At 72.2% G+C, this 461,373-nt stretch carries 379 protein-coding genes, 6 tRNA genes, 6 rRNA genes, 2 pseudogenes and 1 riboswitch (2 of these 394 running past the window's edge); of the genes and pseudogenes, 258 read left to right on the top strand and 135 right to left on the bottom strand.

Annotation, left to right across the window (positions count from 1 at the left end; genetic code table 11):
* Both KGD83_RS25700 and KGD83_RS25695 read right to left on the bottom strand, forming a co-directional pair.
* On the bottom strand, positions 1–177 hold the 5' portion of the coding sequence (locus KGD83_RS25700) for an anti-sigma factor RsbA family regulatory protein (protein ID WP_212641543.1). 795 nt of this gene lie to the left of the window's left edge; the window shows 177 of its 972 coding nt (coding positions 1–177); it begins with the start codon at positions 175–177; its stop codon lies off the left edge, out of view.
* Between the two features lie 131 nt (positions 178–308).
* Complete coding sequence (locus KGD83_RS25695; RefSeq protein WP_212641542.1) at positions 309–1,586, bottom strand: glycosyltransferase; 1,278 nt, start codon at positions 1,584–1,586, stop codon at positions 309–311.
* 826 nt (positions 1,587–2,412) lie between these two features.
* Here KGD83_RS25695 and KGD83_RS25690 point away from each other — a divergent pair.
* On the top strand, positions 2,413–3,174 hold the full coding sequence (locus tag KGD83_RS25690) for a PP2C family protein-serine/threonine phosphatase (RefSeq protein WP_017567879.1): 762 nt from the start codon (positions 2,413–2,415) through the stop codon (positions 3,172–3,174).
* A gap of 223 nt (positions 3,175–3,397) precedes the next feature.
* Here KGD83_RS25690 and KGD83_RS25685 read toward each other — a convergent pair whose 3' ends face one another.
* The 3 genes from KGD83_RS25685 to KGD83_RS25675 form a co-directional block, all read right to left on the bottom strand.
* Positions 3,398–4,066 (bottom strand): copper resistance CopC family protein, encoded by a 669-nt coding sequence (locus KGD83_RS25685; protein ID WP_212641541.1) that lies wholly within the window; start codon positions 4,064–4,066, stop codon positions 3,398–3,400.
* A gap of 8 nt (positions 4,067–4,074) precedes the next feature.
* On the bottom strand, positions 4,075–4,689 hold the full coding sequence (locus tag KGD83_RS25680; RefSeq protein ID WP_212641540.1) for a copper resistance protein: 615 nt from the start codon (positions 4,687–4,689) through the stop codon (positions 4,075–4,077).
* Between the two features lie 189 nt (positions 4,690–4,878).
* Positions 4,879–5,148, bottom strand: coding sequence for a WhiB family transcriptional regulator (locus tag KGD83_RS25675; RefSeq protein WP_013156198.1), 270 nt, complete (start codon positions 5,146–5,148; stop codon positions 4,879–4,881).
* Positions 5,149–5,922: 774 nt separating this feature from the next.
* Between KGD83_RS25675 and ectA the strand changes: the two genes are divergently transcribed.
* From ectA to KGD83_RS25620, 11 genes are all read left to right on the top strand, one after another.
* Positions 5,923–6,420 (top strand): diaminobutyrate acetyltransferase, encoded by a 498-nt coding sequence (gene ectA / locus KGD83_RS25670; protein WP_130396392.1) that lies wholly within the window; start codon positions 5,923–5,925, stop codon positions 6,418–6,420.
* Between the two features lie 89 nt (positions 6,421–6,509).
* The gene (gene ectB / locus KGD83_RS25665; protein WP_212641539.1) at positions 6,510–7,775 is read left to right on the top strand and encodes a diaminobutyrate--2-oxoglutarate transaminase; all 1,266 of its coding nucleotides are present in this window, start codon (positions 6,510–6,512) and stop codon (positions 7,773–7,775) included.
* A gap of 128 nt (positions 7,776–7,903) precedes the next feature.
* Complete coding sequence (locus tag KGD83_RS25660; RefSeq protein ID WP_212641538.1) at positions 7,904–8,299, top strand: ectoine synthase; 396 nt, start codon at positions 7,904–7,906, stop codon at positions 8,297–8,299.
* A gap of 484 nt (positions 8,300–8,783) precedes the next feature.
* On the top strand, positions 8,784–9,638 hold the full coding sequence (gene ehuB / locus KGD83_RS25655) for an ectoine/hydroxyectoine ABC transporter substrate-binding protein EhuB (protein WP_212644612.1): 855 nt from the start codon (positions 8,784–8,786) through the stop codon (positions 9,636–9,638).
* Between the two features lie 7 nt (positions 9,639–9,645).
* Positions 9,646–10,374, top strand: a complete 729-nt coding sequence (gene ehuC / locus KGD83_RS25650; RefSeq protein ID WP_212641537.1) for an ectoine/hydroxyectoine ABC transporter permease subunit EhuC — start codon at positions 9,646–9,648, stop codon at positions 10,372–10,374.
* Positions 10,374–11,012, top strand: a complete 639-nt coding sequence (gene ehuD, locus KGD83_RS25645; RefSeq protein ID WP_212641536.1) for an ectoine/hydroxyectoine ABC transporter permease subunit EhuD — start codon at positions 10,374–10,376, stop codon at positions 11,010–11,012. Before ehuC ends, ehuD begins: the two co-directional genes overlap by 1 nt.
* The gene (gene ehuA, locus KGD83_RS25640; protein WP_249352026.1) at positions 10,999–11,835 is read left to right on the top strand and encodes an ectoine/hydroxyectoine ABC transporter ATP-binding protein EhuA; all 837 of its coding nucleotides are present in this window, start codon (positions 10,999–11,001) and stop codon (positions 11,833–11,835) included. The genes ehuD and ehuA overlap by 14 nt, the downstream gene beginning before the upstream one ends.
* Before the next feature lie 166 nt (positions 11,836–12,001).
* The gene (locus KGD83_RS25635; RefSeq protein ID WP_212641535.1) at positions 12,002–12,934 is read left to right on the top strand and encodes a CPBP family intramembrane glutamic endopeptidase; all 933 of its coding nucleotides are present in this window, start codon (positions 12,002–12,004) and stop codon (positions 12,932–12,934) included.
* A 165-nt stretch (positions 12,935–13,099) separates the two neighbouring features.
* On the top strand, positions 13,100–15,211 hold the full coding sequence (locus KGD83_RS25630) for an RNA degradosome polyphosphate kinase (RefSeq protein ID WP_212641534.1): 2,112 nt from the start codon (positions 13,100–13,102) through the stop codon (positions 15,209–15,211).
* A complete protein-coding gene (locus tag KGD83_RS25625; RefSeq protein ID WP_212641533.1) occupies positions 15,208–16,209 on the top strand; it encodes an NUDIX hydrolase in 1,002 nt (333 codons plus the stop codon). Before KGD83_RS25630 ends, KGD83_RS25625 begins: the two co-directional genes overlap by 4 nt.
* 57 nt (positions 16,210–16,266) lie before the next feature.
* Positions 16,267–16,710 (top strand): SRPBCC family protein, encoded by a 444-nt coding sequence (locus KGD83_RS25620; RefSeq protein WP_212641532.1) that lies wholly within the window; start codon positions 16,267–16,269, stop codon positions 16,708–16,710.
* Positions 16,711–16,860: 150 nt separating this feature from the next.
* Here the strand turns inward: KGD83_RS25620 and KGD83_RS25615 are convergent, their stop codons facing one another.
* The gene (locus KGD83_RS25615) at positions 16,861–17,370 is read right to left on the bottom strand and encodes a hypothetical protein (RefSeq protein ID WP_249352025.1); all 510 of its coding nucleotides are present in this window, start codon (positions 17,368–17,370) and stop codon (positions 16,861–16,863) included.
* A 269-nt stretch (positions 17,371–17,639) separates the two neighbouring features.
* On the opposite strand from KGD83_RS25615, the gene KGD83_RS25610 reads away from it, so the two are divergent.
* On the top strand, positions 17,640–18,335 hold the full coding sequence (locus KGD83_RS25610) for a M50 family metallopeptidase (protein ID WP_212641531.1): 696 nt from the start codon (positions 17,640–17,642) through the stop codon (positions 18,333–18,335).
* Between the two features lie 163 nt (positions 18,336–18,498).
* Here the strand turns inward: KGD83_RS25610 and KGD83_RS25605 are convergent, their stop codons facing one another.
* The 3 genes from KGD83_RS25605 to KGD83_RS25595 all read right to left on the bottom strand — a co-directional run bounded on the left by KGD83_RS25605 (position 18,499) and on the right by KGD83_RS25595 (position 23,047).
* Positions 18,499–18,849, bottom strand: coding sequence for an STAS domain-containing protein (locus KGD83_RS25605; RefSeq protein WP_017567895.1), 351 nt, complete (start codon positions 18,847–18,849; stop codon positions 18,499–18,501).
* Positions 18,850–19,435: 586 nt separating this feature from the next.
* Positions 19,436–21,787 carry a hypothetical protein gene (locus tag KGD83_RS25600; RefSeq protein WP_212641530.1) on the bottom strand — a complete coding sequence of 784 codons (2,352 nt, stop codon included), beginning with the start codon at positions 21,785–21,787 and terminating at the stop codon, positions 19,436–19,438.
* A 165-nt stretch (positions 21,788–21,952) separates the two neighbouring features.
* Positions 21,953–23,047: a CaiB/BaiF CoA transferase family protein gene (locus KGD83_RS25595; RefSeq protein WP_212641529.1), complete on the bottom strand. Its 1,095-nt coding sequence runs from the start codon at positions 23,045–23,047 to the stop codon at positions 21,953–21,955.
* A 378-nt stretch (positions 23,048–23,425) separates the two neighbouring features.
* Here KGD83_RS25595 and KGD83_RS29270 point away from each other — a divergent pair, with 378 nt between their 5' ends.
* On the top strand, positions 23,426–23,629 hold the full coding sequence (locus tag KGD83_RS29270) for a hypothetical protein (protein ID WP_394358085.1): 204 nt from the start codon (positions 23,426–23,428) through the stop codon (positions 23,627–23,629).
* A 92-nt stretch (positions 23,630–23,721) separates the two neighbouring features.
* Positions 23,722–24,603: a 16S rRNA (adenine(1518)-N(6)/adenine(1519)-N(6))-dimethyltransferase RsmA gene (gene rsmA / locus KGD83_RS25585; RefSeq protein ID WP_212641528.1), complete on the top strand. Its 882-nt coding sequence runs from the start codon at positions 23,722–23,724 to the stop codon at positions 24,601–24,603.
* A gap of 230 nt (positions 24,604–24,833) precedes the next feature.
* Here rsmA and KGD83_RS25580 read toward each other — a convergent pair whose 3' ends face one another.
* Both KGD83_RS25580 and KGD83_RS25575 read right to left on the bottom strand, forming a co-directional pair.
* The gene (locus KGD83_RS25580; protein WP_212641527.1) at positions 24,834–25,058 is read right to left on the bottom strand and encodes a hypothetical protein; all 225 of its coding nucleotides are present in this window, start codon (positions 25,056–25,058) and stop codon (positions 24,834–24,836) included.
* Positions 25,045–26,475: a PspC domain-containing protein gene (locus tag KGD83_RS25575; protein ID WP_212641526.1), complete on the bottom strand. Its 1,431-nt coding sequence runs from the start codon at positions 26,473–26,475 to the stop codon at positions 25,045–25,047. The genes KGD83_RS25580 and KGD83_RS25575 overlap by 14 nt, the downstream gene beginning before the upstream one ends.
* A 219-nt stretch (positions 26,476–26,694) precedes the next feature.
* Here KGD83_RS25575 and KGD83_RS25570 point away from each other — a divergent pair, with 219 nt between their 5' ends.
* Both KGD83_RS25570 and KGD83_RS25565 read left to right on the top strand, forming a co-directional pair.
* Positions 26,695–27,897: an ATP-binding protein gene (locus KGD83_RS25570; RefSeq protein ID WP_212641525.1), complete on the top strand. Its 1,203-nt coding sequence runs from the start codon at positions 26,695–26,697 to the stop codon at positions 27,895–27,897.
* 157 nt (positions 27,898–28,054) lie between these two features.
* Positions 28,055–28,726, top strand: coding sequence for a response regulator (locus KGD83_RS25565; RefSeq protein ID WP_212641524.1), 672 nt, complete (start codon positions 28,055–28,057; stop codon positions 28,724–28,726).
* A gap of 206 nt (positions 28,727–28,932) precedes the next feature.
* Here KGD83_RS25565 and KGD83_RS25560 read toward each other — a convergent pair whose 3' ends face one another.
* Entirely contained in the window at positions 28,933–29,862 is a 930-nt protein-coding gene (locus KGD83_RS25560; protein ID WP_212644609.1) for a nucleoside hydrolase, read from the bottom strand.
* Positions 29,863–30,029: 167 nt separating this feature from the next.
* Between KGD83_RS25560 and pcrA the strand changes: the two genes are divergently transcribed.
* The 4 genes from pcrA to rrf (KGD83_RS25540) all read left to right on the top strand — a co-directional run bounded on the left by pcrA (position 30,030) and on the right by rrf (KGD83_RS25540) (position 38,086).
* Positions 30,030–32,381 (top strand): DNA helicase PcrA, encoded by a 2,352-nt coding sequence (gene pcrA, locus KGD83_RS25555; protein WP_212641523.1) that lies wholly within the window; start codon positions 30,030–30,032, stop codon positions 32,379–32,381.
* Between the two features lie 528 nt (positions 32,382–32,909).
* Positions 32,910–34,442 (top strand): 16S ribosomal RNA (locus tag KGD83_RS25550).
* 329 nt (positions 34,443–34,771) lie between these two features.
* A 23S ribosomal RNA gene (locus KGD83_RS25545) occupies positions 34,772–37,866 on the top strand.
* 104 nt (positions 37,867–37,970) lie between these two features.
* A 5S ribosomal RNA gene (gene rrf, locus KGD83_RS25540) occupies positions 37,971–38,086 on the top strand.
* The 16S, 23S and 5S rRNA genes sit together here, the layout of an rRNA operon.
* Before the next feature lie 139 nt (positions 38,087–38,225).
* Here the strand turns inward: rrf (KGD83_RS25540) and KGD83_RS25535 are convergent.
* From KGD83_RS25535 to KGD83_RS25520, 4 genes are all read right to left on the bottom strand, one after another.
* On the bottom strand, positions 38,226–39,293 hold the full coding sequence (locus KGD83_RS25535; RefSeq protein WP_212641522.1) for a M23 family metallopeptidase: 1,068 nt from the start codon (positions 39,291–39,293) through the stop codon (positions 38,226–38,228).
* A 200-nt stretch (positions 39,294–39,493) separates the two neighbouring features.
* Positions 39,494–40,057, bottom strand: coding sequence for a methylated-DNA--[protein]-cysteine S-methyltransferase (locus tag KGD83_RS25530; RefSeq protein ID WP_212644608.1), 564 nt, complete (start codon positions 40,055–40,057; stop codon positions 39,494–39,496).
* 50 nt (positions 40,058–40,107) lie between these two features.
* Positions 40,108–41,709 carry an AlkA N-terminal domain-containing protein gene (locus KGD83_RS25525; RefSeq protein WP_212641521.1) on the bottom strand — a complete coding sequence of 534 codons (1,602 nt, stop codon included), beginning with the start codon at positions 41,707–41,709 and terminating at the stop codon, positions 40,108–40,110.
* 157 nt (positions 41,710–41,866) lie between these two features.
* Positions 41,867–42,190 (bottom strand): hypothetical protein, encoded by a 324-nt coding sequence (locus KGD83_RS25520; protein ID WP_212641520.1) that lies wholly within the window; start codon positions 42,188–42,190, stop codon positions 41,867–41,869.
* A gap of 146 nt (positions 42,191–42,336) precedes the next feature.
* On the opposite strand from KGD83_RS25520, the gene KGD83_RS25515 reads away from it, so the two are divergent.
* From KGD83_RS25515 to sucD, 3 genes are all read left to right on the top strand, one after another.
* A complete protein-coding gene (locus tag KGD83_RS25515) occupies positions 42,337–42,747 on the top strand; it encodes a cobalamin B12-binding domain-containing protein (protein WP_017568668.1) in 411 nt (136 codons plus the stop codon).
* 413 nt (positions 42,748–43,160) lie between these two features.
* A complete protein-coding gene (gene sucC / locus KGD83_RS25510; protein ID WP_019608556.1) occupies positions 43,161–44,342 on the top strand; it encodes an ADP-forming succinate--CoA ligase subunit beta in 1,182 nt (393 codons plus the stop codon).
* Between the two features lie 14 nt (positions 44,343–44,356).
* Positions 44,357–45,235: a succinate--CoA ligase subunit alpha gene (gene sucD, locus KGD83_RS25505; protein ID WP_212641519.1), complete on the top strand. Its 879-nt coding sequence runs from the start codon at positions 44,357–44,359 to the stop codon at positions 45,233–45,235.
* Positions 45,236–45,326: 91 nt separating this feature from the next.
* Here the strand turns inward: sucD and KGD83_RS25500 are convergent, their stop codons facing one another.
* Positions 45,327–45,797, bottom strand: a complete 471-nt coding sequence (locus tag KGD83_RS25500) for a DUF1707 SHOCT-like domain-containing protein (RefSeq protein ID WP_212641518.1) — start codon at positions 45,795–45,797, stop codon at positions 45,327–45,329.
* A 141-nt stretch (positions 45,798–45,938) separates the two neighbouring features.
* Here KGD83_RS25500 and KGD83_RS25495 point away from each other — a divergent pair, with 141 nt between their 5' ends.
* Positions 45,939–47,717 (top strand): cell division protein PerM, encoded by a 1,779-nt coding sequence (locus KGD83_RS25495; protein WP_212641517.1) that lies wholly within the window; start codon positions 45,939–45,941, stop codon positions 47,715–47,717.
* Positions 47,718–47,939: 222 nt separating this feature from the next.
* Here the strand turns inward: KGD83_RS25495 and mfd are convergent, their stop codons facing one another.
* A complete protein-coding gene (gene mfd, locus KGD83_RS25490; protein ID WP_212641516.1) occupies positions 47,940–51,545 on the bottom strand; it encodes a transcription-repair coupling factor in 3,606 nt (1,201 codons plus the stop codon).
* Positions 51,546–51,867: 322 nt separating this feature from the next.
* On the opposite strand from mfd, the gene cysC reads away from it, so the two are divergent.
* The gene (cysC, locus tag KGD83_RS25485; protein WP_212641515.1) at positions 51,868–53,451 is read left to right on the top strand and encodes an adenylyl-sulfate kinase; all 1,584 of its coding nucleotides are present in this window, start codon (positions 51,868–51,870) and stop codon (positions 53,449–53,451) included.
* Positions 53,452–53,579: 128 nt separating this feature from the next.
* Entirely contained in the window at positions 53,580–54,278 is a 699-nt protein-coding gene (locus KGD83_RS25480; RefSeq protein ID WP_249352505.1) for a MazG family protein, read from the top strand.
* Positions 54,279–54,325: 47 nt separating this feature from the next.
* On the opposite strand, the gene KGD83_RS25475 is transcribed toward KGD83_RS25480, so the two are convergent.
* On the bottom strand, positions 54,326–55,528 hold the full coding sequence (locus tag KGD83_RS25475) for an FAD-dependent monooxygenase (protein WP_212641514.1): 1,203 nt from the start codon (positions 55,526–55,528) through the stop codon (positions 54,326–54,328).
* Positions 55,529–55,678: 150 nt separating this feature from the next.
* Here KGD83_RS25475 and KGD83_RS25470 point away from each other — a divergent pair, with 150 nt between their 5' ends.
* The 3 genes from KGD83_RS25470 to KGD83_RS25460 all read left to right on the top strand — a co-directional run bounded on the left by KGD83_RS25470 (position 55,679) and on the right by KGD83_RS25460 (position 58,137).
* The gene (locus tag KGD83_RS25470; protein WP_212641513.1) at positions 55,679–56,236 is read left to right on the top strand and encodes a TetR/AcrR family transcriptional regulator; all 558 of its coding nucleotides are present in this window, start codon (positions 55,679–55,681) and stop codon (positions 56,234–56,236) included.
* Positions 56,237–56,340: 104 nt separating this feature from the next.
* Entirely contained in the window at positions 56,341–57,624 is a 1,284-nt protein-coding gene (eno, locus tag KGD83_RS25465) for a phosphopyruvate hydratase (RefSeq protein ID WP_212641512.1), read from the top strand.
* Between the two features lie 141 nt (positions 57,625–57,765).
* A complete protein-coding gene (locus KGD83_RS25460; RefSeq protein WP_212641511.1) occupies positions 57,766–58,137 on the top strand; it encodes an FtsB family cell division protein in 372 nt (123 codons plus the stop codon).
* Positions 58,138–58,149: 12 nt separating this feature from the next.
* Here KGD83_RS25460 and crcB (KGD83_RS25455) read toward each other — a convergent pair whose 3' ends face one another.
* A complete protein-coding gene (gene crcB, locus KGD83_RS25455; protein WP_212641510.1) occupies positions 58,150–58,527 on the bottom strand; it encodes a fluoride efflux transporter CrcB in 378 nt (125 codons plus the stop codon).
* Positions 58,524–58,964, bottom strand: a complete 441-nt coding sequence (gene crcB / locus KGD83_RS25450; protein ID WP_212641509.1) for a fluoride efflux transporter CrcB — start codon at positions 58,962–58,964, stop codon at positions 58,524–58,526. Before crcB (KGD83_RS25450) ends, crcB (KGD83_RS25455) begins: the two co-directional genes overlap by 4 nt.
* Before the next feature lie 266 nt (positions 58,965–59,230).
* Between crcB (KGD83_RS25450) and KGD83_RS25445 the strand changes: the two genes are divergently transcribed.
* The 4 genes from KGD83_RS25445 to KGD83_RS25430 all read left to right on the top strand — a co-directional run bounded on the left by KGD83_RS25445 (position 59,231) and on the right by KGD83_RS25430 (position 62,724).
* The gene (locus KGD83_RS25445) at positions 59,231–59,812 is read left to right on the top strand and encodes a DUF501 domain-containing protein (protein ID WP_212641508.1); all 582 of its coding nucleotides are present in this window, start codon (positions 59,231–59,233) and stop codon (positions 59,810–59,812) included.
* A complete protein-coding gene (locus KGD83_RS25440) occupies positions 59,809–60,789 on the top strand; it encodes a Ppx/GppA phosphatase family protein (RefSeq protein WP_212641507.1) in 981 nt (326 codons plus the stop codon). The genes KGD83_RS25445 and KGD83_RS25440 overlap by 4 nt, the downstream gene beginning before the upstream one ends.
* 345 nt (positions 60,790–61,134) lie before the next feature.
* Positions 61,135–62,511: an NAD(P)/FAD-dependent oxidoreductase gene (locus KGD83_RS25435; RefSeq protein ID WP_212641506.1), complete on the top strand. Its 1,377-nt coding sequence runs from the start codon at positions 61,135–61,137 to the stop codon at positions 62,509–62,511.
* Positions 62,512–62,650: 139 nt separating this feature from the next.
* A tRNA-Leu gene (locus KGD83_RS25430) sits at positions 62,651–62,724 on the top strand.
* Between the two features lie 95 nt (positions 62,725–62,819).
* On the opposite strand, the gene KGD83_RS25425 is transcribed toward KGD83_RS25430, so the two are convergent.
* Entirely contained in the window at positions 62,820–64,655 is a 1,836-nt protein-coding gene (locus KGD83_RS25425) for a PucR family transcriptional regulator (RefSeq protein ID WP_249352023.1), read from the bottom strand.
* A 141-nt stretch (positions 64,656–64,796) separates the two neighbouring features.
* Here KGD83_RS25425 and pruA point away from each other — a divergent pair, with 141 nt between their 5' ends.
* The 3 genes from pruA to KGD83_RS25410 all read left to right on the top strand — a co-directional run bounded on the left by pruA (position 64,797) and on the right by KGD83_RS25410 (position 68,663).
* Entirely contained in the window at positions 64,797–66,422 is a 1,626-nt protein-coding gene (gene pruA, locus KGD83_RS25420) for an L-glutamate gamma-semialdehyde dehydrogenase (protein WP_130396419.1), read from the top strand.
* Positions 66,423–66,557: 135 nt separating this feature from the next.
* Positions 66,558–67,484, top strand: a complete 927-nt coding sequence (locus tag KGD83_RS25415; protein WP_212641505.1) for a proline dehydrogenase family protein — start codon at positions 66,558–66,560, stop codon at positions 67,482–67,484.
* Positions 67,485–67,730: 246 nt separating this feature from the next.
* Entirely contained in the window at positions 67,731–68,663 is a 933-nt protein-coding gene (locus KGD83_RS25410) for a Bax inhibitor-1/YccA family membrane protein (RefSeq protein WP_212641504.1), read from the top strand.
* A 128-nt stretch (positions 68,664–68,791) separates the two neighbouring features.
* On the opposite strand, the gene KGD83_RS25405 is transcribed toward KGD83_RS25410, so the two are convergent.
* The 3 genes from KGD83_RS25405 to KGD83_RS25395 all read right to left on the bottom strand — a co-directional run bounded on the left by KGD83_RS25405 (position 68,792) and on the right by KGD83_RS25395 (position 71,792).
* Positions 68,792–69,043 carry a DUF4287 domain-containing protein gene (locus tag KGD83_RS25405; protein ID WP_212641503.1) on the bottom strand — a complete coding sequence of 84 codons (252 nt, stop codon included), beginning with the start codon at positions 69,041–69,043 and terminating at the stop codon, positions 68,792–68,794.
* A gap of 342 nt (positions 69,044–69,385) precedes the next feature.
* Entirely contained in the window at positions 69,386–70,606 is a 1,221-nt protein-coding gene (locus KGD83_RS25400) for an acetyl-CoA C-acetyltransferase (RefSeq protein WP_212641502.1), read from the bottom strand.
* 133 nt (positions 70,607–70,739) lie between these two features.
* The gene (locus KGD83_RS25395) at positions 70,740–71,792 is read right to left on the bottom strand and encodes an SGNH/GDSL hydrolase family protein (protein ID WP_212641501.1); all 1,053 of its coding nucleotides are present in this window, start codon (positions 71,790–71,792) and stop codon (positions 70,740–70,742) included.
* Positions 71,793–72,168: 376 nt separating this feature from the next.
* Between KGD83_RS25395 and KGD83_RS25390 the strand changes: the two genes are divergently transcribed.
* The 3 genes from KGD83_RS25390 to KGD83_RS25380 all read left to right on the top strand — a co-directional run bounded on the left by KGD83_RS25390 (position 72,169) and on the right by KGD83_RS25380 (position 75,943).
* Positions 72,169–73,545 (top strand): cystathionine beta-synthase, encoded by a 1,377-nt coding sequence (locus tag KGD83_RS25390; RefSeq protein WP_212641500.1) that lies wholly within the window; start codon positions 72,169–72,171, stop codon positions 73,543–73,545.
* Positions 73,546–73,694: 149 nt separating this feature from the next.
* Entirely contained in the window at positions 73,695–74,435 is a 741-nt protein-coding gene (locus KGD83_RS25385; protein WP_212641499.1) for an acyltransferase, read from the top strand.
* A gap of 362 nt (positions 74,436–74,797) precedes the next feature.
* Positions 74,798–75,943, top strand: coding sequence for a cystathionine gamma-synthase (locus tag KGD83_RS25380; RefSeq protein WP_212641498.1), 1,146 nt, complete (start codon positions 74,798–74,800; stop codon positions 75,941–75,943).
* Positions 75,944–76,112: 169 nt separating this feature from the next.
* Here KGD83_RS25380 and KGD83_RS25375 read toward each other — a convergent pair whose 3' ends face one another.
* Entirely contained in the window at positions 76,113–76,352 is a 240-nt protein-coding gene (locus KGD83_RS25375) for a hypothetical protein (protein ID WP_212641497.1), read from the bottom strand.
* Positions 76,353–76,658: 306 nt separating this feature from the next.
* On the opposite strand from KGD83_RS25375, the gene KGD83_RS25370 reads away from it, so the two are divergent.
* Positions 76,659–77,384 (top strand): GntR family transcriptional regulator, encoded by a 726-nt coding sequence (locus KGD83_RS25370; protein WP_212641496.1) that lies wholly within the window; start codon positions 76,659–76,661, stop codon positions 77,382–77,384.
* 8 nt (positions 77,385–77,392) lie between these two features.
* Positions 77,393–78,205, top strand: coding sequence for a GntR family transcriptional regulator (locus KGD83_RS25365; protein ID WP_212641495.1), 813 nt, complete (start codon positions 77,393–77,395; stop codon positions 78,203–78,205).
* Between the two features lie 15 nt (positions 78,206–78,220).
* Here KGD83_RS25365 and KGD83_RS25360 read toward each other — a convergent pair whose 3' ends face one another.
* The gene (locus KGD83_RS25360; RefSeq protein ID WP_212641494.1) at positions 78,221–79,414 is read right to left on the bottom strand and encodes a VWA domain-containing protein; all 1,194 of its coding nucleotides are present in this window, start codon (positions 79,412–79,414) and stop codon (positions 78,221–78,223) included.
* Between the two features lie 226 nt (positions 79,415–79,640).
* Complete coding sequence (locus KGD83_RS25355) at positions 79,641–81,074, bottom strand: sigma 54-interacting transcriptional regulator (protein WP_212641493.1); 1,434 nt, start codon at positions 81,072–81,074, stop codon at positions 79,641–79,643.
* A 242-nt stretch (positions 81,075–81,316) separates the two neighbouring features.
* Between KGD83_RS25355 and KGD83_RS25350 the strand changes: the two genes are divergently transcribed.
* A complete protein-coding gene (locus KGD83_RS25350) occupies positions 81,317–82,468 on the top strand; it encodes an FIST signal transduction protein (protein ID WP_013151149.1) in 1,152 nt (383 codons plus the stop codon).
* A 233-nt stretch (positions 82,469–82,701) separates the two neighbouring features.
* A complete protein-coding gene (locus KGD83_RS25345) occupies positions 82,702–84,042 on the top strand; it encodes a hypothetical protein (RefSeq protein WP_212641492.1) in 1,341 nt (446 codons plus the stop codon).
* A 145-nt stretch (positions 84,043–84,187) separates the two neighbouring features.
* Here the strand turns inward: KGD83_RS25345 and KGD83_RS25340 are convergent, their stop codons facing one another.
* From KGD83_RS25340 to KGD83_RS25330, 3 genes are all read right to left on the bottom strand, one after another.
* Positions 84,188–84,634, bottom strand: a complete 447-nt coding sequence (locus tag KGD83_RS25340; protein WP_249352022.1) for an RDD family protein — start codon at positions 84,632–84,634, stop codon at positions 84,188–84,190.
* A 350-nt stretch (positions 84,635–84,984) separates the two neighbouring features.
* Complete coding sequence (gene greA, locus KGD83_RS25335) at positions 84,985–85,485, bottom strand: transcription elongation factor GreA (RefSeq protein ID WP_013151152.1); 501 nt, start codon at positions 85,483–85,485, stop codon at positions 84,985–84,987.
* A 137-nt stretch (positions 85,486–85,622) separates the two neighbouring features.
* Entirely contained in the window at positions 85,623–86,075 is a 453-nt protein-coding gene (locus tag KGD83_RS25330) for a DUF4307 domain-containing protein (RefSeq protein WP_212641490.1), read from the bottom strand.
* A gap of 155 nt (positions 86,076–86,230) precedes the next feature.
* On the opposite strand from KGD83_RS25330, the gene mca reads away from it, so the two are divergent.
* From mca to KGD83_RS25315, 3 genes are all read left to right on the top strand, one after another.
* Positions 86,231–87,109, top strand: a complete 879-nt coding sequence (gene mca, locus KGD83_RS25325; protein WP_212641489.1) for a mycothiol conjugate amidase Mca — start codon at positions 86,231–86,233, stop codon at positions 87,107–87,109.
* A gap of 5 nt (positions 87,110–87,114) precedes the next feature.
* On the top strand, positions 87,115–87,375 hold the full coding sequence (locus KGD83_RS25320) for a hypothetical protein (RefSeq protein ID WP_212641488.1): 261 nt from the start codon (positions 87,115–87,117) through the stop codon (positions 87,373–87,375).
* Between the two features lie 253 nt (positions 87,376–87,628).
* On the top strand, positions 87,629–89,662 hold the full coding sequence (locus tag KGD83_RS25315; protein ID WP_212641487.1) for a thioredoxin domain-containing protein: 2,034 nt from the start codon (positions 87,629–87,631) through the stop codon (positions 89,660–89,662).
* A 193-nt stretch (positions 89,663–89,855) separates the two neighbouring features.
* Here KGD83_RS25315 and KGD83_RS25310 read toward each other — a convergent pair whose 3' ends face one another.
* The gene (locus KGD83_RS25310) at positions 89,856–91,226 is read right to left on the bottom strand and encodes a serine/threonine-protein kinase (RefSeq protein ID WP_212641486.1); all 1,371 of its coding nucleotides are present in this window, start codon (positions 91,224–91,226) and stop codon (positions 89,856–89,858) included.
* A gap of 309 nt (positions 91,227–91,535) precedes the next feature.
* On the opposite strand from KGD83_RS25310, the gene KGD83_RS25305 reads away from it, so the two are divergent.
* The 3 genes from KGD83_RS25305 (at position 91,536) to KGD83_RS25295 (ending at position 94,607) form a co-directional block, all read left to right on the top strand.
* Positions 91,536–92,147, top strand: coding sequence for an RNA polymerase sigma factor (locus KGD83_RS25305; RefSeq protein WP_212641485.1), 612 nt, complete (start codon positions 91,536–91,538; stop codon positions 92,145–92,147).
* 93 nt (positions 92,148–92,240) lie between these two features.
* Positions 92,241–93,002 (top strand): isoprenyl transferase, encoded by a 762-nt coding sequence (locus KGD83_RS25300; RefSeq protein WP_013151159.1) that lies wholly within the window; start codon positions 92,241–92,243, stop codon positions 93,000–93,002.
* Between the two features lie 258 nt (positions 93,003–93,260).
* Positions 93,261–94,607, top strand: coding sequence for a PhoH family protein (locus KGD83_RS25295; RefSeq protein ID WP_394358084.1), 1,347 nt, complete (start codon positions 93,261–93,263; stop codon positions 94,605–94,607).
* Between the two features lie 100 nt (positions 94,608–94,707).
* On the opposite strand, the gene KGD83_RS25290 is transcribed toward KGD83_RS25295, so the two are convergent.
* Entirely contained in the window at positions 94,708–98,082 is a 3,375-nt protein-coding gene (locus KGD83_RS25290; protein ID WP_212641484.1) for an SCO7613 C-terminal domain-containing membrane protein, read from the bottom strand.
* Between the two features lie 415 nt (positions 98,083–98,497).
* Between KGD83_RS25290 and KGD83_RS25285 the strand changes: the two genes are divergently transcribed.
* The gene (locus KGD83_RS25285; protein WP_212641483.1) at positions 98,498–99,211 is read left to right on the top strand and encodes an aggregation-promoting factor C-terminal-like domain-containing protein; all 714 of its coding nucleotides are present in this window, start codon (positions 98,498–98,500) and stop codon (positions 99,209–99,211) included.
* Between the two features lie 58 nt (positions 99,212–99,269).
* A complete protein-coding gene (locus KGD83_RS25280; protein ID WP_212644604.1) occupies positions 99,270–99,908 on the top strand; it encodes an aggregation-promoting factor C-terminal-like domain-containing protein in 639 nt (212 codons plus the stop codon).
* A 122-nt stretch (positions 99,909–100,030) separates the two neighbouring features.
* Here the strand turns inward: KGD83_RS25280 and KGD83_RS25275 are convergent, their stop codons facing one another.
* From KGD83_RS25275 to KGD83_RS25255, 5 genes are all read right to left on the bottom strand, one after another.
* Positions 100,031–102,028: a serine/threonine-protein kinase gene (locus KGD83_RS25275; protein WP_212641482.1), complete on the bottom strand. Its 1,998-nt coding sequence runs from the start codon at positions 102,026–102,028 to the stop codon at positions 100,031–100,033.
* Positions 102,029–102,244: 216 nt separating this feature from the next.
* Positions 102,245–103,633 carry a class II fumarate hydratase gene (locus KGD83_RS25270; protein ID WP_212641481.1) on the bottom strand — a complete coding sequence of 463 codons (1,389 nt, stop codon included), beginning with the start codon at positions 103,631–103,633 and terminating at the stop codon, positions 102,245–102,247.
* Positions 103,634–103,791: 158 nt separating this feature from the next.
* Positions 103,792–104,382, bottom strand: coding sequence for a DUF1707 SHOCT-like domain-containing protein (locus KGD83_RS25265; protein ID WP_212644603.1), 591 nt, complete (start codon positions 104,380–104,382; stop codon positions 103,792–103,794).
* 215 nt (positions 104,383–104,597) lie between these two features.
* The gene (locus tag KGD83_RS25260) at positions 104,598–105,026 is read right to left on the bottom strand and encodes an RNHCP domain-containing protein (RefSeq protein WP_081461683.1); all 429 of its coding nucleotides are present in this window, start codon (positions 105,024–105,026) and stop codon (positions 104,598–104,600) included.
* Positions 105,023–105,406, bottom strand: coding sequence for an RNHCP domain-containing protein (locus KGD83_RS25255; protein ID WP_212641480.1), 384 nt, complete (start codon positions 105,404–105,406; stop codon positions 105,023–105,025). Before KGD83_RS25255 ends, KGD83_RS25260 begins: the two co-directional genes overlap by 4 nt.
* A gap of 422 nt (positions 105,407–105,828) precedes the next feature.
* Between KGD83_RS25255 and KGD83_RS25250 the strand changes: the two genes are divergently transcribed.
* The gene (locus KGD83_RS25250; protein WP_212644602.1) at positions 105,829–106,749 is read left to right on the top strand and encodes an ABC transporter ATP-binding protein; all 921 of its coding nucleotides are present in this window, start codon (positions 105,829–105,831) and stop codon (positions 106,747–106,749) included.
* On the top strand, positions 106,746–107,573 hold the full coding sequence (locus KGD83_RS25245; RefSeq protein WP_212641479.1) for an ABC transporter permease: 828 nt from the start codon (positions 106,746–106,748) through the stop codon (positions 107,571–107,573). Before KGD83_RS25250 ends, KGD83_RS25245 begins: the two co-directional genes overlap by 4 nt.
* 71 nt (positions 107,574–107,644) lie before the next feature.
* Here the strand turns inward: KGD83_RS25245 and KGD83_RS25240 are convergent, their stop codons facing one another.
* Entirely contained in the window at positions 107,645–109,306 is a 1,662-nt protein-coding gene (locus KGD83_RS25240) for a hypothetical protein (protein ID WP_212641478.1), read from the bottom strand.
* 198 nt (positions 109,307–109,504) lie between these two features.
* A complete protein-coding gene (gene glpX / locus KGD83_RS25235; RefSeq protein ID WP_212641477.1) occupies positions 109,505–110,545 on the bottom strand; it encodes a class II fructose-bisphosphatase in 1,041 nt (346 codons plus the stop codon).
* Positions 110,546–110,699: 154 nt separating this feature from the next.
* On the opposite strand from glpX, the gene KGD83_RS25230 reads away from it, so the two are divergent.
* Together KGD83_RS25230 and KGD83_RS25225 are read left to right on the top strand one after the other, a co-directional pair.
* Entirely contained in the window at positions 110,700–111,299 is a 600-nt protein-coding gene (locus KGD83_RS25230) for a TetR/AcrR family transcriptional regulator (RefSeq protein ID WP_212644601.1), read from the top strand.
* Between the two features lie 50 nt (positions 111,300–111,349).
* Positions 111,350–111,904, top strand: coding sequence for a DUF4245 domain-containing protein (locus KGD83_RS25225; RefSeq protein WP_212641476.1), 555 nt, complete (start codon positions 111,350–111,352; stop codon positions 111,902–111,904).
* A gap of 165 nt (positions 111,905–112,069) precedes the next feature.
* Here KGD83_RS25225 and KGD83_RS25220 read toward each other — a convergent pair whose 3' ends face one another.
* Entirely contained in the window at positions 112,070–113,041 is a 972-nt protein-coding gene (locus KGD83_RS25220) for a 4-hydroxy-3-methylbut-2-enyl diphosphate reductase (RefSeq protein WP_174546873.1), read from the bottom strand.
* 296 nt (positions 113,042–113,337) lie between these two features.
* Between KGD83_RS25220 and KGD83_RS25215 the strand changes: the two genes are divergently transcribed.
* The 4 genes from KGD83_RS25215 (at position 113,338) to KGD83_RS25200 (ending at position 116,387) form a co-directional block, all read left to right on the top strand.
* Entirely contained in the window at positions 113,338–114,117 is a 780-nt protein-coding gene (locus KGD83_RS25215; protein WP_212641475.1) for a hypothetical protein, read from the top strand.
* 136 nt (positions 114,118–114,253) lie between these two features.
* Positions 114,254–114,766 carry a DUF3060 domain-containing protein gene (locus KGD83_RS25210; protein ID WP_212641474.1) on the top strand — a complete coding sequence of 171 codons (513 nt, stop codon included), beginning with the start codon at positions 114,254–114,256 and terminating at the stop codon, positions 114,764–114,766.
* Between the two features lie 118 nt (positions 114,767–114,884).
* Positions 114,885–116,117 carry an exodeoxyribonuclease VII large subunit gene (gene xseA / locus KGD83_RS25205; RefSeq protein ID WP_212641473.1) on the top strand — a complete coding sequence of 411 codons (1,233 nt, stop codon included), beginning with the start codon at positions 114,885–114,887 and terminating at the stop codon, positions 116,115–116,117.
* A gap of 3 nt (positions 116,118–116,120) precedes the next feature.
* The gene (locus KGD83_RS25200) at positions 116,121–116,387 is read left to right on the top strand and encodes an exodeoxyribonuclease VII small subunit (RefSeq protein ID WP_013151185.1); all 267 of its coding nucleotides are present in this window, start codon (positions 116,121–116,123) and stop codon (positions 116,385–116,387) included.
* A gap of 37 nt (positions 116,388–116,424) precedes the next feature.
* On the opposite strand, the gene KGD83_RS25195 is transcribed toward KGD83_RS25200, so the two are convergent.
* Positions 116,425–116,964 carry a DUF6542 domain-containing protein gene (locus KGD83_RS25195; RefSeq protein ID WP_212641472.1) on the bottom strand — a complete coding sequence of 180 codons (540 nt, stop codon included), beginning with the start codon at positions 116,962–116,964 and terminating at the stop codon, positions 116,425–116,427.
* A gap of 35 nt (positions 116,965–116,999) precedes the next feature.
* The gene (gene rmuC, locus KGD83_RS25190; RefSeq protein WP_212641471.1) at positions 117,000–118,424 is read right to left on the bottom strand and encodes a DNA recombination protein RmuC; all 1,425 of its coding nucleotides are present in this window, start codon (positions 118,422–118,424) and stop codon (positions 117,000–117,002) included.
* Positions 118,425–118,727: 303 nt separating this feature from the next.
* On the opposite strand from rmuC, the gene KGD83_RS25185 reads away from it, so the two are divergent.
* Complete coding sequence (locus tag KGD83_RS25185; RefSeq protein ID WP_212641470.1) at positions 118,728–119,426, top strand: alpha/beta fold hydrolase; 699 nt, start codon at positions 118,728–118,730, stop codon at positions 119,424–119,426.
* Here KGD83_RS25185 and KGD83_RS25180 read toward each other — a convergent pair.
* Positions 119,423–120,403, bottom strand: coding sequence for an FkbM family methyltransferase (locus KGD83_RS25180; protein ID WP_212641469.1), 981 nt, complete (start codon positions 120,401–120,403; stop codon positions 119,423–119,425). The two genes, KGD83_RS25185 and KGD83_RS25180, sit on opposite strands and share 4 nt — an antisense overlap.
* A 472-nt stretch (positions 120,404–120,875) precedes the next feature.
* On the opposite strand from KGD83_RS25180, the gene ychF reads away from it, so the two are divergent.
* Positions 120,876–121,961: a redox-regulated ATPase YchF gene (ychF, locus tag KGD83_RS25175; protein ID WP_212641468.1), complete on the top strand. Its 1,086-nt coding sequence runs from the start codon at positions 120,876–120,878 to the stop codon at positions 121,959–121,961.
* A 264-nt stretch (positions 121,962–122,225) separates the two neighbouring features.
* Here ychF and KGD83_RS25170 read toward each other — a convergent pair whose 3' ends face one another.
* On the bottom strand, positions 122,226–122,801 hold the full coding sequence (locus KGD83_RS25170; protein ID WP_212641467.1) for a 1-acyl-sn-glycerol-3-phosphate acyltransferase: 576 nt from the start codon (positions 122,799–122,801) through the stop codon (positions 122,226–122,228).
* 439 nt (positions 122,802–123,240) lie between these two features.
* Here KGD83_RS25170 and KGD83_RS25165 point away from each other — a divergent pair, with 439 nt between their 5' ends.
* From KGD83_RS25165 to KGD83_RS25155, 3 genes are all read left to right on the top strand, one after another.
* Positions 123,241–124,188 (top strand): conjugal transfer protein, encoded by a 948-nt coding sequence (locus tag KGD83_RS25165; RefSeq protein ID WP_212641466.1) that lies wholly within the window; start codon positions 123,241–123,243, stop codon positions 124,186–124,188.
* Between the two features lie 72 nt (positions 124,189–124,260).
* Complete coding sequence (locus KGD83_RS25160; RefSeq protein WP_013151193.1) at positions 124,261–124,578, top strand: hypothetical protein; 318 nt, start codon at positions 124,261–124,263, stop codon at positions 124,576–124,578.
* A gap of 18 nt (positions 124,579–124,596) precedes the next feature.
* Complete coding sequence (locus tag KGD83_RS25155) at positions 124,597–128,970, top strand: TcpE family conjugal transfer membrane protein (protein ID WP_212641465.1); 4,374 nt, start codon at positions 124,597–124,599, stop codon at positions 128,968–128,970.
* 204 nt (positions 128,971–129,174) lie between these two features.
* Here the strand turns inward: KGD83_RS25155 and thpD are convergent, their stop codons facing one another.
* Positions 129,175–130,083 (bottom strand): ectoine hydroxylase, encoded by a 909-nt coding sequence (gene thpD / locus KGD83_RS25150; protein ID WP_212641464.1) that lies wholly within the window; start codon positions 130,081–130,083, stop codon positions 129,175–129,177.
* Positions 130,084–130,594: 511 nt separating this feature from the next.
* On the opposite strand from thpD, the gene KGD83_RS25145 reads away from it, so the two are divergent.
* The 4 genes from KGD83_RS25145 to KGD83_RS25130 all read left to right on the top strand — a co-directional run bounded on the left by KGD83_RS25145 (position 130,595) and on the right by KGD83_RS25130 (position 136,928).
* Positions 130,595–131,257: an HNH endonuclease family protein gene (locus KGD83_RS25145; protein WP_212641463.1), complete on the top strand. Its 663-nt coding sequence runs from the start codon at positions 130,595–130,597 to the stop codon at positions 131,255–131,257.
* Positions 131,258–131,704: 447 nt separating this feature from the next.
* Positions 131,705–134,179, top strand: coding sequence for an ATP-binding protein (locus KGD83_RS25140; RefSeq protein WP_212641462.1), 2,475 nt, complete (start codon positions 131,705–131,707; stop codon positions 134,177–134,179).
* A 270-nt stretch (positions 134,180–134,449) separates the two neighbouring features.
* Positions 134,450–135,481, top strand: a complete 1,032-nt coding sequence (locus KGD83_RS25135) for a hypothetical protein (protein WP_212641461.1) — start codon at positions 134,450–134,452, stop codon at positions 135,479–135,481.
* Between the two features lie 154 nt (positions 135,482–135,635).
* The gene (locus KGD83_RS25130) at positions 135,636–136,928 is read left to right on the top strand and encodes a DUF6891 domain-containing protein (protein ID WP_212641460.1); all 1,293 of its coding nucleotides are present in this window, start codon (positions 135,636–135,638) and stop codon (positions 136,926–136,928) included.
* Positions 136,929–137,023: 95 nt separating this feature from the next.
* Here the strand turns inward: KGD83_RS25130 and KGD83_RS25125 are convergent, their stop codons facing one another.
* Both KGD83_RS25125 and KGD83_RS25120 read right to left on the bottom strand, forming a co-directional pair.
* Complete coding sequence (locus KGD83_RS25125; protein ID WP_212641459.1) at positions 137,024–137,527, bottom strand: DUF3995 domain-containing protein; 504 nt, start codon at positions 137,525–137,527, stop codon at positions 137,024–137,026.
* Positions 137,528–137,628: 101 nt separating this feature from the next.
* On the bottom strand, positions 137,629–139,626 hold the full coding sequence (locus KGD83_RS25120) for a protein kinase domain-containing protein (protein WP_212641458.1): 1,998 nt from the start codon (positions 139,624–139,626) through the stop codon (positions 137,629–137,631).
* Positions 139,627–140,450: 824 nt separating this feature from the next.
* Between KGD83_RS25120 and KGD83_RS25115 the strand changes: the two genes are divergently transcribed.
* The 4 genes from KGD83_RS25115 to KGD83_RS25100 are packed head-to-tail and all read left to right on the top strand — an operon-like array spanning position 140,451 to position 145,424.
* Positions 140,451–142,796 (top strand): type IV secretion system protein, encoded by a 2,346-nt coding sequence (locus KGD83_RS25115; RefSeq protein ID WP_212641457.1) that lies wholly within the window; start codon positions 140,451–140,453, stop codon positions 142,794–142,796.
* A 19-nt stretch (positions 142,797–142,815) separates the two neighbouring features.
* Entirely contained in the window at positions 142,816–143,490 is a 675-nt protein-coding gene (locus KGD83_RS25110; protein ID WP_212641456.1) for a hypothetical protein, read from the top strand.
* Between the two features lie 4 nt (positions 143,491–143,494).
* A complete protein-coding gene (locus KGD83_RS25105) occupies positions 143,495–144,673 on the top strand; it encodes a C40 family peptidase (RefSeq protein WP_212641455.1) in 1,179 nt (392 codons plus the stop codon).
* Positions 144,666–145,424 carry a hypothetical protein gene (locus KGD83_RS25100; RefSeq protein WP_212641454.1) on the top strand — a complete coding sequence of 253 codons (759 nt, stop codon included), beginning with the start codon at positions 144,666–144,668 and terminating at the stop codon, positions 145,422–145,424. The genes KGD83_RS25105 and KGD83_RS25100 overlap by 8 nt, the downstream gene beginning before the upstream one ends.
* 106 nt (positions 145,425–145,530) lie before the next feature.
* Here KGD83_RS25100 and KGD83_RS25095 read toward each other — a convergent pair whose 3' ends face one another.
* Positions 145,531–146,082 (bottom strand): thymidine kinase, encoded by a 552-nt coding sequence (locus KGD83_RS25095; RefSeq protein WP_013151206.1) that lies wholly within the window; start codon positions 146,080–146,082, stop codon positions 145,531–145,533.
* 651 nt (positions 146,083–146,733) lie between these two features.
* Here KGD83_RS25095 and KGD83_RS25090 point away from each other — a divergent pair.
* The gene (locus KGD83_RS25090) at positions 146,734–147,582 is read left to right on the top strand and encodes an ion transporter (protein ID WP_338036940.1); all 849 of its coding nucleotides are present in this window, start codon (positions 146,734–146,736) and stop codon (positions 147,580–147,582) included.
* Between the two features lie 110 nt (positions 147,583–147,692).
* On the opposite strand, the gene KGD83_RS25085 is transcribed toward KGD83_RS25090, so the two are convergent.
* Together KGD83_RS25085 and KGD83_RS29000 are read right to left on the bottom strand one after the other, a co-directional pair.
* Positions 147,693–147,878 carry a DUF397 domain-containing protein gene (locus KGD83_RS25085; protein WP_212641452.1) on the bottom strand — a complete coding sequence of 62 codons (186 nt, stop codon included), beginning with the start codon at positions 147,876–147,878 and terminating at the stop codon, positions 147,693–147,695.
* 153 nt (positions 147,879–148,031) lie between these two features.
* Positions 148,032–148,241 (bottom strand): annotated as a pseudogene (locus KGD83_RS29000) (Scr1 family TA system antitoxin-like transcriptional regulator); the annotation flags it as partial.
* A gap of 183 nt (positions 148,242–148,424) precedes the next feature.
* On the opposite strand from KGD83_RS29000, the gene KGD83_RS29185 reads away from it, so the two are divergent.
* The 4 genes from KGD83_RS29185 to KGD83_RS25065 all read left to right on the top strand — a co-directional run bounded on the left by KGD83_RS29185 (position 148,425) and on the right by KGD83_RS25065 (position 151,029).
* Entirely contained in the window at positions 148,425–148,592 is a 168-nt protein-coding gene (locus KGD83_RS29185; protein WP_212641451.1) for a hypothetical protein, read from the top strand.
* 165 nt (positions 148,593–148,757) lie between these two features.
* Positions 148,758–149,768 (top strand): STM4015 family protein, encoded by a 1,011-nt coding sequence (locus tag KGD83_RS25075; RefSeq protein ID WP_212641450.1) that lies wholly within the window; start codon positions 148,758–148,760, stop codon positions 149,766–149,768.
* A gap of 139 nt (positions 149,769–149,907) precedes the next feature.
* On the top strand, positions 149,908–150,135 hold the full coding sequence (locus KGD83_RS25070) for a hypothetical protein (RefSeq protein WP_212641449.1): 228 nt from the start codon (positions 149,908–149,910) through the stop codon (positions 150,133–150,135).
* A 270-nt stretch (positions 150,136–150,405) separates the two neighbouring features.
* On the top strand, positions 150,406–151,029 hold the full coding sequence (locus tag KGD83_RS25065; protein WP_212641448.1) for a DUF5956 family protein: 624 nt from the start codon (positions 150,406–150,408) through the stop codon (positions 151,027–151,029).
* Between the two features lie 131 nt (positions 151,030–151,160).
* Here the strand turns inward: KGD83_RS25065 and KGD83_RS25060 are convergent, their stop codons facing one another.
* Together KGD83_RS25060 and KGD83_RS25055 are read right to left on the bottom strand one after the other, a co-directional pair.
* The gene (locus tag KGD83_RS25060; protein ID WP_212641447.1) at positions 151,161–152,012 is read right to left on the bottom strand and encodes a hypothetical protein; all 852 of its coding nucleotides are present in this window, start codon (positions 152,010–152,012) and stop codon (positions 151,161–151,163) included.
* A 262-nt stretch (positions 152,013–152,274) separates the two neighbouring features.
* On the bottom strand, positions 152,275–153,441 hold the full coding sequence (locus KGD83_RS25055; RefSeq protein ID WP_212641446.1) for a DUF695 domain-containing protein: 1,167 nt from the start codon (positions 153,439–153,441) through the stop codon (positions 152,275–152,277).
* A 210-nt stretch (positions 153,442–153,651) separates the two neighbouring features.
* On the opposite strand from KGD83_RS25055, the gene mnmA reads away from it, so the two are divergent.
* The 7 genes from mnmA (at position 153,652) to gatA (ending at position 163,127) form a co-directional block, all read left to right on the top strand.
* Entirely contained in the window at positions 153,652–154,740 is a 1,089-nt protein-coding gene (gene mnmA / locus KGD83_RS25050; RefSeq protein WP_249352021.1) for a tRNA 2-thiouridine(34) synthase MnmA, read from the top strand.
* A gap of 169 nt (positions 154,741–154,909) precedes the next feature.
* Positions 154,910–155,440 (top strand): DedA family protein, encoded by a 531-nt coding sequence (locus tag KGD83_RS25045; protein ID WP_212641445.1) that lies wholly within the window; start codon positions 154,910–154,912, stop codon positions 155,438–155,440.
* Between the two features lie 59 nt (positions 155,441–155,499).
* Positions 155,500–156,543, top strand: coding sequence for a methionine synthase (locus KGD83_RS25040; protein ID WP_212641444.1), 1,044 nt, complete (start codon positions 155,500–155,502; stop codon positions 156,541–156,543).
* Positions 156,544–156,583: 40 nt separating this feature from the next.
* Complete coding sequence (gene ligA, locus KGD83_RS25035; protein ID WP_212641443.1) at positions 156,584–158,824, top strand: NAD-dependent DNA ligase LigA; 2,241 nt, start codon at positions 156,584–156,586, stop codon at positions 158,822–158,824.
* A gap of 309 nt (positions 158,825–159,133) precedes the next feature.
* Positions 159,134–161,182 (top strand): putative bifunctional diguanylate cyclase/phosphodiesterase, encoded by a 2,049-nt coding sequence (locus tag KGD83_RS25030; protein WP_212641442.1) that lies wholly within the window; start codon positions 159,134–159,136, stop codon positions 161,180–161,182.
* A gap of 143 nt (positions 161,183–161,325) precedes the next feature.
* Complete coding sequence (gatC, locus tag KGD83_RS25025; protein ID WP_013151219.1) at positions 161,326–161,625, top strand: Asp-tRNA(Asn)/Glu-tRNA(Gln) amidotransferase subunit GatC; 300 nt, start codon at positions 161,326–161,328, stop codon at positions 161,623–161,625.
* Positions 161,626–161,627: 2 nt separating this feature from the next.
* Positions 161,628–163,127: an Asp-tRNA(Asn)/Glu-tRNA(Gln) amidotransferase subunit GatA gene (gene gatA / locus KGD83_RS25020; RefSeq protein WP_212641441.1), complete on the top strand. Its 1,500-nt coding sequence runs from the start codon at positions 161,628–161,630 to the stop codon at positions 163,125–163,127.
* A 422-nt stretch (positions 163,128–163,549) separates the two neighbouring features.
* Here the strand turns inward: gatA and KGD83_RS25015 are convergent, their stop codons facing one another.
* The 4 genes from KGD83_RS25015 to KGD83_RS25000 form a co-directional block, all read right to left on the bottom strand.
* The gene (locus KGD83_RS25015) at positions 163,550–164,806 is read right to left on the bottom strand and encodes a thioester domain-containing protein (protein ID WP_212641440.1); all 1,257 of its coding nucleotides are present in this window, start codon (positions 164,804–164,806) and stop codon (positions 163,550–163,552) included.
* An 869-nt stretch (positions 164,807–165,675) separates the two neighbouring features.
* Positions 165,676–166,932: a thioester domain-containing protein gene (locus KGD83_RS25010; protein ID WP_212641439.1), complete on the bottom strand. Its 1,257-nt coding sequence runs from the start codon at positions 166,930–166,932 to the stop codon at positions 165,676–165,678.
* 868 nt (positions 166,933–167,800) lie between these two features.
* Positions 167,801–169,024: a thioester domain-containing protein gene (locus tag KGD83_RS25005; RefSeq protein WP_212641438.1), complete on the bottom strand. Its 1,224-nt coding sequence runs from the start codon at positions 169,022–169,024 to the stop codon at positions 167,801–167,803.
* Between the two features lie 409 nt (positions 169,025–169,433).
* Positions 169,434–170,603 carry a thioester domain-containing protein gene (locus tag KGD83_RS25000; RefSeq protein WP_212641437.1) on the bottom strand — a complete coding sequence of 390 codons (1,170 nt, stop codon included), beginning with the start codon at positions 170,601–170,603 and terminating at the stop codon, positions 169,434–169,436.
* Between the two features lie 298 nt (positions 170,604–170,901).
* Here KGD83_RS25000 and gatB point away from each other — a divergent pair, with 298 nt between their 5' ends.
* The 9 genes from gatB to cimA all read left to right on the top strand — a co-directional run bounded on the left by gatB (position 170,902) and on the right by cimA (position 186,887).
* The gene (gene gatB / locus KGD83_RS24995) at positions 170,902–172,398 is read left to right on the top strand and encodes an Asp-tRNA(Asn)/Glu-tRNA(Gln) amidotransferase subunit GatB (protein WP_212641436.1); all 1,497 of its coding nucleotides are present in this window, start codon (positions 170,902–170,904) and stop codon (positions 172,396–172,398) included.
* Positions 172,399–172,982: 584 nt separating this feature from the next.
* A complete protein-coding gene (locus KGD83_RS24990; RefSeq protein ID WP_212644599.1) occupies positions 172,983–175,688 on the top strand; it encodes a putative bifunctional diguanylate cyclase/phosphodiesterase in 2,706 nt (901 codons plus the stop codon).
* 404 nt (positions 175,689–176,092) lie between these two features.
* Entirely contained in the window at positions 176,093–177,853 is a 1,761-nt protein-coding gene (locus KGD83_RS24985) for an acetolactate synthase large subunit (protein WP_212641435.1), read from the top strand.
* Between the two features lie 20 nt (positions 177,854–177,873).
* Positions 177,874–178,398, top strand: a complete 525-nt coding sequence (gene ilvN / locus KGD83_RS24980; protein WP_013151229.1) for an acetolactate synthase small subunit — start codon at positions 177,874–177,876, stop codon at positions 178,396–178,398.
* A 210-nt stretch (positions 178,399–178,608) separates the two neighbouring features.
* Complete coding sequence (gene ilvC, locus KGD83_RS24975) at positions 178,609–179,604, top strand: ketol-acid reductoisomerase (protein WP_212641434.1); 996 nt, start codon at positions 178,609–178,611, stop codon at positions 179,602–179,604.
* A gap of 302 nt (positions 179,605–179,906) precedes the next feature.
* Positions 179,907–181,496 (top strand): phosphoglycerate dehydrogenase, encoded by a 1,590-nt coding sequence (gene serA / locus KGD83_RS24970; RefSeq protein ID WP_212641433.1) that lies wholly within the window; start codon positions 179,907–179,909, stop codon positions 181,494–181,496.
* An 898-nt stretch (positions 181,497–182,394) separates the two neighbouring features.
* The gene (locus KGD83_RS24965) at positions 182,395–183,459 is read left to right on the top strand and encodes a 3-isopropylmalate dehydrogenase (RefSeq protein ID WP_212641432.1); all 1,065 of its coding nucleotides are present in this window, start codon (positions 182,395–182,397) and stop codon (positions 183,457–183,459) included.
* Between the two features lie 250 nt (positions 183,460–183,709).
* Positions 183,710–184,825, top strand: a complete 1,116-nt coding sequence (locus KGD83_RS24960; protein ID WP_212641431.1) for a branched-chain amino acid aminotransferase — start codon at positions 183,710–183,712, stop codon at positions 184,823–184,825.
* 451 nt (positions 184,826–185,276) lie between these two features.
* Complete coding sequence (gene cimA / locus KGD83_RS24955; protein WP_212641430.1) at positions 185,277–186,887, top strand: citramalate synthase; 1,611 nt, start codon at positions 185,277–185,279, stop codon at positions 186,885–186,887.
* Positions 186,888–187,093: 206 nt separating this feature from the next.
* On the opposite strand, the gene KGD83_RS24950 is transcribed toward cimA, so the two are convergent.
* Positions 187,094–187,912, bottom strand: a complete 819-nt coding sequence (locus KGD83_RS24950; RefSeq protein WP_212644598.1) for a DUF3152 domain-containing protein — start codon at positions 187,910–187,912, stop codon at positions 187,094–187,096.
* 334 nt (positions 187,913–188,246) lie between these two features.
* On the opposite strand from KGD83_RS24950, the gene KGD83_RS24945 reads away from it, so the two are divergent.
* The 8 genes from KGD83_RS24945 (at position 188,247) to KGD83_RS24910 (ending at position 193,854) form a co-directional block, all read left to right on the top strand.
* Entirely contained in the window at positions 188,247–189,047 is an 801-nt protein-coding gene (locus KGD83_RS24945) for a fumarylacetoacetate hydrolase family protein (RefSeq protein ID WP_212641429.1), read from the top strand.
* Positions 189,048–189,135: 88 nt separating this feature from the next.
* A complete protein-coding gene (locus KGD83_RS24940) occupies positions 189,136–190,161 on the top strand; it encodes a GDSL-type esterase/lipase family protein (protein ID WP_212641428.1) in 1,026 nt (341 codons plus the stop codon).
* A 129-nt stretch (positions 190,162–190,290) separates the two neighbouring features.
* Positions 190,291–191,736 carry a glutamate--tRNA ligase gene (gene gltX, locus KGD83_RS24935; protein ID WP_212641427.1) on the top strand — a complete coding sequence of 482 codons (1,446 nt, stop codon included), beginning with the start codon at positions 190,291–190,293 and terminating at the stop codon, positions 191,734–191,736.
* Positions 191,737–191,871: 135 nt separating this feature from the next.
* Positions 191,872–191,943, top strand: a tRNA-Gln gene (locus KGD83_RS24930).
* A gap of 51 nt (positions 191,944–191,994) precedes the next feature.
* A tRNA-Glu gene (locus KGD83_RS24925) sits at positions 191,995–192,067 on the top strand.
* A gap of 109 nt (positions 192,068–192,176) precedes the next feature.
* Positions 192,177–192,252 (top strand) — tRNA-Glu (locus KGD83_RS24920).
* A 231-nt stretch (positions 192,253–192,483) separates the two neighbouring features.
* On the top strand, positions 192,484–192,747 hold the full coding sequence (locus KGD83_RS24915) for a hypothetical protein (protein WP_212641426.1): 264 nt from the start codon (positions 192,484–192,486) through the stop codon (positions 192,745–192,747).
* A gap of 189 nt (positions 192,748–192,936) precedes the next feature.
* Complete coding sequence (locus tag KGD83_RS24910) at positions 192,937–193,854, top strand: helix-turn-helix transcriptional regulator (protein ID WP_212641425.1); 918 nt, start codon at positions 192,937–192,939, stop codon at positions 193,852–193,854.
* A gap of 355 nt (positions 193,855–194,209) precedes the next feature.
* Here the strand turns inward: KGD83_RS24910 and KGD83_RS24905 are convergent, their stop codons facing one another.
* Positions 194,210–194,896 carry an IclR family transcriptional regulator gene (locus KGD83_RS24905; RefSeq protein ID WP_019608647.1) on the bottom strand — a complete coding sequence of 229 codons (687 nt, stop codon included), beginning with the start codon at positions 194,894–194,896 and terminating at the stop codon, positions 194,210–194,212.
* 153 nt (positions 194,897–195,049) lie between these two features.
* Here KGD83_RS24905 and leuC point away from each other — a divergent pair, with 153 nt between their 5' ends.
* The 3 genes from leuC (at position 195,050) to KGD83_RS24890 (ending at position 197,709) form a co-directional block, all read left to right on the top strand.
* Positions 195,050–196,456, top strand: a complete 1,407-nt coding sequence (leuC, locus tag KGD83_RS24900; protein ID WP_212641424.1) for a 3-isopropylmalate dehydratase large subunit — start codon at positions 195,050–195,052, stop codon at positions 196,454–196,456.
* A gap of 25 nt (positions 196,457–196,481) precedes the next feature.
* Positions 196,482–197,078, top strand: coding sequence for a 3-isopropylmalate dehydratase small subunit (gene leuD / locus KGD83_RS24895; RefSeq protein ID WP_212641423.1), 597 nt, complete (start codon positions 196,482–196,484; stop codon positions 197,076–197,078).
* A gap of 349 nt (positions 197,079–197,427) precedes the next feature.
* A complete protein-coding gene (locus KGD83_RS24890) occupies positions 197,428–197,709 on the top strand; it encodes an HU family DNA-binding protein (RefSeq protein WP_013151244.1) in 282 nt (93 codons plus the stop codon).
* A gap of 245 nt (positions 197,710–197,954) precedes the next feature.
* Here the strand turns inward: KGD83_RS24890 and cofC are convergent, their stop codons facing one another.
* A complete protein-coding gene (gene cofC, locus KGD83_RS24885; protein ID WP_212641422.1) occupies positions 197,955–198,647 on the bottom strand; it encodes a 2-phospho-L-lactate guanylyltransferase in 693 nt (230 codons plus the stop codon).
* Positions 198,648–198,815: 168 nt separating this feature from the next.
* Between cofC and KGD83_RS24880 the strand changes: the two genes are divergently transcribed.
* From KGD83_RS24880 to KGD83_RS24860, 5 genes are all read left to right on the top strand, one after another.
* Positions 198,816–199,661 carry a lysophospholipid acyltransferase family protein gene (locus KGD83_RS24880; RefSeq protein WP_212641421.1) on the top strand — a complete coding sequence of 282 codons (846 nt, stop codon included), beginning with the start codon at positions 198,816–198,818 and terminating at the stop codon, positions 199,659–199,661.
* Positions 199,662–199,669: 8 nt separating this feature from the next.
* Entirely contained in the window at positions 199,670–200,725 is a 1,056-nt protein-coding gene (locus KGD83_RS24875; RefSeq protein ID WP_212641420.1) for an NAD(P)H-dependent glycerol-3-phosphate dehydrogenase, read from the top strand.
* A gap of 11 nt (positions 200,726–200,736) precedes the next feature.
* Positions 200,737–201,966 carry a trans-sulfuration enzyme family protein gene (locus KGD83_RS24870; RefSeq protein WP_212641419.1) on the top strand — a complete coding sequence of 410 codons (1,230 nt, stop codon included), beginning with the start codon at positions 200,737–200,739 and terminating at the stop codon, positions 201,964–201,966.
* A 59-nt stretch (positions 201,967–202,025) separates the two neighbouring features.
* Entirely contained in the window at positions 202,026–203,150 is a 1,125-nt protein-coding gene (locus KGD83_RS24865) for a D-alanine--D-alanine ligase family protein (RefSeq protein ID WP_212641418.1), read from the top strand.
* Between the two features lie 194 nt (positions 203,151–203,344).
* The gene (locus tag KGD83_RS24860) at positions 203,345–203,836 is read left to right on the top strand and encodes a Uma2 family endonuclease (protein WP_249352020.1); all 492 of its coding nucleotides are present in this window, start codon (positions 203,345–203,347) and stop codon (positions 203,834–203,836) included.
* Between the two features lie 309 nt (positions 203,837–204,145).
* On the opposite strand, the gene KGD83_RS24855 is transcribed toward KGD83_RS24860, so the two are convergent.
* From KGD83_RS24855 to KGD83_RS24825, 7 genes are all read right to left on the bottom strand, one after another.
* Positions 204,146–204,997, bottom strand: a complete 852-nt coding sequence (locus KGD83_RS24855; protein WP_212641417.1) for an EI24 domain-containing protein — start codon at positions 204,995–204,997, stop codon at positions 204,146–204,148.
* Positions 204,998–205,055: 58 nt separating this feature from the next.
* Complete coding sequence (locus KGD83_RS24850) at positions 205,056–205,835, bottom strand: RNA ligase family protein (protein WP_212641416.1); 780 nt, start codon at positions 205,833–205,835, stop codon at positions 205,056–205,058.
* Between the two features lie 337 nt (positions 205,836–206,172).
* Positions 206,173–207,939, bottom strand: a complete 1,767-nt coding sequence (gene cydC / locus KGD83_RS24845) for a thiol reductant ABC exporter subunit CydC (protein WP_212641415.1) — start codon at positions 207,937–207,939, stop codon at positions 206,173–206,175.
* A complete protein-coding gene (gene cydD / locus KGD83_RS24840) occupies positions 207,936–209,723 on the bottom strand; it encodes a thiol reductant ABC exporter subunit CydD (protein WP_212641414.1) in 1,788 nt (595 codons plus the stop codon). The genes cydC and cydD overlap by 4 nt, the downstream gene beginning before the upstream one ends.
* A 249-nt stretch (positions 209,724–209,972) precedes the next feature.
* A complete protein-coding gene (gene cydB / locus KGD83_RS24835) occupies positions 209,973–211,025 on the bottom strand; it encodes a cytochrome d ubiquinol oxidase subunit II (protein WP_212641413.1) in 1,053 nt (350 codons plus the stop codon).
* Between the two features lie 12 nt (positions 211,026–211,037).
* Complete coding sequence (locus KGD83_RS24830; protein ID WP_212641412.1) at positions 211,038–212,483, bottom strand: cytochrome ubiquinol oxidase subunit I; 1,446 nt, start codon at positions 212,481–212,483, stop codon at positions 211,038–211,040.
* Positions 212,484–212,894: 411 nt separating this feature from the next.
* Positions 212,895–213,626, bottom strand: coding sequence for a DUF305 domain-containing protein (locus KGD83_RS24825; RefSeq protein ID WP_212641411.1), 732 nt, complete (start codon positions 213,624–213,626; stop codon positions 212,895–212,897).
* Between the two features lie 89 nt (positions 213,627–213,715).
* Here KGD83_RS24825 and KGD83_RS24820 point away from each other — a divergent pair, with 89 nt between their 5' ends.
* The gene (locus tag KGD83_RS24820) at positions 213,716–214,510 is read left to right on the top strand and encodes a DUF3105 domain-containing protein (protein WP_212641410.1); all 795 of its coding nucleotides are present in this window, start codon (positions 213,716–213,718) and stop codon (positions 214,508–214,510) included.
* Positions 214,511–214,809: 299 nt separating this feature from the next.
* Here KGD83_RS24820 and KGD83_RS24815 read toward each other — a convergent pair whose 3' ends face one another.
* The gene (locus tag KGD83_RS24815; protein ID WP_212641409.1) at positions 214,810–215,277 is read right to left on the bottom strand and encodes a DUF3515 domain-containing protein; all 468 of its coding nucleotides are present in this window, start codon (positions 215,275–215,277) and stop codon (positions 214,810–214,812) included.
* A gap of 30 nt (positions 215,278–215,307) precedes the next feature.
* The gene (locus KGD83_RS24810; RefSeq protein ID WP_212641408.1) at positions 215,308–215,541 is read right to left on the bottom strand and encodes an Lrp/AsnC family transcriptional regulator; all 234 of its coding nucleotides are present in this window, start codon (positions 215,539–215,541) and stop codon (positions 215,308–215,310) included.
* Positions 215,542–215,671: 130 nt separating this feature from the next.
* Between KGD83_RS24810 and KGD83_RS24805 the strand changes: the two genes are divergently transcribed.
* Complete coding sequence (locus KGD83_RS24805) at positions 215,672–216,664, top strand: thiamine-phosphate kinase (RefSeq protein ID WP_212641407.1); 993 nt, start codon at positions 215,672–215,674, stop codon at positions 216,662–216,664.
* Between the two features lie 253 nt (positions 216,665–216,917).
* Positions 216,918–217,583: a cellulose binding domain-containing protein gene (locus tag KGD83_RS24800; RefSeq protein ID WP_212641406.1), complete on the top strand. Its 666-nt coding sequence runs from the start codon at positions 216,918–216,920 to the stop codon at positions 217,581–217,583.
* A gap of 150 nt (positions 217,584–217,733) precedes the next feature.
* Here KGD83_RS24800 and rpmB read toward each other — a convergent pair whose 3' ends face one another.
* Positions 217,734–217,919, bottom strand: a complete 186-nt coding sequence (gene rpmB, locus KGD83_RS24795) for a 50S ribosomal protein L28 (protein ID WP_013151263.1) — start codon at positions 217,917–217,919, stop codon at positions 217,734–217,736.
* 467 nt (positions 217,920–218,386) lie between these two features.
* On the opposite strand from rpmB, the gene recG reads away from it, so the two are divergent.
* The 10 genes from recG (at position 218,387) to smc (ending at position 230,119) form a co-directional block, all read left to right on the top strand.
* The gene (gene recG / locus KGD83_RS24790; protein ID WP_212641405.1) at positions 218,387–220,594 is read left to right on the top strand and encodes an ATP-dependent DNA helicase RecG; all 2,208 of its coding nucleotides are present in this window, start codon (positions 218,387–218,389) and stop codon (positions 220,592–220,594) included.
* 43 nt (positions 220,595–220,637) lie between these two features.
* Complete coding sequence (gene rsmD, locus KGD83_RS24785; protein ID WP_212641404.1) at positions 220,638–221,219, top strand: 16S rRNA (guanine(966)-N(2))-methyltransferase RsmD; 582 nt, start codon at positions 220,638–220,640, stop codon at positions 221,217–221,219.
* Between the two features lie 351 nt (positions 221,220–221,570).
* Complete coding sequence (gene coaD, locus KGD83_RS24780) at positions 221,571–222,065, top strand: pantetheine-phosphate adenylyltransferase (RefSeq protein ID WP_212641403.1); 495 nt, start codon at positions 221,571–221,573, stop codon at positions 222,063–222,065.
* A 203-nt stretch (positions 222,066–222,268) separates the two neighbouring features.
* Positions 222,269–222,850 carry a YceD family protein gene (locus KGD83_RS24775; RefSeq protein ID WP_212641402.1) on the top strand — a complete coding sequence of 194 codons (582 nt, stop codon included), beginning with the start codon at positions 222,269–222,271 and terminating at the stop codon, positions 222,848–222,850.
* Between the two features lie 137 nt (positions 222,851–222,987).
* Positions 222,988–223,164: a 50S ribosomal protein L32 gene (rpmF, locus tag KGD83_RS24770; protein ID WP_013151268.1), complete on the top strand. Its 177-nt coding sequence runs from the start codon at positions 222,988–222,990 to the stop codon at positions 223,162–223,164.
* Positions 223,165–223,713: 549 nt separating this feature from the next.
* On the top strand, positions 223,714–224,448 hold the full coding sequence (gene rnc, locus KGD83_RS24765; protein WP_212641401.1) for a ribonuclease III: 735 nt from the start codon (positions 223,714–223,716) through the stop codon (positions 224,446–224,448).
* A 7-nt stretch (positions 224,449–224,455) separates the two neighbouring features.
* On the top strand, positions 224,456–225,310 hold the full coding sequence (gene mutM, locus KGD83_RS24760; RefSeq protein ID WP_212641400.1) for a bifunctional DNA-formamidopyrimidine glycosylase/DNA-(apurinic or apyrimidinic site) lyase: 855 nt from the start codon (positions 224,456–224,458) through the stop codon (positions 225,308–225,310).
* A 59-nt stretch (positions 225,311–225,369) separates the two neighbouring features.
* On the top strand, positions 225,370–225,657 hold the full coding sequence (locus tag KGD83_RS24755; protein ID WP_212641399.1) for an acylphosphatase: 288 nt from the start codon (positions 225,370–225,372) through the stop codon (positions 225,655–225,657).
* A gap of 355 nt (positions 225,658–226,012) precedes the next feature.
* Entirely contained in the window at positions 226,013–226,204 is a 192-nt protein-coding gene (locus tag KGD83_RS24750) for a hypothetical protein (protein WP_019608670.1), read from the top strand.
* A gap of 369 nt (positions 226,205–226,573) precedes the next feature.
* Positions 226,574–230,119 (top strand): chromosome segregation protein SMC, encoded by a 3,546-nt coding sequence (gene smc / locus KGD83_RS24745; RefSeq protein WP_212641398.1) that lies wholly within the window; start codon positions 226,574–226,576, stop codon positions 230,117–230,119.
* Between the two features lie 203 nt (positions 230,120–230,322).
* Here smc and KGD83_RS24740 read toward each other — a convergent pair whose 3' ends face one another.
* Complete coding sequence (locus KGD83_RS24740; RefSeq protein WP_212641397.1) at positions 230,323–232,974, bottom strand: S8 family serine peptidase; 2,652 nt, start codon at positions 232,972–232,974, stop codon at positions 230,323–230,325.
* A gap of 640 nt (positions 232,975–233,614) precedes the next feature.
* Between KGD83_RS24740 and KGD83_RS24735 the strand changes: the two genes are divergently transcribed.
* The 18 genes from KGD83_RS24735 to KGD83_RS24650 all read left to right on the top strand — a co-directional run bounded on the left by KGD83_RS24735 (position 233,615) and on the right by KGD83_RS24650 (position 251,496).
* On the top strand, positions 233,615–234,616 hold the full coding sequence (locus tag KGD83_RS24735; RefSeq protein WP_212641396.1) for an ABC transporter substrate-binding protein: 1,002 nt from the start codon (positions 233,615–233,617) through the stop codon (positions 234,614–234,616).
* A gap of 1 nt (position 234,617) precedes the next feature.
* Positions 234,618–235,652 carry a FecCD family ABC transporter permease gene (locus KGD83_RS24730; RefSeq protein WP_212641395.1) on the top strand — a complete coding sequence of 345 codons (1,035 nt, stop codon included), beginning with the start codon at positions 234,618–234,620 and terminating at the stop codon, positions 235,650–235,652.
* 131 nt (positions 235,653–235,783) lie between these two features.
* Positions 235,784–236,968 (top strand): signal recognition particle-docking protein FtsY, encoded by a 1,185-nt coding sequence (ftsY, locus tag KGD83_RS24725; RefSeq protein WP_212641394.1) that lies wholly within the window; start codon positions 235,784–235,786, stop codon positions 236,966–236,968.
* A 469-nt stretch (positions 236,969–237,437) separates the two neighbouring features.
* A complete protein-coding gene (locus KGD83_RS24720; RefSeq protein ID WP_013151278.1) occupies positions 237,438–238,778 on the top strand; it encodes an ammonium transporter in 1,341 nt (446 codons plus the stop codon).
* 400 nt (positions 238,779–239,178) lie between these two features.
* The gene (locus KGD83_RS24715) at positions 239,179–240,393 is read left to right on the top strand and encodes a LolA-like protein (RefSeq protein WP_212641393.1); all 1,215 of its coding nucleotides are present in this window, start codon (positions 239,179–239,181) and stop codon (positions 240,391–240,393) included.
* Between the two features lie 162 nt (positions 240,394–240,555).
* Positions 240,556–242,151: a signal recognition particle protein gene (ffh, locus tag KGD83_RS24710; RefSeq protein ID WP_212641392.1), complete on the top strand. Its 1,596-nt coding sequence runs from the start codon at positions 240,556–240,558 to the stop codon at positions 242,149–242,151.
* Between the two features lie 402 nt (positions 242,152–242,553).
* Entirely contained in the window at positions 242,554–243,018 is a 465-nt protein-coding gene (rpsP, locus tag KGD83_RS24705; protein ID WP_130396529.1) for a 30S ribosomal protein S16, read from the top strand.
* Position 243,019: 1 nt separating this feature from the next.
* A complete protein-coding gene (locus KGD83_RS24700; RefSeq protein WP_212641391.1) occupies positions 243,020–243,262 on the top strand; it encodes an RNA-binding protein in 243 nt (80 codons plus the stop codon).
* A 136-nt stretch (positions 243,263–243,398) separates the two neighbouring features.
* A complete protein-coding gene (gene rimM / locus KGD83_RS24695) occupies positions 243,399–243,911 on the top strand; it encodes a ribosome maturation factor RimM (protein ID WP_212641390.1) in 513 nt (170 codons plus the stop codon).
* 11 nt (positions 243,912–243,922) lie between these two features.
* The gene (gene trmD / locus KGD83_RS24690; RefSeq protein WP_130396531.1) at positions 243,923–244,687 is read left to right on the top strand and encodes a tRNA (guanosine(37)-N1)-methyltransferase TrmD; all 765 of its coding nucleotides are present in this window, start codon (positions 243,923–243,925) and stop codon (positions 244,685–244,687) included.
* A 185-nt stretch (positions 244,688–244,872) separates the two neighbouring features.
* Positions 244,873–245,217 (top strand): 50S ribosomal protein L19, encoded by a 345-nt coding sequence (rplS, locus tag KGD83_RS24685; protein ID WP_019608682.1) that lies wholly within the window; start codon positions 244,873–244,875, stop codon positions 245,215–245,217.
* 91 nt (positions 245,218–245,308) lie between these two features.
* Positions 245,309–246,184: a signal peptidase I gene (gene lepB, locus KGD83_RS24680; RefSeq protein WP_212641389.1), complete on the top strand. Its 876-nt coding sequence runs from the start codon at positions 245,309–245,311 to the stop codon at positions 246,182–246,184.
* 205 nt (positions 246,185–246,389) lie between these two features.
* Positions 246,390–246,719 (top strand): DUF2469 domain-containing protein, encoded by a 330-nt coding sequence (locus tag KGD83_RS24675; protein WP_047867741.1) that lies wholly within the window; start codon positions 246,390–246,392, stop codon positions 246,717–246,719.
* A 161-nt stretch (positions 246,720–246,880) separates the two neighbouring features.
* Positions 246,881–247,246 carry a YraN family protein gene (locus tag KGD83_RS24670; protein WP_212641388.1) on the top strand — a complete coding sequence of 122 codons (366 nt, stop codon included), beginning with the start codon at positions 246,881–246,883 and terminating at the stop codon, positions 247,244–247,246.
* The gene (locus tag KGD83_RS24665; RefSeq protein ID WP_212641387.1) at positions 247,246–248,769 is read left to right on the top strand and encodes a YifB family Mg chelatase-like AAA ATPase; all 1,524 of its coding nucleotides are present in this window, start codon (positions 247,246–247,248) and stop codon (positions 248,767–248,769) included. The genes KGD83_RS24670 and KGD83_RS24665 overlap by 1 nt, the downstream gene beginning before the upstream one ends.
* On the top strand, positions 248,766–249,968 hold the full coding sequence (locus KGD83_RS24660; RefSeq protein WP_394358083.1) for a DNA-processing protein DprA: 1,203 nt from the start codon (positions 248,766–248,768) through the stop codon (positions 249,966–249,968). The genes KGD83_RS24665 and KGD83_RS24660 overlap by 4 nt, the downstream gene beginning before the upstream one ends.
* Before the next feature lie 299 nt (positions 249,969–250,267).
* Positions 250,268–250,624 (top strand): RidA family protein, encoded by a 357-nt coding sequence (locus tag KGD83_RS24655; protein ID WP_212641386.1) that lies wholly within the window; start codon positions 250,268–250,270, stop codon positions 250,622–250,624.
* 2 nt (positions 250,625–250,626) lie between these two features.
* Positions 250,627–251,496 (top strand): tyrosine recombinase XerC, encoded by an 870-nt coding sequence (locus KGD83_RS24650; RefSeq protein ID WP_212641385.1) that lies wholly within the window; start codon positions 250,627–250,629, stop codon positions 251,494–251,496.
* On the opposite strand, the gene KGD83_RS24645 is transcribed toward KGD83_RS24650, so the two are convergent.
* A complete protein-coding gene (locus tag KGD83_RS24645) occupies positions 251,469–252,062 on the bottom strand; it encodes a M23 family metallopeptidase (RefSeq protein WP_212641384.1) in 594 nt (197 codons plus the stop codon). The two genes, KGD83_RS24650 and KGD83_RS24645, sit on opposite strands and share 28 nt — an antisense overlap.
* A 288-nt stretch (positions 252,063–252,350) precedes the next feature.
* Between KGD83_RS24645 and rpsB the strand changes: the two genes are divergently transcribed.
* The 6 genes from rpsB to KGD83_RS24615 all read left to right on the top strand — a co-directional run bounded on the left by rpsB (position 252,351) and on the right by KGD83_RS24615 (position 257,984).
* A complete protein-coding gene (rpsB, locus tag KGD83_RS24640; protein WP_212641383.1) occupies positions 252,351–253,295 on the top strand; it encodes a 30S ribosomal protein S2 in 945 nt (314 codons plus the stop codon).
* 124 nt (positions 253,296–253,419) lie between these two features.
* Positions 253,420–254,256, top strand: a complete 837-nt coding sequence (tsf, locus tag KGD83_RS24635) for a translation elongation factor Ts (protein ID WP_017566252.1) — start codon at positions 253,420–253,422, stop codon at positions 254,254–254,256.
* 183 nt (positions 254,257–254,439) lie between these two features.
* Positions 254,440–255,165: a UMP kinase gene (pyrH, locus tag KGD83_RS24630; RefSeq protein WP_036552624.1), complete on the top strand. Its 726-nt coding sequence runs from the start codon at positions 254,440–254,442 to the stop codon at positions 255,163–255,165.
* Between the two features lie 46 nt (positions 255,166–255,211).
* Complete coding sequence (frr, locus tag KGD83_RS24625) at positions 255,212–255,769, top strand: ribosome recycling factor (RefSeq protein ID WP_047867736.1); 558 nt, start codon at positions 255,212–255,214, stop codon at positions 255,767–255,769.
* A gap of 3 nt (positions 255,770–255,772) precedes the next feature.
* Positions 255,773–256,708, top strand: coding sequence for a phosphatidate cytidylyltransferase (locus KGD83_RS24620; RefSeq protein ID WP_212641382.1), 936 nt, complete (start codon positions 255,773–255,775; stop codon positions 256,706–256,708).
* A 94-nt stretch (positions 256,709–256,802) separates the two neighbouring features.
* Positions 256,803–257,984 carry a pyridoxal phosphate-dependent aminotransferase gene (locus KGD83_RS24615; protein WP_212641381.1) on the top strand — a complete coding sequence of 394 codons (1,182 nt, stop codon included), beginning with the start codon at positions 256,803–256,805 and terminating at the stop codon, positions 257,982–257,984.
* Positions 257,985–258,028: 44 nt separating this feature from the next.
* Here the strand turns inward: KGD83_RS24615 and KGD83_RS24610 are convergent, their stop codons facing one another.
* The 6 genes from KGD83_RS24610 to KGD83_RS24585 all read right to left on the bottom strand — a co-directional run bounded on the left by KGD83_RS24610 (position 258,029) and on the right by KGD83_RS24585 (position 268,671).
* A complete protein-coding gene (locus KGD83_RS24610) occupies positions 258,029–259,456 on the bottom strand; it encodes an APC family permease (RefSeq protein WP_212641380.1) in 1,428 nt (475 codons plus the stop codon).
* A 255-nt stretch (positions 259,457–259,711) separates the two neighbouring features.
* Positions 259,712–260,359: a GNAT family N-acetyltransferase gene (locus KGD83_RS24605; protein ID WP_212641379.1), complete on the bottom strand. Its 648-nt coding sequence runs from the start codon at positions 260,357–260,359 to the stop codon at positions 259,712–259,714.
* A 94-nt stretch (positions 260,360–260,453) separates the two neighbouring features.
* Positions 260,454–262,619 carry a 1,4-alpha-glucan branching protein GlgB gene (gene glgB / locus KGD83_RS24600; RefSeq protein ID WP_394358125.1) on the bottom strand — a complete coding sequence of 722 codons (2,166 nt, stop codon included), beginning with the start codon at positions 262,617–262,619 and terminating at the stop codon, positions 260,454–260,456.
* 531 nt (positions 262,620–263,150) lie between these two features.
* Complete coding sequence (locus KGD83_RS24595; protein WP_212641378.1) at positions 263,151–264,539, bottom strand: maltokinase N-terminal cap-like domain-containing protein; 1,389 nt, start codon at positions 264,537–264,539, stop codon at positions 263,151–263,153.
* A 1-nt stretch (position 264,540) separates the two neighbouring features.
* Positions 264,541–266,589: a maltose alpha-D-glucosyltransferase gene (gene treS, locus KGD83_RS24590; protein WP_212641377.1), complete on the bottom strand. Its 2,049-nt coding sequence runs from the start codon at positions 266,587–266,589 to the stop codon at positions 264,541–264,543.
* Between the two features lie 111 nt (positions 266,590–266,700).
* The gene (locus KGD83_RS24585) at positions 266,701–268,671 is read right to left on the bottom strand and encodes an alpha-1,4-glucan--maltose-1-phosphate maltosyltransferase (protein WP_212641376.1); all 1,971 of its coding nucleotides are present in this window, start codon (positions 268,669–268,671) and stop codon (positions 266,701–266,703) included.
* A 733-nt stretch (positions 268,672–269,404) separates the two neighbouring features.
* On the opposite strand from KGD83_RS24585, the gene KGD83_RS24580 reads away from it, so the two are divergent.
* The 9 genes from KGD83_RS24580 to ligD all read left to right on the top strand — a co-directional run bounded on the left by KGD83_RS24580 (position 269,405) and on the right by ligD (position 282,186).
* Entirely contained in the window at positions 269,405–272,068 is a 2,664-nt protein-coding gene (locus KGD83_RS24580; RefSeq protein ID WP_212641375.1) for a transglycosylase domain-containing protein, read from the top strand.
* Positions 272,069–272,129: 61 nt separating this feature from the next.
* Positions 272,130–272,237: riboswitch (TPP riboswitch) on the top strand.
* Positions 272,238–272,343: 106 nt separating this feature from the next.
* A complete protein-coding gene (locus KGD83_RS24575; RefSeq protein WP_212641374.1) occupies positions 272,344–272,964 on the top strand; it encodes an ECF transporter S component in 621 nt (206 codons plus the stop codon).
* A 2-nt stretch (positions 272,965–272,966) separates the two neighbouring features.
* Positions 272,967–274,580 carry an ABC transporter ATP-binding protein gene (locus tag KGD83_RS24570; RefSeq protein WP_212641373.1) on the top strand — a complete coding sequence of 538 codons (1,614 nt, stop codon included), beginning with the start codon at positions 272,967–272,969 and terminating at the stop codon, positions 274,578–274,580.
* Positions 274,581–274,602: 22 nt separating this feature from the next.
* Positions 274,603–275,421, top strand: coding sequence for an energy-coupling factor transporter transmembrane component T family protein (locus KGD83_RS24565; protein WP_212644595.1), 819 nt, complete (start codon positions 274,603–274,605; stop codon positions 275,419–275,421).
* Positions 275,422–275,478: 57 nt separating this feature from the next.
* Complete coding sequence (locus tag KGD83_RS24560; protein WP_212641372.1) at positions 275,479–276,267, top strand: enoyl-CoA hydratase/isomerase family protein; 789 nt, start codon at positions 275,479–275,481, stop codon at positions 276,265–276,267.
* Between the two features lie 406 nt (positions 276,268–276,673).
* The gene (locus KGD83_RS24555) at positions 276,674–278,974 is read left to right on the top strand and encodes a protein kinase domain-containing protein (RefSeq protein ID WP_249352019.1); all 2,301 of its coding nucleotides are present in this window, start codon (positions 276,674–276,676) and stop codon (positions 278,972–278,974) included.
* Positions 278,975–279,423: 449 nt separating this feature from the next.
* The gene (locus KGD83_RS24550) at positions 279,424–280,203 is read left to right on the top strand and encodes an electron transfer flavoprotein subunit beta/FixA family protein (RefSeq protein ID WP_047870008.1); all 780 of its coding nucleotides are present in this window, start codon (positions 279,424–279,426) and stop codon (positions 280,201–280,203) included.
* A 34-nt stretch (positions 280,204–280,237) separates the two neighbouring features.
* Positions 280,238–281,182, top strand: a complete 945-nt coding sequence (locus KGD83_RS24545) for an electron transfer flavoprotein subunit alpha/FixB family protein (RefSeq protein WP_212641371.1) — start codon at positions 280,238–280,240, stop codon at positions 281,180–281,182.
* 125 nt (positions 281,183–281,307) lie between these two features.
* Positions 281,308–282,186 carry a non-homologous end-joining DNA ligase gene (gene ligD, locus KGD83_RS24540; protein WP_212641370.1) on the top strand — a complete coding sequence of 293 codons (879 nt, stop codon included), beginning with the start codon at positions 281,308–281,310 and terminating at the stop codon, positions 282,184–282,186.
* A 15-nt stretch (positions 282,187–282,201) separates the two neighbouring features.
* Here ligD and KGD83_RS24535 read toward each other — a convergent pair whose 3' ends face one another.
* Genes KGD83_RS24535 through KGD83_RS24525 form a run of 3 tightly spaced genes read right to left on the bottom strand, consistent with a single transcriptional unit; the run spans position 282,202 to position 284,755 of the window.
* Entirely contained in the window at positions 282,202–282,702 is a 501-nt protein-coding gene (locus KGD83_RS24535) for a hypothetical protein (protein WP_249352018.1), read from the bottom strand.
* Between the two features lie 17 nt (positions 282,703–282,719).
* Positions 282,720–284,387, bottom strand: a complete 1,668-nt coding sequence (locus tag KGD83_RS24530; protein WP_212641369.1) for an alpha/beta hydrolase — start codon at positions 284,385–284,387, stop codon at positions 282,720–282,722.
* Positions 284,388–284,428: 41 nt separating this feature from the next.
* Entirely contained in the window at positions 284,429–284,755 is a 327-nt protein-coding gene (locus tag KGD83_RS24525) for a hypothetical protein (RefSeq protein ID WP_212641368.1), read from the bottom strand.
* A gap of 297 nt (positions 284,756–285,052) precedes the next feature.
* On the opposite strand from KGD83_RS24525, the gene KGD83_RS24520 reads away from it, so the two are divergent.
* Positions 285,053–286,318, top strand: a complete 1,266-nt coding sequence (locus KGD83_RS24520; RefSeq protein ID WP_212641367.1) for a hemolysin family protein — start codon at positions 285,053–285,055, stop codon at positions 286,316–286,318.
* Between the two features lie 126 nt (positions 286,319–286,444).
* Positions 286,445–287,929, top strand: coding sequence for an aldehyde dehydrogenase family protein (locus tag KGD83_RS24515; RefSeq protein WP_212641366.1), 1,485 nt, complete (start codon positions 286,445–286,447; stop codon positions 287,927–287,929).
* A 138-nt stretch (positions 287,930–288,067) separates the two neighbouring features.
* Here KGD83_RS24515 and KGD83_RS24510 read toward each other — a convergent pair whose 3' ends face one another.
* Entirely contained in the window at positions 288,068–288,826 is a 759-nt protein-coding gene (locus KGD83_RS24510) for a class I SAM-dependent methyltransferase (RefSeq protein ID WP_212641365.1), read from the bottom strand.
* Positions 288,823–289,602, bottom strand: a complete 780-nt coding sequence (locus KGD83_RS24505) for a class I SAM-dependent methyltransferase (protein ID WP_338036937.1) — start codon at positions 289,600–289,602, stop codon at positions 288,823–288,825. The genes KGD83_RS24510 and KGD83_RS24505 overlap by 4 nt, the downstream gene beginning before the upstream one ends.
* 129 nt (positions 289,603–289,731) lie before the next feature.
* Here KGD83_RS24505 and KGD83_RS24500 point away from each other — a divergent pair, with 129 nt between their 5' ends.
* A complete protein-coding gene (locus KGD83_RS24500) occupies positions 289,732–291,792 on the top strand; it encodes a hypothetical protein (protein ID WP_212641364.1) in 2,061 nt (686 codons plus the stop codon).
* A 97-nt stretch (positions 291,793–291,889) separates the two neighbouring features.
* Here KGD83_RS24500 and KGD83_RS24495 read toward each other — a convergent pair whose 3' ends face one another.
* Positions 291,890–293,221, bottom strand: coding sequence for an acyltransferase family protein (locus KGD83_RS24495; RefSeq protein WP_212641363.1), 1,332 nt, complete (start codon positions 293,219–293,221; stop codon positions 291,890–291,892).
* Between the two features lie 171 nt (positions 293,222–293,392).
* Here KGD83_RS24495 and KGD83_RS24490 point away from each other — a divergent pair, with 171 nt between their 5' ends.
* From KGD83_RS24490 to KGD83_RS24475, 4 genes are all read left to right on the top strand, one after another.
* Positions 293,393–294,316 (top strand): DUF3068 domain-containing protein, encoded by a 924-nt coding sequence (locus KGD83_RS24490; RefSeq protein ID WP_212641362.1) that lies wholly within the window; start codon positions 293,393–293,395, stop codon positions 294,314–294,316.
* 72 nt (positions 294,317–294,388) lie between these two features.
* On the top strand, positions 294,389–295,366 hold the full coding sequence (locus tag KGD83_RS24485) for a decaprenyl-phosphate phosphoribosyltransferase (RefSeq protein WP_212641361.1): 978 nt from the start codon (positions 294,389–294,391) through the stop codon (positions 295,364–295,366).
* The gene (locus tag KGD83_RS24480; RefSeq protein WP_212641360.1) at positions 295,363–296,730 is read left to right on the top strand and encodes an FAD-binding oxidoreductase; all 1,368 of its coding nucleotides are present in this window, start codon (positions 295,363–295,365) and stop codon (positions 296,728–296,730) included. The genes KGD83_RS24485 and KGD83_RS24480 overlap by 4 nt, the downstream gene beginning before the upstream one ends.
* A 78-nt stretch (positions 296,731–296,808) precedes the next feature.
* Entirely contained in the window at positions 296,809–297,561 is a 753-nt protein-coding gene (locus KGD83_RS24475) for an SDR family NAD(P)-dependent oxidoreductase (protein WP_212641359.1), read from the top strand.
* Between the two features lie 37 nt (positions 297,562–297,598).
* Here KGD83_RS24475 and KGD83_RS24470 read toward each other — a convergent pair whose 3' ends face one another.
* The 7 genes from KGD83_RS24470 to KGD83_RS24440 all read right to left on the bottom strand — a co-directional run bounded on the left by KGD83_RS24470 (position 297,599) and on the right by KGD83_RS24440 (position 305,409).
* Complete coding sequence (locus KGD83_RS24470) at positions 297,599–299,038, bottom strand: MFS transporter (RefSeq protein WP_212641358.1); 1,440 nt, start codon at positions 299,036–299,038, stop codon at positions 297,599–297,601.
* On the bottom strand, positions 299,035–300,045 hold the full coding sequence (locus tag KGD83_RS24465) for an oxygenase MpaB family protein (protein ID WP_212641357.1): 1,011 nt from the start codon (positions 300,043–300,045) through the stop codon (positions 299,035–299,037). Before KGD83_RS24465 ends, KGD83_RS24470 begins: the two co-directional genes overlap by 4 nt.
* 62 nt (positions 300,046–300,107) lie before the next feature.
* Entirely contained in the window at positions 300,108–301,118 is a 1,011-nt protein-coding gene (locus tag KGD83_RS24460) for an oxygenase MpaB family protein (RefSeq protein ID WP_212641356.1), read from the bottom strand.
* 239 nt (positions 301,119–301,357) lie between these two features.
* Entirely contained in the window at positions 301,358–301,939 is a 582-nt protein-coding gene (locus tag KGD83_RS24455) for a GTP-binding protein (protein ID WP_212641355.1), read from the bottom strand.
* Complete coding sequence (locus tag KGD83_RS24450) at positions 301,920–302,363, bottom strand: DUF742 domain-containing protein (protein ID WP_212641354.1); 444 nt, start codon at positions 302,361–302,363, stop codon at positions 301,920–301,922. Before KGD83_RS24450 ends, KGD83_RS24455 begins: the two co-directional genes overlap by 20 nt.
* A gap of 8 nt (positions 302,364–302,371) precedes the next feature.
* A complete protein-coding gene (locus KGD83_RS24445; RefSeq protein ID WP_013151333.1) occupies positions 302,372–302,827 on the bottom strand; it encodes a roadblock/LC7 domain-containing protein in 456 nt (151 codons plus the stop codon).
* A 2-nt stretch (positions 302,828–302,829) separates the two neighbouring features.
* On the bottom strand, positions 302,830–305,409 hold the full coding sequence (locus KGD83_RS24440; protein WP_256448816.1) for a sensor histidine kinase: 2,580 nt from the start codon (positions 305,407–305,409) through the stop codon (positions 302,830–302,832).
* A 480-nt stretch (positions 305,410–305,889) separates the two neighbouring features.
* Between KGD83_RS24440 and KGD83_RS24435 the strand changes: the two genes are divergently transcribed.
* Entirely contained in the window at positions 305,890–306,987 is a 1,098-nt protein-coding gene (locus tag KGD83_RS24435) for an antibiotic resistance protein VanZ (RefSeq protein WP_212641353.1), read from the top strand.
* Here the strand turns inward: KGD83_RS24435 and KGD83_RS24430 are convergent.
* From KGD83_RS24430 to KGD83_RS24415, 4 genes are read right to left on the bottom strand one after another with little or no spacing between them, the layout of a single operon-like run.
* Positions 306,950–307,345 carry a DUF3592 domain-containing protein gene (locus KGD83_RS24430; protein WP_212641352.1) on the bottom strand — a complete coding sequence of 132 codons (396 nt, stop codon included), beginning with the start codon at positions 307,343–307,345 and terminating at the stop codon, positions 306,950–306,952. The genes KGD83_RS24435 and KGD83_RS24430 overlap by 38 nt on opposite strands.
* 16 nt (positions 307,346–307,361) lie before the next feature.
* Complete coding sequence (locus KGD83_RS24425; protein WP_212641351.1) at positions 307,362–308,027, bottom strand: TetR/AcrR family transcriptional regulator; 666 nt, start codon at positions 308,025–308,027, stop codon at positions 307,362–307,364.
* A gap of 49 nt (positions 308,028–308,076) precedes the next feature.
* A complete protein-coding gene (locus KGD83_RS24420) occupies positions 308,077–310,185 on the bottom strand; it encodes a YhgE/Pip domain-containing protein (protein WP_212641350.1) in 2,109 nt (702 codons plus the stop codon).
* Positions 310,172–311,020, bottom strand: a complete 849-nt coding sequence (locus tag KGD83_RS24415; protein ID WP_212641349.1) for an ATP-binding cassette domain-containing protein — start codon at positions 311,018–311,020, stop codon at positions 310,172–310,174. Before KGD83_RS24415 ends, KGD83_RS24420 begins: the two co-directional genes overlap by 14 nt.
* Positions 311,021–311,223: 203 nt before the next feature.
* Here KGD83_RS24415 and KGD83_RS24410 point away from each other — a divergent pair, with 203 nt between their 5' ends.
* Positions 311,224–312,000: an endonuclease V gene (locus KGD83_RS24410; RefSeq protein WP_212641348.1), complete on the top strand. Its 777-nt coding sequence runs from the start codon at positions 311,224–311,226 to the stop codon at positions 311,998–312,000.
* Positions 312,001–312,209: 209 nt separating this feature from the next.
* Here KGD83_RS24410 and KGD83_RS24405 read toward each other — a convergent pair whose 3' ends face one another.
* Entirely contained in the window at positions 312,210–313,649 is a 1,440-nt protein-coding gene (locus tag KGD83_RS24405) for a GuaB1 family IMP dehydrogenase-related protein (protein ID WP_212641347.1), read from the bottom strand.
* Between the two features lie 225 nt (positions 313,650–313,874).
* On the opposite strand from KGD83_RS24405, the gene KGD83_RS24400 reads away from it, so the two are divergent.
* Positions 313,875–314,825 (top strand): CDP-alcohol phosphatidyltransferase family protein, encoded by a 951-nt coding sequence (locus KGD83_RS24400; RefSeq protein WP_212641346.1) that lies wholly within the window; start codon positions 313,875–313,877, stop codon positions 314,823–314,825.
* 104 nt (positions 314,826–314,929) lie between these two features.
* Here the strand turns inward: KGD83_RS24400 and KGD83_RS24395 are convergent, their stop codons facing one another.
* The gene (locus tag KGD83_RS24395; protein ID WP_212641345.1) at positions 314,930–316,090 is read right to left on the bottom strand and encodes an acyltransferase family protein; all 1,161 of its coding nucleotides are present in this window, start codon (positions 316,088–316,090) and stop codon (positions 314,930–314,932) included.
* Between the two features lie 491 nt (positions 316,091–316,581).
* Here KGD83_RS24395 and KGD83_RS24390 point away from each other — a divergent pair, with 491 nt between their 5' ends.
* Together KGD83_RS24390 and KGD83_RS24385 are read left to right on the top strand one after the other, a co-directional pair.
* Positions 316,582–318,282 (top strand): amidohydrolase, encoded by a 1,701-nt coding sequence (locus KGD83_RS24390; RefSeq protein WP_212641344.1) that lies wholly within the window; start codon positions 316,582–316,584, stop codon positions 318,280–318,282.
* A 6-nt stretch (positions 318,283–318,288) separates the two neighbouring features.
* Positions 318,289–319,059: a M48 family metallopeptidase gene (locus KGD83_RS24385; protein WP_047872126.1), complete on the top strand. Its 771-nt coding sequence runs from the start codon at positions 318,289–318,291 to the stop codon at positions 319,057–319,059.
* Here the strand turns inward: KGD83_RS24385 and KGD83_RS24380 are convergent.
* The gene (locus KGD83_RS24380; RefSeq protein WP_212641343.1) at positions 319,056–321,353 is read right to left on the bottom strand and encodes an elongation factor G-like protein EF-G2; all 2,298 of its coding nucleotides are present in this window, start codon (positions 321,351–321,353) and stop codon (positions 319,056–319,058) included. The two genes, KGD83_RS24385 and KGD83_RS24380, sit on opposite strands and share 4 nt — an antisense overlap.
* Before the next feature lie 193 nt (positions 321,354–321,546).
* Between KGD83_RS24380 and KGD83_RS24375 the strand changes: the two genes are divergently transcribed.
* From KGD83_RS24375 to KGD83_RS24365, 3 genes are read left to right on the top strand one after another with little or no spacing between them, the layout of a single operon-like run.
* Positions 321,547–323,109 carry a CPBP family intramembrane glutamic endopeptidase gene (locus tag KGD83_RS24375; protein WP_212641342.1) on the top strand — a complete coding sequence of 521 codons (1,563 nt, stop codon included), beginning with the start codon at positions 321,547–321,549 and terminating at the stop codon, positions 323,107–323,109.
* Between the two features lie 17 nt (positions 323,110–323,126).
* A complete protein-coding gene (locus KGD83_RS24370; protein ID WP_212641341.1) occupies positions 323,127–323,930 on the top strand; it encodes an alpha/beta hydrolase in 804 nt (267 codons plus the stop codon).
* A gap of 56 nt (positions 323,931–323,986) precedes the next feature.
* On the top strand, positions 323,987–325,342 hold the full coding sequence (locus KGD83_RS24365; RefSeq protein ID WP_212641340.1) for an MFS transporter: 1,356 nt from the start codon (positions 323,987–323,989) through the stop codon (positions 325,340–325,342).
* A gap of 56 nt (positions 325,343–325,398) precedes the next feature.
* On the opposite strand, the gene KGD83_RS24360 is transcribed toward KGD83_RS24365, so the two are convergent.
* The 3 genes from KGD83_RS24360 to KGD83_RS24350 all read right to left on the bottom strand — a co-directional run bounded on the left by KGD83_RS24360 (position 325,399) and on the right by KGD83_RS24350 (position 328,050).
* Complete coding sequence (locus KGD83_RS24360) at positions 325,399–326,367, bottom strand: coiled-coil domain-containing protein (RefSeq protein ID WP_212641339.1); 969 nt, start codon at positions 326,365–326,367, stop codon at positions 325,399–325,401.
* 243 nt (positions 326,368–326,610) lie between these two features.
* Positions 326,611–327,165 (bottom strand): peptide deformylase, encoded by a 555-nt coding sequence (gene def / locus KGD83_RS24355; protein WP_212641338.1) that lies wholly within the window; start codon positions 327,163–327,165, stop codon positions 326,611–326,613.
* Between the two features lie 69 nt (positions 327,166–327,234).
* On the bottom strand, positions 327,235–328,050 hold the full coding sequence (locus KGD83_RS24350; RefSeq protein WP_212641337.1) for an aminoglycoside adenylyltransferase domain-containing protein: 816 nt from the start codon (positions 328,048–328,050) through the stop codon (positions 327,235–327,237).
* 887 nt (positions 328,051–328,937) lie between these two features.
* Here KGD83_RS24350 and KGD83_RS24345 point away from each other — a divergent pair.
* On the top strand, positions 328,938–329,615 hold the full coding sequence (locus tag KGD83_RS24345; RefSeq protein ID WP_212641336.1) for a sirohydrochlorin chelatase: 678 nt from the start codon (positions 328,938–328,940) through the stop codon (positions 329,613–329,615).
* A gap of 367 nt (positions 329,616–329,982) precedes the next feature.
* Positions 329,983–330,912 (top strand): aminoglycoside phosphotransferase family protein, encoded by a 930-nt coding sequence (locus KGD83_RS24340; RefSeq protein WP_212641335.1) that lies wholly within the window; start codon positions 329,983–329,985, stop codon positions 330,910–330,912.
* Between the two features lie 51 nt (positions 330,913–330,963).
* On the opposite strand, the gene KGD83_RS24335 is transcribed toward KGD83_RS24340, so the two are convergent.
* Both KGD83_RS24335 and KGD83_RS24330 read right to left on the bottom strand, forming a co-directional pair.
* Positions 330,964–331,659, bottom strand: a complete 696-nt coding sequence (locus KGD83_RS24335) for a response regulator (protein WP_212641334.1) — start codon at positions 331,657–331,659, stop codon at positions 330,964–330,966.
* A complete protein-coding gene (locus tag KGD83_RS24330; RefSeq protein ID WP_212641333.1) occupies positions 331,640–334,192 on the bottom strand; it encodes an ATP-binding protein in 2,553 nt (850 codons plus the stop codon). Before KGD83_RS24330 ends, KGD83_RS24335 begins: the two co-directional genes overlap by 20 nt.
* Before the next feature lie 230 nt (positions 334,193–334,422).
* Here KGD83_RS24330 and KGD83_RS24325 point away from each other — a divergent pair, with 230 nt between their 5' ends.
* A complete protein-coding gene (locus KGD83_RS24325) occupies positions 334,423–335,277 on the top strand; it encodes a hypothetical protein (RefSeq protein ID WP_212641332.1) in 855 nt (284 codons plus the stop codon).
* A 50-nt stretch (positions 335,278–335,327) separates the two neighbouring features.
* On the opposite strand, the gene KGD83_RS24320 is transcribed toward KGD83_RS24325, so the two are convergent.
* A complete protein-coding gene (locus KGD83_RS24320) occupies positions 335,328–336,935 on the bottom strand; it encodes an FAD-binding oxidoreductase (protein ID WP_212641331.1) in 1,608 nt (535 codons plus the stop codon).
* Positions 336,936–336,952: 17 nt separating this feature from the next.
* On the opposite strand from KGD83_RS24320, the gene KGD83_RS24315 reads away from it, so the two are divergent.
* From KGD83_RS24315 to KGD83_RS24300, 4 genes are all read left to right on the top strand, one after another.
* The gene (locus KGD83_RS24315) at positions 336,953–337,555 is read left to right on the top strand and encodes a TetR/AcrR family transcriptional regulator (RefSeq protein ID WP_212641330.1); all 603 of its coding nucleotides are present in this window, start codon (positions 336,953–336,955) and stop codon (positions 337,553–337,555) included.
* A complete protein-coding gene (locus KGD83_RS24310) occupies positions 337,552–339,087 on the top strand; it encodes a glycerol-3-phosphate dehydrogenase/oxidase (RefSeq protein WP_212641329.1) in 1,536 nt (511 codons plus the stop codon). The genes KGD83_RS24315 and KGD83_RS24310 overlap by 4 nt, the downstream gene beginning before the upstream one ends.
* Before the next feature lie 214 nt (positions 339,088–339,301).
* The gene (locus tag KGD83_RS24305; RefSeq protein ID WP_212641328.1) at positions 339,302–339,856 is read left to right on the top strand and encodes an ATP-binding protein; all 555 of its coding nucleotides are present in this window, start codon (positions 339,302–339,304) and stop codon (positions 339,854–339,856) included.
* 261 nt (positions 339,857–340,117) lie between these two features.
* Positions 340,118–341,005, top strand: coding sequence for a bile acid:sodium symporter family protein (locus tag KGD83_RS24300; RefSeq protein WP_212641327.1), 888 nt, complete (start codon positions 340,118–340,120; stop codon positions 341,003–341,005).
* 47 nt (positions 341,006–341,052) lie between these two features.
* On the opposite strand, the gene KGD83_RS24295 is transcribed toward KGD83_RS24300, so the two are convergent.
* Positions 341,053–341,697, bottom strand: a complete 645-nt coding sequence (locus KGD83_RS24295; RefSeq protein ID WP_013151363.1) for a LuxR C-terminal-related transcriptional regulator — start codon at positions 341,695–341,697, stop codon at positions 341,053–341,055.
* A complete protein-coding gene (locus KGD83_RS24290; RefSeq protein WP_212641326.1) occupies positions 341,685–342,902 on the bottom strand; it encodes a sensor histidine kinase in 1,218 nt (405 codons plus the stop codon). The genes KGD83_RS24295 and KGD83_RS24290 overlap by 13 nt, the downstream gene beginning before the upstream one ends.
* Before the next feature lie 189 nt (positions 342,903–343,091).
* Here KGD83_RS24290 and KGD83_RS24285 point away from each other — a divergent pair, with 189 nt between their 5' ends.
* The 4 genes from KGD83_RS24285 to KGD83_RS24270 all read left to right on the top strand — a co-directional run bounded on the left by KGD83_RS24285 (position 343,092) and on the right by KGD83_RS24270 (position 346,740).
* On the top strand, positions 343,092–344,288 hold the full coding sequence (locus tag KGD83_RS24285; protein WP_212641325.1) for a sensor histidine kinase: 1,197 nt from the start codon (positions 343,092–343,094) through the stop codon (positions 344,286–344,288).
* 177 nt (positions 344,289–344,465) lie between these two features.
* Complete coding sequence (locus KGD83_RS24280) at positions 344,466–345,140, top strand: response regulator (RefSeq protein WP_212641324.1); 675 nt, start codon at positions 344,466–344,468, stop codon at positions 345,138–345,140.
* Between the two features lie 122 nt (positions 345,141–345,262).
* Positions 345,263–345,988 (top strand): ABC transporter ATP-binding protein, encoded by a 726-nt coding sequence (locus KGD83_RS24275; RefSeq protein WP_212641323.1) that lies wholly within the window; start codon positions 345,263–345,265, stop codon positions 345,986–345,988.
* Entirely contained in the window at positions 345,985–346,740 is a 756-nt protein-coding gene (locus KGD83_RS24270) for an ABC transporter permease (RefSeq protein WP_249352017.1), read from the top strand. Before KGD83_RS24275 ends, KGD83_RS24270 begins: the two co-directional genes overlap by 4 nt.
* A 37-nt stretch (positions 346,741–346,777) precedes the next feature.
* On the opposite strand, the gene KGD83_RS24265 is transcribed toward KGD83_RS24270, so the two are convergent.
* Positions 346,778–347,290, bottom strand: a complete 513-nt coding sequence (locus KGD83_RS24265) for an LURP-one-related/scramblase family protein (RefSeq protein ID WP_212641321.1) — start codon at positions 347,288–347,290, stop codon at positions 346,778–346,780.
* A gap of 224 nt (positions 347,291–347,514) precedes the next feature.
* Here KGD83_RS24265 and KGD83_RS24260 point away from each other — a divergent pair, with 224 nt between their 5' ends.
* On the top strand, positions 347,515–348,216 hold the full coding sequence (locus KGD83_RS24260) for an exonuclease domain-containing protein (protein WP_212641320.1): 702 nt from the start codon (positions 347,515–347,517) through the stop codon (positions 348,214–348,216).
* Positions 348,217–348,461: 245 nt separating this feature from the next.
* Here the strand turns inward: KGD83_RS24260 and KGD83_RS24255 are convergent.
* Positions 348,462–348,533: transfer RNA gene (locus KGD83_RS24255), tRNA-Arg, on the bottom strand.
* A 130-nt stretch (positions 348,534–348,663) separates the two neighbouring features.
* Between KGD83_RS24255 and KGD83_RS24250 the strand changes: the two genes are divergently transcribed.
* The 27 genes from KGD83_RS24250 (at position 348,664) to KGD83_RS24120 (ending at position 375,637) form a co-directional block, all read left to right on the top strand.
* Entirely contained in the window at positions 348,664–349,050 is a 387-nt protein-coding gene (locus KGD83_RS24250; protein ID WP_212641319.1) for a response regulator, read from the top strand.
* Positions 349,047–350,132, top strand: a complete 1,086-nt coding sequence (locus tag KGD83_RS24245; protein ID WP_212641318.1) for a DALR anticodon-binding domain-containing protein — start codon at positions 349,047–349,049, stop codon at positions 350,130–350,132. Before KGD83_RS24250 ends, KGD83_RS24245 begins: the two co-directional genes overlap by 4 nt.
* Before the next feature lie 114 nt (positions 350,133–350,246).
* Positions 350,247–351,632, top strand: coding sequence for a diaminopimelate decarboxylase (lysA, locus tag KGD83_RS24240; protein WP_212641317.1), 1,386 nt, complete (start codon positions 350,247–350,249; stop codon positions 351,630–351,632).
* Between the two features lie 68 nt (positions 351,633–351,700).
* On the top strand, positions 351,701–352,987 hold the full coding sequence (locus KGD83_RS24235) for a homoserine dehydrogenase (protein ID WP_212641316.1): 1,287 nt from the start codon (positions 351,701–351,703) through the stop codon (positions 352,985–352,987).
* A 245-nt stretch (positions 352,988–353,232) separates the two neighbouring features.
* Complete coding sequence (gene thrC / locus KGD83_RS24230; RefSeq protein WP_212644590.1) at positions 353,233–354,291, top strand: threonine synthase; 1,059 nt, start codon at positions 353,233–353,235, stop codon at positions 354,289–354,291.
* A 97-nt stretch (positions 354,292–354,388) separates the two neighbouring features.
* On the top strand, positions 354,389–355,327 hold the full coding sequence (thrB, locus tag KGD83_RS24225; protein WP_212644589.1) for a homoserine kinase: 939 nt from the start codon (positions 354,389–354,391) through the stop codon (positions 355,325–355,327).
* Between the two features lie 440 nt (positions 355,328–355,767).
* Positions 355,768–357,759 (top strand): transcription termination factor Rho, encoded by a 1,992-nt coding sequence (rho, locus tag KGD83_RS24220; protein ID WP_212641315.1) that lies wholly within the window; start codon positions 355,768–355,770, stop codon positions 357,757–357,759.
* Positions 357,760–358,033: 274 nt separating this feature from the next.
* A complete protein-coding gene (locus tag KGD83_RS24215) occupies positions 358,034–359,866 on the top strand; it encodes an L-lactate permease (protein WP_212641314.1) in 1,833 nt (610 codons plus the stop codon).
* A 197-nt stretch (positions 359,867–360,063) separates the two neighbouring features.
* Positions 360,064–360,273: a 50S ribosomal protein L31 gene (gene rpmE, locus KGD83_RS24210; RefSeq protein ID WP_013151378.1), complete on the top strand. Its 210-nt coding sequence runs from the start codon at positions 360,064–360,066 to the stop codon at positions 360,271–360,273.
* Between the two features lie 109 nt (positions 360,274–360,382).
* Positions 360,383–361,453, top strand: coding sequence for a peptide chain release factor 1 (prfA, locus tag KGD83_RS24205; protein WP_212641313.1), 1,071 nt, complete (start codon positions 360,383–360,385; stop codon positions 361,451–361,453).
* Positions 361,450–362,313, top strand: coding sequence for a peptide chain release factor N(5)-glutamine methyltransferase (gene prmC / locus KGD83_RS24200; RefSeq protein WP_212641312.1), 864 nt, complete (start codon positions 361,450–361,452; stop codon positions 362,311–362,313). Before prfA ends, prmC begins: the two co-directional genes overlap by 4 nt.
* A 221-nt stretch (positions 362,314–362,534) precedes the next feature.
* A complete protein-coding gene (locus KGD83_RS24195; protein WP_212641311.1) occupies positions 362,535–363,323 on the top strand; it encodes an L-threonylcarbamoyladenylate synthase in 789 nt (262 codons plus the stop codon).
* 12 nt (positions 363,324–363,335) lie between these two features.
* The gene (locus tag KGD83_RS24190; RefSeq protein ID WP_212641310.1) at positions 363,336–364,499 is read left to right on the top strand and encodes an MraY family glycosyltransferase; all 1,164 of its coding nucleotides are present in this window, start codon (positions 363,336–363,338) and stop codon (positions 364,497–364,499) included.
* Between the two features lie 224 nt (positions 364,500–364,723).
* Positions 364,724–365,149: a hypothetical protein gene (locus tag KGD83_RS24185; RefSeq protein WP_047868485.1), complete on the top strand. Its 426-nt coding sequence runs from the start codon at positions 364,724–364,726 to the stop codon at positions 365,147–365,149.
* 105 nt (positions 365,150–365,254) lie between these two features.
* Positions 365,255–365,485, top strand: coding sequence for an AtpZ/AtpI family protein (locus KGD83_RS24180; protein ID WP_019608761.1), 231 nt, complete (start codon positions 365,255–365,257; stop codon positions 365,483–365,485).
* A 105-nt stretch (positions 365,486–365,590) separates the two neighbouring features.
* Positions 365,591–366,421, top strand: coding sequence for a F0F1 ATP synthase subunit A (gene atpB / locus KGD83_RS24175; protein ID WP_047868486.1), 831 nt, complete (start codon positions 365,591–365,593; stop codon positions 366,419–366,421).
* Positions 366,422–366,545: 124 nt separating this feature from the next.
* On the top strand, positions 366,546–366,776 hold the full coding sequence (gene atpE / locus KGD83_RS24170; protein ID WP_013151386.1) for an ATP synthase F0 subunit C: 231 nt from the start codon (positions 366,546–366,548) through the stop codon (positions 366,774–366,776).
* 55 nt (positions 366,777–366,831) lie between these two features.
* Positions 366,832–367,374, top strand: a complete 543-nt coding sequence (locus KGD83_RS24165) for a F0F1 ATP synthase subunit B (RefSeq protein ID WP_212644588.1) — start codon at positions 366,832–366,834, stop codon at positions 367,372–367,374.
* On the top strand, positions 367,374–368,198 hold the full coding sequence (locus tag KGD83_RS24160) for a F0F1 ATP synthase subunit delta (protein WP_212641309.1): 825 nt from the start codon (positions 367,374–367,376) through the stop codon (positions 368,196–368,198). Before KGD83_RS24165 ends, KGD83_RS24160 begins: the two co-directional genes overlap by 1 nt.
* A gap of 65 nt (positions 368,199–368,263) precedes the next feature.
* Positions 368,264–369,904 carry a F0F1 ATP synthase subunit alpha gene (atpA, locus tag KGD83_RS24155; protein WP_212641308.1) on the top strand — a complete coding sequence of 547 codons (1,641 nt, stop codon included), beginning with the start codon at positions 368,264–368,266 and terminating at the stop codon, positions 369,902–369,904.
* 3 nt (positions 369,905–369,907) lie between these two features.
* A complete protein-coding gene (locus KGD83_RS24150) occupies positions 369,908–370,828 on the top strand; it encodes a F0F1 ATP synthase subunit gamma (RefSeq protein WP_212641307.1) in 921 nt (306 codons plus the stop codon).
* Between the two features lie 5 nt (positions 370,829–370,833).
* Positions 370,834–372,276 (top strand): F0F1 ATP synthase subunit beta, encoded by a 1,443-nt coding sequence (gene atpD / locus KGD83_RS24145; protein WP_212641306.1) that lies wholly within the window; start codon positions 370,834–370,836, stop codon positions 372,274–372,276.
* 129 nt (positions 372,277–372,405) lie between these two features.
* Positions 372,406–372,795, top strand: coding sequence for a F0F1 ATP synthase subunit epsilon (locus tag KGD83_RS24140; RefSeq protein WP_212641305.1), 390 nt, complete (start codon positions 372,406–372,408; stop codon positions 372,793–372,795).
* Between the two features lie 27 nt (positions 372,796–372,822).
* Positions 372,823–373,305, top strand: coding sequence for a DUF2550 domain-containing protein (locus tag KGD83_RS24135; RefSeq protein WP_212641304.1), 483 nt, complete (start codon positions 372,823–372,825; stop codon positions 373,303–373,305).
* A gap of 53 nt (positions 373,306–373,358) precedes the next feature.
* Positions 373,359–373,661 (top strand): MTH1187 family thiamine-binding protein, encoded by a 303-nt coding sequence (locus tag KGD83_RS24130; RefSeq protein ID WP_212641303.1) that lies wholly within the window; start codon positions 373,359–373,361, stop codon positions 373,659–373,661.
* Positions 373,662–373,744: 83 nt separating this feature from the next.
* The gene (locus KGD83_RS24125; RefSeq protein WP_212641302.1) at positions 373,745–374,260 is read left to right on the top strand and encodes a hypothetical protein; all 516 of its coding nucleotides are present in this window, start codon (positions 373,745–373,747) and stop codon (positions 374,258–374,260) included.
* Between the two features lie 168 nt (positions 374,261–374,428).
* The gene (locus KGD83_RS24120; RefSeq protein ID WP_212641301.1) at positions 374,429–375,637 is read left to right on the top strand and encodes a cation:proton antiporter; all 1,209 of its coding nucleotides are present in this window, start codon (positions 374,429–374,431) and stop codon (positions 375,635–375,637) included.
* Positions 375,638–375,762: 125 nt separating this feature from the next.
* Here KGD83_RS24120 and KGD83_RS24115 read toward each other — a convergent pair whose 3' ends face one another.
* From KGD83_RS24115 to nucS, 9 genes are all read right to left on the bottom strand, one after another.
* On the bottom strand, positions 375,763–376,212 hold the full coding sequence (locus tag KGD83_RS24115; RefSeq protein WP_212641300.1) for a hypothetical protein: 450 nt from the start codon (positions 376,210–376,212) through the stop codon (positions 375,763–375,765).
* Positions 376,213–376,461: 249 nt separating this feature from the next.
* A complete protein-coding gene (locus tag KGD83_RS24110; RefSeq protein WP_212641299.1) occupies positions 376,462–377,058 on the bottom strand; it encodes a cob(I)yrinic acid a,c-diamide adenosyltransferase in 597 nt (198 codons plus the stop codon).
* A gap of 304 nt (positions 377,059–377,362) precedes the next feature.
* Entirely contained in the window at positions 377,363–378,931 is a 1,569-nt protein-coding gene (locus KGD83_RS24105) for a M28 family peptidase (RefSeq protein ID WP_212641298.1), read from the bottom strand.
* A 240-nt stretch (positions 378,932–379,171) separates the two neighbouring features.
* A complete protein-coding gene (locus KGD83_RS24100; protein ID WP_212641297.1) occupies positions 379,172–379,831 on the bottom strand; it encodes a DUF1707 SHOCT-like domain-containing protein in 660 nt (219 codons plus the stop codon).
* 85 nt (positions 379,832–379,916) lie between these two features.
* A complete protein-coding gene (locus KGD83_RS24095; protein WP_212641296.1) occupies positions 379,917–380,549 on the bottom strand; it encodes a response regulator in 633 nt (210 codons plus the stop codon).
* The gene (locus KGD83_RS24090) at positions 380,546–381,721 is read right to left on the bottom strand and encodes a sensor histidine kinase (RefSeq protein ID WP_249352016.1); all 1,176 of its coding nucleotides are present in this window, start codon (positions 381,719–381,721) and stop codon (positions 380,546–380,548) included. Before KGD83_RS24090 ends, KGD83_RS24095 begins: the two co-directional genes overlap by 4 nt.
* 149 nt (positions 381,722–381,870) lie before the next feature.
* Positions 381,871–382,725: an ABC transporter permease gene (locus KGD83_RS24085; protein WP_212641295.1), complete on the bottom strand. Its 855-nt coding sequence runs from the start codon at positions 382,723–382,725 to the stop codon at positions 381,871–381,873.
* Complete coding sequence (locus KGD83_RS24080) at positions 382,722–383,618, bottom strand: ABC transporter ATP-binding protein (protein WP_212641294.1); 897 nt, start codon at positions 383,616–383,618, stop codon at positions 382,722–382,724. The genes KGD83_RS24085 and KGD83_RS24080 overlap by 4 nt, the downstream gene beginning before the upstream one ends.
* A 185-nt stretch (positions 383,619–383,803) precedes the next feature.
* Positions 383,804–384,481, bottom strand: coding sequence for an endonuclease NucS (gene nucS, locus KGD83_RS24075; RefSeq protein ID WP_212641293.1), 678 nt, complete (start codon positions 384,479–384,481; stop codon positions 383,804–383,806).
* Positions 384,482–384,687: 206 nt separating this feature from the next.
* Here nucS and KGD83_RS24070 point away from each other — a divergent pair, with 206 nt between their 5' ends.
* From KGD83_RS24070 to KGD83_RS24055, 4 genes are all read left to right on the top strand, one after another.
* Complete coding sequence (locus KGD83_RS24070) at positions 384,688–385,074, top strand: SCO5389 family protein (protein ID WP_212641292.1); 387 nt, start codon at positions 384,688–384,690, stop codon at positions 385,072–385,074.
* Positions 385,075–385,249: 175 nt separating this feature from the next.
* Positions 385,250–386,461 (top strand): 3-hydroxyacyl-CoA dehydrogenase, encoded by a 1,212-nt coding sequence (locus KGD83_RS24065; protein ID WP_212641291.1) that lies wholly within the window; start codon positions 385,250–385,252, stop codon positions 386,459–386,461.
* A gap of 211 nt (positions 386,462–386,672) precedes the next feature.
* On the top strand, positions 386,673–387,005 hold the full coding sequence (locus tag KGD83_RS24060) for an ATP/GTP-binding protein (RefSeq protein WP_212641290.1): 333 nt from the start codon (positions 386,673–386,675) through the stop codon (positions 387,003–387,005).
* Positions 387,006–387,037: 32 nt separating this feature from the next.
* Positions 387,038–387,778 carry an alpha/beta hydrolase gene (locus tag KGD83_RS24055; RefSeq protein WP_212641289.1) on the top strand — a complete coding sequence of 247 codons (741 nt, stop codon included), beginning with the start codon at positions 387,038–387,040 and terminating at the stop codon, positions 387,776–387,778.
* Positions 387,779–387,989: 211 nt separating this feature from the next.
* Here the strand turns inward: KGD83_RS24055 and KGD83_RS24050 are convergent, their stop codons facing one another.
* Together KGD83_RS24050 and mce are read right to left on the bottom strand one after the other, a co-directional pair.
* Positions 387,990–389,285: a DivIVA domain-containing protein gene (locus tag KGD83_RS24050; protein WP_047868503.1), complete on the bottom strand. Its 1,296-nt coding sequence runs from the start codon at positions 389,283–389,285 to the stop codon at positions 387,990–387,992.
* A gap of 379 nt (positions 389,286–389,664) precedes the next feature.
* Positions 389,665–390,243 (bottom strand): methylmalonyl-CoA epimerase, encoded by a 579-nt coding sequence (gene mce / locus KGD83_RS24045; RefSeq protein ID WP_249352015.1) that lies wholly within the window; start codon positions 390,241–390,243, stop codon positions 389,665–389,667.
* A gap of 87 nt (positions 390,244–390,330) precedes the next feature.
* Between mce and KGD83_RS24040 the strand changes: the two genes are divergently transcribed.
* The 4 genes from KGD83_RS24040 to KGD83_RS24025 all read left to right on the top strand — a co-directional run bounded on the left by KGD83_RS24040 (position 390,331) and on the right by KGD83_RS24025 (position 394,844).
* Positions 390,331–391,518 carry an acetyl-CoA C-acetyltransferase gene (locus tag KGD83_RS24040; protein ID WP_212641288.1) on the top strand — a complete coding sequence of 396 codons (1,188 nt, stop codon included), beginning with the start codon at positions 390,331–390,333 and terminating at the stop codon, positions 391,516–391,518.
* Between the two features lie 316 nt (positions 391,519–391,834).
* The gene (meaB, locus tag KGD83_RS24035; RefSeq protein ID WP_212641287.1) at positions 391,835–392,791 is read left to right on the top strand and encodes a methylmalonyl Co-A mutase-associated GTPase MeaB; all 957 of its coding nucleotides are present in this window, start codon (positions 391,835–391,837) and stop codon (positions 392,789–392,791) included.
* Positions 392,792–392,796: 5 nt separating this feature from the next.
* Positions 392,797–392,967 carry a hypothetical protein gene (locus KGD83_RS24030; protein ID WP_212641286.1) on the top strand — a complete coding sequence of 57 codons (171 nt, stop codon included), beginning with the start codon at positions 392,797–392,799 and terminating at the stop codon, positions 392,965–392,967.
* A 578-nt stretch (positions 392,968–393,545) separates the two neighbouring features.
* Positions 393,546–394,844 carry an HNH endonuclease signature motif containing protein gene (locus KGD83_RS24025; protein ID WP_212644585.1) on the top strand — a complete coding sequence of 433 codons (1,299 nt, stop codon included), beginning with the start codon at positions 393,546–393,548 and terminating at the stop codon, positions 394,842–394,844.
* 551 nt (positions 394,845–395,395) lie between these two features.
* Here KGD83_RS24025 and KGD83_RS24020 read toward each other — a convergent pair.
* Together KGD83_RS24020 and KGD83_RS24015 are read right to left on the bottom strand one after the other, a co-directional pair.
* Positions 395,396–397,354: a glycoside hydrolase family 18 chitinase gene (locus tag KGD83_RS24020; RefSeq protein ID WP_212641285.1), complete on the bottom strand. Its 1,959-nt coding sequence runs from the start codon at positions 397,352–397,354 to the stop codon at positions 395,396–395,398.
* A gap of 420 nt (positions 397,355–397,774) precedes the next feature.
* Complete coding sequence (locus KGD83_RS24015; RefSeq protein WP_212641284.1) at positions 397,775–399,454, bottom strand: glycosyl hydrolase family 18 protein; 1,680 nt, start codon at positions 399,452–399,454, stop codon at positions 397,775–397,777.
* 695 nt (positions 399,455–400,149) lie between these two features.
* Here KGD83_RS24015 and KGD83_RS24010 point away from each other — a divergent pair.
* The 7 genes from KGD83_RS24010 (at position 400,150) to KGD83_RS23980 (ending at position 407,120) form a co-directional block, all read left to right on the top strand.
* Complete coding sequence (locus tag KGD83_RS24010; RefSeq protein WP_212644584.1) at positions 400,150–400,671, top strand: MarR family winged helix-turn-helix transcriptional regulator; 522 nt, start codon at positions 400,150–400,152, stop codon at positions 400,669–400,671.
* Between the two features lie 71 nt (positions 400,672–400,742).
* The gene (locus KGD83_RS24005) at positions 400,743–402,470 is read left to right on the top strand and encodes an acyl-CoA mutase large subunit family protein (RefSeq protein ID WP_212641283.1); all 1,728 of its coding nucleotides are present in this window, start codon (positions 400,743–400,745) and stop codon (positions 402,468–402,470) included.
* Between the two features lie 170 nt (positions 402,471–402,640).
* Positions 402,641–403,603 (top strand): tetratricopeptide repeat protein, encoded by a 963-nt coding sequence (locus KGD83_RS24000; RefSeq protein ID WP_212641282.1) that lies wholly within the window; start codon positions 402,641–402,643, stop codon positions 403,601–403,603.
* Positions 403,604–403,734: 131 nt separating this feature from the next.
* Positions 403,735–404,463, top strand: a complete 729-nt coding sequence (locus KGD83_RS23995) for a cytidylate kinase-like family protein (protein WP_212641281.1) — start codon at positions 403,735–403,737, stop codon at positions 404,461–404,463.
* 312 nt (positions 404,464–404,775) lie between these two features.
* On the top strand, positions 404,776–406,182 hold the full coding sequence (locus tag KGD83_RS23990; RefSeq protein WP_212641280.1) for an NAD-dependent malic enzyme: 1,407 nt from the start codon (positions 404,776–404,778) through the stop codon (positions 406,180–406,182).
* Positions 406,183–406,234: 52 nt separating this feature from the next.
* Positions 406,235–406,813 carry a YqgE/AlgH family protein gene (locus tag KGD83_RS23985; RefSeq protein WP_212641279.1) on the top strand — a complete coding sequence of 193 codons (579 nt, stop codon included), beginning with the start codon at positions 406,235–406,237 and terminating at the stop codon, positions 406,811–406,813.
* Between the two features lie 64 nt (positions 406,814–406,877).
* Complete coding sequence (locus tag KGD83_RS23980) at positions 406,878–407,120, top strand: DUF3039 domain-containing protein (RefSeq protein WP_019611444.1); 243 nt, start codon at positions 406,878–406,880, stop codon at positions 407,118–407,120.
* A 215-nt stretch (positions 407,121–407,335) separates the two neighbouring features.
* Here the strand turns inward: KGD83_RS23980 and KGD83_RS23975 are convergent, their stop codons facing one another.
* Together KGD83_RS23975 and KGD83_RS23970 are read right to left on the bottom strand one after the other, a co-directional pair.
* A complete protein-coding gene (locus tag KGD83_RS23975; protein ID WP_212641278.1) occupies positions 407,336–409,231 on the bottom strand; it encodes an HtaA domain-containing protein in 1,896 nt (631 codons plus the stop codon).
* Between the two features lie 253 nt (positions 409,232–409,484).
* Positions 409,485–410,885, bottom strand: a complete 1,401-nt coding sequence (locus KGD83_RS23970) for a cell wall protein (protein ID WP_212641277.1) — start codon at positions 410,883–410,885, stop codon at positions 409,485–409,487.
* 248 nt (positions 410,886–411,133) lie between these two features.
* On the opposite strand from KGD83_RS23970, the gene KGD83_RS23965 reads away from it, so the two are divergent.
* The 8 genes from KGD83_RS23965 (at position 411,134) to KGD83_RS23930 (ending at position 419,610) form a co-directional block, all read left to right on the top strand.
* A complete protein-coding gene (locus tag KGD83_RS23965; protein ID WP_212641276.1) occupies positions 411,134–412,276 on the top strand; it encodes a heme/hemin ABC transporter substrate-binding protein in 1,143 nt (380 codons plus the stop codon).
* Entirely contained in the window at positions 412,273–413,571 is a 1,299-nt protein-coding gene (locus tag KGD83_RS23960) for a FecCD family ABC transporter permease (RefSeq protein ID WP_212641275.1), read from the top strand. Before KGD83_RS23965 ends, KGD83_RS23960 begins: the two co-directional genes overlap by 4 nt.
* Positions 413,568–414,446, top strand: a complete 879-nt coding sequence (locus tag KGD83_RS23955; protein ID WP_212641274.1) for a heme ABC transporter ATP-binding protein — start codon at positions 413,568–413,570, stop codon at positions 414,444–414,446. Before KGD83_RS23960 ends, KGD83_RS23955 begins: the two co-directional genes overlap by 4 nt.
* A 41-nt stretch (positions 414,447–414,487) precedes the next feature.
* Complete coding sequence (locus KGD83_RS23950; RefSeq protein ID WP_249352014.1) at positions 414,488–415,291, top strand: class E sortase; 804 nt, start codon at positions 414,488–414,490, stop codon at positions 415,289–415,291.
* Positions 415,292–415,300: 9 nt separating this feature from the next.
* Positions 415,301–415,531, top strand: coding sequence for a hypothetical protein (locus KGD83_RS23945; RefSeq protein ID WP_212641273.1), 231 nt, complete (start codon positions 415,301–415,303; stop codon positions 415,529–415,531).
* 157 nt (positions 415,532–415,688) lie between these two features.
* Positions 415,689–417,413, top strand: coding sequence for a DEAD/DEAH box helicase (locus tag KGD83_RS23940; protein ID WP_212641272.1), 1,725 nt, complete (start codon positions 415,689–415,691; stop codon positions 417,411–417,413).
* A gap of 135 nt (positions 417,414–417,548) precedes the next feature.
* Positions 417,549–418,535: a zinc metalloprotease gene (locus tag KGD83_RS23935; RefSeq protein WP_212644582.1), complete on the top strand. Its 987-nt coding sequence runs from the start codon at positions 417,549–417,551 to the stop codon at positions 418,533–418,535.
* A gap of 67 nt (positions 418,536–418,602) precedes the next feature.
* A complete protein-coding gene (locus KGD83_RS23930; protein ID WP_212641271.1) occupies positions 418,603–419,610 on the top strand; it encodes a tryptophan--tRNA ligase in 1,008 nt (335 codons plus the stop codon).
* A gap of 50 nt (positions 419,611–419,660) precedes the next feature.
* Here KGD83_RS23930 and KGD83_RS23925 read toward each other — a convergent pair whose 3' ends face one another.
* Together KGD83_RS23925 and KGD83_RS23920 are read right to left on the bottom strand one after the other, a co-directional pair.
* Positions 419,661–420,230, bottom strand: a complete 570-nt coding sequence (locus tag KGD83_RS23925) for a nicotinamidase (protein WP_212641270.1) — start codon at positions 420,228–420,230, stop codon at positions 419,661–419,663.
* 132 nt (positions 420,231–420,362) lie between these two features.
* On the bottom strand, positions 420,363–421,664 hold the full coding sequence (locus KGD83_RS23920) for a nicotinate phosphoribosyltransferase (RefSeq protein ID WP_212641269.1): 1,302 nt from the start codon (positions 421,662–421,664) through the stop codon (positions 420,363–420,365).
* 132 nt (positions 421,665–421,796) lie between these two features.
* Here KGD83_RS23920 and KGD83_RS23915 point away from each other — a divergent pair, with 132 nt between their 5' ends.
* The 11 genes from KGD83_RS23915 (at position 421,797) to KGD83_RS23865 (ending at position 436,385) form a co-directional block, all read left to right on the top strand.
* Positions 421,797–422,231, top strand: a complete 435-nt coding sequence (locus KGD83_RS23915; RefSeq protein ID WP_017567443.1) for a Mov34/MPN/PAD-1 family protein — start codon at positions 421,797–421,799, stop codon at positions 422,229–422,231.
* A 95-nt stretch (positions 422,232–422,326) separates the two neighbouring features.
* On the top strand, positions 422,327–422,605 hold the full coding sequence (locus KGD83_RS23910) for a MoaD/ThiS family protein (protein WP_047868523.1): 279 nt from the start codon (positions 422,327–422,329) through the stop codon (positions 422,603–422,605).
* A gap of 7 nt (positions 422,606–422,612) precedes the next feature.
* On the top strand, positions 422,613–423,560 hold the full coding sequence (locus KGD83_RS23905; RefSeq protein ID WP_212641268.1) for a PLP-dependent cysteine synthase family protein: 948 nt from the start codon (positions 422,613–422,615) through the stop codon (positions 423,558–423,560).
* 349 nt (positions 423,561–423,909) lie between these two features.
* Complete coding sequence (locus KGD83_RS23900; protein ID WP_212641267.1) at positions 423,910–424,662, top strand: MBL fold metallo-hydrolase; 753 nt, start codon at positions 423,910–423,912, stop codon at positions 424,660–424,662.
* A 74-nt stretch (positions 424,663–424,736) separates the two neighbouring features.
* Positions 424,737–425,456 carry a ribonuclease PH gene (gene rph, locus KGD83_RS23895; protein ID WP_013151440.1) on the top strand — a complete coding sequence of 240 codons (720 nt, stop codon included), beginning with the start codon at positions 424,737–424,739 and terminating at the stop codon, positions 425,454–425,456.
* Between the two features lie 56 nt (positions 425,457–425,512).
* On the top strand, positions 425,513–426,118 hold the full coding sequence (gene rdgB, locus KGD83_RS23890; RefSeq protein WP_212641266.1) for an RdgB/HAM1 family non-canonical purine NTP pyrophosphatase: 606 nt from the start codon (positions 425,513–425,515) through the stop codon (positions 426,116–426,118).
* Between the two features lie 695 nt (positions 426,119–426,813).
* Positions 426,814–428,346, top strand: a 16S ribosomal RNA gene (locus KGD83_RS23885).
* Positions 428,347–428,685: 339 nt separating this feature from the next.
* Positions 428,686–431,780: ribosomal RNA gene (locus KGD83_RS23880) — 23S ribosomal RNA — on the top strand.
* Between the two features lie 104 nt (positions 431,781–431,884).
* Positions 431,885–432,000 (top strand): 5S ribosomal RNA (gene rrf, locus KGD83_RS23875).
* Between the two features lie 192 nt (positions 432,001–432,192).
* A complete protein-coding gene (locus tag KGD83_RS23870) occupies positions 432,193–432,831 on the top strand; it encodes a class I SAM-dependent methyltransferase (RefSeq protein WP_212641265.1) in 639 nt (212 codons plus the stop codon).
* A 215-nt stretch (positions 432,832–433,046) separates the two neighbouring features.
* A complete protein-coding gene (locus tag KGD83_RS23865) occupies positions 433,047–436,385 on the top strand; it encodes a transglycosylase domain-containing protein (protein WP_212641264.1) in 3,339 nt (1,112 codons plus the stop codon).
* 196 nt (positions 436,386–436,581) lie between these two features.
* Here the strand turns inward: KGD83_RS23865 and KGD83_RS23860 are convergent, their stop codons facing one another.
* From KGD83_RS23860 to KGD83_RS23850, 3 genes are all read right to left on the bottom strand, one after another.
* Positions 436,582–437,673: a prenyltransferase gene (locus tag KGD83_RS23860; protein WP_212641263.1), complete on the bottom strand. Its 1,092-nt coding sequence runs from the start codon at positions 437,671–437,673 to the stop codon at positions 436,582–436,584.
* Positions 437,673–438,392: a class I SAM-dependent methyltransferase gene (locus KGD83_RS23855; RefSeq protein WP_212644580.1), complete on the bottom strand. Its 720-nt coding sequence runs from the start codon at positions 438,390–438,392 to the stop codon at positions 437,673–437,675. The genes KGD83_RS23860 and KGD83_RS23855 overlap by 1 nt, the downstream gene beginning before the upstream one ends.
* 92 nt (positions 438,393–438,484) lie before the next feature.
* Positions 438,485–439,858 (bottom strand): glycosyltransferase family 4 protein, encoded by a 1,374-nt coding sequence (locus KGD83_RS23850; RefSeq protein WP_212641262.1) that lies wholly within the window; start codon positions 439,856–439,858, stop codon positions 438,485–438,487.
* 480 nt (positions 439,859–440,338) lie between these two features.
* Between KGD83_RS23850 and KGD83_RS23845 the strand changes: the two genes are divergently transcribed.
* Positions 440,339–440,950: a TetR family transcriptional regulator gene (locus KGD83_RS23845; RefSeq protein WP_212641261.1), complete on the top strand. Its 612-nt coding sequence runs from the start codon at positions 440,339–440,341 to the stop codon at positions 440,948–440,950.
* A gap of 37 nt (positions 440,951–440,987) precedes the next feature.
* Here KGD83_RS23845 and KGD83_RS23840 read toward each other — a convergent pair whose 3' ends face one another.
* Together KGD83_RS23840 and nadA are read right to left on the bottom strand one after the other, a co-directional pair.
* Positions 440,988–442,445 (bottom strand): RNA polymerase sigma factor, encoded by a 1,458-nt coding sequence (locus tag KGD83_RS23840; RefSeq protein WP_212641260.1) that lies wholly within the window; start codon positions 442,443–442,445, stop codon positions 440,988–440,990.
* 133 nt (positions 442,446–442,578) lie between these two features.
* Positions 442,579–443,577, bottom strand: a complete 999-nt coding sequence (nadA, locus tag KGD83_RS23835; protein ID WP_212641259.1) for a quinolinate synthase NadA — start codon at positions 443,575–443,577, stop codon at positions 442,579–442,581.
* 139 nt (positions 443,578–443,716) lie between these two features.
* Between nadA and KGD83_RS23830 the strand changes: the two genes are divergently transcribed.
* From KGD83_RS23830 to KGD83_RS23805, 6 genes and pseudogenes are all read left to right on the top strand, one after another.
* Positions 443,717–444,448, top strand: a complete 732-nt coding sequence (locus KGD83_RS23830) for an NUDIX hydrolase (protein ID WP_047869876.1) — start codon at positions 443,717–443,719, stop codon at positions 444,446–444,448.
* A gap of 180 nt (positions 444,449–444,628) precedes the next feature.
* Complete coding sequence (locus KGD83_RS23825) at positions 444,629–445,300, top strand: HAD family hydrolase (RefSeq protein ID WP_212641258.1); 672 nt, start codon at positions 444,629–444,631, stop codon at positions 445,298–445,300.
* 191 nt (positions 445,301–445,491) lie between these two features.
* Positions 445,492–446,601: an ABC transporter ATP-binding protein gene (locus KGD83_RS23820; RefSeq protein ID WP_212644579.1), complete on the top strand. Its 1,110-nt coding sequence runs from the start codon at positions 445,492–445,494 to the stop codon at positions 446,599–446,601.
* Between the two features lie 173 nt (positions 446,602–446,774).
* Positions 446,775–447,257: pseudogene (locus KGD83_RS23815) on the top strand (ABC transporter permease); the annotation flags it as partial.
* A gap of 235 nt (positions 447,258–447,492) precedes the next feature.
* A complete protein-coding gene (locus KGD83_RS23810; protein WP_212641257.1) occupies positions 447,493–448,170 on the top strand; it encodes an ABC transporter permease in 678 nt (225 codons plus the stop codon).
* A gap of 287 nt (positions 448,171–448,457) precedes the next feature.
* The gene (locus KGD83_RS23805) at positions 448,458–449,360 is read left to right on the top strand and encodes an ABC transporter substrate-binding protein (RefSeq protein ID WP_212641256.1); all 903 of its coding nucleotides are present in this window, start codon (positions 448,458–448,460) and stop codon (positions 449,358–449,360) included.
* A gap of 168 nt (positions 449,361–449,528) precedes the next feature.
* Here KGD83_RS23805 and KGD83_RS23800 read toward each other — a convergent pair whose 3' ends face one another.
* Together KGD83_RS23800 and sppA are read right to left on the bottom strand one after the other, a co-directional pair.
* Complete coding sequence (locus KGD83_RS23800) at positions 449,529–449,987, bottom strand: flavin reductase family protein (RefSeq protein ID WP_212644578.1); 459 nt, start codon at positions 449,985–449,987, stop codon at positions 449,529–449,531.
* Positions 449,988–450,001: 14 nt separating this feature from the next.
* Positions 450,002–451,690: a signal peptide peptidase SppA gene (gene sppA, locus KGD83_RS23795; RefSeq protein ID WP_212641255.1), complete on the bottom strand. Its 1,689-nt coding sequence runs from the start codon at positions 451,688–451,690 to the stop codon at positions 450,002–450,004.
* Positions 451,691–451,815: 125 nt separating this feature from the next.
* On the opposite strand from sppA, the gene KGD83_RS23790 reads away from it, so the two are divergent.
* The 4 genes from KGD83_RS23790 to KGD83_RS23775 all read left to right on the top strand — a co-directional run bounded on the left by KGD83_RS23790 (position 451,816) and on the right by KGD83_RS23775 (position 456,864).
* Positions 451,816–452,484 carry a hypothetical protein gene (locus tag KGD83_RS23790; RefSeq protein ID WP_212641254.1) on the top strand — a complete coding sequence of 223 codons (669 nt, stop codon included), beginning with the start codon at positions 451,816–451,818 and terminating at the stop codon, positions 452,482–452,484.
* Positions 452,485–452,637: 153 nt separating this feature from the next.
* Positions 452,638–453,966 (top strand): M16 family metallopeptidase, encoded by a 1,329-nt coding sequence (locus KGD83_RS23785; protein ID WP_212641253.1) that lies wholly within the window; start codon positions 452,638–452,640, stop codon positions 453,964–453,966.
* 42 nt (positions 453,967–454,008) lie between these two features.
* Positions 454,009–455,355, top strand: coding sequence for a M16 family metallopeptidase (locus KGD83_RS23780; protein ID WP_212641252.1), 1,347 nt, complete (start codon positions 454,009–454,011; stop codon positions 455,353–455,355).
* 252 nt (positions 455,356–455,607) lie between these two features.
* Positions 455,608–456,864, top strand: a complete 1,257-nt coding sequence (locus KGD83_RS23775; RefSeq protein ID WP_268742336.1) for a serine/threonine-protein kinase — start codon at positions 455,608–455,610, stop codon at positions 456,862–456,864.
* A gap of 325 nt (positions 456,865–457,189) precedes the next feature.
* Here the strand turns inward: KGD83_RS23775 and KGD83_RS23770 are convergent.
* Together KGD83_RS23770 and bcp are read right to left on the bottom strand one after the other, a co-directional pair.
* Positions 457,190–457,264: transfer RNA gene (locus tag KGD83_RS23770), tRNA-Leu, on the bottom strand.
* A gap of 91 nt (positions 457,265–457,355) precedes the next feature.
* Positions 457,356–457,838: a thioredoxin-dependent thiol peroxidase gene (bcp, locus tag KGD83_RS23765; protein ID WP_212641251.1), complete on the bottom strand. Its 483-nt coding sequence runs from the start codon at positions 457,836–457,838 to the stop codon at positions 457,356–457,358.
* Positions 457,839–458,150: 312 nt separating this feature from the next.
* Here bcp and KGD83_RS23760 point away from each other — a divergent pair, with 312 nt between their 5' ends.
* Together KGD83_RS23760 and KGD83_RS23755 are read left to right on the top strand one after the other, a co-directional pair.
* Positions 458,151–459,269: a CDP-alcohol phosphatidyltransferase family protein gene (locus KGD83_RS23760; RefSeq protein ID WP_212641250.1), complete on the top strand. Its 1,119-nt coding sequence runs from the start codon at positions 458,151–458,153 to the stop codon at positions 459,267–459,269.
* Positions 459,270–459,284: 15 nt separating this feature from the next.
* On the top strand, positions 459,285–459,683 hold the full coding sequence (locus tag KGD83_RS23755) for a DUF3618 domain-containing protein (RefSeq protein WP_013151464.1): 399 nt from the start codon (positions 459,285–459,287) through the stop codon (positions 459,681–459,683).
* A 123-nt stretch (positions 459,684–459,806) separates the two neighbouring features.
* On the opposite strand, the gene KGD83_RS23750 is transcribed toward KGD83_RS23755, so the two are convergent.
* A complete protein-coding gene (locus KGD83_RS23750; RefSeq protein WP_212641249.1) occupies positions 459,807–461,033 on the bottom strand; it encodes an amino acid deaminase/aldolase in 1,227 nt (408 codons plus the stop codon).
* Positions 461,034–461,210: 177 nt separating this feature from the next.
* On the opposite strand from KGD83_RS23750, the gene purU reads away from it, so the two are divergent.
* On the top strand, positions 461,211–461,373 hold the 5' portion of the coding sequence (purU, locus tag KGD83_RS23745; protein WP_212641248.1) for a formyltetrahydrofolate deformylase. Its footprint extends 725 nt past the window's final position; only the first 163 of its 888 coding nucleotides appear in the window; the start codon lies at positions 461,211–461,213; its stop codon lies off the right edge, out of view.

The following is a 461,373-nucleotide window of genomic DNA, read 5'->3' as shown; positions in this document are numbered from 1 at the left end:
GTGCACGCGCTCGCGCTCGGAGTCCGACAGCGCCCCGACGAGCGCCGCGGCGCGCTCGCCGGAGACCGCGAGCACCGTGTGGGCGTTTTCGCGTACGGCTGAGCGCAACCGCTGCCGGGCCACCTCGTGGAACCGCTGCCCGCGGCGGAAGAGCAGTCCCTGGTGTTCGAAGGTCATCGGTACGTGGCGTCCGCGCCCGGGGCCGGCCGTCCGGCCGCCGGGCGCCACTGTCTGTGTACCCGCTGCGGCCCCTCGGGGGGAACCCCCGGGGGCCGGTGGGCCGGGCACGCCGTCAGGGCGGGCACGGCTCAGCGCGCGGTCCCGGACAGTAGCAGACCGTCCGTCTCGTCCTCGTCGGCGCGGTCCCGTTCCGCCTGTTGCGGGCGGGAGCGCTCGTAGGCGAGCTCCGTCTCGACGGCGATCCGCTGCCAGGTGAACCGGGAGCGGGCCCGGTCCACGGCGGCGATGCCGTACGCGGTGCTCATGGTCGGGGTGTTGAGGACCGCGCGCACGGAGCGCACGATCTCGTCGGGGCGGCCGAAGCGCATCAGCACGCCGCTGGTGCGGTGCAGGACCGCCCCCGGGGTGGCGCCGGTGGCGGTGGCCACCACGGGCAGGCCGCACGCCATGGCCTCCAGCACGGCCCCGCCGTAGGGCTCGTAGGAGGCGGCGGACACGTACACGTCAGCGGAGCGCAGCAGGCGGGGCAGCTCCTTGCGCTCCACTGGCCCGGCCAGGTGGACGCGGTCGTCCACCCCGGCCTCCTTGGCCAGGAGCTCGATCCGGCGGGCGTTCTCGTCGAGGGCCACGTCCAGGTCCTCGGCGGTGGAGACGAGCAGCAGCTCGGCCTCCGGGAGGCGGGTCATGGCCTCCACGAGCCGGTCGGCGCCGCCGGCCTCGGTCAGGGAGGTGACCGAGACCAGGCGGGCGCGCTCCTCGCGCCGGGAGTGCCAGTGCTCGGCGGAGGCGCTGCCCTCAACGCTGAAGTGGTCGGGGTCCACACCGAAGGGCACGACGTTGACGTGGTGCCGGGGGACGCCCAGGCGGGCCAGCTCGACCTGCTGGTCGGTGGAGTTGACCAGCACGCGGTCGGCGCGCGAGGCGAGGATGGTCTCCATGCGGGCGCGCTCGGGGTGGTGGCCGAGGCCGGAGCGCTGCTCGCTGGCGTTGAGGGAGTGGAAGGTCTGCACCAGGGGCGTACCGCTCTGGTCGCTCTCGCTGTGCGCCTGCGCGTGCAGGGCGGCCAGGCCGCTGGTCCAGCCGATCGCGTGCAGGACGTCGGGGCGGTCCTCGTCCAGGACGGAGGCCAGGGCGCTGCCGAAGGCGCCGGTGTGCTCGGCGTGCTCCTCGGGCGACAGCGGCCGGGCCGGACCGGCGTCCAGGTAGGCGACGGACACGCCGCGCGCCATGCGGGTGCGGCCGTCGGGCTGGTCGGGGTCGCTGCGGCGGGCGTAGACCGTCACCCGGTGGCCCCGCTTGGCGAGCTGGCGGGACAGGGCGCACACGTGCAGGCTCGCGGGGCAGGCGGGCTCGCCCCTGTGCGCGGGGAGGGGGTTGGCGTGTTCGGCGACCATGGCGATCTTCACTGGGCTGAACTCCTTGGACACGGTCTCATCCGGATGTCCGTCGTAGGTGCGCCCGAGGCGACTCCGGAGCGGGGATCGGAGTCCTCACGGGCGGGGCTGGGGCCGTGGCGCCGGTTCCCTGGCCGTTGGGCCGGGTCCGGCGGGAAGGTGGCTGCGGGGGAGGCGGGGCGCGGTCAGGGGAGGGCGGCACACGGTGCCGGACGGCGCGCCGGTGGAGGCCTCCCGGCAGCACGAGGAGCCGTAGGCGCGTGGCGCGTACGGCTGCCGTTGAACGGAGGGGGGAGAGGAGGAAAGAAGGGAAGACGCACGGAGATCACACCAAACGACCGGTCGAGGAAGACTGGGGCCACCGTGCGTGCAGGATGATGCCGCACGGGGCTGGTCGTGTGTGTCTGCGTCTTAGACACCCAACGGGGTTCATTCTGCCAGACGGTTCGCGTCTCGACAACGTGACGCGAATCCGACACCAAGAGACGCGGGGGTTCGGTGCTGTCCGTAACCCCGGAGTTCTCCCGGTTGGTCTGCGGTTTCGCGGTACCCGTGGGTGGCCCCTGTCGGGTCGGCCGCACCGCCGCTACTGTCGGACCGGAACACCGGGACCGCCCGGCGCGCACCGCGGACCGTCCGGCACGACGCTTCCGACGGCGGGAATCGGGGCGGGAACTGCGTATCCGGGTGTTTTCCGCCATGATGTACGCGGATTTTGACCCACTCCGGCGGTGGCTCGGTACGGTGACAGAATCCAGACGTTGAACGGGACTCGACCAAGGCCCGGCGCGGGGCGCCGGGCAACCGGCCACGGCCGATGAAACGGGAGGAAGGGCGTATGGGTGTCGCTGGTGGGGAAGTCATTGTCACGGCCCTCACGCACCGGGGCGCTATCCGCCCCGCCAACGAGGACGCCGTCGTCATGGGTGCCCTGACCGTCGCCAGTGCGAACATGACCTCGCCGGTGCGCTGCGTCCTCCCGGTCGGGGAGCCCGTCATCCTGGCGGTCGCCGACGGGATCGGCGGTCAGGCCGCGGGGGAGATCGCCTCCGAGCACGCCGTGCACCGCATGGCCGAGATGGGGCCGCGGCTCAACGGTCCCGAGGAGATCGCCCAGCTGCTGAGCAACATCGACGAGGAGATCAAGGACCACGCCACCCAGCACACCGAGTTCTCCGGCATGGGGACCACGGTCGCGGGCGTCCTGCTCAACAACGACGGCAACTTCTGGTTCAACGTCGGCGACTCCCGCACCTACCGCCTGGAGGGGCGCCGCCTGCGCCAGCTCTCGGAGGACGACTCGCCCGCGCTGCCCCCGTCCGAGGACGGCCGTCCGGTCACCACGAACTTCATCACCCAGTCCCTGGGCGGCAGTTCGGGCGGCACGATGGTCCCCCACGTGGGCCGGGACGACGCGGCCGACCCCAGCGCCTGGCTCATGTGCAGCGACGGCCTGTCCGACCTGGTCCTGCCCGAGGAGATGGAGCGGATGATCGCTGAGGCGGGCAGCGACGAGGCCGCCGTGTACGCCCTGTGGCAGGCCGCCATGGAGGCGGGCGGCAAGGACAACATCAGCATCCTGCTGGCACGCCGCGTCTGACCCGTCCCGACCGGGCCGATCCCGCCGACCCCCGACCCCCTCCAATCGCCAGCCTCCCCCGACCCGCGGCCCCGGCCCCCGCGCGAGCGGACGCCGCCGACGCCTCCCGTGTCCGCCCCCCGTCGCCGGTCGGACGGACCGGGCGCCGGACACGACGAGGGGCCCGTACGCGCCTCCCCCGCCGGGGAGGGCGTGCGGGCCCCTCGCTCCCTTCGCTGCGGTCCTACTCCCGTCCGGCGTCCCCGCCCGGGCGCTTGCGCATGCGCACGGCCACGAGCACGACCGCGGCGATGCCCGCGACCGCGACGACGGCCACGACCGCCAGCGCCACCGGCGACACGCCGCCCGACTCCTCCTCGGCCGCGGCCCCGTCCGCGTTCACCTCGTCGGCGGGCTCCTGCTCCGGCTCAGCGGCGGGCTCCTGCGCGGTCTCGCTCTCCTCGGGCTCCGGCGCCGCCGCGGCGACGGCCTCCTCGGTCACCGAGAACGTCAGGGTGTCCTGGATCGGGTGGCCGTCGGAGGAGACCACGCGGAACCCGATGGTGTACTCACCGGCCTGGTCCAGCGGGGCCAGCCCCACCGACACGTCCGTGCCGTCGAAGGTCAGGTCCCCCTCCTCGTAGGTGGTCTCCTCGTCCGGCCCCGTGACGACGACGGCGCTGCCGCTCCCGCCCTCCATCGGCGAGTTGTTGAAGCTCAGCACGATCTCCTCGGGCACGGTGTCCAGGGTGGCCCCGTCCTCGGGGTCGGACCCGGTCAAGACGTCGTGCGCCAGCGCGGGCGAAGGGGCCAGGGCCAGCGCGGCCGCGGCGAGGGGGGCCAGTACGGCGGCGGCCGCGCGAGCGAGCGTGCGCGAGGTGGCCGCGGTGTCGGGGGTGCGGGTGGTGGTCATGTCTTCCCTCAGTTCTCGGTACGTTCCGGCGTGCGCGCGGGGGCGCCGTGCAAGGGCGCCCCGGGAGGGGGAGGGGCGCGCGGGCCGTGCGCCGAGAGCGCGACGGGAGGGGGAGCGCTACCGGAGGCGGCGCACGTGACCGGTACGCGGGCGCCGAACGCGATGCCGGGCACGCGCAGCGGCGGCAGCGCCCGGGCGAGCAGGGCGGTCAGGAACCACAGGGCCGCCTCGCCGTGGGCGAGCAGGGCCGACGCCAGCAGGGCCGCCCACAGGTGCGCGAACAGCATGCCGGGCGCGAGGCCGAGGGCGTGGGTGATCAGGCCGTGCCCGGCGTGGTCGGCACCGGTGTCGAGGATGCCGGGGACGGGTTCGCCCGAACCCTGGAACACCAGGTGCAGGAGGATCTGCACGCAGGCCATGACGGCGAAGATGTCGCCGAACCCGCGCATCGTGCGGGTGAAGTACCACAGCAGGGGGAACAGGATCGCGGTCGCCGCGGCCAGGCCCCCCGGGGAGGCGGGCGCCGCGGCCCACAGGTTGTGCCCGCCCCAGGCAAGCCCCGTGCACGCAGCGGCCAGGAGGGCCGTGCGCAGGAGGCGGAGTGTGCCGTGAGCGGGTCGCACGAGAAAGAACCTAGGCCGTGCCCCGGAGGGTCGCAAGATCCCCTGGGGACGGCGGACGCGCGGCCCGGGCGGACCGGCGCGGGGCGCGGTCGTCCGGGCCGCGGACGAGGCGGGTTCGGACCGGGGGCGGTTCGAGGGGGCTGGACCGCCGGGCGGGCCGAGGCCCTCCGGCGGTCCCCGTCGCCCTCGTCAGTGACGACCGGCCGGGACGAGTTCGCGGCGCATGTAGCGGCGCTCCTCGGGGGTGGTCCCACCCCAGACTCCGTGAGCCTCTCCCGCCCGCAGGGCCCACCGCAGGCACTCTTGGCGAACAGTACAGCTGCGGCAGACGGCGATGGCCTGCTCGGTGTCGGCGCGCCCGATCCCGGTGCTGCTCACCGGAAAGAAGATCTCCGGGTCCTGCGAGCGGCAGTTGCCCTGCAGGACCCAGTCCTCGCTCTCGTGGTACAGGCGGTTCACGGGCGCCTCCGATCCGTGGCTGGTGGTCCCTGTCCCCGTGCCGTGTCACCACGGCCGGGCCAGGGGGCTTCTCCGCCCCGCCGCCCACGGGTGATCGACCCGGGAACTGCGGCGCGGCGATGCGACCAATTGTAGTACGACTCAACGTAGTACTACACGGAGTCTGCTCGAAAAGACCGGAAATCTCAAGGGCGTCCCCGGGGGGAGGGCGGGGGCGGGGCCCCGCCCTCCCCTGCCCCCACGCGACCGAGCCAAAGGTCGCGTCATCCCGGGTGTCGGCGTTTCGGGTGCGCCGCCAGCCCCTTTCGGCGTAGCGTGTGGTGCGTCTGCGGAGCCCCCGAGTGACGTTATGTCGCGAGCTTTCCACCGGATTCATGTGACTTAACGCACGCTTAATATTGCTCCGCGAGGATCTATGTTTGACCCTGACGGCTGTCGGCCCCCCGGGCACCGACGGCCGCCCTCCCCGGCGGCGCCCCCGGCCCGCTCCCCGCGGCCGCGGTGCCGAACCCCCTGTTGGGCGGGGCGTGGGACCGTGTCCCGCCCGCTCCCGTACGACACCCGAAAGTCCAGGTCAGAGCTTTGGGGCGCTGCTAAATAAACGGGCCATACCCGTGAGCGCTCTGCCCAAACATTCGCGAGCGGCCTCCGCGAAATGTCATTGACATTCATTCGCTAAGTTCGATCGACGTGCCACATCTACGAACGAACCTCCAAGCACGCGTCCGGACTGACACCGGGGCCACGGCCCCAGGCGCCGCGGGCCGTGGAGGCGTGCGCCTGTCGCACCCGTCCCCGGAGGACGGACCGCACATGTGGCGGCTGGCGCGGGAGAACGGCATGGACGCCAACTCCCCGTACGCCTACGCGCTCTGGTGCCGGGACTTCGCCACGACCAGCGTCGTCGCCCGCGACGACGAGGGCCGTGTCGCGGCCTACGTCACCGGCTACGTGCGGCCCGACGACCCCGACACGTACTTCCTCTGGCAGGTCGCCGTCGACTCCGCGTACCGCGGACAGGGACTGGCCCGCCGGATGCTCGACTTCGTCGGTGACCGGATCACCGACCGCGGCCTGCGCTACCTCGAAGCGACCGTCACCGCCGACAACACCGCCTCCCGCGCCCTGTTCGCCTCGTTCGCCAGGGACCGAGACGCCGAGGCCGTGTGGAGTCCGCTCTTCACCGGGGAACACTTCCCCCAGGAGGACACCCCCCACGACCCCGAGGACCTCGTACGCATCGGACCTCTCGGAGCCGGGCCCGGAGCATGACCGACCGTCCGCACCGGACCCGTTCGACCCACCCCGTCGCCCAAGCCATGAGCCCACGAACCTGGGATAAAGGAACCGAGGAACACACGATGGAGACCTTCCAGCGCCTGGAGTCCGAAGTCCGCGGATACTGCCGGAACTGGCCGGTCGTGTTCGACCGGGCCGTCGGTAGCCACGTCTACTCCGAGGACGGCAAGCCCTACCTCGACTTCTTCGCGGGGGCGGGGTCGCTCAACTACGGGCACAACAACCCCGAGCTGAAGACCTCGCTCATCGAGTACCTGACCGACGACAAGATCGTGCACAGCCTCGACGCCTACAGCGTGGCCAAACGCGAGTTCCTGGAAACCTTCGAGGAGATCATCCTCAAACCCCGGGGTCTCGACTACAAGGTCCAGTTCCCCGGGCCCGCGGGCAACAACGCGGTCGAGGCCGCGCTCAAGCTGGCCCGCAAGTACACCGGCCGCGAGACCATCGTCAACTTCACCAACGGCTTCCACGGCATGACCCTGGGCGCCCTGGCCGTCACCGGAAACTCGATGAAGCGCGGCGGCGCGGGCGTGCCGCTGGGCCACGTCGCCACGATGCCGTTCGACAACTACCTGGACGGCAAGACCCCGGACTTCCTGTGGCTGCGCAGCCTGCTGGACGACAGCGGCAGCGGCCTGGACAAGCCCGCCGCCGTCATCGTCGAGACGGTCCAGGGCGAGGGCGGCATCAACGCCGCCAGCGCCCAGTGGCTGCGCGAGCTCTCGGATTTGTGCCGCGAGTACGAGATCCTCATGATCGTCGACGACATCCAGATGGGCTGCGGCCGCACCGGCGACTTCTTCAGCTTCGAGGAGGCCGGGATCACCCCGGACATCGTCACGCTGTCCAAGTCCATCAGCGGCTACGGCCTGCCCATGGCCCTCACCCTGTTCAAGCGCGAGCTGGACGTGTGGGAGCCGGGCGAGCACAACGGCACCTTCCGCGGGTTCAACCCGGCCATGGTGACCGCCGTCGGGGCCCTGCGCCGCTACTGGAGCGACTCGGCCTTCTCCGACTCCGTCAAGGCCAAGGGCGACATGGTCGCCGCCCGCCTGGCCGAGATGGCCGCCGAGCACGCCGAGTTCGGCGCGCACGTGCGCGGCCGCGGCCTGGCCCGGGGCCTTGCCTTCGAGCAGACCGACATCGCCAAGAAGGTCGCCGCCGAGGCCTTCGACCGGGGTCTGCTCCTGGAGACCTCCGGGCCCGAGGACGAGGTGGCCAAACTCCTGCCGCCGCTCACGGCGAGCGAGGAGGAACTCACGGCCGGCCTTGACATCATGGCTGACGCGGCCCGCGCCGCGGTCAAGGCGGCCCAGCCCGCCTAGGGACTCCCACAGGGGGTTTCCACACCACACGGTGCGGGGCCGGGCGGCGACCCTCGGGACGTCGTCCGGCCCCGCCCCGTGTTCCGTACCACCACAGGAGCGCTCAGAGCGCGTAGAGGGGGAGCACAGTGATCGTTCGCAGCATGGACGAGGTCAACGACACCGACGCCGACATCAAGACGGAGAACTGGCGCAGCCGTCGGATCGTCCTGGCCAAGGACAAGGTCGGTTTCTCCTTCCACGAGACCGTCCTGTACGCGGGCACCGAGTCGACCTTCTGGTACGCCAACCACGTCGAGCTCGTGCACTGCATCGAGGGCGAGGCCGAGCTGACCAACGAGGAGACCGGGGAGAAGCACGTCATCACCCCGGGCACCCTGTACCTGCTCGACGGCCACGAGAAGCACACCGTCCGCCCCAAGACGGACTTCCGCGTGCTGTGCGTGTTCAACCCGCCCGTCACCGGTCGCGAGGTGCACGACGAGAACGGCGTCTACCCCCTCGTCGTCGAGGAAGGCGCCTGATCCCAGGACTGTCAGACCACGCGGGCGGGGCCGGTCGGCCCCGCCCGTCCGCGTTCGCGGAAGGCGACACCGGAGTGTCCTCGGGGTGTCGCGCGGGCGGCGCCCCAGGGTGACGGACAATCGGACCCAAAGTCACGAGCACCAGGTGACCCGACCTGAGCAGGCCAAAGGGCGGATCACTCCGAGACTGCACGTGAATAACCAGTGCATAACGGACTAATCGGGTCCTGTTACTGGCGGTCCTGCCCGGGGAGGGAGACCCCCGTACTTGTGCCGCCCCGCCCTGCCCCGGGGGCGGCCGCAGCCGCGGCCCGGTGCCGCACACCGCCCACACCAGGCATCCCGATCCGAATGCGCGGCGCTGTCGTCCAGCCAGGCGAGAGCGCCGCTCCCGCGAGTCTTTCGAGGAGCAGTCGTGAAGAAGCAGGTACCCGCAGTACGCAGAGGAGCCTGGGGCCGCCGTGACGCACTCCGCCTGGGAGGCGTGGGGCTGGCCACCCTCGGCCTGGCCGCCTGCACCCGTGTCGACGGCGGAGGCGGCGGGGAGGGGGAGGAGGGCGCCTCGACCCTGGACCGGCTGCGCGAACAGGGCTTCGTGGCCGTCGGCCTCGCCAACGAGATCCCCTTCGGCTTCGTCGACGACTCCGGCAACCCGGCCGGTCAGTCCCCCGCCGTGGCCAAGGCGGTCTTCGAGGAGCTGGGCGTCCCCGAGATCCAGGCCTCCTCGGTGAACTGGGACGGGCTCATCCCCGGCCTGAACGCGAACCGCTTCGACGTCATCGCCGCCGGTGTGTTCATCACCCCCGAGCGCTGCGGACAGGTCGCCTTCAGCGAGCCCACCGCCACCTCCCCCGAGGCCTTCATGGTCGCGGAGGGCAACCCGCACGGCATCCAGCACTTCACGGACTTCGTCGACAACCCCGACCTCGTGCTTGCGGTCCTCAACGGCTCGGTCGAGCAGACCTACGCCGAGTACTTCGAGGTGCCCGAGAACCAGATGGAGCTCATCCCCAACCAGACCGCCGGCTACGAGCTGCTGGAGGCGGGGCGCGTCGACGCGATGTCCATGCTGAGCGTGTCCCACACCTACCTGCTCCAGGACCGGGGCGGCCCCTTCGAGGTCACCGAGGCGTTCTTCCCCGAGATCGACGGCCAGGAGGAGAAGGGCTGGGGCGGGCTGTGCTTCCGCCAGCAGGACACCCAGCTCCTGGAGGAGGTCAACCGGGTGATCGCCGAGTTCAAGGAGAGCGGACGCCTCCTGGAGCTGGGCGAGGAGTGGGGCTTCACCGAGGCCGACCTGCCCGACGACACGACCACCGCCGAACTCTGCGAGGGATGAACCCGCAGTGGACTTCCTGATCCAGCGGCTACCGCTCTACGCCGAGGGCGCATGGGTCACCATCCAGCTCACCCTCGGGGGCATCGCACTGGCCTTCGTCCTGGCCATGGTCTTCGGGATCATGGGGACGATCCGGCACTGGCTCCCCCGGGCCGTCGCCACGGTCTACGTGGAGGTGTTCCGGGGGATCGCCGCCCTGGTGCTGATGTTCTGGATGGCGTTCGCCCTGCCCCAGCTGACCGGTTTCCAGCTGGCCGACAACTTCGCCGCGATCCTCGCCGTGGGCCTCAACCTGGGAGCCTACGGGGCCGAGGTCGTGCGCTCGTCCATCAACGCCGTGCCCAAGCCGCAGGTCGAGGCCACCGTCGCGCTGAACCTCTCCTGGTTCCAGCGGACGCGCCTGGTCGTGCTGCCCCAGGCCTGGGCCCAGATGCTGCCCACGTTCGGCAACCTCAACATCGAGCTGATGAAGGCCACCGCGGTGTCCTACCTCATCGGTGTGGCCGACCTGACGGCCGTGGCGCAGAACATGCGCCAGGCCACCGGTGAGACCGTGGTCGCCTTCATCGGCGCCTTCGTCCTCTACTACCTGATCGCGCAGGTGCTCATCCTCGGCATGCGACTGCTCGAACGCCGCGCCAACCGCAAGCTGGGCCGCGCCGCGCCGGGCGGCGGAGGCCTGGCGTCCCTCCTGCGGCCCCCGGCCGCCGACACGAGGGCGGGGGTGGCCAAGTGATGTTCTGGGACTTCGAGTGGACCTTCGAGGTCATGCCCGACCTGCTGGGCGGGCTGTGGGTGACCGTCCAGATCACCGTGCTCGGTTACCTGATCGCGCTGGTCCTGGGCCTGGCGATCGCCATCGCCCGCCGGACGCCGTTCTTCGGCACCGTCCTGCACGCGGTCATGGAGTTCATCCGGACGACCCCGCTGATCATCCAGCTGGTGTTCGTCTTCCTCCTGACCCCGGCCGACATCTCCGCGATGACCGTGGGCGTCGTCGTGATCGGCGTGCACTACGCGGCCTACACCGCCGAGGTCTACCGCTCGGGCATCGAGGGCGTGGCCAAGGGGCAGTGGGAGGCGGCCCGGGCGCTGAGCCTGCCCGCCAGCCGCACGTGGGGCGCCATCGTGCTGCCGCAGGCGATCCGCAAGACCATCCCGGCGCTGGGCAACTACCTCATCGCGATGTTCAAGGACACGCCGCTGCTGCTGGCGATCAGTGTGCCCGAGCTGCTCACCGAGGCCCAGCAGGTCGGCAGCGCGGACTTCCGCATCGTCGAGGCCTACACCCTGGTCGGGATCCTGTTCCTGCTCGTGAGCGTCCCGTCCGCCATCCTCATCCGACGACTGGAGCGACGCTATGCCGCCGTCTGACACCCCCGTGAACGAAGAGCCCCAGGGTGTCGGCAGCGGCCCCGGGGACGAGTCCCTGATCGTCTTCGACGACGTGGTGAAGCGCTTCGGCGACCTCACGGTGCTCGACCACCTGAACTTCTCCGTCGCTCCCGGCGAGCGGGTCACGCTCATCGGCCCCAGCGGTTCGGGCAAGACCACCATCCTGCGCCTGCTGATGACCCTGGAGAAGGTCACCGAGGGCGTCATCTGGGTGGGCGGCGAGCCCTTCAGCCACATGCGCAAGGGCCAGGGCCTGACCCGGGCCAACGAGTCCTACCTGCGCGCGCGCCGCAAGCGCGTCGGCATGGTGTTCCAGCAGTTCAACCTGTTCCCGAACATGACCGTCCGGCAGAACATCACCGAGGCTCCCGTGCACGTGCTGGGCACCCCCAAGGCCGAGGCCAACGCCAAGGCCGAGGAACTGCTGGAGCTGGTCGGGCTCGGCGACAAGATCGACGCCCACCCGACCCAGCTCTCGGGCGGCCAGCAGCAGCGCGTGGCGATCGCCCGCGCGCTGGCCATGCAGCCGGAGATCCTGCTCCTGGACGAGGTCACCTCGGCCCTGGACCCGGAGCTGGTGGCCGGGGTCCTGGACGTGCTGCGCGAGGTCGCCGAGACCACGGACATCACCATGCTGTGCGTGACGCACGAGATGCACTTCGCGCGCGACGTGTCGCACCGGGTGCTCATGTTCGACCAGGGCCAGATCGCCGAGGAGGGCACGCCGGAGCAGATCTTCGGCGACCCCAAGGAGGAGCGCACCAAGTCCTTCCTCCGCTCGGTGCTCGACAACGGTTTCTGAGAGGGCCCTCCGCACCCGCCCACCGCCGGGGCCGCTCCTTCGGGAGCGGCCCTTCGGCGTGACGGGACATGTCGAGGCGAGTGGCGACATACCGTAGTCATTGAGTAGCTTTTAGTTTCCCCTTGGGCAGAATGAGAGTTCTGAGACAGGGGGGACTCTTGTGACCATGGTGCGAAGATGGGGGCTCGTCTGGGGGGTGCTGGTCGCCCTGCTGCTCGTCGCGGTGCCGATGCTCTCCCGCCCCGTACTGCGCTCCGACGTCCTCGGCGACTCCCTGGTCCTCTTCTTGGTCTCCTGGTCCCCGATGCTGGTCGGCGGCATCCTGGCCTGGGCCATGGTCAGGGGCTTCGGCGCCCGCGAGCAGCTGGACCGCCGCGTCGTCCAGGCGATGGACGGCCACCCCATCGGCCGCGAACTGGGCTGGCTGGGGCTCTTCCTCACCGGCTTCGTGGCGTCCATGGCGCTGTTGTCGGTGCTCTTCGCCACCTACGAGGCGGTGTTCGGCGCCGACCTGGCCATGTCCGAGGCGCTGGTCTCGCGCCTGCTGTTCCTGTTCACCCTGCCGCTGCTGGTCATGGACCGCTCCGGCATCACCCTGGACGGCAAGGGCACCGCCATGCCCGCGGTCGCCCTGAAGGTTTCCGAGCCCTGGCGCTGGCTCGGGATGGTCCCGATCGCCATCGCGCTGCTCCTGATCGGCTACCTGCTCGTCCCGCGTCTGGGGCTGCCGGGTCCCTCCCTCCAACTGCTGGGCTACGTGCTGGCTTTCACCGTCATGGCGGTGTGCGAGGAGATCTTCTTCCGGGGGATGGTGCAGACTCGTCTGGAGATCCTCATGGGCCGCTGGGGCGGCATCGTCGCCACCTCGGTGGTCTTCGCCCTCACCTACGCCCTCATCCAGCCCTACGACGCGGTGTCCCAGCTGCCTGGGACCGACCTGGTCTACAACACCGGCCTGGCCCTGCTCACCTACGCCACGGCCAGCCTCCTCTACGGCTACCTGTGGACGTGCTTCCGCAACACGTGGATCCAGGTGGTGATGCGCGTCGGCATGTTCCTGATGCTCATGCCCCCCGATCTCCAGACCGGTGTCATGTGACCGGACCCGTGCGCCGGGCGAACGGTAAAACCCGCGGTCGGAAGGGGAAGACCGCGGCAGGAACGGGCATAGGGCTACAGAGGGTCCACACCAGTCGTGTCGCGGTCATTCTCCCCTCACGGGGTTGTCACCTCGCGGTCATGGAAAAGGGGGAGTCTGCCCACTGTGAGCACGGAAACAGCGCCAACACCCGAGGGGCCCGCCGCCGGTACGCCCGAGCTTCCCGCCGACAGGTTCATGGACAGGGAGGAGGGGTGGCTGCGCTTCAACCAGCGCGTGCTCGAACTCGCCGAGGACGAGGACATCCCCCTCCTGGAACGCGCGCGGTTCCTGGCGATCTTCTCCAGCAACCTGGACGAGTTCTTCATGGTGCGCGTGGCCGGGCTCAAACGCCGCCTGGCCACCGGCCTGTCCGTCGCCTCCTCCAGCGGACACCACCCCCGCGCGCTGCTCGGGCGCATCTCCCGGTTCACCCGCGAACTCATGCTCCGCCAGGCCGCCTGCTTCCACGACAGCGTCGCGCCCGCCCTGCGCGAGGCCGGCATCCGCGTCGTGCGCTGGAACGAACTGGAGACCGTCGAGCGCGAGAACCTGCGCGGCTACTTCCAGCGCTCGGTCTACCCGCTGGTGACGCCCTTCGCGGTCGACTCCGCGCACCCCTTCCCCTACATCTCCGGCCGCTCGCTCAACCTCGCGGTCGCCGTCCGCGACCCCCACGACGGGCGCCGCATGTTCGCCCGGGTCAAGATCCCCAGCTCCCTGCCCCGATTCATCGAGCTGGGCGACCGCGAGGGCGGCCGGTTCGTCCCCGTCGAGGACATCGTCGCCGCCCACCTGCCCCAGCTCTTCGAGGGCATGCAGATCCTGGAGCACAACGCCTTCCGGGTCACCCGCAACGCCGACCTGGAGGTGGACGAGGACGAGACCGACGACCTCGTCACCTCCCTGGAGAAGGAGTTGCTGCGCCGCCGCTTCGGACCGCTCGTGCGCCTGGAGGTCGAACACGACATCAGCGACGAGGCCCTGTCCATACTCACCGAGGAGCTGGGCGCCGAGGAGGAGGAGATCTACCGGGTCCCCGGACCGCTCAACCTCGCCGGGCTGTCCCAGATCGCCGACACCGACCGGCCCGAGCTGCGCTACCCGCCCATGGTCCCCGTCGAGCCGCGCGCCCTGACCTCCGGCGACCTCTTCGCCACCGTCCGAGAGCGCGAGGTCCTCGTACACCACCCCTACGAGTCCTTCGCCACCACCACCGAGCGCTTCCTGGCCCTGGCCGCCACCGACCCCGAGGTCGTGGCGATCAAGCAGACCCTGTACCGCACCAGCGGTGACTCGCCCATCGTGGAGTCCCTCATCGAGGCCGCCCGCGAGGGCAAGGAGGTCGTGGTCCTGGTCGAGATCAAGGCCCGCTTCGACGAGCAGAACAACATCCAGTGGGCCCGCAAGCTCGAACAGGCGGGCTGCCACGTCGTCTACGGCGTCGTCGGCCTCAAGACCCACTGCAAGCTGTCCATGGTCGTGCGCCGCGACGACGACGGGCTGCTGCGCCGCTACTGCCACGTGGGCACCGGCAACTACAACCCGAGCACCGCCCGCATGTACGAGGACCTCGGCCTGTTCAGCGCCGACCCCGAGGTGGGCGAGGACGTCAGCGACCTGTTCAACAGCCTCACCGGCTTCTCCCGCAAGAAGCACTACCAGCGCCTGCTCGTGGCGCCCGGAGCCCTGCGCGAGAGCCTGCTCGAACAGATCGCCGTCGAGATCGACAACAGCCTCAGGGGCGAGCCCGCCCACATCCGGATCAAGGTCAACTCCCTGGTCGACCTGGAGATCATCGACGCCCTGTACCGGGCCTCCCAGGCCGGGGTGAGCGTCGACCTGTGGGTGCGCGGCAGCTGCGTCCTGCGCGCCGGGGTGCCCGGACTGTCCGACAACATCCGGGTGCGCAGCATCCTGGGCCGCTTCCTGGAGCACTCCCGCATCTTCGTCTTCGCCAACGGCTGGCGGCCCCAGGTGTGGATCGGCAGCGCCGACCTGATGCCCCGCAACCTCGACCGCCGGGTCGAGGCCCTGGTGCGCGTGGCCGACACCGAGCAGTGCCGCAGGCTGGTGCGCCTCATGGACCTGGCGATGGACGACGCGACCTCGTCCTGGCGGCTCGAACCCGAGGGGACCTGGACCCGGTTCACCAGAGACGGCGACGGGCGCCCGCTCACCGACCTCCAGGACAGCCTGCGCGGCGACCGCCACCTGCGCGTGGTGGAGGGCGGGTGAGCACCGTACCGAACGGGGGAGACGTGGAGGGATCGGTCGAGGGTGCTCACGGGGCCGGCCCCCTGCGCGAGACGGCGGTCGGCGGCTACCTCGAACCCATCCGTGCGGCGGGAGCCCTGCTGTGGCGCGAGGGCGCGGGCGGCACCGAGATCGTCCTGGTCCGCAGGCCCGACCGGGGCGACTGGTCCCTGCCCAAGGGCAAGCTCAAGAGCCGCGAGCACCCCGTGACCGGCGCGGTCCGCGAGGTGGTCGAGGAGACCGGCCTGACCCCCGTGCTGGGCCGCAGGCTCCCCCCGCAGCGCTACCTCAAGGACGGCTGGCCCAAGCAGGTGGAGTGGTGGGCGGCCACCACCGCCGACCCGGCCGCGGGGATCGACTACCCGCCCAACGACGAGGTGGACCTGGTCGAGTGGGTGCCGGTGGAGGAGGCCCGCGACCGCCTCACCTACGACCACGACGTGCGGGTGGTCGACAACTTCCTGGCCGGGCCCGCGAACACCTTCCCCGTCATCCTGCTGCGGCACCTGTCAGCGGGGGACAAGGGCGCCTGGACGGACGACGACCTGCTGCGGCCCCTGGACGGGACCGGGCGCGCCGACGCCCTGGCCCTGCCCCGTGTGCTGAGCGCCTACGGGCGGCCCCGCGTGGTGACTTCGGCGGCGGCGCGGTGCACCGAGTCGCTGCTGCCCTACACGGTGGAGTACGACGTGCCCACGCGCACCGAGCGGGCGTTCACGATCCGCACGTCCCCGGACGGCTCCGAGCACGGCGTGGCGGAGGCCCGCGAGGCGTTCGCGCGCGTCCTGGCCGAGGGGAGGCCGACCGTCGTGTGCACGCACGGCGAACTCGTCCCGCAGCTCATGGCCGAGGCCCTCACGCGGCTGGACGCGCCGTTCTCCCAGCAGCTGGGGCTGCGCAAGGGCTCCTTCTGGGTGGTGCACGTCACCGCTCGGGGCGGAGGACTGGCGGCGGTGGAGCGGCACGCCGTCCGGGCCTGAGCCCGGATCCGGCGGGGTGGCCGGGACCGGGCCGCGAGGCGCTGCCATGATGCGGTCATGGCCAAACACAGGGTTGCGCGGAGCGTCGTGGTCGACGCTCCCGCCAAGCGGATCTTCGACATCATCGCGGCGCCGGAGCGGCACGCCGAGTTCGACGGCTCCGACACCGTCCTCTCCACCCTCTTCGGCCCGGAGCGGCTGGAGCGGGGCAGCGAGTTCGGCATGGACATGAGGATGTTCGGCGTCGGCTACCGGATCACCAACCGGGTGGTGGAGTACGAGGAGGACCGCCTCATCGCCTGGCGGCACTTCGGCCCGCACCGCTGGCGCTACGAGTTGGAGGAACTGGCGGAGGGGGGCACCCGTGTCACGGAGACCTTCGACTACTCCAGGGGTCTGCCGGCCTTCTACGTCCTCATGGGGATGCCCGCCAGGAACGCGCGGAGCATCGAGCAGACCCTGGTGCGCCTCAAGGCCGCGGCGGAGGCGCGGGAGGACTGATCGGCCGGACGGCCGACACGACCGGGCGCCGCCCGCGGATCGGGGGCCGCGGGCGGCGCTGTGGTGAGGAGAGCGGGTCCGTCGCGTCGGCGCCGCGCGCCCCCTCCTGCGCGGGCGCGCCGTGCTCAGCCGGACGCGCGGACCCGGCGGCTAGCGCCGGTCGTCGTCCTCGTGGTAGCCGTCCTTGTGGTCCTTGCCCTTGCGGTCCTCGTCGCCGTGGTCGTCGCCCTTCTTGCGGTCGTGGCCCTCGCGGCCCTCGTGGTCGCCCTTGCGCCGGTCGTCGCCCTTGCGGTCCTCGTGGTCGCCGTTGCGCCGGTCGTGGCCCTCGCGGCCCTCGCGGTCGCCCTTCTCGCGCTTGTCCTTCTTGCCCTTGTCCTCGTGGCCCTCGCGGTTCTCGTGGTCGCCCTTGCGCCGGTCGTCGCCGTCGCGGCCCTCGCGGCCCTCGCGGTCGCCCTTCCCGCCCTTGTCGTCGTCCTCGCCCTTGTGGTCCCCGCCCTTGTCGCCGCGGTCGTGCCCGTTGTCACCGTGGTCGTGGTGCCAGCCGTTGTCGTGGTGACCGTGGTAGCCGTTGTGCTCCTCGTCCGCGACGGCGGGGGAGGAGGCGCCGATGACGGCACCGGCGGTCATGGCCATAAGGGCGAGTCCAGCGATACGCTTCACAATAATCCTTGCTTTGAGTAGCCAGAAAATCACTGACAGTGATGAATGTAGGCTGGCGACCCTCGTTTGGCCAGTTCATCGGCGCAAGGAAATCAACATCGCTCTCGGAGAGCGCTCGTATTCCACGACAGAACACGGAACGTCCGCACATGCCCTAAAGTTCGGCAAGGGCCCCTGTTCCACGCGTCTCCCGGCAACCGCGGCGCGCACCGGTGGGGCCCGTGCACGATCGGGTCGAACCAGAGTCGGGGGCACACGTGGGAACAACCTTGGGCGACGTCTGGCGGGAAGTGCTGTCGGTCCAGCCCGAACCGGAGCGGTGGATCATCGTCACCGCTGCGGTGCTGGCCCTGGCGGCCGTGCTGCTCGGACCGCCCTGGCGGATCGGGCGCAACGTCGTCACCATCGCCCACGAGGGCGGACACGCCCTGGTCGCCCTGCTCAGCGGCCGCCAGCTCACCGGCATCCGCCTGCACTCGGACACCTCAGGGGTCACCGTCTCCCGGGGCAAGCCGACCGGCATAGGCATGGTCCTGACCGTCTTCGCGGGCTACGTCGCCTCGTCGGTCATCGGCCTGCTCGGCATCCTCATGCTCATGTCGGACCGCGTCACCGCCCTGCTGTGGCTGAGCATCGTGGTGCTCGCCGCCATGCTCCTGATGATCCGCAACGTCTACGGCGTGGTGTCGATCGTGGTGACCGGCGCGGTGGTGTTCGGGATCAGCTGGTTCACGCCGCCGGAGGTGCAGGCGGCCTTCGCCTACCTGTTCATCTGGTTCCTGCTCTTCGCGGGCGTGCGGCCGGTGATCGAACTCCAGGCCCAGCGCAGGCGCAACCCCTCACCGCACTCCGACGCCGACCAGCTGGCCCGTCTCACCGGCGTGCCGGGAACCCTGTGGGTCGTGGTGTTCTTCCTGGTCAACTCGGCCGTGACCGGCCTCGGCGTCTGGCTGCTGCTCTTCTAGGCCGGTTCGCGCGGGTCGGCGGTCCGCCGATCGCGAGCGCGACGGCCCCGGACACGCGCGAGGGGAGCGACCGCTGCGGTCGCGCCCCTCGCGCATGTGCTGCGGCCGTCTCCGCTGTCGTCGTGTGTTCGGGAGGCTGCCCGGGGGCCGGGCGGCGCGGGCGCTAGGCGCGCGGCGCCGTGAGCGCCTCCGAGACCGTCGTGAAGACGGGGATGCGCGTGTCGAGCGAGGTCACCCGCAGGGTCTGGAGCACCCGGTGGATGGGTGAGGCGATGGCCAGGACCGCCTTCTGCTCCTTGGCCGCCTTGTGCGCGCGGATCAGGACGCGCAGACCGCTGGAGTCGATGAACCGCAGGTCGGCGCAGTCCAGGACCACACGGCCGAAGGGCTGCGTGGTCAGAGCCTCGGTCACCGCCTCCTGGAAGCGGTGCTCGGTGGCCATGTCGATCTCCCCGTCCAAGGCCAGAACGCGCCCGGCGTCGTGCAGGGTGGAGGAGATGTTCAGGTCGGGCATGGCGACTCCGGCGTATTCGGGCCTCGCCCGACGGATCGGCGCGGTGGGCCGCACGCGGCTCCACGAGCGCGTGCCGACCGGGACGTTGGTCGTGTTACCGCGGTGGCCAAGCTGATGGTTCATCAAGTTCCTTGCGTGATGCCCCCGGACCGGGGGTGAAACGCCCTTCTCGCCTGGGTCTGCCGGACGGGTCCGCGTGAAGCGGAGTCATCGGGCAAACGTACGGACCCGGGCCGGAAGTTCCTGCGTGTCCGTGCCCTTGCGATGGAGGCGGCAAGAACGGACGGTGCGCCGGTAGGCGCCGAGCCGCTGCCTCGGGCCACTCCCGCCCTCGGCAACTGTGCAAACCAGCCCGCGGGGGCGGGCATTCCCCGCCGGTGCGGCGGGGGTGGCCGTCGGAGGGCGGTGCCTGGCCTCTTCCGAGCGGTCGGTCGGACCGGCTCTGCGCCCGGCGGAGCGCCGGGTGTCTGCCATGAGAAGCCGCCCAGCCACGGACTTTACCACAGCGCCGTGGCCGATTCGTGACGTGAGCGACGCAAGGTCGTGCTCGCGTCCTTTGCTCCCCGTGTGCTTTATGAGGTGTGCATCACATGCACTGGGCGTTCTCGGCGGGTTCGGGAGCCGGTGTCCGGTCCTCGTCCCTCTGCTGGAGGGCCCACACGCAGGCAGACAGTGTGAGCGGTACCACCACCGTCAGCGCGATCGCCGGGATCGCCACCCCGGAGTCGTTGACCGCGAAGCCCACCAGCGCGGTCACCAGGGAGCCGGTCAGCCCGGCCCGCAGCGTCGGTGCGTACTCGTAGGCCACCTGGAGCGCGCCGATCCGCCAGTGGGTCGGCCGGTGCAGCATCACGAACAGGAACACCAGCGCGCACGCCGCCAGCAGGGTCAGCTGCCAGTTGCCCAGCGTCCCCAGCATCGCGCTCAGCTTGCGGGCCACCACCGCACCCGCCTCGCCGCTGACCACCTGGCCCGCGAACGCTCCGAGGTGGCTGCGGTCCCCCGGCGGGCGCAGGTAGTCCAGCCACGAGATCAGCGAGATCGCCGCCACCGTCACCAGGGCCACCACGGCCAGGCGCACCGCCGTCACGCGCACCCCGGCGATCATCATCGTCGTCACCGCCAAGCCGGGGATCAGCGCTATCACTCCGCCGAAGTCGGTGCCCAGGCCCGGCCAGCCCACGATCAGCACCGTCGCCGCACCGACGACCAGGGTCACCGCCACGGCGGAGCGGCGCCAGCCCCGCGAGACCAGTTCGTGGGAGATCCCCGCCACCGTCATCAGCATGCCGGTCGCGAACGTCGCGAACGCGATGTTGCCGACCCCGTAGAACCGGCCCGCCACGATCGGCGAGTACCCCGTGGGCGAGTTCATCTGGAGGTAGGCGCCGAAGCACAGGTCCAGGAAGAGCACCGCCGTGGTCGCGCCCGCGACCACCGTCATCGGGCCCAGTGCGGTGCGCCGCCAGGGCCCCGCCATGGCCAGCGCCACGACCAGGGCGTCCGCGGCCAAAACGCACACCAGCAGCGACGACAGGGGAGAGGACGAGGCCCACCACGGGATGAGATTGGCCAGGTAGCTGGCCACCGGGAAGGCCGCCCCGGCCAGCGCCACCGCCCGCGTCAGCGTCAGCACGCGCGCGCGCTTGCCCCGCTGCCGGTTGGAGTAGCGGTGCAGCGCGTAGGCCGCCGCCGCGTAGACGAGCAACTGGAAGGCGACCAGGCCGCTGAAGAAGCCCGGGATGGCGGCGCCCACCACCACCGCGGCGGTGTTGAACTCCACCAGCCGCCCGACGGCCTCGTCCGTCGTCGGAGGCCGGTCGGCCAGGTGCCAGGCCCGACCGCTGGTCGGCTCGGTGGCCCGCATCCCCAGGGCGGTCAGGACGGTCGGCGTGGTGTCGGTGAGCACCACCAGCCCGGCCCGGCGGGTCGAGTCCGAGGCCAGGAAGGCCCCCTCACCGGTGAACCCGGCCTCCGCGACCTCACCGGACACGGCCACCGTGAGCTGGGAGGGCCCGGTGTCCATGGAGACGCCGACCACCATCAGCGACGAGTCGGCCGGCAGCACGCGCTCCAGCGTCCGCAGCTGCTCGTCCATGTCGGCCAGCGCCTTGTCGCGCTCCCACTCGGGGACGTCCTCGGGATCGGGCTCGGGCGGTCCCCCGGCCTCCCCGTCCGCCTCCTCGTCCTCGTCGGAGTCCTCGCCGACCGGCTCCTGGGCGGCCTCCCGGGCCTCCTCGTCGGTGATCGGCGGATCCGGGTAGTCGGGGTAGAGGCGGGTGAGCCCGGCCAGTTCGACCGCAGCGAGGGAGACCCCCTCCAGACGGTCGGTGGTCAGTTCGCGCACGTCGTCGACGTAGTGGTCCACCCGCCCGGAGGCGTCGGCCACGCCCAGGGCGGCGCCGTGGCCCACGGCGAGCGTGCTCCCGCCCTCCTCGCGCACGGTCTGCCCGAGCAGCCCCACGGGGGCCTGGAAGGCGGTCCGCGCGTTCTGGCTGACGTAGGCGTCGAAACCCGGGACGACCGCGCCCGAACCGGTGCGCTCGGGCTCCGGGGCGGCCTCGCACACCGTGAAGCGCTCCCGGATGGACAGGGCGCGCTGCCCGGCCGACACCGACAGCCAGCCGTCGGTCGGACAGGTGCGAGAGGTGGCCGTGCGGATCGACACGTTGCCGATCGAACCCTCCTCGGCCATCCGCCACAGCGTCGGCGTGGTCTCGGGGTTCACGTCCTGCCACAGCAGCCCCGGCACGCCCACGAGCACCACGGGTCCCTCTCGCTGCCCGGCCGGTCCCTCGGGCCCGGACAGGGCGTCGGTCTCGGCGGGAACCGCGGCGGACGCCGCGGGCGCGGCGCACAGCAGCACCGCGGCGGACAGCAGCAGGGCACCCAGGCGCTTTCCCCAGTGCGCCCCCGGTGTGACGAGCCGTCGTGGCATGGCGGACCCCCCGTCGCGCGCTCAGCCGGACTGGTCGCTCACCCTAGCCACTCTCCGCGCCGCGTAGGGGGATTCGCGGGGCCCGGCGAGTGGGGAGGCGCGGGCGACGGCGGGCGTGAGAGGGGCCCGGGTCGGAAACCGGACGGCGCGCGGGCGGGGTTTCGGTCAGGGGGCGATACCCCACTCCCGGAGGGTCCGCGCGGTGTCGGGCTGCCGGGCGCCCCGGGTGACCCCGCCCGGGGTGCGGTCGAAGCGCGGCGCCGGGCCCGACACGATCCGGTCGCCGTCGCGCACGAGCGAGCCGCGGGCGCGCACGTGCGGGTGGTCGGGGGCCTCCTCCAGGGACAGGACGGGCATCACGCAGGCGTCGGCGCCCTCGAACACCTCTCCCCACGCGTCGCGGGTGCGGGTGCGCAGGACCTCGGCGAACCGCTCCCGCAGCCTGGGCCAGCCCGACCGGTCCCACTGGTCGGGCAGGTCCTCCCCGGCCAGGCCGGTGCCCTCCAGGAACGCGGCGTAGAACTGGGGCTCGATGCAGCCCACCGACACGTACCTGCCGTCGGCGCACTCGTAGACGTCGTACCAGGGGGCGCCGGTGTCCAGGTAGTTGGTGCCGCGCTCGTCGCTCCAGGAACCGCGCGCGCGGTCCTCGTGCAGCATCGACATCAGCAGCGCGCTGCCGTCCACCATCGCGGCGTCCACGACCTGTCCGCGGCCGGAGGAGTGGCGCTCGACCAGCGCGCCGAGGACGCCGGTGACCGCGAACATGGTGCCCCCGGCGAAGTCGCCCAGGAGGTTGACCGGGGGCACCGGAGGGCCGCCCGCGCGCCCGATGGAGTGCAGGGCGCCGTTCACGGAGATGTAGTTCATGTCGTGCCCGGCGGTGCGGGCCAGCGGCCCGTCCTGGCCCCAGCCGGTGACCCGCGCGTAGACCAGGCGCGGGTTGGCCTCCAGGCAGGCCTCGGGGCCCAGGCCCAGGCGCTCCATGACCCCGGGGCGGAAGCCCTCCAGGAGCACGTCGGCGCGGGAGGCCAGGTCGCGGGCGAGCGCGAGGCCCTCCTCGGACTTGAGGTCCGCGGGCAGGACGGTGCGCCCCTCGCTCATGTGGGGCCCGCCCGTGCCGGAGTTCATCGCGTCGGCGGCCGCGGGGCGATCGAGGCGGATGACGCTGGCGCCCAGGTCGGCGAGGAGCATCCCGGCCATCGGCGCCGGGCCGATCCCGGTGAACTCGACGACGCGGATTCCGTTCAGGGGTCCCATGGGGAGGTCTCCAAGGCGGTAGAGGGGAGCGCGCGCGACCAGAACGGCGCTCGGTTCATTGTGCAGGGTCCTGTTCCGCGGCGCCACGTCGGCGCCCTCCGCGGTGCGCCGGGGGAGAGTGGAGCGGAAAAGACGATAAAGAGGGGGAAAGGGAATTCGGTTTCGAAGGTCCGCGAGTCGCTTCACCTTTTTCGGTCAGATACAAAAGTGCTCCAGTAAGGGGTGTTAATGTGCCGGTGCTCGCTGGCGTGAGAGCCCTTATCAGGCCCCGGAAAAAATTTTCGCCACCCCGCCGCCAGTGGCGGAGCACCGGAGCGCACCCGTGCGGACAGGGCACGTGAAAACCGTACCGACCTTTCCGAAAAGGACGAATCCGTCATGTCCAGCACCCCGGAGACCCCCGCCCCGGGGAAGGGCGCCCGCAGCACCCGAGGACGGCGACGCGCCATGCGGCGCCTGCCGCTCCCGGTCGCGGCCGCCGCCCCCGCCGAGCAGACCCGGCGCGCCCAGCAGCTCTACGACAGCGTCGGCGGCGACCGGCGGAGCCAGTGGCCCCACTGCGGCACGCACCCGTTCGACTGATCCGGCCCCGGAGCTGAACGGAGGCCGGAGGACCGGGCGGGCCGCCGCCCGGATTCGCCGCAAACGGGACGACGCGCGGGAGCTGGCAAGATGTGGGGGTGACACAGACACCCGCACCCGACGACCGCTCCCGCCTGCTCACCCCCGCCGACGTGCGGACACTGGCGGAGCGGTTCGGTATCCGGCCCACCAAGACCCTGGGCCAGAACTTCGTCATCGACCACGGCACCGTCCGCCGCATCGTGCGGGTCGCGGGGGTCAGCGAGGAGGACGCCGTCGTCGAGGTCGGCCCGGGCCTGGGCTCGCTCACCCTGGCACTCCTCCCGCACGTGCGCCACGTGACCGCCGTGGAGATCGACCCGGCGCTGGCCGAGGCACTGCCGGGCACCGTCGCCGACCACGCGCCCGACCTCGCCGACCGGCTCACCGTCGTCCACGGCGACGCCATGCGCGTGACCGGGCTGCCCGGACCCCAACCCACGGCGCTGGTGGCCAACCTGCCCTACAACGTGTCCGTCCCGGTCCTGCTGCACCTGCTGGAGCTGCTGCCCAGCCTGCGGCGGGTCCTGGTCATGGTGCAGGCCGAGGTCGCCGACCGCGTCACCGCCTCCCCGGGCGGCCGCGTCTACGGGGTGCCCTCGGCCAAGGTCGCCTGGTACGCCGGGGCCCGCCGCGCGGGAGCCGTCGGCCGCAACGTGTTCTGGCCCGCTCCCAACGTCGACTCCGGGCTGGTCGAACTCATCCGCCGCCCGCCGCCCGCCACCACGGCGAGCCGCGAGGAGGTGTTCAGGGTGATCGACGCCGCCTTCGCGCAGCGCCGCAAGACCCTGCGCGCCGCCCTGGCCGGGTGGGCCGGTTCGCCGCCCGCCGCCGAGACCGCCCTGCGCGCGGCGGGCGTGGACCCCTCGGCCCGGGGCGAGTCGCTGGACGTGACCGAGTTCGCGGCCATCGCCGAGCAGCGCCCGAGGTCCTGAGCCACGGCGGAGCGGGCCCGGCCCCGGCCGCCGGGGCCAGGGCGTCCGCCCCGCCCGTCCCCGGCGCTTACCGGGCGCCCGGACAGGGCCCCGCCCGCAGCGGCACGCCTTCGCGGGACAAGCCGCGGGGCGCCTCCCCGTCCCGGTCGGCGCCCCGCGTTTCCCGCGTCCCCAGCGGGTCCTTGTGTTCTCCCTTGTGGTTCTCGCGGCCCCCTCCGGGGGCGTGTCCGTCACTCCAAGGAGTCGGAGCGGCTCCTCGCGGCGGGCCGCCCGCGCCGGTGCCGGGCGAGCGCTCGGGCCGCCCCGGCCGCGCCCAGACCCGCCAACAGCACCGGCAGCACCCACAGGACGTTGAACTCCCAGTCGCCCGTGCCGCGCATGACGAACCCGACCGCCAAGCCGAGGAACAGCAGGCCCGCGACCAGCGAGCCCCAGTCAGTCCTACGCTCCGCCACGCTTCACCTCCACGACCCCGACCAGTGAGTCGGTGCGCACGTTGATCCGCGGGGCCCCGGCCCCGTCGCCGCCCCGCGCTTCCTCGTCCCGGGCCCCGGCCTCCGCCGCGGCCCCGTGGACCTCCTCGTAGTCCAGAGTGACCCCGAACACGTCGTCCCGACCGCCCCCGCCGAAGTCCACGCCCCCCAGACCGATCGTCGAGCGCACCGCGACCTCCGCGTCCTCGGGCAGGACCAGCTCCACGCGGCCCGCCCCCATCCACAGCGACACGTCGACGGCCTCGCCGGGCTCCAGATCCTCCATCCCGGTCAGGTCCAGGGTTCCCGAACCCACGGTGAGCCGGTGGTCGCCGGACTCCGCCGCGGCCACCGTGGTCGGCCGCCACGTCTCGTCGCCGATCCGCACCCGGGTCAGGTCGGTCACCGACGCCAGCACCACCAGCAGCACGGCCGCCGCGCCCATCGGGAGCAGCCCCCGCGGATTACCCGCCCAGGCGCCGACCAGGGCGTACAGGCCGACCACCGCCAGCGACCCCGCCAGGAAGAACACCCCGGTCTCCGGACCGAACAGCAGGTCGGCCGTCCGCCCGCTCCACAGCGAGGACGACCAGCCGAACTCCAGCACCGGCACCAGGACCGCCCCGGCCACGACCGTCCACAGGGCCAGGGAGGCCAGCGGCAGACGCCTGCCCTCGGGACCGCATCCACCGTCCTTCGCCGCCCGCGTGCCGGACCCGCCCGACTCGCCGGAACGCCCCTCCTCCTCGTCCTCGTCCTCGTCCCCCTCGGCGTCCCGCGCGGCGCCGCGCTCCGCCACCACCGCCAGGTCCACCGGCCCCTGCGGCGCGGACGCCCACGGCTGTGCCGGGTTGTAGTAGGTCGCGGTCGGCTCCGGGGAGGGCGTCGCGGGCGGCGGGTCCGTGGCCCGCAGGTCCTCTCGCAGCTCGGTGAACGCCGTCCGAAGGTCCACGCCCCGGTTGCGCGCGGCCAGCAGCCCCAGCACAAGGGGCACCGCCAGCACCAGTGTCGACCACCCCAGTCCGCCGACCAGGCTGAACGTCGTCGCGACCGCCAACCCCACCGCGAGCAGCTTGGGCACCGTACGAGGCGGGATGCTGCGGTTGAGCATCTGCTCGAACGTCGCCGGGACACCCTGGGCGTCGCGCATGAGCATCCACGCGGCGATGTAGAGCAGCAGCCCCGTCGCCCCGGCGAACGAGGTCAGCACGAATGCCGCACGCCACACCACCGGATCTACCCCGGTGTACCGGCCCAGGCCCGCGCACACACCGGCCAGGACCCTGTCCTCGTCCCCCTTGCGCAGCTCGCGCACGGAAGCCCCGGCGTCCGCCTCCGCCGTACCGGAAGCCGACGCGGCCGGGGCGCCCTCCGGCACCGGGTCGTCAGTCATGGTCACTCACCGCGCTCTCCTCACCCACCCATGGTCACCCGCCGCCGCCCACCAGCACATCCGGGACGACCCTGAACCCACCCTGACGGCGGCCCGGCCAGGACCAGGGGCGCGCCCCCGATGCCCGGCCCGCTCCGGAGGGGGCATCCTGGACAGCACAGGACCCACGAACGCGGCGGGCGCGTACATCCTCCCCGCCGCACGGACGAAAGCGGTGATCGGGCGGTGGCAGCAACGGCCGCGGACACCCCGCGGCTCACCCGCGCGGTCAGGGGCAGGCTCCTCGGCGGCGTCGCCGCCGGGCTCGCCCGCCACCTGGGCCTGGACCCGGTGGTGGTCCGCCTGGCCTTCATGGCGCTGTCCGTGGGCGGCATCGGCATCGCCGTCTACGCCGCCCTGTACTTCTTCGTGCCCAGCGACTCCCCGGAGGAGGGGGCAGCCGAGTCCGAGAGCCGACGCAAGGGCCGCGACCTCTCCCAGCTCGTCGCCTACGTCGGCCTCGCCGCCGGACTCGGCCTCCTGTTCCTGCTCTTCGGCGGCGTCTTCGACCCGCTGCTGTGGTTCGTGGTCTTCGGCGCCCTCGGCGGCATCATCCTCTGGCAGCAGGCCAACCCGTCCCAGCGCGACCAGTGGATGACCAGCACCGTCAGCCGCTCCTCACCCAAGGGCATCATGCGCGCGGGCGCGGGCGTGCTGCTCGTCGTCGTCGGCGCCATCGGCTTCCTCGTCTTCCAGGAACAGCTCCAGAACGCCCGCGCCGGCCTGACCTTCGCCTTCACCGTGCTCGCGGGCATCGCGCTCATCGTGGCCCCCTGGATCATCGGGCTGGTCCGCGAACGCGATCAAGAGCGCCGCGAGCGCATCCGCAACGCCGAGCGCGCCGAACTCGCCGCCCACATCCACGACTCCGTCCTGCACACCCTGACCCTCATCCAGCGCCGGGCCGAGGACCCCCGAGAAGTGCAGCGCCTCGCCCGCGTCCAGGAGCGCGCCCTGCGCAGCTGGCTCTACCAGCGGCCCGCCGACGCCGACACCACCGTCTCGCCCGCGCTCGAACGCGTCGCCGCCGAGGTCGAGGAGGAGCACGGGGTCCCCCTCGAAGTGGTGTGCGTGGGCGACTGCCCCATGGACGACGCGCTGGCGGCCATGCTCCGCGCCGCCCGCGAGGCCATGGTCAACGCCTCCAAGTACGCCGGGACGGACAGCATCTCGGTGTTCGGCGAGGTCGACCAGGAGGAGGTGCTGGTGTTCGTCCGCGACCGCGGCGCCGGGTTCGACATGGACGCCGTCCCCGAGGACCGCATGGGCGTGCGCGGCTCGATCCTGGGCCGGATGGAGCGCCACGGCGGCTCCGCGCGCATCCGCACCGGCCCCGGCGAGGGCACCGAGGTGCAGCTGCGCATGCCGCGCGTCCCCGATCTGCCGTAGCTCCGGACCGCGCGAGGGGCGCGGGCGGTCCCTGTCGCCGGTCCCGCCGCCGGAGCGAACGCCGGAACGGCCGGCGACGGTGTCGGAGGGCGGCCGGAAGCGGACAGCCCCCGACGCCGGTGTCCCCGTCCGCCCCGCCGTGGGTAGAGTCCACGGTGTGGCAGACGAGAACACGACCTTCAGTAGCGGTGACGCGGTCCCCCGCGTCGTGATCGTGGACGACCACCGGTTGTTCCGCAGCGGTGTGCGCGGTGAGCTCGGCGACGCCGTGAACGTGGTCGGCGAGGCCGGCGACGTCGACGCCGCCGTGCACGTCATCGGGGAGAAGCAGCCCGACCTCGTCCTGCTGGACGTCCACCTGCCGGGGGGCGGCGGCGTGGAGGTGCTGCGCCGGGTCCTGGCCCAGCACCCCCAGATCCGCTTCCTGGCCCTGTCGGTCTCCGACGCCGCCGAGGACGTCATCGGCGTGGTGCGCGGCGGCGCCCGCGGCTACGTCACCAAGACCATCTCCGGCAGGGAGCTGGCCGACGCCATCGTGCGCGTGGCCGACGGCGACGCGGTCTTCTCCCCGCGTCTGGCCGGGTTCGTGCTGGACGCCTTCTCCGCGACCGACGCCCCGCCGGTGGACCCCGAGATGGACCGGCTCACCCAGCGCGAGCGCGAGGTCCTGCGCCACATCGCGCGCGGCTACGCCTACAAGGAGGTGGCCAAGGAGCTGTTCATCTCCGTCAAGACCGTGGAGACGCACGTGTCCTCGGTGCTGCGCAAGCTCCAGCTGTCCAACCGCCACGAGCTGAGCCGCTGGGCCACCGCACGCAGGCTGGTCTGAACCCGGCGCCGGACGCCGCGCCCCCGCGTGCGCTTCGCCCGGCGCGGGTCGCGGAGTCCGGGCCAGCGGGCGGGGACCGACGCGTGCGGACCGCGGGGCACGGCGAAGCAGGGCTCCCCCGGGGACCCCCTAATCCATGGGACCACCATTCGGGGGCGTGCCGCCACCCCCATCCCACGGCCTGTGGACAACCCCGGCGGGGCCGCTCAGCGCAGCGAGTCGAGCATCCGCCCCAGGAACTCGTCCTCGGCCACGCCCGTGACCACCCGCGCGGGGCGGCGCCCACCGTCCCGCGGGCGCGGGCGCAGGTCCGCCACGGTCATCCCCCGCGTCAGCGTCCCGGTCAGCTCCACCTGCACCGGGGCCTCGAAGGACTCCGTCACCAGGTGCGGGTCCACCAGCACGGCCGCGGCCAGCGGGTCGTGCATCGCGCACTGGCGGACCCCGAAGATCCCCGAGTAGAAGTCGGCGTAGAAGTCCAGGAACGCCGACGTGCGCACGGCGCGCTCGCCCGCGACCGCGGCCAGCTCCTCCAGCCACTCGGTGGTGGCCACCGTCTTCATCGTGACGTCCAGCGCCACCAGGTCCAGGTCGAACCCCGCCGCGAACACCGCCTCGGCGGCCTCCGGGTCGTTGCTGATGTTGGCCTCGGCGTGCGAGGACACGTTGCCCGCCACGCGCACCGCGCCGCCCATCACCACCAGGCGGCGCACCAGCCGCGGCAGCTCAGGCTCCAGGGCCAGCGCGATCGCCAGGTTCGTCAGCGGTCCCACGGCCAGCACGTCGAGCTCGCCCGGGTTCTCACGGGCCAGGCGCACCAGCAGCCCGGCCGCCGTCTCCGACACCGGCCGACCCGCGGGCTCGGGCAGCTCCACGTCCCCCAGGCCGTTGCCTCCGTGCACGTGCGCGGCCAGCTTCGGCGGCTGCACCAGCGGACGCGCGGCGCCCACCGCCACCGGGACGTCCGGGCGGCCGTACAGCTCCAGCAGCCGCAGCGCGTTGTCGGCGGTGACGTCCACGCTGTTGTTGCCGAAGACCGCCCCGACACCGACGATCTCCACCTCGGGCCGAGCGGCCAGGTAGGCGAGCGCGACGGCGTCGTCGATCCCCGGGTCGCAGTCGACGAACACACGCATGCTCAAGGAAACTCCCTCTCAGAACACGGGGGCCCCCGACCGGAGGCCCCTACCGAAACAGGGTAAGACGCCGGTCAGGGAGCTTTTGCCCGACAAAACGGGCTTACGGGGGTCCGTCCCCGTGGACGGGGGCGGCAGCGTCACCGCGCGGCCGTAACCTGGATGCCGTGTCCTCCCAAGAACAGCTTCTCGAAGGTCTGAACGGTCCCCAGCGCGACGCCGTCACCCACAGCGGCTCCCCGCTCCTGATCGTGGCGGGTGCCGGGTCCGGCAAGACCCGGGTCCTCACCCACCGCATCGCCCACCTCATGGCCGCGCGCGGTGTCCGTCCGGGTGAGATCCTCGCCATCACCTTCACCAACAAGGCCGCCGCCGAGATGCGCGAGCGCATCCAGGCGCTGCTGGGCGTGCGCGCCGCCAACAGCATGTGGACCATGACCTTCCACTCCGCGTGCGTGCGCATCCTGCGCAGGGAGGCCGCCCGGCTCGGCTATCCGAGCAGCTTCACCATCTACGACTCCGCCGACTCCGCGCGCCTGATGCAGCTGGTGTGCAAGGAGATGGACCTGGACCCCAAGCGGTTCCCGCCCAAGTCCTTCTCCGCCCAGGTGTCCAACCTCAAGAACGAGCTGGTCGACTACGACACGTTCGCCGGACAGGCCCAGACCGAGCAGGAGAAGAAGCTCGCCGAGGCCTACCAGCTCTACCAGCGCCGCCTGCACGAGGCCGGCGCGATGGACTTCGACGACCTGATCATGGTCACCGTCAACCTGTTCCAGATGTTCCCGGACGTCGCCGAGTACTACCGGCGCCGCTTCCGGCACGTCATGGTCGACGAGTACCAGGACACCAACCACGCCCAGTACGTGTTCATCCGCGAGCTGGTCGGCGTGGCCGAGGGCTCCGACACCAGTGTGGTGCCGCCCGCGGAGCTGTGCGTGGTCGGCGACGCCGACCAGTCCATCTACGCCTTCCGCGGCGCCACCATCCGCAACATCCTGGAGTTCGAGCGCGACTTCCCCGACGCGCGCACCATCCTCCTGGAGCAGAACTACCGCTCCACCCAGACCATCCTGTCCGCGGCCAACGCGGTCATCGACCGCAACGAGGGCCGCCCGGCCAAGAACCTGTGGTCGGAACAGGGCGACGGGCCGGCCATCGTCGGCTACGTAGCCGACAACGAGCACGACGAGGCCGCCTTCGTGGTCGGCGAGATCGACAAGCTCACCGACGACGGAACGCTCACCCCGAGCCAGGTCGCGGTGTTCTACCGGACCAACGCCCAGTCCCGCGTGTTCGAGGACGTGTTCATCCGCACCGGGCTGCCCTACAAGATCGTCGGCGGCGTGCGCTTCTACGAGCGCAAGGAGATCCGCGACGTCCTCGCCTACCTGCGGGTCCTGGCCAACCCCGAGGACACCGTCAGCCTGCGGCGCATCCTCAACGTGCCCAAGCGCGGGATCGGCGCCCGCGCGGAGGAGTCGATCGAGCTGTTCGCCGCCCGCGAGCGCATCTCCTTCTCCCGGGCCCTGCGCCGGGTGGACGAGATCCCCGGCATGGCCGCCCGCTCGGTCAAGGCGGTGCTCAACTTCACCGCCCTGCTGGAGGAGCTGGAGAAGACCGTGCCCGAGGGCACGCCCGCGGAGATCGTCGAGGCGGTGCTGAGCAAGACGGGGTACCTGTCCGAGCTGGCCGAGTCCAAGGACCTCCAGGACGAGAGCCGGGTGGAGAACCTGGAGGAGTTCGTCGACGTCGCCCGCGAGTTCGAGCACACCTTCGCCGCCCTCCTGGAGGAGGAGCCCACCGAGGACGGAGAGGAGGCCGCCGGGGCCGTCGACCCGGGAACGCCGACCCTGGTCGACTTCCTGGAGCGGATCTCCCTGGTCGCGGACACCGACCAGATCCCCGACGAGGACGACGAGGGCGGCGTGGTCACGCTGATGACCCTGCACGCGGCCAAGGGGCTGGAATTCCCCGCGGTCTTCCTCACCGGGATGGAGGACGGGGTGTTCCCGCACACCCGCACGCTCGGAGACAAGACGCAGCTGGAGGAGGAGCGCCGCCTGGCCTACGTGGGCCTGACCCGTGCGCAGCGCCTGCTGTACGTCAGCCGCGCCGCCGTGCGCAGCGCCTGGGGGACCCCCTCCTACAACCCCGCCTCCCGCTTCCTGGACGAGATCCCCTCGTCCCTGGTCGACTGGCGCCGCGCCGAGTCCACCCTGGGCGCTCCGCCCAGCCGCAGCATCGGCGGCCGGGGCTCCGGGGGCTTCGGCAGCGGAGGCGGGGGCGGTTTCGGCGGCACCTTCGGCGGCGGCTCCCGGTCGCGCGGGGGAGCGAAGGCGGCCAAGGAAGCGCCCACGCTCAGCGTGGGGGACCTGGTCAACCACGACTCCTTCGGCATGGGCCGGGTGCAGCTGGTGGAGGGGGCCGGGGACAGGACCAAGGCCCGCATCGACTTCGGCGCGGACATCGGTGAGAAGGACTTCCTGGTCAAGTACGCGCCGATCGAGAAGCTCTGAGGCCAAGTTCCGGTGAACGTGTCCCGAGCACTCCGAGCCGGGGGTAGAGTTGGGGAAGACCGAGCGAGACGGACGCGGTTCCCGCGGACGGGCCGGTCAACCCCTTCCTCCGGATCACCGTTCCGAGCACTGCTTCGGTGCGGGTAGGCTCGGGGGGCGCTTCCGAGGAAACACGGAAGCGGAACAGGAAACGGGCTTTACCCCGATCAGAAACACCGCAAACCGCCGATTTGGCGGGGCACGGAACACCTGATAAAGTAAAGACACAACAAAGCGGAAACGCACAACGCCTTCGGCGGAAAAGCTCACAGCAGCTTGTACACGAAGAGCGGTTGTTTCTTGAGAACTCAACAGCGCGTGTTTGATTTTCTTTAAGCCATGTTTGTTTTGGCCCCGTCACACAGAACCACACCGGTTCGTGTGCGGAGGTTCCTTTGATTAGCCGGGGTGACCCGGTTGGTCAGGATTACTTCTAGGTTTACCCGCCCGAACGGACCCTCCGGGGAACGCGGGCCGGGTTGAGTGACCTTTATGGAGAGTTTGATCCTGGCTCAGGACGAACGCTGGCGGCGTGCTTAACACATGCAAGTCGAGCGGTAAGGCCCTTCGGGGTACACGAGCGGCGAACGGGTGAGTAACACGTGAGCAACCTGCCCCTGACTCCGGGATAAGCGGTGGAAACGCCGTCTAATACCGGATACGACCCGCCACCTCATGGTGGAGGGTGGAAAGTTTTTCGGTCAGGGATGGGCTCGCGGCCTATCAGCTTGTTGGTGGGGTAACGGCCTACCAAGGCGATTACGGGTAGCCGGCCTGAGAGGGCGACCGGCCACACTGGGACTGAGACACGGCCCAGACTCCTGCGGGAGGCAGCAGTGGGGAATATTGCGCAATGGGCGAAAGCCTGACGCAGCGACGCCGCGTGGGGGATGACGGCCTTCGGGTTGTAAACCTCTTTTACCACCAACGCAGGCTCCCAGTTCTCTGGGGGTTGACGGTAGGTGGGGAATAAGGACCGGCTAACTACGTGCCAGCAGCCGCGGTAATACGTAGGGTCCGAGCGTTGTCCGGAATTATTGGGCGTAAAGAGCTCGTAGGCGGCGTGTCGCGTCTGCTGTGAAAGACCGGGGCTTAACTCCGGTTCTGCAGTGGATACGGGCATGCTAGAGGTAGGTAGGGGAGACTGGAATTCCTGGTGTAGCGGTGAAATGCGCAGATATCAGGAGGAACACCGGTGGCGAAGGCGGGTCTCTGGGCCTTACCTGACGCTGAGGAGCGAAAGCATGGGGAGCGAACAGGATTAGATACCCTGGTAGTCCATGCCGTAAACGTTGGGCGCTAGGTGTGGGGACTTTCCACGGTTTCCGCGCCGTAGCTAACGCATTAAGCGCCCCGCCTGGGGAGTACGGCCGCAAGGCTAAAACTCAAAGGAATTGACGGGGGCCCGCACAAGCGGCGGAGCATGTTGCTTAATTCGACGCAACGCGAAGAACCTTACCAAGGTTTGACATCACCCGTGGACTCGCAGAGATGTGAGGTCATTTAGTTGGCGGGTGACAGGTGGTGCATGGCTGTCGTCAGCTCGTGTCGTGAGATGTTGGGTTAAGTCCCGCAACGAGCGCAACCCTTGTTCCATGTTGCCAGCACGTAATGGTGGGGACTCATGGGAGACTGCCGGGGTCAACTCGGAGGAAGGTGGGGATGACGTCAAGTCATCATGCCCCTTATGTCTTGGGCTGCAAACATGCTACAATGGCCGGTACAATGGGCGTGCGATACCGTAAGGTGGAGCGAATCCCTAAAAGCCGGTCTCAGTTCGGATTGGGGTCTGCAACTCGACCCCATGAAGGTGGAGTCGCTAGTAATCGCGGATCAGCAACGCCGCGGTGAATACGTTCCCGGGCCTTGTACACACCGCCCGTCACGTCATGAAAGTCGGCAACACCCGAAACTTGCGGCCTAACCCCTTGTGGGAGGGAGTGAGTGAAGGTGGGGCTGGCGATTGGGACGAAGTCGTAACAAGGTAGCCGTACCGGAAGGTGCGGCTGGATCACCTCCTTTCTAAGGAGTCTTTACAGGCCAACGCCTTTCCTAATGTTGGCCGGACTCGAAAGTGGACCCGGCATCCTTCGGGGTGTTTGGGAGTGGCTGAAGTGAAATCGGACTTGACCTCGGGCGACTAGAAGCGTCCGGGGGCGCGCTGTTGGGTGTCTGAGGAAGCAACCTCTGCTCCGTTCTGGAGTGGGTGTTGGTTCCCGCGGACCGCCTCTGAGAACTCTCGGTGGGTGTGCGGACCTTGATGTTCGCTGCTTGTGGCCGATGTGGTGTTGGGGTATGCGGTTGGTGTTTTGATTTGTGAATAGTGTGCGCGAGCATCTTATTATCTGTAGTGGCCAAGTGATAGTGGCACACGGTGGATGCCTTGGCACCAGGCGCCGATGAAGGACGTGGGAGGCCGCGATAGGCCACGGGGAGCTGTCAACCGAGCTGTGATCCGTGGGTGTCCGAATGGGGAAACCTAGCCCGAGTTGTGTCGGGTTGCCGCCATCTGAATGTATAGGGTGGTTGGTGGTGACGCGGGGAAGTGAAACATCTCAGTACCCGTAGGAAGAGTAAACAACAGTGATTCTCCTAGTAGTGGTGAGCGAACGGGGAAGAGGCTAAACCGTAGGCGTGTGATAGACGGCAGTCGTTGCGTTTGCGGGGTTGTGGGACATGTCTGTTCAGGTCTGCCGGCCTGGAGCGTTGATGTCGGTGGTAGTTGAAACCGTTGGGAAGCGGTACCGGAGTGGGTGAGAGTCCCGTAGATGAAGGTACCGGCTAGACGTTGATGTGTTCCCGAGTAGCGCGGAGCCCGTGAAAGTCCGTGTGAATCTGGCAGGACCACCTGCTAAGCCAAAATACGTCCTGGTGACCGATAGTGCACTAGTACCGTGAGGGAAAGGTGAAAAGTGCCCCGGTGAGGGGTCGTGAAATAGTACCTGAAACCGTGTGCTGTCAAGCCGTCAGAGCTGGACCTTCGGGTGTGGTGATGGCGTGCCTTTTGAAGAATGAGCCTGCGAGTCATGGTGTGTGGCGAGGTTAACCCGGGTGGGGTAGCCGTAGGGAAACCGAGTCTGAATAGGGCGGTTGAGTCGCATGCTGTGGACCCGAAGCGGAGTGATCTACCCATGTCCAGGGTGAAGCGGGGGTAAGACCTCGTGGAGGCCCGAACCCACCAGGGTTGAAAACCTGGGGGATGAGGTGTGGGTAGGGGTGAAAGGCCAATCAAACTCCGTGATAGCTGGTTCTCCCCGAAATGCATTTAGGTGCAGCGTCGCGTGTTTCTTGCTGGAGGTAGAGCTACTGTTTGGCTGATGGGCCCGACAAGGTTACTGACGTCAGACAAACTCCGAATGCCGGTGAAGTGAAGCGTGGCAGTGAGACTGCGGGGGATAAGCTTCGTAGTCGAGAGGGAAACAGCCCAGATCATCAGCTAAGGCCCCTAAGCGTGTGCTAAGTGGGAAAGGTTGTGGAGTTGCTGAGACAACCAGGAGGTTGGCTTAGAAGCAGCCATCCTTTAAAGAGTGCGTAATAGCTCACTGGTCAAGTGGTTCTGCGCCGATAATGTAGCGGGGCTAAAGCACACCGCCGAAGCTGTGAAGCTCAAGACTTGTTCTTGGGTTGGTAGGGGAGCGTCGTGCGTCCGGTGAAGCTGCCGAGTGATCGTGTGGTGGAGGGCGTGCGAGTGAGAATGCAGGCATGAGTAGCGAAAGCAACGTGAGAAACGTTGCCGCCGATTGACTAAGGGTTCCTGGGGCAGGTTAATCCGCCCAGGGTGAGTCTGGACCTAAGGCGAGGCCGACAGGCGTAGTCGATGGATAACGGGTTGATATTCCCGTACCCGTGCACGAGCGTCCAGTACTGAATCAGGTGATGCTAACCACGCTGGTGGTCTTGGGTCCCTTCGGGGAGCTTTGGCTTACTGGTCTGGGAACCGAGCTTGTAGTAGGTAAGTGATGGGGTGACGCAGGAGGGTAGCTCTACCCGGCGGTGGTTGTCCGGGGGTAAGCGTGTAGGCTGAGGGGTTGGCAAATCCGCCTCTCGTGTGAGCTGAGACGTGATGCCGAGCCGTTTTTGGTGAAGTGAGTGATCCCATGCTGTCGAGAAAAGCCTCTAGCGAGTTCGTGTGTGGCCAGTACCCTAAACCGACGCAGGTGGTCAGGTAGAGAATACCGAGGCGTTCGGGTGAACCATGGTTAAGGAACTCGGCAAATTGTCCCCGTAACTTTGGGAGAAGGGGAGCCCTGTCTGGTGATGGATCTTGCATCCTGAGCTGGGTGGGGTCGCAGATAGCGGGGGGAAGCGACTGTTTATTAAAAACACAGGTCCGTGCGAAGTCGTAAGACGCTGTATACGGACTGACGCCTGCCCGGTGCTGGAACGTTAAGAGGACTGGTTAGTGGGGGTTCGCCCCTGCGAAGCTGGGAATCTAAGCGCCAGTAAACGGCGGTGGTAACTATAACCATCCTAAGGTAGCGAAATTCCTTGTCGGGTAAGTTCCGACCTGCACGAATGGCGTAACGACTTCCCCACTGTCTCAACCATGGGCCCGGTGAAATTGCACTACGAGTAAAGATGCTCGTTTCGCGCAGCAGGACGGAAAGACCCCGGGACCTTCACTATAGCTTGACATTGGTGTTTGGGATGGTTTGTGTAGGATAGGTGGGAGCCGGTGAAGCTGTCACGCTAGTGGCGGTGGAGGCGTTGGTGAAATACCACTCTGACTGTTTCGGGCATCTAACTTTGGACCGTGATCCGGTTCGGGGACAGTGTCTGGTGGGTAGTTTAACTGGGGCGGTTGCCTCCCAAAGAGTAACGGAGGCGCCCAAAGGTTCCCTCAGCCTGGTTGGTAATCAGGTGTTGAGTGTAAGTGCACAAGGGAGCTTGACTGTGAGACGGACGTGTCGAGCAGGAGCGAAAGCTGGGACTAGTGATCCGGCACCGGCGTGTGGAAGCGGTGTCGCTCAACGGCTAAAAGGTACCCCGGGGATAACAGGCTGATCTTCCCCAAGAGTCCATATCGACGGGATGGTTTGGCACCTCGATGTCGGCTCGTCGCATCCTGGGGCTGGAGTTGGTCCCAAGGGTTGGGCTGTTCGCCCATTAAAGCGGCACGCGAGCTGGGTTTAGAACGTCGTGAGACAGTTCGGTCCCTATCCGCTGTGCGCGTTGGAGACTTGAGAAGGGCTGTCCCTAGTACGAGAGGACCGGGACGGACGAACCTCTGGTGTGCCAGTTGTCCTGCCAAGGGCATGGCTGGTTGGCTACGTTCGGGAGGGATAACCGCTGAAAGCATCTAAGCGGGAAGCTTGCTTCGAGATGAGGTCTCCTGCCTCCTTGAGGGGGTAAGGCTCCCTATAGACGATGGGGTTGATAGGCCGGGTGTGGAAGCCCTGTGAGGGGTGGAGCTGACCGGTACTAATAGGCCGAGGGCTTGTCCGCTGCAGATAATTGGATGTTCGCGCACACTTTTCACGGAGCTTGCTGCTCGCTGTGATTCCCTGCCTTGTGGGGTGGGTTGAGTTGGGGTGGGTGGTGTGTGGTTTCCGTGGTGGTTATTGCTGGAGGGTCACACCCGGTCTCTTTCCGAACCCGGTCGTTAAGTCTCTTTGCGCTGATGGTACTGCCCTGTGGTGGGGTGGGAGAGTAGGTCGCTGCCACGGTTTTTCTTGAAGGAGGGGTGGGGTTGCCTGTTAGGGGTGGCCCTGCCTCTCTTTTTTGTGTCGGGGGAGGGGTGCCCACAAGGCGGCCCCTCCCCCTTTTTCATGGGCTTACATGTGCACTTGTGAAATCAGTGGGCGCCTAGAACCCGTAGTTGTACATCGAACCGCCCGGGTAGACGGTTCCGACACCGTTGCGGTAGGCGTAGCCGCCGTAGGCGGCGCTCTCCACGAAGGTCCAGCCGCCCAGGGTCCTGCCGTGCAGGGCGACGTACCAGCCGGCGGCGTTGGGGTCGCTGTACCCCCGCAGCGAGAAGTGGATGTGCGCACCGGTCGTCGAACCGCCGGCGCAGAGGCTGTTGCCCTGGGTGCCGAGGTAGTGGCCGACCCCGACGTTGTTGCCGGGCAGCCACTGGTAGTTCTCCAGGTGGTAGTAGTCCGTGGAGTACCCGTTGTCGTGGATCACCCGCGTCCAACCGGTGCACAGGCTGTAGGCGTAGCCGCCGCGGGCCGCCCGGGCCTGGCCGCTGCCGCCCGCGAAGTCCACCGAGCTGTAGGGACGGCCTCCGCTGTTGCCGTGCGGTCCTCCCGTCATGATCATCGACGAGCCGATGGCGAACGGCAGCCCGACACCGGTGTAGCTGCTGGTGGAGACTCCTGAGGGGTCCGTCGAGGCCGCGACGGTCTCCCGTTCCTCCTCCTCCAGCAGCTCGGAGTCGGCCAGGATGGACGAGAACTCCTCGGTCCCCTCCAATCCGACCGTCCACGCGGAGCCCTCGTAGTCGGCGGCGAACAGCCAGGCGTAGGGGCTCTCGTCCACGTTCACGGGCGCGGTCACGATGGCTACGCCGAACGCCGATCCGCCGGTGGCCTCGCGGACGTCGACCCGCACGTCGCGCTCCTGGCGGGAGAGCGCGCCGAGGGACGAATTCCGTTCACTCAGTACGTCGGCGACCACCGATTCGGCCAGGACGTCCTCGGCGGAAGCGGCGGCGGACCCGCCGGGGAGGGCTTCGGCGGTGCCGCTGTCGACGGAGACCTCGACGTTGTCAGCGGAGGCGAGGGGGGTTCCCGCCGGAATCGGTTGGGCGTGGGCGGTGGAGGCGGTGACGGCCAGGACGGCCGAGGCCGTGACGGCCACGGCTGCGACGCCCAGGGGGCGGGTTCTGGACACCGGGGAACGGAGACCGGGGGTGGTAGGGGGTGGCAACTCTTCTCCTTGTGGGGGCGGAGTCATCGGGGCCGTGCGCGCAGGGGTGTGAGCACACGGTTACCGAAGAGTAATGACGAGTCCGTGCCCCGGCAAGGGGTGTAAGGGCGGCGTTTCACGCAGTGCCAACCGCAGGTGCCGCACACGACTGAAGGCCCCGCCCCCGCGCTCGGGAACGGGGCCGGTGGCCCCCCACCAGGTCAGCGGATGCCCGCGACCCTGCCCTCCAGACCAAGGAGGAACTCCTTGCGCTCCAGGCCGCCCGCGTACCCGGTGAGCGAACCGTTCGCACCGATCACCCGGTGGCACGGCACGATGATGCTGATCGGGTTGCGACCGTTGGCCATGCCCACAGCCCGGGAGGCGGTCGGCCTGCCCAGCTCCTCCGCCAACTGGCCGTAGCTCGCGGTCTCGCCGAACGGGATGGTCGTCAACGCCGCCCACACCTTCAACTGCCAGTCGGTCCCCAGTGGGGCCAGCGGCAGGGAGAACTCGCGCAGTTCGCCAGCGAAGTACGCCTTCAACTGCTTCTCGACGTCGGCGAACGGCTCGTGATCGGCCACCCAGTCCTGCGGGACCACCCGCGTCCGCCCGTCCTTGGCCGGGGTGAGCACGCCGGCCAGGGCCGCGCCGTCACCGAACAGGGTCAGGTCGCCCACCGGTGACGGCATCGTCGTGTACCGCGTCGGTCCGGGCAAGGGAGCGCGGAACTCCACCGTCGCCACCCTCGGGGGCGTCTTCGGCTCAACATCGAACGCCAGCATTCCCTGTTCCTCCTGCCCCGGTCCCCCGACCGCCCGTGCCTGCCGCGTGCTCATGCCGATTCCTTCCGTTGCCGACGTTGCCTCGAAACACCCCGTACGCCCTCCCGTGCGACCGCCGCTGCCCGAACGGCCGTACTCTCCCGCTCCCGGTCGGCCAACGACGCCCACAGCGCGTGGTTGGCGTAGGACCGCCACGGGCTCCACGCCCGGGCCTCGCGCGCGGCGGCCGCGGGGGTCGCCCGCCTGCCCCCCGCCTCCAGCGCCATCCGCACGCCCAGGTCGCCGTGCAGGAAGACGTCCGGATCGCCCAGACCACGCATGCGCACGTAACCGGCGGTCCACGGACCGATGCCGCGCAGCTCCACCAGACGCCGTTCGACCTCGTCCCGGTCGCATCCGGGTCCCAGGTCGATCCACCCCGAGGCGATCACCCCGCACAGCCCAGCCAGGGCGCGTCCCCGCGCGACCGGGATGGAGAAACCGGCCGGGTCGGCGGCCGCGAGCGCGTCAGGGGAGGGGAACACATGGGTGAGCCCTCCGCCCGGCGCCTCCAGTCCCGGGGCGAGCGGTTCGCCGAACCGCTCCACCAGCCGTCCCGCCAGCGTGCGGGCCGCACGTACCGACACCTGTTGGCCGAGGACCGCCCGGACCGCCAGCTCGGCCGGGTCCACGTGCCCCGGCGACCGCAGTCCCGGGTGGGCGGCCACGATCGGTCCCAGGAGGGGGTCGCCGCCCAGGGCCTCGGCCACCGCACCCGGATCGGCGTCCAGGTCGAGCAGCCGGCGGCACCGGCGCACGGCACTGGTCAGGTCGCGCGCCTCCGACAGCCGCAGACGGCACAGCACGTGCCCTCCGACGGTCCCGGTCCCCTCGGACAGCTCCACCACCGCGGGACCGTGCGCCAGCATCAGCGTTCTGCGGTAGACCCCGTCCCGGTACTCCTCCACGCCCGGCACCGAGCGGTCTCCGAGGAACCCCAGCATCCGGGCAAGGTCGATCGGCTCCCGGTAGGGCAGCCGCAGCGTGACCGTCCCCGGCTCGGTGGCCGGAGGGCTGTCGTCCCCCGGACGCGCCCCCGCGGCGGCCGACGCACGCCGACCGCCCATGGTCCGCATCTCTGTGGGGGAGCGGTCGAACACCGCGCGCATCGTCTCGTTGAACTGGCGCACGCTCGCGAACCCCGCGGCGAAGGCGACGTCCGCCATCGGCATGTCCGTGGTCTCCACCAGCACCCGCGCCGTCTGCGCGCGCTCGGTCCGGGCCAGGGCCAGCGGCCCCGCGCCCACCTCGGCCGACAGCAGCCGGTTGAGCTGGCGTTCGCTGTAGCCGACCGCCGAGGCCAGGGCGCTGACGCCGCCCCGGTCCACGGCGCCGTCCTGGATGAGGCGCATCGCGCGGCCGACCACGTCGGCCCTCAGATTCCACTCCGGCGAACCGGGGGTCAGGTCGGGGCGGCACCGCTTGCAGGCGCGGAACCCCGACTCCTGGGCGGCCGCGGCGGTCGGGAAGAAGCGGACGTTGGCGCGTTTGGGGGTGACGGCCGGACAGCTCGGACGGCAGTAGATACCCGTGGTGCGCACGGCTGTGTAGAAGAGGCCGTCGAAGCGGGCGTCCCTGCTGTGTACGGCGCGGTAGCGCTGGTCGTCGTCCATCACGCCATCCATGTTCGCCGACACGCCACACCGAAGCTGGCGGTTTTCGGACATCGACGCGCGTGCTCCCCGTCTCCGGTTCGCAGGGGCCCGCCCCCTCCGAACCGGACGCCCCCGCGGGGCTCACCGGCCCGGAGGGCCGTCGTCTACGAGGGGCTCAGGTGGCTCCGGCGTCCCCGTCCTCGGCCACGTCCTCGGCGGTTTCACCGTGGTCGAGGAGGTACTGCACGTACACCGGGCGCAACGCCTCCTGGACGTCCGGGTCGGTCTCGGCGGACAGCGCCTCGTACACGAAACCGGACAGCTGGGCGACGCTCGCCTCACTGGCCTCCTCGTTGCCCGCCGCCGCCTCGGCGGCCGGGATCAGCCTGAGGAGCCGCCAGAAGAAGCGCAGGTCCCACCGCTGCCGTGCCAGTTCGACGGCGCGGTCCCGCAGGTCCTCCGTGCTGGTCCGGTCGAATTCGGTGACATCGTCTCCCATGTTCGGACGATACCCGTCCCCGCGCCCGTCACCCGACAGTGACCTGCGTTACCCTTCATGCGAGTTCATCGTCTCGTCCCCGCGCACCCGGGGGCCTCCCACAAGGAGGGCCGGGCGGTCGGGGGAACACTCGTGAGGGGTTTGCCATGGCCGAGGGCGCAGCACGGATCGTCGTAGCCAAGCCGGGGCTGGACGGGCACGACCGCGGTGTCAAGATCGTGGCCCGCGTGCTGCGTGACGCCGGGGTCGAGGTCATCTACACGGGCCTGCGCCAGACACCCGAGATGATCGTGGCGGCCGCGCTCCAGGAGGACGCCGACGCCATCGGCCTGTCCGTGCTCTCCGGCGCCCACATGACCATGTTCTCCCGTGTCCTGGAACTGCTCAAGGAGAACGGCGCGGAGGACATCCGGGTGTTCGGCGGCGGGATCATCCCCGACGCCGACATCGCCGAGCTCGAACGCCTGGGCGTCGCCAAGATCTTCACTCCGGGCGCTCCGACCTCGGAGATCGCCGACTGGGTGCGGGAGAACGTCCGCCCGGCGCACGCGGCCTGAGCCCCTCACACGCCAGCGGAGTTCCCTTCGGCCCCGCCTTCGCCGGGTGATGTTGGTCGCACCCGTTCGGGCGGCCGTATCCGGGCGAAAGGCGTCCCCGTGGTGTTATGTCGTGTCCCTGGTCACATATTTTCCCACGCGGGTGCTTCCGCGACGCCTCCTGAGCGGCTTTTGGGACGGGCCGGGGCCGGTCAACCCGGCCCCCGGTGTCTGGCGGCCGGATTTCAGGCGACTAAGCTTTGCGCATGTCGCGGGTGGCAACGCCGCGGCGATCTCGATCTTCTGTAAGCGGCGCAGCCCGCGGGGTTGTGCCTCGTGCGCCCCGTGTGACACGTGTCAGTGGGTCACAGCCGATCCGGACGAGGCCACCCCGGTAGACATCCTGAGCCAGCGAGTTACAAGGACGGACCCTCGTGGACCTGTTCGAATACCAGGCGAAGCAACTCTTCGCAGAGTACGGGGTTCCCGTACCCCAGGGGAAGGTGGCGAGCACGGCCGCTGAGGCGCGTGCCATCGCTGATGAGTTCGCCGCCGCCGGCAAGCCCCGCGTCGTCGTCAAGGCGCAGGTCAAGACCGGTGGTCGCGGCAAGGCCGGCGGCGTCAAGGTCGCCGAGGGCCCCGAGGACGCCCAGGCCAAGGCCGAGCAGATCCTCGGCATGGACATCAAGGGCCACACGGTCCACCGTGTCCTGGTGGAGGAGGCCTCCGACATCGCGGAGGAGTACTACTTCTCCTTCCTGCTGGACCGCGCGAACCGCACCTTCCTGTCCATCTGCTCGGCCGAGGGCGGCATGGACATCGAGGAGGTCGCCGAGACCAATCCCGACGCGGTCGCCAAGTTCCCGGTCGACGCCCTGACCGGCGCTCCCGCCAGCATCGCGGCGGAGATCGTCAAGGCGGGCAAGCTGCCCGAGGCCGCCGCCGAGGGCGCGACCGAGGTCATCACCAAGCTGTGGGACGCCTTCGTCGGCAAGGACGCCACCCTCGTCGAGGTGAACCCGCTCATCCTGACCAAGGACGGCCGGGTCGTCGCCCTGGACGGCAAGGTGACCCTGGACGAGAACGCCGAGTTCCGCCAGGACCTGGAGAGCCTCACCTTCGCCGAGGAGGGTGACCCCCTGGAGGTCGCCGCCAAGGCCAAGGGCCTCAACTACGTCAAGCTCGACGGCGAGGTCGGCATCATCGGCAACGGCGCGGGCCTGGTCATGTCCACCCTGGACGTGGTCGCCTACGCCGGCGAGGCCCACGGCGGCGTCAAGCCCGCCAACTTCCTGGACATCGGCGGCGGCGCCTCGGCCGAGGTCATGGCCAACGGCCTGGACATCATCCTGGGCGACCCCTCGGTCAAGAGCGTGTTCGTCAACGTCTTCGGCGGCATCACCGCCTGCGACGCGGTGGCCAACGGCATCGTCCAGGCCCTGGAGCTGCTGGAGAGCCGCGGCGACGACGTCAGCAAGCCGCTGGTCGTGCGTCTGGACGGCAACAACGCCGAACTGGGCCGCGAGATCCTCACCAAGCGGGCCCACCCGGCCGTGCGACAGGTCGACACGATGGACGGCGCCGCCGCTCAGGCCGCCGAGCTCGCGGCGAAGTAGGGGAAACAAACACCATGGCTATCTTCCTCAACAAGGACAGCAAGGTACTCGTCCAGGGCATGACGGGCTCTGAGGGCACCAAGCACACCCGGCGCATGCTCGCCTCGGGCACCACCGTCGTGGGCGGGGTCAACCCCCGCAAGGCCGGCCAGAAGGTCGACTTCGACGGCACCGAGGTGCCCGTCTTCGGCTCGGTGGCCGAGGGCATGGCCGCCACCGGCGCCGACGTCACCGTCATCTTCGTGCCGCCCAAGTTCTCGCGTGAGGCGGTCTTCGAGGCCATCGACGCCGGGATCGGGCTGGCCGTGGTCATCACCGAGGGCATCCCGGTGCACGACACGGCCGCGTTCTGGGCGCACGCCCGGGCCAAGGGCGACAAGACCCGCATCATCGGCCCGAACTGCCCCGGGCTGATCACGCCGGGCCAGTCCAACGCGGGCATCATTCCGGCCGACATCACCAAGCCGGGCCGGATCGGGCTGGTGTCCAAGTCCGGGACGCTGACGTACCAGATGATGTACGAGCTGCGTGACATCGGTTTCTCCTCGGCGGTGGGCATCGGCGGGGACCCGATCATCGGGACCACGCACATCGACGCTCTGGCGGCGTTCGAGGCGGACGCGGACACCGACGTGATCGTGATGATCGGTGAGATCGGCGGGGACGCCGAGGAGCGTGCGGCGGAGTTCATCCGGGAGAACGTGACCAAGCCGGTGGTGGGTTACGTGGCGGGCTTCACCGCTCCGGAGGGCAAGACGATGGGGCACGCGGGCGCGATCGTGTCGGGTTCCTCGGGCACGGCCGCGGCCAAGAAGGAAGCGCTGGAGGCCGTCGGCGTCAAGGTCGGCAAGACTCCGAGCGAGACCGCTCAGCTGGTGCGCGCGCTGTTCTGACGCGTTCCGGTACCTACAACGGCTCCGCCCCGCCGCTCAGCGGTGAGGCGGAGCCGTTGTCGTGTGCGCCCCCGCGTCCGCCGCCCGGACGTCAGGTGGGGCGGCGGAAGTGCTTGGCCACGCCCACGACGATGTGGGGGACGATCATCACGGCGAGGAAGATCCCCCAGCCGACGAGGGCCTCGCGGCTTCCGTCCAGGACGGCGGGCAGGCCCCAGAACAGGAAGACGAAGCCCACCCAGGGCAGCACGCCCCACCAGGGCGCGGAGCGGCCCCCGCTGTCAGCGCAGGCCGGTGCGGTCCCCTCGTCTCCGCGGCGCGGCTCCGGAACCGGCGCGCTCCCGCGCCCCGCGCCGGGGGCGCGCGTGCCCGTCGCGGGGAGGTCGTCGAAGAGGGGGACCAGGTCGGAGGAGGTGACGGCGCGCACCGCCAGGGAGGCGCGCTCCTGGTGCTCCTCGATGTCCAGGCGCCCCTCCTCGAAGGCGGTGCGCAGTCTGGTCAGGGCGTCGTCGCGTTCGGCGTCGGAGAGGCGGTAGGGGCGCGGGTGCTCGGAGCCTGCCATGCGGGACCGATCCGTTCGGGCTGGGGGAGCCTTGTTCCCAGGGTAGGACGGCCGGACCGCGAATCCGGTTCCGTCCTCGCGGGCACGACACGCGCGGCCGGGATACCACGGAGCATTCCGGTCCCTGGCAGCATAAGTCGGGTGAGTACGTCAGGATCTCCCCCCGACCGCGGCCGCCCCTCCCAGCGCACGCGGTCCAGCGGCGCGGCGGAGCCCGACGCGGCCGTCGCGCCCCGGCCCGTCTACGCGACCGGCGGGGTCGCCGCGGCCACCGCCGCGGCGCTGGGACTGGCCGTGATCGTCACCCTCACCATCATCGGTTGGGTGGCCGCGCCGCACGACACCTTCGGCGAGGACATCATCGACATCCTCCAGGGTGCGGTGCTGGCCTGGCTGGTGGGCCACCACGTGTCGTTCTCGGTGCCCGACGGCCAGATCGCCCTGCTGCCGTTGGGTCTGGTGTTGTTGCCGGGGCTGCTGCTGTACCGGTCGGGACGGTGGCTGGCGCGTTCCTGCGACATCCCACGTCTGCGGTACGTGTACCGGGCGGCGCTGGCGATCGCCGGTCCGTACGCGGCGATCGCGGGCACCCTGGCCCTGCTGGCGCGGACCGAGGCGGTCGAGCCGAGTATGCCGCGCGCGCTGGTGATGGGGTTCGTGACCGCGTTCCTGGCCGGGGGGCTGGGGGTGCTGCGCCAGCTGATGCGCGACAAGGAGGTGCCCGCCCGGGATCTGCTGCGGCTGATGCCGGCCCGGTCGCGCTCCCTGCTGGTGGGGATGCTCGCCTCCACGGGGACGCTGCTGCTGGGAGGGCTGCTGCTGTTCCTGGTGGCGTTGGCGATGAGCCTGCCCGAGGTCGTCGAGACGACCCGGGTGCTCGGTCCCGGCCTGGTGGGGGGCGCGCTGCTCATCGTGGTCCAGTTGGCGTACCTGCCCAACGCGGTGGTGTTCGCGGTCTGCTACGCGCTGGGCCCGGGGTTCGCGGTGGGCGCGGGGACCGTCGTAGCGCCCACGGGGGTGTCGGTGGGCGCCCTGCCGATGCTGCCGATGCTGGCCGCGCTGCCGTCGAACGGGGCCGCGCCGGTGGCCTCGCTGCTGGCGTTGGCGGTGCCGTTCGTGGCGGGGGCGGTGGGCGGTGCCCTGACCCAGCGCAGCGCCCCGGACGTGGTCAGCGAGGCCGCTCCGCTGTGGGGTTTCGTGTGCGGTGTGACCACGGGGCTGCTGTGCGCGGCGTTGGCCGCGACGGTCGGCGGGCCGCTCGGCGGCGAGAGGCTGAGCGAGGTCGGGCCGTCGGCGTGGCAGGTGGGCCTGGTGGCGGCCCTGGAGGTGGGCGTGGCCGCCGCCGTCGTGGCGTGGGTGGCGAACTGGTGGTACACGCGGGGGGAGCGGCCGGCGCGCAGGGCCTCGCGGTGGGCGGTCTGGCGCGGGCGGCGCCTCGCGAAGCAGGACACGGCGTCCTCCGCGGGGGAGGAGTCGCCCGCCGCGAAGGACACGGCTCGCCCCGACAAGGACGAGGCGCGGCCCGCCGAGGAGGCGGCACGCTCCGCCGAGGAGGGACAGCGGACGCGTCTGGAGGTGGAGCTGCCCCCGGACGTGCCGGTCGGTGAGGGCCTGGCCACGGTCACGCCGCTGCGCCGCCGCGAGGAGGAGGTGCGGCCGGACCCCGAGGAAGACGCCTCGCTGGAGGCCCCCGGGGACGGGGAACCGGACGAGGACCGCCCGGACCGGGCCGCCGAGCGCGCGGAGCGCAAACGCGCGCGCCGTGAGCTGCGCGGTCGGCGGCGCGAGGAGCGCAGGGCCAGGAGGGCCGAGGGCGGGCGCTGGTGGCGTCGCCGGTCCGCCGAGGACGAGGAGTCCGAGGAGATGTACGGGATCACCTATGAGGCAGAGCCGGACGAGGTCGACACCCCGCAGCGTTGAGGGGTGGCTGTCCGCGGACGGGGAGAGCCCGACCGCGGCGGCTGTCGGAGCCCCGGCCCGGCCGTCGGTCGCGTGACCGCCGGGCCTCCTTCTCCGAACACGGCCGTGGGCCGCCCCGAAAGACCGGAGCCGCCCACGGCCGTGTTGAGGGGCCTGCTCCGTGCCCGGGTGCCGGACGCGCGGGCACAGCCCCCGGCGCCGCGAACCCGTCAGCGGCGGGTCCTAGGCGTCCTCCTTGGGCGCGGGCTTGCGCTTGGCGGGTTCGAAGATGGAGTTGACCAGATCGGTGCACCACTTGAGCAGCTCCAGGTCCCGCAGGGGCCTGCCGCCCAGGCCGCCGGACTTGGGCACCGGCACCAGCAGGGTCCGGGTCGTCTCCTTGTGGATGGTCTTGGGGTACAGGCGCCGCAGCCGCAGCTCCTGCGACTCGCGCAGTTCCACCGGGGCGAAGCGGATCTGGTTGCCCTGCATCACCACGTCCGACAGGCCCGCGGACTTGGCCAGCACCCGGAACCGGGCCACGGCCATGAGGTTGTCCACCTGTTCGGGCGGGGCGCCGTAGCGGTCGGTGAGCTCCTCGTAGGCGGCGAGGATGTCCTCCTCGCTGGTGACGCTGGCGATGCGCTTGTAGGACTGCAACCGCAGCCGCTCGCCAGGCACGTAGTCGTGCGGGATGTAGGCGTTGATGGGCAGTTCGACCTTGGTCTCGACCTCCTCGGCCGCGTCCGGGTCGCCCTTGAGTTCGGCTACGGCCTCGCCGACCATGCGCACGTACAGGTCGAAGCCCACGCCCGCGATGGTCCCGGACTGCTCCGCGCCCAGGATGTTGCCCGCGCCCCGGATCTCCAGGTCCTTCATGGCCACGTACATGCCCGCGCCGGTCTCGGTGTGCTGTGCCACGGTGGCCAGCCGCTCGTAGGCGGTCTCGGTCAGCGGCCTCTCCGGCGGGTAGAGGAAGTAGGCGTAGGCGCGCTCGCGCCCGCGGCCCACCCGGCCGCGCAGCTGGTGCAGCTGGGACAGGCCGTAGGTGTCGGCGCGGTCGATGATCAGGGTGTTGGCGTTGGGCACGTCCAGGCCGGACTCGACGATGGTGGTGGAGACCAGCACGTCGAAGTTCTTCTCCCAGAAGTCGACCATCACCTTCTCGAGCTGCTGCTCGTTCATCTGGCCGTGCGCGTACGCCACCCGGGCCTCGGGCACCAGGCGCTGGATGCTCGCCGCCACCTTGTCGATGGACGCCACCCGGTTGTGCACGAAGAACACCTGTCCCTCGCGCATCAGCTCGCGACGGATCGCCGCGGTGATCTGCTTGTCCTCGTAGGGCCCCACGAAGGTGAGTACCGGGTGGCGCTCCTCGGGCGGGGTGAGGATCGTGGTCATCTCGCGGATGCCGGTCAGGCCCATCTCCAGGGTGCGCGGGATGGGTGTGGCCGACATCGCCAGCACGTCCACCTGGGTGCGCAGCCGCTTGAGCGCCTCCTTGTGCTCCACGCCGAAGCGCTGCTCCTCGTCGATGATGACCAGGCCCAGGTCCTTGAAGCGGGTCTCCGAGGACAGCAGCCGGTGCGTGCCGATGACCACGTCCACCTCGCCGGAGCGCAGCCCCTCGCGGGTGGCCTCCACCTCGCCGTCGGTCTGGAACCGCGACATCGGCTTGACGGTGACCGGGAAGGAGGCGTAGCGCTCGGTGAACGTGGACAGGTGCTGTTGCACGAGCAGCGTGGTGGGCACCAGCAGGGCGACCTGCTTGCCGTCCTGCACGGCCTTGAAGGCGGCGCGCACCGCCACCTCGGTCTTGCCGTAGCCGACGTCGCCGCAGATCAGCCGGTCCATCGGGACCGACCTGGACATGTCCTTCTTGACCTCGTCGATGGCGGCTAGCTGGTCGGGCGTCTCCACGTAGGGGAAGGCGTCCTCCAGTTCGCGCTGCCACGGGGTGTCGGGGCCGAAGGCGTGTCCGGGGGAGGCCTGCCGCGCCGAGTACAGCCGGATGAGGTCGCCCGCGATCTCGCGGACCACCTTGCGGGCGCGGCTCTTGGCCTTGCTCCACTCGGCGCCGCCCATCTTGGACAGGGTGGGCGCCTCGCCGCCCACGTAGCGGGTGACCTCGCCCAGCTGCTCTGTGGGCACGAACAGGCGGTCGCCCGGTTGCCCCCGCTTGGAGGGCGCGTACTCGATGAGCAGGTACTCGCGGGTGGCGCCCTGCACCTGGCGGCTGACCATCTCCAGGTAGCGGCCCACACCGTGCTGCTCGTGCACGACGTAGTCGCCGGGCTTGAGCTGGAGGGGGTCGACGGTGCCGCGCCGCCTGCTGGGCATGCGCCGCATGTCCCGGGTGGAGGACTTCTGTCCGGCCAGGTCGGTCTCGGTGAGCACCACCGTGTGCACCGACCGCAGCAGGAACCCGTGGTCGACCAGGCCGGTGGTGACGGTGGCGACCGCCGGTTTGGGCCGCTCGGTCAGGTCCGCGGCCAGGGAGGCGCCCAGCCCGGCGTCGCGCAGCATCGCCACCAGACGCTCGGCGGGGCCGTGCCCCTGGGTGACCAGCACGACGCTCCAGTTGTCGTGCAGCCATCCCTTGATGTCGGCCAGCGCGCGCTCGGTGTCTCCGCGGTAGGACTCGGAGGGCACCGCGCCGACGACGACGGCGTCGTCCTCCTCGGCCGCTCCGCCCCTCTCGTCCGCGGCGAACGGGGTCAGCCCCCACCAGGGCAGGCCCAGCTCGGCGGCGGTGGAGCGCAGCTCGGAGATGGACATGTAGGCGGATTCGCCCAGGTCGATGGGCGCCTCGCCGCCGGAGGCGGCGTTGATCCACGACGCGTCCAGGAACTCGGCGCTGGTGGCCTCCAGCTCCACCGCGCGGGTGCGGATGCGCTCGGGGTCGCAGCCCACCACCATCGCGCCCTCGGGCAGGTGGGCCAGGAACGGCTCCATGCGCTCGGCGAGCACGGGCGCGAAGGCCTCCATGCCCTCCACGGCGACGCCGTCGGCGATCTTGTGCAGGATCTCGGCCAGGGAGGGGTGCTCCTCGGCCAGCGCCCGCGCGCGCTCGCGCACGGCGTCGGTGAGCAGCAGTTCGCGGCACGGCGGCGCGAACAGCCCGGAGGAGGCGCTGGTGCGCGGGCCCTCGTCGCCGGAGGGCCCGATGGAGCGCTGGTCGGCGACCTGGAAGTAGCGGACGTCCTCGACGGTGTCGCCCCAGAACTCCAGCCGCAGCGGGTGCTCCTCGGTGGGCGGGAACACGTCCAGGATGCCGCCGCGCACCGCCATGTCGCCGCGCTTCTCGACCAGGTCCACCCGGGCGTAGCCGGTGTTGGCCAGGGCCTGGACGACCTCCTCCAGGGGGGCCTCGTCGCCTGGGCGGATGCGCACCGGCTCCAGGTCGCCCAGCCCGGACACCAGCGGTTGCAGGACGCTGCGCACCGGGGCCACGACCACGCGCAGCGGGGTGGTCAGCGGATCGGAGGGGTCGGGGTGGGCTAGGCGGCGCAGTACGGCCAGCCGCTGGCCGACGGTGTCCGAACGAGGGGAGAGCCGCTCGTGCGGCAGCGTCTCCCACGCGGGGAAGAGCGCCACCGAGTCCTCGGGCAGCAGGCAGCCCAGGGCGTCGGCCAGGTCGGACGCCTCGCGCTCGGTGGCGGTGACGGCGAGCACGGGCCGCTGGGCGCCCACGGGGGCGTCGGCGGCCAGCGCCCCCACCATGAAGGGGCGCAGCGCCGCCGGGGCGACGAGGTCGAGGTGGGGATCGCGGCCGCCTCGGGCGGCCTCGATCGCGCTGTGCAGTGCCGGGTCCCTGGAGACGTCGGCGAGAAGTCCAATGAGGCTCATAGCACCAGAAAGTGGAAGTGGTCCGGATCAGGCGGTGGTGGTCGCGGCCTGCACGGGAAGAAGGCGGCTGCGTGAGTGGACGCCCGGCACCTCTCAGACTATCGAGTCCGGCGGTCCGGCGCGGGCGGGGTGTGGACAACCGGCGACACGGGGCTGCCCCGTGCCGCCCGCGTCCCCGGCCTGGTGGCGCGGGCGGCGGCGCACCGGGTAGAACCTCCTCCGAGCTGCTTCTATTCCGTCCGACGCGGTGCGAGGGCGGGCCGCCCCGCGCCCGCGGCATACGCTGGACGCGTTTGCCGGACGGCCCGAGGAGAGGAAGCGCGTGGTGAGTGCCAACAGGCGTGGGAGTGCGCCGCGGGGGGGTGTCGGGAGTCCGGACGCCCCGGTCTTCGCGCCAGGTCCGGACGGGCTCGCCCACCTGGAGCTGATCCTCAACGGCGCCTACCCGCTGCCCGGTTTCATGACGCGGGACGAGGCGGCGTCGGTGGAGCGGGACGGCCGCCTGCCCGACGGGCGCCCCTGGCCGGTTCCGGTCACGCTGGAGGTGCCCGAGGAGCTGTCCGGAGCCGACCACCTGACCCTCTCCGATCCGGAGGGCGCCCCGCTGGCCGGGCTCGACGTCACCGAGCACTGGCGCGACGCCGGGGGCCGCCACCTCCTCGCCGGTTCGGTGACCCTGCTGCGCCCGCCCACCTACGGCGTGCTGCGCGAGCTGCGGCCCTCTCCCGCGGAGGTGCGGGCCCAGCGGGAGCTGGAGCCCTCCGGGCGGCCCCTGCTGGCCGTGGTCACCGACCGGCCGCTGCACCACCGCGCCCTGCACCAGATCCGGGCCGAGGCCGACGCGCTGGGCCTGGTCCACGGCGAGGGCGGGCGCGCCGACGTGCTGGTGATCGTCGACACCGGTCTGGAGGACGAGGGCATGGCCACGGCGGTGCTGGCCGCCGGGCCGCTGCTGCCCGCGCGCACCTCCTTCGTGGTTTGCACGCTGCCCAGGAGCGCCGACCGCGCCCGGGGCCCGTTCGGGGGGCCGTGGGGGCCGCGCCAGGTGGGTCTGGCCGCGCACGTGGCCGCGTCCTACGGCGCCACCCACATGCTGGCGGTGACCGGCGGGGACGGCCCCGACGTCGAGCGGGTGATGGCCCTGCGCCCGCCCCTGACCGTGCTGGACCCCGAACCGTGGCGCTACCACTCCTCCGACGGGCTGTGGCTGCCCATGACCCGGACCGACCCGGCGTCCGCCCGGGTCGAGCTGACCGACGAGCAGGTGGAGGCCGAACTGGCGCACGGGCGCGAGCTGCCCTCGTGGTTCACCCCGGCCCGGGTGGGCGCGGAGCTGGCGCGGCTGCGCCCGGCCCGCACCGCCAGGGGCCTGACCGTGCTGTTCACGGGCCTGTCCGGCTCGGGAAAGTCCACGATCGCCCGGGGGGTGTGCGACGGCATCCGCAGGTCGGGGCGCCCGGTGACCCTGCTGGACGGCGACGTGGTGCGGCGGATGCTCTCCAGCGGGCTGACCTTCTCCCGCGAGCACCGGGAGCTCAACATCCGCCGGATCGGCTACGTGGCCTCGGAGATCACCCGGCACGGCGGGGTCACGGTCTGCGCGCCGATCGCCCCCTACGCCGAGGGGCGGGCTGAGGTGCGCGCGATGGTGGAGGAGTTCGGGGACTTCTTCCTGGTGCACGTGGCGACCCCGCTGGAGGTGTGCGAGGCCCGCGACCGCAAGGGCCTGTACGCCAAGGCGCGGGCGGGGGAGATCCCCGAGTTCACCGGGATCTCCGACCCCTACGAGGAACCGGACGACGCCGACCTGGTGGTGGACACCGAGGGCGTGGACCCGGCCGAGTCCGTGGCCAGGGTGCTGTCGGCCCTGCGCGCGGGCGGCTGGCTGCCCGAGCACGACGGCTGAACCGCGGCGCGAACAGTGGAGGACGAGAGTTGAACGACACCCGAGACACCCGGGACGTGAGGGACGCGCAGGGCGGGAGGGACGGCGGCCCGCCGGTCGGGCACCGGGTGCTGCGCCTGGTCGAGGTGATGGACACCCTGCGCCGGGAGTGCCCGTGGGACCGCGACCAGACCCACGGGTCGCTGGCCAAGTACCTCATCCAGGAGGCCTACGAGACCCTGGAGACCATCGAGGAGGGCGACTTCGCGCTGCTGCGCGAGGAACTGGGCGACGTGCTGCTCCAGGTGGTCTTCCACGCGGCGGTCGCCGCCGAGCGGCCCGAGGGCGACCCGGCGCGGTTCACGGTGGACGACGTCGCCGACGCCATCATCGACAAGATGACCCGCCGCCACCCGCACGTGTTCGGCGGGGTGGAGGTGTCGGGCGCCGACGAGGTGGGGTCCAACTGGGAGGCCATCAAGGCCGCCGAACGGGCGGAGAAGGCCCGGGCGGCGGGCGGCGACGGGCGCAACTCGGTCCTTGACGGAGTGCCGTTCGCCCAGCCCGCGGTGCTGCTGGCCGACGAGTTGCAGAGGCGTGCGGTGCGCAACGGCTTCCCCGCCGACCTGGTCGGCGACGACGGCGCCGAAGGCGGGGAGCTGTTCGCGGCTGTGGCGGCCGAGCGCGCTCGGGGCCGCGACGCCGAGAGCGACCTGAGGGCGGCGGCCCGCCGGTTCGACGCCCGTGTGCGCGCGGCCGAGGACGCCGCCCGCGCCGATGGCAGGGAGCCCCGCGAGCTGTCCGCGGGGGAGTGGCGGACCTACTGGGACGAGGCGGGCGAGGCCTGACGGGTCTGCCGCGGGTGCGGCCGGTGTGACGCGGGCGCCGGGGCGGGTCAGGACTGGGCGGGTGCGGGGGCGTCCAGTTCCAGGGCTTCCGACGCCCGTGACAGCCGACTGTCGAAGCTGCCGAGGGAGGACAGCAGCGGGGCCAGCCGGAGTAGGAGGCCGCGTGCCAGCAGCGCCGGCCGGGTGCGCGGTAGCAGGAACGCCTGGCCCCGTTCGGCGATGTCCTGGTTGGCCGCCACGAACGGCCTCATCCGGGCCTCGTAGGCGTCCAGCGCCGCGCGGTGGCCGTCGTGGCGGGCGAGTTCCTGGGCCAGGACGTAGGCGCCGACCAAGGCCAGGCTGCTGCCCTGCCCCGACATGGGGGAGGGGCAGTACCCGGCGTCGCCGAGCAGGGTCACGCGCCCGGCCGACCAGCGGTCCATGCGGATCTGGGCGACGGAGTCGAAGTAGAAGTCCGCGGCCCCCTCCATCTCCTCCAGGATGCGGTCGGCCTCCCAGCCGTGCCCGGCGAAGGCGCGGCGCAGGAACTCCCGCTGCTCCCCGGGCGGCCTGCGGTCGACTCCGCTCTCCTCCCGCGCGGACAGAGCCAGCACGGCCTTGGCCCCCTGCGCGCGGGGCGTGTGGTACATGGCCACGAGCCGCCCCGGGGTGTTGAACAGCACGGCCTCGCGGTCCAACCCCGGGTGGTTGGGCACCGTGAAGATGCTGATGTAGCTGCCCAGGAACCGGCGGTGGGGGGCCTCCGGGCCGAACGCGAGCCGCCGGGTCGTGGAGTGCAGGCCGTCCGCCCCCACGACGAGGTCGAACACGCGCGGTCCGGACCGCTCGAAGGCCACGCGGACCCCGTCCCGCCCCTGTTCGATCGCGGTGACGGAGTCCCCGTACAGGTACTCGGTGTACGCGGTGGTCGGCGCGTGGACCAGGCGGACCAGGTCGCCGCGCAGCAGTTCGGCGGAGCGGCCGTCGGCGGTGACCGCGCTCGCCTCGAAGCCGCCCGTGCGCCTTGCGCGGGCGTCCACGGTCGTGGCCCTGGACATCTCGGTGGCCGAGGCCCGGACCCCGTCGAGCACCCCCATGCGCTCGGCGACGTCCAGGGCGGTGCCGCGCACGTCGATGGCGTAGCCGCCCGTGCGGGGCGCGGGGGCGCTTTCGACGACGGTGGCCCCGATGCCGTGGTGGTGGAGCCAGTGGGCGAGGGCCGGTCCGGCGATGCCCGCGCCGGAGATCAGGACGTTGCGTACGGCGGTCAAGGCGTTCCCGCTCCCCCCTGTGTCGTCGCTCCCACGCTAGAACTCTACTTACCGTGCGTAAAGTAACTTGCTGATCGGCAGGTAAGCTACCGGCCGGAAGGTCGACGCTAGACTCGACTGACCGGTGGCGAGGGAACGGAAGTGACACGGGTGCCCAGAGCGCAGAACGACACCAAGGCGCAGATCCGGGCGGTGTCCCTGGAGCTGTTCGCCCGCAAGGGCTTCGAGAAGACCAGCCTTCGCGAGATCGCCGAGCGCCTGGACATCACCAAGGCCGCGCTGTACTACCACTTCCCCTCCAAGAACGACCTGCTCACGTCACTGCTCAGCCCCCTGGGCGAGGACATGGAGGCGCTCTTCGCCAAGTACGGCGGCCACGGCGGGGCCGGCGACCCGCGCGCGCTGCTGGGCGACTACTTCGACGTCTGCGTGCGCCACAGCGCCCTGCTGCTCGCCGTCCTCAACGACCTGGGCGCGCTGGCCGACGTCGGGCTGGTCGACTCCGTCATCTCCTGGCGCCGACGCCTGGACACCCTGCTCGTGGGACCCGAGGGCGGCGTGCCCGCCCGGATGGGCGCCGTGATCGCCCTCGGCGGCATCCAGGACCTCTCGGTGATGTTCTCCCCCGAGGAGGCCGCCGACCACCGCGAACGCGCCATCGGCATCGCCGTGGCCGCCCTGCAGGCGGGCATGTCCGATATGGACTAGACCAATTCCGCCGGGTGGGCGCGTCCTGCCCGGTGCGGGGTCGCTAGTCTCGTGTCGGGTCCTGAACCAGTGGTCCGAGAAACCCCAAGAGACGGAGATAGACCGTGGCGTCCATCGAGGCAGTACAGGCGCGGGAGATCCTTGACTCCCGGGGCAACCCGACAGTCGAGGTCGAGGTCCTGCTCGACGACGGAACCATCGCGCGCGCGGGCGTCCCCAGCGGCGCCTCCACCGGCCAGTTCGAGGCGGTCGAGCTGCGCGACGGCGGTGACCGCTACGGCGGCAAGGGCGTGACCAAGGCAGTCACGGCCGTCAACGACGAGATCGCCGACGAGCTGCTCGGCCACGCCCCCGACGAGCAGCGCATCATCGACCGCGCGCTCATCGACCTGGACGGCACCCCGGACAAGTCCCGGATCGGCGCCAACGCCATCCTGGGCGCCTCCCTGGCCGTGGCCAGGGCCGCCGCGGCCGAGGCCGGGCTGCCCCTGTTCCGCTACATCGGCGGCCCCAACGCGCACGTGCTGCCGGTGCCGATGATGAACATCCTCAACGGCGGCGCGCACGCCGACAGCAACGTCGACATCCAGGAGTTCATGGTCGCGCCGATCGGCGCTCCCACCTTCTCCGAGGCCGTCCGCTGGGGCGCCGAGGTCTACCACGCGCTCAAGTCGGTCCTCAAGGCCCACGGCCTGGCCACCGGCGTGGGCGACGAGGGAGGCTTCGCCCCCAACCTGGACAGCAACCGCGCCGCCCTCGACCTGATCGTGGAGGCCATCGAGAAGGCGGGCTACACGCCGGGCACCGACATCGCGCTCGCCCTGGACGTGGCCGCCACCGAGTTCTTCAGCGACGGCGTGTACACCTTCGAGGGCAAGGCCCGCTCCTCGGAGGAGATGGCCGCCTACTACGCCGAGCTGGTGGAGGCCTACCCGCTCGTCTCGATCGAGGACCCCCTCGACGAGGAGGACTGGGAGGGCTGGAAGAAGCTCACCGCCCAGCTGGGCGACAAGGTGCAGCTCGTGGGCGACGACCTGTTCGTCACCAATCCCGAGCGGCTCCAGCGCGGCATCCTGGCCGACACCGCCAACTCGCTGCTGGTGAAGGTCAACCAGATCGGCACCCTCACCGAGACGCTGGACGCGGTCTCCCTGGCCCAGCGCAGCGGTTACACGGCCATGATCAGCCACCGCTCCGGCGAGACCGAGGACACCACCATCGCCGACATCGCGGTGGCCACCAACGCCGGGCAGATCAAGACCGGCGCCCCGGCGCGCAGCGAGCGGGTCGCCAAGTACAACCAGCTGCTGCGCATCGAGGAGGAACTCGACGACGCCGCCGTGTACGCGGGCGTGTCGGCCTTCCCGCGCTTCGCCGCGCGCGGCTAGTCTGCCCCAGTGCCCCGCGAATCCGAGCAGCAGCGTCCAAAGGCCAAGAAGGCGGCCAAAGCCGACAGGCCCGGGCGCGGTCCTGTCCGGAAGACGGGGCCCTCCGGCACGGGCACGGGCCGCACCCCCCGGGTGCGGCCCATGCTCACCAGCCGCGCGGCCATCCTCGCGCTCGTGGTGTGCGTGATCGCGCTCAGCCTGGCCTACCCGCTGCGCGAGTACATCGCCCAGCGCGCCCAGCTCGCCGACCTGCGCGAGGAGCGCGCGCGCATGGAGCAGAGCGTGCAGGACCTGCGCCAGCGCGAGGAGGAGATGACCCAGGACTCCTACGTGGAGCGCGAGGCCCGCGTCCGGCTGCACTACCAGTACCCCGGTGAGACCGCCTACATCGTCATCCCGCCCGACTCCGAGGGCGAGGACGAGGACGACACCGGCCCCAGCGAGCCCTGGTTCACCACCCTGTGGCGCTCGGTGCAGGAGGCCGACAGCCCGCCGCCCGACGACGGGCTCTGAGCCCCGCGCCCCTCAGAGCAGGGCGCCCGCGGCCCACGCCCCCGCCAACAGCGCGACCAGCGCGCAGCTCCCGGTCAGGGCCGCGTAGCCGGCGGCGGCCGGGACGCGCCCCTCCCGGGCCAGGGAGAGGACCTCGTGGGAGAAGGTCGAGTACGTGGTCAGCGCGCCGCACAACCCGACGGAGAGCAGGGCCCACAACCGCGGGGAGAGCGCCGCCGCACCCGCGGCGCCGACCAGCAGCCCCAGCAGCAGGGTGCCCGCGACGTTCACGGTGAACGTGCCCCAGGGCAGCCCCGCGCCGACCGCGCGCGAGACGGCCCGGTCCACCAGATAGCGCAGGCCCGCGCCCGCGCCGCCGCCCAGGCCGACCAGCCACACCTCCCAGTTCACGGCCGCCTCCGGCGGGTCGGCGCGTGGAGCGCGCGCCCCGTGGCCCACGCGCCCAGGGCTGTCCCGGCCACCGCCCCGACCAGGGTGAGCGCCATGTAGGCCGCGGCCTCGGCGACCCGTCCTGAGGCCGCCAGCGCGCCCGTGTCCAGGACGTGGGCCGAGTAGGTGGTGAACCCGCCCAGGAAGCCGGTGCCGAGCAGCTGCCTGACCCAGGGCGGCGCGGGCCGGGGGCCGGTGACGGCCGCGACCAGGACGCCGATGAGCACCGAGCCCGCGAGGTTGACGGCAAGGGTGGCCAGGGGCAGCCCGCCGTCGGGGGCCGGCCAGGCCTGTGCCACCAGGTGGCGGGCCACCGCCCCAGCGGCCCCGCCGCAGGCGGCGATCCCCGCCATGGCGGCAACACCCCGGGAGCGGGGCGTTCGGTCGTCGGCGGACATGGTCCTCCCCACACGTCGTGACCCCGGCCGCGGGAGCCGGAACGCCGGTGTGCGGGGACCGTCGGCGGACGCCGCGGTCGGCTGACGGCGGGCCCCACCGCCGCGCGCCGACCGGTGGGACGGCGCCACGGGCGACCGGGCCCGTGCGCCGCCATCCTACTCGCGGGACGCGGGGGCGTTCCGGGCCGGCGACGGCTCCGCGCGGAAGGGGCGGCAGGGGACGCCCGCGCCTTCGGGTGCGTGTGCGGCCCTATGCTGGGTGCGCCATGACTTCCGCAGATCAGCCCGGGCACGCCGCCGGGCGCCCCGCTCCGGTCGCCGAGCGCGACACCGCCGCCGTCGAACTCCAACTGGGCCGCCCGCCGCGCGGTGTACGCGCGATCGCGCACCGCTGCCCCTGCGGCCTGCCCGACGTGGTGCGCACCGCGCCCCGGTTGGAGAACGGCGAGCCCTTCCCGACCCTGTACTACCTGACGTGCCCGCGCGCGGCCTCGGCCATCGGCCGGATGGAGAACGAGGGCCGCATGCGCCGGATGCAGGAGCGCCTGGGGGAGGAACCCGAACTCCGGGCCGCCTACACCAGGGCGCACGAGTCCTACCTGGCCGAGCGCGCCGAGCAGGCGCGCCTGGACGGCGTCGAGCCGCTGCCCGAGGGCATGCAGAGCACCGGTGGCATGCCCACCCGGGTCAAGTGCCTGCACGCGCTGGTCGCCCACGAGCTGGCCGAGCCGGGTACCAACCCCTTCGGCGCCGAGGCGCTGGAGGAGCTGCCGCACTGGTGGGACAGGGGCCCGTGCGTGTGTGTCGACGAGGACGCCCCCGGGGGCGACGAAGGGAGCGCGTCATGAGCGGTGTCGCGGCCATCGACTGCGGAACCAACTCCGTCCGGCTGCTGATCGCCGACGTCGTCCACGTCGGCGAGGACGAGGTGCAGGTTGTCGACGTCGACCGGCGCATGGAGATCGTGCGCCTGGGCGAGGGCGTGGACGAGACCGGGGCGTTCGCGCCCCAGGCGCTGGAGCGCACCTTCGAGGCGCTGCGCGGGTACGCCGAGGCCATCGAGGCGCACGGCATCGCCCTGGGCCCGGACGCGGTGCGCATGGTCGCCACCAGCGCCACCCGGGACGCGAGCAACCGCCAGGTCTTCGTGGACGGCGTGCGCGACATCCTCGGCGTGGAGCCCGAGGTGGTCACCGGCCTGGACGAGGCCGAGCTGTCCTTCGTGGGCGCCACCGCCGAGCTGGAGGCCGAGGGCCCGGGCGAGGACCTGGCCCCGCCGTTCCTGGTCGTGGACATCGGCGGCGGCTCCACCGAGTTCGTGCTGGGCGGCGTCCCGTCCGGGGAGGACGGTGAACTGGTCCGCGCTTCGCTGTCGGTGGACATCGGCTGCGTGCGCATGACCGAGCGCCACCTGCGCGGCGACCCTCCCACGGAGCAGGAGGTCGCGGCGGCGACCGCCGACATCGAGGCCGCGCTGGACGAGGTCGAGCGGGTGGTCCCGCTGCACGAGGCAGCCTCGGTCGTGTGCGTCGCGGGCACCGCGACCACGGTCGCCGGTATCGCCCTGGACCTGCCCGAGTACGACCCCGAGCGCATCCACCACACCCGCGTGGGCGTCGCAGACCTGGACCGCATCGCCGGGGAGCTGCTCAAGGCCACCTCGCGGGAGCGGTCGGTGATCGGCGTCATGCACCCGGGCCGGGTGGACGTCATCGGCGCGGGCGCGCTCGTGCTGTCGCGGGTGCTCGCCCGCACGGGGGCCGACTCCTTCACGGCCAGCGAGCACGACATCCTCGACGGCGTGGCCTGGAGCCTGGTCGTGTGACGCCTCCCGGGGGGGACGCCCGACCAGGCGTCCCCCGCGGTGCGCGCAAGGGCGCCACGGGTGAGACGTGTCACCCCCCAGAGGCCTTGTGAATGCTTTCACAACCGTTCTGACCTGCGAAAACGTCGGTAGGGTGGAGCGGGAAGTGGTGGGAAGGTGAGCCGGTGTGAACCTTCTCTGTCGGCGGGTGCTTGTGAAAGAATGCACAAGCGAAGGGACGAAGCACCCCGCTCCGACCCGGGCGGCGCCCCGCCGCCACGGCGGCGCGGGCGACCGAAGACCGTGACGACCTCGCGGCCCCTGGGAAGGGGCACCACACAGAAGAACCGTTAGGGCGGAAATGCGATGACCGAGAGCAGGAACTACCGGCTGGTACACGGCGGAGGGGACGACGCGGAGATCCCGCACATCCTCATCGTCGGCGGCGGTTACCTCGGGATGTACACCGCGAGGCGGCTGGAGAAGAAGCTCGGAGCGGGCGAGGCGCGGATCACCGTCATCGACCCCAACTCCTACATGACCTACCAGCCCTTCCTGCCCGAGACCGCTTCCGGCAGCATCTCGCCCCGACACGTGGTCGTCCCGCTGCGCAAGGTCTTCAAGCGGGTCCGCGTCCTGGGCGGCAGGGTCGTGCGCATCGACCACGCCGACCGCACGGTCCGCTACGAGCCCAACGTCGGCGAGGCCCAGACCCTCGCCTACGACTACCTCGTCATGGCCGCCGGAGCGGTCTCGCGCACCCTGCCCATCCCCGGCCTGGCCGAGTGGGGCATCGGGATCAAGACGGTCGAGGAGGCCGCCTTCCTGCGCAACCACGTCCTGGACCAGCTCTCCATCGCCGACTCCACCGACGACGAGGCCATCCGGCGCAAGGCGCTGAACTTCGTCTTCGTCGGCGGAGGCTTCGCCGGGGCCGAGGCCATCGCCGAGCTGGAGGACATGGTCCGCGACGCCGTGCGCCACCACCCCTCGATCGGCCTTGAGGACGTGCAGTTCTACCTCATCGAGGCGGCTGACAAGATCCTCCCCGAGGTCGGCCCCGAGGTCGGCGGCAAGGCGCTCAACCAGCTGCGCCGCCGCGGCATCGACGTCCGGCTCAAGACCTTCCTGGAGTCGGCGGTCGACCAGCGCATCAAGCTCAGCGACGGCACCGAGTTCGACTCGGGCACGCTGGTGTGGACCGCGGGCGTCAAGCCCAGTCCGGTCGTGGCCGCCAGCGACCTGCCGCTCGGCCCCAAGGGCCACCTGGACACCAGCGAGTACCTGGCCGTCAACGGCGTGGAGAACGCCTTCGCGGGCGGCGACAACGCGCAGGTGCCCGACGGCAGCGGCGGCTACTACCCGCCCAACGCGCAGAACGCGGTCCGCCAGGCCCCGGTCCTGGCCGACAACGTGATCGCCGCCCTGCGCGGCACCGAGCCCAAGGCCTACCGCCACAAGAACCTGGGCGCGGTCGCCGGGCTCGGAGTCCACAAGGGCGCCGCCCAGCTGTTCGGCAAGATCAAGCTCAACGGCCGCCTGGCCTGGTACGCGCACCGGTCCTACCACCTGTTCGCGGTCCCGACCTTCAACCGCAAGATGCGCGTGCTCTCGGACTGGACGCTCGCCCTCTTCCTGCGCCGCGACTACGCCGCGCTCCCGGAGATGGCCGAGCCCCGCCAGGCCTTCGAGGAGGCCAGCCACCCGCAGATCGAGGACGGCCGCCTCCGCCGGGTCAGCTGACCGGGCGCGGGCACTGCGCGACCTCCGCGACGTGCGCGCGAAGCGGCCGGCTTCCCTGAGGGGAGCCGGCCGTTTCCTGTCCCAATGCGGCCAAGCCAAGTCAAAGTGGGCAATCAACCCGCCCGGTATGATGGGCCACGCCCTCGTAGCCCAATGGAAGAGGCAGGCCCCCTAAAAGGGTCACAAGTGTCGGTTCGAGTCCGACCGGGGGTACCTACGGCAACCAGCTCAGACGACGCCTGCTCACCGAGCAGGCGTCGCGTTTTTCCGCGGGTGGACGCCTGCCCCCGGACACGGTCGGCAGTTCCTCAGCGCGTCGGCCCCTGCTGCTCCATCAACAGCTGCAACTGCGTGAACAGGCGCTCCCCGGGGTCTCCCAGGTCGATCCCGCTCACCGAGGCCGCCCGGCGCACCCGGTAGCGCAGCGTGTTCGGGTGGATGTGCAGCCGCTCCGCCGCCGCCCGCGCGTCCCCGAACGCCTCCAGGTAGGCCAGCAGGGAGTGCACCAGGTCGGCGCCGCCCGCGCGGTCGTGCTCCACCAGCCGGCTCACCCGCGGATCCCGCAGCGACGGGTCCCCGCGCAGCAGCGCCAGCGTCTCGCTGACCAGCACCCGCGAGCGCACGTCGGAGATGGTCGCCACGTCCCAGCCCGGGCCCCGGCCGGGAGAGCGTTCCACCGCGTCCAGGACCCGGTCCGCCTCCGCGCGCGAGTCCGGCACGTCCCCCAGCCGCTCCACCAGCGACCCCACCGCCGCGCGCACCTCCAGCCCCAGCGCCGCGCGCGCCGCCGCCACCGTCCTGCGGGCCAGCGCCAGCACCGACCGCTCCACCCCGCGCCGTCCCTCCCCGGCGCGCGCCAGGTCCGGCAGCAGCACGTACACCCGACCGCCCAGCGCGGTCACCAGGGCGCCGCGCCGGTAGGCCGCGGTGTGCACCGACACCAGGTCGATCAGCTGGCGGCGGCGCAACTCGCGCTCGGGCCGGTCGGGGCGCTCCTCCGCCGCGCCCTCGGCACCCTCGACCGGGGCGAACGCCACCACAAGAGCGCTCCGGTCGGCGTGCACCTCCACGGTGTCGGCCAGCGCACCGGCGTCGATCCTGCCCTCCAGCAGGCTCGACAGCAGGTCCTCGCGCAGCCGCAGCCCCGCGCTGGCCTGCGTGCGCTGGCGGATCATCTGCAGCGCGGTGGTGCGCGCCGCGCCCAGCAGGGCCTCCTCCGCGTGCTCCGCCAGCGGCCGGTCGCCCTCCTGCACCCAGATCGCGCCCAGCGGCTGGCGTCCCGCGTGGATGCCCACGGCCAAGCGGCGCCTGATGCCCAGTTCGGGGTGCTCGTCCACCCGCACCACCTCCTCGCCCGCGCGCAGCTTGGCGAACACCCCCCACTCCCGCAGCAGGGCCAGGTACGACTCCGGGCCGCGCCTGCCCAGCACAGACAGCCGCCGCAGCTCGTCCACCTCGGCGCCGCTGGAGTAGGCCAGCACCCGGCTCGCCGCGTCCTCGATGCTCACCAGCCCGCCGGTGAGCCGGGCGATGGTCTGCGCCATGGAGAACAGGTCGCCGCCGGACTCGCCCAGATCCTCCGAGGCGGTCAGGCGGGCGTCGTCCAGGATGGACCGGCACACCGACTGCAACTGGTCCCAGCGCACCTCGGGGCGGACCGTGAGCAGGGCGATCCCCGCCTCCTGCGCCTCGGCGCGCAGCGCCCTCGCCTCGTCGCCGCCCACGCCCCGGGGGCGGCCGGGGCGCGTCCCCGCGCTCGGCGGCGCCTCCTCCGGCACCGCGTGCGCGCTGGTCTTGACCGCGACGGCCGTGGCGCCGCGCTCGGCCAACACCCCGACCATGCGCCGCGCGGCGGTGCCCCGGGCCCCGATCAGCAGCACCAGGTCGCCTTCGCGCACCTCCGTGCGGTCCTCCGGGTCGAGGATGACGACGTTGTCCACCTGGACATCGAGTCCGTCCGGGGCGGCGGCCACGTCCACGACGGGGTCGCCGAGGGCCAGCAGCAGTCCACGCAGGGGCAGACCCGTGGTCCTGTCATCGGATGAACCATTCTGAACAGGCGGAACCCCCGGCCGCCGGTGCGGTCGGGTCGCCCCGCCACCGGAGGCGCGGAACGGGTCGGATGCTGGGCGGTCGTCGCTCATGTGTGTCCCATTTTGTCCTGGAGAACAAATAAGGCGGGCAAAGAGTGGCCTGGTCCACAAGGTTCGCACGCCCCGGTTCTGGGAGCGTTGAATCAGCCAACCCTGCTTGTTTCAGGGACATTCTTCACCGGGAAGGTGCCCATGGACGCCGTGACCAACGTCCCTCTGCCCCAGAACGAGCCCGTTCTGTCCTACGCGCCCGGCAGCGCCGAGCGCGAGGAACTCGTGGCCAAGCTGGAGGAGCTCGGCAGCCGGAGCATCGACCTGCCGATGCGCATCGGCGGCGAGAGCCGCATGGGCGGCGGCGAGCCCATCGACGTCGTGCAGCCGCACCGCCACGCCGCGGTCCTGGGCACCATGCGCAACGCCACCCACGAGGACGCCCGCGACGCCGTCGCCGCCGCCAAGGCCGCCGCCCCCGCCTGGCGCGCGATGTCCTTCGACGACCGCGCCGCCATCCTCCTGCGCGCCGCCGAACTGCTCTCCGGCCCCTGGCGCGCCACCATCAACGCCGCCACCATGCTCGGCCAGTCCAAGACAGTGCAGCAGGCGGAGATCGACTCGGCCTGCGAGCTGATCGACTTCTGGCGGTTCAACGTCTCCTACGCCCGCGACCTGATCGCCCAGCAGCCGCTGAGCGTCAAGGGCGTGTGGAACCGCATGGAGCAGCGTCCCCTGGAGGGGTTCGTCTACGCGATCACCCCCTTCAACTTCACCGCTATCGCGGGCAACCTGCCCACCGCCCCGGCCCTGATGGGCAACGTGGTCGTGTGGAAGCCGTCCCCGACCCAGCAGTTCGCCGCCGAGCTGACCATGCGCCTGCTGGAGGAGGCGGGCATGCCCCCCGGCGTCATCAACATGGTCACCGGTGACGGCCTCGCCGTCTCCGACGTCGCCCTCAACGACCCGGAGCTGGCCGGTGTGCACTTCACCGGTTCGACCAGGACCTTCCAGCACCTGTGGAAGAGCGTGGGCGAGAACATCGCCAACTACCGCTCCTACCCGCGCATCGTCGGCGAGACCGGCGGCAAGGACTTCATCGTCGCCCACTCCTCGGCCGACCCCGAGGTCCTGCGCACCGCCATCGTGCGCGGCGCCTTCGAGTACCAGGGCCAGAAGTGCTCGGCCGCCTCGCGCGCCTTCGTCGCCCGCTCGGTGTGGGAGCGGGTCCGCGACGACCTCGTCGCCGAGACCGAGGCCCTGACCATGGGCGACGTCACCGACCTGTCCAACTTCGTCGGCGCCGTCATCGACCGCCGCGCCTTCGACAAGCTGGCCAAGGTCCTGGAGGACGCCAAGTCCGACCCGACCCTGACCGTCCTGGCGGGCGGCACCGCCGACGACTCCGTCGGCTACTTCGTGCGCCCCACCATCATCGAGGGCACCGACCCGTCCCACGACGTGTTCCGCACCGAGTACTTCGGGCCGGTCGTCGCCGTCCACGTCTACGAGGACGAGAAGTTCGACGAGGTCCTCAAGGTCGTCGACGAGGGCTCGGCCTACGCCCTGACCGGCGCCGTCCTGGCCAGGGACCGCGCCGCCGTGGCCAAGGCCAGCGAGGCCCTGCGCTTCGCCGCGGGCAACTTCTACGTCAACGACCGCCCGACCGGCTCCATCGTGGGCCAGCAGCCCTTCGGCGGCGGGCGCGCCTCCGGCACCAACGACAAGGCGGGTTCGGCGCAGAACCTGTCCCGCTGGTCCAGCCCGCGCGCCATCAAGGAGACCTTCGTCGCGCCGACGGTCTCCTCCTACCCCCACCAGGGCTGATGAGGAACCCGGGCCCCCTCCCGTCCTGAGGGGGCCCGGGAGCCCGCCCGCATCCACCGGCGCGGCCGGGACGAACCCCGCCGCGCCCCGCCCGCGCCAGCCCACCGGCTCGCGCACGTCTTTCCCGAGGTCACCATGCTTCGCAAACCCCTGCTGCTCGCCGCCAGGTCCCAGACCTGCCGCACCATCGTCGAGCGCACTCCCGTCACCCGGGCCATGGTCAAGCGGTTCGTCGCGGGCTCCACCCAGGACGAGGCGCTCCCCGTGGTCGGGGAGCTGACCCGGGACCGCCACGTCACCCTGGACTTCCTGGGCGAGGACACCACCGACACGGCCCAGGCCGAGGCGACGGTGACCGCCTACCGGGACCTGCTGGCCGCGCTGGGCGAGGCGGGTCTGGCCGAGCGCGCCGAGGTCTCGGTCAAGCTCTCGGCTGTGGGCCAGTTCCTCGACAGCGACGGTGAGAAGATCGCCCTGGACAACGCCCGCCGGATCGCCGAGGCGGCCAAGGCGGTCGGCACCACGATGACCCTGGACATGGAGGACCACACCACCACCGACTCCACGCTGGGCATCCTGCGCGAGCTGCGCCAGGACTTCCCCTTCGTGGGCGCGGTGCTCCAGGCCTACCTGCGCCGCACCGAGGCAGACTGCCGCGACCTGAGCGGGGCCGGTTCGCGCGTGCGCCTGTGCAAGGGCGCCTACGACGAGCCCGAGTCGGTGGCCTTCCGCGACAAGGCCGAGGTGGACAAGGCCTACGTGCGCGCGCTGCGCGTGCTGATGGAGGGCGAGGGCTACCCGATGGTGGCCACGCACGACCCGCGCATGATCGCCATCGCGGGCTCGCTGGCCGCGGCCAACGGCCGGGGCGAGGACGGCTTCGAGTACCAGATGCTCTACGGCATCCGCGACGCCGAGCAGGTAAGGCTGGCCGCCGAGGGCAACCGGATGCGGGTCTACGTGCCCTACGGCGACGAGTGGTACGGCTACTACATGCGCCGTCTGGCGGAGCGTCCGGCGAACGTGCTCTTCCTCGCCCGCTCCCTGGTCACGCGCGGCTAGCGCGGTCGCCGCGGCCCCGACGCGCGGCCCGTCCGGGCCGGGGGAGGAGGGGGTCGGCGTCCTCGGGCGCCGGCCCCTCGGCGTGTCCGCCAGGGCGGGTGCCCGCGCACCGCGTGAGGGATCCGGGCCGGCTGCGGCCGGGCCGGAGCGCCGTGTCTGAACAGTGACCTCGCCCGTGGAACTCCGGATGAGGCGCGTACGTTACCTTGTGGGCAGCAACCACGCGTGAAAGGGTCTTGACTAGACATGCGGATGCGGAGTTCCAACCCCGTCCTCAAGCGGGCGCTCCAGCAGGCCGGTCCTGCCGGGCACCCCCAGCAGGGGTTCAACGGCCAGCCGGGTTACGGCTACGGCCAGCAGCAGGGCCCCTACGGCCAGCCGGGGTACGGACAACCGTACCCGCAGCAGGGGTACGGCCAGACCTACCCCCAGCAGGGCTACCCCGGCGGTCCGGTGCAGAGCACCGACAACCAGCCGATGACCATCGACGACGTGGTCGTGCGCACCGGTATGACGCTCGGTGTGGTCGCGGCCTTCGCCGTCGTCAACTACTTCCTCTTCGGCTCGGCCCCGGCCATCGCCGTGGCGCTCACCCTCGTGGGCGCGCTCGGCGGTCTGGTGCTGGGCCTGGTGATCTCCTTCAAGCAGATCACCAACCCCGCCGCCATCCTGAGCTACGCCGCCCTGGAGGGCCTGCTCGTCGGCGGCATCTCCGCGATCCTGGCCAACAGCCTGTCGGTCACCACCGGTGACGCCGGTGCGGGCGGCACGCTCGTGACCCAGGCGGTGCTGGGCACCGTCGTGGTGTTCGCCGTCATGCTCGCCCTGTACAAGTTCCGCGTCATCAAGGTGACCGACGGTTTCGTCAAGGTCGTCACGTACGCGGTCATCGGCGCCGCGGCCCTGATGCTGGTCAACTTCGTGGCCAGCTTCTTCATCGCGGGCGGCATCGGCCTGCGCGAGCCCAGCCCGCTCGGCCTGCTCGTCGGCCTGGTGTTCGTGGTCCTGGCCGCGCTGACCCTGGCCATCGAGTTCCGCGGCATCGAGGAGGGCCTCAACGCCGGCATCCCCAACAAGTTCGCCTGGCAGTTCGCCTTCGGCCTGACCGTCTCCCTGGTCTGGCTCTACATCGAGATCCTGCGCCTGCTCTGGATCATCAAGTCGATCTTCGCGGAGTAGTCCGCGCCCGACGCGCGGAGCACCCCCGCGGCCGCCCACGGCGTCCGCACACCCACGCGAGGGGCCGCCGCCCGGACGAAGGTCCGGGCGGCGGCCCCTTCGCCGTGGTCGACGAGCCCGCGGCGCGCTCAGGCCCTCCCGCGCCGGGGCGCGGGGATGGAGCGGTTCCTGCGGCGGCGGTCGTACTCCGTCACGAGGGCGTGCGCGTACCACTGGGGCAACTCGTACTCGTCGGCGAGCCAGTTCGACCGGTCCTGGCAGCGCACCAGGCCCGGCCCCCCGTCGAGGGCGTCGAACCACTCGTGGAGTCCCCGGCCGGTGACGACCGGGATGCGTTCGATGAGCTTGGCGTGGATCTCCGGCGAGTGGGTTACCGACATGGGCACCTCCGGCAGCGCGTTGGCGTGTGGCACTTACCTGCGACCCTGCATCAGGATCACGTTTTGGACAAGCCCCGGTTACCAGCTTTTACCTTGCTGGTGTGAGAACGTTCGTCTCCGAGGGGTTCCCAGACGAACTCTGCTGTGGCAGGCGGGGTTTCGTGCGTGTTCCGGAGACGGAGGGCTGCCCGCCAGCCGTGCCCCCCGCGTCCGGAACGCTGACGCGGGGGAGGGGAGCGGTCGGTCTCGGCGCGGGCCGACGGGAGGGCCGTGCACGGAGAGGGGCCCGGAACGCGCCGCCGGGGTTCAGCGGTGCCTTCCGGGCCCGGGCCCCGCGGGGCGTCAGCTCAGGCGCTCGAAGACGGCGGCCATGCCCTGGCCGCCGCCGACGCACATGGTCTCCAGACCGAAGGTCCGGTCGTGGAAGCGCAGGCCGTTGATCAGCGTGCCGGTGATGCGGGCGCCGGTGCTGCCGAACGGGTGGCCGATCGCGATGGCGCCGCCGTTCACGTTGAGCTGGGAGTCGATGTCGATGCCCAGCTGGTCGGCGGAGGGCAGCACCTGCGCGGCGAAGGCCTCGTTGATCTCGACCAGGTCGATGTCGCCCATGGCCATGTTGGCGCGGGCCAGCGCCTGCCGGGAGGCCTCCACCGGGCCCAGGCCCATGATCTCCGGGCTCAGACCGGTCACGCCGGTGGACACGATGCGGGCCAGCGGGGTGATGCCCAGCTGGGCGGCCTTGGTGTCGCTCATGACGACCACGGCCGAGGCGCCGTCGTTGAGCGGGCAGGCGTTGCCCGCGGTGACGGTGCCGTCGGGGCGGAACACCGGCTTGAGCTCGGACACCTTCTCGTAGGTGGTGCCGCGGCGGATGCCGTCGTCGGTGCTGACCACGGTGCCGTCGGGCAGGGTCACCGGGGTGATCTCGCGCTCCCAGAAGCCGTTGTCCAAGGACTTCTCGGCGAGGTTCTGCGAGCGGACCGCGAACTCGTCCTGGCGCTGGCGCGAGACGCCGGTGGCCTGGGCGACGTTCTCGGCGGTCTGGCCCATCGCGATGTAGGCGTCGGGCAGGCTGCCGTCCTCGCGCGGGTCGGTCCAGGTTCCGGCGCCGCCCTCGGCGCGCTTGGCGGTACGGGCCTTGGCGTCGTCGAAGAGCGGGTTCTCGTTGGCGCCGTCGTCGCTGCTGCCGTTGACGAACCGGCTGACGGTCTCCACGCCCGCGGAGACGAAGACGTCGCCCTCGCCCGCCTTGATGGCGTGGTAGGCCATCCGGGTGGTCTGGAGCGAGGAGGAGCAGTAACGGGTGACCGTGGTGCCCGGGACGGTGTCCAGTCCCAGCTGGACGGCCACGACGCGGGCCATGTTGAAGCCCTGCTCGCCGCCGGGCAGGCCGCAGCCGAGCATCAGGTCGTCGATGCCGCCCGGGTCCAGCTCGGGGACCTTGGCCAGCGCCGCGCGGACGATCTGGGTGGTCAGGTCGTCCGGCCGGATGTCCTTGAGCGATCCCTTGAAGGCGCGGCCGATGGGGGAGCGGGCGGTTGCGACGATGACTGCTTCGGGCATGGCTGCGTCCCTAACGGTTGAGGTGCTGCGTGTGGAGCTGTGGATCCGGAGGGCCGGGCGGCCTGCTCCGGCCTCGGTTGTTACTGACCAGTAAACCCGTCCGGGGCCCCGCACGCCACCCGGGGGCACGCGTTCAGCCGCCCTCCCCGGAGCGGTCGGCGTTCTCGGTCGTGCGCACCCCGTCCGAACCGTTCGGGCGTCCGCGGCCGCCCCGGAGGTGGAACGGGCCGCGGACGAGCGCCGCCCAGCGTCCGTGCCTGCCTGGTGCGTCCCCGTCGACCTGGGCGTCCACCCTGGAGACCTCCGTCCCGGGGGTCTGGGCGGCCACCACGGCCGCGCGGTCCACCGGCAGGACGCCGCTGCTGCGCTCGGCGTCGTCCAGCTCGGGCAGCAGCCCCAGGGCGGCGCAGGCCGAGGGCAGGACGGCGAAGGCGGCCTGCGAGTACCCGAGAGCTGACGGATGAAAACGGTCAGGCCCGAACATGGACCCGGGATCTGTCCGGAAATCGTCGGCCAGCACGTCGCTCATGGAGACCGCCCGGCCCCCGGCCTCGGTGACCGCGATGACCTGGGCGGCGGCGAGCTGGCGGGAGGCCAGGCGGGCCAGCGAGCGCAGCGGCCAGCCGATGGGCCGGACGGTGCCCAGGTCGGGGCAGGTGCCCACCACCACCCGCGTGCCGTGGACGACCAGCTGGCGGACGGTCTCGCGGAGCTGGGCGACGGCGTCGTTGGGGCGCACGCGGCGGATGACGTCGTTGGCGCCGACGAAGATGACCGCGAGGTCGTAGCGGGTGGTCTCCTCCAGGGCCCGGGAGCGCTCGATCTGGACGCTCAGGTTGGCCGAGGTGGTCCCGGGGGAGGCGGTGCAGCGCAGGCGCACGGGACGCTCGGCGGCCGCCGCCAGCCCCGAGGCCAGGAGGACGCCGGGGGTCTGGTCCGCCCGCTCGACCGCGAACCCGGCGGCGGTGGAGTCGCCCATCATCAGCATGCGGATCGGCGGTCCGGAGCCCTCGCCGTAGACGCCGTTGACCACGGGCCTGTCCCAGCGGGGGGAGCCGACCGCGCGTCGGGCCAGTCTGGCCTGGAGGTAGAGGAGCGCGACGGTGCCGCCGCCCACGAGCGTGAGTCCGCCGCCGCCGTACGCGGTGGCAGCGGCGATCCGTCTTGCGCGTGCGGCTCGCAGCACCGGACACCCCCGAGGCTCGGACCCGCCTGCCCTGGGCGGGACGGATACGAGCGAGGTTACCGGTGGGCAACCCCGGAATCACGTACCTGGGCGGTACACGATCCGTGCCCCGGGGTGAGGCGACCGGCATGGGCGGGACAGGGGCGGACGGCTGTCCCCCCGGGCGGCGGCGCGGGGCCCGCGGGGTGTTCGGACACCGGCCGGTCCGGACGTCCTCCGCGGGGGGAACCGGTTTCCCGGGGCAGCGGAACCCGCTGGTGGAGACCATTAGAGTCTGAACTGAGACGGGTCGGACCGGCCCACGGCCCCGGTCTCGCCACCGGGGCGAGGACATGGCGGGCCGAAACCCGGCCGCCACGACGCAGAGGGAGCGCAAGTGCGGGTATACGACTCACTGATCGACCTGGTCGGGGACACCCCGCTCGTCCGTTTGAACAAGGTCACCCAGGTCCTCGGCCCGAACGCCCCGACGGTCCTCGCCAAGGTCGAGTACTTCAACCCGGGCGGCTCGGTCAAGGACCGCATCGCGCTGCGCATGGTCGAGGCGGCGGAGAAGAGCGGCGAGCTCAAGCCGGGCGGCACCATCGTCGAGCCGACCTCGGGCAACACCGGCATCGGTCTGGCCATCGTGGCCCAGGAGAAGGGCTACCGCTGCGTCTTCGTCTGCCCGGACAAGGTCGGTCCGGACAAGCTCTCGGTCCTGCGCGCCTACGGCGCCGAGGTCGTGGTCTGCCCGACCACCGTCGCCCCCGACCACCCGGAGTCCTACTACTCCGTCTCCGACCGGCTGGCCACCGAGATCCCCGGCGCTTGGAAGCCCAACCAGTACGAGAACACGAACAACCCGGAGTCGCACTACCACAGCACCGGCCCCGAGATCTGGGAGCAGACAGAGGGCCGCATCACCCACTTCGTGGCGGGCATCGGCACCGGCGGCACCATCAGCGGGACCGGCCGCTACCTCAAGGAGGTCTCCGGCGGCGCGGTGCGCATCGTCGGCGCCGACCCCGAGGGCTCGGTCTACTCCGGCGGCTCGGGCCGCCCCTACCTCGTCGAGGGCGTGGGCGAGGACATCTGGCCCGGCACCTACGACACCTCGGTGTGCGACGACATCGTGGCGGTCAGCGACAAGGACTCCTTCCTCATGACCCGCCGCCTGGCCCGCGAGGAGGCCCTGCTGGTGGGCGGCTCCTGCGGCCTGGCCGTGGAGGCGGCCCTGCGCGTGGCCCGGGACGCCGGTCCCGACGACGTCATCGTCGTGCTGCTGCCAGACGGCGGCCGCGGCTACCTCGGCAAGATCTTCAACGACGAGTGGATGGCCGACTACGGCTTCCTGTCCGCCGAGACCGAGGAGGCCACGGCGGGCCAGGTGCTGGCCGCCAAGGGCGGCGAGATGCCCGACTTCGTGCACGCCCACCCGGACGAGACCGTCGGCACGGCCGTGGCCATCATGCGCGAGTACGGCGTCTCCCAGGTGCCGGTGATGAAGGAGGAGCCCCCGGTCATGGCCGCCGAGGTGGTCGGCTCCATCGCCGAGCGCGACCTCCTCGACGCCCTCTTCGACGGCCGCGCGCAGCTGGACGACCTGGTGGAGACCCACATGGGCGGGCCGCTGGCCACCGTGGGCACAGGCACCCCCGTGAGCGACTGCGTCCGCCTGCTGCGCGGGTCCGGCGCCCTGGTGGTGCTGCGCGACGGCAAGCCGGTGGGAATCCTCACCCGCCAGGACCTGCTGGCCCACCTGTCGGGCTGATCCCGTCCGCGGGGACCCCCGCGAAGCCGCCACGGGGCCCGGAGCGCGCTCGAATCGAGCGCGCTCCGGGCCCCGCCGTGTACCGACCGGACATGTCACCGCATACTCGGACACTGCTAATGTTCGCGGCAGTTACTGATAGGTAATAAATGGGGGCACGCGTGTCGCGGCTGTTGTCCTGGATTCTCCGCTCCGTCTGGTCGTACGCCCGTACCAAGGCCGAAATCCGCGCCGACTCCAGGGCGGCCCGCAGATTCGCGCGCTTCGGCACGGGCTCGGCGATCGCCTTCCCCACGGCCACCCTCTACGGCGAGCCCTGGATCGAGATCGGCGTGCACACCGTCCTGGGCGGGGACATGACCCTCGCCGCCGGGATGGGCCCCGGCTACGACCTGGGCCCCGGGACGGTCGTGCGGATCGGCTCGGGCTGCGCCATCGGGCGCGGCTCGCACATCGTCGCCCACAGGTCCGTGGACATCGGCGACCACGTGTACACCGGCCCCTACGTCTACATCACCGACCAGAACCACTCCTACGGCAACACCGAGATCCCGGTGGGCCTCCAGTGGCCGGTGGACGACCCCGTCAGCATCGGCGACGGCACCTGGATCGGCGCGAACGCCGTGATCCTGCCCGGCGTGCACCTGGGCCGCAACTCGGTCGTGGCCGCGGGCACCGTGGTCCGGCCGGGCACCTACCCCGACCACGCCGTCATCGCCGGCGTACCCGGCAAGGTCGTGCGCACCCACGACCCCGAACTGGGCTGGGACCCGCCGCTGCGCGAGACCGGTACCCCCACCCGGGTGCCCACCCCCGTCACCGGGCTGCCGCCGGAGGTGCCCGCCGAGCCGCCCCGGCCCGGGTCCTCCACGCGCTTCCCGCCCGCCTAGGCGGTGTTTCTTGGACCCTCCGCTCCGCTTCGTCCCACCCGTCGCCCGCCACCACCCTCAACCGGCGCCTACGGCGCGGTTCCCCCACGGGAACCCGCCTGCGGCACCTCCGGAACCCCGTGGGCGCCCGAACCGACCCCCGCAGGCCGAGACCGGTCCGAAAGAACAGCCCTGGGGCCGTTGCACGGGCAGCACGGCGCCGGAGGCCCCTGGGGACCCCCGTTATCCAGGAAACCGCGGGGAGGGCCTCAGACACCAGTCCCGGTCCGCGCCTGTGGACGGCTCCCCGACGCGCCCGCGCCCACCGGAACCGGCCTGTGGAAAACGCGATCGGTGAGGTCAGCGGGCACTAAGGTGGCCCCATGAAGTTCGACGGGTTTGAAACGCTGGCCATCCACGCGGGGCAGGAGCCGGACGCCGGGACCGGGTCCGTGGTGGTGCCGATCTACCAGACGAGCACCTACGCCCAGGACGGCGTGGGCGGTCTGCGCCAGGGCTACGAGTACTCGCGCACCGGCAACCCCACCCGCGCCGCCCTGGAGGAGTGCCTGACCGCCCTGGAGTCCGGCGTGCGCGGCCTGGCCTTCGCCTCCGGCATGGCCGCCGAGGACACCCTGCTGCGCACGGTCCTCTCGCCCGGCGACCACCTGATCATCCCCGGCGACGCCTACGGCGGCACCTTCCGCCTGGTCTCCAAGGTCGTCGAGCGCTGGGGCGTGCAGTGGGACGCGGTCGACCAGTCCGACCCCGAGGCCGTGCGCGCGGCCGTGCGGCCCAACACCAGGGTGGTGTGGACCGAGACGCCCACCAACCCCCTGCTCAACATCACCGACATCGAGGCCGTCGCGCAGATCGCGCACGACGCCGGCGCCCTGCACGTGGTCGACAACACCTTCGCCTCGTCCTACCTCCAGCAGCCGCTGACACTGGGCGCGGACGTGGTCGTGCACTCCACCACCAAGTACCTGGGCGGGCACTCCGACGTGGTCGGGGGAGCGCTGGTGGTCGCCGACGCCGAGCTGGGCGAGCGGCTGGCCTTCCACCAGAACACCATGGGCGCCGTCCCGGGGCCGTTCGACTCCTGGCTGACCCTGCGCGGGATCAAGACCCTGGGCGTGCGGATGGACCGGCACAGCGCCAACGCCGAGAAGGTCGTGGCGGCGCTGGAGGGACACCCCGCGGTGCGCCGGGTGTTCTACCCCGGGCTGGACGCCCACCCGGGGCACAAGACCGCCGAACGGCAGATGAGGGCCTTCGGCGGCATGGTCTCCTTCGCCCTGCGCGACGGTGAGAAGGCGGCGCTCGCCCTGTGCGAGCGCACCGAGGTCTTCACCCTGGGCGAGTCCCTGGGCGGGGTGGAGTCCCTGATCGAGCACCCGGGGCGGATGACGCACGCGTCCACCGCGGGCTCCCCGCTGGAGGTCCCGGCCGACCTGGTGCGCATCTCCGTGGGCATCGAGTCCGCCGACGACTTGGTGGCGGACCTGCTCCAGGCCCTGGAGGGTTAGGAGGGGCTTCGCGCGGATCGGCTCGCGCCGGTCCGCGCCGGCCGCCCCGGACCGCCTCTGTCACCCGGTCGGGGGAGGGAGGGTTCGGGGTTCTCGGGGGCGGGGGCCGCCGCCGGGCCCGTTCGCGCCGCGGTTCCGTCGCCGCGGCGCTCGTCCCGGCGTTGCCGGTTCAGACCGCGGTGGGCGTGCGGTCAGCGGAGGGGCCGACAGGGCGCTCCCCGCCGCGGAAGCGCAGCCCCACCACGAGGCTCCCGGCGCGGGAGAGGGGGGTGCCTTCGCCGTCCTCGCGCAGGGAGCGGTAGGTGCCCCGGCGGTCCTGTCGGCGGATGCCGATGGAGACGGCGAGGAGGAACCCCGCGGCCAGGCCCAGGAGTACGACTCCGACGAGGGCGATAACGATGGGGATCATGGTGTTCTCCTCGGGGGAAGTGCCTATCTGCGTCCTGCGTGCCCTCCTCTGGAGAGGGGGGACGCCGAGCGGTGTCTCACCGTGGTGTTTCCTTTGCGGTGCCGCGGGGGCCAGGCGTTTGGAGCGAAGGGGCGGGGGACCGTCTGTTCTCGTTCTCGGGTGCGTCCTTCCGGCGCCGTCGTGTACTCAGGGTGGCCTTCACTTAAGATGGCCATGCTGACCGGGTGGACCTGATCTCCTGGTGACCCGATCATCTTGTTGGTACAAGCTAGGTTGTTGGTCTCATACCCAGGCGAGGATTGATATATGCGGGCCGAAAGCAGATATCGACAGATCGCCCGAACCCTGCGGCGCGAGATCCAGGAGGGTTCCCTGCCCCGGGGCGCACAGCTGCCGTCGGAGAAGCAGCTGGAGGAGCGCTTCGAGGCGTCCCGCAACACGATCCGGCTGGCCCTGGGCATGCTGCGCAACCAGGGTCTGATCGTCAGCCGTCCTGGACGCGGGCACTACGTCCAGGACGTGGTCCCCGAGACCTTCCACGCCAACCGCGGCGGTCCCGAGGGCCTCAACGAGTCCGGCATGACCGGACAGGTCCTGGAGGAGCTCCAGCTCCTCAGCGCCACCCCCGACATCGCCAGCCGCCTGCGCGTCCCCGAGGGCGACATGACGGTAGTCCGCCGGATGTACCGGTTCTCCGGAGAGGTCTCGGCCTCCGTCAGCACCGCCTACTACCCCATGGACCTCGTCGAGGGCACCCCGCTCATGCTGCCCGAGGACGTGGAGAGCGCCCTGTCGGTGCTGGCCGAGTACGGACAGCGCCAGGCCGGGTTCGTCGACGAGCTGGAGACCCGCATGCCCAGCCCGCAGGAGGCGGGCCAGCTCGAACTCCCGCCCGGGGTCCCGGTGCTGACCGTCCACCGGACCGACCTGTCCGAGGAGCGCCCCATTCGGCTCGTTCACACCGTCTACGCGGGCCACAGCATCCGTTACCAGTACGAACACGGCAACATGAACGCCTACCACCGGGACTGAGCACACGCATGAGCACGTCGAGGAAGACGGTCGTCGCCGACCACCTGCGCGAGGCGCTGGCCAGGGGCGACTACAAGCCGGGTGAGCGGCTGCCGGGGGAGGAGGAGCTCGCCGAGCAGCTCGACGTCTCCCGCGCCACCGCCCGCCTGGGCATGCGCATCCTCCAGGACGAGGGGCGCGTCGCCATCCGGCCCGGACGCGGGGCCTTCGTCGCCGACCACCGGCCCATCGTCCACCTGGCCGCCCCCGTCACGGGGGGCGGCGACTCCGAGCGCTTCGAGGCGGGTTACCAGCCCCACCTGCGCGAGGCCGGATACGACCAGGTCCAGGAGAAGATCAAGGTAAGCCTGGACACCATGCGCCCCAAGGTGGCCAAGCGGCTGCGCGGCGAGGGGCCGGAGGGCCGTACGCGCGGGGACCTGGTGGTCATCCGCGCCTCCGACCGGTTCGTCGACGGCGGCCTGTGGCAGTCCCAGGTCACCTACTTCCCGTACGGCATCGCCAGCAACACCCCGCTCATGTCCCCCGAACGCCTGGAGGAGGGCGTCACCGCCGTCCTGCGGACGCTGGGGTACCGCGAGGAGTGGAACTGGGACATCGTCGGCGCCCGGATGCCCTCCCAGGACGAGGCGGACTCCTTCGGACTGGGGCCGGGCATCCCGCTGCTGGTGCAGGAGCGGGTGGTCTACGAGGGCATGCGCCCGCTGCGGTTCACCGAGACGGTCATGCCCGCCAACCGGCACCAGCTGCTCTACTCCGGCGGAGGCGCCCCCGAGGAACTGCTCGTGCTGGCCTCCGACGTCAGCATCTTCGAGCGCTGAACCGCGGCACCCGGCTCAGCGCAGGTAGCGGTCCACCACCAGCGGCCCCAGCTCCTCGGCGCCGGCGTGCACCACACGCGTCCCGCGCCGCCGCTCCACCAGCTCCTGGAAGGCGCGCAGCCGCGGGTCGTCCGCCAGCAGGAAGAAGGTCACCTCGGCGCCCTCGCGCAGAACGGCGTCCAGCTCGGCGAAGGTCAGCTCCACCGTGCGGGGGGCCGGAGGCCAGGAGAACCGGGCGTCACCGTCCTCGCCCAAGTGCGCGGTGGGCTCGCCGTCGGTGACCACCAGCACCTGCGGGCGCAGGCCGCCGTGGCGCCGCAGGTGGGCGCGGGCCAGCCGCAGCGCGTGGTGCAGGTTCGTTCCGGGGACGCGGCGCCAGTCGTGCGCGACCAGTGAGGCGGGGGTCAGCTCCCGCGCCCGCTCACCGAAGCCGACCAGGTGCAGCCGGTCCTGCGGGCGGCGCGTGGACACCAGGGTGTGCAGTGCCAGCGCGGTCCGGGTGGCGGCCTCGTGCAGGGACCGGGTCACCATCGAGTGGGACAGGTCCACCAGCAGGGACACGGCCGCGGCCTCCGACGGCTCCGCCCCGGCCACCCGCACGTCCTCGGCCCGCAGCGCCACGCCGCGCTCTCCGGGACGGGCCCGGCGCAGCGCCGCCTCGCGCACCGTCGCGACCGCGTCCAGCGGCCGGTCACCGTCCACGTCGCGGGGCAGGGAAGAACCCGTGGGCTCCCCGCCGGGCGCGGTGCCGCCCCGGTGCGCTCCGCCGAGGCCGCCGCGCCCGCCCCGGTGGGTCTCGGCCTCGCGCAGCGCCACCTCGCCCAGGCGGCGCAGCTCGCGCGGGCTCAGGCCGTGGTCGGCCCCGTCCAGGCGGGCGAGGATTCGACCGGCCTCCCCGCCCAGCAGGCCCGGCAGACGGCCCAGGGTGACGGCGTCCGCCGCGCCGAGGGCCGCGCGGTCGCCGTCGGCGTACCGGGACAGGACGTCCTCCAGGGCGGACAGCCGCCGCCGGTCCTCCTCGGCCAGCGCCCCCGGGCCGCCCTCGGCACCCGCCCCCGGATCCTCGCCGGTCGCTGAACCCGCCGCCTCCAGGGCCGAGGAGACCAGTACCAGCAGCTCGCGCGCCGCCGCCACGGCCTCCTCGGGCGGCGGGTCGGGTTCGGCCAGCGGATCGGGGCCGCCCATGTACTCCCGGTACCGAAACCTCACAGGCGTCCGCCTCCCCCTCGTCACGTGTACGCGCACCGCCCGTCTCGCGCACGCGCACCGGCTACCTTCCCTATCCGGGGACCGGCAGTCCTGGCCGGGCGAGCCGACCACCGAACGGTCGCGCCCGAGCGGCCCCGGCGCGCGGCCGTGTCCGAAAACGCTCCCCTGCGCCTCCGGGGGCGCCGAGCACGGACCGAAGCGGAGCGGAGTTTCGGAAGAACACGGCCTAGAAGCGGTAGACCCCTCCGTCGGGAAGCACGTCCTTGGACAGGCGGCGTTCCAGGTACAGGCCCTCCAGCGCGAACTCCACCACCGCGGCGGCCAGCCCCGGGGTCGGCGGGCCGTCCTCGTCCTCCGGGGCCGCGTGCCCGATCATCGCCGCGAGCCCCGGCACCGCGCCCACCCGCCGCAGCAGCTCGGCGGCGCCCACCAGGTCGCCGGTCTCCACCGTGCCGCCGCCCGAGAAGCGGTCGGCGAGCTCGGACAGGTCCGCCGTCCCCAGGCGTTCGCGGAACACCTCCGCCACCGCCCGGCGCAGCAGCGCGTGCAGGATCTCCGCCTCGCGGCCCTCGCAGCCCATCTCGAACTCGACCTTGCCGAGCAGCGGCTCCACCGCGGCGGGCAGGTCGCACACCCTGGCCACCGGGACCTCCTCGCCGCTCAGGGCCGCCCGGCGCAGCGCCGACGCCGCCACCGTCTCGGCCGCGGACACCGAGAAGCGCACCGACACCCCGGAACGGGCGTCCACCTTCTTTGAGGCGCGCACCAGCCGGGTGAAGCGCGCCACGGCCTCCAGCAGGTGCGAGGGCACCGTCGTGCCCTCGGGCAGGGCCGCCTCCTGGCGGACGAGCGCCAGTTCGTCGGCCAGGGTCAGCGGGTAGTGGGTGCGCACCTGCGCGCCGAAGCGGTCCTTGAGCGGGGTGACGATGCGCCCCCGGCTCGTGTAGTCCTCCGGGTTCGCGCTCGCCACCAGCAGCAGGTCCAGCGGCAGCCGCAGGCTGTAGCCGCGCACCTGGAGGTCGCGCTCCTCCAGCACGTTGAACAGCGCCACCTGGGCCCGCGCGGGCAGGTCGGGCAACTCGTTGACGCAGAACACGCCCCGGTTGGCCCGCGGCACCAGGCCGTAGTGGATGGTCTCGGGATCGCCCAGGGAGCGCCCCTGCGCCAACCGCGCCGGGTCCACGTCGCCGACCAGCTCGCCCACGCCGGTGTCGGGCGTGCCCAGCTTCTCGCCGTAGCGCTCCGAGCGGTGCCGCCACACGACCGGCAGGGCGTCGCCCTCCTGCGTCGAACGGCGCACGCAGGCCGGGCAGACCGGCGCGTAGGGGTGGTCGTTGACCGGGCACCCGGCCACCGCCGGGGACCACTCGTCCAGCAGGGTCGCCAGGGTGCGGATCAGCCGGGTCTTGCCCTGGCCGCGCTCGCCCAGCAGGACGATGTCGTGTCCGGCCAGCAGGGCCCGCTCCACCTGCGGCAGCACGGTGGTGTCGAACCCGTGCACCCCGGGGAACCGGGGCCGTCCCGAGCCCATCCGCCGCAGCAGGTTCTCCCGCACCTCGGCGGCGACCGGCCGGTGGACGTGCCCGGACTCGCGCAGGTCCGCGCGGGTGCGCGGAAGCGGGGGCGGGGCGGGGGAGGGGGGTTCGGGAAGGGCGCTCACCCCACGAACTTATCCACAGCCGTCAAGGAGCGTGTGGTTTCCGGGGTTGGCGTGCTGTTTCCTGGATACAAGGGGGCCCAGGGGCTCCGACCGCACCGTGCTGCCCGCACGCCGCACCGCTGCCGGAGTCCGTGTCCGTTCACCGGAAAACCTCCTGTTCGACGCCGAGGTGGAAGAATGGGACGTGACGGTGGAGTCCTGCGTCCGGCCGCGACGGCCGGCGAAACCGGGGGTGGCAGCTGGTGGCACGGTTCGGCGATGCACTGACGACGGGGGCGGACCTCGTGAACGCGGCCGAGCGCGCCGTACTGAGCGCCCTGGAACAGGTGGACGGCCCTACCGACCTGGTGTGCTTCTTCGTCTGCGGCGCCGACCCCGAGGAGGTCACCCTCGCGGGCAAGCGCGTCATGGAGCTGGCCGGCGACGCGGCCACCCTCGGATGCAGTTCCACCGGGGTCATCGGCGGCGGCCGCAGCGTCGAGGGCCAGGGCTCGGTCAGCGTGTGGTGCGCCGGTCTGCCCGGAGTGGAGATCACCCCGTTCCGGCTGGACACCGTGGTCGAGGACGACCACCTGGCCGTCATCGGCATGCAGGAGCCCGGCCCCCGCGACAGCGTGGCCATCCTGCTCACCAACCCCTACGAGTTCCCCACCCAGGCCTTCGTCCGCGAGTCCACCGAGGCCCTCGGCGGCCTGCCCCTCGTCGGCGGCATGGCCGACGGCATGCGCGGCGAGGAGTCGGTGCGGCTCTTCTGCGACGGCGAGGTGGCCGAGCACGGCGCCATCGGCGTCCTCGTCGGCGGCGAGAACGTCCTCGGCACCGTCGTGAGCCAGGGCTGCCGCCCCATCGGCTCGCCCATGACCGTCACCAAGGCCGAGGGCAACCTCCTGCTCGAACTCGCGGGCACCAACGCCTACGAGAAGCTGGAGGAGCTGGTCGAGTCCCTCTCCGAGGAGGACCGCGAACTCGCCGAGCACGGCTTGCACATCGGCATCGCCATGGACGAGTACGTGGACCGCCACGAGCAGGGCGACTTCCTCATCCGCACCCTGGCCGGAGCCGACCCCGAACTCGGGGCCCTAACCATCGACGACATGGTCGAGGTCGGCCAGACCGTCCGCTTCCAGGTCCGCGACGCCGGTACGGCGGACGAGGACCTGGCCCGCCGCCTCAGCGACTTCGGCGCCGAGCACCCCGTGGGCGCCGGTCTGCTCTTCTCCTGCAACGGCCGCGGATCCTCCCTCTTCCCGCAGTCCGACCACGACGTCCTGGCCGTCCACCGCGTCCTCGGCGTCGACGCCGTCGCCGGGTTCTTCGCCGCGGGCGAGATCGGCCCGGTCGGCGGGGTCAACCACGTGCACGGGTTCACCGCCTGCTTGCTGGCCTTCGCCTGAAACGCCTGCTTCCCCGCACCGGCCGCGCGACCGGTGCGGGGAAGCAGGGGACGTGCCCGCCGCCACCGGGAGCCGGACCGCGCCCGTTCCCGGCACAGGGTCCACCGTGTTCCCGAGTCGGACTTTTACCGCTATGAGACCGACACCCGACACGATCTGCTTGAGTGCGTTCGCGACGGATTGCTTACTGGGAGTGTCCATCTCGGTAACTCCACGTGTTTGGCAGGGCGGGAATGTCCCACACGAGGCGCGAGCGCGCCAGAAGCACCGCGAAGACTTTGGCGTCCCTGGGCGCCCTCGTGCTCCTCGCGCCCCTGCCCCCGGCCCCGGCGCTCGCGGAGGAGGGCTGGCTGCGCCAGGACCCGGGCTCCGCCGACCGGATCGGCCTGGTCCTGGAGTCCGGAGCGCTGCGCCTGGACGGCGACGCGGGCCGCGCGCCCGGCATCGTGGCCCGGTGGGAGCCGGAGCCCCGGCGCGGCGGTTTGGCGGTTTTCCCGCCGCAGCCGCTGGACGCCCCGGCCGACACCGTGGACGTGCGGGTGCGTACGGAGGGCGACCCCGGGGAGGTGGACACCGAGCTGCGCGGCGGCCGGACCGACGGGGCGTGGACCGAGTGGCACCCCGCCGGGGACGGGCGGGTGACGCTGCCGTACGAGGTCGCGCGCGTGCAGCTGCGGGTGCGGGTCGGCGGGGAGGCGACCGGTCTCACGGGCCTGCGGGTCCGCCCGCTGGAGGAGGACGGGGAGCCGCCCCAGGACGGTGGCGCCGGGGGGCCGTCGCAGGACGGCGGGGTCGAGGGTCCCGACGACCACGAGGACCACGACGGCCGCGCCGAACCGTTCTCGGCCACCCTCTTCGCCACCCGTATCGGCCTGGTCGGCGACACCACCGCCAACGGCCACAGGATCCGCGAGAACGACCACTTCGCCGCCCTGCCCTCGCGCCGGGGCCTGGCGGTCCGGGGCGGCGGCGAGTACACCGTGCGGGTGTGCACCACCGGCGCCCTGGGCCCCGAGGGGCGGGGCGGCACCGAGAACCACCGGCCGCGCTGCGCCTACCTGCCGGTGTGGGACGTGGGGCCCTGGAACACCAGGGACGACCACTGGAACGCCGAACGCGAGACCTGGCCCGACCTGGCACGGGGGCGCCCGCAGGCGCAGGCGGCCTACACGCTGGGGCACAACGGCGGTCTCGACGGGTTCGGGCGGCGGGTGCGCAACCCGGCGGGCATCGACCTGGCCGACGGCGCGTTCCGGCAGGGGCTGGAGCTGCCCACCAACGGATGGGTGCGGGTCGACTACCTGTGGACCGGCGAGTACCGCAGGCGCGCGCGGATCACCGCGGCCGACCAGCGGCACCCCGTGGTCGTGCGCGGGGGTCCGGGGCTGGAGTACGGGCAGGTGGGCCTGGCCGCGCACAGCGCCAACGTCGACGTGGCCTGTCAGGCCGTCGGCGACGCGGTGGCGGGCACGTTCGGGACGAGTCGCGCCTGGTACCGGATCGGGGAGGGCGACTACGTCCCGGCCGTGTTCGCCGACGGCGGGGCGGACGCCCCGGCCTGCGCGGAGCCGTGAGGCGCGGGGCGTCGACGGTGTGCGGGCAGCACGGGGCGGACGGGGTGGGACCCCGCTTTCACCACGATAGGCCCCGGCGGGCCCGCGCCGACAGGGGGAGCCCCCGCCTGTGGACAACCCTCCGGCGCACTCGGCGGCGGGCGCCTCAGGTGCGGACGACCACGGTTCCGGCGACCCGGTCGTGCAGGGCGCGCCTGTCGTCGCCGAGCGCGGCCATGGACTCGGCCAGCGTGAAGATGTGGCCCACGACCGGCAGGGACTGCGGGAAGCCGAAGAACGCGGAGCGGCCCATCGCCTGCCCCTGGCCGAGCCCGCCGCCGTCTGCGGCGTCGACCACCTTGATCCCGACCATCATCTTGCCGAGCGTGCGCCCCCAGGTGACCAGGTACAGCCAGTCGTAGAAGAACAGCAGCAGACCCCACCCGAACACGAACAGCAGCGCCCACAGGGTGCCCTCGGCGTCGGTGGTCTGGTCGCTGCCGGTCAGGATCACCGTCACGAAGGCCATCAGGACGAAGAACGCGAACGCGGCGATCACCACGAGGACGTAGTCGATGGCGCGGGCGGCCAGGCGGCGGCCGAACGTGGCCATCTCCGGGGCCGGGAACGGGCCCCGCCCCGGCACGCCCCATCCGGTGCCCGGAGGATGCGCGCCCCCTCCGGGCACGGGGCCGCCGGGGCCCCACCCCCCGTTGGGGGGCGGGTACGCGCCGGGACGGGGTTCCTGGGGGTGCCAGTGGGGCGAGGACATGTCGGCAGGGAATCCCTCGGTTGGTCGGACCGGCGGCCGGGGAAGCCGCCGCGGGAGTGTGCTTCGAGACTACGACGCGGGGAACCCTCCGGAGGATCCCCGCCGCACACGCGAAGGGGCGCCCCGGCCCGGGGGCGCCCCCAAAGCGGCGGGGGCGGTCGGACACCGCCCCCGTGATCGCCGAACCTTCGCTACATGCCGGTGTAGGGCACGGCGTCGATGATCTCGACGCCCAGGCTCTTGCCGTTGGGCAGCGTGTAGCTGACGTTCTCCCCCACGCGCTTGCCGTTGATGGCGGAGCCCAGCGGTGACCTGGGCGAGTACACGTCGATGGGAGAGCCGCTCTCCTCGCGGGAGGCGAGCAGGAAGGTGACCTCGTCGTCGTCCCCGTCGAACTTGACGGTGACGGTCATGCCGGGGCCGACCACGCCCTCGGTGTGGGGCGCCTCGCCGACCCGCGCGGTGCGCAGGATCTCGGTGAGCTGGAGGATGCGGGCCTCCATCTTGCCCTGTTCCTCCTTGGCGGCGTGGTAGCCGCCGTTCTCCTTGAGGTCGCCCTCTTCCCGGGCCGCCTCGATCTTCTCCGCGATCTCGATGCGCCCACTCCCCGACAGGTGGTCCAGCTCGGACTTGAGCCGGTCGTACGCCTCCTGGGTGAGCCAGGTGACGTTGTCATCGCGGGTCTGGGTCACGGGAACTCCTTGTGTACTAGTAGCAAAGGCCACCAGGCGGCCAGAGCTGAACTTACGAGAATATCACCGTGCGTCGTGGCACACGGGTTCCCGCGGTTCGGCGGTGCCTCCGGAGCCGGGCTAAGGGGCTCGGTGGATCAGTCCTGCGAACCTTGTTCCCTGCACGAGGCCACTTCTACCGTGGCGGCCTGACGAACCGTCTCAACGGTCGTGGTGACCATCCGGTTCCCGGCCTCGGCCTCGGAACGGGTCTGGCCCACCTCGACGAGCTGTTCGTCCAGCGCCACGATCAGGCACTCGGCGCCGCTCCTGCTGTTCACCTCGTAACTGATGGTGGCCTCCTCGGGCGTGGGCGCCGAGAAGGTGACGACCTGGTGGTACACGCCGCCGCCCAGACCGCTGAAGTTCATCACGGAGTAGCCCCAGCCGACCGCGCACGTCACCGCGAAGAGGGTGGCGATGACGAAGAAGACCGGTCCGTTCCCGTGGCGCTTGCGCAGCGCGGGAGCGGTACTGGCCGAGGAGTCGGCCGCTGTGTCGGCCGTGGCTTCGGCGCTCTTCACGGCGTCTTCCTCCGGGGTCGGCTGCATCGGGAATCTCCGAACAAGGGGACGGTGTTGTCTAAGATATCCCCGACCTGACAGCCTCCCCACGCGCCCCGCGCGGAAGTCGTCCGAGCCTGTGTACGGGGGGAGCCGGACGGCCGCGCCCCCGCGTCCGTCCACCTAGTCAAGGAGACCCTTCGTTGTCCGAGCGCCTGCGGCTCATGGCCGTTCATGCCCACCCCGATGACGAGTCCAGCAAGGGCGCGGCCACCATGGCCCGCTACGTGGAGGAGGGCGTCGACGTGCTCGTTGTCACCATGACCGGTGGCGAGCGCGGCGACATCCTCAACCCCGCGATGGAGCGTCCCGACATCCGCGAGAACATCGCGCAGGTGCGCCGAGAGGAGATGGAGCGGGCCAGGGAGATCCTCGGTGTCCAGCAGGAGTTCGCCGGTTTCGTCGACTCCGGCCTGCCCGAGGGCGACCCGCTGCCGCCCCTGCCCGAGGGCTGTTTCGCCACCCTCCCGGTTGAGGAGGGCGCCGCGCCCCTCGTGGAGTCCATCCGCAGGTTCCGGCCGCACGTCATCCTCACCTACGACGAGAACGGCGGTTACCCGCACCCCGACCACATCATGACCCACAAGGTGTCGATGCACGCCTTCGACACCGCGGGCGACCCCGACGCCTACCCGGACGCGGGCGACCCCTGGCAGCCGCTCAAGCTGTACTACTTCGTCTCCTTCCCACCCGAGCGGTTCGAGGCCCTGGCCGACGTGCTGGCCGCGCGCGGCCTGGAGAACCCCTTCGAGGAGTGGATGAAGCGGATCGCGGACCGCGACCGCCCCCGCTGGGAGATCACCACGCGCGTGCACTGCAGCGAGTACTTCGACGTCGCCGACGAGGCGCTGAAGGCGCACGCCACCCAGGTGGACCCCAACGGGTTCTGGTTCGCCGTGCCCAACGAGGTCGTCGCGGAGGCCTGGCCGAGTGAGGACTACCACCTGGTGCGCTCGCTGGTGGACACCGAGGTCCCGGAGAAGGACCTCTTCGCGGGTGTCCGAGAAGCAGTGAGAGTATGAGCGGTATGAACACCCTTCTCACGTCCGCGACGGTGCTGGCGGGCGACTTCCAGCTCGACAGGGACACCGTGACCCCCGGTGTGCTCGGCTTCCTAGTCATCTTCGTGATCGGCGTCGGACTGTACTTCCTCATGCGCAGTCTCATGGGCAAGCTCCGCGCCCTGCCCAAGGACGACGACTTCGGCGCGAGGACCGCGGCCTCCGACGACGGCGGGTCGGCCGACGCGGCGCAGGTCTCCGCCGAGGACACCGCTCCGCGGGCCTGAGGAGACGCCCCCCGCCCTGCCCCAGCGGGACGGCGTGTCCGGGCCCACCGCCCGGACCGGACGCCTCGGGGCGCTCCCGCGTCCGCCGGGCGGGCGCGCGACCCCCTCCCGGGCGGTGGCCCGCGTCCCGCTCCGGCGGGCGCGCGACGTCCCACCGCCCCGGGCGGCGGATTTCACGGACGCCCGGTCGGCCCCCGTGCCCCGCTCCGGCGGTTGCGCGACGCCCCGCGGCCCCGGATGGCAGAGTTGGGGCATGCCCAACCGCCTGAGCGACGCGACCAGCCCCTACCTGTTGCAGCACGCCGACAACCCCGTGGAGTGGTGGCCCTGGGGCGAGGAGGCCCTGGCCGAGGCGCGTCGGCGCGACGTGCCCCTCCTCGTCTCCGTCGGCTACGCCGCCTGCCACTGGTGCCACGTGATGGCCCACGAGTCCTTCGAGGACGAGGCGACCGCGGCCCTGATGAACAGCCTCTTCGTCAACGTCAAGGTGGACCGCGAGGAGCGCCCCGACGTCGACGCCGTCTACATGGAGGCGACCCAGGCCATGACCGGCCAGGGAGGCTGGCCCATGACCGTGTTCGCCACCCCCGACGGCGCCCCGTTCTACTGCGGCACCTACTTCCCGCGCGAGCACTTCCAGCGCCTGCTGCGGGGCGTGGCCGACGCCTGGCGGGACCAGCGCTCCGAACTGGTCGGCCAGGGCGCGCGCGTGGTGGAGGCGCTCAGCGGCCCGCGCACCCTGGCCGCCGCGCCGCCGCCCTCCGCGGACCGGCTCGACCTGGCCGTCCGCGCGCTGGTGCGCGACTACGACAGCGCCCACGGCGGTTTCGGCACCGCGCCCAAGTTCCCGCCGTCGATGCTGCTCTCCTTCCTCACCGCGCAGGACGAGCGCACCCGGCCCCTGCGGAGTTCGGACGAGTCCACGCCCGCCTGGCTCATGGCCAGCGGCACCGCCCTGGCCATGGCGCAGGGCGGCATGTACGACCAGCTCGGCGGCGGTTTCGCCCGCTACTCGGTGGACCGCGAGTGGACCGTGCCGCACTTCGAGAAGATGCTGTACGACAACGCCCTGCTGCTGCGCGCCTACGCCCGGATGGGCCGCCGCCCCTCGGGGCCGGGGGTCTCCGACGCCGCCACCCACGCCCTGCTGAGCCGGATCGCCGGGGAGACCGCCGACTGGATGCTGCGCGACCTGCGCACGCCCGAGGGCGGGTTCGCCTCCGCGCTGGACGCCGACAGCGAGGGCGAGGAGGGAACCTACTACGTGTGGACGCCCGCCCAGCTGAGGGAGGTCCTGGGCGAGGAGGACGCCGCCTTCGCCGCCGAGGTGTTCGGCGTGACCGAGGAGGGCACCTTCGAGCGCGGCGCCTCCGTGCTCCAGCTGCCCGCACCGCCCGCCGACGCCTGGCGCTACCAGCGGGTCCGTGAGGCCCTGCTGGAGGCCCGCGCCGAGCGGGTCGCCCCCGCGCGCGACGACAAGGTGGTGGCAGCCTGGAACGGTCTGGCGGTCGCCGCGCTGGCCGAGGCCGGGGTGCTGCTGGAGCGGCCCGACCTGGTGGCGGCCGCCCGTGAGACCGCGGACCTGCTGCTGCGCGTGCACCTGCGGGACGGGCGCCTGGCCCGCACCTCCAGGGACGGGCGCGCGGGCACCAGCGCCGGGGTGCTGGAGGACTACGCCGACGTCGCCGAGGGGCTGCTCGCACTGCACGGTGTGACCGGTGAGGCGCGCTACGCGCACGAGGCCGGGCGTCTGCTGGACACCGTCCTGGACCGCTTCGGCGACGGCTCCGGCGGGTTCTACGACACCGCCGACGACGCCGAGCGCCTCTTCAACCGCCCCCAGGACCCCACCGACAACGTCACGCCGTCCGGCCGGTCGGCGGCGGCGTCCGCGCTGCTCACCTACGCCGCGCTGACCGGCTCCGAGCGCCACCGCACGGCCGCCGAGGAGGCGCTGTCCCCGGTGGCGCTGCTGGCGGAGAAGGCCGCCCGGTTCGCCGGATGGGGCCTGGCCACCGGCGAGGCCCTCCTGACCGGGCCGCGCGCCGTCGCGGTGGTGGGCGACCCCGACGACCCCGTGACCGCGGAGCTGGTGCGCGCGGCGCTGGTCTGGGCGCCGCTGGGCACCGTGCTCTCGCGCGGCGACGGCCGCGACGACGGCGGGGTGCCGCTGCTGCGCGACCGCGCGCCGGTGGGCGGGCGACCGACCGCCTACGTGTGCGAGGGCTTCGTGTGCAAGCTCCCGGTCACCTCGCCCGAGGACCTGCGGGAGCAGCTGCTGGTCTGACGGGTGCCGCCGCCAGGATCCTGGGAACCGTCTTTCGAACCGGCCTCAGCTCCTGGGGGCTGGTTCGGGCGCCCACGGGGTTCTGGAGGTGGCGGAGGCGGGTTCCCGTGGGGGAACCGCGCCCCGGGCGCCGGTCGAGGGTGGTGGCGGGCGACGGGTGGGACGAAGCGGAGCGGAGGCCTAAAAACACGCCCTAACCCAGGTGCGTACCGGCGATGATCCGGTCCACCAGGTCGGGCCGGTAGCCCGGCTGGCGGATCTCCATGTACACGGTCGTGGGCTCGCCCGGCTCGTGCACGGCGGCGCTGCTCAGCGACCCGTTGCCGTGGCACTCGGGCCAGTCCCACACCGTGCCCTCCCAGGCCCCGGTGTCCAGCGGGCGCTCCTCCGGAGGGCCTCCGCACGGCTCGGCGCCGGCGATCCCGCTCAGGTCGGCGGGACCGCTCACCACGGTCGCGTACACACCGTAGGCCGTCTCCCGGGTGGACCCCCAGTCCTCGGCGTCGGTCGCCACCAGCAGCCCCGGGCCCGCGCCGGCCCCGGCCGCCGCTGGAAGGGCCTCCTGCGCGGTGTGGATCTCGTGGGCCCACACCGACGGCACCTCCAGGTAGACCCCCTGCGCGGCGTCGTGCACGGTGGTCAGGGACACCCCCGGCCTGCCCAGGGACCCCGAGAGGCCGGCTCCCATCAGCACCAGCGCCCCCGCCAGGGCCGCCGCCCGGCGCCAGGGCATGCGGAACCGCTGCCACCACGGCACGGCCGCCTTGGGCAGGTCGGGCGCCATACGGATGGTTCTGACCCGGTCGGTGAAGGTTTTGGCGTCCGCCGGACGGCTTTCCCGGTCCACTGAAAGCGCCGAAAGGATGAGCTCGTCGAGCGCGGGGGGCAGACCTGGCCGGATCTGGCCAGGGGCCACCTTCACCGGAGGGCGCGAGGGCGGGCGGCCGGTGATGAGCTCGTAGGCCACCGCGCCCAGCGAGTACACGTCCGACCGGACGTCCAGGTCACCGCCGGGAATGCTCTGCTCGGGGGACATGTAGCCGGGGGTCCCGGCCGCCGCGGTGAACCCCGACGCCTCGTCGATCGACTTGGCGAACCCCAGGTCCGCCACCAGCACCCGCTGCCCCACGGGCGACGACTGGAGCAGCACGTTCGACGGCTTGATGTCGCGGTGGATCGTGCCGTGGTTGTGCAGCACCGTGATGCCCTGGCCGATCTCGGTCAGCAGCCGCAGGGCCTCGTCCAGGGGCAGTGTGCCCCGGTGGACGAGGTCGGCGACGCTGCCCTGGTCGGCGTAGGTCATCACCATGTAGGGCCGGCCGTCGGGGAGCACGTCCACGTCGTGCACCGCCACCAGCCAGGTGGAGTCGGTCTGGCGCAGGATGCGCGCCTCCTCCAGGAAGCGGTGCTGGATGTCCATCTGGTGCGCCCAGTTCTCGGCGAGTACCTTGATGGCCACCGAGTAGTTCAGCAGGTCGTCCTGCGCCAACCAGACCGTGGCGAAGGAACCCGACCCAAGGCGCCGGATGACGCGGTAGCGCCCGAAGGCCTCAGGTTGGCTCATCTCCGCCTCGGTCTGTCAGGGGTGAACACGCGGTCGTTGCCCACTAATACACCATCTGTACCTTCACATTGCCTCCCGCCGATATGATCCCCTCTCCGGGTGGCGCCGATCCCCTCCGGCCGTGGACACTGGAGGAGGCCCGAAGGGCTCCGCGCAGTGCGCGGCGGCGAGGGCGACGATTTTTCGCGAGTGCGGATCCGGACCGGGGCCGTAGACGTCCCAGTGACGTGTGACCCTCGAACGCAAGGGGCGCACCCGCGTCCGCAGCGGACGGCCGGATGTCTGCCGTCAGTCAGGGAGAGACCAGACATGCGCAGTAGTGACCACGCAGACCACGAGGAGAGCCCCGCGCCGCGGCGCAGGGTGGCGAGCAACGTCGACGAGGAGCTGGAGGACCTCGCGCGCCGGGCCAAGGCCGGGGACGCCATGGCCCTGGACGACCTGCTCCGGCGGATCCAGCCCGAGGTGCTGCGCCGCTGCGCCCGCTTCCTGCCCTACCGGCAGGACGCCGAGGAGGCGTGCCAGGACGCGCTGCTGCGCGTGGCGCGCAAGATCGACAGCTTCAAGGGCGACTCCCTGTTCACCACGTGGCTGTACACCGTGGTGTCCAACTCCGCCCGGCAGACCTACCGCTCCATGAAGCGGCGCTCGGCGGAGTTCCCCACCGAGGCCGAGCGCATGCCCCACCAGAGCGACCCCCGCACCACCAGCGTCATCGCCGGTTCCCGCATCGACCTGCTGGAGGCACTCGACCAGCTGGAGAAGGACCGCCCCAACCTGGTGGCCCCCCTGGTCCTGCGCGACCTGTGCCAGATGGACTACAACGAGATCGCCTCCGAGCTCAACCTGGCCCTGGGCACCGTCAAGTCCCGCATCCACCAGGGGCGCAAGCACGTGCGCAAGTCCCTGGCCGTGACGTAGCCCCCTTCGGGCGAACTACGCTGGAGGCATCCCCGTCGGCACATCCTTTCCAGCGGTGTGCTGTTCCAGATCCAGCTCTGAGAGGTTTCGCCAATGGGGCTTCGTGACCCCCTGTACTGGCTCTACGAGCGGCGCCTGGAGCGTCGGCTGACCAGTCAGGAGATCCCCCGCCACGTCGGTGTCGCCATGGACGGCAACCGGCGCTGGGCCAAGGTGAGCGGGCTCGGCGCCGCCGAGCAGGGCCACCAGGCGGGCGCGAACAAGATCTTCGAACTGCTGCGCTGGTGCGACGAGGTCGGCGTGCAGGTGGTCACACTCTGGATGCTGTCCACCGACAACCTCAGCCGGGACGAGTCCGAGCTGGGCCCGCTGGTGCGCATCATCGAGCAGACCATCGCCCGGCTGCGCGAGGAGGGGTGGAACACGCGCCCCGTGGGGGCCCTCGACATCCTGCCCGCGTCCACCGCCCAGGCGCTCAAGGAGGCGGAGACGGCCACATCCGGTAACCCCGGGCTGGTTGTCAACGTCGCCGTCGGGTATGGAGGTAGACGTGAGATCGCTGATGCGGTTCGGTCCCTCCTCCAAGCGGAGGCGGCCAAGGGCACCGGTATCCAGGAGCTTGCCGAGCGCCTGGACATCGAGGACATCGCACGGCATCTCTACACGCGCGGTCAGCCCGACCCCGACCTGCTCATCCGCACGTCGGGGGAGCAGCGCCTGTCCGGCTTCATGCTGTGGCAGAGCGTGCACTCGGAGTTCTACTTCTGCGAGGTCTACTGGCCTGCCTTCCGCAGGGTGGACTTCCTGCGTGCACTTCGCTCGTACGGCGCGCGCAACCGCCGCTACGGATCCTGATCCCCCCGAGCCCGACCCCTTAACGCGGAGTTCACCGCGCGGAGGGAGAGGTCCCTTGGAAACGGGAGCGCGGACGCGTAGCGTCGGAAGTAGCGGGTGGCGTTCGTCCACCCGTTCGGGAGGCCCCGTCTCATTGATCTCCTCCGCCATCGCGGAACGTCAACGAGGAGGGCCGGACCCGGCCCTCGCGGGCCAGGTCCCGGTCCTCCATGATCCCGTGACAGTAGGGCGCCCCAGCGGTGCCCAAGGGGAGAACGAGTGGCTAGTTCCTCGACCGATCGCCGTGACACCCAGTCCCCCGACCCCCGTACGGGGGTAGGCCAGGACGCACGCGTCTACGTGCTCGACACCAGTGTCCTGCTCGCCGACCCGGCCGCCCTGAGCCGGTTCGCCGAGCACGAGGTCGTCATCCCCGTGGTGGTGATCACCGAACTGGAGAGCAAGCGTCACCACCCCGAGCTCGGGTACTTCGCTCGTCACGCGCTGCGCCGCCTGGACGACCTCCGGATCGCCCACGGCCGTCTGGACGTCCCGGTACCGGTGAACGATCTCGGCGGCACGCTGCGGGTGGAACTCAACCACAGCGATCCGCAGATCCTGCCGGCGGGCTTCCGGCTCGGCGACAACGACACCCGGATCCTCACGGTGGCCCGCAACCTCCAGGAGGAGGGCGGGGACGTCGTGCTGGTGAGCAAGGACCTCCCGATGCGGATCAAGGCGTCCTCCATCGGGCTGGCCGCCGACGAGTACCGGGCCGAACTGGCCATCGAGCACGGCTGGACGGGCATGGCCGAGCTGGACGTGCCCGCGCACCAGATCGGCGAGCTGTTCACCAGCGGCGAGAGCGACATCGACGCGGCCCGCGACCTCCCCTGCCACACCGGACTGGTGCTTGTCTCCGAGCGGGGCAAGGCGCTCGGCCGGGTCCAGCCCGACAAGTCGGTGAGGCTGGTGCGCGGCGACCGCGACGTGTTCGGCCTGCACGGCCGCAGCGCCGAGCAGCGCGTCGCCCTGGACCTGCTCACCGACCCCGACGTGGGCATCGTCTCCCTGGGCGGGCGCGCTGGCACCGGCAAGTCGGCGCTGGCGCTGTGCGCCGGTCTGGAGGCCGTCCTGGAGCGCCGCCAGCACCGCAAGGTGATGGTGTTCCGGCCGCTGTACGCGGTCGGCGGCCAGGAGCTGGGCTACCTGCCCGGGACCGAGAACGACAAGATGACCCCGTGGGGCCAGGCGGTGCACGACACCCTGTCCGCGGTGACCAGCGAGGAGGTCATCGAGGAGATCGTGGACCGGGGGATGCTGGAGGTCCTCCCGCTCACCCACATCCGCGGCCGGTCGCTGCACGACGCGTTCGTGATCGTGGACGAGGCCCAGTCCCTGGAGCGCAACGTCCTGCTCACCGTGCTCTCCCGCCTCGGCCAGAACTCGCGGGTGGTGCTCACCCACGACATCGCCCAGCGCGACAACCTGCGCGTGGGCCGCCACGACGGCGTGGTCGCGGTGATCGAGAAGCTCAAGGGCCACCCCCTGTTCGCGCACGTCACCCTGACCCGGTCCGAGCGGTCGCCGATCGCCGCCCTGGTCACGGAGATGCTGGAGAACTGACGCGGTACCGCGGCGGGCCCGTCGGTGTGACGGGCCCGCCGCCCCCGCGGAGCCGCGGCGGGTCTCCGGCCCGCTCCCCACGGGCGCGCCGTCGGGTCTCTCAGCGCATCCCCGCCACCAGGCGGCCCAAGCGCCGGAGCCGTTCCAGGCTCGCCTCGTAGCGGGCGCCGATCACCAGCAGCAGCACACCCGCCACGGCGAACGGCACCCAGTTCGGCACCAGGCGGGTCAGGTCCCACAGGGGCGGACCGAACGCCCTCAGCGAGGTCGCCACCAGCACCAGCCCGCCCGCCACCAGGGCCGCCTGGAGCCGCCCGCGCAGTCCCCACACGGTCACCGCGAGGCCCAGCACGAGCACGGCGGGCACCCGCCACACCATGCCCTCCTCCGCCAGCACCAGCACGACGGTGGGCAGGAACAGCAGTGCCAGGCCGCCGCCGTGGGCGGCCCAGCTCGACGGCGGTACGGCCGCCCTGCGGCTCCACTCCCAGCCCACGGCCAGCGCCGCGAGGGCGGGCGGCACCGTGTACGCCTCGGGCACGGCCACGTCCCAGGCCGAGAGCACCGTCCACAGCGCCGCCAGCATCAGCAGCGCGCCCACCGGCGCGAACCAGCGCCGCCCGGGCCGCGCGGCGGTAGCCAGCGCGACGACCCCGACCACCGCCAACGCCAGTGCGACCAGTTCCGCCCGCGCCCCCGCCGCCGCGGCGACGCCCAGCGAGACCGCCGCCCACAGCCAGGCTGGAACCTCCGTCGCCGGTAGCAGCGGTCCGCGCAGGCGCGGCGCTGCCACGGCCACCGCGGCGACCATCGCGATGGGCGCCAGCACCGCGTACTCCACCGGAGCCCCCAGCAGCAGGGGCAGCGCCAGCGCGAACCCGCCCGTCGCCGCCGTCGCCGCCGCCGTGGCGCCGACCGCCGCGACGGCGGTCCGGGCCGGGGCCGCGACCACCGCGGCGACCACCGCGACCCCCATCAGTGCACCCGTGGTCGAGTGCGCCTGGACCAGGGACCAGCCCGTGCCGAGCAGCAGGGTGAGGAGGGCGGTCAGCCCCGCCAACCAGCCGAGCCGCCCGCTGCGGGTCAGCGCCGACCACAGCGCCAGGGCCGAACCCACCGCGAACACCCACAGCAGGGCGCCGAGGAACGGCGCGTCCAGGACCAGGGGCAGTGCGACGAGCGAGGGCGGCGCGGCGAGAACCGCCGCGGCCGCCGTCCGCCCGCGGTCGAGCAGGGCGACCAGGGCCACCGCCGCCGCACCGGCCAGCAGCATCCCGACCGCCGTGCCGAAGGCCTCCGCCGGGCCCGCCGCGCCGTGCAGCCCCAGGACGGTGCGGGCCGGTTCGCCCAGGGCCCGCACGGGCGCCGTCCACGGCCCGTACGCGCCGGACAGCAGCGGTAGGCCGGGGCCGTGCCCGCGTCCGACCAGCAGCGGGGCGGACGCGAGCAGGAGCAGACCGACCACGGTGAAGACCGGCCGGGGGTCGCCCCCGGCACCGCTCGCGGACGGGAGGGGGGTCCGCCCGAGCAGCACCGCGTTCGCCCCCGCCAACAGCGCGCTGACGGCCAGCAGCCACCACGCCGCCGGCGGCGCGGTGTCCGAGATCACGAGACCGAGCCCGAAGAACGCGCCGGTCAGCATGGCCAGCGCCCACAGGAGCAGGCCCGTCGCGTAGAGCGCCGCGGGGCGGCCGGAACGGGCGTACAGGAGCAGCGCGACCAGGACTGTCGCTTCCACGAACACGAGTGCGGCCAGGGAGGTGTACTGGTCCGGAAGCGACCACAGGCCACCGGTGAGCAGGGCCAGGGTTCCGGTGAGCGCGGGCACCCAGGAGCCGGGCCGACGCGGTGCCGGGGCCGTGGCCAGGACCAGCGCGGCGCCGACCAGGAGGGCGCACACCACCGCCGCCGCGTGCGGCGGGTCCAGCAGGTGCACGGCCGTCAGCAGCGCCGGAGGAGCGGTCAGGGCGGCGGCGGGCACCAGCGCCCGGCGGCGCAGCAGGAACACCGCGCCCATGGAGAGCACGGCGCAGACGAGCACGGCGAGCAGCGTGGACACGGCGTCCGCGGGGGCCGTCGTCGGCAGACCCAGCACGCTGGACACCGGTGCCGTCGAGGGGACGCCGTTCCACGGGGGCAGGGGCGCCCTGGGCAGCGCGGGCAGGTGCGCGGGTCCGGCGGCCAGCGGGGCCGCCCCCAGGACCAGCAGGGCGATGACCGCGGGGACCCGGGAGGTTCCCGCGTTGTCTGTGCCGCCCGTCGCCGCTGGGCCGCCCGGTCCGCCCACCGGCCCGGGACCCGCCGGGGCCCGGTGCGGCGGGTTCCGGGCCAGCAGCAGACCGGTCACGCCCGACAACAGCAGGACGGCGGCCACGAACCACCAGGCTCCGGCGCGGTCGGCGCCCGCGGCGGAGGCGACGAGGGCGAACGCCGTGTACAGCAGCGCCAGGACCGTGGTCAGCACCCACAGCACGGTCGCGCTGCCCCGGAGGGCGCGCACGGGGACGCCCGCGCGGGGCCGTCCGGACCAGAGCGCCAGGAGCAGGTCGGCGAGCCCGGTCGCGGCCAGGACGGGCAGCGCCCAGGACCAGAGCCAGGGGGAACCGGACGCCGCCACCAGCAGGACTGGCACCGGTTGCAGGAGCAGGACGGCCAGGACGCGCGGCGTCCGCAGCGGCACGAGCAGCGGATAGGACGCCAGCAGCGCGCCGATGACGACCAGCGCGATCGCGGTGTAGCCGGAACCGCTCCCGATCCGCTCCGACGCCAGCAGCCACAGCGCGAGGGCGTCGACGCACAGAAGCGCGGCGGCCAGGCAGCCGAAGGTCTCCGCGGTCGCCCTGAGACCGCGGCGGTGCAGAGGCAGGGCCAGGACGGCGAAGGCCGCCGTGGTGAGGCCGAGGACCCCGGCGCGGGCGCCGGTGCCCATGTCGCTCCACGTCCAGATGGCGAAGACCAGGGCCGCGATGCCGACGAGCACGCCGCCCAGTCCGAGGATGACGTTCTGGGCCGAGCGGCGGGTGACCTCCCCGGACACCCGCCCGACGGGAGCCCCTCCGGCCGGCCCGTGCGCCGGCGCGTAGGGGACATGCCCGTGTGCGTGGACTCCCTGGCCGCCGGGGGGCACGACACCGGGCGGGGCGGCCGGTCCCGGCGCGTGACCGGAAGCCCGATCCGGAACCCGCGGCGGCTCACCGTGCGCGGAGCCGGGAACGGCCCCGGCCGGGGGCGCGCCCCGGCCCGACTCCTCGCGCAGCAGTGCCACGACGGCGGCGCGCTCCTCGCGCAGGTGCCGCTCGCGGCTGTTGAGCAGCGAGATCTCTGTGTCGATGCGCCACAGGCGCTGGGCGGTGACGCCGACGAGCAGGAGCCCGCACCGCTGGCAGGTCCGGGGCGCAGCCGGGAGCGGGACGCGGCAGTCCGGGCACCTGAGCCGTGGGTCCTCGGGGGACGGCGGGGATCCGTGGACGTTCATGGCGCCATCCTGGTCCCCGCGGCCGCCCGGGCACATCCGTACGGGTACTCAGGAGCACCGTTCCCGGTGACCTCCGTCTCGCTCCGGGAGGTGCGGAGACCCCCGCCACAGCACCGGGAGGGCTTGACCTCCCCTTGACTCTGCGTATCGACGCGCAGGTCAAAGCGCCGCACTGTGGATGCATTCCGTGATGTGATCCAAGACATAGTAAATCTGGCGTTACTTCATCGTGACGATGATGCAGGCTGAACCCGCTGCACGAACATCCCCTCCCACGTGGGAACCCGCGCCGCGGTCGGTCGAACGGCTACCCCTTCCCTCGCGCGCGACACCCCGGGCCACGTGGTCAGCGGCGGCGAACTCTCACACACGCGGACCCCGTGGGGCGCGTGTGCGTCTACGCGAAAGGGCGATTTTGCTACTCAACCTCATCTCACTGCGACATGCGGGCGCCGTCGGCGCCGCGACCCTCGTCGCCGGCGGCACCTTCTCGGTCGCCGCGTTCGCCCAGAGCGACGCGGCCGACCCGAGCCAGCTCGCCTCCGCCGCGGTGGTCCCCGACCAGCAGTCGGCGGCGGGCGGCGACGGCGGATCCGACCGGCCCGAGGACTTCTTCGCCGCGCAGTCCGAGCAGAGCGACCAGGAGCGCCGGACCCAGCGCGAGGAGAGCATGGAGCAGGCCAGGGCGGTCGTCGACGGGGCCGTCCGCGCCGACAGCGGGACGGCCAGCGACATCGCCGAGCCCGAGCCCGAGCCCGAACCCGAGGCCGACGCCTCCGGCGGTTCCGACTCCTCCGGCGGCGGATCCGCCGCGTCGGCCCCCTCCGGCGACCCCAAGGAGATCGCGCTGCAGGTGGTCCTGGACGAGGGCTGGGGCGCCAGCGAGTTCCACGACTGCCTGGAGCCGCTGTGGGAGAAGGAGAGCAACTGGAACCACACGGCGGAGAACCCCAGTTCGGGCGCCTACGGCATCCCGCAGTCGCTGCCGGGCGACAAGATGGCCTCCCACGGCTCCGACTGGCGGACCAACCCGGCCACGCAGATCGCCTGGGGCATCGACTACATCAAGGACCGCTACGGAAACCCCTGCGGCGCCTGGTCCCACTCCCAGGCCAACAACTGGTATTAATAGGGCTTTCCCTGCCAATAACCCCCTCTTGGGAAAGGCAATCGTGCTAATCAACCGAATGTCGCTGCGCAGTACGGCGGCGGTCGGTGCGGCGACCCTCGTCGCGGGTGCGACCTTCGCCGTCACCGCGTTCGCGGATGACGAGATCGATCCGGACACTGTGGCCAGCGCCGCCATTCCGGAGGCCGAGGAACCCGCCGCCGACACCGAAGCCGGGGAGGAGCAGTTCTTCTCCGAGCAGTTGTCCCAGGAAGAACTCCAGACCCTGCGCAGCCAGGCTCAGGAGCAGCGTGACGCGGCCCTCACGGAAGGGGTCCTGACGGCCCAGGTCGAGGGAAGCGACATCGAGGAGGAGGAAGAAGAGGAAGAGGAGGAGGAGACTCCCGTCTTCACCGGCGACCCCAAGGGCATCGCCCTCCAGATGGTCACCGATCAGGGCTGGGGCGCCAGCGAGTTCCACGACTGCCTCGAGCCCCTGTGGCAGAAGGAGAGCAACTGGAACCCCAGCGCGCAGAACCCCAGTTCGGGCGCCTACGGCATCCCCCAGTCGCTGCCGGGCGACAAGATGGCCACCCACGGCGACGACTGGCAGACCAACCCGGCCACGCAGATCGCCTGGGGCATCGACTACATCAAGGGCCGCTACGGCACTCCCTGTGAGGCCTGGGCCCACTCCCAGTCCGTCGGCTGGTACTGATCCGCCGGTGCGCCCCCCTGTCGGCGGGCGCCGCCTCCGGCTCACACGCGAGGCGCGGGGGCCGTTCCCTTCCGGAACGGCCCCCGTCGTGTCGGGCCCGCCGCGGTCGGCGGGCGGCGCGCTCACAGCAGTGGGTCGAACGACTCCATGACGTCTTCGGGCAGGTCGTCGTAGTAGTCGGCGTCCTCGCGCGGAACGTTCACGCTCACCAGGTAGAACACCCGGTCGCCCTCGTGCTCGGTGCTGACCGCGTAGGCCCAGAAGCGCCGTTCCTGACTCGCCCAGGTCTCGTTGACGAAGTCCGACTCCACCAGGGCGACGTCCCAGCCCTCCTCGAAGTCGCCGTCGTCGAACTCCTCCAGCTCCAGCTGCGTGTAGCCGGTGGTGACGTCACCCTCGACCCGCGTCCCGCCGTTGGTCTCCTCCAGGTACTCGGCGCTCGTCCCGGTGAACTCCTGCTCGGTCCACCCTGTCACCCACACCTGGTGGTCGCCGCCCGGCGCGACGAACACCGCCAGCGTGTTCTCGATCCCGCTGTCGTCCACCTGCCACCCGGCCGGGTGGTCCACGTGGAACCACTGCGACCGGAAGGTCTCCAGCTCGTCGTAGGACGGCGGCTCCCCGTCCTCGTCCCCGTCCCCGGTCGTGCCGCCCTCACCGCCGCTGCCGCTGCCGACACCGGCCTCGTCCCCGCCGACGGAGGCGGAGGGCTCCGCCGGGGGCCTCGCGCCCTCGGACGCCGACAGCGTCTCGGAGGCGCCGCCCTCGGCCTCGGCTCCGGCGAGCAGGGTGGCGCTCACCACGGCCACACCGCCGATCAGCGCCAGGGCCACCACCGCGGCGCCCACGCCGACGAGGAGCCTGGTGTTCCCCGAGCCCGAGCCCGGAGGCGCGCCGCCGTGTCCGCCCGAGTGGAGCGCGGCACCGGGACCCCCGGGTCCGCCCGGGCCGCGGCCCATACCGCCGTGGCCGCCTCCCGCGGAGTGCGGCGGCCGGTGCTGGTGGACCGCGCGGTGCCCGTGCGCGAAGGGCGTCGCGGGCGTCACCGGGTCGGCCGGTCCGCCCCGCGGCGGGCTCGGCCCCGTCACCGGACCCTGCGGCAACGGGGTGCGCGTGTAGGGGTAACCGCCCACCGGCCCCGTGCCGGGGCGGCCGCCGCCCGGCGCCTGGCGGGGGCTCCGCGGAGCGCTGACCCCGGGGGCCGCGTGCGGACCGCTGCCGAAGGCCGGGGCGCCGCCTCCGAACGCCCCCGCGCCCGCCGCTCCGAAGCCGCCGCTGTCGTCACCGCCCGCGTTCGGCCCGCCACGCCCGCGCAGCAGTGCCAGCGCCCCGTCCGCGTCCAGCCTGCGGTCCGGGTCGCGCTCCAGCAGGCCGGAGATGAGCGGCTCCAGCCGCCCGGCACGCGTCATCGGCGGCAGCGGAGCGGACATCACCGCCGCGATCGCCGCGGTGATGCCGTCGCGGCGGAACGGGGAGGCGCCCTCGACCGCCGCGAACAGGGTCACGCCGATGCTCCACAGGTCGCCCCGGTGCTCGGCCGGGCCGCCCGCCAGCCGCTCGGGCGGCATGTACTCGGGCGAGCCGATCAGCGCGCCGGTGCGGGTGATGCTCGGTCCGCCCTCCATGGTCGCGATGCCGAAGTCGGTGAGGATCACCCGGCCGTCCAGGGACGTCATGATGTTGCCCGGCTTGATGTCGCGGTGCAGGACCCCGGCCGCGTTCGCGGCCCGCACGGCGCGCAGCAGCGACTCGGCGATCTCCGCGACCTCGTCCGGGGGCAGGGCGCCCCGCTCGTCGAGCCGGTCCTGGAGGGACCCGCCCTCGACCAGCTCCATGACCACCCACGGGTTGCCGTCGTACTCGAAGACGTCGTGGATGGTGATCACCGTGGGGTGGCTGATCCGCGCGGCGGAGCGCGCCTCGCGCCGGACCCGGCCGTGGGCGTCCGCGCGCTCGGCGTCGGTGAAGTGGTCGGGAAGCAGCACCTGCTTGATCGCCACGTCGCGGTCCAGCGTCGGGTCGAAGGCCTGCCAGACCACCCCCATACCGCCGCGGCCGAGTTCCCGGCGCAGGACGTAGCGGTCCGCGACGACGCGTTCACTGCCGCTGTTGCTCGACATGTACTGCCCTCTCGGAGGCGGGCTTCCAAGGTGCTCGTTCAAGAATGTCGGACGCCTTCCGCGCCCGGAAGGTTCCTGGTCCGGCCCTTCACCGCCGGGTGAGACGCAACCGGGACCCGTGCGCACCGTGCCCCCCGTCCGGCGCGCGACCGCCCGGCCCGGCACGCGGAAGGGGCACCCCGCACGCGGGGTGCCCCTTGGCGGAACGGGTCCGGACTACTGGGAGTTGGTCATCCGCAGCACGTCGAGGGCCTCGTCCAGCTGCGCCTCGGTGAGCTTGCCGTCCCGGACGTAGCCGCGCTCGATGACCACCTCGCGGATGGTCTTCTTCTCCTTCAGCGACTGCTTGGCGACCTTGGAGGCCTCCTCGTAGCCGATGTAGCGGTTGAGCGGGGTCACGATCGACGGCGAGGACTCGGCGTAGACGCGGCACTGCTCGGCGTTGGCCTCGATGCCGGACACGCAGCGGTCCGCGAACACGCGCGAGACGTTGGAGATCAGACGCACGGACTCCAACACGTTGCGGGCGATCATCGGCAGCTGCACGTTCAGCTCGAAGTTGCCGCTCGCGCCGCCGAAGGCCACCGCGGCGTCGTTGCCGACGACCTGCGAGGTCACCTGGAGCACGGCCTCGCACAGGACCGGGTTGACCTTGCCCGGCATGATCGAGGAGCCGGGCTGGAGGTCGGGCAGGAGGATCTCGCCCAGGCCCGTGGTCGGGCCCGAGCCCATCCAGCGGATGTCGTTGGCGATCTTGGCGAAGCCGACCGCGATGGTCCGCAGCTGGCCGGACAGCTCGACCAGGCCGTCGCGGGCGCCCTGCGCCTCGAAGTGGTCGCGGGCCTCGGTCAGCGGCAGGCCGGTGTGCTCGGCGATCTCGGCGATGACCCGGGCGGAGAAGCCCTCGGGGGTGTTGATGCCGGTGCCCACGGCGGTGCCGCCCAGCGGCAGCTCGGCCACGCGCGGCAGGACGGCCTCCAGGCGCTCCACGCCGTAGCGCACCTGGGCGGCGTACCCGGCGAACTCCTGGCCCAGGGTGACCGGGGTGGCGTCCATGAGGTGGGTGCGGCCGCTCTTGACCACGGAGGCGAACTCGGTGGCCTTGGCGCCGAGCGCCTCCTCCAGGTGCCGCAGCGCCGGGACCAGGTCGTTCTGGACGGCGGAGGTGGCGGCGATGTGGATGGACGAGGGGAACACGTCGTTGGATGACTGCGACGCGTTGACGTGGTCGTTGGGGTGCACGGGGGCCCCGAGGCGCTCGGTGGCCAGCGTCGCCACGACCTCGTTGGTGTTCATGTTGCTGGAGGTGCCCGAGCCGGTCTGGAAGACGTCGATCGGGAACTCGTCGTTCCACCTGCCCTCGGCGACCTCCAGGGCGGCCTCCCGGATCGCCTTGCCCAGGTCGTCGCTGATGACGCCTAGCTCGGCGTTGACCTTGGCCGCGGCGGCCTTGATCTGGCCGAGGGCGGCGATGTGCGCGCCCTCCAGGCCCTGGCCGGAGATCGGGAAGTTCTCGACGGCACGCTGCGTCTGGGCCCTCCACTTGGCCTCGGCCGGAACCCTGACCTCACCCATCGAGTCGTGCTCGATACGGAACTCGCTCATTGCAACCCAACTCTCCCTGGGAAAACCTGTGAGCCCCAGATTGCCAGACGCACCGGAGCACACCGCCACCTCACCCGGGGTTGACGGTGTTGCACGCGTCATGTTGACACCGACGCCGCCCTCCGCGACCGGTCGGCGGTCCTCGCAGGTCGGCGCGGTCAGGCCCCGATACCGCGTCGGCGCTCGCGGCGGCGCCAGCCCAGGAGGCGGCGCCTCCTCGGGGCGCGCACGCGCACCACGCCGAACAAGGAGAACCCGTCGATCTCCAGCACCGGGGGACGGGACAGCTCGGAGCGGCGCGCGGTGGTGGTGCGCCTGCCCAGGAACGACCATCCGGTCAGCCGCACCTCGACGCCCTCGGGGACGTCGATCTCCACGCGGCCCAGGACGGCGGTCGCGGTCATGCGGTGGTGGTTGTGCATCAGGAGCGCCTCGCGCATGTCCACCTCGACCCTCCCGACCAGCGCCACGGCCAGCTCGTCGGGATAGGCCACCCAGCGGCCCCTGCGCTCCGCCCTGCCGAACAGGCCGAGGACGGGCTGGCGGTCCAGGCGGATGGGCTGCTGCTCGGCGGGGAGCAGGTCGGCGGTGATCCCGGGCAGCTCGCCCAGGGTCCGGGCCTCGTGCGCGAGGGAGGAGCGCTCCTCGAACTCCTCCAGGTCCAGACGGCCGTCGGCGGCGGCCTCGCGCAGGACCCGCAGGACCCGTTCGCGGTCGGTGTTGGAGGCACGGAGCCGATCGGGGGACACTTCCTCACTCACACCGCCCAGACTAGGCGAAACCCCGGGCCGGCCGCCCGTCCGGGGAGTACCGCGCGTCGGCGCGTCCGGGGGCGCTCCGCGTCCGCCCGCCCGGGGCCACGGGAGGACTCCGGACGGGAGCGCCGCGCCTCGGCCCGGCCGGAAGGCGCGGCGGACCGGACCCGGGCGGGGCGAAGGCCCTCACGCCTTCGCCCCGCACGCCGTCACAGGTCCATCAGCGCCCGCCTGGCGACAGCGTCGGAGGCGGCGGCCAGCGGCCGGACCGCCACCCTGACCAGCGCGCGGGCGTTGTCGTCGCCCGCCACGCGGTTGGAGCCGAGCTCACCGCACCGCACGCAGCGGTGGACGATCATCCACTCCCCGTCCGGTCGCGCCGCCATGCTAAGCGCGTCCATCGCGCCCCGGCAGCCGGACGCGCGGTCGCCGGGGACCCGCAGGTCCACGTGCAGGCTGGTCAGGCAGTGCGGACAGTGGTTGCGGTGGGCCGTCCCAGGCGCGCGGGCCGGGATCTCCAGACGGCACCGCACACAGCGGAACGAACCCGCGCCGCCCGCCTCGCCGTGGGCGTGCAGCACGGTCTTGGGGCGCTGGGGACGCCTGGTGACACGGGTGTTGCGTCGGCCCACGCTCACACCTCCCCGAACAGGTCGAGCGGGAAGGGCGGTTCGGCCAGCGGCCGGACCGCGATCCGCATGAGGACGAGGTGGTTGTCGTCCGGTGGGACGGCGCTCTCGGACATCTCGTCACACACGCCGCAGCGGTGGATGAGCGTCCAGGAGCCGCCGCGCGGTACCGCGACCGAGATCGGGGCCATGCGCCCGCCGCAGTCGGAGGCACCGCCCCCGACCCGGTCCAGGACGTGGCGTGAGCTCAGGCAGCTCGGGCAGTGGTCGCGCGGTTCCCCGTCGGGGCCGAGACGTGACACGGACAGGCCGCAGCGCACGCAGGCGAAGGCGCCGGTGCGCACGGCGGAGCTGTGGCCGGAACGGCCGGAGGAATCGGTGGTGGACACCCGGAGGCACTCCTTGCTGGGAATGGGTGGTGAACAGCAGGGAGCAGGCCGAGCGCTTCTCGACGGAAAGGGGCGTGGCCGCCTCAGGTACCCGGTGCCCGGGTACGGCGGTGGCACGCGTGACTGTGAGGCGCGCTCGGCGCGTTCCGGGGCATACTCACCCTTCTCCGTCCGGAGTCGTCCTCCGGATTCTCGTCGCCTACGGGTCCGGAGGACGATCGTAGGCGGGTGCCCCGGCCGGGACAACGGGTTTTCCGCCGGTCGGACCGACCCGCGCTGCCCGCCGCGCCGCGGCCGCGCACGGCGCGGCGGGAGGGCTTCCACAGCCGGAGGAACCCGCTGGAAATCCCTCGCCCCCGCTGTCTACGGTTGTGTTCATGACCACACCTGTCCCCGGTCACCGTCCTTCCGGGAGCACGACCATGGACGCCGGTGGCACACCGCCCGCCCTGCGGCTCCGGGGAGTCGTCAAGCGCTTCGGTTCGCTCACCGCCGTCGACGGGCTCGACCTGGAGGTCCCGCAGGGCGTCGTCCTGGGCCTGCTCGGGCCCAACGGCGCGGGCAAGTCGACCACCATGAAGATGCTCACCGCCCAGTCCCTCGCCGACGAGGGCGAGATCCGCGTCCTCGGCCACGCCGTCCCCGACGAGTCCAAGTGGGCCCGGGCCCGCATGGGCGTCGTGCCCCAACACGACAACCTCGACGAGGAGCTCACCGTCGAGCAGAACCTGCGGATGTTCTCCTACCTGTACCGGGTGCCGCGCCGCCGACGCCGCGAGGCCATCGCCCGGACCATGCGGCTGGCCCAGCTCGCCGACCGGGGCGCGACCCTCGTCGACGACCTGTCCGGGGGAATGCGCCGCCGCCTGCTCATCGTCCGCGCCCTGCTGCACCGGCCCGAACTCGTCCTCATGGACGAGCCCACCGTGGGCCTGGACCCGCAGGTGCGCCAGGACCTGTGGAGCGTCATCTCCGCGCTGCGCGCCGAGGGCGTCACCGTGCTGATGTCCACCCACTACATCGAGGAGGCCGAACGCCTCTCCGACGAGGTGGCGCTCATGGCCGCGGGCAGGATCGTCGAGCGCGGCGCCCCCGCCGACCTCGTCGCCCGGTACGCGGGGACCACCGTGGAGGAGTACACCCCGGGCGAGGAGGGTGTCGACGGACTCGAACGCCTCGTCCACGGACACGGCTTCACCACCCGGCGCACCGGCACCACCGTGTCGGTCCTGCGCGCCGAGGAGCTGCCCGACTCCCTGCGCGACCGGCTGGGCGCGCCGCTGCGCCGGGTGAGCACCCTGGAGGACGTCTTCGTGGCCCTGACCGGGGAGAGTGTGGAGTGACGGACCAGACGCGGCAGGCCCGGGAGGACGCCCGGCCCGAGATCCACGCCCGCCCCGGCCGGTTGGAGGCCGACGCGGTGATGGGCGTCGTCGCCCGCGAGTGGATCCTGTACGGCCAGTCCTGGCGGGCGACCACCTTCGCGGCGGTGGTCGAGCCCACCCTCTACCTGCTCTGCTTCGGCTTCGGCATGGGCGCCCTCATCGGCACCCTCGCCGGGTACAGCTACATCGACTTCCTCGGCACGGGCATCGTGGCGGTGTCGGTGCTGTTCCAGTCGATGATGCCCGGAGTCATCAACACCTTCATCAAACGACGGTTCCTGCACACCTACGAGGGCATCCTCGCCGCCCCCGTGGACGTGCGCGAACTCGTCACCGGCGAGGCTCTGTGGCTGGCGATGCGTTCGGGCGTGTACGGGTGCGTCCCACTGCTCGTCGCGGTCGGATTCGGGCTGCGCCCCGGCCCCGGCCTGCTGCTCGTGCCGCTCATCGCCTTTCTGTCCGGGTTCGCCTTCGCCCTCTTCGGGATCTGGATCTCCGCCCTGATCAACTCGGTGCGGTCCATGGACTACGTGTTCAGCGGCCTGTTCACCCCGCTGTTCCTGGTGGCGGGCACGTTCTTCCCGCTCACCGAGCTGCCCGACTGGGTGCGGAACGCGGCCATGGCCAATCCGCTCTACCACTCGGTCGAGCTGATCCGCGGGGTGGTCTTCGGCAACCTCGGGGCCGGACCGGCGCTGTTCCACCTCGGAGTGCTGCTGGTGTTCGTGGTTCTCATGTGGTTCCTGGCGTGCGCCCGGATGAGACGCCGCGTGGTCGGCTGAAGCCCCCCGCACGCGCGGACGGCGCGGGGAGCGCCCTCCCCGCGCCGTCCGCGCGTCGGCGCCCCGTGCGGCTACTCGCCGCCGCTGGGCGACCAGCGCAGCTCCACGCTGCTGCGCTGCCCCTCCTCGGTGACGCTCAGCGCCAGGCCGACGGCGCCCCACTGACCGGGGGCCTCGACCTCGCTCTCGGTCAGCACCTGGCGCAGGTCCATGTACCCGGCCATCACCGCCGAGTCCATCTCCTGCATGGTCTGCTGGAAGACCGGGTCGTCGCCCAGGCGCCCGGTGGCGCTGCTGCCCTGGGACACCACCACGGCGTCGCCGTCGGTGCTCACACCCGGCGGGGTGCTGTAGGAGTCGACGACCGCGCTCTCGACGAAGTCGCTCAAGATCTGCTCGTCACCGCCCACCGCGCGGTACTGGAAGGACGCCTCCCCGCCGCCGCCGTAGGCGGACCCGAAGAAGCCCTCCAGGTTCATGTCGGTGACACCGAACGCGGTCGAGGAGCCCAGCAGCTGGGTGAACCCCTCCGGCAGCGGGGCGCCCATCGAGTTGAACTGGCGCTCCATCTCCTGTATCTGGCCGCTGCTCGTCATGAACGGGATCGAGTCGCTCTCGTAGGCGTCGGTCAGCGCCGTGTCCAGGCCGCTGGCGCCCAGTGCCATGACCGTGCTCTCGGGCAGCGACTCCATCGCCGCCACGCTCGCCCCCGGCGTCTCGGCCAGCCAAGCCAGGTCGGTGCCGTCCACCGTGAGGTCGAAGACGTCCGTGCGCGCCTCCAGGTACTCGCCGTCCACCCGCAGGGACGCGGTCATCCGGCCGCTCAGCTCACCGGTCTCGGCGGCCAGGTCGGCCTCGAACTCCCGGGCGAACTCCTCGACCTCCATCAGGCTCGCGAGGTCCGCCCACCCCGCGGCCAGACTGCCGCTGGGCACGTCGTCCATGTCACCGGAGAAGGTGTCGGCGTCGGCCAGGGGGCCGTACTCGTCCACCTGCGCGTGCAGGTCCGCCAGCGCCGCGTCGGAGGTGGTGAGGAGCGCGAAGTCGTCGATCACCTCGAAGTAGAGGTCGTCGTACTCGCCGCTGAGCCGCTCCAGGTCCTCCTGGGCGAGCCGCTCGTCCTCCACCGCGAGCGCGAACGCTCCAGCCACACCGGCGCCCTCGCCCAGCTCGGCCTCGCCGCTGGCGGGCCACATCGCGAAGCCCACCCGCTGGCCGATCCACTCCTCGACCTCGGACTGCTGCGCCTCGGGGAAGGCGGCCACGAAACCCTCGGCGACCAGCCCCGTCATGTCGCCGTCGGGCTCGTCCATCTCGGCGGTGACCTCGTCGGGGAGCCGCTCCACGAAGCGCAGCAGCTCCATGGCCTGGGAGCCGTCGATGGACAGGTCGATCTTGCCGAACGCGAGCGAGCTGCCCGGGAGCACGTCCTCGGGCTGGGGGCCGCCGAAGCTGACCAGCGAGACGGTGGCCCACACCGTGCCGCCCATGAGGAGGAGCGCGGCGCCCGCGGCGGCCGGGATCAGCCAGCGCCTGTCGCGGCCGCCGCCGGAGGGCGGCACCTGTCCACCGGAGTACTGACCCCCGGGGAAGGGGCCCGCGGGCGGCGGACCGCCGGGCGCGCCGCCGCCGAAGCCCGCGGGGGGCTGGCCGGGAGCCTGGGGCGGAGGGTAGCCCTGCCCGGGCTGCTGGTGCTGCCACTGGGGCTGCTGCGGGGGATCGGGGTAGGACATCAAACCTCCGGCGGGGAATTCTCGGCGCGTGCACCGCGCAACCAACGCCGGGTCTGATGCCGCGTCGACCCGGTGTGGTTCGCGTCCCGCGCCTTTTTCGGTCGGCCGGTGGGGAAGGGCCCGGTGTCCCGTACCGGCCGGGACGGGACACCGGGGTGGAGCTCTCCGCGGAGGTCTTCCGGTGGGGGCGTGACGGCCCTAGACCGACTCGGGCTCCTCGCCCCGGTAGGGGGCCGAGGTCAGGTCGACACCGCTGTAGGAGGCCAGCTTGCCCAGGCGGTGCTCGCTGAGCACCTGGCGGACGGTGCCGCTGCGGCCGCGCATGACCAGGGAGTCGGTGACGACCCGCGCGGACTCGTAGCGGACTCCGCCGACCAGCTCCCCGTCGGTGATGCCGGTCGCGGCGAAGAACACGTCGTCGGACGAGACCAGGTCGTCGGTGCGCAGCACGCGGTCCGGGTCGTGCCCGGCGTCGAGCGCCTTGCGGCGCTCCTCCTCGTCCTTGGGCCACAGGCGGCCCTGGATGACGCCGTCCAGGCACTTCATGGCGCACGCGGTGATGATGCCCTCGGGGGTGCCGCCGATGCCCAGCAGCAGGTCCACGCCGGTCCCCGCGCGGGCCGCCATGATCGCTCCGGCCACGTCGCCGTCGCTGATGAACTTGATGCGGGCGCCCGCGTCGCGCACGTCCTGCACGATCTGCTTGTGGCGGGGGCGGTCCAGGATGACGACGGTCACGTCCTGCGGCGACTTGCCCTTGGCGCGGGCCACGGCCCGGACGTTGTCGGCCACGGGAGCGGCGATGTCCACCACGTCGGCGGCCTCGGGGCCCGTGGCGAGCTTCTCCATGTAGAACACCGCGGAGGGGTCGAACATGGTGTTGCGCGGACTCATCGCGATCACCGACACGGCGTTGGGCATGCCCATGGCGGTCAGGGTGGTGCCGTCGATCGGGTCGACCGCCACGTCCCAGTCCTGGCCGCCGCCGTCGCCGACCCGCTCGCCGTTGTAGAGCATCGGGGCGTTGTCCTTCTCGCCCTCGCCGATCACCACGGTCCCGTTCATGGACACGGTGCTGATCATGTGCCGCATGCCGCGCACCGCGGCGCCGTCCGCCCCGATCTTGTCGCCCTTGCCCACCCAGCGGGCCGCGGCGAGCGCCGCGGTCTCGGTGACGCGCACCAGCTCCAGCGCGAGGTTGCGATCCGGGGCTTTGTGCGGGCTGCTGGACTGCGACATGGACACACCTTCCGTCGGGAGAACAGGGCGGGGGCAGGTCTTAGGGTAGTCACCCGAAGTGACACCCGCGGGGTCACGGGTACCCCTCGGGGCGGTCCCGGGCGGACGGGGACGGACTACTCTGGCGTGACCCGGACTGGAGTGAGGCGTGACAGTGGACAAGACGGACAAGCCCGCGAGGGTCTCCCCGCGCGGCGCGGCCACCCGCGGCGCCCTGCTCAAGGCCGCCTCCCAGGTCTTTCGCACGGTGGGCTTCGCCAAGGCCGGGGTGAGCGAGGTCGTCGCCGTGGCCGGGGCCAGCGTCGGCAGCCTGTACCACCACTTCAGCGGCAAGGCCGACCTCTACCTAGCCCTGTACGAGGAGTTCCAGCAGCGCCAGCAGGACCGAACCCACCAGGCGGTCGTGCGGGCCCGCTCCGAGGGGGAGAAGGACCCCACGCGGCTGATGAACATCGCCGCCCGCGCCTACCTGATCGGGTGCATCGAGGAGAGGGAGACCACACGGCTGTTCTTCAGCGGTGACGGCCCTCCCGGCTTCGACTACCAGCTGCGGGCCCGGCTCACCCAGTGGACCGATCGCAACGTGGCGCTGTTCCGCAAGGCCGACGAGCCCGTGGACGAGGCCCTGCTCATCGTCGTGAGCGGCGCGATGCTGCTGGCGGTGGCCGAAGTGGTCCAGCGTGAGGACGCCGAGGCCCGCCGACTCGCCGACGACATCACCGGCCTGCTCACCCAGCTCGAACCCCGGCGCTAAGCACACCCCGGGTCGGCGGGGCCCCGGACCTGCGGCAAGCTGGAGACGTCATGAGTGAGTACAGCCGGTCCAGCGCGACCTTCAAGAACTACGCCATCTCCCTCGGGATCATCGTCGGCATCGTCCTGATCATGGCGTTCGTGGTCTCCACGCGCTCGGGCGAGAGCATCCCCTCGGTGGAGTACCGACCGGACGCCGACGTACTGCGCGACGCGGCGGACTACCCGGTGACGGTGCCCTCCTCCGACCTGGAACAGGAGGGGTGGACGCCCACCAGCTCCACGGTGGACGTGTCCGGACCGGTCCAGTGGAGCGTGGGCTTCGCCACTGCCGAGGACAGCCACGCCATGTTGACCCAGAGTGACGCCGACCCCGCCGCCGTCCTCGCGGAGAGGGTTCCGGGCGCCGAGCAGGTCGGTACGGTCCAGGTCGACGGCCGCGAGTGGGAGCACCACGAGTCCCGGGACGAGAACGCCCTGGTCCTGCGCGAGGAGGGCGTGTCCCTGGTCGTGTCCGGCCCCGCCGGTATGGACGAGCTGGCCCGCCTGGCCGAGGGCCTGGAGACCGACGCCGACGGCGGCGCGGCATCCGCGGACGGCGCCTGAGCGGGGAACGCGGGTTCCGGCCGCCGCCCCGCGGGGCTGACCGGTCCCGGGGGGCGCACGCGGGCGCGCCGTGCCGCCCCCGCACGACGAGGCGCCCGGTCGGAGAACCGACCGGGCGCCTCGTGTACCGGCTGTGCGCGCCCCCGGTGGGCGGGAGCCCGCGCGCTACTCGGCGCGCAGGTCGCGGCGCAGTTCCTTGGGCAGTGAGAAGGTCAGCGTCTCGTCGGCGGTGGTCACCGGGGTGACCGTGCCGTAGCCGTGCCCGGCCAGCTTGTCGAGCAGCTCGCGCACGAGGATGTCCGGCACGGAGGCGCCGCTGGTCACGCCGACCGTGGTCACGCCCTCCAGCCAGGAGTCGTCCATCAGCGAGGCGTTGTCGATCAGGTGGGCGGCGTCGGCGCCCGCGTCCAGGGCCACCTCCACCAGGCGGACCGAGTTCGACGAGTTGTCGGAGCCGACCACGATGACCAGCTCGCACTCGGGCGCCATCGCCTTGACCGCGTCCTGGCGGTTGGAGGTGGCGTAGCAGATGTCGTCGCTGGGCGGGTCGAGCAGGTTCGGGAACCGCTCGCGCAGGGCGTCCACCGTCTGGGTGGTCTCGTCCACCGACAGGGTCGTCTGGGAGAGCCACGACACGTTGTCCGGGTTGCGCACCTGGACCTTGTGCACCTCGTCCGGGCTCTCGACGATCTGGATGTGCTCGGGAGCCTCACCGCTGGTGCCCTCGACCTCCTCGTGGCCGATGTGGCCGATGAGGATGATGTCCCGGTCCTCGGCCGCGAAGCGCTTGGCCTCCTTGTGGACCTTGGTGACGAGCGGGCAGGTGGCGTCGATCGTCTTGAGGCTGCGCCTGTGCGCCTCCTCGTGCACGGCCGGGGAGACGCCGTGCGCGGAGAAGACCACGATGGCCCCCTCGGGCACCTCCTCGGTCTCCTCGACGAAGATCGCGCCGCGCTCCTCCAGGGTGCGCACCACGTGGGTGTTGTGCACGATCTGCTTGCGCACGTAGATCGGCGCGCCGTACTGCTCCAGGGCCTTCTCGACGGTGATGACAGCGCGGTCGACACCGGCGCAGTAGCCCCGGGGATTGGCGAGGAGCACACGGCGTTGGTTCGTGGCAGTCGTCATCGCAGTCATGTGTTACATCCTAGGTGGCTTGGGCGGCGTGCGACCCGGGTGTGGGAGAGGGCACTGAACAGGCCGCTTCGACGCGCGACCGGTGCCAAGGTGACGGTATCGCAACGGGGCGCATCCGGTTGCGCCTCGAAGTGGCGAAATCGTTCACTTCTCCCCTGCTCGTGGTGTTCATCCCTCCTCTATCCTGGTTCACCATCACACGCATTACAGGCGGTTCGCCCTCACCTCGGCCCTGCCGGTCGGCTGTTCGCGCGCCGCTCACCCCACTCGCCGAGACCACCAGGAGCCCCCGTCCTATGTCGAACCCGACGCTCGCCACGAAGCTGGTCGCCCTGGTCAAGGGCATCTTCGGGCGCAAGGAAACGGCGGCCGCGCCCGAGTCCGCGGCCCAGGAGGAGACCGGAACCCCCCAGTCCCCCGCGACCGCGGAGTCCGAGGACGTGACCGCGCCCGGCGCGGACCAGACCGCGCCCAAGACCGAGGAGCCCGCCGAGGCCGTCGAGGCGAAGAAGGCCGGGGCCGCCGAGCCCGCCGCGGAGCGGGAGCCCGCGAAGGCGGAGGCCGAGGAGCCCGCGACCGCCGCTCCGGAGAAGACCACCGTTCAGGACGAGCCCGCCGAGCAGGAGAAGCCCGCGGCGAAGAAGAAGCCCGCCGCCGAGGAGAAGTCCGCGAAGGCCCCCGCCGCCCCCGAGGCCCCGGCGACCGCCGAGCCGATCGTGGCCGAGGAGGCCGGAAACGGCCGGGAGGAGCGGACCGCGCCCGCCACCCCCGCCACCGCGGACGTCCCCGAGGAGGGCGCCGCCATCGCGGAGGAGATCGCCGCCGCCGAGGCGCACACCAAGGTCAGCAGCGACGAGATCCTCGAACGGGTGCGCAAGGGGGCCGCCCCCTCCCTGGAGGACCTCGCCGTGCCCACCTACGACGAGCTCACCCTGCCCTCGGTCCGCGCCCGCCTGCGCAAGCTGACCATCGAGCAGGTCCGCGACCTGCGCGCCTACGAGGTCGCCCACCAGAGCCGTCCCGAGTTCATCAAGATGTACGACAACCGCATCGCCAAGCTGGAGGCCGAGGCCTGACACGCGCGGACCGCCGGGGCGGGAGCGCCGTCGGCCCCGCCGACGGCCGCGTCCGCTGGGCACGGGAACCCCGGGGCGGTACGGGACGTCATAGGAAGCGACCACACCGGCGCCTCCCGTCCGAAGGGACACCAACATGCGTTCCGCTGCCCCCGCCGCCGCGCTCCTCGCGGCCACCGCGTTCTGGCTGACCGGATGTTCGGTCGGTATCCCCGGGACCGACCAGGAGGTCTCCGTGGACCCCGACGGCGTGTCCGTCGGCAGTGAGGACGGAGAGGTCTCCGTGGACTCCAACGGCGACGTCTCGGTCGGCAACCAGGACGGCGACGTCACCCTCGACGAGGGCGGCGGCATCTCCGTGGACAGCGAGACCGGCGACCTCACCATCGCCACGGTCGAGGGCAGCGTCACCGAGGAGTGCGACGGCCAGGACGTCAACGTGACCGCCAGCGGGGCCGAGGTCGTCCTCAACGGCCAGTGCGGCGAGGTCTCCATCCTGGGCAACGAGCTGACGGTGCACATCGGCAGCGCCGACTCCATCCGCGTGACCGGCGCCGACAACACCGTCCACCACGCCGAGGGCGAGCCCTCCGTCACCGACATCGGCCTCAACAACACCGTCTCCGCCGGCGGAGACGCGACCGCCTGACCGCCTCCCCGCGCGTCCGGCGCCCACCCGCTCCCGCCGTGCCGGGCCCGGCCGCCCGGCCCCCGCGCCTGGCGGGCCTGCCCCGAACTGTCCGCGCCCTGGCCTAGGCTCGGTTGGCATGGGCATGGACAGTTCCGCCGAGGCGCCGCAACCGGTACGCGTCGTCCTCAACGCCGTCGGCCAGTGGATCGGCCGCCTGGGCCGCATCTGGGTCGAGGGCCAGATCGCCGAGCTGAACCGGCGCGGCCGCATGGCCTACATCACGCTGCGCGACCCCGTCGCCAACGTGTCGGTGCGCGTGGTCTGCCAGACCTCGGTCCTGGACGCGCAGAGCCCGCCCCCCGAACCCGGTGCGCGCGTGGTCGTGCACGCCAAGCCCGACTTCTACGAGGTCCGCGGCACCTTCTCGCTGCGCGCCCTGGAGATCCGCCACGTCGGTCTGGGTGAGCTTCTGGCCCGGCTCGAACAGCTGCGCCGCACCCTGACCGCCGAGGGGCTCTTCGACGCCGCGCGCAAGCGCCCCCTGCCCTTCCTGCCCAACACGGTCGGGCTCATCTGCGGACGCGACTCCGCCGCCGAGCGCGACGTGCTGGAGAACGGGCGCCGCCGCTGGCCCGCCGTGCGCTTCGAGGTGCGCCCGGTCGCCGTTCAGGGGGACAGGGCCGTGCGCGAGGTGATGGAGGCGCTCAAGGACCTGGACTCGCACCCCGACGTCGACGTCATCGTCATCGCCCGGGGCGGCGGTTCCCTGGAGGACCTGCTGCCCTTCTCCGACGAGGCCCTCGTGCGCGCCGTCGCCTCCGCGGGTACCCCCGTGGTGAGCGCGATCGGCCACGAACAGGACGCCCCGCTCCTCGACCACGTCGCCGACGTGCGAGCCTCCACCCCCACCGACGCGGCCAAGAGGACGGTGCCCGACGTCGGCGAGCAGCTGGAGATCGTCCGCCAGCTCCGCGACCGGGGCCGCCGGGTGCTCCGGGGCGGTGTGGAGCGCGAACTCGCCTGGCTGGAGGGCATGCGCTCGCGTCCGGTGCTCGCCAGCCCGGTGCGCGAGGTCGACCGCCTCGCCGAGCAGGTCGCGGACCTGCGCGACCGGGCCCGCAGGAGCCTGACCGTGTCGCTGGACCGGTCCGCCGACGGCCTCGGCCACACCCGGGCGCGCCTGCACGCCCTGTCCCCGGCGACCACGCTCGCGCGCGGTTACGCGATCGTGCAGCGCGAGGACGGGTCGGTGGTGCGCTCGGCCCGGGAACCGGACGCGGGGGAGGCCCTGCGCGTACGGTTCGCCGAGGACAGCCTGACCGCGACCGTGGAGTCAGTCCACACCGAAGACACCTCCGAGGAGGGGTAGGAGATGGCAGCCAAGGGCGCCAAGACCCGCGAAGAGGGCACCGCCGAGCCCGAGCTCAGCTACGAGGAGAGCCGGGAGGAGCTCAACAACGTCGTCCGGCAGCTGGAGTCGGGCGGACTCAGCCTGAAGGACTCGCTGGCACTGTGGGAGCGCGGCGAGGAACTGGCCCGGGTGTGCGAGCAGTGGCTGGAGGGGGCCCGCGCCAAGCTGGCCGCCGCCATGGACGAGCGCCGGGGTGACGAGCCGGGGGACGGCGACACGCCCTTCTGAGGCCCGGGGCCGCGCCCGTTCGGCCCGCGTCCCGCGGCTACCTGCGCCCGTTGAGCTGGTCGCCCAGGTCGCGGATGTTGCCGGGCAGGCCCCGGAAAACCCCGATCACCAGGACTAGCGCCGTGCCCAGGAACAGCCAGGGGGCGACCTCGGCCAGCCGTGACGCCAATCCCAGGAGCAGCACCCGGGCGAACCCCTCGCTGCCCAGGGCCAGCACGCTCTCCGCCGCGACCACGGCGACGAAGAACGCGATGGGCGGGCTGACCGACAGCGACAGCAGGTCGCTGGGCCGGACCAGGAGGGCGCCGAGCACGCAGGCGAGGGTGAAGGCCACGCCCGGGGCCGCGGGGGTGCCCGCCCAGTGCGCGATCATGGCCCCGGCGAAGCTGAACGCGACGATGGCCAGCACGCCGCCGCGTCCGGTCAGGCGGGGCGGGGTCCCTGGGGAGTTCTCCTTCGGCCTCGGCACCGGACGCTCCCTCTTCCTGGCGTGCGGCACGTCCCTGACGCGGCCGTCGGGCCGCACGAAGTACGGTGCGCGCCCGCGTTCGGGGCCGTCCGCCTTCCGCGGGGGCATAGCCGTCCGCCTCCCCAGTGTGTTGCTCACGGTGTTCAGTGTGTCACTTCTCGTGAATGTTCGGTGTCTTTTCCACGGATCGTGTCGTCCTTCCGGCTACTTGTCCCATCCGCGACGAACACGTCTTCCTCTCCGTTGGACACCGACTCGGCCCACTGCGGTTCCGGGGTTCGGCGACCGGTGTCCGTTCCGTTCCCCTGCCCGCCCGGTCCCTGACCACTCCGCTCCGCCGGGGCCGGTCCGGCGCCGCCCGGCTCCGACAGCTCGGGCGCCACCACCGCGCGCGGACGCTCCTCCACGCCCACGGGGCGGTCCAGTTCACCGTCCACCAGCCCCATCTCGCCGAACCGGCGGGCCGTCACCAGCACCCGGCTCTCCAGAGACCCCACGGTCTGGTTGTAGGCGCTCACCGTGCGGGTCAGGGCCCGGCCCAGCCCCTCCACGTGCCCGCCGAGCGTTCCCAGCCGCTCGTGCAGCTGCTTGCCCAAGTCGAACACCGCCCGCGCGTTCTCGCTCAGCGCCTCCTGCTGCCAGGCGTACTGCGCCGTCCGCAGCAGAGATATCAGCGTCGTCGGCGTCGCGATGTGCACCCGCCGCCCCATCGCGTACTCCAGCAGCTCCGGGTCGTACTCCAGGGCCGGGGCCAGGAACGCCTCACCGGGGATGAACAGCACCACGAACTCCGGTGCCGGGGTGAACGCCGACCAGTACGCCTTCGCCGACAGCTGGTCCACGTGCGTGCGCAGGTGCCTGGCGTGCACGCGCAGGTGCCGCGCGGCCTCCTCCTCGCCCGCCTCCACGGCGTCCAGGTAGGCCGCCAGCGGGACCTTGGAGTCCACCACGATGTTCTTGCCGCCGGCCAGGCGCACCACCATGTCCGGGCGCCGCGACCCGTCGCGCGTGGCGGCCTGCTCCTCGAAGTCGCAGTGCGAGCCCATCCCGGCCAGTTCCGCCACCCTGCGCAGCTGGAGCTCGCCCCACCGGCCGCGCGCCTCGGGCCGCCGCAGCGCAGTCACCAGCGACTGCGTCTGGTCGCGCAGCCGTTCCGAGCCCTCGCGCACGTACTCGACCTGCTTGGCCAGCTCCGCGTGGGCCGCGGCGCGCCCCGCGTCGGCCTCCCTCAGCTGCCGCTCCACCCGGTCCAGGGTCCGCGTGAGCGGCTCGACCATGCGCTCCACCGCGCGGCGCCGCTCGTCCAGGTCGCCCCCCGCCTCGGCGCTGACCGCGCGCAGCCGCCCCTCCGCCAGTTCCATGAAGCGCTGGTTGGTCTGGTCCAGGGCCTGCGCGGACAGGGCGCGGAACCGGTCGGCCAGCTGTTCCTCCACGTAGGCCGCCCGCTCCTGGGCCGCGCGGGCGTCGGCCCGCGTCTCGGCCTCCCGGCCGCGGGCCAGGACCCAGCCCACGGCGGTGCCGACCGCCAGACCGATCAGGAGCATGAGTACGAGTGCGAGGCCGTTCATGGCCGTCTATGGTGTCAGGCCGCGCCGTCGCGCGGCTCCCCGCCACGCAGGACATCGGTGAGCAGAACCGCCAAGTCCGGCATGTCCGCCGACCCCGGAGCCCGTCGGGACCCGGTGCTGGAACGCGGACCCGATCAGTGCGCGGTTCCACGGGGGCGCGGGGCCGCGCCCGAGGCCGCTTCCGGACATCTGCTTCCCTTGCGCAAAAGTCTTCGAGAACCTGAGGTCTCCGTCCGGGGCCGCACCACCTCTCACCGGTCCCCGTACCTGGCAGTCCCCCACTTCCCCAGGAGGCCCGCTCCCATGAGACTGGAGACCTACACCCGCGGCACCGGAGACCTCACCGTGCTCCTCGTCCACGGATCCATGGCCACCCACGAGACCTGGCACGCCGTCGAGGAGGCGCTGGTCGAGCGGGGCCGCCGCGTGGTCAGCGTCGACATGCGCGGCCACGGCGACAGCCCGCGCGGCTCCTACTCCGTGGCGGCGCTCGGCGACGACCTCGCGGACTCCCTGCCCACCGGAGCGGACCTCGCCATCGGCCACTCCATGGGCGCGGTGGCGCTCTCCCTGGCGGTGGAGAGGTTGCGCCCGGCCCGCGCGGTGTACGTGGACCCGGCCTTCCGCCTGCCCCCCATGCACGCCGACGCCGGCGAGCGCGTGCGCCGCGTCTTCGTCACCGCCGACGCCGCACGCGTGCGCCAGAGCAATCCCAGGTGGACCGACGACGACGTCGACAGGGAGGTCAGGGGCTTCGCCGCCTTCGACCCGGAGTTCTTCGACTTCGTGGCGGAGGAGATCGCCGGGCGCGACTTCCTCCCCGGCGAACCGGTCGTGCCCTCCCTCGTCCTGCGCGCGGGCGACAGCGTCACCGTCACGCCCCAGACCGAGGAGGAGCTGGCCGGGCGCGGCTTCACCGTCCGGGTCGTGGAGGGCGCCGGGCACTGCGTCCACCGCGACGACCTGCCCGGGTTCCTCGCCGCGCTGGAGGGCTGGCTCTAGGGGTCGGGGTTCCCGCGGGAGCCGGGACGGCAGGACTCCAGCGCCCTGCGCCAGCCGCGCACCGAGGGCCAGAACTCCTCCGGCACCGGCTCCGGCGTGAACAGCCACATCCGCTCCCACGCGGGGGAGGCCCGGCCCGAGATCTCCGGGCGCGGCTCGTAGGGCGGCGGCCCGCTCACCGGGTACCAGGTGTACTCCAGCGGGTCGAGCAGAGCCATGAGCCGCTCCTCCACGCCCCGGTCCGGCCGCACCTTGACCAGCATCCACGGCCGGTACCGGCGCAGCACCTCCAGCCCTCCGGCGACCACGTCCGGCTCCGTGCCGACCGTGTCGATCTTGACCACGGTCGGGAAGGCCGACGCGTCCTCGTTCCACCGCGCCAGGGTGGTCACCTCCACGGTGATGTGCGACAGGTCGGCGCGCGCCGAGCGCACGAGCGTGTTGCACATGTCGTTGTGCCGGGCCCGCCGCAGGTGCGCGGTGCCGGTGTGGTTGCTCAGCGCCAGTTCCACCACGGTGAAGCCCAGGTCCGCCGACGAGGAGACCACTCGGGCCGCCGCGGCGATCTCCGGGGTGGGCTCGAACGCGAAAACCGGGCGGCGCGTGCGCGCGGCGGCCAGCAGCGAGTACACCCCCACCCCGGAGCCCACGTCGACCACCGCTCCGGGGCGGGTGTGGTCGAGCATCGCCATGAAGCAGGCCAGGCTGTCGGGCTCGTGCCGGGCCAGCCCGAAGGCGGCAAGCCGGCGCGGAACGGTGAGGTCGCCGGGCAGCCGCAGGGTGAGGCCGTCCGGGCCGATGCGGCGCGTGTCCGAGTCCAGGCGGGGCAGGGAGAAAGCCACCTCGCGGGTCCACGGCGGCACCCGGTCCGGGTCCAGTCCGCCCAGCCGTCTGGGCAGCCGGACGCGGATCTTGCGGGTCGCGAAGCGCACGAGCGGGTAGCGGCGCACGAGCGCCCTCAATTGGTCGGTGACCACGGTTGTCTCCCCCCAGGAAAGGTGCTGCGACGGGGGCGCCGGTGCACGGCGTCGGCCGTGTGCCCGGGCGCCTTCGTCCGACGCGGTCCGGGGCCGGTCCCTCCCACCGGCCGCCGCACCGCGAGCCTGCCGCGTGAGCGGCGGTGTGTCGGTCCAGGTCCGGGAGGCTTAAGCCGTGCGTGCGACGGATGGCCCGCGCACCGGACGGCCGCCGCCCCGGTTCCCGGCAGCGTCCGTCGAACCTACTGTGAGTAGCGTCTCCCGTGCACTGCGTTTCGGCGATTGGCCCCGTTTTCCCGGTCCGGTGCCGCGCGCGGCACCGCGTCCCGCCTTCCTCCCCGCCGTCCGGAGCCGGGCCCGCCCCGTCGACCGGCGCGGTCCGGCGGCGGGAAGGTCCCGGGCCGCGGGAGGGGAGCCGGGGCCCGGACGCGGCGGGACCGCGCACCCGCGGGTCCGCATAGACTCTGACCTTGTGAGTCTGTCTATCGGGATCGTCGGCCTGCCCAACGTCGGCAAGTCCACCCTCTTCAACGCGCTGACCAAGAACGACGCCCTGGCCGCGAACTACCCGTTCGCGACCATCGAGCCCAACGTCGGAGTCGTGGGCGTTCCCGACGCCCGTCTCGGCAAACTGGCCGAGATCTTCGACTCGGCGAAGGTCATCCCGGCGACGGTGGACTTCGTCGACATCGCGGGCATCGTGCGCGGCGCCTCCACCGGTGAGGGCCTGGGCAACAAGTTCCTGGCCAACATCCGCGAGAGCGACGCCATCTGCCAGGTGATCCGGGCCTTCGACGACCCCGACGTCACGCACGTCGACGGCGACGTCGAACCCTCCCGCGACATCGAGACCATCAACACCGAGCTGATCCTGGCCGACCTCCAGACCCTGGAGAAGGCGCTTCCCCGCCTGGAGAAGGACGCCAAGCGCAACGCCAAGGACAAGGACGCCCAGGAACTGCTCCAGGCCGCCCGCGACGCGCAGGAGGTCCTCGACGGCGGCACCTCGCTGTCCGCGGCCCAGGGCGTGGACCTGGACCGGCTGCGCGAGCTGAGCCTGCTCACGGTCAAGCCGTTCATCTACGTGTTCAACCTCGACACCGACGAGCTGGCCGACGGGGCCCTGCGCACCAAGCTCCAGGAGCTCGTCGCCCCGGCCGAGGCGATCTTCCTGGACGCCAAGATCGAGGCGGAGCTGGCCGAGCTGGAGGAGGACGAGGCGCAGGAGCTGCTGGAGTCCATGGGCCAGACCGAGTCGGGCCTGGCACAGCTCGCCCGGGTCGGCTTCGCCACCCTGGGCCTGCAGACCTACCTGACCGCCGGACCCAAGGAGGCCCGGGCCTGGACGATCCGCAAGGGCGCCACCGCCCCCGAGGCCGCCGGGGTCATCCACACCGACTTCCAGCGCGGTTTCATCAAGGCCGAGGTGGTCTCCTTCGACGACCTGGTCGCCGCGGGCGACATGCAGACCGCCCGCGCGGCGGGCAAGGTCCGCATGGAGGGCAAGGAGTACGTGATGGCCGACGGCGACGTCGTGGAGTTCCGCTTCAACGTCTGACCGAGCCGTACGCCCGTGAACAGGGGCCGCGGACCCGCGCCGAACCTCCGGCGCCGGTGTCCGCGGCCCCTGCTTTGTGCCCCGGGTCCGGAATCCCTCCGGCCCCGTCCGCACACGAGTGGTGCGGCATGCGGTGCCACTGATCGAAGGAGTCGGAATGTCGGTCACCGCGAGCGAAGCACGTAGACCCCCCATCCCTTCGGCCACGAGGGTCGACGGCTTCCGTCGCGTGGCGAGAGGCCGGTCGGCCGGCCCGGACGGGGGTCAGTCGGCGCCGCCCTCCTCGCGCAAGCGCGGTTCGACGCGCCGCTCCGGGCTGTGCCCCGCTTTGTCGGCGTAGAAGGCGCGGATGCGGCCCATGTCCTCCGCGACGTCGCCGGTCAGCTCGAAGGTCGGGCCGAGCCCGGTGGTCCTCGTGGTGCGGTCGACGAAACCGAGCGTCACCGGCATCCCCGTCTCGCGGGCGATGCGGTAGAAGCCGGACTTCCAATGCGTGTGCGCCCCGCGGGTGCCGTCGGGGGTGATGACCAGACCGAAGGTCTCGCCGGACCGCACGCGCCTGACGGCGTCGTCGACGACCCGGCCGGGATTCGCGCGATCGACGGGTATGCCACCGAGCGCGCGCATGATCGGGCCGCGCCAGCCCGTGAACAGGCTCTGCTTCCCCAGCCAGTGCAGCTCCAGGCCCAGGCGCCAGGAGATGGCGAGCATGAGCACGAAGTCCCAGTTGGAGGTGTGTGGGGCACCGATCAGCACGGTGGGGCGGTCGGGCTTGGGCTCGGTGGCCAGCTTCCACCGGCTGAGGGACCAGAACCCCCGGGCTGCGAGGTGTCGGAGCATGCCGCCAATCTAAGGCACGCCCCCGGGCGCACACGGTGGATCCGTGCTTGGGACCGGATCGGCCCGGAGCCGGGGGCTCTCCGCCGGGGGCGGCGGCCACTCCGCCGGGCGCGGAGGAGATCCCGGTTACATCCCGTCAACGGTTTCCCGGTCCGCGGGGACACATCTTGCTGCCTTCGAGGGAACTAATCCCTTTCCGGTCCGACCATAATTGCGGCGAAGTGTGTGGCCGCAGCAGGAGTTAGTGCAACCCTTGCCGTATTGTGCCCCTTTTGGGAAGTTAAGCCCATGTGCGCAATGTGCCGTTGGCGGGGAAACGCGGAGTCACCAAGGACGCTCCCAACCCGCACAATGCCTCACTATAGGGATGGGGTAGACAAGGGCATGGCGGAGACGCCGTCCGAAGCGGGCGGCACGGACCTGTGTGCAGGAGGCGGGGATGGCGAAGGCGTCGCGGCGCGGGGCCGCCGGGGGTGAGCCGGACGACGGCGGTGTGGGCCTCGACGCCCCACGCGCCCGACGGCCCCGGGCCGGATCCGGAGGGCGCTGGTGGGTCGGTGTGGGCCGCGCCGTCCTGTGGGCCTTCATCATCGTCGTCGTCTTCAACGGCATCTGGTTCCCGCTGCGCGGCGGGTTCGCCCTTCCCGACACCCCCGAGGAGCCCCAGCAGAGCGAAACCACCTACCCGGAGACCGCCGCCGCGGCCTTCGGCATGCGGTTCGCCGAGGCCTACCTCGACACCGCCGACCCCGAGGCGCGCCTGTCCGACCTGGCGGCGTTCGTCCCAGACGGGGAGGCCGCCGCCCTGGACGTCCCCGCCGACAGCCTCACCGGCGACAACCTCACGGTGGTCGCCGTGCACGTGGAGGGCGACCACAACGGCGTCGTCGTCGTGCGGGCCGACGTCAACGGCCAGCCCATGCGCCTGGACGTGCCGGTCTACGCCGACGGGGAGGCGCTCGTGGTCTCGGGCAATCCGGCGCTGCTGGCGGCGCCGACCCGGGCCAGCCTGCCCGAGGGGTCGGTCTTCGAGACCGACCCGGAGGCCGAGGAGCAGCTCGGGGAGGTGCTGTCCGGCTTCTTCGAGGCCTACGCGGGGGAGCCGGCGCACCTGGAGCGCTATGTGGAACCGGGTGTCGCCATCGCCCCGCTTCCGGAGAACAGCCTGGAATTTAGTGAACTGTCCGATATCACGGTGCCAACGCGGGCCTCGACCGGGAATGATGACGTACGACAGGTAGCGGCCACCGTCCGGTGGAACGTCCCGGCCTCCGACGGGACCGACACCGGGCAGATCACGCAGAACTACCTGGTCACCGTCGTGGACTCGGGCAGCGAGTGGCACGTGCGTGACATCCAGGGCGCCCCGCGCTCGTTCGGCGGATGACGGGGCCTGTAGGCAAGGAGAAGAGAAGGACCATGCGCACACCAGAAACGACACCGGGGGGCGGCGCCTGACATGCTCCCCCTGCTGTCCTCCACACCGGACGTGTTCCACGCCGCCGGAGGTGCCGACCTGCTCTTCCTCGCGGCGCAGACCACCGAGAACGCCCCCGACACCGGTGGCCTCGCCGACTTCCTGAGGGGCTTCTTCGGGCCCCTCTTCCTCGTCATCGTCTCCATCGTGGCGGTGTTCTTCCTGTTCACGAGGGAGATCACGAGGTTCGCGCAGTTCATCATCCTGGCGATCTTCATCGGGATCGTGTTCTACGTCCCCGGCATCATCGAGGTCATCGCCGTGGCGCTCGCCCGAGCGATGGGCGTATCGACCGAATAGGCGAGGGAGGCCGGGAACGTGGACCTGCCCACGTACACCAACATCTGGCGTATCGAGAAGCGGCTCTACAAGCTCTACGATTTCCGGCTGCCCATGCCGCTACCGGTGGGCACCTTCGGGGTCGCCCTGGGCGTGTTCGCGCTCTGGGTGGTCCTTCTCAGCCTCGTCAACGCGCCCTTCGTGTTCGGCAACGGCTGGCACCTGGTGCTGTGGGTGGTCCCGCCCGGTGTGATCACCGTGCTGGCCACCCGGCCGGTGATCGAGGGCAAGCGCCTCACCGAGCTGCTCATCTCCCAGGCGCGCTTCCTGGCCGAGGCGCGGGTGTACAACCGCTTGGCCCCCGAGTACGAGCCCGCCGAGGTCCGCGTGACCGTGCGGGTGTGGCACCGCGACCCCGCGGCCGGTCCGCTCCCGTCGGCGTCGCGGCGCCGCGCCGAACCCGAGCCGGAGACGGCCGGGGACGGGATCGCCGAGGCCGCTGACGGCGCGGTCCGTCCCTCCCGCTCCGACGCGCCGCCGCTGCTCGGCGTGCGCGGTCCCGCCGACGGTGTTCCGGCCGCCGAGACCGGGGAGGAGGCCCCCGCCCGGGGCGGCTCCGGGAGGCCGGACCGGGTACGGGAAAGGGTCCCCGCCGAGGCTCCGCGCATCCGGTCCGGAGACGACGAGGAGACCGGGAGGCGGGTTCCGGTCGGGGCGAAGGCCGCCCCCGTCCGGTCTCAGACCGCTTCCGTCCGGACCGAGAAGGCTCCGGCCCCGGAGCGGGAGGCCGCGGCGGAAAGGGCCCCGGCCGCCTCCGAACGCGCCCCCGTGGCCGTCGCCGCGCGCCCCGACCCCGAGGAGCGGCGCGCCCCGTCGCGACCGCGCGAGGAGCAGACCGACGCGTCCGCCGCGCCCGGAGGCGGCGGCGCGGAGCCCGACGGGCCCCGGCGCGGAGTCGGCCGCCGCGTGCTCAACTACTTCGGCTTCGCCCTCGGGTCCGGGCCGCGGGAGCCCAGGGAGGAGGAGCCCCGCGGGGCCGAGGCGGACGCCGGGGAGGACCCCGAAGACGGCTTCGCGCGGGAGAGGATCTACGGGACCGAGGGCGAGGAGCAGCGCGACAGCGACGCGTGGTTCGCCCGCCTGCGCGCCTCCTCCGGCGAGACCCCGGTCGGCCTGACCTCCAAGAGCGCCTACAGCGTCGGGGACACCGCGGCCATGAGCCGGGGAGAGCTGGCCGACGGGGTGGAGGAGCGGCGCGCATCCGGCTCCGAGGAGGAGACCGCCGCCGCCCGCCGCCTGCGCGGCCGTACACAGGGCCTCAGGGTCGCCAAGGACCTGGAGGAACAGCGCCGCAACGAGCGCGTGCGCGAGCGCGGCCCGAGGGAGCTGCCGACCTCCCGCGCCCGGGGGCAGGGGCTTCCCGGCGCCGGTGAGGAGGCGGACCGGCCCCGCCGCACGGGGCGCCCCCACGCCGCCCCGTGGGAACTGGAGAAGAAGGCCGAGCCCGCGCCCGGCTACGGCGACCTGTCGGACTACGCCGCCCGTTACGCGGCGGCCACCGGCCGCCCCCCGGCCGAGTCCGGTTCCCTGCCCTGGCTGCCGCCCTCCTCCGCGGAGCCGCGGGAGGAGGCCAGCGCGACGGCGGACGTGGACTCGCCCGCCCGCACCGACCGGCCGGAGGACGCGGTCGGCGCCGAGGACGCCGATGACACCGGGGACACCGCGAGTGGGGCCGGTGCGCCCGAGACCACGGACACGGACGCGACGGCGGACACCGCTCGTCCGGTGACGCGTGCGGCACGGGACACGGCGCAGGACGGGCCCGGAACCTCCGTGGATGCCGCTCCCGGCACGGGTACGCGGGACACCGAGGCCCCCGGGCGCGCGGCCGCCTCGGAACCGGCCGAGGAGGGCCCCTCGGTCGCCCCCCGCCGGGGCGCCACCGGGTCGGAGGACACCGAGAGCCGGTCCGTCCCGGGAGACGAGGAGACCGTCGCGCTGCGCGGCCTCGCCGGACACGGGGGTACCGCTGAGCGCGAGGACCTCGTCGAGCACCGTCCCGCCACGGGGAGCGGCGACACCACCAGGACCGAGCCCGCCGCCGCGCGGACCGCTCCCGGCGGCCCGGACGCCCGTCCCGCCGTGGACGCGTCCGCTCCGGACGCGCAGGCCCGGGGCATGGTTGCTCCGGACGGCACGACCGCGCCGGGCACCCCCGACGCGCGGGTCGCTCCGGACACCGGTGTGCCCGCGGCCCCCGCGCCCGAGCGCTCCCCCCACAAGCCCGCCCTGGAACTCGACCACGGCACCGGCGAGCAGGACGCCATGCCCGGGAAGCCGCGCGAGGAGTCCCAGGACCGCGGTCCCGAGTGGGACGAGCACATGTCCGTGCTCGACAACCACCTCATCACCGCCGACACCCCGGCGCCGCCGCGCCCGAAGTTCGCCGACGCCGTCCCCACCCAGGAGCGAGACGCCAAGGACCCCTCACGGTGGTTCGAGGACGGCAGGGAGCGCCACCCCGACCAGCCCAAGGTCGGCGACCGGGGCAACCCCCTCATCCCCGCCAACGAGCTGCGCGAGGAGAACCCCGCCCCGGACGCTGCCGGGGAGACCGCCGGGACCGCCACCGGCGAGGCGGTACGGGACGCCGAACCGGCCGGGCGCGCCCCCGCCGACGAGCCCAAGCCGCCCACCCAGCTCGACCACGGAACCGGTGAACTCGTCAGCTTCGTCGAGGTCCGGGACGACCACGGGCGCGGGGACGGCAACGTCCGCGTCGACCCGGGCGCCGACCAGGTCCGCCGACGCACCGCCTCCGACCTGGAGAGGGCCGAGGCCGAGGCCCTGGCCCGCCGCCGACGGAACGCGCGCGGGGAGGCCCGCGGCTCCGGTGAGGCACGGGAGCCCGACGGCGCACCGACCCGTGCGGCCTCCGGTTCCGCCGGAGCCGACCGGGGCGACGCGTCCTTCCGCGCCCGCTGGAGCATGCGCGCCACCGGGGCCGCCGTCGGGGACGCGGACACCGCCGCGAAGCCCGACTCGGCCGCCGACCCCCGGAGCGAGCACCCAAGCGTCGGGACCGCCCGCACCGATTCCGGGGCACGGGAGCAGCGCACCGGCGCCGCCCGCCACCCGAGGGCCAACCCCAGCATGGCCGACGCCCTCGCACAGGAGCGGACCTCCTCCGAGGAGGAGCGGACCTCCCCGCCGACCGGCAGGGAAGCCGAGGACACCGTCCGGCCCGAGGACGAGGCCGTCGTGGGCCGCCCCGCCCCGACCGACGGTCGGGAGCACCCCGCCGAGGAGCTCAGGGAGCCCGAGGACCCGCACGACGGCGTCTTCCACCGGGTGGCGCAGAACGCGCGCAGGCTCGGCCAGCTCTTCGGCCAGCCCGTGCCCGGAGAGGAGCCCGAGCCCTCCGAGCGCGAGCCCAGGACCGCACTGGAACTCGACCACGGCACCGGCGAGCAGGAGCGCCTGGGCGACACCCCCAACGGCGTCCCCGCCCACCGGACCGAGGAGCCCGAGCCCCGGAGGCGGTCCGAGGAGCCCGCCACCAGCGACTCCGGAGGCACCCGGGGCTGGCGGCGCCTGGCCAAAGTCGTCACCGGCGGTACGGCCCCCGTGCGCTCCGACCTGCCGCCCAGCGACATCGAGCGCCTGCGCACCCCGCTGGACGGCCCGCGCAGTCTCGTCGTGCTGGGCTGCACCGGCGGCGCCGGACAGACCGTCACCGCGCTGATGATCGGCCACACCCTGGCCGCGCACCGCGACGACCTCGTCGTCGCTGTCGACGTCAACCCCGGCCCCAACGGCCTCTCCCGCCGCGTCGGCGCGCAGACCCCCGAGACCCTCACCGGGCTGCTCGCCAACGCCGAGGCGATCCAGGACTACTCCCGGATGAGCGGCTACACCAGCCGGACCGCGACCGGCCTGGAGGTCGTGCAGACCCTGGACGACCCCTACGTGCAGACCCTGGACGACCGCGACTACGGCCAGCTGGCCTCGCTGCTCGGCGGGTTCTACGGCGTCACCCTGCTGGACCCGGCGGCCACGGGCGTGGCGCGGGCCCTGCCGGTCGCCGACGGGCTGGTGCTGGTCGCCCCGGCCAACGCCGACGCCGAGCGCGCGGTCTCCATGACCTTCGACTGGCTGGACGGCAACGGCTACGGCGCCCTGCGCGCCAGGTCCGTGCTCGTGGTCAACGGGGTCAGCAAGCGCAGCCTGCAGGACGTGGACGCCGCCGAGCGGGTGGCCCGCGGCCGGTGTCGCGCCATCGTCCGCATCCCCTGGGACGACCACCTCGGTTCGTCCTACACCAGGATCGACGTGGGCGCCCTGCGCCCCGCCACCAAGCGCGCCCACGGCGCCCTGGGCGGGGTCCTGGTCAACTCCCTCACCCAGCAGTAGCGCGGAAGGCGAGCCGTCCGGCCCCGGACGCGGACCCGTGATCCGGAGCCGGACGGCCCCGGATCCGGGGCCGTCCGGCACGGGAAAACCCCCGTGCGGGGCGGGCTCGGGGCCCGCCCCGCACGGGGGCGCCGGATCATGCCTTCCGGGCGGGTACGCGTTCCGCTCGCGGCGGTCGGCGGCCGCGCGGCGCGCTCGGGCGCGTCAGCGGCCCACGGGGGCGAACTCGCGCGCGGAGAGGAACTCCGGGCGCGGGGCGGGGGCGCTGAACGGTCTGTCGCAGGCGTTCTCGACGCTGTTGAAGACGATGAAGACGTTGGACCGGGGGTAGGGCGTGATGTTGCCGCCCGAGCCGTGCATGCAGTTGGAGTCGAACACGGTCACCCCGCCGGCCGGGCCGGTGAGCACGTCGATGCCGTGCTGGTCGGCGAGGTAGGACAGGGAACTCTGGTCCGGGGTGCCCACGTGCTGGCTCTTGAGCGAGTCGCGGTAGTGGTCGTCCGGGGTCTCGCCCACACAGGAGACGAACGTCCTGTGCGACCCCGGCATGATCATCAGAGCGCCGTTGTGCGCGTAGTTGTCGGTCAGGGCGACCGAGAAGCTGACCGCCCGCATCCGCGGCATGCCGTCCTCGGCGTGCCAGGTCTCGAAGTCGGAGTGCCAGTAGAACGAGCCGCCGCCGAAGCCCGGTTTGTAGTTGACGCGGCTCTGGTGCACGTACACGTCCGAGCCCAGGATCTGGCGGGCGCGGTCGACCAGGCGGGGGTCGTTCACCAGGTCGTCGAAGACCTTGCTGACCTTGTGCACCTCGAACACCGAGCGCACCTCGTCGGAGGAGGGCTCGACGACCACGCGTTCGTCGCCGCGCAGCCCGGGATCGGAGCTCAGCCGCTCCAGTTCGGCGCTGTAGGCCCCGACCTCGTCCGGGGTGATGAGGGAGTCGATCTGGGTGTAGCCGCGCTCACCGTAGGCGCACAGCTCGTCGTGGGAGAAGGGGCCCTCGTCGGTCCCCCAGACGGCGGGGTCCCTGCGGTACAGCAGGGCGGGTTCGGTGCTCTTGCGTGTGGGGTATTCGTCCGCGGTGCTGGTCGGAAGGTCCATCTGCAGAGTCATGGTCGATCCCCTGGCGGGGCTCATCCTCTCCGATGTCGACGGTTTCTCCTACGACATGCGAACTTAACAAAGGGCAGGCAAGCCTACTTACGGCTTCTTTATGTGCGGTGTTTAGTGTCCTTTTTGTCGGGTATGACAGTTATACTATATGGGGGGAAACTGTGAGGGCTGCCGGTTTTCCTTCCCGCTCTTATCCTTATCTGGGGGACGGGTTCCGTCGTTCACCTGCGCGGCGTCACTCTGGGTGAATATAAATGAACTGAAGGTGAGTATCCCCAGGTCGTCCGGCTGCACCCTTCGTCTCCGGGGTCGCTTGTGAAAGAACACACTTTTGCTGTGTGCTAGATCACACGAATAAGGTTCAGGGGCTGGTGCAGAACTCCGGGACAAGGGGCGGGGCGTCATCCCCGATTCCGGTGGAATTTCCCGTGGGGTACTGGTGGGAGAGGGGCGGTTGTCGCACAGTGGTGTGGTCCGTGCTTTCTTCCCGCCCGCTCACAGAGGAGAAAACGTGCCCTCCCCCCGCCCCCGTGCGCTTCCCCGCGCGCTCTCGGCCCTCAGCGCCGCCGTACTCGCCGTCGTCCTGGGCTGGTCGGCCCCGGCAGCCGCCGACCACGTCCTTCCCCCGGGCATCCCCGGCACCTCCACCGCCCAGAGCCAGCTCGACTCCCTCACCGTCCGGGCCAAGGGCCCCCAGACCGGCTACGACCGCGGCCTCTTCCCGCACTGGAGCGTCGTCGACAGCCCCTGCACCGCCCGCCAGTACGTGCTCGTCCGCGACGGCCACGACGTGGTGACCGACTCCGACTGCCAGCCGACGTCCGGCCGCTGGTACAGCACCTTCGACGACGTGTGGTGGGACGGCGACGTCTCCCAGATCAGCGTCGACCACATGGTCCCGCTCAGCGAGGCCTGGAAGACCGGCGCGGCCGACTGGACCACCGAGCGGCGACGCGACTTCGCCAACGACGTCGACTCCCCCCAGCTCTGGGCGGTCACCGTCAGCAGCAACAGCGCCAAGGGCGACAAGGACCCCTCCCAGTGGATGCCGGACAACACCGCGATCCACTGCGACTACGTCAAGGCCTGGACCAACGTGAAGCACCGCTACGACCTCACCGTCACCTCCGCGGAGAGGTCCGCCATCCAGGACACCATCGACACCGCCTGCTAGGTCGTACTCCTCGGAGCATCCCGGTCCCGCCCGTCGCCCTCCGCCACCCTCAACGGAGAGCCCTCGGCTCCAGTACTCCCGCGAGCACCGGGCCGTCTCCCGCCGCGGCGTTTCCGCTTGAAAAGCCGATCAGGCTGACCCGCGCGAACCGTCCTGCGAGAGATCGCCCGGACGGCCGCTCGCCGATCCGAAGGCCTCCGCGGAACACTCCCCGGGCCGCCACCGGGCGGGACGCGCGCCGACCGACACGCACCCTCCACCGCCGCAGGTCGGGCCCGTCTCCCCCGGGAAGCGGGCCCGACGCCGCCCTCCGGGGTTCTGGCGCGCCGTAACCCCGTCCGCTTCTCCCGTTCCGGGGCGATACTCCACTATGAAGGGGGCGAGGGCGGCGGGTCCGGGTAGGAACGACGGAACCCCGCCACGCGACGCGACCAGAAGGGCGAAGAGATGACCGGCACCAGGGGGACCCGTGGCGCGACCCGCCTCGCGGTCCGCTACTTCGACGACCGCGTGCTGTTCAGCGACAGCGAGGCCTGGGCCTACTTCCGCCTGCCCACGGTCTCCTACGAGTTCACCACGCCCGAGGAGCGCCAGGCGCTGGCCACCAACGTCACCATCGCCCTCGCCGCCATCCGCATGAACGACGCCGAGGTCCACCTGCGCGTCGCCCACCGCACCTACCCGGCCGCGGAGTGGGCCACCCGGCTCGACGCCACCTCCGACTCCGGCCCCGGCTGGTACGACTACCTCGACGAGACCTACCGGCACGTGTGGGCCAAGGACTTCTGGACCAAGGAGGTCTACCTCGGCGTCCGCCTCGGCCAGCGCAACGTCGGCGCCGGGCTCGGCCTGTTCTCCCAGCTCTTCGGCGCCTACCAGCGCACCGAACAGGTCCTGGGCATCAACGACGACGCCGTGGACGACCGCGAGATCGCCCGCTGGACCGACCAGGCCGAGCGGCTCGGCCGCGCCCTGGCCGCCAGCTCGCTGCACGCCCGCCACGCCACCTCCGACGAGATCGCCTGGCTCATCCGGCACGCCGTCAGCGGCACCGCCGAGGAGATCCGCCCCTCGGCGGCCGGACGGCGCACCTGGGGCCGCGGCGAGATCGAGGCACTGGTCGACGGCGTCGTGCACAACGGCCGCTCCGCGCTGCGCCTCGAGCAGCCCGCCGGTTCCACCCACGTCGCGTTCCTGTCCTTCTCCCGTTTCCCGGACCTGATGCCCTTCCCCGACGGCGAGCCCTGGATGCACCACGCCGACGCGCTCCCCTTCCCGGTGGAGATGTCCCTGCGGATGAAGCTCATCCCGCCCGCCAAGGCCTCCAAGGACGTCGGCCGCAAGCTCGCCCACGCCCGCGACATGGACGCCCACATCCGCGAGGCCGGGGTGGAGGCGCCCATCGCGCTCGCCGAGCAGATCGACGCCGCCCGCATGCTGGAGCACGGCATCACCAAGGAGCGGCTGCCCTTCGTCTACGGCTGGCACCGCCTCATGGTGTCCGCGCCCACCGAGCGCCTCCTCGGCCAGCACGTCGAGGCTGTCGTCGAGCACTACCGCGACATCGGCATCGACGTCATCAACTCCACCGGTGACCAGTTCTCGCTGTTCAACGAGTCCCTGCCCGGCGACCGCATCCGCCTCAACGCCTACGCCCAGCGCCAGCCGCTGCGCACCATCGCGGGCGGCATGCCCACCGCCACCGTGGACGTCGGCGACCGCGTCGACCACTCCGGCGGCGGCTGGGTGGGCCCCTACGTCGGTGAGACCCTCGGCCGCGCCCGCTCCATCGTCCACTTCGACCCCATGGTCGCCGCGGCCCGCAACCGCCCCACCGCCATCGCCATCACCGGCGAGCCCGGCGGCGGCAAGACCACCCTCGCCCTCCTGCTCATCTACCAGCTCGCCCTGCGCGGGGTCACCGTCGCCGCCATCGACCCCAAGGGCGACGCCGAGTCCCTCGTCGAACTCCTGCAAAGACGCGGCCGCAAGGCCCGCATGATGTCCCTGGGGTCGGCCCAGCCGGGCCTGCTCGACCCCTTCGCCTTCGGCGACGACCTGTCCGCCAAGAAGACCATGGCCACCGAGACCCTGCGCCTGCTCCTGCCCCGCATGAGCGAGGAGCGCGAGTCCGCCATGATCCAGGCCGTGGCCGCCGTCGCCAACCAGCCCCAGCCCTCCCTGGCCAAGGTCGTGGACCACCTGGTCTCCTCGCCCGGCGCGGCCTCGCGCAACCTGGGCGCCGTCCTGCAGTCCATGTCGGAGATGCGGCTGGCCAGCCTGTGCTTCGACCCCCAGGGCGAGGCGCGGATCGACACCGAGGGCTGGACCACCGTGTTCACCCTGGGCGGGCTCACCCTGCCCGACTCCGGCGTGGGCCGCGACGACTACTCCTACGAGCAGCGCCTGTCCGTCGCCCTGCTCTACCTGGTCTCCCAGTTCGCACGCCGCCTGATGAACGGCCTGGACCGGCACCTGCCCAAGGCGATCTTCCTGGACGAGGCATGGGCGGTCACCTCCACGCCCGAGGGCGCCAAGCTCGTCCCCGAGGTCTCGCGCATGGGCCGCTCCCGCAACACCGCGCTCATCCTCGTCTCGCAGAACGCGGGTGACCTCCTCAACGAGCAGGTCACCAACTGCCTGTCCTCGGTGTTCGCCTTCCGCTCCAGCGAGCGCTTCGAGGTGGAGAGCGTCATGTCCCTGCTGGGCGTGGAGACCAACGAGGACCACCTCGCCGTGCTGCGCAACCTGGGCAACGGCGAGTGCCTGTTCCGGGACCTGGACGGCAGGGTCGGACGGATCGGCGTGGACCTTGTCTCGGAGAACCTGCTGCGCTGGCTGGACACCAACCCCACCCGCCAGCGCCCTAGCGAGGAGGATGGGGACCTGGTGCCCGCGGGCGGACGCGACGAGCAGCTCTAGGCGGTCATCCCAAACTGTTGCGGGTGTGACGCAGGAGCCCTCTCCTTCCGGTGATCCTGCTGCTGGAGGCGCTGTGGGACGCGGACAGCGCCTCTGGACGCGGGATCACCGGGGAGGGGGCGGGCCGGTGGGCCCTTCCGGTCACGGGGGTGCGCGGCGCCTGGTTCGGGGCGCTCCCGGGTGGGAATCTCCTACCCTGTCGGGTTCCGCCCCGGGCGCCCGACCCCCAGCCCCGGCATTTCGACCCCCACCGCTCACGAGGGACCGCCCATGCGTGAGGACGCCGTCCGGCCGCGACCCGTCATCGACCCCGCCCTGCCCGCTCGCCAGCGCCGGGAGGCCCTTCCGGGGACGCAGCCCCCGGGACCCCCGCCCAGAGGCGGCGGGCCCGCCGAGGCCCGCCCGCCGCGGCTGTCCGACAGCGGCGTCCACCTGCTCGGCGTCGGGTTCACCACGACCCTTGCCCTGATCACCGCGGGCTGGTACCTGGGCATGGTGATCGCCAGCGTCAGCCTCGTCGCCTACGTCGCCGCCCTGGCCTTCCGGCGCGACGCCCACCCCGCCGTACGGGCCGCGGGCGCCGCGGCGGGAGCTGGAACGCTGGTGGCCGCACCGGCCTGGCTGATGGACGTCGTGCCCCAGGACCCCTCCCCGGGCATCCCCTGGGTGGTGTTCGGGGTGCTCGTCGCCGTGGTCACCGCCGACACCCTCACCTCGCGGGTGCGCCGGACCGGCCGGGAACGGCACCGGGACCGGGTGGTGCTGCCCGACGACGTCAGCGAGGGCGACCACGCCCTGCTGGTGGAGGTGCAGCGCACGATCGACCTGGTGCGCGGGGCCCGGACCGAACTCGGCGGGGAGTCCCTGGACACCGACCGGGCGCTGACCGTCCTGCACGAACAGGAGTGGCGCATCGCCTCGCTCCTGGCCCGGCAGCGCGAACTGCGCCGCTCCCACCAGCGCCGCTGGCAGCGGGCGGTCTCGCCCCGCGTCAGGGAGGCGCTCAAGCCCCAGCGCGAGCACCTGCACGCCGTCGGGGAGGCCGTGCGCGCCCGGGTCGCCCAGATCACCGAGTACGGACGCCTGGTCGAGCAGGCCGTCGCGGCCCACCGGGAGTGGGAGCAGTGTCAGGAAGCGGTGGACTCGACCGCGGAGTACACCGAGCACCTGGCCGCGGCGGGCTTCCTGGGCGCACGGGCCGCGGACGTCGCCGAGCTGGCCGCCACCGCCGCCCTCGCCCGGCAGGTCCGCGACGAGCGCGTCAGCCGCCTGGCCGGACACGACCTGGTCGCCCACGGATGAGCCTTCGCGGACACCGCCTCCGGGGACGCGCGGCGGCGGACCACCGCCGCCGCGGCACCGGTTGTGACCAGCGTCGCGGTAGTTGTCCGGATGCGGACAGTGGTGACTTCGGCAATCGTCCCCAAAGACCTTCCGCTTCTGACACATTGGGCGAATGAGTGAAGTCAGGGAGAGCGTTCACCCCCTCACCTCCGCCAAGGAGACTGTGGCGGTCGGGGTCGCCTCGGGCCGGGACGGGTTCGTCGAGCTCCTCCGGGACGCCCGCCGGAGCCTGCTCGACACGCTGGAGGACGGCGACCCCGGCGGGCGGGAGGTCCGAGAGGCCTCCGCCCAGCTCCACGACCACGTGGACCGGGCCCTGGCCGAGCACGTCCAGCGCCAGCGCCGCTGGCCCGCCCGCACCGACGGCGAGCGCCTCACACGGGCCTTCCGCGCCCTGGACGAATCCGGCGTCATCGCCCGCGAGGAGTTCACCTGCTGCGAGCGCTGCGCCAGGACCGCCCTGGAGGGCGAACTCGCCGCCCGCAACTCCCGGCCGTCCGACACCCCCGCGCGCGGGTACGCGTTCTACCACGACCAGGACGCCGCGCACGCGGTCGCGGGGTCATCGCTCACCGTCGGCTTCGGGGCCAGCCACCCGATCCGCCGCGCGGCCGTCGGCGAGGAGGTCGCCGAGGCCCTGCGCGCCCACGGGCTCACGGTCGAGTGGGACGGCGACCCCGACCGCAAGCTCCACGTCGGCATGGACTGGAACCGCCGCCGCTTCGGCCGCGGGGCCGCCTTCCCCGGGCCCGCCGTGGACGGCGAGCCCATGGTCCACGTGTCCTTCAACAACCCGGGGCCCTACGAGGTCCCCGACTGGGTCTCCCACTACCAGGGCCGCGTGAGCGTCCGCGAACTGTCGCGGATGGTCCTGCCCTGGCTGCCGCGCTTCTTCGTCGCCACGCTGAGCAGCGACCGGGGCCACACCATAGCCCTCGAACGCGACTTCGACCTCCTGCGAGTCCGGCACGGACCGGCTTTGTCCCGCGAACGCGTGGAGGAACCCCTCAGCCGCTGGGTGGTGGGCGCCGTCTGGCCGCGGGAGGAGGCCCGCTCCGCCCACACCGGGCTGCTGGAGGTCCACTACGCGGACGCCGCCGAGGAGGGCCTCGGCTTCATGGACTACGCCGAACCCCTGGAGACGGCCGCCGCGCGCCTGGTCGTTCACCGCCTCACCCCGATCAAGGGCACGTTCGCGGTCTTCAGCGCTCCCGGCGGCGCCGTCGTGCAGATGGTGTGGGAGAGCGGCCCCCGGCTGTGGATGGAGACCCCCTCGCCCTCCGAAGCGGTGTCGCGGGGCCGCCACGTCACCCTCTCCGAGGCGGAGGAGACGGTGCGTGTCCTGGCGGAGGAGGGGCGCGTCGCCCTGGGGGAACTGGGAGAGCTGGAGGTCACCCACTGGTGAGCGGTCCGGGGGCGGCGCAGGGACCGGTCGGCCCCACGCTCGCGACCGGATCCCGCGGGGGTTCTCGGCGCTGACCGGTGTTCCGCGGCGCGCCCTCAGGAGCCGCCGTTGCCCGCTGCGCGCGTTCGCGCGAACCCCAGCGCGGCCAGACCGAAGACGAGTCCGCCTACCAGGAACCAGGGGTTCCACAGCAGCAGCGTCCACATCCGCTGTTCCGGGCTGACGGCGATCTCCCGGCCCGCGGGATCGGCCAGCAGCATCACCTCGACGGTGGCGGCGCGCAGCAGCAGCACGGCGCACACGCACCAGCCCAGGGTCCTGACCACCCGTCCCGTCGGGCCGGTGGGACGCGGTCTGGAGAGGAGCCAGCCCAGCGCGCCGCCGACGAGGCACAGCAGCCCCACGCCCCACAGGCCCACCGCCACGAACCACCCTGGGCGTTCCGCGGCCACGGGGCCCGCCGAGACGCCCAGGCCCCAGTTGCCGCCCAGCGCCCAGTAGAGGTGGAGCACGGCGAAGGCGACCGCCCAGGCGCACGCGACGCGACCCCACAGCCCCGACGCCGCCCTGTCCCCCCGGTCCCGTGGATTCTCGTGCATAGCGAGCAGCATGCCACCGCCTCCGCGCTCCGGTGCCCACGGCGCCGTGAGAACCGGCGCGCCCGGCCCCCGGGTCCTGAGCGAAGGCGCCGGGGGCGACGTCAGCGGAAGCCCGCCCCGAACCCGAAGTAGGCCCGCGCCCCCGCCGGGATCAGCAGCAGGCCCGCGACCGCCAGGTTCACCAGCAGCACCAGCACGTAGACCGGCAGCTGTTCGGGGGCGTAGACCACCACCGTGAACATGTTGAGCAGCAGGACCACCGCCGCCGCCATCTGCAGGAGCACGACGCCCCCGTAGACCAGCCGCGACCGGGTCATCAGGGCGGGCGCCGCTACCGTCGACAGCAGACCCCAGACGTAGAGCTGGGCCATGGAGGCCCCGTTCACCTCGGCCCCGCTGGTGGACTCCACGGTGAACAGCACCGCGAGGACCAGCAGGTAGAGCCCGTTGAGGACCAGCATCACGGCCGCGGTGACCACGGTCGCGGGCATGCCCCTCCGGGGGCGCTCCCACGGCATCTGGGCGCCGGTGGCCGGGACGCCGTGCCCTGGGAACATCCCCGGGTGCCCCGGGCCGCCGACCGGCTGGCCGGGCAGCGGGCCCCGCCCCGTCGGCGTGCCGACGGAGGGGAAGGGGAGGGAGAACTGGCCGGTCGCTCCCGGGGGCGGGGCCAGCTGCGGCCCGGGCTGGTGGCCGGTCGCGTGCGGCGCCCGCGGGTAGGCCCCCGGACCCGCGCCGGGGCCGTGCGCGGACGTGCCGTCGGCGGGGTGCGGACCGGTCCGTCCGCCCGGGAAGCCGGGACCGCGGGGACCGTAGGGGAACGCGGGGTCGTGGCGCCCGCCCGCGAACCCGGGACCGTTGGGGCCGCCCGGGCTGTGGGGGCTGTGGGGTCCGCTCGGGAACGCCGGGGCGCCCGGTCCGCCCTGAGGTCCGCCGGGGCCGTTCGGGCCGTTCACGAACGCGGGGCTGTTGGGGCCGCTCGGGGCCGTACGCCACGGCGGGTGGGGGCCGGAGCCGGGAGCGCCCTGGCCCGCGCCTCCCTGACCGGCGGCTTCCGGACCCGCGGCGGGGAACGGCGGTCGATAACCCCCCGAAGGACCGGTGGGCACAACGCCGCCGGACCCGCTCCGGGCCTCGCTCCCCGGAGCCTTCCACGACCCGCTGTCCGCGCTCTGGGGGCCGGTGAGGGGCGCGGGTCGGCCTCCGGCGCCGGGGGAGTCCTGTGCCCGCACGCCGACGCCGCCGTCGTCCTCCTGCGCCCGCTTCTCCCGCTCCAGGAGGGCCAGCGCCTCGTCGGGGCTGGGACGCGCCGACGCCTCCCTGGCCAACAGCGCCGCGATCAGCGCCCGCAGCGGCGCGCTCTCGGGGCTGTGCTCCACGTCGTCCAACGACAGCCGCGGGGGCATCGGCGCGGTCAGCACCGCGCTGATGATCCCCGTGATGCTCTCCCGTTTGAAGGGCGAGCGCCCCTCCAGGAGCGCGTACAGGGTGACGCCCAGGCTCCACAGGTCCGACGCGGGCAGCGCGCGCTTGCCCTCGAACCGCTCCGGCGCCATGTACTCGGGCGAACCGATGTACACGCCGGTCTGGGTGAGGGCGGCGCCGCCGTCGACGTTCGCGATCCCGAAGTCGGTCAGCACGGTCCGGTCGTCGTCGGTGAGCATGATGTTGGCGGGCTTGACGTCGCGGTGGGTGACCCCGCCCGCGTGTACCGCCTTCAGACCGCCGAGCAGCGACCTGGCGGCCTCCTCGACCCGCTCCACCGGCATCGGACCGTGGTGGTCCAGCCGGTACTGGAGGGACTTGCCGCTGAGCAGCTCCATCACGATCCACGGGCTGTCCTCGTGTTCGAGGACGTCGTGGACCGTCACAACCGCCGTGTCGCTGATCCGCGCGGTGGCCTGGGCCTCGCGCAGCGTGCGGGCGTGCGCCTCGGCGCGGGCCTCGGGCTCCATGCCCTGGGGGATGAGGACCTCCTTGATGGCCACGTCGCGCTGGAGGGAGGGGTCCCAGGCGCGCCACACGGTGCCCATCCCGCCAGCGCCGAGCCTCTCCCGCAGCTCGTAGCGGCCGACGGAGGAGTGACCGGAGGCGGACATAGGCGCGCATCCCTTCGGGGGGTCGGGAGAGGGGTGAAGATGCGCAGGACAATCTATCCGAGATAAGCCCTACAGCAGCACTTTGTGACACTCGTCCGTGTTTCCTGAACCATTCTCCCCCGATTGCGGACAGTTCCCCAGGCCCCGGTGCGAGTGTGGCCGGTAGCGGTCACCTGCGCGGCGGGTGCGGAGTGGAGAGGGGGCGGCGGGCCCTCGCCCGACACCCGCCGCCCGGGGCCCGCGTAGCCCCGTCCGCGGCGGCTCCCGACCGGGCGGGTTCAACACGGTGGTCGGTAGGGGGAGGGGGCAGTCCAGGCGGGGAGGGGCTGGTGAGTCGGAAGGGAACAGGGCGATGCCGTTGTGGACCTAGGTCAGGTTTCGGTCCTGCGGCAATGCGGACTCGGGGTTCCACCGAAGGCGGTTCTGGCATCCGGTGCCAGTCCGCTTCATGGTCTGATGTCCGCTTTTGGTGGCGAAACTGGATGTGACGCCCCTCATAGTGCGGAGGTGGCTAGGAAATTGTGGCCTTGTGGTTTCCGGGTGTTTCGGAAGACCGTTCGCGCCCACTACCTGCGTAAACGTTGACAGAGGCGGTCTTTGTCCTCCAAGGTCTGGCCGCATCGGGGGAGAGAAGGGGAAAACCCGACGCGTTGCGCCCGTTCCCCTGCCCGCTGATGACGCACCATAGAGGATGGGTAGAGATACGCGGGGCCTTGCGATCGCGCACGGCCGCGTGCGGTGCGCACGCGTGTACGGGCGCGTCGACGGGGCCCCGGTGTCTGCGAACATCGCCTTCGGCCGAACCACGACGCAGGAGCCAGCAGATGACGCATCAGCACGTCCGACGGCGGGGATGGCGACGCCTCCTGATGACGTTCCTCATGCTGACCGGTCTCGTCGTGCTGCCCCTCAGCGGGGCGCAGGCGAACCCGCTGTGCCCGGGCGAGCCCGCGCCGCTGCCGGAGTCGGCGGGAAGCGGTTCCGACGGCCTGCTCGTGCCCCCAAGGTCTCAGTCAGCTGTTGAAGGCGCTCCTGATGGACTCCCCCCCGATGCCAGCATGTACGGCCAGTACGGCACGGCCGGACAGCAGTGGCACATGATCACGGAGTCCTGCGTCGACGGGATCAGCGACGGCGCGCAGGCGACCCTGGCCAACACGGCCTGGGACCTGTCCAAGACCATCAACCAGTCGACGATCACCGTTTACCAGGCCGCGACATCCGACGGTCTCCTCGCCAGCTTCAACGAACTCGTCGAGAACGTGGTCGTCACGCTGCGGGAGGGGATCTGGCGCCCGCTGATCCCCACCGTCGTCATCCTCGGCGCCCTGTGGTTGGGCTGGTACGGGCTCATCCGGAAGAGGATGACGCTCACGATCGAGTCCAGTATCTGGATGATCGGGGCGACGGCCCTGGGGTTGTGGATCCTCGTCAACCCGGCCCAGATCATGGGTATGGCCAGCGGCCTGGTGAACTCCGGCAGTCAGCTGGTGACCAGTACGGTCGGGCAGATCCCCTATGGGGGAGGGTCGGGGACCTGCCCACCTGGTGCAGAACCTCCGGAGCGTGCGGACTGGGAGTCCGAAGCCGACTTCCAGGTCAGGCGTAACGCGGACATGCTTTGGTCGAGTTTGGTATGTCAGCCTTGGGTTTCAGGGCAATTCGGAAACGGTGACGTCGCAGAGGATGCGTCGATCGATCATGCGATGAACCTGATCGCTGCTCAAGGGATCAGTCGGATCGAGCAGCAGCAGATTCGCGATGGGGAAGTTGAAGCAAACGCCCTGCTGGAGGAGAAGCAGGATTCTTATGAAGCCATCGCAGCTGACATCCAGTCCACCTATCCCAGCGTCTACCCCCTCTTCTCGGGTGATGACCAGGGAAGTCGCCTGGGAGTGGCCACACTCGCGCTTTTCGCTTCGGTCTTCGCCGGGGGACTGATTCTCGCGGGGTCCGTGGCGCTCATCGTGTTGAAGATCGCCTTCCTGCTGCTCTTCCTCCTCGCACCCATATTCCTGCTCATCGGAATCCACCCGGGCTACGGGCGCATGGTCCTGCTGCGCTGGGTCGAGCTGATGATCGGCTTCCTGCTCAAACAGATCTTCGTCGTACTCCTGATCTCGCTCCTGGTCATGTGCTACGGCATGGTCATGTCCGCCAGCCTCGGCTGGGGCCTGCAGATGATCCTGCTGGCGCTCTTCACCGTGGCCCTCTTCGTCTACCGCAAGCCCTTCGCCTACCTGTTCTCCTCGGTCAACGCGAACACCTTCACCTCGCGCATCGTCAGTGACGCCGCGCATAGCCAGGCGCTCAGCCGGAGCGCGGTGGTCCTGCCGCCGGTCGCCAACCTCAAGGCCCAGGCCTGGGGGCTGCGCCGGGGACCGCAGATCGCCGGAGCGGCAGCCGGAGTCCCCGCGGGCGGGGGAGCAGTCCCGAACGGCGGTGTGGACCCCGGGATCGGTGACGAGGTCCCGGCCGACGGCGGTCCGGTCCGCGCGGACGGAGCGCGGGCACGCGGCACCGCCGGGTACGGCAGGGTACGCGACAACGCGGCCCCGCCCCTCAACGTCACCAGGAGCGCTCCGGCCGGCGGCGGTGGCGGCACCCGGCCCGCCGGGCCCGCGCGCAGCGGTGACCAGGCGCCGAGCCTCTCCGGTAGCAGCGCGGCCTCCGGTGCCATCCCGCCCCGGCCCAGCGGCGGCTACACGGGTACCGGCGACAGCGGCTGGGCCTCCGTGTTCGGCACCGGTTCGGGAGGCCGCGGCGGCTCCGAGCGCCGGGACGGCGGTGGAGGCGGCGGCTCGGTGTTCGGCGGTGGCGCGCCTGCTGCCGGGAGCGGACGCGCCGCGAGTTCCGAGCGGCCCGAGCCCAGCACCGGACAGGGCATCCTCGGCGGTCGCGCGGACACCCCGGCCCGGGGCAACCCCAACGCCCGCGCCTCTCGCTGGGGCTCGCCGAGGGAACGGCGCGAACGCCCCGCTCCCCAGCGTCCCGCCCGTCCCGCGCCCTCCGGCGAGAGCCGGGGCCGGGGCGACGGTGACGGCGGCTGGCTGACCGGTTCCGGCAAGCGCAGGGACAACGCGCCCATCACCCCCTTCTGGGGGGAGAGCAGTTCTTCCACGACGAGGGACCGCAAGCGGGACGTCCCCTTCTGGTTGAACGACGACTGACGAACAAAGGCCCGAAGCGATGCCCAACCCTCTCCCCGAACGCGCCCAGCGGGCTGTCTTCATCGGACTGATCGTCGTGCTGGTCGTGTTCGGGCTCTACCTCAGCCTCGGAGGCTTCGGGGGCGCCGAGGAGGACGAGCCCTCCGCGGCCTCCCCGGAACCCGAAGCCGCCCAGGAGGAGCCGCCGGGCGGACCCGGCGGCCCGGACGGGCTGTCCACCGTCGAGCCGAGCCCGATCCCGACCACCGCCGCCGAGGACGTGGACGTCCTCGACTGGTTCCCCTTCACGGAGGCGGAGCTCCAGGCGGCCGGGGCGGCGGCCCGGGCCTTCGCCGAGGCCTACGGGACCATCGACTACACCCAGTCCCCCGAGTCCTACTACGCCTCGATGGAGGAGCTGGCCACCCCCGAGTTCGCCGGGGTTCTGGCCGAGACCAGCAGGGTCGGCGCCTTCTGGAACGAGATGGCCGAGGCCGAGGCCGTCGCCGAGGGGCGGGCCCAGGTCGACTCGGTACGGACCTTCGGCGCCGATTCGGTCACCTTCGTCGTGACGGCGCAGTCCATCACCGAGACGGGGAGCGCCGAGTTCGACGAGGACCTCGGTGAGTTCGCCGTCACCGTGGTGCGCAGCGGCGGTGCCTGGAGGGTCTTCGACTTCCAGCCCGCCGACGCCGGACAGTTCGGAGAGGAGTGACCCCGTGATCTCCCTTTTCACCCGCAGGCACCCTGACAGGGGTGCGGCGGGCCTGTGGTTCGGCGCCGCCGTCGCCGTCACGGTCGCCCTGATGACCATGTTCGCGATGCTGGTGATCCCAGTGATCACCAACACCACCCAGCAGATCGGCTCCATGATGGCGAACGGTCTGGTCTGCGGGCCGGACACGGACGCCGAGCAGCCGGACGCGAGCGGCTACGCCATGGACTCCATCCCGGAGAACTACCTGCGGATCTACACGGAGGTCGGGGAGGACCGCGGGATCCCGTGGAACATCCTGGCGGGTGTGGGCCAGGTGGAGTCCCACCACGGGCGCTGGGAGGGCCCGGGGATCACCGAGGGGCACAACGACTGGGGCGCGGCCGGACCGATGCAGTTCGGTTCCCTGGACGGCTCCGCGGCGGGCAACAGCTGGGGCGGCGAGCCCGTGCAGCCGGTGGACGAGCGCCCGGAGCAGGGGTACGGCGTCGACGGAAACGACGACGGGATCGTCAGCGTCTACGACCCCGCCGACGCGATCCCGGCCGCCGCCGACTACCTCATCGCCCACGGTCTGAAGGAGGACGTCCGGCAGGCCATCTACGGCTACAACCACGCCTGGTGGTACGTGGACGACGTGTTGGAGTGGGCAGAGCAGTACGCGGAGGGGGAGTACGACACGTCGGGTTCCATCGAGACCGCGGTCGCCTGCCAGCTCGACGCGCAAGGCGCCCCGATCGGGAGCGCCCCCGACGAGCTGACCCAGGCAGTGGTCGACTGGGCACTGGCCCAGCGCGGAAAGCCCTACATCTGGGGCGGTGTCGGCCCGACCGGGTTCGACTGCTCCGGTCTGATGCAGAAGGCCTACGAGAGCATCGGCGTCACCATTCCGAGGATCTCCCAGGACCAGTGGGGTTTCGGCCCCGAGGTTTCACAAGGGGAGGAACAGCCGGGTGACCTGGTGTTCTTCCATGTGAGTCGGGCTGGGGAGCCCCCCGGCCCGGGGCACGTGGGAATGGTGATCGGTGACGGGCTGATGGTCGAGGCCTGGTGCACCAACTGCGGACCGATCGCGGTGCGCGAGTACGATGACCCCAATCGTGCGGACATCATGGGTTTCACGCGTCCGCTGGAGCACCCGGACGTGCAGGCCCAGTTGGAGGCGCAGGACAGTCGTGGTTGACCAGAAGGCACCGCCCGGCAAGCAGGGGCTACACGGGTGGAAGGCTGCCGCGGCGGTTTTCGGGTGCGGAACCCTGGCGGCCTTCGGGGTTTTCGGAGTGCTCGTCACGATAGCCGGGCTCCTGCTCAATACAGCTTCCACCGGTGTAGAAGATCCTGAGTACTCGGCTGGTGTCGAGCAGACCGGGGAACCAAGGGAGGAACTTGAACCCGGCGGTCTAAATATCTGCGATGATTACCTACCGCGGATATCTGACATCGACATTGCCGAGTCTATTTCAAGCGAGCACTCAGACGACGCATTGGATTCTGACCTTGGTGCTAGTGATGGTCGTGTTGTTTCTGGTCGGTGTTCATTTTTAGTGAACCCGATGTATGGAAATTCGACTTCCTGGAGCTTTGACTTTGACTATCATGTGATCGTTCGTGATCCAAGTGGAGACAGGGACCATTTGGCTTCTGACCTTCTTGCTCAAAGGGTGGCGGATGCGAAGGGGTATTTTGCTTCGGTGGATTCCGCATCTGAGCACCCTTGGTCTGATATTTCTCACTCGCTCTATGGGATGACTTCAGCCTCTGTGAGTCGATACGTTGTTGTGTCGCAGACGCGGAGTGCTGTTTATTCGGTGAGCTTCACCGGGGATAAAAATAGTGTCGAGGGGGGTGTAGTCCCGGAAGCGGATTTCGAAAGGCAAGCGAGAGACCTTGTTGAGCGGCTGCAGGGAAGACTTTTCCTGGTTATTCCTGGTTAGTAAGATGGCATGTGTTCCGTCTTGTATCGCTTAGCCCCTGCGAGGGTGATTGGAAACTGCGGTCAAGAGTTTCGGGTGGCCGTGGAATTTCAAGGCCCTGGGCCGGTCAGGCGACTCCGGCCATGAAGTGGTGGCGGCACAGGGTCGCGTACGACTCGTTGCCGCCGATGTGCACCTGCTCGCCCTCGTAGATCATGACCCCGTCCACCACGCGCGCGTTGTGGGTGGCGCGGCCACCGCACCAGCAGCGCGCGGACACCGGCAGGACCTCGATCTTGTCGGCGAGTTCCACCAGGCGCTTCGAGCCGGGGAACAGCTGCCCCTGGAAGTCGGTGAGGATCCCGTAGCAGTACACGTCGATCCGCATCCCGTCCACCACCCCCGCGAGCTGCCCCACCTGCTTGTAGGACAGGAACTGGGCCTCGTCGCAGATGACGTAGGGGGCCTTGCGGTCGGCGATGTCGTCGTACAGGTCCAGGTCGTCGCCCACCTCCACGGCGGGGGACTCCAGGCCCAGGCGCGACGAGATGATGCCCGCTCCGGCGCGGTCCTGCTTCGTGTACAGCACCCCTTCGCCGCCGCGTGAGTGGTGCTCCTGGAGGGCCATCGTGCTCTTGCCCGAGTTCATCGAACCTGTGAAGTACTTCAGCTCCGCCATGTCTCTTCCTGGGTCGCGGGCGCTGGCGCTGTCGACGGCTCGGGCTCGTCACCGTGTCGGGCTTCCTGCCGTGGCCAGCAGTGAACATACCAGTGACGTGCAGGACCTCCCGAACCAACGTCCGCCCACCCGCGCACCCGCGCTCGCCTCTTCTCCCTCCTCCTCACGGCCTCCCCCCTCGCGCCCTCCTCACGGCCTCCCCCCTCCCGTCCTCCTCTTCGGGGAGGGCCCCTCCGCCCAGGAGGAGTGCCTCCGACCGGCGCGGTGTTTTCGGCCTCACCGCCTTCGGACATTGATCGGACCGGAATTCGGGCTATGTGATGCGGCAGCCGCCATTTGCGCTTCCGGTGCCTTCCGAGCGGCCGCCTGAACCGCGGGTGCGCGCCTTCTGTGAAGTGTGGGCACGGGGTGAGGCGGTGTCGGCCGGTGTGGGCGTGAAGCTGTGCACGCCCGACCAAAGGCAGCCGCGCCGCACAGGAGTTGAGTCCACTTCGATATATTCGGTACTCCATGTCCGAATCGCTCGGAAGTGGAATTGGCGAGGGGGAAGTGGCATTGCGGCGTGCTCGGGTCACCAGGCTTGTGGAGAGTCAGTGGTTCTCCAACACCATGCTCGCGGTGATTCTGGTCAATGCCGTGATTTTGGGTTGGATGACTTATGGGGGTTCCACCCTTCCGTATCTGGTGATCATCGAGTACGTCGTCGTCGGTGTGTTCGTGGTCGAGATGGCCCTCAAGATCCACGCCTGGCGGGGACGGTTCTTCCGGAGCGCCTGGAACTGGTTCGACTTCCTGGTGGTGCTGGTCTCGGTGGTTCCGGCCACCGGCCCGTTCGCCGTGCTCCGCATCCTGCGGGTACTGCGGATCCTGCGGGTGATCACCGCGGTTCCGCAGATGCGGCAGATCATCACCGCGCTGTTCAAGGCCATGCCGGGGGTGGGGACGGTGATCGGCCTGCTCCTGGTGGTCATCTACACCTCCGCGATCATCGCCCACCAGCTGTTCGGTGAGGCCGTACCCGAGTTCTTCGACAACCTGGGCACGTCGCTGTACACGATGTTCCTGCTGATGACGACGGAGGGCTGGCCGGACGTCTCGGACGCGGTGCTGGCGGAGCATCCGACGGCCTGGATCTTCTTCGTCTGCTACATCGTGCTGACCGCGTTCATCATGCTGAACCTGGTCATCGCGGTGATCGTCACGTCCTTGGAACAGGAGATCAGCGAGGCCCGCTGGGCCGAGGACCAGGAGTTGGAGGAGGTCCAGCACGAGGCGGTCATGAACCGGCTGCTGGAACTCGGGCAGCAGGTCGAGCGCCTGGACCGCATGCTGCGCGAGCGGGACGCGAATCCCGGCACCGACGGCCTTCCGGGGAACGTTCAGGCGGACCAGGCGACACGGACAGCCGCCGTCCGAACGGTTCAGCCCGGGGAACCTGCCGAGCCGGTCAGGCGCGGGAACGGGGACGCGGCGCAGCCGCCGCCTTCCGCCTCCCCGTAGCGGAACACCCGGAGGCCCGGGGGAGGGCTTCCGGGCGCCTGCGTGCCTGTGTATCTGTGAGGTGCCTTGCGGGTCAGGGGCGGCGGTGAGGGCGGGAGGGTGTGGGGCGCCTACAGCTTCCGGCCGCGAGCGGCGTCGAGGAGGGTGGTCCACTCGAGGGCGGGGAAGGAGAGGTGCCCGGCGCCCGGGTGCTTGGAGTCGCGGGTGGCGGCGCCGCGGGGGAGGTCACCGATCTCCACGCGGTCGGTGTCCCGGCCGCTGGAGCTACTCTTGCTGAACTCGGGTTTGGTGGTCATCGGGTGCTTCCTGGAGACTTCAGGGCATCTCCGATGAGCTCGAAGGACAGGGTGGTGGAGAGCGCGACCCCCTGAACGTTGCCGAGAGCCAGGCTTGTACGCCGCTACTTCTTCTTGCTTGTCTAGATAAAGGTTATCTGTAACGGTTTCCAGGTAGACAACGGGCGGATCCTTGGCGGCAGGGAAGTCCGAGATGGTGAAGGGGACAGTCAGAGCTTGACGAGCGCCTGCCCGGCAGGAAAGCGCCTGGAGATCGATTTGGTGCCGGATGGCCATGTTCCCGAGGTACACGAGTTGCTCGCGCATCGCCTCGTGGCCACCGATGGCTCGCTGTAGAGCGCCTTCGTCGACGACCGCGATCATGGGTGGGGCTTGATCCTGTTGAGGATGTTCTCCCGCTCCATGCGAGCTTGGACTCGGCGATCGACTTCGCTCTCCTCCAAGACCCGTTCGGCACGAAGACCGCAGCAGGGCAAGCCGGAGTCTGGAGCAATCCAGGGGTGATCAGCCCTTCGAAGCGGCGGATCAAAGACGCCTCGGCTTCGAATGCCCCCGGTCCTCGCGTTCCTGGACACCTGTGCCGCCGCGGAGTCCACTGACCACCGCTACGTCTGCACCCTGCTGGGCGGCGAACTCGCCGACAACAGCATCCGCAGGGATCCCCGGATCAGGCGCTGCGACTTCGGTCGTCCCCGAGCCTTCCCACCCGCCTGACCGACCACGGCGCCCTGCCTTCCGTTCCACCGTCGACGGACGTGAGCAGACGTGCCACCCCGGGGTGGGGCGGCCACTGGTCGACGCCCCCGGGGCCTTCCGAATCCACGCCTGTCTCCCGGAAATGCTAGGTATGGGGACATTCCACCCTCGAAGGGATTTCCTATGCCTGAGCTCACCGAGTTCGCGGGTCTGCCCGTGGTCGAGTTCCCCGCCAGCGGCACGACGGAGGAGCGGCTCGAACGGATCTGTAAGCAGGGAGGGGATCCGCAGGCTCCCGCCTCCGCGGCCTGGCGGCTGCGGACCAGCGAGGGCGCCAGGGGGGTCCGTGAGGAAGGGTGCGAGGAACACGTCGCCCGTTTCCTGTCCATGGTGGACACCGCGCAGGTGAGGGCGCTGGTCATCGGTGCCTGGGGCTATCCCGCCCAGGGAGGTCCGGAGGCTTTCCTGGAGGCGCTGGTCGAGCACGCCGACAAGCTGCCGAATCTGCGGTCCGTCTTCGTCGGCGACATCGAGATGACGGAGAGCGAGCTCTCCTGGATCAGCCAGAGCGACCTGGCTCCTCTCGTGGCCGCCTTCCCGCAGCTGGAGGAACTGGTTGTGAAGGGCGCCGACGGCCTGCGGGGCCGGCTCGGTCTGCGCGTGCCCTCGCACGCCTCGCTGCGTTCCCTCACCCTCCAGAGCGGTGGCCTGCCCGGCCGGGTCGTGCGGGAGGTGGCGTCCTCGGGGTTGCCTGCTCTGGAGCACCTGGAGCTGTGGCTGGGGGTGTGGGACTACGGCGGCGACGCCTACCCGCAGGACCTGGCGCCGGTGCTCTCCGGTGAGGTGTTTCCCCGGCTGAGCTACCTGGGTGTGCGCAACGCCGAGGGGGCGGACGGGTGGATCACTGCGCTGGCCGAGGCTCCTGCCGTCAAGCACCTGGAGGTGCTCGACCTGTCGTTGGGGATCTTCACGGACCGGGGCGCCCGGGAGCTCGTCGACCGGGCCGAGGCCTTCTTCGGGTTGCGCAAACTCGACCTGCACCACCATTTCCTGAGTGCGGAGATGGAGCAGCGCGTGCGGGCCGCGTTCGCCGGAACCGGGGTCGAGATCGATCTGTCCGACCGGATGGAGCCCGAGCAGGACGAGGACGACGACGAGGACGAGCCCTGCTACTACACCGCCGCTTCCGAGTAGCAGGGTCGCCCGCCCGGCGGGAACGGCCCTACCGGGGCGGAGCGGGGCCGCGCGTCATCGCCCGTCGCCGTGTGTACCCGCAGGACGGGTTGGGCAGTGGGATCCCGGCAGCGCAAGACACGGCACCGAGGAGGTTGTCATGGCCGAGCCCGAGAGCACGCTCAAGGACAAGAACTACAACCTGGTCTGGGCCGTCCACCAGTCGCTGGAGAACGTCTGGCGCCTGGAGGGCTACATCAAGGACGCCGAGAAACAGGGCGACGACGAACTCGCCCAGTGGTTCCGCCGGATCCAGGAGAACAACCAGAAGGCCGGCGACCAGGGCAAGAAGATGCTCGTCGAGCGCATCAAGAAGGAGAACGGCTGAGGCAACGCGAAAGCGGCTCCACCAGCCGAGGCGGTTGACCCCGCCCGTCTTCTGATCCCGGCACCGAAAGGCGTCCCCGGTTCCGTCCGGGGGTGCCTTTCGGTGCCGGGGCTCCGCGCTCCGTGCGCGGCGGGGCCTCCGCGTGCCGGTGGTGGGCGCGCGGCCGCCCCCGGCCGCACGGCCGGTCCCTTCGCCCCTGGTTCCGGCCCCCGCCGCGCGATAGGAACGGGCGGTAAGCACTCCTCCAGAACCCTGGGAAGGCCGCTGTCCATGAGCGACGCGCCGCGAGACGATCACCGGACCTCCGGGAAGCGGAAGGAGACCACGGCGGAGCTGGTCCGCTTCCACCTGGGCGGGCGCCGCAAGGACCTGAGCGGGCGTTCGTGGTCGGAGTACCCCGTCCTCCCCACGCCCCCGCACGAGGCGGACACCGGCGAACACCCCGAACTCCGCGGCAGGAGGTTCGCCGAGGTACCCGAATCCGGCTGGCACGCCCTGGTCGCCTGGGCCATCGGCCCCGAACACACTGTCCGGTGCCCGGAGCGGCGCACGCCCTCCCCGGTCCACGTCACCTGCGAGAGCCGCGGAAGGCGCGTCCAGCGGTGGGAGGAGAGGACGCGCACCGACCGGGCGGGCGTCGACCGCGACATCGACGACTTCCTGACGGAGGCCGGGGTCCCGCACCAGCCGTGCGGTTACCGGTGGTTCGCCGAGCTGCCCGAGGGGTTCCGCGACGGCGACCACCTCTTCGGCTCCTTCTCGTCCCACCTGGCCTCAGTCGGCTCGGACGAGCGGGACCCGCCGGGGATGCGAGGGGCCATGAGGAACCTGGCCCGCCGCCTGTACGGCGACGCAGGCCGGTCCGCGTTCCCGGACCCGCCCGGCGGCCCCTGAGGGGTGTTCGGGGGCGGGTCCCGCGCGGCGCGGTGAAGCACGGTACGGCGGGGCGCGCGTACGGGGTGACACCGCGAGCAACGCGGCGTCAGCGGCGGCGCAGTGGTCCGCGCCGGGCCCGGCGCGGCGCCTCACGCGGTGACGGCCTCCACGAGGTCGCGGCGCTCACCGGGCTCCTCGGGTCGCAGCGCCCGGGACACCCCGAGCAGGTCGGTGGGCGTGCCCGGCTCCGGGAGCAGGCTCGCCACCGTGCCGTCGCCGAGGCGCGTGCGCAGCTCGCTCGGGTGGCCGTCGGCGTGGTGCACGACCACCGCCTCCCCCAGATCGCGGCACCACGTGCCGGGGAAACCGCAGCCCTCGTCCAGCACGGCTTCGGCCGAACGCGCGCCGTCCCACGTCAGCACGTGCAGCGGCGCCCCGTTCCCGTCGCGGTAGGTCAGGCGAAGGCCGTCCTCCACCTCGTGCACCTGGGCCAGCGACCAGCCCGGGTGGTCCAGCACCGCGATGGTCCGCTCGAAGGACATGATCTGCGCGCGCGAACGCTCGTCGGCCGCCCGCGCGAGCACCGCGTCCCCCACGGCGGGCAGCGCCGCGAGCAGCGCGGCGACCACCGCCACGGCGGGGAGCACCCCCGGCCGCCAGCGGTCGGACGGCCGGTCCAACAGCATCGACGCGCCCATGCCCAGCGTCGCGACGGTCCCGGACAGGAAGGCGGTGTTGGCGGCCGTCCCCCAGGGCAGCGGCATGACCTCCGGGGCCAGGAACGCGACGACCACGGGCGTGACCACGGCGGTGGCCGTCACGAGCGCGGCCGACGCGAAGGGGTGGTCCACGCCGGACCTCTCCAGCCACTGGGCCGACAGCCAGAACATGAGCAGGACGCCCCCGGCGACCACCGGTGCGAGCAGCAGCACCCCCTGGCCCGCGCCGCTCATCGTCAGGGCGCGGGCGGTGTCCCAGACCCCCACTGGGAACAGGGACATCAGCGGAGCCCCCACCAGGCACAGGGCGAGGATCGCGCCGACCGCGGCGACCCGAGGCCGACCCGATGGTGCTCGTGGCAGCACACCGTCCAAGGCCGCATCATCCTCCTGGCGGAAATGACACGTTACGCCTGTTGTGACTTGGGGACCAGATGTGCAAGGCGGGATTTCGGGTTGACCCCGGCGCCCCCGGAGTCGGCGGCGGACCAAGAACCGGTGATCCGTTGCCCTCGCGACGGTGGACAGCGTTCCCGGCCGCGCCCTACTCGCCCAACTGGCGGCGGAACGGCCTGCGCGCGGTGTTGAACTGCGCCCAGGACGGGTCGAGTTGGCTGCGCAGCTTGACCTCCCCCTCTGACCAGTCCGTCAGCACGGCCTCGAACTCCGGCAGCACGCCCGAGTCCGGGTCCAGGTAGTAGCGGTAGTCGCGCCTGCCGCCCACGGTCTGGCGCATGAACAGCGCGCCGTTGTCCCCCAGCACACCCGAGATCCGGGCCTCCAGGTCGTCCAGCGCCGAGGCGGAGGCGCCGGTGGGCAGCTTGTCCTCGTCCGTGTGCGTGTACGGCACGATCACCTGCACGAACAGGGTGAACGCCGGGAAGTCGCGACGGGTCAGCGGGTGCCGGAGCAGGATCTCCACCGCGCCCTGGAGGGGGATGCGCCCGTGCAGCGTCGCCCAGCCGCCCGACCCGCCGAGCATGTCCGCCATCTGCCGCACCACGGCGGGCATCGACGTGGGCGGCAGCGGGTCCAGCGGCGGCTCGTCCAGCGGCGCCGTCTCACCGATCCACCGCACCCGGTCGTCCTCGCCCAGCGCCAGCAGGGTGACGTGCTCGGCCACGGCGGCGCGCGTGCTCTCGGGCAGGAACATGTTGTCGGGGTGGTACACGCCCACCTCGACCTTGCCGGTCGCGTGGTCGACCCGCATGGACACCGACACGTGCGACAGGTCGAGTTCGTGGTCGTCCAGGTTGACGGTGGAGGAGAGCTGGTCGTGGTCGGCGGGCCGCACCGGCCGGAACAGCCACCCGGGGTCCTCGGGGGCCGAGCGCGCCCAGCGCTCGGACAGGATGCGAGCCTCCTCCGAGCCGCCGGGGCGCAGCGTGAGGGCGTAGGCGGGGCCGTCGGTCAGCCGGGAGGGGTCGTCCAGGGCGGCCAGCTGCTCCAGGAGCTTGCCCGGGTCCACGTCGGTCGACAGGTCGAGGTCCTCCAGGCCGCCGCCCGGCTTCGGTGCGCGGCCCACCTCCCACTCCATGTCCGGGTGGATGGAGCGGACCAGCGCGGTGACGCGCTCGGACACCTCGGCGGGCACGGGCTGGTCCGACTCGACCGCGCTGGCCAGGGCCTCGCGTTCGGCGGGCCAGGCGTCCCAGAAGGCGGTGACTGAGGAGGTGGAGTCGGCGGAGCGGCGACGACGGAACAGAGCCATGCCCCGATTTTCGCAGAAGCGGACGACCACACTCGCCGCAGCGTCCGGGGCGTCCGGCGGACGGTCGCCCGTCCCGGGAGCGCGGCCCGGTCCCGCCCCGGGCGCCGCCGTACCCCTCCCGCCGGGTCTGCCCGTCGACCCCCGGCGCGGGTTCTGCGCGCCCCGGCCGGGGATCCCGTCCCCGCCACGAGCGCATACCCTGGACCCACTATGACTTTGCGTGTACTCGCCGCCATGTCGGGCGGGGTCGACTCCGCGGTCGCCGCGGCCCGTGTGGCCGAGGCGGGCCACGACGTCACCGGTGTCCACCTGGCGCTCTCCAAGAACCCGCAGTCCTACCGCACGGGCGCGCGCGGCTGCTGCACCGTGGAGGACTCCCACGACGCGCGGCGGGCCGCCGACGTCATCGGCATCCCCTTCTACGTGTGGGACATGTCGGAGGAGTTCGACCGCGAGGTCGTGCAGGACTTCGTGGCCGAGTACGAGGCGGGCAACACCCCCAACCCGTGCCTGCGCTGCAACGAGAAGATCAAGTTCGAGGCGGTGCTGGACCGGGCCGTCGCCCTGGGCTTCGACGCCGTGGCCACCGGACACCACGTCCGCAAGGTCGACGGGCGCCTGGTGCGCAGCGTGGACGCGGCCAAGGACCAGTCCTACGTGCTGGGCGTGCTCAACGCCGAACAGTTGGAGCACGCGGTGTTCCCGCTGGGGGACTGCACCAAGGACGAGGTGCGCGCGGAGGCCGAGCGGCGCGGCCTGTCGGTGGCGGACAAGCCCGACAGCCACGACATCTGCTTCATCGCCGACGGTGACACGGCGGGCTTCCTCAACCGGCGCATCGGCGAGCGGCCGGGGCCGATCCGGGACGAGGACGGCACGGTGGTCGGCACGCACAACGGCTCGCACACCTTCACCGTGGGCCAGCGCAGGGGCCTGGGCCTGGGCGGCGCCGCCCACCCGCGGTACGTGCTGTCCATCGAGCCGGTCGACAACTCCGTCACGGTGGGGCCGCGGGCCTCCCTGCGGGTGGACGCCATCACCGGCGTGCGCCCGGTGTGGAGCGGCAGCGAGCCCCTGACCGAGCCGACCGACTGCCACGTGCAGCTGCGCGCCCACGGCGAGGTCTACCCGGCGAGCGTGTGGCAGCGCGAGGGCGACGGCGGCCCCGAACTGGTCGTCCGGCTCGCCGAGCCCGCAACCGGTGTGGCCACCGGACAGGCCGTGGTGGTCTACCAGGGCGACACGGTGCTGGGGTCGGCCACGATCTCCGCCACCTCCAGAACCGGGGCCGAGGTCTGAGGGAAGCCGGTTCGCCGGTCCGTGCGAGCGTGCCCCCGGGCCGCCCGGAGCGGCCGCCCGGGGGCACGGCGGCGGAGTGGGCTGTCCCACCTGGTTCGCCGCCCGCGATCCCTTGCCGAACTTAGGTAAGGCATAGCATAGTTGCGGGGCGAGGTGAGGGGGCCTGCCCATGCCGGAGTTCGATTTCCTCGACGGCCAGCCGTTCTGGATCGTCTACTTCACGCTGCTCGGCGTGGTCCTGTGCCGTGCCCAGGCCACGTACTGGATCGGCCGCGGCCTGGGGGCCGGGGTGACCCGCAGCCGTATCGGCGCCAGACTCGGCCCCCGGCTGGACGCCGCCCGGCGGCGCATCGACCGCTACGGCGCGCCCGTGGTCACGCTGAGCTTCTGCACCGTAGGCGTGCAGACCGCCGTCAACCTCGCGGCGGGTGCGATGCGCATGCGCTTCCCGCGCTACCTCGCCGCGATGTTCGTCGGCTCGCTGATCTGGGCGGGCCTGTGGGGCGTGGTCATCGGCGGCCTGGTGGGCACCTGGTTCTCCCTGTTCCTGGACTCGCCGTGGGCGGCCCTCGGAGTGGCCGCGCTGGCCGCGGCGGTCGTGGCCGTGATGGTGCTGCGCGCCCGCCGCTCCCGCACCGCCGAGCGGGCCCCCGCGGAGCCCGAGGGCGCCGCCGATCCCCACCGCGCCTCCGCGGGTTAGCCCCGACGCGTCCCGACGGTAGCGCCCGCCCGGGCCGCGTTGCCCTAACCTTGGGCGATGTGAGCGAACAGCACCCCTACCCCTGGCCCGCCGCGTCCTCCACCGGGGTCGGGTCCTGGCCGGGAGAGGACCCCGACGAGGCGATGCGCACCGTCCTCGGCGAACTCCCCGACCTGCCGCACCTGCCCGAGCTGCCCGCGCGCGGCGTCGGCGCCGACGCGGTCGGCCGCACCTGCGGCCTCCTGGTGGAGTTCCCCGTGGAGGTCCAGCCCAGCGGCTGGCGGGTCGCCGACAGCCCCGGGCGCGACCTGGGCCGCGCGGCCAGCCTCATGTCCTACGACCTCGACGCCCTCACCGAGCACGCCCACGGCTTCACCGGCACCCTCAAGGTGCAGGTCGCCGGGCCGTGGACCCTGGCCGCGTCGGTCGAGCTGCGCAACGGCCAGCGCCTGGTCTCCGACCCGGGGGCCTGCCGCGACCTGGCCGAGTCCCACCTGGAGGGAGTCCTCGCGCACCTGGCCGAGGTCCGCAGGCGGGTTCCCGGCGCCCGGCTCCTCGTCCAGGTCGACGAACCCTCCCTGCCCGCGGTCCTGCTGGGCGCCCTGCCCACCGCCAGCGGCTACGGCCGCCTGCCCGCCGTCGACCGGGCGCGCGTCGAGGCCTCCCTGCGCCTCCTCTTCGCCGCGATCGAGGGCGCCGGGGCCGTCCCCGCCGCGCACTGCTGCGCCCCGGGTGTCCCCGTCGACCTGCTGCGCCGCAGCGGCGCCCGCGCGCTGAGCCTCAACGCCCTCCTCCTCACCCGCGACCACGACGAGACGGTCGGCACGGCCGTGGAGGCGGGCACCGGACTCCTGCTCGGGGTTGTCCCCTCCACCGACGACGCCGCGCCCGCGCGGACCGCACGGATGTCCGACCCCGCCGCTACTGTCGATCCTGTTCGCGAGTTGTGGAACCGGCTGGGAATCTCCCCCGACCTGCTCTCCCGCGCGGTGGTCACCACGCCCACGTGCGGGCTGGCGGGCGCCTCGCCCGGCCACGCGAGGGCGGCCCTGAACGCCTCCCGAGCCGGTGCCCGGGTCCTGCGGGACGAGCCCCGAAGGTAGCGCCCGCAGCAGGCGAGCACGAGAGCGAGAAAGGTACCGAGTGAGCGCGCCCGACACCACCACCGACATCCCCGACGAGGTTCGCGCCCGGCACACCGAGCTGTGCCAGGAACTGGACGACCACAGTTACCGGTACTACCTGGGCACACCGGTGGTCTCCGACGCCGAGTACGACACCCTCATGCGTGAGCTGGTCGGCATCGAGGACTCCTACCCCGCCCTGGTCACCCAGGACTCGCCCACGCAGAAGGTCGGCGCGCCCATCAGCGTCGACTTCGCCGCGGTCGAGCACCTGGTGCGGATGGAGAGCCTGGGCAACGCCTTCGACGTCGACGAGCTCAACGCCTGGGCCGACCGGGCCAGCGCCGAGGTGCCCGTCACCGGCTACCTGTGCGAGCTCAAGATCGACGGCCTGGCCGTGGACCTGGTGTACGAGAAGGGCCGCCTCGTGCGCGCCGCCACCCGCGGCGACGGGCGCGTCGGCGAGGACATCACCCTCAACGTGCGCACCATCGGGGTCGTACCCGAACGCCTGGACGAGAGCGTGCGCCCCGCACCCGAGCTGCTGGAGGTGCGCGGAGAGGTCTTCCTGCCGGTGGAGGACTTCGGAAAGCTCAACGAGCGCATCACCGCCTCGGGCGAGCACACCCCCTTCGCCAACCCCCGCAACGCCGCCGCCGGGTCGCTGCGCCAGAAGGACCCCCGCGTCACCGCCACCCGGCCGCTGTCGATGATCGTGCACGGCGTGGGCGCCTACTCCCCGGCGAAGGACGGCGGCGGGGACGTGGCCTTCACCAGCCAGTCGCAGGCCTACCGGCTGCTGGGGGAGTGGGGGCTGCCGCTCAGCGACCGCTACCGGGTCGTCACCACCATGGACGAGGTCCGCGAGTACGTGGGGTACTACGCGGCCCACCGCCACGAGCCCGCCTACGAGATCGACGGCATCGTCATCAAGGTCGACGACTTCGCCCTCCAGCGGCGCCTGGGCTCCACCAGCCGCGTCCCGCGCTGGGCGATCGCCTACAAGTACCCGCCCGAGGAGGTCACCACCCGCCTGCTCGACATCAAGGTGGGCGTGGGCCGCACCGGGCGCGTGACCCCCTACGGGGTCATGGAGCCGGTGGTCGTGGCCGGGTCCGAGGTCGAGTTCGCCACCCTGCACAACGCGCGCGAGGTCGAGCGCAAGGGCGTGCGCATCGGCGACACCGTCGTGCTGCGCAAGGCGGGCGACGTCATCCCCGAGATCGTCGCCCCGGTGCTCGACCGCCGAGACGGCACCGAGCGGGCCTTCGCCATGCCCGAGTCCTGCCCCGAGTGCGGTACCACCCTCGGCCAGCAGAAGGAGGGCGACGTCGACCTGCGCTGCCCCAACGCCCGCTCCTGCCCGGGCCAGCTGCGCGAGCGCCTGTTCTTCGTGGCCAGCCGCAAGGCCCTGGACATCGAGGCGCTGGGCTACGTGGCCGCCACCGCCCTCACCCAGCCGCTGGAGCCCGCCCGGCCGCCCGTGCGCGACGAGGGCGACCTGTTCGACCTCACCGTCGACATGCTGCTGCCGATCCGCACCCACGTGCTCGACCCCGACACCACCGAACCCAAGACCGACCCCAAGACCGGCGAGCCCAAGGTGGTGTCCTTCTTCGCCAACAAGAAGGGCGAGCCCAAGAAGACGGTCGAGAAGCTCTTCGAGCAGTTGGAGGAGGCCAAGTCCAAGCCGTTGTGGCGTGTGCTGGTGGCGCTGTCCATCCGGCACGTGGGTCCGCGCGCGGCGGAGGACCTGGCCCGACACTTCCGCTCCATGGACGCCATCCGCGCGGCCAGTGAGGAGGAGCTGGCGTCGGTCGACGGCGTCGGCCCGACCATCGCCGCCTCCATCCGCGAGTGGTTCGCGGTGGACTGGCACGCCGAGATCGTCCGCAAGTGGGCCGAGGCCGGGGTGCGCATGGAGGACGAGGACGACGGCTCCAGGCCGCGCCACCTGGAGGGGGTCACCGTGGTGGTGACCGGTTCCCTGGAGGGCTTCAGCCGGGACGGGGCCAAGGAGGCGATCGCCGAGCGCGGCGGCCGGGCCACGGCGTCGGTGTCCAAGAAGACCGGTTTCGTGGTGGTCGGCGACAGCCCCGGCTCCAAGTACGACAAGGCCGTCAAGCTGGGGGTGCCGGTCCTGGACGAGGAGGGCTTCCGCGTACTGCTGGAGGCCGGTCCCGAAGCGGCCGAGGCCATGCGCGTCAACACCGAGCCCGAGGAGGCCGGCGCCGGGGAGGCCGTCACGGACGGGGCCTGAGGGGAGGGGCCGCACCCGCTGAGCACGGCCGCGGGATCCGGGGCGTACCGGACCCGCGGCCGTGACGGGCCCGCGTACCTTTTCGGGGATCTCTCACCACGCACAGCCCCGCCTTGGTTAACTGATAGTTCCTGGCAAGCGACAGTTGGTGACGAAACCGCGTAAGGTGGACAGTAACGCACAGGATGCGGGTGTATCCGAGAACCGGAATTCGGCCATGAGGGGTGGCCGGGCGCCGGGAACCCCGAGCAGGAGCGGCGGCACCGTCCGGCGCCGCCGTACTCCGCGGCCCCCTCACAAGGACCAGGCATGAAGGATCCCAACAGCACAAGGGACATCGGTCCCCGGGCCGGGACACCGCTCTGGCTGTACATGCTGGGCGCCACGGCCGCCGGGGCGGTCCTGCTCCTCGTCTCCGGACTCGGCCTGGGGGCGGACGAACTGCGCGCTCTCGCCGTCGAACCGCTCACCTGGGTTCTGCTGTGCATGATCGTCCTCGGCGAGCTGCGCCCCCTCACCCTCCCCGGCCAGGCGCCCGGCGACGGTGTGCCCACCTCGCTGCCCTTCTCCCTCGCGCTCGTCATCCTGCACGGCCTGCCCGTGGCCGCCCTGGCCCAGGTCACCGCCACAGCGGTCGCCGGGTTCGCGCGCGGCCACGCCCCCCACCGCATCGCCTTCAACGCCGCCCAGTACACGCTCTCGCTCGGCGTCGCCGACGCCGTCCTGCGCCTGCTGCTGCCCGGAACCGTCCAGGGCACGTGGCTGCCCGCCGCGGGCGAACTCCTGACCGTCGCCCTCGCCGGGGCGGGCTACTTCGCGGTCAACCGCGTCCTGGTCCTGTGCGCGGTGGCCATGCACGAACGCGTGCCCCTGCGACAGGTCATGTCCAAGGGCCTGGCCCAGCAGCTGCACGTCAACGGAGTCCTGCTCAGCCTCGCCCCGCTCGTGGTCGTGGCCGCGACCCACTCGGTGCTCTACGTCCCCCTGTTCGCGCTCCCGCTGGGCGCGCTCTACACGAGCGCCATGCTGTCGGTCCAACGCGACCACCAGGCCAACCACGACGAACTCACCGGCCTGGCCAACCGCAAGCTCCTCACCCTGCGCGCCCGCGAGGAGATCGCCCACGCCCAGCAGCGCGGCGGCAGCGTCGGCCTGCTCCTGCTCGACCTCGACCGGTTCAAGGAGGTCAACGACACCCTGGGCCACCCCACCGGCGACCGCCTCCTCCAGACCGTGGCACGCAGGCTCACCCACAGCGTCCGCCCCGGCGACCTCGTCTCCCGCCTGGGCGGGGACGAGTTCGCCGTCCTGCTGCCCCAGGTCCGCGACAACACCTCCGCGTGCGAGGTGGCCTTCCGGCTGCGCGGCGCCCTCGCCGAACCGGTCCGCCTGGACGGCATGGACTTCGACCTCCAGGCCAGTATCGGCATCGCCCTGCACCCCCACGACGCGCCCGACTTCGCGCTCCTCATGCAGCGCGCCGACGTGGCCATGTACGTCGCCAAGGCCGACCGCACCGGCGTGGAGTCCTACGACCCCGGCAAGGACCGCAACTCCACCGCCCGGCTCAGCCTGTACACCGAACTGCGCCGCGGCCTGTCCGAGGGCGCACTGGAGATGCACTACCAGCCCAAGGTCGACCTAGGCGACGAACGCCCCGTCGGCCTGGAGGCCCTGGCCCGCTGGCGCCACCCCACCCGCGGGCTGCTCACCCCCGAGGAGTTCATGCCGGTCGTGGAGCAGTCCAACCTGCTGCGCGCCTTCACCGGCCAGGTCCTGGACATCACCCTGGCCCGCGCCGCCGGCTGGCACGCCGAGGGCCTCGACCTGCCCGTCGCCGTCAACCTCGGCGTGCGCGAACTGCTCGACCCCGCGCTGCCCGCCACCGTCGCCTCCGCGCTGAGCGAGCACGGAGTACCGGCCGACCGGCTGGTCCTGGAGATCGGCGAGCACGCGCTGATCACCGACACCGACGCCGCCACCGCGGCCGTCCGCCGCCTGCGCGACCTCGGAGTGGGCCTGTCCCTGGACGACTTCGGCACCGGCCACTTCACCCTCGCCCAGCTCGCCGGCCTGCCCCTGGACGAGGTCAAGATCCACGAGTCCTTCACCGCCCGCCTGGTGGACCGGACCGACAACGGCCACACCGTCGTCAGGGCGGCCATCGCCCTGGTCAAGGCGCTGGGCATGCGCGCCACCGCCGAGGGCGTCCAGAGCGGCGAACTCGCCCGCGCCGCCCGCGACACCGGCTGCCACGCCGCCCAGGGCCACCACTTCTCCGCGCCGCTGACCGCGCCGGAGGTCGCCGACTGGGTCGCCGCCCGCGACGGCGGGACCGCGGCCGGCACCCGCGTCTGACCGGGGAGCCGCCGAACGGCGCCGACCCGCGGCCCCGCACCGGTCGGCCTACCGGCGTTGCCGACCGACCGGCGCCGGGACCGGCCCCGGAGCCATAGGATTGATCCCGATAGTCCTTCCGCCGAAGAAACGGTTCGCATTCCATGACCGCCATCACCCGCGATGAGGTCGCGCACCTCGCCCGGTTGTCGCGGCTGGCGCTCGACGAGAGCGAGCTCGACACGCTCGCCGCCCAGCTCGGTGACATCCTGACCGCCGTGGCCAAGGTGCAGGAGGTCGCCCAGGGCGACATCCCGCCCAGCTCGCACGCCCTGCCGCTGACCAACGTCTACCGCCCCGACGAGGCCAGGCCCGGCCTCGCCCACGACCAGGCACTGGCCGGTGCCCCGGCGGTGGAGGACCAGCGCTTCCGGGTTCCGCGGATCCTCGGGGAGGGTGAGTAGCGGTGAGCGACGTCATCAGCCTGACCGCCGCCGAACTCGGCGAGGCCATCAGGGAGGGGAGGGTGACCTCCGAGGAGGCCACCACCGCCTACCTGGACCGGATCGAGTCCGTGGACGGCGAGATCAACGCCTTCCTGCACGTGCGCCGCGAGACCGCGCTGGAGCAGGCCCGCGCGGTGGACGCCCGCCGCGCCGCCGGTGGGGAACTGGGCCCGCTCGCCGGCGTCCCGGTCGCCCACAAGGACGTGTTCACCACCAAGGACATGCCCACCACCGCCGCCTCGAAGATCCTCGAGGGCTGGCAGCCGCCCTACGACGCCACCGTCACCGCGCGCCTGCGCGACGCCGGCCTGGTCATTCTGGGCAAGACCAACATGGACGAGTTCGCCATGGGCTCCTCCACGGAGAACTCCGCCTACCAGGTCACCCGCAACCCGTGGGACACCGACCGCATCCCGGGCGGCTCCTCCGGCGGCTCCTCCGCGGCCGTGGCCGCCTTCGAGGCGCCCCTGGCCACCGGCACCGACACCGGCGGCTCCATCCGCCAGCCCGCCGCCGTGTGCGGCCTGGTCGGCGCCAAGCCCACCTACGGCGGCTCCTCCCGCTACGGGATGATCGCCTTCGCGTCCTCCCTGGACACCCCGGGCCCCTTCGCGCGCAACGTGCTCGACGCCGCCCTGCTCCACGAGGCCTTCTCCGGGCACGACCCGCGCGACTCCACCTCCATCGACGCCCCGGTCCCGCCGGTCGTGGACGCCGCCCGCCTGGGCGACGTCGAGGGCCTGCGCGTGGGCGTGGTCAGCGAACTGGACAGCGACGGCTTCCAGCCGGGCGTGCGCCAGCGCTTCCACGAGACGCTGGAGCTGCTGGAGTCCCTGGGCGCGAAGATCGTGGAGCTGTCCTGCCCGAGCTTCGACGCCGCCCTGTCGGCGTACTACCTCATCGCGCCCAGCGAGTGCTCGTCCAACCTCGCCCGCTTCGACGCCATGCGCTACGGCCTGCGGGTGGGCGACGACGGCACGCGCAGCGCCGAGGAGGTCATGTCGCTGACCCGGGCCCAGGGCTTCGGCCCCGAGGTCAAGCGCCGCATCATGCTGGGCACCTACGCCCTGTCCAGCGGCTACTACGACGCCTACTACGGCAGCGCCCAGCAGGTGCGCACGCTGATCAAGCGCGACTTCGACGCCGCCTTCGAGAACGTGGACGTGCTGGTCTCGCCGACGACGCCGACCACGGCGTTCCCGATCGGCGAGCGCGCCGAGGACCCGATGGCCATGTACCTGGCCGACCTGTGCACCATCCCGTCCAACCTGGCCGGGAACGCGTCGCTGTCGGTGCCGTGCGGCCTGGCCCCGGAGGACGGCCTGCCCGTCGGCTTCCAGATCATGGCCCCGCCCCTGGCCGACGACCGCACCTACCGGGTCGCGGCCGCGGTAGAGCGCGCGCTGACCGAGCGCGACGGCGACCTGCTGGCCCGCAGCCCCTACGCGGTCGCCCGCTAGGAGCCGGCCGCCGCTGCGGAGTCGTCCAGCGCCCGCCGTCCCCGCGAGGGGCGGCGGGCGCTGTGCTGTCGGCCTCCGCGAGTCCGCGGGCTCCGGCAGCGGTTCCGCCCGCTCCGGGAGTCCGGGGCGGGGGAAGCCGGGGTAGGGGCCGCCGCGCTCCGGCGACCGGCCGCGTGTTGACCGGCGGGGCGTTGGCCGGTGGAGTGCCGACCGGCGGGGCTTTGTCCACAGGCGGAAACCGGATCTGGTGCGGCGTGTGCCCGCGGCTCTATCGTGGATATAGGGGGTCCCCGGGCCTCCCGGCTTCGTGCTGCCCCCACGCCGCCCCGGCGGCGATCCGGTGCGCGACGCCCGGGGCCCGCCCCGGAACTGTTCCGGAACGGGCCCCGGGTCACGACCGCTCAGCGGCGGACGGAGGGGTGTCAGCCCTCCAGGTCCTGGTTGCCCGCGGCCTTGCGCTTGCGGCTCAGGTAGATGGCGCCGCCACCGGCACCCAGGGCGGCCACGCCTGCGGCCACCAGGCCGAGGAGCGCGCCGCCGGTCACCGGCAGGGTGGGCTCGTTCTGGTCGTCGGCGGGCTCGGACGGCTTGTCGACGGGCTCGGAGGGCTCGTCGCTCGGGGTCGGCTCCGGGCTCTCGGGCTCGCTCGGCTCGGGGGACTCCGGCTCGCTGGGCTCGGGGGACTCCGGCGGGGTCCCGCCGCCGCCGGTCCAGGAGACCGAGGCCGACGCGGAGACGGTGACCTCGCTGTCCTCGGCGGTGATCAGGGTCTGGGTCGGCTGGTACTCCTCCTCGCCCTTGAACAGGCGGCCCGACCGCACGGTGGCCGTGGTCTCCAGGGAGAAGGAGGCGGTGCCCTCCGCCGCGTCCTCCGGGACGGCCAGGCCGACGGTGTCGCCGTTGTCGACCGTGGTGACGGGCTCGCCGCTCTCCAGGTCGATCAGCTCGACCCCGACGCCCTCGGGGGCCTCGACGCTGACCTCGATGCCGTCCTCGTCGCTCGTCTCGACGAGGAACTCACCGATCGTCTCGCCCGCCTTGCCGGAGGCCTCGCCCGGGGTGATGCTGAGCGTGGGTTCCGGCTCCTGCTCCAGTTCCACCGCCTCGTCCACGAGGTAGCGGTAGGCCTTGATCACCGCACCACTGTCGACCCTGCCGCCGACCTGGGGGTTCGCGGTGACCCGGGACAGCTCCGTGCCGTTGCTGAAGTGCCAGATCGCGGCCTGCGTCGCGGTCAGGGCCTCTGCGTCGGTCAGCCCCCTGACCTGGGCCGCGTCGGCCAGGTCGGCCGCGCTGATGCTCGGGTAGCTGTTCTGGAGGATCCAGTGGACCTTGCCGGGCGAGGCGAAGTCGCCCCTGCCCGGGTAGTTGGCCCACTCGTCCTCGAGGTACCAGGCCTGGTCGACGATCTCGGTGCTGAAGTCGATGCAGTAGGTCGTGAGAACGCCGCCGTTCTCCAGGCGCAGGTCGAACAGACTGGCGCTGGTCGGCTCGGCGCCCCGCATGGTCACGATGTGACCGCTCTGCGCGGTGGCGGGGTACTGGGCGCGGACGGAGCCCTCGTAGGTCTCCACCGGGTCGGCGGAGGCCGGAGCGGCGAGCCCGAAGGCGAGGAGTGCGGCGGCGGAGGCGGCGAGAGTCGCGCGCCCGACGGAATGGGGGAGGGACACGTACGTCACGTCTTTTCCTGTGGGTGGTCTCAAGGTGAGCCAACCGGGTCTTCCACCGGGGTCGCAACGTCGGGTGGCGGACCGGTCGGTCCGATGGGAGTTCACAGAGAAGACGTCGAGCCCCCGCACCGGGTTGTCCGCTTCCTGCGTGGAGGACATGAATTCCGGGAGAACGTGACGGGTTCGTTCCTGGAGGCCGGGCGGGGTCCGTGCCTGAGGAACCCGGGCCTCCCGCCCTCCCGGCCAGGCCCCGGGCACCGTTCCGTCTCCGGTGGTCCGGGCCGCCCGCACCCGTACGACGGACCGAAACACCGGGGCCCGCTACGGCGCGGCGGCCCGGGCGATGGACCGGGCGTGCCGCCGGACGTTCCGCCAGGCGATCCACTCGACTACGCGGTTGGCGATCACCCGGTGCTTCAGGCCGTTGCGCCAGGACCAGCGCAGGCGCGGCCCGGAGCGCCCCCAGCGGTTCGGTGAGGATCCGCAGCGCGCGTTCGCCGCCCTCCCGCGTCCAGGTGACCCCACGGCCGGGCGCGCTGAGTGTGATCGACTCCCTGGCCGCGTCCTCCGTGATTGCGCTGCTCGGCTCCACGACGCCGTTCCCGAGCTGCCGCGACGAACCGGAGGCCGGATCCCGTTCGCCCGGGCGCTCGGTGTCGCCGACCAGTTCCCGCACCCGGCCGGCCGCCACGGGCACTTCGAGGCCGTGGTTCGCGTACTCCCACCCCTCGGGCGGCTGCCCGGCGGTGTCGTCGCCCTCCGCCGACGGTTCCGGGGCACGGCCGTCCGCCTTCCGGACAACGCGAAGGGCCCGCTTCCGTGGTCCCCCACGGAAACGGGCCCTCAGGCTCCACCGTCCTCGGACGGCGGGAGGGGTGTTAGCCCTCCAGGTCCTGGCTGCCCGCGGCCTTGCGCTTGCGGCTCAGGTAGATGGCGCCGCCACCGGCACCCAGGGCGGCCACGCCTGCGGCCACCAGGCCGGCGAGCGCGCCGCCGGTCACCGGCAGGGTGGGCTCGTTCTGGTCGTCGGCGGGCTCGGACGGCTTGTCGACGGGCTCGGAGGGCTCGTCGCTCGGGGTCGGCTCCGGGCTCTCGGGCTCGCTCGGCTCGGGGGACTCCGGCTCGCTGGGCTCGGGGGACTCCGGCGGGGTCCCGCCGCCGCCGGTCCAGGAGACCGAGGCCGACGCGGAGACGGTGACCTCGCTGTCCTCGGCGGTGATCAGGGTCTGGGTCGGCTGGTACTCCTCCTCGCCCTTGAACAGGCGGCCCGACCGCACGGTGGCCGTGGTCTCCAGGGAGAAGGAGGCGGTGCCCTCCGCCGCGTCCTCCGGGACGGCCAGGCCGACGGTGTCGCCGTTGTCGACCGTGGTGACGGGCTCGCCGCTCTCCAGGTCGATCAGCTCGACCCCGACGCCCTCGGGGGCCTCGACGCTGACCTCGATGCCGTCCTCGTCGCTCGTCTCGACGAGGAACTCACCGATCGTCTCGCCCGCCTTGCCGGAGGCCTCGCCCGGGGTGATGCTGAGCGTGGGTTCCGGCTCCTGCTCCAGTTCCACCGCCTCGTCCACGAGGTAGCGGTAGGCCTTGATCACCGCACCACTGTCGACCCTGCCGCCGACCTGGGGGTTCGCGGTGACCCGGGACAGCTCCGTGCCGTTGCTGAAGTGCCAGATCGCGGCCTGCGTCGCGGTCAGGGCCTCTGCGTCGGTCAGCCCCCTGACCTGGGCCGCGTCGGCCAGGTCGGCCGCGCTGATGCTCGGGTAGCTGTTCTGGAGGATCCAGTGGACCTTGCCGGGCGAGGCGAAGTCGCCCCTGCCCGGGTAGTTGGCCCACTCGTCCTCGAGGTACCAGGCCTGGTCGACGATCTCGGTGCTGAAGTCGATGCAGTAGGTCGTGAGAACGCCGCCGTTCTCCAGGCGCAGGTCGAACAGACTGGCGCTGGTCGGCTCGGCGCCCCGCATGGTCACGATGTGACCGCTCTGCGCGGTGGCGGGGTACTGGGCGCGGACGGAGCCCTCGTAGGTCTCCACCGGGTCGGCGGAGGCCGGAGCGGCGAGCCCGAAGGCGAGGAGTGCGGCGGCGGAGGCGGCGAGAGTCGCGCGCCCGACGGAATGGGGGAGGGACACGTACGTCACGTCTTTTCCTGTGGGTGGTCTCAAGGTGAGCCAACCGGGTCTTCCACCGGGGTCGCAACGTCGGGTGGCGGACCGGTCGGTCCGATGGGAGTTCACAGAGAAGACGTCGAGCCCCCGCACCGGGTTGTCCGCTTCCTGCGTGGAGGACATGAATTCCGGGAGAACGTGACGGGTTCGTTCCTGGAGGCCGGGCGGGGTCCGTGCCTGAGGAACCCGGGCCTCCCGCCCTCCCGGCCAGGCCCCGGGCACCGTTCCGTCTCCGGTGGTCCGGGCCGCCCGCACCCGTACGACGGACCGAAACACCGGGGCCCGCTACGGCGCGGCGGCCCGGGCGATGGACCGGGCGTGCCGCCGGACGTTCCGCCAGGCGATCCACTCGACTACGCGGTTGGCGATCACCCGGTGCTTCAGGCCGTTGCGCCAGGACCAGCGCAGGCGCGGCCCGGAGCGCCCCCAGCGGTTCGGTGAGGATCCGCAGCGCGCGTTCGCCGCCCTCCCGCGTCCAGGTGACCCCACGGCCGGGCGCGCTGAGTGTGATCGACTCCCTGGCCGCGTCCTCCGTGATTGCGCTGCTCGGCTCCACGACGCCGTTCCCGAGCTGCCGCGACGAACCGGAGGCCGGATCCCGTTCGCCCGGGCGCTCGGTGTCGCCGACCAGTTCCCGCACCCGGCCGGCCGCCACGGGCACTTCGAGGCCGTGGTTCGCGTACTCCCACCCCTCGGGCGGCTGCCCGGCGGTGTCGTCGCCCTCCGCCGACGGTTCCGGGGCACGGCCGTCCGCCTTCCGGACAACGCGAAGGGCCCGCTTCCGTGGTCCCCCACGGAAACGGGCCCTCAGGCTCCACCGTCCTCGGACGGCGGGAGGGTGTTAGCCCTCCAGGTCCTGGCTGCCCGCGGCCTTGCGCTTGCGGCTCAGGTAGATGGCGCCGCCACCGGCACCCAGGGCGGCCACGCCTGCGGCCACCAGGCCGGCGAGCGCGCCGCCGGTCACCGGCAGGGTGGGCTCGTTCTGGTCGTCGGCGGGCTCGGACGGCTTGTCGACGGGCTCGGAGGGCTCGTCGCTCGGGGTCGGCTCCGGGCTCTCGGGCTCGCTCGGCTCGGGGGACTCCGGCTCGCTGGGCTCGGGGGACTCCGGCGGGGTCTCGCCGCCGCCCACGGTCCAGTCGGCCGAGGCCGAAGCGGACACTGTGGTCCGGCCGCCCTCGGCGGTGATCAGGGTCTGGGTCGGCTCCTTGGACTCACCCTTGAACAGGCGGCCGGTCGCGACCGTCGCGCTGGCCTCCAGGGAGAAGCTGGCCTGGCCCGCCTCGGCGTCGGCCGGGACGGCGAAGCCGACGCTGTCACCGCTGCTGACCTCGGTGACGGCCTCGCCGGTCTCCAGGTCGACCAGCGTGACGCCCTCGGGAGCCTGGAGGTCCACCGGGATGGAGCTGGCGTTGGTCTGGATGAGGAACTCACCGACGGTCTCGCCGGCGGTGCCGGAGGCCGTGCCGGGGGTGATGCTCAGGGCCGGGGCGGGCTCGGCGGTCTGCGGCAGCTCCTCGGCGTTCTCGATCAGGTAGGTGTAGACCGCCCTGACGGCCTCGGAGTTGCCCCGGTCCTTGAGGTTCACGCCGTTGCTGAAGTGCCAGATCGCGGCCTGGGTGGCGCCCAGGGCGTCCCGCTTGCTCAGGCCCTCGACACCGGCTGCCACGCCCAGCTCCTCGGCGCTCAGAGCCGGGTAGGCGTTCTGCAGGATCCAGTGGACCTTGGCGGGCGCGGCGAACTCGCCCTTGCCGGGGTAGTTGGCCCAGTCGTCCTCGCGGTACCAGGCACCGTCGCGGATGTTGGTCTCGAAGTCGATGCAGTAGGTCGTCAGGACCGTGCCGTCTTCGAGCTCGAGGTTGAAGAGGCTGGTGCCGATGGTGCCGCCGCTGGTCGCGACGTCGATGCCTTCCTCGGCTTTGCCGGTGTACTTCGCGCGGGCGGAGCCCTCGTAGGTCTCCGCGGGGTCCGCGGCCGCGGGGGCTGCCAGGCCGAAGGCCAGGAACGCGGCTGCGGTGGCCGCCAGGCCGGTGCGGCCGACGGTGCGGGGGAAGGAGGAGATACTCAAATTGTGTCCCGGTGTGTTCTAGGGGTAACCGGATGGAAAAATGCCTGCCCAAAGGACGACGGGAACCGATGGGACGGACAGCGGTGGCCACGGCGCGACGGTTGCCGGAGAAAAACCGGTGCCGCCTGCTGCGTTCACCCGTTCCGGGGGGTCACCACGTCGGGGTCGGATCGTGGCGCCGTGTGGGGTGGGCGCGATCTTCCGGTGGGGCTCGCCGTGACGCGGGAGCCGGTCGCGCTCGCCGTGGGGGCCAACGCTCGCCTGATACTAGCGATCCCCTTCGCTACTTCCAAGCTGGTTCGCGGAAAATGTGACCGGATACGGCCAGGAAAAAATTCCTCGCAGGTAGATCCGCATTATGTCGAAAAGCTATGCAACGAAAGCGGGACTTCCGCGTCCCCCAACCTCGTCAGTCGCGTCGTTTGCGTCCCACAACCAGGATGATCAGGCCGGATACCACCAGGGCCCCCGCGATCACCAACAGCCCGGACAGCCAGGTTCCGGTGACGGCCAGATCGTCCTCTGGGATTCGGTCCTCCGCTGTGGGAGATACCTCCTCGGCGGGAACCTCCTCCTCGACGGCCTCCTCCAGGGCGGGGGGCTCCTCCTCCGGCGCGGGTTCCGGGCTCGCCGCGGCCACCGGCTCCTCGGTCTGCTCCGGATGCCACGTGAACGTCGCGATGGCCGAACTCGTCGCCGAACCCGTCTCCGCGGTCACGAGGGAGCGGGTGCGCACGCCGTCCCTGCCGGTGAACAGGCGCCCCTGCGGCAGCGGGAGGTCCCGGCCGTGCAGGTGCAGGGTGGCCACGCCCGCAGGGACCGACGGGTCCACGTCCAGGAAGACCCGCTCGCCGTCGCCCGTCTGCGTGACCGGCTCCCCGTCCGCGTCGACCAGCCACGACGCCGGGGCGCCGCGCACCGACACCGACACCGGCTCCACTCCGGAGCTGTGCACGGTCAACGGCCCCAGCGGCTCCTCGGGTGCGACCGCCTCCACGTGGGACGGCGACACCGCCAGGGAGCGGGAGACGGTGTTGTCCGGCGCGGACGCGCTGCCCTCCAGCAGGTGTTCGTACAGCGCCATGACGCCCGGGTCGTTGGCGTCGGGGGCCGGCCGCACCCCCTCCAGCACGTGCCACAGGGCGGCCTGGGTGCCCGCGATCGCCCGTGCCTCGTCCAACCGGGGGAGGTCGCTCCCCTCCAGCAGGGACTCCAGACCGACCGTCGGATAGGAATGGGAGACGATCCAGTTCGCCCGGTCGGCGGGATCCGTTTCCTGCGGGGTTTCGGACCACTCCGGAACGTCCGACCACGCTGACTCCACGTAGGCCGCGTACGGGTGGACCTCCTCGTCCGCGGTCACCGTGTAGGCCCGGACCGAGGCGTGCTCGCCCACGCGCAGGCTGAACAGCGCCGTGTCGGCCTCCCGGCCGTCGGCGAGCACGAGCGGCGCTCCCCCGATGGGGTCGCGGTCCACGCGTGAGAAGTCGTCGGCGTCGGCCGCCGGGGCGCCCAGCAGGGTGCCGATCAGGGCCGAGGCGGAAAGCAGCGCGGCGTACCGACGCAGGATGCCGGACATGCTCGTGCGCTCCCATGAGAAGGCGGCGGCCGCAGTCCGGGGCCACCGGCGAAATCGTCTTCCTGGGCCACCCAGACTAACGGTCCGGCACCCGGCGGCAGCGGACATTCCCCTGACAGCGTCCCAATCGTGTACTGGCCGTGATGTCCGGTGACCTCGCCGTGACTCCGCCGCCGGGCACCCCACCCCCGCACGCTCGGTAGGCTGAGCTGGAAGGTATGTCGTCTACGGAAGCGGGTTTGCGGCGATGGCCCACGCGGTACGTCCCAGCTCTGCCACGAACAGCGGCCCTGCGCCGGTGGCCTACGAGCAGGCACTGGCCAGGTACGAGCCCGTCCTCGGCCTGGAGACCCACATCGAGCTGGGCACCGCCTCCAAGATGTTCTGCTCCTGCCCCACCGCGTTCGGCGCCGACCCCAACACGCAGGTGTGCCCGGTCTGCCTGGCGCTGCCCGGCTCCCTGCCGGTCGTCAACGAGAAGGCGGTCGAGGGCGCCATCCGGCTGGGCCTGGCGCTGAACTGCTCCATCGCCCCCTGGGGCAGGTTCGCCCGGAAGAACTACTTCTATCCGGACATGCCGAAGAACTACCAGATCTCCCAGTACGACGAGCCGATCTGCGTCGACGGCCACCTCGACGTCACCGTCGACACCCCCGACGGCCCCCGCGTGTTCCGCGTGGACATCGAGCGGGTCCACATGGAGGAGGACACCGGCAAGACCTCCCACGTGGGCGGGGCCACCGGCCGTATCCACGGCGCCGACTACTCCATCGTCGACTACAACCGCGCGGGCATCCCGCTGCTGGAGATCGTCACCAAGCCCGTCACCGGCACCGGCGACCTGGCGCCCCTGGTCGCCCGCGCCTACGCCGCCGAGCTGCGCGACCTGGTCCGCTCCCTGGGCATCTCCGACGTGCGCATGGAGGAGGGCTCCATGCGCTGCGACGTCAACGTCTCGATCAACCCGCGCGGCGCCTCGGAGTGGGGCACCCGCAGCGAGACCAAGAACGTCAACTCGCTGCGCTCGGTCGAGCGGGCCGTGCGCTCGGAGATCGAGCGCCAGGCGGGCGTGCTCGACGCCGGGCGGAAGGTCGTGCAGGAGACCCGCCACTTCCAGGAGAACACCGGCCGCAGCATCTCCGGCCGCTCCAAGGAGGAGGCGCAGGACTACCGTTACTTCCCCGACCCCGACCTGGTGCCCGTCGCGCCCTCGGCGGAGTGGGTGGAGGAGCTGCGCGCCACCCTGCCGGAGCTGCCCGCCGCCAAGCGCGCCCGGATCCGCGCCGAGTGGGACCTCACCGACACCGAACTGCGCGACCTGGTCAACGCCGACGCCATCGACCTGGTCGCGGCGACCGTGGCCGAGGGCGCCCCGTCGGCCGAGGCCCGCAAGCTGTGGCTCAACGAGCTGTCGCGCCGCGCCACCGAGCAGGAGGTGGAGCTGGCCGCCCTGCCCATCACCCCGGCGCAGGTCGCGCGCGTCATCGCCCTGGTCGCCGAGGGCACGCTCACCAACAAGCTCGCCCGCCAGGTGGTGGAGGGCGTGCTGGCCGGTGAGGGCGAGCCCGACGCGGTGGTCGAGGCCCGCGGCCTCAAGGTGGTCAGCGACGACGGCGCCCTCGGCGCGGCCGTGGACGAGGCCATCGCCGCCAACCCCGACGCGGCCGACAAGGTGCGCGGCGGCAAGGTCGCCGCGGCCGGCGCCCTGGTGGGCGCCGTGATGAAGGCGACCCGCGGCCAGGCCGACGCTGGACGGGCCCGCGAACTCATCCTGGCCAAACTCGGCGCGAGCTGATCCATTACGGCGGCCTCCGTGCGGCGCCGGGCCCCTGTGCCCGGCGCACTCGGTTCCTCCCCCGTGGCGTGCGCACCCCGCGGACGGCCGTTCCGGGGAGGCCGCACCGTCCGCCAGCCGGTTCGTCCCGTTCTGTCGGTGCCGGGTGGCACCCTGCACGGGCCGTGGGCGTGGGCCGCTGGGGCGGGGGGAATCCCGAATCCGCTTCCGGGGGCCGCGCCGCGTCCGGAGAACCGGGGGCGGGTGCCCCGCGGAGCCGCGACGCGCCGGGGCGGACACCGGATGGGTGGGAGTCGGACATCACTGTGGGTGATGGTTCCGTCGTCATCTCTCATCCGGTCCTCAATCGCTGTGTGACCTTGGTTGCGTAGGGTTGCGACGCACGGGGACGTGTACGGTCCCCCGGGCCGTTCCGCCACCGGGCCCGTCCCAGTCCCGCGAGATCCTGGGCGGCAGACGCGGTGCCGGGTGCTGTGCCGCGCCCGGACTCGAACGACGCGAGGTGGGTGCTCCATGTCCGAGGAGAGAGCGTGACCGCGGCAGGAGGCCGCGTCGACCGTGACGTGCCCGCTGGGAGGTCGTTGATGGGAACCCGGGCGCGCCGCATGTGGACCGTGGCCCTGGTGGCGCTGTTCCTGCTCTACCTGGTGGGGACCCTGGTCCCCTCGGCGCAGACCAGCGTGACCGCCGCGCTCGCCGAGTGGCCCACGTCCGTCGCGGCCGGGGCCGCCGGGCTGTCGCTGCTCTACGCCTCGCGCCGCTGGGCGGCCACCGGCGCCGACCGGGACGCCCACGCCGACGGCGCGGACGGGCCCTCCGCCCTGCGCCACCTCGGCTTCGCCGCGCTCGCCTGGTGCGCGGGTGGCGTCACTCACGGTCTGATCCGTCTGTTCAGCTCCGCCACGGCCCTGTCGCTCACTCTGGGTGACCTCTTCTCCCTCGCGGCCCTGCCACTCTTCGTGATCGGTTTCACCAAGTTCGCGCCGTGGCCGGGCGGCCTGCGGACCGCCGTGCGCCACGTCACCGACAGCTACGTGTGCGCCGCCGCGGTCTTCTCCGTGGTCTGGCTGCTGCTGTTCTCCCCGCTCTACCAGGAACTAGGGGAGGGCGCCGGGTTCCTCGGCTTCGCCCTGGTCTACCCGGTCGCCGACATCGTCGTGCTGTGCCTGCTCGTGCCGCTGGTCTTCATGTCGCCGCACAGCACGCGGCGCGCGGTGCTGGTGGCCATCGGCGCCCTCATCGTCATCGCCGGGGCGGACATCCTCGGCGCGCTCACCCGCCTGACCGGCCCGCCCGTCCTCGGCGGGGTCGAACACCCGGTCAGGTTCCTGGGCTTCGCCCTGCTGGGGGCCCTGCCGTGGCTCGTGGGGCACCGGCCCGGCGCCGAACCGCGCCGGATCACCGGACGGGGGCTATACCGGTTCGCGCCCGAACTCGCCGCGATCGGCGCCGTGTTCGCGGCCGCCGTGGTGCTGACCGTGGCGGGGGTCCGCCTGGTCGGCGTGGCGCCGGTGCTGCCGCTGGCCGCGGGCACCGCCGTGGTGGTGCTCCTGGTGCGCATGGTGGGCATGCTGGAGGAGAACGCCACGCTCTCCCGGATGGTGCGCAACCGCGAGGTCCACTTCCACGAGCTGGCGCGCAACAGCGGCGACGTCATCCTCGTGCTGGACCGCGACGGCGGCGTGAACTACGTCAGCCCGGGCACCGCCGAGGCCTTCGGCTACCGGCTCGACGACGTGCTCGCCGCCCCCGTCACCGAGCTCATCCACCCCGAGGACCTGGGGCGCACCAAGGCCGTCACCGACCTGTTCGCCGAGCGCGGCGCGCAGGGGGTGCACATGCGGCTGCGGGTGCGGGCGGCCGACGGGACCTGGCGGCACACCGAGTCCACCATGTCCCTGTACGAGCAGCCCGGTGAGCCCGACCGGCTGCTGGTGACCACCCGCGACATCAGCGCGCAGGTGGCGCTCCAGGACGAGGTGGAGCACCTGACGTTCCACGACGGTGTGACCGGCCTGCCCAACCGCGCCTACCTGGAGGAGCGGGCCAGCGACGTCCTGGCGCACCGGGTGATCAACGAGGAGCCCGCGGGCGAGGTCGCGGTGATCTTCCTGGACCTGGACGGGTTCACGGCGGTCAACGACTCCGCCGGGCACGTGCGCGGCGACCACCTGCTCGGCCAGGCGGCCCGCAGGCTGCGCGGCGAGGTGGACTCCGACGCGACCCTGGCGCGCTGGGGCGGAGACGAGTTCGCGGTGCTGGTGGAGAACGTGCCCCGGGTCCAGCGGGTGGTGGACCTGGCCGAGCGCCTGGGGAGGGTGATCGCCTCGGAGCCGTTCCCGGTCGCCGACCGGGACATCGTGCTGACCGCCAGCATCGGCGTGGCCTTCGCCGAGCCGGTCACCGACAGCGGCGAGCTGCTGCGCAACGCCGACGTGGCCATGACCCGGGCCAAGGAGCGCGGGGCGGGCCACGTGGAGGTCTACGCCGCGCACATGCACGACACGGTGGTCTCGCGCCTGGAGCTCCAGATCCGCCTGCGCGAGGCGCTGGCCAAGGACGAGTTCTTCCTGGAGTACCAGCCCGTCGTGGACCTGGGCAGTTCCCAGGTGACCTCGGTGGAGGCGCTGGTGCGCTGGGACCGCGACGGCGAGACGGTCGGTCCCGAGGACTTCATCGGCGCGGCCGAGGAGTCGGGCCTGATCGTGCCGCTGGGCGAGCGGATCCTGCGCGAGGCCTGCGGGAAGGTCTCGGTGTGGCGGCTCTCGGACTGGGACATCGGCCTGTCGGTGAACCTGTCGGTCAAGCAGGTGCTGTCGCCGCGCTTCGTGGAGTCGGTGGCGGGGATCCTCGCCGAGTCGGGGCTTCCGGCCGAGGTGCTGACCCTGGAGGTCGACGAGGAGGTCCTGCTCGACGACGGCGGGGAGGCGGTGCAGCGCCTGGGCGAGCTGCGCGAGCTGGGCGTGCGGCTGGCCATCGACGACTACGGGATGGGGTACGCGTCCCTGGCGCACCTGCGCAGGCTGAGCGTGGACGCGATCAAGATCGACCCGTCGTTCGTGGCGGACCTGGGCCGCGACGACACGGTCACGCTGCTCACGCACACGATCATCCAGCTGGGGCGCGACCTGGGCGTGCAGGTGGTGGCCGAGGGCATCGAGCGCTCCGAACAGCTGGAGCAGCTGCGCGCCATGGGCTGCGACCACGGCCAGGGTTTCCTGGTGGCCCGGCCCATGCCCGCGAGCGGTGTGGAGTCGCTCGTCGGCGGCGAGGCCGGGGTCAGCCTCTGACCGGACGCAACGCTGACCGCGGGCCCCGTTCCGCTCCGCGGACTCCGGCCGCCGCCCGTGCGGTGTGCGTCACACGAAACCGGGGTGACTTGTCAGTATTCGCCCAGTTCGCAGGCGTTGTCGTGTCACCGAGGGGTGCCGCATGCTGACATTTCCGTCTCATTAATTGAGACAATATGTCGTTCTGGTTGACGGGTGCCCTCTCCGTCGGCCAATGTGGTCAGCATGCAGAGCAACTCCCTGATTCTCGTACTTGGTCGGCGCGCAGCCCGCTGAGTTTCCTCTGCTGCGCGCCACCCCTCAACCGCCGTCGGCGGTGGGGGTTTTTTTATTGCCAGGCCCAGAGTCAGACCCACCAGGCCAGAGCCCCCGTGCCGCTCTGACCCTCGCTGAAGGATCTTGAGATGACCGAGCAGATGACCGGCGCCCAATCGCTGATCAGGTCGCTGGAACAGGTCGGCGTTGACACTGTCTTCGGGATTCCCGGCGGCGCCATCCTCCCGGCCTACGACCCGCTCTACGACTCGGCCAAGGTGCGCCACATCCTCATGCGCCACGAGCAGGGGGCCGGTCACGCCGCCGAGGGCTACGCCTACGCCACCGGCCGCCCGGGGGTGTGCATGGCCACCAGCGGGCCCGGCGCCACCAACCTGGTCACCCCCCTCGCCGACGCGCACATGGACTCGGTCCCGATGGTCGCCATCACCGGCCAGGTCGCCTCCCCGATGATCGGCACCGACGCCTTCCAGGAAGCCGACATCTGCGGCATCACCATGCCGATCACCAAGCACAACTTCCTGGTCAAGGACGTGCGCGAGATCCCGCGGATCGTCGCCGAGGCCTTCCACATCGCCTCCAGCGGACGCCCCGGCCCCGTCCTGGTCGACATCTCCAAGGACGCCCTGCAGAACTCCGCCGAGTTCGTCTGGCCCGAGCGCCTCGAACTGCCCGGCTACCGCCCGGTCACCAAGCCGCACGGCAAGCAGGTCCGCGAGGCCGCCCGCATGATCGCCGAGGCCCGGCGCCCGGTGTTCTACGTCGGCGGCGGCGTCCTGCGCGCCGGCGCCTCCGCCGAGCTGCGCGTCCTGGCCGAGCTCACCGGCGCCCCGGTCGTCTCCACCCTGATGGCCCGCGGCGTCTTCCCCGACAGCCACCCGCAGTCGGTGGGCATGCCCGGCATGCACGGCAACGTCGCCGCCGTCGGCGCCCTCCAGAAGGCCGACCTCATCGTCGCCCTGGGCGCGCGCTTCGACGACCGGGTCACCGGACGCCTGGACAGCTTCGCCCCCGACGCCAAGATCGTCCACGCCGACATCGACCCGGCCGAGATCTCCAAGAACCGCCACGCCGACGTGCCCATCGTCGGCGACTGCCGCGAGGTCCTCGCCGACCTGGTCGTGGCCGTGCGCGCCGACCAGGAGAAGGGCCGCCAGGGCGACTACGCGGCCTGGTGGCAGCAGCTCAACCGCCTGCGCAACACCTACCCCAAGGGTTACGAGGCGCCCGAGGACGGCAGCCTGTCCCCGCAGGCCGTCATCGAGCGCCTGGGCAAGATCGTCGGCCCGGAGGCCACCTACGTCGCGGGTGTGGGCCAGCACCAGATGTGGGCCGCCCAGTTCATCGACTACGAGCGCCCCGGCTCCTTCGTCAACTCCGGCGGTCTGGGCACCATGGGCTTCTCCGTCCCCGCCGCGCTCGGCGCCAAGGTGGGCGACCCCGACCGGACAGTGTGGTCGGTCGACGGCGACGGCTGCTTCCAGATGACCAACCAGGAACTGGCCACCTGCGCGATCGAGGGCATCCCGGTCAAGGTCGCCGTGGTCAACAACGGCAACCTGGGCATGGTCCGCCAGTGGCAGACCCTGTTCTACGAGGGCCGCTACTCCAACACCGACCTCCAGACCGCCCCGCGCGACGAGAAGGTCCGCATCCCCGACTTCGTCCGCCTCGCGGAGGCGTACGGTTGTGTCGGCCTGCGCTGCGAGCGAGCCGAGGACATCGACGCCACCATCGAGAAGGCCATGGCGATCGACGACGCCCCCGTCGTCGTGGACTTCACCGTCAACCACGACGCCATGGTCTGGCCGATGGTCGGCCCCGGCGTCAGCAACGACAACATCCAGTACGCGCGCGACATGGCGCCGAACTGGGAACACGAGGACTAAGAGGAACAGGCGGAACCACCATGAGCAGTCACACGCTTTCCGTTCTGGTGGAGGACACCCCGGGTATCCTCGCCCGCGCCTCCGCCCTCTTCTCCCGTCGAGGCTTCAACATCGACTCGCTCAGTGTGAGCAACACCGAGTACCCAGGACTGTCCCGGATGACAATCGTGGTCAACTGCGACCTCCACCCCTTGGAGCAGGTGACCAAACAGCTCAACAAGCTGGTCAACGTCGTCAAGATCGTGGAGATGGACACCACCGCGTCGGTCCGGCGCGAGCTCCTGCTCGTCAAGGTCAAGGCCGACGCGTCCAGCCGCACCCACGTGCTACAGACGGCCGAGCTGTTCCGCGCGCACGTCGTGGACGTCAGCCCGGACGTCGTCGTCATCGAGGCCACCGGCGACCCCGAGAAGCTCGATGCCCTGGTCAGGAACCTGGAGCCGTTCGGCATCCGGGAACTCGTCAAATCAGGGCTGGTCGCCCTGGGACGCGGACCCCGGTCGATCACCGACCGATCCCTCCGCACGGTCGAGCGCAGCGCGTAGCAGTGTTTCCTGACTCGTTCCGCTCGCTGGTCCGGGCGCCTGGACAAGGGGAACCTTCGGCGCCTACGGCGTGTCGGCTCGTTCCTCGCGAACACGCCTCCCCCGCCTCCAGAACCCCGTAGGCGCCCGGACCCCGATGCGGGGCCCGGACGCGCACGGACGGACCCCACCGCGTCCCGCACGAAACTGAGAAACAAGGAGCAACCCCAAGTGGCAGCACAGATGTACTACGACGACGCCGCGGACCTCTCGCTCATCCAGAGCAAGAAGGTCGCCGTGATCGGCTACGGCAGCCAGGGCCACGCGCACGCGCTGTCGCTGCGCGACTCGGGCGTGGACGTGCGGATCGGCCTCGCCGAGGGGTCCAAGAGCCGGGCCAAGGCCGAGGAGGAGGGCCTGCGCGTCCTCACCCCCGCTGAGGCCACCCGTGAGGCCGACGTCATCATGATCCTGGTCCCCGACCACATCCACCGGGACCTGTACGCGGCCGAGATCGCGCCGAACCTGGAGGCGGGCAACGCCCTCTTCTTCGGCCACGGCTTCAGCATCCGCTACGGCCTCATCACCCCGCCCGAGGGCGTGGACGTGGCCATGGTCGCCCCCAAGGGCCCGGGCCACCTGGTCCGCCGCCAGTACGAGGCCGGGCGCGGCGTGCCCTGCCTGGTCGCGGTCGAGAAGGACGCCAGCGGTCGGGCATGGGACCTGGCGCTGTCCTGGGCCAAGGGCATCGGCGGCACCAAGGCCGGCGTCATCAAGACCACGTTCACCGAGGAGACCGAGACCGACCTGTTCGGTGAGCAGGCCGTGCTCTGCGGCGGCACCGAGGAACTGGTCAAGGCCGGTTTCGCCACCCTGGTCGAGGCCGGCTACCAGCCGGAGATCGCCTACTTCGAGTGCCTGCACGAGCTCAAGCTCATCGTGGACCTCATGTACGAGGGCGGCATCTCCAAGATGAACTGGTCAGTCTCGGACAACGCCGAGTACGGCGGCTACACCCGCGGCCCGCGCCTGATCACCGAGCAGACCCGCCAGGAGATGCGCAAGATCCTCGGCGAGATCCAGGACGGTTCCTACGCCAAGGAGCTCATGGAGGAGTTCGACGCCGGGCAGCCGACCTTCACCAAGCGCCGCGAGGCCGAGCAGAACGAGCAGATCGAGAAGGTGGGCGCGGAGCTGCGCCCGCTGATGAGCTGGCTCAAGGCCTAGGCAGTCCCTTCTTGGGGCTCCGCTCCGCTTCGCCCCGTGTTCGGGCGCACCAGAGGCGGGAACCTTCGGCGCCTCCGGTGGGTCGGCTCGTTCCTCGCGCACCCACCTCCGGCACCTCCAGAACCCCGCCGCGCCCGAACGCCCCTCGGGACCCGGTGAACCACGGGGACGGGCGGCCCACGGCCACCCGTCCCCGTCGGGCTTCCCTACCCCGCCGGTAGACTTTCGACCAGCCGTCACCCCGATCCGGGCAGCGCCCACCACCTGCGCGGTCGGGCCGCACCACCCGAAAAGGAACCGTTGTGCCCAAACCCGCCGTACTCGTAGCGGAAAAGCTCTCGCCCGCCGGAATCGCGCTGCTCGAGGAGGACTTCGAGGTACGCCACGTCGACGGCGCCGACCGGTCCCAGCTCCTGCCCGCCCTCGCCGACGTCGACGCCCTCATCGTGCGCAGCGCGACGCAGGTGGACGCCGAGGCGATCGCGGCCGCCTCCCGGCTGCAGGTGGTGGCCCGGGCCGGTGTCGGTCTGGACAACGTGGACGTGGAGGCCGCCACCAAGGCCGGCGTCCTGGTGGTCAACGCACCCACCTCCAACATCATCAGCGCCGCCGAGCAGGCCATCAACCTGCTGCTGGCCAGCGCGCGCAACACCGCCCCTGCGCACAACGCCCTGGTCAACGGCGAGTGGAAGCGCTCCAAGTACACCGGGGTCGAGCTCTACGAGAAGACCGTCGGCATCGTCGGCCTCGGCCGCATCGGCGCCCTGGTCGCGCAGCGCCTGTCGGCCTTCGGCACCCAGGTCATCGCCTACGACCCCTTCGTGCAGCCCGCCCGCGCCGCCCAGATCGGCGTGGAGATGACCACGCTCGACGAGCTGCTGGAGCGCTCGGACTTCATCACCATCCACCTGCCCAAGAACAAGGACACGCTGGGCCTGATCGGTGACGAGGCCCTGAGCAAGGTCAAGCCCACCGTGCGCGTCATCAACGCCGCGCGCGGCGGCATCCTGGACGAGGACGCGCTCTACCGGGCGCTCAAGGACGGCCGCGTGGCGGGCGCGGGCATCGACGTGTTCGCCAAGGAGCCGTGCACCGACAGCCCCCTCTTCGAGTTCGAGAACGTGGTCGTGGCCCCCCACCTGGGCGCCAGCACCGTCGAGGCCCAGGAGAAGGCGGGCACCCAGGTCGCCCGCTCGGTCAAGCTGGCCCTCTCCGGCGAGTTCGTCCCCGACGCCGTGAACGTCCAGGGCACCGGTGTGGCCGAGGACGTCAAGCCGGGCCTGCCGCTGACCGAGAAGCTCGGCCGCGTGTTCACCTCCCTCGCGGGCACCATCGCCAGCCGCATCGACGTCGAGGTGCGCGGCGAGATCGCCTCGCACGACGTCAAGGTGCTGGAGTTGGCCGCCCTCAAGGGCGTGTTCGCCGACGTGGTCGAGGACACCGTGACCTTCGTCAACGCCCCGCTGCTCGCCAAGGAGCGCGGCGTCGAGGTCAACCTCGTCACCAGCGACGACAATACCGACTGGCGCAACCTCATCACGGTCCGCGGCGTGCTCGCCGACGGCACCCGCGTGTCGGTCTCGGGCACCCTGACCGGTCCCCGCCAGGTCGAGAAGCTGGTGGAGATCAACAACTACACCATGGAGATCGGCCTGGCCGAGCACATGGTGTTCCTGTCCTACGAGGACCGCCCCGGCGTGGTCGGCACGGTCGGCGCCCTGCTGGGCGACGCCGGTGTCAACATCGCGGGCATGCAGGTCATCCGGGACCAGGAGGGCGGCAAGGCGCTGATCGCGCTCACCGTGGACTCCGCGGTGCCCGACGACACCCTCGCCTCGATCTCCGCCGAGATCGACGCCGAGGTCAGCCGCCAGGTCGACCTGGAGGACTGAGGTCCGTTTTTTGAACCGGTCTCGGCTTTTGGGGGTCGGTTCGGGCGCCCACGGGGTTCTGGAGGTGCCGGAGACGGGTTCGCGAGGAACGGGCGAACCCGTCGTAGGCGCCGCTGTGCCTGCTTCAACCCGATTCCCCTTCTCCGGGCGCCCGAACACGGGCCGTACCGCGTTCGGCGCTCACGGGCGCCGCGCGCGGTGCGGCCCTCGTGTTGTCCGGGGACCGCGCGGCGCGGTCATTCGTGCGCCCTTCGCGGCTTTTCTTCATGTCTGTGTGGTTGTGGTGCAGGAGCGAGGCCCGGCGCGGCCGGGCCCTGACCAGCGGAGACAACTCGGCGTCTCGTATGGTGAGAAACCCTGGCCATATAGTTGGACATCCGATATTCTGAGGTCCTAGGAGTCAGCGGCCCCGGTGCCACAGTCGGAGGCCGCCGCCCGGCGCCGCGAGCGCCCCCACCGGGGCCCGTGCGGGCGTTCCACGGCGGTCGATCCCGCCCGGAGGGCTCCTCGTCCCCGTGGACACCGTCGCCCACGTTCCGCGCTCCGCCGCCGTTCGGCGCGATCCGCCCCGAACTCCGGTCCCGTAGTGCACCTCGCCGCAGAGCATTCCCTGGCCGAGCCGTTCCCGGCTCCGGTCACGCAACGCATCCGGAGGATCGCATGTACGACATGATCGAGTACCCGTCCGCGCCCGACTCCCAGGACGAGATCAACCGCGCCCTGCAGGACGCCCTCAACCGGCGGGCCTGAGGGCCGGTCGGGAAGGCGGCCGCGCGAACCCCCGGCCGGAGGCGCCCGCACTCCGCCGGGGCGGTAGGGTTGTCTCATTCAGTGTTCATCCTGGTCTCACCATATGAGAAGCGGCCGGTGGGGCCGTGTCGAAGCAGAGGCAGTCCGTATGGCAGCGCGCACCGTGAAACTGGCGGTCATTCCCGGCGACGGGATCGGTCCCGAGGTCATCGCCGAAGGGCTCAAGGTGCTGGAGGTCGCGGCCTCCCAGCACGACCTCGCCGTGGAGACCACCGAGTACGAGCTGGGCGCCAGGCTCTGGCACCGCACCGGTGAGACCCTGCCCGACTCGGTCGAGGCCGAGCTGGCCGGGCACGAGGCCATCTACCTCGGCGCCGTCGGCGACCCGTCGGTCCCCAGCGGTGTCCTGGAGCGCGGTCTGCTCCTGCGCCTGCGCTTCGACTTCGACCACTACGTCAACCTGCGCCCCGTCCGCCTCTACCCGGGAGTGGACAGCCCGCTCGCGGGCGTGGGCCCCGAGGACATCGACATGCTGGTGGTCCGCGAGGGCACCGAGGGCCCCTACGCGGGCGCCGGGGGGGTCCTGCGCAAGGGCACCCCGCACGAGATCGCCACCCAGGACAGCGTCAACACCCGCTTCGGGGTGGAGCGCGTCGTGCGCTACGCCTTCGACAAGGCCGCCTCCCGCCCCCGCCGCAAGCTCACCCTGGTCCACAAGGACAACGTCCTGACCTTCGCCGGTGAGCTGTGGCAGCGCGTGGTCCGGGAGGTCGGCGCCGAGTACCCGCAGGTCGCCGTGGACTACTGCCACGTCGACGCCGCGTCGATGTTCTTCGTCAACCAGCCCGCCCGCTTCGACGTGGTGGTCACCGACAACCTCTTCGGCGACATCATCACCGACATCGGCGCCGCCATCACCGGCGGCATCGGGCTGGCCGCCAGCGGCAACATCAACCCGGACAACGCCTTCCCCAGCATGTTCGAGCCCGTCCACGGCTCCGCGCCCGACATCGCCGGCCAGGGCAAGGCCGACCCCACCGCCACGGTGCTCTCGGCCGCGACCATGCTGGAGCACCTCGGAGTGCCCGAGGCGGCCCGCCGGATCGAGGCCGCGGTCGCCACGGACCTCAAGACCCGCGCCCAGAACGGCGCGGTCCGCTCCACCTCCCAGATCGGCGACGACCTCGCCGCGCGAGTAGCCGAGCAGGGCTGACGCACACGCCGGAAGCCCTGCCCTCCCTCCCTGCGGCGCGGCTGACGGCACGGTCCACCTCCACCGTCGACGGGCGCGCCCGGGTCACCGAGCGCGCCCTTCGCCGTGTCCGCGCGCGGCACCGCTCCCCGAGCGGTGCCGCCCTCGCGTGCGTCACTCCTGCTCTGGCACCGGGTGCGCTCTTCAGACAGACTAGATTCCAGGCCGGCGATGCTGCCGGCCTGATGCACCCGAGAGGACCACCGACAACATGAACAACGACACCACCACAAGCGGGTTGACGTTCGACATCCAGCTCTCCGACAGGCGGAAGACCCCGCAGGAACGAGAGGCACTGCTGGAGAGTCCCGGGTTCGGCCGGGTGTTCACCGACCACATGGTGAGCATCCACTACACCGAGGGGAAGGGGTGGCACGACGCGAAGCTGGAGCCGTACGGTCCGCTGAGCCTGGACCCGGCCACCGCCGCCCTCCACTACGCCCAGGAGATCTTCGAGGGACTCAAGGCCTACCGGCACCCCGACGGCTCGTTCGCCTCCTTCCGCCCCGAGTCCAACGCGGCCCGCTTCAACCGCAGCGCCGCGCGCATGGCGATGCCCGAGCTCCCCGAGGAGCTCTTCCTCAAGTCGATCGAACTCCTCCTGGAGCACGACGGCGACTGGGTGCCGACCAGGGAGGGCTTCAGCCTGTACCTGCGCCCGTTCATGGTCGCCACGGACGTCGGCCTGGGCGTCAACCACCCGTCCCGCTCCTACCTCTACCTGCTGATCGCCTCCCCGGTCGGCTCCTACTTCTCGGGCGGCGTCCAGCCGGTGACGGTGTGGCTGTCCAGGGACTACACGCGCGCCGCTCCGGGCGGCACGGGCGCGGCCAAGTTCGCGGGCAACTACGCGGCGAGCTTCCTCGCCCAGGCGCAGGCGGTGGAGCAGGGCTGCGACCAGGTGGTCTGGCTCGACGCCCGCGAGCACCGCTGGGTCGAGGAGATGGGCGGCATGAACCTGTGGTTCGTGTTCGGCTCCGGTGAGAACGCGCGGCTGCGCACGCCCCCGCTGACCGGGACCCTGCTGCCGGGCATCACCCGCGAGTCGCTGCTGACCCTGGCCCCCGACCTCGGCATCCCGGCCGAGGAAGCGCCCATCTCCACCGACGAGTGGCGCGAGGCGGCCGAGTCCGGCGAGCTCACCGAGGTGTTCGCCTGCGGCACCGCGGCCGTCATCACCCCCGTCGGCCGGGTCAAGGGCGACGACGGCGAGTTCACCGTCGGAGACGGCACCCCGGGCCCGGTCACCATGCGCCTGCGCGAGGAGCTGGTGGGCATCCAGACGGGTCTGCGCGCCGACGAGCACGGCTGGATCACCCGGTTCTGAGGCGGCCCCGGCGGGTCGTCCTCTTCCCGGGCGGCCCGCCCCGGTCCTCCCTCCCCTTCCTCCTCCGGGGCCCTCCGCGTCCGCGCCCCAAGCCGCCGACGGCCGACGGGGTCGGCCGCCACCGAACCCTTCGCCCAGCGTGCGGGACCGCCGCCCGCACCGGTCCGCGCGGGACGACGGTGCTCGGGGGAGCCTGCGGCGCGGTGCCGGGTATGTCCGGTGCGAGAAACCAGCGTCTCGAATAGTGGGACAATCTGCCGGTGAGCACCGAGAACTCCGCCACCGTGTGGCACACTGACCTCATGCCGTCTCAGGTGCTCATTATCGTGAGGCGCGCTGGCTGACCATCGGACGCCGCCAGCGCGCTGACCTCTCGTGTCCACGAGGGGTCTTTTTTGTTGGCGGGGCGCGGTCGGCCACACCACAGCATCCACCTTCGGGAGTTCCACCCATGAGGGACGACAGTTTCCACGTCTTCGACACCACGCTGCGCGACGGGGCCCAGCGAGAGGGGATCAACCTGCGGGTCTCCGACAAGCTGGCCATCGCGAAGCTGCTGGACGACTTCGGGGTGGCGTTCATCGAGGGAGGGTGGCCGGGGGCCAACCCCAAGGACACCGAGTTCTTCCAGCGGGCTTCACGAGAGCTGACGCTGGAACACGCGCAACTCACCGCGTTCGGCGCGACCCGCCGTGCCGGTGTGCGGGCCGCCGACGACCCACAGGTGGCCGCCCTGCGCGACAGCGGCGCACCGGTCGTCACCCTTGTCGCCAAGAGTGACGACCGGCACGTCGAGCGCGCGCTGCGCACGACCCTCGACGAGAACCTCGCCATGATCGCCGACACGGTGTCCCACCTGCGCGAGCACGGCCAACGCGTGTTCGTGGACTGCGAGCACTTCTTCGACGGATACCTCCACAACCCCGACCACGCGCTCGACGTGGTCCGCGCCGCCGCCGGTGCCGGCGCCGACGTCGTCGTTCTGTGCGACACCAACGGCGGCATGCTCCCCACCGACGTCACCCGCATCGTCACCGAGGTCCGCGAGGCCACCGGCGCACGCCTGGGCATCCACGCCCAGGACGACACCGGCTGCGCCGTCGCCAACACCCTCGCCGCCGTGGACGCGGGCGCCACCCACGTGCAGTGCACCGCCAACGGCTACGGCGAGCGGGTCGGCAACGCCAACCTCTTCTCCGTGGTCGGCGCGCTCACGCTCAAGCGCGGCCAGGAGATCCTGCCCGAGGGCTGCCTGGCCGAGATGACCCGCGTGGCCACCGCCGTCGCCGAGATCGTCAACCTCACCCCCGACACGCACCAGCCCTACGTGGGGGTGTCGGCCTTCGCCCACAAGGCGGGGTTGCACGCCTCCGCGATCAAGGTCGACCCCGACCTGTACCAGCACACGGACCCCGCGCTGGTCGGCAACACCATGCGCATGCTCGTCTCCGACATGGCGGGGCGCGCCTCCATCGAACTCAAGGCCAAGGAGCTGGGCCTGGACCTGTCCGGAGACCGCGCCCTGTCGGGGCGGGCCGTGGAGCGGATCAAGGGCCTGGAGCTGTCGGGCTACAGCTTCGAGGCCGCCGACGCCTCCCTGGACCTGCTGCTGCGCGAGGAACTCGGGCAGCCGGTCCGCTACTTCGAGACCGAGTCCTGGCGCGTCATCACCGAACGCCGACCACGGGCCGGCTCCAGCCCGCTGTCCAGCGACTACGAGAGCCTCACCGAGGCCACCGTCAAGCTGCGGGTCAAGGGCGAACGCGTGATCGCCACCGCGGAGGGCAACGGTCCCGTCAACGCCCTCGACCGGGCGCTGCGCAGCGCCATGGAGAGCGTGTACACCGCGCTCGCCGGGCTGGAGCTGACCGACTACAAGGTCCGCATCCTGGAGGGCAGTTCCGGCACCAACGCCATCACCCGCATCCTCGTCACCTTCGGCGACGGGTCGGGGGAGTGGACCACGGTGGGGGTGGGGCCCAACGTCGTCGACGCGTCCTGGGTCGCCCTCGAACAGGCCGTCGCCTACGGGCTCCTCCGCCAGGGGTACCCGCAGGACTGACCGTAGGCACCCGGGGACGGGAGCCTCGCGGATGCCGGGAAGCGGGCGAGGGGCGGGGCGGTCATCGCCCCGCCCCCCGCGTCGGCCGCGGACGCCCTTCCCGGCGGCCCGAATGTCGCTTTTCGTTTCCGGTCGAATGCAGAGAGTCACAGAGCGAGTGCTCGCGTTCGGCCCGAAAAAGCACGGACGGCCTCCGGGCGGGACCCTCAGTCCTCGGAGCCGTTCCCGGGGTGGACCCAGCCGTTGGGCTCGCACCCCTGGAGGCCCAGGGTCTGCTGCTGCATCACCGGGGCCGGCTCCCCCTCGCCGGGGCAGTCCACGTGGCCGTGGCCCAGGGTGTGTCCCACCTCGTGGTTGATCAGGTAGATCCGGTAGGTCTCCAGGTCGTCCTCGAAGTGGGGGACGCCCGACACCCAGCGGTTCTGGTTGATGATCGCCCGGTTCCCGTTCGCGCAGGACACGTACCCGTCGGTGTTCAGCGGGGCGCACAGCCGGTCCACGGTGTCCGGGGCGGCCAGGAGCACGCGGACGTCGGCGTCCTCGCCGTCCACCCGCCGCATCGCTCGCTCGCCGTCGTCGCCCCAGCTGCGCGGATCGCCCAGGATCTCCTCCACGGCGGCCGCGAAGTCCTCGGAGTCCCCGGGCAGCCCCTTCTCGACCTCCACGGCGAAGGTGGTCACCGGGCCGCCGCCCACGACGTCGCTCTCGCCCTCCAGCACGGAGAACTCGCCGTCGGCGCTCTCGACCTCCTCCTCCACGGAGCGGAGCAGCAGCGGGGTCTCCTCCTCGGTCCGCTCGGCGGGGTCGGCGGAGGGCTCCGTGCCGGACGCGGCGGCCCCGCCCGCCGAGTCCCGGCCCTCCGCTGAGGTGCTCCGGTCGCCGCCCCCCTCGGGAACCCCGTCGCCCACCGGTCCGGACGCGGAGGTCTCGGCGGGGTCGCCGAGGTCGGGCCCGTATCCGGGCACGCTCACCATGAGCACGGTGGAGGCGCCGGAGACCAGGCACAGACCGAGCGCCAGACCCATCGGGTACCGGCGGCGCTTGCGGTGCCGGGCACGGGGGCGACCCCCGGGCGAAGCGGACGTGGGCACGGGAACCAGCCTCTCGACGGCGGACGACGGACCCAGCATGCCAGAGTCCGGCCCAAGGAAAGGCCAAGTCAGTGTCCGGGAAGAGCAGGTGTGGGAGGGCGTGAACGTCCTGCGGTCCTTCGCGGCTTCCGTGTGCTTCCGTTCCTTCCACGGTGCGGTCCGGATGTGTCCTTCGACCCCCTGGACGGGTCCCGTCCGCTCCCGGCCGCCCGCCGCGCCGATACCCTTCAACCGCAAGCGAGACAACAGGGCTGCTGGGAGGCATCAGGTGCGCATCGCGCGGTTAGCGTCCGGTGACGAGGTCGGATTCGGCCTTGTAGAGAAGGATTCCGACACCGGAAAGGAGTTCGTCGCCCGGCTGAGCGGCCACCCCCTCATCGGCGACATCCAGCTGACCGGGGAGCGGGCCGAGCTCTCCGACGTCCGGCTGCTGTCACCGGTGCTGCCGACCAAGGTGGTCTGCATCGGCAAGAACTACGCGGACCACGTCGCGGAGATGAAGGACGTCACGGGGGAGTCCACAGACGAGCCCGTCGTCTTCCTCAAGCCCTCCACCGCCGTGACCGGGCCCCGCGACCCGATCTTCCGCCCCGCCGTCTCCGAGCGGGTGGACTACGAGGGCGAGCTGGCCATCGTCATCTCCCGCCCCTGCCGCGAGGTGCCGCGCGAGCGAGCCAAGGACGTCATCTTCGGCTACACCGTCGCCAACGACGTCACCGCCCGCGACCTCCAGAAGAAGGACAAGCAGTGGACGCGGGCCAAGGGCTTCGACTCCTTCTGCCCCATCGGCCCCTGGATCACCACCGGGATGAGCATCGAGGAGGCGCAGGACCTGGCCGTCACCACCACCGTGGACGGCCAGACCCGCCAGGACGGGCGCACGTCGCAGTTCATCCACGACATCCCGGACATCATCGCCTACGTCACCTCCTTCATGACGCTGCTCCCCGGTGACGTGGTCCTCACCGGAACCCCCGCCGGGGTGGGCCCGGTCGAGGTCGGCCAGGAGGTCGCGGTCACGGTGGAGCGGTTGGGCACCATCACCAACCGCGTAGTGGCCCGCGACTGAGGGCCCGGCTCCGCGCGCCGATCCCGCGCGGCCCGAGGGGTCGGCGGCGCCCGCGCCGCCGACCCGCGCACGAGTGGAAGGCAGTCCGTTGACGATCCCCCGACGCCGCCGCACCGGTGCCCTCGTCCTCGCCGGCGCGCTCGCCCTCGTGCTCCTGGCCGCGGGCACCGCCTACTGGACGGCCGCGCGCGCCGACGGCGGCGAGGGCGGCACCGGCACACCGACAGGGGGACCCGTGAGCGAACCGCACCGCATCATGCTGGCGGGAGACTCGATGACCCAGGGCGCCAACGGCGACCGGACCTGGCGCTACCACCTGTGGAACCACCTCTCCCCGCACGTCGAGGAGTTGGACTTCGTCGGCCCCTACAGCGACCCAGCGAGCCGGGACATGATCCTGCCGGTCCCCACCACCGAGGACGAGGTGACGCCGAGCCCGGACGGCGACCCGGCCGAGGACTACCAGGAGGACGGCGACGGCGGGCCGGTCCCCGGGGCGGACCCCTCCGACCCCGACGAGCAGCTCCCCGAGGACGGCACCGTCTGGCCAGGCGCTGACGGCGACCCGGACACCGCCGAGTACCGGGACCCCGACTTCGACCAGGACCACAACGCCCTGTGGGGCCGCACCCTGCGCGACGCCTCCTCCTCCATCCGGGAGGACGTCCGCGTCCACCGCCCGGACGTGCTGTGCGTCATGCTCGGCGTGAACGACCTGCTGTGGCCGGTCACGATGGAGGAGATGGAGTACCGGCTGCGCGGCTACGTCGAGGCGGCGCGCGAGGCCAACCCGCACCTGCGCGTCGTGCTCGCCGAGACCGTGCCCATCGCCCTGGCCGAATCCGACGAGGGCTTCGCCCTGCGCGTGTACGCCTACAACCTCCTGATCCGCGAGGTCGCCGCCGACATGTCCACGGAGCGTTCGCCGGTGATCAGCCTGGACGTGGCGGGCGGCGAGGACTGGGACCCGGCAGCCGACACCTACGACGGCACCCACCCCAACGCGCGCGGGGAGGTCAAGATCGCCGCGGCCTTCGCCGACGCCCTCGCGGAGGGCTACGGGATCGGGCGCCCCTACCCGCGCCCGCTCCCCACGGCCTCCGCGGGGGAGTGAGGCGGGGCGCCGCCCGCAGCCCCGCCCGCCTGGCACTTGCCCGGCCCCGGCCGGGGGAGCGGCCCCGTGCGCGCGGCGGGGACCAGCGGGTTCCCCCGGGCCCCCGCCCGGCGCGGATACCCTGGGCGCGTGACTGAGACTTCGATTCGTACCCGCTTCGCCCCGTCCCCCACGGGCATGTTCCACGTCGGCGGCGCGCGCTCCGCGCTGTTCAACTGGGCGCTGGCACAGCAGCGGCCCGAGGGCCGCATGGTGCTGCGCGTCGAGGACACCGACGCCGCCCGCAACCGCCCGGAGTGGACCGAGGGCATCATCCGCGCGCTGGCCTGGCTCGGCATCGGCGAGGACGACCCGCACTTCGAGGGCCCCTACTTCCAGTCGGAGTACGCGGACAAGCACCGCGAGACCGCGCAGGAGCTGTACAAGAACGGCCGCGCCTACTACTGCGACTGCACCCGCGAGGAGGTGCAGGAGCGGCGCGACAACCCCAACCTGGGCTACGACGGCTTCTGCCGCGACCGGAACCTGGCGCCCGGCCCGGGCCGGGCCCTGCGCTTCCGCGTGCCCGAGGGCGGTCCCACCGTCGTGGACGACCGGATCCGCGGCCGTGTGGAGTTCGAGCACTCCGCCATCGAGGACTTCGTGATCGCCCGCGCCGACGGCTCGCCGCTGTTCGTGCTGGCCAACGTCGTCGACGACGTCGAGATGCGCATCACCCACGTCGTCCGCGGCGAGGAGCACCTGTCCAACACCCCCAAGCAGCAGCTCCTGTGGGAGGCGCTGGGGCTGACCCCGCCGGTGTGGGCCCACCTGCCGGTCATCGTCAACGAGCAGCGCAAGAAGCTCTCCAAACGCCGTGACAAGGTCGCCCTGGAGTCCTACCAGGAGGAGGGCTACCTGCCGGAGGCGATGGTCAACTACCTCATGCTGCTTGGCTGGGCGCCGGGCGACGACCGCGAGATCATGCCCTGGTCGCAGATGCAGCCGCTCTTCCGGGTCGAGGACGTCAACAGCTCCAGCGCCTTCTTCGACGAGAAGAAGCTGCGCGCCTTCAACGGCGAGTACATCCGGGAGCTCTCCGCCGGGGAGTTCGCCGAGCGCTGCCGACCGTGGCTGACCGGCGACGCGGCCCCGTGGGACCCGGCCGACTACGACCCGGCGGTCTTCGCCGCCGTCGCCCCGCTCGCGCAGAGCCGCGTGGCGGTGCTCAGCGAGATCGTGCCGAACGTGGACTTCCTCTTCCTGCGCGAGCCCGTGGAGGACGAGAAGAGCTGGGCCAAGGCCATGAAGCCGGGCGTGGGCCGGGAGATGCTCCAGGCCGCCCTGGCGCGCTTCGCCGACCCGGAGCTGCCGTGGGCCGCCGAGGACCTCAAGGCCGCCACCGAGGAGGCCGGCGCCTCGCTGGGCCTGAAGCTGGGCAAGGCGCAGGCCCCCGTGCGCGTCGCGGTCACCGGCCGCACCGTCGGCCTGCCGCTGTTCGAGTCGCTGGAGCTGCTCGGCCGCGAGCGCGTCCAGGAGCGGCTGTCCGCGGCCCTGGCGAAGCTGGAAGCGCAGCAGGACCCCGCCGGGTCCTGAGGCGGACGGGGGTGGTCGGAGCCACAGCCCGGCCGCCCCGATTCCGGTTCGCGACCACTCCGAATGTCCGCTAGAGTTGTCCACGTCGCCGAGGGGGACGGGAAAGCGGAAGCGGACCGGGTCCTCCCAGAGCACTGGGGTATGGTGTAATCGGCAGCACGACTGATTCTGGTTCAGTTAGTCTAGGTTCGAGTCCTGGTACCCCAGCGCAGGTCAGCGCTGAGTCGCTGATCGCCCGGGTCGCAGACCCGAAAGCGCGCCCCCGTCGTCTAGTGGCCTAGGACGCCGCCCTCTCAAGGCGGTAACGGCGGTTCGAATCCGCTCGGGGGTACACAGAGGGAGAAGCTCTCACCAAGTGGGGGCTTTCTTTCTGGCCGGTGCACGCCACCGGTGTCCGGTTGGGGCGGGTATCGTAGTAGAGGTCCGCCCGGACCAGTCCGGCCCCCGTCGTCTAGTGGCCTAGGACGCCGCCCTCTCAAGGCGGTAACGGCGGTTCGAATCCGCTCGGGGGTACCAGCAGGTGAGGCTCCATCCACCAGGATGGGGCCTTTCGTGTTCTCCGGTCCCGCGAGCCCTCCGGAGCCGTGCGGGCCCGTCCCGGGCCGCGGAAGGCGGGTCCGCGATGCCGTGGCGCCCCTGGGATACTGGGCGGGCGCGGTTCCCCGGCCCCCAACCCCTGTCGGAGCGTATGAATAGCCACCCCCTCCCCCCAGCCGTCCGGACCGGACCGGCGCCCCCGGGTGCGCCGTGACCGGCCGTGAGCTCGGTCCGGGCGACCACCAGGACAAGGAGCTGCGCGAGGTCCTCAAGGACCTGTGTGAACAGGGGTGGGTGCTGAGGCAGGAGGGACACTGGGGTCGTCTGTACTGCGACTGCGGCTGCACCCGCATCCAGGTCCCCGGGACGCCGCGCAACTCCGGTCGGGCCGCGCGCCGCATCCGCCAGGAGGCTCGGCGCTGCCCGATGCCCCCTGACGATCCCCGGCGGGGCGCGGGCGGGCCCCGCGAGTGAGGCCTGTCCGTCCGGTCGCGGGCGGTGCGGGAGAACCCCGGCCGTGGTGGGGGCCGGCCGTTCCGGTTATCCTCGTGTTGACGTTTGCCAACGGATGGGCGGAGCCCGCCCGGTTCGGGGGCCGCGGCCGTTGACCGCGGCCGGTGAACCGGCGCACACCGGAGGACGCTCCGGAGGAAGGCGAGGCCGATGGCCGAGTACGAGTTCGTCTTCGTCGTGGACGGGTTCGACCTGGACGACCACGACACCGTCCAGGCACTCAGTGAGAGCTTCGACGCCCTGGTCTCCTCCTGGCACGGATCCCTCCGCCTGTCCGTGGCCGCGCTCGGCCCGGACGCGGTCGCTGCGGCCAGGTCGCTGGTGGAGCGCGTCCACGTGACCGTGCCCGGTGTGCGGATCGTCCGCCTCGACCGGGAGCTGGTCGGGATCTCCGACATCGCCGAGATCACCGGCCGTAGCAGGCAGAACGTCGACCAATGGGTCCGCGGGCAGCGCCACGACGGCGTCCCCTTCCCCGCGCCCGAGGCGGCCGTGGGCCGCTCCCTGGTGTGGCTGTGGTCCGAGGTCAACGCGTGGCTGCGCGGGATCGGCCTGGACGACGGTCAGCTCCGGCCCACGCGGACCGAGATGTCCGAGATCGACTGGCTGCTCCAGACCTCGCGCAAGGTCGAGCTCGCCCTGGTCCGCCACGCCAACAGCCCCGACGCGCGCCGGGTGGCCAAGCTGCTGGCCGCGCACGCCCGTACCACGCGCGAGTTCATCCACTACCTGGTGAAGAACCCGCGGGTGCGCGACGCCCGCGGCCGTTACACGGTGCTGGTCTGCTCGCCCCGGGACCAGGCGGTGGACGTCTTCCGCAGGCTGGAGGCGTTCGAGCACCCGGTCGTGCTCGCCACGGTGACCAACCGCATCCACGCCCTGGTCATGGTCGACGGGGAGGGCGAGCGCGGTGACGCGACCGAGCTGGTGCCCGGGATGACCGTGCGCGACTGGCTGGGGATGATCGCCCTGTCGCCCGAGAGCGAGTTCACCGTGGCGTCGGAGGGCGCGTCCACCAAGACCGCGCCCATCACCGCGCGGTCGCCGATGGACCTCGTCGGCGCCTGAGCACGGGACCGGTCCCCGGCGGCGGGCCGCCACGGGAGAGCCCCGCGCCCGCTCCCGGGCGGAGGACCGTCACCGGGCGCTTCACCCCGGCACCCGCCCGGCGGACCGTCTCCCGTGCGGCCCGACGGGCGGTGCCGCCCGGCTGGGTCGTGTTCCCCGGATCGTTTCGGTCCCGCCCCTCGTCCTCCGCCGCCCTCAACGGAGAGCCTTCGGCTCCAGTGCTTCCGCGAGCGCCGGGCTGCCTCCCGCCGCGCCGGTTTCGCTTGGGAAGCCGACCAGGCCGACCCGCGCGAACCGTCTTGCGAGAGGTCGCCCGGGGGCCGCTCGCTGATCCGAAGGCCTCCGCGGAGCACTCCTAGTGCGCGCCCTCGTAGCTGTGCAGGGACTCGCTGATCTTCTCCGCCGCCGACAGCACCGCCTGGGAGTGGATGCGGCCGGGGGAGCGGGTCAGACGCTCTATGGGGCCCGACACCGACACGGCGGCGATCACGCGCCCGCCGGGACCCGACACCGGCGCGGACACCGACGCCACGCCCTGCTCGCGCTCGGCCACGCTCTGGGCCCAGCGTCGGCGGCGCACCTGGGCCAGGCTGGCCGCCGTGAACCGCGCCCCCAGCAGGGAGCGGCGGATCCGGTCGGAGTCCTCCCAGGCCAGCAGTACCTGGGCGGCCGAGCCGGCGTTCATGGGCAACTCGCTGCCGACCGGAACCGTGTCGCGCAGCCCGCTGCTGCGCTCGGAGGCGGCCACGCACACCCGCAGGTCGCCCTGGCGGCGGTAGAGCTGCGCGCTCTCCCCGGTCAGGTCGCGCAGCTGCACCAGGACGGGGGAGGCCACGGCCAGCAGCCGGTCCTCGCCGGTCGCTATCGACAGCTCACCCAGGCGCGGGCCCAGCACGAAGCGCCCCTGGCTGTCGCGGGTGACCATGCGGTGGCGCTCCAGCGCCACCGCCAGCCGGTGGGCCGTCGGCCGGGCCAGACCGGTGATCTGTACCAACTGGGCCAGGGACGCCGGTCCCGACTCCAGGGCGTCGAGGACGGACATGGTCTTGTCCAGGACACCGACGCCGCTGGATGAGCTAGAGTTGTCCATGGCTTGATATTGCCGTCTCGAAATATGGAATGCAAGTCAGGCCGCAGTCCGCGCAGGGCTCCACACGAGACGCGCCCGAGACGATTACGAGAGAGGCGATCGCCCATGGCACGCACGATGGCCGAGAAGGTCTGGGAGGAGCACGTCGTCCGACGTGCCGACGGCGAGCCGGACCTGCTCTACATCGACCTCCACCTCGTCCACGAGGTGACCAGCCCGCAGGCCTTCGAGGGCCTGCGCCTGGCGGGCCGGTCCGTGCGCCGCCCGGACCTGACCATCGCCACCGAGGACCACAACGTCCCCACCCAGGACCTGCTGGCCCCCATCGCCGACCCGGTCTCCCGCAAGCAGGTCGAGACGCTGCGCAAGAACTGCTCCGACTTCGGCGTGCGGCTGCACCCGATGGGCGACATCGAGCAGGGCGTGGTTCACGTGGTCGGCCCCCAGCTGGGCCTGACCCAGCCGGGCATGACCATCGTCTGCGGCGACAGCCACACCAGCACCCACGGCGCGTTCGGCGCCCTGGCGTTCGGTATCGGCACCAGCCAGGTCGAGCACGTCCTGGCCACCCAGACCCTGCCGATGGCCCCCTTCAAGACGATGGCCGTCACCGTGAACGGCACGCTGCGTCCGGGGGTGTCCGCCAAGGACGTCATCCTCGCGGTCATCGCCAAGATCGGCACCGGCGGCGGCCAGGGCTACGTCATCGAGTACCGGGGCGAGGCCATCGAGGCCCTGTCCATGGAAGCCCGCATGACCGTGTGCAACATGTCCATCGAGGCGGGCGCCCGCGCCGGGATGATCGCCCCGGACCAGACCACGTTCGACTACATCCGCGGCCGGGCGCACGCGCCGCGGGGTGAGGACTTCGACGCCGCGGTCGAGCACTGGAGGAGCCTGCGCACCGACGAGGGCGCGGTCTTCGACGCCGAGGTCGTGCTGGACGCCGACGAGCTCAGCCCGTTCGTCACCTGGGGCACCAACCCCGGCCAGGGCGTGCCGCTGGACGCCTCCGTGCCCGACCCCGCCTCGTTCGAGGACCCCTCCGCCCGCGCCGCCGCCGAGAAGGCCCTGGCCTACATGGACCTCGCGGCCGGAACGCCGATGCGCGAGGTGAGGGTGGACACCGTCTTCCTGGGCTCGTGCACCAACGGCCGCATCGAGGACCTGCGCTCCGCCGCCGAGATCATCCGCGGCCGCAGGGTGGCCGAGGGCGTGCGCATGCTCGTCGTCCCCGGCTCCATGCGGGTCAAGGAGCAGGCCAACGAGGAGGGCCTGGGCCGGGTCTTCGAGGAGGCCGGCGCCGAGTGGCGCGAGGCGGGCTGCTCGATGTGCCTGGGCATGAACCCCGACCAGCTCAAGCCCGGCGAGCGCAGCGCCTCCACCTCCAACCGCAACTTCGAGGGCCGCCAGGGCCGCGGTGGACGCACCCACCTGGTGTCGCCGCAGGTCGCCGCCGCCACCGCGGTGCGCGGCACCCTGTCCTCGCCCGCCGACCTGGCCGCCCTCTAGCGCGCCCCGTTAGGAGAGACCTCTCATGGAGAAGTTCGACGTCCACACCGGTCGGGCCGTGCCGCTGCGCGCGAGCAACGTCGACACCGACCAGATCATCCCGGCCGTCTACCTCAAGCGGGTCAGCCGGACCGGCTTCGAGGACGGCCTGTTCGCCGAGTGGCGCAAGTCCGACCCCGACTTCGTCCTCAACCGCCCCGAGTACCAGGGTGCGTCCGTACTGGTGGCCGGGCCGGACTTCGGCACGGGCTCCTCGCGCGAGCACGCCGTGTGGGCGCTCCAGGACTACGGCTTCAAGACGGTGCTGTCCTCGCGCTTCGCCGACATCTTCCGCGGCAACTCGCTCAAGGGCGGCCTGCTGACGGTCCTGCTGGCCCAGGAGGTCATCGACCGCGTCTGGGCGGCCGTCGAGGCCGACCCCGCCACCGAGGTGACCGTGGACCTGGTCGAGCGCGAGGTGCGGGTGCCGGCGGCGGACGTGCGGGAGTCCTTCGAACTGGACGACTACACCCGCTGGCGGCTCCTGGAGGGTCTGGACGACATCGCGCTGACCCTGCGCCACACGGACGAGATCGGGGAGTTCGAGGGCACCCGCAAGCCCTGGCTGCCGGTGACCCTCTAGACACTGATCGGCTTCTGGGCCGGGGTTTCGTGGTCTGTGTGACGCAGGACACCCCCGGTCCAGAAATATTTTACCTTTACATGCTGTGAGCGTCCGCTTACGGGTCTTCCGTCCTTAAGCCCAGCGTGCTTCGTGCCCGGAATCCGGTTATACGTAGGCATTTGAGGCTCGCAGAAGGGGTCAAAAGGGACTGAAGCCGGGAGCGTCTCCGGTCTGGACCGGAGTCCCCCGGAAGCTGCCGCGCAGGTGGGGATGGCCCCGACACGCCCTGCCCGTAGGCGTTTGTATTTGTGTAAGGGCCTCTGCTTCCCCTAATTTCGTGCGAGCAAGGGGGAACCGGAGGAACCTTATGAACAAGCGTGACCTGATCGACGCGATCTCCGATCGGCTCGGAGACAAGAAGACCGCGACCGAAGCGGTCAACGCTGTGCTTGACACCATTCAGGCCACCGTGGCGTCGGGCGACAAGGTCGCCATCACCGGCTTCGGCGTTTTCGAGAAGTCCGAGCGCGCGGCCCGCACGGCCCGCAACCCCGCCACCGGCGCCACCATCAACGTCCCCGCGAGCTTCGTTCCGAAGTTCCGCGCTGGCGCTGACTTCAAGGCTCTGGTCAACGGCGACAAGAAGTAACCCGCCACCGCACGGCGACGGGTCCGTCCGCCCGGGTCCCCTTCGAGGGGCCCGGGCGGAACGCGTTTGTGGGCCCTGTGAGGCTCATGGGGCGCGGGGGAGCCAAGAGGGTGCGCATGGGGTTCATGTGGCTCAGGAGGAGCACCAGGAGGGTGCCTGAGGGCCTTGTGAGGCTCATGGGGAGCACACGCGGCGCACGAGGCCCCTGCGGCGCCACGAGGGTGGGGGAAGGGCGCCAGGAGGGCTCAGGGCGCGCTCTGGGGGCACAGGCCGCCGCCCACGAGCTCCCACAGCCCGCGCGTCCTGGGGCCCACGCCCAGCGCGACCGCGGCGCGCAGGTCCTCGAACGTGTCCACGTCGCGCCGCACGGACGCCACGTCCGGCACCACCAGCTCCCTGGCGCCCCCGGCCAGGTGGCGGGCCCGCGAGGGCCCCTCGAAGGCCGGGGTGAACGGGTGCCCGGGCGCGGCGGCGAACAGCGTCGTCCCCACGCCGGGAGTGTCCGGCAGGAAAGAGCGGCCCTGCCCGGCCGCCGCGGCCAGGACCCGCTCCAGCTCCTCGGGGCGCAGCGCGGGCAGGTCGGCGGACAGGGCGCACACCCCGAGCCCGGGCATGCGCCGCCGCGCGAGGGCGGCCCCGTGCTCCAGCGCCGGGTTCAGCCCCGTGCCGGGCTCGCCGCCCACCACCACCGCGCCCGACCGGGCCAGTTCGGCGCCCGCGCGCGCGTCCTCGGTCACCACGAACACCGCCGCCACCTCGGAGCAGGCCCGCGCCGCGGCCACCGTGTCGCAGGCGATGGCCAGCGCCAGGTCCTCGCGGCGCCCCCTAGCGGCCGGGGCCAGCCGCGTCTTGGCGCGGCCGAGGCGCTTCACCGGGACGACCAGGGACCAGCGCGCCCCGGGGCACGGCGCCCCGCCCTGCTCTCCACAGCCGGTCACGGTCCCTCCGGAACGTCGGTACGGCACGACAGTGACGAGGGTAGGCGTTCAGGGAGGAGCCGTCGGCTGCGCCACCCGCGACGGGCCGCGTCCGCCGAACACGCCCTACACTGAATCGGTTGTGCTGTGCGGCCTCGACGGGCCCGGAGTGATGGAGTGAGGAGTCCCGTGGCCAAGCAACGAGAATCCCGGTGGGTGAAAGCGGTCGTCTCCCGGATCGTCCGGTTCGTCCTGTGGTTCGTGACCAAGCCGGACTGGAAGGGCACCGAGCACGTCCCGGCCAGAGGCGGCGCGATCATCGCCCTCAACCACCTGTCCCTGGCGGACCCGCTCACGGTCGCCCACTTCCTCTACATCGGCGCCCGGCGCTGGCCGACCTTCACCATGAAGGAGGGGGTCATGCGCATCCCCGTGGTCAGCGCGGTGGCCAGGAGCACCGGCCAGATCCCGGTCAAGCGCGGCAGCACCGACGCCGTCAAGGCGCTCCACGAGGCCGAGCTGGCACTCACCCGGGACGAGGCCTCGGTGATCTTCTACCCCGAGGGCACCTGCACCCGGGACCCGAACCTGTGGCCGATGGCCGCCAAGACCGGCGTGGCGCGCCTGGCCCTCACCACGGGCGTGCCCGTGGTCCCGGTGGCGCACTGGGGCGAACAGCACATCATGCCCTACGGCACCAAGAAGGTCAGGCTTTTCCCGCGCAAGCGCGTCGAGTTCCTGGCCGGACCGCCCGTGGACCTGTCCCGGTTCCGGGACCAGCCGCTGACCGGAACGGTCCTGCGGGAGGCCACCGAGGCGATCATGGCCGACATCACCGCCCTCCAGGCGCGGATCCGCGGCGAGGAGCCGCCCGCGGTCCCCTACGACCCCAGGAGGACGCGGGCCGCGGCCGCCGGCAGCGGGGAGCGGCCCTCCGTGGACGGCGGCACGCCCGCCGCGGCTGACAGCACGGCGCCGACCGACGACCAGGCCGGGGCGAAGAGCGACAACGGCGGGAACGGCGCGGGGGCATGAGGGAGCCGATGGGTACCGACGACGTGAGGATCGCCGTTCTCGGCGCGGGGTCGTGGGGCACCGTGTTCGCCAACATCATCGCGGACGCGGCCGACCTGGCCAGGCAACGCCATCCGGACGGCCCCGCCGCCGAGGTCGTCCTGTGGGGAAGGCGCTCCTCGGTGGTCGACGCGATCAACGAGACCTCGCAGAACCCCGACTACTTCCCCGGGATCGCACTCAACCCGCGCCTGAGCGCCACCGCCGACGCCCCCAAGGCGCTGGCGGGGGCCGACGTGGTGGTGCTGGCGGTGCCGTCGCAGACGCTGCGGGCCAACCTCGTGGACTGGCGCCCCCACCTGCGCGAGGACGCGGTGGTCGTCAGCCTCATGAAGGGTGTGGAACTGGGTACCCGCATGCGGGTGAGCCAGATCATCGCCGAGGTCCTGGAGTACTCCGAGGAGCGCATCGCGGTCGTGTCGGGCCCCAACCTGGCCCGTGAGATCGCCGAGCGGCAGCCCGCCACCGCAGTGGTCGCCTGCCCGCACGAGCCGACGGCCGTGCGGCTCCAGAACCTGTTCAAGTCGGCCTACTTCCGCCCCTACACCAGCACCGACCTGGTCGGGGTGGAGATCGGCGGCGCGATGAAGAACGTGATCGGCCTGGCCGTCGGCGTGGCCGAGGGCATGGGCTTCGGGGACAACACCAAGGCGTCCCTCATCACCCGCGGCCTGGCCGAGACCACGCGCCTGGCCGTGGCCCTGGGCGCGGACGAGCACACCCTGTCCGGCCTGGCCGGAATGGGTGACCTGGTCGCGACATGCTCGTCGCCGCTGTCGCGAAACCGGACCTTCGGTGAGAAACTGGGCGCTGGCAAAACCCTCGAACAGGTCGTCGCGGAGACCAAGCAGACGGCCGAGGGGGTCAAGTCCTCCGAATCCGTCCTGGAACTCGGATGGGCCCACGGGGTCGACATGCCGATCACCGAGGCCGTCGTCAAGATGATGCACCACGACCTGAGCCCGGCCGAGGCGCTGGCCGCCTTCATGGCGCGCAGCGCCAAGCCGGAGCGCTACGGGGTCTGAGAGCGAGCACGATGTCACACACACCAGGGTCCGCGGCGGGAGCCGGGGCCGAGGGCGAGTACACGCGGGCGGTCTCCCTCCCGCAGGCGCCGGTTCCCGCCGAGCGCCCGATGCGCATGCCCGTCCACCGGGCCACCACCTACGCGTTCGACACCTCCCGGGAATACGCGGACGTGCTGGCGGGCACCCGACAGGGCTACTCCTACGCGCGCATCGACAGCCCCACCGTGGACGCGTTCGCCGACGCCGTCGCGGCCCTGGAGGGCGCCGGGGTGCCGGGTCCGGTGCGCGGACAGGCCTTCTCCTCGGGCATGGGCGCGCTCAGCACGGTGTTCATGGCGCTGACCGAGGCCGGATCCCATGTGGTGGCCTCGCAGTCCATCTACGGCAACACCCACTCGCTGCTGGACCGGCTGCTGCGCCGGTTCGGCGTGCGCACCGACTTCGTGGACATCACCGACCCCGACGCCGTGCGCGCCGCCGTGGGACCCGACACCCGGATGGTGTTCACCGAGACGCTGTCCAACCCCACCATGACCGTCTCCGACCTGCCCGAGCTGGCACGGATCTCCCACGAGGCCGGCGCCGTCCTGGTGGTGGACTCCACCTTCGCCTCCCCGGCCGTATGCCGTCCCCTGGAGCACGGCGCCGACGTGGTCGTGCACTCGGCCACCAAGTACATCGGAGGCCACAGCGACACCACCGGCGGCGTGGCCGTGGCCTCGCCCGACCTGATCGCGCGCATCCGTTCCGCGCGCGTGGACCTGGGCCCCTGCCTGGCCCCCGACGAGGCCTACCTGCTGCACCGCGGGCTGGAGACGCTGCCGCTGCGGGTGCAGCGCCAGTGCGAGAGCGCGGCGGCCCTCGCCGCGGCGCTGGAGGGCCATCCTCTGGTGGAGCGGGTCGACCACCCCTCGCTGGCCTCCCACCCCCAGTCGGCCCTCGCCGACAAGCTGTTCGACCAGGGCCGCTACGGCGCGGTCGTGACCGTGCACCCGCGCGGCGGACGCGAGGCCGGGATGGCCTTCGCCGACCGGCTGCGCGTGGCCACCATCGCCGCCTCGCTGGGCGGCACGCACACGCTCGCCGGACACGTCGCCTCCACGTCGCACCGCAGCATGAGCGAGCCGGAACTGGCCGCCGCGGGCATCTCACCGGGGGCGGTACGGTTCTCCGTCGGCCTGGAGGACCCCCGTGACCTCGTCGAGGACGCCCTGGCGGCCCTCGGCGGGGACAGCTGACACACCGCGGGGTTCCACCCGCTCCGGTTCCAACCAACGGCGAGATAGGGTCAGGCAGCATGTCGTCCGAACAGCGCAAGATTCGGGTGGCCGTCGTCTTCGGCGGGCGTAGCTCCGAACACGAGATCTCCTGCGTCACCGCGGGCAGCGTGCTGTCCGTCGTCGACCACGACCGCTACGAGATCGTGCCGGTCGGTATCACCCGCACGGGCAACTGGGTGCTGACCTCGGGCGACCCCGAGAGCCTGCGCATCGACGCGGGCACCAGCGCGCTGCCGTCGGTGTCCGAGGACGGCGTCGACCTCGCGCTGCCCTTCGACTCGGCGGGCCAGCTGATGGTCGTGGACCCGGTCAAGGGCCCCGAGCGCCTGGCCGGGGTGGACGTGGTGCTGCCGCTGCTGCACGGCCCCTTCGGCGAGGACGGCACCATCCAGGGCCTGTTCGAGATGATGGGCGTGCGCTACGCCGGGGCCGGGGTGTTCTCCAGCTCCGCCTCCATGGACAAGGTCTTCATGAAGGCCATGCTGCGCGGCAACGGCATCCCCACCAGCGACTTCGTGGCCATCACCGACCGTCAGTGGCGCACAGAGCGCAAGAGGGTGCTGGACGACGTGGCCGAGCTCGGCGCCACCGTGTTCGTCAAGCCCGCCCGCGCGGGCAGCAGCGTGGGCATCAGCAAGGTGGAGGACTCCTCCGACGCCGACGCGGTGGCCGCCGCGGTCGAGGCCGCCCGCGAGCACGACCCCAAGGTGCTGGTGGAGGCCCAGGTCGTGGGCCGTGAGGTGGAGTGCGGCGTCCTGGAGTCCGAGGACGGCGGCACGCCCGACGTGTCCGTCCCGGCCGAGGTGCACGTCGCCGACGGCTTCGACTTCTACGACTTCGAGGCCAAGTACCTGTCCACGAGCAGCCTGACCATCCCGGCCGAGCTCCCCGAGGAGGCCACGGCGCGCCTGCGCGCGCTGGCCGCCGAGGTGTTCGAGGCGATGGGGTGCGAGGGCCTGGCCCGCGTGGACTTCTTCTACACCGAGGACGGCGACATCCTCGTCAACGAGCTCAACACCATGCCCGGCTTCACCCCGGCGTCGGCCTTCCCGCAGATGTGGGCCGCCACCGGCGTGGACTACGCGGCCCTGGTGGAGCGGATGATCTCCACGGCGCTGCGCCGCGCCCCCGGCCTGCGGTAGCAGGGGCCCTCCCCGGGCGGGCGGCCCGAGCGTTCGCCCGACCGTGTACTCTCTGGGGTTTCTCTCCGAAAACGCGTACGCTGGAACGGTGCTCTCGTTACGCTCAGGTGCTCTCGTTACGCTCAGCAGCGTTCCGGATACCGCAGGGGGTACAGATGACGTGTGCTTCTCAAGAGCGGGTGGAGGAGACGAAGATGGACCTCCCGACGCTGGCTGAAAGCCTCGAACTCCCGGATGGTTACCGCACGGAGATCATCAACGGGAGCATTATCGTGTCGCCGACACCGACCTACCGGCACGCCAGGGCTGTTAGGAAGCTTGAAAGGGTTCTCTCTCACGTAGAGGAAGAGGGGCTCGACATGCTGCAGACGGCGACGGTGGAAGTCAGTGGGACCGGGGACCGCTACGTTCCCGATCTCCTGGTTATACCGACGGCTCTGGCCGAGGGCGAGGGGTGGGACGGTCCGGAGTGGATTCGGCCGGCAGAGGCGTTGGAGCTCGCGGTGGAGGTCGTCTCTCCGAGCAGTGCCCTCCACGACTGGCAGGCCAAGGCACGGGGGTACGCCAGAGCCGGAGTACCCCTCTACTTGGTCGTCGACCCCCGCAGGAGTGAGGTCGCGCTCTTCTCCGACCCCAAGGGCGACGAGTACCAGGAGGTCGCTCGCGCCGTACGGGGGGATCGGTGAACCTCCCCAAACCCTTCGACGTCGAGATCGAGGCCTCCGCGCTGCTCACGTGAGTACGGGCACGCCCGAGTCGGGCGGCGGAAGTATCCACAGGCGGGCGACCGGGTGGTTGCCCGCCTTCCGCGTTCGCGAGGACACTGGTACACGGGGGCGGGCCCACCCGGGTAGACGGGGCCACGGAGGTCCCTCCGCGAGCGTACGCCCACCGCGACCGAGCCACCAGCCCTCCCCGCCAGCCTGTGGACGCCCCCGGCTCCGGCTGGCGGAACGCTGATCGCCGCCGGTGGCGCCGGGAGGGTCCGGCTCCGGTCAGCCCTGACCGTGTCCGCCGGGGAAGGGCCCGCCGGGAAGCTGCCCGTCCGGAGCGCCCGGTCCCGGCAGGGGGCCCTTGGGGTCCGGCCGGTACGGCGGGGTGGGGACCAGCTCGCGGGTGAGGAGCACCGCGCCCGCGGTGGCGGCGGGGAAGACCACGACCGCCAGGAACGGGATCGCCAACAGGAAGTACGTCGGCACCGCGTAGCCCAGCACCCGCGCCCGCCGCGTGCCCATGTGCCGGCGCCGCTCGCGGATGGTCGTCAGCCCGCGCCGGTCGAACGCGCTCGCCAGCAGCTCGACCGCCAGCAGCCACCCGCCCAGCACGGCGGCCAGCACCGGACCGACCACCTGGCCCACCAGCGGGATGAAACCGATCGCGAACACGGACAACGTGACCAGCAGGGACACCGCCACGATCGCCAGCGACTGCCGGACGGCCCGCCACATCGACGCCATCAGCGGCTCGTCGAGCTCGCCGGGGTCGTTGCCCAGCTCCTTCTCGACCAGTTCGGTGACCTTGTCGTAGATCGGTCCGCCCAGGGTCAGCGTGACCGTCGTGAACAGCACCACCATCAGCAGGAGGGACCCGGCCAGGACCGCCACGGACAGGGCACCGCGCAGCAGTCCCTGCCACAGGGGGTCCCAGCCGTCGGCGAAGGGCGTCGCCCAGTCGGCCAGGTCGGTCAGGTTCACCACCAGGAGCACGAACAGCGCCAGGAACAGCAGTGACGTGATCAGGGCGGGAAGGGCGCCGAGCAGGAACAGGCGCGGTCTACGCAACAGCAGGGTGAAGCCGCGCAGGAGGGCGCCGACGCCACCGAGGAACTCACGAACGGGATTGGCCACGGGGGAACCCTAGAGGAGACCGCTCCCGCTGTCAGATCCGGGCCCGGCGCCCCGGCCGTCATCCTCCGCGCCGGGACCGGCGCTTGAGTGTGCGCCGGTAGTCCTGGAAGCGGGCCTTGGCGATCACGGACCGGTCCGTGGTGCGCAGCACGATCCCCTCCGCCCGGCCGCCCGCGCCCCCGTCCAGCGCCACCCGGGTGCCCGGCAGGTACTCGGCGACGAACTCCGAGGTCTCGGCGACGCCTTGGGGCAGCTTGTCGGCGGGCACGGTGGCGAGCCGGGGTGTGAGCTCGATCCCCTCGTGCTCGGCCAGCCGCGAGAGCGCGTCCTCGGTGAGGAAGCCCTGGCCCCCGCCCTCGCGCCAGGCGGAGACCTCCTGCCGCCGCCGGGACAGCACCTCGGCCGGGACGGCCGCCGAGTCGAACATCCGGTACCCGACGGCGCGATCGCCGGTGTACTCGCGGCTGGCCGCGGTGACCTTGCCCCCGTACACCTCCAGGTAGTGGACGGCGATCCCGGAGTCCGGAGGGGTGATCCGGTCGGCCAGGGCGCGCAGGGCGTCGGCGATGCCCAGGGCGGGGTTCCCGATCAGGTCGTCCCTGGCGTACAGCAGCTCCTCGCGGCTGCCCAGCACGTAGTCCCCGGAAGGAAAGGAGACAATACGGGCATTCGCCCCATCCACCTTCTCGGTCAACACGACGTCGCCGGTGAAGGCGGTGGCCTCCTCCAGCAGTCCCCCGTTCTTGGGGTCGAGGGTGTGGTAGGTGGGGATGCTGGGGTACTTGGTGGCGGAGTTGAGAACGGACAGGTCGAGCGCGCGCAGGTCGGGGGCGGTCATGATCACTCCAGGGGGCTCATCCGGCTCATCGGGCTCGCCCGTTCCAAACGGTCTGTCGGGGCGGCACGGTGGGACGGTATCCCAGTGCCGCCCGTCCCGTCCCCCCGTTTTCGGCCAGCCCCCCGCACGCGTGCACCGCGGACTCCGGGGGAGTACGGCCTGTCCACAGGCGCGAACCAGGGGTGGTGGTGGAGGGCCGGGCGGGGCATGCTCGTGATGGGGCTCCCGCCGGTGCCACAGCGCAGTACGCCCCCGTACCAAGGTCTGCACCGCCGTCCACAGCCCCGAACACCGCGGCCCGGGCCTGTGGACAGGTGTGCCGGTTCCCCGGCCTCGGTCAGTCCGCGCTGACGTCGCGGTACCAGCCCTCCCGCCGGGACAGCTCCTCGTGCGTGCCCTGCTGGATCACCCGGCCGTCGCGCACCACGTAGATCCGGTCCACACGGTCCAGGCCCGTCAGGTCGTGCGTGACCAGCAGGGTGGAGTACCCCTCGGCCGCGGCCAGCAGGTCCTCCACCACCGCGTCGCGCGTGTCCGGGTCCAGGTGGGCGGTCGGCTCGTCCAGCACCAGCACCCGGGGCGCCGCCAGCAGGGCGCGGGCCAGTGCCAGCCGCTGCACCATCCCGCCGCTCAGGCCCAGGCCGTGCGTGCCCACCCGCGTGTCCAGCCCCTCGGGCATCGCCGTCACCTCGTCGGCCAGCCGCGCGCGCCGCAGCGCCTCCCACAGCTCCTCGTCCTCCGCGCCGGGCCGGGCCAGCCGCAGGTTCTCCCGCAGCGTCGAGGCGAACACGTGCGGGTCCTGCGGCACCCCCGACACCACCCCGCGCACCTCGTCGGCCGGGTAGGACGTGACGTCCTCCCCGCCGATCTCCACCAGGCCGCCGTCCGGATCGCGGAACCGCAGCAGCACCGAAGCCAGCGTGCTCTTGCCCGCGCCGCTGGGGCCGATCACCGCCACCGTCCATCCGGCGGGGATCTCCAGGTCCACCCCGTCCAGCGCCCACGGTTCGCCGGGTCCGTAGCGCACCCGCAGGTCCCGTACCCGCACCGTCGCGTCCCCGTGCGGGTCCAGGCCCGTGCGCGTGGGCGCGGCGACCGCGGGCGGGGTGTCCAGGACCCCGAACAGCCTGGCGCCGCTCGCCCGGATCGCCCCCAGCCTTGCCGCCACGGCGGGCAGCGGCGCCACGATCTCGAACGCCGCCAGCGTCACCAGAACCAGCACCGCCAGAGACACCGCGTCCAGCGTCCCGCCCGCCACGGCGGCCACACCCAGGAACAGCGCGCCCCACACGGTCAGCCCGGTGATCAGCGCGCTCGCCCCGGCGCCCAGCCCCAGGATCGCGGAGTCCCTGCGCGCCAGCCGGGTCAGCTCCTCGTCGGCCGCGTACACCCGCGCCACCTGCTGGTCCATGGCGCCGTAGGCGACCAGGTCGGGCGCCCCGTGCAGGGTGTCCACCAGGGTCGTCGACAGCTCCCCGCGCGCTCTGGCCTGGCGCCTGCCCGGTTCCCGGCCCAGCGCGGCCGCGGCCAGCGGCACCGCCAGCCCCGCCAGCAGCAGGCCCGCCGCCAGCAGCAGCCCTCCCGGGACGTACAGCGCGGTCAGGACCAGCACCGTGGCGCCGCCCGTCACCACCGAGACCAGCGGCGGCGTCAGGCCGCGCACGAGCAGGTCCAGGGTGGCCTCGGTGTCGTTGACCAGCCGGGACACCAGGTCGCCGGACCGGAAGCGGCCGAACGGCTCGGTCCTGGCGAGCCGCTCGTACACCCGCACCCTGACCTCGGCCAGCGTCCGGAACGCGGCGTCGTGGGTGACCAGCCGTTCCAGGTAGCGGGCCACCCCGCGACCCACGCCCAGCGCGCGGGTGGCGACCACGGCCACGCCCAGAGCGGTGATGGGCGGGTGGTCGGCGGCGGTGGCCAGCATCCACGCGGCCACTCCCAGCAGGGCCACGGCCGCGCCGGTCGCGGCGGCGCCCAGCAGCACGCCGAGCGCGAAGCGGCCCCCGCGGGGCCGGGCCAGGGCCGTCATCCGCAGCAGCGGGTCGCGGCGGGGTTCGCGCTCGGGCACCCGGAGCGTGTCGGGGGCGGTGGTGTCGGCGCTCATCGCGGCACACTCCCTTCCTGGGTCGGCAGCGGCAGCGAAGCGGTCCGCAGGGTGTCCCCGAGGACGCCGCGCGCCCAGCCGGTGTCGTGGGCGACGATGACGGCGGTCCGGCCCTCCAGGAGCCTGGCGACGGCCGTGCGCACCGCCGCGGCGCTCTCCGGGTCGAGGTGGGCGGTGGGCTCGTCCAGCAGGACGAGCGGGGCGTCCCGGCACAGCGCCCGCGCCAGCGCGATCCGCTGCCTCTGCCCGGCAGACAGGCGGGCACCGCGCTCTCCGAGCCGGGTCTCGTAGCCCTCGGGGAGGGCGCGGACGAACGCGTCGGCCTCGGCCAGCCGGGCCGCCTCGCGGACCCGGTCCATGGAGGCGTCCGGCGCGCCCAGGCGGATGTTGTCGGCCACGGACACGTCGAACAGGTAGGGGTTCTGGGGGACCCAGGCGGTGCCGAGGCGCCAGTCGTCGGCGTCGATCCCGTCCAGGGGCTCCCACCGCCCGCCGGGCGCGCGCACGCTGACACGCCCGCGGGTGGGCTCGTTCAGCCGCAGCAGCAGTGACAGCAGGGTGGACTTGCCCGCCCCGCTGGGGCCGGTGAGCAGCAGGTGCTCCCCGGCCGCCACCTCCAGGTCCAGTCCGGACAGGGCGGGCACGTCCCGTCCGGGGTAGAGCAGTTCCACGTCCTCGAAGCGGATGTCGCCCCCGGCGGCGGGCGCGGGTCGGCCGGTCGCCGGTGCATGGGCGCGGGAGCCGTCGGACCCCGTCGCCGTGGCCTTCACGGTGTCGCCGGAGGCGGCGGTCCCGGTCCGCGCCGCTTCGCGTCCGCGCTCCAGCTCGGTGAACACCTGCTCGGCGGCGGACACGCCCTCCATGCTCGCGTGGAACCGGGCGCCCACCTCCCGCAGCGGAAGGTAGGCCTCCGGCGCCAGGATCAGCACCAGCAGCGCCGTCTGGTAGTCCATGTGGCCGCCCAGCAGGCGCAGGCCCACCTCCACCGCGACCAGCGCCACCGCCAGGGTGGACAGCAGTTCCAGCGCGAACGCCGACAGGAAGGCGATCCGCAGCGTTCCCATCGTCGCCCGCCGGTGGTCCTCGCCCACCCGGCGCAGGATCTCGGCCTGGGCCTTGGCCCGGCGGAACACGGCCAGGGTCGGCAGCCCCTCCACCACGTCCAGGAAGTGTCCGCCCAGTCGGCTCAGCAGCTTCCACTGCCGGTCGGTGCGCTGCTGGGTGTGCATGCCGATCAGCGCCATGAACACCGGGATCAGCGGCACCGTCACCAGGATGACGATCCCCGAGATCCAGTCGGCCCAGAACACCACCGCCAGCACGGCGAGCGGCACGATCGCGGCCAGGACCAGCTGGGGCAGGTAGCGGGCGAAGTAGTCGTCGAGCGCGTCCAGGCCCCGGGTGGCCAGGGTGACCAGCTCGCCCGCCTTGGGCGAGCCCTGCTCGCCGCCCGGTTCCGCGGCCCACACCCTGCCCGAACCGGTCACGTGCGCCACGAGACGGCGGCGCAGCTGCGACTTGGTGCGCGCTGCGCTGTGCAGCGCTGAGGTCTCGGCCACGTAGGACAGCAGGGCCCGGACCACGGCGACGGCCGCGACCGCGCCGACCACCCAGCCCAGGGTGTCCAGCCCCTCGCCCCGCCAGGCGCCGGTGACGGCGCGGGCCAGCAGCCAGGCCTGGACCAGGATCAGGCCGGTGATGAGCGCTCCGCTGGCCACGGAGACGGCCAGGTGCGTGCGTACCGCGCCGGCGGTGCGCACCAGGCGCGGGTCAAGGGGTTTCATGGGCGCGGGACCTCACGACGTCGTTCGGGTCGGGTGCACGGCTGACCCGGAGTGGCTGGGGCCCCTCACGGTCGCCTCGGGCCTTCACGGTGGCACGGTGCCGCCCCGGTCGGCCTGAGCGGGCGCGACGGCCCCAGTATCCACCCGGTGCGCCTCGCGGACCGGCCGCCCCGCCCGCGGCGGTGGGGCCCGCGGGCGGGGCGGCCGGAAGCCCCCGGGCGGGTGCGCCCGGAAGGCTGCGCGGCGCGGTCAGGCGGCGGGTTCGGGATTCCTGCCTCCGTGGTCGGTGCGGGTGACGGTCGCCCCCGTCACGGTCTCGCCGGTCACCCTCCTGCGGAACACCCAGTAGCTCCACCCCTGGTAGAGGAGCACGAGCGGCAGGAACACCACCGCCACCCACGACATCAGGGTCAGCGTGTACTCGGCGGAGGAGGCGTTCGCGACGGTCAGGCTGAACGCGGGATCGGTGGTGGAGGGCAGCACGTTCGGGAACAGCGCGGTGAACAGGGCGGCGAACGCGGTCAGGATGGTCACCGCCGTGCAGGCGAACGACCATCCCTCGCGGCGCCGCCAGGCCGCCGCGACCCCGCCGGCCAGGGCGGCGGTGGAGAGGGCGACGAGCGGCAGGGTCGCGCTCCCGTCGCCGTGGGCGAGCTGGGTCCAGGCCAGGAAGAGCGAGACCAGCGGAACCGCGGCGCACGCGGACCACAGGGCGGCCCGGCGCGCGCGGGTCCGCACCGGCCCGTCGGTCTTCAGGGTCAGGAAGATCGCCCCGTGCAGGGTGAACAGTGACAGCGTGGTCAGCCCGCCGAGCAGGGCGTAGGGGTTGAGCAGGTCGGCCACCGAGGAGGTGACCACCTGGTCGGAGCCCATGGCCACGCCCCGGACGACGTTGGCGAAGACCACGCCCCACAGGAAGGCGGGCGCGGTGCTGCCCGCGAAGATCGCCCGGTCCCACCAGGCGCGCCACGCGGAGCCGTCGCGCTTGCCCCGGTACTCGAACGCCACACCGCGCAGGATCAGCGCGACGAGGATGAGGAACACCGGTGCGTAGAACCCGCTGAGCAGGGAGGCGTACCAGGCGGGGAAGGCGGCGAAGGTCGCGCCGACCGCCGTGATCAGCCACACCTCGTTGGCGTCCCAGACCGGTCCGATCGCGTTGATGGCGACCCTGCGGTCGACGGAGTCGCGCCTGCCCATGAAGGGCATGAGCGTGCCCACCCCGAAGTCGAACCCCTCCAGGACGAAGTACCCGATCCACAGGACCGAGATGGCGATGAACCAGATGACGGCCAGTTCCATGGTCCTTGGCTCCTAGTAGCTGAAGTGCGGGATCTTGGACTCGTCCTCGTCGTCCTCCAGGTCGGGGACGAGGTGGGATGGCCCGGCCTTGACGTACTTCAGGAGCAGGCCGACCTCGACGACGAAGAGCACCCCGTACACCGCGGTGAACCCGGCCAGGCTCGCCGCGACGGCCCCCAGGCTCACCCCGGGGGAGACGCTGGCCGCGGTGAGCAGTTCGCCGTGCACGGTCCAGGGCTGGCGGCCCATCTCGGTGAGCACCCAGCCGAAGATGTTGGCGGCCAGCGCCGCGGGCAGCGCGAGCATGGCCGCGTAGTAGAACCACTTGCCGGTCGGCGTGCGCTCCCTGCCCCAGGTGAGCAGGAGGCCGAGCGCGGCCACCGCCACCCCGAACATGCCCAGGCCCATCATCAGGCGGAAGGACCAGTACACGACGAACACGTTGGGGGTGTAGTCCCCGGGGCCGTAGTACTCGTCGTAGGCCTCCTCCAGGTTGTTCATCCCGTGCACCTCGCCGTCGAACTGACCGGTGGCGAGGAAGCTGAGCACGTTGGGGATGGTGATGTCGATGGGGTTGTAGCGCTCCTCGGTGTCGCCGACGGCCAGAGCGGAGAAGGCCGCGCCCTCCTCGGTCTCCCACAGGGCCTCGGCGGCGGCGAGCTTCATCGGCTCGTACTCGGCGGCGAGCTTGGCCTGGTGGTCGCCGGAGAAGACCACCAGGGCGCCGGCGACCAGGGTGAAGACCAGGCCGACCTTGAGCGTGCCGCGGAACAGGGCGAAGTCCTTCCGGGGCGGGACCACCCCGGGGGTGCCGGTGTCGTCGTGGTGGCTGTTGCGCCAGAGCTTGTAGGCGCTGACCGCCACGACGAACAGCCCGGCGGTGATGAAGGCGGCCGAGACGGTGTGCAGGTAGGTGGACCAGGCCTGGTCGTTGCTGAGCACGGCCCAGATGTCGGTGAGCTCGGCGCGCCCGTTCTCCTCGTTGACCGTGTAGCCGACGGGGTGCCGCATCCAGGCGTTGGCGGCGAGGATGAAGTACGCCGAGAGGTTGGTGCCGATGGCGACCGCCCAGATGCAGGCCAGGTGGACGCCCCGGGGCAGCCGGTGCCAGCCGAAGATCCACAGCCCGATGAAGGTGGACTCCAGGAAGAAGGCGAGCAGGGCCTCCATGGCCAGCGGGGCGCCGAAGACGTCGCCGACGAAGCGGGAGTACTCGCTCCAGTTCATGCCGAACTGGAACTCCTGCACGATGCCGGTGACCACGCCCATGGCGAAGTTGATGAGGAAGAGCTTGCCGAAGAACTGGGTGGCCTGTAGGTACTCGTGCCTGCCGGTGCGGTACCAGAGGGTCTGGAGCACGGCCACGATGAACGACAGACCGATGGTCAGGGGCACGAACAGGAAGTGGTAGATCGTGGTGACACCGAACTGCCACCTCGCGAGTTCAAGGGCTTCCATACCCGCCTCTCCAAGTACCGACCGCCGGTAGTACTACAGATCGTAGTTCTACAGCGTGTCGTAGATCCAGCGGGTCCCGCGGAAAACGGTGTTCCGTGCGTCTCCCCGGTGGGTGTGCGGGCTCTCCGGGGTGCGCCGGGGAAGGCCGCCGCCGCGCCTCCACCGCTGTCACCTGCGGGGAAGCCGCCGGGGAGGGCGGGGCGGCCGCGCGGGGAGCATCCGTGTGCGTTCGGACACACGCGCTCCGGGGCGCCCGGCCCTGCGGTCGCGGACAGGCGAGGGCGCGGGCGCGAACGGTTCAGGCCGGATACGGCCCGGAGCACGCGACACCCCGGCGTGAGGGGGCGCCGGGCACGGCGACGGCGGCCCACCCGCGGGTGGGCCGCCGTCGCCGTGTGCGCGAACGCGGGGTCAGTCGCCGGAGGCGCCGTCCCGGCGCTGGTCGATCATGCCCTCCATCAGGTCGATCTCCTTGAGCTGGGAGTCGGCCATCCCCTGGGCGAAGTCGGTGACCAGGTCCTCCTGACCCAGCTCCACCTCCGCCTCGGCCATCTCGACGCCGCCTTGGTGGTGGGCGATCATCAGCTCCAGGAAGAGGAGTTCGGCCTCCTCGCCCGTGGCCTCCTCCAGGGAGACCATCTCCTCCGAGGAGGCCAGTCCCGGCATCGTGTCGGGGACCTCGCCGCCCTCGCCGCCGTGGTCGTGGCCCTCCATCCAGGCCATCGGCTCCTGCACGCCCCGCGCGTTGAGGTCCCAGGCCATCAGCCACCCCTGCATGATCCCGATCTGGGCCTGCTGGGTGCGGGCGATGTCGGTGGCAACCGTGCGCAGCTCGGGGTCCTCGGTCCTCTCCAGGAGGAGCATCGACATGTCCACGGCCTGGGCGTGGTGCGCGCTCATGTCGCGCAGGAACCCGGCGTCGGCGCCGGTGTCCAGCGGGTAGGACGGGCGTCCCAGCAGGTAACCCCCGCCCAGGGCCAGTACGACGAGGATCACAGCGGTCCACGTCGGTACCGAGCGCCAGGAGGCCCGTGGCGGGGTCTCCTCGTCCGCCGCCCCGTCCTCCCACGGGGGTCCGTCGTCGTCCGGGGCATCGCCGACGTGGTCGGCGGTCCCGGCCGCGGGACCGTTTTTCTGTTCCATAGGAACCATCCTGGTCGAATCGCCCAACTCTGGTGCCAAAGTAGAGGATAGGTAAGTCCCTAATGTCACCATCCATCCCAGGAGACCCAGTGGCCAAGAAGAAGACGGCGGAGGAGCGTCGCCGCCGCGCCGCCGAGCTGAAGGCGCAACGCCTCAAAGAGGAACGCCGCCGCAAAATCCTTACCACCACCGGTATCACGACCGCTGTGGTCCTGGTCGTGGGTCTGATCGGTTTCCTCGTCTTCATGGAGTTCCGCAGCCGCACGATCTCGGGGGTGGAGGAGTACGAGGTCGGCTCCTACGTCCACGTGGACACCGGACAGCGCGTCGACTACGAGCAGAACCCGCCCGTGGGCGGCGACCACTGGAACGCCTGGCAGAACTGCGGCGTCTACACCGAGCCGGTGACCCACGAGTTCGCGGTCCACTCCCTGGAGCACGGCGCGGTGTGGATCAACTACCGGTCCGATCTGCCCGAGGATCAGGTGCAGGCGCTGACCGACATGTACAGCTCCGGCGACTACCTGGTGATCAGCCCCTACGCGGGTGAGCTGGACGCGCCGATCGTCGCCTCCAGCTGGGGGCGCCAGATCACCGCCGAGAGCGCCGACGACGAGAACCTCCAGCGCTTCGTGCGGCTCTACGAGCGCGGCACCGACGTTCCCGAGCCGGGCGCCGCCTGCTCCGGTGGCGTGGCCGAGAACGCCGAGGAGGTCGACGCCATGCTCGGCAGCGGCGCCGGCGTGGACGCCGAGACCATGGAGGGCCCCGAGGGCGGAGACGCCGGAGCCGAGGAGGGCGCCGGGGACGAGGCGTCCGACGCCCCCTCCGAGGCCGCCGAGGACGAGCCGTCCGCGGAGGAGTCGGCCGGGGCGGAGAACTGACGGGACTTTCCACCGTCACCGTGACCCCGTGATGACCGGCGTGGGGCCGTCAGCGTCCGCTGGCGGCCCCACGCGCGTGTCGTCCACGGGTCACACGGGCTGTCCACAGACCGCAGGAGCCTCTGGCGGGCGCGAGCCGCGCGGGATTAGCTTGGTAAAGGGGGAGGCCGCGCCTCCGCCAGCTTCGGCGTGCTCGCCGAACCCCGGCACGGGGCCGGCACACGGGCACCTGGGCGCCCCTCAGCGCGGGCGCGGTCTTCGCCGGGACGGGTGTGGGCACCGTCAGCGGGGGCGCCGTGTCACAGCTCCCCTTCGGGAAGCACGGGGACGTGTTCGACGATCAGGTCGCTGACCGTGGACAGCGCGGCGGCGGGGGCGCCGTGGGCGGCCGGGACCGACAGCTCCACGTAGGCCTCGTGGCCGATCGCCGTGTACATGGTGGGGGCGTCCTCCGGCTGCGGCAACCACGGAACACCGTTGACCTCCTGGAGGTAGGAGGTGCTGGTCAGCGTCACCGGGCGCTCCACCCCGCAGCGCAGTCCGATGGGCGGATCGCCCCAGGCGGCCGTGAGCTCCGAGTCGGGCCGCACCTGTGCCCGCTCCGCTCCCAGCAGGGTGTCGGGGAGCGCCGCGACGAGGTCGGCGCAGACCCCGGCGGTCGCCGCGTCCGGCTCGGGCGGCTGCATCCGCACGGTCTGCGCGCCGCATCCCGTCGCCACCAGGGCCAGGGCCGCGACCACACCGGCGTACGCGAACCGACTCAGCACAGCAGACCCCGCTCCGGACGACACGATGCGTCAGATGTTGACGATGGGACAGGTGAGAGTCCGGGCGATGCCGTCCAACCGCTGGATCCGGGCCACCACGAGGGCGCCCAGCGAATCGATGTCTTCGGCGCCGGCCTGGACGATGACATCGTATGGCCCGGTCACGTCGTGGGCCTTCTCGACCCCCTCGATGCCCCGGATGCGCCCCGCCACCTCGGCTGCCTGACCGACCTCGGTCTGGATCAGGATGTATGCCTGCACCATGAGTACTCCTTCGTGTCGCCGGTCGGAGCGGCGAGCGGTTCACGGCCGAGCCAGGGTGCGGCCGATGACGGACGGATGACAAGCGTGGGTCCGGACCACCGCGCCGGAGCGTCACCGTACCCTGATCCCTGTGCGGAACACCATTGGGGGTCTTGGTGAGTTCGCTCTGATCGCACGCGTGACGAGCCAATTCCCCACCACTGACGATGTAATCCTCGGGCCCGGGGACGACGCGGCCGTCGTCGCGTCCCCCGACGGCCGGACGGTCGCGACCACCGACCTGCTGGTCGAGGGCCGCCACTTCCGGCGCGAGTGGTCCACCGCCCGTGACGTGGGGCACCGGGCCGTCGCGCAGAACTTCGCCGACGTCGCCGCCATGGGCGCCCGCCCCACCGGCCTGCTCATCGGCTTCGCCGCGCCCGCCGACCTCCCCGTGTCCTGGGCGGAGGAGTTCACCGCCGGGGTCCGCGACGAGTGCGCGGTCGCGGGCGGAGCCGTCGTGGGCGGGGACATGGCCGGCTCGGACACCCTCACCATCGCGGTCACCGCGCTCGGCGACCTCCAGGGGCGGGCGCCGGTCCGCCGCGACGGCGCACGGCCCGGCGACGTGGTCGCCTACACCGGACACCTGGGGCTGTCGGCCGCGGGGCTCGCCCTGCTGGAGAAGGGGATCGACGGCCCGGCCGAGTGCCTGTCCGAGCACCGCAGGCCCAGCCCGCCCTACGCCCTCGGGGCGGAGGCGGCCCGGCTCGGTGCCACGGCCATGCTCGACGTCAGCGACGGCCTCGCCCAGGACCTCGGACACGTCTGCCGGGCCAGCGGTGTGCGCATCGACCTGGAGGAGGAGGCGCTGCGCCCCGAGCCCGCTCTCGTCGAGGCGGTCCGAGTCCTGGGAGCCGGAGCCGACACGGCCGGGCGGGCCGCGCGCGACCTGATGGTCGCCGGGGGAGAGGACCACGCCCTCGCCGCCGTCTTCCCGCCGCACACCGTTCTGCCCGCTCACTGGACCATAGTGGGAACCGTCGCGCGAACAACAGGTGAAACCGCGGCGGAAAACACAATTCCGGTCACTGTCGACGGGCGGGTTCCACCTCGCGGAGGATGGGATCATTTCCGGCGTTGAGGTGCCCGATGGGATTTGTCCTGTTTAACTCTCGCGCTAGGCTTTGCCAACGCGGCCTTTCCGGGCGCGGCACCCGCCCCGTGGGACGCCGCGGCCCCAGGAAGTCCCCGGGAGCGACCGACGGTCGGAGCAGGAAGCCACGGCTTCGCCGGTGTCCCCGCGCCAGACGGGGCGAACACGGCGGAGGGCGACGAGGGAGGGACCGAGACCGGAGCTCTCGGTGGAGGGCGCTGGCAACGTCGAGGGGCGGTTTATGGGGCGGCATGGCTGGCGGAACGGCAACCGCCGGGGTGTGCACCGCAGCGAGCCGGAGGACGTCGGCGTGCTGCGGCGGCTCGGCGGCCTCATCGAGAGCACGGTCCCCAAACGCGTCGAGCCCCCGCGGCTTCTCAACGTGCTCGTCGTCTCGGGCGTGATCCTCGGCCTGCTCCTGTTCGGTTACAGCACCACCCAGATCTACCTCCAGTTCGGCGGCGCCCCCGGCGCGACCGAGGCCCCCGGAACCCAGGACGGGGTCCAGCCCACGCACGACGCCTCGCCCGGGACCGACACCGAGGAGCCCGCGGCCGAGGACGAGGGGGCGCAGGGGCCGCAGACACAGGCGGGTTCGGAGCCGACCACGGTCGTCTACCGCGTCACGGACTCCACGGCGGCCGGTTTCAGCGGCCACGTCACCGTCACCAACACCTCGCGGTCCAGCCTGGACGGCTGGGAGCTGGCCCTGGCCTTCGACTCCGCCGAGGTCACGCACGTCAACGGCGCGGACTGGGCGAGGATCGAGGACGGCATCCTGGCCCGCCGGCCCGCCGACCAGGGCAGCCTGGAGCCCGGCGACTCGGTGGCGCTCACGTTCGAGGCGACCGGCGTGCCGCAGAGCCCGATCCGCTGCTCCCTCAACGGGCACGTCTGCGAACTGTGAAAGGGGGAGCGGGGACCTCGGGGGCCTACGGCCAGCCGAGATCCGCGCCGCGCGGCGCGGGGCCCCGCGCCCGACAGGCCCCCGACAAGGGTGAAGGCCCCCGACCGAGATGGTCGGAGGCCTCCATGGAAGGTCCTGAGGGCGGGAACCCTAGCGGGTCACCTTGCCGGCCTTGATGCACGAGGTGCAGGCGTTCACGCGCTTGGGCGTGCCGCCCACACGGGTGCGGACGGTCTGGATGTTGGGGTTCCAGCGGCGGCGGGTGCGACGGTGCGAGTGGGAAACACTGTTACCGAACCCTGGTCCCTTGCCGCAGACGTCGCAGACGGAAGCCACGGTAACTCCATTCAAGCGCTCGGGATCGCGCACGTCGCCGCACGCGAAGGTTCATCCGACCGGGAGAGGTCGGGCGGACTGGTTGACGGTGACGCCAACCGTGGAAGGTTACACGAAGGACCTGGCCCGACGCGCAGTGCGGGCCTACGACCGGTGTCCGTACGTGTGATGGTGGGCCGCGCCGTGGTCGAGAACGACCCGGTTGACCACCGAGAGCATCGAATCAGCCACGCGGGCATGGCGAAAACGCGATGAACTCCCACGAGTATACCCCGATCGGGAGGGGCGGGAGCCGCCGACGGAGAACCGCCGCCGGGTCGGCCTCCCCGGGCCGGGGGGCGCCCGACAGCGGTGCCCCGGCTCCCTCCCCCGTGACCGAGGGCCGACCGCGGCGGCGGGAAGGCGCGCGAGCGTCGCACCGGAGGACTACCGTGGCGGTGACCGGCGATCCGAGACGGGAAGCACACGTGAGCACCTGGGACGAACCGCTGAGCAGGGGGCCCCTCAGGGGCAAGACGGCCAAGGCCCTCGCCGAGAAGCTCGACCTGCACACCCTCGGCGACCTGCTGCGCTACTACCCGCGCCGGTACGACCGGCGCGGCGACCTGACCGACCTCGCGGCACTGCGCGAGGGCGAGGAGGTCACCGTGCAGGCCCGCGTCCTGGACGCCAAGCGGCGCACCGTGCCCGCGCGGCAGGGGCGGCGCCGCATGGACATGATGGAGGCCACCGTCACCGACGGCACCGGGCGGCTGCACCTGACCTTCTTCAACCGGGGCTCCTACCACCAGGGAGCCCTCGTGCCCGGGCGCCTGGCGATGTTCTCCGGCCGGGTCTCCACCTTCAAGGGCCGCCGCCAGCTCGACCACCCCCAGTACGAACTCCTCGACGAGGACGGCCACGAGGGCGAGCGGGCCCGGGCCTACGCCGAGGAGCTCATCCCCGTCTACCCGGCGGTCAAGGGCCTGGACTCCACCACCATCGCCCGCACCGTCGACATCGTCCTCGCCGACGTGGACAGCCTGCCCGACCCGCTGCCCCCCGAACTGCGCGAACGGCGCGGACTCCTCGGCGTCGCCGACGCCCTGCGCCGCATCCACCGGCCAGCGGAGTGGTCCGACGTCGGCGCCGCCCGCCGCCGGTTGAAGTGGGACGAGGCCTTCGTCCTGCAGCTCGCGCTGGCCCAGCGGCGCAACCGCGCGGAGGACCTGCCCGCCAAGCCCCGGCCCGGCGCGGTCGACGGCCTCCTGGACGCCTTCGACGCCCGACTGCCGTTCACGCTCACCGAAGGCCAGCGGGAGGTGGGCGAACGCCTCGCCGAGCGGCTCGACGCCGCCCACCCCATGCACTGCCTGCTCCAGGGCGACGTCGGCGCGGGCAAGACCCTGGTGGCGCTGCGGGCCATGCTCCGGGTCGTGGACTCCGGCGGCCAGGCCGTCATGCTCGCGCCCACCGAGGTCCTGGCCCAGCAGCACCACCGGTCCATCAGCGCCATGCTCGGCGCGCTCGGCCGCGCAGGGCAGATCGACGGCGCGGAGAACGCCACGCGGGTGGCGCTGCTCACCGGCTCCATGAACGCCGCCTCCCGCCGGGAGGCCCTGCTCGACGCGGCGTCCGGCGCAGCGGGGATCGTCGTGGGCACCCACGCCCTGCTCCAGGAGCACGTGTCCTTCGCCGACCTGGGGCTGGTGGTGGTCGACGAACAGCACCGGTTCGGCGTGGAGCAGCGCGACGCCCTGCGGGAGAAGGCCGTGGACGGGCGCCCCCACGTGCTGGTCATGACGGCCACGCCCATCCCGCGCACCGTCGCGATGACCGTCTACGGCGACCTCGACGTGGTCGCCCTCACCCAGTTGCCCACCGGCCGCGCGCCCGTGTCCACGCACGTGGTGCCCGCGAGCGACAAGCCCCACTTCCTGGCCAGGGCCTGGGAGCGCATCCGGGAGGAGGCGGACGGCGGGCACCAGGCCTTCGTGGTCTGCCCGCGGATCGGCGACGACGCCAAGGAGGAGGCGGAGGAGGAGGTCGGCGCGGGCGACGGCGAGGAGGCCGCGGGCGCCCGGCCTCCCCTGGCCGTGCTCGACGTTGCGGCGCGGTTGCGGGAGGGGCCGCTCTCCGAACTGAGCGTGGAGGTCCTGCACGGCCGGATGGCGCCCGACGACAAGGACGCGGTGATGCGCCGGTTCTCGGCCGGGGACACCGACGCCGTCGTCTCCACCACCGTCATCGAGGTGGGCGTGGACGTGCCCAACGCCACAGTGATGGTCATCATGGACGCGGACCGCTTCGGCGTCTCGCAGCTGCACCAGTTGCGCGGCCGGGTCGGCCGGGGGCGGTTGCCGGGGCTGTGCCTGCTGGTCACCGACGCAGAGGAGGGCTCCCCGGCGCGTGAACGGCTGGCCGCGGTGGCCGCGACCACCGACGGCTTCGAACTCTCCCGGGTGGACCTGGAGATGCGCCGCGAGGGCGACGTGCTGGGCGACTCGCAGTCCGGCGCCCGGTCCAGCCTGCGCATGCTCACCCTGCTCAAGGACGAGGAGCTCATCGGGGACGCGCGCGAGGAGGCGACGGCCTACGTGGCGGCCGATCCCACGCTGACCGGGCATCCGCCGCTGGCCCGGGCGCTGGAGACGCTGCTGCCCGAGGAGCGGGCGGAGTACCTGGACAAGGCCTGAACGACCGGGGCGGCCGGCGCGCCCCGGCCGCTACCGTGGGGGCATGACCCGCATCATCGCCGGTACGGCCGGTGGACGGCGCATCTCCGTCCCCGAGGGCCGTAACACCCGCCCCACCAGCGACCGGGCCCGCGAGGCGCTGTTCTCCTCCGTCCAGTCCGACCTCGGCTCCCTCGACGGCGTCCGGGTGATGGACCTGTACGCGGGCTCGGGGGCCATCGGGCTGGAGGCGCTGTCCCGGGGCGCCGCGCACGCGCTGCTGGTGGAGGCCGACCGCCGGGCGGCCCAGGTGCTGCGGGGCAACGTCCAGACGCTCGGGCTTCCCGGGGCGAGACTGGTCGCCGACCGCGTGGAGCGGGTGGTCGGCGCGGACAACACCGGCGCCCCCTACGACCTCGTCGTAGCCGACCCGCCCTACGCCGTCACCGACGCCGAGGTCGCCGGGGTGCTGGCCCACCTGGTCGGCCGCGGCTGGCTGGCCGAGGACGCCGTGGTCGTCGTCGAACGCTCCAAGCGCGGTGCCGAACCCTCCTGGCCCGAGGGCCTGGAGCGCGACCGCAGCCGGGGGTACGGGGAGGCGGTTCTCTGGTACGCCCGCCCGTCGCCCGCCACCACCCTCATCTGACGCCTGCGGCGCGGTGTTTCCGTGCCCGTCGCCCGCCACCACCCTCATCTGACGCCTGCGGCGCGGTGTTTCCGTGCCCGTCGCCCGCCCCGCACGCCTCGTCCCCGGCCCCGGCGCGCCTCCCGGGCGGCGGCGGGAAGCGGGGTTAGAACACGGCCAGGAGTGGGGTCGCCGGTTCGGGAGGGGAAGCCCGTTTCGGCCGTCATGGCGGGCGGGGCGCCCAAAGCGCGCACACGTCCCGACCACGGGCGGAGACGAGCGCTAAACGGGTGTTGCCCGAATCCGCGCGGGGGCCAAGCCCTACCATCGCGTTACCCGAACGTCGTTCGTTGCTGAAAGGGGCGATCCACCGTGCGCCGTGTCGTCTGCCCGGGTTCCTTCGACCCGGTGACCTACGGTCATATCGACATCATCGGCCGGGCGGCCAAACAGTACGACGAGGTCGTCGCCGCCGTGCTCAACAACGTCAACAAGCGCGGCCTGTTCACGGTCCCGGAGAAGCTCGACATGCTCCGGGAGGGCACCGCCGAGTTCGACAACGTCCGGGTCAGCGAGTTCGACGGCCTCCTCGTCGACTTCTGCCGGGAGAACGGCATCGAGACCATCGTCCGCAGCCTGCGCTCGGTCAGCGACTTCGACTACGAGCTCCAGATCGCCCAGATGAACTACCAGCTCTCCGGCGTGGAGACCGTGTTCATGACGGCGAACCCGCAGTACTCCTTCCTGTCCTCCAGCCTCGTGCGCGAGATCGCCCAGCACCGCGGGGACGTCTCCAGCCTGGTCACCCCCCACGTCCAGGAGCGCCTGCGCGAGAAGTACGAGCAGAGCAGGTCCGAGGGCCCCTGATCCGGGCCCCGGGCGTTCGGCTCCGCCGCCCGTCCCGCCGCCGGGCCGGGGCTGATTTGGGCGGCAGGGTACATGCTGGGTACAATCTCGGTTTGACCATGGGTACCGTCGGTTCTCGGCGTGCCCCGACACCGGCCGCGCCCGTCGCACGCGACGCCTCCCGCGCGTGCCGGTGCTGCGCCCGCAATCCTCGTGAAAGCCCGATGACCCTGTCTCGCCTAGATCCTCGTGACCCGTTCGTGGTCGACACCCGCCAGCTGGGCCGCCAGCCGGGGTCGATGCGGACCGTCAACCGCATCGTCACCGTCCCCGAGGCGTTCGCCACGGCGATGGCGGCCGTGCCCGAGGGCAGCGAGGTCGAGTTGGACCTGCGCCTGGAGGCGGTGATGGAGGGAGTCCTCGTCACCGGCACCGCCCGCGGCCAGCTCACCGCGGAGTGCTCGCGCTGTCTGGACCCGATCTCGGACGGTGTCGAGGCCGGATTCCAGGAGCTGTACCGCTACTCCGCCGACGACGACGCGGTGTCGGGGACGGACGAGGACGCGGACGACGAGGATGAGGACTACTATCTGGAGGGCGATCTCCTCGACCTCGGACCCGTGGTCCGAGACGCCGTCGTGCTCGCGCTCCCGCTCACACCGTTGTGCGGTCCGGACTGCCCCGGCCTGTGCTCCGAGTGCGGTGCCAAACTCGCCGAGGCCGGGCCCGACCACGGCCACGGCGACAACATCGACCCGCGCTGGGAGGCGCTCCGCGACATCGCGGACGACCCCGGCGAACGATGAGCTCGTGCACCGATCGCGGACGGCCGCCCCCGGGCGAGCCCCCGCCGACCGGGGCACACCTTCCCCGCCACAGTGCGCGGGGTGACCGAGAGAAGCGACCTCCCGCGACCGCGCGGGGGTGACCCAGGAGGATTGAAGTGGCCGTCCCGAAGCGGAAGATGTCGCGGAGCAACACCCGGACCCGTCGTTCCCAGTGGAAGGCGTCGCGCCCGGTGCTGGTCAACTGCCCGCGCTGCCGCGACCCCAAGCAGCCCCACATCGCGTGCCCGACCTGCGGCACCTACAACAACCGCCAGGTCACCAACCCGGCCTAGGCGGGCCGTGGATCACATGGTTGGTCCTGCGCACCGCAGCCGAACGCGTCCGGCGGATGACGGGTCCCGGGTCCTCGCACCCGGTTCCCCAGCCATCTCGGGGCGGATCCCGCACAGGGGTCCGCCCCGAAGTGCTGTCACCGGTCGACGGGCCGCCGGAGCGTCCGGGCCCGCGCACGTGCCGAGTCACGTGCCCGTGTCCGTTCCGCTCCGCGTGCGCGGCGGGCGCCCGCCCCGGTGCGGGCGGTGTCCGCGCGGATTCGGGCCCCTGCCCTCGTACTCCTTGAGCGCCGCCGTACGCGGGTTTGTAGAGTGATCCCAAGGAACAAAGCGTGATACACGACGAGCACCGGCGCGCGGTAGCGTGCGCGCGCCGCACGGCGGTCCGGGCTCTCCCGGGTTCCCGAGTTCGTGGTGGTTGCCGGGGGAGCGGAGCCTCCCGCGACGGTCACCTCGTTTTCGAGCACCCTGGCGGAGCCGCGGGGTCCGCACCCGACTCCAGCCGTCCGCGCGCCGCAGCCCGGCGCGTACGAACAGGGAAGTGAACGAGTGGCCAACCAACTCCCCGTCTCCGAAGCCAAGGCGTTCCACCAGGCCATCGGGGTCGAAGTCGATCCGAAGATCCTGCTCAGGGCGCTGACCCACCGCTCCTACGCCTACGAGAAGGGCGGCCTGCCCACCAACGAGCGCTTGGAGTTCCTCGGGGACTCCGTGCTCGGCTTGGTGGTCACCGACACCCTCTTCCGCAAGCACCCCGACCTGCCCGAGGGGCAGCTGGCCAAGCTGCGCGCCGCCGTGGTCAACATGCGCGCCCTCGCCGACGTCGCACGGGGGCTGGGCGTCGGCGCCTACATCCGGCTCGGCCGCGGTGAGGAGGGGACCGGGGGCCGCGACAAGTCCTCGATCCTCGCCGACACCCTGGAGGCCGTCATCGGCGCCGTCTACCTGGACCGCGGCCTGGACGTGGCCTCGGAGTTCGTGCACCGCCTCTTCGACCCGCTCATCGCCACCGCCTCCGGGCTGGGCGCGGGCCTGGACTGGAAGACCTCCCTCCAGGAGCTGACCGCGGCCGAGATGCTGGGCGTCCCCGAGTACCACGTGGACGAGAGCGGGCCCGACCACCAGAAGACCTTCCGCGCGACGGTCCGCGTCGCGGGGCAGAGCTACGGTCTGGGCGAGGGGCGCAGCAAGAAGGAGGCCGAGCAGCAGGCCGCCGAGTCCGCGTGGAAGGCCATCAAGGCCCGCTCCGAGGCCGCCGCCGTACCCGGCGACGGGCAGGGGTGAGGCGGTCGTGCCCGAACTCCCCGAGGTCGAGGTCGTCCGGCGAGGCCTGGCCGAACACGCCCTGGGCCGCACCATCGGCGCCGTCGAGGTCCTGCATCCCCGCGCGGTGCGCCGCTACCTGCCCGGCCCCGCCGACTTCGCCGCCCGCCTGTCGGGCCGCGTGCCCACCGCCGCGCGGCGCCGCGGCAAGTACCTGTGGCTCGTCCTGGACAGCGGCGAGATGCTCCTCACCCACCTGGGCATGAGCGGGCAGATGCTGGTCCAGCCCGAGGGCAAGGCCGACGAGAGGCACCTGCGGGTGCGCCTGCCCCTGTCGGACGGCACCGAGCTGCGCTTCGTCGACCAGCGCACCTTCGGCCACCTGATGGTGGACGTGCCCGGGGCGCGCGAGGACGTGCCCTCGTCGGTGGACCACATCGCCCTGGACCCGCTGGACCCCGACTTCGTCGCCGAGGACTTCGTGCGGGCGCTGCGGGCCCGGCGCACCGAGGTCAAACGGGCTCTGCTGGACCAGTCGCTGATCAGCGGGGTGGGCAACATCTACGCCGACGAGGCGCTGTGGCGGTCCAGGCTGCACTGGGCGCGCTCCACGCGGGGGCTGTCCGACGCCGAGGCGGTGGAGCTGCTGGGTCACGTGGGCCAGGTGATGAACGAGGCCCTGGAGGTGGGCGGCACCACCTTCGACGGCCTCTACGTCAACGTCAACGGCGAGAGCGGCTACTTCGAGCGCGGGCTCAACGCCTACGGCCGCCGCGACCGCCCGTGCGGGCGGTGCGGAGCCCTCATCGTGCGCGAGGCGTTCATGAACCGCTCCTCCTACAGCTGTCCGACCTGCCAGAGGGCGCCCCGAGGCCGGAAATAAGGCCCCCTTGGCGTGTCGGCAAGCAAAGTATGTCTGCCAGGTAAGTAAGGAGTCCGTCCGTGGGGGACGAGGTCGAGGCAGTCCGGGTGACCGCGTGGGTGCGCGGGCACGTGCAGGGCGTGGGTTTCCGCTGGTGGACGCGTTCCAAGGCGCTGGAGCTGGGCCTGGTCGGGGCGGCGACGAACCTCCGGGACGGCCGCGTCGAGGTGGTCGCCGAGGGGCCCAGGGGCGCGTGCGAGCGGCTTCTTGGCCATCTCCGGGGCGGTGCAACACCCGGTCGTGTGGACTCCGTGGTCGAACGTTGGTCCTCGTCTGGGGGGACGTTCACCGGATTCGACGAACGGTGAGTATGCTTGTGGGGTAACGCGATTCGAGCACACCGCGCGACCGCGGCGGTCCCCAGGGGCTCGCGGCGGGGTCTCGCGGGGTGTGAGGCGACCATCGTGCGGCCGTTCCGCGCGTTCCGGCCGGACCGGGGTAGCCGTGTTCGGATCGTGCGCTGCCACCTGCCCGGGATACCTGTCCGGGGCGTGGCCGTTACGGACTGTCGTAATCCAATCTTGACCAGCGACTCGCACAGTGAGACTCTGGAAGACACATCGCGCAGATCTTCCACCCGGGCCGGACCACCATCGGTCGGCTTTCCACGGGACATCACGTGCGCGGATCATCACTGGTCACTCAGTGTGGAGGACCCACATCATGGCGAAGGCTCTGTTTGGCCACGTCGGCGTCTCCGACCCTCGGATGGTCTCGGAGGTGCGGCGGCTCCAGAACCGGGTACGCGACCTCGAGGACGAGATCAGCCGTCTCCAGGCACAGAACGACCAGCTCAGCATGGCCGTCACCGATGCCGCCTCCGGCGCGACCGACCGCGAGCCGGCGCTCGCCTGACCTGACGCCGTCGACGTTTCGGGCGCAGCCAGAGCTGCTCTTTCCGATGTGGTCGACCCACTGACGGGGACGCCGAACACACGAGTCAGGCGTCCCTGGCCGGGACCGTCGACGGACCGGGTCCGCTGTCCCCAGTCCGCTCCGCCGCAGACTTTCCTTTCCCTTGCGGCTCTTTTTACCGTTGTACCCGGCGGGCCCTTCCACAACCCTCCGTGTCCGCCGGACATCCCCCTCCTTTCCCGCCCGGGCGCGGGTCCCAAGGCCGTCCGCTCGGGGACACCAGGCAGAACCCCGCCCTCAGGTCACCGCTTCGTGGCACCCTTAGGTGGTCGCGCTGTGTATCAACGGTGACCGTCGTGGGAGGTGTGGGTGTACCTGAAGAATCTGACGCTGCGCGGCTTCAAGTCGTTCGCGTCGGCCACCACCTTGCGTTTCGAGCCCGGGATCACCTGTGTGGTCGGTCCCAACGGCTCGGGCAAGTCCAACGTGGTGGACGCCCTGTCCTGGGTGATGGGGGAGCAGGGGGCCAAGTCCCTGCGCGGCGGCAAGATGGAGGACGTCATCTTCGCGGGCACCTCCACCCGCCAGGCGCTGGGCCGCGCCGAGGTCAGCCTCACCATCGACAACACCGACGGTGCGCTGCCCATCGACTACACCGAGGTCACCATCCGGCGGACCATGTTCCGCAACGGCGGCTCGGAGTACGCCATCAACGGCGACACCTGCCGCCTCCTGGACATCCAGGACCTGCTCAGCGACTCCGGCATCGGCCGTGAGATGCACGTCATCGTCGGCCAGGGGCAGCTGGACACCGTCCTGCACGCCGGTCCCGAGGAGCGCCGCGCCCTCATCGAGGAGGCCGCGGGCATCCTCAAGCACCGCAAGCGCAAAGAGAAGGCGATCCGCAAGCTCAACGCGATGCAGGGCAACCTGGACCGGGTCACCGACCTCACCGCGGAGCTGCGCCGCCAGCTCAAGCCCCTGGGCCGCCAGGCGGAGCTGGCCCGCAGGGCCGCCGTCATCCAGGCCGACCTGCGCGACGCCCGCCTGCGCCTGCTCGCCGACGACATCGTCACCCTCACCGGCCAGTTGGCCAAGGAGGAGGCGGACGAGAAGGAGGTCCTCGCCCGCCGCGGGGCCGCCGAGGCCGCCCTCGCCCAGACCCAGGAGCGCGAGACCGAGCTGGAGGCGCAGGCCGCCGAGGCCGCGCCCGCCCTGGCCCGCGCCCTGGAGACCTACCACGCGCTGTCCCGCCTGACCGAGCGCCTGGACGCCGTGCGCGGTCTGGCCAACGAGCGCCACCGCAACCTGGCCTCCGTCTCCGACGAGCCCGTCCACCGCCGTGACCCCGAGGAACTGGAGATGGAGGCCGAGGAGGCCGCCGCCCAGGAGGAGGAGCTGCTCACCCGGCTGGAGGAGGCCCGGGAGGCCTTGGAGGCCACCGTCACCGAGCGCTCCGCCGCCGAGGACGCCCTGCACCGCGAGGAGAAGCGGCTGGAGGCCGCCAACCGCGCCTCCGCCGAGCGCAGGGAGGGCCTCGTGCGGCTGTCCGCGCGGGTGGAGAGCCTGCGCGGCCGACTCGCCTCGAACGGGGACGAGATCACCCGGCTGGAGGAGTCCGCCCGCCAGGCCGCCGAACGCGCGGAGCGGGCCCAGGCCGAGTACGAGACGGCCGCCGAGGAGGCCGCCGGTCTGGACGAGGGCGACGCCGAGCTCGACGCCGCCCAGGAGGAGGCGGCCCGCCGCCTCTCCGAGGCCGACGCCGGGATCAACCGGCTGCGCGACGCCGAGCGCACCGCCGAGGGGGAGCGGGCCGCGCTCGCCGCGCGCAAGGAGGCCCTGGAGCTGGGGCTGGCGCACAAGGACGGCGCCGACACCCTCCTGGGCGCCGACCTGCCGGGGATGCTCGGCAGCCTCGCCGCCCTCGTCCAGGTCGAGTCCGGCCAGGAGACGGCCGTGGCCGCGGCCTTCGGCACGGCCGCCGGAGCGGTCGCGGTCGGCGACCCCGACACCGCCGTGGCCGCGCTCGACCTGCTCCGGTCCGAGGACGCGGGCCGCGCCGGGATCGTCATCGCCCAGGCCGTTCCCTCCGTGCCCCGGGGGGACTGGCCCGCGCTGCCCTCCGGGGCCCGCTACGCCCTCGACGCCGTGGTGGCCCCCGAACACCTGGCCGGAGCGGTCACCGCCCTGCTGGACCGCACCGCGCTGGCGGCCGACGCCCGCGCCGCCCGCGACCTGGTCCGCAAGGTCCCCGGCGTGCGCGCCGTCACCCCCGAGGGGGACGTGTTCTCCGCCGCGCTGGTGCACGGCGGTTCGGCCGCCGCGCCGAGCCTGCTGGAGGTCCAGGCGGCCGTGGACGAGGCGGCCGGAAGGCTGGAGACGGCCACCGAGGCCGCCGGGCGGATCGCCGCCGAACTGGAGGAGCGCAGGCGCGAGCGCGCCGACCTGGCGGCCGAGGTCGAGGAGCTGACCGCGCGCCGCCGCCAGGGCGACCGCAGGCGCAACGAGTCCGCGCAGCGGCTGGGCAAGCTGGGCGGGCAGGCCCGTTCCGCCGAGGCCGAGTCCGAGCGGTACGCGGCCGCCGCCGCCAAGGCCGCCGCCGCGCGCGGCGAGGAGGCCGCCAAGCTGGAGCGGCTGGAGGAGGAGCTGGCCGAGGCCGAGGAGGTGGCCGCCTCCATCGAGGAGGACGCGCCGGACCCCGAGACCCGCGACGAGCTCGCCGCCCAGGCCTCGCGGGCCCGAGCCACGGAGATGGAGCGCCGCCTGTCGGTGCGCACCGCCGAGGAGCGCGCCCGTTCGATCGAGGGCCGCGCCGAGCAGCTGCGCGCCCAGGCCTTCGAGGAGCGCCGTGCCATGGAGCGCGCTGCCGAGCGCCGTCGCACCCGCGCCGCGCAGGCCACCATCGCCGAGGCCGCAGCCGAGGGCGCCCGCCTGGCCCTGGAGCGGATCGCGGTGTCCCTGGCCGCGGCCGAGGCCGAGCGTACCGCCGCCGAGGCGGACAAGGAGGCGCGCGACGCCGAGCTGCGGACCGTGCGCGCCCGCGTCCGCGAGCTGTCCGTCGACCTGGAGAAGCTGACCAGCTCGGCGCACAGCGGCGAGGTGGCCCGGGCCGAGCGACGCCTGCGCCTGGAGCAGCTTGAGGTCAGGGCGAGCGAGGAGATGGGCGTCGACGTGCCCACCCTCGTCGCCGAGTACGGGCCGACCGTGCCCGTGCCCCCTCCGGGCGACGCCGAGGAGGACGCGGTCCCGCTGCCGTACGTGCGCGAGGTGCAGGCCAAGCGTGCCAAGGCCGCCGAGCGCCAGCTCAACCAGCTGGGCAAGATCAACCCGCTCGCGCTGGAGGAGTTCGCGGCGCTGGAGGAGCGGCACGCCTTCCTCAACGCCCAGCTGGAGGACCTCAAGAAGACCCGCCGGGACCTGATGGACATCGTCCAGGAGGTCGACGCCCGGGTGCAGGAGGTGTTCTCCTCCGCCTACCTGGACGTGGAGCGGGAGTTCGCGGCGATCTTCGGGCGGCTCTTCCCCGGGGGCGAGGGGCGGCTGCTGCTCACCTCGCCCGAGGACATGCTGACCACCGGTGTGGAGGTGGAGGCCCGTCCGCCCGGCAAGAAGGTCAAGCGCCTGTCGCTGCTCTCCGGCGGCGAGCGCTCCCTGACGGCGGTGGCCTTCCTGGCCGCCATCTTCAAGGCCCGGCCGTCCCCGTTCTACGTGATGGACGAGGTCGAGGCTGCTCTGGACGACACCAACCTCCAGCGCCTGCTGGTGATCTTCGAGGAACTGCGGGCCGCCTCGCAGCTGATCGTGATCACCCACCAGAAGCGCACCATGGAGGCGGCCGACGCGCTGTACGGCGTGACGATGCAGGGTGACGGCATCTCCCAGGTGATCAGCCAGAAGCTGGAGCGCCCCGCCTGACGCACGGCCGGGGCCGCCCTCCCTGAGGGGAGAGCGGCCCTTTGAGCACACCCCAGTCCGCGGCCGGAGTCCGGCCCGGCCGACGGGGTTCGGTTCGGGCGCCCGCGGGGTTCTGGAGGTGCTGGAGGTGAGGCCGCGAGGAACGAGCCGTCTCACCGGAAGCGCCGAAGGTTCCCGCTCTCCGGGCGCCCGAAGGGGCGCTGCTAGCCGCGGTCGATGGTGATGACCGGGGAGGTCCAGGTCTCCCAGTGGTCGGGGTCGTCCGGGTCACCGAGCGCCTTGAGCGCGCGGGCCTCCAGACGGTACTGGCCGTCCCGGACCGGGGTGATCCGGTCGTGGCGGTCCAGGACCGTGCCGTCCCACGCGTAGCTGAAGAACGACGTCCCGGTCGCGCTGCGGTTCACGTGGTCCACCGACACCCCGACGTTGCGGTCCGGGTGCACGGGGCGTCCCGTGCGCTCGTCGACTACGGTCATCTCCAGCAGCGTGACGTGGTGGTCGAAGTGCGCGATGACGTACGGCACGTCGGGCAGGCCGTCGACCCACTCCAAGGTGTAGGCGGCGCCGTCGGGCTGGTTCTCGAACGTGCCGCCGCCCTCGCCCACGCACTCCAGGCCGGAGAACGCGCCGCACTCGGTGATCTTGGTCAGCCACGGCAGTTCGAGCACGTTGCCGCTGCCGTCGGTGATCGGGGTCATCGCCTCGATCTGCTGGTAGTCGCCGTTGTAGGCGGCGTAGGGGACGCGGTAGGTCTCGCCGCCGGTCTCGGCCACGGAGACGTAGCCGCCGTAGATCATCTGGGCGAAGTCCTGGGCGGGCGGGGTGAAGGTCACCAGCACCTCGGCCGTGCCGCCCGGGGCGACGGTCACCTCGTCCCGGTCGAAGGCCACCTGGGCGGAGGCGTCGTTGTAACCGGGGGTGAAGGTGTTGCCGTGGGTGCCCAGGGCGCTCTCGTGCTCCAGGGTGTAGGTGGCCTCCTCGTCACCGTCGTTGGCGATGGTGATCGTCTCGGTCACCTCGCCCCCGGTGGCGCCCAGGGACAGCTTGCCCGGGGTCACGGCGGTGGTGGCCAGCACGGCGCCGGGCACGTCCATCATGCCCGCGCCCTGGCGGTGGACGTTGTCGGTGTAGCCCGCGTCGGGGTCGCCCCACCAGGCCTTGGGGTCGGCGCTGTTCTGGAGGACGTCGCGCACCTCGTGCGCGCCGAGGCCGGGGCGGGCTTCCAGCAGCAGCGCGACGCCGCCGGCCACGTGCGGCGAGGACATCGAGGTGCCGCTGATGGTGGCGTAGCCGCCCTTGGCCATGGGGTAGGTGGAGTTGATCAGGCCGCCGGGCGCGCCGATGTCCGGCTTCAGGGCCAGGTCGGGGGACAGGCCGAAGGAGCTGAAGGAGCTGATCAGCCCGCCTGTCGGGTTGGGGATGGTGGTGCTCTCACCGGTCCAGGACAGGGTGACGGGCTCGTCGCCCTCCAGGAGTTCCAGCAGGTGGGCACCGGAGGTGTCGGAGATCCCGATGGAGAACGCGCCCTGGTCGACGATGCCGCTGCCCGCGAACATGCCGGGGACGTTGTTGTACATCACCACGCCGGTGGCGCCAGCGGCCACGGCGGCGTCGTACTTCTCGGCGAAGGTGCACGCGCCGCGCACCATCAGGGCCGTTCCGCCCTCGGGGTCGGCCTCCAGTTCGTCGCCCAGGGACGGGCAGCCCCGTCCGACGTGGACGAGTTCGTCGGTCTCGCCCGAGGCGGGCGGCGGGGAGGCCTCGCCCATCTCCATGTAGGCCAGGGTCTCGCCGCTGGGGTTGGCGGTCGCCGACGCGGACCGGATGTGGGTGTTGTCGTAGGAGGCGACGCCGATCACGTCCTCGCCCAGACCGGGGGCGCCCGCGGAGTACAGGCCGGTGTCGCCCTCGTTGCCGATGGAGGCGACCACGACCATGCCCTCGTCGACGAGGTTGTCGGAGGCGACCGCGGTGGGGTACTGCGGCCAGGAGTGCGCCGAGCCGATGCTCATGTTGAGCACGTCCATGTCGTCGGCCAGGGCCCGCTCCATGGCGGCGATCATGATGTCGGAGGTGGTGGAGCCCTCGCAGCCGAACACCTTGTAGGCGCCGAAGTCCACGCCGGGCGCCACACCGGTGACCTCGCCCCGGGCGCCGACGATCCCGGCCACGTGGGTGCCGTGGCCGTGGCAGTCCTGGGGGTCGTCGTCGGGAGCGGGCACGGTGGTGGGGTCGCCCGCGTTGAAGTCGTCGCCGACGAAGTCGTACCCGGTGACCACCCGGTCGTTCGGGAAGCCGCCGCCGCCGAGGTCGGGGTGGGTGTAGTCGACTCCGGTGTCCATGACTGCCACGCGCAGTCCCTCGCCGGTGAGGCCGAGTTCGTTCTGGGCGATGTCGGCCCCGGTCATCGGCAGCGCGGTGTCCAGGTCGGGGACGTCGGCGTCGCCCTCGGGGACCTCGTAGGTGACGACGGGGTAGACGGCGCTGACACCGGGGATCTCCCGTGCCGTGCCCACCTGCGCGTCGTCCATCTCCACGGAGAAGCCGTTCCAGAGGTCGCCGAACGAGTGCCGTTCGGTGTACTCCAGGCCTGTCTCCTCGGCCTCGGCGCGGAACGCCTCGTGCTCGTTCTCGACCTGTGCCGAGGAGGTGCCGGCGGTGGTCGGAGGGCTCTCCAGTTCGATGAACCACAGGCCGTCCGCCTGGTGGGTCGGTTCGCCGTTCTCGGCGGAGGGGGCGGGGTGCAGGGGGGCGAGCTCGGAGGCGTCGTCGGCGCTGGCCGGTGCGGCCGCGACCAGGCCCGCGACGAGTGTCAACCCGGCGAGCGACGCCAGGCGCGTGCGGTGGGGTACCACCTTGTCAACACATCCCTTCTCGGTGCGCGCCTCAGGACACCGGGGGAGCGGGGGTACCCCACTGGGTACGACTGTGGTGCTCAGGGGGATACGCCGCTTAATGTCCGTCATCGGTTAATCGGCGCGCATAGCAACGAGATCATTGCCGTGCGCCATGAAAGTGTCAATGCTCACCAAGGCTCAATCTGGACACACAGGGGACTGAACCACACCTCTGCTTTACAGACATAATCAAAACGGTCATTCTTCTCTTTTTTCGCGAAAGAAATAAAAGACGCGAAAGGGGATGGCCTGTCCCCGCGCGGCGACCTCCCGGCCTCCCCGCCGCGAAGGAGCGCGACCCCGCCGGAGAAAGCGCAGGCCAGAGTAGCCTCCGGGGCGCCCGCGGGGGTGCGCGGCGGGCCGAGTACGCTGGGGGTTCCGGGCCGCCTACGGGCGGCCCGACCGGTGTCGAGGGAGCGAAGTCCGGTAGCGCGGCCACAACCGGCCGTCCAACCCGGCGCTGTCCCGCAACTGTGAGGCCCCCTCGGGGGACGAGCCAGGTCGCCTCCCCGGCACCGACGTCCCCGTCCTCGTGGGAAGGACAGGCCGCCTCCGTCGGGACCGCGCAGCTCCTTCCCCCCGCCCGACAAGGAGCACCGTGCGGACCGCACGCCACCTTTCCCCCGTCCTTCTCGGCGCCGTGCTCGCCCTGACCGCCTGCGGTGCACAGGACGGCGGCGAGCCCGACGCCGAGCCCGCCACCGAGGCCGCCTCCGTCCCCTGCGGCCCCCCGGAGCCCGACCCCGAGCGCCTGTCCGTGGGCGACGGCACCTTCCCCGTCACCGTCACCGACGCCACCGGCGAGGTCACCGTCGAGGAGGCCCCCGAGCGGATCGTCTCCCTGTCGGCCAGCCACACCGAGATGCTCTTCGCCATCGGCGCGGGCGACCGGGTCGAGGCCGCCGACGAGTACTCCGACTACCCGGAGGAGGCCCCCACCACCTCGCTGAGCGGCTTCGAGCCCAGCGTGGAGGCCATCACCGAGTACGACCCCGACCTGGTCCTGCTCGCCCGCAGCGCCGAGGCGACCGCCGGCCAGCTGGAGGACGTCGGCGTCCCGTCGCTGGTCCTGGACGCCGCCCAGGACCTGGAGGACACCTACGCCCAGATCCGCATGCTCGGCGACGTCACCGGCCACACCGAGGAGGCCGACGCCGAGGCCACCCGGGTCGAGGACGAGTTCAACGCGATCGTCGAGGACGTGTGCGAGGAGACCGGCGACGCCGGCCTGTCCTTCTACCAGGAACTCGACGAGACCTCCTACTCCGCCACCTCCGACACCTTCGTCGGCCAGGTCTACGCGTCCTTCGGCCTGGTCAACATCGCCGACGCGGCCGACGCCGACGGGGCCGCGCGCGGCTACCCGCAGCTGTCCCAGGAGTACGTCGTGGAGCAGAACCCGGACCTGATCTTCCTGTCCTACGGGGACGAGTCGACGGTCGCCGACGTGGCCGGGCGCCCGGCCTTCGACACCGTCACCGCGGTGGAGAACGACGCCGTCTACCTGCTCGACGCCGACATCGCCTCCCGCTGGGGGCCGCGCGTGGTCGAGTTCGCCGAGCTGGTCGGCCGGGCCGTCACCGAGAACGCGGCGGACTGACGTGCGGGGCGGTGCCGGCCCTCCGCTGGGGTGGGTCGCGGGCGGGCTGGCCGTGCTGCTCGCGGCGGCCCTGCTCGGCGTCTCCGCCGGAGCGGCCTCCCTCTCCTCGGCCGACATCGCCCGGCACCTGATCAGCCTCCTGCCGTTCGGCACGCGGTCCCCCCTCACCGAACGGGAGGCGGCCGTCCTGGTGGAGCTGCGCCTACCGCGCGTGGTGATGGGCGCGCTCGTCGGCGCCCTCCTGGCCACCGCGGGCGGCGCCTACCAGGGCGTGTTCCGCAACCCGCTGGCCGACCCCTACCTCCTCGGCGCCGCCGCCGGGGCAGGGCTCGGCGCGACGACGGTCATCGTCTTCGGCGCGCAGTTCAGCGACTCCCCGCGCGCCCTGGTCCCGGTCGCCGCGTTCGCGGGCGCCCTGCTCGGCGTGGCCGCCGCCTACCTGCTCGGGTCCACCGCGGGCGGGGGCGGCACCGCCGCGCTCGTCCTGGCGGGCGTGGCCGTCTCCTCGTTCCTGTCCGCCGCCCAGACCCTCGTCCAGCAGATGGGCGTGGACGAACTCCAGCGCATCTTCGCCTGGCTGCTCGGCGGACTCGGCAGGGGCGGCTGGGACGACGTGCGGCTGGTCGCCCCGTACGCGGTGGTCGGGCTGGTCGTCCTGCTGGCCAGCGGCTACCTGCTGGACATGCTCGCCCTGGGCGACGACAAGGCGGTCAGCCTGGGGCTGAACCCGGCCGCCGTGCGCATCGTGGTGATCAGCGCCGCCTCCCTGGCCACGGCCGCCGCGGTGTCGGTGAGCGGCCTGATCGGCTTCGTGGGGATCGTCGTCCCGCACGTCGTGCGCCGCCTGGTGGGCTCCAACTACCGGGCGATCCTGCCGGTCACCGTGCTCCTCGGCGGCGCCTTCCTCGTCCTGGTGGACATCGTCGCCCGGACCCTCATCGCCCCCGCGGAACTGCCCATCGGCGTGGTCACCGCCTTCCTCGGCGCGCCCTTCTTCGTGCTCATCCTGCGCACCACGCGCCACCGCGGCACCTGAGACCCCGCTGTCACCGGTGGTTCCGGGGCGTCCGGGAAGGGGAGGGGGTCCACTGGTACCCGCTTCGTTCCCGGCGCGCCACCCGGCCGTGACGCGAACGCGTCGCACACTCTGGAACACTGGAAGGTGCTATGGACATCACCTTGCTCGTCGCCATCATCATCGCCGTCGTGCTCCTGGCCGCCGGTGGGTTCTTCCTGGTCACGACCCGGCGCTCGGTCGAACCGGGCAAGGACGAGACCGAACCCGAACCCACCGGCGGCGGCGCCGGGGCCACCGCCGTGGAGGACCGGGAACGGGACTCGGGGACCGTCAGCACGCCCCCCGCCCAGGCGCCCCCGCCCGTGCGGGAGACCGTCGAGCCCGCCCCTCCGGAGCTGGAGACCCCGCCGCCCTCGGCCGGGCGCATGGTCCGCCTGCGCGCGCGCCTGGCCCGCTCGCAGAACGCCTTCGGCAAGGGCCTGCTCAACCTCCTGTCCTCCGACTCGCTGGACGAGGACACCTGGGAGGAGATCGAGGACACCCTCATCACCGCCGACATCGGCGTGGCCTCCGCCGCGCAGATCGTGGAGAACCTGCGCACCCGGGTCAAGGTCCTGGGCACCCGCGGCACGGAGGAGGTGCGGGCGCTGCTGCGCGAGGAGCTGCTCGCCCAGATCACCACCGGGGCCGACCGCGCCGTGCACACCGGCCCGCACGGCGGGCGCCCGGGCGTGGTCATGGTCGTCGGGGTCAACGGCACCGGCAAGACCACCACCACGGGCAAGCTGGCCCGCGTCCTGGTCGGCGACGGCCGCAGCGTCGTGCTCGGCGCCGCCGACACCTTCCGCGCCGCCGCCACCGAGCAGTTGGAGACCTGGGGCAGCCGCGTGGGCGCCCCGGTCGTGCGCAAGGAGGAGGGCGCCGACCCCGCCAGCGTGGCCTTCGACGCCGTGGCGCGGGGCGTCGAGGAGGGCGCCGACACCGTCATCATCGACACCGCCGGACGCCTGCACACCAAGACCGGGCTCATGGACGAGCTGGGCAAGGTCAAGCGGGTCGTGGAGAAGAAGTCCCAGGTGGACGAGGTCCTGCTCGTCCTGGACGCCACCACCGGGCAGAACGGCCTGCGCCAGGCCCGGGTGTTCGGCGAGGTCGTCAACGTCACCGGCATCGCCCTGACCAAGCTCGACGGGACCGCCAAGGGCGGCATCATCGTGCAGGTCCAGCGCGAGCTGGGCGTGCCGGTCAAGCTCGTCGGGCTCGGCGAGGGCCCCGATGACCTGGCCCCCTTCGATCCCGAGGTCTTCGTGGACGCGATCCTGTCCACGGAGTGACGGGGGACCCGACGAAGCACGGCCGGACATCCGCACGGGTGTCCGGCCTTTTCGTGTCCGGCTTCCCGGTGTCCGCTCCTCTCGCGACCGGCCCTCCGGCGGCCGGAACGCGAGTGTGACGCACGACACGTGACGGAAACCCCGGTGCAACACGCGGGCACCGGTACCTGACCGCGCCCGCGCCGATCCCGTGAGATGTCACCTTTCGCGACCGCGGGATCGCTCTCCGGTGGTGTGACGGGGTCGCTCTGTGCCGGTGCACGTGCGTTCGCGCGGACTGCGTCTTCGGTTCATGACGCCTTAACACTGCCGTCTGTCCTTTTACCGGCGCGCAACACATCGGGTCCAGGCGAGAAACACCCCGGTCCGACAGTTGCCTGCGTGGTGTTCTGCATCGGGCCCGATGATGCGCTCGCTGACCGCCGCCCTCACAGACACAATCCCCCTTCCGTCCTATGGAGGCGACGCAATGATTGACTCCGGCAACACGGCGTGGCTGCTGATCAGCGCAGCCCTCGTGATGCTCATGACCCCGGGCCTGGCCTTCTTCTACGGAGGCATGTCACGGGCCAAGAGCGTCCTCAACATGATGCTGATGAGCTTCGCGAGCATCGCGGTCGTGAGCGTGCTCTGGGTCGTCATCGGCCACTCGCTCACCTACTCCGACGGGCCCGGGGCGCTCGACACCTTCATCGGCGGTCTGGACTACGTGGGACTGTCCAACCTGATCGGCGAGATCGAGCCCGCGGCCGAGGACGGCACCGGCGGCTACCCGCTGCTGGTCGACGCCGGGTTCCAGATGATGTTCGCGGTCATCACCGTGGCCCTCATCAGCGGCGCCATCGCCGACCGAGCCAAGTTCGGCGCCTGGCTGCTGTTCGTCCCGGTCTGGGCGCTCCTGGTCTACTTCCCCGTCGCCCACTGGGTCTGGGGCGAGGGCTGGATCGAGCAGCTCGAGATCGGCGGCTACACGGTCATCGACTTCGCGGGCGGCACCGCGGTGCACATCAACGCCGGCGCCGCCGCGCTGGCCCTGACCTTCGTCCTGGGCCGCCGCAAGGGCTTCGGCTCGGAGTCGATGCGCCCCCACAACCTGCCGTTCGTCCTGCTGGGCACCGCGCTCCTGTGGTTCGGCTGGTTCGGCTTCAACGCGGGCTCGGCCTACGCCGCCGACGGCACCGCCGCCCTGGCACTTGTCAACACCCAGGTCGCCACCGCCGCCGCCACCGGCGCCTGGATGCTCGTCGAGCGCTTCCGCTACGGCAAGGTCAGCGCGCTGGGCTTCGCCTCCGGCGCCGTCGCGGGCCTGGTCGCCATCACCCCGGCCGCCGCCAACGTCACGCCGCTCGGCGCGATCGCCGTCGGTCTGCTCTCCGGTGCGGTCTGCGCCTACGCCATCAGCTGGAAGTTCAAGTTCAAGTACGACGACGCGCTCGACGTGGTGGGCATCCACATGGTCGGCGGCATCGTCGGCTCCCTGATCCTCGGCCTCGTCGCCGCGGGTGTGGCGGGCGGCTCCGACGGCCTGCTCTACGGCGGCGGCATCGGCCTGCTGGCCGTCCAGACCATCGCCGTGATCGGCGTCATGCTCTACTCCTTCGCCGTCACCTGGGTCATCGCCAAGGTCATCCACCTCGTCATCGGGTTCCGCATCCCCGAGGAGGTGGAGACCAACGGGCTCGACCACGAGCTGCACGCCGAGTCCGCCTACGCCTTCGACGAACTCGACGAGCTCGAGGACGCGACGGAAGCGGTCTCCCTGCCGACGCCTCCGGGCGGGGAGACGGCCTCGCCGAAGGCCAAGGCCTAGACCTCAGCGTCGAGGCCGCGGGCCTTGCGCCACTGACCCGGCGAGGTGTCCAGGGGCTGACGGAGAGAGATCTCCGTCAGCCCCGTTCGTGTGCTCAGCCACTTTTCATGTCATATATGAGCATTTCTGGCACCGTATTGGCTGTGGCCTGTGTATCCGTTCGGTACCCTCTGAGCGGTACGGCGGTAGAGCCCGGGCGCACGGCGCCCGACCGACGGCTCCGCCACGCGGGCGGCCCCGTTCCCGGCTCCCCCGAACAAGGGGCACGCGGCACAACCGGGAGCCGCGCATTCGCATCCCACACCAGGAACGGGTCGGGGAGCGGTGCGTCCACCCCGCCGTCCACCCGGAAACCATGCTGATTCGTACAGTGCCCCACATGTCGGGGTCAGGAGGCAAGATGGCGCCGGTTAGTCACATCACGGGTCGCAGAGGCGGGCGCGTGGCCCTCGCCGCCGCGGGCGCGGTCGTCGCCCTCGGCTTGTCCGGCTGCTCCATCGACCTCAGCCACCTGCGCCCCGGGGGCGGCGGCGAGGAGGAGCCCAGCCCGGAGGCCGCCGAGCCGGTGGCCGCGGCACCGCTGATGGAGCAGGCCCTGGCCGACCTGGCCGCCTACCCGGCGCTCACCGCCACCGGGCAGGTGGCCGAGAGCGTCGGCTCCGCCGACGTGCGCGACGCCTCGCTGACCGTCGCCGACAGCGGCACGGCCAGCGGCACCGTCCGCGCCAACGGCATCGAGGCCGAGCTGATCAGCGCGGAGGGCAGGATGTTCCTGCGCGCCGCGGAGGACTTCTGGCTCGACCAGGGCGTCTTCAGCCCCGACTTCGACGACTTCGACGGGAACTGGGTGCGGGCCTCCTCGGCCCAGGCCGGGTTCAACCCGAGCGCCTCCCTGGCCCCGCCTGAGCTCTCCGCCATCCTGGGCGGCATCGAGCTGGACTCGGAGGAGGCCGTCGAGGAGAACCTGGACGGCACGCTCACCTACCGGATCGACCTGGCGGGCGAGCGCAACCAGGTCTGGATCAACGCCGAGACCAGCCAGATCCAGCGCATCGCCATCGAGGAGCTCGTCCCCGAGGAGGCCGAGACCGGACCCCAGGTCCGCCTGGACCTGGCCGAGGCCGAGACCGCCGCCGTCGAGGAGCTCTACGACGGCGTCACCACCGCCACCGAGGAGGAGCTGACCTCCTCCCGGGACGCCCGCATCGAGGTCGGCTGGGAGGGCAGCCCCTCCATGACGTGCGAGGACGGCCCCAACTGCACCTGGACCGGGACCGTGCGCGACGCGGGCGGCGACGGCAGCGGCGAGGTGGCCGTGAGCATGGACGTCACCTTCAGCAACGCCGACATCGGCGAACAGAACTGCGAGGACAGCGGCACCCTGGCGGCGGGCGGCACGCTGGAGCTCTCGTGCAGCGCCGACTACAACATCGTCAGCTCCGTCCAGCAGACCTACCCCATCGACGGTGAGGCCCAGCTGTCCACGCGCGGCCTGACCGGCGGCCAGCAGGAGGAGATGCTGGCGGCCCTCGCCGAGCAGCGCGAGGCCACGCTGTCGGGCGGGGCCTCCCCCTCCGAGGAGGCGTCGGAGACGGCCGAGGAAGAGGGCGACTAGAGGTACCCGCGGGGCGCGGCCCCGAGCGCACGCCGGTCGAGGGCGGGGGCGGTGCCCCCGCCCTCGACCGTGTTCCGGCCCCGCCCGCCTCGTGATACTGCGAGGTGATCCCGGCCCGGTAGGCTGGGAGACCAACTCCGAGACGAAGGACTGGCCACACTCGTGTTCGAGACGCTTTCCGACCGGCTGACATCGGTCTTCTCCTCGCTGCGCGGTAAAGGGCGCCTGTCCGAGGAGGACATCAACGCGACCGCGCGGGAGATCCGTCTCGCGCTGCTGGAGGCGGACGTCGCCCTGCCGGTGGTCCGCGAGTTCATCGCGCGGATCAAGGAGCGCGCCCGGGGCGAGGAGGTCTCCAAGGCCCTCAACCCGGCCCAGCAGGTCATCAAGATCGTCAACGAGGAACTGGTCGGGATCCTCGGCGGCGAGACCCGGCAGATCCGCTTCGCCAAGAACCCGCCGACCGTGATCATGCTCGCGGGCCTCCAGGGCGCCGGTAAGACCACCCTGGCGGGCAAGCTCGCCCGGTGGCTGGCCGCCGACCGCAACACGCCGCTGCTGGTCGCCGCCGACCTCCAGCGCCCCAACGCCGTCACGCAGCTCCAGGTGGTCGGTGAGCGCGCCGGGACCCCCGTGTTCGCGCCCGAGCCCGGCAACGGCGTCGGCGACCCCGTCCAGGTAGCCCGCGAGTCCGTCGAGCACGCCCGCCGCAACAACCACAACGTGGTGATCATCGACACCGCCGGCCGTCTCGGCGTGGACAGCGAGATGATGCAGCAGGCCGCGGACATCCGCGACGCGGTCAACCCGGACGAGATCCTCTTCGTCGTCGACGCGATGATCGGCCAGGACGCGGTCAACACCGCGCAGGCCTTCCTCGACGGGGTCGGCTACGACGCGGTCGCGCTCACCAAGCTCGACGGCGACGCGCGCGGCGGCGCGGCCCTGTCCATCCGCCACATCACCGGCCGTCCCATCATGTTCGCGTCCACCGGCGAGAAGCTGGAGGACTTCGACCTCTTCCACCCGGACCGGATGGCCTCGCGCATCCTGGACATGGGTGACGTCCTCACCCTCATCGAACAGGCCCAGCGCACGTTCGACGAGGCCGAGGTCGAGAAGATGGCCTCGACCATGGCGTCGGACGAGGACTTCACGCTCGACGACTTCCTCCAGCAGATGCAGATGGTCCGCAAGCTCGGCCCGATCGGCAACCTGCTCGGCATGATGCCCGGCATGGGCCAGATGCGCGAGCAGATCGACAGCATCGACGACAAGGACCTGGACCGCATCCAGGCCGTCATCCAGTCGATGACCCCGGGCGAGCGCGCCAACCCCAAGATGATCAACGGCTCGCGCCGCCTGCGCATCGCCAACGGTTCGGGCACCCAGGTCAGCGATGTCAACGGTCTGGTCACCCGCTTCTTCGAGGCGCAGAAGATGATGCGCAAGATGAAGAGCGGCGGCGGCATGCCGGGTATGCCCGGGATGCCGGGCATGGGCGGCGCCAACCGCAAGAAGGCCAAGGCACAGGCGAAGAAGGCCAAGAAGGGCAAGCAGCGCAGCGGCAACCCGATGAAGGCCCGCCAGCAGGAGGCCGACCGCGCGGCCGAGCGCCAGCGCCGCCAGGAGGAGGGCGGCCAGCAGCCGCCGCAGCTGCCCCCGGGCCTGGGGGGCGGCGGCCAGCCCACGCTCCCGCCCGGCTTCGGCGGCCCCAACATGCCCGACCTGTCCAACTTCAAGCTGCCCAAGAAGTAGGCGCGGCCGCTACCGGACCTCGCGCCCGTCGGCCGAGTGGCCGAGCGCTACCATGCGTGTGGCGCAGCCGACCGTACCGCGGACGCGGGCGGGCCCTGGGCCCGCCCGCGTGCCCGTCTCCTCGGAGGCGGGCGGTTGGCGCCGCCCGGGAGACCGGGCGGGGCGGCCCGTCCACGTTCCGGGGACGGGCCGTCTCCGTGTCCGCCACCGATCCGTGCGCGGGTGTCGCCGGTGTCGTGTCCGGGGAACACGTCCGCGTCTGGCACAATGAGTAGTCGACTAACGGTGCCGGGCCAGCCCTCTAACTAGCCCGCCACCCACGTCTGTCCCGTCGGGTGCCGCAACCCCACGTGGTTTCGCCGCCGGGCGCCTTACACCGTTAATCGGGAGAAGACCACTCCAGTGGCTGTCAAACTGAAGCTCAAGCGTATGGGCAAGATCCGTACGCCCCAGTACCGCATCATCGTCGCCGACGCCCGCACCAAGCGGGACGGCAAGGCGATCGAGGAGATCGGCAAGTACCACCCCAAGGAGCACCCGAGCCTCATCGAGGTCGACTCCGAGCGGGCCCAGTACTGGCTGTCCGTGGGCGCTCAGCCCTCCGACGCGGTCAAGGTCCTCCTGCGCAAGAGCGGTGACTGGCAGAAGTTCAAGGGCCTGCCCGCCCCGGCTCCGCTCCAGGTCGCCGAGGCCAAGGACCCCGAGGCCAAGGAAGCCGCCTTCCAGGCCGCTCTGAAGGAGCTCGTGCTCCCCGGCGCCGAGGGCAAGGGCAAGGGCCGCAAGTCCGAGAAGAAGGCGGACAAGGCGGACAAGCCCGCCGAGACCGCTGAGACCACCGAGACTGAGAAGTCCGAGGGCGAGGCCTGACGTGCTGGAAGAGGCGCTTGAGCACCTCGTGAAGGGGATCGTTGCGAACTCCGACGAAGTCCAGGTGAGAGCCAAGAGGCTCCGCAAGGGCAAAGTCCTGGAGGTCCGGGTCCATCCCGACGACCTCGGCAAGGTGATCGGCCGCAACGGCCGCACCGCCAAGTCCCTGCGGACCGTCATCGGCGCCCTGGCTGGGGGCCGCTACGTCCGCGTGGACCTGCTGGACCTGCACGAAGTGCGCTGACGCGCCTCTCGGGGCGCCGACCGCCAGCGGTCGGCGCCCCGCACCCGTGCCCGGGACCCGGGGCCAGTGCCCACCGCACGCGCCCGGTCCCGGGCACAGTTTTCTCACCCCCCTAGGGGCGGAAGGAAGAATCCCCATGCGACTCGTTGTCGGCCGGATCGGCCGCGCGCACGGAGTCCGCGGCGACGTCGCCGTGGACGTGCGCACGGACGACCCCGCGGCCCGGTTCGCCGACGGCTCCGTGCTGGACACCGACCCGGCCGGGGCCGGTCCGCTCACCGTCGTCTCCACGCGCCGCCACAGCGGCCGCCTGCTCGTGCGCTTCGAGGGCGTGGCAGACCGCGACGCCGCGGAGGGGCTGCGCGGCACCGCCCTGCTCGTGGACTCCGAGGACATCCCGCCGCTGGACGACCCGGACGAGTTCCACGACCACGAACTCATCGGCCTGGCCGCGGTGACCACCGGCGCGGAGCCGGTCGGCACGGTCGCGGACGTGCTCCACCACGCGCAGGACCTCCTGGTGGTGACCACCCCGGACGGCGCGGAGGTGTTCGTGCCCTTCGTGGCGGCCCTGGTCCCCGAGGTGGACGTGGCCGGCGGCCGGATCGTCATCGACCCGCCGCCCGGCCTGCTCGACCTCGCCGACTGAAGGGGCGCGCCGTGCGCATCGACATCATCAGCATCTTCCCCGAGTACTTCGGCCCCCTGGACCTGTCCCTGATCGGCAGGGCCCGCGTGTCCGGGCTGCTCGACGTGCGCGTGCACGACCTGCGCTCCTGGACCCACGACCGCCACAACACCGTGGACGACACCCCCTACGGCGGCGGCCCCGGCATGGTGATGAAGCCCGAGCCGTGGGGCGAGGCGCTGGACGAGGTCGTGGGGGAGGGCCCCGCGCGGCTGATCCTGCCCACTCCAAGCGGCCGCCCCTTCCGGCAGGCCGACGCCGAGCGCCTGGCCAAGGAGGAGCGGCTGGTCTTCGGCTGCGGCCGCTACGAGGGCATCGACTCGCGGGTCGCGGCCGACGCCGCGGAGCGGATGCCCGTAGAGGAGGTCAGCATCGGCGACTACGTGCTCAACGGCGGCGAGTCCGCGACGCTGGTGATGGTCGAGGCGATCACCCGGCTGCTGCCGGGCGTCCTCGGCAACACCGAGTCCGCGGTGCAGGACTCCTTCGCCTCCGGCGGCATGGAGAACCTCGTGGAGGGGGCGGTCTACACCAAGCCCGCCTCCTGGCGCGGCCGGGAGGTGCCGCCGGTGCTGCTGTCGGGCAACCACGGTGCCGTGGACCGCTGGCGCCGCGACCAGGCCCTGCGCAAGACCGCGCGCAACCGCCCCGATCTGGTGGAGGCCCTGCCCGAGGAGGCGCTGGACCGGCGAGACCGGGAGGTCCTGGCCGAGGAGGCCGTTCGAGACGCCACCTGAGATGTGGCAGACTGGGTGGGTTCCCCTCGGTGACCGGCGGCATCCGCATGCCGGCGGTACGACGTCGGCCTCTGTGACGGTCACCCGGGCGGTTCGACAGTACAGACCCATTGGGGCCCTCGCCCGCGTACCCCCTCCCCGGCCGGGGAGCAGGACGCGGAGCGCTATCGATGAGGATTCGCGAGATGCACACCGCCATTCAGGAGCTGGAGAAGGCCCAGCTTCGTTCCGACGTCCCGGAGTTCCGTCCGGGTGACACCCTCAACGTCCACGTCCGTGTGACCGAGGGCAACCGTACCCGTGTCCAGGTCTTCAAGGGCGTCGTCATCCGCCGCCAGGGCTCGGGCAACCGCGAGACCTTCACCATCCGCAAGGTGAGCTACGGCGTGGGCGTGGAGCGCACCTTCCCGATCCACACCCCGGCCATCGAGAAGTACGAGGTCGCCGCCCGCGGCCGCGTCCGTCGCGCCAAGCTGTACTACCTGCGCGACCTGCGCGGCAAGGCCGCCCGCATCCGCGAGCGCCGCTAGTCCGCGACCGGGTGGCCCGGGCCTCCTCCCGGCGTTTTTCCGTGTCGAATCCCTCCGCTCCCGCCAGGGAGGCAGGATAGGCTTCGGCTCGATGAGCAAAGACGAGAAGGACCTCGGCTCGGACGGGGTCCAGGACGAGGAATCCGCCCAGCCCGGTCCGGAGGAGCACGACTCCGCCACTGGCTCCCGAGCTCACGAGAGCTCGGGAGCCAGTGCTGTCTCCGGTACCGACGGCGAGGAGTCGGAGGAGGGGGCGGACGACGAGATGAGCAAGTCCCAGAGCACCGAGAAGAAGGGGTCGTTCTGGAAGGAGCTCCCCGTCCTGATCGTGATCGCCGTGGTCCTGGCGTTCGTGATCAGGACCTGGCTGGTGCAGGCCTTCTACATTCCCTCCACCTCGATGGAGAACACACTCCTGGTCGGTGACCGGGTACTCGTCAACAAGGTCGTCTACGAGCTCCGCGACATCGAGCGCGGCGAGGTGGTCGTCTTCGACGGCAACGGGTCCTGGGACGATCCGAACACCGTGTCGGTCCCGGAGCCCACCAACCCGGTCTCGGCCGCGTTCACGTGGGTCCAGCAGCAGCTGGGCGCGGCGCCCACGGGCAAGGAGTACATCAAGCGGGTCATCGGACTGCCCGGTGACACCGTGGAGTGCTGCGACGAGCAGAACCGCGTCCTGGTCAACGGGGTCCCCCTCGACGAGGAGGCCTACCTGTACCCCGGCAGCGTGGCCACACACACCGAGTTCGGCCCGATCGAGGTGCCCGAGGGACACCTGTGGCTGATGGGGGACCACCGGGCGATCTCCTCCGACTCGCGGCTCAACCAGAACAACCCCGGCGGCGGCTCGGTCCCGATCGACCACGTCGTGGGGCGGGCCTTCGTGATCATCTGGCCGGTCGGGCAGATCGGCCCGCTCAGCGTCCCGGACTCCTTCGAGGAGCTCAACGCCGCGGACGAGTGACGCACCGCGCGGGCGGTCCGACGAGAAAATCCGCACGACGGAGTACACGGGACCCTTCCGTGACGCATGATGGAGGCTGGACGGTATCGGCGTCCCCGACGCGCGGGGCCGCCGTCGACCGGGAACATCCCGGCCGTCGGCGGTGTCCGGGTGGGAGGGGACCGGCACACCACGACCGGAGAGTGCGACGAAAGCGAGCGCGTGGATGAGTTCTGAGGACCTGGAGAAGTACGAGGCCGAGATGGAGCTCCAGCTCTATCGCGAGTACCGCGACGTCGTCGGTCTGTTCAGCTACGTGGTGGAGACCGAGCGGCGGTTCTACCTCACCAACCACGTCGACCTCCAGCCGCGTTCGACCGAGAACGGGGAGATGTACTTCGAGGTCGTGATGGAGGACGCCTGGGTCTGGGACATGTACCGTCCGGCCAGGTTCGTCCGCAACGTCCGCGTGGTGACGTTCAAGGACGTCAACGTCGAGGAGATCACCAAGGCCGACCTGGAGATGCCGCCCGCCGAGGGGGGCGCGCAGAGCTGATCCGGCCGCCGGACGGCCGGGGAGACCCCCGGGTCCCGCCCCCGGGCCCGGCCTCCCCGGGACGGGTCTCCCCGGACGCCGCCGGGGTTTTCCACAGGAGAGAACAGGCCCTGGCGCCGTGAACGGCGATCACCGACCGTGGTTACGGGAGGTGGTCGACCTTGGACCGGTGGGCCGAGTACCGAAGGACGCTGGGCGGCCGTGGCGAGGACCTCGCCGTGGCCTTCCTCCGACGCGCCGGGATGCGGGTGGTCGCCCGCAACTGGCGCATCCCCGACGGGGAGATCGACATCGTGGCCCGGGACGGCCCCGTCCTGGTCGTCGCGGAGGTCAAGACCCGCACCTCCGTCCGGCACGGGCACCCGGTGGAGGCCATCACCCCCGACAAGCGGCGCCGCCTGCGCCGCCTCGGGCACGCCTGGGCGGTCCGGCACCGGGTGCCCGCCCACCCCCTGCGCGTGGACGGCGTCTGCGTCCTGATCAGCGGCGGGCGCGTGTTCGTCTCCCATGAGCGGGGGATGGCATGATGACGCTCGCCCGCACCCGCTGCATCGCCCTGCTGGGCGTCCAGGGGCACATCGTCGAGGTGGAGGTGCACCTGGGCGGCGGCGACTTCGGGGTGACCCTGGTGGGGCTGCCCGACGCCGCGCTCCGCGAGGCCAGGGACCGCATCCGCGCCGCCGTCGTCAACAGCGGCGAGGAGTGGCCCAGCGGCCAGATCGTCATCAGCCTGTCCCCGGCCAGCCTGCCCAAGTCCGGGAGCCTGTTCGACCTGGCCATCGCCGCCGCCGTCCTGGCCGCGGCGGGCTCGGTGCCGGTGGAGCGGCTGCAGGACAGCGTCCTCATCGCCGAACTGGGCCTGGACGGCCGGGCGCGGCCGGTGCTGGGGGTCCTCCCGGCGGTCGTGTCGGCCGCCGAGCAGGGCTACCGCAGGTTCGTCGTCGCGCGGGGGAACGCCGCCGAGGCCCGGCTGGTGCCCGGCGCCGAGGTGACGGCGGTGGACAGCCTGATGGACCTGTGCCAGTGGCTGCGCGGGGAGTACCTCCCCGAGGCGCACGAGGAGGAGTCCGTGCCCCGCCCCCGGGAACCGCGTGGTCAGGGGCCCGACCTGTCCGACGTCCTGGGGCAGCCGGTGGCCCGCCGCGCGGTGGAGATCGCCGCGGCCGGCGGCCACAACCTCATGATGCTGGGGCCTCCCGGCACCGGCAAGAGCCTGCTCGCCGAACGCCTGCCCACCGTGCTGCCCCCGCTCAGCCCCGCCGAGGCGCTGGAGGCCACCGCGATCCACTCGGTGGCGGGCATGCTGCCGCCCGGCGCGCCCCTGGTCACCGCACCCCCCTTCGCGGCACCGCACCACACCTCCACCCGGGCCTCGATCATCGGCGGCGGCAGCGGCTACCCCACACCCGGCTGGGTGTCCAAGGCCCACCGCGGCGTGCTCTTCGTCGACGAGGCCCCGCAGTTCGGGCGCGGCGTGCTGGACTCCCTGCGCGAACCCCTGGAGCGCGGCGAGGTGGTCCTGGCCCGCGCCTCCTCGACGGTGACCTTCCCGGCCCGCTTCCAGCTCGTGATGGCCGCCAACCCCTGCCCCTGCGCCAAACCCGGCGCCCTGTGCACCTGTCCCGCCGGTGAGCGGCGCCGCTACTTCTCCCGCCTGTCCGGGCCCCTGCTGGACCGGATCGACCTCAAGGTGGAGCTGCAACCGGTGTCGAGGGCCGAGCTGCTCGCCGACCGCGTCTTCGCCGAGTCCTCCGAGGTGGTGGCCGCCCGGGTGGAGAAGGCCCGCGCCCGCGCCGCCGAGCGGCTGGCGCACACGCCCTGGACCACCAACGCGGCCGTCCCCGGGGCGCGTCTGCGCCGTGAGTTCCCGGTGGAGTCCGCCGCGCTGCGGGTGCTGGGCAGAGCGATGGACCTCGGACAGATCAGCGCCCGGGGGGTGGACCGCGCCCTGCGGGTCGCCTGGACCCTGGCCGACCTCGCCGACCGGGACCGCCCCGGCGAGGAGGAGGCGGCCTACGCCTTCGCGCTCTGGGCGGGGCGCGCGTGGTGAGCACGGACACGGCGGAGGGGAGCGGGGGAACGGTGCGGGACGCGGAGGACGAGGCGGACGCGCGTGCGCGGGCCTGCCTGACGGCGGTGGCCCCGCCGGGGGACCTGTGGCTGGGGGCGATGCTCGCCGAGCACGGCGCGGAACGGGTGTGGGCGCTGCTGGTGGCGGGGGCGCACCCGCCACCGGTGCCCGCCGGAGCCGGGGAGGACGGCCCGGGGCCGGAGGCGCAGACCCTGCTGGAACGCAGGTGGGCCCGGTGGGGCGCCGCGGCACGGGCGGTGGACCCCGACGGACTGCTCGGCGACTCGGCGGCGTCCGGCATCCGCTTCGTGGCGCCGCGGGACCCAGAGTGGCCCGGCCGCCTCGACGAACTGGACCTGCCCGGCGGGCGGCGCTCGCACGGACTGTGGGTGCGCGGCGCGGGGGACCTGCGTCACCTGTGCCTGCGCTCGGTGGCCGTGGTGGGCGCTCGCTCGGCCACGTCCTACGGGGAGCACGTGGCGGCGGAGATGGCCTACGAGCTGGCCGAGCGCGCGGTCGTGGTGGTCTCCGGCGGGGCCTACGGGATCGACGGGGCCGCGCACCGGGCGGCCCAGGCCCACGGCGGCACGGTCGTGGTGCTGGCATGCGGGCTGGACGTGGACTACCCGCGCGGGCACGCGGGCCTGTTCGCCGACGTCGCCCGCACCGGGGTGCTGGTGAGCGAGCGGCCGGTGGGCGCCACCCCGCGCGCACCGGACTTCCTGGTCCGCAACCGGCTGATCGCCGCGCTCACCCCGGGCACGGTGGTGGTGGAGGCCGGACGGCGCAGCGGGGCGCTCAACACCGCCTCGCACGCCGCCGAGCTCAACCGGGTGCTGATGGCGGTCCCCGGCCCGGTCACCTCGGCGATGTCGGTGGGCTGCCACCTGCTGCTCCGCGACTGGAACGCGGGCTGCGTCACCTGCGCGGACGACGTCGTCGCCCAGGTGAGCGCGCTGGGGGAGCTGCCGCCGGAGTCCGGGCCGCTGCGGGTGTCGGCCGAGCTCGACCAGGACAGCGCCCGGGTCCTGGCGGCGGTGCCCCGGTCCGGCGCCGGACCGGCGGTGATCGCCGTGGCCAGCGGGACCCGTTTGGAGAGGACCCTGCGCTCCCTGGGGATGCTGGCCGCGGCCGGGCTGGTGGAGCGCTGCCCCTCGGGCTGGCGGCTGCCGCAGTGAGCGCGCACGGGCGGTCGCGGCCAGCGGGCCCGCTCACAGCGTCCGCCGACGGTCCGGAGAGGTCAGGGGCCGCCGGACAGCTGCCGGGTCGAGGCGGTGAGGCGCCGTGGACGGTCGCGGCCTACCCGGTCCGGCGCAGACGCGTCCCCCGTGCCGCGTACGCTCCGCGGCCCGCTCCCGCCCGTCCGGCTCTCCGGCGCGCGGGGGCGAAGCCGGTACACGGGATCCCGGCCGGGGGCGGCACGCGGACCGGCGCGCGGCGACGGTGACGCACCCCGCGGGAGGGGTACGGTGACGCCATGACCAAACCCTACAGTGACGCCCTGGTGGCGGACGGGCCCCTGCTGTTCGTCTCCGGACAGACCCCCGAGGGTCCCGGGGGAGAGGTCGCCGGGGACGTCGGGGGGCAGACGCGCCAGATCTTCCGCAACCTGGAGGCCGTCCTGACCCGCCACGGCGCGGACCTGGGCCACCTGGTCAAGCTCACCTACTACCTGCGCCACATCTCCGACCTGGAGGAGTTCCGCTCGGCCCTGGTCGAGTGCCTGCCCGACGGACACCTGCCCGCCGCTTCCCTGGTGGAGGTGAGCGGCCTGGCCGACCCCACCTACCTCGTGGAGGTCGAAGGGGTCGCCTGCCTGCCCTCCGGGAGGTAGGCGTGCTGGAGCGCTTCGCCGCGCACCTGTCGGGCGAGCTGGGGCGCTCGCCCCACACCGTGCGCGGTTACCTGGCCGATCTGCGCTCCCTCCTGGCGTACCTGGAGGAGCGGGAACGGGGAGTGCGGGACCTGGACGTGGACCTGGTGCGCGGGTGGCTGTCCCGTGCCCGCGACGCGGGCGCCGGCCGCGCCACCGTGGCCCGCCGCGTGGCCGCGGTCCGCGCGTTCACCCGGTTCCTGCACCGCGAGGGCGTACTGGCGGCCGACCCCGGTCCGCGCTTGGCCAGCCCGGCGCAGCAGCGCTCCCTGCCCACGGTGCTCGACGAGCGCCAGGCCGCCGCGGCGCTCGCGGGGGGGACCGAGCAGACCCCGACCGGCCTGCGCCGCCGCGCGGTGGTGGAGACGCTCTACGCCACCGGCGTGCGCGTCGCCGAGCTGTGCGCCCTGGACCTCGCCGACGTGGACCGCGAACGCGACACCGTGCGGGTCCTGGGCAAGGGGGCCAAGGAGCGGACGGTCCCCGTGGGCGGTCCGGCCCTGGACGCCCTCGACGCCTGGCTGTCCGGCGGACGCCCGGAGGTGGCGGGCGCCGCCAGCGGCTCCGCGCTGTTCCTGGGGGCGCGGGGCGGCCGCCTCGGCGTCCGCCAGGCCCGCGAGGACGTGCACGCCCACCTGCGCGCCGTCGGCGCGGACAGCGCGCCGCACGGTCTGCGGCACAGCGCGGCCACCCACCTGCTCAACGGCGGCGCCGACCTGCGCAGCGTGCAGGAGTTCCTGGGCCACGCCAGCCCGCGCAGCACGCAGATCTACACCCACGTGTCCGTGGAGCGCCTGCGCGACACCTACCGCCGGGCCCACCCCCGCGCCTGACCGCTCCCCGAGCCGCCCCGGGTTCGTCCCGGCGCGCCCGGTCGGCGTACCGTGCGCCCGCGGCCCTCCCCCCCCCGCGACGACGCGGTCGGCGGGACCGGCAGCAGGCGGAACCGACCCAGGCCGAGCAGGGAGAGCGGGTCGAGGTAGTCGTCGCCGCGGAGCAGGCCCCAGTGCAGGCAGGGCCGCTCCGGGCAGTGCGGCGGCGCGGCGGCGAGCGTGCCCAGGACGTCCCCGGCGGCGACCGGGTCGCCGCGGACCAGGTCGGACTCCACCGGCAGGTAGGTGGTGCGCAGGTCGCCGTGCGCCACGCTCACCAGCGGTGCGCCCGCCACCCGGCCCGCGAAGTGCACCCGCCCCACCCCGGCCGCGCGGACCTCCCGGCCGGGTTCCGCGGCCAGGTCCACGCCCAGGTGTCCGGGCAGCCAGCGCTGTTCGGGCGGGTCGAAGGGGCGCAGCACCTCGACCGGCGGGTGCAGCGGCCAGTGCCAGTCTGCATCGGCGGGGTGGTACGGGGACAGGAGCGAGAGCCCCAGGGACAGGGCCAGGAGCAGTGAGGGGGCCATACCTCCAGGGTCCGGGCGCGGGGGCCGCGACGCCAGGGGGAGTCCGGGCCTGTGGACGATCCCGCCGCGGAAGGGGCGGGACACGGCGCAGGTCCCGACGTATTCCCGATGGAGATAGAATCATCTGTGGCCCGTCGGGCCGATCACAATACGCACGTCCACGAGCCTCCTCAGCGAGGGGCCGCACCCGCGGTCCGTGCCGCCTCCGGGCGGTGCGGCGGTACGGCCGGGGCGTCAGGAACAACCGAGGGCGGGGTCCCTCCCCGCCACCTCAAGGAGGACCAGGTCATGGCCACAGTCGTGACGATCCGCCAGCTCCTGGAGAGCGGCGTCCACTTCGGGCACCAGACCCGTCGCTGGAACCCCAAGATGAAGCGCTTCATCTTCACCGAGCGCAACGGCATCTACATCATCGACCTCCAGAAGTCGCTGGCCTACATCGACCGCGCCTACGAGTTCGTCAAGCAGACGGTCGCCCACGGCGGCACCGTCCTGTTCGTCGGCACCAAGAAGCAGGCGCAGGAGGCCATCGACGAGCAGGCCCGCCGCGTCGGCATGCCCTACGTCAACCAGCGCTGGCTGGGCGGCATGCTCACCAACTTCTCCACCGTGCACAAGCGGCTCCAGCGCCTCAAGGAGCTGGAGGAGATCGACTTCGACGACGTCGCCGGCTCCTCGCTCACCAAGAAGGAGCTCCTCAACCTTCGCCGTGAGAAGGAGAAGCTGGAGCGCACCCTCGGCGGTATCCGCGACATGTCCCGCGTGCCCAGCGCGGTCTGGATCGTGGACACCAAGAAGGAGCACATCGCGATCAGCGAGGCTCGCAAGCTGAACATCCCGGTGGTGGCCATCCTGGACACCAACTGCGACCCGGACGAGGTCGACTACCCGATCCCGGGTAACGACGACGCCATCCGCAGCGTCAGCCTGCTCACCCGCGTGGTCGCCGACGCCGTCGCCGACGGTCTCATGGCCCGCTCCGGCGCCTCCGAGGCCTCCGGCGAGCGCAAGTCCGCCGAGGAGCCCCTGGCCGAGTGGGAGCGCGAGCTCCTGGAGGGCAAGGCCGACTCGGGCCAGGCCGCCGCCGAGGCCGCCGAGACCGCCGCCGAGCAGGCTCCGGCCGAGACCGCCGTCGTCGCCCCGGCCGACGAGGTCGCCGCCGAGGCCCCGGCCGAGGCCACCTCCGAGGACTCCCCGGTCGACGCGCCCGCGAAGGCCCCCGACGCCGAGTAGTCCCGTGCCTCCGAGCACCGTCGCCGCCCCGCCGTTCCCGGCGGGGCGGCCGCTCGGTGCCCGGGAGCGGATCAGCTCCACTTTCCGTACAGACTCTCCACTCCAAGGGAATCCGAGAACAGTCATGGCGAACTTCACCGCCGCGGACGTCAAGAAGCTGCGCGACATGACCGGCGCCGGCATGATGGCCTGCAAGAAGGCCCTGACCGAGGCCGACGGCGACTTCGACAAGGCCGTCGAGGCCCTGCGCGTCAAGGGTGCCAAGGACGTCGGCAAGCGCGCCGAGCGCACCGCCGCCCAGGGCATGGTCGTCCTCAAGCAGGAGTCCGAAGGCAAGGCCACCCTCGTCGAGCTCAACTGCGAGACCGACTTCGTCGCCAAGAACGACCAGTTCATCGCGCTGGTCAACCAGGTCGCCGACTTCGTCGCCGCCCAGGACAGCGACGACCTCGCCACCGTCGCCGCCGCCGAGATCGAGCCGGGCAAGACCCTCCAGGCCTTCATCGAGGCCAAGAGCGCGGTCATCGGCGAGAAGCTGGAGTTCCGCCGCTTCGCCAAGTTCGAGGGCGCCTACGTCGCCAGCTACCTCCACAAGTCCGACCCGGACCTGCCCCCCACCATGGGCGTCCTGGTCGAGCTGGACAAGGCTGACGAGGAGGTCGGCAAGGACCTCGCCCAGCAGATCGCCGCGCTGGCCCCGCAGTACATCGGCCGGGACGACGTTCCCGCCGAGGTCGTGGAGAACGAGCGCCGCATCGCCGAGCAGACCACCCGCGAGGAGGGCAAGCCCGAGCAGGCCATCCCCAAGATCGTGGAGGGCCGCCTCAACGGTTACTTCAAGGACGTGACGCTGCTCGGCCAGCCGTTCGTCAAGGAGAACAAGAAGACGGTCCAGAAGGTCGTCGACGAGGCCGGCGTGACCGTCAAGCGCTTCGTCCGCTTCAAGGTCGGCCAGGCCTGAGGGTTTTGAGATGATGGAGGTGCCGGGGAGACTGCTCCCCGGCACCTTCGGTGGATATGGGCGGGTGGCGGGGCGCGTGAGCCCGGCCGGCCGCAGCGAGGATCACTCGGGGGACCCTGTGCCGCTCGGGGACGACAAGGGAGGCCACAGGCTGTGAACGAAGCGACGAGCACCGAACCTGCGATGCACGGTTCCGGGTGGAAGCGCGTGATGCTCAAACTCTCCGGCGAGGCGTTCGCCGGCGGCGGCGGCCTGGGCATCGACCCCGAGGTCGTCCAGTACGTGGCCGAGTCCATCGCCGAGGCGGTCTCCGAGGGCATCCAGGTCGCCGTGGTCGTCGGCGGCGGCAACATGTTCCGCGGCGCCCAGCTCACCGAGGGCGGCATCGAGCGCGGACGCGCCGACTACATGGGCATGCTCGGCACCGTCATCAACTGCCTCGCCCTCCAGGACTTCCTGGAGCGGCTCGGTGTGGACACCCGCGTGCAGACCGCGATCCACATGAGCCAGGTCGCCGAGGCCTACATCCCGCGCCGCGCCGTCCGCCACCTGGAGAAGGGCCGCGTGGTCATCTTCGGCGCCGGTCTGGGCGCACCGTTCTTCTCGACCGACACCACCGCCGCCCAGCGCGCGCTGGAGATCGGCGCGCAGGCGGTCCTCAAGGGCACCCAGGTCGACGGGGTCTACGACTCCGACCCCCAGCGCAACCCCGACGCGGTCAAGTTCGACAAGCTCAACTACAACGAGGTCCTCACCCGCGGCCTCAAGGTCATGGACGCGACCGCGGTCAGCCTGTGCATGGACAACGGGCTGCCCATCGTCGTGTTCGACCTGATGAGCCAGGGCAACATCCTGCGCGCGGTACGCGGTGAGAAGATCGGCACCATCGTCGGGCCGACCCCGGTCTAGACAGCCTCCGCGACCACAGCAAGCCACGACACCAGGGAGCGCCCACATGATCGAAGAGACCCTCCTCGAGGCCGAGGAGAAGATGGAGAAGGCCGTGACCGTGGCGAAGGAGGACTTCGCCACGATCCGCACCGGCCGCCCCACCCCGGCGACCTTCAACAAGATCACCGTCGACTACTACGGCGCCCGGACGCCGATCAACCAGCTGGCCTCCTTCTCGGTCCCCGAGCCGCGCATGGTGGTCATCTCGCCGTTCGACGTCAACTCGCGCACCGACATCATCAACGCCATCCGCAACAGCGACCTGGGCGTGAACCCCTCCGACGACGGCCAGGTCATCCGCGTGGTCTTCCCCGACCTGTCCGAGGAGCGCCGCAAGGAGTACGTCAAGGTCGCGCGGACCAAGGCCGAGGACGGCAAGGTCTCGATCCGCAACGTCCGCCGCCGCGCCAAGGACACCTTCGAGAAGGCCGTCAAGTCCGGCGACATCGGTGAGGACGAGGCGCACCGCGCCCAGGCCGAGCTGGACGAGCTGTCTTCGAAGTACGTCGCGTCCGTCGACGAGCTGCTGAAGCACAAGGAATCGGAACTGCTCGAGGTTTAGCCGGTGACCCTTCCTTCCTCCAGCGACTCGGGAGGCGATGACCGCTCGCCCGAGCACAGACCCGGCGGCGGGCCGCGGGGCGGTCCCGATCCGGACGGGCAGCGCTTCGTGCTGCACAAACCGGGGGGCGAGCCGGTCCGGACGGGCCGCAACCTCCCGGTGGCCATCGCCAGCGGGTGCGCCCTGGGCGCCCTCGTGTTCTTCTCCGTCTTCCCCCTCCCCCAGCTGTTCACGATCATCACTTCCCTGGGGGTGCTGATCGGCCTGCGCGAGGTCAACCGGGCGTTCGCGGGCAAGGGCATGGGCCTGGCACTGGTACCGCTGGCCGTGGGCGGCGTGGCCATGCAGGTCGCCGCCTACTTCGGGGGAACCGACTGGTTGGTGGGCACGACCGCGCTGACCGCGATCGTCGCTCTGGTGTGGCGGTTGCGCGGAGGTACGGAAGGGTTCGTGGCCGACGTCGCGGCCAACCTGTTCACCCTGGTGTACCTGCCGTTCCTCTTCGGTACGTGGCTGCTGCTCATCTCCCATCCCGAGGACGGCCAGTACCGCCTGGTCACGTTCATCGTGGTGACGATCTCCAGCGACATCGGCGGGTACTTCGCCGGAATCCTGCTGGGTCGGCACAAGATGGCGCCGGTGATCAGCCCCAACAAGACCTGGGAGGGCTTCGGCGGATCGGTCGTGGGCTGCGCCGTGGCGGGCGCGCTGTGCGTGACGCTGATGCTGGACGGCCCGTGGTGGGTCGGTGTGGTCCTGGGCCTGGCCGTCGTGCTGGCCGCCACCGTCGGAGACCTCATCGAGTCGCTGTTCAAACGCGACCTCGGGGTCAAGGACATGGGCAGGTTCATGCCCGGGCACGGCGGCCTCATGGACCGCCTGGACTCGCTGCTGATCGCCGGTCCCGTCACGTGGATGGTGCTGAGCCTGCTGCTGTAGGCGGGCGGCGGACGGGGCGGGTCCTCCCGGGGACCCGCCCCGTCGGCGTCCCCGCTTCTGGCCCCCCGACCGGGCGGGTGGATACGCTCGTCGGGTGGATGAACCGCTGATCGAACGAATGCGCGTGTACGGCGAGACGGTCTTCGCCGAGATGACGCGGCTGGCCGTGGAGACCGGATCGGTCAACCTGGGGCAGGGGTTCCCCGACACCGACGGTCCCCGTTCCCTGCTGGAGGCCGCCTCCGGGCACATCCTGGAGGGGGTGAACCAGTACCCGCCCGGGCCGGGCCGCCCCGAGCTGCGGCGGGCGGTGAGCCGCTACCGGGCCCGCCACTACGGCATCGAACTGGACCCGGACACCGAGGTCTACGTGACCGTCGGCGCCACCGCCGGGATCGCGGCCGCGATGCTCGCCCTGGTGGAGCGCGGAGACGAGGTGATCGTCTTCGAGCCGATGTACGACTCCTACGCCGCCATGATCACGCTGGCGGGCGGGGTGCGCAGGCCGGTGACGCTGCGGCCGGACCCCGTGACCGGCCGGTTCACCTTCGACCCCGCCGAGCTGCGCGCGGCCGTGGGACCCCGCACCCGGATGGTCCTGGTGAACACGCCGCACAACCCCACGGGGACCGTGTTCACCGCCGAGGAGCTGGAAGAGGTCGCGCGGGTGTGCCGCGAGCACGACCTGATCGCGTTCACCGACGAGGTGTACGAGTTCCTCACCTTCGACGGGCGGCCGCACGTGCCGCTGGCCGCCCTGCCGGGCATGCGCGAGCGGACGCTGTCGGTGTCCTCGGTCGGCAAGATGTTCGCGGTGACCGGGTGGAAGACCGGCTGGGTGATGGGGCCCGAACCGCTGGTCACAGCGGTGCGCACGGTGAACCAGTTCCTCACCTTCTCCGCGAACGGCGCGCTCCAGCTGGCCGCGGCCGAGGCCATCGACGGGGAGGAGGAGTGGGTCGCCGCCCAGCGCACCGCCCTCCAGGGCAAGCGAGACCGCCTGGTGGAGGGGCTGAGCGGGGCCGGTTTCCAGGTGGACGCGTGCGAGGGCACCTACTTCGTCATGGCCGACATCCGCCCGCTGGGGTACGCGGACGGGGTGGAGGTGGCCCGCGCCCTGCCCAGGGAGGCCGGGGTGGCGGCCGTGCCCGCCCAGGTGTTCTACGACCATCAGGAGGAGGGCGCGCACCTGCTCCGGTTCGCGTTCTGCAAGAGGGACGAGGTGCTGGACGAGGCGGTCGCCCGCCTCTCCGGCTGGCACGCGCGCGGGAGGTAGGAACCCGCCGCCGTGCGCACCGGCGGAGCGCACGGCGGCGTCCGTCAGACCCGCGGGGCCCGGCGGGAGCGCGCGTCCATCACCTCGACCAGGCGCCGCTCCGCGTCGGGCCCCGCGGTGATCCGGGGCAGGCGCCACATCAGGGCGGCCCCGGCCACCCACCACACGAGCACCATCAGCCACTCGTTGGGCCAGCTCAGCGCCGCGGGCATTCCGGGCAGGTAGAGCAGGAGCAGTCCCGCGGACAGCACGAGGGCCACCGTTCCGACGGGGACGCCCGCCGGGACGGTGAAGGGCCGCTCCATGGCGGGTTCGCGGCGGCGCAGCACGAGGAAGCTGACCACCACGGTGACGAAGCCGACCACGATGTTCAGGCCCCCGGCGTTGACCAGCCAGCCCAGCATCGGCTCGCCGAAGAACGGGGACACCAGGGAGAGCGCGCCGACGAACAGCACGGCGTTGGACGGGGTGCGAAAGCGAGGGTGCAGGCGGCCGAACCAGGCCGGGAGCATCCACGATGCGGCCATGGCGTAGATGAGGCGGCTGCCGCCGATGAGGAAGGCGTTCCAGCTGGTCAGCAGGCCCGCGACGCCGCCGAGGACGAGCAGGTTGCCCATGGCCGCGCTGTCCCACATGGCGGCGACGGCGTCGGCGGAGGCCAGTTCCGAGTCCGCCAGCTCGGCCGGGCCCAGGCCCGAGCCCGCCGTCAGCACGACCATCACGTACCAGGCGGTCGCGCAGAACACCGACAGCACCAGCAGGGTGCCGACCATGCGGTACGGGAGTCTGATCTCGGAGGCCGACTGCGGGATGACGTCGAAGCCGACGAAGAGGAACGGGACCGCCACCAGGACCACGAACATGCCCGGGACGCCGTCGCCGAACAGCGGCCGCATGTTGTCCACGGACCCGCCGACGAACGCGCCGGTGACCATGGCGGCCCCGGTGACCAGCAGGAATAGCACCGCGATGGTCTGGAAGACGCTCGCGGGCCTGATGCCGACGTAGTTGACGGCGGTCATCAGCACGGCCGCGGCCACGCCCACGGCGACCAGGCCGGCGTGGACGTCGTACCCGGCGACGGTCCACAGGCGGCCGACCGCCATGTCGGGGAAGAGGTAGACGAGGGTCTGGGGGACGGCCACGGCCTCGAAGGCGACGACGGAGACGTAGCCCAGGATCATGGCCCAGGAGGCGGTGAAGGCCCCCTTGGGGCCGATGGCGCGCATGGCGTAGTGGTGTTCCCCGCCCGCGTGCGGCATCGCGGCGACGAGTTCGGCGTAGGTGAGGCCGACGAAGGCCATGATGACTCCGCCGACCACGAAGGCCAGCGCCGCGCCCGCGCTCCCCGCCGCGTCGACGAAGTCGCCCACCAGTACGATCCAGCCGAAACCGATCATCGCGCCGAAGCCGAGGGCGAGGACGTCACCCCTTCCGAGCACCCGGACGAAACTCTGGCTGTTGTCGGACACGGGGTCTCCCAACGGTCGTGCCTGTGGTGCAGGACACACAAGCACGCGGCGGCGGTGAGCGGAAGGGCCCGCCGCGGAGGTTTTCGCTTCCGCCGCCCACACCGCTCGCGCACCGGTGCGGCGCCCGGCCCCGGCCGCCGGTCGGTGCGGACGCCCCACCCGCGAACGCGCGGTCCGGAGGCCGGACGCGGTGGGTGCTCCCGACGGCCGGTCGGGCGTCCGTCGGTGAGCCCGTTCCCTCCGGGGCGGAGGAGCTCACGGGTTCCACACCATGGTCCGCTGGTGCACGTGCTTCCCCCCGAAGCGCACGCCCGGCACCACAGGGGTCGGACCGTGGGGCTCGAACCCGGCCCGTGCGAAGAAGCGCACGGCGCCGGTGTTCTCCACGAGGGTCTGCAGGTGGCAGCCGCGGGATCCCCGCGAGCGCAGCCGCTCCTGCCACTCGCGCACCAGAGCGGCGCCCACGCCCGTGCCGCGTGCCCGGGACTCGACGTTGACGTGCAGGTGGGCGGGCCAGCGCGGGTCCGAGAGCTCGCCCGCGGTGGGTCTGCGCCTGAGGGCGGACACCCCCGCGTCCAGCACGGCCCGTGCGAAGAAGGCCGCGGGTCCGCGACGCAGCGCGAGCCGGTGCTCCCGGATGGCGCGGTTCATGAGCTCGCTCTCCCCGGGCATCGCGGAGGGTTCGGGGCAGCCGGTCAGGTAGCCCGCCATCCGTCCGTCGACGAGGGCGACCAGCAGCGAGTCGGGCACGTGGTCCATGTAGGGGGCCAGGTAGACAGCGGCCTCGGACGGAAGGTGTCCCCAGAGCTCCCCGGACGGAGACCCCTCGCCCGCACGGGCGAACAGCGCCCGCAGTTCGGCGCGGTCGTCCTCGCGGAAGGTCCGGATCTCGGTACTGGCCACGGTGCCGCCCCTTAACTGTGTATCAAGTACAGTGTAGAGGATACACAGTCTGGCGCCCGGGCCGACGGGCCCGGGCGCCGCACCTTGGGCCCTGTCAGACCTCGGGCTCGAACCAGACCGCGCCGAGCGGGGGCAATGCGACCTCCGCCGAGAACGGCTGCCCGTCCCAGGGCACGGGCTCGGCGTCCACGCGGGCGGGCGCCGGGTGGTCCGACCCGCCGAAGCGCGCCTCGTCGGTGTTGAGCACCGCGTTCCAGCGGCCCCCGGAGGGCAGGCCCATCCGCCGCCCGGTACGGGGCACCGGCGAGAAGTTCACCGCGCAGGCGAGCACCGAGCCGTCGTCGCCGTGGCGCAGGTAAGACAGCGTGTTCCCCTCGCGGTCACCGCCGTCCAGCCAGGTGAAGCCCGCCGGTTCGGTGTCCCGCGACCACAGCGCGGCCCGCGGCCGGTAGGCCTCGTTGAGCGTCCGCACCAGGCGCTGCACCCCCGCGTGGTGCTCGAACTGGAGCAGCCACCACGGCACGCCCTCCCGGTGCGACCACTCGTCGCCCTGGGCGATCTCCCCGCCCATGAACAGCAGCTGCTTACCCGGGTGGGACCACATGAACGCCAGGAGCGCGCGCAGGGTCGCCGACCGCTGCCACTCGTCGCCGGGCGGCTTGTTGAACAGCGACTGCTTGCCGTGCACCACCTCGTCGTGCGACAGCGGCAGCACGTAGTTCTCGCTGTAGGCGTAGACCATCGAGAACGTGACGTCGTCGTGGTGGTACTGGCGGTGGACCGGCTCCTTCTTGACGTACTCCAGGGTGTCGTGCATCCACCCCATGTTCCACTTGAACCCGAAGCCGAGCCCGCCGTGGTCCACGGGCGTGGTCACGCCCGTGTAGGCGGTGGACTCCTCCGCGATCATCGCCACGTGCGGGTTGCGCCGGTAGACGGTGGTGTTGAGCTCCTTGAGGAAGTCGATCGCCTCCAGGTTCTCCCTGCCGCCGAACACGTTCGGCTCCCAGGCCCCGGAGCCGCGCGAGTAGTCCAGGTAGATCATCGAGGCCACCGCGTCCACCCGCAGGCCGTCGACGTGGAACTCCTCCAACCAGTACAGGGCGTTGGCCACGAGGAAGTTGCGCACCTCGGTCCGCCCGTAGTTGAAGATCAGCGTCCCCCAGTCCGGGTGCTCGCTCCGGCGGGGGTCGGGGTGCTCGTACAGCGCGCTCCCGTCGAAGCGGGCCAGCGCCCACTCGTCCTTCGGGAAGTGCGCGGGCACCCAGTCCAGCAGCACGCCGACGCCCGCGCGGTGCAGGGCGTCCACCAGGTGGCGGAACTCGTCCGGGGTGCCGAACCGGGGCGTGGGCGCGTAGTACGAGGTCACCTGGTATCCCCAGGAGCCGTCGTAGGGGTGGCCCGCCACGGGCAGGAACTCCACGTGCGTGAACCCCATGTCGGTCACGTACGCGACGAGCTCCTCGGCCAGTTCGGCGTAGCCCAGTCCGGGCCGCCATGAGCCCAGGTGCACCTCGTACACGCTCATCGGCGCCCGGTGCTGCTCCACGCCCTTGCGCTCGGCCATCCACTCCTGGTCGGACCACACGTGCGTGGACGAGGTGACCACGGAGGCGGTCGCGGGCGGCATCTGCGTGCACCGCGCCATGGGGTCGGCCTTGTCGCGCCAGTGCCCGTCGGCGCCCAGGACCTGGAACTTGTACAGGCCGCCCTCGCCGATCCCGGGCACGAACAGCTCCCACACGCCGCTGGAGCCCAGGCTCCGCATCGGGTGCCCGACGCCGCTCCAGTGGTTGAAGTCGCCGATCATCCGCACGCCCCGCGCGTCCGGCGCCCACACCGCGAACCGGGTGCCGGCCACCTCGCCCATCGCGGTGTCCTCGACCCGCACGTGCGCTCCGAGGGCGTTCCACAGCTCCTCGTGGCGGCCCTCGCCGATCAGGTGCAGGTCCAGCTCGCCCAGGGTCGGCGCGAACCGGTACGGGTCGGCGGCCACGTGCTCGGCGCCGTCCTCGTAGCGGGCGCTGATCCGGTAGTCGGGCCCGGAGCCGAGCCTGCTCCGGGACACCTTCGCGGAGAACACCCCCCGGTGCAGGTGGTCCAGGCGCAGCCGCGATCCGTCGGCCAGGACGGCGTGCACCTCCACCGCGCCCGGCCGCAGGGCCCGCACGACGGTGCCCCGGCCCTCGGCGTGCACACCCAGCAGCGCGTGCGGGTCGTGGTGGTGGCCGTCCACCAGCCGGTCCAGGGCGGCGACCAGTTCGGGGTCGGGCCCCTTGCGCCGGGAGGCGGCCGGGGTCCTGGTCGCCGCGGCCCTCCCGTCGGTGGAGGCCCGGCCCTTCGAGGCGGCCGGGGTCCTCTTCGCGGCCGGGGCCCTCTCAGCGGCCTTCGCCGTCGCGGCCTTCTCGCCCGCCTTGGCCGCTCCGGCCCCCGCGGGCTCCACGGCGGCGGGTTCCACCACGGCCGCCGTCTCGGCGACCGACACCTCCTCCACGACCGGGATGCTCTCCACGGCCTTCTTCTTCGGGCTCTTCCCGTTCGTCGCAGTCTTGGCTGTGTTGGCACGCGGACGTTGTTCGCTGCGCGGCGAGGTCAATGCGGGCTCCGTGGTACTCGTGCGGACGGATCGGGGGGCGTGGTGGTCGAAGCGGCGGCCGCCCCGCTCGGGGGAGGCCGTGCTCTTCGGGGCTCCGCTTCGCTCCGCCCCGTGCTCGGGCGCCTCAAGGGCGCGAACCGCCGGCGCCCGGGCCCGCCCCCTCCGGGGGCCAAGCGAACTTTCACCGGACACCGCCTATCCGGGCACGGGAGGCGCGGCGGCGGTGGCGATGGAATCCAGCGGGACCCGCAGCCAGTTCGGCCGGTTCCGGGCCTCGTACAGCACCTCGTACACGGCCTTGTCGAACTCGAAGGCCCGCAGGACCGCCAGGTGCTTCTCCGGGTCGGCCCCGCCGCCGTCGGCGTAGCCCCGGCAGAACGCCTCCCGGTTGTGCCGGGCCCAGGAGCGGGCCGCCCACTCCAGACCGGGGTCGCCCGGGTGTCCGATCAGCAGGTACCCGGCCGCGTAGTCGAAGGAACGGAGCATCCCCGCCACGTCCCGCAGCGGGCTGGACAGTCGCTGGCGGTCGCGCACCGGCATGGTGGGCTCGCCCTCGAAGTCCAGCAGCACCCATCCGGACCCGGTCCGGACCGCCTGCCCCAGGTGGTAGTCGCCGTGGATGCGCTGTATCGGCAGCGGCTCGTCCACCTCGGAGAAGTCGGCGTAGGCCTCCATCACCCGGGGCGCGTGCTCGGCCAGCTCCGGCACCTCGGCGCTGGCCATCGCCAGGCGCTCGACCATGGCGTCGGCCATCTCGGCCGCGCCCGTCGGGGTGAGCACGTCCGTGGGCAGGGTCCGGGCCAGCGACCGGTGCACCTCGGCGGTGGTGCGGCCCAGCCGGGCCGCCTCCCCGGTGAACGCGGACTCGCGCCCGTCTCCCGGCCCCTCCAGCAGGGCGCGCACGTTGGCGGTGGCGAGCACCCACCCGTCCGTGGCGTGCGGGATGTAGGTCTGGAGCATGGCCAGCGTCGTGGGCGTGGAGTGCCCGACCAGGTCGGCCTCGATCCACCCGCACGGCCGGGCCACGTACGGGGTCCCCGACAGGGCCATGTTCAGCTCCAGGTCCGGGTTGGGCCCGGGCCAGAGCCTGCGGAAGGTCTTGAGGACGTAGTCCTCGCCGAAGACCAGCGACGTGTTGGACTGCTCGCCGGTGAGCAGCCGCCCGGCCGAACCGGTGCGGATGCTGTCGCCCGGCAGGCTGCGGAAGCGCACCTTTCCGGAGGGCTCGGCCCCGGTGGGGGCGGCGAACCGCTCCAGGAGCATCCGGGTCAGCTCCTCGTCGTGGGCGGCGTCGTAGACCACCCTGGGTCTGCCGCCCGCCACCTGGCACACGCCGATGGCCACGCGCGCCAGGTCCGGCGGCAGGGATCGCGGCGGCCGCGAGCCCAGCAGCACCTGGTAGCGGGAGCTGCGGCCCCGCTGCCCGGCCTGGAGGACCAGGACGCTCAGGTCCGGGCCCTCGGGGCCCGACGTCACCAGCGTGTGCCTGCTCTCGACCCGGATCTGGCGGATGGGGATCCCCTTGCCGGAGAACCAGCGCTGTCTCGGTAGCCAGACGGCCAGGAGTTCTTCGAGTTGGGACATGTCAGAGCGACCCGTTTCCCTTCTCGCCCCCACCCCGGCCCGTGCGCTCCGCGGCCGGGCCCGAGGGGCCCGAGGCGCGCACCGCGCTCCCGTGGGAGGGGGCGTGCGCGCCGTCGCCGAACGCGGGGGAGAACCCGGACGGGATGCTGGACGTCGTGCTCACTGGGTGGTCCGGTGCGTGCGTCCGGGCCGCGGCCGCCGACACCGGCGAGGTCTCGAAGGTGGCGTGCAACCGGGCCCCGGCCCCGGGCAGTCCGTAGGACGGCATGCCGTCCCGGCTCGTGCCCGCGGACTCCCGGTCGGCGGTGGCGGGCAGCTGGAACCAGTAGAAGCCGTGCCCGGGCAGGGTGAGCAGGTAGGGCAGCTCCCCGATCTCGGGGAAGCGCACACCGCCCACGCACTCCACCGGGGCGACCCCGGCGTAGCGCCCCAGGTCCAGCTCCACGGGCTGCGGGTACCGCGACAGGTTGTTGACGCAGAGCATCCGGTCGTCGCCGTGCTCGCGGATGAAGGCCAGCACGCTCGGGTTGGTGGCGTTGAGCTCGGTGAAGGCGCCGGTGCCGAACACGGGGTGGCGCTTGCGGATCTGGATCATGCGGCGCGTCCAGTGCAGCAGCGAGCCGGGGTTGTCGCGCTGGGACTCCACGTTGAGCGCCTGGTACCCGTAGACCGGGTCCATGATCAGCGGCAGGTACAGGCGGGCCGGGTCGCCCTTGGAGAACCCGGCGTTGCGGTCCGAGCTCCACTGCATGGGCGTGCGCACGGCGTCGCGGTCGCCCAGCCAGATGTTGTCGCCCATGCCGATCTCGTCGCCGTAGTACAGGACGGGCGAGCCCGGCAGGGACAGCAGCAGGGCCGTGAACAGCTCGATCTGGTTGCGGTCGTTGTCCAGCAGGGGCGCGAGACGCCTGCGGATCCCCACGTTGGCGCGCATGCGGGGTTCCTTGGCGTACTCGGAGTACATGTAGTCGCGCTCCTCGTCGGTGACCATCTCCAGGGTCAGCTCGTCGTGGTTGCGCAGGAAGATCGCCCACTGGCAGTTGCGGGGGATCGGCGGCGTCTGGGCGAGGATCTCCGAGATCGGGAAGCGCTGCTCCTGCCTGACCGCCATGAACATGCGCGGCATCAGCGGGAAGTGGAAGTTCATGTGGCACTCGTCGCCGCCGGACTCGAAGTCGCCGAAGTAGTCGACGACGTCGGACGGCCACTGGTTGGCCTCGCTCAGCAGCACGCGGTCGGGGTAGAGCCGGTCCACCTCGGCGCGCACGCGCTTGAGGAACTCGTGCGTCTCCTTGAGGTTCTCGCAGTTGGTGCCCTCGCGCTCGTACAGGTAGGGCACGGCGTCCAGGCGGAACCCGTCGATGCCCAGGTCCAGCCAGTAGCGCAGGACCTCCAGGATCGCCTCCTGGACGGCCGGGTTCTCGAAGTTGAGGTCGGGCTGGTGGGAGAAGAACCGGTGCCAGTAGTACTGGCCGCGGACCTCGTCGTAGGTCCAGTTGGACGTCTCGGTGTCGACGAAGATGATGCGGGCCTCGTCGTAGCGGTCGTCGGTGTCCGACCACACGTAGAAGTCCCCGTAGGGCCCGTCCGGGTCCTCGCGGGAGGCCTTGAACCACGGGTGCTGGTCGCTGGTGTGGTTCATGACCAGGTCGGTGATGACCCGGATCCCGCGCCGGTGCGACTCGTCCAGGAGTTCCACGAAGTCGGCGGTGCGGCCGAACTCCGGGAGGATCTTGAAGTAGTCGGAGATGTCGTAGCCGCCGTCGCGCAGGGGCGACTCGTACATCGGAAGCAGCCACACGCAGTCGATGCCCAGCCACTGGAGGTAGTCCAGCTTCTGCACCAGACCGGCGAGGTCGCCGGTGCCGTCGCCGTTGGAGTCGAAGAAGCCCCGGGCGAGCACCTCGTAGAAGACGGCGTGTTTGTACCAGTGGGGATCACTGGTGCCGCCGGAGGACATCAGCGGGCCGGTGGCGGCCCCGGTGGCCGGGGCGAGCGGACCGTGTTCGGCGTGACCGCGTCCGCCGGGGCCGGGCTCGTCTTTGCTCATCTAATGCTCCCCACCAAGAATGTTCGACGTCGGTTCAACAGGCGTTTCGGACACGGCGGGGCTCCGGCGGAGCAGCGGCTCCGCCGGGCCCGTGCGCTGGTTCCGGGGCCGCTATCTGCCGCTGACGGTGAACACGTGCGCGGGACCGGCCGCGGGGTCGAGTCGGACGTAGTTGTCCGCACCCCAGGTGTAGGAACGGCCGGTCAGCTCGTCGGTCACCCTGAGCTCCTCCTCCCTTGTGAGGCCGATGGACGGCAGATCCAGGTGCACCGTCGCCTCGCGTGCGCGGTGCGGGTCGAGGTTGACGACTGCGATCACGGCGTCGTCGGGGTCCTTGGGGCCGGTGCCGGGCCGGTGCTTGGAGAAGCAGACGATCTCGGGGCGGTCCACGTGGTGGAAGCGCAGGTTGCGCAGCTCCCGCAGGGCCGGGTGCTCCCGGCGCAGCCGGTTGAGCAGCGTGAGGAGGCCGGCGAGGGTCTCGCCGGAGGCCTCGGCCGCGGCCCAGTCGCGGGGGCGGTACTGGTACTTCTCCGAGTCGAGGTACTCCTCGCTGCCCGGTCCGGCGGGGGTGTTCTCGCACAGCTCGAAGCCTGAGTAGACGCCCCAGGTGGGGGAGAGCAGGGCCGCCAGCACGGCGCGGACGGCGAACGCGGGCCGACCGCCGTGCTGGAGGTAGGCGTGCAGGATGTCCGGGGTGTTGGCGAAGAAGTTGGGCCGCAGGTAGTGGGCGCTCTCCCGGCTCAGCTCGGTGAGGTAGTCGGTCAGTTCGTCCTTGCCGTTGCGCCAGGTGAAGTAGGTGTAGGACTGGTGGAAGCCGACCTTGGCCAGTGTGCGCATCATGGCGGGGCGGGTGAAGGCCTCGGCGAGGAAGAGCACGTCGGGGTGCCTGTGGGCGACGTCGGCGAGCAGCTTCTGCCAGAACGCGACCGGCTTGGTGTGCGGGTTGTCGACGCGGAAGATCCGCACGCCGTGGGCGATCCAGTGCTCGACCACCCGCAGGACCTCCGCGTACAGGCCCTTGAAGTCGCGGTCGAAGTTGAGCGGGTAGATGTCCTGGTACTTCTTGGGCGGGTTCTCGGCGTAGGCGATGGAGCCGTCGGCCCGGGCGGTGAACCACTCGGGGTGCTCGGTGACCCAGGGGTGGTCGGGGGAGCACTGCAGGGCCAGGTCCAGGGCGATCTCCATGCCGTGCTCGCGTGCCTCGGCGACGAAGGCGTCGAAGTCGGCGAGGGTGCCCAGGTCGGGGTGGACCGCGTCGTGGCCGCCGTCGGCCGACCCGATGGCCCACACCGAACCGGGGTCGCCGGGGCCGGCGGTCAGGGCGTTGTTGGCGCCCTTGCGGTGGGTGGTGCCGACCGGGTGGATCGGCGGGAGGTAGACCACGTCGAAGCCCATGTCGGCGATGGCGGGCAGGCGCTTGGCCGCGGTGGCGAGGGTGCCCGAGAGCTCCTGGCCCGGCGCGGTGTCGACCTGGGCGCCCTCCGAGCGCGGGAAGAACTCGTACCAGGAGCCGAACAGCGCGCGCTCGCGGTGGACGACGACGCTGGTGCGCCTGGACCTGGTGACCAGCTCGCGCAGGGGAGCGCGCTCCATCTCGGCCAGGACCTCGGGGGTGAGCGCCGTTTCGAAGCGCTCCACCGGGGTCGTCGAGGTGTCGCGCAGCGCCTTGGCGGCGGCGTTCAGGAAGGGGCGGCGCGGGACCCGTCGACCGGCGCGGGCGAGCAGGCGGGCGCCCTCCTCCAGAACGAGCTCGGTGTCCTGGCCCAGCGGGAGCTTGACCCCCGCGACGTGGCGCCAGGTGGCGAAGGGGTCGGTCCACGACTCGACGGCGAAGGACCACGTTCCCTCCGCGGGGAGGCTGACGCAGGCCTCGTAGCGGTCGGTGCCGGGGGCGTGCTCGCGCATGGGGACGAGCTGTTCGCGGCGTCCCTCGGGGGAGTAGACGACGACGCCCGCGGCGAGGGAGTCGTGGCCCTCGCGGATCACCGTCGCTCCCACGGTGAAGCGTTCGCCGGGAACGGCTTTCACCGGTCCGAGGTCGTTCTCTGGAGAGATATCGAGGATGGGCAGGCGTCCGATCACTGGCTACACCGTAATTGTCGTGGTTCGACGTTGCGGAACCGTGCTGTTTTTCGGCAGGCGGAAATAACCGGAAGTTAATCCAGGGCAAGACGGAGTTCACGGAGCATCCGGAACAGAAACTGTCCGGATTAAGGCTTCGGTGCCCTCCGCTGTCTATCGTCTGCCCTCTTGTGGTGTTTGGCGGAGTGCCAGGGCCGGATAATTTCTGTGATCCTCATCACAGTGGGTGTGTGTACTAAGAGCAGGTGTTTGTCGGGTTTCTGCTGAGTAAACCTCTCAATTCGGTCATAAGGGCGCAGTGGATTCAGGTGCCTCTGTGGTTGTTTTCCGATGCATTCTGTGGAAATGACGGAAAACTGATCGGTCATGTTGGACGGTGTGCTGCGGTGGGTAGGGATGACCGAATGCACGCGCGAGCTGTATGGCCGTATTCCGGACATCCGTGCGTGACCGGATAGTCGCCTAAGGAACTTTTGTCCCGGATTCGGGCGCCCGTGGCCCGATCGCTCTCCTCCGTGTCCGAGCCCCCGGTGCCGGTTGTGTGACGCGCTTGTTTCATGGTGATTGACGAAATATGTTCGCTATGTGGTGCTTTGCTTGTTATTGAGGAAGTTTTTCGCTGACGCGCCCGTCAACCCGGTCCGCCCTTTACGTCCGCCCTGAGAGCGTGGTCGGCGGAGTTGCCTGCCCGCGCGTCCCGCGGGCGGGGCGGCACACGGACGTAGGGGGCGACGTGACGGAGTCCAACCAGCGTCCGCCGCGCGGGCGGCGGCACGAGGCCCCGCGCCGGAACCGGCGCGGGGCCCTCTCCCGCGCGGTAGCGGCCGCCGCGGGCCCGCGTGTCCGGCGGTGGGCCGAGGTCCTGCGCCGAAAGGTGTCGGAACCGGGCCCGACGGGGGACCGCCGGGAGACGGTCCAGCGCCTGGCCGGAACCAGCGCGGTCGCCGGTCTGCTCACGGCTGCGCTGGTCATGCCCTGGGCCGGCGGTCTCGGGCTGGCGGCCAAGGACTCCGCCGCGGCCTTCATGGCCCTGCCCAGCGACCTGGCCGTGCCGCGCCCGTCCGAGCGCGTGCTGCTGACCGACGTCGAAGGGGAACCGATCGCCGAGGTCGCCGAGCGCGAGCGCGACGTGGTGCCGCTGGACGAGATCAGCCCCTGGGTTCCCGCCGCCCTCATGGCGATCGAGGACGACCGCTTCTACGAGCACGCCGGGCTGGACCTGCGCGGCACGCTGCGCGCGGCCGTCCGTACCGCACTGGGCAACACCCAGGGCGGGTCCACCATCACCCAGCAGTACGTGAAGAACCTCCTCATGGAACAGGCCGACACCGAGGAGGAGCTGGCGAGCGCCAACGCGCGCACCCTGACCCGCAAGGTGCTGGAGTTGCGCTACGCCATCGAGCTGGAGGAGAAGCTCACCAAGGACGAGATCATGGAGGGCTACCTCAACCTCGCCTACTTCGGCCAGAACGCGTACGGCATCGAGGTCGCCGCCGAGCGCTACTTCTCCGTCCCGGCTTCCGAGCTCGACCCCGCGCAGGCCGCCACGATCGTGGCGCTGGTGCGCGCGCCCTCGTACTACGACCCGCTCACCAACCCGGAGGCCTCCGTCGAGCGCCGCAACCTGGTGCTGGACCGGATGGTCGCCACCGGACACCTGGAGGGCGCGGAGGCGGAGGAGTACAAGGGCCGGGGCCTGGAGGTCGACGAGACCCCGCGCGCGGGCAGCTGCTTCAGCAGCGAGCAGCCCTTCTTCTGCGACTACGTCATGCGGTGGCTGGGCGGCTCCGACGCGCTCGCCGGGACCCAGGAGGAGCGCGACGGGATGCTGGAGCGGGGCGGCATCACCGTGCGCACCACCCTGGACTTGGACATGCAGGAGGCCGCCGAGCAGGCGATCGAGCGCTACGTCCCCGCGGGTGACTCCCACAAGTTCGCCGCCGAGGTCCTCGTGGAGCCCGGTACCGGCCGGGTGCGGGTGATGGCCCAGAACATGCGCTACGGCTTCGACGACGAGCCGGGCACCACCTCGATCAACCTGTCCGTGGACCACGAGGACGGCGGGTCGCTGGGCTACCAGGCGGGTTCGACGTTCAAGCCGTTCACCCTCGCCGCAGCCCTGGACGCCGGGCTCAAGTACGACACCAGCTTCTCCTCGCCCAAGTCCACGACGGTGAGCGGCCTGGAGAACTGCGAGGGCGGCAGGATGGCGCCCTGGGACGTGGGCAACGCCGGGGAGAGCGACGGCGGCGAGCACAACATGATCAGCGGGACGAAGGGTTCGGTGAACACCTACTTCGCCCAGCTCCAGGAACGCGTCGGCCTGTGCGAGACGGCGGAGATGGCCCAGAGCCTGGGCGTCCACCGCGCGGACGGCGAGGACCTGCAGGTGTGGAGCTCCTTCACCCTGGGCGACCAGGAGGTCTCCCCGCTAACCATGGCCAGCGCCTACGCCGTCTTCGCCTCCCGGGGCACCTACTGCGAGCCGGTCCCCGTGGCCTCGGTCCTCGTCGAGGGCGAGGACGGCGAGGAGATCGAGGTGGGCACCGAGTGCGAGGAGGGCGCGCTGGACACCGAGGTCGCCGACGGCGTCAACCACCTGCTCCAGCAGACCTTCGAGGGCGGTACCGCCAACGGCCTGGAGATCGGACGCCCGGTGGCGGGCAAGACCGGCACCACCGACAGCGCGGCCTACGCGTGGTTCGCGGGCTACACCCCGAACCTGGCCGGGACCGTGGTGGTCGGCGACATCCGGGGCGGGGAGCAGCACACCCTCCAGGGCGTGACCATCGGGGACCGCTACTACGGCATCGTCTACGGGGCCACGCTGCCCGGACCGATCTGGCAGGCCACCATGCGCGAGGCCGTGGCGGGCCTGCCGGAGGAGGAGTTCGCCCCCTCGCCGAAGGTCTACGGCAAGGCCTCGGACAAGCCGTCGGGCGGCGGTGGCGACGGCGACGACGGCGACACCGGTGGAGGCGGCGGTGCCGGTGACGGCGGCCTCGCGGCCGGTGACGGCGGGGGTGACGGCGGGGGCGACGGCGGCTCGACCGGCGGTGGCGGCACCGGCGGGGGCGGAGGTTCGACCGGCGGTGGCGGTGGGGAATCGACCGGCGGTGGTGGCGGTACCGGAGGCGGCGAGGGCTCGACCGGAGGCGGCGGCGCCGGCGGTGGAGGCGGGAACACCGGAGGCGGCGGCACCGGCGGGGACGGAGGTTCGACCGGCGGTGGCGGCGGCACCGGCGGTGGAGGCGGGAACACCGGAGGCGGTGGAGGCGACGGCGGTGGCGGCGGTACCGGCGGCGGCGAGTCGCCGGGCGGGGGCGGCGGCGCGCCCTGGAACGGCACGCCCCCGCAGCCGCAGGTGCCCGAGGGCGGTGCCGGTCCCGGGGACTGAGGCCCCGACGTGCGCTGACGGGACCCGGGAACACTGCGGCGTTCCCCCGTGTTCGTATTGATGAAACCGACAGGGGAGCGCGCGAGCGCTGAGAGTGCGGCACCAGGCCGCAGACCCTTACACACCTGATCTGGGTCATGCCAGCGAAGGAAGTCGTAGGAACCGTCACCGGTGGCGGGCTCCCGCGCACCGGGGACGTCCCGGCGCGCGGAACGCGTCCCGGCGCCGCTCTCGGCCGCACGGGCCCCTCGCATCCCCCGGCGAAGGGACACCGCATGAAGAGGAACACCACCATCCCCCAGGGCACCGGCTTCCGGCGCGACGTCCTCGACCGGCTGCGTAGCTGGCGCACCGTCGACATCGTCGTGGCCGCCGTCATCGGCGTCGCGGTCGGCGTGGTCTTCTGGCTCTGGAACATCGTCTGGTCGGTCACGACCCCCCTGTTCGTCGGCTTCCCGCCCGCACAGGCCGTCGTCTACGGCATGTGGCTGATCTCCGGCGTGCTGGGCGGCCTGATCATCCGCAAGCCCGGCGCGGCCCTGCTCACCGCCATCGCCGCCGCCTCGGTGTCGGCGCTCCTGGGCACCCAGTGGGGGATCATGGTCATCCTCGACGGCGCCCTCCAGGGCATCCTGCCCGAGCTCGTCTTCCTCGCCTTCGGCTACCGCCGCTGGGGCATGGGCGTGGCCGTCCTCGCGGCGGCGGTCGCGGGCGTCTCCCCGGCCATCCGCGACAACCTCGCCTACAACGTGACCTGGCCGCTGTCCTACCAGATCACCTACGGCGTCATCGTGGTGGTCAGCGCCGCCCTCATCGCGGGCGTGGGCGCCCGCCTGCTCACCACCGCCCTGGCCCGCTCCGGGGCGCTGGCCCCCTTCCCGTCCGCGAGGGGCTGACCGTGGCCTCCGCGAACGGGCGCCGGACGGCGGCCGGGGGCCCCGGCGCGCGCGTGGAGCTCTCCGGCTGGGGCTGGCGGCACTCGGGCCGCGAGTCCCACGCGCTGCGCGGCGTGGACCTGGTGATCGAGCCGGGTGAGCGCGTGCTGCTGCTGGGCGCCTCCGGCGCGGGCAAGTCAACCCTGCTGCACTCGCTGGCCGGTCTGACCGGCGAGGACGCCGCCATCAGCGGTGACCACGAGGGCACCCTGCTCCTGGACGGCGAGCCCGCCGACCGGAGCCGTGGCTCGGTCGGCCTGGTCAGCCAGGACCCCGAGACGCAGCTGGTGATGGCGCGCGCGGGCGACGACGTCGCCTTCGGCCCGGAGAACCTGGGCGTGGCCCCCGACCTCATCTGGCCCCGCGTCCACGAGGCGCTGGAGGCCGTGGGCTTCCCGTACGGACCGCGCCATCCCACCGGCGCGCTGTCGGGCGGTGAGAAGCAGCGCCTGGTGATCGCCGGGGCCCTGGCGATGCGCCCCCGACTGCTGCTGCTGGACGAGCCCACCGCCAACCTCGACCCGGCCGGGGCCGCGCTGGTGCGGGGCGTGCTGGCCCGCCTGCTCGCCGAGACCGAGGCGACCCTGGTGCTGGTCGAGCACCGGGTGGCCGACGTCGTGGACCTGGTGGACCGGGTCGTGGTCGTGGCGCCCGGCGGCGGGGTCGTCGCCGACGGGCCGCCGGCGACCGTGTTCGCCGAGCACGGTCGCTCGCTGGCAGCGCAGGGCGTGTGGGTTCCCGGGTACGAGCCCGCGCCCGCCGTTGAGCCCGCGCCGGGCGGTGAGCCCCTGCTGGAGGCCGTGGGCGTCACGGCGCGTACCCCGAGCCAGCTCGGCGTGCGCGCGGCGCCGCGGCGCACGGTGTTCGAGGGGGTGGACGCCACCGTCCGAGCCGGGACCGCGACCGCCCTGACCGGCCCCAACGGCGCGGGCAAGTCCACGCTGCTGACCCTGCTCGCCGGACTGTCCAGGCCCCACCGGGGAGCGGTGCTGCCGCGCGGGCCGCTGGCCGGGGCCGACCCGCGCCCGCTCGTGCGCTGGCCCGCCCGCAGGCTGGCCCGGCACGTGGGTACGGTCTTCCAGCACGCCGAGGACCAGTTCGTCACCGCCACCGTACGCGACGAGCTGCGCTTCGCCCCGCTGCGCGCCGGTACGGGCGAGGCCGAGACCGAGGCCTGGGTGGGCGAGCTGATGGAGCGCCTGCGCCTGTCCGCGCTGGCCGACGTGCACCCCTACACGCTCTCGGGCGGTGAGAAGCGGCGACTGTCGGTGGCCACGGCGCTCAGCTCGGGCCCCGCGCACGCACCCGACGCGCTCGTCCTGGACGAGCCCACCTTCGGCCAGGACACCCGGACCTGGACCGAACTCGTGGAGCTGCTCGCCACCCTGCGGTCCGCGGGCCGCGCGGTGGTCATGGCCACCCACGACGACCTGTTGCTGCGACGCCTGGCCGACGCGCGGGTGCGCGTGGCCGGGGGCCGAGCCGTCCACGAGACCGCCGCACCCGACGCGGGCGCCGGGGCGGAGCGGCCCGGGCCCGCGGTGCGCGCGGCGGCGGGAAGGGGGAGCCGTGGCTGACCGGAGGCTTCCGGACGCACCCGTGTACGGGGACCGTGTCCCGGACGGGGTCGGGGAACGGGACGGGGCAGGCGCCCCGGCGGGGGACGCGCTCACCCTGGAGGCTCCCGCGGACGGCGGGGCGCGCTTCTGGCTGGTCGGGCTCAACCCGGCGGCCAAACTGCTCGCCGCCCTGCTGCTGGGCGTGGGCCTGGTCCCGGCCGTGGACGCCGTCACCGGCGGTGCGGTGCTGGCGGGCGTCCTGCTGCTCCTGCCGTTCAGCGGGATCGACCGGCGCACCCTGCTCGTCCTGGGCGGACCCTTCCTGCTCATGGGGCTCTCCAGCGGGCTGGTCAACTACCTGTACGGGGAGCACGGCGCGGAGGGTGCCCTGGGCGCCGCGGTGCGCCTGCTGGCCATCGCCCTGCCCGGGCTGCTCGCAGCCGTGAGCAGCGACCCCACGGAGACCGCCGACGGCCTGGTACAGCGGCTGCGGGTCCCCGAGCGGCCCGCCATGGGCGTGCTGGCGGCGCTGCGGCTCGTCCCGCTGCTCGCCGACCAGTGGCGCACGATCACGCTGGCGCGGAGGGCGCGCGGGCTGGAGGCCGGGCGCAACCCGGTCAGGGCGGTCGCGCTGTTCTTCGGCCGCCTGTTCGCCCTGCTGGTGCGCTCCATCCGCACCGGGACGCTGCTGGCCGCGGCGATGGACGCGCGCGCCTTCGGAACCGGGCCGCGCACCCGCGCCCGGGAGAGCCGCTGGCGGACCGCGGACACGCTGCTGCTGGCGGGTGCCGCCCTGCTCCTCGCGGCGGCCTACACCCTGTCCGCCCGGCTGGGCACCCTGGTGCTGCTCTTCTCCTGAACCGGGTGGTAAGCAGTTCGGAGACAGTGACGTCCGAGTAGTGAGGGGCAGCAGACCGTGGGCGAGTTCGTGCGTGTGGAGACCGATCCGGACCATCCGGCCGTGGCCGTGATCCGGCTGGACAGGCCGAAGGTGAACGCGCTCAACGCCGCGCTCACCGCGCAGATCGCCGAGGCCGCGGCCCGGGTCGCCAAGGACCCGGACGTGCGCGCCGTGGTCGTCTACGGCGGCGAGCGGGTGTTCGTCGCGGGCGCCGACATCAAGGAGATGGCCGACCTCACCGCCGCGCAGATGCTGGGCTACGCACGCGACCTCCAGAGCGCCCTGAACCTGGTGGCCCGCATCCCCAAGCCGGTCGTGGCGGCGGTCACCGGGTACGCGCTCGGCGGCGGCCTGGAACTGGCACTGGCCGCGGACTTCCGGGTGGCGGGGGCCGGGGCCAGGCTGGGCGTGCCCGAGATCCAGCTCGGCGTCGTCCCCGGCGCGGGCGGGACCCAGCGCCTGCCCCGCCTGATCGGCGCCTCCAGGGCCAAGGAGATGATCTTCAGCGGTCGCCACGTGAAGGCGGACGAGGCCCGGGAGATCGGCCTGGTGGACCAGGTCGTCCCGGACGAGGAGGTCTACCGGGCCGCCGTGGCGCTGGTCGCCCGGTACGCCCAGGGCCCGGCCGTCGCGCTGGCCGCGGCCAAGGAGGCGGTGGACCGGGGTCTGGAGACGGACCTGGACACCGGTCTGGAGATCGAGCGCCTGCACTTCGCGGGCCTGTTCTCGACCGAGGACCAGAAGGACGGTATGCGCAGTTTCGTCGAGCAGGGCCCCGGCAAGGCCGTTTTCCGGGGGCGCTGAGGCGGCGCCGCAGGGACGCCGGACCGGGTTGGTCCGAGCCGACCGGGCGCCGGAACAGCAGGTCGGGGCGGCGGCGCCCGGTGCCGTGCCGTCCGCCCCGCCGCCGTTTCGGTGGATCCGAGAACTTTTCACCCCGCTCGTTGGATCGAACGGTGTCACGGGGGGTTCGGCCGAACGTCCGGATCCGGCCAGTCCGGACGGGAGGGAGGGAACCGCCCACGCCAGTTTTCCGTCATACTCGTGAGGGTCGCCCCCGGACGGACGCGCCGCCTGAACCCGGGACGCCCGGCGGTGCGGAAGCGACCACACGGGCCCGAGACCGGGACGAACAAGCCAATGGTGACCCATCCCCCGGCCGCTAAGCTGGACGCGGTGGTATGTGGTCTTTTGAGGGGATGAGTTCTCGATGGCAATGTCGGCAGGTTTCCCCATGGGTGAGGAGCTGCCGGAGCGCATCGGCCACTACGTCATCCGCCGCCGCATCGGGCAGGGCGGCATGGGCGTGGTGTACCAGGCCGAGGATCCCCGGACCGAGCAGTTCGTCGCGGTGAAGGTCCTCAAGCCGGAGGTCGCGGGCGACCACATCGCCCGGGCCCGCCTCGCCCGCGAGGTCGAGACCATGCGCCGAGTGCACAGCCCCAACGTGGCCGAGGTCATCGAAGCCGACACCCAGGCCGAGCTGCCGTGGGTGGTCACCGAGCACATCCCCGGCCCGACCCTGGACGCCACGGTCACCAACCACGGCCCGCTGCGCGGCCGCGCGCTCACACGCTTCGTCACCGGCATGGCCCGCGCGATCCGGGACATCCACGCGGTGGACGTGATCCACCGCGACCTCAAGCCCGGCAACGTGATCATCTCCAACGGCGAGCCGATCGTCATCGACTTCGGCATCGCGCACGCGGTGGACGGCGCCAAGCTGACCCAGACCGGCACGTTCGTGGGCACGCCCAGCTACCTGTCCCCGGAGGTCATCGAGGGCACCGACCTGGGCCCGGCCACCGACATCCACGCCTGGGGCGGCACCGTCGCCTTCGCCTCCACCGGGCGCCCGCCCTACGGCGCGGGCACCTTCGAGGTCATCTTCTTCCGCATCCTCAACGGCGAGATCGACATGGACGGGATGCACGAGGCGCTGCGGCCGCTGGTCAACCGCGCCGTCTCCCGTGACATGCGCAGCCGCCCCACGGCGGAGGAACTGCTTGAGGAGGCCAGCCGCCTCAACCTCGACCTGCCCTGGACCGAGGACGCGGGAGGCCGTCCCACCGGGCTGACCGGCAGCCACACCGTGTACCACCCGACCACGGCCGGGGGCACCGGGGAGGAGCCGGGCAGCGGCGGCCCGGGCGGCGGCGGCCCGGGCGGCGCCGCCGCGGCGGGCGCGGCCGGTGCCGCGCTCGGCGGCGCGGCGGGCTACCTGGCCGGTCGCGCGGCCCGGAACGACCAGGGCTGGGGCCCCTCGCACACCGGCGGCCCCGCCTCCAGCGCCTGGTCCCCGTCCGGGGACCCCGCGCGCCCGGCCTCCGCGGCGCACTCCGGCGGCCTGGTCGACGACCCCGCGTCCACCGACGACCTCTCGGGCGCGGCCAACGGCCGCCGCACCGGCGACCCGGAGTCCACCGACGACCTCTCCGGCGCGCGGCGCGGCTGGGACGACCAGGACGACGGGCTCCCGGGCACCGAGCGCATCGCCCCGCGCGACGCCGACGACCCGGACGACCCCCAGGGGACCATGCGGATCAGCCCGGTCCGCGACGAACCGGACGACGCGCTGGGCACGCGGCGCATCCAGCCCGACGAGTTCTCCCGCGAGGACCCGCAGGGCACGATGATGATGGACCCGGTGGACCGGGACGGGTACGCCCGGCGCCCCGTCGACGAGTACGAGGACGAGGGCCGCCAGGCGCCGCACACGCAGTTCTTCAACACCCCGCTGCACAAGGGCGACTTCGCCGACATCCTCACGCCGGTGGACGACGGCCGGGGCAGCAACCAGACGCAGGAGTTCGACGGGGACGAGTACGAGGAGCGGCGCGGCGGCCTGCTGGGCCGGTTCCGGCGCGGCAGCAGCGACCGGGTGAGCGACTACTTCCCGGACGACTCCGACGAGGAGGGCGAGGAGTACGAGGAGCGGTCGTGGCGGATGCACCCGCTGACGATCCTGCCCATGCTGGTCTCCGTGGCCGGTGTGTCCCTGCTCTTCCCCTGGTTCGGGCTGATCCTGGGCGTCGTGATCATCGCCGCGCTGGGCGCCCTGGACGTGGTCAAGGCCGAGCACGCCCGCCGCCTCCAGACGCGCGGCCCGCGCAACTCCGACAACATGGTGGTGGCGCTCAGCTTCCCGTGGGCCTTCGGGCGCATGGCGCTGCGCACGCTCGGCTTCGGGCTGGTCTACCTGCTGGCGGGCATCCTGGTCGGCATGATCTACGCGCGGATCGCGGACGTGCCGGGTCAGGGCGCCAACTACACCGGCGCCTTCGCGATCTTCGTGATGCTCCTGCTCAGCTACGTCATGCCGAGCGGGCGCGAGGCGCGGCACCAGGCGGTGTGGCTGGTGCGCCGGGTCCACTACCGCAACCTGTACGTCTACGTCGGCGTGTGCATCGGCCTCGTGCTGCTGACCATGCTCATCCTGTCGTTCGGCCTGTCGGCGGCCCCGGACTGGGTGCCGATCGGCGGTCCCTCGGACTGGTTCGACGGACAGTGATCCCCGCTCGGCGGGCCGTACGGCCCGCCGGGCACCGCGAAGGCCCCGGGCTCCGGCCCGGGGCCTTCGGCGTTCCCGCCGGGCGGGAGGACTCCGACCTGTTACCGGTGGTGTGACCGGTTCCGGCGGGATCGGCGGCGACTAGGGTGGGAGCGGGAGGCGGGCACCCGCGACCGGTGTCCGGCGCAGGCGGTCCGACCGGGGTCGGAGCACCTGCGGCACAGCGGTGGTTAGGGTTGCCTCAGTCACACCGGGGGCCAGGGGTTGGCCTCCAAGCTACTAGCCAGTAACATCTGGGCTATGAGCACATCGCGGGACCTGTCTGAACGTGAAGGCGGCCCCGCCGTCGGATGACCGAACGGCATTCGGCATTGTTGGCAGTAGGGGGCGCGCCAGCGTCCGGCCGCCGCACGGCGGATCATGGAGTGCAGGGAGGTCGGCCACCGGCCATGAATATTGTCGTTTTGGTCAAGCAGGTCCCGGACACGGCGACCGAGCGGAAGCTCAACCCCGAGGACAACACGCTCGATCGCGCTGCGTCCGACGGTGTCATCAACGAGCTGTGCGAGTACGCCATCGAGGAGGCGCTCCAGCTCAGGGAGAAGCACGGCGGCGAGGTCACCGTCCTGACGATGGGACCGGACCAGGCCACGGACTCCATCCGCAAGGCCCTGTCGATGGGCGCGGACAAGGCCGTCTTCGTCAACGACGACGCCCTCCACGGCTCGGACTCGCTCCAGACCGCCTACGCCCTCGCGCAGGCCCTGGGCACCATCGAGTTCGACGTGGTCGTCCTGGGCTCGGAGTCCACCGACGCCCGCACCGGCGTGGTCGGGGCCGCGCTCGCCGAGTACCTCGGGCTGCCGCAGCTCACGTTCGCCCGCAAGGTCGACATCGACGGCAGCACCATCAGGATCCAGCGCCAGACCGACTACGGCTACGACCTCGTCGAGGCCCAGCTCCCTGCGGTCGTCTCCGTGGTCGAGAAGATCAACGAGCCGCGCTACCCGTCCTTCAAGCTCATCATGCAGGCGAAGAAGAAGCCGGTGGACAAGAAGTCCGCCGCCGACGCGGGCATCGACACGGCCAGGGTGGGCCTGGCCAACGCCACCACCGAGACCGTCGACTTCGACGCCGCGCCGCCGCGCGCCGCGGGCACGGTGGTCAAGGACGAGGGCGACGGCGCCGCGAAGATCGCCGAGTTCCTCGTCGAGAAGAAGTTCGTCTAGGTCGAACGAGAGACTCAGGGAAGGTTCAAGGGATATGGCTGAGGTCCTCGTCCTCGTCGACCACGTCGACGGACAGGTCAAGAAGGTCACCACCGAGCTGCTGACCGCCGCCCGCCGCATCGGCGAGCCCGCGGCCGTGTGGGTCGGTGACGGCGCCGAGTCGGGCAAGGCCGTCCTGGCCGAGTACGGCGCCGAGAAGGTCTACGTGGCTTCGGCCGAGCTGAACGACCACGTCGTGGCTCCCAAGGCCGAGCTGCTCGCCAAACTCGCCCAGGACAAGGGCGCCGCCGCCGTCCTGGTCTCGGCCACCGCCGAGAACAAGGAGATCGCTGGCCGCGCCGCGGTCAAGCTGGGCTCGGGCGTGCTCACCGACGTCGTGGACGTCAACGCCGAGGTCGTCGCCGAGCACAGCATCTTCGGCGGCACCACCGTCACCCACGCCCGCGTGCGCACCGGCGTGCCGATCGTCGCGGTCCGCCCGAACTCCGTCCCGGCCGAGGCCGCCTCCGGCGCCGCCGCCGAGGAGCAGGTGTCGGTGGAGGTCTCCGACGCGGCCAGGAAGGCCAAGGTCGTCGAGCGCGTCCACGAGGAGCAGGGCGAGCGCCCCGAGCTCACCGAGGCCGCCATCGTGGTCTCCGGCGGTCGCGGTGTGGGCTCCGAGGACTTCTCGGTCGTGGAGAGCCTGGCCGACTCGCTGGGTGCGGCCGTGGGCGCCTCCCGCGCCGCCGTCGACTCCGGCTGGTACCCGAACCAGTTCCAGGTCGGCCAGACCGGTAAGACGGTCAGCCCGAACCTGTACGTGGCCCTGGGCATCTCCGGCGCGATCCAGCACCGCGCGGGCATGCAGACCGCCAAGAACATCGTGGCGATCAACAAGGACCCCGAGGCCCCGATCTTCGAGCTGGCCGACTTCGGCGTCGTGGGCGACCTGCACGCGGTCACCCCGCAGCTGACCGAGGAGATCAACAAGCGCAAGTAGTACCGCGCTTCGACGCGCGAACGCCCGGCCGGGGACCTCCCCGGCCGGGCGTTCGCGCCGTTCGGGAGGCCGTTTCCGGACCAGCCGCCCGGGTAGGCGGGCGGCACGGCGGCGAACGGGGGGCCATGGCGACGGAGACCGCGGGGGTGCGCGCGGGACGGCGCGTGGTGGAGGTGCGCAGGCCCGGCAAACCGCTGTTCGGAGAGGGCGGGGCGACCAAGGAGGACCTGGCGCGGTACCACGCCCGGATCGCCCCCCTGATGCTGCCGCACGTGCGCGACCGGCCGGTGGCCCTGGCGCGCTTCCCCGACGGGATCGACGCGCAGGGGTTCTTCGTCAAGCACCCGTCGGTCCCGGACTGGGTGCGGACCGCGGACACCAGCGGCGGCCGGATGATGCTGTGCCAGGACGCGGCCGCGCTGGTCTGGTGCGCCGACCAAGCGGCGATCACCCTGCACGCCTGGCAGTCCCGGCAGCCGAACCTGGGCCTGCCCGACCGGATGGTGATCGACCTCGACCCCGCGGGGGACGGCCCCGAGGCCTTCGCCGCCTGCCGCGCCGCCGCGCGGGACGTGCGGGAGGTGCTCGACGGCCTGGGCCTGGCCGCCTACGTGATGACCAGCGGTTCCCGGGGCCTGCACGTGCGCTCGCCGCTGCGGCCCGAAGCCGACGACCAGGAGGTCCGCGTGCTGGCGGAGGCGGTCGCGGGCCGGGTGGCGGCCCGGCGGCCGGACGAGCTGACCACCGAGGTGCGCAAGGCCGCGCGCGGGGACCGGCTGTTCGTGGACTACCTGCGCAACGGCCGCGAACAGCTCGCGGTGGTGCCGTACTCGGTGCGGGCCAGGCCGGGTGCGCCGATCGCGGCGCCCCTGGCCTGGGAGGACCTGGAGAAGGTGGAGACTGCCCGGGACTTCACGATCGGCCTGGAGCGCGAGGAGTGCCCGTTCGCGGGGATGGGCAGGCACGCCCGCTCCCCGCACAGGGCCCTGGAGCGCCTGGGCTGAGGCCCGCCCGGAGCGTCAGGTCTCCGGGGTGCCCTCAGGCCAGACGCAGGGGGACGAGGCGGAGAGCGCCAGACTGCCGTCTCCCGCTACCTGCACGGTCATCCCGAAAGCGTCCTCCGCGTGTTCGACGGACAGGAACATGTCTTCGGGTCGCAGATCCTCGAACACCTGGTAACCGTTGGAACTCCAGTGTTCGTGGAGCAGTTCGAAGGTGGCGTCGTTGTCCTCGACGGGCAGACCCCGCACCCAGAACGTCTCGCTGACGGTGACCCGGTCCCTGGACCCGCCGTCTGTTGGGTCGTCGCAGGCGGCGACGATGGTTCCGCGCCGTTCCTCCAGTTCCGCCTCCTCCGGGAGAGCGGTCATCGTGTTGTCGATGTGCTCCCGGACCTTCTCAGCGGCCTCGTCCTCGGTCATAGTCGCCTCCGTTCCCGATTCCCCGGACTCGCCGGGGCCACAGCCGCTCGCCACCAAGGCGAGGGCGATGGCGCACGTCCACGGTCTGAATCTGCTCACGTGCCGCTTCCTATCCCTTATTCCGCCTGCCCCGCGATGACCCTTCCCATGTGGAGCAAGGATTTCGTCCTGGGGTCGAAGTACTCCGAGTGAGCGGGGCCGAGCGGCCAGGAGCCTCCCACACTGCCGGGGTTGGACTCGAACACGTTCGCTCCGAATTCCGGATCGGTCGGGTCCATGCCGTGCGTGAGGCCCGTCAGGTTGGTGATGCCGTCATTCTCCGCCGTTGAGACGTGCACGTTCTCTGCGGGAAGATTCAGGTCGGTCACGTGGTCGGCGTTGGTTCCGGGGCTGCCCACGAGTATCACTTCGTCCGTGTCGAGCCCGGCGTCGCTCTGCGCGGTGTGCCCGACCACCGTGGAACCGTAACTGTGGCCTATGACGGTGTTGTGGGACGGTAGCCCCTGGTGGGTGGAGCGCAGTCCGTCCTGGAAACCGCTCAGCTCGCTGACCGCGTCCTCCGCCCGTCCTTCGAAGGCCGCCTCGGGAACGTTGGGCGCGTCGTACCCGATCCAGCTGATCACGGAGTGGCTGCCGTTCGGGTCCGCGTTCGACGCGGACTCCAGGAGATTGTCCCCTCGGCCGACCTGGTCGTTGATGCTCTCCCAGGTCGTCGTGGTGCCCGGCACCAGGGTCGCCACGTTGTCGGCGGTGTCGGGGTTGCCGTTGGCCACGATCGCCCGTCCGTCGCCCTCGGTGTTCAGAGCCAGCAGGTACCTGTCTGCGTTTTCGTCCTCCAGGCTCTCCCGCAGCTCCTTCAGCTCCTGGAGCTGGTTGTCGAGCGTGTCGTCGTTCGCCATGGCCAACGCGATCGCGTCGGACCCGTTGCTGCCCCGGGCGGCCGCCGCCCCGATCTCCTCGTCCCGTTCGGCGATCTCCTCCTCGAACCGCTCGATCTCGTCGTCGAGATGGTCGCGGTTCAGTTGGTCGCGCACGGCCGCCGGGATGCCGTCGAGCTCTCGCAGCAGCTCGGGATGGTCCCGCACGGCCTGCTCCTGCTCCTCCTCGGTCATCGAGGTCCACCACAGGTTGACGACGGACGGGTGCTCGTCACCGCTCAGCTCCTCCGGGACCATGCCGGGGACCGCGTCACCGAAGTAGGTCAGCTGGCTGCCGGTGAGCAGGGACGACTCGATCAGGCGTTCCAGGGACTCCTGGCTCGGGCCGCTGCGCAGGTCCTTCTCGGTCTGCTCGGCCTGCTCCATCAGGGTTTCCCAGTGTCCGGAGTGCTCGGAGAGCAGTTCCCCGCGCAGGGTTTCCAGCTGGGTGGCCTTCAACCCCTCACGGGTTCCCTCGCCGAGGATGGAACCGCTCCCCTCGGAGGCTCCGACGGCCGCTTCGGCGTCGGCCTTCTCCTCCTCCCAGCGGGTCTCCAGCTTGGCGCGCTCGGCACGGTAGGTCTCGATGTCGAGCCCCCACTGGCGCAGGACCGCCGCCCCGTAGGTCAGGGAGGCGGCTGCCTCCTGCCAGGAGGACAGTTCCCGGGAGGAGCTGGAGACGATGTTCCAGGCGACGAGGTCGGTGAACTCTCCGGCGGAGGACCGGAACTGGCTGTGGGCGCCCTCGGACTGGCCGAGCATGTTCTGGCGAACGGTGTCGAGCTGGTCGGCGCCCGACTCGATGGCGCCGACGTCGGCGTCGATGTCCTCGGGCAGACCGAGGGACATGGAGGAGAGGTCGCTCACGGCAGGGGTCTCCGCTGTTGGTGGGGGCGGGGGGACGGGGCTCAGAAGTTGATCCGGATGTCGAGGGAGTCCAGGCCCTCCTGGTACTCCTCGGCGTTCTCGTGGTCGGCGTCGGTGATGGCCAGGTCAGCGCCCTGCACGTTCTGCGCCAGGTTGATGCCGTTCTGGGCGACCCTTCGGATGTGCTCCATGGTGTCGAGGTCGTAGTCGTCCAGGCCGCCCGTCACGTGCTCGGACACGGCTCCCGTCAGGACTTCGACGGCGGCCTCGAAGTCGGTGCCGAGGAAGACCATCGCCTCGGCCAGGGCTTCGGCCTCCTGGGCCTCGGACATGGCGTCGACGGGGTTGACGCCGGTCGAACCGGACACGGGAACTCCAGAGGGTGAGAGAGGGGTATCGGAGAGGAAGGTTACAACAGGTGCGTAAGAGCCTCCTGGAGGGGACGGCCGCCCTTCGCGGTGCCTCCTGTGCGTTCCTGCCTGCGATAACAGCGCTGAAATGAACGAGAGGCCATTCGGGCTCGTTTTTGTCCGCATGTGGTCAGGCCGCGCCGCGGGGCGGGGCCCGCGCCGTGCGCGGACGACGGCCCCGGATGGTGTGGCCCGCGGGTTTCGGGGGAAGGAATCCCAGCTCCGGACACCGACAGTCGACCGCGGGGGAGTCCCATGGAGGGCATCGGGGCCCAGATCGGCCTCGTGCTGGTCCTGGTCGTGGTGAACGCCGTGTTCGCGGGCAGCGAGATCGCCCTGATCACGCTGCGGGAGGGGCAGATCAGGCGGCTGGAGGAGCGAGGCCCGGGCGGGCGCGCGGTGGCCCGGCTGGCCCGCGACCCCAACCGGTTCCTGGCCACCATCCAGATCGGCATCACCCTCGCGGGCTTCCTCGCCTCCGCCACCGCCGCCGTCTCCCTGGCCCGCCCGCTGGTCGAGCCGCTGGGCTTCCTCGGCTCCTACGCGGCCCCGGTGTCGGTCGTGCTTGTCACCGTCGTGCTCACCTTCGTCACCCTGGTCCTGGGCGAACTCGCCCCCAAGCGCATCGCCATGCAGCGCGCCGAGCCCTGGGCGCTGCTCGTGGCCCGCCCGCTCAACGCGCTGGCCCTGCTCTCGCGCCCCGCGATCTGGCTGCTCAGCGCCTCCACCGACCTGGTCGTCCGGCTCGGCGGGGTCGATCCGCGGGGCGCCAGGGAGGAGGCCACCGAGGAGGAGCTGCGCGACATGATCGCTGCCCAGGGCCAGATGACCCCCGAGCAGCGCACCATCCTCTCCGGGGCCTTCGACATCACCGGGCGGACGCTGCGCCAGGTCCTGGTGCCGCGCCCCGACGTGGACACCGTCCCGGCCGACCTGCCCGCGCGCGAGGCGGCCCTGCTCCTGGCCGAGCGCGGCCACTCGCGCGCTCCGGTGGTCGGCCGGGACGACGTGGACGACGTCGTCGGCGTGGTGCACTGGTCCGACCTCCTGCGGGGCGAGGGCACGGCCCGGGAACTGGCCCGCCAACCGCTGCTGCTGCCCGATTCGCTGACGGTCTCCGCCGCGCTGCACCGGCTCACCGTCGAACGTCAGCAACTGGCCGTCGTGATCGGCGAGAGCGGCGAGGTGAGCGGCATCGTCAGCCTGGAGGACCTGCTGGAGGAGGTCGTCGGCGAGATCTACGACGAGACCGACACCGACGAGCGCGCCCCCGCCCGGCTGGACGGCGGCGCCCTGCGCCTGCCCGGCGCCTACCCCGTCCACGAGCTGGAGGACCTCGGCGTCGTCCTCACCGACCGGCCCCGGGGCAGTTACGTGACCGTCGCCGGGATGGTCCTGGTCCTGCTCGGCCACATACCCGAGGAGCCCGGGGAGAGCGTGGACCTGGGCGGCTGGACGGCCACGGTCACCGAGGCCGACGGCCGCGTCGTCAGCGAACTCCTGCTCACCCCCGCCCGCTGAGGACGCCGGGCGACAAGGGCGGTCGCGGAGTCGCTGAACAGTTGGCCAAGAGGCGGCAAGTCCCGTTGCCGGGGCCCCGGGCAGGGGTGACCGTGGCACCAGTGACGCCGAAGCAGGGGAGGGCCGATGCACGCGGACCGCAGGCCGGACGCCTACACGGGACTGGACCGGATGCCCATCGGGGACCAGTGGCGGCACGGGTCGTCCGGGAGCGTCGTCCAGGACGTGGACCCCTACGACGACACGGTCCTGACCGAGATCCGGCTGGCAGACGAGGGCGACGTGGACCTGGCCTACCGCGAGGCGCAGCGGGTGTGGCCGGGTTGGGCGGCGACCCCCGCCGCCGAGCGCGCCGAGGTCTTCGTGAGGGCACTGCGCGTACTGGACGCGCGCCGCGAGGAGATCGTCGACTGGCTGGTCCACGAGGCCGGGGCGATCCGCGAGCGCGCCGAGTTCGAGTGGGGGCTGGTGCGCAGCGGCGTGGTCGAGGTGACCTCCTACCCCACGCGGGTCCAGGGCCGGATCCTGCCCGGCGTCACCCCGGGCAAGGAGAACCGCGTCTACCGCGAACCCCTCGGCGTGGTCACGGTGATCAGCCCGTGGAACTTCCCGTTCCAGCTCTCCCACCGCTCCGTCGCGCCCGCCGTCGCCCTCGGCAACACCGTGGTCCTCAAACCCGCCGAGAACACCCCGGTCACGGGCGGACTGCTGCTCGCCCGGATCTACGAGGAGGCCGGGCTGCCGCCCGGGGTGCTCAACGTGGTCGTCGGCAGGGGCGGCGAGATCGGCGACGCCCTGGCCACCCACGAGCTCTCCCGGATGATCTCGTTCACCGGCTCCACCGAGGTCGGCCGCCACATCGCCCGGCAGACCCCGCTCAAGAGGCGTGCGCTCGAACTCGGCGGCAACGGGCCGCTGGTGGTGCTGGAGGACGCCGACCTCGACCTGGCCGCGGACGCCGCCGTGTTCGGCTCCTACTACCACCAGGGCCAGATCTGCATGGCCACGAACAGGGTCGTGGCCGACGCCGCCGTCCACGACGAGCTGGTCGAGCGCATGCTCGTGCGCGCCCGGGCGCTGCGGTTCGGAGACCCCGCCGACCCCGCCACCCAGATCGGCCCCGTCATCGACGACGAGCAGTGCGCGGGCGTGCGGGACGTGGTGGAGCGCTCCGTCGAGGAGGGCGCACGGCTCCTTCTGTCCGGCGAACCGACCGGCCCGGCGGGCAGGGTACTGCCGCCCCACCTGCTGCTGGCAGACAACGGCATGCCGAGCGCGGCCGAGGAGGTGTTCGGCCCGGTGGCCACCGTCATCCGCGCCGAGGGGGAGGAGGACGCGCTGCGCATCGCCAACGACACCGAGTACGGGCTGTCCAGCGCGGTGCACACCCGTGACGCCGAGCGGGGGGTGCGCTTCGCCCGCCGCCTGGGGGCGGGCATGACGCACGTCAACGACTCCACGCTCAACGACGAGGCCAACACCGCCTTCGGCGGCGAGGGCCACTCCGGTCTCGGCCGGTTCGGCGGAGAGTGGGCGATGGAGGAGTTCACCGTCGACCACTGGGTCAGCCTCCAGCACACGCGCCGCAGGATGCCGTTCGGCCCGGAGTGAGCGGGCCCGGACGGCCCGCCCCCTCCACCGTGACCCCTCACCCGTGGCGGGTCCCGATCGCCCGGCCCCGCCGCGAGCGGGAGGCCGTCGCTGTTCGGAGCCTCGCGCGCCCCGCCGACGACACCCGGGGCCAGGCGGTCAGCGCCTGCGCAGGACCAGCAGCAGATTCCAGGTGACGACCTCGCGCAGCAGCGGCACCCGCACGATCGGCCTGGCCCATCCGGGCAGGTAACGGGGGCGCACGTCCACCACGTCCACGTCGGTGCGCCCGCGCGTCCAGCGCAGCATCTCCCCGGCGTGCGCGGCGTACATGGTGCGGCCGAAGTCGTTCTTGGGCCGCCGGCCGTGGCGCCTCGCGAACCGCTCCGCCGCGTACGCCCCGCCCAGGTAGTGCCACGGCGAGGTCTCGTGTCCGCCCCACGGGGACAGCCACAGCGTGTACGACAGGTACACCAGCCCTCCCGGCCGGGTCACCCGCACCATCTCGTCGGCCATCCGGGTCCGGTCCGGCACGTGCTCCAGCACGTTGGAGGAGAAGCACACGTCCACCGAACCGCTGCGCAGCGGCAGGTCCAGGGCGCTGCCCTGGACGCCGTACGCGTCGGCGTCGCGCCCGTGCAGCGTCATCTCGTGGGCGTCGGCGTCCACGCACAGGCAGCGGGCCCCCGCCGACCTCAGCTCGTCGGCGAAGTAGCCCGGGCCGCCGCCCACGTCCACCACGAGCCTGCCCTCCAGGGGCGTGTAGGAGCGCAGCTGCGCGACGGTGTCGCGGGCGAGCGTGCCGTAGAAGAACGCCGGGTCGGTCTGCTCCCCGCGGAAGGCGGCGAACAGCCGCACCGACCGGCCCAGGGTGGCGCGGAAGGGGACGGTGCCCCCGCCCGCGGCGTTCGTGCTCACGTGCCCGCCTCCAGCACCACGAAGTGGCGCAGGTGGCGCCAGTGGTCGCCGCCCCAGTACTCGTCGGAGGCGGCGATCCGGCCGTTCGGGACCAGCTCGGCGATCCGCTCGGTGCGCAGGGTGTGCATCCGCATCGGCGCCGGGTAGCGCAGCAGCACCCGCTGGGCGAGCGCCACCAGCGGCCACGGCGCGTACCGGAACACCAGCCCCTTGAAGGTGCGCCGCTCGGCCTCGGGCACGCCCAGCACCATGGCGCCGCCGGGGCGCAGCACCCGCGCGAACTCGCGCACGTAGCCCTCGGCCAGGGCGGGCGGCAGGTGCTGGAGGACCAGGTCGGTGTAGACCAGGTCGAAGGAGTCGTCCCCGAACGCCGACAGGTCCGGACGCTCGTTCAGCATGAACTCGATCCGCCCCCCGGAGCGGTCCAGGCGGCGGGCCTCCTCCAGCATCGGCGCGGAGATGTCCACCCCCACGACCTCGGTGAAGTGCGCGGCCAGGGCGTTGGACAGCCGTCCAGCGCCGCATCCGAAGTCCAGCACCCGGCCCCCCTCGGGGCGGATGCCCAGCTCCTCCAGGCGGGCGACGGACGGGGCGATGTCTGCCCGTCCGGAGGCGAGGAACTCGTCGTCGTCCCAGCCGCCGCCCCTCTTGCCGGGGTCCACGCACACCGCCCACAGGGGTTCTGCCGAACCCAGCCGAGTCCAGTCGCGGCGGACCTGTTCGAGCCCCACCCGCATCACCTCCACGGTGCTCGCGACCCCGCCGGAACACGGCACCTGAATCTTGTTCCTGTTTCGGTTGCCGAGGCCGGGGTGGCCTGCGGCAAGGGTCGAGGGAAAAAGTGGAACGTGTTGTATTCTGGCACCCCTTCTCCGGATCGGCCAACTACGGCGGGAGAGATGCCGATGCCGCCTGTTCCCCCCACCGCGCGCGGGCACGACGGTCCGGGCGCCGAAGCCGCGCGGCCCGGCCCGGTCGGGGCACCCAGGGTACGCCGCCCCCTACGGGAACCCGGCGGGAAGGGCCCCGGCCCGGGCGGGACGCTCCGCGCCGCGTGGGCCGCGGCTCGCCGCCTGACCCGCGACCGGTTGGTTCTGGTGGGGCTGCTGGTGGTTCTGGGGGCCGTGGGACTACGGGCCCACGTGCTGGGCGAGTCCTACTTCGTGGAGGACGACTACCTCTTCTTCGCCAACGCCCACGCCAGTGACCTGGGGCCGGACTACCTGCTCACCCTGCACAAGGGTCACCTGATGCCCGGGGCGCTGTTCCTGGTCTACCTCCAGACCGCCCTGTGGCCCTACGAGTGGTGGGTCAGCGCGGGCACCATGCTCGCCCTCCAAGCCGCCGCGCTGGTGGGGTTCCTGCGCCTGGTGTGGGAGCTGTTCGGCCGCCGATGGGCGCTGCTGGTCCCGCTGACCGTGTACGCCCTGGCCCCGCTGACCGTTCCCGTGCTGGGCTGGTGGTCGGCGGCGCTCAACGCGGTCCCCCTCCAGTTGGCCCTGGTGCTCGCCCTGCTGTGGACCGTGCGCTACCTGCGCACGGACGACCACCGGCTGGCCTGGCGGGTCGGCGGCGCCGTCGTGTTCGGCATGCTGTTCACGGTCAAGGCGATGTTCCTGCCGCCGGTGCTGTTCGCCGTGGCCGTCGCCCACCTCTACCCCGGCGGGCTCGTCGCCGGGGCCCGGCGGGCGTGGGCCCTGCACCGGCCGTTCTGGGCGGCGATGGGCGCGCTGTTCACCGCCTACGCGGCGTTCTACCTGGTGCGGATGCGCGCGGCCGGTGGCGGGGAGGGCGCGGGCGTGCCCCAGAGCGAGCCGGCCCTGACGATGCTGCGCGGGTTGCTCACCGAGGTGTTCCCGGTCGGCGCCCTGGGCGGACCCCTGGAGTGGGGCCCGGTCACGCCGACCGGAGGCCTGGTCGACGTGCCGGGTGCGACCGTGCTGGCGGCCTGGGCGGTCTTCGCCGTGATCGTGCTGTTCAGCCTGCGGATGCGGCGCGGGGCGTGGCGGTCCTGGGCGCTGCTGCTGGCCTACCTGGTGGTCGCGGACGTCGTTCCGACGATCATCGCGCGCGGCCGGTTCCAGGACGTGGCCGCCGCCGACCCCCGGTACGTGGCGGACGCCGCGCTGGTGTTCGCCCTGTGCCTGGCCCTGGCCTACCTGCCCACCAGGGAGGAGCGGGCGCGCGCCCTGGTCGGCGGGGCCTCGTCGGCCCCGGCGGAAGGGGAGCCCTACCGCGTGCGGCCCCGGCGCGCCGCCGGGGTCGCGGCCGCGCTGGCGACGGCGGTGTACGCGGTGGCCGCGGGCTACTCCACCCAAGCCTACGCCCAGACCCTGAGCGGCGACCGCCTCCAGTGGTACCTGGACACGGTCCGCTCGGCGCTGGCGGACGTCCCGGAGGAGGGCGGCCTGTACGCGCGTCCGGTTCCCGAGGACGTGGTCCTGGAGTGGAACGGCCAGCGCCGCCTGAGTTCGTGGGTGCTGCCGCCGCTGGCGTCGGACGACGTGGCCGAGCGGATGGCCGTGCCGGAGGAGGCCGCCACCGCGTACGTGTTCAACGACGCCGGGTTCCTGGTCCCGGCGCGGCCCTCCGACGACAGCGACATGTTCGCCCCCGGGCCCGCGGACGAGTGCCTGGAGCCCTGGGAGGGGCTGGTGTCCTGGCCGGTGGAGGCGCACGGCGGCGTCGCCCAGGTCGTCACGCTCGGCTACACGGCCGAGGAGGACGTCGGCGTGGTGGTGGCGCTGGGCGACGACTGGATCGAGGTCGAGCTGCCCGCCGCCGAGGAGAACGGCACGTGGTACGTGCCCGCGGGCGCCCCCGGCGAGCGGCTGTCGGTGTTCGTGCCCGAGGATCCGCGGGACCGGGGCGGGCTGTGCCTGAACTGGGTGTCGGTGGGCGGCATGGCGCCGACGGTGGAGGCCAACCCGTGGGCGCCCGAGGAGGACGGGCGCGCGGAGGGCTAGTGGGCTGGCCGGAAGTGTTGCGGATGTGATGCATGGGCCTGGCCTGGGATGATCTTGTACTTATAGCCGATGTCGGCGGCTTGCTACAAGTACAAGATCACGGCAGGTGGGCCGGGCTCCGCCGTCCGCGGGAGAGGCGGTGGGACCAGCGGCGGCTGGGCTCCTCCACCCACCGGTGGCTCGCGGCGGCCAGCAGCACGGTCCCGATCGTCACCGGGACCGCGTCCAGCCAGAACGACCCGGTGAAGATCTCCTGGCCGGTGAAGTCGCGCCACAGGTAGAGCACCATGAACTGCCACAGGAACACGCCGTAGGAGATCCGCCCCAGGAACTGGCACACCCGGTGCCGCAGCAGTGAGTCCAGCCACCGGCCCCCGCGCCAGGCCCGCGCCTCCCGCAGCGGCAGGGGAGGCCCCGCCGGGCGCGGCGCCAGCGCGCACGGGGCGATCAGGAAGAACGCGAACCCGATCCCGGCCAGCGAGTCCACGGCCGAGGTCCAGATGTCGCCGGAGCCGATGAAGCGTCCGCCGGATGCGTCGGTGGCCTTCAGGGCGAAGAACCCGCCCGCGACCAGCCAGCACACCCCGGGGGAGGAACCCAGGGTCCGGCACAGACGGCGCACCGGGCCGTCGGCGCCGGGTTCGCGCCAGGCCCACTCCGAGAGCACGGCCAGCGCCATACCGGCGGCGAACAGGCCCGCGGTCCTGGGCAGCCAGGCGTGCATGTACTCGCGGGGCTCGGGATAGAACTGCGGGACCAGCGCGGCCAGGCCCAGCAGCGCCACGACCCCCAGCCCCGCGAGCAGCCGTCGGCCCCGCGCGTCCGCGCTCCGGCCGCCGCGCGCCCACAGGGCCAGGACCAGCCCGAACAGCGGGAGCAGCAGGTAGAAGCTGACCTCCACCGACAGGCTCCACATCTGGCCGAGGCCGTAGGGGCCGGTGCCCACCCACGGCGGGTCGGTGTTGAAGGGGAAGGTGAGGGTCAGGACCTCCCACCAGTACCGGAGCGAGCCGAGTTCGTCCCGAGAGTAGACGAGCAGCGCCGTCACGGCCACCAGCCAGTAGGCGGGCAGGACCCGCACGGCGCGGCGCCACAGGTAGGGGCGGGCGCGCGGCCCGCGCACCCCGTCCAGGGCCGCGCGGGCCCAGGGCCGGTACAGCAGAACGCCCGAGAGCGCGAAGAACAGCGGCACGGCCACGTCGAAGGCGGACAGCAGGCCGCCCAGCACCCCCGGCGCCAGGGAGTCGCCGGTCTCGGTGGCCACGTGGAACACCAGGACCATCAGGGCGGCCAGGGCGCGGACGCCGTCGAGGGCCTCGTGGCGGCCGTCGACCTGCGGCAGCAGCAGCGAGGGTTCGGGGCTGCGCGCGCTGGCGGAGCGGGCACCGGCGGCGGGGTCCCCGGGCGCGGAGGAGGAGGTGGGCGCCATGGGCCTTCCAGGACGGGGAAAGGGCGGAACGTGTAGCACTAGAACGCGTTATAAAAATTTCGACACGCCCTGGTGACGTCGTTCGCTACTGGGCAGTACTCTACCCGGAACTGAACCTAGTTCCACTAGACCCAGTTCCAGATCTGGACTCTCATACGCCCAGGAGGGCACATGCGCCGTACCGTTGCGGTCGTTCTCGTCGCGTTTGGGGTCTTCTTCCTCGCCTTTGCCCCCATGATGCGCACGTGGCTGTCGAGTTCCCTGATGAAGACCCCCCTGGACTACTACAGCGAAACGGTCCTTGAGGCCGACGGGGCCACCTACTTCAACATCGAGGACGTCGAACTCGTCGAGGACGCCACCCTGGAGGCGCGTTCGACCATCCGTGCCGACGTGGCCTCCAGCACCGACGAGACGGTGGTGTGGGACCAGTTCACCTGGGTCAGGGACGCCGAGACCGACTTCGGCATCACCTCCAGCAGCCGCCGCGCCGGGCACGACCGCGTCACCGGGGAGGCGGTCGACTGCTGCGACTCCATGGTCAACGACGAATCCGTCGCCCAGAGCGGTCAGGCCTGGAAGTTCCCCTTCTTCACCGAGCAGCGCGACTACGACTTCTACGAGACCACCGCGCGGGAGGTCGTCCCCATGGAGTTCCAGGGGACCGAGGAGGTCGGGGGCGTCGAGGCCTACAAGTTCGTACAGGAGGTAGAGGACGAGGTCATCGGCGAGCGCACCCTGCCCCGCTCGGTGGCCGGGATGGAGGGCGAGGGCGACGTCACCGGCGACGAGGTCTTCTCCATCACCCGCACCTACTGGATCGAGCCCGTCACCGGCTCCCCCCTCAAGATCGGCGAGGACCAGAACCGCGTCGTCGTCGTGGACGGCGAGGAGGTCCTGACGCTGTTCGACGCCGAACTCGTCTCCAACGACGAGTCCGTCCGGAACGCGGTCGCCAACTCCGAGCAGGGGCGCACCGTGCTGCCCCTCCTCCAGACCACCCTGCCCGTCGTCTGCCTCGTCGCCGGTGTCGGTTTCATCGGCGTCGCGGTCGTCCTGTCCGTCACGGGCCGCCGTCGTGACCACCACCACTGACCCCCGCACCCGCTCCCCGCGGACGCGCCCGACCGGGCGCGTCGGCGAGCGGCCCGGCGCCCTCCGGCCGCGGTGACGGAGAGGACGCGGGCCACGGGACCGGCGGCGGCCGGGGCCGCGCGCGGCGACGGCGGGACGCTCGGCGCGCTGGTCCGCGCGTGCCGCCCCCGGCAGTGGCTCAAGAACCTCCTCGTCCTGGCCGCGCCCGCCGCGGCCGGGGCCCTGGCGCAGACCGGGGCGCTGCTGACCAGCGCAGCGGTGTTCGCCCTGTTCTGCGCGGCGGCCAGCGGCACCTACCTGCTCAACGACGTCCACGACGCCCGGCGCGACCGCGCGCACCCGCGCAAGCGCCACCGCCCGGTGGCCTCCGGCGCGCTCCCCGTCCCCGTGGCCGTCGCGGTCGGGACCGCGCTCAGCGCCGCCGCGCCGCTGGCCTCCCTGGCGCTGGGCGATCCCGCGCTGTCCGCGCTGGTCGCCGGGTACGTGCTGCTCACGCTCGTCTACACCCGCTACCTGCGGGACCTGGTGGTGTGCGACCTGGTCGCGGTCGCGGCCTGCCACGTGCTGCGCGCGGTGGCGGGCGGGGTGGCCGTCGGCGTGCCGCTGACCTCGTGGTTCGTGATCGTGGTGTCGCTGGCCGCCCTGTTGGTGGTGGTCGGCAAGCGCGAGGCGGAACTCCGTGCGACCGGCGCGTGCGGTGCCGGGGCCGCCGCGCCCGGCGACGCCCCCGGGGGACCCGCCGCCGCGGCGGACGCGGTCCGGCCAGCCCTGCGCGGCTACAGCACCGCCTACCTCTCCCAGACCCGCACCATGGCCTCGGGCGCCATGATCGTCACCTACTGCCTGTGGGCGCTGGAGCCGGGCGACGGACCCAGGACGCTCTTCCACGCGCTGAGTATCGTGCCGTTCATCATGTTCGTCCTGCGCTACAACCTGCTCGTGGACCGGGGCGTGGGGGAGGAGCCCGAGGAGGTCGCCCTGCGCGACCGGCCCCTCCAGCTCATCCTCTGCGGGCTCGCGGTCCTGGTCGCGGCGGGGATCCACCTGTGAACCCGCCGCCGGACCGGCCGACCCTCCTGCATGGGTGGGGACGCACCGCGCCCACGGCCGCCAGCGTCGTGCGCCCCCGCACGCCCGCCCAGGTCGCCGAGGCGCTCGCCCGGGCGGGGGAGCGCGGGGCGCTGCCGCGCGGACTCGGGCGCTCCTACGGCGACGCCGCCCAGGACGCCGGAGGCCTGGTGCTGGACTGCACCGGGCTCACCGGTCCAGTGCGCGTGGACGCCGAACGCGGCGAGGTCACCGCCCCCGCGGGGACCAGCGTGGACGCCCTGCTCGCCCGCCTGCTGCCCCGCGGCCTCTTCGTCCCCGTCACCCCCGGGACCCGCCGCGTCACTCTGGGCGGGGCGGTCGCCGCCGACGTCCACGGCAAGAACCACCACGCCGACTCCTCCCTGGGCGCGCACCTGCGCTCCCTCACCCTGGTCACCCCGGACGGGCGCACGCGCCGCCTGGGGCCGGAACCCGGCGGCGACCCCGACCTGTTCTGGGCGACCGTCGGCGGCATGGGCCTGACCGGGGTGATCACCGAGGCCACCCTGGGCGTGATCCCGGTCCGGACCGCTTACATGCGGGTGGACGCCGACCGGACGCCGGACCTGGAGGCCACCCTGGAGCTGATGGCGCGCCCCGGCCACCGGTACTCGGTGGCCTGGCTGGACCTGTTCGCCCGCGGGCGCGGCCTGGGCCGGGGCGTGGTCACCCGCGCCCACCACGCCGAGCCCGGCGACCTCCCGGGACCGCTGCGCCGCTACCCGCTGCGGTACCGGAGCGCGAGCCTGCCCGTGCCGCCCCTGACCCCGCCGACGGCCACCCTGAACCGGTGGACCGTCGGCGCGTTCAACGCCCTCGAACACGGCCGCGCGCCCGGGAGGCGGCGCGGCCGGATCCAGCCGGTGGGCGGCTACTTCCACCCGCTGGACGCGCTCGACGGGTGGAACCGGCTGTACGGCAGGCACGGCGCGGTGCAGTACCAGTTCGTGGTGCCCTTCGGCGCGGAGGACGTCCTGGCGTGGATCGCCGGGGAGCTGTCGCGCAGGCGCGCGCCCTCCTTCCTGGCGGTCCTCAAGAGGATGGGGCGGCCCACGCCGGGACCGCTCTCCTTCCCCCGGCCCGGGTGGTCGCTGGCCGTGGACCTGCCCGCCGACCTGCCCGGACTCGGCCCCCTGCTGCACCGCTTCGACGAGCGCGTGGCAGGCGCGGGCGGCCGCCTGTACCTGGCCAAGGACAGCCGCGCCAGCCCCGGGGCCGTGCACGCCATGTACCCCGGTCTGCCCGCGTGGCGCCGGGTGCGCGAGCGGGCCGACCCGGACGGGGTCCTGGTCTCGGACCTGGCCCGCCGACTGCGACTGCTGTGACAGCGCGGCCCTTCGGTGGCACGATGACGGCCGTCCCCGGCACCCGGGGACGCACACTCCGGAAAGGCAGGGACAGCCGTGCGCGACTCGGTGGGAGCGGTGCGGAGCGTGCTGCTCCTCGGCGGCCGAAGCGAGATCGGCCTGGCCATCGTCGAACGGCTGGTCCGCGAGGGCGCCCGCGAGGTGGTGCTGGCCGCCCGGGGCGGGGTGCCCTCCCCGCCGGACGCGCTCACCGCGCTCGGGGCGCGGACGCACTCGGTGGACTTCGACGCGGGTCTGCCCGACACCCACACCGGCACCGTCGCGGCCGCGGTGGAGCTGGTGGGCGACCTGGACGTGGTGGTGGACGCGTTCGGTGTGCTGGGCGAGCAGTCCGAGTACGAGGCCGACCCGGCCGCCGCCGCCCGCGCCGCCGCCGTCAACTACACCGGGCACGTGTCCGCGGACCTGGCAGTGGCCGCGCGCCTGCGCGAGCAGGGCCACGGGACGCTCGTGGTGCTCTCCTCCGTGGCGGGGGTGCGGGTGCGCAGGTTCAACTTCGTGTACGGGTCGGCCAAGGCGGGCCTGGACGGCTTCGCGCAGGGCCTGGCCGACTCCCTGCACGGGTCCGGTGCGCGGGTGCTGGTGGTGCGGCCGGGCTACGTGCCGACGCGGATGTCGGCGCACGTGGCGCCCGCCCCCTTCCCGGCGACGCCGGGGCAGGTCGCGGACGCGGTGTCGGCCGGGCTGCGCTCGGGGGCCGCCACCGTGTGGGCGCCGCGCGTGCTCCAGGCGATCTTCGCGGGGATGCGGCTGCTCCCGCGCCCGCTGTGGCGCCGCCTGGGCCGCTGAGGCGGGGCCCCGGGTGCCGCGCCAGCCGCGCCTCCGGTCAGCGCGGGCCCGCCTCCTCGGCGGTCAGCCGGTAGAACGCCAGCGGCAGCAGGCAGCACAGCATCACCGCGGCGGGCACCAGCGTGCTGCCGACCAGCATGCCGCGCAGCGCCTCGTCGCTCTGCCGGACCGCCTCCCCGGCCCCGGACTCCACGTAGCCGCTCACCGCCAGGGCCAGGGACAGCAGCCCGGTTCCCACCGACTGCGCCATGGCCTCCCCGGCGGTCCACACGCCCGAGAGCACGCCGCCCTGCCGCCGCCCGGAGGCGTCGGCGGTGGCCAGGCAGTCGGCCAGCATCGACCACGGCAGCAGCGTCGTCCCCGACAGGCCCACGCCCACCAGTACGGAGGACAGTACGGCGCCGGGGAGGCCCCAGATCGGGATGAGCAGCAGACCCAGACCGCCCAGGGCGAACACCGCCGCCGCGTACCCGGCGGCGCGGCGCTTGTCCACCCGCAGGGACAGCCGCCGCCACAGCGGGGCCGAAGCGATCAGCGGCACCAGCACGCACACCATGAGCACGCTCGTGTAGCCCGGCTCGCCCATGACGTTGGCCGTCACGTACGGCACGCCCGCGACCATGGTGCCGCCCGCCGTGGCCATCAGGAGGTTGGCGGGGAAGAGCACCCGGAAGTGCCGGTGGGCGAAGGCCACCCGCAGCTGGGCCGCCAGACCCTCCGTGCGGTGCGCGAACACCGGGCGTGGCGCCCGGCGCGTGCCCACCACCGAGCCCAGCATCGACACCAGCACCACGCAGCCCATGAGCAGGCCCATCAGCCGGTACCCGGCCACGGGGTCCGCGGGGGCCGACTGGACGACCGGCGCCAGGGCGCCGCCCAGCATCAGGGCGAGCCCGACGAACGCGGTCCGCCACGTGTTGAACGTGGACCGCTCGTGGTAGTCGGAGGTGATCTCCCCGGGCATGGCCGTGTGCGGCACCTGGAACACCGACGAGGCCAGCGCGGCGGCCACGAACACGGCCGCCACGTACACCGCGGCGGAGCCGCCCTCCAGCGGCGGCCCGGCGAACATCGCGGCGAACAGCACCGGCAGGGTCAGCGCCCCCGCCAGCATCCACGGGCGCCGCGGCCCCCACGGCGAACGCGTCCTATCCGACCAGATCCCAATATACGGACTGACCAGAAGGTCGACCACCTTGGGCAGGAGCACCACCGCCCCGGCCAGGGCGGGGCTCACCGCGAGCGTGTCGGTCAGGTAGATGAGGAGCAGCAGCCCGGGCACCGTGTTGAAGATCCCTGTGGCCACCGCGCCGCTGCCGTACCAGGCGTGTACGGAACTGGGCAGCGGAGCGACCGGCCCGCCGACCGTGCTCCGGGCGGCGGCCTCCGGAGCGGCCGCCCCGGACGCGTCCCCTCCCACCGCGGCGCCCCCGGGCCCGGTGCCCCCGGACGCCGCGGAGTCGGCCGCGGCGGTCACGCGCGCCCGTCCGCGGGCGTCGTGGCCTCCGGCGCCGCGGCGGATCGTGCCGCCTCCGGGGCCTCCCGGCCCTCGGGAGCCGCGCCGCCCTCCCCGCCGCCGTCGCCGTACAGCTCCTCGTGCCCCACCGGGTCCACGTCGTGCGCCACGGGGCAGCCCGCCGGGAAGGTGCCGATCCGGTTGACGTCGTACCCCTTCGGGTAGCTGCGGATGTTCGGGTTGTCCTCCGCCCACAGCGGCACCTCGCGCGGCTTCATCCGGCGCACCACCAGGGCCCGCAGCCTCAGCGCCAGGTGCGCCGCCAGCCGCCACGCCCTGCTGGGCGGCTCGTAGCGGAAGGTCTCGATGAGCGACTCGTCCAGGATCGCCATGGAGAACTTCCGGGCCGGCCCGGACACGCGCCGCGGGTAGAAGGACACCATCAGGTCGAGGGTGGCGTCGGAGACGGCCCGGCCGCCCTCGGTGTAGGCGAAGTGCTCGCGCTCGTAGGAGTCCAGGAGCTCCCGGAACTGCGCGTAGCTCTCGGGGACGTCCTTGATCCCCATGTACCGGCCGAGCCTGCGGTAGTAGTGCGTGATCGCCGAGATCTCGTGCTCGCTCAGCCTGCGCCAGCCGTAGCCGTGGTCGTTGATCCAGCGCACCGGCATGACCACGAACGTGCTGAGCACGTAGCGGTAGTCGTCGTTGCTGATGTCGTAGGAGCGGTGCATCTGGTTCATCCGGCGCAGCGCGTCGCGGCCCCGACCGGGCTCGAACCCGTACCGCATCATGTTGTTGAGGATCAGCGCGGTGTCGTCGTAGCGCTTCTGGGTGCTGCCGGTGAACTCGTCGGTCCGGCCCAGGAGTTCGCCGATGCTGGGCACGGCGTAGGTGCGGTACAGGGCGATGCCCAGCGCCTGTCCCATGTCCCAGGGGAACTCCTGGGAGTTGAGGATCTGCATGATCCGTACGCAGTCGGCCTCGTGGTCCAGGTGGTGGATCTCGTCTCTGAGGTCGAAACGCTTCATCCGCGGTTCCTTCGGGGAGAGGGGGTCGGTCGAGCGGGGGAGGGGGTCTGGGGCCGGGGCCGCTACCTCTGCGCGTCCTCCTCGGAGGCCGGCGCGGACGCCTCCCCGGCCGGCCCCTCGGAAGCCTCCCCGCCCGCGGGTGCGACCGCCTGGTCCGGCGCGGGCACGCGGGCGCCCGTGGCGGCGACCTCGCGGGTCACCATGCCGTGCGGGACCGGGCAGCCCTGGGGGAAGGTGCCGATCCGGGAAGGTTCGTAGCCCCGGGGGTAGCTGCGGATGTTGGGGCTCATCCTGGCCCAGCGCGGCTCCCGGCGCGGCGGCATCAGGCGCACCACCCGGGCGCGCAGCCTCAGCGCGCCCGCGCTCAGCCGCCGCCAGGCTGTCGAGGGCTCGGGGTAGCCGAAGGCCCGGATGAGCCGGTCGTCGAGCAGGGCCTTGGTGAAGGGGCGAACCAGGGGCCGCTGCCAGGCCGGGTAGAGGTCCACCATCAGCCCCAGGGTGGCGTCGGAGACGGCCCGGCCGCCCTCGGTGTAGGCGAAGTGCTCGCGCTCGTAGGAGTCGAAGAGCTCGAGGAACCCGGCGTAGTCCTCGGGGATGTCCTTGATCCCCATGTGCCTGCCGAGCTTGCGGTAGTAGTTGGTGTTGGCGGCGATCTCGTGGTCGCTCAGCCTGCGCCAGCCGTAGCCGTGGTCGTTGATCCAGCGCACCGGCATGACCACGAAGGTGCTCAGGACGTAGCGGTAGTCGTCGTTGCTGATGTCGTAGGAGCGGTGCATCTGGTTCATCCGGCGCAGCGCGTCGCGGCCGCGACCCGGACCGAACCCGTGCTCCATGATGTCGTTGAGGATCAGCGCCGTGTCGTCGTAGCGGTGCTGCGTGCGCTCGGTGAACTCGCGCGTGTGCGCCAGCAGCTCGCCGACGCTGGGCACGGCGTAGGTGCGGTACAGGGCCAGGCCCAGGGCCTGTTCGATGTCCCACGGGAACTCGTGGCTGCCGAGGATGCGCACGATCTGCTCACAGTCGTCCTCGGCGTCCAGGGCATGGATCCGGTCGCGCCACTCGAACCGCTTCATTGGCAACTCCAGTCACCTTCGTGCGGGCCCGCTCGGACGGGGCCATGGTCTGCGGGTGTGGCACGCCCTCGGCGCTCCACGGGGCGCACTTTACCTGGAAGCCCCTTGTGTACACCGGCTCCGGGTCTCCGAGCGTGTCCGCAACCCGGCAGAGCGTCCGAAACCCCCGGGTTCGTCCCCGGCGGACGGCACGAGAGGGGCGGGGACCGGTGGTCCCCCGCCCCTCTCCCGGAACGGACTCAGGCGGCCATCCGCTCGGCCACCCGGTTCACCAGCGTCACCAGCACCGCCTTGGCCGACTCGCGCTCACGCGCGTCGCACAGCACGACGGGGATCGCGGGGTCCAGGCTCAGCGCGGCGCGGACCTCCTCGGGTTCGTACCGGTGGGCGCCCTCGAAGCAGTTCACCGCCACCACGAACGGCACGCCGCGCCGCTCGAAGAAGTCCACAGCGGCGAAGCACGTCTCCAGGCGGCGGGTGTCGGCGATGACCACCGCGCCCAGCGCCCCCTCGGACAGCTCCTCCCACATGAACCAGAACCGTTCCTGGCCCGGGGTCCCGAACAGGTACAGCACCAGGTGTTCGTTGATGGTGATGCGGCCGAAGTCCAGCGCCACTGTCGTGGTCGTCTTGGCCTCCACGCCGGACAGGTCGTCGATGCCGTAGCTGGCCTCGGTCATCACCTCCTCGGTGCTCAGCGGAGCGATCTCGCTGACCGATCCGACCATCGTCGTCTTACCGGCCCCGAAACCCCCCGCCACGAGGATCTTGAGCGCCGCCGGAACGGGCGCCTGCGTGTCGTCAGAGTCGCTGGATGCCATCGAGAACCGCCTGGAGTACGTCCCGGCTGACCGGGCTCTTCGCTGTGTAGGGGGCGCGGGCCAAGGCGAGGCCGCGGTTGAGCAGGTCGCTGAGCAGGACCTTGACGACGGCCACCGGGATGTCCAGGTGCGCGGACACCTCGGCGACCGACAGGGGCCGTCGGCACAGCTCCAGGATGCGTATCTGCTCCGGCTCCAGCGCCATCTCGTCGACCTCGGCCCGCTTGGCCGCGATCACGACGCTGATCATGTCCAGCTGCACGGTGTCGGCGTGGTCGCGCCCCTGCGCGATCACGTACGGCCGTACCAGTGGTCCGGCGTCCTGCTGTCCGACCGCGGCGCCCTCGTCGTACCCGCCGACCGCGTCCCTCTGGGGCAGGCCGTGCGGATCCTCCTCGGGCGGCAACTCGTTGTGCGCTTGCATGGCGTCCCCTATCGCGTGGCTTCCCCGGAAGCGCCCTCGCGTCTGGGCGCGGCGTCCAGATAACGGCCCACCTGCTCGACCAGCACGTTCATCTCGTAGGCGATGAGGCCGACGTCGGCGCTCTCCTCGGCCAGGACCGCCAGGCACGCCCCCCGGCCGGCGCCGGTGACGAACAGGTACGCGCTCTCCATCTCCACGACGGTCTGGAGCACCTCGCCCCCGCCGAAGTGGCGGCCGGTGCCCCGGGCCAGGCTCTGGAACGCGGACGCCACCGCGGACAGGTGCTCGGCGTCCTCCTTGACCAGCTCCCGGGAGCGGCCGATCAGCAGCCCGTCGGCGGAGAGCACGATCGCGTGGCGGGAGCCCACCGCGCGGTCGAGCAGCTCGTCCAGCAGCCAGTCGATGTCCTTCTTGCCCGCGCCGCTTCCACTGTCACGCTGGGCGCTTTCGGGAGTACTCGTCACGGTTACGCGTCCTTGTCGGTGTCGTTGGTCTGCTGCTTGCCTTCGCGCCGTCCGCGGTCCGTGCCCTTCTGGAACGCGGACATGTTCCGGCGCAGGCGCGCCAGACGCTCCTGGCCGTCCTGGGCCCCGTTCGGGGAGGACGCGCCCGCCGCCGCGGGGCCGCTCCGGGTGTCGGCCGCGGGGTCGGCGGCCAGCTGCGGAGCCAGGTTCTCCTGGGGCCGCCGCTTGGGCAGCGGCGGCCGTCCCCCGCCCGCCTCGACCATGGCGGGCGGTTCGGCGTCGGTGGAGGGTTCGGGGTCGGGGACCGCGCTGACGGACGGGGTCCGGGTGGGCAGCGGCGTCCGGGTGGGCAGCGCGGGGCGGTCGCCGTCCGCGTCCAGGAGGTCCGCGCCGCCAGCCGGGGCCTCGGCGGTCACGGCGCCCTCCCCATCGCTCCCGGCGGGGTCCGCGGAGTCCTCGTCCTCCCGGGCGGGGGTCTCCTCCTTCGGCGCGGACACCGAGGTCAGCACGGGCTTGACGCGCCTGCCGGACGACAGCTCGCCGCCGGGCGTGCGGTCCAGGATCTCGCGCACGTCCCACACCTGCTCTCCGCTCTCGTCGGAGGGCAGCGGGGAGCGGTCGCCGGAGATCAACTCGTGCGGCAGCAGGACGATGGCCTGCACGCCGCCGTACGGCGACGGGCGCAGGTGCACGCGGATGCCGTGGCGGTGGGCCAGGTGCGAGACCACGAACAGGCCGAGGCGCATCTTCTCGTTGAGACGCATCACGTCGAACTCGGGCGGGCTGGACAGCAGCGCGTTCGCCGAGGCGAACTCGCTCTCGGTCATGCCCAGGCCCCGGTCCTCGATCTCGACCGTGACGCCGTTGGGCACGTCCTCGCTGCTCAGGCGGACGTGGGTGTGCGGCGGGGAGAACATCGCGGCGTTGTCGACCAGCTCGGCGACCAGGTGGATGACGTCGGCCACGGCCGGGCCGTTGAGGTGCACGCGGGCGATCCGCTCGCGCTTGACGCGGGTGTAGTCGCCCGACTCGGAGATGGCGCCGCGCAGCACGTCGATCAGCGGCATGGGGCGGTGCCAGGTGCGGCCCGGCGCCTCGCCGCCCAGGATGAGCAGGTTCTCGGCGTTGCGGCGGGAGCGGGTGGCCAGGTGGTCGAGCTTGAACAGCTGGGCCAGCTGCTCGGGGTCCTCCTGCTCGCGCTCCATCCGGTCCAGCAGGCGCAGCTGGCGGTGGACCAGCGTCTGGCTGCGGTGCGCGATGTTGAGGAACACGCGGTTGACGCCCTGGCGCAGCTCGGTCTGCTGCACCGCCGCGTTGACGGCCGCGCGCTGGGCGGTGTTGAACGCCCTGGCCACGTCGCCGAGTTCGTCGTCGCTGGCGGTCAGCGCGGGCAGGGCCGCCTCGGTGTCCACGCGCTCGCCCTCGTGCAGGCGGCGCATGAGGTCGGGCAGGCGGTTCTCCGACAGGTCGTTGGAGTCGTCGCGCAGGCGCAGCAGGCGCTCGGTGAGCACGTTGGAGGAGCGACGGGCCAGCAGGAACGCGAACCCGATGACGGCGGCGACGCCGAGGCTGCCCGTCACGGCGACGACCAGGGCCCGGTTGGCCTCGGCGAGGGTGACGTCCGCGGCGTACAGGGCCTCGTCCGCGCCGATCGCGGTGAGCTCGGACAGGACGTGGTCGTAGGCCTCGTCCCACGCGGCGCGGTCCACCGGCATGGACAGGTCCTGGACCTCGCTGACCGCCAGGGTCACCGGGTCGGTGACCGTCTCGGTGCCCACCTGGCGGTCGGTGATCTCCTCCTGCATGCGCTGGAGGTCGGCGTACTCCTGGCTCGCCAGCAGGTTCTCCAGCCGGGCCTCCTGGCCCTCGCCCTCCAGGTAGTGGCCGTTGGCGGCGAGCATGCTCTCGTAGGAGCCGACCAGCTCGGTGAACTGGCGCTGGTCCTCCAGGGACAGCTCGTCGGTGGCGAAGGCGTGGGCGATCTGGGCGTCGGACCGCGCGAACAGGTCGACCGTGCGGAACATGTAGGTCGCGGTGAAGCTCGGGCTGACCGCGTCGTTCCCGTCGCTGCCCGCGCGGGTCTGGCTGTCGAAGCTGTCGGCGCCGTGCAGGATCAGCTCGTTGTAGTAGTCCAGGACGTCGGCGCGGGAGGCCTCGCCCGCGTCCACCGCCGCGCGGATCGCGTCGATCTCGCCGTACTGCATGTGCAGCATCTCGATGTGGTGGCCGCTCTCGCCGGGGGCGATGTCGGCGAAGCCGACGAGCTCGCCCACGACCGCGCCCAGGGAGCCGTCGGTGCTCTCGCGGGCCTCGGCCAGCTGGCCCTCGGTCTCCGCGTCCCCCGGGTTCTCGATGAGGGCGATCGTCTGCGTCCGCTCCCGCATCACGTCCACGAGGCCGATCGCCGCCGGGGCGACCAGCTCGTCGGTGGCGTGGGCGCGGAGGCGCTGGACGACCGCGTCCCCGGCCAGGGCCACGGTCAGGGCCAGCCAGAGCACCACCAGGGCTGTGGTGGGGATCATGACCATTGCGCGGATGCGGGAGGTGATGCTCCGACCGCGTCGCTCGGGTACTGCCTGCACGGTTCTCCTGTCGATCCGCGTCCGGGGGTCTTGTGGGGGTGGGGGGTGGGGGCCGCCTGGGGGAGTCGGCGCGTCCCGGTCCGCCTGTGCGCGGTCCCGTGTCCTGCGGGCTGTGTCCGTGGGGGTTCTCGACACGGGACGTACCGCAGGGTAGCCACAAACGCGGCGTTTCGGCGTGGGGGATCGTACCTCGCCGGTGAAACGCTGAAATATCCGGGTGGTGGGGGCAGTCTGCCATGGGAGACGAGAATGTCCACCTCTCGGGTGGGCGGTAGGGGTGTTTCCTCCTGTGAAGCCTTGTGACAATAGGGCAAAGGTCACATATGGCGGAGAGTATGGCAAGTCCTGCTCCGGGTGACCGGTTCCTCCCTCCCCGGACCCGGCCGCCGTCGCGAATGTCCGCGTTCGACCCGCGCTCCGGCGCCGCGCGTACTAGCGTTGCGTGCCGAAGAGGGGACACCGCGTGACGGGAGGATGTGCATGGGCCAGCCGCTGGGCGGGGGACCGCTCGCCGTGGAGGCCGCGGTCGCGGGGGTTCCGCTGCTGGTGGTCTGCGCGGCGGCGCTCTACCTGCTCCTGCAGTACCGCCGCTACGGCCGTCCGCACGGCTGGCCGGGCCTGTGTACCGCGGCCGCCCTGGCCACGGGCGTCGGTCTGGCCGCGTACGCGGTCTGGCCGCTGCCCGCCTCCGCCGACGGCCTGTGCGCGGACCCCCTCGGCGGCCGGTCCGGCCGGGCACTCCTGCCCGCGCCCGGGGAGTCCGGGGTCCTCGCCCTGTTCCTGGCGGTCGGGCTGCTGGCGCGGCACCGCTTCCGCCGAGGCGCCGCGCTCACCGTGCTGCTGGGCGCGGCCCTGGCCGCGGCCGTGGTCACCGTCCGCGCCACCGGACTCCTGGGCATGTACCCGTGCGCCTACGCCGGTGCCCCGGCGGGGCTCGTGGCCTGGGGCGCGGTCGCGACCCTGCTCGGCTGGCTGCTCGCCCGGTGGGCACTCCCGCCCGGGTACGCCCGCGGCTGGCCCGCGGCCGTCGCGGACCGCGCCGTGCCCGGCCCGGTGCGCAGGCTCACCGGGGCCCTGCTCGACCTGGGCCTGTGGTGGTTCGGCGCGGCCTCCCTCGCCGTCTGCGCGCAGGCGCTCGGCGCCCCGGGGCCGGGAAGCGGGGCGCGCACGACCGCCCTGCTGTGCCTGGGCGGGGCCCTGGCCCTGGTCCCCGCTCTGACGCGCCGCGACCGCGCCACCCCCGGCGCCGCCTCTGTGCGGCTGGCGCTGTGCGAACGGGGGTACCCGGCCCCGGCGGCCCGTCGGCGGGTCCTGGCGCGCACCTGCCTGCTCCAGGGCCCCGTCGTCGTCCTCGTTGCCCTGGACCTGCCCTGGTACGCGCTCGCGGTGGCCGCGGCGCACGCCAGCAGCGCCCTGGTCCGGCCCGACGGCGCGGGCGTGGCCGACCTGCTGTGCGGGGTGCGCGTGCGCACCCGCGCCACCCTGGACGGCGCCCTGCCCTCACGCCTGGTCCGCTACTCCGCCCCGCGCGAGGAGCCCGTCAGCGCCAGGCCAGGTAGCCCAGCAGCAGCCCCGTGAACACCAGGATCGCGCCCAGGCCGCCGAACAGCACCCGCACGTAGTGCGACAGCCAGGGCGCGGACACGATCCGGGCCCGCTCGGGCGTGTCGGGGTCGTAGGCGACGGTCACGATCTCCCCGGCGCGGGAGGCCGTCCACCCGGTGTTCTCGTGCTCGGCGTGCACCTCGTGCCCGTCCTCGGTACGGAACTGCACGATCATCCGGGAGGCCGTGGAGGTCTCGTGGTAGCCGATCACACGTGCCTTGGCGCGCATCCCGTGGCGGCGCAGCCGCAGTTCCAGGCGCGTGTCGCGCGTGACCGCCCAGAGCATGACCACCCCGGCCAGGAACGGGATCAGGGGATAGAGGGTGGTCATCGCGCGGTACGTCCTCTCAGGTGTCCGGGGCGCTCGTACGGTCGGGGGAGGCGGCGGGGCCGACCAGGCCGCCGACCATGCGGGCCAGCGCCGTGTGGACCTCCTCGACGGGACGCCCGGGCTGGAGCGTGCGCCAGTCCAGTGCCACCGTCACCACCATGCCGAACAGGGCGGACCCGGCCAGGCCGGTGTCCAGGTCCGGTCGCAGCGACCCCTCCGAGGCCAGGTCGTCCAGCAGGCCGGTGATGACCCCGATCGCCTCGGTGCGGATCTGGAGGACCGTGGCGTACCAGGCCCGGTTGGTCCGCCAGGCCTCCGCCATGAGCAGGCGGGCCAGGGACTCGTGCTCGCCGATGAACACCACCCCGGCGCGCAGCACGGCGGCGAGCGCCTCGCGGGGGGCGGCGTCGGCCCCGGGAGGGGGCACCGCGCCCTTGAGCGTGTCGGCCAGCCGGGTCACGCCCCACTCCATCAGCGCCGCGTACAGCTCGCCCTTGCCGCCGAAGTTGTAGTAGACGGTGCCCTTGGCCACCCCGGCGCGCTCGGCGATCTCGTCCACGGTCGTCGCGCCGTACCCCTGCTCGGAGATCAGCGTGACCGCGGCCTCGAACAGGCGCCGCCGGGTGGCCTCGCGGCGGCCGCTCACGGGGTGGTCGGACGTGCTCGCACTCATCCGTTCCATTCTCGCCCATACTCGTACACGACGCGCCATGTCCGTCACCCGGCCCGCGTCACAGCTTCAGCGCCGGGTGGAGCGCGCCCATCGTCCACACGCGCTTGCGTTCCACCGTCCACCAGGTGAGCAGCAAAGGCACCACCAGCCACAGCCCCATCACCCCGAACGCCGTCCGGACCAGGTCCGGGTCGCCGCCGCCGATCATGTGGCGCAGCGCGGTCACGCCCCAGTGCAGCGGCAGGAACGGCCCCACGGCCTGGAAGAAGGCCGGGCTGGTCTCGATCGGGTACGTTCCGCCCGCCGAGGTCAGCTGGAGCACCAGCAGCGCCAGCGCCACCACCCGCCCCGCCGCGCCGAAGGCTGCGTTCAGGTACTGCACCGTCGCGGCGAACGCGGCGGCGGTCAGCACCAGGAAGGCGATCAGCAGCGGCCAGTTCCCCGCCTCCAGGCCCAGCAGCAGGTGCAGGGCGGCCATCATGACCAGCACTTGGCCGACGCCGAGCAGGAGCGGGGCGATCCGCCCGGCCAGCGCCACACGCCAGGAGGGGGCCGAGGAGGCCAGGGCCCGCGAGGACAGCGCGGGCAGCACCATGAACACCACCATCGCGCCCACCCACAGCGACAGCGGCACGAAGAACGGCGTGAACCCCGTCCCGTAGTCGGGCGCCTCGTTGGAGACGGTGCTGTCCAGCCGGACCGGACGGCTCATCGTCGAGGAGGCGTCGTCGCGCCCCTGCTCGGAGTAGGTGGGAACCTGGTCCGCGCCCTCGTCGAGCCCCCGGGCGAGCTCGTCGGAGCCCGAGGCCAGCTCCTGCAGGCCCGAGTGCAGCTCGTCGGCGCCGCCGCTGAGCTCGCCCAGCCCCTCGTCGAGGTCACCGGCGCCGTCGGCGGACTCCGCCAGCCCGTCGCGCAGCCGCGCGGACCCCTCGGCCAGCTCGGCCAGGCCCTCGTCCAGCTCGTCGGCCCGCTCCCGGGCGTCCTCGGCCTTCTCCACCATCGCGGGAAGGTCCTCCGAGAGCGCGGCGGCCTCCGCGCTCAGCGCGGCCGCGTCCTCGGCGGTCGCGGTGATCGCGTCGCGGTTGTCCTCCACGAACCCGGCCGCCGACTCGGCGGTGTCCACGGCCGCCTGGAGGTCGCACAGCAGGGTGTACAGGTCGGGGTCCTCGCTCTCCAGCCCGGGGTGTTCCTCCAGGTAGGACGCCAGACGCTCGTCCACCTCCTCCAGGGCCCCGGTGTCGACCTCCGGCAGCTCCTCCAGGGCCGCGGACAGGGCCGCGGTGACCTCGGCGGCGTTCCCGGCGTGCTCCTGGAGGGAGGGGATGTCCTCCTCCAGCCCGGGCAGCCACTCGTCGGCCAGCGCGTCGAGCTTGTCCACCTGGGCCGAGACCTCCTCGGAGGCGGTCGCGGCTCCGTCGGCCAGATCCTGCGAACCGGAGTACAGCTGGTCGAGGCCGCCGCTGAGCTCCCCGGCGCCCGTGTGCGCCTCGTCCGCGCCCCCGGACAGCTCCGAGGACCCCTCCTCCGCCTCGTCCGCGCCGCCGGACACCTCGTCGGCCCCCTCGGCGGCCTCCTCCGTCCTGCCGTGGATCTCGTTGAACCCGAGGAAGATCTGGTCCAGGTAGCCGTTGATCGCCGACGCCGCGGCGGCCTCCTGGATCTCGCGGAACGCGCTTCCGGCCAGTTGGCGGACGATGAAGCTGTTGGAGTCGTTGTAGTGCGCCTCCAGGGTCGCCGGGGCGGGGGACTCCCGGTCGCGGGAGGGGGAGGTCAGGTCGGCGCTGAAGTCGGAGGGGATGGTCAGGGAGACGTAGTAGGTGCCGTCGGCGACACCGCGCGCGGCCTCCCGGGCGCTCACCAGGTGCCAGTCCAGGTCCCCCCGTTCCAGGAGGGTGTCGGTGAGCTCACCCCCGGCGTCGACCTCGCTGCCCCCGGCCTCCACCGGTTCGTCCTCGTTGACGAGGGCGACCGGCAGGCGCTCCATCCGGCCGAAGGGGTCCCAGAACGACCACAGGTACATCCCCGAGTAGAGCAGGGGGATGAGCAGGAGGGCGGCCAGCGCGGCGGCGGGCAGCGGCGAGCGCAGGAAGGAGCGCACGGTCAGCAGCCCGAGCCGGGGCACCGCCAGGGGGCGCACGAGCGGGCGCGAACGCCTACGCCGGACCACGGTCCCCGCCCTCCTTCCGGCCTCCGCGCAGGATGTCCAGGCCGACGTGGCGGCGGTGCCGCCCGCGGAGCCCGGCGTCGTCCGGTCCCGCGGCGGACGCGCCGCCCTCGGGGTCCGCGCCTCCGGTTCCGGAGGCGGACGGATTTCCGGTTCCGGAGCCGGACGGGTCGCCCGCGTCCTGGCGCAGCGGGATCGGCCCCCGCGTGTCCGGCCCGGCCACCTCGGCCAGCTCGCCGGAGTCGGCGCAGGTGGCGACCACCGTCAGCCCGTCGTCCGCCAGCGCCTTGAGGGTGCGCCACAGGTCGGCCTGGTGCCCGGGTTCCAGGCCGCCGTCGACGTCGTCGACGGCCAGCAGCCGGGGCTCGGCCAGCAGGGCCAGGGCCAGCCCGAGGCGGCGCCGTTCGACCATGGACAGCTCCCGCACCAGCGACCGGCGGTCCAGCCCGCCCAGCCCCGCGGCCTCCATCGCCTCGTCGGCCAGGCTCCGCGCGGCGGGGCGCATGCGCAGCAGCAACCCCTCGGACAGGTGCTCGCGAACCCGGAGCCGCTCGTCCAGGGGGTTGACCTCGTCCATCAGCCCGAGCGAGCTGATCCGTCGGACCCGGCGCGCGTGCCGGGGCAGGGCGTGCCCGTCCACGTGCAGCGTTCCCTCCGAGGGGCGCATCCGGCCGGTCAGGGTGAGCAGCAGGGCGCTGCGCCCGCCCCCGGAGTCGGCCCGGAAGACGGTGAGGGTGCCCGGCCGGGCCGTGAACCCCACGCCCGTGTACACCGGGCCCTCCCGGGTGGCGAGCCCGACGCCCTCGGCCTGTACACGAGCTCCGGTCGCCCGTCGCATTCCTCAGCCCCCTCCGTTTTTTGAACTGACCAGTCAGTTCAAAACTGCGGAAACCACCGTACAGCGCGCATACGCCTCCTCCGGGCAGCGGGAGCTGTGGAGTGTCGCACAGCGCCGCCGCCCCCGTGCGCCGCGCGCGACCGGGTAATGGGATTGGATGGGAGTGGGAGGACGCGTACCACCGAACGAACGGGAGGATCGGGATGTCGGAGATCTCCGAGCGGGTCGCGAGGGTCCTGGACGACCCGGAGAACTGGCCCAGCGACCCCAAGGAGGCCGTCGCGCTCCAGCGCGGGCTCGCCGACCGGGTCCGCGTGGAGCCGTTGGACGTGGACGCGGTGCGGCTGGTGGCCGGGTTGGACGTCAGCTACGCCACCGACAACACGGCGCTCTCCGCGGCGGCCGTGGTCATGGACGTGCGGACCCTGGAGGTGGTCGAGTCCGTCGCCATCTCCTCGGAGCCGTCCTTCCCCTACATCTCGGGGCTGTTCGGGTTCCGCGAGTCCCCGCCGGTCCTGGAGGCGCTGGGGCAGCTCGAGGTGACCCCGGACGTGTACCTGTGCGACGGCTTCGGCCTGGCGCACCCCCGCCGCTTCGGGGTCGCCTGCCACCTGGGGGTGCTCCTGGACCTGCCGGTGGTGGGGTCGGCCAAGTCGGTGCTGTTCGGCAGGCACAGCGTGCCCGGTGAGGAGCGGGGGTCGTGGACGCCCATGGTGGCCGGGCGTTCGGAGGTGGTCCCCGACTCCTTCGCGCTGGCAGACCAGGGCAAGGAGGTGATCGGACGCGTGCTGCGCACCCGCAGGGGGGTCAAGCCCGTCTACGTGTCCGTCGGCCACCGGGTGGACCTGGAGGGCGCGGCCGAGCTGGTGCTGCGGCTCTCGCCCAAGTACCGCGTGCCCGAGCCGGTCCGGCACGCCGACAAGCTCTGCGGCGAGCACCGCAAGGCGGTACTCGCCGCGAAGGAGGGCCGGGCCGACTGACCCGGTCCGGGCCGCCGGACCCCGGCTTCCGGCGCCCTGGGCTCCGGCCGAGCCTGCGAGGGCGCGGGAACGCGGGGGCGCGCCGGGGTTCTGCAGGGCGAGCCGAGCCGTTGGCGAGGAACGAGCGTCAGGCGTGGGCGAGGACGAAGAAGGCCCGGCTTCCCGCGCCCTGGGCTCCGGCCGAGCCTGCGAGGGCGCGGGAACACCGCCTACCAGCTCGTGGGAACCGGGCGCCCCTCGTTGTACCCGGCCGCGCTCTGCACGCCCACCACGGCGCGCTCGTGGAACTCCGCCAGCGAGGAGGCGCCCGCGTAGGTCATCGAGCTGCGCACACCGGCGACGATCTGGTCGATCAGGTCCTCCACGCCGGGGCGCTCCGGGTCCAGGTACATCCGGCCCGTGGAGATGCCCTCCTCGAACAGCGCCTTGCGGGCCCGCTCGAACGGGGAGTCCTCGGCGGTGCGCAGCCGGACCGCGCGGGCCGACGCCATGCCGAAGCTCTCCTTGTACTGCCTGCCCTCGGCGTCGCGCATGACGTCGCCCGGCGACTCGTAGGTGCCCGCGAACCACGAGCCCACCATCACGTTGGACGCGCCCGCGGCCAGGGCGAGGGCCACGTCGCGCGGGTGGCGAACGCCGCCGTCCGCCCACACGTGCCCGCCCAGCTCGCGCGCCGCCTCGGCGCACTCCAGCACGGCGGAGAACTGGGGGCGGCCCACGGCGGTCATCATGCGGGTCGTGCACATCGCGCCCGGGCCCACACCGACCTTGACGATGTCGGCGCCCGCCTCGATCAGCTCGCGCGTGCCCCGGGCGGTGACGATGTTGCCCGCCACGATCGGCACCCGCGGCGACAGCGCGCGCACCTTGGAGACCGCGGTCAGCATCTTCTCCTGGTGGCCGTGCGCGGTGTCGATGACCAGGGTGTCCACCCCGGCCTCCAGCAGCTCGGCGGCCTTGCCCGCCACGTCGCCGTTGATGCCGACGGCCGCGGCCACGCGCAGGCGGTCGTCCGAGTCCACGGCGGGCGTGTACAGGGTGGAGCGCAGCGCGCCCGTGCGGGTCAGCACGCCCACCAGGGCGCCGTTGCCGTCCACGACCGGGGCCAGCCGGTGGCGGAAGTCGTGCAGCATCCCGAACGCCTCGCGGGGCTCGGTGCCCGCCGGGATGGTCATCAGCTCGGTGGACATCACGTCGCGCAGCTGCGCGAAGCGGTCCGTTCCGGCGCAGTCGGCCTCGGTGGCCACGCCGACGGGCCTGCGGTCCCCGTCCACCACGATCACGGCGTTGTGCGCGCGCTTGGGCAGCAGATTGAGCGCCTCGCCCACGGTGCTGGACGGGTTGAGCGTGATGGCGGTGTCGTACACCAGGTGCCGCTGCTTGGTCCAGGAGACGACGTCGGAGACCACGTCGAGGGGGATGTCCTGCGGGATGACCGCGACACCGCCGCGCCTGGCGACGGTCTCGGCCATCCTGCGCCCGGCGACCGCGGTCATGTTCGCCACGACCAGCGGGATCGTGGTGCCGGTGCCGTCCGGCGACGACAGGTCCACGCTGAGCCGGGAGCCCACGGAGCTCCGGTTGGGGACCATGAACACGTCGCTGTAGGTCAGGTCCTGCTGGGGTGCCTGGTCGTTGAGAAAACGCAATGCCTCTACCTCGGTCGAGACCGAAGGGGGTGGACCATCCGCCGCATGCCGCGCGCGGCCGCCTGTTGATCCCCCTCTTACCGGTCAAGTATGCCGTCACGAATTAGGTCGGTCGACCCCCGATCTGGCATGATGACCCGGATCCCCGCCGACACAGCCCTTCCCCGCCCCTGTCAGCGCGTCGTCGGGCGCCGGGGCCCGGACGGGCGTTCCTGGAGAGCCCGCATGCCGCGTTTCACTTTCGCGCAAGTCAAGGAAGAGACCTACAAGGCGAAGGACGCCTGGTGGACGGTCTTCCTGGTGGACCCCCTGGCCGGACGCCTCGTCGTCTGGACCGCGAACCGCACCGACATCACGCCCAACCAGCTGACGCTGGGGGCGGGGGTCTTCGGCCTGCTCTCCATGCTGTGCTTCGTCGCGCCGGTCCTCGTACCGGGCGCCGAGACCTTCAACTGGGCCTGGCTGCTGGCGGGCGGACTGCTCTTCCACCTCAGCTTCGTGCTGGACTGCATGGACGGCAAGATCGCCCGGCTCAAGGGCACCGGCACGCTCTTCGGCGGCTGGGTGGACTTCGTCTTCGACCGCATCCGCTTCTTCGGCTGCGTGATGGCGCTGCTGATCGGCCAGTGGCTGCTCACCGGCCACGAGGTCTACCTGATCGCGGCGCCGGTGGTGGTCTTCTTCGACCTGCTGCGCTACCTCAACGGCCCCCAGGTCGCCAAGACCCGCCGGACCATGAACCAGATCCTCGCCGAGCTGACCGGGGACACCGAACGGCTCGCCGCGGCCCAGCGCGAGGCCGACCCCGAGGACGAGGAGACGGGGGAGGCGCCGGCCCGCCCGGGCGCCCCCGCCCCGACCGGCCTCTACCCGCGCGTGCGCGACCGGCTCCTGCGCCACCGGGTGCGCCCGCACCTGTTCAGCGGCATCGAGTTCGAGATGTTCCTGTGCGTGGTGGCCCCGGTGACCGCGCTGGTCTCCCTCTTCACCCCGCTCAACAGCCTGATCATCCCCGTCGCGGTGTTCTCGGTCCTGGCGCTGGCATTCTTCGAGGTGGTCCTGGTCCTGCGGCTGTGGAAGGACACGAGCAGGTTCGAGGCGCGCCGCCGCCGGCTGTTGGCCTCGGGCGCCGTCCCCGGCGCCGCCGCGGCCCCGCACCCGACCAGCGGGAGCTGAGCCGACCCTCTCCGCCGAGGGCGCGGCGTACACGGGAGGGGCGGGTCCGCGCCGAAGCGGACCCGCCCCTCCCGTGTACGCCGCGCCCTCGCGCGGAAGCCGGGTCAGACCCCGACCTTCTCCTTGTCGCGTCCGCCGCCGTTCTCGCCGCCGCCGGTCCTCCCGGCCCCGTCGGCCTTCCCGGAACCGCTCGGCGCGCGCAGCGCGGAGTCCTGGCGGAGGAACCACGTCAGCTGCGGTTCCACGGCCCAGCGCAGGCCCGCGCGCACCCACGGGGTGCACAGCAGCAGCGTCAGCGCCACGCCCAGCAGGACAGTGACGACCATCTCCGTCGCCCCGGACATCAGGCTGTACCAGGGCGAGGCCTGCAACAGGACGATCACCACCGAGTGCCCCAGGTACACGTACAGCGTGTAGGCCCCCAGGGAGGTGAACCACGTGCGCTGCTTGGGCATCAGGGCCAGGACCGCGAACGACATCACCAGCGCGAGGGCCATGAAGCCGACCCGCACGCCCAGACTCGGCAGGATCGGGTCGATCTCGCGGTCGGTGAGGCTGCTGGTCCAGAAGAGCCAGGAGCGGCTCATCTGCTCGGAGATGGGCACGGCCAGCGCCGCCGTCACCCCCAGCACCAGCACGGACGCGATCCGCACCCAGAGCCGGTCCAGGTAGGCGAAGTGCTCGCGACGCAGGCTCAGCCCCAGGACGAAGAACGGCAGGAAGCTCACCACGCGGCCCAGGGAGAGCGTCTCCCCGAGGCTCGCCGTGGCCCCGAACACGGAGATGAGCACCGCGATGAGCACGGGCCAGCGCAGCCGCTTCCAGACCGGCACGCTCAGGCGCCACACGAACAGGGCGACCAGGAACCACAGGGCGTAGGTCGGCTGGAGCACCGACATGGACTCGGGCAGGCCGCCGCGTTCGACCGCGTAGATGGACTGGTGGATGGTCCAGAAGATCAGGTAGGGCACCGCGAGCGACACGACCAGCTTCTCGACGCGGTTCGACGAGGCGTCGAAGGACCGCGAGAGGTAGCCGCTGATCATGATGAACGCGGGCATGTGGAAGAAGTAGATCCAGTAGTAGAGGGCACTGGCGGGCCCGTACTCGCGTAGTGGGCCGATCGCGTGGCCGACGACGACCAGGGCGATCAGGACGAACTTGGCATTGTCCAGACGGGCGTCACGGCCTGGACCCGGGGCCGCCGTGGTGGGGGCTGCCGCGCCGTGCCCCGGTTCCTGACGCTGGGATGCCGGACTGGTCATGGATGAGGCCACGAGTGGACTCCGAGATCATCTGCTTCTGGGACGTGTGTGCTCTCTTCCGGCCGTGCACGCGGACCGCGGGCCGACCGTGGGGCCGGAACGCGGGTGGCGCGGTGCCGCGTGGGGCGCGAGGGGGACACCGTAAGGTCGGATGAATGAACATGTGCTGCGTTACCTTACTGTGATGTAGCAAAGTATGCCAGCGGTTCTCCGGAGATCGTTGGAAAGATGCCGGAGTCCTGCCTCGGTTGAGGTAAGGGTGGGGCTCGTGAAACGTCTGTGACGCGAGCGGCTCGGCCGGGGGTAGCTTTCCGTGTGCAGACACTAACCCATCCGCGCCACCGTCTTCTACAGAGGGTGACGGAGCGGGTCTGCTCCGGCCCCGGCCCGCGTGGGCCGCGCGGCTGACTGTGTGGCCGCGGCGGACGCGCCGCTAGGCTGCTCTCGTCAGACGGGCGGTTCCGACCCGGTCGATAATACGGAAGAAGGCGGTGGAAGCCGTGCCGCACGCGGTGGACCCCAACCGTGCCGCTCAGCACGGGAACGTGGTCATGCGACTCCTCGACGAGCTCTTCCCGCTCGTGGAGGGGTTCTACGTCGACCTGCACAAGAACCCCGAGCTCTCCCACGCCGAGCACCGCACCGCCAGCGGTGTCGCCGAGTGGCTCACCCGGACCGGTTACGAGGTCCACAAGGGCGTCGGGGGAACCGGCGTGGTCGGCATCCTGCGCAACGGACCGGGGCCCACGGTGATGCTGCGCGCCGACATGGACGCGCTCCCTCTGGAGGAGAGGACCGGGCTGCCCTACGCCAGCACCGCCCGCGCCGCCAACGAGGAGGGCGCCGAGGTCCCCGTCATGCACGCCTGCGGGCACGACGCCCACACCGCGTGCCTGGTGGGCGCCGCCGACCTGCTCTCGGAGACCCGCGACGAGTGGGCCGGGACCGTGATGGTCGTCGCCCAGCCGGGCGAGGAGACCCTCGACGGGGCGCAGGCCATGCTGGAGGACGGGCTGTTCGACCGCTTCGGCCGTCCCGACGTCATCCTCGGCCAGCACCTGGGCCCGCAGCCCGCCGGACTGATCTCCCACCGCGCCGGGGTCATCCTCGGCGCCTCCAACTCCTACCGCGTGCGCGTGTACGGGGAGGGGGGCCACGCCTCCCAGCCGAACACGACCGTGGACCCGGTCCTCATCGCGGCGAGCATCGTCACCCGCCTCCAGGGCGTGGTCTCCCGCGAGGTCAGCCCGAGCGAGATGGCGGTGCTCACCGTCGGCAGGATCCAGGCGGGGACCAAGGCCAACATCATCCCCGACGAGGCCTACCTGGAGATCAACACCCGGGCCCTCAACGACAACGTGTCCGCCCAGCTCGAAGCGGCCATCGAGCGGATCGTGCGCGCCGAGGCCGCCGCCTCCGGAGCCGCCCGCGAGCCCGAGATCGAGCGCTTCCAGGGCGCGGGCGTCACCCGCAACGACACCCAGAGCACCGCCGACGTGGCCGCCGCGCACCACGCCTACTTCGGTGACGAGTACGTCATCCACCTGCCCGACCCGTTCCCGGCGACCGAGGACTTCGGCTACTTCGGCCTGCCCGGCGACCCGCAGCCGATCCCGTACGTGTTCTGGTTCGTCGGCGCCACCCCCCACGACGTGTGGGAGGCCGCCCCCGGCGACACCCCGTACGAGAAGATGGGCAACGTCCCCAGCACCCACTCGCCGTTCTTCGCGCCCGCCCGCGAGCCCACCCTGCGCGCAGGGCTGGCCGCGATCACCGTGGCCGCGCTGTCCTACCTGGGCGACGACAGCCCGAAGGCGGCGGCCGAGGACGCGCCCAACGACGCCTACGACAGCGCCTACCTCGCCGCGTCCTGGCCCGCCCCGGACGAGGACCGGGCGCAGACCGCCTGGCCCGACCCCGAGGAGGACCGGCCCCGGTCCCCGTGGCCCGCCCCGGACGAGGACCGGGCCAAGTCCACCCACGAGGCCGACATGGACGCCGTGATGGAGGCCCAGGACGAGGAGCACCGCCGGGAGTGGCGCGACGGCAAGACCGAGGAGTCCACGCTGTCCGCGGACATGGCCGCGCTGCTGGAGGAGGACGACCGGCCGCGCCCGCCGTCCGGCCCCTCCTACGGGGGCCCGCCCCCGCCCCCCGACGACGACCGTCCCGGCTCCGAGTACCGCCTCTGACCACGGATGGGGGAACGCCGGCTGCGCCATCCCCGGGAGATCCCCCTTCTGGTCGTGTGCGTGGGGGTGACCCTGCTCGCCGTGGTGGGCGCGGTCAGCCGCGCCTACTCGGGTGAGCCCAACCAGCCGCTGCTCCTACTGAGCATCCCCGCGCTCGTGTACTTCGTGCGCGGGCAGCTCTACGCGCGCCAGCGGGTCAACGGGGTGCGCATCACCGAGCACCAGTTCCCCGAGGCGCACCGGATGGTCGCCGAGGCCGCCGCCGCGTTCCGTATGAAGCGCGTGCCCGAGGCCTACGTCGTGCTGGGCAACGGCGAGCTCAACGCGTTCGCCTCCGGGCACGGTTTCCGACGCTACGTGGCCGTCACCAGCGACCTGTTCGAGGTGGGCGACCGCCTGGCCGACAACGACACGCTGCGGTTCGTGATCGGCCACGAGGTCGGTCACATCGCGGCGGGCCACACGTCGTTCTGGCGCCAGTTCGGGATCTCGGTGGCCAACGTGATCCCCGGCGTGGGCACCAGCCTGAGCCGCGCGCAGGAGTACACCGCGGACAACCACGCCCACGCGTTCTGCCCCGAGGGCATGCAGGGGCTGCGGGTGCTCGCCGCGGGCAAGTACCTGTACCCGGCCGTGGACTTCTACGACATCGCCGCCCGCGCCCGCACCGACACGGGCTTCTTCGTGCTGCTGGTCAACCTCCTGTCCAGCCATCCCGTGAACACGTTCCGCTTCGCCGCCCTGGCCGACCGCACCAGGCCGGGAAGGGTCTTCTAGGGGCGGTCCGCCCCCGTGCGGGGCCGGGGCCGCCCCCGCCCGCCCCGACCGGCCAGCCGCGCCGCCGCCTGCGCGGGCAGCGGCTCGTGCCGCGCGTACTCCCGGCTGAAAACGCCCGTACCGTGCGAGATCGACCGCAGCTCCACCGCGTACCGGACGATCTCCAGCTCCGGCACCTCCGCGCGCACCACGGCCCGGCCGCCCCGCACCGACTCGGTCCCCACCACCCGGCCGCGCCGGGCCGACAGGTCGCTCAGCACCGCGCCCAGGTAGGCGTCGTCCACCTCCACGGACACCTCGTCCACCGGTTCGAGCACCGCCAGCCGCGCCGCGGCCGCCGCGTCCCTGAGCGCCAGCCGCCCCGCCTTCTGGAAGGCCATGTCCGAGGAGTCCACCGAGTGCGCCTTGCCGTCGTAGAGCGTCACCCGGATGTCCACCAGCGGGTACCCCGCCCCGGGCTCCGCTCCGTGTCCCGGCTCCGCGCCGCCCCCCGCACCGGCCACCGTCCCGACGCCGTCCGCCATCTGCGCGCGCACGCCCTTCTCCACGGACAGGACGAACTGGCGGGGCACCACCCCGCCCACGATCTCGTCGACGAACTCCAGGCCCGCGCCGGACTCCAGCGGCTCCACGCGGATCCGGCAGACACCGAACTCCCCGTGGCCGCCGCTCTGCTTCACGTTCCTCCCGGTGCCCCGCGCCGGAACCGCGAAGGTCTCCCGCAGCGGCACGCGCACCTCCCCGGTGCGGACCCGCACCCCGTGGCGGTGCTCCAACCGGTCCAGCGCGGCGTCCAGGTGCGCCTCGCCCAGGCTCCACAGCACCATCTGGTGGGTCTCGGCGTTCACCTCCACCCGCAGGGACGGGTCCTCCGCCACCAGCCGGGCCACCGCGTGCGACAGCTTGTCCTCGTCCCCCGGGGACGCCGCGCTCACCGCCACCGGCAGCAGCGGACGCGGGAAGCGCCACGGAGCCACGCGCACCGGCCGCTCCGGCTCGGAGAGGGTGTCGCCGGTGCGGGCGTCCGCCAGTTTCGCCACCAGGCACAGGTCTCCGGCGACCGCCTGGCCCACCGGCCGGTTCTCGCGGCCCAGCGGCACGGACAGCGGTCCCGTGCGCTCGTCGTTGCCGGTCCGGTCCAGCTCGTCCTGGCCGGTCAGCCCGCACGGGACCCCGTGGCCGTGCAGGTGGACCCGGGTGTCGGGGCGCAGGGTCCCCGAGAGGACGCGCACCAGGCTCACCCGGCCCACGTACGGGTCCCCGGCGGTGCTGAGCACCTGCGCGACGAGAGGGCCGTCCGGATCGCAGGACAGCCCCGCCACCGGTTGGCCCTCCGGCGTGAGGGCCTCGGGAAACGGGCGCAGGGTCGGGTCCGGGCACGAGAGCGGCAGCTCGCGCAGCAGTTCGCGCACGCCCACCCCGGTCGTGGTGCTGATCGCCAGGACGGGGTGGAGGCCGCCCGCGGCGACCGCCTTCTGGAGGTCGTCGATGAGCAGGTCGGGGTCGAGTTCGCCGCCCTCCGTGTAGCGCTCCATGAGGACCTCGTCCTCGCTCTGGGTGATGACCTCCTCGACGAGGGTCTCCCGGAGCGGTCCCGCCGCCTCGCGCAGCCAGTCCGGCACCGGACGCGCCGAGGGGGCGGAACGCTTCGCGCGCTCGGAGCCGTCGGAACCGCCGGAGTAGTCGTAGTACCGCTCGGAGACCAGCCCCCACACGCCGACCACGCGGCGCTCGTCCCCCGTGCCCTCCACGGCCGGGACGTAGGCGGGGTGCAAGCCCGGACCGAACGCCTCCCGGCACTGGGCGACCACCTCGTCGTAGTCCGCGCGCGGGTGGTCGATCCTGGTGACGGCCACCGCCCTGGGCATGCCGACGTCGGCGCACTCCTCCCACAGCACCCGGGTGCGGCCGTCCACGCCCTCCAGGGCGGACACGACGAACAGTGCGGCGTCGGCCCCGCGCAGTCCGGCGCGCATCGCGCCGATGAAGTCCGCGTACCCGGGGGTGTCCAGCAGGTTGACCTTCACGTCGCCGACCATGACCGGGTTGACGGTGAGGTCGACCGACCGCCCCTGCCGGATCTCGACCTCGTCGTGGTCGCTGACGGTCGTGCCCTCCTCGACGCTGCCGGGGCGACCGATCTCCCCGGCGGCGGCGAGCAGCGCCTCGACCAGGCTCGTCTTCCCGGCGCCGGACGGTCCGACCAGCGCGATGTTGCGGATGTCGCGGGGCCCGTCGGCCCTCGGTACGGCTCCGGCTGAGGCTCCGGTTCCGTTGGCGTTGCGATCTGCCATCCCTGCTACCCAGCCCTTCGTGGTCCGAGCGGTGGCCGCGCGGGAACGGGCGGCCCGTCCATGCTGTGACCTGTGTCACTTATACGGTCGCCCTTCTCGGGCCGCACGGCAAGAGGTGGTCAGGAGCGGGAGCAGTCGTGGGTGAGATACGGCATGTGCACTATGACTTGTTTCGGACCCCTACTATTGCCCCGTGCCATGGTCGGAGTCTCTCCCTCAGTTCAGCCTCGCCGGGACCGTTCTGACGGTCCTGCTGCTCCTCTTCGCGGCCCTCGGCGAACCCCTCCTCGGCAGGAGGGCGTTCACGTGGCTGTCCCGTAGGCGCGACGGCGACGCGCGAGCCCTCACGCTCCTGCACGCCGTCACCATGGGCGTCCACGTGCTGTGGGGCCTGGTGGTCTTCGGGGTGCTGCTGCTCTCGCCGGACCTGGTCGCCGCGGACCTGGGTCTGCGCCTGCCCGACGCGTGGGGGCCGATCGCGGGCGGCGCAGTCGGCGGCCTGCTCGCCCTCACGGTGTTCTGGCTGCTGGTCAACGGCCTTCCGAGGGGGCCCGGGCGCTCCGGCCGTGGCCGAGGCCGCGGGAGGTCGGCGCGCGGCAGGCGCGACCAGGGCGGGAGCGCCCGCGGACGGCGCTCTGCCGCACCGCTCAGCCTTCCCGAACCCGAGCGCGACCGGGGGCTGCTCGCACCGCGCACCAACGCCGAACGGGCGGTGGCCGCCGGGGTGGCCGTCACCGGGGGCGTGTTCGGGGAACTGCTCTACCGGGGCCTGTTCATCCTCCTGGTCGCCAGCATGGGCGCGCCGCTGTGGGTCGCCGCCGTGCTGTCGGTGCTGCTGTTCTCCGTCGCGCACCTCTACCAGGGCTGGTGGGGCCTGATCAGCGCCGGCGCGTCCGGCGCCCTCTTCACCGTCCTGTACCTGGGGACCGGAAGCGTCTGGGTGCCGGTCCTGGTCCACGTGGCGCTCAACCTGCGCTCCCTGGTCTTCCCGCCCGCCGACGTCCGCGAGGCGGGGGAGCGGGAGTGGTACGAGGAGGACGGGGACCCCGAGGCCTACGACGAGTACGGCGAGTACGAGGAGCACGGCCACGGGTACGAGGACGCATCCGCCACCGGGGAACCGCCGTCGACCGTCGCGGAGGAGGGCGGGGGCGCGGACACGGCGGTGCGGCCCGTGCCGCCGGGCGCGGGGACTCCCGCCCACGGGACCCCGTCCCACGGAGCCGTGTCGGGCTACGGAGACACCACTGGTCACGGTGGCCCCCCGGGCCAGGGCGATCCCTATACCCGTGGAGCACCCTACGGCCACAGCGGGCACTCTGCTTACGGGGACCTCCCGGACCAGAGCAGGGACTTCGGCTCCAGTGACCTCTACAGCAACAGCGGTCCCCACAGCCACGGTGGCACCTCTCAGCAGGACCAGCAGGACCTGTACAGCGGTCTGTCCACCGCGGGACCCACCTCCGGCTACGGCGACAGCTACGGCGACCGCTTCGGCGGCGGTGACCCGGTCGGCTACGGCGGCCACCGCCCGGACGACCCGTCCCTCGACGCCCCGCTGTACCCCGGCGCCTCCCGCCCCGAACCCCTCCCCTCCCACCGGACGCCGGGAGACCCCTCCCGCGACGGCCTCCCGGGCGGCGACCGCCGCGGGGAGGACCCCGCGCAACGCCCCCTGTACCCCGACGAGTGGATCGACCGCCGTTACGGTGACGGAAACACCACACCGGGGTCCGACCCCGACCGCTGGAGCTGATCGGGCACGATAGTGGGGTGTCCGACGCCATTGACCACCCGCGCGCCCAACCCCGTGAACACCGCTACCGGCTGACCACCTCCGACGGGGTCGGCATCGACGCCGTGCTCCTGCGCCGCGCCGGGTCCCGCGCCACCGCCGTGATCCTCGCCAACGGGTTCACCGGAACCCACCGCAACCCCAGGACGCGCGCCGTCGCCGAAGCGCTGCTCCCGTTCGGTGACGTGATGACCTTCGACTTCCGCGGCCACCACGGCTCCGGCGGGCTCAGCACCGTCGGCAACGCGGAGATCCACGACCTGGAGGCGGTCGCCGTCCGCCTGCGCGAACTCGGCTACACCTCCCTCTCGACCGTGGGGTTCTCGATGGGCGCGGCCGTCGCGATCCGGCACGCCGCCATCTACGGCGGAATGGACGCGGTGGTCTCGGTCAGCGGTCCCAGCCGCTGGTACTACAGGGGGACGCGCGCCATGCGGCTGCTCCACCTGGGCATCGGACGCAGAGCGGGGCGCCTGTTCCTGCGCGGCTTCCGCAAGGTCAGGGTCGTCGACGAGGAGTGGGACCCCGTACCCGCCGAACCCCGGGAGATCGCCGGGAAGGTGTCCCCGACGCCCCTGCTGGTCGTGCACGGCGACTCCGACGCCTACTTCCCCGTCTCCCACGCCACCGCCATCCACGACGCCGCCCGGGAGCCGCGCGACCTGTGGATCATCCCGGGGATGGGGCACGCCGAACGCGCCGTGACCCCGGAGCTGAGCGCGCGCGTCCGCGACTGGCTCACGGAGAAGGTCGGCGGAGGGAGCGCCCGAGAGGGCGGCTGATCAGGGCGGACCGGCGCCGCGTCGACAGGTGTGCGCGTGTCGGCTAGAAAGGACGGATGATCCGATCTCGTTCGTCCTCACCCGGGAACGGAACACCGTCGGAGGCGGTCCCGACCGGGGCGGCGGCCGACGGCGACGGTACCACCGGCACCACTCCTCCCGCACTCCCCGGTCTGCGCGGACGGGGCTTCGCCCTGCTCATCGCGGCGACCGCGGTCGGCCTATGCGGCTTCGCCGCCGTCCTGCCCCTGGTCCCCCTGTGGGCCACCCGGGGCGGCGCGGGGGAGTTCGGCGCCGGGAGCACCACCGCCGTCTTCATGCTCACCACCGTGCTCACCCAGCTCGCCATGCCCTGGCTGCTGGAGAGGGGCGGCTACCGCTGGGCGTTCCCGGTGGGCGCCCTGGTGATGGGACTACCCACCCCGCTGTTCGCCCTGACCGCCGACCTGGGCCCGCTGGTGGCCGTCTCGGCGGTGCGCGGCGTCGGCTTCGGCATGGTCAGCGTCGCCGGAACCGTGCTCGCCGCCCGCCTGGTCCCGCACCACCAGGTCGGCCGGGCCACCGGCTACTACGGGCTGGCGGTCGGCCTGCCGCAGGTGCTCATCCTGCCCGGCGGCGTGGCGCTGGCCCTCAACATCGGCTTCGACACCGCTTTCTGGCTCACCGGTCTGTGCTCGGTCCTGGGCGGGGCCCTGGCCTGGGGCATCTGGTACGCCGACGGCGGCCGCAACCGGGCGGCGCTGCGGAGCGCGGTCCGGACCGCCGCCCCCGGCCCGGACCCCGCCCCGGCCGGCGATCCCGCCGCGGACGCGTCCGGTGGCCGCCCGCCGCTGCGGGCGCTGGCGGCGCCGCTGGTGCTCATGCTGCTGACCGCCTCGTCGGCCAGCGCGATCATCACCTTCCTGGCCATCCCCCTGGAGCGGGCGGCGTGGCTGGTGGGCGGCGCCCTGGCCGCCTACGCGCTGGCGGTGGTGGCGGGTCGATGGACCGCCGGGATGCTGCACGACCGCCACCGGCGCACCCTCCTGCTGCTGCCGGGCATGGTCGGCGCGGTCGCGGGGATGGCCCTGGTCACCGCCGCGCTGTGGTCGGTCGGGGACGCGCCGGGCGCCGGGACGGCGCTGCTGGTGCTCCTGGGATCGGCCGTGTTCGGCCTCGGCTTCGGCGCGGTCCAGAACGAGACCGTCACCCTCATGCTGAACCGCGCCGGTCCGGCCGGGTACGGCCGGGCCGGCGCGGTGTGGAACATCGGCTACGACGCGGGTTCGGGAGCCGGGGCGGTGGTCCTGGGACTGCTGATCCAGTTGACCGGGTACGGGCCGGCGTTCGCGGTCACGGCCGTGGCGCTGCTGGCCTCGGTGCCGCTCGCCCTCGGCGGGCGCGCGGGGCGCGGGGGCCGAGCGCGCGGCTGAGCCCCCCGCTCCGGCGGGGCGCGTCCGGGGCGGGGGGCGACCCCCGTCCCGGACGGCTAGTACGACGAGATGTGCACGTGGTCGTAGTGGTTCTGGGTGTTGTCGCCCCGGTCCTCCATCCACTTCCACTGACGGGACGCGGAGTGCCAGATCTGCTGCTCCCAGATGATGTACTTGATGCCCAGCCGGTCGGCGTTGTCGATCCCGTACTGGGAGATCTGCGAGCCCAGGGACTGGTTGGCGGCCGAGGGCAGCGCGCCGCCCGCGCTCATCATGAAGTCGCAGGCCCGTCCCACGCCGTGGTCGTCGGCGCTGGAGCGCAGGCAGCCGACCGGATAGGGGGCGCCGAAGTTCTGCACGATCTCGTCGCGGATGGCCGCCATGCGCGGTGTGGCCCCGTCCCAGCCCCAGCCCTGCGCGCTGGCCGGGATGCTGCCGTCGCCCGGGGTCTCGGGGATCTGCTCCGCCTCGTACTCCTCGATCCTGGCCTCGACCTCTTCGCGCTCCTCCTCCAGCGTCTCGACGAGCTCCTCGGCCTCGGCCAGCTCGGTCTGGAGCTCCTCGTTGACCAGGGCGGCCTCGTCCCGCGTCTGGATGAGGTCGTGGATCTGCTCGGACTGGCTCTGCCCGAGGTAGTTCAACGTGGCTGCGTCGGCGAACATGCTCTCGGGGTCGCTGGAGAAGATCACCTGGAACGCCGGGTCGAGGCCGCCGCCGCTCTTGTACTGGGTGGAGGCGATGGTGGACACACCGCTCCGGGAGGCCTCCAGGCGCCCCTCGACCTCCTCCAGGTCCTCCTCGGCCTTCTCCACGCGCTCCTTGATCTCGTTGAACTGGAGGAGCTCACCGTCGTAGCTCTCCTCCAGCTCCTCGGCCCGCCGGTTCAGTTCGTCGATGTCCACGTCGTCGTTGTCCGGCTCCGCCAGCGCCGTTCCGGGCAGGGCGACCAGCAGGGCCGCCGCCAGGGCGGCGAGGGGCAGGGCGGCGCGCCTGCCGCGCGCGGATGAGGGAGGAGTGGGTGTCATGTCTGCTCCGAGGATGGTCCGAGCGCATCCGGTTGGCCTGCGGCGAGTGAAGAGGGGAGCCGCGGCGACGGGAGATGCTCAGCAGACCATACGAGATCTTGGCGTTACATGCCTAGTGCGTTACTCACGTGACTTGGGAGACTGCGCGGGGATGTGTCCGAAGATACCCGCAGCCGGGGACCGGACCGACCCCCGGCCGACCGTTCCGGCTCCGGGCCCACCGGAGGCGGCGCCGGGAGCCGTTCAGCTCGCGCCGCCGAAGGCGCTGGGCAGCTGGACGCCCGCGGGCTCGGGGGGCTCCGAGGGCATGAACCAGTCCGAGCGGCGGATGTCGCGCAGGGCCTGTTTGCGCGTCTGCGGGGCCAGGCGCTCGATGTAGACCATGCCGTCGAGGTGGTCGGTCTCGTGCTGGAGGCAGCGGGCCATCAGCCCCGTGCCCTCCACGGTGACCGGCTCGTTGCGCAGGTCCACCCCGGTGACGACGGCGCGCTCGGCCCTGGCGGCGGGGTACCACAGCCGGGGAACCGACAGGCAGCCCTCGTCGCCCTCCTGGACCTCCTCCGACAGCTCGGCGATCCTGGGGTTGATCACGTAGCCGATCCGGCCCTCGACGTTGTAGCTGAACACGCGCAGGCCCACGCCGATCTGGTTGGCGGCCAGGCCCGCCCGCCCGGGGGCCTCTACCGTCTCCAGGAGGTCGTCCACCAGCGCCCGGGTGTGCTTGTCGAAGCGGGTGACGGGTGTGGTGGGCGTGACGAGGACGGGGTCGCCGAAACGGACGATGGGGCGCATGGTCATGTGCCCCAGGGTAGTCGGGAGCGTGCTCCCGGCGGTACGGAAGCGGAGAATCCGGACCCCGAGGGCGGCTCAGGCCGCGGCCAGGCCGGGGCGCAGGGAGTCGTCCAGCACCATCTCGATGTAGTCCAGGGCGGCCCGACGCCGGGCCAGCGCGCTCTCGTACAGGGAGGGTGCGCTGGTGTTGCGCCGCACGCGCAGGCACTCGTTGACGATGCGCTGCCACCGGTCGGGGAAGGCGTGCAGGGCGTAGGAGCCCGCGCCGGTCTTGGAGGTGATCTCCCCGGTCTTGAGGGTGAAGTGCAGGCGGCTGACGCTCAGCACGCTCCAGGAGGGCGCCAGGGAGCCCAGGACGGCCAGGCCGCGCGGCGTGACCAGGCGGCCCGCCTTCTCGCGCCAGCGACGCCACTGCTCGTCCAGGGAGCCCAGCGACCAGGCGCGCAGGCTCTCGGGCTCGTCCCACACGTCCAGTTCGAGCGGGTGCGGGCCGCGCACGGTCACGCCGTGCTCGGCGAGGATGTGCCACGTGACGGGGTTGACGTCGGCGCTGGCCCGGTTGCGGAACCGGCCGCCGATCACCGAGGCGACCGGGCCGCAGGCCGCGGGGTCGCGGGTGAGGTCGTCCCAGGTGACGTGGATGCCGTTGAACTGGGGTCCGGTGGCGGCGGCGCGGGTGCGCGCGTGGACGTGTCGCAGCAGCTCCAGCTCGCGCCTGCCGGGCGTGTGGCCGGTGACGATCACGAAGTCGACGTCGCTGGTGTGGGGGCGGAAGTCGCCGAGGGCGACCGAACCGGTCAGGTAGAGGCCTTCGACCAGGCCGGGGGCCTCCTGGTCGGCGTGCGCGAGAAAGGTCTGGGCCAGCGTCTGCACCCGAGGGTGGACGGCCATGCTCACTCCAGTCTGGATGGTTCGGTGCGGATCTGGGGGCGCGCTCCGTCCGGAGGTGGGGGGTCCGGTCGGGCGGCGGCCCGGAGCGTTCCCGCGGCGTCTGCCGCCTGCGAGTACGCGCTCCATCGGTACCAAGTGTGAGCGGACCGAGGGGGTCATGGCAAGTGATCGCGCCGGACCCGCATCCTGTCCCCCCACGTCAGGTGGTGTGCGGCTATGGGGGCTTGGGGGAGCTTGCACCCTTGACAACGAGCGGCGTGGTGTGCAAAGGGCCCTCGCGCGCGTGCGAGGAGGTCCGGACCCGCCGGAGCGGGGCGCGGCGCCGTGGCGCGACGGCCGGGGCGCCGGGGCGGCCGGGCGGGAACGGGCGCCGGCGGAAAGCGGCGCGCCCCGAAGGCGGGGAAAATCCGCGTCCCCTCAGGCAGGAAGGCCGCCGCACATTCCGCCGCACGTGCATCCGCACCTGGCGAATGCATGAGAAAAACTTTGCTGGGTATTTCTCTAGAGAGGTCGGGGGCGAAAACGGTTATTCGTCCGCCGGGGAATGGGTGTGGCGTCCGCCATGCCCCGCCGGGGGCCGGTTCCGGGGAGGGAGGGGAGGAGCGGTTCGTCGGGGCAGGTGGGAGTGGTCGCCTCTCTCGGTCCCAAGGATAGTCCCCTTCGTCCTCCCGAAGTCGTGAGTCCTACACCACTCTCCGCGGAAGTGGACACGTCCCGTTTTTTCGGCGATTGTTATGGTTCACGCAGACCCCCGGTGGTCATAACCACCGCAGCCATTGTTCGCTTTTTTCCTCCGCGTAACACCGCACAACCCCCGTGAAACTGAGCCGCTTTACGCTCGGCGGGCAAGGGCAGTTCACCCCGCAGATGTACCCAAGGAGACGTGCATGGTCCCGACGATGGTCCTCGTAGCCGACGACTCACGTGACACCCACCGCCGGGACGCCCTGTGGGGCCTGGCCGAAGCGGTGGCGAGCAGGGGAGAGGTGCCGGTGACCCCGGCCTTCGGCAGCCCCGACGACGTCGCCGCCACCGTCCACTCCGTCCGGGGGCCCAAGGTGGTCGTCCCAGCCTTCGTCGCGGGCGGCGACGTCGCCAGCGCCCACATGCTCACCCGGCTCGGCCTAGGCCGCACGAGCGACGCCTGCCAGACCCCGCCCCTGGGAGCGGTCCCGTCGATCGTGGCCGACCTGGCCGGGCGGCTGGCCGACTCCGGCTGGGGCTCGTCCGACGGCGTGGTCCTGGCCGCCGACGGCACCACCGGCACCGAGGAGCGCCAGGTCGTCATGGACGTGGCGCGCATGCTCAGCCGCCGCCTCGACTCCCCGGTCCAGGTGGGCTACCTGCGCACCTGGGCGCCCTCGGTGGTCGACGCCGTGGACCGGCTGCGCCGCCACGGCCAGGACAACGTCGCCGTCGCCGCGTGGAGACTCGTGGACGGCCCCGACTTCGACCTGCTGCGCGGTCTGGACGTCACCGCGATCACCGAGCCCCTGTGGCCCTCCGAGCTGGTCGTGGACACGCTCCTCGCCCAGCACCGGGCGGTCAGGGGACGCCTGGCCTGAGACCGCGGTTCCCGCCGGACCGACACCGAGGGTGACACCGCCCACCGCGCGGGTGATCGAAGGGGTCCGGGGCGCCGTAGCGCCGTTACCGGGAGCGCGCGGATGGGTAGGGGGTCAACGGGCGGGAACTCCCCGCACCCACAAACACGGCATCCGTACCGCGCCGCCTCCCGCTCGGCGCGGCAGCGACCGGACGCGACTCCTCCGGCGGCCCCCTCCTCCACCCGTCGGCGCGGAGCTTCCCCCGCGACCGGTCCGGGACCCGAACAGAGCCGGCTCGCCGCGGACCGTGCGCTCCGCGGCTCCGCCGACCCGTGAGGAGCCCGCCCCGAACCGTCATCGACGCGAGCGAACCTAAGGTGGATGTATGAACGACGTCACAGCGCAGTTCGTCGATGACCGGCAGCGTCGGCGTCTGGAACGGCGCTTCGGCAACCACGTCGGCGAGTGGCTGACCGAACTCCCGGGGATCGTCTCCGGGCTCGCCTCCGAGTGGGGGCTGACCGTCGAGGGCCCGGCTCCCCACGGCCGGACATCCGTCGTGGTCTGCGTCGTGCGCCCGGACGGCGACCGCGCGGTCCTCAAGCTCTCCCCGGACAGCGGCCTGGCCGCGTCCGAGGCACGGGTGCTGCGGATGTGGGAGGCGTCCGGGCGCGTGCCCCGGGTGTGGGAGGTCGACAACGCCCGCGGGGCCATCCTCATGGAGTGGATCGACGGCGACACCGTCGCGGAGGGCGGGAGGGTGCCGCCGATGGAGACCGTCGGCGCGCTCATCTCCCAGCTGCACTCCGTCGAGGTGCCCCGGCGCGAACTGCTCGAACTGCGCCCGCTGACCTCGCGGGTGCAGTTCATCTTCGACCTGTGGAACCGCGAGCGCGCCGAGGGGCCCGCCGCCGAGGTGGTGTCCGCGTCCGCCATGCACCAGGGCTTCTGCCGGGCCCGCGACCTGGCCAACGGCACGGTGGACGTCGTGCCCGTCCACGGCGACCTGCACCCGGGCAACGTCATCGACGGCGGCCGGCGCGGCCTGGTGGCCGTCGACCCGCGCGCCTGCCTGGGCGACGCCGCGGTCGACGCCGTGGACTGGGCCCTGTGGAAGGCCACCAGCCTGCCCGAGGTGGTGCAGCGCGTGGACGTGCTCTCCGGTGCCATGGGAGTGGACGGCGACCGGATGATGGCGTGGGCGCGCGCGTTCGCGCCCTGCCTGGCGGTGGCCAAGGCCAACCGCGGCCACGGCGGCACCGACGAGTTCGACATGCTCATCGAGCTCTCGGAGGGGGAGGCCTTCGTCCTGTGACGCGTGCCGGACGACCCCTGCGGTCGGCCGTCCCGGCACGCGCCGACGGGTTCAGCCCCCCGGCTGAGTCGAGCCGGCCCTCTCGAAGCGGTAGCCCCGGCCCGCCTCCGTGATCAGGTAGCGCGGGCACGCCGGGTCCGGCTCCAGCTTGCGGCGCAACTGCGCCATGTACACCCGCAGGTAGTTGGTCTCGCTCTGGTAGGCCGGGCCCCACACGTCGTGCAGGAGCTGGCGCTGGCTGACCAGCTGGCCCGCGTGCCGCGCCAGGATCTCCAGGATGTGCCACTCCGTCGGGGTGAGCCGGACCTCCTCGTCCTCCCGCAGCACCCGCTTGGCGCCCAGGTCGACGGTGAAGGAGGGCGTGCGCACCACCGGGGCCTCGTCCACGCGCAACGACCGCCGCTCCGCCGCGCGCATGCGGGCGAGCAGCTCGTCCATCCCGAACGGCTTGGTGACGTAGTCGTCGGCGCCCGAGTCCAGGCAGCGCACCTTCTCTCCGGCCGAGTGCCGCGCCGACAGCACGATGATCGGCACCTGCGACCATCCGCGCAGCCGCTGTATGACCTCCATGCCCTCCATGTCGGGCAGCCCCAGGTCGAGCAGGACCACGTCGGGGTGGTTGTCCGCGGCCAGCCGCAGCGCGGACGCGCCGTCGGCCGCGGTGTCCACGTCGTGCCCGCGCGCCCGCAGGTTGATCCGCATGGCCCGGATGATCTGCATGTCGTCGTCAACGACCAGGACCCGCATCGGTCCCCTCCCCGTCTCCGGTGTCCGTCTCGCTCTTCTCCACAGCACGGAGCGTGAACACCATGGTCAGGCCGCCACCGGGCGTGTCCTCGGGGTCGAGCCTGCCGTGCATCGCCTCAACGAAACCACGTGCGACCGCCAGGCCCAGACCCACCCCCGTGCCCTGGGGGGCGTCGCCCAGGCGCTGGAAGGCCTCGAACATCCGCTGTTTGCCCTCGTCGGAGACCCCGGGCCCGCGGTCCACCACGCGCAGCTGGACGCTGTCGCCGTGCGCGCTCGCCGAGACCAGCACCGGCAGGCGCGGATCCGGGTTGTACCGGACCGCGTTGGAGACCACGTTGGCCACCGCCCGCTCCAGCAGTCCGGCGTCGGCGCGGACGCGGGGCAGGCGGTCGGGCACGTCCACCACGACCGCCTCGTGCGGCAGGCCCAGCAGGGTGACGGGCACGACCTCCTCCAGACCCACCGCGCGGAGTTTGGGGCGCACGTTGTCGGTGTGCACCCGGCTCATGTCCAGCAGGTTGTCGATCAGCCGGTTGAGCCGGTCGGTGGACTCCTCCACCGTCTCCAGCAGGTCCTCGCGGTCCTCCTCGGTGAGGGTGATGTCGGTGGCGCGCAGGCTCGACAGGCTCGCCTTGATCGAGGTCAGCGGGGTGCGCAGGTCGTGCGAGACCGCTGCCAGCAGCGCCGTGCGGATGCGGTTGCCCGCCACCTGGCCGCGCGCCTCGGCCGCGTCCCACTCCAGCCTCTGGTGCTCCAGGGCGATGCCGATGTGCGCGGCGAAGGCCCGCAGCACGCCCCGGTCGGCGGCGGGCAGCACCCGGCCGCGCAGCGCCAGCGCCAGGTTGTCGGAGATCGAGACCAGGACGTCGGATTCCTCGGGGGACTCGCACGCCGGGGCGCCGACGCTGTGCGCCGCCCGCCAGCGCTCGTCGTCCAGCCGCTCCAGCAGGGTCGCCGACCGCTGCCCGAAGGTCTCCCGGATCCGCCGCAGCAGGGCCTGGAGGGGCTCCTTGCCCGCCAGGACGCTGCTGGCCAGCAGCGTCACCGCGTCGGCCTCGGCCCGGGCGCGCGCGGCCTGAGCCGACCGGCGCGCCGCCATCTCCACCACGATCGCCACCAGTGCCCCCACCAGGGCGAACGCGGTCAGCGCCAGTATGTTGTCCAGCGACACCGGAGGGCGCCCGTGCAGCGGGGACAGCAGCACGGTGAGCAGCACCGCGCTCCACAGCGCCGACACCAGGGCGGGGCGCAGGCCGCCCACCGCCGCGGTGGCCACGGTGGCCAGCAGCAGGAGCATCGCGTCCGAGGCCGCGCCCACGTCCTCGAACAGGGGCAGCGCCATCACCAGCGACAGCAGGGTGGGCGCCAGCAGCGCCAGCGACCAGCCGGTCACCCGGCGGTGCTCGCCCAGCCCCCGGCCGGGCGGCGGCAGCGGCCACCGGCCGCTGCCCACCCGCTCGTGGGTGACGATGTGCACGTCGATGTCCCCGGAGTCGCGCGCCACGATCGCCCCGACCCCGGGGCCGAACACGTACTGCCACGTGCGGCGGCGCGAGGACCCCAGCACGATCTGCGTGGCCTGCACGCCCCGCGCGAACTCCAGCAGCCCGGTCGGAACGTCGTTGCCGACCACCTGGTGGTAGGTGCCGCCCAGCTCCACGAGCAGCCTGCGCTGCCGCAGCAGGTCGTCGGTGGGCGCCTGCGCCATGCCGTTGGGCGGCACCACGTGCACCGCCAGCAGGTGGCTGGGCTGGGGGTGACCGCCCCGCGAACGGTCGGCCACGCGGGCGGCCCGCCGGATCAGGGTCTCGCCCTCGGGGCCGCCGGTGAGCGCCACCACGACCCGCTCCCGTGCCTCCCAGGTCCGCCGGATCTCGTGCTCGCCCCGGTAGCGGGCCAGGCTCTCCTCCACCCGGTCCGCGGTCCACAGCAGCGCCAGCTCGCGCAGCGCCGCCAGGTTGCCCTCCCGGTAGTAGTCGGCCAGGGCCGCGTCCACGCTCTCGGCCGGGTGGATGTCGCCGCGCGCCATCCTGCGGCGCAGCTCCTGGGGGGTGACGTCCACGAGTTCGACCTCCGCGGCGCGGCGCACCACGTGGTCGGGGACGGTCTGCCGGGGGCGCACGCCGGTGATCTGGTGGACCACGTCGTTGAGGGACTCCAGGTGGTGGATGCCCACGGTGGACAGCACGTCGACGCCCGCCTCCAGCAGCTCCTCCACGTCCTGCCAGCGGGTGGGGTTGGGCGAGCCGGGCGGGTTGGCGCGGGCGAGGTCGTCGACCAGCGCCGTCCGCGGAGCGCGCGCGATCACGGCCGCGGTGTCCACCGAACCGGACGGCAGCGGTGGAACCCGCTCCAGACCCTCCAGGAGCGCGGAGGTCCGTGCCCGGCGGTGGGTGTGGGCGGCGGCGACCACGACGTCGGTGCCGCGCTCGGCCCGGCGGCGGGCCTCGGCCAGGGCGTTGTGCGTGGTGCCGACGCCGGGGGCCGATCCCAGGTAGATGCGGAGCTTTCCTCGTGCCACGGCATCCATTGTCGGGGCAGTGGAGGGCCGCCGCGGCCGGTTCGGGCCACGGGGCGGGCCGGTTGCGGCCTCGGGCATGACGCGGCGGCCCCGGTTGGCGATACTGGGGGTGACATCCCGACGCACCCGCCCGGGCGCCCCGCGGGGGCGGGGCGGTGCCCGGCCGCCGCGCGCGGCCGACGAGCATTGGTGAGGAGGCGCGGCGTCCGTCCGCCGGACGGGCCGACGCCGCGGAGCCGATGACCTATCCCCCCGACGACGGTTCGTTCCCCGGTCCCCCCGGCGGGGAGCCCTTCCCCGGACAGCCGGGACAGCCGCCCGGCGGTCGGCCGCCCCACGCGCCCGGCCACTCCCACGCCCCGCCCGTCCAGCCCGGGTACGGCGTACCCGGGGGCGCGCCGCCGCTGCCGCCGGTTCCCGGCCACCCGGGGCGGCCCGGTCCGCCCCGGCGTCCCCGCGGGGGCCTGCTCGTCGGCGGCGCCGCCGCGGCGGTCCTGCTGGCGGTCTCCCTCGGCGTCGTGGTGTGGAACATCGCCGACGGCCGCCCCTACGCGGAGCTGCCCGGCTGCGGACGGCTGCTGCCCGCCGAGCTGGTGGAGTCCGTGCCCGGCACCGAGAGTCCCCGAGCCGAGGGCGAGTACACCGCCGTCGAGGACGACGAACTGGGGTACCTGGACGAGGAGGGTCTCCTCGGCTACCTCAGCTGCAGCGTCGGGAACGTCGACGGCTACCCCGTACACGTCGTCGTCTCCCTCTTCGACTACGAGGACGGAGGGGAGACCGCCGACAGGCTCCACGGGGACCTGGAGGACGAACTCCGGGACCGCGAGGCGGGACACCACGCGGAGGAGGCGGCGGTCCTGGACTGGCGTCCCGTGTCCGCGGGCGACACCGGGTACGCGGTCCTCGTCGAGGGCGACGAGCACGGCGACGCGGACGCCTACGGCGCGGTGTTCTTCGCCACCGTCAACGTGACGGTCTCGGTCTCCTACACCGTCGGCGGCGGCGACGGCGAGGCCGGGGCGCTGGACTTCCTCGCCGACTTCGCCGGACGGGTGGAGCGCCAGCTCTCCCGCGAGGGAGAACGGGCCTGACGCCCGCCCGGGGGCGGGCGACCGCCCCCGGGCCCCGGCCGCGGGGCGCCCTACGGGGCGGGGATGAGCTTGCCCGGGTTCAGGATTCCCTGCGGGTCCAGCGCGGCCTTGACCGCGCGCAGCACCTCCCCGCCCAAGGGGCCGATCTCCGCGGCCATCCACGGCAGGTGGTCGGTCCCCACCGCGTGGTGGTGGGTGATCGTCCCGCCGTTGGCGGCGATCGCCTCCGAGGCGGCCCGCTTGGCCCGTCCCCAGCGCTCCAGCGGCGCGGACCCGGCCGCCGTCACCACCGTGAAGTACAGCGAGGCGCCGGTGGGGTAGGTGTGCGACACGTGGCACATCACCACGGCGCCGCCCTCCCCGTCCTCCAGCGCCCGGGTGAGCGCGTCGGAGACCGCCGCGTACAGCGGGAGCAGGCCGCTCCACGGGGCGGCGGTCTCCAGCGTCTCGGCCAGCACCCCGGCCGACAGCAGGGAGTCGCGCAGGTAGGGCGCGGAGAACCTGTTGTCCCGCCAGTGCGCCACCGGCCCGGGGCCCAGCGGGGCACCGCCCGCCCCGGCCATGGCCTCGCGCGCCGAGGCCGCGCTGACCTCCACCTCGGCGCCGGTGCCCTCGAACCCCAGGACCGCCTGGCAGCCGGGCGCGGCCTCGCGCCCTCCCACGGCCGCTCCCACGAAGGTCTCCGCCTCGTCCAGGACCCGCGCCATGGTCGGCCGGATCCCGGACTGGGCCAGGGCCCGCAGCGCGGCCACGCCCGTCGCGAAGTCGGGGAAGGCCCACGCCTCGTCCAGCACGCGCTCGGGGCGGCGGCGGACCCGCAGCCCCACCTCGGTGATCACGCCCAGCGTCCCCTCCGAGCCCAGCAGCAGGCGGCCCAGGTCCGGCCCGGCCGCCGAGGCGGGCGGGCCGCCCGTGTCGAGGGTGCCGCGCGGCGTTGCCGCGCGCAGCGAGACCACCATGTCCTCGAAGCGGCCGTACCCCGAGGAGGCCTGCCCGCTGGAACGGGTGGCCGCGTAGCCGCCGACGCTCGCGTACTCGTAGCTCTGCGGCAGGTGCCCGAGCGTGCACCCGTGCTCGGCCAGCAGCGCCTCGGCGCGCGGGGTGCGTACTCCCGCGCCCAGGACGGCGGTCATGGACTCGGTGTCCACCGACACCAGCCGGTCCAGGCGGCGCAGGTCCAGGCTGACCACGGCGCGCAGGCCGCCGCTCAGGGGCGCGACCCCGCCCACGACGCTGGTGCCGCCGCCGAAGGGCACCACGGCCACGCGCTCGGCCGAGCACACCTCCAGGACGCGCCGGACCCGGTCGTGGTCGGCGGGGTACAGGACGGCGTCCGGCGCGGGGTCGGCCCTGCCCGCGCGGCGCAGCAGCAGGTCGGGGGTGCTCTTGCCGCCGCTGCGGCGCAGCCGGGCGGCGTCCCCGTCGTCCAGGTGGTCGGGTCCGACCACAGCGGCGAGCAGTCCGCGCAGCCGCTCGTCCAGCCGCGAGGGGTGCAGCTCCACCCGCTCCTCGGGGACGGGGGACAGGTCCGCCAGAGGGGCCCGCAGCACCTGGGAGAGCAGCTCGCGCAGGCCGGGGTCCAGCGCGCGCGCCCGGGCGGGGTCGCCCCACGCGAACCAGCTCATCTCGGGAGCCCCGGGGGAGGTGTCGTCAGTCATGCTCTACAGTTTTACATATGGCGTCAATACGTAACGTTGAAGACCGCATCCTGGACGCGGCCCGCGCCTGCGTCGAGGCCTTCGGGGTGCGCCGCACCACCCTGACCGACGTGGCGCGCCGCGCCGGGGTGAGCCGCCCCACCGTGTACCGGCGCTGGCCCGACGCGACCGCGCTCGTGGCCGACCTGCTCACCAGGGAGCTGCGGCGCATCCTCGCGGACCAGGGGGAGGGCCCCGGCGGGCCCGCCGGGGAGGACGTGCGCACCCGGCTGGTCCGGCACGCGGCCGGGGTCGCCCGCGCGCTGCTCGCCCACCCGCTCTTCGTCCGGATCGTGGACACCGAACCCGAGCTCCTGGCCACCTACACCTTCCAGCGGCTGGGCACCAGCCACCACGCGGCCCTCGAACTGGTCGAGCCGGTCGTGGCCGAGGGCCAGCGCGACGGGTCGGTGCGCGCGGGAGACCCCGCGGTGCTGGCCCGCCTCGTGCTGGTCACGGTCCAGGGCACGGTCACCTCCCGCCGCCTGTTCGCCGACGTCACCGACGAGTCCGGCCTCGTCGACGAGCTCGCCGCCCTTCTGGACGGCTACCTCCGCCCGCCGAGCCAGGAGAGCCCGTGAACCCCGCGATCCGCACCTCCTCCTCCCTCAACGCCGCCCGGCGCGCGGCCGACCTCACCGCGCTGGAGCACGACCCCCGGATCGACCTCCTCGTCGTCGGCGGGGGAGTGACGGGCGCCGGAGTCGCGCTCGACGCCGCCGCGCGCGGCCTGTCCACCGTCCTGGTCGAACGCCGCGACCTGGCCTTCGGCACCAGCCGCTGGAGCTCCAAGCTGGTCCACGGCGGCCTGCGCTACCTGGCCAGGGGGCAGGTCGCCATCGCCTACGAGAGCGCACGCGAGCGCGACGTCCTCATGCGGGTCACCGCGCCCCACCTCGTGCGGCCCCTGCCCATGGTCGTCCCCGTCCACCGGGGGACCGGGCTCGCGCGCGCCCTGTTCGTCCGCGCCGGGGCGGGCGCGGGCGACCTGCTGCGGATCATGGCCGGGACCCCCGGCGGCGTGCTGCCCCGGCCCCGCGTGGTCGGCCCGCGCCAGACCCTGCGCCTGCTCCCGGGCGTCGCGCGGCGGGGACTCCTCGGCGGTGTCGTGTCCTTCGACGGCCAGCTCGTGGACGACGCCCGCCTCGTGGTGGCACTGGCCCGCACCGCCGCCCGCGAGGGCGCCCGCGTCCTCACCCGCTGCTCGGCCGAGAGCCTGGCCGCCGACGGCGCCGTCCTGCGCGACGGGGTGACGGGCCGGATCGTCCCCGTACGCCCGCGCGCGATCGTCAACGCCACCGGGGTCCACGCCGACCGGCTCGACCCCCACGTACGGCTGAGCCCCAGCCGGGGCAGCCACCTGGTGCTCGACGGCGCCGCCCTGGGCCGCCCCCGGGCCGCGCTCACCGTGCCGATCGACGGCAGCGCCAGCCGCTTCGTGTTCGCCCTGCCCCAGCCGGACGGCCGGGTCCTGGCCGGGCTCACCGACGAACCCGTGGACGGCCCCGTGCCGGACGTGCCCGAGGCGCCCGACAGCGACGTGGACTTCCTGCTGGGCCAGTTCAACCGGGCCCTGGAAGCCCGACTGGAGCGTGCCGACGTCCTCGGCGCCTTCGCCGGGCTGCGCCCGCTGGTGCACGGGGCCGGGGAAACCGCCGACCTGTCCCGCGAGCACGCCGTCACGGTCGCCCCGAACGGCACCGTCACCGTGGTCGGCGGCAAGCTCACCACCTACCGGGCCATGGCCGAGCAGGCCGTCGACACCGCCGTGCGCTCCCGCGGGCTGTCCGCGGGCCCCTGCCGGACCCGCGCGCTGCCCCTGGTCGGCGCCGCCCCGCGCGGGGAACTGGACGCCGTGGCCGCCCCGCGCCGCCTTGTGGCCAGGTACGGCACCGAGGCGGTCGCCGTGCTGGCCGAGGCCGACGCCTCCCCGGAGCTGCTCGCCCCCCTCGTCCGCGGGGTCACCGGGGCCGAACTCCGCTTCGGGGTGCGCCACGAGGGGGCCATGGACGCCGCTGACCTGCTGGACCGCCGCACCAGGGTCGGGCTCGTCCCCGCCGAGCGCTCCGCGGCCGAGGCCGCCGCGCAGGAGGCGCTCGAGGCCGTGGGCTGAACGGCGGGCCGGACCGGGGGAGACGGGCCGGAGAACGCGCGGGATTTCGGGGACTCACCACACCCGCATCCCCTGTCCCACAGGGTTCTGATCGCGTAAGGTCGTAGCCGTTCCCGCCGCCCCTCCCCCGAAGGCGGTTCCAGAACGCTCCCGCAGCCGCCCCCTTCCCCCGGTTCGCCTGCCCACTGAACCGCCCCGCCGAAGGAGTCCTCCCATGCCCACGCTCGTCTCCGTGCCGGCTCTGGCCAAGGCCGAGGACACCGTCCTCACGGGTGTGCCCGACGAGTACCGGCACTACTTCAGCGGACGGCCGCCGGTCCCCTTCACCAAACGCCACTGGGAGTTCCCCGGGGAGCCCGCCAGCGTGCCGCTGGCCCGCGCCTTCCTGGACACCTGTGCGGCCGCCCGGGACAGCGACTACCGGTACGTCTTCTCGCTGCTGGGCACCGAGTTGGCCACCAACGCCATCCGGCACAGCCGCTCCGGCGAGGAGGGGCAGACCTTCGTGCTGCGGGTGACCCGGGCGCCCAACGGGCTCACGCTGGTCTGCCGGGACAACGGCAGGCCCACGCGCTCCGAGCCGGGAGAGGACCGCCCGCTGAGCGCCGGACCGCTGGAGGGCGACCGGCTCACCGCGGAGAACGGCCGGGGCCTGGCACTGGTCGACAGCTTCGCCACCGCTTGGGGCGACAACGGCCACCCCAGCATCCGCAAGGTGTGGTTCCACCTGGCCTACGACCTCACCGGCAGCTCCTGGCCCGCGGCCTGAGCCCCCCGGGGCGGGGGAGAGGGGCGGGGACGTCCGCTCTTGCCACCCGGGCGCGGGCGTGTCAGCATACTGGCCAGTAGCCGCATGTGGCGCGGATCACGGGACGGCGCGATCCCCGGTCCGCACGGGCCCGCGGGCCCCGTGACACCGCACGCGGCGCCCCAGGCCGACGCCCTCGCTTCCGCGGTCCGCGACGGTCGGCCACTCCCCCCGACCGCCCCATCGCGCCCCCCGCGCGGCCCGCCCCCGAGGTGTCCGCCCATGGATTCCACCATCGCCACGATCGCGCTTCCGGCGGCACTCGCCGTCATCATGCTCGGCCTCGGCCTGAGCCTGACCGTCGGGGACTTCGTCCGACTGACCAGGATGCCCGGCACGGTCGCGCTCGTCCTGGGCTGCCAGATCCTCGTCCTGCCCCTGGTCTGCCTCGCCCTCGTCCTGCTCTTCGACCCGCCGCCCGCCCTGGCGGTGGGCATGATGCTGCTCGCCGCCTCGCCCGGCGGCACCACCGCCAGCCTGTACAGCTACCTGTTCCGCGGCAACGTCGCGCTCAACATCTCCCTGACGGCGCTCAACTCCCTCACCGCCATGGTGACCCTGCCGCTGATCACCAACCTGGCCATCGCCCGCTTCATGGGCGACGGCGGCGCCCTCGGCCTCCAGGTCGGCAAGGTCCTCCAGGTGTTCGCGGTCATCCTGGTCCCCGTCGCGGTCGGCATGCTCGTCAGGGCGCGGGCGCGGGCCTTCGCTCAGCGCATGGAGAGGCCGGTCAAGATCGCCTCCGTCGCGGTGCTGTTCGGCGTCATCGCCGTCGCGCTCTACCAGGAACTCGACAACATCGGCGACTACATCGTGTCCGTGGGGTTGATGGTGCTGCTGTTCAACGTCGCCAGCCTCACCATCGGCTACTGGGCGCCGCGCGTCCTGGGCACCGGCCGTCCCGAGGCGATCGCCTCCTGCATGGAGGTCGGCCTGCACAACACCACGCTGTCCCTGGCCATCGCGCTCAGCCCGGCCCTGCTCGGCAGCACCGAGATCGCCGTCCCGTCCGCGGTGTACGGCGTGCTGATGTTCTTCACCGCGGCCGTGACCGGCCTGCTGCTCACCCGGGGGAGGACCCGTGAGGAGGCTCCAGCGCCCGGCCGCTGATCCGCTCCCCGCCGGGTGCCGCCCCCCCGGGACCGGGCCGAAACCGCTCACCTGCTGTCGAGGTAGGCGAGCACCGCGCGCACCCGGCGGTGCCCGCTGTCGGAGGGCGAGAGCCCCAGCTTCGCGAAGATGTTGCCGACGTGCTTGTGCACCGCGTTCTCGGTGACCACGATCCGCTCGGCGATCTCCCCGTTGTCGAGCCCCTCCGCCATCAGCGCCAGGACCTCGTTCTCGCGCCGGGTGAGCGACTCCAGGGGGTCGCGGACCCGGCGGGCCAGCAGCTGCTGCACCACCGCCGGATCCATCACCGTGCCGCCCCCGGCCACCCGCCGCAGCGCGTCCACGAACTCGCTGACCCGGCCCACCCGGTCCTTGAGCAGGTAACCCACCCCGCCGCGGCCGTCGGCCAGCAGCTCCCCGGCGTAGTCCCTCTCCACGTACTGCGAGAGCACCAGCACCGGCAGCGCCTCGTGCCTGCGGCGGGCCCCGATCGCCGCGTGGATTCCCTCGTCGCGGAAGTTCGGCGGCAGCCGCACGTCCACGATGGCCAGGTCGGGCCGGTGGCGGTCCACGGCGTCGGCGAAGGCCGCCGCGTCCGCGGCCACCTCGGCCACCTCGAAGCCCCGGGTGGAGAGCAGCAGCTCCAGACCCGCCGACAGCAGCACGTTGTCCTCGGCGATCACGATCCGCACGGCATCTCCACGTCGATCACGGTCGGCCCGCCCGCCGGGCTGTCCACGCGTACCGTACCGTCCAGGGCGGCCACCCGGCGGCGCAGTCCCCGCACCCCGCTGCCGCGCTCCTCGTCCACCCCGCCCGAGCCGTCGTCGCGCACCGTCACCCGCAGCACGCCGCCCGCCCGCTCCAGGCGCACGGAGACCTCCCCGGCCCCGCTGTGCTTGACCGCGTTGGTGACCGACTCGGTGACCACGAAGTAGGCCGCGGTCTCCACAGCCACCGGGAGCGCGCCGAGGTCGCCCACGTCCAGGCGGGTGGGAACGGTGGTGCGGGCGGCCAGCGCGGTCAGCGCCCCGGACAGGCCCCGGTCGGCCAGGATCGGCGGGTAGATGCCCTGGATCACCTCGCGCAGCTCGGCCATCGCCTCCTCGGCGCCCTCGTGGGCGTTCCGGAGCAGCGCGGCCACGGCCGGGTTCTCCACCGCCTCCCGCGCCACGCCCAGCTGCATCGCGATCGCGACCAGCCGCGCCTGGGTGCCGTCGTGCAGGTCGCGCTCGATCCGGCGCAGCTCCGCGCCGTGCGCGTCCACCACGTCGGCGCGTGTGCGGCTCAGCTCGTCCACCCGGGCCGCCAGCAGCTCCGCCTCCGTGGGGGCCAGCAGCGCCAGGGTCATGCGGGCGTGGGCCCGGGCCGCCGGGACTGCCGCGCCCAGGCCCAGCGCGCACCCGATCACCGCGTAGGCGACCCCGGTGACCAGCGCGGTGCCCCAGTCCAGCACGGGGAGCCACAGGAGCTGCAACGGCTCCTCTCGCGGGACCGCCCACCAGAACAGGTACTGCGGCGCGCTCAGCGGCATCGCGAGGGCCAGCAGCCCCACGAGCCCCAGCACAATGCTGGCGGGCGCGAACGCGGGCAGCCACCGCAGGACGCGGCGGGTGGACGGACGCCCCCACAGCTCCCGGAAGCCGGACGCCTCACGCCCGCCCACGCGCGGGACCGGCACGCCCAGGAAGCGGGAGGCCCACCGCTGGTGCCAGGAGGCCCACCGGCCCAGGAGCCCCACCCAGCGCGGGAGCAGCACGAACCCCAGCCCTCCGAGAGGGATGGTCAGCGCCACCGCCAGGGTCAGCGGCAGCATCGCCAGCGTCACCAGCCCCGAGCCCAGGACCACCAGCAGGTACGTGCTGGCCCTCAGCGCCCGCCTCCAGACCGCGCCCATTCCCGCCGTCCCTTCGTCTCGCCCGTCGACCAACGACAGTCTGGTCCATCGCGGACACCCCGGGCACTACAGCCAGCCACCCTCTCCGTCCCGCGCCCGCCGCAGACCGCGCGAGCGCGTCGACGGCCCCGCCGGACACTGGCATCGTGGGCGGGGACCCCCACCCGCCTCCGGAACGGAGCACCGCCGGTGACCGCCGCGACCGAACCCCCGCCCACCGGCGCGTCCGCCCCCGCGCCGTCCCGCCACTGGACGGCGTTGGACGCCCGTCCCGGCCCCACGCGCCGCAGGTTCGCGGTCGACGCCTCCGCGGCCCTCCTCCACCTGCTGCTCTCCGGAGGCCTGCCCGACCCGCACACCCTGGGCGCCCAGCCGCTGGACTGGGTGCGCCCGGCCCTGTGCGCCGTCGTCGCCGCCGGGATCGTGCTGCGCTGGAGACGGCCCGCCGCCTCCTTCGGCACGGTGCTCGCCGCCGGTCTCGCGGCCACCGCCGCGGGGTGGGGCCAGGTGCCGCTGGCCGCCGCCGCGTGGGCGCTGTACCCGCTCGCGCTGACCGCCGAACGCGGCCCCACCCGGCCTCGGCACGGGCTCTACCTGCTGGCGGGAGTCCTGGGCATCGTGGCCGTCGGCTCCAACGGCGCCGCCCTGGACGGCCTGATCCGCGATCTCGGCGTCGGCTCGGTGCTCCTCGGCCTGTCCTGGCTGCTGGGCCGCTCCGTCCGGGAGCGCAGCCTCCAGGAGGCGCGCGCGGTCGCCGCGGTGGCGCGCGAGGCCCGGGTCCGGGAGCGGCTGCGGGTGGCCCGCGAGGTGCACGACGTGGTGTCCCACACCCTGGGCGCGGTCGGCATGCGCGCCGGGGTGGCCCGCTACACGGGAGGGGACGCCGAGGACCTGCGGGCGGCCCTGGCCGACATCGAGGCCGCCAGCCGCCAGGCCTCGGACGAACTCCGCCGGGTCCTGGTGTCCCTGCGCGGCGATCACGACGCGCCCCTGGAACCGCGGCCGGGGCCGACCGGCCTGGAGGCCCTCGTCGCCACCGCGGAGAGTACGGGCATCACCTGCCGCCTGCGGACGGAGGGGACCGGGGCGCTGCCCCCGGCCGTGGCGGTCAGCGTCCACCGCGTGGTCCAGGAGGGGCTCACCAACGCCATCCGGCACGCGCCCGGCTCCACCTGCGAGGTCACCGTCCTGAGCGGCGGCGCCGCCGTGGAGGTGGAGGTCACCGACACCGGGCCCGCGCCCGGCCGCCTTCCCGTACCGGGCAGCGGGACCGGCCTGGCCGGGATGGCGGAGCGCGTCGCCGCGCACGGCGGCACCCTCTCCGCCGAGCCCGTCCCCGGCGGCGGCCACCGCCTCCGCGCGCGCATCCCCCTGGGGCCCGGGTGAATCCGTGCGGCGGCCCCGTCGGACGCGGCGGACCGCGGCCCGGACGACAACCGTGCGCCCGGAAACCGCGGAACGCGGGAACCCGACCGCGGACGGAGTCCGCCAGACTGTGTCCCGGGGGCCGCGCGCCGCCGCGGCGACGCGCCCCGGTATCCGTCCGAGGACAGGGGGACAGGCATGGGTGAGGCGGCGCCGGTCCGGATCGTGGTCGCCGACGACCAGGACCTGCTGCGCGGTTCACTGCGCATGCTCATGGACGGAGCCCCCGGCCTCACCGTCGTCGGCGAGGCGCGCACCGGACACGAGGCGGTCGACCTGGCCGTGCGCACCCGGCCCGACCTCGTCCTCATGGACGTGCGCATGCCCGGGCTCGACGGACTCGCCGCCACCCGCCGGATCTGCGCGCGGACCACCGCCACCCGCGTGGTCGTCCTGACCATGTTCGACCTCGACGAGTACGTGTACGGGGCGCTGCGCGCCGGAGCCAGTGGGTTCCTGCTCAAGAACACCGCCCCCGAGGAGCTGCTGCGCGCCGTCCGCGTGGTCGCCGACGGCCAGGCGCTCCTGGCCCCCGAGGTCACCGGCCGCCTGATCGCCGAGGTGGTCCGCTCCAGGGAACCCGAGCCGGACGGGTGGGCCGACGTCCCGCTGACCCCGCGCGAACGCGAGGTCGCCTCCCTGGTCGGCCGGGGGCTGTCCAACGCCGAGATCGCCGACCGCCTCGTCCTGAGCCGCGCCACCGTCAAGACCTACGTGAGCCGCCTGCTCACCAAACTCGACGCCCGCGACCGCGCGCAGCTGGTGGTCTTCGCCTACGAGACCGGCCTGGTCCGGGCCGCTCGCCGCGACTGATCCGGCCGATCCGGCGCGCCGGGAACCCGTGCGACCGCCCCGGACGTCCCCCGGGGTTGACGGTGCGACTGTCCACCACGGGCCGACGCGCCGGTCCGCCCCCGGGCCCGACGATGGGCGCCATGATCGAGATACGCGGACTCACCAGGCGCTTCGGCGCCCACACGGCGGTGGACGGGCTCACCTTCACCGCCCGCCCCGGCCAGGTCACCGGCTTCCTGGGGCCCAACGGGGCGGGAAAGTCCACCACGCTGCGGACACTGCTCGGACTGGAACGGCCCGACGGCGGCAGCGCCCTGGTGAACGGGGTTCCCTACACCTCCCTGCGCGAACCCGCCGCCACCGTCGGCGCCCAGCTCGACGTCGGCGGTGCCCACCCCTCCCGCACGGCCCGCGCCCACCTGGGGTGGATCGCCCGGGCCAACGGCCTGCCCGCCTCCCGGGCGGAGGAAATCCTGGAGTGGGTCGGCCTGGCGCACGCCGCCCGCTCACGGGTGCGCACGTTCTCGCTGGGCATGGGGCAGCGGCTCAACCTGGCCGCGGCCCTGCTCGGCGATCCCGAGGTGCTCGTACTGGACGAACCGGTCAACGGCCTCGACCCCGAGGGCATCCGGTGGATCCGCGGGTTCACCCGCGAGCTCGCCGACCGCGGGCGCACCGTCCTGCTCTCCAGCCACCTCATGGCGGAGATGGCCAGGATCGCCGACCACCTGGTGGTCATCGACCGGGGACGGCTGGTGGCCGAGGGCGGCCCCGCGGAGCTGACCGCCGGACACGACTCACTGGAGGAGGCCTTCTTCGCCCTCGTCGGCCGGGGCGACGGGGAGTGGAGCGGAGGCCGGTGGTGAACGTCCTGCGCGCCGAGGCGGACAAGCTGCGCACCCTCGTCTCGGTCTGGATCACCTGCCTGGCGACCCCGGTACTGACGGTCGGGCTGGCCTGGCTGTCGGGCTGGTCGGTCGGCCAGGCCCTGGAGAACGACCCCGGGATGCTGGTGCGCGAGGTCGTCCCCGAGCAGAGCGGCTTCGACGCGATCATGTACGGGCAGGCCGGAATGGTGGTGCTGGGCGTGCTCGCTGTCAGCGGCGAGTACACCGCGGGGCAACTGCGCACCTCGCTGCTGGCGGTGCCCGACCGGCCCCGGCTCCTCCTCGCCAAGGCGACGGCGGTGGCCCTGGCCGCGCTGCCCGTCGCGGCGGTGACCGTGGCCGCCGCCTTCGCCGCCACCCAGTTCGGCCTGGGGGAGCACGGCTACCCGCTGGCGGACGTCGTCGCAGGCCCGGTGCCGGGCGCCCTGGCGGGCGCCGTCCTGTACTGGGTCCTGCTCGCCCTGCTCGCGGCCGGGCTGACCGTCGTCGCGCGCAACGCTATCGTGCCGCTGACCGTGCTGATCAGCACGGTGCTGGCGCTGTCCTTCTTCCTCTCGATGCTCACCGACGCGGCCGACTACCTGCCCGACCGCGCGGGGGCCCAGATGTTCCTGCTCGGAGGACCCAACCGGACCGACCTGTCCGCCCTCCAGGGCGGCGCGGTCATGGCCGTCTGGGTGGTGCTGGTGTGGGCGGCGGCGCTGTGGCTCTTCCGTCGGCGCGACGCCTGACCCGGGGAAGGGCCGGGGCGCCGCCGCGCGCCCCGGCTCAGTCCCCCGGCCCCTCCTCCTCGTCGCGGGTGAGGGCGTCCACGGCCACCGCCACGCTGATCACCAGGGCGGGGTCCCCGGCGATGTCGGCCCGGTGGGTGTTCACGTCCACCGCGTAGGTGTCCAGGACGCGGAACCACTTGCGGGACACGTGTGCGACGGTGCCGTGCTCGTCGCTGATCACGTACTCCTTGTCGAGGAAGTCCCCGGTCACCTCCCAGTCCTGCGCGCCCTCCACCTCCACCACGAGCTTGTCGCGCAGCGGGTTGACCAGGCGCTTGCGGACGGTGGCGGTGGGGCCGCCCTCCCGCTCGACCCTCATCTGGTCGCGCAGTCTGAACAGCTTCTCGCGGATGACGGCGAGGACGGTGCCGCCGGTGTCCTTGAGCTCGAAGGTCGTGCGCAGCCGCAGCGCCTTGCCGTCCACGAGGAAGACCTTCTCACCCGCCTCGTCGGTCACCCAGTAGTCGTCACCGATGTCGAAAACGCGTTCGCGTACCAGGAACTTCATGCTCCGAAGTTAGGGCACGCGCGCCCGACGCACCAGAGGCCGTCCGCGCTTGTGGACAACGCCTCCCGGGCGGCGCCGGTCGGGTACCGGCCGGCGGACCGCGCGGTCGGCCGCGCGCCGACACCGCCCCCGGGAGGGATCGCGCCCGCGAAAGTCCGCCCGCTCCGGCACAACACGCGCCGGAGCGGGTACCTATGGGCACATCCCGACCCGGAAAGGTCCCCATGACCTGGCACACCCGGCCCATGGCCGCGTTCGACACGGAGTCCACCGGCCTGGACACCGGCAACGACCGGATCGTCACCGCCGCCCTGTGGCGCATCGACCCCGCCGCCCGCACCAAGGACGTCACCACCTGGCTCATCGACCCCGGGATCGAGATCCCCCAAGAGGCCACCGACATCCACCACGTCACCACCGAGCACGCCCGTGAGCACGGCCGTCCCGCCGCCGAGGCGGTGCCCGAGATCGGCGCCGCCCTGGAGAAGGCCGCCGTGGACGGGCTGCCGGTGGTGGTCTACAACGCCCCCTACGACCTGGGCCTGCTCTCCGCCGAACTCCGGCGCCACGACGCAGGGGCGCGCTTCGACGGGATGCTGCGCGTCCTGGACCCGCTGGTGATCGACAAGCGCTTCGACACCTTCCGGCGCGGCTCGCGCAAGCTGGTCGACGTGTGCGCCCACCACGGCGTGCGCCTGGACGCCGACCAGGCGCACGGGGCCGCCGCGGACGCGCTCGCCGCCGCCCGGCTGGCCTGGAAGCTCGCCGCCGCCCACCCCGAACTGGCGGCCATGGACATCGACGACCTGCACGCCGCGCAGGCCGACTGGAAGGCCGAACAGGCCGCGAGCTTCCAGGACTACCTGCGGCGCAGGGACCCCGAGGCGGTCGTGGACGGCTCCTGGCCGCTGCCCGGCCCCGCCTGACCGGGCGTCGTCCACCGCGCCGAGGCGGCCGGACGGCCACCGGCGGCCCGGACCGCGGACGGCCCGAGCACGAGGGGCGGAGCGCCGGGAACCCCCGGTACTCCGCCCCTCGCGGCGTCGCGCGTCCCGTCCGCCGCGATCCCGGCGGACGCGGTCGAAGGTGGCGCAAAACGAAGAACGCCGACCGTGGCGGTCGGCGTCGTTCCGGTCGGCCAGCCGAGAGGTTCCGCTGGTCCGCTGTGATGTGCCCCCTGCAGGATTCGAACCTGCGCACCCGGCTCCGGAGGCCGATGCTCTATCCCCTGAGCTAAGGGGGCTGGCTTGCTTGAACAACTCTAGCAGGATCGCGCCGTCCTTCGTCCACCCGTCGCCGCCGCGCCCGGCCCGCCCTGGCGGTGAACGCGTTCCGGTGGTGCCGTGTCGCCCGGCGGCGGTAGTGTCGCGCCCGTGAACGCCCTACCCACACGGGTTCTCGTCGTCGAGGACGACGACGTCATCCGCGAGCTCATCCGCCTCAACCTCGAACTGGAGGGGTTCGAGGTGTTCACCGCCGTGGACGGCCAGGACTGCCTCGACCGCGCCGCGCACATCGACCCGCACGTGGTCACCATGGACGTCATGATGCCCCGTGTGGACGGCTGGACGGCCGTCGAGCGCCTGCGCGCCGACGCCCGCACCCGCGACCGCCCCGTCATCATGGTCACCGCGCGCACCCAGGAGGCGGACCACCAGCGCGGCAGGCGCGTCGGTATGGACGCCTACCTCACCAAGCCCTTCGACCCCGACGTGCTCATCGACATCATCCGGAACCTGGTCGACAGGGGCCCGGAGTGACCCCCGGACAACTGGAGGCCGCCGTCCGCACGGCCGCCGCGCGGGCCCTGGACCTGGCCCCGGGCGCGATCCCCTTCGTGTGGCCCCGCCACGACCACGCGGACGGGGGCGCCGACGCCGCCACCGCCCTGCCGCCCCGTCTGGCGGGCGGCTACGGGGGCCGCGAGCCCGACCGCCGGGGGGACCGCCGCGCCGAGGTCCGCGACCGCGTCGCCGCCGAGCTCTCGGCCATGCGCGACGAGGGCCTGGTGGACTTCGACCGCGTCACCGGCGACGGCCGCGGCTTCCTCAACGTCACCTTCACCGGCCGCCAGCGCGACGCCCTGCTCGCCGCGGCGGCCGACGGGCCCCGCTTCCTCACCGGCCGGGACTGGGACGGAGAAGGGGAGTGGCCGGCCTCCGCCCTCCACGAGGCCGGGCCGGTCGCCCAGGCCCGCAGGCTCGCCCGCGCCGACGCCCGCGCCCGCATCGCCCTGGCTGTCGGCCCCCAGACCCCTCCGCCCGCCCCCGGCGGGACCACCTGGCGCGACCCCTACCTCGACGGCGAGCACCGGGAACTGCTCACCCCCGCCGCGCGCGCCCTCGGCGCGGTCGGCGAGGACAGCGCGCGCGTCGCCTTCTGCCGCTCGGTGCCCGAACGCCCGCGCGGGACCGAGACCACCGGGCGCGACCTTCCGGTGCTGCCCTCCGCCGAGTACCCCGGGGCCTGGGCGCGCCTGACCGACGCCAACCCCGCCTTCCGGATGCGCTACGCCCACGCCCACGCGACCAGCCTCGTGCGCTGGACCGCCGAGGGCGCGCCGACCCCCGCGGCCGGCCCCGACCGCACCGCCGCCGTGCGCGGCCTCCTCTTCGACGGCCCCAGCGTCCTGGACACGGCCGCCCGCCGAGAGGAACCCCATATCCTGGTCCGATACCTGGAGGCGCTGACCAGTGCCTACGATGAGTGGCGGACGTGTTCCGCCGCGGTCCCCGAAACCTCTGAGCGGACCGCCGCGGATCCGGCCCTGCCAGCGGCCGTCGCCGGGATCCTCGGCGCCGGACTCCTCCTGCTCGGGGTGTCAGCGCCCACAAGGCTGTAGACGCTCCGCGCCCCCCGGTGGGCCGTACCCGTCCCTGGTGTTCCGATCGGTTCGGTGGACAATGGGGGGTGCCGCCGACCCGCACAGCCGTACAGTCCCAGCCGAAAGCCGATCATGAGCCGCTACGCCCACCCCGCCGGTTCCCGCCACGCGGAGATCCTGCCGGAGGACAACCCGCCGCTGCCGCCCGAGGACCTCAACGCCCTCGACCCGCGCGTGTGGCCTGCCACCGCGCGCCGAGCGGACGGTGAACTCACCGTCGGCGGCGTCGGCGTGCGCGAACTCGCCGCCGCCCACGGCACACCGCTCTTCGTCATGGACGAGGAGGACTTCCGGGGCCGCGCCCGCGACTACCGCACCGCCTTCTCCGACGCCGACGTCTACTACGCGGGCAAGGCCCTGCTGACCAAGGCCGTCGCGCGCTGGGTCAACGAGGAGGGGCTCAAGCTCGACGTGTGCTCGGGCGGCGAACTCGCCGTCGCCCTGGCCGCCGGGGTCCCCGCCGAGCGCATCGGCATGCACGGCAACAACAAGTCCGCCGCCGAGCTGCGCCGCGCCGTCGAGGCCGGTGTGGGCCGCGTCATCATCGACTCCCTCGACGAGATCGGGCGCCTCGGCGCGATCGCCGCCGAACTCGGCGCCCGGCCAGAGGTCCTCATCCGCGTCACCACGGGCGTGGAGGCGCACACCCACGAGTTCGTGGCCACCGCCCACGACGACCAGAAGTTCGGCTTCGCGATGAGCACCGGTGCCGCCGCCGAGGCCGTCCGCCGAGTCCTGGCCGACCCGCACCTCGAACTCGTCGGCCTGCACTCGCACATCGGCTCGCAGATCTTCGACACCTCCGGCTTCGAGGTCGCCGCCCGCCGCGTGACACGGTTCCTCACCGGGGTCCACGAGGAGCTGGGCGTCACCCTGGCCGAGCTCGACCTCGGCGGCGGCCTGGGCATCGCCTACACCTCCGGCGACGACCCCCTGGACCCCAAGACCATCGCGGGGAGCCTCACCTCCATCGTGCGCCGCGAGTGCGAGGAGGCCGGACTGCCGGTGCCCCGCATCGCGGTCGAGCCCGGCCGCGCCATCGCGGGCCCGGCGGGGATCACCGTCTACGAGGTCGGTACCGTCAAGGACGTCGAGGGCATCCGCACCTACGTCAGCGTCGACGGCGGCATGAGCGACAACATCCGCACCGCCCTGTACGGCTCGGAGTACACCAGCCAGCTCGTCTCCCGCGAGAGCGACGCCGAACCCATGCTGTCCCGCCTGGTCGGCAAGCACTGCGAGAGCGGCGACATCATCGTCCACGACCTCTACCTGCCCGCCGACCTGCGCCCGGGCGACCTGGTGGCCGTCGCCGCCACCGGCGCCTACTGCTACTCCATGGCGAGCAACTACAACCACCTGCCCCGGCCGGCCATGGTCGCGGTCCGCGGCGGGAGCTCCCGCGTCATCGTGCGCAGGGAGAACGAGGAGGACCTCCTCCGCCTCGACGTCGGCTGAACGGTCCCGACGGCGGCCGGGGCCGCCCCGAGACGAGGATTCACGAGAGAAGTGGGAGTCACGCCCAAATGGCGATGAAGGTGGCGCTGCTCGGATGCGGCGTGGTGGGCTCGGAAGTCGTCCGCCTGGTCAACGAGCAGTCCGAGGAACTGGCCGCGCGGGTGGGCACGCCCATCGAGATCGGGGGCATCGCGGTGCGCCGCCTGGGCCGCGACCGCGGTGTCGACCCGACGCTGCTGACCACCGACGCCACGGCCCTGGCCACGCGTCCCGACATCGACCTCGTGGTGGAGGTCATCGGCGGCATCGAACCGGCCCGCTCGCTGATCCTCGCCGCGATCAAGGCGGGCAAGTCCGTGGTCACTGCCAACAAGGCCCTGCTCGCCGAGGACGGCCAGACCCTGCACGCCGCCGCCCGCGACGCCGGGGTGGACCTGTACTACGAGGCCTCCGTGGCGGGCGCGATCCCGCTGCTGCGGCCCCTGCGCGACTCGCTCGCCGGGGACAGGGTCAACCGCGTGCTGGGCATCGTCAACGGCACCACCAACTACATCCTCGACCGGATGGACTCCCTGGGCGCCGGGTTCACCGAGTCCCTGGAGCAGGCGCAGGCCCTCGGGTACGCCGAGGCCGACCCCACCGCTGACGTGGAGGGCTTCGACGCGGCGGCCAAGGCCGCCATCCTGGCCCGGCTGGCCTTCCACACCCAGCGTGTGACCGCCGCCGACGTGCACCGCGAGGGCATCACCGGCGTGTCCGCCGGAGACATCGCCAGCGCCCGCGCGATGGGCTGCGTGGTCAAACTCCTGGCCATCTGCCAGCGCTCGCGGGACGGCGAGTCGGTGGGCGTGCGCGTCCACCCGGTGATGCTCCCGGTCGAGCACCCCCTGGCCAGCGTCAAGGAGGCCTACAACGCGGTGTTCGTGGAGGCCGAGTCCGCGGGCCGCCTGATGTTCTACGGGGCCGGCGCGGGGGGCACCCCCACCGCCAGCGCGGTCCTGGGCGACCTGGTCGCGGTGGCGCGCAACCGCCTCGCCGACACCTCGGTGGCCGAGGGCGGGCACGACACCGGGCTGCCGGTGCACGACATGGGCGAGACCATCACCAGCTACCACGTGGCGCTGGACGTGGCGGACCGCCCCGGTGTGCTGTCGAAGGTCGCGGAGATCTTCGCCGACCACGGCGTGTCCATCAAGAACGTGCGCCAGGAGGGCAGCGGGGACGACGCCCAGCTGGTGCTGGTGAGCCACCCCGCCCCCGACGCCGCGCTCAGCGCCACGGTCGAGGACCTGCGCGTCCACGACATGGTGCGCGAGGTGGCCAGCGTGATGCGCGTGGAGACCTTCGCCGACTGAGGGGACCGCGCACCGCGGACGGCCGCGACCCCGGGGCGGGCCGCACGGAACCCGTGCGGCCCGCCCCGCCGACCCCTGTGTCCGTATCATGAGACGCCCGACCGCGATTCGAGATAGTGCGGGCGGGGTCATAGACTCGTAGCTGGTGGGGACGACGGACGCGCCGCCGGGCCGTCCGGGAGCCCCGCCGCTTCCACCGCGCGTCAAGCGAAGCCGCATCCACCCGAAAGGGACAAGTCGTGAGCATGGCACGGGCGTGGCGAGGCATCGTCGAGGAGTACCGCGACCGCCTCCCCGTCAACGAGAGCACCCCCGTTGTCACCCTCCAGGAGGGCGGCACGCCCCTGCTGCCCGCCACACGCGTGTCCGAGCTCACGGGCTGCGAGGTCTTCCTCAAGGTCGAGGGGCTCAACCCCACCGGGTCCTTCAAGGACCGCGGCATGACCATGGCCATCACCAAGGCCGCCGAGGACGGCGCCAAGGCCGTCATCTGCGCCTCCACCGGCAACACCAGCGCCAGCGCCGCCGCCTACGCCATCCGCGCGGGCATGACCTGCGCCGTGCTGGTGCCCCAGGGCAAGATCGCCATGGGCAAGCTGGCCCAGGCCCTCGTCCACGGCGCCCGCCTGCTCCAGGTCGACGGCAACTTCGACGACTGCCTCGAACTGGCCCGCAAGCTCAGCGTGGACTACCCGGTCGCCCTGGTGAACTCGGTCAACCCCTACCGCCTCCAGGGACAGAAGACCGCCGCCTTCGAGATCGTCGACGCCCTCGGCGACGCCCCCGACGTCCACTGCATCCCCGTGGGCAACGCGGGCAACATCACCGCCTACTGGATGGGCTACACCGAGTACTCCAGGGACGGGGTCTCCACCCGCGACCCGCGCATGCTCGGCTTCCAGGCCAGCGGCTCCGCGCCCATCGTCAACGGCGCGCCCGTCACCAGCCCGAGCACCATCGCCACCGCCATCCGCATCGGAAACCCCGCCTCCTGGAAGCTGGCCGAGCAGGCCCGCGACGAGTCCGGCGGCCTCATCGACAAGGTCACCGACCGCCAGATCATGGCCGCCTACAAGCTCCTCGCCGCCGAGGAGGGCGTGTTCGTGGAGCTGGCCTCCGCCGCCAGCGTCGCAGGCCTGCTCCAGTCCGTCCAGGCGGGGCTGGTCGAGCCCGGCAGCCGCGTGGTGTGCACCGTGACCGGCAACGGCCTCAAGGACCCCGACTGGGCGCTGGCCGGAGCCTCCTCCGCCATCACCGTCCCGGTCGACGCCCTCGCCGCGGCCCGGGCCCTCGACCTGGCCTGACCCGCCCGCTCCGCCCCCGGCGCCCGGCCCCGGCCGGGCCCGCGAGGGCGCGAGAACACCGAAGGAACCCACCGTGAGCCCATCACGTCCCACCCGGGTGTCCGTCCAGGCCCCCGCCACCAGCGCCAACCTGGGACCGGGCTTCGACGCCCTGGGCCTGGCACTGCGCCTGTACAACACGTTCGAGGCGTCCCTCCGAGAGGACGGCGAGCTGCGCGTGCGCGTCGAGGGGGAGGGCGCCGACGAGGTCCCCCTCGACGAGCGCCACCTCGTGGTGCGCGCCATGCGCGAGACCTTCGAACGGGCCGGGGAACAACTGCCCGGACTCGACCTGACCTGCGTCAACGGAGTCCCGCACGCGCGCGGTCTGGGCTCCTCCTCCTCGGCGATCGTCGGCGGCGTGGCCGCCGCCAGCGCCCTGCTGGGGCGCACCGGCCCCGACGGCGGACCGGACCGCGACGGCGTCTACCAGATCGCCGCGGACATCGAGGGCCACCCCGACAACGTGGCCCCCTGCGTCTACGGCGGCTACACGGTCGCCTACCGCGACGGCGACCGCTGGGGCGCGGTGTCCCTGGCCCCGGACCCCCGCGTCCTGCCGGTGCTGTGCGTGCCCGAGTGGCGGCTGTCCACCGAGCGGGCCCGCGGGCTGCTGCCCGAGCGGGTGGCCCACGGCGACGCCGCGTTCAACGCCGGGCGCGCCGCGCTGATGACCGCGGCCGTTTGTGGCCATCCCGAGGCCCTGTACGCGGCCACGCGGGATCGGCTACACGAGTCCTACCGCGCCCCGGCCATGCCGGATACCCTCGACCTCATCCGTGACCTGCGGAAACACGAGAAACTGCCCGCGGTGGTCTCCGGGGCGGGGCCGACGGTCCTGGTCCTGTGCTCAACGGGTGCGGGGGAGGCGTCCGCGGATTCGCCGGAAATCGCGGGCCAGGTTGATTCGATCCGCCGGAGGGCGGGTAAGAATTGGGACATACGCCCCCTGCTCGTGGAGCTGGCGGGGGTGCGGTCCCCATCTCCCCATCCGTAGCACCTGTGTCGAGGAATAGCCGTGGCCTGTGGTGGTGTTAGGCTAGGTGAAGCACCGGATGCCCCGTTGCGGGGCGAGTGCTCATCCGCCACAACGGCCTTCGCGTCCCATACTCCGGTGGTCCGGTCCCACGACCAACCGGAAGCGGCGGCCGACGTGTCGAGTCCGCGGTTCTCCCGCGACTGTCGCCAACGTCATCGCAGCCCGCTCCTCCTCGGATGAGCGTGTCTCCACGATGGACGGGCAACACCACCGAGCCATCCGCCCCGACGTCTGGCTGTACCCAGAGCCCGTCGCGATTGGGTACGGGACCGCCTTCACGCCGGTTTCCGAACATCCACGTGGGGCACGCCCTACCCGGCCCTGCCGGTTCGCACCACCGGGCCGGCCGCTCCAGCACCCGCTGACGGCCGACGCCCGCTCCTTGGGAAGGACCCTTAGTGAGCGACACCACCGAACTCCGAACGGACGCGGCGGTCGAAGACAAAGCCACCACCGGCGTTTCCGTGACGGAGGCTGGCGATGGCGCGCCGACAGCAACGCCCTCGCGGTCCCGCACGGCGTCGCGCGGCACCGGTCTCGCGGCCCTGAAGCTCCCCGAGCTCCAGAAGCTCGCGTCCAGCCTGGGTATCACCGGTACGGGGCGCATGCGCAAGAGCGACGTCATCGCCGCGATCGAGGCCAAGCAGGGCGGCCCGGTCGGCGGCCCCACGAAGACCAAAACAGCAAAGAGCGCAGAGACGGCGTCCAAGGCCGGTAAGGTCGAGGCAACCGACGGCCGGGCCGAGGCTCCCGAGACGCCGGGCTCGGACGAGGCCCCGCGCAAGCGCGCGGACAAGCAGCCGTCGGACCAGGCCGTGACCGACCCCCAGGGCGGACGGGGCGACAAGCCCTCCCGCGGTCGCCGTTCGTCCCGCCGACGCGGTGACGAGCCCGGCGACCAGCCCCGGGCGGTGGACGGCGCCGAATCCTCTACCTCCGCGAGCAGCGTGACCAAGACATCCAGCACCCCCCAGAAGAACGGCCCCGACTCCGCCGAGGACCGTGACAACAGGTCCGGGCAGGGTCGCGAGCGCCAGCGCAACCGCCGCAACCGCAACCGCGGCGGTGACGACCAGAACGCGAACAGCAACGCCCAGCAGGGTGGTGGCGGCCAGAACCAGGGCCGCGGCTCCGGTGGTGGCGGTGGCGGCGACGACGACGACTTCGGCGGACGCCGCCGCGGGCGCCGCCGGGACCGCCGGGACCGCCGCGGACGCGGCGGGGGCCAGGAGCCGGAGCCGGTGATCGGCGAGGACGACGTCCTGCTGCCGGTCGCGGGCATCCTCGACATCCTGGACAACTACGCCTTCGTGCGCACCACCGGCTACCTGCCCGGCCAGAGCGACGTCTACGTCTCCCTGGCCCAGGTCCGCAAGCACGGCCTGCGCAAGGGCGACCACATCATCGGCGCGGTCCGCCAGCCCAAGGACGGCGAGCGCAGGGAGAAGTTCAACGCCCTGGTGCGCCTGGACTCGGTCAACGGCATGTCGCCCGACCAGGCCCGGGGCCGCCAGGAGTTCTCCAAGCTGGTCCCCCTGTACCCCCAGGAGCGCCTGCGTCTGGAGACCGAGCCGCAGATCCTCACCACGCGCATCATCGACCTCGTCGCGCCCATCGGCAAGGGTCAGCGCGGGCTGATCGTCTCCCCGCCCAAGGCGGGCAAGACGATGGTGGTGCAGGCGATCGCCAACGCCATCACCGAGAACAACCCCGAGTGCTACCTGATGGTGATCCTGGTCGACGAGCGGCCCGAGGAAGTCACCGACATGCAGCGCACGGTCAAGGGCGAGGTCATCCACTCGACCTTCGACCGGCCCGCCGAGGACCACACGGTCGTCGCCGACCTGGCCATCGAGCGGGCCAAGCGGCTCGTGGAGATGGGCATGGACGTCGTCGTCCTGCTGGACTCCATCACCCGCCTGGGCCGCGCCTACAACCTGGCCGCCCCGGCCAGCGGGCGCATCATGTCCGGCGGTGTGGACTCCACGGCGCTCTACCCGCCCAAGCGCTTCTTCGGTGCGGCCCGCAACATCGAGGGCGGCGGCTCGCTGACCATCCTGGCCACGGCGCTGGTCGAGACCGGATCGCGCGCCGACGAGGTGATCTTCGAGGAGTTCAAGGGCACCGGCAACATGGAGCTCAAGCTCAACCGGAGCCTGGCCGACAAGCGGATCTTCCCTGCGGTGGACGTGGACGCGTCCAGTACCCGCAAGGAGGAGATCCTCATGTCGTCCGAGGAGCTCAACGTGGTCTGGAAGCTGCGCCGGGTGCTGCACGCGCTCGACACCCAGCAGGCCATCGAGCTGCTCCTGGACAAGATGAAGGAGTCCAAGAGCAACGCCGAGTTCCTGCTCCAGATCCAGAAGACCACCGTGGGCCCCGAGCGCTGACCCGCGACCCCCGGTCGAAGCAGGCCCCCCTCCCGGAACGGGAGGGGGGCCTCGTCGTGTCCGCGCGGAACGCGCGCTCCGGGCTGAGTCCCGCGCGGGCCCGCGCCCGGCCGATCGCTTCCGCCACCGTTCTCCTTTCGAATCGCGGAAGGACCAGACCGTGAGGCGAAAAAGATCACTACTGTGTTGCGGATCACAGAAGGGTGTATCCCGCGACAGGAAAACGATTTAGGGTCGCGCCGTCGAGTAGTCCCCGCACCAGGGAGCCGCCCGGATGGACAACCTCGCCCTACTCAGCCTCCTCGCGCTCGCCCCGATCGTCCTCGTCGGCGTCCTCCTCGTCGGGTTCCGCCTCCCGGCCATGTACGCGATGCCCGCCGGATACGTCGTCGTGGTCGCCGTCGCCGTCCTCTTCTGGCGGACCGACTGGGTCGCGATCGCGGCCTCCACCGTCCAGGGGCTCATCCTCGCGGCCGGTCTGCTCTACATCATCTTCGGCGCGCTCCTGCTGCTGTCCACCCTCACCAAGAGCGGCGCCATCGCCACCATCCGCGCCACCTTCACCGACATCAGCCCCGACCGCCGCGTCCAAGCGGTCATCATCGGCTGGCTGTTCGGCAGCTTCATCGAGGGCGCCTCCGGCTTCGGCACCCCCGCCGCCGTGGTCGCGCCGCTCCTGCTCGCCCTGGGCTTCCCCGCGATGGCCGCCGTCATGGTCGGCCTGGTCATCCAGAGCACGCCGGTCAGCTTCGGCGCGGTGGGCACGCCCATCCTCGTCGGCGTATCCGGAGGGCTGGAGGGCTCGTCCGCGGTCGCCGCGCGCGCCGCCGAACTCGGCCTGGACGTGCCCGGGTTCGTCAGCCTCATCGGGTTCCAGACCGTCCTGCTGCACGCCGTCGCCGGAACCCTCGTCCCGCTCTTCATCTGCTGCATGCTCTGCGGCTTCTACGGCGGGAAACGGCGCTTCTCCGACGGCCTCGGGGTGTGGAGGTTCGCGCTGTTCGCCGCCTTCGCCATGACCGTCCCCTCGGTCCTGTACAACCACTTCCTCGGCGTGGAGTTCACCAGCCTCCTCGGCGGCCTCACCGGTCTGGCCATCGTCGTCCTCGCCGCGCGCAAGGGCTTCCTCATGCCCAAGCGGACCTGGGACTTCCCGCCCCGGGAGGACTGGCTGGCCCGCTGGAGCGGCACGCTCTCCCCGGGGGACGGCGAGGCCGCTCCCGCCGACGGCAGGCGCGTCGGCCTCCTGGCCGCCTGGGCGCCCTACCTCATGGTCGCCGCGCTGCTGGTGGCCACCCGCACCGTCACGCCCCTGGAGAACTGGCTGACCGGCGTCACGGTCGGAGCCACCGACATCTTCGGCACCCCCGTCTCCCAGCTCGTCGAACCCCTCTACTCTCCCGGCGCGACCTTCATCCTCGTCTGCCTGCTCACCTACGGCCTGCACCGCATGACGCGCCGCCAGATCCTCGACTCCTGGCGGATGGCCGGTTCCCAGCTGGCCGGGGCGGCCGTCGCCCTGCTCTTCGCCGTCCCGCTCGTCCGCGTCTTCATCAACACCGGCGGCGACTTCGGCGACACCGCCATGGAGAGCATGCCGCTCACCCTCGCCGTCGGAGCCGCGGAACTGGGCGGTACCGCCTGGCCGCTCTACGCCCCCTGGATCGGTGCCCTGGGCGCCTTCGTCGCGGGCTCCAACACCGTGTCCAACCTGATGTTCTCGCTCTTCCAGTTCTCCACCGCCGAACGCATCGGCATCCCGCCCGAGACCGTCGTCGCCACCCAGGCCGTGGGCGGCGCAGCGGGCAACATGATCACCGTGCACAACGTGGTCGCCGCCTCCGCGGTGGTCGGCCTGGCCGGACGCGAGGGCGACCTCATCCGCCAGAGCCTTCTGCCCATGACCTACTACGTGCTGCTGGCGGGGTCGGTGAGCTACGTCCTCGTCTACGGGTTCGGCCCCGACGCCGGCACCGTCATGCTCCTGCTGGTCCTCGCCGTCCTGGCCGCGCTCGTCCTCCTCATGCGCAGGGCCGACGCGAACAAGCCCCCCTCCCGCACCGCCGGAACCGCCCGGGAGGGAGGCCGCCGGAAGGGGGAGGAATAGGTACTGGTCCCGGCAACGTTGTGGGTCTGGCAAACTGGTAGCGGGGAGTGGCCCGCCCCTGCTTCGGCGGGGCCCGCCGTCCCGTTACCCGGATCGCCGCGACACCGGTTCGCGCATGGCCCACGACGACCGACCCGCCCCCTGGCGGCCCGGCCAGTCATGCGTCCGGCGGTCGCGCCCCTGATGAGGAGACACGCATGAAGGCCGACATCCACCCCGAGTACGTCGCTACCGAGGTGACCTGCACCTGCGGTGCCCACTTCACCACCCGCAGCACCGTCACCGAGGGCAAGATCCGCGCCGAGGTGTGCTCCGAGTGCCACCCGTTCTACACGGGCAAGCAGAAGATCCTGGACACCGGCGGCCGCGTCGCCCGCTTCGAGAAGCGCTTCGGCAAGCGCAAGTAGCGCCGCCCGCCGTTCCGCGGGGCCCTCATCCGGCCCCGCGGGACCAGGCTGACCCCCGAGGGGGAGACGGACAGGCGAGGCAGGCACGACACGACGGGGACGGGCGAACGTGAAGCTGGACGACCTACTGGGGGAGTACTACGAGCTGGAACAGCAGCTCGCCGACCCCGAGGTGCACGCAGACCAGGCCAGGGCGCGCACGCTGGGCAAACGCTACGCGCAGCTCACCCCCATCATCGAGGCCTACCGCGCGCTCAAGGAGGTCGAGAGCGACATCGACGCCGCGCGCGAGCTCGCGGCCGAGGACTCCTCCTTCGCGGAGGAGGCCGACCGCCTGACCGAGGAGGCCGAGCGCCTCACCGAGCGCCTGCGCGTCCTGCTCATCCCCCGCGACCCCGCCGACGACAAGAACCTCATCATGGAGGTCAAGGCGGGCGAGGGCGGTGAGGAGTCCGCCCTCTTCGCCGGCGACCTGGTGCGCATGTACCTGCGCTACGCCGAGCGCCAGGGCTGGAAGACCGAGGTCATCGACTCCACCCACTCCGACCTCGGCGGGTACAAGGACATCACGATCGCCTTCAAGAACAAGGGCACCCCCGAGCCCGGTTCGGGCGTGTGGCCGATGCTCAAGTTCGAGGGCGGCGTGCACCGCGTGCAGCGCGTCCCCGTCACCGAGTCCCAGGGCCGCATCCACACCTCCGCGGCCGGTGTGCTGGTCGTCCCCGAGGCCGAGGACATCGAGGTCGAGATCCACGAGAAGGACCTTCGCGTGGACGTCTACCGCTCCTCCGGGCCCGGCGGCCAGAGCGTCAACACCACCGACTCCGCGGTGCGCATCACCCACCTGCCGACCGGCATCGTCGCCTCGTGCCAGAACGAGAAGAGCCAGCTCCAGAACAAGGAGCAGGCCATGCGCATCCTGCGCGCCCGCATCTACGCCGAGGCCCAGGCCAGCGCGGACGCCGAGGCCGCCGCCGAGCGCAAGAGCCAGGTCCGCACGGTGGACCGGTCCGAGCGCGTGCGCACCTACAATTTCCCCGAGAACCGCATCTCCGACCACCGGGTCGGCTACAAGGCCTACAACCTCGACCAAGTCCTCGACGGGGAACTCGGCGGGGTCGTCAAGGCCCTGGTGGACGCGGACACCAAGGAAAGGCTCGAAGCGGCTCAGTCGTCATGAACGTCCTGCTCGACGAGGTCGCCCGCGCGACGCGCAGACTCGCGGAGGCGGGCGTGGCCTCACCTCGCGCCGACGCCGAGGAACTCGCGGCGTTCGTGCACGGTGTCCGTCGAGGGGAGCTGCACACGGTCGCCGACTCCGACTTCGACGCCCGCTACTGGGAGTGCGTCTCCCGGCGCGAGGCCCGCGAACCCCTCCAGCACATCACCGGCCGCGCCTACTTCCGCTACCTCGAACTCCGCGTCGGACCCGGGGTCTTCGTGCCCCGCCCCGAGACCGAGATCATGGTGGACTGGGCCATCCAGACCCTGCGCGCCATGGACGTCGCCGACCCACTGGTGGTCGACCTCGGCACCGGCTCGGGAGCCATCGCCATCTCCATCGCGCAGGAGGTGCCGCGCTCGCGCGTGCACACGGTCGAGGTCGACCCCGACGCCCTGGCCTGGGCCCGGCGCAACATCGACGCCAGCGGCCACGCCGACCGGGTCACCTCACACCACGGCGACATGCGCACCGCCCTTCCCCAGCTCAACGGTCGCGTGGACCTGCTCATCAGCAACCCCCCCTACGTCCCCACCCGCGAGGCCGGAGCCATCCCGCCCGAGGTGCGCGACTACGACCCCGCCCCCGCGCTGTGGTCCGGTGAGGACGGCCTGGACATGATCCGCGCGCTGGAGGCGGTCGGCCGCAGGCTGCTGCGCCCCGGCGGCGCGATGGCCGTGGAGCACCACGACGGCCAGGGCATCGACATCCCCTGGCTCTTCCCCGAGGACAGGGGCTGGCGCGACGTCCTCAACCGCAAGGACCTGGCCCGGCGCGACCGCTTCGTGGTCATGCGCCGCGCCGACGGGGACGGCTGATCGCGTTGTCCGGTTCGCTTCGCTCACGCGCTCGGGCGCCCGAAGGGCGGAAACGGGTCGCAGGGAACACAGCGTCGTCTCCCGTGCCCGACTCCTCCGTCGCTGGCGGCACGCCCGACGCCTCCAGAACCCCGCCGACGCCCGAGCGTCGCTGGCCCCTCCCGTATCCCGGGTCCGACCGCGAACCCGGTGGACTCCGTCAAAGATTGAGGTGAACGCAGGTGAGCCGCATCTACGACTGCGCGGACGAGACCGCCCGCAAGGACGGCATCGCCGACGCCGCGTCCGCGGTACGCCGAGGCGACCTTGTGGTACTGCCCACGGACACCGTGTACGGCATCGGTACCGACGCCTTCAGCCCGACCGCCGTGGCCAGGCTGCTCGCCACCAAGGGCCGGGGCCGCGAGATGCCCCCGCCGGTGCTGGTCGGCTCGATGCGCGCCGCCAACGCCCTCGTCGACGACCTGGGCAACCACGGCCGCGACCTCATGGAGGAGTTCTGGCCCGGTCCGCTCACCCTGGTCTGCACCGCCACCCCCAGCCTGTCCTGGGACCTGGGCGACACCAAGGGCACCGTGGGCGTGCGCATGCCGATGGACCCGGTCGCCCTGGACCTGCTCAAGGAGGTCGGGCCCATGGCGGTGAGCAGCGCCAACAAGTCCGGCCAGCCCTCCGCGACCCGCGTGGAGGAGGCCGTCGGGCAGCTCGGTGACGAGGACATCGCCGTCTACCTGGACGGCGGCGAGACCGAGTCCCGCGTCTCCTCCACCATCGTCGACCTGACCTACGCCGTCCCGCGCGTGCTGCGCGCGGGCGCGATCTCCATCGAACAGCTGCGCGCGGTGTGCGGCACCGTGATCGGCGAGCTGCGCAAGGGGCCCCGCAAGACCGCGCGGCCGGAGGGCGCCGAGGCCGAGGACGCGGGGGAGGCCCCGGCTCCGGAGGCGCAGACCCCGCGCGAGGAGGACCGGAGCGCTCCCGGGACCGCCCCCGACGGCGACAAGAACTAGAGGGGCCAGGACGTGCGTGAGTACGCGCTCACCTTCGTCATCGCCGCCGCGGTGACCTACCTGCTCGTTCCGCTGGTGCGCCGGTTCGCCATCGCCTTCGGCGCCACGCCGCCGGTGCGCGACCGCGACGTGCACACCGAGCCCATCCCGCGCCTGGGCGGGCTGGCCATCTACGGGGGGTTCGCCGCCGCCCTGCTGATCTCGGCACAGCTGCCCCACCTCCAGGACGTCTTCCTCGCCGACACCTGGATGGGCCTGCTGCTCGCGGGCGGGCTCATCACCATCGTCGGCGTCATCGACGACCGCTGGGGCATGGACGCGCTGAGCAAGCTCGCCGGGCAGACCGCCGCCGCGGGCATCCTGGTCTGGCAGGGGGTGCAGCTGCTGTGGCTGCCGCTGCCCGGCACCCAGCTCTCCCTCGGGCCGTGGCTGGGCGCGATGATCTCGATCCTGCTGATCGTGGTGACCATCAACGCGGTCAACTTCGCCGACGGCCTCGACGGCCTGGCGGCGGGCATCGTCGCCATCTCATCCCTGGCCTTCTTCGCCTACTACTACGTCGTCGCGGTGGAGCAGGGCTTCGTGCGCCAGTCCTATCCGGCGATGATCGCGATCATCCTCGCGGGCACGTGCGCCGGATTCCTCTGCCACAACTTCCACCCGGCCAAGGTGTTCATGGGCGACACCGGGGCCATGCTGCTGGGTCTGCTGCTGACCTCGATCACCATCACGGTGACCGGGCAGTTCGACGCCAACACCGCGCGCGAGGGGTTCAACTCCGGCCTGGTGGTGTTCCTGCCGGTCGCGCTGCCGCTGCTGGTGATCGCCCTTCCGCTGGCCGACCTGGTGCTGGCCGTCGTGCGCAGGACCCTGGCGGGCAAGTCCCCGTTCGCTCCGGACCGCGGCCACCTGCACCACCGCCTGCTGGACATGGGCCACAGCCACGTGCGCGCGGTCCTGCTGATGTACCTGTGGGCGGGGATCGTCGCCTTCGCCGCGGTCGCCCTGTCGGTGTTCGACTCCTGGCTCATCGTGCTGGCGGTGACCGCGCTGGTGGCCACGTGTGCGGTTGGCCTCATCGCCCTGCCCCGCCTGCGGCGGCGCGGGCTGCTGTTCCCGCGGCGCAAGGAAAGCGTCAAGACGGCCCCAGGTCACGATTCGCCAACTGATGGCTGACCAGGTCCTCGCGTGCCTTGCTTCGGGCACGAAAGAAGGTGTTTCCGACCTGCGGATACGTTGGTCGAACAGGTGTGGCGAAGGCGACACGGGCGCGGAAGACCGCCTGGATCGGGCACTTCGTGGACCGTTAAGGTCGCGTTAAGGAACCCCCGGATTCAGCACCAAAGACCTTGTGATAGCTTTCACGAGCAGGCAACCACGACCCCAGACGGAGCTTCGCCATGCAGGAAAACGACGCCTGGAGGGCCTTCCGCGGTGCCGCGCTTCCGGGTGTGGCGTGCGCCCTTCTGGCCTTGGCGGTATCGGCGCTTCTCGCCGGCACACCGGGCCTGGCCGGCTCCGCGCTGGCCTCGGTGGTCGTTCTCGGCTGCTTCGGTCTGGGACAGGCGGGCGTCATCCTCGTCACCCGCCGGAACAAGGACCTCTTCCTCGCGGCGAACCTCGTGGGCTTCGTCCTCAAGATGGCGGTGCTCGGCGTTGTCCTGGTCACCCTGGGCAACAGCTCGTTCGTGGCCAGCCTGAACAGCTCGGCCTTCGTGTACAGCGCGTTGGCCGTCGTCCTGGCCTGGCTCGGCGGCCAGACCTGGACGATCTCCAGGACGAGGACGCTCCACGTCGACCCGGTCGAGAGCGCGGAGAACGGGTGATGGAGTCCCCCGGCCGTGCCCCTCGAAGCGGGCGTAATACGATGCTCCCCGACGGCTGGGACTCAGAGTCCCCGTCCGAGCTCACATGCTATATTCCGGAGCGAGATGAGCAGCGAACCGACCAGGAAGACAGACGCGCACGAGGATTCGGTGCCGCGTCAGTCCGACGGGTGGGCCCTCTTCTCCACTCTGCTCTCGGGCGTGCTCGTCTGGAGCGCGATCGGCTGGGCCGCGGACGAGCTGTTGGGTTTCCAGGCACTGTTCCTGCCCATCGGGGCGGTTCTGGGAATGGCGGGCGCGATCTACCTGATCGTCGCCAAGTCCCGTCGCTCCTGAGTCCCCCAACCAGTCCGGCGTCGCGGTTCGCGCGACAACGCTCCGCAACAACCATCAACGAGGCTTTCTTGCGTCACGACGAAAGGATTCGCCGTGAGTGCTGACGTGCGCATTCTCGCGGCCGAACCGAATTGCCACTTGTTCGGTGACAACGGGTGCGGTTTCACGCCGCCCACTATCGGGATGTTCTTCCCCGAACCGTGGTACACCAACGTTCCCGGCAGCGCGGGTATCGACCTCTACCTGGTCCTGCTGCTCGTCGCGGTCGGTGCCGTCCTGCTTCTGTGGTCGTGGTTCAGCCGCAAGCTGAGCCTCGTCCCCGGGCGCAGGCAGAGCGTCGGAGAGATGCTGGTCCTCTTCGTGCGCGACCAGATCACCCGTCCCACGATGGGTGCCAAGGGCGACCGGTTCCTGCCGTTCATGACAGCGGTGTTCACGCTCATCCTGGCCATGAACTTCACCGGCCTGATCCCCGGTATGTTGCCGGTCAACAGCAACCTGGCCTTCACGGCCATGCTGGCGGCGGTCATCTACGTCATGACCATCGTGATCGGCGTCCGCAACCAGGGCGGCTGGGGCTACTTCCGCAACCAGATCTTCCCCCCGGGGATGCCCAAGGTGATCTACATCCTGGTCACCCCCATCGAAATCCTCTCGGTGTTCCTCATCCGGCCGGTGACGCACGCCCTCCGTCTCTTCGCGACCATGTTCGCGGGCAGCCTGCTGCTCGCCGTGTTCGCCTACGGCGGCTGGTACATGCTGAACCTCACGGCCGGACCGGTCCTGAGTACGGTTTCGGTGCTCTTCTCCGGTGCCGCTCTGCTCGGCTACCTGGCCTTCTTCCTCTTCGAGATCCTGATCATGGCCGTCCAGGCGTTCATCTTCACGCTCCTGGCCAGCCTGTACATCAACCAGTCCCTCGAAGCGGCCCACTGATCCCCGCACACCCCCCGGTCCCCCCGGGCCGGGCAGGGGTGCGGGAAGCCACAGATCCGTCCACACCGGCGAACTGACCCACTTGCGAAGCGCAACGCCGGACGTCGAGTAAAAGGAAACATCAATGGACATCGCTGCGATCACCGGCAACATCAACACCATCGGTTACGGCATCAGCGTCATCGGCGCCGGTATCGGTGTCGGTATCGTCTTCGGTCTCGGCATGCAGGCCATCGCCCGCCAGCCCGAGGCGCGCGGTCCGCTCCAGACCAACATCTACCTGGGCTTCGCCCTGATCGAGGCCCTGGCCATCCTGGGCTTCGTTCTCGCCTTCGCCGCCCCCACCGGTTCCTGATCCAGGTTCGCCGGCGGAATCTGATGGCAACTGACGCGAAGGAGGGCTGACCATGTTGGTGGAGTTGGCAGCCGATTACAACATTCTGCGGATCGACTGGGTGAAGTTCACCTTCGGTGCGATCGCGCTCGCCGTGGTCTACTTCTTTGTCGCCCGTAAGGCGGTGCCGAAGGTCATGGCGGTCCTCGACGAGCGTCACGACGCCATCGAGGGCGGCATCGAGCGCGCCAAGAAGGCCGAGGCCGAGGCCGAGGGGATCCGCCAGCAGTACCGGGAGAAGCTCGAGGAGGCGCACCGCGAGTACGCCCAGGAGCTGGAGAAGGCCAAGGAGCAGCGGGCCGCGATCGTCGCCGAGGCGCGCGAGGAGGCCCAGGCCGAGGCGCGTCGCATCGTCGAGGCGGCCCACGTCCAGATCGAGGCCGACCGCCAGCAGGCCCTGGTGCAGCTGCGCAACGAGGTCGGTGCGCTCTCCACCGAGCTGGCGAGCCGCATCGTCGGTGAGACCCTCAGCGACAGCGCCGCCCAGAACCGCGTCATCGACCGGTTCCTGGACGAGCTGGAGCAGAGCAGCAGCACGCAGCAGGCAGAGGTGCGCTGATGCGTGGTATCAGCCGCACGTCGCTGGCCGAGGTGACCCGGCGCCTGGACGAGAACGTCCTGGCGTCGGCGGGCACCCCGCAGAGCGGCGTCTCCCTGGGCAGCGAGCTCTTCGAGGTCGTCGCCCTGCTGGGAGGCGAGCACTCGCTGCGCCGCTGGCTCGCCGACCAGGCGAACCCGGCCGAGGCCAAGACCGGCCTCATCGGGCAGCTCCTGGAGACCAGGGTGTCGCCGTCCGCGGTCATCGTGGCCGGTGACGTGGTCTCGGCCAAGTGGTCGGGCCCGCGCGACCTGATGGACGCGATGGAGCGGATGGCGGTCTACGCGACCGCCGCCCAGCTCCAGAGCGCCTCGGGGCTCGGCGAGCTGGAGGACGAGCTCTTCCGCTTCCAGCGGATCGTCATCGCCCAGCCCGAGCTCCGCGAGGCCCTCACCCGTGACGGGGCCGCCCCCGAGCTGCGCCTCTCCCTCGTGGAGAACCTGCTCTCGGGCAAGGTGCACCCCGCGACCCTGGTGCTGGTCGGCGAAGCGGTCGCCCGTCCCAGGGGCCGTACCCTGGAGCAGGCGCTGGACAACTACGGACAGCTCGTCGCCGAGCGCGCCAAGCGCTACGTCGCCGTCGTCCGCAGCGCCGTCGCCCTGAGCGAGCAACAGCAGTCCCGGCTCGGAGCCGCGCTCTCGCGCGCCTACGGCCGCGACATCCACCTCAACATCGAGGTCGCCCCCGAGATCGTGGGTGGCCTGTCCATCCAGGTGGGTGACGAGGTCATCGACGGGACCATCGCCGGGCGTATCGCCGAGGCCCAGCGCCGCCTGGCCGGCTGACAGAACGCAAGGCAAGCACGCACGGCGCCAGCCCGGCGCCATTTGAGAGCAAGGACAACGTAGAGATGGCGGAGCTGACGATCCGGCCGGACGAGATCCGGGACGCGCTACAGCGCTTCGTCCAGTCGTACGAGCCTGAAGCCACCCGCGCGGAAGAGGTCGGTACCGTCACCTACTCCGGTGACGGCATCGCCCGCGTCGGTGGCCTTCCCTCGGCGATGGCGAACGAGCTGCTCCAGTTCGAGGACGGCACCCTGGGCCTGGCCCAGAACCTCGAGATCGGTGAGATCGGTGTCGTCGTGCTGGGTGACTTCACCAGCATCGAGGAGGGCCAGAAGGTGCGCCGCACCGGCCAGCTCCTCTCGGTGCCGGTGGGCGACAACTTCCTCGGCCGCGTGGTGGACCCCCTGGGCGCCCCCATCGACGGCAAGGGCGAGATCGAGTCCACCGAACGCCGTGAGCTGGAGCTCCAGGCGGCGACCGTGATGGAGCGCAAGCCCGTCCACGAGCCGCTCCAGACCGGCATCAAGGCGATCGACTCGATGACCCCGGTCGGCCGCGGCCAGCGCCAGCTGGTCATCGGCGACCGCCAGACCGGCAAGACCGCGGTCTGCATCGACGCGATCATCAACCAGAAGGCCAACTGGGAGACGGGCGACCCCGACAAGCAGGTGCGCTGCATCTACGTCGCGATCGGCCAGAAGGGCTCGACCATCGCCGGTGTGCGTGGCGCCCTCGAAGAGGCCGGCGCGATGGAGTACACCACCATCGTCGCCGCCCCGGCGTCCGAGGCGGCCGGCTTCAAGTACCTGGCCCCCTACACCGGTTCGGCCCTGGGCCAGCACTGGATGTACGAGGGCAAGCACGTCCTCATCGTCTTCGACGACCTCACCAAGCAGGCCGAGGCCTACCGCGCGGTGTCGCTGTTGCTGCGCCGCCCGCCGGGCCGCGAGGCCTACCCCGGTGACGTCTTCTACCTGCACTCCCGCCTGCTGGAGCGCTGCGCCAAGCTCTCCGACGAGATGGGCAGGGGATCGATGACCGCCCTGCCGATCATCGAGACCAAGGCGGGCGACGTCTCGGCGTACATCCCCACCAACGTCATCTCCATCACCGACGGCCAGGTCTTCCTGGAGGCGGACCTGTTCAACCAGGGCCAGCGCCCGGCGATCAACGTCGGTGTCTCGGTTTCCCGTGTCGGTGGCGCCGCGCAGACCAAGGCGATGAAGAAGGTCTCGGGCACCCTGCGGCTGGGCTTGGCCCAGTACCGCGAGCTGGAGGCGTTCTCCGCCTTCGGTTCGGACCTGGACGCCGTCTCCAAGCAGCAGCTGGAGCGCGGTGCCCGTCTGATGGAGCTCCTCAAGCAGGGCCAGTACTCGCCGTTCTCCATGGAGAAGCAGGTCGTCTCGATCTGGGCCGGCACCACCGGCCGCGTCGACGACGTCCCGGTCGAGGACGTGCGCCGCTTCGAGGAGGACTTCCTGGACCACCTGAGCCGCGAGCACTCGGGCATCCTCGACACCATCCGCGAGAGCGGCAAGTTCGAGGACGAGACCGAGAAGTCCCTCGACTCGGCGCTGGAGAAGTTCAAGCAGGGCTTCCAGACCTCCGCCGGAACCCTCCTGGGCACCGAGGCCGAGGCCGAGGCGCTGGACGAGGAGAAGGTCGGCCAGGAGACCATCAAGGTCGCCAAGGGCGGGAAGTAACCCATGGGTGCACAGCTTCGCGTCTATCGCCGGAGGATCCGCTCGACGAAGTCGATGGCGAAGATCACCCGCGCGATGGAGCTCATCGCCACGACGCGCATCACCAAGGCGCAGCGTGCGGCGGAGGCTGCTGGGCCCTACGCGCGGGAGATCACCCGGGCGGTCTCGGCCCTGGCCAGCCGGGTGACCGATCACCCGCTGCTCACCGAGGCCGAGAACCCCACCCGCGCGGCCGTCCTGGTCATCACCAGCGACAAGGGCCTGGCGGGCGCCTTCTCGACCAACGTGCTCAAGGAGGCGGACTCCCTCACCCAGCTCCTGCGTGAGCAGGGCAAGGAGGTCCTCACCTACATGGTGGGCCGCAAGGGCGTGGGCTTCTACAAGTTCCGCGACCGCCCCCTGGAGGCGCAGTGGGAGGGCTTCACCGAGCGCCCCACCTACGCGCACGCCCAGGAGATCGGCTCCGCCCTCATGGAGAAGTTCTCCACCGACTCCGCCGAAGGCGGCGTCGACGAGATCCACGTGGTCTCCACGGAGTTCGTCTCGATGCTGACCCAGCGCGCCGGGGCCGTCCGGGCCCTGCCGCTGGAGGTGGAGGAGGTCGACAGCTCCGAGCTGGAGGCCGTGCACGGGGGCGAGCCGCTGCCGCTGTACGAGTTCGAGCCCTCGGCGGAGGAGGTCCTGGACCAGCTGCTGCCGCAGTACGTCGTCAACAGGATCTACTTCTCGCTCCTGGAGTCGTCCGCCTCCCAGCAGGCCTCCCGCCGCGCCGCCATGAAGGCGGCCACGGACAACGCCGAGGAACTCGCCAAGAACCTGACCCGTCTGGCCAACCAGGCACGTCAGGCTGAGATCACCAATGAGCTCAGTGAGATTGTCGGCGGTGCCGACGCGCTCGCTGCTGCCAGCGCGGGAAGTGAGTAACAAAAGTGACTGCGACAGTTGAAGGGACGGCTGGGGCCGGCACCGCCACCGGCCGGATCTCCCGGGTAACCGGCCCGGTCGTCGACGTGGAGTTCCCCGTCGGCTCCCTGCCTGCCATCTACAACGCCCTGCACACCGACGTGACCATCGGTGGCAAGGTCAAGACCATCACGATGGAGGTCGCCCAGCACCTGGGTGACAACCTCGTGCGCACGGTCTCCCTGGCCCCCCAGGACGGCCTCGTCCGCGGCGCCGAGGTGCGCGACACCGGCGCGCCCATCAGCGTGCCCGTCGGCGACGTCGTCAAGGGCCACGTGTTCAACACCCTGGGCGAGTCCCTGGACGTGCCGACCGCGGAGCTGGGCGTCACCGAGCGCTGGCCGATCCACCGCAAGGCCCCGGCCTTCGACCAGCTCGAGTCCAAGACCGAGATGATGGTCACGGGCATCAAGGTCATCGACCTGCTCACCCCGTACGTGCGCGGTGGCAAGATCGGCCTGTTCGGCGGCGCCGGTGTGGGCAAGACCGTGCTCATCCAGGAGATGATCACGCGTATCGCCCGCAACTTCGGTGGTGTGTCCGTGTTCGCCGGTGTCGGCGAGCGCACCCGTGAGGGTACGGACCTCTTCCTGGAGATGGACGAGATGGAGGTCCTCCAGGACACCGCCCTCGTCTTCGGCCAGATGGACGAGCCCCCGGGCACCCGTCTGCGGGTGGCCCTGTCCGCTCTGACGATGGCGGAGTACTTCCGCGACGTCCAGAAGCAGGACGTGCTGCTGTTCATCGACAACATCTTCCGTTTCACCCAGGCGGGTTCGGAGGTCTCCACGCTGCTGGGCCGTATGCCCTCGGCCGTGGGCTACCAGCCCAACCTGGCGGACGAGATGGGCCAGCTCCAGGAGCGGATCACCTCGACCCGCGGTCACTCGATCACCTCGATGCAGGCGATCTACGTGCCCGCGGACGACTACACCGACCCGGCTCCGGCGACCACCTTCGCCCACCTGGACGCGACGACCGAGCTCTCCCGCCCGATCTCGCAGAAGGGCATCTACCCGGCGGTCGACCCGCTGACCTCCACCTCCCGCATCCTCGACCCGCAGTACGTGGGCGAGGAGCACTACCAGGTGGCCCAGCGCGTCAAGGAGATCCTCCAGCGCAACAACGACCTCCAGGACCAGATCGCCATCCTCGGTATGGACGAGCTGTCCGAAGAGGACAAGATCGTCGTCAACCGGGCGCGCCGGATCGAGCGCTTCCTGTCGCAGAACATGTTCGTGGCGGAGAAGTTCACCAACAACCCGGGCGTGTTCGTGCCCCTGGAGGAGACCATCTCCTCCTTCAAGGCGCTGTGCGACGGTGAGTACGACCACCTGCCCGAGCAGGCGTTCCTCGACGTCGGCAACATCGACATGGCCGTCGAGAAGGCCAAGAAGCTACAGGGTTAGAACCGCGCGTAGCGTCCGTTGAGGGTGGTGGCGGGCGACGTGCGGGCTAGTTCTCCGGCCGGGCCGGTCCCCGACAGCGGTCGGGGACCGGCCCGGCCGAATCACCCGCTAGCCGAGGAGTTTGTGGCAGTGTCGAAGAAGCTTTTCGTCGAGATCGTCTCGCCCGAACGTGAGATTTGGGCGGGCGAGGGCGACATGGTCATCGCGAAGACCGTCGAGGGTGAGATGGGCGTCCAGCCCGGGCACGTCCCGGTGCTGTCGCTGCTCGCCCACGACGCGGTCGTCCGCGTGCTGGGCGCGCGGGAGACCGGCGAGGTCCGGGCCGCCGCGCACGGCGGGTTCGTCTCGGTCTCGGGTGAGGGACGCGTCTCCATCCTCGCCGAGACCGCCGAGCTCGCCGAGGACATCGATGTGGACCGCGCGCGCACGGCGCTGAAGAGCGCGGCCGAGTCCGGCGACAACGTCGCCCTGGGCCGTGCCCGCAGCCGTCTGCGGGCCGCGGGCGAGGAAGTCGCCTAGCGTAGGACGGCGGGACGAGTGGTGGGCATGCAAAGGCTCCGGCCCGGAGCACCCTGGTGGGAGTCCGCGCTGTGGGTGTTCCTCGCCCTGCTCGTCGTCCTCCTGGCGCTGGTGCTCGCCGTCACCCTGCGCCGCTGGGTCCTGGTACGGCGCGGCGGCGCGGTGGAGTGCTACCTGCGCGCCGTCGGGGCTCAGGGCCGCAGGGGGTCCTGGCGCATCGGCTTCGGCCGGTACGGCACGGAGAACCTGGGCTGGTTCCCGATCTTCTCACTCAGACCGCGGCCGACAGCGAAGCTGTCGCGCCGCGGTCTCGTCGTCGTGGGGCGGCGCGCCCCCGCCGGGGACGAGGACCTGCCCGCGGACCTCACCGTGCTCCAGGTGGGCTGGCTGCTCGCCGACGGCTCCGACCCCCGCGAGGCGGCCTACGAGATCGCCATGGGCGAGGGCGCCCAGACCGGCTTCCTGTCGTGGCTGGAGTCGATGCCCCCCGGAACGCACTGGGAGAGCTGAGATCCCCGCGTGGGTGGTTCCCCCTCGCGCCCCTGTGTGCCTAGCATGGCCGGATGAGTACGATCGTCGCTTTCTCCGTCGCCCCTCTCGGAACCGGTGAGTCCGTCGCCCCCGCCGTCGCCCGCGCGGTCCGGGTGGTCCGGGAGAGCGGACTGCCCAACGAGACCTCCGCCATGTTCACCAGCGTCGAGGGAGAGTGGGACGAGGTCATGGACGTCGTCAAGCGCGCCGTGCAGGCCGCGGGGGAGGGCGCCGCGCGCGTCAGCCTCACCCTCAAGGCCGACGTCCGCGAGGGCGTCACCGACGGCCTGCGCGGCAAGGTCGAGGCGGTCGAACGCGAACTCGGCGAGGCCTGAGACACGGCCTTCCACGGGGTGCGGCGCGGTCGTGCCCCGTGTCCTCTTCCCCTGGGCGGCCGGACACGGCAGGATGCGGTTCCATGCTCGCCTCGCGACTTCCCCGGCTCCTGGGCCCCGTCCTCCTCATTCCCCTGCTCGCCGCCTGCCAGCTCTCGGGCGGCCACGTCGGCGCCGTGGCCACGGGCCACTTCACCGCCGCGCACGAGTTCCCCGTGCTGGTCGTGGCCTGGTGCGGTGACGCCTACCCCCGCCAGATCGACCTGACCGGCGGCGGACAGCGGATCCACCTGATCGCCACCCGCGACTTCGACGGCAACCGGACCGAGGTGGACCTGGCCGCCCCCGGCGACGCCTGGCGGATCACCGACGGCGACGGACGGCAGGTCTACCGCCTGGTCCCCGAGTCCGAGCGCGAGGAGTACACCGTCGGGATCGGCTCGCGGGAGGCCCCGCCGGGGGAGGAGACCGAGCACGACATCGGCACGGTCGCGTTCACGACCGGGGTGCTGGCCGAGGAGGAGGGCGTGTACGCCGCCTCCGGGGGATCGGCTGACGCCGAGTTCGTCCCGCAGGAGGAGTTCCCGCCCGAGTGCTGAGGGGCCGGGGCTCCCCGGCCCGGGGCTCGCGCCGCCGCCCTCCCGGCCCCCGGCCGCGAGCGCGCCGCCTGTGCGCCTCCCGTGTCCGCGTGTCTGCCGCCGTGCCGTGCCGACCGCGCGTAGTGTGCCCACGGCCGGAGCGGTGCCGCTCCGCGGATCGAGGGGGACATGGAAGGCGACGTCGCGCGGACCCTGGGCATGCTGCTGCTGATCCTCGTGGCGGCCTTCCTCGCCCCGCTGGTCACCGACCGGCTCGCCGCGTTCGTGGTCATCCCCTCGGTGGTGCTGGAGATCGTCTTCGGCATCGTGCTGGGCCCCTCCCTCCTCGGACTGGTCCGCGAGACCGAGACGGTGGCGATGCTGGCCGACCTCGGACTCGCGCTGCTCATGTTCATGGCCGGGTACGAGGTCGACTTCGCGCGGATCAGGGGCAGGCCGCTGAGGCGGGCGGCGCTGGCCTGGCTGTGCTCGGTCGCCCTCGGGCTGGGCTCGGGGTGGGCCCTGTTCGGCACCTCCCAGACGGCCCTGGTCGTCGGCCTGGCCCTGATCACGACCGCGTTGGGCACGGTGCTGCCCATCCTGCGGGACTCCGGAGGGCTGGAGGGGGCCTTCGGGGCCCGCTTCACGGCGTCCGGGACGATGGGGGAGTTCGGACCGATCGTGCTGATCACCCTGCTGCTCAGCGGTTACCGCCCGTTGGAGGCGACGCTGCTGCTGGTCGGCTTCTTCACCCTCGCGGGCCTGGCCGCCTGGCGCGCGACCCGTCCGCCCTCGGAGCGGCTGACACGGCTCATCCGGGCCACCCTCGGCTCCAGCACCCAGGTGGCCGTGCGCCTGTGCATCCTGGTGATCGTGCTGTTCGTGTGGCTGGCGGCGAGTCTGCGGCTGGACGCGCTTCTGGGAGCCTTCGCGGCGGGGATCATCGTGCGGCTGATGTTCACCACCAACCATCCGGGCGCGGTCGAACGGGTGGAGTCGAAGATGGACGCCGTCGGTTTCGGCTTCCTGATACCGGTGTTCTTCGTGGTGACGGGGGTGCGGTTCGACCTGTCGGCCCTGCTGGCCGACACGGTGTCGCTGCTGCTGGTCCCCCTGCTGCTGGCGGCCTTCCTGGTCGTGCGGGGCGGCCCCGAGTACCTGCTGTCGCGGGGCGACGTCCCCGAGCGCCAGCGGCTCCCCCTGGCGCTGTTCTCGGCGACCGCGCTGCCCCTGGTCGCCGTCCTGTCGGAGATCGGGACCGAGACGGGCGCCCTCGACGGAGCCTCCGGCGCCGCGCTCCTGGGCGCGGGCGTGCTGAGCGTGCTCGTCCTGCCCCAGGTGGGCGGCGCCCTGCTACGCCGCTCCCGGACCGCCGTGGCGGGGGAGGCGCGGCGTTAGCCCGTGCCCGCGGGCCGTCGCGGTCCCACGGCGGCCCGCGGGGCCCTCCGCGCCGGCCGAGCGGTGCGGACAGGGGCGCGCCCGGCCCGTGGGAGGGTGCCGGGCCGGGCGCGGTCAGGGGGCGGTCAGCCGACCTGCGGGTGGGCGTGTCCGGACGGGGCCGCGGCGCCGGAGAAGTACTCCCTGGCGGTCGCGGTGTTGGCCAGGGCCGCCACGGTGACGGCGAAGAGCGCCGCGACGATCTCGGGGACCCCGCTGACCGGGGTGAGCAGCAGGGCCAGGATCACGACGGCGTAGACCGCGTTGACGGCGGTCACCGAGGTACGGGCGCCGCCGCGGTTCCGGTTGACCATGACGGCGAGGACGGCCGACAGCGCGCCGTAGACCAGACCGACCGCGGCGCCGGTGAACACGGCCCAGGCGGGCACCCGCGCGCTTTCGGCGACCATCGGGACGGTGGCCATGGCGGTGGCGCCGACGAGGGCCAGCAGGCTCGTGACGATCTGGTAGACCGCGATCAGGACCAGCAGCACGAAGACCGCCTTGACGGTCGCCGGCCTGGTTCCGGTGGTCATCTGCGTTCCTTCCTTCGTCCGTTCCCGTGTCCAGAACCCATAACCCCAGCGCCGCGGAAGACACGCGTCCCACCGGACGATTTCCGTCCGCGCAGGTCGCGGACGCCCGCTGGGACGGCGTTCCGGGGCGCGGGCGGTCCCGGGGAGGCGCGGGGAGCGCGAAGGGGTCCCGCTCACGCGGAGCGGGACCCCTCGAAGGTGCGCACGGGCCGCCGGGCGCGGCACGGGACCGCGGCGGTCGGCGGGGCGCTAGCGTTCGCCGCCGGGCTTCCACAGGACCTCGTCGCCCTCCCGGGCGACGTACCGGCCGAGGATGAACAGCAGGTCGGAGAGCCGGTTGAGGTACTGGGCGGTGAGCGGGTTGACGGTCCGCCCGTGCTCCTCGACGGCCGCCCACACGCTGCGCTCGGCCCGCCGGACCACGATCCGGGCGGTGTGCACGAGCGCCACGGTGGGGGAGCCCCCGGGCAGGATGAAGCTGCGCAGGGTGGGCAGGTCGGCGTTGTAGGTGTCGCAGGCCTCCTCCAACCGCGTGACGTACTCGGGCAGGACCCGCAGCGGCGGGTACTCCGGATCGGGCACGATCGGCGTGGACAGGTCGGCGCCCAGGTCGAACAGCTCGTTCTGGATCCGTCCGAGCAGGTCCCGGACGTCGTCGGGGAGTTCGCCCAGCGCCAGGGCGGTGCCGATCGCGGCGTTGGCCTCCTCGGTGTCGGCGTAGCCCACCAGGCGCGTGTCGTTCTTGCCGGTCCGGCTCATGTCGCCGAGCGCCGTCGTGCCGGCGTCGCCGGTGCGCGTGTAGATCTTCGACAGCACGACCGGCTTGTCGGTGTCCCGTTTGGTCATGCCCTCCACCCTAGGGTTCGGCCGCGCTCCGGCGGGCGCGGCGGCGGCCCGGAGCACCAGCCGTGACGGAGGATAACTGTTCCATATCAGCGTGTTAAGGTGATGCAACTCACTGATACATTGGGAATCCAGGGGGCTACCGAAAGTAGTTTCCCGCGGTGTCCACGTGCGGTACCCGGATGCGAGAGGGGGTCATCCGGGAACCGCCGAGGGGGAGACGCCGCGGCGGGCGGCGTGGAACCGGGGGGTCCACGCCGCCCGCCCTGTCGTGCGGGGGCCGCCCCTCACACGGACCGTGCGCGGACTACCTCAGCCAGCCGTCGCCCAGGCGCGGGAAGTCGGGCGCGGCCGTCGTGCGCAGCACCCCGTTCACCGGCAGGGTGCTCTCGGCGAAGAACTCCACGCCGTGCGCACCGGCCGCCGACAGTTCGGCCACCGAGTCCCAGTCGACGTGCTCCATGGTGTCGTCGGCGGTGTGGTAGTACGGATCGAACTGCTCGCCCGCCGTACCGCCGTACCACTCGACCTGCTCCTCGGTCTTGACGCCGTCGGCGCCGCTGAACAGGCCGCCCGACGGGATACCCGCGGTCATGAAGGCCTGGTAGTCGCTGCGCCCGCTCAGCACGCCCGGCTCGCTGACCTGGTCCCGGGCGGCGAAGTAGTCCTCGAAGACCTTCGCGATCGCGCCGGAGCCCGACGGGGCGGCCACGGACCCGGGCAGCTCCATCCGGCCGTCCAGCACGAACCGGCCGTAGTTGTGCGAGCCGATCATGTCGAAGTTGAGGTAGAGGGCGATGTCCTCGACCTCCTGCGCGGTCAAGTCCTCCACGTACCGGGTGGAGCCGACCAGGCCCTCCTCCTCGGTACCCCAGAAGGCGAACCGCACCTTGTTGTTGGGCTCCTCCTGCTCGGCCAGCTGGATCGCGGTCTCCAGCAGGAAGGCCGTGCCGCTGCCGTTGTCGTTGATGCCGGGGCCGTCCTCGACGCTGTCGAGGTGGCCGCCCACGACCACCACGTTGTCGTCCCGGCCGCCCGGCGTCTCGGCCAGCACGCTGTAGGAGGTCTCGTTGCTGACCTCGGCGTCCACGCTCACCCGCAGCTCCAGGCCCTCGGCGGCCAGCAGCTCGGCGCCCAGCGTCCCGGACACGCCCAGGGCGGGGATGGCCGAGTACTCGCCCACGGTGCCCAGGAAGACCTCGTCCTCGTTGTTGACCACCAGGGCGGCCGCGGCACCCGCGGCGGCGGCGTTGTCCACCTTGTCGGAGAACGGGCAGGTGCCGCGCACGGTGATCGCGATCGCGCCCTCGGGGAAGCCGGCGAAGTCGTCGGGCGAGCAGCCGCTCGCGGCGCTGTCGGCGTTGACGGCCACCGCCGGGGCGGTGACGTCGCCCGATCCGGAGTAGCTCATGGTCGCGTAGTCCGTCTCGGCCTCGTAGGCGACCTGCTCCGGGGCGGTCTGGGCGAGGACGGCCGGGGAGTTCTCCCGCCACAGCTCGTACTCGTACTCGTGCCGGTAGGGCTCGTACCCGGCGCGCTCCAGCTGGTCCTCGACGTAGAGGGCGGCGACGTCGTAGCCGGGGGTGTTCGTGGCCCGGTTGCCGCCGTTGTACTCGGCGATGGTGTCGAGGTTCTCCAAGTGCTCGCGGATGGCCTCCGCGTCGACCCGTTCCGACAGCGGCGGGTCCTCGCTCGGCCTGCCCGCGTGCGCCGGCGGCCCCGCGTGCCCGGGCGGCCCGGGCTCGGCGTGGGCGGGGGAGGACGCCAGGGCGGCCACGGTCATCAGCACGGCCGCGGCGCCGGCCGTGGCGGCGCGGCGCCGGGAGGCGGGGACGGCCGCTCCGAACGGCGGCCTCCCTTCGGAACTGGTGCGCAAGGATCTTCCTCCGGAGTGCGGGGGTCCACCGCTCCTGGGAGTCGGGGGATGGACACCTTGAGTAGGCGAAGTACCGATGCAGCCTGACACCGCGGAGGTGCTCCCGGCAAGGACCGATGACCACAATTGCCACAATCAGCCACAGACCTTACGCATGGGGTGGCAGTGTGGTTCCATGGACGGCCCCGCGTGAGCAGAACGTCTCGTCGGGGGGCTCCGTGTCCGACCGGGGAGGCCGGCCTACTCCTCGTCCTGGTGCTTGCGCGGCTTGTACTCGATGCCCACCCCGCCCATCACGGCGATGCCCCGCACGTGCACGATCGGCGCGTCCGGGTCCACCACGCTGGGGGTGTTCTCGGAGATGCCGAAGCCGCCCATGAGCGGCAGGCCGTGCACCCGCACCTGCACGTCGTCGGGCACGGTGATGCCCACCCCGCCCATCACGGCGCAGACCCAGACGGTCGTCTCGCGCTGGGTGAACCGGGCCTCGCGCAGGTCCAGGTCGATCCCGCCCAGCACAGCGAAGGCGGTGAAGGCGCCCGGCAGGACCCAGTTGCCCGACCGGCTCGCACCGCCCAGGACGACGACCGCGGCCCGGCTGGTGGGCTCCTGGTCCACGATCCGGCCGCCGCCGTAGAGCGGCCGGGGCGAACGGAAGTCGGCGGGGGCCACGGAGGCGCCGGGACCGTTCGGCGCCGGGAGGTCCTCGGTGAGGGGGACCAGCTCGCCGACGGTCTTGGCCCGGTACACCGCGTCGAGCCGCTCGCTGTGCTCGTCCGGATCCAGGCGCCCCTCGGCGAGGGCCTCACGCAGGCGGTGCGCGACGGAGTCACGGTCGGCGTCGGAGGCCCGCATCCGACCGTGCTCGGGGGGAGTGATCTCGCTCATTGCTTCCACCATAGAACCATTCTTCCGGGGCCGCGCGGTGTGCCGCATCGGGGAGGACCCCCGAGAGGCCCCTGAGACCCGCCCCCGCGCCCCGGGGTCAGTCCTCGGGGAGCGGCCCGCGGCGGATCGCCTGGCTCACCGCCGCCGTCCGGTCGCCCACGCCGAGCTTGTCGTAGACCCGCATCAGGTGGGTCTTGACCGTGGTCGCACTGATGTGCAGGGCGCGCCCGATCGCCGCGTTGGTGTGCCCCTCGGAGGCGAGGCGCAGCACCTCCGCCTCGCGGGGCGACAGCACCGCCGCGGGCTCTCCGCGCCGACGCACGCCGGTGAACAGCCTGCCCGCCAACCGCCCGGTCAGGACGGTCTCCCCGCGCGCCGCGGCGCGCACGGCCTCGGCCAGCTCCGCGCGCGGGGTGTCCTTGAGCAGGTACCCGGTGGCGCCCGCCTCCACCGGGCGCAGGATGTCGTCGTCGGTGTCGTAGGTGGTGAGCACCAGCACGTGCGTGCCGGGCCGTCCGGCGCTGATGCGCCCGGTGGCCTCCACACCGTCGCCGCCGGGCATGCGCAGGTCCATCAGCACCACGTCCGGCTCCAGCTCGGCCGTCCGCACGACCGCCTCGGGACCGGAGGCGGCCTCGCCCACGACGTTGAGGTCGGCCTCGGCGGCGAGCATGCCGCGGATGCCCTCGCGGACCACCGGGTGGTCGTCGACCAGCAGGACACGGATCACGGTGCGCACTCCTCGTCGCCTCGCGGGCTCCGCGGGGGCAGGGGCAGCGACATCCGCACGCGGGTGCCGCGCCCCGGGGCGCTGACCACCTCCACCGCGCCTCCGGCGTCGTGCGCCCGGCGCCGCATGTTGACCAGCCCGTTCCCGGGCGCGGTCCGCCCGGGCTCGAAGCCCACACCGTCGTCGGCGACGTCCAGCTCCACCGGACCGGGGCTCCCGTCGGGGGCCCGCGTGTACTCCAGTGCCACCCGCACGCGCCCGGCCCGGGCGTGCCTGCGGACGTTGGCCAGGGCCTCCTGCGCGGTGCGCAACAGGCAGATCCGGAGGTCGTTGGACAGGGCGGCCGGGGCGCCGAGCACCGCGGTGTCCACGGGGAGGCCGAGTTCGTCGCCCAGCCGGGAGGCCACCCTGTCCAGCGCGGCCTCCAGGGTCTGGCTGTCCAGGCCCACCGGCTGGCGGGCGGCCACCATGGCCCGCGCCTCGGCGAGGTTCTCGGCGGCGGTGTCGCGCATCAGGGCGGGGTGGCGCCGGGCCAGTTCCGGGTCGGAGTCCATCTCCGACTCCACCGCCTGGGTCAGCGCCACGATGCTGGTGAAGCCCTGGGCCAGGGTGTCGTGCATCTCGCGCGCCAGGCGCTCGCGCTCGGCCATGGCCCCGGTCTCCTCCGACAGTCGCACGACCTCCATGCGGCTCTCGCGCAGTTCCCGGATCAGGTTGGCCCGCTCGTAGCTCTGCTCGATGATCCGTTCCAGCCAGCTGCCGAACCACAGTGCGCAGCCCACCATCACGCCGTTGACCAGGATGTTGACGGCGATGTCGTCCCACTCGCTCAGCCCGAGCAGGCCGCGCAGCGGCATCGGGACCAGCAGGATCGCGCCCACCGTCGAGGCGGCGGCCGGGACCGGGGAGGTGATGAAGCACAGCGGGGCCACCGCCATGACCAGGAAGGTCAGGGTGGGGTTGACCGTCACCGCGGGCAGGCACAGCACCAGCAGGGCGACCATGAGGACCGCCGGGCGGACCCGCTCCTCGCGCAGCGTCAACTGCCTGGCGAACAGGTAGTACACGGCCGTCACCGCGGCCATGAGCCCCACGAGCGGCCACCGCCAGAAGGGGTCGCTGGTGACCAGCGCGATGGCCGCCGTGGCCGCCATCACGGAGGTGAAGTACACGTCCCACCACACGCCCAGGTCCCAGGCGTGCCTTTCGTCGCGCCCCCTGCCACCCGGTGGGGCGCCTGCCCCGGACGGCGGGCCGCCGGGCCCGGGGAACGGTGCGGGCGGGGCGTGGCCGCCTCCCGCAGCCCGTGCGGCCACGGAGATCACCCGTCCTTCCGCGTCTTCCACCGGAACGTCAGCACTACCAGCGCCAAGCCCACCACACACCACACGCCCAGCGCGAGGGCGACCGAGGCCGGGTCCCACGAACCCCCGGGTTCGAGGGCGGCCATCTCGGCGGGGAGGAACGCCGCGCGCAGGCCCTGCGCCATCCACATCAGCGGGAAGAGCGAGGCGGCGTCGAGCACCCAGCCGGGTAGCGCGACGACCGGCACGAAGACGCCCGAGATGAACTGCAGGATCAGGAAGGGCACGACCACGATGCCGGAGGCGGAGCGGACGTTGCGGGCCAGGGAGCTGATCGCGATGCCCAGCAGCGAGCAGGAGACGGTACCCAGTGCGAACACCCAGGCCAGCGTCGCCCAGGCGGCGGGGTCGTCGGGCATGCGCGCGCCGAAGGCCAGGGCGCCCACCCCCAACAGCAGGACCAGCTGGCCCAGGGCCAGGAACAGCACCACCACGGTCTTGCCCACGAAGTAGGCGGTCGGCGGCATCGGGGTGCCGCGCAGGCGGCGCAGACCGCCCCGCTCGCGCTCGTTGGCGATGTTCAGGCCCAGCTGCTGGAAGCTGACCGACATCAGGCCCATCGCCACCAGGCCCGGCAGGTAGTAGTCCACGGCGGGCACGCCCATGTCGAACATGCCGTCGAAGACCGACGAGAACATGACCAGGATCAGCGCGGGCAGGGAGAAGGTGAAGATCACGCTCTCCCACTCGTGCGCGAACTCGCGGATCTCCAGCCAGCCCCGGGACAGCCCGACGCGCAGCGCGCCGGGCAGGCGTCCGCTGGAGGTCGGTGCGGCGGGGGCGCCGGGGGTGCGTCCGGTCGCGGTGCTCACGCGGACACCCTCCTCTCGGCGGGGCGGCCGTCCCTGCCGTCGCCTTCCCCGCCCTCCCCGCCGATCAGGTCCAGGTAGACGTCCTCCAGCGTGGGGCGGTGCACACTCAGCCCCGGTACCTCACCGGAGAACAGGGCGGACAGCTCGCCCACCACCCGGGCGGGCTCGTCGGTGCGGGTCTCGCGGCGCCGCCCGTCGACCGTCCAGCCGACGGTGGCACGGGCCGAGGCGCGTCCGCCCAGGGTGGCGGGGGAGCCCAGCGCGCGCACCCTGCCGCGCGCGACCACGCACACCCGGTCGGCGAGCGCCTCGGCCTCCTCCAGGTAGTGCGTGGTCAGGACGATGGTGGTGCCGCCCCGGGCCAGGTCGCCGACCAGCGTCCAGAAGTCGCGCCGGGCCCCGGGGTCGAAGCCGGTGGTGGGCTCGTCCAGGAACAGCAGCTCCGGTCCGCCGATGATGCCCAGGGCCACGTCCAGGCGGCGGCGCTGACCGCCGGACAGGGACGCGACCCGCGCCCGGGACTTCTCGCCCAGGCCGACCAGGTCGACCACCGCGTCGGGGTCGCGCGGGGCGGGGTAGTAGCCCGCGAAGTGGCGGACCACCTCGCGCACGGACAACTGGGGGATCAGCGTCTCCCCCTGCCACACCACCCCGACGCGCGAGCGCCACCGGCGGCCTGCGGCGCCGGGGTCCTCGCCCAGCACGCGGACGGTGCCCCCGTCGCGGCGGCGGAAGCCCTCCAGGATCTCGACCGTGGTGGACTTGCCCGCGCCGTTGGGGCCGAGGAGGGAGAAGACCTCGCCGCGCCGGACGCTCAGGTCGACTCCGGCGACGGCCTCGTTGCCGCCGTACTTCTTGCGGAGGCCGTGGACCTCGATCGCTGTCTCGCTCATGGCACCGACTCTCCCGCGAGCGGGGCCCCCGGGGTATCGGCCGCCGGGCCGCACCCGTGTCCTCCGGACGGAGGACGCCACCCCGACCAAGGGAGGGGGCGCCGCGGGGCGCGGGGGCCCCCGGCGCGGACGCGGACGGGCCCCGGGCGCGGGGCGCGCCCCGGGGCCCGTCGGGAGGGGGTCGTTCAGAACAGGCGGAGCACGTCCGGCTCGATCCCGCGCAGTTCGTCGTAGTCCAGCACCACACAGGCGATGCCGCGGTCCTCGGCGAGCACACGGGCCTGCGGCTTGATCTCCTGGGCGGCGAACACGCCGCGCACCGGCGCGAGCTGCGGGTCCCGGTTGAGCAGCTCCAGGTAGCGGGTGAGCTGTTCGACGCCGTCGATGTCGCCGCGGCGCTTGAGCTCCACCGCGACGGTGGCGTTGGCGCCGTCCCGGCACAGGATGTCCACCGGGCCGATCGCCGTGGGGTACTCGCGGCGGATGAGGGTGTAGCCCTCTCCGAGGGTGGTGATGTGCTCGGCCAGCAGCTCCTGGAGGTGGGCCTCCACGCCGTCCTTCTGCAGGCCGGGGTCCTTGCCCAGCTCGTGCGAGGAGTCGTGCAGGACCTCCTCGACGGTCAGCACCAGCTTCTCACCGGACTTGCCGTGGGTGACCGTCCACACGTCGGGCCCGTCGGCGACGGTCTCCTCGCGCAGTTTGCAGGGCGGGTTCATCCAGTTCAGCGGTTTGAACGCCCGGTCGTCGGCGTGGATGGACACACTCCCGTCGGCCTTGATGAGGATCAGGCGGGGAGCCATGGGCAGGTGGGCGGTGAGGCGGCCGACGTAGTCGACACTGCACCGAGCGATGACGAGACGCACGAAACGTCACGTTACCGCCTCCGCCGGACGCGCGGGGCGCAACCGCGTATCGCCCGCTCCGTGCGGCGTTGACGACCGCGTCCACAGGGATGTGCCTCCGGGGGAAGACAGGTGTGTCCCCCCGGCGCCATGACGGGGCGCGGCCCGGCCCATAACGTCGCCAGGGGCGCACGGATGCGCGCGCCCGTGACGACGAAGGGACTTCCATGTCGCTGACGGTCTCTCCCGACCTGCTGGAGAAGGCGAAGCACGGCCCGGTCGAGGACGCCGACTTCATCGCCTGCATCAAGGACTCCCTGCCCTACGCCTGGGAGGTGGTCAGCGGGCTGGCCGAGGGCGCCCGGACCGCCGAGTCCGGCTTCGAGGCGAACGAGGTGCCCCCGCCCGGCGAGCAGGAGAGGGGACAGCTGCTGCGCCTGCTCGCCAGCGACGCCATGCGCGGCGCGGTGGAGCGGCACTTCGGCCTGCGCCTGGCCTTCCAGAACTGCCACCGCGTCGCCCTCTTCGCGCCCGGGGCCGAGGCGGCCCGCGCCGAGTTCACCTCCCCGCGCGCCCAGCTGCTCAACCAGTCGCCCGAACTCGTCGACTGCTAGGGACGCCCCCCGGCACGCGTGGTCGCGCCCCCCGGGGAGGGAGCGGTGCCGCCCCGCCGCGGCCGGGGCGCGGCGGCACCGCCACCGCCGCCCCTCGCCGCACCGCATGGCACCGAGTGCCCGACTCGGGCATCCCGTGCGCGGGACGGCTCTGCCGGGCCCGTAGTCTGGGCGTATGGTGCAGGAATTTGACAAGGTCGGTGTCGTCGGACTCGGCGCGATGGGCGCGGGTATCGCCGAGGTGTTCGCCCGCGCGGGGTTCAACGTCACCGGGGTCGAGATCGACCAGGCCGCCGTCGACCGCGGCCGCGCCCACGTGGACCGGTCCCTCGCGAAGGCGGTGGACAAGGGCAAGCTCACCGAGGACGAACGCACCGGGATCGACGCCCGGCTGACGTTCACCACCTCGCGCGAGGACCTCGCCGACGCGGACTTCGTCGTCGAGGCCGTCCCCGAACGGATGGACATCAAGAAGGACGTCTTCGCGGACCTGGATCGGATCTGCCCGCCCGGCACGATCCTGGCCACCAACACGTCCTCGCTGTCGGTCACCGAGATCGCTGCGCTCACCGGCCGCTCGGACAAGGTCGTGGGGCTGCACTTCTTCAACCCCGCCCCGGTCATGAAGCTGGTCGAGGTCATCACCACGGTGTCCACCAGCGCCGAGACCGTCGACGTGGTCACCGAGGTGGCCAAGCGCATCGGCAAGACCCCCGTGGCGGTCGGCGACCGCGCCGGGTTCGTGGCCAACGCCCTGCTCGTGCCCTACATCAACGACGCGATCCGCCTGTACGAGCGCAAGGTGGCCACCCGCGAGGAGATCGACGCCTCGGTGCAGAAGGCCGCGGGACTGCCCATGGGCCCGCTGGCCCTCGCCGACCTGGTCGGCCTCGACGTCTGCCTGGCCGTCATGGACGTCCTGTGGGAGGAGTACCGCGACCGGCGCTACGCCGCCTCGCCGCTGCTGCGCCGCATGGTGGCCGCAGGCCGCTTGGGCCGCAAGTCCGGCCAGGGCTTCTACGCGGGCACCGACGAGGCCCCCGAGCCCCGCCCCACCGGCCGCTACGCGCAGATGATCCAGGAGGAGGAGACCCTGGACCTGGGCGAGGTCCTCCTCGCGCCGCAGATCGACGACGCGCTGCGCATGATCGGCGACGGCTACGCCTCCGCCAGGGACGTCGACACCGCCATGCGCTTCGGCTGCGGCTACCCCAAGGGCCCCACCGAACTGCTGGAGGAGCGCGGCGCCGAGTCCGTGGTCACCACCCTGGTCGCGATGGGCGAGTACGGCCTCACCGACATCCCCGTGCCCGCCCCGCTCCTGATGGACCAGCTGCCCGACGCCCCGGAGGGCGGGGGCCACGGCGGCTGCGCCTGCCACGCCTGACGTGCGCACCGGAGGCGTCGCCGCCGCGGGACGCGGTTCCCCGATCCGCGGCGACGCCTCCGTACCGGCCCCGCGCCCGGCACGGGAGCGCCACTGCGCACGGGACGGCTCCGGCCACCGCGCCGGGCCTCCCGTCGCGCGGGGAGGCGGAGCGCGCCGCCGCCGAGCGTGTGGCGGCGGCCACTGCCGGTCCTCTTCTACCCTGGTCGGTGTGAGCCCGCGCCGTAACTCTCCCCGCCGCACATCCGCCCGGGGCCGCAAGGCCCCCGGCGGCGCCCCCGACGACGAGGACGCCCTCATGCTGCGCGTCACCGGCGGACAGCGCCGCGAGACCGGCCCCGACGGCGAGTGGGTCACGCGCCGCGTCCCCGGCGCCGCCGCCACCAAGGTCTACCGCTGCCCCGGCTGCGCCCAGGAGATCCCGACCGGCATGGCGCACGTCGTGGCCTGGCGCCCCTACGGCGACGGCGACGACCGGCGCCACTGGCACTCCTCCTGCTGGGACCGGCGCTCCCACCGCGCGCCGCGCTCCCCCCGCCGCTGAGCCCCGGCCACCTACCCCGGACACGAGGAGCCATGGAGATCCGAGCCACCACGGTGCTGCCCGCCGTGAGACGACCCGTCACCCTGCACACCGCCGACGGCCTGGAGCTGGTCGGCGAGCTGGCCCTGCCCGAGGGCCGCGACCCCAAGGCCACCCTGGTTTGCCTGCACCCCCTGCCCACCGCCGAGGGCATGATGGACAGCCACGTCCTGCGCAAGGCGTCGTTCCGGCTGCCCGCGCTGGCCGACATCGCGGTGCTGCGGTTCAACACCCGCGGCACCGGTTCGCGGCACGGCACCAGTCAGGGCGAGTTCGGCGAGGGCGAGACCGAGAAGCACGACGTGCTCGCCGCCATCGAGTTCACCGAGTTCGAGGGCCTGCCCGAACCCTGGCTGCTGGGCTGGTCCTTCGGCACCGAGCTGGCCCTCAAATGGGGCGCGGACCCGCAAATCAAGGGTGCGATCCTGCTGTCGCCGCCGCTGCACCGCGCCGACGAGGCCGACATGGCGGTGTGGGCGCGCACGGGCAAGCCGGTGGTCGCCCTGGTCCCCGAGCACGACGACTACCTGCGCCCCGACGAGGCCAGGGAGCGCTTCGAACCGCTCTCCCAGTGCGAGGTCGTCGGAGTCGAGGGAGCCAAGCACCTGTGGGTGGGCGAGCCCTACGTGCGCCGCGTGCTGGACGAGATCGTCAAGCGGGTCAACCCCGAGGCCTACCCCCTCCCCGTGGAGTGGGACGGTCCCTACGAGAAGGACGTCCAGACCCTCGGTTAGACCCGCGCGGCCCTGGACGTCGCGCCGCCACCGCTGCCCCCTGCCGTCCCCGCTGACGGTCCGGCGCCTCCGCCGCGCGGCCCCCGGGCCCGCCGCTGGAGGCGCCCTCCCGTGTCCGACACGACGAAGGACCCGCCCTCCCCGGCTGACGCCGGGGAGGGCGGGTCCTCACACGCGGGGGGAGGGCGTCAGACCCGAACGGGCCGGAACCCTACTCCTGCCACCAGTCCTCGTCGTCGGCGCCCTTGCCGGAGTGCACCGGCTGCCGGGTCTCCTCGGCGGCCGGAGCGGGCTCCTGCGGGATCGCGGCCGGGGCCGGAGCTGCGGCGACCGGCGCGGCGGGAGCCGGGGCCGGGGCGGCCGGGCCGCCACCGCCGAGCAGCTGGCGCAGCTGCTGGAGGTGCGACTGGATGCTGTCGCGCTGGCGGTTGAGCTCGTCGACCTCCTTCTTGGCGGCCGTCATGATCCGGTTGGCCTCGGACTTGGCGTCCCCGAGCTGGTGCTCGGCCTTGGACTTGGCCTCGGCCTCGATCTGGGCGGCGTTCTTCTTGGCGTTGCCGACCAGCTGCTTGGCGTGGTTCTCAGCGTCGCGGCGGGTCTGCTCGGCCTGCTGGCTCGCCTTGGTGGCGCGCTGCTCGGCGCTGGCGGCCCGCTCCTCCGCCTCGTTGACCATCTTCTGCGTGGCGGCCTGGGCGGCGGCGAGGCGCTCGGCGTCCTGGCGCTCGGCCTCGGCGCGGCGGTCGGCCAGCTGGAGCTCGAACTGGTCCTCGGCCTCGGTGCGCCGGGCCTCGGACTCGGCGTAGGCGCGCTCGGCGTTCTTGCGAAGCTCCTCGGCCTGGCTCTTGGCCGACTGGATGGTCTCGTCGCGCTCGCGCTTGGCCGCGGCGCGGGCCTGGGCGCACTCGCGCTCGGTGGTGGTGCGCAGCTTGGCGATCTCGCCCTCGAAGGTCGCCCGCTTCTCGGCGATCTCGTGGTCGACCGCGGAACGCTTCTTCTGCACCTCGCGCTCGGTGGTGGAGGCGAGCTCGTCGGCCTCGCGGCGGGCGGTGGTGGAGATCTCCTCCGCCTCGGACTCGGCGGTCTGGCGGGCCTCGTCGGCCTCGCGCTGGGCGAGGGTGCGCACCTCGGTGGCCTCGGACTCGGCGGCCGCGCGCATGTCGGCGGCCTCGATCTTGGCGGCCGAGCGGATGTCGTTGGCGTCGATCTGCGCGCTCTGGACCAGCTCGTTGGCCTGCTCCTCGGCCAGGCGCAGCAGCTCCTCGATGCGCGAGCCCAGACCGGAGTAGGAGGGGCGCTCGCGCTCCTGGAGCTGGCGGTTCTTGGCGTTGAGCTCGGCCTTGAGCTTCTCGGTCTGCTTCGAGTACTGCTTGAGGTCGTTGCGCAGGCTGGCCGCGTAGTCATCCACCTGGGTGCGGTCATACCCACGCAGCACCACGTCGAATTCGTGCGGGGTGTTGTCCTCGTCGAAGATGTTGTTGAGCTGGGTGTCGATGTTGTTTGACGGCATGTGGCGGAATCCTGAACGGGTGCGAGACGGCTACTTGCAAGGGGCCGGGGACGGCGGGGAGGGCGGCAGCGCAGTCCCCGGGGACGGGTCCGGTCGTGAGCCGGGGGATGGGGCGGGCGACGACGGGCTGATGAGCCCCTGACCGCCTCCGAGGTCGTCCGTGTGCGCCACGTCATCCGACACGGCGGTACGGCCGACCCGACTCGGCTACCGGACTGCAAGACATGGACCAACGCCGGAATAGCGCATCCGGCAGCTAGCCGACTTTATCAAGCGCGGAACACCTGGGAAGGGGGTTTGGGGTAACTTCCGCTGGGCTCCGAGGCTGACCACGCCACTGGCGTTCAACCTGTGACTTGTCCGGAACGCCCCCGTGACGCTATCCGGAAATTCCGGGACGGTCGCCGTCCCTTTCCCCGTGCGCCGCATCCGGGCTCTGGACCAGCTCGGTGAGCACGCCGCCGCAGTCCTTGGGGTGCAGGAAGACGATCCTCGACCCCGCCGTCCCCCGCCGCGGCTCGGCGTCCAGCACGCGTACTCCGCTCCCGCCGACGCCCGCCGCTGCGGCGGCCACGTCCGCGGTACCGAAGGCGACGTGGTGGACGCCCTCGCCGTTGCGCTCCAGGAACTTGGCCACCGGGGAGTCCGCGCGGGTGGGTTCGAGCAGCTGGAGGTAGGTGGCGCCGCCGTCGTCGGTGCCGTTGACCCGGAGCATGGCCTCGCGCACGCCCTGTTCCTCGTTCACCTCCTCGTGCTCCACCTCGAACCCGTACGTGGACCGGTAGAAGGCCACCGAGGCGTCCAGGTCGCGGCAGGCGATGCCCACGTGGTCGAGCCGGGTCAGGCCGGAGAACGGGACGGCGGGTGCGGACGGGGCCGTGGGAGCGGAGGGGGAGGAGGGGGCGGAGGAGGAAGGCGGGGTGATGAACTCGCTGGCCGAGTGCGGTGCGTCACTCATGGGGTGAACCTCCCGGGGATCGCTGACGGCGGTGTGGGTATCGTTGCAGACCAGGTGCGTCACCCATGCATTTGGAGGCCAGTTACGATGCCCGGTTCCGTCATCGTCGGTGGGGCACGGACCCCCACCGGCAGACTCCTCGGCTCCCTCGCCGGGTTCTCCGCCGCCGACCTCGGGGGCTTCGCGATCAAGGCCGCCCTGGAACGCGCCGGCGTCACCGGCGAACAGGTCGGATACGTGGTCATGGGACAGGTGCTCCAGGCGGGCGCCGGCCAGATCCCGTCCCGCCAGGCCGCCGTCAAGGCGGGCATCCCCATGAACGTGCCGTCGGTGACGATCAACAAGGTCTGCCTGTCCGGCCTGGACGCGATCGCCCTCGCCGACCAGCTCATCACCGCGGGCGAGTTCGACGTGGTCGTGGCCGGGGGCATGGAGTCCATGACCAACGCGCCGCACCTGCTGCCCAAGTCGCGTAAGGGCTACAAGTACGGGTCGGTCGAGGTCCTGGACGCGACCGCGCACGACGGCCTGACCGACGCCTTCGAGGGTGACTCCATGGGCGCCTCCACCGAGCGCCACAACGGCAAGCTCGGCATCGGACGCGAGGAGCAGGACGCCTTCGCGGCCCGCTCCCACCAGCGCGCGGCCGCCGCGGCCGCCGCCGGGTACTTCGACGCCGAGATCGTCCCCGTCCAGATCCCGCAGCGCAAGGGCGACCCCGTCGTCTTCTCCGCGGACGAGGGCGTGCGGGCCGACACCACCGCCGAGAGCCTGGCCCGGCTGCGCCCCGCGTTCGACAGCGAGGGCACCATCACCGCGGGCTCCTCCTCGCAGATCTCCGACGGCGCGGCCGCGGTGGTCGTGATGAGCCGCGCCAAGGCGGAGGAGCTGGGCGCCACGGTCCTGGCCGAGATCGGCGCGCACGGCAACGTCGCCGGTCCGGACAACTCGCTGCACTCCCAGCCCTCCAACGCCATCCGGCACGCGCTGGGCAAGGCGGGCCGCTCGGTCGAGGACCTGGACCTGATCGAGATCAACGAGGCCTTCGCCGCGGTGGGCCTGCAGTCCACCCGCGACCTGGGCGTCTCGGAGGACGTCGTCAACGTCAACGGCGGCGCCATCGCGCTCGGCCACCCGATCGGCGCCTCCGGGGCGCGCATCGCCCTGCACCTGGTCCACGAGCTGCGCCGCCGCGGCGGCGGGTTCGGCGCGGCCGCCCTGTGCGGCGGCGGCGGCCAGGGCGACGCCCTGCTGTTCACGGTCCCCGCCGAGTAATCCAGCTGACGACGCCCGCCGAGCGGTGCCGCTGACGGTTCCCGCCCGGTACCGCCGCCCGGGGCGCCCGCCGCGCGGTGCCGCGCCGGGCCCTGGGCCCGGCGGCCACGGCCGCCGGACTGCGGCCGACCCCCTCGTGGACGCCGTCCGCGGGCGCCGGGAGATCCCCGGACGCCCGCGTGGCGGACCGCGCGGGGGACCCGATCCGAAGACACTGTCTACCCGGGAGAGCCCCGGGGACACGACGCACCTGACAGCCGCGGGGCGGGGGCCACGAGCCCTCGCCCCGTCCTGCTCCGCCACACCGAGGAGTTCCATGGACGCCCCCCAACTGGTCGAACGGGTCCGCGAGGGCGACCGCCGGGCACTGGCCCGCGCGATCACCCTGGTCGAGAACGGGTCCGCGGCCCTGCGCGAGATCATGGCGGGCCTGGCCCCGCACACCGGACGTGCCCGGGTGGTGGGTTTCACCGGCTCCCCGGGGGTGGGCAAGTCCACCACCACCAACGCCGTCGTGCGCGCCGCCCGGGCGAAGGGGCTGACCGTCGCCGTGCTGGCCGTGGACCCTTCCTCGCCGTTCACCGGCGGCGCCCTGCTCGGCGACCGCGTGCGGATGCAGGAGCACGCCACCGACCCGGGGGTGTTCATCCGCTCCATGGCCAACCGCGGGCACCTGGGCGGGCTGTCCTGGGCCACGCCGCACGCCCTGCGGGTGCTCGACGCGGCCGGGTTCGACGTGATCCTGGTGGAGACGGTGGGCGTGGGCCAGGCCGAGGTGGAGATCGCCGGGCAGGCCGACACCACGGTGGTGCTGTGCGCCCCGGGCATGGGCGACTCGGTGCAGGCCGCCAAGGCGGGCGTGCTGGAGGTCGCCGACGTCTTCGCGATCAACAAGGCCGACCGGGAGGGCGCCAAGTCCACCCTGCGCGAGCTGCGCCAGATGATCGCCATGAAGGACCGCACCGACCAGGAGTGGAAGCCGCCGATCGTGATGACCGTCGCCTCCCGGGACGAGGGCGTCGACGAGCTGTGGGAGCGGATGGACCAGCACTTCGCCCACTTGGAGGCGAGTGGCGACCTGACCCGCCGCCGCCGCGCCCGCGCCCGGGACGAGGTGCAGGCGATCGTGCTGGAGCTGCTGCGCTCGCGGATGGGCGGGGCGGGCGACGACACCGGCCTGGACGCGCTGGCCGAGGACGTGGCGGAGGGGACGAGGGACCCCTACGCCGCCGCTGACGTGGTGCTGAAGGAGTTGGGCACTGACCTGGGGTGAGGCTGGTGCTGGTGCTGGTGCTGGTGCTGGTGCTGGTGCTGGTGCTGGTGCTGGTGCCGGTGGCGGTGCCTGTGGTGATGTCAGTGGCGGCCGTGTTTTCCGCAGGTGGTTGTGTTTTCCACAGGCGCGCATTGGGGCTGGTCGTGGGTGGTGCGGTGATGGTTTCCTGGAAATAGGGGGGATCCCACCCAGTGAGCTTTTCGGCGTGCCCTGAAACATCCCGCGTCCCGCGCCCCGCCCCCCATGCCCCGCAGTTCACAGGCCAGCAGGGATAAATAAGCGAGGGGCAGGAAGAGTCCGCCCACAGGGCCCCTCCCTACGCCATTCCTGGCGGGGGTTTCTGGCGGCAGCGAAAGCGCGCCAGCTGCCGCGAAGTGAGATGGCTCGCGGAAAACGGTGGGCGTTGGGTGGGGGTGTGGGTGGCCGACGAAAAGCGGCACCAAAGGCGGGAGCGACCACCGGAGGGCGACCAACGCCCGGGGTGTAGGGGTGGTAGGGCTCTGCTGCGTCGGCACCAGCGGCAAGCGGACCCTCCGGCCTCGGGCAACGATCCCGGACCCTGCGGCCGGGGCGGGCGACGGCACCACCAAGGCCAAGGTGCCATTCTAGGTGCTCGTTTTCGGGCGCCTTTCGGTTCGCCTTAAATGTGGTCTGTCAATCGAGAGCAGCCCCGGGAGGGAAAGGCGTCGAATTCGACGTTGTGAATAGTGGAGGAAAGGGCGGGTGCTGGCCTATAATAAGAAGTATGGAGATGATGATCGCAGCGCCCGAGGCGGCCCCCGGGGGATATTCCCCGGCCGTGGCCGCGCTGGCCGGTGCGCGCGAGATCATCGACCGGGCGTTGAACACCGAGGTCCCGCCCGGGGCGGACGAGGCGGCCGCTGAGGAGATCGCGGCGCTGTGGGCCCAACTGGACCAGATCCGGTATCGGGCTCTGGCGCGGATGGCGCGTTTGTACGCGCGTGGTGCGGTGGCCCGCTACAGCGGTTACTCCACGTTGGACAAGTGGATCACTCATCGGTGCAAGGTCCCTACCGCCCAGGCCAAGGATTTGGCCCGTCTGGCCCAGCATGTACAGGAGGAGACGCTGCCCGCCACCGCCCAGGCCGTGGCTGAGGGCCGGGTGGTGTTGGGTGAGGCGGTGGTGATCGCCAAGGCCACCGACAAAGCCGTCCAGACCCGCGACGCCCAGCATTTCCCCGACCAGGCGCAGTACCGGCAGGGGTTCGAAGCGGCGCTGGTGGCGGCCAAGGCGGAGCGGCCCGCGTTGTCGGTCAACCAGCTCCAGTCGGTGGCCCGCCAGGTCGCCTACCGTTTGGACACCCACCGCCTGGACCGCGACCACGAGGCGGCTCATGCCGCACGCGGCCTGACGGTCCATGACACGTTCCAGGGCAGCTACCAGTTGCAGGCTTGGGGCGGGTCCGGGGACGCGTTGGTCGTGCGCGCGGCCATCGACACCTTCACCGCCCCACCCAGCGAGGACGACACCCGGTCCCGGTCCCAGCGTGAGCACGACGCGCTCATCGCGGCGCTGCGTTTCGCCACGACCCACACCGGATGCGGCAACACTCCCGCTCCGTTGGCGCAGATCCGCATCGTCGTACCCGTACAGACCTACCTGGACGACCAGGGTCAGGAAGTTCCGGCGCTGGACGAGCACGGCCGGGTGATCCCGGTCGGGCTGGTGCACGAGTTGGCCGCCGACTCCGAGGTGGTGCGTATGCTCACCGCACCGCCCACCGGGCAGGTGCTGGACGTGGGGCCCGGTCGACGCCTGGCCTCAGCCCGGCAACGGGCGGCAGCCTTCCACGGGCACACCACCTGCGCCCACCCGCAAGGGTGTGAGGTGCCGGTGGCGTTGTGCCAGGCCGACCACGTGCGGTCGTTCTCCCGGGGCGGGCGCACCGTGGTGGCGAATCTGCAACCGTTGTGCGGGCCGCACAACCGGGCCAAGTACCAACGCGAACTACGCACACACCAACACCAGCACCAGGGACGGGGACGAGACCACCCGCCCGACAGGATTCCGGTTCCACCGCTCCGGGAGTGACCCCCGGGTCGTGCCGGTCCCCGGCACGCCCGCGCCCGACAGGCGGCCCGGGCCCCGCGCCCACCCTCGTCGCTGCCACCGTCGCCCACCCCACCCCACCCCAGGGGCCGGTAGCGCTGCCCGAGGCCCGCCAGCCCCGCCGCCTTTGGTGCCAACGCAGCAGAGCCTAACCACCCCCGAACCCCCACCGTTGGTCACTCTCCCGAGCCACTACGCGGAAGCTGGCGACGCCGCCTCCGGTCACCATCAGCAGGTGGAGCGTTGAACGGAGCCCCCGGACACCCGCTGCCTTCGCTGCCAACGCAGCAGAGCCCCACCACCCCCGAACCCCCACCGTTGGACGTCCTCCCGAGCCACTACGCGGCAGCTGGTGCGCTCTCACCATCGCCAGCCCCTTCCCCCGTGTGCCGGTCCGGAGCAAGGATCCTCTGGGAGAGTCCGACACGGAAGCGGCCGGTACGGACCGCGACGGTCCGCACCGGCCTACTTCCGGCCAGGCCCATTTCCAATGGGCCCGCCTCCAGCCCGGCGTGTGCCGGACCGGAAGCCGACTACCCGGCCAGCGCCGTGTCGATGGCGTTCATGAGGCTGCCGTCGGCGTCGTCGCCGTCAACGGACCAGATCATGACGCCGCCCAGGCCCTGGGCCTGCGCCCAGTCGGTCTTCTGGGCCATGGAGATCTCGTCGTCGTAGGTCCAGAAGGTGCTGCCGTTGTACAGCCAGGCGGTGCCCAGCGCGTCGTCGCGGTACAGCTCGTAGCCGCCGGTGCCCACCAGGTCCTTCAGGACCTTCCAGTCGTCGATCCCCGCCTCGTAGCTACCGGGGGCGGGTCCGGTAGCGCTCTGGAAGAGACCGTCGCCGTTCGGTCCGGGCTCGACACCGGTCCAGCCGCGGCCGTAGAACGGCACGCCGAGCACCATGTCGGCGGGGGCGACGCCGCGGTCGAGGTAGGCCTGGACCGTGGTCTCGGTGGAGTACAGGTCCGGGCCGGGGTCGGCCGGGTCCGGGAGCAGGTTGGACTGGTGGTTGGCGGTGGTCTCCCAGCCGCCGTGGTAGTCGTAGCCCTGCACCGTGATGAAGTCGAAGTCGGTCATGAGCTGCGGCATCTCGAAGCCGAGCTCGATCTTCTCCGGGTCGGCGGGCAGGAAGGCGGTCAGCTCGTACTGGCGGCTCGTCTCGGCCTCCAGGGCGTCCAGCTGGTCGCGGAACTCCTGCACCAGGGCGGTGAAGTTCTCCTTGTCCTCGGGGCGGACGGTGTTGTGCTCGTGGCCCGCCGATCCCGGCCACTCCCAGTCCAGGTCGATGCCGTCGAAGACCCCGTAGGCGGAGCCGGGGCCGCCCGCGCCGTCGAACACGGGCAGGTTCCCGCGCAGGAACTGGTCGATGCACGAGGAGACCATGCGCTCGCGGGACTCGGCGGTCAGCGCCGCGTCGGAGAAGTGCTCGGACCAGGTCCAGCCGCCCAGGGAGATGTTGACCTTGAGGCCGGGGTGCATCTCCTTGAGCTCGCGCAGTTGGTTGAAGTTGCCGCGCAGGTCCTGGTCCCAGGTGTCGCCGACCCCGTCGACGCTGTCGGCGGCCCCGAAGGAGCGGCCGTAGTCGGCCCAGGCGTCGCCCTGGCCGAGCTGGTTGGCCATGAAGCACTCGCCGTTCGCGTTGATGTTGCCGAAGGCGTAGTTGATGTGGGTGAGCTTCTCGGCGGTGCCCGAGGTGACCAGGTCGTTCACCAGGTAGTCGCGGCCGTAGACGCCCCACTGGGTGAAGTAGGCGACCCGGCGCTCCTGGGGCGGATCGGTGGGGCCGCCGCCGTCCGCGTCGGTGGTGGCGGTGACGGCACCGCTCTCGGGACCCCTGTTGTTGGAGGTGTCGTAGGCGCGCACGGTGAACGTGTGCTCGGTCTGGGGTGTCAGCCCGGTGACGGTGGCGGTGGTGCCGGTGACGGCGCGGACGACCTCGCCGCCGGAGAGGACCTCGTAGCCCGCGACCCCCGCGTTGTCGTCCGCCGCGCCCCACTCCAGGGCCACGGTGGTCGAGGTGGTGCCGGTGACGGCCAGGTTGGTCGGCGCGGTGGGCGGCTCGGTGTCCTCCTCGCCGGGCTCGCCCGAGCAGCTGCCGCCGTTGACCGTGCAGTCCACGGGAGCGGTGTCGCCGCCGCCGTGGGTGCCGTTGAACCCGATGGAGTAGCTGCCGCCCGCCGGGACGGAGGCGCCCCACGAGGGCGGGGTGATGGTGTAGGCGTCACCGGAGCGGCTGAGGGTGGCGTTCCACAGGCTGGTGATCGCGGTGCCCGAGGGGAGCCGGAAGCCGACGCTCCAGTCGGTCAGTGCCGAGCCCGAGCCGTTGGCGATGGTCAGCTGCCCGCCGTAGCCGGTCTCCCAGCGGCTGGTCTCCACGTAGGTGACGGTGACGCCCGCGGTGTCGGCCGACGCGGCCGGGACGGGTGCCAGTGCGAGGGGTAGGACGACCGCGGCGGCCAGTGCCGCGATTCGTTGGCGAAGTCGTGCTCTCACGGTTGCTCCTGGTGCGTGAGCGGTGTGGGGGTTGGCCTTCCGCCGCCGGGGCGGAGGGCTGCGGGGTGTGCGCCCAGGGAGTGCGGTGTCGCGAGCTGACCGGTGGCCGGCTCGGCGGTGCGCGTGAGAGGTGGCGTGTGCGCGGCAGGGGCATGGCGGGCCTCCGACCTGGGGGAGGAGGGGGGAGGGCGGTGTGGTGGCCGGTGCGGACCGTCGCACATCGGTCCGCACCGGCCGTGGCGGCGGTGCTCCCCGGATCAGAGCACCGACGCCGTTCGGTCCCGGTCCGGGATCGCCGGACCGGAAGTCTGTCGGCTGCGGTCGCGGGGCGCGTTCCGGGTGCCCGGGCCGCGCACGGAGCCCGTCCTCGCCGCTTCCGCGCCCCCGGAGGGCGCGCGGTCGCGGCGGGGCGGACGGCTCCTAGTCGCTCAGCGCCGTGTCGATGGCGGCCATGAGGCTGCCCTCGGCGTCGTCGCCGTCGATGGACCAGACCATGACCCCGCCGAGGCCGTTGTCCCGGGCCCAGTCGGTCTTCTGCGTCATGGCGGTCTCGTCGTCGTAGTTCCAGAGCGTGCTGCCGTCGTAGATCCAGGCGGTACCGGCCTCGTCGTTGCGGAAGAGCTCGAACTCGCCGGACGCGACCTTCTCCTCAAGGACCTTCCAGTCCTCGGTGCCCGCCGCGTACGTCCCCTGCGCGGGGCCCGTCGCGGTCTGGAAGAGGCCGTCGCCGTCGGGGCCGGGCTCCACGCCCGTCCACCCCTGTCCGTAGAACGGCACGCCCAGGACGAGCTTGCCGGGGTCCACGCCCCGGTCCAGGTAGGCCTGGACGATGAGCTCTGTGGAGATCACCGGCTGGGGGTCGCGGGCGTCCACGACCAGGTTGGACTGGTGGTTGGTCGTGCTCTCCCAGGTGCCGTGGTAGTCGTAGCCCTGCACCGTGACGAAGTCGAAGTCGGTCATGAGCTCGTCCAGCTCGTACCCGGCGTCCAGGCGCCAGCCTCCCGCGGGCATGAACGCGGTCAGCTCGTAGTGGCGGTCGGTCTCCTCGCCGAGCGCGTCCAGCTGGTCGCGGAACTCCTGCACCAGGGCGGTGAAGTTCTCCTTGTCCTCGGGCCGGACGGTGTTGTGCGGGTGGCCGTCGGAGCCGGGCCACTCCCAGTCCAGGTCGATGCCGTCGAAGACCCCGTAGGCGGCGCCCTCGCCGCCCGCGCCGTCGACCTCGGGCAGGTCGCCGCGCAGGTACAGGTCGACGCAGGAGCTGACCAGCCTCTCGCGGGACTCCTCGGTCAGGGCCGCGTCGGAGAAGTACCGGGACCACTCCCAGCCGCCGAGGGAGATGTTGACCTTGAGGTCGGGGTACATCTCCTTGAGCTCGCGCAGCTGGTTGAAGTTGCCGCGCAGCTCCTGGCCGGGGTCGTCGGCGGTTCCGTCGACGCTCTCCCCGGCGGGCACGGGGTGCGCGTAGTCGGCGACGGCGCCCTCCTGGCTGGTCCCCTCGTCCGTGGCGCACACGCCCTCGGCGGTGACGTTGCCGAACGCGTAGTTGATGTGCGTGAGCTTCTCCGCGCTGTCGCTGTCGACCAGGTCGCGGACGTGGTAGTCGCGCTCCCCGGCGCTCCACTGGGTGTAGTAGGCGACGCTGTAGCTGTCGTGTGAGGGGCCGCTTCCGTCGTCCCCGGCGCAGGGGGAGCCGTTGACCAGGCAGTCCACGAGGTCTGTGGCGCCGTCGGAGTGCAGCCCGTTGAAGCCGAACGAGTAGCTGCCGCCCGCCGGAACGCTGGCGCCCCAGTGCGGCGGGGTGATCGTGTATCCGCCGGGGGTGCCCGCGAGGGTGGCGTTCCACAACTCGTGGATGCGGCTGCCGTCGGGTAGCGAGAACTCGACGGCCCAGTCGTCGACGGGGGCGTCCGAGGCGTTGTGGACGGTGATCTGGCCGGTGTAGCCGGTGTTCCACCGGGCCGACTCCGTGTAGGTGACCGTCAGGTCGGCGGGGGCGGCCTCCTCGGCGGCCGCGGCCGGGACCGCGGTCGCCGCGATCGGGGCGAGCAGCACGGCGGCCGCGGCGGCCGCGAGGCGGGTGCTGAAACGTCGTGCTCTCACGTCGTGGCATCTCCTGGTGCGGGGGGCGGGGGGCGGGGGTCGGGGGGGACGGACGACCGTGCTCCTGGAGCGGATGACCCTGCTCTCAAAGCGCGTGGACTCTGCTCTCGGGGCGCGTGGGATGGGCTGCGGTCGTGTGCGGGGGGATCGCGGGGGAGCCGCGGTCCGTCAGCGGGGTTCGGCGGCCTCCCTTGGGGGTGGTCCACGGGCCAAGTGAGGGCAGGTCGTCACCTTGAGCCTCTGACGTGGGGGGATAAATTTTTAGGAAACTTAACTAATAATTCCGCGCTCCGTCAAGACCCGGCGGGGACTCTCCGCTCGCCCCCGCGTGCGCGGCGGCGGGCTCCACGCGCCCTTCGCCGGGGAACCGGCGGATTTGCCGAGTTGGCGGGGTGGACCAGTTCCGGGCGCGGAACCTGTCCCTTTGTGGCCACGGAAAAGCCTTGTCTTCTCTCCTGCCCGCTGTTACGTGCTCTGTGTGACTCTTGCTCCGGGACTTCCCCCGGTCCCGTGTACCCCCCATGTCACGCCCGCCTCGGGGTACCGGTTCCGTCACTTCGGTTGGCCGGGGCGGACGCCCGGGCCGTGCCCGCGCGGCGTCCGGCGGCCGGGCCGCGCTGGAACGGGGACGGTCCCCCTTCCGGTCGGGCGGGCGGGCCCTTCCCGCTGACTAGAGTGAACCCGTGGGTAACCCGTTGAATCTCCCGTTCGACCCGATCGAGCGGGCACACGACAACTGGACGCGCAGATGGGGGCCCTCGCCCGCCATGGCGGCGGTCACCTCGGTCATGCGCGCGCAGCAGATCCTGATCGGGGAGCTGGACGGCGCCCTCAAACCGTTCGGCCTGACCTTCGCCCGCTACGAGGCGCTCGTCCTGCTCACCTTCAGCGGTTCCGGCTCGCTGCCCCTGGGCAAGATCGGTGAGCGCCTCATGGTGCACCCGACCAGCGTCACCAACACCATCGACCGGCTGGAGGGGCAGGGCTTCGTGCGCCGCCGCCCCAACCCGAGCGACGGTCGCGGCGTGCTGGCCGAGATCACCGACGCCGGGCGCCGGGTCACCGAGGAGGCGACCGGGGCGCTGCTGTCCATGGACTTCGGCCTGGGCTGCTACTCCGACGAGGAGCTGTGGCGCATGCACGAGACGTTCACCCGGCTCAGGGTGGACTTCGGCGACTTCCCCGAGCCCGTCGCGGAGGCCGCCGAGGGCCGCTGACCGCCCGCCGCGCCCCGGCGCCGCGGGCGCCCTCCCTGTACATCATTAGTTGGTCGTCCTACTATCTCGGTATGGCGAACACCACGAGCGGCCCCAGCGGCGGCGGGGCCCGGGAGATCGAGGCCGGACGCGAGCGCTGGCAGCGCCGCTACGACTCGGCGCGCACGCGCGACGCCGACTTCACCTCCCTGTCCGGGCGCACCCTGGAACCCGTCTACGGCCCCCGTCCCGGCGCCGAGGTCCCCGGTTTCGAGCGCATCGGCTGGCCGGGGGAGTACCCCTACACCCGCGGCCTCCACGCCACCGGCTACCGGGGACGGGCGTGGACCATCCGCCAGTTCGCCGGGTTCGGCAACGCGCGCCAGACCAACGAGCGCTACAAGATGATCCTGGCCTCGGGCGGGGGCGGACTCTCGGTCGCCTTCGACATGCCCACCCTCATGGGCCACGACTCCGACTCCCCCCACGCGCTGGGCGAGGTCGGCCACTGCGGCGTGGCCATCGACTCCGTCGCCGACATGGACCTGCTCTTCGACGGGATCCCGCTCGGCGAGACCACCACCTCCATGACCATCAGCGGTCCGGCCGTCCCCGCCTTCTGCATGTACCTTGTGGCGGCCGAACGCCAGGGGGTGGACATCCGCACCCTCAACGGCACGCTCCAGACCGACATCTTCAAGGAGTACATCGCCCAGAAGGAGTGGCTCTACCCGCCGGAGCCGCAACTGCGGCTGATCGGCGACCTCATGGAGTACTGCGCGGCCGAGATCCCCGCGTACAAGCCGCTGTCGGTGTCCGGCTACCACATCCGCGAGGCCGGGGCCACGGCCGCCCAGGAGCTCGCCTTCACCCTCGCCGACGGCTTCGGCTACGTCGAACTCGGCCTCTCCCGCGGGCTGGACGTCGACACCTTCGCGCCGGGGCTGTCCTTCTTCTTCGACGCGCACATCGACTTCTTCGAGGAGATCGCCAAGTTCCGCGCCGCCCGCCGCATCTGGGCGCGCTGGCTCCGGGACGTCTACGGCGCCAGGACCGAGAAGGCGCAGTGGCTGCGGTTCCACACCCAGACCGCCGGGGTCTCCCTGACCGCCCAGCAGCCCTACAACAACGTCGTGCGCACCGCCGTGGAGGCGCTCTCGGCGGTTCTGGGCGGCACGAACTCGCTGCACACCAACGCCCTGGACGAGACCCTGGCGCTGCCGACCGAGCAGTCCGCCGAGATCGCCCTGCGCACCCAGCAGGTCCTCATGGAGGAGACCGGGATCGTCAACGTCGCCGACCCGCTCGGCGGGTCCTGGTACCTGGAGTCGCTCACCGACGAGCTGGAGGCCGAGGCGGAGCGGATCTTCGCGCACGTCCTGCGCATGGGCGGGGGCGAGGGCGCCGAGCACGCGATCGGCCCGATGACCTCCGGCATCCTCGCCGGGATCGAGAACGGCTACTTCAGCTCCGAGATCGCCGAGTCCGCCTTCCAGTACCAGCAGGCACTGGAGAAGGGCGACAAGAGGATCGTGGGCGTCAACTGCCACACCAACACCGTCTCCGGTGAACTGGACATCCTCCGGATCAGCCACGAGGTCGAGCACGAGCAGAAGCGCGCGCTCGCCGAGCGCCGCGCCGCCCGCGACGGCGCCGCCGTGGAGCGCGCCCTGGCCGCCCTGCTGGCGGGCGTGCGCTCGGGCGGGGGCAACCTCATCCCGCTGATCATGGACGCGGCTCGCGCCGAGGCCACGCTGGGCGAGATCTGCGCGACCATGGGCGAGGAGTTCGGGACCTACACCGAGGACCCGCGCTTCTGACCCGTGTGGGGCGGCCCCTGCGGTGCCTCCCCGGGACGCCCGGTCGGCGTCCCCTCGGCCTCGCCGCCCGCGGGCGCTCCGTGGCTCGGGGAACCGGGACCCGCGCGCGTCCGCACCGACTCGTCCACAGGCGGTCCACGTCCCGCCCGCGCATACGGCAGGATGGAGGCATGCAGCCTTCGGACTTTTCACCGAACAGTGCCGTGGACCTCGGCGCGCGCAAGGCGGCCATGGAACGCGAGGCCAAACAGCGCGCGGCGGAGTCGGCGGGTCGATCCAACCCCTACGCCGTCAACGTCGACGAGGCCACCTTCCAGGCCCAGGTCCTGGAGCGGTCGATGTCGACCCCGGTCGTGCTGGCCGTCCTCGCGGGCTGGTCCGAGCAGTCCAAGCAGGTCGAGGACGCCCTGGACAGGATCTCCGCGGCCTCCGGCGGCACCTGGTTCCTGGCCAAGGTCGACAGCGAGGCCAGCCCGCAGCTGGTCCAGGCCCTGCGGGTGCCCACCACCCCGATGATCGTCGTGGTGATCCAGGGCCAGCTCCTGCCCGGTCCGGCGGGCCCGGCCACAGAGGAGCAGCTCACCGCCTGGCTGGTCGAGGCGTTCGCCGCCCTCAAGGAACAGGGTGCGCTGCCCCCGGGCCACCCGGGCACCATCACCGGTGAGCCCGGCGCCGAGGGCGGACAGGGCGCGCAGGCGGCCCAGCCCGAGGAGCCCCAGGGCCGTCCCGTGGACGTCGAGGCCCAGGAGGCCCTGGACCGCGGCGACTTCGAGGCCGCCGCGGCCGTCTACGCCAAGGCCGTGGAGGCCGACCCCGGAGACACCGAGTCCAGGGCCAAGCTCGCCCAGGTCCGACTGGTCGGACGCCTCCAGGAAGTGGACGCGGGCGCCGCCCTCCAGACCGCGGCCGACCGGCCCGACGACGTCGCCGCCCAGACCACCGCGGCCGACGTCGAGATGTACGGCGGCAGGTTCGAGGACGCCTTCGGCCGCCTCGTCGACACGGTCAGGCGCACCGCCGACGAGGACCGCGACAGGGCGCGCACCCACCTGCTCGGCCTGTTCGAGCTGCTGCCCCCGGGTGACCCGCGGGTCACCGCCGCCCGCCGCAAGCTCACCTCCGCGCTGTTCTAGGGGCCGTGGTCGGCGGGAGAGCCGCCGACCACGGCTCGCCCGCCGACCACGGGACATAACCCGCGTACAACGGGTACAACCCGGTCAGGAGACGGGCTCACGGCCCGTCGCGGAACTGACAGGTTTACCCCATGGCGACCGACGACACCCCCGACAGACGCGGCGAACCCCTGGTCACGATCTCGGCCACCTACGGCGCGGGAGGCAGCGCGGTGGGCCCCGCCGTCGCCGCCCGGCTCGGCGTGGCCTTCCTCGACCGGGCCGTGCCCAGCGCGGTGGCCGCCCGCATCGGCTGCTCGCTCGACGAGGCGCTCCAACGCGACGACCGCGCCCCAGGCAGGCTCGAACGCCTGCTCGCCAGCGCCGCGCGCCTGCCCACCGTCACCCTCGGCAGCGTGGACACCGCCCTCATCGGCAGTACCGACGAGGAGGGCCGCCTCCTCTACGACCACGAGTTCGTGGAGCAGACCGAACGGGTCCTGGGCGAGGTGGCCCGGCAGGGCGGCGTCGTCCTCGGCCGCGCCGGGGCCGTGGTCCTGCGCGACCGTCCCGGCGCCCTGCACGTGCGCCTGGACGGCGACCCCGACGCCCGCCTGCGCCGGGCGCGCAGGCTGTGGGAGTCCGGCGACCACGGCGAGTGGACGGGCGCCGACTCCGACGAGCCGCCCAACGCGCGCCTGCTCGACGACAACGACCGCGCCCGGGCGGCCTACGTGCGGCGCTTCTACCGGGTCGACCCCGCCGACCCCGCCCACTACCACCTGGTGCTGGACGCGGTGTCGCTGTCGCTGGAGGCCTGCGTGGACCTCGTCGTGCGCGCCGCCCGCGACCGGGCGGCCGCCCCTTCCGAGGGCACCTGAGCCGCCGACGGGCCGCCGTGCATTGCCCGCCGCGAAACCCGCGCGCTGGCGTAATTTATGCGATTTTTTACCAGCGCGGTAATTGTCACCTTGTGCTGACGGTTGGGGCTTGACTCAGGTAAGGTGGGGCGACTCGGTCACGGGTCACCCCCCGCCCGGAACCGGGGTCCGAGCGACGGTGCGCGAGCACCGCGCCCACGGGACACACGGCACCCCCCATCCCGCGTACGCGCGCAGGCGGCGCCGTGCACCGGCGAGCCCCCGGCGGGGCGCCCCGGACGCACCACACCAGCCAGAGCCAAGGAGCAACACGTGGCCACCCTTCCCAGCGTTTCCTACTCCATCACCGTCCGCCTCGAACTGGACGCTGGGGGCAGTGCGGTCGGCAGTCTCACCAACGCCGTCGAGCAGGTGGGCGGCATGATCACCGCGCTGGACGTGGCCGCCGCCGGACACGAGCGCATCCGCATCGACGTCACCTGCGCCGCCCGCGACACCGAGCACGCCCAGGCCATCGTCGACGCCCTGGGCGCCGTCGAGGGCGTGGTCGTGCACAAGGTCAGCGACCGCACCTTCCTCATGCACCTGGGCGGCAAGATCGAGATGAAGTCCAAGGTGCCGCTGCGCAACCGCGACGAGCTCTCCATGGCCTACACCCCCGGCGTCGCCCGCGTCTCCCAGGCCATCGCCGCCAACAAGGACGACGCCCGGCGCCTGACCATCAAGCGCAACAGCGTCGCCGTGGTCACCGACGGCTCCGCGGTCCTCGGCCTGGGCAACATCGGCCCCGAGGCCGCCATGCCCGTCATGGAGGGCAAGGCCGCCCTGTTCAAACGCTTCGCCGACATCGACGCCTGGCCCATCGCCCTGGACACCCAGGACGTGGACGAGATCGTGCGCACCGTGCAGGTGCTGGCCCCCGGGTTCGGCGGCATCAACCTGGAGGACATCTCCGCCCCCCGATGCTTCGAGGTCGAGGCCCGCCTGCGCGAGCTGCTCGACATCCCCGTCTTCCACGACGACCAGCACGGCACCGCCATCGTCGTGCTCGCCGCCCTGCGCAACGCGTTGCGCGTGGTGGGCAAGAAGCTCGGCGAGGTCCGCATCGCCATGTCCGGCGCGGGCGCGGCCGGAACCGCCATCCTCAAGCTGCTCATGCACGCCGGGGCGCGCGACGTCATCGTCAGCGACGTGCACGGCGCCGTGCACGCCGGGCGCGAGGACCTGGACGCCAACCTGCGGTGGATCGCCGAGCACACCAACCCCGAGGGCTACAGCGGCGACCTGCGCGGCGCCGTGGCCGGGGCGGACGTCTTCATCGGCGTCTCGGCACCCAACCTCCTCGACGGCGACGACATCGCCGAGATGAACGAGGACGCCATCATCTTCGCGCTGGCCAACCCCGACCCCGAGGTCGACCCGGACGTGGCCCGCCTGCACGCCTCCGTCGTGGCCACCGGCCGCAGCGACTACCCCAACCAGATCAACAACGTGCTGGTCTTCCCCGGCTTCTTCCGCGGCCTGCTGGACGCCCAGAGCCACGACGTCACCTCGGACATGATGGTCGCCGCGGCGGAGGCCCTGGCCGACGTCGTCACCGAGGACGAGCTGGGCCCCAACTACATCATCCCCAGCGTCTTCCACTCCGACCTGTCCACCCACGTGGCCACGGCCGTGCGCGAGGTGGCCCAGCGCGGCCAGGCGGCCGCACAGGCATAACGGCCCGGAAACACCGGCGGTCCGCCCTTCGTTCCGGGGTAGGTGGGAGGGCATGGACCAGCCGATGACCGGGCGCCTCCTGGTGGCCGCCCCCGTGCTCCAGGAGGACTCCTTCCGCCGCTCGGTGGTGTTCGTCGTGGACGACGCCGCCGACGGCACCCTCGGGGTGATCCTCAACCGCCCCCTGGGTATGGCCGTGGACGAGGCCGTCACCGGCTGGGGCGCCTACGCCAGCGAACCGGCGGTGGTGTTCTCCGGGGGCCCCGTGGGCCTGGGCTCCGGTATCGCCCTGGGGACGGCCGGTCCCGGCGAGCCCCCTCCCGGCTGGTCCCCGCTGGAGGGCCTGGATCCGGAGCTGGGCCTGGACGGGATCGGCGTGGTCGACCTCGACGGCCCCGCCCGCGTGCTCGGCGGCGCGCTCGGCGCGTTCCGGGTCTTCGCGGGCTACGCGGGGTGGAGCCCGGGCCAGCTGGCCGGGGAGGTCGAGGAGGGGGCCTGGTACGTCGTCGACGCGGTCGCCGACGACGTCTTCACCACCGCGCCCGAGGGGCTGTGGTCGCGGGTGCTGCGCCGCCAGGGCGGGGACATGGCGCTCCTGTCCACCTTTCCCGACGACCCCACCATGAACTGAGCAGCCGGGGCGGGGCGCGGCACCCTATACCGTGGAACGCAGACGTCGAAAGGTGTGAGGCACTATGGCGATGGACATCCTCAACAAGGTCCTCCCGGACAGCGAGACCAAACCGGACATCTCCCACGACGGCGGGGACCGGGAGCGGTTCGCCCACTACGTGCAGAAGGACAAGATCACCGCGAGCGCCGTGACCGGCGACCCCGTGATCGCCCTGTGCGGCAAGGTGTGGGTGCCCAACCGCGACCCCAAGAAGTTCCCCGTGTGCCCCGAGTGCAAGAAGGTCTACGAGGAGATGATGAAGTAGCCCTCCCGCCCGGACGGCCGACGCCTCCCCCCGGGGGAAACGGCCGCGTGCCCGGCGCGGACCCCGCCGTGCCCGGTCACCGCGCGCGGCGGGCACGGCGAAGGCCTTGACACACCGCGTGTGCCAAGGCCCTCGTGTCGCCCGGGGAGCCGACCGGTCCCGGGCGGGCCCCGCGGACCCCGCCCCGCGCGGGCGCGGGAACCGGTCAGGCGGCCCTAGGCCGCGGACTCCTCGTCGCCGTCGGGGGCGGAACCGCGCCTGCGGGCCGCGTACACCGCCGCGCCGCCCGCGCCGACGGCCACCGCGGCCGCGGTCAGCAGACCGGCCAGCGCGACACCGGTGTTGGGCAGGCCCGGAGTGCCGCCGCCGTCCCCGTCACCGGGGCCGGGCGTGGGACCGCCGTCTCCGTCTCCGTCACCGCCTCCGCCCGGAACCCGAACCTCCTCGTCCACGCTCACGGTCAGCGAGACCGGGTCCAGCTGCTCCCCGGCGGCGTAGAAGTCCGCGAACGCGGGCACACCCTCGGCGGTCAGGGTCGCGGGGATCGGCTCCCAGCTCAGGACGCCCTCCTCCAGCGCGTAGTCCACACCGGTCAGGTCCAGCCCGGCCAGCGCCACGTCCTCGTAGACCACCGTGTCCTCCCCGTTCAGCGGCTTGCTCGTCACGTCGGCGTACAGCACGCCCGCTGTGCCGTCGATCGTCACGCGCGGGTCGCTGACCGTCATGCTCAGCAGCGGGTCGGCGCCGTCGTGCACGTGGCCCTCGAAGAGCACCGTGCCCTCGAACGCGATGTCGGCGGTGGACGCGGACAGGTCCACCTCACCGCTGCCGTCGGTGAACGCGAAGGTCCCGTCCCCGTTCTCGCCGGCGCCGTCGCTCGGGGTGATCTCGCCCCGGGCGATGTTGCCGGTGATGTAGTCGCGGAAGGACTCCTTGACGCCCCAGTCCGCGCGGCCGTTGTGGACGGTGAGCGGCCCCTCGGCGGGGTCGGTCGGCCCGTCGGTCGGGTCCGTGGGCTCCTCGGTGGGCTCCTCCACGGAGGTGAAGGAGACCGGCGTCCACACGTCCTGGTCGCGGTTGGCGATGTCGGTGTGGTCGTTGAACACCGCCACGTAGCACTGCGTCCGCGCGCAGTCGTGGACGGTGCCGTCCGCCTCGTAGGAGCCGGTCACCTGGAGTTCGGCGCTGAAGGAGCCGTCCTCGCCGGGGGCGTCGGCTCCGCGCAGCCACACCGCGCCGGTGTGGTGGGCCGGGTAGGAGTCGGCGGACCGCGGGGCGGCGGTCAGGGCCGCGTAGACGCCCTGGCCGGGGCGGAAGCCCGTGCCCTCGACGGTGACGGTGTCGCCCGCGGGGTCCAGGTCGCTGGCCGGGGCCACCGTGACGCGCGGGTCGTGCACCGGCTCACCGGGGCCGCCCGGGTCGGTGACGTCGTCGATCCCGGCGGTGAAGGAGAGCGGGTCCATCGGGGCGCCCGCGGCGTAGAAGCCCGCGAACGGCTCCACCGCGTCGGCGTGCAGCGTGCCCGCCGTGGAGGTGAAGGTGATCTCCTCGCCCTCCACGGCCACCTCGGCGCCGGTCAGTTCGGTGACCGCGACCTCGCCGTACTCGACCAGGCCGCCCGGGGGCAGGTCGGGGTCGGCACCGCCGAACTCGCGGCTGGTGACGTCGGCGAAGACCGTGGCGGTGTCGCCCCCGAACACCACACGGGGGTCGGAGACGCGTACCTCCAGGACGGGGCCCTGGCCGTAGTCGTGCCCGGTGAAGACGACCGTCCCGGAGAAGCTCACGTCACCGGAGGCGTCCTCCTTGGAGACCGCGCCCCCGGCGGTGGGGAAGTCGACGGTGCCGTCGGCCAGGAGGGCCGCCCCGTCGGAGGCCTCGTAGCCGCCGTGCGCGATCGGGCTGCCCACGTAGTTGCGGAAGGACTCCTTCACGCCCCAGGAGGCGGAGCCCCCGGCGAGGGGGAGCACCTCGTCGGCCGAGGCGGCCGGGGCGGCGGACACGGCGAACGTGCCGCCCAGGACGGCCGCGCCCGCGTAGGCGGTGAGGAGGCGCAGCGCCCGGCGGAGTCCGCCCGGTGCCGTGCTCCCTCGGGTCGGGGTGGTGGTCATCGTCGGTCCAATCAGTGAGGGGGATGGTGATGGTCGGTCCCCGGCGACTGCCGGGACCTGGTGGTGCGGCGAACCCCTGCGGAGCGGGTGCGGTGGGGTGTGCCTGTGGCACGGGGGGTGGGCGGGGCGCCGCGGCGGCGTGCCGAACGGGGGTTCGGCGCGGGCGCCGCGGGTTCCCGCCGTGCCCGCCGGGGGACGGGCGGGCACGGCGGTCTCGGGGGCCGGAACCCCGTACGGAGGACCGGCCGCGGGTTCAGGCCGTGTCCGCGGTGGCTTCCCGGGCTCGGCGGCGGGTGGCGACCAGTGCCGCCCCGCCGGTCAGGACGGCCACGGCTGCGGCCAGGACCAGGCCGTACAGAGCGCCGCCGGTGCGGGGCAGGGGGCCGGAAGCGCTGCCCGGGCCCCCGCCGGTCGCGGCGTCACCGTTACCGCCCGAGCCGCCGCCGGACCCGGTGTCTCCCGAACCGCCGGAGCCCCCGGAGTCTCCTGAGCCGTCGGAGCCCCCTCCGTTCCCGGAGCCGCCGCCGAAGGAGACGGGGACGAACACGTCCTGACTGCGGTCGCTGGGGCGGGTGTGGTCGTTGCGCGTGACCACCGCGCACTCGGTTCCCGGGTCGGCGCAGTCGGTGTTCTCGTCGCCGGCCCCGACCCTCAGTTCGACACTGAACCCGCCGTCGGCTCCGCCGCCGGTGTAGGGGACGGCCAGTCCCTCGCCGTAGGGCGGCGGGTTGCTGGAGACCCAGACCGAGGCGCCGCTCGACCCCTCCGTGTCCACGCCGCCGATGCAGGGGCCGGGCGCCTGGTCGGGCCCGGCGCCGCTGGTGTCGCACAGGGCCACGTAGATCCCCTTGGCGGTGTCGTATCCGGAGCCGGTGACCGTGACGGTCTCGCCCTCGGGGTCGAGTCCGCTGGTCTTGGAGACGCTCAGGGCCGGGTCGCCCGGCTCACGGGCCACGGGGGCCGCGGGCGCGGCGGCCTGCGGCCGGCTCTGCGGGCCGGTGCGGGGTTCGGTCCGCGGTGCGGGGCCCGAGAAGGCCACCGGGACCCGCCCCACGACCGCGTCGGGGGCCGGTGCCGAGGGCGGGGTCACCGGGGCGGCGTCGGTCGCGCCGGTCGTCTCCGCCGGGTCGCTGTCCTCCCCGGAGGGCTCCGTGCCCGCGTCGGGTCCCGGAACCGGGGGAGCGCCCCCGGCGGGGCCCTCGTCCTCCGGCCCGGTGCCGGTTTCGACCAAGCGCACCTCGAAGGGGGCGTCGGAGGCGTCCGGACCGGCGTGGGCGGCGAACCCGGTGCCGGTGTCCAGGCTGAGGCTGAAGGTGCCGCGCTCGCCGACCTCGACGGTCACCGCGTTCGCGGTGTCGGCGACCGGTTCGCCCTCCGCCTCCGGGACGGCCCAGGTGGCGGCCTCCAGCAGGGAACCGGGCTCGTGACCGATCCCGGAGACGGTGACGGTGTCACCCCCGGGGTCCAGACCCCGGGTCCGGTCCACGGTGGTGACGCGCGGACGGACGGGGCCCTGGTCGGGGTAGGGGCCGGGCACGGGCTGGGCGAGCGCCGCCGTCGGGGCGGACAGCACCAGCGCGGCGGTGACGGCCAGGGGCGGGACGAGCCCGCGGCGCCGCCCGTTCCTCGGGCGGAGGGAAAGCGCTGCTTGCATCGGGGGCCTTCGCGTTCGTGCGGGTTCGGTCGGGGTCCACCACCCGCGTGAGGGGAAATTCGGTTAGGTTACGCTTACCTTAGCGAAGTGAGCCTTACCTAACCTGAAGTTCGCGCCGGAACAGTTGAACACCGAACCATCGGGCTTGTCAAGATGATGACGAGGTGTCATAAAAAGCGTCGTCGCGTCCCGCTCTCCCCGCGACAGCGCCCGTGCCGCCGGCACACGGAACCCCGAAAGCGACCGCCATGCCCCACACCGTCCCCCGGCCCGTTCCGCGCGAACGCTCCCGTCCCAGCGGCCTCCGTCCCACCGCTCCGCGCGTCCGCTCCACAGCTCCCCGCGCCCTCGCCGCCGCCTGCGCGCTCGTGCTCGCCCTGGCCGGGTGCACCGGCGGCGCCTCCCCAGACGGCGACCCCGCCGCCTCCGGCGACGCGCCCGGCATCCCCGACCTCGCCGAGAACCGCCTCCAGATCCTGGAGGAACCAGCGGAGCCCCGACTGCCCGTGACCGTCGAATCGGTGGTCCTGGACCCCTACCGCACCAGCTCCGACCCCCTGGAGTACGAGCGGGTCGAGGTCACCGACACCAGCCGCGTCCTCCCGCTCACCGGCGGCCTCGCCGAGATCGTCTTCACCCTGGGCCTGGGCGACGACGTCGTCGGCCGCGACGTCGGCGCCACCTTCGAGGAGGCCGCCCACCTGCCCACGGTCAGCGAGGCGCACGAGGTATCCGCCGAGAGCGTGCTGTCCCTGGAACCCACGGTGGTCCTCGCCGACACCCAGACCGGACCGCCAGAGGCCATCGAGCAGATCCAGAACTCCGGCGTCCCCGTCGTCATCGTGGAGGAGGCCTGGTCCATCGACGGGATGTACCCGCGCTTCGAGCGCGTGGCCGAGGCCCTCGGCGTCCCGGCCGGCGGCGCGGCCCTGGCCGAACGCACGCGCGAGCAGATGGCCGGGGTCCGCGCCGACTCCACCGCGGTCAGCGGCGACCCCCTCGTCGCCTTCCTCTACCTGCGCGGCACCGCCGGGGTCTACCTCCTGGGCGGACCCGGATCGGGCGCCGACGCCATGCTGGCCGAGATAGGCGCCCGCGACGCCGGGGTCGAGATGGGCCTGACCACACCCTTCACCCCCATCACCACCGAGGCCCTCATCGCCGCCCAGCCCGACGTGCTCCTGGTGATGACCAAGGGACTGGAGTCGGTCGGCGGGATCGAGGGGCTCGTCCAGATCCCCGGCGTCGCCCAGACCCCGGCCGGTGCCGCGCGCGCCGTCGTCGACTTCGAGGACGGCGTCCTGCTCAACTTCGGCCCCCGCACCCCGCAGGTCGTCGCGGCCCTCGCCGACGAACTCGCCGCCGTCAGCGCGGGGGAGGGGGAACGGTGACCGCTCCCGGCAGGCCCGCGGACGGCGTCCCGGACGGCGCCCAGGGCATCCCCGAAGGGTCCGTCCGAGCGGACGACGGCACACCCTCCCCCGAGCCGCACGGAACCAGCGCCTCCGTACCCGCTTCTCCCGCAGCCCCGTTCGGCACATCGTTCACTCCGGCCACCCCGCAGGACCCTTCCGGAGCAGCCGCCGCCACAACCGCACCGACCGCCTCGAAGGCCACGACCGCACCGGTCGCCCCACGGGACCGGCGCGCCCTGCGCCGTCTGCGCGCCGTGCTCCTGTTCGCCTCGCTCGCCGGTGGCCTCCTCGCGGTCGCGGTCGTCGCCGCCGGGGCCGGGGCCTACCCCGTCCCACCCGGCCAGGTCGCCGCCTCGCTCCTGCACGCCCTCGGCCTGGAGGCGGGCACCTCGCCCGACCGGATCGGCCACACCGTCCTGTGGGACGTGCGCCTGCCCCGCGTCGCCCTGGCCGTCATGGTCGGCGCCGCCCTGGGCGCGGCGGGCGCCATGATGCAGGGCGTCTTCGGCAACCCCCTGGCCGAACCCGGCGTCATCGGCGTCTCCTCCGGCGCGGCCGTCGGCGCGATCGCCGTCATCTTCACCGGTCTGACCGTCCTCGGCCACTGGACGATCATCGCCTCCTCCTTCGTGTTCGGCCTGGCCACCACCCTGTTCGTGTACGTGTTCGCGCGCTCGCGCGGACGCACCGAGGTCGTCACCCTGCTGCTCACCGGGATCGCCGTCAACGCGATCGCCGGTGCGGCCATCGGCCTGATGACCAACTTCTCCCAGGACGCCGAGATCCAGACCATCACCTTCTGGCAGCTCGGCAGCGTCTCCACCGCCACCTGGGCCAAGGTCGCCGCCATCGCCCCGTGCCTGCTGCTCGGGCTGTCCGTCATCCCCTTCCACGCGCGCCGCCTGGACCTGCTCGCCCTAGGTGAGGGGCCCGCCGGCCACCTGGGCGTGGACGTGGAACGCACCCGCCTGGTCCTGATCTGCGCCATGGCCCTGCTCACCTCGGCCGCCGTCGCCTTCGCCGGGATCGTCTCCTTCGTGGGCCTGGTCGTCCCGCACATCATCCGCATGGTCACCGGACCCGGGCACCGGGTCCTGCTGCCCGCCAGCGCCCTGGGCGGCGGCCTGCTCCTGCTCGCCGCCGACCTGCTCGCCCGCACCGTCGCGGCCCCCGCCGAGATCCCCCTGGGCGTGGTCACCGCGGCCCTGGGCGGTCCGTTCTTCTTCTACCTGCTGTACCGCACCCGTGCCCGGCAAGGAGGCTGGTCGTGAGCGCCCTCGTCCGACTGCGGCGACGGGTCGCCGCCGCCTCCCCGCTGTACGGGCCGCCCTCGCGCCCCGCCCGGGTCCCGCCCGGAGAGGAGATTCTCCGGGCCGAGGGCGTCACCGTCCGCCGGGGAGGCCGCGCCCTGCTCGACGGGGTCGGACTCACCGTGCGGGCCGGGGAACTGCTGGCCCTGGTCGGGCCCAACGGTGCGGGCAAGTCCACACTGCTCGCCGCCCTGTCGGGTGACGTCACCGGGGCGCCCGGCCGGGGGGAGGCCGACGCCGGGACCGTCCGCGTCCACGGCCGCCCGCTCACCGACTGGACGCCCCCCGAACTGGCGCTGCGCCGCGCGGTCCTGCCCCAGGAGGCGTCGGTCAGCTTCCCGTTCCCCGTCGCCGACATCGTGTCCATGGGCCGCGCCCCCTGGGCGGGGCTGGCCGCCGCGGCCGAGGACGAAGCCCTCACCGCCGCCGCGATGGAGAGCACGGGCGTGTCCGACCTGGCCGAACGGCGCTTCCCCACGCTCTCGGGGGGCGAGCGCGCGCGGGTGATGCTCGCCCGAGTCCTGGCCCAGGACACCCAGCTGCTCCTGCTGGACGAGCCGACCGCCGCCCTGGACATCCGGCACCAGGAACTCGTACTGGATCTGGCTTCCCAACTCGCGGAGGGCGGCGGTGCGGTTATCGTGGTCCTGCACGATTTGGGGCTTGCGGCAGCCTACGCCCATCGTGTGGCGATACTCTCCCGAGGGCGGGTCGCCGCTCAGGGCTCCCCCGCCGACGTGTTCACCGCGTCGCTGCTCAGCTCCGTCTACCAGCACGAGGTCGAAGTCCTACCGCACCCGCGTACCGGAGTCCCGCTGGTCGTCCCCCTCAGATAGGGGACGGGTGCACACGGAAGCGTCCACAGGAGTAGGTCGTATTGGTGTCCACAACTGAACGGCAGTTCCACGAGGGTCCCCGGCCCGGGCGCGGGGAGGGGCGTGGACGTCGGGCCTCCGGCGGCCGACGGCGCCGCCCCAGGCCCAGGGCCACCCCCGGCGACGTCGTGCGCGGCATCGTCCGGTTCTTCGGCGAGATCATGCTGACCGCCGGTCTGCTCATGCTCTTCTACGCCGGATACGAGGTGTACGGCTCCCAGTGGGAGACCGACCGCGAACAGCAGGACCTGGCCCAGGGGCTGGAGGAGGCCTGGTCCGCCGACCAAGCGGCCGCGCAGGCCGGTCCGGACTCCGAGCCCCTGCCGGGCAGCGCCGACAGCCGCCTGTACGTGCCGAGCCTGGACCTGGACTGGGTTGTGGTCAACGGCACCACGCAGGACGACATCCGCTACAGCCCGGGCCACTACACCGAGTACCCCAGCGCCCCCGGCGGCGAGGGCAACTACGCCGTGGCAGCCCACCGCACCCCCGGCCTGTTCTGGGACCTGGACCTGCTCCAGAACGGCGACGTCATGGTGCTGGAGGACGGGGAGAACTTCTACACCTACGAGGTCTTCCGCGACGAGACGGTCCTGCCCACCGACGTGTGGGTGATCGAGCCGGACCCGTTCGACGACGCCACCGACGAGGAGCCGGGCAGGTCCCTGCTCACCCTCACCACGTGCGCGCCCAAGCTGAACAACACGCACCGCCTCATCGTCTGGGCGGAGCTTGTGGAGACCACGCCCAAGTCCGAGGGGATGCCCGACTCGATCGCGCACATGGCTCCCCAGGCCAGCGAGTAAGGAACGCGAATGTACGGTCTGATCTGGCGCGTCCTGCCCGGTCCGTGGGTCTCCAAGCTCATCCTGGCGCTCGGACTGGTGGTGGGCGCCGCCCTGCTGCTGTGGTTCTTCGCCTTCCCGGCCATCTCGCCGCACATGCCCTTCAACGACGGCGCCGTCGACGTGGAGGGCTCCCAGACCGGGAGCGGCGCGGAGTCCGGGGGCGGCGGGGAAGCGGAAACGGACGGGGTGTCCGGGTAGTCCGGGACGCGTGTGGACGACGGGGCGACCGGCGGGAACCGGCGGCCTTCCGGGCGGCGGGACACGCCGTGTGCGCGGCGCCACTGGCCTGCCTCCCGGAACGGTCCACGGTCCCCGCTAACCTCGTGGGGGTGATTAACGGGGGACGGTTCGCAGCATGACGGTGACGCAGACCACGACGGAGGACCGGCTCAGAGGCCTCCGCGCATGGCAGCGGGAGGCGTTCGAGGAGTACTTCCGCCGGGAACCGCGGGACTTCCTCGCCGTGGCCACCCCCGGTGCGGGCAAGACCACCTTCGCCCTCACCCTGGCCAGCGAGCTCCTCCAACGGCACACGGTGCGCGCCATCACCATCGTGTGCCCCACCGACCACCTCAAGAAGCAGTGGGCCGAGGCGGCCGCCCGGTTCGGCATCGCCATCGACCCCGACTTCCGCAACGGGCAGGGCGCCCTGGGCCGCCAGTACGTCGGCGTGGCCGTCACCTACGCCCAGGTCGCCGCCCACCCGATGCTGCACCGCAACCGGACCGAGGCGCGCAAGACCCTCGTCATCTTCGACGAGGTGCACCACGCCGGGGACGCCCTGTCCTGGGGTGACGCGGCCCGCGAGGCCTTCGACCCGGCGGGGCGCCGCCTCTCCCTGACCGGAACCCCGTTCCGGTCCGACATCAACCCCATCCCGTTCGTCGACTACGTCCAGGACGGCGCCGGGGTTCGCCGCTGCTCGTGGGACTACAGCTACGGGTACGGGCCCGCCCTGTCCGACGGGGTCGTGCGCCCCGTCATCTTCATGGCCTACTCCGGCGAGATGCGCTGGCGCACCCGCGCGGGCGACGAGCTCGCCGCCAGGCTGGGCGAACCCCTCACCCAGGACGCGCTCTCCCAGGCGTGGCGGGCCGCCCTGGACCCCAAGGGCGACTGGATCAAGCGGGTGCTCCAGGCAGCCGACCGCCGCCTGACAGAGGTCCGCAAGACCCACCCGGACGCGGGGGCCCTGGTCATCGCCAGCGACCACGAGAACGCGCGCGCCTACTCGCGCATCCTGCGCCAGATCACCGGCAAGGGCGCCACGGTCATCCTGTCCGACGACCCCGGGGCCTCCAAGAAGATCTCCCGGTTCGCCGCGGGCGACGACCGCTGGATGGTCGCGGTGCGCATGGTCTCCGAGGGAGTGGACGTGCCCCGGCTGATGGTGGGCGTGTACGCCACCTCCACCAGCACCGCGCTGTTCTTCGCCCAGGCCATCGGCCGTTTCGTGCGCGTGCGCCAGCGCGGCGAGGTCGCCTCGGTCTTCCTGCCCTCCGTGCCCACCCTGCTGGAGTACGCGGGCGAGATGGAGCGCGAGCGCGACCACGTGCTCGACCGGACCCCCGGAGAGGGCGACGAGTACCCGGAGGAGGACCTGCTCCGGGAGGCCAACAAGAAGCGGGACACCCCCGACGCCGGGGAGGAACTGCCCTTCGAGACCATGGAGTCGGCGGCGGAGTTCGACCGCGCCCTCTACGACGGGGCCGAGTACGGCGGCGCGCCGGGCTCCACGGAGGAGGAGGACTTCCTGGGCCTGCCCGGCCTGCTCGACCCGCAGCAGGTGTCCCAGCTCCTGCGCAAGCGCAAGGCCGACCTCAAGGCGAGCGAGATCAAGGCCCGCAAGGTGGAGGAGCCCGTCGAGGAGGACGGGCCCACCCACCAGGTCCTGGCCGACCTGCGCCGCGAGCTGAGCGGTCTCGTGGGCGCCTGGCACCACCGCACCGGCAAGCCGCACGGAGTGATCCACAACGAGCTGCGCCGCGCCTGCGGCGGGCCGCCCGTCGCGCAGGCCACCCCGACGCAGATCCGCGAGCGGATCGCCAAGATCCGCGTCTGGGCCGTCGGCGGGCGGTAGTCCACCCGGAACGGGCAAACACTTCGCAAGCTCGCGCATGTCCCATAAGCCCTTCGTGTCCGCTTCCTTACCTTGTGTGAGATGAGCGGACACAGCCCTCGCGGCGGCTCAGCCGCGCTCTGCACCGGACTGCTGATGTGCGGGTTCGCCCTGGCCGGAATGGTCACGGTCACGGCGCCCGGCACCGTGGCGACCGACTCCCCGCGCGCCCAGTCGGCGCAGGGGGAGTCCGAACCGCTGGAACCCTGCCCGCCCGGCGCCGCCAGGGTCACCGACCCGGACGCGGCCGGTCGGCCCACCGGCGGCAGCGAGGTGACGCCGCGTCAGGCGGCCCTGTACGAACAGCAGCTCCAGGAGGCACTCGTGCCCCTGCGGGGACAGGAGCTCCAGCCGCCCCACACCGTCCCGGTCGTTGTGCACGTCATCTCCGCCGAGGACGGCCGCGGCGAGGTCAGCGACGAACGCGTCCAAAGGCAGATCGACGTCCTCAACGCCGCCTACGGCGGCGACACCGCCGCGGACCCGGCCCAGGCCGCCGAGGCGGCCCGCCGGGCAGGGGGCGCGGGCACCGCCGCACCCACCGACACCGGCTTCCGCTTCGAGCTCAGCGAGGTCACCCGCACCACCAACGACGAGTGGTTCACCAGCTTCGCCGAACACCGCGACACCGTCCACGCCGAACTGCGCCAGGGTGACGCGGCGACCCTCAACATCTACACCTCGAACCTGGGCACCGGCCTGCTCGGCTACTCCTCCTTCCCCCAGGACTACGAGGAGGCGCCCGAACAGGACGGCGTGGTGATCTCCCACGACACCCTGCCCGGCGGAGGCCGGGACCGGTTCGACCTCGGCCACACCGGTACCCATGAGGTGGGCCACTGGCTCGGGCTCTTCCACACCTTCCAGAACGGCTGCTCCTCGCCCGGCGACTACGTGGACGACACCGCCTACGAGCGCGAGGCCGCCTCCGGCTGCCCCGAGGGCCGCGACACCTGCCCCGAGCAGGAGGGCGAGGACCCCGTCACCAACTTCATGAACTACAGCGACGACGCCTGCATGACCCACTTCACCGAGGGCCAGGCCGCGCGCATGGTCGAGCACTGGGCGGCCTTCCGCGCCTGACGCGGCGGCGCCCCGCGGCGCGTGGCCGGGACCGTGCGCGGGCCCGGCCGCCGCTAGGCTTGGTCCCATGGCAGCGAACACGTACCTGACCGGGATCAAGCCCACCGGCGACTTCCACCTGGGCAACTACATCGGCGCGATCAAGCCCGCCCTGAGCGCGGCCACGGCCTACGACACCTACTACTTCATCGCCGACTACCACGCGCTCAACACCATCAAGGACGCCGACGAACTCCGCCACAGCATCCGGTCAGGCGCTGCCACCTGGCTCGCGTGCGGGCTCGACCCCGAGCGGACGATCGTCTACCAGCAGTCCCGGGTGCCCGAGACCTTCGAGCTCACCACCATCCTGAGCGCCCTGACCCCCAAGGGCCTCATGAACCGCGCGCACGCCTACAAGGCCGCCCGCGACCGCAACAACGAGGCCGGGATCACCGACCTGGACGCCGGGATCAACATGGGGCTGTACAACTACCCCATCCTCATGGCCGCGGACATCCTCGTCATGGAGGGCACCCACGTCCCCGTGGGCCGCGACCAGTCCCAGCACATCGAGTACACCGCCGACATCGCCGGGTACTTCAACCACCGCTTCGGCGGGGCCTACAGCTTCCCCGTCCCCAAGGGCGTCATCGACGACAGCGACGCGAGCATCCTGCCCGGCGTCGACGGCCGCAAGATGAGCAAGTCCTACGACAACCACATCCCGCTCTTCCTGCCGGAGAACAAGCTCAAGAAGGCCGTGCGCCGCATCCCCACCGACTCCACGCCGGTCGAGGACCCCAAGGACCCCGACAGCTCGGTGCCCTTCCAACTGCTCACGCACTTCGCCGACGCCCGGAAGGTCTCCGAGGTGCGCAAGCGCCTGGAGGCTGGCGGCATGGGCTGGGGCGACCTCAAGAACGAGCTGTTCGAGGCGATCAACGCCGAACTGGGCCCCAAGCGGGAGCGCTACGAGGAGCTGATGGCCGACCCGGCCCGGATCGACGCCGTCCTGGCGGCCGGGTCCGAGCGCGCCCGCGAGCGCGCCCGCGCCACCCTGGAGCGCGTGCGAGCCGCCGTCGGCGTCGTCTGACGCGCGGGGGCGGCGGCGCCCGCCGCCGCCCCCGGCTCCCGTACGGGGCCTCAGCCGACCAGCGGCTCGCCCTCCAGCTCCACGCCCGCCTCGCGCAGCCGCTCCAGCGCCGCGTCCACGGTCGGGCGCGACACCCCGGCGGTCAGGCCGAGCAGCACCCGCGTGCGCAGGCCCTCGGCCACCGCGTCCAGGGCGGTCGCCTTCACGCAGTGGTCCATGGCGATGCCCACGACGTCCACCTCGTCCACGCCGCGCTCGCGCAGCCACGAACCCAGTGTGACCCCGCCCTCCCCGGTCACGCCCTCGAAGCCGCTGTAGGCGGCCGTGTAGTGCCCCTTGTCGAAGACCTCCTCGGCCAGCGAGGCGTCGAAGCCGGGGTGGAACTCCACCCCGGGCGTGCCCGCCTCGCAGTGGCGCGGCCAGCTGTCCACGAAGTCGGGCTCCTCCGAGAAGTGCTTCCCCGGGTCGATGTGGAAGTCGCGCGTGGCCACCACGTGGTCGTAGTCGCTCGCACGGGCGTACTCGGTGACGGCGGCCGCGGTGCTGGCCCCGCCCGCCACCCCCAGGTTTCCTCCCTCGCAGAAGTCCTTCTGCACGTCCACCACGATGAGCGCCCTCACAGCGGCACCCCTTTCCTTGTCGTCGGATCCGCCCGGGTCCGTGCACCACCGCCGGTCCGTCCCGCGCCGCCCCCGTGTCGGGGGTCACCCGGAGGGCCGTTCGCCGGTGCGCGGGCCCTGACGCGACATCCTCTAGTGGAACACCGTCGGCAGCGCGGCCTCGCCGCGCGACATCCGCAGGGCTTGCTCGGGGAGCTCCGCCACCGCCGCCCGGTGCCGCTCCCGGGCCTCGTGCACGCTCTCGCGGCCCACCACCACGCCGTCGGCGACCAGGGGACGCAGCAGCGGCCGCGTTCCCACCTGCGGGGACGGGGGGTGGGGGTAGACGTCCTCGGACACGGCCGTCCCCTTGTCGTCCAGCCGCCGCGACGCCCACTTGCGCCCGCCCCGGCTCGGCTTGCCCACCGAGCGCTTGGCCACCGGCTCCAGCGGTGCGTCCTCCTCCAAGCCGCGCGCCCGCGCCACCAGCTTGTACACCAGGGACACCGTCGGCGCGCCCGAACCGGTCACCAGGGAGGTGCCCACCCCGTAGCCGTCCACCGGCGCCACCGCCAGGGCCTGGATGGAGTGCTCGTCCAGGTCCCCGGTCACCACGATGCGGGTGTCCGTCGCGCCAAGCGAGTCCAACTGCGCCCGCACGCGCCCGGCGTGGGCGGCCAGGTCGCCCGAGTCGATCCGCACCGCGCCCAGCCCGCGTCCGGCCAGCTCCACGGCGGTGCGCACCGCGCGCTCCACGTCGTAGGTGTCCACCAGCAGGGTCGTCCCCTCGCCCAGGGACTCCAGCTGCGCCTTGAACGCGTGCCGCTCGCTGTCGTGCAGCAGCGTGAACGCGTGCGCGGCCGTTCCGCCGGTGGGCACGCCGTGGGAGCGCCCGGCCTCCAGGTTGGAGGAGGTGGCGAACCCCGCGACGTAGGCGGCGCGGGCCGCGGCGACCGCGGACCGCTCGTGCGTGCGCCGAGAACCCATCTCGATCAGCGGCCGATCGCCCGCCGCCACCGCCATCCGCGTCGCGGCCGAGGCGATCGCGCTGTCGTGGTTGTACACCGACAGGGCCAGCGTCTCCAGGAGCACGGCCTCGGCGAAGGAGGCCTCCACCACCAGGATCGGGGAGCCGGGGAAGTAGGCCTCGCCCTCGCCGTAGCCCCACACGTTGCCCGAGAACCGGTAGTCGGCCAGCCACTCCACGGTGCGCTCGTCCACGACCCCGTTGTCGGACAGGAAGTCGAGTTCCTCCGTGCCGAACCGGAACCGCTCCAGCAGCTCCAGGAAACGGCCCGTTCCGGCCACGACTCCGTACCTGCGCCCCTCCGGCAGCCGTCGGGCGAACATCTCGAACACCGAGTGACGGGCGGCGGCGCCGCTGTGCAGCGCCCCCTGGAGCATCGTCAGTTCGTAGTGGTCGGTGAGCAGCGCGCTGCTGCTGTCCTCGCTCATGCGCACGAGCCTAATCCGTGCCGGGTGGGACGGACGATGTCGCCCCACCAGCACCGGGCCGCCGCGGCCTCGGTGTTCGCCAACAATACCCATTTGGTTGGTAGGGAACCGGATGTAGGTACCCTGGTGAGCATGCTGAGGATTGATCGCGCGATCTACGACAGGATCGTCGCACACGCCCGCCGCGACCACCCGGACGAGGCGTGCGGCGTCGTGGCCGGACCCGAGGGCTCCGACAGCCCCGAACGCCTCGTCGAGATGGTCAACGCCGAACGGTCGCCGACCTTCTACCGGTTCGACTCCCTCGAACAGCTCAAGGTCTGGCGGGAGATGGACGACCGCGACGAGGAACCCGTCGTGATCTACCACTCCCACACCGCGACCGAGGCCTACCCCTCGCGCACCGACGTCTCCTACGCGTCCGAGCCGGGCGCCCACTACGTGCTCGTGTCCACGCGCGAGCCCGACACCGTCGAGTTCCGCTCCTACCGGATCGTCGACGGCCAGGTCACCGAGGAACCGGTGGAGGTCACCGGGCCCGGCGACGGCGCCGCGACCGCCCCTTAGGTTCCACACCACACCGGGCGGCGCCCAGGAATGGGCACCGCGCGCCCCCTGTTGGCAATGAACGCACACCAACGACCGCTAACGGAGAAACCCTCATGGCCATCAAGGTCCGTATCCCGACCATCCTGCGCAACCTGACCGGCGACGCCAAGGAGGTCGAGGGGTCCGGCGACACTCTCGCCGAGCTGTTCGCCGACCTGGACAGCCGTTACCCCGGCATCGCCGAGCGCCTGGTGAACGATGGCAAGCTGCGCCGCTTCGTCAACGTCTACCTCAACGACGAGGACGTGCGCTTCGTCGGCGGTCTGGAGGCCAAGCTCTCCGACGGCGACGACGTGACGATCCTGCCGGCCGTGGCCGGCGGAAGCCGCTAGGCCGCACATGCGCTACGACTCCCTGCTCGACTCCCTCGGCGGCACGCCGCTCGTCGGCCTGCCCCGGCTCTCGCCCTCGCCGCAGGTCCGGCTCTGGGCGAAACTGGAGGACCGCAACCCCACCGGCTCGATCAAGGACCGCGCCGCGTTCTTCATGATCGAACAGGCCGAGAAGGACGGGCTCCTCTCCCCGGGGTGCACCATCCTGGAGCCGACGTCGGGGAACACCGGCATCTCGCTGGCCATGGTCGCCAAGCTGCGCGGCTACCGCATGGTCTGCGTCATGCCGGAGAACACCTCCGCCGAGCGCAAGCAGCTGCTGGCCATGTGGGGGGCCGAGGTCCACTTCTCCGAAGCCGCGGGCGGCTCCAACGAGGCCGTCCGCGTCGCCAAGGAGATGGCCGCGGCCCACCCCGACTGGGTGATGCTCTACCAGTACGGCAACCCGGCCAACGCCCGGGCCCACTACGAGACCACCGGGCCCGAGATCCTCGCCGACCTGCCGGGGATCACCCACTTCGTGGCGGGGCTGGGCACCACCGGCACCCTCATGGGCGTGGGCAGCTACCTGCGGGAACACCGGCCCGACGTGCAGATCGTGGCGGCCGAGCCCCGGTACGGCGAGCTGGTGTACGGGCTGCGCAACCTCGACGAGGGGTTCGTGCCCGAACTCTACGACGAGTCCGTGCTCACCACCCGCTTCTCCGTGCCCTCCGAAGCCGCCCTCAGGCGGACCCGGGAACTCCTGGACAAGGAGGGCATCTTCGCGGGGGTCTCCACCGGCGGCGCCCTGCACGCCGCGCTGGGCATGGCCCGCAAGGCCGAGAAGGCGGGGGAGAGCGCCGACATCGCGTTCGTCATCGCCGACGCCGGGTGGAAGTACCTGTCCACCGGTGCCTACGAGGGCACGCTGGAGGAGGCGGAGGAACGTCTCGACGGCCAGCTCTGGGCCTAGGCTCCGGGGTCTGGACGAGACCCGCCCGGCGCCCGCCGCGACCCGTCCGGGAGCGGCGGTCCGGGCCCGGCGGAGGCCGGCACCTTCGGGTGCCGGCCTCCGCGCCGTTCTGAACACCGGTGAAACACGCCTCGAACAAACAAGACATACGTCGTCAAGCGGTGTGAAAAATTCACACGTGATCGAGGTCGCGTGAGACGCGGGCCACATTTTGTACCACCCGGGCGGGCATTGGGGTACACCCGTAACAACGGGACATCCGCAGAACCAGCCGCCATCCGCACTCCGCACAGACTCTCGGCGGGAGTGCCACGGACGCCGCGCGGCCCATCGAGAAGGCGACGACGACGTGCGACTCACGATTATCGGGTCCTCGGGGAGCTTCCCCGGGCCGGACAGCCCGGCTTCCTCCTACATGCTCGAAGCGGACGGCTACCGCCTCCTGCTCGACATGGGCAACGGCGCGCTCGGAACTCTCCAGCGGCACGTCGACATCTACTCCGTCGACGCCGTCTACCTGAGCCACCTGCACGCCGACCACTGCTTCGACCTGTGCTCGTACTGGGTGGCCAGGGCCTACCACCCGGGCGGCGCCAAACCCCGCATTCCGGTCTACGGGCCCGGGGGCGTGGCCCGGCGGATGGCCGAGGCCTACGGTCTGGAGCCCGACCCGGGCATGACCGAGGTGTTCGAGTTCCACGAGCTCTCCCCCGGCCCGTTCCGGATCGGCCCCTTCCAGGCCCGTGTCGACCACGTCAACCACCCGGTGGAGGCCTTCGGCATCCGTCTGGAGCACGGCGGCGCCTCCATGGCCTACTCCGGTGACACCGGGGTGTGCGACTCCCTGGTGGACCTGGCCGCCGACACCGACCTGTTCCTGTGCGAGGCCGCCTTCCAGGACCACCTCGACCACCCCAAGGACATGCACCTGACGGGCAGCGAGGCGGGCGAACACGCCAGCCGGGCCCGCGCCCGCAGTCTGCTGCTGACCCACCTGGTGCCGTGGAACGACGACGACGTCACCCTCACCGAGGCGCGCTCCACCTACGACGGGCCCATCGGCCTGGCCCGCAGCGGCCAGGTCCACACGGTCGGCGGCTGACCGGGGACGCGGGACGGCCGCGCGGTTGCGCACTCCAGCACCGCGGGGCACTCCACGGATATACGCTCTTGTCCATGGCCCGACCTGACGGACGCGTTCCGACCCAACTCCGCCCTGTGACCATCACCCGCAACTGGCTCCGCCACGCGGAAGGCTCCGTACTCGTCGAGTTCGGGGACACCCGCGTGCTGTGCGCCGCCAGCGTCGAGGACGGCGTCCCGCGCTGGCGCCGGGGCACCGGAGAGGGGTGGGTCACCGCCGAGTACGCGATGCTGCCCCGCTCCACCGACACCCGCGGCTCCCGCGAGTCGGTCCGCGGCAAGATCGGCGGCCGCACCCACGAGATCTCCCGCCTGGTCGGCCGCTCCCTGCGCGCCGTCGTGGACTTCAAGGCGATGGGCGAGCACACCATCACGCTGGACTGCGACGTGCTCCAGGCCGACGGCGGCACCCGCACCGCCGCGATCACCGGCGCCTACGTGGCGCTCGCAGACGCGATGAAGTGGCTGCGCAAGCGCCGCAAGCTCAAGAACAACCCGCTGACGGGCTCCCTGGCCGCGGTCAGCGTCGGCGTGGTCCAAGGCCAGCCCCGGCTGGACCTGAACTACCTGGAGGACTCGGTCGCCGACACCGACATGAACGTCGTCATCACCGGCGACGGCAAGTTCATCGAGGTGCAGGGCACCGCCGAGGGCGCCCCCTTCGACCGGGACCTGCTCAACCAACTGCTCGACCTCGCGGTCTCCGGCTGCGGGGAACTGACCGCGATCCAGAAGAAGGCACTGTCGGAGTGACCGCCGCCCCACGGGCCGGTGCCCGTACCGGCGGTGCGCCCCGGGGAGGGGGAACCGTGAAGATCGTCCTGGCCACGCGCAACGCGAAGAAGGTCCCGGAGATGCGGGCCATCCTGGCCGACGCCGGGGTGGAGGCAGAGGTGTTCTCCCTCGACGCCTTCCCGGACGCGCCGGAGGTGCCCGAGACCGAGGCGACCTTCCTGGGCAACGCGCTGCTGAAGGCACGGGCCATCGCCGAGCACACCGGGCTGCCCGCCGTCGCCGACGACTCCGGCATCGCCGTGGACGAACTGCGGGGGATGCCCGGAGTGCTGTCCGCGCGCTGGGCCGGCCGCTTCGGCGCGGGCGACCAGGACCGGGCCAACCTGGACCTGGTCCTGGACCAGATGGCCGACACCCCGCCCGAGCGCAGGGGCGCCGCGTTCGTGTGCGCGGCGGTGCTGGTCATGCCGGACGGGACCGAGGCCGTCGCCGAGGGCGTGCTGCGCGGCCGTCTGGTGCGCGAGCGCCGCGGGGAGAACGGCTTCGGGTACGACCCGGTGTTCGTCCCCGAGGGGGAGAGCCGCACCACGGCGGAGCTGTCCCCTGAGGAGAAGAACGCGATCAGCCACCGGGGGATCGCCTTCCGCGAGCTCGCCCGGGAGCTGGCGGACCTCCTCTGAGGCCCCGTACGTGTTCCGGGGCCGCGTCGGCCCCCGTCCCCGGGGCGCCCCGCCCCGGGGACGGAAAATCTCGACCTCCCATGTTTGGGCCCGCGGGCCCCGGGAAGGGTCAGTGACAGACGACGAGCAAGCCGACGAACGACCAGGCCCCGGACCGGAGTCCCCTCCGAGTCCAGGCGGATTTGACGCCGCCGTTGAGGTTGCCTAAACTCGATCGGGTCGCTGCGGGACGGCGAGACACCCAACAGGGTTGACTCCGAAACCGGACCGCTGTCCTGACCTTCTCTCCAGAGCTTCGATGGTTCGAGCATGTGCTCGAGGCGTGTAGGCTCGGGGAGTTGCCTCGAAAGAGGAACCGGTCTTCTAGATCTGGTGCAATTTCGCAGAAACCGCCGATTTGGCGGGGCGCGGAACACCTGATAAAGTAAAGACACAACAAAGCGGAAACGCACAACGCCTTCGGCGGAAAAGCTCACAGCAGCTTGTACACGAAGAGCGGTTGTTTCTTGAGAACTCAACAGCGCGTGTTTGATTTTCTTTAAGCCATGTTTGTTTTGGCCCCGTCACACAGAACCACACCGGTTCGTGTGCGGAGGTTCCTTTGATTAGCCGGGGTGACCCGGTTGGTCAGGATTACTTCTAGGTTTACCCGCCCGAACGGACCCTCCGGGGAACGCGGGCCGGGTTGAGTGACCTTTATGGAGAGTTTGATCCTGGCTCAGGACGAACGCTGGCGGCGTGCTTAACACATGCAAGTCGAGCGGTAAGGCCCTTCGGGGTACACGAGCGGCGAACGGGTGAGTAACACGTGAGCAACCTGCCCCTGACTCCGGGATAAGCGGTGGAAACGCCGTCTAATACCGGATACGACCCGCCACCTCATGGTGGAGGGTGGAAAGTTTTTCGGTCAGGGATGGGCTCGCGGCCTATCAGCTTGTTGGTGGGGTAACGGCCTACCAAGGCGATTACGGGTAGCCGGCCTGAGAGGGCGACCGGCCACACTGGGACTGAGACACGGCCCAGACTCCTGCGGGAGGCAGCAGTGGGGAATATTGCGCAATGGGCGAAAGCCTGACGCAGCGACGCCGCGTGGGGGATGACGGCCTTCGGGTTGTAAACCTCTTTTACCACCAACGCAGGCTCCCAGTTCTCTGGGGGTTGACGGTAGGTGGGGAATAAGGACCGGCTAACTACGTGCCAGCAGCCGCGGTAATACGTAGGGTCCGAGCGTTGTCCGGAATTATTGGGCGTAAAGAGCTCGTAGGCGGCGTGTCGCGTCTGCTGTGAAAGACCGGGGCTTAACTCCGGTTCTGCAGTGGATACGGGCATGCTAGAGGTAGGTAGGGGAGACTGGAATTCCTGGTGTAGCGGTGAAATGCGCAGATATCAGGAGGAACACCGGTGGCGAAGGCGGGTCTCTGGGCCTTACCTGACGCTGAGGAGCGAAAGCATGGGGAGCGAACAGGATTAGATACCCTGGTAGTCCATGCCGTAAACGTTGGGCGCTAGGTGTGGGGACTTTCCACGGTTTCCGCGCCGTAGCTAACGCATTAAGCGCCCCGCCTGGGGAGTACGGCCGCAAGGCTAAAACTCAAAGGAATTGACGGGGGCCCGCACAAGCGGCGGAGCATGTTGCTTAATTCGACGCAACGCGAAGAACCTTACCAAGGTTTGACATCACCCGTGGACTCGCAGAGATGTGAGGTCATTTAGTTGGCGGGTGACAGGTGGTGCATGGCTGTCGTCAGCTCGTGTCGTGAGATGTTGGGTTAAGTCCCGCAACGAGCGCAACCCTTGTTCCATGTTGCCAGCACGTAATGGTGGGGACTCATGGGAGACTGCCGGGGTCAACTCGGAGGAAGGTGGGGATGACGTCAAGTCATCATGCCCCTTATGTCTTGGGCTGCAAACATGCTACAATGGCCGGTACAATGGGCGTGCGATACCGTAAGGTGGAGCGAATCCCTAAAAGCCGGTCTCAGTTCGGATTGGGGTCTGCAACTCGACCCCATGAAGGTGGAGTCGCTAGTAATCGCGGATCAGCAACGCCGCGGTGAATACGTTCCCGGGCCTTGTACACACCGCCCGTCACGTCATGAAAGTCGGCAACACCCGAAACTTGCGGCCTAACCCCTTGTGGGAGGGAGTGAGTGAAGGTGGGGCTGGCGATTGGGACGAAGTCGTAACAAGGTAGCCGTACCGGAAGGTGCGGCTGGATCACCTCCTTTCTAAGGAGTCTTTACAGGCCAACGCCTTTCCTAATGTTGGCCGGACTCGAAAGTGGACCCGGCATCCTTCGGGGTGTTTGGGAGTGGCTGAAGTGAAATCGGACTTGACCTCGGGCGACTAGAAGCGTCCGGGGGCGCGCTGTTGGGTGTCTGAGGAAGCAACCTCTGGCTGGTGGCCTTGTGGTCCTGGTCGGGTGTTGGTTCCCGCGGACCGCCTCTGAGAACTCTCGGTGGGTGTGCGGACCTTGATGTTCGCTGCTTGTGGCCGATGTGGTGTTGGGGTATGCGGTTGGTGTTTTGATTTGTGAATAGTGTGCGCGAGCATCTTATTATCTGTAGTGGCCAAGTGATAGTGGCACACGGTGGATGCCTTGGCACCAGGCGCCGATGAAGGACGTGGGAGGCCGCGATAGGCCACGGGGAGCTGTCAACCGAGCTGTGATCCGTGGGTGTCCGAATGGGGAAACCTAGCCCGAGTTGTGTCGGGTTGCCGCCATCTGAATGTATAGGGTGGTTGGTGGTGACGCGGGGAAGTGAAACATCTCAGTACCCGTAGGAAGAGTAAACAACAGTGATTCTCCTAGTAGTGGTGAGCGAACGGGGAAGAGGCTAAACCGTAGGCGTGTGATAGACGGCAGTCGTTGCGTTTGCGGGGTTGTGGGACATGTCTGTTCAGGTCTGCCGGCCTGGAGCGTTGATGTCGGTGGTAGTTGAAACCGTTGGGAAGCGGTACCGGAGTGGGTGAGAGTCCCGTAGATGAAGGTACCGGCTAGACGTTGATGTGTTCCCGAGTAGCGCGGAGCCCGTGAAAGTCCGTGTGAATCTGGCAGGACCACCTGCTAAGCCAAAATACGTCCTGGTGACCGATAGTGCACTAGTACCGTGAGGGAAAGGTGAAAAGTGCCCCGGTGAGGGGTCGTGAAATAGTACCTGAAACCGTGTGCTGTCAAGCCGTCAGAGCTGGACCTTCGGGTGTGGTGATGGCGTGCCTTTTGAAGAATGAGCCTGCGAGTCATGGTGTGTGGCGAGGTTAACCCGGGTGGGGTAGCCGTAGGGAAACCGAGTCTGAATAGGGCGGTTGAGTCGCATGCTGTGGACCCGAAGCGGAGTGATCTACCCATGTCCAGGGTGAAGCGGGGGTAAGACCTCGTGGAGGCCCGAACCCACCAGGGTTGAAAACCTGGGGGATGAGGTGTGGGTAGGGGTGAAAGGCCAATCAAACTCCGTGATAGCTGGTTCTCCCCGAAATGCATTTAGGTGCAGCGTCGCGTGTTTCTTGCTGGAGGTAGAGCTACTGTTTGGCTGATGGGCCCGACAAGGTTACTGACGTCAGACAAACTCCGAATGCCGGTGAAGTGAAGCGTGGCAGTGAGACTGCGGGGGATAAGCTTCGTAGTCGAGAGGGAAACAGCCCAGATCATCAGCTAAGGCCCCTAAGCGTGTGCTAAGTGGGAAAGGTTGTGGAGTTGCTGAGACAACCAGGAGGTTGGCTTAGAAGCAGCCATCCTTTAAAGAGTGCGTAATAGCTCACTGGTCAAGTGGTTCTGCGCCGATAATGTAGCGGGGCTAAAGCACACCGCCGAAGCTGTGAAGCTCAAGACTTGTTCTTGGGTTGGTAGGGGAGCGTCGTGCGTCCGGTGAAGCTGCCGAGTGATCGTGTGGTGGAGGGCGTGCGAGTGAGAATGCAGGCATGAGTAGCGAAAGCAACGTGAGAAACGTTGCCGCCGATTGACTAAGGGTTCCTGGGGCAGGTTAATCCGCCCAGGGTGAGTCTGGACCTAAGGCGAGGCCGACAGGCGTAGTCGATGGATAACGGGTTGATATTCCCGTACCCGTGCACGAGCGTCCAGTACTGAATCAGGTGATGCTAACCACGCTGGTGGTCTTGGGTCCCTTCGGGGAGCTTTGGCTTACTGGTCTGGGAACCGAGCTTGTAGTAGGTAAGTGATGGGGTGACGCAGGAGGGTAGCTCTACCCGGCGGTGGTTGTCCGGGGGTAAGCGTGTAGGCTGAGGGGTTGGCAAATCCGCCTCTCGTGTGAGCTGAGACGTGATGCCGAGCCGTTTTTGGTGAAGTGAGTGATCCCATGCTGTCGAGAAAAGCCTCTAGCGAGTTCGTGTGTGGCCAGTACCCTAAACCGACGCAGGTGGTCAGGTAGAGAATACCGAGGCGTTCGGGTGAACCATGGTTAAGGAACTCGGCAAATTGTCCCCGTAACTTTGGGAGAAGGGGAGCCCTGTCTGGTGACGGATCTTGCATCCTGAGCTGGGTGGGGTCGCAGATAGCGGGGGGAAGCGACTGTTTATTAAAAACACAGGTCCGTGCGAAGTCGTAAGACGCTGTATACGGACTGACGCCTGCCCGGTGCTGGAACGTTAAGAGGACTGGTTAGTGGGGGTTCGCCCCTGCGAAGCTGGGAATCTAAGCGCCAGTAAACGGCGGTGGTAACTATAACCATCCTAAGGTAGCGAAATTCCTTGTCGGGTAAGTTCCGACCTGCACGAATGGCGTAACGACTTCCCCACTGTCTCAACCATGGGCCCGGTGAAATTGCACTACGAGTAAAGATGCTCGTTTCGCGCAGCAGGACGGAAAGACCCCGGGACCTTCACTATAGCTTGACATTGGTGTTTGGGATGGTTTGTGTAGGATAGGTGGGAGCCGGTGAAGCTGTCACGCTAGTGGCGGTGGAGGCGTTGGTGAAATACCACTCTGACTGTTTCGGGCATCTAACTTTGGACCGTGATCCGGTTCGGGGACAGTGTCTGGTGGGTAGTTTAACTGGGGCGGTTGCCTCCCAAAGAGTAACGGAGGCGCCCAAAGGTTCCCTCAGCCTGGTTGGTAATCAGGTGTTGAGTGTAAGTGCACAAGGGAGCTTGACTGTGAGACGGACGTGTCGAGCAGGAGCGAAAGCTGGGACTAGTGATCCGGCACCGGCGTGTGGAAGCGGTGTCGCTCAACGGCTAAAAGGTACCCCGGGGATAACAGGCTGATCTTCCCCAAGAGTCCATATCGACGGGATGGTTTGGCACCTCGATGTCGGCTCGTCGCATCCTGGGGCTGGAGTTGGTCCCAAGGGTTGGGCTGTTCGCCCATTAAAGCGGCACGCGAGCTGGGTTTAGAACGTCGTGAGACAGTTCGGTCCCTATCCGCTGTGCGCGTTGGAGACTTGAGAAGGGCTGTCCCTAGTACGAGAGGACCGGGACGGACGAACCTCTGGTGTGCCAGTTGTCCTGCCAAGGGCATGGCTGGTTGGCTACGTTCGGGAGGGATAACCGCTGAAAGCATCTAAGCGGGAAGCTTGCTTCGAGATGAGGTCTCCTGCCTCCTTGAGGGGGTAAGGCTCCCTATAGACGATGGGGTTGATAGGCCGGGTGTGGAAGCCCTGTGAGGGGTGGAGCTGACCGGTACTAATAGGCCGAGGGCTTGTCCGCTGCAGATAATTGGATGTTCGCGCACACTTTTCACGGAGCTTGCTGCTCGCTGTGATTCCCTGCCTTGTGGGGTGGGTTGAGTTGGGGTGGGTGGTGTGTGGTTTCCGTGGTGGTTATTGCTGGAGGGTCACACCCGGTCTCTTTCCGAACCCGGTCGTTAAGTCTCTTTGCGCTGATGGTACTGCCCTGTGGTGGGGTGGGAGAGTAGGTCGCTGCCACGGTTTTTCTTGAAGGAGGGGTGGGGTTGCCTGTTAGGGGTGGCTCCGCCCCTTTTTTTGTGTGGGGGTTTGTGCGTTTGTGAACGCTGGGAGCGGGCTTCTTGTGTTTCCAGCCAGCCGCACGATCGAAGACGAGGCAGTCCGGCCGCGCAGACCACTGTCCGTTTCTGTTTTCGCCGGTGGGACAATCTCCGCATGACGAAGACGATCCCCTCAGAGCTTCTGGCCGCCGCGGAGGCCGCGAAGGGTTTCATGCCCACGGACGAGGGCACCGCCCTCTTCGAGACCGCCGTCGACTACGCCCGGGTCGGGCCGATCGTGGAGATCGGCACCTACTGCGGCAAATCCACGATCTTCCTCGGCGCGGCCGCCCGTGCCACCGGGGTCAAGGTCCTCACGGTCGACCACCACCGGGGCTCGGAGGAGCACCAGGAGGGCTGGGAGTACCACGACGCGTCCCTGGTGGACGAGGAGACGGGCAGGTTCGACACCCTTCCGCACTTTAGGCGCACGATCACCCGAGCGGGCCTGGACGACGAGGTGATCGCGCTGGTGGGCCGGTCCACCGATGTCGCGGCTGTCTGGGGCACCCCGCTCGGCATGGTCTTCATCGACGGCGGCCACAGCGAGCAGGCCGCCCAGAACGACTACGCTGGCTGGAGTCCGCACGTCGCCCCCGGCGGGGCCCTCGTCATCCACGACGTGTTCCCCAACCCCGAGGACGGCGGCCGACCGCCCTACAACATCTACCGGAAGGCCCTCGACGCGGGGGAGTTCGAGGAGATGCGCGCGGTGGGTTCCCTGCGGGTGCTCCAACGCACCCGGGGTAAGTGAGCGGGCTAACAGTCTTTCCGATACACAACTGCCCCAGGTAAGCCTTGGGTAAGAAGTGGCAGTACGCTTACCTGCTCGGACTTGACATGGTTACGGGCGGGTATCGTGGCTTGGAGGGCTGAGCGATGGCGGCGTTATTCCCCGAATTACCGCTTCGGTCCTGACTCGAACTGAACGATCCGGGGCACTTGCGCGTCCAACATCGGGACGGCAGGGTGCCGGACGTGATTTGCCATGGGGGCGGGGAACTGAGCGAGAGCACACACGGCGAAAGCGGGGCGGGTGGACAGCGTCCCAAGGACACGCCGGACACCAGGAACACCTCTGCCGAAGAGCTGTCCAACGAGCACACTCCCGAGAGTGGGGTACCCACAAGCGAGGGGAACCAACCCACTCATGACACTCCTGGAGGAGAGGAAAGCGTAGGAGAGCAGCCCGAACCGGAGTTCATCAACCCGGTCACCTTCAAGACCAGCGGTACCTTCCTCCGTGACAAGGTCGCCCAGAGCCTCGCGGAACAGGGTTTCGGTTCCGACGACACCGGCGACGACGCCGCGGAGGAGACCTCCGGCGCCTCCGCCGACGCGCACCGTTCCGACGACACCGACGCCTCTCCCGCAGCCGGCTCCCCCGCCTCGGCCGGCCGCGCGGGCGAGGCGGAGTCCGACACGCGTGAGAACGGCGCCCGGGGGGACGGACGGTCCCCCCAGGCGGATCCGTCCTCCGCGGCCGACGACACCTCCGTCGACCGGGACGGTACGGTCGGCGCCGACGAGCCCCCATCGCCGGTGTCCGACCGGACGGAGCCCATCTCGCTCGATTCCGTCCGCGCGGCCGCCTCCGCGGAGGCGGCGCAGACGTCCGACGAGGCCTCCGGGAACGCCGGTACCGAAGAGGGCGGGACAGACCTCTGGAGCCCGCGCGAGCAGGAGCACACGGGAGCTCCCAAGAGCCCCGTGGCCGGGACCGTGACCGACGTCCAGGACTTCGAGGACGGGTCCGCCGGAGCCGCCGCCTCCGCTGTGCCCGCGGCTCCGGACGCCGTCGCTCCGGACCGTGACGGAGAGCAGAGGATCGACGAGTCCTCCGCGGCCGAGACGGCGTCCCTGTGGCCCGAGCCGCGTCGCCTCTCCTCCTACGTGGCCGAGTCGACCTCCGAGGGGCAGGACCGGGGCGCGCGCCCCGGTGCCACCGCGGGCGGTGCCGCGGCGGCGGCCGCCCACTCCGGGGCGCACGGCGGCCCAGCCGGCCCCGGTGCCACCACCAGTTCCAGCAACTCCGGCGGCCCCGGCGGTCCCACCGGCCCTGGCGGCCCCAAGGGACCGGCTGGTCCGGGCGGTACCGGTCCCGGCGGCCCCAAGGGCCCGGGTGACCCCAAGGCCCGGGGCAAGAAGAACGGTGCCGGCAAGAAGGCCAAGAAGCCCCTCTGGTGGAGGATCCTGAGGGTCTTCCTCATCGTCACCGGCGTGTTCTTCATCATCGGGTGCGGTGTCTTCGCCTTCTTCTACAGCACCGTGGAGGTCCCGGACGCGGCCAAGGCCGACGTCCTGGAGGAGGGTTCCACCTTCTACTTCGCCGACGGCGAGACCGAGTTCGCCTACCGGGGCACCCACCGGGAGATCCTGTCCTACGACGAGATGACCGCGGGCGGCGAACACGTCGTCGAGGCGGTCATCTCCGCGGAGGACCGCGGTTTCTGGACCGAGCCCGGAGTGTCCGTGAGCGGCACCGGCCGCGCGGTGTGGTCCACCGTCACCGGCCAGCAGGTCCAGGGCGGCTCCACCATCACCCAGCAGATGGTGCGCAACTACTACGAGGGCATCTCCCGGGACGTGTCCATCACCCGCAAGGTGCGGGAGATCATCATCGCCCTCAAGGTCGACCGGAGCGAGTCGAAGGAGTGGGTGATGGAGCAGTACCTCAACACCATCTACTTCGGTCGCAACGCCTACGGAGTCCAGGCCGCCGCGCAGGCGTACTACCACAAGGACGTCCAGGACCTGGAGCCCGCCGAGGCCGCGTTCCTGGCCGCCGCCATCCAGCAGCCCACCCCCTTCGGTGAGGCCGACGTGGAGACCACCCCCTCGATGGAGCGGCGCTGGGAGTACGTCGTCAACGGCATGGTCACCACGGAGGCCATCACCCAGGCCGAGGCCGACGCGATGGAGTTCCCGGCACCCGAGCCCGAGCGTCCGAGCGAGGGCACGGACCTGAGCGGTTACAAGGGCTACATGCTCCAGGAGGCCATGAACGAGCTGGAGCGGCTCGGCTACACCGAGGACCAGATCAACCGGCAGGGCTACCGGATCGTCACCACGTTCGACCAGGACATGATGGACGCCGCCTACGCCGCCGTGGAGGAGATGGTCCCGCCCGAGGACCGGCCCGAGGGCGTCAACGTCGGTCTGACCACCGTCGACCCGGCCACGGGCGAGGTCCTGGCCTTCTACGGCGGGCACGACTACTGGGAGAACCAGTACGACAGCTCCTTCCTCGGCGCCGCGCAGACCGGTTCGGCGTTCAAGCCCTACGTGCTCGCCACCGCACTGGAGCAGGGCTACAGCCTCAACTCCACGGTGGACGGGCGCGGGCCGCGCACCATCGCGGGCTCGCGCATCCAGAACGCGGGCAACTCGCCGGGCGGCGTCATGACGCTCACGCAGGCCACCCAGGTCTCCAACAACCTCGGCTTCATCGAGCTGGCCCAGGAGGTCGGCTTCGAGAACGTCCGCGACACCGTCTACGCCGCGGGGTGGCCTGAGGGGAGCGTTCCCGACAGCCAGCTGGTTCCGGTCATGCCGCTGGGCGCCTCCAGTGCCCGCACGGTCGACCAGGCCAGCGGGTACGCCACCTTCGCCAACGGCGGCGTGCACGTCGAGACGCACGTGGTGCGGGAGATCATCGACTCCGAGGGCGAGAACGTGCGCCCGGAGGTGGAGAGCAACAGGGCCCTGGAGGAGGAGACCGCGGCCGACGTCACCTACGCCCTCCAGCAGGTGGTCAACGGCGGTACCGGTACCGGGGCCCGGCTGGCCAGCCACCCCACCGCGGGCAAGACCGGTACCACCGACGGCAGCGTCGCCGCCTGGTTCGTCGGTTTCACCCCGCAGCTGTCCACGGCGGTGGGGATCTACAGCGGCAACAACGAGAGCTTCAGCATCCCCGGATACGGCTCCCTGTCGGGCGGTACGCTCCCGGCGTCGCTGTGGAACCGGTACATGAGCACCGCGATGGAGGGTTACGAGCCGGGTTCGTTCCCGAGTCCGGCCTTCAGCGGCACCACCGAGAACTGGGCTCCGGACGTGTCCACCGAGCAGCCCCAGCAGCCGCAGCAGCCGGAGGCGCCCACGGAGCCGGAGGCGCCGGCCGAGCCGGAGGTGCCCACCACGCCCGAGACACCCGTGGAGCCGGAGGAGCCCACCACGCCCGAGTGGCCCGAGATCCCCGGTCCCGGGACCGAACCGGGCCCCGGTGAGGGCGGCGGCGGAGAGGAAGGCGGCGGCGGTGGCGGCGGTGGTGAGAGCCCGCCGGCCAGGCGCGACGACCTCTGGTGAGGTCCGGTTCCGGTGGTGACCGGAGCCGGTGAGAACGGGGGAGGGCCCGGCGGCGCGCCGCCGGGCCCTCCCCCGTGTTGCGGGTCCTCCGCGTCGGGCCCGCGCCGGTCGGCGGAGCCGGCCCCGTCGGCCCGGACCGGCCTCGGCCCGCGGGGCCGGCGGGGGCTGGAGGTGGTGCGGGTCCGGGGAGCGTCTCCTAGTCGGAGGGGCCCGCGTCCCAGGTGTGCAGGAAGACCCGCGAGCCCGGCGTTGTCCCGGTGAGCGCGTCCGCCGCCAGGATCACGGCGGCCGACGTCCACGTGCTGCGCTCCACAGGCCAGCGCACCTGCTCGGCGAACTGGTAGCCCGTCCAGTACACGCCGTCGTCGGCGTCGCGCAGGTGCTGCACGTCCCGCAGGAGGCGCACGCCCGCGTCCACGTCGCCGACGGAGGCCAGTGCCAGCACCAGTTCCGAGGTCTCCGCCGCGGTCACCCACGGCTGGTCGCTCACGCAGCGCACGCCCAGTCCGGGCACCACGAAGCGGTCCCAGCGCCCGGCGATGCGCTCCTTGGCGGCGGTGCCCCGCACGGCGCCGCCCAGGACGGGGTAGAACCAGTCCATCGAGAAGCGGCCCCTGTCGGCGAACAGGTCCTCGTGCCCGTTGATGAGCACCGCGAGGCGGTCGGCGGCGGCCGTCCACGCGGGGCGGGAGCGTCCAAGGCGCGCGGCCAGGGCGGCGCCGCAGCGCAGCGCGTGGTGCACGCTCGCGCACACCGTCAGCAGGGCGTGGTCCCCCGGGGCGCCGTTCTCCGAGCGGGCCCACAGGATCTCGCCGTGCTCGCCGCGCAGGGCCAGGACGAACTCCAGGCCCTCCTCTACCACCGGCCACATCCGCTCGGCGAACGCGGTGTCGCCGGTGACGAGCAGGTGGTGGAACAGGCCCACCGCGGGATAGGCGGCGTGGTTGGCCTCGCGCAGCGGTGTCACGGGGACGCCCTGGCGGAACTTGGCGGGCCATCCGCCCCCGGGCGCGCGGCTGTCGGCCAGCCACAGGTAGGCGCGCCGGGCCGCCTCGGCGTGTCCGGGCGCGCTGCGGCCGGTCACGGTCAGGGCCATGGCGCACTCCACGTGGTCCCACACGTCGGTGTGCCCGCCGGGGAACCACGGGATGGCCCCGCTGTCCTCCTGGCAGCGTGCGAGGTAGGAGGCGGAGCGGTGCAGCTGCTCGGCGTCGAGCACGCCGGGCAGGCTCAGGGCGTCGTGAGGGGCCGGTCCGGTCGTGGGCGCGGGCACGGGGGTGACGGACATCAGGCGTCGTGCGGTTTGCGCACGTACACGACCACGCTCTTGCCGATGACCGGGTTGAGCAGGCGTTCGGCGGCGCGGGTCACGGCGGGGGCCTTGAGCATGTCCCACACCAGCATGTCGTGGTAGGCCTTGGCGAGCGGGTGGTCGTCCCGGTCGGTGCCCACCGCGCACTTGATCCACCAGTAGGGCGCGTGCAGGGCGTGCGCGTGGTGGTGCGGGCCGATCTCGAAGCCGGTGGCCTTGAGCTTGGCCTCCAGTTCGGCGCGCGTGTAGATGCGGATGTGCCCGCCCTCGTTGGTGTGGTACTCCTCCGACAGGGCCCAGCACAGGCGCTCGGGCAGGAAGCTGGGCACGGTCACCGCGGCGATGCCGCCGGGCCGCAGTACCCGGAAGAGCTCGGCCATCGCGGCGGTGTCGTGCGGGATGTGCTCGAAGATCTCGGCCGCGACCACGCGGTCGAAGCTGGCGTCGTCGAAGGGCATGTCCAGGGCGTCGCCCTTGACGGTCTCGGCCCTGGCCTCCTCGGGAGCCTCGCCCTCGTGGCGCATCGCGGCGAACATGGTCTCGACCTCGGCGAGGTCGGCGACGTTCTGGTCGAAGGCCACGATGTCGGCGCCGCGTCGGTAGACCTCGAAGGCGTGGCGGCCGCCGCCGCAGCCCAGGTCGAGCACGCGGTCGCCCGGGCCGACGGGGAACAGGTTGAAGTCGACGGTGATCAGTGGAGGCTCCCTGGGGATCTGGCTCGGGGATCTGGGCTTGGGGCTCCGCGGCCGCGGACGCGGGGCGGTGGGTCGCGCGCGGTCCGGGCCGGTCAGGCGCCGTTGGCGCGGGCCCGCTCGGGTGCCGGCGCGGACGCGGGCTCGGCGGGCCCGGGGCGGGTGTCGCCTTCGGCGGGGCGGTTCCCCCGGACGGCGTCGACGGTGGAGGCGTAGCGGCGCGCGGTCAGTTCGGCGACGGCTCTCCAGGTGAAGCGCTCCTGGACCCGGCGCCAGGCGGCGGCGCCCATGCGTTCGCGTTCGGCGTCGTCGTCGAGCAGGGCGGCCAGCGCCTCGGCGAGCACCTCGGGGTCGCCCGGGGCCACCAGGCGCCCGGCGTCCCCGTCGGTGCCCACGACCTCGGGCAGCGCTCCGGCGTGGCTGGCCACCAGCGGCGTGGCGCAGGCCATGGCCTCCACGGCGGGCAGGGAGAACCCCTCGTAGAAGGACGGGACGACCGCCACCTGGGCGCTGGCGATGAGTTCGGCCAGGGCGGTGTCGTCGATGCCGCTGACGAACTCGACGCGGTCGCGCAGGCTCAGCTCGTCCACCAGCTGGTCGGTGGGGCCGCCGGGTTTGGGTCTGCTGACGACGGTCAGGGTGATGTCCCGTTCGGTGGCGAGTTTGGCCGCGGCGCGCAGCAGGACCGCCACGCCCTTGAGGGGGCTGTCGGCGCTGGCGGTGCACACGATGCGTCCCGGTACGCGCTCCAGCCCGGGGCGCGGGTGGAAGTGGCGGGTGTCCACGCCCAGCGGGGTGACCTCCATGGCGGCGGGTGCGACGCCGAACTCGCGGGCGATGTCGTCGGCGGAGGACTGGGAGGGCACCAGGATCGGGTCGAGTCGGCGGGCGACCCTGGCCTGCATGCCCACGAACCCGTACCAGCGGCGCTTGGTGAGCTTGTGCAGGCCCCGGGCCTCGGCCAGTTCGATCCTGCGGTCCACGCTGATGGGGTGGTGGATGGTGGTGACCAGGGGCAGCCCGGCGGACCTGATGCCGAGCAGTCCCCAGCCCAGCGTCTGGTTGTCGTGGACGACGTCGAAGTCGTCCAGGCGGCGGCGCAGTTCGCGGTTGGCGCGCAGGGAGAAGGTGAGGGGCTCGGGGAAGCCGGCGGTCCACATGGTGGCGACCTCCAGGGCGTCGATCCAGTCGCGCCACTCGCGTACGGGCGGGGCCTTGAAGGGGTGGGCGTCGTTGTACAGGTCCAGGGAGGGGACCTTCTCCAGGGTCACGCCCTCGTCCAGGACGGGGTAGGGCTGGCCGGAGAGGACGGTGACCTCGTGGCCCAGTGCGGCCAGTTCGCGCGAGAGGTGGCGGACGTACACGCCCTGTCCGCCGACGTGCTGCTTGCTGCGGTAGGACAGCAGGGCGACGCGCAGGGGGCGCTCGGCACGGGGCCGTGGGCTCGGTGTGGTGCCCGACTGGGTCAAGAGTCCACCTCTTCGTTGGGTCGCGGGCCCGGTCACCGCGGGCGCGGACGCCGTCGGCCGGTGACAGGCGTGCGCGTGCCTATGTTACTCGGCAGTTGTGTTCGGACCGGCGTCGGGCCGGTTGGTAAGGGATCCTATGCCGGGCGCCCTGCGGCGGGGCTCCGGCGGGGCGCGTCGCCGTGTCAGGCGCGGCGGGTGCCTGGGCGGTCGGAGGAGAGGCGGTGTTCATGCGCGGTACACAAATGAGAACAAATTCTACAAAGCCTGTCAGGCATTCCGAAAACCCCGGTCTGCTTTTCGTATTGCTACTACTACGTCGGGCGATGAGGTGAGGATCATGGGCTTGACCGGCAGTCTTCGGGGGAATCGGTTGGATAACGTGTTCTCGTAACAGCCGCCGCCTCCGGGTGGGCGTCGGCGACGGGCTTCAGCGCCGGGGCGAGCGGGCAGCGCGCGGGCTGACGACGAAGGGGAGATCCTGTGCCGGTGCAGGCGGCGAGCGGAACGATGTCACGAAGTCAGACCCAGCGCCGCAAGCGCATCGTGCAGACCGCGGCCGCGCTGGCCGTGCGCGGTGGCGTGGAGGCCATGCAGATGCGTTCGGTGGCCGAGCGCGCGGGTGTCGCCCTCGGCACGCTCTACCGGTACTTCCCCTCCAAGATGGACCTGGTGGTGGCCGTGGTCACCGAGGAGCTGGACCTGCTGGAGGGCGGTATCGTCCGCCGTCCGCCGACCGCCGACACCCCCGCCGAACGCGCGGTCGACGTCCTGCTGCGGGCCACGCGCGGGCTGATGCGCGAGCCGGAGCTGGCCGACGCGCTGGTGCGCTCGCTCATCGTGGCCGAGGTCAAGATCGAGCTCGATCTGCGCATCTCCGACCTGGTGTGGCGGGTGGCCACCGGCAACCTGGAGGCCGTCGAGGAGGAGGGCGGCACCGGGGTGGACCGCGACAGCACCGGCTACGTCCTGGTGGGCTCGCTGACGAGCGTGTGGATCTTCGAGCTGGTGGAGGTCCTCAAGGGGCGCCGCGACGTGGACGAGGTGGAGCGGCGGCTCCAGACCGCGGCCGAGCGCCTGCTCGCCCCGTTCTGATCCGCTCACCCTCCCCCGCGTCGGCGGGGAACCGGCGTCAGCCACCGCCGAAGAGCATGCCCAGCAGCCCGTCGAGCAGACCTGTGCCGCCCCCGTCGTCGTTTCCGTCCTCCTCGGGCGGGCCGCCGGGGGCGTCGTCGTCTCCGGGCTCCTCCTCTCCGGGCGGGTCCGGATCGCCGTCGGGCCCCTCGCCTCCGGAGGGCGGGCCGGCCTCCGGCGGGGGCGGTGCGGGCGTGGCCCGTTCCGGAGCCGGTTCGGGGGCCTGGTGCCCGCCGTCGTCGCCCTCCCCCTGCCGCGGCTCCGTCCCGGCCCCGGGTTCGGCGGGCTCCGTCGGCGCGGTCGTGGGCTCCACGGTCGGTCCGGCCTCCGGTTTGGTGTCCGCGCTGGTCGCGTCGGTCTCCACCTGCGGGACCAGTGGTCCGCGCCCGGTCTCGTCGGGCCCGGCGCCGATCATCGTGGAGGGGCCGCCCACGGCGCTGGCCCAGCCCCACAGCGCGACCGCCAGCACCACGGTGGCCAGGCCGGAGACGGCGGGCAGCGGCCAGCGGCGGCGTGCGGTGCGCCGGTCGTCGGGACCGTCACCGGAGTCGTCGGCCCCGGTAGGGGAACCGGGCCCGGCCAACGGGGTGACCGCTTCGTCGCGCACCGGGTGGTCGTGTGTGGTCAGCCGGTCGCCGGGCAGGGCGCGGGGTGGCGCCTCGGGGCCGGGACCGGCCGCCTCGTTCTCCAACTCGGCCGCCCCGGCGGCGCGGGAGCGGTGCATCGGGTACCCCTCGACTGTGAGGGGGTGCATCTGCGCGGCGATACGGTCGCGGGCCGCGGCCAGGCCGGGGCCGGTGCAGGTGCGCACCACCGCCTCGCGCAGGCCGGGCGGCGGGCCGGGCGGGCGCAGCAGGGCCAGGGCCTGGGAGACGTCGTGCACCTGTGCGCGCCAGGCGGCGGTGCCCGGGCCGCCGGTGTCCCCGGCGCCGCCGGAGGCTCCCGTCTCCCGGGAGGTTCGGGGGTCGGGGACGCGGTGGTCGCCGTCGCGGCCGTCCAGGTTCTCCGCGGCGCGTCGGATCGCCGAGCGCGTCAGCTCGCCGCAGATCTGGGGGTCCAGGCCCAGGACGCGCGCGACCGCGGAGGTGGGCAGCGCGTGCCGCAGGTTCAACTCCACCAGTTCGCGGTGGCTGGCGGGCAGCCGGGCGAACATGCGGGCCACCGGCTCCTCGGCGGGCACCGTGGCCAGCCGGGTGTAGGGGCTTACGCGGGCCAGGCCGCGGCGCTGGCAGGCCGAGCGGACCAGGGCGTACAGCCAGGAGCCGAGGTCGGCCGGGTCCGCGCGCCGCGAGTCGAGGACGACACCGGCGACGAGGCCGTCGTGCACGGCCTCGGCCGCCCGCCCGGTGTCCTCTTCACCCAGCAGCGACCAGGCGTACCGGTACAGGGACGGCGCGAAGGCGTCGTAGAGCGCCTCGACCGCCGACGGTTCGCCTGGTTCGCTACCTCTGGTCACTTTTCTAACCCCCCGTTCCCCGCGACGGTAGCGAGGGGAGAGGCGACGCGTGGGTGAATCGTCTACCTGTGTCTTGAAGGTAAGTCTTCCGTAACCTCAGAGCCGGATGCGGGACCCGACGGTCGCGGATCGGCTACTCTCCGCCGCGTGACGGCGACCCGATGGCGATCATCCGCTCGACGGAGCGGCGGGCGCGAGCGGAGGTGTCGGCGTCGACCGTGATCTCGGTCGTGCCGAACCGCAGCGCGTTGAGCAGCTTGTCCGCGTCGATCATCTTCATGTAGTGGCACTCGGCGCGGGAGTTGACCGCCTCGAACTCCGTGTTCGGGTTGGCGTTGCGCAGCTGGTGCAGCATGCCGGTCTCGGTCGCGATGAGGACCTTCTTGGCGCTGGTGTTCTCCGCGGCGGTCAGCATCCCGCCGGTGGAGAGGACCTTGACGCGCTCCTGCGGGACGGCGCCGCTGCCCACGAGGTAGAGGGCGGAGGTGGCGCAGCCGCACTCGGGGTGGACGTAGACCTCGGCGTCGGGCTCGGCGGCGACCCGCTCGCGCAGGGTGTGCCCGTCGATCCCGGCGTGCACGTGGCACTCGCCCATCCACACGTGGATGTTGTCGCGGCCGGTGACCCGCTTGACGTGGGCGCCCAGGAACTGGTCCGGCAGGAAGAGGATCTCGCGGTCCTCGGGGATGGAGCGGATGACGTCCGCCGCGTTGGAGGAGGTGCAGCAGATGTCGGTCTCGGCCTTGACCGCCGCGGTGGTGTTGACGTAGGCGACCACGACCGCGTCGGGGTGCTCGGCCTTCCAGGCGCGCACGTCCTCGGCGGTGATGGTGTCGGCCAGCGAGCACCCGGCGGCGGGGTCGGGCAGCAGGACGGTCTTCTGGGGGGCGAGGATCTTGGCGGTCTCGGCCATGAAGTGCACGCCGCAGAAGACGATGGTGCTCGCGTCGACACCGGCGGCCAGGCGGGACAGCGCCAGGGAGTCACCGGTGTGGTGGGCGACGTCCTGGATTTCCGGGCGCTGGTAGTTGTGCGCGAGGATGACAGCGTCGCGCTCCTTCGCCAGGCGGTGGACCTCAGCGGCCCATTCCTGCCTGGTCATGGTGTCCGCCGTGGCGGTGACCGGTGCCATGTCCAACTACTTCCTTGAGGCTGTGGGCAACGCCGCGCGGGCGCCGTGCCGTGGAGGGTCGGTGCGGGCGAGGACAGGTTTTTGTCTGTCAGGCACAAACCTGGTGAAGCTTAACATGACGGGTAATGGAAGGGACAGGGTGGACATCCCTCAGGAAAACGGACAGGTCGCGGCGTCCGTCTGCTCCGCGTCCGACCACGCGGAGCTGTCGGTGCACGAGGCGCTCGCGGTCGTGCTCCAGATCCGCGCCGGTGAACTGTGCGTCCTGCTGTGGCGCAGGGCCCTGCCGCCCTGCGAGGGCGCCTGGGCGCTGCCCGGCGGCAGGCTCGGCCGGGGGGAGAACCTGGGTGCCTCCATCCGGCGCCAGCTCGCCCAGAAGGTCGACGTGAGGGATCTGTCACACCTGGAGCAGTTGGAGACCCGCAGCGACCCCGACCGCGTCCCCCGGCGCCGCACCCTGGCCACCGCCTACGTGGGGCTGGTCCCCGCCGACGTGGACCCGGTCGTGCCCGGTGACACCGGCTGGCACCCGGCCGCCGACCTGCCGACCATGGCCTTCGACCACGCCTCCATCGTCCGCTCCGGACGCCAGCGGCTGCGCGCCAAGCTCAGCTACACCAACGTCGGGTTCGCCCTCGCCCCGCCGGAGTTCACGATGTCGGAGCTGTCCGGCTACTACCGGGCAGCGCTGGGCCACGACGTGGCCGCCACCAACCTGCGCCGCGTCCTGCTGCGTCGGGGCCAGATCGAGGAGACCGGCCGCTCGGTTCCCTCGGGCCGCTCCGGGGGCCGGCCCGCCGCGCTCTTCCGGTTCCGCGAGCGCGGCCTCCAGATCACCGACGCCTTCGCGGTGCTGCGCCCGCCCAGCTGAAGGCGCAGCGGGGTCCGCCCGGTCCCGCCCCCCGGGAGCCGGTCCGCCCGGCCGGGCGCCGAGGGCGCGCCGAGCGGCCGGGAGCGCGCCGCCCGCGCGGTCCGGGCCGGGTCCGCTCCCGGGCCGCCGCCCCTTCCCCCGTCCGGGGACCGTCGTCGGCGGCTTGTACACTCCCTGACCGTGGCAATTCGTACTGCGGTCTTCGACGTCGGCGAGACACTCGTCGACGAGACCCGGATCTTCGCGCGCTGGGCCGACCGCTTCGGCATCCCGCACATGGCCTTCTTCGGGACCATCGGCGGCGTGCTCGCCTCCGGCGGCACCCTCACCGACGGCTTCCGCCTGCTCGTGCCCGGGTTCGACCTCGCGGCCGAGAGCGCGCGCTGGCGCGCCGAGGACCCTGACGGCGAACGCGAACACTTCGGCGAGGCCGACCTGTACCCCGACGTGCGCCCCGCCTTCGCTGCCATGCGCGCGTCCGGGATCTCCCTGGTCATCGCGGGCAACCAGCCGCCCGAGGCCGGACCCGCCCTGACCGCCATGGACCTGGGCGTGGACGGCATCGGGATCTCCGACGACTGGGGCGTCAAGAAGCCCGAACCCGCGTTCTTCGACCGAGTCCTGTCCCTGGTCCGGGCCACCAGCCCCGGCACCGAACCCGGCGAGATCGTCTACGTCGGCGACCGCGTCGACAACGACGTCCTCCCCGCCCGCGCCGCCGGGATGCGCACCGTCCTGCTGCGCCGGGGCATCTACGGCTACCGCCACGCCGCCGCGCAGGAGGCGGCCCGCGCCGACGCCGTCCTGGACGACCTCCACCAGCTCGCCGACTGGATCGGCCGTCAGGGCTGAGGCGGCACGCCGAGGGGCCGGGTCGTGGGATCCGGCCCCTCGGCGTGCCCGCCGTCTTCGGTTCCGGTACGGTCACGGCCTCCACCCCACGGTTTGACCAGCGCGCCCGGGGGTAACGTGCGAACGGCCTGCCCCTCGCCACACCTCACCTTCCGGACCCTCCGGTTCCCCGAATGGAGACGACACCGCCGATGATCGCGTTCGAGGGCGCCGCCAAGCTCTATCCCGACGGCACGGTGGCCGTCGACCAGCTGGACCTGACCGTCGAGACCGGCCAGACCACGGTCTTCGTGGGTCCCTCCGGAAGCGGCAAGACCACGTCGCTGCGGATGATCAACCGCATGGTCGAACCGACGGGGGGCACCGTCCGCATCGACGGCGAGGACGTGCGCCAGCGCGACCCCGCGGCGCTGCGCCGCTCCATCGGCTACGTCATCCAGCAGGCCGGGCTCTTCCCGCACCGCACCGTGCGCGACAACATCGCCACCGTGCCCCTGCTGCTCGGCTGGGGCCGGGCCAAGGCCAGGGCGCGCGCCGCGGAGCTCATGGAACTGGTCGGTCTGGAGCCCGCCCAGGCACGGCGCTACCCCCACCAGCTCTCCGGGGGCCAGCAGCAGCGCGTCGGCGTGGCCCGCGCACTGGCGGCCGACCCGCCCATCCTGCTGATGGACGAACCCTTCAGCGCCGTGGACCCCGTCGTGCGCGCCAGCCTCCAGGACGAGCTCCTGCGTCTGCAGAAGGAGCTGCACAAGACCATCGTCTTCGTGACCCACGACATCGACGAGGCCGTCCGGCTCGGTGACCGTATCGCCGTCTTCCGCCCCGGCGGGAGGCTCGCCCAGTACGACACCCCCCAGAACCTGCTGGCCGCGCCCGAGGACGCCTTCGTGGAGTCCTTCATCGGCTACGACCGGGGCGTGCGGCGCCTGTCCTTCTTCCCGGCCGACAGGCTCTCCCCGCGCCAGGACGCCGTCCTGGAGGAGAGCGTGCGCGCGGGCGCCGCGGCCGCCTCGCTCGGGGACGAGCCCTGGGCCCTGGTCGTCACCGGCGACCGGATGCCCCTGGGCTGGGCCAGCGCGCGGCAACTGGCCGACGCGCCCGCCGACACCGCCCTGGGCGCGCTCGAACTCGCGCCCTTCGGCCACACCTTCGCCGTGGGCACCGACTCCCTGCGCGCCGCCCTGGACGCGGCGGTGCTCTCGCCCGCGGGCCGCGCGGTCGGCGTCGACGCCGACGGCCGGGTGGTCGGCGTGGTCTCGCAGGACGACCTGGGCGCCGCTCTGTGGTCGGTGACCGAGTGATCGCCGAGGCCGTCGCCGGGGTCTGGGGCGCCGGGTCCGCGGCCGGACCGTCCGGCACAGGAGCGCTCGCCGCAGCGTGGGACTGGGCCGTGCGCGTCGTGGACTGGGGCGTCGCGAACTGGAGCCATCCCGGCGACCCGGACCGGGGCGTCCTGCCCCGCCTGACCGAGCACATGCGGCTGTCCTACCTGTCCATCCTCATCGGACTGGCGGTCGCCCTGCCCCTGGGGCTGGCGTGCGCGCGCTGGAAGCGCCTGTACCCGCCGGTGCTGACGGGTGTGAACGTGCTCTACTCGGTGCCCTCCATCGCCCTGTTCTTCCTCATGCTGCCCTACACAGGGTTCAGCGACTGGACGGCCATCGTGCCGCTGGCCCTGTACACCCTGGTGATCCTGCTGCCCAACGTGGTGGACGGGCTGCGCCAGGTCCCCGACCACGTGCGCCAGGCCGCAGTCGCCATGGGCTTCGGCCCGCTGCGGCGCCTGCTGTACGTGGAGATGCCGGTGGCCGTGCCGGTGGTCATCGCCGGGCTGCGGGTGGCCTCGGTGGCCACCATCAGCATGGTCAGCGTCGCCTCCCTCGTGGGCCTGGGCGGTCTCGGCCGGCTCATCCTCAGCGAGGGCTTCCGGCGCCAGTTCGACGCGCCCATCGTGGTCGGCATCGTGCTCACCGTGGTCCTGGCGTTCGTCACCGACGCGGTGCTGGTGCTCGCCCAGCGCCTGCTCACCCCCTGGTCGCGCCGCGACGGCGCCGTACCGCGCCGCAGGCGCCGGGCGGTCGCGGCGGAGGCCGCCGCGGCGGACCCGGCGGCGGACCCGCGGGCCGCGACCCCGGCGGGGGACGGTCGCCAGCGGACGCGGGCACCGGTGACACGGCGGGGGAGAGGTAACCATGGACATCCTCAACGACCTGGTCGCGTGGTTCGCCGACCCCGCCCAGTGGACCGGCGCCGCGGGCATCCCCGCGCGTCTGGGCGAACACGTCTACTACTCGCTGCTCGGACTGCTGCTGTCCGCCGCCGTCGCGGTTCCCCTGGGGCTGCTCACCGGGCACACCGGTGTGGGCGGTTTCCTGACCACCAGCCTCGCCAACTTCGCCCGCGCCCTGCCCACCATCGGCGTCCTTTTCCTCATCGTGCTGGCCGCCGGGATCGGGATCGTGCCCGTGCTGTGCGCGCTGGTGGCGCTGGCCGTGCCCCCGATCCTGGTCAACACCCACGAGGGCGTGCGCGGTGTGGAGCCCCGGCTCAGGGACGCCGCCGTCGGGATGGGCATGCGCGGCCACCAGGTGCTGCTGCGCCTCGAACTGCCCGTGGCCACGCCGCTCATCCTCATCGGCATGCGCACCGCCGCCGTCCAGGTGGTCGCGACCGCGACCATCGCCGCCTACGTGGGGGTCGGCGGCCTGGGCCGCTACATCGTGGACGGCCAGGCACGCCAGGACCTGACGATGATGCTCGGCGGATCGGTGCTGGTGGTGCTGCTCGCGGTACTGACCACGCTCGTGTTCGCCGGACTGCGGCGGCTCCTGGTCGCCCCCGGTCTGCGCCAGGCCGCGCCGCAGGCCTAGGTCGTGTTCCTTGGAGCGTTTCGGTCCCGTCCGTCGCCCTCAACGGAGGGCCTCCGGCTCCAGTGCTTCCGCGGGCGCCGGGCCGCCTCCCGCCGCGCCGGTTTCGCTCGGAGGGCCCGCCGGGCCGACCCGCGCGAACCGTCTCGCGAGGGGCCGCCCGGACGGCCGCTCGCTGATCCGAAGGCCTCCGCGGAACACTCCTCAGGGCCGGGCCGCGCCGCGGAGCCGGGCCACACCACAGAACCGGGCCGGGTCACAGGGCCAGGCCACCCCAGAGAGAAGGTTCCATGTACAAGAGAATCGCCCTGCCCCTGGCCGCGCTGCTCCTGACCGGGTGCGGCGCCAGCGACCCCTACGCGGAGGAGGGCGGTGGTGAGTCCGGCGGCGGCTCCGGCGGCGCGGTCGTCATCGGCTCCGCCGACTTCCCCGAGTCCACCCTGCTCGCCGAGATCTACGGCCGGGCCATGGAGGCCGAGGGCGTGGAGGTCGAATACCAGCTCGGCATCGGCAGCCGCGAGGTCTACTACTCGCAGATCGAGTCCGGCAACCTGTCGGTGTTCCCCGAGTACAACGGCGCGATCCTGGCCTACCTCGACGAGAACGCGCCCACCGGCAGCAGCGAGGAGACCAACCAGGGGGTCACCGAGGCGCTGCCCGAGGGCCTGGAGATCCTGGACTCCTCCAGCGCTGAGAACAAGGACTCGGTCACCGTCACGGGCGAGGTCGCCGAGGAGCACGGCCTGGCCAGCCTTGAGGACCTGGCCGGGGTCGCGGGGGAGCTGACCCTGGGCGGCCCGCCGGAGTTCGAGACCCGCCAGCAGGGCGTGGTGGGCCTGGCCGACGTCTACGGGGTGGAGTTCGGCGAGTTCCGGTCCCTGGAGGTGGCGCTGCTGACCCAGGCGCTCCTGGACGGTGACATCCAGGCGGCCAACCTGTTCACCACCGACCCGCAGATCACCGCGAACGACTTCGTGATCCTGGAGGACCCGGAGAACCTGTTCGGCGCGCAGAACGTCACCCCGCTGGTCAACAGCGAGCAGGTGGACGAGACCGCCCGGGGCGCGCTGAACGCCGTCTCCGCCGCCCTGACCACCGAGGCCCTCACCCAGCTCAACGAGCGGGTGGTCATCGGCAACGAGAACGCCGCCGACGTCGCCCAGGAGTGGCTGGAGCAGGAGGGGCTGGCCTGAACGGTCGGTGTCCGGCGGTCGGCTCTCCCGCCGGTCGCCGGAGAGCCGGGGCCGAGGCGGCGGGTTCCGCGCGCCTCGGCCCCGCGGGGCGGGCCGCCCGCGCGCGCCCGCACCCCGGGGCCGCGGCCCCGACGTCCACCGCACCGGTCCGCCTGACGCGTTGCCCGCCTACTCCACCAGCCGGTACCGGCCGGAACGGCGGGCCAGGGCCGCGCCCTCGCCGCGGACCCCCGGCAGGTTGGTGACGTCGGCGAAGAAGACCACGTGGTCGCCGACCAGCACCCGCTGGCGCACGGAGCACTCCAGCGCGGCCAGGGCCTCGTCCAGCACGATCGCGCGGGTGCGCTCGCCCCGGTGGTGGGGCTGGTCCGTCACCAGCAGGCGCGCGCTGGGACGGCCCTCGGCGGAGAACCGCCCGGCCACGGCCCGCTGGCCGCCCCCCAGCACGTTGACGGCGAAGGCGCCGACCTCCTCGATCACCTCGGCCATGTAGCCGCTGGCGTCCACGCTGACCGACACCACGGGCGGGTCGGCCGAGACCGACCCGAAGGCGCTGACGGTGGCCCCCACGTCGTCGCGGCCGTCGGCGACGGTCACCACCGTGACGCCCACGGGCAGCAGGGCCATCGCGTCCAGGTACGTCAACGGATCTCCCACAGGCCCGGCATCATCAGAGGGCCGCCGACCGGCAGCCCCATCGCCACGGCCACGTGCTCCAGGGGACCCCAGGCGCTGACCACGGTCTGCGGGCCCGAGGCCCCCACGTCCTCGCTGGACTCGTGCTGGCGGATCCGGTCGAGCGGGTGCGCGCGGGGGAAGGGCCGCAGCGGGAGCCGCCCCGCGCCGGCCTTCTCGCGGGCCAGCCGAACGGCGGTCTCCAGACCGCCCAGTTCGTCCACCAGACCGCGCTCGTGGGCGTCGCGGCCGGTCCACACCCGGCCCCGGGCCACCTCGTGCACCTGCTCGCGGGTCATCTCGCGCGCGGCGGCGACCTTGCCGGTGAAGTCCTCGTAGATCTCGTCCAGGAGGGCGTTGACCCGCTCCCACTCGGACTCGGTGAAGGGCCGGTCGGTGTCGAACATGCCCGCGTGCTCGCCGGTGCGCACGGAGTCGCTGGTCACGCCGTACTGCTCCTTCAGCGCACCCAGGACCGGTTTGCCGGTGATCACGCCGATGGAGCCGGTCAGCGTGCCCGGCTGCGCGACGACCGCGTCGGAGCCCAGGGTCACGTAGTAGCCGCCGGAGGCCGCGACGTCGCCCATCACGGCCACCACGGGGATGCCCGCCTTGCTGGTCAGCTCGCTCTCGCGCCGGATCGCGTCGGAGGCGGTGGGGGAGCCTCCTCGGCTGTCCACCCGGAACACGACCGCCTTGACCTGGGGGTCCTTGCGCGCGGCGCGGAAGGCCGCCGCCACGGTGTCCGAGCCCATGACGGTGCCGCCGCCCAGGGGCGAGCGCCGGGTCCTGCCCAGGCTGATCGTCCCGGTGGCCGAGACCAGCGCGATGTGGCCCCCGGTGCTGCGGGAAAGCTGCTGGGGCGCGGTGTGCCTGCGGTGGTAACGGGTGACGAACTGCAGCCGCGGTTCGCCGCCCAGCTCCCCGAACAGCCGCGCGTACACCTCGTCCCGGTGGGCGAGTCCGTCGACCAGCTTGTGCTCGACCGCCTCGCGGGCCAGGAACGGGCCCTTGGAGACGAGCGCGCGCACCTCCTCCTCGGGCAGCCCCCGGGCCCGGGAGACGGCCTCGACGACCTGGTCGCCGAGAGAGGTGACGATCCGGTCGCTGGCCTCGCGCTGGGCGGCGGTGTAACCGGTCTCGGTGACGCTGTTCATCGCGTTCTTGTACTCGTGGCGCGCGCCCACCTCGTAGGACACGTCCAGCTTGTCCAGGGCGCCCTTGACGAAGGTCGTGCGCATCATCAGGCCGGTCAGGCCGAGCACGCCGGTGGGCGCCATGACCACGCGCGAGAACGCGCAGGCCAGGTAGTAGGGCAGGTTCCCCTCGCCGGTCTCGCCGAAGGAGTCGGCCCAGGCCACCGCGGGCTTGCCCGCCGCGCGGAAGTCGGCGACGGTGTCGCGCAGCTCCTGGACCTTGGCGAATCCCAGGGACCGGGCGTCCACCCGGACCAGGAGAGCCGCCACCCGCGGGTCGCGCGCGCCGCGGCGGATCCCCTCCAGGACGTCCAGGTACTGCTGCCTGCGCCGGTTCATGATCTGGCTGAACGGGTCCCCGGGGGCCTGGTCGGCGACCCCCTCCGTCAGGTCCAGCTCCAGCACCAGCGGCCCCCGGGGGCCCTGTCGGGTCTTCATGATCTTCGCGAGGTCCACCATGGGCCCAGCGTAGTGCTCCGGGGTGCGGAACACCGTCCGGAACGTGCGGAATCGGGCGATGCGGTCGCCGGGCGCGCTAAGGTCAACGGTGGTTCGAGCACGGAATCCACGAGAGGGACGACGGCATGGCGGGCATCCACGGGCGACGGCGGCGGGCGCGCGCCGCACGCGTCGGCACGGGAACGGTCGCGGCTGCCGCGGCGCTGCTGCTCCTGTCGGCCTGCTCCGGAGGGAGCGAGGCCGAACTGCAGCTCGGTGAGAGCGGGCCCCTGCCCGCGGCGGAGCCCCCGGCGCCGGAGGAGTTCGCCACCGAGAGCATCGAGGGCGTGTCCCTTCAGGTCCCCGAGGGCTGGCAGACCCAGAACGAGGGCGGTGTGCTCTGCGTGAGCCCGCCCGGACAGGAGTCCTGCGGTTACGGCTCCGTTCAGCTGACCCCGCACGCGGTCGAGAAGCACCCCCAGGGCTGGCCGGGCGAGGACGAGGCGTTCAGCAAGGAGGGCGGCTGGGCGGCCGACACCGGCAGCTGCCGCAGCCTCAACACCGCCGCCTCCGGGGGCATCGGCGTGGAGGGGGCCGAGCTCGCGGTCTCCGGCTTCACCGACCACGCCGACGGCCTCACCTCGCACCACTCGGTGTGGAACGTGGCGTGCGTCAACGGCGACACCTTCGAGGTGCGCATGTGGTTCCTGCCGGTCAGCGACGTCCTGCTCTACGTGTGGTCGGCCGACTCCCAGTACTCCGCCGTGTACGACGAGATCGCCCTGTCCATGGACACCACCGACTACCAGAGCTGACCGCCGGGAACTGACCGCCGCGGTTTCGGTTCGACGGATTACCCGAACGGGTGTCCCCGCGGTCCGATGAGGCCGTAGGGTCGTACTCGTTACGACGACGGCCGCCCGCGCGGGCGGCGCGGTCGCAGGCGACGTGAATCGGGGGCAGCACTGGTGACCACCATCGGAGCGGCGGGACGTGTCGTTCAGTACACGCTCGACAACGGATTGCGTCTGGTGACCGCTGCGGCCTCCACGGGCCAGGTCGCCTCCGTGAACCTGTGGTACGGCGTGGGGTCCCGGCACGAGGTCCCCGGGCGCACGGGGTTCGCGCACCTCTTCGAGCACCTGATGTTCCAGGGCAGCGGCGGCGTCGCCAAGGGCGAGCACTTCGAGGAGGTCGAGCGGCTCGGCGGCGACATCAACGCCTCCACCTCGACCGACCGCACCAACTACTACGAGACGGTCCCCGAACACGCCCTGGACCGGATCCTGTGGCTGGAGGCCGACCGGCTGGCGACCCTGCGCGAGGGCATGACCCAGGAGGTCCTGGACAACCAGCGCGACGTCGTCAAGAACGAGCGCCGCCAGCGCTACGACAACCAGCCCTACGGCACCGCCCTGGAGCGCATCCTGCGCCTGGCCTACCCCGAGGGCCACCCGTACCACCACCCGACCATCGGCTCCATGGCCGACCTGGACGCCGCCGACCTCGACTACGTCAAGTCGTTCCACAAGGCCCACTACGGCCCGGACAACTGCGTGCTCACCGTGGTCAGCGACCTCGACCCCGAGGACGTCCGCGGCCGCGTGGAGAAGTTCTTCGGTCCCATCCCGGCCCGCGAGAGCCTCCCCGAGGCGCCCGACGCGGCCCTGCGGGCCCCGCTGGGCGGCCCGGTCCGCGACGCGGTCACCGAGACCGTGCCCGCCGCCGGAGTGTTCCTCGGCTTCCGCGTCGCCCCCTACGGCGAGCGCGGGTTCGACGTCATGCACCTGGCCTCGGCCGTCCTGGGCCAGGGCCAGGGCAGCCGCCTGTACCGCTCCCTGGTGGTGGACCGCCCCATCGCCGCCGACGACGGCGGCGGCGCCGCAGACATTCTGCCGTTCCGCTACACCGACAGCCTGATGCTGGTGAACATGCTCTCCCGCGAGGGCGTCAGCGGCGACGTGCTGGAGGAGGCCATGCGCGAGGAGATCGCCAAGCTGGCCGCCGGGATCACCGAGGAGGAGCTGGACCGGGCCCGCGCAGTCCTGGAGCGCGACCACCTCCAGTCCATCTCCAGCCCCTCCGGGCTCGCCGACAGCATCAGCAGCTGCACCCAGCTTTTCGACGACCCCGAGCTGGCCTACACCTGGCCCCGGCGCTGGGACGACATCACCGCCGAGGAGGTGCGGGCCGCCGCCGAGCGCGTGCTGGTCGACGACAACCTGCTCGTCGTCCGCTTCGACCCCGAGGAGTCCGAGGCCGCCGAGGCGGCCGGGGCCGACACCGTCGACGCCTGATCCGGGTTCCGTTACCGCAAGCCGCAGAAAGAGCCGCAGAGCATGCCGCAGACACGCCCGGACCTCGGTGCCGTAGCGTCCTACACCTTTCCCAAGCCCCGCCGCCTCACCGTCGGCGGCGGCACGGTCGTCGCCGTCGACGTACCCGGCCAACAGCTCGTCTCCCTCCGCCTCGTGCACCCGCACGGCGGTGCCGCCGAGCCGCTCGACGCCATGGGCGTCAGCGCTCTGACCAGTGAGGTCCTGGAGGACGGCCCCGGAGGCAACAGCTCCCTGGCGCCCGCCCTGGAGCGCCACGGCGCCGAGTGGGTCTCCCGCGTCAACTGGGACGCCTTCATCACCGGCCTGGACGCCCCCGCGGGCCGCCTGCCCGAGGCGGTGCGCCTGTTCGCCGACGCCGTGCGCCGCCCCGCGCTCAACCCCGACGACGTCGTCCGCCGCCGGGACCAGCTGCTGGAGCGGTTCTGGCTGGAGGCGGCCTCGGCCGGCACCCTGGCCATGCGCAGCCTGGGCGGGCAGCTGTTCACCGGCCGCTACGCCACGCCGCTCGCGGGCGGCCCGGTCAAGCTGGCCGACGTCACCCCCGAGACCGTGGCGGCCTTCCACGCCGACTCCGTCGCCTCGGTGGCCGGGACCCTCGTGGTCGTCGGCGACCTCACCGGTATCGACCTGGAGGACCTGGGCAAGACCGTGTTCGGCGACGCCGCGGCCGTGCGCGCGCCCGAGCCGACCGAGCCCGCCCCGCCGCCCGGGGAACTGCCCCGCGTCCTGATCGTGGACCGGCCCGGCTCCGTGCAGTCCGCCCTGGTCATCGCGCACCGCGCCCCCTCCCGCTCGCAGGTGGACCTGCCGCGTGCCGAGGGCGTCAGCGAGGTCCTGGGCGGCATGTTCACCTCCCGGCTCAACCTGGAGCTGCGCGAGCGCCTGGGCTACACCTACGGCGCCGGGTCCCGCTTCGACCTGCGCCGCGACAGCGGAGTGTTCTTCATGTCCGCCCAGGTCGAGGCGGACACCACCGCCCACTCGGTCACCTCCTCGCTGGAGCAGGTCGCCAAGCTGCGCGAGTCGGGGGTCACCGAGGAGGAGCTGTCCGCCGTGCGCGACTCCAACACGGTCGGCCTGCCGGTCACCTACGCCACGGCGCGCGCCATGGCCGGGGCCCTGGTCGACATGGTGGTGCACGACCTGCCCGAGGACCACGTCGACCGCGTCCGGGCCGGTTACGAGAAGCTCACCAAGGAGTCCCTGGACAGCGCCGCCACCGAGTACCTGCGCCCCGAGGAGTCGGTCGTGGTGGTCGTCGGCGACGCCGAGCGCCTGCGCCAGCCGCTCGCCGACACCGGGGTCGGCCCGGTCGAGGTGCGCACCCCGGACTCGCTCTGGACCTGAGGCCGACGGGTGCGCGGACGGTCGGCCCGCGCACCCGCGCCATCCCCGCCAACAGTCACGGAAGCCTCGGAGTGAGACCTACGTCACTGCATGCTCGGGTCGTCGTCGGACATAACGAAAGCGAACCTATGTGTCCGTGATGTGGCAACCACCAGCATGGATCCGGCGTCCTGCTGGTATAACGAGTGATCCGTGCACCTACGTGGTGACAGCGACCGCAATGCTCCCGCAGGAGGCCACCATGGCCGGTGAATGGACCCGTGGATAACCGTGTCCTCCCTAGAGAACCCCCACACGCAGCGCCCTGAGGCGTCGCGCTCCTCCGCGCGGGCGGAGACGGCCGACACGGCCGAGCCCCGTCCCGAGGGGCGCCTGCTCAAGGGGCGCTACCAGTTGGTGTCGGAGATCGCCCGGGGCGGTGTCGGCACGGTCTGGCGTGCCACAGACCTGGTCATCGACCGCGAGGTGGCCGTCAAGGAGCTGCGCCTGCCCGCGGACCTGAGCCGCTCCGAGCGCGAGTCGCTCCTGCAGCGCACCACCCGCGAGGCCCGCGTCGCCGGACGCCTCACCCACCCCAGCCTGGTCACCGTCCTGGACGTCGTGGACGAGGACGACCGCCCCTGGATCGTCATGGAGCTGGTGGAGGCCTCCACCCTGGAGGAGCTCATCCAGGTGGGCGGCCCGCTGCCCTACCAGCGCGTGGCCGAGATCGGCCTCCAGCTCATCGACGCGCTCAAGGTCGCGCACGCCGAGGGCATCGTGCACCGCGACGTCAAGCCCGACAACGTGATGATCAGCCAGGCCGGGCGGGTCGTGCTCACCGACTTCGGGCTGGCCGCCTGGAACGGCGAGTCGGCGCTGAGCGCGTCCGGGCGCATCATCGGCTCTCCGGCCTACATCCCGCCGGAGCGGGCCAAGGCGGGCCCGGTGGGACCCGAGTCCGACCTGTGGTCCCTGGGCGCCACCCTGTACGCGGCGGTGGAGGGGCACCCTCCCTACGACCGCAAGGGCTACATCAAGATCCTGCGCCAGGAGCAGTTGGACGAGCCCGCCGAGGCCGCCAGCGCGGGCCCGCTGGCGCCGGTGCTGGCCGGTCTGCTCCGGGTGGAGCCCTCGGAGCGGCTGACCGCCGAGAACGCCACCAAGATGTTGCGGATCGCGGCTCTGGCGCCGTGGGCGCCCGAGACGAGCCCGGAGACGGCCGCGCAGGGCACCGCCACGCCCGCCGAGCCCCGTCCCGAGGGCGAGGAGCGCGAGTCGGCCCGAGAGCACTTCAAGGCGGGCGCGCACGTGCTGGCGGAGTCCATCAACGAGCGGCTGCGCAACAGCCCCGAGGCGATGAACTCGATCATGACCTCGATCCGCGAGTCGACGGACACGCTGGGGCTGACCAGTTCCGGCAAGCACGCCGAGCGCAGCCGACTGCCCGCCGTGGCCACCATCGCCGCGGTCTCCCTCGGCGTCCTGGTGCTGCTCGCGGTCATGCTCTGGGCGCTGCTCGGACGTTAGCGCCGCCTCGGCGGGGACCTTCGTGGGCCGTCGGCCGATCGGCCGGGACCGCTGTCGGGGGGTTCGGGGGGTCGTCCCCCCGGTGGGGGTGGCGAGGTGTTCCGGTGAGCGGGTGCGGTCCGCGAACGCAGTTCTCCTGAGCCGTCGGGGGGTTCGGGGGGTCGTCCCCCCGGTGGGGGTGGCGAGGTGTTCCGGTGAGCGGGTGCGGTCCGCGAACGCAGTTCTCCTGAGCCGTCGGGGGTTCGGGGGGTCGTCCCCCCGGTGGGGGTGGCGAGGTGTTCCGGTGAGCGGGTGCGGTCCGCGAACGCAGTTCTCCTGAGCCGAGTGGGGCCGGCGGGATTCGAACCCGCACTGTACAGCACCTAAAGCTGCCGTCTCCTGCCAGTTGGACTACGGCCCCTCGCGGACAACTGTACCGGTGCCGGGCGCGGGGCCCGGCCGCGGCGGGCCCGTGCGCACGCCGCGGCCGGGGGCCGCCCCCGGCACCCGTGTCACAGGCCCAGTTCCCGCTTGATCCGGTCGACGTGGCCGGTGGCCTTCACGTTGTAGAAGGCCTTCTCCACCCGCCCGTCGGTGCCCACGACGACGGTGGAGCGGATGACGCCCTGCACGACGCGGCCGTAGTTCTTCTTCTCCCCGAAGGCGCCGTAGGCGCGCAGGGTGTCCTTGTCCGGGTCGCCCAGCAGCGGGAAGGTCAGCCCCTCCTTGTCGCGGAACTTGGCCAGCTTGTCGCTCGTGTCCGGGGACACGCCCAGGACGGTCAGGCCCGCGGAGTCGAAGTCGCGCAGGTTGTCGCGGAAGTCGCATGCCTGCGTGGTGCACCCGGGGGTCATGGCCGCCGGGTAGAAGTACAGGACGACGCGCTTGCCGGTGGAGGCCAGCACCTCGCTCAGGGTGACGGGCTTGCCGTCGGCGTCGTCGAGGGTGAAGTCGGGCGCCTGGTCGCCGGGCTCCAGACGGATCGGGTCGCTCACGTGGTGTCCCCCTTGGGTTCGCGGGCGGGGCGCCGCCCCGCCGACTCTCGCCCTCACCCTAACCACCCCCGCCTTCCGGTGCCCCGGGAGTCGCCGCTTCGCGGGCTGTGCCAGGCTGGGGGGACGGTGTTCGGTTGCGATTCCGGTTCGGTTCGCCCGCATCCGGAGTGACCAGCGGCGCGATCACCTATTGTTGACCGCACTCGTCCTGTCGTTCGGCCCCGGCGACGTCCGCCGCGCACCGGGGACGCCGCGTCGGCGGCGCCCGGCGGGCCGGAACACACCCGCTTCGCTTGGAGAGTATTGGCGACGATGCCTGGATTCACACTCGACGAGGTCAGGGCCCGGACCCTCAAGGAGCGCGACTCCTGGTGGACGGTCTACCTCGTGGACCCCATCGCGGTCCGGCTCGTGCGCCTGGTGGCCAACCGCACCTCGATCACACCCAACCAGCTGACGGTGGTCGCGCTCTTCCTGGGGCTCGGCGCGGCCGTCTGCTTCTCGCTGGGCTACCGCCACTTCCTGGCGCTGGGCGCGCTGCTGTACCTGCTGTCCTTCCTGATGGACTGCGCGGACGGCAAGCTGGCCCGGCTCACCGGCTCGGAGTCGCTGTTCGGGTCGTGGATGGACTACGTCTCCGACCGGTTCCGGGTGCTGGTGTGCGTGGTCGCCCTGATGGGCGGGCAGTACGTCGTCGCCGAGAACGCCGAGGGCGACGGGCCGGTGTGGTTCGTGTGGCTGGCCCTGGTCGTGGTGTTCCTGGACATGCTGCGCTACCTCAACGCGCTCCAGGTGTACAAGGTCCGCAGGGAGATGCGCTCGCACCTGGCCGCCGCCCTGGAGAGGGCCCGCGCCACCCTGTCGATGCTGGAGCCGGAGGAGGACGACACCGGCTCGGCCACCGGCGCGGGCGGGCGGACGATGAGCGACGGCGGCGAGCAGGCGGTGCTGCGCCACGGCATCGCCGTGCTGGAGCAGATACTGCACAGCCAGAACGAGCGCGAGGCCCGCAACCAGCGCTCGGCGGGCAAGCAGCCCGACCTCACGCTGCCCAAGGTGGACCTGCACCAGGAGTTCCGCAACCGCTTCCCGTGGTACCAGCGGTTCTGGTCGGCCCTCAACGCCAGACGGGTCAGAACCCACCTGGTGGGCGGCATCGAGTTCCAGATGTCGGTGTTCGTGATCGCGCCGCTGGCGGCCGCCGTGTTCGGTGCGCCGTCCCTTATCGGGTGGATCACCGCCGTGGCGGGTGTTTTGCTCCTCGCGTTCGAGATCGCCATCATCTATAAACTGTGGTTGTCCACGCGGGACTTCTTCCGCGTGGTCGACGGAATCGACAGCGCGCTGAGATTCTCCGGTCCGTCCGACGGCGCGGAGGAAGGGAGCCGGGACACCGGCTCGGACACGGGTTCTCAGACGACCCTGCGCTAGTGGAGAGAGGCACCCATGACGGGACGTGACACCGAACCGCGCCTGACCCCGGCGGACGTCGTCGCCGAGATCAACCGCGAACAGCGCCAGCTCGCCGAGACCCTGGACGAGTTGAGCGTGCAGGCCCGGCCCGCCAACATCGCCCGCAAGCAGATGGAGAGGGTCCGCGAACGCGGCGCCCGGATCGTGGACGAGGCGCGCGCCCTGGTGGTCGGGGGCGGCGCGGTGCGCGTGGAGAGCCACCCGGTGGAGCCCGAGGAGGGCAGCATCGTCGTCAAGGGCGACGGCCACGTCGTCACCACCTACCAGTCGCGCGGTCAGCTCCCCCCGGAGGCGCTGCTGCTCGCGGTCGGCGTCGGCGCGGTCGTCGCCGTGGGCGTGGTGGCCTGGGCGGTGCACCGCAGGAGGAAGTAGCGCCGGACCGGCGCGCGTTCGGAGGGGCCCGCGTCAGCGGGCCCCTCCGTGTGCGTCGCGGGGGCGTTCGAGGCGGTGCCCGCTACGGGCCCGCGCGCGGCCGCGGGCCCCGGGCGGCGCCGCCTACAGGAAGGTCTGGCCCTCGCCCCGGTAGGTGGGCACGGCGCCCGCGTACTCCCCGGTGTCGGAGTCCACCAGGTGCAGGGTGTCGAAGCGCTCGCACAGCTCTCCCGCCTTGGCGTGGCGCATCCACACCCGGTCGCCGACGGACAGGCCGTCGGCCGCGGCGCCGAGCAGGGGCGTCTGCACCTCGCCCGCGCCCTCGTTGACGCTGTAGGAGAGACCGGCGGGCAGGTGGGGGAGCGGGGCGCGGTGGGCGTTCACGGGGCCCGAGGCGGGGTAGCCGCCGCCGAGGGCGGTGGCCACGCCCGGCCCGGGTCGGCGCACGACGGGGAGCGCGAACAGGGCGGCGGGGCGCCCGCCGAAGGAGCGGTAGTGGTCGAACAGGTGCGGGTGGTAGAGCCCCGAGCCCGCCGCCAGCTCGGTCACGGCCCTCTCCCGGCCGGTGGTGTGCAGGCTGCCGGTGCCGCCGCCGTTGACGAAGCGCAGGTCGGCGACCTCCCGGACGGCGTACACGATGGCGGCGCGGCGCTTGGCCAGCTCCACGGCCGAGCGGCGCTGGACGGCGCGCAGGAGGCGGCCGTAGAGCGGCCTGCCGGGCGGGGCGTCGCCCACCCCGGCGATCTGCCCTTCGTAGGCCATGATCCCGTCCAGCTCCAGTTCGGGGCGGGCCGCGACCGCGCGGGCGAACGCGGCGGCCTGGGCCGGGGTGCGCACGGGGGAGCGGTAGGTGCCCACGCGCAGGCGCGGTCCCACGGGCTGCCAGCTGGTGTCCACGTCCAGGCACACCCGGACCGGCGGGGCGTCGGGGCCGCGGGAGTCGGCGGCCTCGGCGACGGCCGCGCCGATCAGGTCCAGGTGCGCGGTGTCGTCCACCATCAGGGTGATGGCGCGGGCGGCGCGGGGGTCGCGCACGAGCCTGGCCAGGGCCTGGCGGTCGACGGTGGGGTAGGCGACGAGGACGTCGTCGCTGAGGGGGCGGTCGCCGGTGGCCAGCCAGAGGGCCTCGGGCAGGGTGAAGGCCATGATTCCCGCGTAGCCGGGCAGGGCGAGGACGGTACGCAGCAGTTCGCGGCTGCGCACGGACTTGCTGGCGATCCGGATGGGCCTGCCGTGGGCGCGGCGGGTCAGGTCGGCCGCGTTGGCGCGCAGGGCGGCGAGGTCGACGAGGGCGAAGGGGGCTTCGAGCCCGCGTGTGGCGGACTCGTACGTTTCGCGCAGACTTGTCATGTCCTGAGCATGCCAGAACATGAATGTCTTTCATATTCTCGGCGGGAAAGGGGACGCGGTACCCCGCGGCGGGTGGCCCGCGGGCGGCTTCGCGATAACCGGCCCCCGGTGTTTCGGGGGCGATACCCTGGGGTGTCACGGCTGATCAGCCGTCCGACCCCGGGAGTGGTTCTTTCCATGAGTGAGCGTGAGTACGTCCTGACCCTTTCGTGCCCCGACAGCCGGGGCATCGTCGCAGCTGTGGCCAACCTGCTGTCCGACCACGGTTGCAACATCACCGAGAGTCAGCAGTACGGCGACCACTACACGGGACGATTCTTCCTGCGGATGCAGTTCGTGG

Source organism: Nocardiopsis akebiae (assembly GCF_018316795.1).
Lineage (GTDB): Bacteria > Actinomycetota > Actinomycetes > Streptosporangiales > Streptosporangiaceae > Nocardiopsis > Nocardiopsis dassonvillei.
This window is presented reverse-complemented; position numbering and strand designations above follow the sequence as displayed.

Bases quoted from the DNA above. Each gene is read 5' to 3' on its own strand.
- KGD83_RS25690 (WP_017567879.1), top strand. From the start codon at position 2,413: ATGGGTGTCGCTGGTGGGGAAGTCATTGTCACGGCCCTCACGCACCGG.
- KGD83_RS25685 (WP_212641541.1), bottom strand. From the start codon at position 4,066: ATGACCACCACCCGCACCCCCGACACCGCGGCCACCTCGCGCACGCTC.
- ectB (WP_212641539.1), top strand. From the start codon at position 6,510: ATGGAGACCTTCCAGCGCCTGGAGTCCGAAGTCCGCGGATACTGCCGG.
- ehuD (WP_212641536.1), top strand. From the start codon at position 10,374: ATGTTCTGGGACTTCGAGTGGACCTTCGAGGTCATGCCCGACCTGCTG.
- ehuA (WP_249352026.1), top strand. From the start codon at position 10,999: ATGCCGCCGTCTGACACCCCCGTGAACGAAGAGCCCCAGGGTGTCGGC.
- KGD83_RS25635 (WP_212641535.1), top strand. From the start codon at position 12,002: ATGGTGCGAAGATGGGGGCTCGTCTGGGGGGTGCTGGTCGCCCTGCTG.
- KGD83_RS25620 (WP_212641532.1), top strand. From the start codon at position 16,267: ATGGCCAAACACAGGGTTGCGCGGAGCGTCGTGGTCGACGCTCCCGCC.
- KGD83_RS25605 (WP_017567895.1), bottom strand. From the start codon at position 18,849: ATGCCCGACCTGAACATCTCCTCCACCCTGCACGACGCCGGGCGCGTT.
- KGD83_RS25600 (WP_212641530.1), bottom strand. From the start codon at position 21,787: ATGCCACGACGGCTCGTCACACCGGGGGCGCACTGGGGAAAGCGCCTG.
- KGD83_RS25595 (WP_212641529.1), bottom strand. From the start codon at position 23,047: ATGGGACCCCTGAACGGAATCCGCGTCGTCGAGTTCACCGGGATCGGC.
- KGD83_RS29270 (WP_394358085.1), top strand. From the start codon at position 23,426: ATGTCCAGCACCCCGGAGACCCCCGCCCCGGGGAAGGGCGCCCGCAGC.
- KGD83_RS25560 (WP_212644609.1), bottom strand. From the start codon at position 29,862: ATGCGTGTGTTCGTCGACTGCGACCCGGGGATCGACGACGCCGTCGCG.
- KGD83_RS25530 (WP_212644608.1), bottom strand. From the start codon at position 40,057: ATGCTGGCGTTCGATGTTGAGCCGAAGACGCCCCCGAGGGTGGCGACG.
- KGD83_RS25525 (WP_212641521.1), bottom strand. From the start codon at position 41,709: ATGGACGACGACCAGCGCTACCGCGCCGTACACAGCAGGGACGCCCGC.
- KGD83_RS25520 (WP_212641520.1), bottom strand. From the start codon at position 42,190: ATGGGAGACGATGTCACCGAATTCGACCGGACCAGCACGGAGGACCTG.
- KGD83_RS25515 (WP_017568668.1), top strand. From the start codon at position 42,337: ATGGCCGAGGGCGCAGCACGGATCGTCGTAGCCAAGCCGGGGCTGGAC.
- sucD (WP_212641519.1), top strand. From the start codon at position 44,357: ATGGCTATCTTCCTCAACAAGGACAGCAAGGTACTCGTCCAGGGCATG.
- KGD83_RS25500 (WP_212641518.1), bottom strand. From the start codon at position 45,797: ATGGCAGGCTCCGAGCACCCGCGCCCCTACCGCCTCTCCGACGCCGAA.
- mfd (WP_212641516.1), bottom strand. From the start codon at position 51,545: ATGAGCCTCATTGGACTTCTCGCCGACGTCTCCAGGGACCCGGCACTG.
- KGD83_RS25480 (WP_249352505.1), top strand. From the start codon at position 53,580: ATGGACACCCTGCGCCGGGAGTGCCCGTGGGACCGCGACCAGACCCAC.
- KGD83_RS25460 (WP_212641511.1), top strand. From the start codon at position 57,766: ATGCTCACCAGCCGCGCGGCCATCCTCGCGCTCGTGGTGTGCGTGATC.
- crcB (WP_212641509.1), bottom strand. From the start codon at position 58,964: ATGTCCGCCGACGACCGAACGCCCCGCTCCCGGGGTGTTGCCGCCATG.
- KGD83_RS25445 (WP_212641508.1), top strand. From the start codon at position 59,231: ATGACTTCCGCAGATCAGCCCGGGCACGCCGCCGGGCGCCCCGCTCCG.
- KGD83_RS25440 (WP_212641507.1), top strand. From the start codon at position 59,809: ATGAGCGGTGTCGCGGCCATCGACTGCGGAACCAACTCCGTCCGGCTG.
- KGD83_RS25435 (WP_212641506.1), top strand. From the start codon at position 61,135: ATGACCGAGAGCAGGAACTACCGGCTGGTACACGGCGGAGGGGACGAC.
- KGD83_RS25425 (WP_249352023.1), bottom strand. From the start codon at position 64,655: ATGAGCGACGACCGCCCAGCATCCGACCCGTTCCGCGCCTCCGGTGGC.
- pruA (WP_130396419.1), top strand. From the start codon at position 64,797: ATGGACGCCGTGACCAACGTCCCTCTGCCCCAGAACGAGCCCGTTCTG.
- KGD83_RS25415 (WP_212641505.1), top strand. From the start codon at position 66,558: ATGCTTCGCAAACCCCTGCTGCTCGCCGCCAGGTCCCAGACCTGCCGC.
- KGD83_RS25410 (WP_212641504.1), top strand. From the start codon at position 67,731: ATGCGGATGCGGAGTTCCAACCCCGTCCTCAAGCGGGCGCTCCAGCAG.
- KGD83_RS25405 (WP_212641503.1), bottom strand. From the start codon at position 69,043: ATGTCGGTAACCCACTCGCCGGAGATCCACGCCAAGCTCATCGAACGC.
- KGD83_RS25400 (WP_212641502.1), bottom strand. From the start codon at position 70,606: ATGCCCGAAGCAGTCATCGTCGCAACCGCCCGCTCCCCCATCGGCCGC.
- KGD83_RS25385 (WP_212641499.1), top strand. From the start codon at position 73,695: ATGGGGGCACGCGTGTCGCGGCTGTTGTCCTGGATTCTCCGCTCCGTC.
- KGD83_RS25380 (WP_212641498.1), top strand. From the start codon at position 74,798: ATGAAGTTCGACGGGTTTGAAACGCTGGCCATCCACGCGGGGCAGGAG.
- KGD83_RS25375 (WP_212641497.1), bottom strand. From the start codon at position 76,352: ATGATCCCCATCGTTATCGCCCTCGTCGGAGTCGTACTCCTGGGCCTG.
- KGD83_RS25370 (WP_212641496.1), top strand. From the start codon at position 76,659: ATGCGGGCCGAAAGCAGATATCGACAGATCGCCCGAACCCTGCGGCGC.
- KGD83_RS25365 (WP_212641495.1), top strand. From the start codon at position 77,393: ATGAGCACGTCGAGGAAGACGGTCGTCGCCGACCACCTGCGCGAGGCG.
- KGD83_RS25345 (WP_212641492.1), top strand. From the start codon at position 82,702: ATGTCCCACACGAGGCGCGAGCGCGCCAGAAGCACCGCGAAGACTTTG.
- KGD83_RS25340 (WP_249352022.1), bottom strand. From the start codon at position 84,634: ATGGCCACGTTCGGCCGCCGCCTGGCCGCCCGCGCCATCGACTACGTC.
- KGD83_RS25330 (WP_212641490.1), bottom strand. From the start codon at position 86,075: ATGCAGCCGACCCCGGAGGAAGACGCCGTGAAGAGCGCCGAAGCCACG.
- KGD83_RS25320 (WP_212641488.1), top strand. From the start codon at position 87,115: ATGAACACCCTTCTCACGTCCGCGACGGTGCTGGCGGGCGACTTCCAG.
- KGD83_RS25315 (WP_212641487.1), top strand. From the start codon at position 87,629: ATGCCCAACCGCCTGAGCGACGCGACCAGCCCCTACCTGTTGCAGCAC.
- KGD83_RS25310 (WP_212641486.1), bottom strand. From the start codon at position 91,226: ATGAGCCAACCTGAGGCCTTCGGGCGCTACCGCGTCATCCGGCGCCTT.
- KGD83_RS25305 (WP_212641485.1), top strand. From the start codon at position 91,536: ATGCGCAGTAGTGACCACGCAGACCACGAGGAGAGCCCCGCGCCGCGG.
- KGD83_RS25300 (WP_013151159.1), top strand. From the start codon at position 92,241: ATGGGGCTTCGTGACCCCCTGTACTGGCTCTACGAGCGGCGCCTGGAG.
- KGD83_RS25290 (WP_212641484.1), bottom strand. From the start codon at position 98,082: ATGAACGTCCACGGATCCCCGCCGTCCCCCGAGGACCCACGGCTCAGG.
- KGD83_RS25280 (WP_212644604.1), top strand. From the start codon at position 99,270: ATGTCGCTGCGCAGTACGGCGGCGGTCGGTGCGGCGACCCTCGTCGCG.
- KGD83_RS25275 (WP_212641482.1), bottom strand. From the start codon at position 102,028: ATGTCGAGCAACAGCGGCAGTGAACGCGTCGTCGCGGACCGCTACGTC.
- KGD83_RS25270 (WP_212641481.1), bottom strand. From the start codon at position 103,633: ATGAGCGAGTTCCGTATCGAGCACGACTCGATGGGTGAGGTCAGGGTT.
- KGD83_RS25250 (WP_212644602.1), top strand. From the start codon at position 105,829: ATGGACGCCGGTGGCACACCGCCCGCCCTGCGGCTCCGGGGAGTCGTC.
- KGD83_RS25240 (WP_212641478.1), bottom strand. From the start codon at position 109,306: ATGTCCTACCCCGATCCCCCGCAGCAGCCCCAGTGGCAGCACCAGCAG.
- glpX (WP_212641477.1), bottom strand. From the start codon at position 110,545: ATGTCGCAGTCCAGCAGCCCGCACAAAGCCCCGGATCGCAACCTCGCG.
- KGD83_RS25225 (WP_212641476.1), top strand. From the start codon at position 111,350: ATGAGTGAGTACAGCCGGTCCAGCGCGACCTTCAAGAACTACGCCATC.
- KGD83_RS25220 (WP_174546873.1), bottom strand. From the start codon at position 113,041: ATGACTGCGATGACGACTGCCACGAACCAACGCCGTGTGCTCCTCGCC.
- KGD83_RS25215 (WP_212641475.1), top strand. From the start codon at position 113,338: ATGTCGAACCCGACGCTCGCCACGAAGCTGGTCGCCCTGGTCAAGGGC.
- KGD83_RS25210 (WP_212641474.1), top strand. From the start codon at position 114,254: ATGCGTTCCGCTGCCCCCGCCGCCGCGCTCCTCGCGGCCACCGCGTTC.
- xseA (WP_212641473.1), top strand. From the start codon at position 114,885: ATGGGCATGGACAGTTCCGCCGAGGCGCCGCAACCGGTACGCGTCGTC.
- KGD83_RS25200 (WP_013151185.1), top strand. From the start codon at position 116,121: ATGGCAGCCAAGGGCGCCAAGACCCGCGAAGAGGGCACCGCCGAGCCC.
- KGD83_RS25195 (WP_212641472.1), bottom strand. From the start codon at position 116,964: ATGCCCCCGCGGAAGGCGGACGGCCCCGAACGCGGGCGCGCACCGTAC.
- rmuC (WP_212641471.1), bottom strand. From the start codon at position 118,424: ATGAACGGCCTCGCACTCGTACTCATGCTCCTGATCGGTCTGGCGGTC.
- KGD83_RS25185 (WP_212641470.1), top strand. From the start codon at position 118,728: ATGAGACTGGAGACCTACACCCGCGGCACCGGAGACCTCACCGTGCTC.
- KGD83_RS25170 (WP_212641467.1), bottom strand. From the start codon at position 122,801: ATGCTCCGACACCTCGCAGCCCGGGGGTTCTGGTCCCTCAGCCGGTGG.
- KGD83_RS25165 (WP_212641466.1), top strand. From the start codon at position 123,241: ATGGCGAAGGCGTCGCGGCGCGGGGCCGCCGGGGGTGAGCCGGACGAC.
- KGD83_RS25160 (WP_013151193.1), top strand. From the start codon at position 124,261: ATGCTCCCCCTGCTGTCCTCCACACCGGACGTGTTCCACGCCGCCGGA.
- thpD (WP_212641464.1), bottom strand. From the start codon at position 130,083: ATGACTCTGCAGATGGACCTTCCGACCAGCACCGCGGACGAATACCCC.
- KGD83_RS25140 (WP_212641462.1), top strand. From the start codon at position 131,705: ATGACCGGCACCAGGGGGACCCGTGGCGCGACCCGCCTCGCGGTCCGC.
- KGD83_RS25135 (WP_212641461.1), top strand. From the start codon at position 134,450: ATGCGTGAGGACGCCGTCCGGCCGCGACCCGTCATCGACCCCGCCCTG.
- KGD83_RS25130 (WP_212641460.1), top strand. From the start codon at position 135,636: ATGAGTGAAGTCAGGGAGAGCGTTCACCCCCTCACCTCCGCCAAGGAG.
- KGD83_RS25125 (WP_212641459.1), bottom strand. From the start codon at position 137,527: ATGCACGAGAATCCACGGGACCGGGGGGACAGGGCGGCGTCGGGGCTG.
- KGD83_RS25120 (WP_212641458.1), bottom strand. From the start codon at position 139,626: ATGTCCGCCTCCGGTCACTCCTCCGTCGGCCGCTACGAGCTGCGGGAG.
- KGD83_RS25115 (WP_212641457.1), top strand. From the start codon at position 140,451: ATGACGCATCAGCACGTCCGACGGCGGGGATGGCGACGCCTCCTGATG.
- KGD83_RS25110 (WP_212641456.1), top strand. From the start codon at position 142,816: ATGCCCAACCCTCTCCCCGAACGCGCCCAGCGGGCTGTCTTCATCGGA.
- KGD83_RS25095 (WP_013151206.1), bottom strand. From the start codon at position 146,082: ATGGCGGAGCTGAAGTACTTCACAGGTTCGATGAACTCGGGCAAGAGC.
- KGD83_RS25090 (WP_338036940.1), top strand. From the start codon at position 146,734: ATGACTTATGGGGGTTCCACCCTTCCGTATCTGGTGATCATCGAGTAC.
- KGD83_RS25085 (WP_212641452.1), bottom strand. From the start codon at position 147,878: ATGACCACCAAACCCGAGTTCAGCAAGAGTAGCTCCAGCGGCCGGGAC.
- KGD83_RS29185 (WP_212641451.1), top strand. From the start codon at position 148,425: ATGCCCCCGGTCCTCGCGTTCCTGGACACCTGTGCCGCCGCGGAGTCC.
- KGD83_RS25075 (WP_212641450.1), top strand. From the start codon at position 148,758: ATGCCTGAGCTCACCGAGTTCGCGGGTCTGCCCGTGGTCGAGTTCCCC.
- KGD83_RS25070 (WP_212641449.1), top strand. From the start codon at position 149,908: ATGGCCGAGCCCGAGAGCACGCTCAAGGACAAGAACTACAACCTGGTC.
- KGD83_RS25065 (WP_212641448.1), top strand. From the start codon at position 150,406: ATGAGCGACGCGCCGCGAGACGATCACCGGACCTCCGGGAAGCGGAAG.
- KGD83_RS25060 (WP_212641447.1), bottom strand. From the start codon at position 152,012: ATGTCCCTGTTCCCAGTGGGGGTCTGGGACACCGCCCGCGCCCTGACG.
- KGD83_RS25055 (WP_212641446.1), bottom strand. From the start codon at position 153,441: ATGGCTCTGTTCCGTCGTCGCCGCTCCGCCGACTCCACCTCCTCAGTC.
- mnmA (WP_249352021.1), top strand. From the start codon at position 153,652: ATGACTTTGCGTGTACTCGCCGCCATGTCGGGCGGGGTCGACTCCGCG.
- KGD83_RS25045 (WP_212641445.1), top strand. From the start codon at position 154,910: ATGCCGGAGTTCGATTTCCTCGACGGCCAGCCGTTCTGGATCGTCTAC.
- KGD83_RS25030 (WP_212641442.1), top strand. From the start codon at position 159,134: ATGAAGGATCCCAACAGCACAAGGGACATCGGTCCCCGGGCCGGGACA.
- gatC (WP_013151219.1), top strand. From the start codon at position 161,326: ATGACCGCCATCACCCGCGATGAGGTCGCGCACCTCGCCCGGTTGTCG.
- KGD83_RS25000 (WP_212641437.1), bottom strand. From the start codon at position 170,603: ATGTCCGGCATCCTGCGTCGGTACGCCGCGCTGCTTTCCGCCTCGGCC.
- KGD83_RS24990 (WP_212644599.1), top strand. From the start codon at position 172,983: ATGGGAACCCGGGCGCGCCGCATGTGGACCGTGGCCCTGGTGGCGCTG.
- KGD83_RS24985 (WP_212641435.1), top strand. From the start codon at position 176,093: ATGACCGAGCAGATGACCGGCGCCCAATCGCTGATCAGGTCGCTGGAA.
- ilvN (WP_013151229.1), top strand. From the start codon at position 177,874: ATGAGCAGTCACACGCTTTCCGTTCTGGTGGAGGACACCCCGGGTATC.
- KGD83_RS24965 (WP_212641432.1), top strand. From the start codon at position 182,395: ATGGCAGCGCGCACCGTGAAACTGGCGGTCATTCCCGGCGACGGGATC.
- KGD83_RS24960 (WP_212641431.1), top strand. From the start codon at position 183,710: ATGAACAACGACACCACCACAAGCGGGTTGACGTTCGACATCCAGCTC.
- cimA (WP_212641430.1), top strand. From the start codon at position 185,277: ATGAGGGACGACAGTTTCCACGTCTTCGACACCACGCTGCGCGACGGG.
- KGD83_RS24950 (WP_212644598.1), bottom strand. From the start codon at position 187,912: ATGGGTCTGGCGCTCGGTCTGTGCCTGGTCTCCGGCGCCTCCACCGTG.
- KGD83_RS24910 (WP_212641425.1), top strand. From the start codon at position 192,937: ATGGCCGAGTACGAGTTCGTCTTCGTCGTGGACGGGTTCGACCTGGAC.
- KGD83_RS24905 (WP_019608647.1), bottom strand. From the start codon at position 194,896: ATGTCCGTCCTCGACGCCCTGGAGTCGGGACCGGCGTCCCTGGCCCAG.
- leuC (WP_212641424.1), top strand. From the start codon at position 195,050: ATGGCACGCACGATGGCCGAGAAGGTCTGGGAGGAGCACGTCGTCCGA.
- leuD (WP_212641423.1), top strand. From the start codon at position 196,482: ATGGAGAAGTTCGACGTCCACACCGGTCGGGCCGTGCCGCTGCGCGCG.
- KGD83_RS24890 (WP_013151244.1), top strand. From the start codon at position 197,428: ATGAACAAGCGTGACCTGATCGACGCGATCTCCGATCGGCTCGGAGAC.
- KGD83_RS24875 (WP_212641420.1), top strand. From the start codon at position 199,670: ATGGGTACCGACGACGTGAGGATCGCCGTTCTCGGCGCGGGGTCGTGG.
- KGD83_RS24870 (WP_212641419.1), top strand. From the start codon at position 200,737: ATGTCACACACACCAGGGTCCGCGGCGGGAGCCGGGGCCGAGGGCGAG.
- KGD83_RS24865 (WP_212641418.1), top strand. From the start codon at position 202,026: ATGTCGTCCGAACAGCGCAAGATTCGGGTGGCCGTCGTCTTCGGCGGG.
- KGD83_RS24860 (WP_249352020.1), top strand. From the start codon at position 203,345: ATGGACCTCCCGACGCTGGCTGAAAGCCTCGAACTCCCGGATGGTTAC.
- KGD83_RS24850 (WP_212641416.1), bottom strand. From the start codon at position 205,835: ATGACCGCCCCCGACCTGCGCGCGCTCGACCTGTCCGTTCTCAACTCC.
- cydC (WP_212641415.1), bottom strand. From the start codon at position 207,939: ATGAGCGCCGACACCACCGCCCCCGACACGCTCCGGGTGCCCGAGCGC.
- cydD (WP_212641414.1), bottom strand. From the start codon at position 209,723: ATGAAACCCCTTGACCCGCGCCTGGTGCGCACCGCCGGCGCGGTACGC.
- cydB (WP_212641413.1), bottom strand. From the start codon at position 211,025: ATGGAACTGGCCGTCATCTGGTTCATCGCCATCTCGGTCCTGTGGATC.
- KGD83_RS24830 (WP_212641412.1), bottom strand. From the start codon at position 212,483: ATGGAAGCCCTTGAACTCGCGAGGTGGCAGTTCGGTGTCACCACGATC.
- KGD83_RS24825 (WP_212641411.1), bottom strand. From the start codon at position 213,626: ATGGAACAGAAAAACGGTCCCGCGGCCGGGACCGCCGACCACGTCGGC.
- KGD83_RS24810 (WP_212641408.1), bottom strand. From the start codon at position 215,541: ATGGTGCAGGCATACATCCTGATCCAGACCGAGGTCGGTCAGGCAGCC.
- KGD83_RS24800 (WP_212641406.1), top strand. From the start codon at position 216,918: ATGGGGCGGCATGGCTGGCGGAACGGCAACCGCCGGGGTGTGCACCGC.
- rsmD (WP_212641404.1), top strand. From the start codon at position 220,638: ATGACCCGCATCATCGCCGGTACGGCCGGTGGACGGCGCATCTCCGTC.
- KGD83_RS24775 (WP_212641402.1), top strand. From the start codon at position 222,269: ATGACCCTGTCTCGCCTAGATCCTCGTGACCCGTTCGTGGTCGACACC.
- KGD83_RS24750 (WP_019608670.1), top strand. From the start codon at position 226,013: ATGGCGAAGGCTCTGTTTGGCCACGTCGGCGTCTCCGACCCTCGGATG.
- ftsY (WP_212641394.1), top strand. From the start codon at position 235,784: ATGGACATCACCTTGCTCGTCGCCATCATCATCGCCGTCGTGCTCCTG.
- KGD83_RS24720 (WP_013151278.1), top strand. From the start codon at position 237,438: ATGATTGACTCCGGCAACACGGCGTGGCTGCTGATCAGCGCAGCCCTC.
- KGD83_RS24715 (WP_212641393.1), top strand. From the start codon at position 239,179: ATGGCGCCGGTTAGTCACATCACGGGTCGCAGAGGCGGGCGCGTGGCC.
- rimM (WP_212641390.1), top strand. From the start codon at position 243,399: ATGCGACTCGTTGTCGGCCGGATCGGCCGCGCGCACGGAGTCCGCGGC.
- rplS (WP_019608682.1), top strand. From the start codon at position 244,873: ATGCACACCGCCATTCAGGAGCTGGAGAAGGCCCAGCTTCGTTCCGAC.
- lepB (WP_212641389.1), top strand. From the start codon at position 245,309: ATGAGCAAAGACGAGAAGGACCTCGGCTCGGACGGGGTCCAGGACGAG.
- KGD83_RS24675 (WP_047867741.1), top strand. From the start codon at position 246,390: ATGAGTTCTGAGGACCTGGAGAAGTACGAGGCCGAGATGGAGCTCCAG.
- KGD83_RS24665 (WP_212641387.1), top strand. From the start codon at position 247,246: ATGACGCTCGCCCGCACCCGCTGCATCGCCCTGCTGGGCGTCCAGGGG.
- KGD83_RS24655 (WP_212641386.1), top strand. From the start codon at position 250,268: ATGACCAAACCCTACAGTGACGCCCTGGTGGCGGACGGGCCCCTGCTG.
- KGD83_RS24645 (WP_212641384.1), bottom strand. From the start codon at position 252,062: ATGGCCCCCTCACTGCTCCTGGCCCTGTCCCTGGGGCTCTCGCTCCTG.
- rpsB (WP_212641383.1), top strand. From the start codon at position 252,351: ATGGCCACAGTCGTGACGATCCGCCAGCTCCTGGAGAGCGGCGTCCAC.
- tsf (WP_017566252.1), top strand. From the start codon at position 253,420: ATGGCGAACTTCACCGCCGCGGACGTCAAGAAGCTGCGCGACATGACC.
- pyrH (WP_036552624.1), top strand. From the start codon at position 254,440: ATGCACGGTTCCGGGTGGAAGCGCGTGATGCTCAAACTCTCCGGCGAG.
- frr (WP_047867736.1), top strand. From the start codon at position 255,212: ATGATCGAAGAGACCCTCCTCGAGGCCGAGGAGAAGATGGAGAAGGCC.
- KGD83_RS24595 (WP_212641378.1), bottom strand. From the start codon at position 264,539: ATGTCCCAACTCGAAGAACTCCTGGCCGTCTGGCTACCGAGACAGCGC.
- treS (WP_212641377.1), bottom strand. From the start codon at position 266,589: ATGAGCAAAGACGAGCCCGGCCCCGGCGGACGCGGTCACGCCGAACAC.
- KGD83_RS24575 (WP_212641374.1), top strand. From the start codon at position 272,344: ATGAAGAGGAACACCACCATCCCCCAGGGCACCGGCTTCCGGCGCGAC.
- KGD83_RS24555 (WP_249352019.1), top strand. From the start codon at position 276,674: ATGGCAATGTCGGCAGGTTTCCCCATGGGTGAGGAGCTGCCGGAGCGC.
- KGD83_RS24550 (WP_047870008.1), top strand. From the start codon at position 279,424: ATGAATATTGTCGTTTTGGTCAAGCAGGTCCCGGACACGGCGACCGAG.
- KGD83_RS24545 (WP_212641371.1), top strand. From the start codon at position 280,238: ATGGCTGAGGTCCTCGTCCTCGTCGACCACGTCGACGGACAGGTCAAG.
- ligD (WP_212641370.1), top strand. From the start codon at position 281,308: ATGGCGACGGAGACCGCGGGGGTGCGCGCGGGACGGCGCGTGGTGGAG.
- KGD83_RS24520 (WP_212641367.1), top strand. From the start codon at position 285,053: ATGGAGGGCATCGGGGCCCAGATCGGCCTCGTGCTGGTCCTGGTCGTG.
- KGD83_RS24515 (WP_212641366.1), top strand. From the start codon at position 286,445: ATGCACGCGGACCGCAGGCCGGACGCCTACACGGGACTGGACCGGATG.
- KGD83_RS24500 (WP_212641364.1), top strand. From the start codon at position 289,732: ATGCCGCCTGTTCCCCCCACCGCGCGCGGGCACGACGGTCCGGGCGCC.
- KGD83_RS24495 (WP_212641363.1), bottom strand. From the start codon at position 293,221: ATGGCGCCCACCTCCTCCTCCGCGCCCGGGGACCCCGCCGCCGGTGCC.
- KGD83_RS24490 (WP_212641362.1), top strand. From the start codon at position 293,393: ATGCGCCGTACCGTTGCGGTCGTTCTCGTCGCGTTTGGGGTCTTCTTC.
- KGD83_RS24465 (WP_212641357.1), bottom strand. From the start codon at position 300,045: ATGAAGCGTTTCGACCTCAGAGACGAGATCCACCACCTGGACCACGAG.
- KGD83_RS24460 (WP_212641356.1), bottom strand. From the start codon at position 301,118: ATGAAGCGGTTCGAGTGGCGCGACCGGATCCATGCCCTGGACGCCGAG.
- KGD83_RS24455 (WP_212641355.1), bottom strand. From the start codon at position 301,939: ATGGCATCCAGCGACTCTGACGACACGCAGGCGCCCGTTCCGGCGGCG.
- KGD83_RS24450 (WP_212641354.1), bottom strand. From the start codon at position 302,363: ATGCAAGCGCACAACGAGTTGCCGCCCGAGGAGGATCCGCACGGCCTG.
- KGD83_RS24435 (WP_212641353.1), top strand. From the start codon at position 305,890: ATGGGCCAGCCGCTGGGCGGGGGACCGCTCGCCGTGGAGGCCGCGGTC.
- KGD83_RS24430 (WP_212641352.1), bottom strand. From the start codon at position 307,345: ATGACCACCCTCTATCCCCTGATCCCGTTCCTGGCCGGGGTGGTCATG.
- KGD83_RS24425 (WP_212641351.1), bottom strand. From the start codon at position 308,027: ATGGAACGGATGAGTGCGAGCACGTCCGACCACCCCGTGAGCGGCCGC.
- KGD83_RS24415 (WP_212641349.1), bottom strand. From the start codon at position 311,020: ATGCGACGGGCGACCGGAGCTCGTGTACAGGCCGAGGGCGTCGGGCTC.
- KGD83_RS24410 (WP_212641348.1), top strand. From the start codon at position 311,224: ATGTCGGAGATCTCCGAGCGGGTCGCGAGGGTCCTGGACGACCCGGAG.
- KGD83_RS24400 (WP_212641346.1), top strand. From the start codon at position 313,875: ATGCCGCGTTTCACTTTCGCGCAAGTCAAGGAAGAGACCTACAAGGCG.
- KGD83_RS24395 (WP_212641345.1), bottom strand. From the start codon at position 316,090: ATGACCAGTCCGGCATCCCAGCGTCAGGAACCGGGGCACGGCGCGGCA.
- KGD83_RS24385 (WP_047872126.1), top strand. From the start codon at position 318,289: ATGGGGGAACGCCGGCTGCGCCATCCCCGGGAGATCCCCCTTCTGGTC.
- KGD83_RS24380 (WP_212641343.1), bottom strand. From the start codon at position 321,353: ATGGCAGATCGCAACGCCAACGGAACCGGAGCCTCAGCCGGAGCCGTA.
- KGD83_RS24365 (WP_212641340.1), top strand. From the start codon at position 323,987: ATGATCCGATCTCGTTCGTCCTCACCCGGGAACGGAACACCGTCGGAG.
- KGD83_RS24360 (WP_212641339.1), bottom strand. From the start codon at position 326,367: ATGACACCCACTCCTCCCTCATCCGCGCGCGGCAGGCGCGCCGCCCTG.
- def (WP_212641338.1), bottom strand. From the start codon at position 327,165: ATGACCATGCGCCCCATCGTCCGTTTCGGCGACCCCGTCCTCGTCACG.
- KGD83_RS24350 (WP_212641337.1), bottom strand. From the start codon at position 328,050: ATGGCCGTCCACCCTCGGGTGCAGACGCTGGCCCAGACCTTTCTCGCG.
- KGD83_RS24345 (WP_212641336.1), top strand. From the start codon at position 328,938: ATGGTCCCGACGATGGTCCTCGTAGCCGACGACTCACGTGACACCCAC.
- KGD83_RS24340 (WP_212641335.1), top strand. From the start codon at position 329,983: ATGAACGACGTCACAGCGCAGTTCGTCGATGACCGGCAGCGTCGGCGT.
- KGD83_RS24335 (WP_212641334.1), bottom strand. From the start codon at position 331,659: ATGCGGGTCCTGGTCGTTGACGACGACATGCAGATCATCCGGGCCATG.
- KGD83_RS24330 (WP_212641333.1), bottom strand. From the start codon at position 334,192: ATGGATGCCGTGGCACGAGGAAAGCTCCGCATCTACCTGGGATCGGCC.
- KGD83_RS24325 (WP_212641332.1), top strand. From the start codon at position 334,423: ATGACCTATCCCCCCGACGACGGTTCGTTCCCCGGTCCCCCCGGCGGG.
- KGD83_RS24320 (WP_212641331.1), bottom strand. From the start codon at position 336,935: ATGACTGACGACACCTCCCCCGGGGCTCCCGAGATGAGCTGGTTCGCG.
- KGD83_RS24315 (WP_212641330.1), top strand. From the start codon at position 336,953: ATGGCGTCAATACGTAACGTTGAAGACCGCATCCTGGACGCGGCCCGC.
- KGD83_RS24305 (WP_212641328.1), top strand. From the start codon at position 339,302: ATGCCCACGCTCGTCTCCGTGCCGGCTCTGGCCAAGGCCGAGGACACC.
- KGD83_RS24300 (WP_212641327.1), top strand. From the start codon at position 340,118: ATGGATTCCACCATCGCCACGATCGCGCTTCCGGCGGCACTCGCCGTC.
- KGD83_RS24290 (WP_212641326.1), bottom strand. From the start codon at position 342,902: ATGGGCGCGGTCTGGAGGCGGGCGCTGAGGGCCAGCACGTACCTGCTG.
- KGD83_RS24280 (WP_212641324.1), top strand. From the start codon at position 344,466: ATGGGTGAGGCGGCGCCGGTCCGGATCGTGGTCGCCGACGACCAGGAC.
- KGD83_RS24275 (WP_212641323.1), top strand. From the start codon at position 345,263: ATGATCGAGATACGCGGACTCACCAGGCGCTTCGGCGCCCACACGGCG.
- KGD83_RS24265 (WP_212641321.1), bottom strand. From the start codon at position 347,290: ATGAAGTTCCTGGTACGCGAACGCGTTTTCGACATCGGTGACGACTAC.
- KGD83_RS24260 (WP_212641320.1), top strand. From the start codon at position 347,515: ATGACCTGGCACACCCGGCCCATGGCCGCGTTCGACACGGAGTCCACC.
- lysA (WP_212641317.1), top strand. From the start codon at position 350,247: ATGAGCCGCTACGCCCACCCCGCCGGTTCCCGCCACGCGGAGATCCTG.
- KGD83_RS24235 (WP_212641316.1), top strand. From the start codon at position 351,701: ATGGCGATGAAGGTGGCGCTGCTCGGATGCGGCGTGGTGGGCTCGGAA.
- thrC (WP_212644590.1), top strand. From the start codon at position 353,233: ATGGCACGGGCGTGGCGAGGCATCGTCGAGGAGTACCGCGACCGCCTC.
- KGD83_RS24215 (WP_212641314.1), top strand. From the start codon at position 358,034: ATGGACAACCTCGCCCTACTCAGCCTCCTCGCGCTCGCCCCGATCGTC.
- rpmE (WP_013151378.1), top strand. From the start codon at position 360,064: ATGAAGGCCGACATCCACCCCGAGTACGTCGCTACCGAGGTGACCTGC.
- prmC (WP_212641312.1), top strand. From the start codon at position 361,450: ATGAACGTCCTGCTCGACGAGGTCGCCCGCGCGACGCGCAGACTCGCG.
- KGD83_RS24185 (WP_047868485.1), top strand. From the start codon at position 364,724: ATGCAGGAAAACGACGCCTGGAGGGCCTTCCGCGGTGCCGCGCTTCCG.
- KGD83_RS24180 (WP_019608761.1), top strand. From the start codon at position 365,255: ATGAGCAGCGAACCGACCAGGAAGACAGACGCGCACGAGGATTCGGTG.
- atpE (WP_013151386.1), top strand. From the start codon at position 366,546: ATGGACATCGCTGCGATCACCGGCAACATCAACACCATCGGTTACGGC.
- KGD83_RS24160 (WP_212641309.1), top strand. From the start codon at position 367,374: ATGCGTGGTATCAGCCGCACGTCGCTGGCCGAGGTGACCCGGCGCCTG.
- atpA (WP_212641308.1), top strand. From the start codon at position 368,264: ATGGCGGAGCTGACGATCCGGCCGGACGAGATCCGGGACGCGCTACAG.
- KGD83_RS24150 (WP_212641307.1), top strand. From the start codon at position 369,908: ATGGGTGCACAGCTTCGCGTCTATCGCCGGAGGATCCGCTCGACGAAG.
- KGD83_RS24135 (WP_212641304.1), top strand. From the start codon at position 372,823: ATGCAAAGGCTCCGGCCCGGAGCACCCTGGTGGGAGTCCGCGCTGTGG.
- KGD83_RS24130 (WP_212641303.1), top strand. From the start codon at position 373,359: ATGAGTACGATCGTCGCTTTCTCCGTCGCCCCTCTCGGAACCGGTGAG.
- KGD83_RS24125 (WP_212641302.1), top strand. From the start codon at position 373,745: ATGCTCGCCTCGCGACTTCCCCGGCTCCTGGGCCCCGTCCTCCTCATT.
- KGD83_RS24120 (WP_212641301.1), top strand. From the start codon at position 374,429: ATGGAAGGCGACGTCGCGCGGACCCTGGGCATGCTGCTGCTGATCCTC.
- KGD83_RS24115 (WP_212641300.1), bottom strand. From the start codon at position 376,212: ATGACCACCGGAACCAGGCCGGCGACCGTCAAGGCGGTCTTCGTGCTG.
- KGD83_RS24110 (WP_212641299.1), bottom strand. From the start codon at position 377,058: ATGACCAAACGGGACACCGACAAGCCGGTCGTGCTGTCGAAGATCTAC.
- KGD83_RS24100 (WP_212641297.1), bottom strand. From the start codon at position 379,831: ATGGTGGAAGCAATGAGCGAGATCACTCCCCCCGAGCACGGTCGGATG.
- KGD83_RS24080 (WP_212641294.1), bottom strand. From the start codon at position 383,618: ATGAGCGAGACAGCGATCGAGGTCCACGGCCTCCGCAAGAAGTACGGC.
- KGD83_RS24070 (WP_212641292.1), top strand. From the start codon at position 384,688: ATGTCGCTGACGGTCTCTCCCGACCTGCTGGAGAAGGCGAAGCACGGC.
- KGD83_RS24065 (WP_212641291.1), top strand. From the start codon at position 385,250: ATGGTGCAGGAATTTGACAAGGTCGGTGTCGTCGGACTCGGCGCGATG.
- KGD83_RS24055 (WP_212641289.1), top strand. From the start codon at position 387,038: ATGGAGATCCGAGCCACCACGGTGCTGCCCGCCGTGAGACGACCCGTC.
- KGD83_RS24050 (WP_047868503.1), bottom strand. From the start codon at position 389,285: ATGCCGTCAAACAACATCGACACCCAGCTCAACAACATCTTCGACGAG.
- mce (WP_249352015.1), bottom strand. From the start codon at position 390,243: ATGAGTGACGCACCGCACTCGGCCAGCGAGTTCATCACCCCGCCTTCC.
- KGD83_RS24040 (WP_212641288.1), top strand. From the start codon at position 390,331: ATGCCCGGTTCCGTCATCGTCGGTGGGGCACGGACCCCCACCGGCAGA.
- meaB (WP_212641287.1), top strand. From the start codon at position 391,835: ATGGACGCCCCCCAACTGGTCGAACGGGTCCGCGAGGGCGACCGCCGG.
- KGD83_RS24025 (WP_212644585.1), top strand. From the start codon at position 393,546: ATGATCGCAGCGCCCGAGGCGGCCCCCGGGGGATATTCCCCGGCCGTG.
- KGD83_RS24005 (WP_212641283.1), top strand. From the start codon at position 400,743: ATGGCGAACACCACGAGCGGCCCCAGCGGCGGCGGGGCCCGGGAGATC.
- KGD83_RS24000 (WP_212641282.1), top strand. From the start codon at position 402,641: ATGCAGCCTTCGGACTTTTCACCGAACAGTGCCGTGGACCTCGGCGCG.
- KGD83_RS23995 (WP_212641281.1), top strand. From the start codon at position 403,735: ATGGCGACCGACGACACCCCCGACAGACGCGGCGAACCCCTGGTCACG.
- KGD83_RS23985 (WP_212641279.1), top strand. From the start codon at position 406,235: ATGGACCAGCCGATGACCGGGCGCCTCCTGGTGGCCGCCCCCGTGCTC.
- KGD83_RS23980 (WP_019611444.1), top strand. From the start codon at position 406,878: ATGGCGATGGACATCCTCAACAAGGTCCTCCCGGACAGCGAGACCAAA.
- KGD83_RS23975 (WP_212641278.1), bottom strand. From the start codon at position 409,231: ATGACCACCACCCCGACCCGAGGGAGCACGGCACCGGGCGGACTCCGC.
- KGD83_RS23970 (WP_212641277.1), bottom strand. From the start codon at position 410,885: ATGCAAGCAGCGCTTTCCCTCCGCCCGAGGAACGGGCGGCGCCGCGGG.
- KGD83_RS23965 (WP_212641276.1), top strand. From the start codon at position 411,134: ATGCCCCACACCGTCCCCCGGCCCGTTCCGCGCGAACGCTCCCGTCCC.
- KGD83_RS23945 (WP_212641273.1), top strand. From the start codon at position 415,301: ATGTACGGTCTGATCTGGCGCGTCCTGCCCGGTCCGTGGGTCTCCAAG.
- KGD83_RS23940 (WP_212641272.1), top strand. From the start codon at position 415,689: ATGACGGTGACGCAGACCACGACGGAGGACCGGCTCAGAGGCCTCCGC.
- KGD83_RS23935 (WP_212644582.1), top strand. From the start codon at position 417,549: ATGTGCGGGTTCGCCCTGGCCGGAATGGTCACGGTCACGGCGCCCGGC.
- KGD83_RS23930 (WP_212641271.1), top strand. From the start codon at position 418,603: ATGGCAGCGAACACGTACCTGACCGGGATCAAGCCCACCGGCGACTTC.
- KGD83_RS23920 (WP_212641269.1), bottom strand. From the start codon at position 421,664: ATGAGCGAGGACAGCAGCAGCGCGCTGCTCACCGACCACTACGAACTG.
- KGD83_RS23915 (WP_017567443.1), top strand. From the start codon at position 421,797: ATGCTGAGGATTGATCGCGCGATCTACGACAGGATCGTCGCACACGCC.
- KGD83_RS23910 (WP_047868523.1), top strand. From the start codon at position 422,327: ATGGCCATCAAGGTCCGTATCCCGACCATCCTGCGCAACCTGACCGGC.
- KGD83_RS23905 (WP_212641268.1), top strand. From the start codon at position 422,613: ATGCGCTACGACTCCCTGCTCGACTCCCTCGGCGGCACGCCGCTCGTC.
- rph (WP_013151440.1), top strand. From the start codon at position 424,737: ATGGCCCGACCTGACGGACGCGTTCCGACCCAACTCCGCCCTGTGACC.
- KGD83_RS23870 (WP_212641265.1), top strand. From the start codon at position 432,193: ATGACGAAGACGATCCCCTCAGAGCTTCTGGCCGCCGCGGAGGCCGCG.
- KGD83_RS23860 (WP_212641263.1), bottom strand. From the start codon at position 437,673: ATGTCCGTCACCCCCGTGCCCGCGCCCACGACCGGACCGGCCCCTCAC.
- nadA (WP_212641259.1), bottom strand. From the start codon at position 443,577: ATGGCACCGGTCACCGCCACGGCGGACACCATGACCAGGCAGGAATGG.
- KGD83_RS23820 (WP_212644579.1), top strand. From the start codon at position 445,492: ATGATCGCGTTCGAGGGCGCCGCCAAGCTCTATCCCGACGGCACGGTG.
- KGD83_RS23810 (WP_212641257.1), top strand. From the start codon at position 447,493: ATGGACATCCTCAACGACCTGGTCGCGTGGTTCGCCGACCCCGCCCAG.
- KGD83_RS23805 (WP_212641256.1), top strand. From the start codon at position 448,458: ATGTACAAGAGAATCGCCCTGCCCCTGGCCGCGCTGCTCCTGACCGGG.
- KGD83_RS23800 (WP_212644578.1), bottom strand. From the start codon at position 449,987: ATGGCCCTGCTGCCCGTGGGCGTCACGGTGGTGACCGTCGCCGACGGC.
- sppA (WP_212641255.1), bottom strand. From the start codon at position 451,690: ATGGTGGACCTCGCGAAGATCATGAAGACCCGACAGGGCCCCCGGGGG.
- KGD83_RS23790 (WP_212641254.1), top strand. From the start codon at position 451,816: ATGGCGGGCATCCACGGGCGACGGCGGCGGGCGCGCGCCGCACGCGTC.
- KGD83_RS23780 (WP_212641252.1), top strand. From the start codon at position 454,009: ATGCCGCAGACACGCCCGGACCTCGGTGCCGTAGCGTCCTACACCTTT.
- KGD83_RS23775 (WP_268742336.1), top strand. From the start codon at position 455,608: ATGGACCCGTGGATAACCGTGTCCTCCCTAGAGAACCCCCACACGCAG.
- KGD83_RS23760 (WP_212641250.1), top strand. From the start codon at position 458,151: ATGCCTGGATTCACACTCGACGAGGTCAGGGCCCGGACCCTCAAGGAG.
- KGD83_RS23755 (WP_013151464.1), top strand. From the start codon at position 459,285: ATGACGGGACGTGACACCGAACCGCGCCTGACCCCGGCGGACGTCGTC.
- KGD83_RS23750 (WP_212641249.1), bottom strand. From the start codon at position 461,033: ATGACAAGTCTGCGCGAAACGTACGAGTCCGCCACACGCGGGCTCGAA.